This window comes from Acidobacteriota bacterium, from assembly GCA_016716435.1.
Classification (GTDB): domain Bacteria; phylum Acidobacteriota; class Blastocatellia; order Pyrinomonadales; family Pyrinomonadaceae; genus OLB17.
The window spans coordinates 344,817-800,826 of the sequence record JADJWI010000003.1; the positions used below are offsets into that span (position 1 = coordinate 344,817).

The following is a 456,010-nucleotide window of genomic DNA, read 5'->3' on the forward strand; positions in this document are numbered from 1 at the left end:
GCAGCCTCCGCGGGCTGCTTTTTTTGCAGAAGCCTGCACGTAAGTAAGGGCGTTTCATCCAATGCGGAATCTGGAATCTGGAATCTGGAATTCCAAGTTTCCCTTGACACCCCTGTTACAATCGACCCAATAAGCCAACCACCTCCGGGCGCGGAGCATCTTTGATGGTTAGAATCATGCAATTGCGAACGCCCGACAAAACGAAACGCATCACGAATTTCCCAGAGAATTGCAGAATCTCAGGCCTTACCCTTTTATTATGGTAAAAGCGAAATTATCTTTGCTGGTTGTTTTCATTATCGTGGCGGTTGGGTGTACACCACCGCAGTCAGTGGATAATGGTCTCGATAAACGCGAGATTAGCAACACGTTTTCTGCGAAGGAGCAGCAAATACTCCCCAAGGAAATGGTGATTTTTATTGGACGGGGCGGTTGCTGTTATGGGCATTTTATTTCGATTGATAAGGCCGGAGATCTGCAATATTCCGTTGCAGCATACACTTTGACAACATTCGATGAAACTCACTCGGAGAACCATCAACCTAAGACTTTCGACCCAGCACTTATTAGCGTAGACAAAAAATATGCGCCCCAAAGTCGTAAAATTCCGGCCGATAAGGTTGAACGACTCGCACGGCTAATTCAAGACGAAAAGACAATTTATTTAAATGATACATCTGTCTCGGACGACGATTTTATTTATTACATCTACCTCGATAAAAGCAGAATAGCTTTGGGCTATGAATCACACTTGAAGAGCTTTCCTGAGAACCTGCAGGAATTGATCAGCCTGATCATTGGCGAAGTTGAGCTTCACGAATTGCCCGGGATGGCCTAACTGTATGGACACGTTCTTTCCTGATGATAAGACGTTCCAGTTATTCGCATAATCGCAGGCCAGCCGCTTTTGTCTTTTAGTTTATGGAGATCAATAAAGAGGAAAGTGGGACCTTATTTCGAGAGTTACAGACCTGCGTCATAAGGGTGAATTAGTAGCGAGGGCCGAACGGCTTGGAAGAATACTAACGCTGAAGCCACTTTAATAGGGTAATGCAAAAACCGACGAAAATTTACTTCGTTTGTATCTGTTTCGTAGGCCTAACCGTGTGGGGCTGTGCGTCACAAGGGACGTCGAACGTGTCAGATCTGGAACCACAAACGTCGAAAAATCTGCCTGAGACCACGACAAAGCAGAATAACGAACAGAGTTTGTGTCAAAGAGAAGGTCTAGGGTCGTTGGATATCCTCGGGCTTCCAGTTGTTAATTCCCCAGAGCAACAATTTGATCAATTCATCAGAATTGCCGAGTCGGAATTGGCCATTGATCCAAATTTGAAGACCTTACAAAGGAATCCCTCAAGTTATTCTCTCCAGATTCGCGAAACGGAGCATTTTGTTTTTGCTCTTTTGAGTCCTATTGATCGCGGACACTATCCTCAGGATGGAAGCGGTGAAAGTGAGATCGCCAGGGACGTACTTTATACGATATGCAAGGCGGATAGAAAGATAGTAGGAAGGTCGATCTTCAAATAGGAAGTCTGAATTCCCGAATTGAGGTGTTCTTGGGAAGATAACTCAATGATTCTTCCAGCGTGTTTTTGTTGTCAGCGCTTCAAACATTTCCAAACTCACAGCGTTTTGATCGGTCGCGTTCAGGTTCTGTCGCGCGTTTGGTATGCTTTCGGCATCAAACGTTTTTGATGGAGCTTCTCGGCCGCCTTAGCCACAAGTTCGTCCTTTTGCACGTCTCGGGCATTCCGGTGCGTGCGGATGTCCGCTGGCTAGCGGTGCTTTTGGTCATTTCGGGCGTTATCGCCGGCGGCATTCAGCCGATAACGGGCAGCCTTGGCTTAAGCTTTGTGCTTGGGCTTTCGGCGACGCTCGTTTTTTTTGTCTCGATCTTTCTTCATGAATTTTCACACGCGGCGGTCGCCCGGATGGAAGGGCTTCGCGTGGTCGAGATCGTCTTGCATCCCTTCGGCGGGCTGACGCGGTTTGCGAGCGAGCCCGATTCACCGCGGGCGGAGTTTCGGGTGGCGATCGCCGGGCCGGCGGCGAGCTTTGTGCTGGCGGTCGTTTTTGGTGCGGCGGCGGCCGCGGCGGATGCGGCGGAGCTCAATGTGCTCTCGCGGCTGATGCTGACGCTTGCGATCGGCAATCTTCTGGTCGCGGCTTTCAATATGTTTCCCGGTTATCCGCTTGATGGCGGCCGCGTTTTGCGGGCATATCTCTGGCGGACGGGGCGAAACCTTACCGAAGCGACCATCCTAACCGGCCGGAGCGGCCAATGGATCGCGGCGGCGCTTATCGCTTTCGGCATTCTGATCGTCATTGCCCGGCAAGATCTTTTCACCGGGCTCTGGGCCGTTATCGTCGGCATTTTTCTTTTTGACGCGGCAGGCTCGATCATCCGCGAGATGAACTCGGCCTCGCAGGTGCGGGTGCAGGATGTGATGAAGCTCGCCGTTGCCATCGAACCCGAGCGGACGATACACGAGGTCGTGGAAAATATTCTGCCGATGAACCGCCAACCGGTATTCCCGGTCGCCCGCGAGAAGAAGTTATTTGGAATGCTCCTGCTTGCCGAGATACGCGAGCTCGACCCGAAGGCCTGGCACGCGACCAAGGTCAGCGACGTTATGCGGCCAATCGCGGCCGAGCACTTCGTCGATCTTGATACAACATTGATCGAAGCCCGCGAGGCCGTAAGGAGAAACGGCATCGGCGCCGTCTGTGTCGTCAACGCCGAGGGAAAACTGGTCGGCGTTTTTCGCGGCTAGAAGTTAGCCGACACACCGGGCGAAAAGCTGTGATATTCTAAGTGTTTAACAACCTTCGAAGCCAAGCTTCGAACCGCCGAAAATGGAAATGACGGACTACATGCCTTCGCTGATCACGCTGCGTAATCTGCTAGATATTACGCTCGTTTTCATCATTGTGTATGTCGTGCTCAAGCTGCTCCGCGGCACTCGGGCCGTCCCGACGATGGTCGGCATCGTGCTCATCGCGTTGCTTTATTGGCTCTCTGTCGCGCAGGACCTCGCAACACTCGAGTTCGTGCTCCGCTGGGCGGTCGTGCTGCTGCCGTTTGCGATCATCGTCCTGTTTCAGAGCGAGATCAGGCAGGCGCTTATCTACTTTGCCAATCGGCTGCGGTTCCCGATCGTTAATCGGCAGCGGGGCCAATTTGGCGGCAGTGTTTTTGACGAGATAGTGCTTGCCGTAACGACGCTTTCATCTGAAAAAACGGGTGCTCTGATCGTCATCGAGCGCAACGTCGGCCTCAGAAACTTTATCGATTCCGGCGTCCAGCTTGATGCCGTCATCAGCTACGACCTGATGGTCACCATCTTTGACCCGGCGACGCCGCTCCACGATGGCGCGGTTGTAATTAAGGACGAGCGGATCGCCGCGGCCTCGGTCTTTTTGCCGCTGACGAAAAACCCCGAGATCTCTCGCGAGCTCGGCACGCGCCACCGCGCCGCCATCGGCATCACCGAAGGCACAGACGCCATTTCGATCGTCGTCTCAGAGGAAACGGGGCTTGTCACCTGGGTCGAGGGCGGCCGGGTTCGCCGAAATCTTGATACAGCACAGCTCCGCAAACTGCTCTTTACGGCGATGGGCGTTCCGACCTCCAGTGCACAGAAAAAGGCCCTTAAGAACATCAAGGAGGCGAAAAGCGAAGCCGCGACCTAGATGGACCTGATCAAGGAAAAAATTGCCGAGGCAGGTTCCGTCGGGCTCTTCATCAAACACATTCTGCGGAAGGTGTTTCTTGAGGACTGGCTCATTAAGCTGGTCGCGCTTGGCGTGACGCTCGCGCTTTGGGTCGGCGTAACGGGCCTTAGCACACCGACCCGCGAACAGATCCCGGCCGTTCCGATAACGCTCCGCACCGCCGAAGATTTTGTCGTCAGCAATACTCCGCTTGAAACGGCGAGCATCGTCGTCAGCGGCGATAAGCGCCGGCTCGGGCAGATCGACCGCTCGGCACTCCGCTTTTATCTTGACCTTACGGGGCTCGGGCCGGGCGAGCACGTCGTTGACCTTCTGCCGCAGGCCGATGCACTCGACCTGCCGAGCGGCGTAAAGGTCGAGGAGATAAGCCCGGCATATGTTCCCGTCCGGCTTGAGGCCGTGCAGGAGCGGGCCGTCAGCGTTGCGATCGAAACACGCGGCGAGCTTGCCCAAGGGTTTGAGGAATATTCGCGAGCGGTGGTGCCGGCATCGGTAAGAGTACGCGGGCCGGAGAGCGCGGTGCGGAGCCTTGAAAGCGTTTCGACCGAGCGGATCGACATCGGCGGAAGCCAAACGGATGTCGTCGTCCGCCAGGTCCGGCTTAATGTGGCGAGTGCCAAAATAAACCTGCTCGACCCCTACGTAGACGTCACCATCCGCATCGGCGAAAAGCGGATGGAACGCATCTTCCTCGTGCCGATCGCAGATGAAAGCGGCCGGCGAGCAACGGTCGTCCTCTTTGGCCCAAGGTCGCCGCTGCTCCAGGTCGAGCCCAGCGACCTAAACGTAACGCTTGAAACCAGCGAAAACGGCGAAACATCGCTCAAACTCACCTTACCGCGCAACCTCGAAGGCAAGGTCGAGATCAGAAAACTGGCGCTTTAGATAGGTGATATGAATGCCTGTGTGGACCTGGTGTTTACTGCTTCTTTAACGCAGAGAACGCAGAGTTCGCGGAGAGGTATCGAGCTTGAATCCGCAATCGGTTTGCGATCGATTCCTTTAGAGAACTCTGTGTCCTGTCTCTGTGTTCTCTGTGATCTCTGTGTTTCAAATCCCCCTTAACACCCGTTCCGCACAGTTTTATCAAGAACAAGATCGCCGTTCGAGGGCTAAGGTTTCGCGGCAAGGAATTCTCTTAGATCGGCGCGCATCTCTTCGGATATTTCGTGGCCGGCGTCGTATTGGCGGGTGGTTGTGTTGGGTAGGCGTTTCGTGAGCCGCTCGGCGAAGTCGGCGAATTGCTCGTTGGTGTACCATTCGTCATCGTCGCCGTAGAGGTAAAGCACGCGACCGTTGAACTCCTTGTAAAGCGGGCTCGTCTCAAGGTCGCCCGGAATGCCGCCGCAAACGCCGATAACGGCATGTACCGCCTCGGGATAGGTCAACGCAAAGCGAAAGTTGAGAGCGCACGCCTGCGAAAATCCGTAAAGATATACGCGGGAAGGATCTATGGCACCTTCCTCGCTCAGGCGGTCGATGAGGTCGAGCAAAAAGCGATGATGGAGCGCGACCGATTCCTCCGGCCGGTGGTCCGTAAGCCAGCCGAAGCCGACACGGTAGCCGTCATCAGTTTTGCGAAAGTGCTGGTGTGGAGCCTCGACCGAGGCGATGACAAAGCCCTCGGGGGCGATCTGCCGAGCCTCGCGCATCATATACCGCTTGTGCGCTCCGTAGCCGTGGACTGCGATCAGGAGCGGCGCCGGCTCGGCGAGGTCCTGCGGCAAGAGGAGGTCGTAATAAAGCTTGATCTCAGCCGTTATGTATTGGTCGCGTTGTATTTCCGCTTCGCTCATAAGAAAACTCAATTCAACCAAATCGCCCGCCGATAGACAAGGCATAGCCGCGGGCCTTATTCTTGCGGTTTAGCGTCTCCGCGATGAAAGCTGCCATCAGCAAACTAGACCAGCTCGCCGGCATCGGGCCGGAAGGCACGCTCGCTGCGTGGCTTGAGCGCGGTGCGTTCGCCTGCCTTCTGCTGATGGCGGCGGCGGTTCCGCACTCGATCGCCGCGACACAGATCGCCTGGCTGCTCGGGATGGCGCTCTCGGCCGCGAGGCTTTTCATCACGCCGCGGCCGCGGTTTCGCTTTTTTGCTTTTGATGCATTCCTGCTCGCCTTTATCGGTTGGAGCGTCCTAAGTGCCGCCCTTTCTTACGAACCGGCGATCTCGATCGATAAGCTCCGCGGCGTCGGGCTTTTTCTCATTTTCTTTTTTGCGCGGCTCAATTTGCGAACGCGATCCGCGATCGCCGCCATCGCTTTTCTGATGATCGGCTCGGCGATGGTCAACGTCGTCTGGCAGCCGTCCGAGCGGATCATCGGCCGCGGCGTTGAGGTCCATGGGGTCCGGCCCGACGGAGCTTTGGCAAAGGCCGGGCTCGCCGATGGCGACGCAATTCTTCGCATCAACGGCAAGCGAATCTCTTCGCCGGATGAGATCATCACCGCCCTGGAGGCAAATGAAACGGTCGGGGCGATGTTCAACCGGCCGGACATTTATCGCACCCTAACGCTCCGCCGCTCGGACCTCGTCGCGGGCAAATCGCCCGAGGAGCGGCTTGGCTTCGCGTCGTGGAAAAAGAGCCACCGCTGGCGGGCACAAGGCTTTTTTGGCCATTTTACGACCTATGGCGAGGTGCTGCAGATCATCGCGTCGCTCGCTCTCGGCCTTGTGCTCGGGCTCGCCTTCGGCCGCGGTGCTTCGCTTGGCGAGTTCTTCAGGTCGCAGCGGCTTCGGCTGGCTTTGATCGCAGGCATTTGCCTCGCGCTGATCTGCGTCGCTCTGCTGCTCTCGGGAACGCGGGCATCGCAGCTTGGTCTGCTTGTTTCGGGCATTGTGATGGTCTTTGCCATTGGGAATCGACGGCTGATCGCCTTGATGCTGGTGCTTCTGATCCCGGCGGCGGCCGGCGGTTATTACGTCATGCAAAAAACGCGACAGCAGGACGAGACGAACGAATATCGAAAGACGATGTGGCGCGACGGCGTCCGGCTCGCGACCGGGAGCCCGCGGCATCTGATCGTCGGCGTCGGGATGGATTCGCTCAAAGAACGCTGGCAGGAATGGGGCCTTTTTGACCGCGGCTGGCTGCCGATGGGGCATTTCCACTCAACGCCGATCCAGATCGCCGCCGAACGCGGGCTCCCGGCACTTCTGTTCTGGCTGCTCTTTCTTGGAGCTTTTGCCCGCAGCCTCTGGCGATATCTTCGGGCGAGCGGCGACTTGCCCGATGTTCCCTATGCGATAGTTCTCGGCGTTCTCGGCGGGGTCGCCGGCTTTTTCACGGCGGGCATCGTCCACAATAATCTTGGCGATGGCGAGGTCGCGATGGCCTTTTACCTCGCGGCGGCTCTCGGTGCGGCCGAGCTTGTTAACAAAAATGTATGCACCGAATAGGGCAGGCCGCGTTGCAAAAGCGTGAACCAAATTGCGGTTTTTGCCGTATTCTCATCTAGAAACAAGAGGAAATCTATGAAGCTAAATACCCGCACTCGTTCTATCTACGCCTTCGTTCTCGCATTTGTGATGGTCGTTACGGCCATGCCCGGTGCGGTATTTGCGAACGGCCCCGCACCGGCAGCCGACTACACAGCTGCACTCGCCACGATCGAGGAGAAGCTCGAGGCTCGTCGCAAGGAGCTTGGCATTCCGGGAATGTCGCTCGCCATCGTCAAAGACGACAAGGTCATTTATTCAAAGGGCCTGGGCTACAAGGACTTCGAGAAAAAGGTCCCAGTGACGCCAAATACGCAGTTCGCGATCGGCTCGGCGACCAAGGCTTTTACCGCACTTTCCGTGCTGATGACGGCCGATGAGGGCAAGCTCTCGCTCGATGCCTCGCCGCGAACGGTCCTGCCCTATTTCAAAATGGCCGACCCCGAAACCGACAAGAACATCACCATCCGCGATCTGCTGACGCACTCCTCGGGGCTCAACCGTACGGATCTCGCGATGATCACCGGACGGTTGACGCGGCAGGAGTTGATCAAGGTCGCCGGCGAAGCAAAACCGATCGGAAAGCTCCGCGAGCGCTTCGGCTATCAGAACCTGATGTACACGGCGGCCGGCGAGGTCGTCGCCGTTGCCCAAGGGCAGGAGTGGGAAAAGTTCATCCCCGAACGTATTTTGCAGCCGCTCGGGATGAAGACGAGCACTATGACCATCGAACAGATGGAGAAGGTCGCCGACCGCTCGTTCGGGTATAACTACAACTTCGACACAAAAGAAACCATCCGCCTTCCCTATCGCGAGATCAAGCAGGTGGCACCGGCGGGTTCGATCAATTCCTCGGCAAACGAGATGGCCGAGTGGCTCCGGTTCATCCTCGCCGGCGGCGTGCACAATGGCAAACGGCTTGTCTCGGAAGCGAGCTTTGCCGAGTGGATGAAGCCGCAGATGAACGTTACGCCGAACGGTTCGGTCAAGTACGCACTCGGCTGGTTCGTCCGCGACTGGAACGGGATGACCGTTGTAGAGCACGGCGGAAACATCGATGGGTTTAACGCACTCGTGGCGATGATCCCGGAGAAGAAGCTCGGTTTTGTGATGCTGACGAACGTCTCGGGCTCCTCGCTCGGCAGCGAACTTATGCCGATCGTTTGGGAAAACATTCTCGGCAAGCCCGAGGGTGGCAAAGACGTTGCGAAACCGGATCAGCCCGCCGCGGGCGGTGCCGTTCCTGCGGACCTTGTCGGCAAGTATCTGACGCCAAATGGCGAAGGCACCATCGAGATAAAAGAGGTCGAGGGCAAGATCTCGCTCGTCGTTCCCGGCCAGCAGCCCTATGCACTTGCACCGAAAACCGACGGCAAGTTTGCGATGACGCCGCTGCCTGATTCATTCTCAATGTCCGTTAAACGCGACGCCGCGAAACAGGTCGAAGCGATCGTACTGGACCAGCCGCAGGGCAGCTTTACCTTTACGCGCGTCAAGGGCGATGCCGCTCCGGCAGACCTGCCTTCGATAGATGAGTTGATGGCAAAGGTCATCGAAGCTTACGGCGGCGAGACGAACCTCCGCAAGTTCAAAACGCGGGTCACGACCTCGACCGTGAACTTTGAGAACCAGGGCGTGACCGCAGCCGGAACGTCATGGGCAAAAGCCCCTGGAATGTCCGCTTCGGAGTTTACGATGACGGCCGCCGGAAAGGTCATTGCAAAGGGCTACGACTTTTTTGACGGCAAGGGAGGCGAGGAAGCCTACACCTTCGCTCCGGTCTCGAAGTTTACTGGTAAGACGCTTGAGAACCGGCGGATCGATTCGGACTTTTACGCGCCGCTTAATAGGAAGACGAACTACGACAAGGCCACGGTGCTTCGCAAGACCAAGTGCGGCGAAGAGGAGTGTTACGTAGTTGAATTCGATTCGGAAAAGGGAACGAAGACGACCGACACCTATTCGACGAAAACGAACCTGCTTGTAAGGCGTGATTCGGTCATCCCTTCAAGCACGAGCAGCCAGCAGATAGCGATCACGACGACCTTTGAGGATTACAGGAACGTTGACGGCCTGATGATGCCGTTCCGCACTGTGCAGAACAGCCCGAGCAACGGCCGCGTTGTATCGCAGATACGGGAGGTTAAGCACGACGTCAAGGTCAGCGACAAGGTCTTCAAGCCGCGGAAGCTGAAGTTCTAAAGGTTTCGCTATTGGATCCCGGCCGCTTCCATCAGGTTCGGGGTAAACATGGGCTCGCTGTGGTCAAAGACCGCATCGAGCTCTTTTTCTACCGAACCGTGGCCGGCCGGTATTTGCTTGACCAGAGGCTCGAAGTTGCGGAAGTCGTAAAGCTCGGGGTCGAGCAGGTGCGAGGCGGTCACGTTCGTAAGGGCCGTCAGCATCGAGCTGCGAAGGTACGGGACTTCCTTTGCAAGTTCGCTGACGATCTGCTTGACGCGGGCCCGCTTCAGGTTCGGCTGCGAACCGCAGAGATTGCACGGGATGATCGGAAACTGCTTTTCCTCGGCATAGGCGGCAACGTCCGATTCCTGACAATAAGCAAGCGGCCGGATGATCGTGTTTCGCCCGTCGTCGCTGCGAAGGATCGGCGGCATCGCCTTGAGCTGGCCGACGAAGAAAAGATTGAGTAAAAATGTGTTTATGATGTCGTCGGCGTGGTGGCCGAGCGCGATCTTTGTGCAGCCCTCTTCGACCGCGACCGTGTAAAGTATTCCGCGGCGAAGCCGGGAGCAAAGCGAGCAAAAGGTCTTGCCCTCGGGCACGTGTTTCATTACGACCGAGTAAGTGTCTTCCTCGATAACGCGATATGGAACGCCGACCTCTTCTAGATAATTCGGCAGCACCTCGGCCGGAAAGCCGGGCTGTTTTTGGTCGAGATTAACGGCGAGAATCTCAAAGTTGACCGGTGCCCGCCGGCGAACGTCGAGCAAAAGGTCGAGCATCGTGTAGCTGTCCTTTCCGCCCGAAAGGCAGACCATCACCTTGTCGCCCTCGGCGATCATTCCAAAATCGCCTATGGCTTGGCCCATCTTCTTTAACAACTTCGATTTTAATTTACTCTCTGCAAACAAATTGGTCCGCGACCTCCGAAACCTTTAATACTTACATAGATGCTGCCCGATGAGCAATAGTCGCCCGTTTACTAGACACCGCGGCAAAGCTGAACTATCATTCCCTTCAGGCATACGAGGCGACGAAAAGCACCCCAGCGAAGCGCACTTCGCAAACCGCAGTTTCTCTCGGTTTACTTTGCCTAGCGTTCCAAAATACTTAAATTAAGGAGTTTTTCTATGATCAGAATGGGACGTTCCAGAACGGAACCTCAGGAACCGGCAAACAGCTACAGCCAGCCAACGCAAACGGCGCCGTACGCAGCCGAACCGGCCGCATCGCCATCGTCATCGCGTGCCGTTACGGACAGCGAGGCGATGGCCCGCGACATCAAGGAAGGCCGCCTTAGCGGCTTCGTCGGCCACGGGACGGTGCTCTCCGGCGAGACGAATTTTCAGGCAATGCTTCGCGTTGACGGCCAGCTCGTCGGGAACGTTAGCTCAGAAACCGGGACGCTCATCGTCGGCTCGAACGGGCAGGTCGATGCCAATGTCTCGGTCGCGGCAGCCGTCGTCAATGGCGTCGTTAACGGCGACATCATTGCTTCCGAACGCGTTCAGCTCGGCCGGACGGCCCGCGTCGTCGGGAACATCCAGACGCCGCGGATGATCATCGAAGACGGAGCCATCTTTGAAGGAATGTGCTCGATGATGGGTGCCCGCAAGGCCATCGAACAGCAAGCGATAGAATCTGCCCGGGAGATCGAAGCCGAAGCAAGCATGTACAACGAGCCGGACTCGATCGAGATCGGATCTGAAGAAACGGAAGACGACGACGAACTTGTAGAGGCCGCAAAAGGTTAACGCCGTCCGAATTGCGTGGCGGATAAAGATCAAGGGCGGGCATCGATTTGTCCGCCTTTTTTTCAATAAAGGAGATTAACAATGCTTCGCGATTTCAAAAAATTTATCGCTCGCGGAAATGTGCTCGACCTCGCGATCGCCGTTATTATCGGAGCGGCTTTCGGTGCCGTTGTAAAAAGCTTTACGGACGGCATCATTATGCCGGTCGTCGGTGTGCTGACGGGCGGCATTGATTTTTCAAGCAAGGTCATCAACCTCGGCGATATGCCGGTCTCAACCGCCGAACAAATAGCCGCCGCACAAGCAGCCAAACAGCCGCTGATACTTTACGGCCAATTCATCAACGAGATCATCACGTTTCTGATCGTCGCATTCGTGATGTTCCTCCTCGCGCGATACGCGATCGGCCTTTTCAAGGGCCTCGAAGCCGAAGCCGCACCATCAGCAGAGGAAACGCTGCTGACGGAGATACGGGATATTCTTAAGGCAAAGTGAGTTTCATCAATTGATGAGCCCATCGGGCTCGCTAAAGCGATAGGTTCGGTCGGGTGTGATGCAAAGGTCGAGCGGGACGTCTAAGTCGTGGATGTCATCTATCGCCGCGACGGGCGGGAAAAGGCTGACGCCAAGCTTTAGACAATCCGGCCGGCAGCGGGCGAGAAAGCGGTCGTAGTATCCTTTGCCGTAGCCAACGCGGTGTCCACTTTCATCAAAACAAAGCAGCGGCACGATAACGAGGTCGATCTCTTCGGGGTCGGCCTTTTCCGTTCCCGCGGGCTCGCGGATGCCCCAATCGTTTTCGGCAAGCACGGCCGCATCGTCAAAATAGCGGGCCTCAAGCTCGCCGGTCTCGCGGTCCGTAACCGGGGCACAGGTGGCGATGCCCCGCCGCTCGTGCCAGATGCGATAGTAGATCATCGAAGTGTCAAACTCGTTGAACTTGGCGATGCGGATAAAGGTGTGGAGCGTTTTAACAGCCGCGAGATCGACCTCATTGAAGAACCGCTCAGCGATCTGCGTACTAAAGCGGGCGACCTCGCCCGCCGCGAGGCCGCGCCGCTTATCAAGATAAAGCCTGCGAAGCTCGGCCTTCTTCATCGGTTCGCTACCCGCGCTTCTTGTCCGGCCGCGGCTTCATTGCAGATTTGTTGGTGCGCGGCGTAACGACCGACTCCTTGAACTCCGAACCGCTCTGCTGATCGCGCTCGGATTTCTCATTCAAAAGCTTTGAGCCCTCAACGATCTTCCTTGCGGTCTTCGCCGCCTTGCTGGGTCGTTTTTTTGTATTTGCCATAAATTGGTATTTTGGATTGCTTTAAGTTTTGATTATCCAGCCGCCGCCGACGACCTCTTCGCCGGTGGCGGTGTCGTAAAAGATGGTCGCCTGGCCGGGGGTTATGGCCCGCTGCGGCTCGTCGAAGACGATGCGTGCGTGGGCATCCGGAAGTGCGTGAATGGTCGCGATCGCCGGGTCGTGGCGGTATCGCACTTTCACAAGCGCTCGTACCGGTTCGGTGGGTTCGTCAAACGCGACCCAATTTACGCCCTTTGCAGTGAACTCCATCGTGTCCAAATCTTCCGCCTCGCCGACGATTATCTGGTTGCGGGCGCGTTCGATCTGGACGACATAGAGCGGTTTCTCGTGAGCAATTCCGAGCCCCCGCCGCTGGCCGACAGTGTAGCGGTGGATGCCTGAGTGCTCGCCGAGCTTTTCACCGGCTGCGTTTACGATCTCGCCGCCCTCGGGGATCTCGGTCTCGCGGCCTTCGTGTTCAAGAAAACGGTCGATGAACTCCGAATACTTGCCGTCCGGCACAAAGCAGATCTCCTGCGATTCCTGCTTCTCGGCGGTGTTGAGTTTCGCGTCACGGGCGATGTCGCGGACCTCGCTTTTGAGCATTTCGCCGAGCGGAAAGTATGCCCGCGAGAGCTGGTCCTGCGTCAGCTCCCAGAGAAAATATGTCTGGTCTTTCCAGTGGTTCCGCCCGCGGAAAAGCCGATAGCGGTCCGCGGCCTCGTCACATTCGACGCGGGCATAATGCCCGGTCGCGACCTTGTCGCAGCCAAGCGAGACGGCCATGCGGTCAAGCGAGGCGAACTTGAGCCGCGAGTTGCAGGCAACGCAGGGTATCGGCGTCTCGCCCGAAAGATAGCTTTGGATAAAGGGCTCGACCACATCGCGGTCAAAGTCCTTCTCAAGGTTGAGCACATAGAAAGGAAAGCCGAGCTTGTCAGCCACCCGCCGTGCGTCGTAAACATCGTCGAGCGAGCAGCATCGTGAGGGCAACGGGTCGCCGTTCTCATCAACATTCACATGCCGCCGCTGGTTCCACAGCTGCATCGTAAAGCCAACGAGGTCGTGCCCCTGCTCCTTTAATAACGCAGCCGCCGCCGAACTATCGACACCGCCGCTCATTGCCACCGCTATCTTCATCTCTATCTAGGATACAGTTCGATCTCCACAATTCAAACGATTTCACCACGCGCTCGTGGCCCTGCGGCAGCCTAACCCGACTTAACATAATCGTAAGGTTGATAGAGTACAATCACACTACCTGTAAATTTCATCCGTCAACATTCGAGGAGCAATCGATAGTGAGTGAAGATATTGGTGTAAATCCGTCTGCAAATGAGTCTTTTGAAGATATCGCGGCGGAGTTTTTTTCCCGGCGAAAGTTTGTCGGCCTTGCGCTCGCGACCGGTGCTGCCGCGCTTGTTCCGGGTGCCGGCTCGCTTGTAAATACGATCCCGGCATCGGCCCAGACGGCTGAGCGCTATGGCTCGCTTCTCGGGTTCAAGGCGATCCCGACTTCGGAGCTTGATCGGGTTGTGGTGCCGGAAGGCTATACGTCAAAGGTCTTGATCTCATGGGGCGATCCCGTGTCGAACGGCCCGGCTTTCAAGCCCGATGCGAGCAATTCGGCCGCCGATCAATCGCTTCAATGGGGAATGCACAACGATGGCCTCGTCTATTTCCCGATCGATGGCTCGCGGCACGGACTGATAGTCCAGAACAACGAATACACCGACGACGTCCTTCTCTTTCCGGACGGAATGGCGAACTGGACCGCAGAGAAGACCGCCAAATCGCAGAACGCACATGGCGTTTCGATAATAGAAATTAAGCAGAATGCGAATGGCAAAGATTGGAGCGTCGTCCGCCCGTCGCGTTTCGCCCGCCGCATAACGGGGCAAACGCCGATGAAGATCTCCGGCCCCGCAGCCGGACATGCGTCGCTTAAGACCTCCGCCGACCCGTCGGGAACAAAGGTGCTCGGCACGATCAATAACTGTGCGATGGGCGTGACGCCCTGGGGAAGCTACCTCGCCTGCGAAGAGAATTTCGACGACTATTTCCGCAAGGCCGGCGAACGGACCGAATCCGAAACGCGATATGGGATCACATCTGTTCCCGGCTATCTCTGGCATACGACCGACAAGCGGTTTGACGCCGATGTCGAACCCAACGAAGCGAACCGCTTCGGCTGGGTGGTTGAGATCGACCCCTTCGCACCGAAAGCGATCCCGGTCAAGCACACCTCGCTCGGTCGATTCAAACACGAAGGAGCAAAGGTCCAGGAGGCTCGCGACGGCCGCGTCGTCGTTTATTCCGGCGATGACGAACAATTCGAGTATATATACCGATACGTTTCGCGGTTGCCGTGGCGGCAGTCTCGGCAACGCGGAATTGACCCGCTTGAGGATGGAACGCTTCACGTCGCCAAGTTTACTGCCGACGGAAAAGGCCAGTGGCTTGATCTTTCGCCCGCGAACCCGGCATTGAAAGATTGGACGCTCGCCGAGATCCTTGTTAATACCCGTAAGGCAGCCGACCTCGCCGGTGCGACCAAGATGGACCGCCCCGAGTGGATCGACACATTCTCAGATTCACTGACCGGCATTGTGACGCTGACGAACAATTCGCGTCGGGGCGTCGACTCAAATCCGGCAACAGACGCTGCCAACCCAAGGGCCACGAACACATACGGCCACATCGTTCGCTGGTTCCATCGCAAGGACTGGACCGAAGATACTTTCGAATGGGATTTCTTTGCACTTTGCGGCGACCCGGAAAACCCTGCCCATGGCTCGACGATAAGAGGTGATAAATACGGCTCGCCCGACGGCATTTACGTCGCGCCGAGCAGCCGCCTTTGGATCCAGACGGACGTTTCCGGAGGCAGCATCAACCCCGAAAAGCGTGCCGACTCATATAAAGGATTTGGTAATAACCAGATGCTTTGTGCTGATCCGGTAACGCGCGAAACGCGAAGATTCCTCACAGGGCCGAATGTTTGCGAGGTCACCGGTGTTTTCGTTACGCCTGATGAACGGACGATGTTTGTCGGCATCCAGCATCCGGGCGAGGCGCCGTCGGGCCGCAACGATCCAGCCAACCCGAAGCGATATAGCTCATGGCCGGATGGGCCTTCGGGTGGACGTCCGCGGTCGTCTCTGGTGGTTATCACAAAGGATGATGGCGGTGTGATCGGAAGCTAGGTCAGCCCACTGGACCTTAGGGTCATTTGATGGACGCCGGCGCGGAAACGTGCGGCGTCCTTTTCTCATTTTGAAGCGGGCTCTACGCGGCCGTTAAAGCGACGGGCAAGTAGCGGATCGAGCCTGTTTTGGATCGCAGCAGCTATGGCAGCGGAGCCTTCCGGCGTCGGGTGGCCGACGCTCGCGAGCTCGCAAAAGCGGGTGCTGTATTTTAGACGCGTTTCTCGGCGAAGCTGTTCAAGTGCAGGCGGGCACTCTCGGAGCCGGGTCTCGCCGATCGCATCGGCCGGGCTGCCCTTGCGGCCGACGGTAAAAAGCAGCGAATTCTTTGCGCCAAAGGCTTGTCGTTCATCGATCGGCGAGGGCACGAATACGGCACGCTCACGGCCGGCGGAGGCGTTAAGCCCCTCAACGACCGAGGCAAACGCTGCATTCGAGCCCTCGTGCCAGATACGCGAACGCTTGATCATCTTCCCTCGCCAGAGCCGCCAGATGGCCCTTGTCGCCGGATTATTGATCGGCGGCTTTGCCCAGCCCGGAACGCTGTAAAGCTCCATTATGTCGTTAACGATGCGTTTCATCGGGCTGTGGCGGGTGATTATCGGATAATACCCGACGAGGATGATCAGCGAATTTGGGAACTTCTCCGCCGCCTCGATGACCAGCTCGCCCATGTGCCGGCGGCAGTAGAGGTCGATACGCTCGCGGAGCTTCTTGTTGCTTTCGAGCGGGTTGATTATTTTCGCGACCCCGACATCCGGAATGCCGCCGCTGAGCATTATCAGGTCAACCGCTGCCGGGTCGCGATGTTCGGAATGTGCCGTCCGCAGCTGCTTTTCGATGGTCGGGAAAGAGACGTTGACTTCGGGATGAAGCTCTTCAAACGCCGAGCGATTTCCGCGTTCGAGTGCCTCGCTCTCATCGGGGTCGAGCTTAATGGTCGAGCCGGAGTGAGCCTTAACGGTCAGCCTTACCCGCCCGTTGCCCTTGAAAACATCGTCCTCGAGCCAGCGCTTGGTCAGATAGTAAAACTTCTCCTCCTCGCGAAGGCCCTGTCCCCAAATCAGCGAATCGCCAAGCACGAGCATCTCGATCTCATCCCGCCGGGTGAATGCACGCCCGCGGCCCGAAAGCGCCGCCGCCAGCCCAAGCGAGGCCAGGCCCCGAAGCATCTCTCGTCGCGTGATCTGTCGGAAATCGCTCATCGAATATCGCTCTTGCAGTGCGGCGTTTGAAAGCGGCCGGCGATGAAATCTCTAACGCGGTTGATATTTTTTCCGCGGTTTTCCCGCGATAATGAACAGAAGACGTTCTTTTCGAATTTTATCTCACATTAGCGGATGGCAAAAATCGCATTTGCGTTGCTGTGTCCGCAAGCGGAGAGAGTTTGCGTCTTCGCTAACAGGAGCGAACTATGCTGAAATTTTTCTGAACTTTTGCGAGTTCACCTGCGTAGAACTTCATTCGCTCGATCGATTGTGGTAGGTTCATAAGACCATGCTGAAGCCGCTTGTCTAAAACTCACGTCACCTTCGGGTCACCGGCACCGCAACCCGCGGCCGCCCGCTGACCGCTCCGGGCACGCTCCGTGCCGAAAGTATTGCTTTATTTTTTTAGGTAGGTTTGTATGTCTTTCAATGCTGAAAGCGCGTCTTTGGCGGCTGAAAAAAACACTTTCTTTTCCGTTTTGCGTGAGGCCTTTGTCGGCACCGAGCGCGACTTCACCCGCGGGTCGATCCCGGTCGCGCTTATCATTTTGGCGATCCCGATGATCCTTGAGATGTCGATGGAGGCGCTCTTCGCCATCGTCGATACCTTCTTTGTGGCAAAGCTCGGAGCTGCTTCGGTCGCGGTCGTCGGGCTAACGGAATCGGTACTTGCGCTCATCTATGCGGTCGCCGTCGGACTCAGCATCGGCGCGACGGCAACGGTCGCCCGCCGCGTCGGTGAAAAGGACATGGACGGTGCGGCACGGGCCGCGACGCACGTCATCTATCTCGGCTTGCTTGTCTCGGCCGCGATGGGCATCGCCGGCGTCATCTTTGCCCGGCAGATCTACGGCCTGCTCGGTGCGGAGCCGGACGTCATCGAGCTCGGGCTGCCGTTCATGCGGATCATGTTCGGGACGAACGCCGTCATCCTGTTCCTATTTTTGCTTAACGGCATCTTTCGCGGAGCGGGCGACGCGGCGATAGCGCTTCGCGTGCTGATCATCGCCAACGGGCTCAACATCGTACTCGATCCGCTCTTCATCTTCGGCGTCTGGATCTTTCCGGAATGGGGTGTAACGGGTGCCGCGGTCGCGACCGTCATCGGCCGCTCCGCCGGTGTCGCTTTTGCGGCCTGGACGCTGCTCCGGCCCGGAAACGGAAGGCTCGAGATCCGTGCCGAACACTGGCGCTTTGATCCGAAGCTGCTCGTCGCATTGGTCCGGCTCTCGGGCACGGCGGTGCTGCAGTTCCTGATCGCGACTCTAAGCTGGAGCGGGCTCGTCCGCGTCGTCGCAGGCTTTGGAACGGTCGCCATTGCGGGTTACCAGATCGGTCTGCGAGTGATCATTTTCGTTATCCTGCCGGCGGTCGGCCTTGCGAATGCGGCCGCTACGCTCGTCGGGCAAAACCTCGGAGCGGGCCAGCCGGAACGGGCCGAGCGCTCCGTCTGGACGGCTGCGATTCTTAACGCCGTCTTGCTTGGGCTCGCCGGGATATTTTTCATCGTCTTTCCCGAGTTGGTCGTTTCGATCTTTACGACCGACCCCGAGGTCTCGCGGTACGCTACCGATTGCCTCCGCATCGTCGGTTACGGCTATGCCTTTTATGGGCTCGGAATGGTGATGGAAAGCTCGTTCAATGGCGCGGGCGACACGCTCACGCCGACGTATCTCAACTTCGTCATCTTTTGGCTTTTTGAGATACCGCTGGCTTACGTGCTTGCCTATAGCTTTGATATGGGCCCGCAGGGCGTCTTCTGGGCGATCACGATCGCATTCTCGGCACTTGCAGTTGCTTCGGCCCTCGTCTTCCGCCGGGGCAAGTGGAAACAGCAGGTGGTTTGATCGAACAATGGGACCGATGGGACATATCGGACAGATATGTCCCGTCGCTCTACTTCTCCGTGTCTCCGCGTCTCCCCATCTCCGCGTCACACACCCTTTGCGGTAGAATCTAACCGTGATCTTCCCCGACCCCGGCGAGCATGATTTCCCTGATTGGGTGCCGTTTGGCGACTATCTTTACTATGGCCCGGATGTGGTCGCGCTCGGCGTTGAGCTTTCGGTGCGGAGCCTCCGCGAGGCTTATGGGAAAGGCATATTTCCGTGGCATATGGACGGCGTGCCGCTGCCCTGGTGTTGTCCGTCACGGCGTGCCATTCTCGACTTTGCCGATCTTCACATTCCGGCGAGCCTCGCCCGTGCCCGCCGCCGTTCTAGGTTGCGGTTCACCATCGACGAGGACTTTCGCCACGTAATGGAAGAGTGCGCTCTCGCCCGCCGGCCGGGGCAGAAGGGCACATGGATAACGCCCGCCTTCATCGAACGCTACACAGAACTCCACGAGGCCGGCGGCGCACATAGCGTCGAAGCGTGGGACGAGGCCGGCAACCTCGTCGGCGGCGTTTACGGCGTGGATGCCGGCGGAGTCTTCTGCGGCGAATCGATGTTCTTCAACCGCCCAAATGCCTCAAAACTCTCGCTGCTCTTTCTCATCGAGCACCTCCGCTCTCGCGGCTCAACGTGGCTCGATATACAGGTAATGACCCCGCATATGAAAGCACTCGGCGCCAAAGAGATTGACCGCCGCGAGTTTTTGACTAAACTCAAAGCTACTCAGGCACTCGGCCACAAGCTTTTTTAGATATGCCGCATCGCGAACGAAAGAACATACGCCCCGGCCTAAAGGTCGCCATCGTCCTAAAACAAGATCAGCGCACCGGCAAGCTGACCGAAGGCACAGTCGCGGATATTCTGACCAACTCCCAAAGCCACCCGCACGGCATCAAAGTGAGACTAACTGACGGCCAGGTCGGCCGCGTCCGCAAATTGTTGGGTGAAGGACAATGTTAGGAGGAATTTGGCCTAGAAGGAGATTATGGAAAGAGCTGTCGATTTAATCCTTGCGGTGTTGCTTACGCTAGTCCTGCTGGTAGTTCCGCCTGCAGCCCTGTCTCAGCAGGTAGCTGATTATAAGTACGCGCCGCCGGCAAAACTGAATGACGGTATTAAGACAGGCACGCTACGCTCGGCGAAGATAGATGAGGCGAAGATCGTCGCGGGGACGAACGAGATCCTGAAAGGCAAGTTTCCGAACATGCACAGCCTTTTGATCTTCCGTCACGGCAAGCTCGTTTATGAAAACTATTTTACGGGTGAGGACGTTGAACGCGGAGTCGGCCCATTGGGCGTGGTGAATCATACGCGCGACACGCTTCACGACTTGCGAAGCGTTACAAAGAGCATTGTTGCTGCGGCCGTTCTTATTGCCCACTCACAGGGCAAGATCAAGAGTCTTGACGACCCGATATTTAGTTATTTTCCGGAGTACTCCAAGTATGCAGAGGGCGATAAGAAGAACATCACTATCGAGCACGTTCTTTCAATGACCTCCGGACTGGAATGGGACGAAAAGATCTCCTATGCCGACCCGAAAAACAGCGAGATCCAGATGAACAACGCCTCCGATTCGATCGACTTTGTTCTCAAGCAGAAACTCGCGGATAAGCCCGGAACTGTTTTCAACTATAGCGGCGGGAGTACGCAGCTGCTCGTGGGATTGATCAAGAAGGCGACCGGAGTGGAGGCCGACATATTTACCGAAAAGCACCTGTTTGCCCCGCTTGGCATCACACAATACAAATGGGTGAAGACGAAGAGCGGCGATCCCTCCGGAGCCTCGGGACTGCGTCTTCGGTCCCGTGATATGGCAAAAATTGGACTGATGATGATGCAGCGGGGTAAATGGAACGGCAAACGGATCATTCCTGAAAGTTTAATTGACGCGGCATTCTCCGAACAGATAAGCGTTGCCAAAGAGGGCGATTTCGAATTGGGTTATGGATTTCAGATCTGGCTGCCGTCAGTTGACATCGGAGGCACGCGCGTCAATTTGAAAGAATTCAACGGTAACGGCGGACAATTCGTCATGAGCGATCAAGATAACGGCCTGATGGTCGCCGCAACAGCGGGCAACTATAACAATCGCGGCCCGCTGAAGACCGGCCAAGACTTCGTTGAAGCGTTCGTTTACCCTGCCCTTTTGGACAGGAGAGCCGTAAGGCAGAACCAGAAAAGACCGTAGTTGCGAGCCATTAGTGCTCTATCTCCAATGAAAAACAATTTTTTAATTTATGGTGCAAATGGTTACACCGGCGAGTTGATCACGCGGATGGCGGTCGAGCGCGGGATGCGGCCGATCGTGGCCGGGCGGAATGAGGCGGCGATCAAGGCTCTCGCGGAAGCGCATGGGCTTGAGCACCGCGTCTTTTCGCTTGATGATACGGCGAAGCTCGACACAGCGTTGAACGAAGTCGCGCTGGTTCTCCATTGTGCCGGGCCGTTCTCGCTGACCTCGCGGCAGATGGGCGAGGCGTGCCTCCGGACCGGGACGCATTACACGGACATCACCGGCGAGATCGCCGTCTTTGAGGCGTGCGCCGCCGGCGACCAAAAAGCAAAAGATGCGGGGATAATGGTGATGCCCGGCGTCGGGTTTGACGTCGTCCCGAGCGATTGCCTCGCCCGCCGGCTCAAGGATCGGCTCCCTTCGGCGACCAACCTGATGCTCGCATTTTACGGCAAGAGCCGCATCTCGCACGGCACGCAGGCGACGATGACGATGAACATCGACAAGGGCGGCGCCGTTCGCCGCGATGGCAAGATCAAGCCGGTCCCGGCCGCCTGGCGGACCCGCGAGATCGACTTTGGCGAGGGCGTCGTAAAGCTCGGCGTGACGATCCCCTGGGGCGATGTCTCGACCGCATTTTATTCTACCGGCATCCCGAACATCGAGGTCTATACCGTCGCGCCGCCGAGCGCCCTAAGGCTTATGAAGCTCAGCCGCTTTATTGGCCCACTGCTCGCGTCCGGCCCGGTCCAGCGTTATCTTCAAGGCAAGATCCCGCCCGGCGGCCCGAACGACGCCGAACGCGCCCGCGGCAAGACCCTGCTCTGGGGCGAGGCCAGCGACGACGCCGGCAACCGCATCGAAGAGCGGCTCACCGTCCCCGAGGGCTACACAACCACCGCACTCGCCGCACTTGAAATAACCCGCCGCATCCTCGCCGGCGACCTAAAACCAGGCTTCCAAACCCCCTCAATGGCCTACGGCCCCGACCTCATCGACGCCGCCATCAGTCACGCAGAGCCTTGAGCCGTGGATTATCATTGAAGCACGAGGAATTTGGATATGAGCAATAGGGAAACGCATACGACACCCATACACCCGGGACTTGTTTTACAGGACGAACTTGATGAGATCGGCCTCAGCCAGTCGGCTCTGGCGGCGCACATCGGGGTATTGCCAAAAACGGTGAACGAGATCTGCCGAGGAAAGCGCGGGATCAGCGTCGAGATGGCCTGGAAGCTCTCGCGTGCCCTCGGCGCCAGCCCGCATTTTTGGCTGAATCTACAGAACAACTGGGAGCTCAGCCAGATCGACCCAACACAGATCGGCCGGATCGCACGCGTTCCCGAGACCCTCGCAACTGCCTGAAAGGAACAGAAGTTTTTACGTCTGGCGCCAGGGATGCGAGAGTGAACGGAATGGGCGCCGAGTTTAATTTTCTACTTAACGCACTAGGAAATTTAGGCACGCCATAAAGAATGGATGAGTTATTAGTGAAGTTTATAAAAACCGCAGAATTGGAAGGTCTGAAATTAGGTCTCTCTACCAGCGCGGTCGTGGAACTCTTGAATGTATCGTTTTCTGATATTTTCCCTATTACCAGGCGAAGAAAAGGTTTTGAAAAAGGTGATCTCCAGTTGAGCTTTTTCAACGAGTCTCTGGACATCATTGCCATCGAAATACGAAACGACACCGTAGAGCTTCCTGCGCAGATATCAAATGAGGTATGTAAGGTCGGAGATAGGGAAATTAATGAAATTAAGAACCTCCTTGATAATGAACACATCGTTTTTGGAATTTATGGACCCGAAACTCGTCAGAATGTGATTTGTTTGAAAGTGGCGTCAGGAGTCTTATTATATTTCGACGATATGATTTTATCTAAGATGGTAGTGATGTAATGACCTCCCCCGAAAAATGATAGCGAACTAAAACAAAAGAAACGGGGTCAGGCCTGCGTTATTGCGGTTCTTGTTTTGTTGTAGATCTGGAATTTCAAACCACAAGCAGAATCCCGAACTCCGCAGCTCCGCACCCTCTGAAACTCCGAAACCGGCAACTTCGCCTTTACAGATTCGAGAATCGAGAATTCGTTCGTGATCCCCACGCGAATGAAATCTATCCTTCCGGTCGTTGCCTCGAACGATCAAATGATAAAGCCCACCCTCGACCAAATTCTTCTTGCCATCTCACACCCCCAAGGCCTAAAATTGCACAGCCAAGCGGAAAGAATTGGATGATCGCACGCCCGACCCCGTTTCCTCTGCTACGGTGGAACCAGCTCAAAAAGGAGTGTGATAAATCATGAAGGATCTACTTTTGCTGTTTATGATTTGTGCCGTTGGGGCACTGAACATCACATGCCAGAGACCGCCGATGAATAATGAAAGCGATACTGCGAGACAGATAGACGACAAAATGGCTGTACATTGCAGCGGAACAGAGCAAATGAGATTCGACATGGAAGATCATGCCGTGTGTGAGAAGAAACAGTTGCCCCCGATCATTTGGCAGCAGATCGTGGAGTCGGATGCATCTAGAGTGCTGAAAAGTCAATTGACAAAGAGTAAAGACCCAAGTGAATGGGTTGAGGCCGGGCAGATAGATATTAACCTTGACGGTAATTTGGATTATGTTGTCGTCGCCGTTGCCCCGCCGCTAGCGGGGCCAAGCGTGACGCCATTCTGGGTCTTTCTGTACGGTCCATCGGGGTACGAATGTGTTTTGAGCACGACAGCTTCATCCCTTGAATTCTCGTCCCGGCCGACGAACGGCTTTCGCGATATCAAAGCATCATGGGTTTCCGGGGACGAGTACACAAACTCCACTTTTCACTTTGAAAAAGGAAAGTACCGATTGAAGAAATCTGAAACAAGAAAGATCGAATAACACAAGAAGGAAGGCAACGGGATCAGGTCTGCAATATTGCGATTCACAAATTAACTTCGGATTCGAATTTAGACGAACCGCCTTTTTTTACCGCCCTTACTAACGTGCAGGCTTGTGCATCGGAACGGGCGGGCAGGGATGCCCGCGTTCCCGGAGCCAGCTAAAGCTGGAACTCCAAACTGCAACCCTGCAACTGCGACCTAAACATCGAGGTTCTTCACATCGAGCGCGTTGTCTTCGATGAACTTGCGGCGGGGTTCGACCTGGTCGCCCATCAGGACGGTAAAGAGCATGTCGGTCTCAACGCCGTCCTCGATCGTTACCTGCAGCAGCGTCCGCTTTTCGGGGTCCATCGTAGTCTCCCAGAGTTGTTCGGGGTTCATTTCGCCGAGTCCCTTGTAACGCTGGATGGAAAGGTCTTTTTTGGCAAGTGCGGTGACCTTTTCAAGCAAAAGCTGGCGGGACGGCACCTCTTCGGTCTTGCCGTTTTCACCGAGCATGAACGGGCCGGGATAGTCGGTATCAAGCTCGCGTTTGAGCTCGACCGCCTTTTGAAACTCGACGTAGCTCGCCATGTTCCAGTCAAAGATGGTCTTTGAGCCATTCGGGTAGCTGATCTCAATCTCCCAGAGCCCGTGTTCGAGGTCCGGGATCAGCTCGGTCTCAAAACCGGCCGCGGCGACGGTCGCCTGGACCTCGGCCATCAGCGATTCTTCTGAAAAGACCTTCTTGAGCCTTACTTTATGGCGGTTGAGCACGCCATCGCGGCCGGCGAAAGCCTCAAGGATCGCTCCGAGCAAAACCTCATCATGCCCAAGCCGGCGGGAGAAACGCTGTGCATATCGCTGATGCTCGATGGTATTTTCGAGCATCTTGGTAAGCTGCCGTCCCTCAAGCGAGCCGCCATTGGCGCTGACGACGAGGTCGGTCGTGCCCTGCCGCATAAGGTAGCGGAACATCGACTTTTCGTCCTTGAGGTATTCTTCCTTGCGGCCCCGCTTCACCTTATAGAGCGGCGGTTGGGCAATGTAAACATAACCGCCCTCGACCAGCTCCGGCATCTGCCGGTAAAAGAATGTGAGCAGCAGCGTGCGGATGTGGCTGCCGTCAACGTCGGCGTCCGTCATCAGGCAGATCTTGTGATAGCGGAGCTTTGTGACGTCAAAATCTTCCTTGCCGATGCCCGTGCCGAGCGCCGTGATCAGCGCCTTGATCTCGCCATGGCCGAGCATCTTATCGAACCGCGCCTTTTCGACGTTCAAGATCTTACCCTTGAGCGGCAGCACGGCCTGGTTCTTGCGGTCGCGGCCCTGCTTTGCCGACCCGCCGGCGGAATCGCCCTCAACTATGTAGATCTCAGATAGCGCCGGGTCTTTCTCCTGGCAATCGGCCAGCTTTCCGGGCAGGCCGGAACCCGCCATCGCGCTCTTGCGGACGATCTCGCGGGCCTTGCGGGCCGCCTCGCGGGCACGTGCGGCATCGACCGCCTTGCCGACGATCTTTTTCGCGACCGTTGGATTCTGCTCGAAAAACTCACCGAGCTTCTCGTTAAGAAACGATTCGACCGGCCCTTTCACCGGCGAATTGAGCTTGCCCTTGGTCTGCCCCTCAAACTGCGGCTGCGGTATCTTGACGCTGATAACAGCGACCAGCCCTTCGCGGACGTCATCGCCGGAAAGCGTAACTTTCGCGTTTTTGGTCAGGCCGCTGGTCTCGGCGTAGTTGTTGATGGTGCGGGTGATCGCTCCGCGAAATCCCGAAAGGTGCGTGCCGCCATCGACCGTGTTGATGTTGTTCGCAAAGGTAAAGATCTTCTCGTCGTAGCTGTCGTTGTACTGCATCGACACCTCAATCGAGAGCTCATCCGAAACCATCTCGAAATAAAGCGGTTCGCTGTGGAGCGGGCTTTTGTTGCGATTAAGGTGCTTTACAAATTCGGCAATCCCGCCTTTGTAATAAAACTCGTGCGACTTTTCCTCTTCCTCGCGTTCGTCTTTGATGAAGATCCGAATGCCTTTGTTAAGAAAGGCCTTCTCGCGAAGCCGCTCCGAAAGCTTCTCAAAGCTGTAAACGGTCGCTTCGAAGATATCTGGGTCGGGCTTGAAGGTGATCTTCGTTCCGCGTTTCTGGGTCGTGCCTGTTTCTTTAAGCGGAGCGACCGGGATGCCGACCTGAAACTCCATCTCGTGCGTCTTGCCGTCGCGCCAGATCTCAAGCTTGAGCCATTCGGAAAGAAAGTTTACGCAACTGACGCCGACGCCGTGCAGGCCGCCCGATACTTTATATGAATTGGTATCAAACTTTCCGCCGGCGTGGAGCACGGTCATTACGACCTCCGCCGCCGAACGGCCTTCTTGTTTATGGATATCGGTCGGAATGCCGCGGCCGTTATCAATGACCGTGATCGAGTTGTCCATATGAATGGTCACATCGATCGTGTCGCAATAGCCGGCCAGTGCCTCGTCAACTGAGTTATCGACCACCTCGTAAACAAGATGGTGAAGACCGATCTCGCCCGTCGAGCCGATATACATCGCCGGACGCTTTCTTACCGCGTCCCGGCCTTCCAAAACTGTGATGGAATCTGCACCGTATTCTGTTTTTGGTTTCGCCAAAGTATTAACAACCTCGAATTAGAGATAAGTGTTTTTTGTTCTTTTTCGATCTAAAAATTTCGTGTGAGACACTACGTTCAAGATGCGGTAAATAAGCGAGGTTTTAGGCCTCTAAAACAATACTTAATTGTAACATTTTGCGTGGGGTTAGGGTAGCGGGCAGGTGCCCTTAAACTGCGGCGTTGGCGGCACTTTCCGCGGTGCCGTCCGCGGCCCTGAAAACAGCCGCCGAAGCCCCAAATTCACTGACAAATGCGGTTTTTGAGGTGGTTACAAAGGTCTGCGTTCGGCCCGCGAGAAACTCGAGCAGGCTGCCGATGCGTTTGAAGTCGAGTTCGGCATCGATATCGTCTATCAAAAAGAGCGGATATTCGCCCCGAGTGGCGTTGTAAACCTCGAGATTTGCCAGCAAAAGCACTAGCATCGCACTTCGCTGCTGGCCCGAGGAGCCAAATTTGCGGATGTCGTGCCCGTCAAATGTGATCTCAAGCTCGTCGCGATGCGGGCCGATCAGCGAACGCCCCGCGGCGACCTCCGCCTGCACGCGGAGCCGCAACCGCTCAGTAAGCAGGGCTTCGTAGTCCGAGAGATCGCCTTTACCTTCAAGCGACGACGCATATCGGAGCTGCACCTCCTCATTGCCGAAAAGCCGCTTCTCAAGCGCTTCGTTCAGCCTTTCGACGATCCGCACCCGCCCGCGGTGGACCCGCGCCGCAAGCGAAATAAGCTGCTCGTTCCAGGGTTCGAGCAATTCTGCTGCTTTTTCGAGCGGGTCGCCGCGTTCGGCAATTGATTGAAGCAACGCGTTCTTCTGTTTCAGCGTCCTAGCGAGGTCGCGAAACGTCTGCACAAAAGGCGGATGAACGGCGATGATGCTCTCATCAAGAAACCGCCGCCTCGCTTCGGGTTGGCCGCGAACAACGTCGAGCGCTTCGGCATTAAAGACAAAAGCATGCATTTCCTCGGAATACCGAGAGTGAGTTTCGCGCTTGCCGTTTATCGAGAAACTTTTTATAGTCTTCTCTATAGTGACCTGGAGGTCACGTGCAATACCCTCGGACTGGCGCACTCGCCCTCGAACTATCGCCAGTTCTTCCCCAAAACGAATTGTTTCCTGAAGTTTAGCGGTCCGGAATGATCGGGTCGTTGAAAGCAGGTAGATCGCCTCAAGCCAGTTCGTTTTACCTTGGCCATTGTCGCCAATTAGGACATTTAGTCCATTCCCCCAATCGATCTTTCCGGCTAGGTTGCGAAAGGCCCGGGCCTCGAGATTCTCGAGCAGCATTGGCTAAATTTTAGCACGCCAGCCGAAATTCGGGGTTCCAAGCCCACTATCGGAAAAATAATCACTAGTTTCTGGAAGCTGAAGCCATTCTGTTTGTATTTAAAGTAGGGGCGTTAAATGTTCTTTAACGACATTTAAACATCTGGGTCTCCCAAACAATGCGTCTAGCCACTATAATATTTACATTGCTCCTGATCGCCGGCGGTGCCGCCGGGCAGCAGCAGCTGCGTATTGGGAATCCGGCGCCTGAGTTTACGGCTCAGTCGCTGGAAGGCGGCGTTTTTGATTCGAAACAGCTTCAAGGCAAGGTTATCGTAATGACCTTTTGGTCAACCCGCTGTGCCGTTTGCCACGGCGAGATCCCGAAGCTGAACCAGCTCGTCGAACGTTACCGCGGGAAAGATGTTGTCTTTCTTGCAATGACGATGGAGAATGACGCCCGAATCCAGCCCTATCTCAAGAAGAACCCGTTCACGTTCAGCATCATCCCGAACAGCTTCGGCGTTCTGCTGAAATTCGCCGATATGGACGCCGGGGGACGGGTGAACATGGGATATCCGGCGCACTTCCTGATCAGCCGATCGGGTAAGATCGGCCACCGGACCGATGGTTTCGACAAGGCTTCTAACATCGACGCACAGATACAAAAATTACTTGTTTCCGACTAGAGAGCTTAGATCAGTCTCTTTACTCCTTAAAAGTCCGGCTGTTGGGGAACAGCCGGACATTTTTTTCTTTGCCCGGCGGGCGTTCCGTTCAGCGGATCAGCCACAATGGGGGTTGTCCCGGTGCCGGATTTACGCTATATTCTCATTTCGCCCCGCAACAGCCGGAGGGGTAGCCTAATTGGTAAGGCAGTAGTCTTGAAAACTACCGCGAGTGATCGCTTGCAGGTTCGAGTCCTGTCCCCTCCGCCATCTCATATCCACGACCCTTTCGACCGAAATTTGTTGACCCAGCGAGAGAATTAGGGTACTTTTGCAAATGAATGATGGTTCATTCATTTGCCCGCTCCGGCTTGGGATACGGCTTTCTTTCGTCTAATGTCTCGCATTCAGAAAAACGCCGCGGCGACCCGTTCGGTCGTCACAGATAAGCGCAACGCGATCCACCGTGCGGCGGTCGAGGTCTTTGCGGCAAAGGGCTATTTCAGTTCAAAAGTCGCAGATATCGCCTCGGCGGCCGGGGTTGCGGACGGCACCGTTTATCTCTATTTCAAAAGCAAGGAAGAGATTCTCCACTACATCTTTGACCGGGCGATGGAGGAATTCATCGGAGACGGCCTCCGCGAACTTGCCGCGATCAAGAGCCCGGCGGAAAAGCTTCGCCGGGTCGCGGAACTGCACCTTGAGCGGCTCGGGGCTGATCGTGATCTTGCCGTTGTTTTTCAGGTAGAGCTTCGCGGTTCTACGAAGTTTATGAGCGAATTCTCGCGTGCCGGATTTGCAGAATATCTGGACATAATCAAAAAGACCATCGACGAGGGCCAAAAGGCCGGTGACTTTAGAAAGGACATCAAGCCGGTCGTCGCCGCAAAGATCTTTTACGGGGCTCTCGATGAAATGGTCACAAACTGGATACTTTCAAAACGCTCGTACCCGCTCGGGCCTATGGCGGCGGAGGTAACAAAGATATTTCTCGGAGGTGTAGCAGTTAAGTGACGATCTCGCTCGAAACCGGCATCCATTCGCCCCGCCGAAACTCCGGCCGAGGCCTGCCGCTCTTTCCCGATGAGCCGCGAACACTGAGCGGGCTTTTTGAATACGCCGCCGCGAAGAAAACGCGTCCTGATGCTCTCCGCTATCGCACTGCCGAAGGCTGGGTCGCGATCTCCTCTGAGCAGGTGCTTGAACGGGCCGGGAACATCGCTCTCGGGCTTTATTCGCTTGGCCTGCGGAAAGGCGAACGTGCGGCCATTCTCGCGGCCAACTCGCCCGCTTGGACGCTTTCCGATGCCGGTTGCCAGTTCGCAGGCGTCATCGACGTTCCGATCTACACGACGCTTTCGCCGGCCTCGGTCGAGTACATTTTGATTGATTCCGGGGCGAAGGCGCTCTTCATCGATTCCGCTGAGGCGTTTGAGCGGATCGCTGAAGTTCTTTCGAATTGCCTCGAGCTTGAGCACATTATCTTCTTCGACCCGGCCGCTGCCGAGAAACATTCAGCCCTCGATCTTCAAAGGCTCGAGAAAAGCGGCGGCGAACTTCGCGCCGACGAGCCGGAGCTGCTGTCCAAGATTGGAGCCGAGGCCGACCCCGAGGACGTAGCAACGCTTATCTACACAAGCGGGACGACCGGCGAGCCGAAGGGCGTGATGCTTACGCATTCGTGCATCGTCTCGAATGTCATCGATGCCGGTGAAAAGTATTCGTTCTCGCCAACGGACGCCTGCCTCTCGGTCCTGCCGCTCTCGCATATCTTTGAACGCTCGGCGATGTATCTCTACATCTTTAACGGAATGTGCGTTAACTATGCCGAATCGATCGAAAAGGTGCCCGAAAACCTAGCCGAGGTACGGCCGAACATACTCGTCGGCGTGCCGCGCATCTTTGAGAAGGTCTATGCCAAGGCGAAGCTCAAAGCGGCCGAAAGCGGCGGGCTGAAAGAGAAGATCTTTGATTGGGCGATCGCCGTTGGGAAGGAATACGCGCTCCTTAGCGAAGGCGACGCAAACGTCCCGTTCTCGCTAAAGCTCAAACATTCGCTTGCCGATCGTTTGGTCTTTTCAAAACTGCGTGACTTCTTCGGCGGGCGGTTGCGGTTCTGCATCACGGGCGGTGCCGCACTTTCGGACGACATTTACCTGATCTTCAACGGCGCCGGCATCTCCATTATGCAAGGCTATGGCCTTACCGAGACCTCGCCCGTTATCACGTCGAGCAATCCTTTCGACGTCCGGCTTGGCAAGGTCGGTAAACCGATCCGCAACTTTCAGGTGCGCATCGCCGAGGATGGCGAGATCGAAGCTACCGGCCCGGGCGTCATGCTCGGCTATTACAAAAAAGAACAGGCGACCCGCGAGGCTTTTACAGACGATGGCTGGTTCCGGACAGGCGACATTGGCGAGATAGATGAGGATGGCTTTTTGCGGATAACCGACCGCAAGAAGGAGCTCTTTAAGACCTCGGGCGGGAAATACATAGCACCTTCACCGATCGAACAGATGCTGAAAACGTCGAAGTTCGTAAGCCAGGCCGTGCTCATCGGCAGCGAGCGGAAATTTGCCGCGGCTCTGATCGTTCCGAACTTTGACATGCTTGTTTCTTACGCTAAGCACAAAGGGCTTGAGATCTCGGGTCCGGAAGAGTTCGTTAAGCATCCGAAGATTCTTGACCTTTTTGAACGGCAGATCGCGGCGACGACCAAGGACCTCGCTCGCTTTGAGACCGTTAAGAAGTTTACGCTTTTGACCGAAGAGTTTACGGTCGAGGGCGGAGAAATGACCCCGACGCTTAAGGTAAAGCGCCGGGTCATCGATGAGAAATACGCTGAGGTGATCGAAAAGCTGTACGAGGAAGATTAGCCTTCGCTAGAATGGGCGGATCGGAATGCGATTCGGCACGCCCGTTGCGAATTCCAACAGATAATCCGTAAATTTCTTTCCTGCTTTGTCGACCTCGACGATGTCGAATGGCTGCAGCATAACATCTTTCTGCTCGCCTTTCTTGATCGAATCGTAATTGGCGACGATCACCTCGGGCTCGGCGCTTCCTTGCTGCCGGCGATAGATCTTAATGTTCTTAGTCTTTGCCTCGCGGGTGATGCCGCTGGCCATCGCGACCGCCTGCGTTAGCGGCAGCCCGCCTTCCGGAATGCTTAACTCGCCCGGTTTGATCACTTCACCGGTAACGTAAACCGGTGATGCCTTTTGGACGATGATGACATCGCCGGGAAGTATTTCGGGGTTCGATTCTTCGCGGCCCTGCCTTAGGCTTGCAAGGCTGTACATCCGCGAGGGCACATCGGTACCGGACGCTTTCCAGTCGCCTTCGGTTTCAGAGCACATCGGCGGCCGCGTCCGGAAAACCTGGATCATCCCGCCGCTCTTTTCCGTTTCACCGCCGGCAAATGATATCAGCTCGAGCAGATATGCACGGCGGGTAAGGTTTACCTGCTGCTGCTGCCGCACCTCGCCATAGATGCTGACCGGCGGGCGGCTGTTTCGCTGCGTTACGCGGAGGCTGAGTTGCGGTGCCCGAAGGTACTTCGTCAAAAGCTTCGCAACATCGCCCCGGAGGTCGCGTTCCGTCTTGCAGCCGGCAACGATGGGCTCCTCAAAGAACGGAACTTCGAATTTGCCGTCCTCATCAACTGTGGCCACGAAATCGAACTGCGGTTCACCGAGCACCTTGCCGGTTATCTCGTCTCCGGGGCCGATTAGGTAACCCTGTGGGCCTTCAGCGGGCTCCGGCGCCTGTGCCGAAACGGCGAACACAAGCGATAGGATCGGCAATAGCGATAGGGCAAATTTCTTAAACATCATACTTCTTCGGGCTTTCTAACAGTCCTCAGACTATCTTATAAGCCGATACGATTCAATTTTCCGCACTTGCCGTTGCCCGGAGATACGTTTGCACCGATGTAACAAACCACGCCCCCGCGCTTGCGCCAAAGGGCTGAGCGCTTCAAAGTATTAGTATTCCCACCGTTTTATCGGGTTTTTAACGTGAAGGAGAACTATCGCGAACGATTATGGTATCTCCGGCGGCCGACGCAGGTGGCCGCCGATCTCGTCGTTATGACGATCGCGTTCTTCCTTGCTTATCTTCCCGCGATCAATATTCAGCTTGGTGAGTTTTATTTCAACACGGCCCTCAGCCAGCTTCCACTTGTAATCCTCGTCCAGTTCTCATCGCTTTTTCTGACCGGAGCCTATTCGATCCTTTGGCGTTATGTCAGCATCGAGGACCTAAAGGTCTTTATGTGGGCTGCGGCCATTTCGGGGGCGGTCCTAATAGTATTTCGATTTTCACTGAGCTTTGCCGAGTTTTCGCTTTGGCAGGTGCCGATTTCGGTGATACTGATCGACACGGTGCTCGCCTTTGGCGGCTTGCTGGCGTTGCGGATCAGCCGCCGTTTCGTTTATGAGCTTGGCGAGAAGCGAACGCTGCTCGTACCGCACCGGCGGATGAAACGAAAGCCGGCGCTCGTGGTCGGTGCCGGGCGAACCGGTGCCGCACTCGCAAAAGAGGTCGTTGGCCGCTCGGATTCGCGGCTTCTGCTTCGCGGTTTTGTTGACGACGACCGCCGCAAGCAAGGCGGCAGCGTAAGCGGAATCAAGATACTTGGAACGACCCACGACCTGCCGAAGCTCGTCGAAGAGCTTGATGTTCAAGAGGTCGTCATCGCCATCGACAAGGGAAACGGCAAAGACCTCCGCCGAATACTCGAGATCTGCCGTTCGATCCCGGTCAAGGCGCAGATGATCCCGAATCTCAATGAGATAGCCCAGGGCAAGATCTCGATAAACCGCATACGCGATGTTGAGATCGAGGACCTTCTCGGCCGCGACCCCGTGAAGCTGGACGAAAGCAACCTGCACGAATTTCTTTCCGGCAAGGTCATTATGGTGACCGGTGCAGGCGGCTCGATCGGCTCGGAGCTTGTCCGCCAGATCGCCCGGTTCAAGCCGCGTGAGATTTTGCTGGTCGAGCGGGCCGAGTTCAATCTTTTCACCATCGAGCGCGAGGCCCGGATCGACCTCCCCGAGCTTCGGACGCGGCCGCTGATTGCCGATGCCGGCGACGAGGCTCGGATGCGCGAGCTCTTTGACCGCCATCGCCCGGACGTCGTTTTTCATGCCGCTGCACATAAGCACGTGCCGATGATGGAAGCGAACCCGATCGAGGCGGTGACGAATAACATCTTCGCCACGCTCAATGTTGCTTCGCTCGCCGGTGAATTTGGAGCGAGCCATTTCGTGCTTATTTCGACCGACAAGGCCGTAAACCCGACCTCGGTCATGGGTGCTTCAAAGCGAGTTGCCGAGATCGTCGTTCAGGACCTAAGCCGCCGATTCAAGACCCGCTACACCTCGGTCCGCTTCGGCAATGTGCTCGGTTCGGCGGGCTCGGTCGTGCCCATCTTTCGCGAGCAGATCCGCCGCGGCGAGCCGATCACGGTAACGCATCCGGACATGACGCGTTACTTTATGACCATCCCTGAGGCCTCGCAGCTCGTGCTTCAGGCCGGGGCACTCGGCGAGGGCGGCGAGATATTTATCCTCGACATGGGCCAGCCGGTCCGCATAGTTGACCTGGCGGAGGAAATGATCCGGCTCTCGGGGCTCATTCCTTATGAGGAGATCGACATCGAATTTACCGGAACGCGGAAGGGCGAAAAGCTCTTTGAGGAACTCGAGATAACCGGCGAGAATCTGCTCAAAACGCGCCACCCGAAGATCTTCATCGGCAAGATCGCGGCCTATACTGAAGAGCAGGTCGCCGAGATCGTCGAACGCTTTCGGCATTCCGTCGAGCTTAGGAACGAGGCCGAGATCCGCAACGTTTTCGGAGCGGTTTTGCCGGAGGCTTCGCTGAGCGGAATTGATGTTGCCGAGCCCGCGCCGAAAGAAGACTCCGAACCCGGTAAGACCTTTGCGCAGCCCGGGAGCCTTGGCCTCGCCGGCAAGTGAAGTAGAAATCATGTCGATCCTCGTCACCGGTGGTGCCGGATATATCGGAAGCGTAACGGTCGAGGCCCTGCGGACACGAGGGCTTGAGGTCGTCGTTATCGACAATCTCGTTTACGGCCATCGCGAGGCGGTCGATGGATCAGTACCGTTTTATCAGGGCGAGATCGGCGATAAGGAACTTGTCGCTCGCATCATCTCGGAGCACGGCGTGACCGCCTGCATGCATTTTTCGGCATATGCCTACGTTGGCGAATCGGTCCAGCAGCCGCAGAAATATTTTCAAAACAACGTCCGCCAAACGCTCGACCTGCTCGACGCTCTGCTCGAACATGATGTGAAGCAGTTCGTTTTCTCCTCGACGTGCGCGACCTACGGCGAGCCGCAGTATACGCCCATCGACGAACTACACCCGCAGCAGCCGACCAACCCTTACGGCCGGACGAAGCTGATGGTCGAGCAGGTGCTTGAGACATATTCGGCGGCCTACGATTTTCGCTACGTCGCCCTGCGTTACTTCAACGCCTCAGGCGCGACCGAGACGCGCGGCGAAGATCACTTTCCTGAGACGCATCTGATCCCGCTTGTGCTTTTTGCTGCACAGGGAAAACTCTCACACGTCTCGGTCTTCGGCACTGATTACCCAACGCCCGACGGCACCGCGATCCGCGATTACATCCACGTCAGCGACCTCGCAGAGGCGCACCTGCTGGCGCTTGATCATCTCGGAAACGGCGGCAACTCAGACGCATTTAACCTTGGCAACGGCAGCGGCTTTTCGGTCAAAGAGGTGATCGTGGCCGCTCGGCGCGTGACCGAAAGCGAGATCAACGTGGCCAATGCACCGCGGCGGCCCGGCGACCCTTCAAAGCTGATCGCTAATGCCGAAAAGGCGACAAGCGTGCTCGGTTGGCAGCCGAAGATTTCCGGCATCGAAGAGATCATCGCATCGGCTTGGAAATGGCACACCACGCACCCTGAGGGTTACGAGTAGATCGCATATTGGTTACGTTGGCGAAAGAGTCAGTTCATAACTAGGCCTACCTTTGTTAACTTTTTGCGAAAGCTTTGTGACCTTTGTGGTTAAAGGGCACTTAAACACAAAGGCCGCAAAGGAATCGCACGAAGAGCACGAAGGGGCGGCGGTTAGGGCACTCGACCATCAAGCGCCCAAAACGTAATCTCGATTTCCATAAATTTTATGAGCACAGAACCACGCATCGTCAAGCCGCGCATTTCCGCAAAGGCTGCGAGCTTTACCGAATCGGTTATCCGCGAGATGAGCCGCGAGGCTGCCAAGTATGATGCCGTCAATCTTGGGCAGGGCTTTCCCGATTGGGCCGCTCCCGATGACATCAAGCAGAAGGCGATGGAGGCGATAGCCGCCGATCATAACCAGTATGCGATCACTTGGGGCGTAAAGCCCTTTCGCGATGCCATTGCGGCAAAGACCAAGTGGTTTCTCGGGCTTGATATCGACCCAGAGGAAGAGATCACCGTAACCTGCGGCTCGACCGAGGGAATGATCGCGGCGATGCTCGCAACCGTAAGCCCCGGCGACGAGGTGATACTTTTCGAGCCTTTCTACGAGAACTATGCGCCGGACGCCATTCTCTCCGACGCTGTGCCGGTCCACGTCCCGCTTTACCGCCGCGATGGCACCTTTACCTTTGACCGCGACGAACTCCGTGCGGCTTTCAGCGAGCGGACGAAGGCGATCATTATCTGCAACCCGAACAATCCGTCCGGCAAGGTCTTCACTCGCGAAGAGATGGGGTACATCGCCGGGCTCTGCCGCGAGTTTGACGCTCTCTGCTTTACGGACGAGATCTACGAGCACATTACCTTTGACGATCCCGCGACCGGCCGGCCCCGAGAGCACGTTTCGATGGCAACGCTGCCCGGCATGCGCGATCGGACCGTTGTTGTGAATTCGCTCTCGAAGACCTATTCGGTCACGGGCTGGCGCGTCGGTTACTGCATCGCCCCGCCGGATATATCCTCCGCCATCCGCAAGGTCCACGACTTTCTAACGGTTGGCGCTGCCAATCCGCTCCAACACGCCGGTGCATATGCGATGTCGCTGCCGCCGGAATACTACGAAGAGGTGCGGACCGAGTATCAACGCAAACGCGACTTCATTGTGCCGGTGCTCCGCGAGGCGGGCTTCGACTGCGACCCGCCCGAGGGCGCCTATTATGTAATGGCGGATATCGCGGGCTTTGGCTTTGCGAACGACGTGGAGTTTACGATGCACATGATCCGTAACGTCGGCGTCGCGGTCGTGCCGATGTCTTCGTTCTTTCGCGAATCGAGCGGCGGTAGCCAGATGGTCAGGTTCTGCTTCTGCAAACGCGACGAAACGCTCGAAGCCGCCGCCGAAAGGCTTATGACGCTTAAGAAGGGCTAGCCCGAGGCAACCTTTTTTTCGCGTTTCTGCAACAAAATTACTTTATGCGGTGTTTTCACATAGCAGTAGATTATTTGTGGAGGTTCTAGTTATGCAGAGATCTTTCGTTTTGCTCGTAGTTTTGGCTTTTGGCTCGGTTGCCCTTTCGGCGCAGACCCCGCCGCCGCGTCCACCTGAACCGCCGGCACCGCGTGTAATGACAATTTCGATGCCGTTTTCGGGCAGTTTTCTGGGCGTTGAGACGGCAGATGTCAGCAGCGAGAACTACGCGTCCCATGGGCTCAGTTCGGTCCGCGGCGTGGCGGTAAAGAAGGTGGTCGAGGGATCGCCCGCCGAATCGGCCGGCCTGCGTGCCGGAGATGTTATCGTACGTTTCAATGGCGACGAGGTAACAAGTGCTCGCAAGCTTACTCGCCTGATCGGCGAGGTCGCGCCCGACCACTCCGTTCGCCTGACCGTTGTCCGTGGAGGTTCGGAAACCGAGGTCACAGCAACCATCGGCAAGCGCCCGATGCCGCAGTTTGAGAATGGCCGCTTCCGCATTGCCATTCCGGACGGCGACGATTTCGAATTCCAGATGCCTGAACTGCCGGAGATCCCTAGGGTCGAGAACTTCCCAATGCCTCGCGGCGGCGATGGTGATGTGTTCGTCTTTCGCACGGGCGGCTCGCGGCAGATCGGAGTCGGCGTAACGCCGCTGACCAAGCAGCTTGCCGCACACTTTGGCGTTGAGAAGGGTGTGATGATCAACAACGTCCGCGAGGGCTCGCCGGCCGAAAAAGCCGGGCTTCGTGCCGGCGACATCATCGTCGCGATTGACGGCAAAGAGATCTCGAACGAGATGGAGGTCGTCCGCGGCATTTCGGCCAAGAAGGAAGGCGATGTCGAGCTCAGCATTGTCCGCGACCGCAGCCGGCAGACCATTCGCGTCGCGCCCGAGGCCGCAAAGGGCTATCCGGAGAACTTCTTCAGCGTTCCCGCTCCGCCGCGGGCTCCGCGAACTCCGGCAGCACCGGCAGCACCACGTCCGATGGGCGAGTTTTTCTTTCCCGGGCGGGTCGTCTAAAGGGTCCTGCATAAAACTTCGGCCTCTGCGTTCAGACATTGCGAACGCAGAGGCCGTTTAATTTTCATCGCCGACTACTGCCTTTCTTTTCTGACCGTGTCTTTGTAAAGATCGTTCGCCTCGCTGCTCCGGGCACGGGCGTCTTCCATTGTCTTTCGGTACTTTTCGGTCAGCTCGTCAAACTCTGCCTTCACCTTGTCGCGGGCGGCGCCGTCTTGGGGGTTGTAGTTGTCGCGAAGGGTTCGGGCGGCCTTGTGAAAGTTCTGAAATGCCTCGAGCTGCGATCTGAGTGCATCGATCTTTAGCTCAAGATAGCGTTCGTAGTCGGGGTTTATCTTCATCGCCCGGGCAGATTCGAGCTTGTCGATCGCATCTGCGGCCGTGTTCGTCCCCTCGTTAATTATCGTTACGATCTCGCCCGCAAGCCGCCGAACGTCCTCGGTATTGTTGGTCTCAAGTGCCTGCCTTATCTCAAGCCGCTTGCCTTCATTATCGCGGTAAAGGATCTTGATCTTGTTGAGGTCTTTGTTCGCTTCCTCTACTATTTTTCCCGCCTCGCCCGTTTCATCAAACGCAACTATGTCACCGAGCCCGCCCGAGCTTTTACATGCTCCGACCGAAACAACGGCAACGGCCATCCCAAGCAGAAGGAGTTTTTTTGTAAGCCAGGCACTGCTCATCAGCTTAAATTTAACACAAACGCCCGACTATCCACCCGTAACGGCCACGCCTGCATTTCCGCGCCGCCGCCAGATGAAGCCATCGAGTATGTAATGCGTCAATTGCGGCACCGCGAGCAGCGGGACGATCCACATCTTCCACTCGGCTACGTCCCAGTTCGCACCAAAAAGCCATGTCCGCTCGTGCCAGACGCCGCGGCTCCAGAAAAGCTCTTCAATATATGCGAGTGCCCAAAGCGTCGCGAGAAAAGCGAACCAGTTACTCGAAAGCCCGCGATAGACCGGCCCGGCAGTTTCCCGCCGCATCCGGGCGTACATATAGATCAGGGCGAAATAAGGCACGCCATGGATGATGACGTTGGTCACCGTAAAGGCGTAATCGGAATTGAAAAATACGATGCCGGCATACCAACAGATGGCGGTCGTCGCGACGACGATGTCTTTGCCGATATTAAGGAACCCCGCGGTCGCGTAAAGATAGATCGACTTGGCGAAATACGCCGCGAGGGCAAGTACGTATATAGGAAAGAGAACGTCCTCGACCACAGCGGGCAAGGCGAAGAAATCATTCTCGAGAAACCAATTGAAGTTTCGCGGGAGGCTCGTCATCCAAAAGGCGAGCGGGTAAAGCGTAGCAAGATAAACGGCCGTCGCATCGATAGCCCAGGTCCAACGCTCGCTCTCGCCGGCCTTTCGCCGATAGAGCGCGACCCACCCGTATTGCTGCCTGACAAAATGAAAGACCGCGATGATCGCAAGCGCCTTCCAGAAGATACGCTCGCCCTCAGAATAGAGCGCGACGCCGACCGCATAACCGAAGACCGGGACGAGCGTGTAGAGCCAGAAGCGGCGTTTGTATTCTTCGATGTCAAAATAAACCCGGAAGCTCGTCGACCAAACGTGGGCAACATCGATCAGCAGGATCGCCGTTATCCACGTCCACTCCGGCGAGGCCTCGTCGAGTATCCCAAGCTGCCAACCAACCGCAAGCAGCAAAAGCGACACGACCGCACTGCCAAGAAAGACCGTGAGGTCAATGCCGCGTGAGAAAAGCCAAGGCGTGCCGGTTGGCCTTGTCAGCCCTTCATTGCTTGCTGAAAGACTCGCTTGCTCCATTCATTGATGCTCTGTCCGCTCGCCGCGGCCGCATTCGCGATCTCGGCATGAAGCTCGGGCGTAAGCCTGAGGAGCAGCTTGCCGGAAAATTTCTTACGCGGCTCGTGGCCAGTTTTAGCGCAGACTTCGACGTAGTGCTCGACCGCGTCCTTCATCGCCCGTTTGAGCTCGCGGACCGACTTTCCCTCGAAGGTGACGATGTCATCAACCCCGAACAGCCTGCCCCAAAAGACCTCGTCATCAGCCGAATATTCTACCTTTGCCTTAAAGCCTTTATATTCCATCGGTCATTTCTCCGCGAGCCCGGCTCGCCGAAGCGCCTCGCTAAGCGAAGCAAGTTGATATCCCCGCACGGACTCTTGCGAGTTCAGCCAAGACAACACCAAAATCACTCCGCCCGGCAGTGCGAATGCCGTCTGCCCGCTTTCACCGCGGATACTCTTTGCACCTAGTGCTGTGAGCAACCGTTGCAGCTCGCCGAACTTGGCATCGGCCATCGCGGGCTCTGCTACGATCGTCCTCAGGAGTCTTTTTTGTTTCTCGGTCAGCGACATACGATAGCAGAAAATGATATCACACTCATTGGGCCTCGGCCGCTGCCCGTAGGCCATGAAAGAACGCTTCTTCGAACAATGCGATCCCGCTCAGGTCCGTGTGGGCAAAGTGTATATTGCGGTAGGGCCGCATCGCTTTCTGCCGCTCGCCGCCCCAGATGAAGCCCGTCCGCGGGCTGATCATCGCGTGGCCCCATCGCATTATATCGAGCCTTTCGGTCAGTTCCCAGATCTCCGGGTGCGCCCGCCCGATGTCGGTGAGCGCAACCTCGGCAAGCTCGCGCCACTCGTAATTGAAGAGCTTCGTCCGCCCATTCTCTTCGTGGCACATCGGGTAGTAATAGGTCCAAACGGTCGGGCCGTAGTCGATGCCCTTTTGGTGCGTCGCATTTACATAGCCGAGCGACGGACTTTCGTAAAGCACGTTGTCCCAGGCGAGCGGAAAATCGCGGGCAAACCGCGACCGCGGCCGATCCTTCATATGCAAATTGGCAACGAACCATGAGTTACTGTGAAACGCCGAAGCATCAAAAGGCCGGTCTTCGCTGAAGCCGCGAATGACGAAAGGTGCCGTAAAGACCGGCGAGGCAAAGATCACCTTTTCGCAGCGAAAGCCGCGGAGTTCGCCATCCGCCAAGCATATGACATCAGCACCGCCATCGCCGGGAACGATCGAAACGACCGCGTGCGAGGGCCGCAAATTCCCGCGCACTCGTTCGGCCATGTGCAGGACAAATCGCCCATTCCCCTCAGGAAACGTGATGAAGGGCTGCGATTCCTCGCCGCTCTTCCGCACTCGCGAACAGAAGTAAAATAGCCCGGCCCACGCCGACGTCTCCTCGAGCTTCAGCCCGTAGTCGTCGCGGCAGGCGTAGTCGCAATACCAAAAAAGTCTCTCGGAGGTAAAGCCCTCACGCCGAAGCCAGTCCCCGAACGAGATGCGGTCAAGCGCAGCAACCTCGGCGTCATCCGACCCAAGTGCCGCCGGCACGACAAACGCCCGTCGGCCGCGTGCATCGCGCCAATTGACCCAGGCGTTCATCTTTTCTTCGAACGCTGCAAGCTCCCGCTTGTCCGCCTCGCTTTCGCCGACGTGGAGATAGAGCCCCGGATACCATCGCCCCTTGTAAAACACTCGCTCCTCGGGCTCGCGGCAGAGGTATTGCTCTTTGACGATCAAGTCGCCCACATCGCTCCGGCTCTCGATGAGCGACATCTCATCAAGCAGCTCGATCAGCTCCGCATTCTCACGAAACGGCACCGGAAGATAATGCGCGCCCCATGGATATCCGACCGGCGAGCCCTCGCCTGAACGCGACGTCCCGCCCGCTTCCTTTTCAAGTTCGAGCACGACGAAGTCATTCCCGCCCTTTCGCTTCATCTGCCAAGCCGCCGCAAGCCCCGCCACTCCGGCGCCGACTATCGCGACCCGCACTTGCTGCCATTTATCCGCCGCAACCTCAAACACCCTTCCCTCGCGAAGCACATGCCCGAGCTGCCAATTCGCACCGACGATCTCGCCCTCCGGAAAAGCCCGCGGCGCGCTTCGCTCACACGCCGCCAAAGCGATCGGCGCTCCGAGGAAGGTCTTCAGCAATTCACGGCGGGTCAAGGTCACAACGGAATATTCAAACAGGATCTACAGGATGGTCAGGATCTTTTCGTTTATGCAATCTATAGTACTCGACGCGCGGGTTGCCAAAGTTAAGGAGCAATCCCGTTTCGATCCCGGTGGCATTCAGATAATTGATGACCTGAGCCTTATGTTCCGGAAGTAAACGCGAAACCGCTTTTAGCTCTATAAGCACTTTATCCTCGACAATAAGGTCGGCAAAGAAATCTCCGACTATGACGTTCCTAAACCTCACCTTCAAAGGAACTTGAGCATTTATGTTCAGACCTCTTTGTGCAAGCGCCACGATAAGAGCTTTTTCGTACACCGATTCCAGAAACCCCGCTCCGAGTTCATTGCTGACCTCGAAGCTCGCGTATATTATCGCACCCGTCAGTTCGTCGTCCACCATCCTGCTTATCCTGTCTATCCTGTTTGATATTGAATTTACTCAAACCTGCGCCATTCAACTTCGTAGTACCGGACGAGTGCCTGGTTATCGAGCCGATTGATCTCGATCTCTTCCGAGGGCATCGCCATATCGGCTGGAAAATCAAAGAGCGAAGCGAATGACGTTTCAGTCAGGAATTGGAACTCGACTCCCGTGCGTGGAACAGTTGGTCTTTCAAATGGCTGCATCTTGGCGAGTGCATAGCCCCAAACACCAAAACTCGGAACTGTTGTCTGAAACGGCTTGACCGTGAAACCGGAGGCCTCAAGCGTCTTGATGATCGACCAAAAGGACTTGCGGGCGTAAAGCGGCGAGGTGCATTGGATCACGACGGCCGCTTCGGGTTGAAGCCGTTCGCGGAGCAGTTTATAGAAGCGGGTCGAGTAAAGCTTGCCGAGGGCAAAGTTGTTCGGGTCGGGAAAATCGACTATTGCGATGTCAAAGGGCGGCGACTTTGCGTCATCAAGCCAAACGAACGCGTCGGCGTTGATAACGGAGACCCGCGGGTCTTCCATTGCATTGCGGTTAAGCTCTGCAAGCGCCGGAAGCTCTTTCGAGAGGCCCGTCATCAGCGGATCGAGATCGACCAGCGTAATGCTCTCGACCGACGGATATTTCAAGATCTCACGGACGGCCAGGCCATCGCCGCCGCCGAGCACAAGCACACGCCGCGGCTCGCCTTCGAACGCCGCAAAAGCAGGATGGACGAGGGCTTCGTGGTAGCGGTATTCGTCAAAGGAATTGAACTGCAGATTACCGTTCAGGAAGAGCGAATGCCCGAGCTTCCCGCGGGTGACGACTATCCGCTGATACGGCGAGCTTTTGGCGTAAACGATTTGGTCCGGAAAGAGCGCGTCCTCGGCCATGGTCGTCAGCGAGTCGGCCTTTATGAACCCGATCCCGAGCAAAACCAGAACGACGAAACCCTTAACGCGGAGCACGGTCAAGCGGCGACGGATCAGCGGCTCAAGCAGCCACGTGCCCCAGAGCCCAACCACCGCGTTGAGCATACCGAAGAGCAGCGACGTACGATTGAGCCCGAGCTTCGGAACGAGAAAGATCGGGAAAAGGAGGGCCGCGACGAGAGCACCGACGTAATCTAATGCCAGTACTCGCGAGACAAGGTCCTTGAAGTCGAGCTCATCTTTCAGGATCCGCATCAATAACGGTATCTCAAGCCCGACGAGAGCTCCGATGATGAAGACCATCGAATAGAGAATGACGGCGAAATAGGAAACGTTCGCGAAGGTGAGAAATAGCAGCGGTGCCGAAAACCCGCCGATCAACGCAACGGCAAGCTCGATGTCAACGAACTTTGTCGCAAGATCCTTCTCCAAAAAACCGGAAAGCCATGAGCCGACGCCCATGGCAAACAGGTAGATGCCAATGATGAGGGAAAACTGTGTGACCGAATCGCCGAGGACGTAGCTTGAGACCGTCGCGGCAAGAAGTTCGTAGATCAGCCCGCACGTGGCGATGATGACTACGTTAAGGAAAAGAAGCGGAATGCGTTTCATAAAAACGGAAAATGGATAAAGCCGAATGGAAGATGCGATTCGCCGCCGATGCTATCCATTTTCCATTCCCCGCTTTTCGCCTGCTTGGCTAACCGCTGATCGCTGCCGAAACGATGAGGGCGATGCCGAGTATCAGGGAGCCGATAACGATCGCCAATGCGGTGTTGTGGTCCTCCTCGATCTCTTTTCTGATCGAGAAGGGCGTAAGTTTATCCAGTGCAAAGAACGCGATAGCAAAAACGACAAGCCCGATGACGACAAAGATGATGGTCGTAACCAGGACCTCCACCAGTTGATCGAACTTGACCACAAGGGCCAACGGCATACTCAGGTCAAAAAGTGACATCTATTTTCCTCCACGAAATCCAGAATAAAAGAACGGCACGCCGAGCCGCGATTTGCTGCCCGAATTGGCAAGCTCCCAGCCGAACCAGGCGGCCGACGTGTAGAGTACAAGCACGAACATCCCGAATATTAAATAAAGTATTCTCGCCATATCAACCTATTCATCGTCGCTGCCGCTTGAGCCAAACATGCTCTCGCTCCAGCGTCGCGATTCAAAAGAAAGCTTTCTGACGATCCCGATCACCGGAACGATCAGAAGCACCAGCAACGCACAAAAGAAATTGACGCCGCGATTAACGCCCTGGGCAACGCTGACCGATATCGGCATTGACTGCTGCCAGTTCTGCCAGGTACCTTCGACCCGGAGAGTGTATCTACCGGCCGGCAATGATGAAACGGTCGCGTCTTGGAACTGATTGCCCTCAGTCCAGGCTCCGTCGCTGTCCGTGCCGCTGTAGTACTCGATCGGGATATTGACCGATTCGACCTCCAAGCTTTGGTCGTTGATCAGGTCAACGTCAAGATCAGCCCAGGAATTGCTGACCGGTGCGAACGCCCGGATGCGTACATTGCGGTTCGCCTTCAGCTCGAACTGCTGGCTGAAGATCGCCTGGGGCTGAGTTGCATTGGCCAGCGGCGGGATCTCCATCTTTTGGTTCAGAACGGTCGTCCCGGTGCCGGCGATCGGCAACATAAAGATGCCGACGATGATCAGCAAAAGCAGCGGCACTGCTCCCCATGTGTAATACCACGAACCGGTAAAAGGCTGGTTAGGTGCAACGCCCCAGGGCCGCGGCAGGTCTGAGATGCCAAAGATCTTCTCGATCTCCTCGTTGGTCATGTAAACGCCGGCCGACCAATTCATCTCGCCCGTCGTCATTTCCTGAGAAAGCATCAATGGGGCAGAAACATAATCGACCGCCCGGACGCGCTCGCCCTGTTCCACTCGCCAATAGAACTCGCCGTCAACGTAACGAACGAATGCCTGCGCATCCTGAAAGATCTTGAAAGTCTGCCCGTTGTAGCGTGAGGTCACTCCCTTGCCGATGTTGGCCGGCATCTCGACCTCGGCCGGGTTGACCGGCTCAACGAAATTCCAATGGTTATCCGAGTGGACAAGCCAGCGGAAGCCGACCATCGGGTTATAGAGCAGATACTCGTGCCAATAATAGGTCGTGCCGTCAATGGTGACGCTGCGGACCATGCGGCCGATGATGCGAAACTTGACGTCGCCAGGAAAATTTCCTTCCTGTCCGACCTTGAGCAGAAACTGATCGGAAGTCGGGCAGGGTTCGAGGGCCTTGAAATATTTGAGGTTTCCTTGGTTTACATCCAGCAGCGAAGAGCAGTTTGGGCAGGAAACACGCTCGGCCTTGTCCGGAGCCGTAAGCGAAAGCGGGCCTCCGCAGTTCGGGCAGCCCATCGCTCCCGCGGTCGTCCGCCGTGCCTCTCGCTGAGCGGGCCGTGCGTCGCCGAGCCCGATCTCTTCGAGCGTCACCTGATGCCCAAGAAAGACCCAGGGCGGCGACATACTGTAGTCGATGGTCGCAAACTGGCTGTTCTGTCCGCTCAGGTCGGCATACCGCGACTGCTCATTCGGGACGAGCTGATAGGGGATCTCGCCGTCTGCCGCGACGGCCGTTGCGACGCCTTTCTCGAGCACCATCAGCGGCCCGTCCGAGGGAATCTGCGGTACGTATTTTCCAACCTCGATCTCGTCGTACCCGGGTATCGCCTTGCCTTCCGGAATCGGCTGAAAAAAGGTCATGTAGAAGCGCCCTTGCGCTTCCGCAAGCCAACCGACCCAGCCATTTGAGAATGTCGCGTACCACTCATCCCAGAAACCGCCAAGCTCGTGCTTGAGTTGGGCTCGTCCTGTCAGCTCAAATCTGTTTCCTTTGAACTCGCCCTTGAGTCCGAGCTTGAGCGGTGACTGCGAATCGGCGATCTCCGCGACCTTGCCAAGATCCTCGAGCTTGCGGTCTGTCCGTGCTATCGCCGAGCGGCAATACGGACAAACGAGCACGATCGTCGAGCCCTTTTTGAACTCGATCGGCGCGGCACACGAAGGGCAATTTGCGGCAAGCACGCTCATTCTCCACCTCCGGCTGATCGTGTCATTGGGTCAGCATCGTCTGTCATAGCGGTACCGCGTTCGATCTTCGTTATCGTCACATTCACAGCCGCGATCGAAGCCTTAAGCTCCGCCTCCCAGTTCCACTCTGGCCGCGTTCTGCAGCAATATAGATTGAACGTCGCGGTTCCGTATTCGGGATAGGTGTGGCAGGCGAGGTGCGATTCCGTCAGGGCGATCAGGCCTGTAACTCCGCCCTCGCCGGGAAACTTGTGCCAGACGGTTCCGATCGACTTCAGCTCAAGGCCGGCGATAACGCGCCCGAGTACATGGCGAAGCAAAGCTTCGTCCCGCAAGCGTTCGGGATCGCATCCCTCAGCTTCAATAAGCCATTCCGTTCCGACGATCATCAGGGTTTTGACAAGGTGGTGCGGCTTCCTTCCGGTCGGTGGCCGCGGCAAACTTTATCGAACTCGGGCGGTGTGAGTCGCCGCCGTTCCCAATTCGTGAAAAAAATATAACGCATTCTGCCCGCAATGTCACCAACACCCGGCATCGCCAGCGGAGAAAAAAAACGGCCCCGGAGTTTTGCCGGAGCCGTTTTCGTTATCGTTCGAGGCGGCATTCGCTAATCAATGATGCGAAACTTGCCTTTGTTCTCCACGACCTGCTGGCTGACCTTGTCCGTGGTCAAGACCTTGATCTCGTAATCGCCGGTCTCAAGGCCGATGGTCGGCAGCAGCCTGGCGAGCGTCAAACGCTGGCCTGAATCGGAAAGCCCTTCCCAATTCTCCGGTTGGCGAAATACCTCTTTGCCGCCTTTGGTCAAGATGTACTCAACCGAAACCGCTGGTCGGAGCGTCGTCTGGTCGATGCCGGCATTATATACCTGCATATAAACACCGACGTCCTGGCCCTTCTTGTAAACGCCTTCGAGATTCGGGATCACCTTCGCATTGCCGATAACGAACATCGCGCCGATGTCGCGTTCCTCGGTCGGGCGAAGGGTCGAGGCAAGCACGAGCGTCGAGGTCGAAAGCGCCTTGTCGTCGTAACGCGGAACCGTGAAGCCCTGATTGATGATGCCGCGGTTGCCGGTGGCAACATCGCGGACGACCACATCGACCTTGTAGGTTCCCGGCGTCAGCGTGTATGCCTTTTGGTAGATCGACTTGCGCTCCCGCATCGTCGCAAGCTCTTCTCGCGTCGCATAGGTCGTCACAGCATCTTCAAAGATGCCAGATCGTTTTCCCGAAACGGCGATGATGCGCCCAAGGATATTTAGCCGGGCGGTTTCAACCCCGCCTTGATTCTCAAACTGCAGTTCACTGTTCGGGGTCTGAACTGTAAACGTAACGATCACACGGTCGGCGGATTGCCGAAAGAAGTCCACACGAAGATCGAAATTGAGAGGGTTGTTGTCGAGGACGACATCGCCGCCCGTAATTCCGTCAAGCATATCGCTAAACTTAACTGAAGGCGGACGTTGCAGGGCTGTAAGGACTTCAAGCCTCCGGAATGGCATATCCTGCTCACGTGTGTAAGTGTTGTTCGCATTGATCCCGGAGATTCGATCGGCCTTGCTCGAAAGGCCAAGCGATTCAGAAAGCGTTAACCCAGCACCTGGAACAAACAAAAGGGCGTCCTTTTCGTTGGCGTTGCGAGCAAGGCGATATTCTCCCGTTCCCGTTGGATCGACAAACTCTATCTCGACACCGTCACCAACACCGTCAAGGTAACGGTAAAACCAGATCTCAAAAGGATAGGTAGTCGTTGTTCCGCCGCCTTCGTAAGCCGGTCGGTCGTAGGCGCCGCCCGCGGGTCGCGATTCGATGGAATCCGGCTTGCCCCATGCGATGTATATACGGCCGCGGTCGGTACGCCAACCCGGTATGCCCGACGTGAAGCGTTCGTTAGCGTACGCGATCCGCTCGTAATACTCCTCGCGAAACTCATTCTCTTCGGTGTCCGGGTTCGGGTCACGCCGACGCCAGAAATTCTCGATAAAATTCTCGCGTTCTTCGTCGGTCTGAAGCGCTTGAAACGCTCGCCTTTCTTCCTTCGTAATGATGTACGGAACGTCCTGGTCGAGCCAACGCTTGTAAGCCTCTTTCAACTCAGGCTTGACATTGCGCGAACGCTCCGTCGGATCCTGATTTGGCCGATTCTTATCGTTCTTATCACGCTGGGCCGAGACCGGAACGCTCGCCGCCAGCATCAACGCGGCGGCCAGAAATACAAAACGAACAAAATAGTTCTTCGTCATAAAAACTGCTCCTAAACTTCAGACGGTAGACACAAAGGTAACCCGAAGAAATGGGTAAATTTCCCTATTCTAGATTTTAGACAGTTATCCCCGCTTGTTCAAGATGCTCAAAGCCCTATTTTGGGTTGCTTTCGGTAGTGTCAGTTCAAGCGGCAGGGCGCTCGTGCTGCCGCTCTTTGCCGAATGCCCACGCGATAAAGATGGAAAAGACGTAAAGAGCGATCATCGGCGAGGCGAAAAGTGCGAGATTTACGGCGTCGCCGGTCGGCGAGATGACGGCGGCAACTATCAGGATCACGACCAAGGCGATCTTCCAACTTTTCAGCATCAACCGCGGAGTGATAAGCCCGATGCGGGCAAGGACGTAGGCAATGGCCGGCATCTGAAAGATAACGCCCATCGCGAGCATTATCAGCGTGATCAGATCGAAATAGTCAGTTGCTCTTAGCAACAGCCTGAAATCCGACCCGAGCCCGAGCAGATACCTCGCCGCCGGCGGAAATAGAATGTAGTACGCAAAAGCCGCTCCCGCAACAAAGGCAACGGACGAGAGTAAAATGAACGGCGTTACATAGGACTTTTCGTGCTGATAGAGCGCCGGCGAGATAAAACCCCAGATCTGCAAAAGCAAGAACGGCACCGAAAGGGCGATCGCCGCATAGAGCGAAACCGTTACATAAAGCGTAAAGGGCTCCTGCGCGGTCGTGACGATCATCCGCTCATCGGCCGCCATCTCGGGCACCGCATCGGGCGCCAGATCGACCGGTAAAAGCACGCCGGCCGGAATAACGGCGTTTATGGTATAGATCGGCTCGTCGGTAAAAAGCCCGATCTTGCCTTCGGCATTTTGTCCGACCACGGCCCGCACCGAAGTTCCGGGTTGAACCACGCTGACCCCAAGAGTTGTTGCACGGTCAAAAACGTAGCGGCCGCTGTCACCGGGCTTCAGCGATGAAAGCGGAAGTATTCGCTCCTCGCCCGTCCGCCCCTCGACCGGTAGCTCACGCCGCTCGGCCTCGGAGAGCGCCTTGCGGATCGGCACACTCAGAAAATCATAGATATTGTCGGCAAAGACGAAGCAGAAGATGAATGCGAAGATGATAAAAACGACCGAACGGACGATGCGCTTCCGGAGCTCATCGAGATGGTCCAGAAACGACATCTCGTGCGCCGGCCCATTCATTCTGTTCTCGATCTGCTTCATCTAATGGGTAAGCCCTTGGCGTCGTTCCGGTTCAGAGCCAGTTTCGTTTGTCGAGTTCGTTCGCGTCGTCAACGTCCACGGCATCAGGGGCAGGCTCGGCCGCAGCTTCTTCGGGCTGAGTCTCCCGCTGAAAAGAACTCGCGTCAACCTCTCTTATCGCCGGGGCCTCGATGGCATTTGCCTCGCGTGGCGGAGCGATCCGCGGCTCGCTCTTTTTCTCTTTTGCCTCGGCCTCGATCGCATCAAGGTCAAACGCCTTCACCTCGCTCTCAAGGTCAACCTCGCGTTCCCAGGTCGATCGGAATTCGCCCGCCGTATTGCGAAGGTCGGCCATCATCTTGCCGATCTTGCGGGCATACTCCGGCAACTTCCGCGGACCGAGAAAAATGAGCGCAACGAGCCCGATGAGGATCAGTTCCTGTGTTCCGATAGACTGGAAAATGAACAACAGCACAAGAAAAACTCCGGCTAAACGACCTCGATCAGCTTGCCGCCGAGCGGCCCGACCCTTCCAATAATATGCGAGCCGGCAACGGTGGCTACATATTCCTCCGCCCGCTCTACGGGCAGGCTTATTAGCAAACCGCCCGCGGTTTGCGGGTCAAAAAGTGCGCTTTGCATAAGGCCCGAAACCGACGTATCAAACTTGATTGTATCACCTACATAAACGCGATTGTTGCGGTCGCCGCGGGTCAGCATTCCTTGCTCGATCAACTCGAGCGTTGCGGGCAGCAGCGGCACGGCCAACGACTCGATTGTAAATGTAACACCGCTCGCCTTTGCCATCTCGTAAGCATGGCCGAGAAGTCCGAAACCGGTAACATCCGTACAGCCATTTGCGCCGATCTCCATCATTGCTTTAGACGCAGCGGCGGCCGATGTGGTCATCGCCGAAATGCATGCGTCCATCGATTCCTGGCTCGCCACGCCGCGTTTCACAGCCGTATTGATCGCACCGGTCCCGATCGGTTTGGTCAGGATGAGAGCATCGCCCGGCATCGCTCCCGCATTAGTTACCACCTTGTCCGGATGCACAAAGCCCGTTACGGCATAGCCGAACTTCATTTCCTGGTCGTCGACCGAGTGGCCGCCGATCACGACGACGCCGGCCTCGTTCATCGCGAGCTGCCCGCCGAGCAATATCTCCCCAAGTACGTCCCAATCGCCCTTCTGCGGGTAACACACCACCGAAAGTGCCGTCACTGGACGCCCGCCCATCGCGTAAACGTCGTTCAGGGAGTTGATCGCCGCAACGCGGCCGTAGATCACCGGATCATCGGCAACGGGCGTGAAAAAATCGACCGTTTGGACAAGCGCAAGGTCGTCCGAAACGCGAAAAACTCCCGCGTCGTCGGAATTCTCGAAACCGACGATCACATTTTCGCTTGGTTGTAACGGAAGTTTGCTCAAAACTTGAGCAAGGTCGCCAGGGGCGAGTTTGGCCACTCAACCCGCACAGGAAACCATTTCCGTCAAACGCTTGGTCATCGGTTCGTCATTCCTCCTTTCGAAATTTATAAGCCCAGTGCCTGCCACACTTACACCGATCCGGCCGTCTTATCCTTTTCACCCGTCAGTATCGAATAGAGCCGGTTAAGGTCGTCCGAATTGTAGTATTCGATCTCTATCTTGCCCGCATTTCCTTTGCCGCTCGGGCGGATCTTTACGTTCGTCGCCAATGCCCGCATGAGCTTTGTTTCTGCGTGCCGGACGTTCGGGTCGCCCGTTTGGGTAACCTGTGTCTTTGCAGCAGTTACGCTGCTTGTATCGGCTGCCGCTCGCTTGATGGTCCGCTCCGCCTCGCGAACGGACATTTGCTTCTCGATTATTGCACGTGCGGTTCGCACTTGAATCGCTTTGTCATCTGTGAGAAGGAGCGCTCGGCCGTGGCCGGCGGTTAACTTGCCTTCTTCGATCAGCTTTTGGATCTCGTCCGGCAGCTTCAAAAGCCGCATTGAGGTGGCGATCAGCGAACGCTCTTTGCCAACCCGCCCGGACAGTTCCTCTTGCGTAAGTCCAATCGTATCAATGAGTTTGCGGAACGCGTTTGCCTCTTCGATGGGGTTCAGTTCTTCCCGCTGGATGTTTTCGATAAGTGCGATCTCAAGGATCTTGTCATCTGAGACCTCCTTGATCACGACCGGGACTTTGTGCAAACCGGCACGCTGAGCAGCCCGCCAACGCCGCTCGCCGGCAACGATCTGATATCGATTACCGACACGCCGGACGACGATCGGCTGTACGATCCCGTTTGCCGCGATCGAGCTCGCGAGCTCATCGAGCGCCTTGCCGTCAAAGCGGGTCCGCGGTTGCTGAGGATTGCCCGAGATACGCGAAACATCGATCTCCTTGACGGTGCCCGACGCTTCAGCCGCCTCGGCAATCGCCGCAGGGCTCTCGGCTGGCTCGCCGAGCAGAGCGCTGAGTCCTCGGCCTAGAGGTTTTCTAGCCATGTTCGATTATCTCCTTCGTCAGTTGAAAATAGCTCTCGGCGCCTCGCGACTTCGAGTCGTAAAGCAGGATCGGCTTTCCAAAGCTCGGAGCCTCAGCAAGCCGGACATTTCGCGGGATCACCGTCCGAAGCACCTGCGGTCCGTAAAAATCTCTCAGATCCTTCGCCACCGCAGCGGAAAGATTCGTCCGCTCGTCAAACATCGTCAGGAGCAGACCTTCGATCTTGAGGCCGGGGTTCAACTCCCGTTTGAGCCGTGAAAGCGTCTCAAAAAGCTCAGTAACCCCCTCAAGCGCGAAATATTCGGTCTGTATCGGTACGAGCAGCGAATCCGCGGCCGTGAGCCCGTTTACGGTCAGAATGCCGAGCGACGGCGGGCAATCGATGATTATGTAATGAAAATACTCGCGGATCGATTCAAGCAGGCCTTTGAGAATCTTTGCCCGATTCTTATCATCTGCGAATTCTATCTCAATGCCGGCCAGGTTCTTGTGCGAGGGCAAAACCCAGAGCGTGTCGATCTCTGTCGGGACGACCAGGTCGCGGACGGAATCGCCGGATATCATCGCATCGTAGAGCGAACGGCGGCTCGGGAGTTTCTCGATGCCGGCGCCTGAGGTCGCATTTCCCTGGGGGTCGGCGTCAACGAGCAGCACCTTTTTGCCCTCGAGCGCCAACCCCGCCGCGAGGTTTATCGCGGTCGTGGTCTTACCGACACCGCCTTTTTGATTGGCGATCGCAATGATCTTTCCCATTTTTAGCGAATATTGAGCACTTTTAGGGAATTTTTGCCCGAAAAAGCTCGTGTAGACTGATTCTAGGCTATGCGCGGGTCAAAGCAAACCACGGATGTGGTACGTTCCACAAATATTAGCCATTTGGAGTGGAACGTACCACATTCTCAGTTTCGATCAGTGCCTTTAGGTTGAGCGGCCGTTAGGTGGACTAGGACAGTAGAAAGCGCCGCCGGCGTTAGCCCGGCGATCGAGCGAACCTGGGCAAAGTTGCGCGGTTGTGCACGCTCGAGCCGCTCAACCATTTCATTCGAAAGCCCGCTGATCTCTCCAAAACTGAAGGCTTCAGGCACTTTCAGCGCGTCGTGGTGATTCACCCGTTCGGTTGCGGCCTTCTGCTTCTCGATGTAGCCCGAGTAAAGCGAATCTGCTAGAGCGGTGTCGAGGTCGCGTTCCCCGACCTCGGACCTAAGTCCGTTGGGGAGAAGACGATGGATGAGTTCGGGCGTAACACCCTGCCGCATCGCAAGCTGCGAGATCGTGAATGAATCGCCAAGGTCTGTGCCGAGCAACTGGGCGACCGAGGCATATTCAACCGACGACCGCTTGAACCGAGTGCCGTCCAATGCATTCCGCAGCCGTGCCAACCGGTCGCGTTTCGCGTTGAACCGCTCCCAATCCGTATCGCCAAGCAGGCCCGCTTCACGCCCAAGCGGCGAAAGCCGCGCGTCGGCATTGTCATGGCGAAGCGTCAGCCTCGCCTCGGCCCGCGACGTGAAAAGGCGATAGGGCTCGTCCACTCCGTGGCGAATCAGGTCATCGACCAAAACACCGATGTAGGCCGTATCTCGTTGCAGAATAAAGGGTTTACGGCTCTCGGCAGCAAATGCCGCGTTGATCCCGGCCATCAGGCCCTGGCAAGCGGCCTCTTCATAGCCGGTCGTCCCGTTTATCTGCCCGGCGAGGAAAAGCCCTTCCATTCGGGTCGATTCCATCGTCGGCTTCATCTCCCGTGGGTCGATGAAGTCGTACTCGATGGCGTAGCCGGGCCGGATCATCTGAACCTCTTCAAAGCCGGGGATCATCCTCAGCAATTCAAGCTGAAGCGTCGAGGGAAGCGAGGTCGAAAAGCCGTTGAGGTAAACCTCGTTCGTGTCGTGGCCTTCGGGTTCGAGAAAAAGCTGATGCCGGTCCTTATCGGCAAACTTGACAACCTTGTCTTCGATCGACGGGCAGTAACGCGGCCCGATGCCGGTTATCTTGCCCGAGTAGAGCGGCGATTGATGGAGATTATCGCGGATCGCCTGGTGCACCTCGCCGCTCGTATAGCCGATGTAGCATTTGATCTGCGGCTGCTCGATCCGTTCGGTCGCGAATGAGAAAGGCACCGGCTTTTCATCCGGCGGCTGTGGTTCGAATGCGTCCCAGTCAATGGTCCGCCCGTCGAGCCGCGGCGGCGTTCCGGTCTTAAGCCTGCCGACCGGGAAGCCAAGGCGGCGGAGCGACTCGGCAAGCTCTATCGAAGCCGGCTCGCCCGCACGACCTGCCGAAAAGGTCTGCCGGCCCGTATGGATCGTTCCGTTGAGGAAAGTACCGGTCGCGACCACGACGGACCTCGCCGCAAAACGCCGCGTGTCCTGCATCTCAACACCGATAACCCTATTATTCTCAACAATTAGATCAACCACCACACCCTGCCGCAAGTGCAGGTTCGGCGTCGCCTCAAGCACCCGCCGCATCTCGGTCCGGTAAAGGCTGCGGTCGGCCTGGGCCCTTGGCGATTGGACCGCCGGCCCGCGTGAGCGGTTCAAAAGACGAAATTGTATCCCGGTGCGGTCGATCACGCGGCCCATTATGCCGCCGAGGGCATCTATCTCGCGGACAACGTGGCCCTTCGCGATCCCGCCGACAGCCGGATTGCACGACATTTGCCCGATCAGGTCGAGATTGATCGTTACGAGCGCAGTATTTGCCCCGAGGCGCGCCGCGGCCGAGGCTGCCTCGCATCCGGCGTGCCCCGCACCTATCACAATTACATCAAACCGCTCGTCAAACATGGTTCCACGTAGCAATGGCCGCGAACCCTAAATTCTAGTCCAGCAGAACACGTTTGCCAACAATAATTTTCGGTATTTGCGGGCGCCTAGCCCGTAAGTGATCTGACAGATAAGACCGGCTGCTGTTAAATCTCACTGGCACACGAGGTAATTCACCCGAAAAAATTAAGTTGTTCCATTCATCAAAGGGTGCTATAAATCGCAATAGCAGCAATAAAAAGACGGTTTAGTGTTTTTCGGGTCGTCTCCTTTCAGCGATCCATACGTGCAAGTGGAGGTTACGGGCATCATGTTGACCACAATGCGGCTTTTCTTGTTTCTTCTCGCCGCTTCGCCGGCTGCACTTGCTCAGTTACCGACGCCGACCCCAACCCCGCCGGGCTCTGGCAATCGTCCGATATCGCCGGTCCTCGAAGACAACACCCGTTTTGACAGGCTCCGGTCGATCGACCTTATCAATGAGCGTCAGCGCTCAGGGCCAAGTCACCCGCTGCTCGACTCGAAACGCGGCATCTACCGCACGCCGGACGAGAAAGAGACCAAACTCCTCGCGGTCGATGCCTCGTTACTGACCGAACACGAACCTTTCCTGAAGCAGCGGAACACAGGAATAGTTAAGCTGAATGCCGATTCGGAGTGTGTTTCAAGCGTCGAGGTGCTTAACGCAACTGAGAAATGCCTCGACGTCAATTTTCCCGGGGCCGGAATTGCCTTCTCGTTCCGAACGGAGAGTTACCGCCTGCCGCGACTTGCTGACCTTATTTTTCTTGAAGGGTTTTTCCGGGCCGACGCCGTGCTTCAGCAAGTAGTAATGGTCGAACTCGGCGATGTGCCTCTCGGTGACGTTACGCTGCAGACCTCGGGGATGAGGTACCTTGCGGAGCTCAAACCGCCGCCCGATGGCGAGCAATTTATGGCCTTTGACCGCCAGCTAGCGGCCGGTATTAACGATGGTGGTTTCAGCTATCGAAAGGGATTCCGTAGCCGTGCGGACATCACTTACGCGCTCAGGTCCATCGCTTACAAAGGCACCTATATGCGGTCGATCGACGGCGTCACCTACGACGAGCTTGACTACGACAAACGGCGTGACGTGATCGTTGCCTTTCGCGTGGTCGATACAGATAAAGACGGAAATGTAACGCTGCTTTGGAAACGCCTGCGGGAGACCAACGCTCCGACGCTAAAGATCAAGAAATAAAGCCTTCTTCGGCACCCGCGGACGTTAACTCCACATTCCTTTGAGCGCCGTATCGGCGATCGAGTGGAACCGGGCGAGCTTAACGCGGTCGGAATTTTTGTACGTCACGAGCGGCATAAAGCCGAGGTCCATCAGTTTCTGCATCGCGTTATCATTGAGCAGCACCTCGCCGCAGGGTTTATAGACGGTCTCCGTTCCAACCTTGTAAACATGCACCGGCAGGCCCTCGATGTCCTGTTTCATCGCACGGCCCATGTCCCAGCGATATGCGGCGAAGCTCTCTGCAAGAAGCTGGCCCGCAGCAAAACAGCCGTTTGCCCAAACGTAATTGTCATGCTCGGGCGTTGCGTCAAATTCCTCAAAGTTGAAAGTATCGAGCGGCTCGGTCTCGCGGCCGTAGGGCAGGCGAACCAAGAACCGTGGCATTACCATCCCAAGATAAACGGCCTCGGACTGATCGCGGAGTGCGAGCCAGAGCTTTGCCGCTGTCGAATCGTCAGCAAGTTTCCAGGCTGAGGCATCCGGCTGCTCGGCAAGCGAATGCACGCCAAAGACATCGGGCCGCATATGCGAAATGAAAGGCGCGTTCGCCGCCGAGGCGATCTTTCCGAGCCGGATGAGCGTCGCGGTGTCATCGACTCCGCTTTCGAACGCATAATTGCCTAGCGACAGCGCAAACGGCTCGCCGCCCGGCACTTCAACAGCATCTTGGACAAAGTGCTTATATAGGGTCGTGCCCGAAAGAGCCTCTGCGGACTTCAGGTCTTCAGTCAGTTCACCCTTCGTTGCGTCCAGTAAAAAGATCTTCAGGTCGGTCGAGGTCTCGGTTCGCCTGACCAAAAAGAAAAGCCCTCGCCAAGCGGCCTCGAGTTCCTGGAAACGCCGGTCGTGGAGAATGCAGCGCATCAATCCGCTCGTCGCGGCATCGACCGCAGACGTCATTTGAGCCTGCTCGCCTTCGTCAACCGAAACCAGATGCGGACGGACAAGGTCGCTGACAAGCCTTGCAAGGTCGGACGACGGTTTCGGTTTCGGAACGGCCGCACCGCCCGAAGGCTTGGCCAGGATAGCGCCCAACAGATCTTCCGCAGGAACCTCCGCGGGTGCACTTGGCGCAACTGGAGGCTCTGAGCTCTCAGGACTCCCGAACATCGAGCGAACCTCACGAGCAGCCGAGTTGAAAGTACTCTCCTGCTTTAATCGCCGACGCAGGTCGCGTAGCTCCTCGAAGAGAGGCACTTTCTGGAAGATACGGTCCGGATGAAAATCATCGAGCTCCTTAAACTCAAGCCGGAGCGGTTCGCCGTTGTAGTCAAGCTCAAGCGCTACGCCGAGCCTCGCCATTACGTCGTCAAAATCGTCGCGGTCTATCTCGACCAGTCGCCTTTCACCGAGCGGTTTCCGCTCGCCGTCGCCGGACCAATCGCCAAGCACCAGCATCCGAAAGGGCGGCTCTTCCACAACGCCGCTCTTATCGGACTCCATAGAGAACATCGCCTCCAGCATATCGTCGCTGCCAACCATAGAAACCTCGATTTGGATATTTTCAGAAGGATGTACCTATCGGCAATGAGATCGACGGGAATTTGAACTTAAGCCTCAGTGTGAAAGTCAGTCGAGTCCTACCACGGCTTTGAGAAACTGCAAATGTTCCTCACCGAGATCGGTAAACTTGAGCCCAAAACCAAAACCCTCAAGTACGTATGCAACTTCGCCCGTAAAACGAAGCTCGGTTTCACCAGACCTTAATTCGAATGCGACCTCTTCGCCTTCCCGATAGCTTGCGATCGACTCGACATAGCAACCCCCAAGGCTCAGATCGCTTATTCGAGAAGAGCGTCGCCCAACGGAAGAATCAAGAATTATCTCAACCACGTACGAGACGCGGTTTTGCTGCCTTTCCGGACGCGGAGGATCACCAATAGACATTAATCTTTCCTTGAGAAAGGATGTTACCACAGCTTGCATCAGAATTGGGACTCCGGTTGTCGCCGAAGGAAAGACTCAATAACGCCGAGGCTCCAGAAATCTTCTTTTATCCGATGCCCACCAGTCGCAGCACCGCCGGGCCCGTAAGGCTAACGAGCACGCAGCCGACGATCATGATCACGATCCCGGGCCAGAAAAGGTCGCCGGAACTCAGCCCGCCCTCGCCATACGCCATCGCGTTTGGCGGTGTGCTGATGACGAACGGAATACCGAACGAGGCCGAGATAGCGACGAGGATCGCGGTCGATGGTTCGGGGATAAGTGCGGTCGCGATCGGGATAAGCATTATCACCGATGCCGTGTTGCTCATTATCGAGGCAAAGAATGCCGCCGAAATGCAAACGATGAAGAGTGCCAGCGTGGGCGAATAGCTTCCAAAAGGGATCACTTCGGTTCCGGCCGCGATGATCCCTGTTGCTTCAAAGAGTTTGCCGAGCGTGATTCCGCCGGCGATCAGCAAAAGTGTGGACCAATCGATCCGGCGGAGCGATTCTCGATCAAGCAAGCCGGTGAAAAAGAGCGCCGCACTCGCCGCGACCGCGATCACAGCCGAGGCGATGCCATGTAGAGGTTCGGCAAGCCAGAGGACGACAGTCGCCGCCATGATGATCAGAAAGATCCGGCGGCCCGATCGAAGGTCGCCGCCCGCCATCGCCACGGGCTCGAGCGAACAATGATCGAATCCGGCGGTGGCCCCTACGGCAACCCGCCCACGTGTTCTCAGCCAAAGGAGCCCGAAGCTGAGCAGGAGCATCCCGATCGTCAGCGGAAATGCAAAGGCCATCCAACCGAGGAATGAGACGTTTACGCTGCCCGCCAACGAGGCTATCGCCACTGCGTTTGGCCCGGTCCCTATCGGCGTCGCCATACCGCCGAGGTCGGCGCCGAGCGCCACACCGATCAGGAGCGTCCGCCTCAGGACGTCGCCATCGGCGAAGCTCTTAAATGCCGGCCGGAGACAGGCGATCATCAACGCGGCCGCCGCGATGTTCGAAAGCCACATCGAAAGAAATGCGGTGATCAGAATTACGAGCAGCAGCAGGCGGTAGAACGAAGTGCAGGAAACTCGAAACGCGTAGCGGATCATCTCCCGGTCGATGCCGAACTTCTCCGCGGCAACCCCGAGCGCGAAGCCGCCGAAGAAGAGCGCAAGAACAGGGTCCGCCGCCCAGGTCATAACGCGTGCGAAATTCAATTTCGCATCAAGCGGCCCAAGAACGAGCGGGATCAATGCCCACAAAAGAAGCGAGGGCACGAATGGCGGCGTAGTCTCGCTCAGCCAAAGAATGAGACATACCGCCGCGACCGAGAGCACCCTTGCGAAGAGCGCACTCTCGACCGCGAACTGCGGCAAAACGGCCGCGATCAGAATTCCTATAGCGACAAAAGCCCATCGCTGCTTTTTTGTCTCTGTATCTTTCACAGAAATTTCCACGGCGATGGTAACCGCTTGCCGCTTTCCGAACAAGGCTCGGCCCGATTGCGAACTAGGCTGTCTTTACGGCAACCTTGGTCGCCTCTTTCTCGGCCCGCTTGATCATCGCGAGGGTCAATATTCCGTCCTTGAGCTCGGCCTTGACGTTTTCTTCATCCACAAGTGAAGGCAGCGTGAGTTCACGGTGGAACCGGTCGCTCTTCCACTCTGAATAGAATGTCTTCTCGTCCTCGCTCTTCAGTTCCGTTCCGGACCTTCCGCTGATGAATGCCTTGTCACCTTTGACGCTGACCTCGATCTCATCCGGACGGAAGCCCGGAACAGCTGCTTTAAGCGTGATGGTCGTTTCGTTCTCCGTTATCTCGACCGGCGTCGGCCGCAGGATCTCGGATTCAGCCCTGAACCAATCATCGAGCTGCGTTCCGATCATGTGGCCACGATCTTGGAAAAACTCGAATGCCCTTGAACCGATATCGCGGAAAAGCTCCGTTGACCGCTCGAACATCTTTTCAACGTCAACAAAAAGCGGCGAAGCTTCCGGTGCCTTTTCGATCTTCTCTAATGCTTTTACTTCTTTTTCCATATTTCACTCTCCAAAAACGAAAGTTCCGAATATCAGACTGGTATTCACCTCTCGAGACCGCAAATAATGTGCCCTTCGCTTTCCGGCACAAAAACATATAGCGGGCGGGCGCAAGCGCGAAATAACCGCTCCTAACGCGTGAAATTCAGCGCGGCTCGCTCGAGATCTCCTCACCTTGCTGTGCAACAGCTTAGGGCGACCGCACAATTAGGTTATATTTCGATTTAGAACTCAGGCGGAACGGGAATTGAATAAATTCTTTGGTGATTCATTTGTTAGCGGAAAAGTATGATCCCAACCGAGAGCAAGAAACTGAACAGAAGGCCTTTCGGGCAGCAGCCTACGCTTCTTCGCTCGGCGGATGCCTCGCTTGTCCGCGTTTGGTCGATCACCGCTCTCGCTGTTCGCAATCTCTTCGTTAACAAGCTCCGAACGTTTCTCACATTGCTCGGCATAATCGTCGGCGTGGCGTCGATGATCGCGGTCGTAACTATCATTCAGGGTTTGAACGAGACGGTCGCCAACACCTTTTCCGCAAATGGCTCGACCGTATTCTCTATCTCAAAGGGCCCGAGCGTTATCACCAGCCGCGAGCAGATGCTAAAGGTCGGCAAACGGCGTGACGTTACCGAGGAAGATGCCGAGGCGGTCGCACGCGGCTGCCAGCTCTGCTGGCGTATCGGCTACTCCGCCCGTGGGTCGGAGATCGTAAAGTACGCGGACAAGACCGAAGAGAACGTTACGATCCGCGGGATCACGCTATCACAATTTGATATCGAAGACCTTACCGCCGAGACCGGCCGGGTTTGGACCGGGAACGAAGCTGACGCCGGCCACTATGTCGCCGTGATCGGTGCCGATATCGTGAAGAACGTTTTTGGCGATGCTCCGCCGGAGACAGTTATCGGCCGGCAGTTGCGCATCCGCGGAGCAACCGTCCGCGTTATCGGCATCGTTGCACCGCTTGGTTCTATCCTCGGTGTCTCACGCGACAACTTCATTCTTGTGCCGTATAACACTTCGCTCAAGATCTTGCCCGGCCGAGGCTCGCTGGTCATCAATGTCCAGGTCCAAGATCCGTCGCAGCTCGAGAACGCCAAGGATCAGGCAACGGCAGTGATGCGTGCCCGACGCGGCATGATCGCGATCCGTACGGGCGACGTTGAGGAATTTGACGAAGGCTTTACGGTCGAGTCGGCCGATGTTTTCGTCGGGCTTTACAGCGATGCGACAAGCAACATCTATCTGGTCACGATCGGTGTTTCGGCCATATCGCTCTTGGTCGGCGGAATAGTCGTGATGAACATAATGCTCGTTTCGGTGGCTGAGCGAACAAAGGAGATCGGCCTTCGGATGGCGGTCGGCGCACGACGCTCGGACATAATGCGGCAGTTCATGACCGAGGCTGTGGTCATCGCGGCCGCGGGTGGTGTGATCGGGTTGGCGCTCGGCTTTGCGCTAGCAAACCTTATTTCGCTGTTGATCGGCTTTCCAACGCTCATCAACTTGATGTCGGTCGTTCTCGGTATCGGGGTATCATCCGTGGTCGGAGTGATCAGCGGGCTCTATCCGGCATGGCGGGCCGCCCAACTTAATCCGGTGGAGGCAATGCGGCGGGAATGAGGCTTGATCATTTCAGAGAGTCGGCGATCATGGCATTCGATACCGTCCGAACGAACAAGCTCCGCTCGGGCTTGACGATCCTCGGCGTTTCGGTCGGCGTTGTGACCGTGATGCTGATGGTCTCGATCATTCAGGGCCTGAACCGTTCGTTCGCCCAACAGCTCGAGGCGATCGGTTCCAACATTGTCTTCATCACCAAGTTCGATTCGTCCTTTGGCCGCCAGCCGAATCAGGAAGAGCGAATGCGCGAAGATCTTTCGCTCGCCGAGGCCGAAGCCCTCGGGGCCGAACTCCGCAACATCGTCGGCGTCTCGCCTCTTCAGCGTACGATCTCCGAAACGGTTCGGTACCGCGAGAGGCAGAGTGACACTCCGATATTGATCGGTGCCACCCGCCATTACGAGGAAGTGCATTCGCAGTTTGTCGAACGCGGCAGATTTATCACCGAGGCAGACCTTCGCACGCGGGCGAACATCGTCGTCCTTGGCAAGGACGTCGTAAAGGCCCTGTTCCCCAACGAGGAACCGCTCGGGAAGGAAGTAAAGATCGGCGGGCGGCCGTTCCAGGTGGTCGGAGTTATGGGCGATCTCGGCTCGATCTTTGGCCAATCGCGCGACAATTCGGTCTTTATTCCGCTGACGACATTTCAGAAATTCTGGCGTGACATCCCCTACCCGCAGATGGTCTTCATCATCGTTGTCCGTCCGGTGGATCGCTCCTATGTCACATCCGTTGCCGACGAGACCAGAGACGTTCTCCGGCGTGTCCGGGGTGTCGGCTATGGCCAGCCTGATAATTTCTACATTTCATCGCAAGACGCGCTGCTGGATATATACAATCAGCTGACCGGCGCGACCTATCTTGTGCTGACGGCGATCTCCGCGGTCGCATTGATGATCGGCGGTATCGGCGTGATGAACATCATGCTCGTCTCCGTTACCGAGCGGACGAAAGAGATCGGCATACGAAAGGCGGTTGGAGCAACGCAGAATGTCATACTTTCGCAGTTTCTCATCGAGGCGGTCGTGCTGACGGGCATCGGCGGGCTTATCGGGCTCGTCGTCGGGCAGGTTGCGAGCTGGCTGATAAACGCGTATTCACCGCTGCCGGCCTATGTTCCGCTCTGGACCGTTTTTGTCGGGATCGGCGTTTCGGCGTTGGTCGGAATCGTGTTCGGCATTTTTCCCGCCTGGAAGGCAGCAAAGCTCGACCCGATCGAGGCACTCAGTTTTGAGTAAAAGATCGTAACGCAAAAACGGGACTCGCCCCGACCCTGCATATCGGAGCGAATCCCTTGCTTCGCGTTGGGACCGAAGCCCCTTCGCAAAACCCTGTCTACAACGGATCAATGGCCTAGTGCCTGACCAGCGAATCGTGAACCGCGGTCGGCAACACGGACATCATGCCCATAAAGACCATCCCGAAGCAGACAAAGCCAAATGCTACAGCCGCCATAAGCGTCATGTTGCCGGTAACGACAAACCCGAGGGCGGCGAAAGCAATCACCAACCAGAGTGCAATGTATATCTTTGTCAGCATGATATCTCTCCTCAAGAAGCCTCCTACTGCCTTGATGGCAGAAAATCCGGTCTTCTTGCCCTCAGTAAAGTGCAACGCGTGTGCCAATGCGATTAGCCCGTAAAATCAGCATCTGCACGGGTTGCGGCCGCGAAATCCTCCGCACATCGCCCGGGCCCCGCGCGTGTTTGTTCGCAATAGAAAAGGCCCGGCGGGTGCCGAGCCTTTCTTCCAATGCGATCTTTTGACCTTCTATTGCAAGATCTTGCTCTCGGGCGTCCCGGCCGGTACCATCGGAGCTTCATCGCCCTGTCTGTCCACTGAGAATCGGCCGGTCATCACTGACGGCGTCAGCTTCAATATGACCTCAACGTTTTCCCGCACCCAACTATCCATCCAGCGAATACTGATCGCCGGCGTCAGCGTTGGGTTTATCTCGGCGACGAGTTGAAGCGCCTTTTCCCGCTCTTCCTTATCCGTCACCTGAGCCGCCTCGCCCTGTACGATCACACTTTTCCAATCGCGCTTGCTTGTCACCTTCTCGAGCTGAAGACAGACCTTCGGGTTCCCGCGGATTATCTCGGCCTTTTTGCCGTCGGTCGTGTAGATGTATATATCCGGCTTTGCCCAGGCAAAATGGACAGGCACTACGTACGGCATCCCATTCTGTGAACAGCCGAGGTGACCGTAGTTAACCTCATCGAGCAACTGCTCGATCTCGCTCATCTTCATTTCTACTACTTCGATCATAACTTTAAGCCCTATGATAGCATTGCGGTCGCTCCGCGACTGCATTTTCTGATACTGATCAGATGCAACGTCCGTTCCCCGCCGTGACGTAGACGGATGGAACGGGGTTTGCGGTTCATACTTGATGAGAACCACCTTTGGAGAAGAATATGAAAGTCATAATTGCTACAGATGGATCAAGTTTCAGCCTTGCCGCTGCTCGCGAGGCCTGTGGGCTTTTCGGCCACATGGGGGACGCTGAGTTTTCGGTCGTGTGCGTCTATGAGGATATACCGATCGCGGCGACCGAACCCTTTGCACTGCCGCCCGAGTACTACGAAGAAATGATCGATGCCGCTCGTAACCAAGCTCAGCACTTTGCCGAGCAGACCGCCGATGAGCTCCGCTCGGGTTGTCCCGAAGCGAAAATTAGCATTGAGGTCATGAGCGGAAAGCCCGCCGCGGCGGTCGTCGAGTTTGCCGAGCGGATCGGTGCCGATAACATCGTCGTCGGTTCACATGGCCGTGGTTTTTGGGGACGCCTTCTCGGTTCGGTCTCGAACTCGGTCGTTAATCACGCACCTTGTTCGGTTTTGGTTGTTCGCAGTGAGCCGGTGGGTGATCAATGATCTGGTTTCGAGCAATTGCGGTTTGGTTGCTGATGATGGCGGTCGAGACCGTTCACGGCATTCTGCGGGTGGTTCTGCTTGCTCCGCAAATCGGCGATCTTCGAGCCCGGCAGATCGCCATCTTTACAGGCTCAGCGATCATTCTCGGTATTGCGTATCTTTTTATTGGGTGGGTCGGGGCACAGTCGAAACTAAAGCTGCTCGCCATCGGCTTCGTCTGGATGCTTTTGACCCTCGGGTTTGAAGCCGTGATCGGCATCTACGCATTCGGATTCGGCTGGGAGCGGATCCTTGCGGAGTACGATCCTCGCACCGGATCGCTTATGCTCTTCGGCCTTTTCGTTCTGCTCTTCGCACCCTTGGTCGCTTTCGGACTTCGCCGAGGTCAATGATCGTCGTCGTCCTTGACCCGCTTGGCGTCAACTTCGGTTGCGGTGGTACCTCCGGCCCTTATCTCGGTGTGGCGTATCTGGCCGCCGAGGTTCGCCGTCCAGCCCATTAGGCCCAGCGTCACTACTGCAAACAATAAAGCCGGCATTGCACTAGCGCGCTGCACGCTCGGTTTCATAAGCCCGATGACAAGTCCTGCGGCAGCGGCGATGCCGGTCACGATGGCAAATCCTAACGCGAACTTTGCCGCGTCCTCATGACTTTCGATAAATACTTCCGATACCCCCGGAAGTTTTTCTACGATCTCCTCGGCCGGTTCACCCGTTAGGTATGTCGGCACCGCAACGGCAGCCGCTGCTAGAATGATGATCAAGCCTGTGTTCAACATCACCCGTGAGTTTCGCAACAAACCGTAGAGCGCGACCGGTAGCCCGATCACTAAAGCGAAAAGCGGGAAGTGGTTGAGTATTAAATGCAAATGAGCGCTGTCCATTTCGATTCTCCCTAAGATAATTTCTGTAATGCAGGCCCGGGATCTTTGACGATCTCAGTGCCGGATATCAATGAACAGTGCAATCGCAATACCAAAAAGGCAGACGTCGACGCATGCGTCCATCATATCACATCGAACTTTCGCTCAGCATCAGGTTCCAAGCACCGACTTCAGTTCCTCGAGTAGGTGCTCGGCCGTAAAGGGTTTTGCAAGCACCGAGGTGATCCCGAGAGATTCGATCTCCTTCCGCTGATTCTCATTCATCAGCCCGCTCATCATTATCATTTTGAGGTCGGGGTCCATTTTCCGCATTGCCCGTACCATCGAAGGGCCATCCATATAGGGCATCGCGACGTCTGCGAGAACCACGGCCGTCTCGGCACTGTTCTGGGCAAAGAGGGAAAGCCCTTCGGTTCCATCCGCCGCCGTCAGAACCCGGTAGCCAAACCTCTCAAGTGTGGCGGCTGTGACATCGCGGATATATTCTTCGTCATCGACGACGAGCACCAATTCGCCATCGCCTGAGAGTTCGTTGGTCGTCGTTTCGGCGACCTGGGCGATTTCCGCCGAATCTGCGACCGGGAAGTATATTGAGAACCGCGAGCCTTTGCCCGGTTCGCTGTAAACGTTTACGAACCCGCCGTGGCTTTTTACGATGGTCAGCACGGTTGAAAGGCCGAGGCCTGTTCCGCGGCCGATGTCCTTGGTCGTGAAAAAGGGATCGAATATCTGTTCTTTCACATCCGGCGGCATACCTATGCCCGAGTCGATGACGGTGATGACGATGTGTTCGCCTGGGGTCGCCTCCGGGCTCATCCGCGCGTAGTGGTCGTCGATATTGATACGGCTCGCTTCTATTGCGAGCGTACCGCCCTCCGGCATCGCGTCGCGAGCGTTGATCGAAAGATTCATCAGCACCTGATGAATCTGTGTCGGGTCGGCGGAGATCACCGGAAGATCGGCGGGGACGTTAAACTTGACCTCGATGTTCTTTGGAAGCGTTTCCGAGAGCACCTTTACGAGGTCCTTCACCATGTGCCGCAGTTGCACGGCGATCCGCTCGCCCTTGAGCCCGCGGGCAAAGGTAAGGACTTGCTGAACAAGCGAACTTCCCCGCTGCGTGTTCTTTTCGATCATGTCCAGCCATTTTGCTGTCTCGGCGTCCGGCTCGCGAAGCTTTAGCATCCCGACCGACATTAGGATCGGCGAGAGGATGTTATTCAGGTCGTGGGCAATGCCGCCGGCGAGCGTGCCGATAGATTCAAGCCGCTGAGCACGGAATAGCTGTTCCTCAGTGCGGCGCTTTTCCGAGACATCCGTGTTGATGACCAGAATGTAATCCGGCTGTTCGTGGTCGTCGCGGACAAGTGTCCAACGGCTCTCGACCACCAGAGATTTTCCATCTTTGGTAAATTGCCGCTCCTCAAAACGATGCTCATCGTGGCGTTCGAATTCGCGTCGTATCTCAAGTATCCGTTCCGGCCCGCTGCCGAGCACAACGTCATTAAAGGGCCGGCCAAGAGCCTCATCGATCGGGCGTCCGTAGATGCGTTCGGCTCCTCTGTTCCAGAAGATCACCTGGTAGTTCAGGTCGCAGACGATGATCGCGTCCTGCGCCTTTTCCAGGAGCGAGGCCTGTTGGCGGATACGTTCCTCCGCCTGCTTTCGCTCGGTTATCTCATAGCGGATGGCGATGTACTGAAATGGCTTTCCGTTCGCGTCGAGCATCGGCACAATGGTCGTATCGACCCAGTAGATGCTGCCTTCCTTCGCCCGGTTTTTGATCTCACCGCGCCAAACCTGGCCGCGGGCGATGGTCGTCCAAAGGTCACGAATGAACTCTTTAGGGTGATGCGCTGAGTTGATTATTCGGTGGTCCTGACCGATGAGCTCTTCACGCGAGAACTTTGAGATCTCGCAGAACTTGTCGTTTACGTAGGTTATTCGCCCGCGCTGATCTGTGATCGCGACGATCGCGGATTGATCGATGGCGAATTTGAGGTCCGAGAGTTCTTTCAGGACATCGTCATTCGGCCTTTCGCTGTTTGCAGGTTCAGTCATTAGCTCTTGGCGACGACGGTTTCCTTGTCGCTGACCGCGTCGTAGAGTCCCGCTTTTCTTAATTTGTATCGAAGCTGGTCGCGTGAAATGCCGAGCAGCTTTGCGGCCTGTGTCAGGTTGCCCGATGTGCGTTCAACTGCCTGACGGGCAAGCTCGGCCTCAACTTCGTCGAGCGTAACACCTGCCGCAGGAAGCATTACGCCGCTGCGAGCAGTTTCCGCCGCTGCGAACTCGCCAAGCATATCGTGCGGAAGGTGTGTGGTCGTAACGTATTCGCCGTCCTCAAGTATCGATGCCCGCTCAATAACGTTCCTCAGTTCGCGGACGTTACCCTTCCAGTCGTATGTTCTAAAGATCTGCTCGACCGCCGGCGTTAGCCCCTTAAGCGGCTTTTGCTTCCGCTTTATGTTGACGCGGTCAATGTAGAAATTCGTGAGGAGCATCACGTCGTCGCCGCGTTCGCGGAGCGGCGGAATATCAACCTGAATCACCGAAAGCCTAAAGTAAAGATCCGAGCGGAAGCGCCCATCCTCGCCGGCCCGCTTGAGGTCCTGGTTTGAGGCAGCTATGATCCGGGCATCGAGCTTGATGTCCTTGAGCCCGCCGACGCGGCGGAAGAGCCCATTCTCAAGCACGCGCAAGAGCTTTGCCTGCAGCGGAAGCTCCATCTCGCCGATCTCGTCAAGAAAGATGGTCCCGCCGTGTGCTTGTTCAAAGAGCCCTTCCTTCCGTTGTTTGGCATCAGTAAAAGCTCCTTTTTCGTAACCAAAAAGCTCTGATTCGATAAGGGTCGCCGGAAGCGCGGCGCAGTTGATCGCGAGGTACGGTGCCTTTGCCCGGTCAGAAGCGAAATGGATCGCTCGAGCGAAGAGATCTTTTCCGGTTCCGGTCTCGCCCTGAAGCAGGATCGAGTTTACGTCCGAATCGGCGACCCGGCGGGCGAGTTCCTTTGCCTTTACCATTGCCGAAGATTCGCCGATTATCTCGTCAAAGCTGAGTGAGGCCGAGCGTTCCCGCCTTGCCGCCTTTATCTCGCGGCGGAGCGTTCGCGTTTCGACCGCGTTGCGAAGCGTGACCTCAAGCTCTTCGAGCCTGACCGGCTTTCCGATAAAGTCGTGTGCTCCGGCTCGGAGTGCGGCGACCGTATGCTCTACATCAACATTGCCGGTAACTATGATCGCGACGAGATCCGGGTTGATCTCCTTTAGCTTCTTCAGCAGGTCGATGCCTGAGCCATCGGGGAGTTCAACGTCGATAAGCGCGATCGAGGGTTCAAATTCCTCAAAGGCTTTCATCGCGGAACTGACGTTCTCGGCCGCTTTGGTTTCATAGCCCCAACTGCCGACGGCCTCCGAAAGAGCCATCCGGATGAAACCGTCATCGTCGATTATCAGAATTCGTTCGTTCTTTTCAGGCATCTGGAAAAATCCGAAACCATAGTCGTGCAGGGCGGGTTCTGCTAATTGTATATCGCGAATGAATTCGGGCATCAAGCCCAAATTCGCGAATTTTTTCGCGCGAGTCACAGGCGTTGGATGCGAAAGGGCCGAAAGTCCCTGTTGCGGAGCAAATTCCATTATGGTGGCACATCCATTGCACTTTCCGTCCGTACCTGCGGTAGAATCTTGGTTCTAGCGACGAGTGGGTTATGAAATTACTGATCGCATATGATGGTTCCCGATGTGCTGAGGCCGCACTCGATGATCTAAAACGGGCTGGGCTTCCAGTCGGGGGCGAGGCTTTCATCCTTTCGGTCGCGGAAGTTTGGCTTCCACCGGCCGAAAGCGTGAACGGCAGCCTGACGGATGATCCCTATATTCGCAGCATGGTCGAACGCCGGCAGGAGAAGGGCGAACGGGCCCTTGCCGAATATGAGGCCTATGCCCGCCACGCGGAATCGCGTATGCGAATGCTATTTCCTGATTGGAAGGTCACCGCTCGGGCAACCTATGGCTCACCGGCCTGGGAGCTCCTGGCAATGGCCGATGAACTCAAGCCTGACCTCATCGTTACCGGTTCGCAGGGGCAATCGGCGCTGAGCCGCTTTCTGCTCGGTAGCGTTTCGCAAAAGGTGTTGAACGAGGCACGGTGCTCGGTTCGCGTGGCTCGCGGCAAGAATGAGGTTGACCCGGCTCCGATCCGCCTAACCATCGGCTTTGATGGCAGCCGGGGCGCCCGTGCGGCGGTAGATTCCGTTGTCGCCCGGACTTGGCCCGAAGGCACTGAGGCTCAGTTGATCTCGGTCACCGACCCCGTCTCACCGACCACCATCGGCCGCTTCGTCCCGCCTGTCAATGCGGCGATCGAAGAGGTCAACGCGGCTGAAACAGATTGGTTGACAGCACAGGCCGCGGAAGCGATCAAGGACCTCGCGGGATCGGGCGTCGCCGCCAGCCATCTGATCATTGCCGGAGCGCCGAAGCGGGTCATCGTCGAAGAAGCTGAAAAATGGGGAGCGGATTCGATCGTCGTCGGAGCCAATGCTTTTGGCAGCAAGCTTGAACGCTTCCTTCTCGGCAGCGTCTCATCTGCGGTCGCGGCCCGTGCTCACTGCACGGTCGAGGTCGTACGGTAGCCTTTCCGATCTAAAGCCAAATGAAAAGCCGGGTCCAAGCCCGGCCTTTTTTTGCCTTGGTAAACCGATCAATTCTGCCCGATCTTTTCGATGTCTGTCTGGAGCCGTGCGATCGCCGAGTTGGTCGAATCGGCCATCTTAAGTCGTGCAAGCGTGGCGTTTGCATTAGCCGCATCGCCCTTCTTTGTGTAGGCGACAGTCAGGTTCTGAAGTGCCTGAATGTGATTCGGGTTCTTCTCAAGCGCACCGTTAAATTCCTTGATCGCCTTGTCATAGTCCGGGTTCGGACGAAAGACGTACGTCAGGCCGAGGTCCGTGCGGACGTTAATGTCCTCCGGCTTTTTCTCGATCGCAAGCTGATAGGTCTTCTCGGCATCGTCATACTTGTTCGAGTCGAAATACGCGTTGGCGAGATTGACGATCGTATCGTAGTCGTCCGGCTTGATCTTCCGAGCCTGCAAGAGAAACTCGACCGCACCGTCAAACCGCTGTATCTGGTAATACATTTCAGCGGCCTTTATCTGCGCCTCAAAGTTATCCGGTTCGGCCCGTGCCTTGTCTATAGCGGCCTGGACCTCCGGTATCGAGCCGCCGGTCTGAGGGTCGCCAACGTTTGGATGTCCCGAGGGAAGCCCCGGCATTTGCTGTGTCGCCTGTGTGGCCTGGCCGGCCTGAAGTATCGCCTTTTGGTTCATTGAGTTGGCGAACATAAAGCCGACGATTAGGCCTCCGAGAAGGCCGACGATGCAGAATAGAATGTTTTCTTTGTTGATCATGGTGTTATGCGTACGAGTGCAGCCCGGGCAGCAAATAGCTTACACCGAGATACGTAAAAATGATGAATAGAAATGCAACGATCGCAAAATATGCCGACCTCCGGCCCTGCCATCCATAGGCGATCCGCGAATGTAGAAACCCGGCATAGGTAATCCATGCGACCAGTGCACCTGTCTCCTTAGCGTCCCAACCCCAGTATCTCCCCCAGGATTCGTTTGCCCAAACGGCACCCGTAATGAGCAGCAATGCTAACCCTGCAAATGTTGTGCCGCCAAGCTTGTACATCAGTCCGTCTAGAGTTGCTGCTGACGGCAGCGATTCGCGGATCCGCTCCGGCCGCACCGCCATTAGCACGATAAAGAAGGTACCGGCAAATGCGGTGATAAGCGCAGCAAGCTCGACCGGGTTTGCATTCAGGCTAAGCCGAAGTGTATCGCCATTCTGCCTTATCCATGTATCGGCCATGCCGGCAAGCTGCATCGCCGGAACGGTCGCGATCTGCTGCTGCGTCGCTCCCTGCTGCTGCAGCATCCAAATGCCGAAGCGTTCGTATTGCTCGGGTGCGATATGCGATACGACGTGGGGCAGCGTGCTCACCTGATAGACGAGCATTCCGATCGCGGCGGCTTGAACCGCGAGCGAAGCCGTCATCAGTCCAAGGCCAAAGCGATGGGCCTGCCGTCCACCGCGCGATAGATAAGATGCCCAAGCACCCAGAGCGGCAAGCAGTAGCACAGCCGCCAAAACGATGAACCACCCGACATAGGGCAAGTCCGCGCGGAGCGGCACGGAGACTCGAGAGGTACCGACAAAGACCGAAGCCGCATAGGTACCGAACGAATCGAAAGCCAAAACGCCGAATCGTGAGATCGTCGCAAATACCGCAAGTACGAAGAGGCCGTTCCAAAATGCCATCTTCTCGGGCTGCAGCCCATCTTTTAGGAGATAAAGCACAGCGACGGCAAAGCACACAAGCCCAACGCCATAACTGATGGACGCAACGCCGACGTGTATAGGCCGCCAATAGGAATCAAGCACCGGCGGCAGATCGACGAACTCGCCGCCGATGAACCGGGCAAGGACCAAAATGATCGCCGCCATCGGAAGGGCGACCGCTGCTATCCCGCGGAGCTCCCGCCGCCGCATAACGATCAGCGTGGTGACACCTGCGCCAAAGGCGAACGCCAGGCTGAGGTCGTAAAGATTCGCAAAGGGGATGTAGCGAAAAAGCCAAGGCATCTCCGCCGCGGATCGTCCCTGCTCGTGAAAAATAGCAAGCTCGCGGTCAAAGGCCGCCGCCCAGCGGACGAGCCAGCTCGCAAGGTTCAGAGCAACGCCAATAGCTGCGGCCAAGAGCCCAAGCCGGTCGGCAAAGCGGAACGGAGCATAAAAATTCGTCAGGAAAAAGATCGCTCCAACGAGATAGGCGGCTAGGGCAAGCATCATCAACGCCTCATCGCCGATAAACCGCTCGCCGCCAACCGCGAGACGAAGAGCTAGTATCCCAACCGCGGCAGCCATTGCCAGCACGAACGGCATGTAGGTTCCCTGGCCCGTCCTTTCAGGGGTCGCGCCGCTCATTCACTATCCTCCCGCATGTGGCGCTCGATCATCACTCTCAGCCTTTCAAATTGTTCGTCAAATCCGTTCGGATTGCGGTTTGTGTTTCCCCCGAGCGTTACGTCGGAAGTTCCGTCGTCCCTTTGCTCGATTGCCGCCCAGACCCTGCGGTGCGAGAAACCGAAGACGCCTGCAAGCGTCAGCGAAAGCAGTGCAAATCCGATATAGACAACCGTCGAACCCGGATCGCGTTGGACGGCGAGAACGTGCTGATGCGAGACGCGTTCAAACTCAAGCATCCGAAATGTAAATCCCGCGTAGGGTTTATTTGCCGCAGGTATGTCGGCCATTTCCGGCCCGAAGACGGTCGCCGTTTCAAGCCCGCCACCGGGCGGTTTAATGTGGATGATCGCCGCAGGGTTAGTGTAGCTCGTCGTGTCCTCGTTCGGATCCTCCGGCCCGAGAGAAAAATCGCCTCGGAATTCGCTGAAGATCAATCGCGTTCCATCGGCAAGATCGGCTGTACCGGAGCGCTTTATGGTCACTTCCTCAGTCGCTCCGGTCGCGGCCGTCGTTGCTGAAAGCCGGATCGATCGGGCTCGGCCAATTGGGACAAAGCTCCCTTGAAAGAACCGATAGCCGCGGTGATCGTACGGCCGGTTCATTCCAACCTCGGCAGTGTGAACCCCCGTCTCGTCGCGGATAGTGAACCGCGTTATCCAGTCGATGGTGTTATTGGCCGTCAGCGGCCCGTCGTGTCTGATCAGCCTCTGCTCAATGTCCGTGCAAGTAATATCAAACGGAAGTTGCTTCGTTATCTGCCTTGTCCGGTCCAAATCAAATGCAGTGTCAAAGATCAGGTTCGTCGTTTGGCCAGGATAGAGCGGCAGACTTCCATTACTCCCGAGTTGCGCGGTCAGAAATCCACCGAGAAAGATCGTTAGCAACGCGATGTGAACTGCGCAGAACGCGAGCCGGTTCCAGCGGCCTTTTTCGGCGAAGAAGAATAGCGTGCCATTCCGATAGCTCCGGAGGGGCTTTCCCCAACCCGCTGTCGCGAAATCGGCTTCGATCTTTTCGGCGGTCGCGTCACTGCTTTGCTCGATATCGAGAACCTCGTTGTTCCTTTGCTCACGGAGCCAGCGAAGCGGCACATTCACAGATGGCCGCGAAAAATAGGGAAGAATTTTTGGCAATCGGTCGAGTGTTGCGATTATGATGTTCAACGAGACCGCGGCAAGCAGGGCATTGAAATACCACGAGTAATAGATGTTGAAGAAGCCGAGCGAACCGAAGATCATCTTTTTTACCGGCGTCAACTCAGCGTAGTAGTCGGCAAAGCCGGCGACGTTCTGCTGCATCACGAGCATCCCGATCGTGCATGCAAGGCCGAGGAAAACCAACAGGGTGATCCCAACGCGAACTGAGCCCGAGAGCTTGAGAATCCGCTCAAGTGCTCCGCCGCCGCGGCGCGGACGTGCTCCTGCGACCGCGGCGATCGGCTCGACATTTTCGATTGCAGGCACACTCATTTAGTAACCGGATCTGCGGGCAAGACTCTACAGACTTGATCCATCATAGGGCAAGCCGAGTGCCGCAGGGATAATTTGCGGAGTTCCGGGCCGGAACCGCAGAAAAATACATGAGGCCCGTGGCGATGCTGCTGAGGTTGCTCACTGCCAAGTTTAATGGCGAGCGTTTCAGTTCGATGTGATACTCATCACATTGCCCCGAGTGTTTACCGAATAGAATAGCGTGTTCTGCGCTTTTGGTTTACTTGAAAAGCTCGAGACAATCGATGCATCGGACCGGACTTCAATTTAGATTAAAGTTCCTCGCTGCGCTGCTGTGTGCGGCGGTGGGTGTTGCCTTGTTCGCTTTGCTCGGGCCGGCGAGGGTGATAAAAGGTTCTTCGCTCGAAGACGAATCCGCATCCGGGCAGGCCAAGTATTCAAAGTTTTCTCACGATGTCGCCGCTCATAAAGTTGACTGTTCCAAGTGCCATACCTTCCCATCAAAGAACTGGAAAGCGGTCAGGCCGGCGGACAGCGCATTCGAGGACATTACTGAATACCCGAGCCACGCCTCTTGCATAAACTGCCATCGGCAACAGTTCTTCCGCGGAGCAAAACCGCAGATCTGCACCATCTGCCATACGAACCCGGGCCCGCGAAACAGCACCCGTCATCCTTTCCCGAATCCGCGTGAGAAATTTGACGAGTCGCCGAAAGGCAAGGACGCCGAGTCGGAGTTCGACATCAACTTTCCGCACGAGACGCACATAGAAATCGTCTCTCAGCTTCGCCCGCGGGAGGTCGAATTTGTTCGGGCGGGCTGGACGACGATCCGCCGGAGCGAGGAGAGCTGCAAGGTCTGCCATCAAACACATATGCCGCAGGGCGACTCGGACGAGGAATACGCCGCGGCACCGCCGAAGGACCTCGGCGACAATTTCTGGCTCAAGAAGGGTACTTTCAAAACATCACCGATCGGCCATACGACGTGCTTCACATGCCACTCGGCCGATACGGGCATCGAACCGGCACCCTCGAATTGCGCCGCCTGCCATGCGATCAAACAAAAGACACCGGCGGCTGATTTTGACAAAGAACTATGGGCACGTGTCGGACTCCGCGACCGGATCATCCGTGATGCCTGGTCGACCCGATTCTCCTCGGGAACTTTCCGCCATGAATTCGCAAGCCACGCCGAGCTTGACTGCGCAACGTGCCATGATGTTTCTTCCCTCAAGACGCTCGATCCGCGTTCGATGAAGGTCCCGATCACATCGTGCAACAACTGCCACATCACGGCGACCTCCGATGACGGCGGGATACTGAACTTTGAGATCGATTCGCGAAAGGCCGATGCCTCGTTCCGCTGCGTTAAGTGCCACTTGTCATTCGGTTCGCAGCCGATACCGGAATCGCACATCAAGGCCGTAGCGGCAATGGCAGGAAACTGAGACCAATAAATGAAAGGGCAAAGAACAAGTCGTCCAGCAAATAGCGACACCACGATCCGGGCGTTAAAGCTCACTGCGGTCGCCGGCGCTGTTCTTACTGCTTCGCTCTACTTTGCCGCTTGTGGTTCGTCGCCTGAGCCAACAGGTGCCGATATCAATACAGCTCCGACGCCGGTAGCGGAATCAACACAAGTGAAGTTCGATTTCCCCGAGGGCGATTATTCGAAATTCAGCCACGAAAATGAGCAACACGCCCGGCTCCCGTGCCTGGTTTGCCATACCCGCCAGGATAACGAAGCCCAGATGAAATTCTCCGGCCACATTCCCTGTTCGAGCTGCCACGTTGAGCACTTCAAGGAACCGCAGGGACAGATCTGCACCATCTGCCATATTGACTCGGCGACCGGTGCGATGAAAGAATTTCCGACGCTAAGGTCCTTTAACGCAAAGTTCGATCATGCGAAGCACACGCCGCATACCAACTGCGCCGATTGCCACAAACCGGCAAGGGCGGGATCTACCTTCTCGGTGCCGACGCGGGCGAACTCGCATACGACCTGTTTTCAATGCCATAGCCCGAACGCCGAGTTCGATGGTAAGGACATAGCCTCTTGCTCAACCTGCCACGAGGCTGGCTCGCCCGGCCCGCGGCTCGGTGGCATACGCGCCCTTGCGGCAAATTTCAGCCATTCGGCCCATGGCCCGAAGCAACGGCTTAGCTGCAATAGTTGCCATAACGTAAGGCCGGGTGCTTCGCGCGGAAGACAGATGACCGCCCCGGCCGCGGTGATGCACCTTGCTACGGCACGAGGGCAGAACTGTGCTACCTGCCACAACGGCAAACGGGCGTTCGGCGGTGAGGATTTCACCTCGTGCAGCCGCTGCCATAAAGGCGAGAACTTCAAATTCACGGCAGAGTTTCGGAGCGCGGAGAATTTCGCAAGGTTTTGAGAGTTCAGCGGTCGAATTCGCACTGGTAAACCCCAGTTACGCCGGAAAGGGCAGGTTTTCATTGGTTTTTTGAACGGAACGCCGATTGCACTTAGGACTGATGTGCACCGGAAATTATCCGGTCTGCTCTCCCGAGCACGATAAGTTGGGAGCCTGTATTATGAAGAACATCACCGTAAAATTTGTCGCTATCGCAGCCATTCTGTTACCTGTTTTCTTGATCTTAGCCGCACGGCCGGATATCTCTAACGCGGCTCCGCTCGCTGATGACGATACTGCCGCCGTTTATAAGGCAAAATGTGCGATGTGCCACTCGCCAAAAGCCGAAAAATCCTTCGATCCGGAAATGACGGACGAGGAAATGGTAAAGGCGATCCTGGACGGAAAGAAAGCCGCCAAACCGCCTCATATGCCCGCTTATCGCGACAAAGGCATTGACGAAGCAAAGGCAGCTGCATTAGTGAAATTTATGCGCGAACTCCGGACGCCGCCGAGCGAATGACCGGAAACCGTGCCAAAGGTTGACAGCAAGCAACTGTAAGCGAAAATCTGTGGACGCATCCAGCGTTCCCTCCACGAGCAAGCCGGCGATGACCCGAAAAAGGTCGCGCCGCTTGCTTGCGCATTGGAGGGCGCGGAAATAGTTGGCAAATGAAAGACCGGAGAACCTAAACGATGAACGAAGAACAAGAGAAGCAAGCCGAAACGCCGCAGGCCGGGGAAACAAAGCCAAAGGTTCCAAGCCTTTTCCGTAACTTCATCAGTTTTGTGGGCTTCGCTATCGTCATCGCCGCACTTACCAGTATTGCTCTGCTTGTGATGGTCGAGTTTTCCGGGGGCTCGGACAATCCTTACACCGTCCTTGTCACCTATATCATGCTCCCTTCGGTGATGGGCTTTGGCTTTTTTGTAGCGATCATCGGTGCCCTGCTCGAGCGGCGACGGCGGCTTAAGCAGCCAGATTCCCCGATAGCGCCATATCCGGTACTCGACCTGAACGACCCCTCGCGAAGACGCAAACTCGTTGCGCTAATTGCCGGCGGCTTTGTTTTTCTCTTCCTGAGCGCCTTCGGAAGCTACCGAGCGTTTGAGTACACCGAGTCCGTCTCTTTCTGCGGCGAGCAGTGCCATACGGTGATGAAGCCGGAGTTCATCTCACACCAGGTCGCACCACACGCGAGCATAAAATGCGTAGATTGCCACGTTGGCGGTGGGCCGGAGTGGTACGTCCGCTCAAAGTTCAATGGCATGCGCCAGCTTTACGCTGTCGCGTTCAATACATATGACAGGCCGATCAAAACGCCGATCCACAACATGCGCAACGCCAATGAGACCTGCGCAAAGTGTCATTGGCCGGAAAAGTATTACGGCGATAAGCTCAAGGTCTTCAACCACTACGGCTATGACGAGAACAACTCGCTTCGCCAGATCCGAATGATGATCAAGGTCGGCGGCGGAAGCCCCGATCGCGGCGAGGTCGGCGGAATCCATTGGCATATGAATCTTGATAACGAGATCACCTATATCGCCACCGATGAACGCCGTCAGAACATTCCGTGGGTACGGATGAGAACGAAGGACGGGCAGGTCATCGAATATACCTCGCAGAACGCGAGCCTGACGGCACAGGCGATCGAACAAGCTGAAAAGAAAAAGATGGACTGTATTGATTGCCACAATCGACCGGCGCACATTTACCTCTCGCCGAACCAGGCCGTCGACCAGGCCTTCGCGGCCGCACGCCTTGACGTATCGCTTCCATTTTTGAAGATGAAGGCGGTCGAAGTCCTTGCTCGCAAGTACAACACCGAGGATGAGGCGGTCGCCGCAATCCTCGCCGACGTCCCTAAGTATTACCGGGAAACATATCCTGACGTTTACTCCGCAAAGCGGCCTTCGGTCGATGCCGCCGCCTCGGAGGTCGCGACCATTTACCGCACTTACTTTTTCCCGGAGATGAAGACCGATTGGTCAAGCCACATCAACAACATCGGCCACTTCAATGCTGAAGGTTGCTTCCGCTGCCATGACGGCCAGCATAAAAGCCCCGAGGGCCGCCTGATCCGTAACGACTGTGCCGTTTGCCACACAACGCTCGACCAGACCTTTGCTGGACAGCGGATAGTTCCGGCCGATGGCATGTTCCAGCATCCGGTGGGCCTTGGCGACCGTAATACCTGGCAATGCGCCGCCTGCCACACCGGCGACCGTGCGTTCCAGCATCCGCTCAACCTCGGCGATATTTCAAGGTTCCAATGTGCCGATTGCCATACCGGGCAGAATTACAAAGCGGTCAAATAAAAGCTATGGCAAAATGAAAACTGCGGCCGCGATCGGTTAACATCGCTGCCGCAGTTTTTGCGTCTTCGGAGGAGGGGGCCGAAATCTATCTGTCGCCTGCCCGGCCAAGATATATCCTCAAAGAGGTGTAAGGCAAGTGGGCGTTGTAGTTTTGCGGAGCGATGCCGTACTGCACTTGCTGAGGCGTCAACTCGCTATAATCAAAGTACTGATAACCAACACTCCAATCTACGTACCGACTTAGCCGGAAAGTTCCGCGTACCTCGGGCATCTTGAAATCGATGGGATAGGAACTCAGGATCAACGACGAGTTGAGCGGCGGGATCACCATATCGTTCGTTCCGTTATCTTTATTCCAGCGGAAACTACCGAAGAGGCTCACCCGTTTGTGCGGGCGGAACCGGCCATCAATAAAGAAATAGTTGTCGCGAACGAAGTATTGGCTGAGGCCAACAGTTGCCGGCCCGCCGAGCGGTATCAGGACCGAGACCTCGCTGGTCAGCCAGTGGTAGTCGTAGCCGCCGCTGATGCTTACCTCGCTGATCGGATCCCAATCGATCGAGCTTGAGAAGATGCGGCTTCGCACTTGTGTAACGAAAGATGCGGTCGGTGTTGTGACAGACTGCCCGGGATTATCGTTATCTTTCGTAATGAAGGAGAGATTTACAGCAAACTTGTTAAAATTCGTCCGGCTCCGCACGCGGAAATTTGCGAACTCGTAGTTAGCAAGTCGAGTAAAGACATTATCAGCCTTGCCTGCTTCGACATCGGCAAAAACCGTCCAATTGCTCGTTGGCTTGAACTTAGTTCCTGCAATAAATGTGTTTGTAGTATTCTCTGCCTCCTCCGGCACAAGCGGCGGGATCGGCGAGCCGAAATTTACCGTCGAGATGCCGAGTGCTACCTCGCGGTGCGTGTAACGCCAGCCGATGTTGAAACCAAATCGATTGTTGACCTGGTAATCTCCTTCGAGCGTGTTCGTGTAACGCCGGTACCGGGTCGAGGTATAGTTAAGCTGCCGCGAGGTCGTTCCAGGAACACCGACAAATTGATAGACATTGCCGCCGTTAATGTTGAACCCGTCATAGTTGAACGTGTTCGAAATGCGGAACTTGTCTGCTATCCGCCATGTAAAGCCGAGGTCAGCACGCGTCTGAAGCCGTTTGGCATCGCCGATCGAGCTGTATGTGTCCGTTACCTGGACATTGGTAGCGTTTCGATAGACCAAAGATTCATTGAAATTAAAGTCATTCGAAACCGAGGTATGGACGACCTTCGCCGCCACGTCGAAGACCTTCGCGAAAGTACGCTGGAGGCTGAAGACGCCGAAGTGAGTATCGCCGACGATCGGGTTTGAGCGGTTCATCGTCTCGATTCTAATGTTATTTGTTGTTACATCACCGGGGTCGTTGGTTACGGAATAAAGTGTACGGTCATTGAACGACCGGTAACCGTAGGTTCCCGAAAGATTAAATCCGAGAAGCTTCCCGTCCGCCCCAACTCGAAAGTCGCCGGCCTTGTAGTTAAGGTCCTGCACCGCCGGGAACACATCGCCTCGTGAGATACGCGTTGACGTCGTGCCCGTGCCGTCGGCAACGTTGAACGAATAGCCGATACGGAACCTGATGTTTGGGTTCTGCGGCAGAAGCGTCAGGTCAAGATCGCCAAAATTCCTCCGGCGGTCTGCATTGTGAAGGTTGCGGAGGTCGTTGCCAACCGCGTGGTTATTCAGGTTGTTGAAATAGGCAACACGCCTTACGCTTGCGTCAAAACGATAGTAGCCCAAGCGTTCCATTCCGGCACGAAAATAACCGCTCGGATCCGCGCCCCAGCCTGAGCCGAGAAACGTCAATGTATCGAACGGCTTCCCTTCGTTCGTGCTCGTATCCTCAATTGTGAAGCCGGAATCAAAGACGCGAAACCCGCGTTTGTAGTTCAGGTCGCTCCGGTACTTGTTCTCATTGCCCTCAACCTCAACCCACCGTGCGCCGATCTCAGCACTTCCTTTGATCGTGAATCGGTCTTCCGGTGTCGGGGTCGGCGATTGGGCCGTCGCGGAAAATGCGAACGCGATAAGCGCCGCAAAAACGGAAAGGCTCATCGCCGGGCGGCAACAGAGTTCTTTAAGCGGAACGTATTTTCTTTCTATGGAGATCATTGTTCTGTGCCCCCTTATCTAAAGAAGTCCTTATTGCTGTTCGAGCCGTGGATCTGCGAATGGCAGACCGTACAGTTCTGTGTACGAATGCTCGTTTGCGTGTGCGGCCCGGTTGGAATATTCGGGTCGAGTTCGACGTTCACGATATTCGTGTGGCATTCGAGGCAGAGTTGCCTGACCGAGCTACGCTTAAGCATCTTCGGGTTGTTCGAACCATGCGGCGTGTGGCAAGCAGCACAGCCTTCGGTCGTAAGCGGGGCGTGTTCGAACGCGAACGGGCCCCGCATCTGCGTATGGCAACCGACGCACGACTGGTCAGAGCCAAGTGCAAGTCGTGCCTGCTTGGTCTCAAATCCACCGTGCGGGTTGTGGCAGTCGCTGCAGCTCATCGTCCCTTCGAGCACCTTATGGCGGAAGGGTTTCGAGAATTGCGCCTTCGTTTCCGTGTGGCAGCTCATACAGAGCTGCGGTTCGGCAGCGATCAGCATTGCACGGCTTGCCAGAGTCGGTCGGTCGCTCGAGGCCGGATTGGTCAGCGTGATCGAACCCGCTTTTTCCGGCCCGTATGTCGAACCGTGTGCCGAGTGGCAATCCGTACATCCGACGTTGTTGCGGAAGTGGTCGCCCCTGCGGAAATTGTTGTGGTTCTCTCGGCCTGCATGGCAGGTAAGGCAGCTTTCGGAAACGGCCTTTGTGTCCATTTCTTTGAAGATCTTGATCTTCGTTCGGTCTCCGCCGCCCTCAACGTGTTCGCGGCCCGGGCCGTGGCACGCCTCGCATCCGACGACTTTGCCTTTCCATCCTGTAAGTTCGCCGAGTTTGCCGTGTACAGTTTTTGCTACCTGGTCGAATTGCTGTTCGTGACATGCTTTGCATGTTTCCGAACCGACGTAATCGTCCTGGCCAACCTGATAGACGGCCTCGTTCTCATAAAGGGCGACTTCGGAAGTACTGATGGCCTGTGAGACCGTTCCGAAAGCACCCCAGATCACAATGACCGAAAAGGTCACGATAACCAGGATAAGTTTGATAAATGTTGTTGAAGCCATGGTCGCCTCCCCTATCAATCGGGAAAAAATTGTAAAACTTTAGCTGATTTGCCGACTAACTCTACATCGATATTGGTGGCTGCTATGTGACAAGTGTCACAAAAAAGCAAAAAGTCTATATATTTCTTGCATTTCCGCGCTTAGGCTGAGGATCAGGCCGTGTCTTAAATGCTCGTCTTTCTCTATTGCAAGAAGAAGCTTCGTTCGGTCAATAAGTTCTATCCTGCACTCGCTTTCGGCAACTACGGAATAGTATGTTGGCCGACGTGAGATCGTCTCGGTAAGCCCGATGAGTTCGCTTCGGCCGAAGAGATCTGAAAAAGATGTATCAAGAGCGTGTAGCGACGCCCGGCCCTTAAGAATAAAGATCGCCTTTCGCGGCACTTCCTCGGCGGCCAGGATGCGTTCACCGGCGACCGCGATGATCTGCTTTCCATAGGCCAGGAGCCGCAGACCGGCGTCTTCATCAACGTGGAAGATAAATGGGCGAATTGGTACCCTTCGGTCGGCGACCTTATTTCGTGGGTTGAAGCTGCATTTCGGCAGTTCGATCAAGCGGCCTCCCTGCGGGAGAATTCATCCGCTAGTCTTTTTGCATTCTACTAAGGAGAATAGGACAGCCGTCACACGTTCGTGTGATTACCATCACATCGGGCTTTTAGCTTCGCGACCGCGAACCGCGGGGTCTTGAAACAACCGAACGGAGCCGTTCCGGGTCGTGTATCAAAAGGTCCGAACCTTTCAGCGAGATAAGCTCGTTTTGCCTGAAGTCTTTTAGCAGCCGCGTTACCGTCTCACGCGAGGTGCCGATCATCTCGGCGATTTCCTCGTGGGTGAACGGCAGCTTAAGCCTAACCGCTCCGTGGCCATTGCCGTTCTCGCGGCACCAGGAAAGCATTAAGCCGGCAAGCTTTCCTGCAACCGAATTCGTAAGGCCAAATGAGCGGATCTGATCATAAGCATCGTGATACTGCTGGCTCAGGTGCTCGACCGCTCGCATAGCGATATCCGATCGCTTTTCCATCAGGTCGAGAAATTCTTTTCGACGAACGTAATTTATTTGACAGGGTTCGATCACCTCGGCCGAGACCTCGTATTCGCCGCCGGCTACAACGGCACTCAGGCCAAGGATCTCGCCCGGCTTGGCGATGTGGAGAATAACGACCTTTCCATCCTGCGAACAGGTGTAGAGCTTTACGCTGCCCTGGCAGAGAATGTAAACGCCGTTAGCCGGTTGGCCTTCGATGAAAAGCATGCTCCCGGATGGATAAGTGTTCGTGATCTTTGTTACTTGAAAGAGATCGAGACTGTGATCAGAGATACTGCAAAAAAAACCGTCCTTCTGCAGCCCGCATTCGGGACATTTGTGTTCAACATTTAAGATCGGCAGGGTCATTAAGGGACTACCTCCCCATGATCAGTGGTTGCGTTTCCGCGAACCACGAGCACGTTGCATGGAGCGTGGTGCGTTACTGCATTCGAAACCGAACCCAGATACGCCCGCTCCCAAAATCCGCGGCCGTGTGATCCGACCGCGATCAGATCCGCAGGCCATTTTGTGGCCGCTTCAACAATTTCCTGCCCGGCTTTCCCGACGAGTAGCTTTGATGAGACCTTGGCTCGCTCACCGGCACCATCGCGGAAACGCTTCTCAGCCTTTTCCAGTACCTTTGCCGCCCTTTCGCGAGCGTCCTTGAGATACGAAGCGTAGTAAGTGTCCAAAACACCAAACGGAGCACCGACAGTGTTGACCAATGGCTCAACCACGGCGACGATCATCACTTCGGTCTCAGCCCGTGTATGATAGCGCAAAACCTCATCAATGGCCGCATTGCTAAATTCGGAACCGTCCGTCGCGATCAAGATCTTCATTTTCGATCGTCCTCCCTTCAAATGCCGGGCCACAATCAGCCAACGGCAACGGGTTCAATCAATTACCGCAATATGTGACGGCAATCACCGTGCCTTTTAGTGAACTCAAACAGCGCCCGTGATTTACTTAGGATTCGGAGATATCTGTGAGGAACGAGAGGATAAAGGCGCGTAAAAGCACGCGCGTGGGGTGAAAATTATTTTCCGATGCAGAAGGTAGAAAAGATACGCGTCAGCATATCTTCGGTCGTTGTTTCGCCGGTTATTTCGCCGAGGTAGCGAAGCGCACTGTGGAGCCCGACGAGTGTTATTTCCTCGCTCGTACGTTCCTCGATCAGGCCGATCGAACCGAGCACTTCATCGCGAGCACGGAGCAGGAGGTCGTGGTGCCGAGCATCCGTGATCAGAAAACCCGAGGCATCGACATCGCCCGGGGCAAACGGTCCGATGATCGCCGCCTTCAACTCCTCAAGCCCCTCGCCCGTTTTCGCTGACATGGGAATTATCCTATCCCTCAGGTAGGCAAGCGAAGAATTCTCGGCGGCGACCATTCGGTCGATGTCGGATGAAGGCACTTTATCGATCTTGTTCAGAGCGACAATGTAGTTCAGCCCCTTTACGCTTTCGAGCAACTGCCGATCTTCGTCGGAGGTCTCGACCGAGGCGTCGAGCATCAGTACGACCAAATCGGCATCCGCCATTGTTGCCTTCGAGCGTTCAACGCCAATGCTTTCCACCAGGTCGGTCGTTTCCCGAAGGCCGGCTGTATCGATAAGCGAAACGGGAATGTCGTTGATCGTGAACCGCTCGTGAAGTTGATCGCGGGTCGTCCCGGCGATGTCGGTGACGATCGCCCGCTCGCTGCCCAAAAGTGCATTGAAAAGGCTAGATTTGCCGACGTTAGGATGGCCGATGATCGCCACCCGCAGCCCCTCGCGGATCAGATGCCCGGCCTTGAAGGTCGCGGCAAACCGTTCGAGCTCCGAGGCGACCCCGACGAGCTTTTCCCGTATCGACGCCGTCTGCATTGCGGGCAGGTCGTCCTCAACGAACTCGAGTGCCGATTCAAGCACGACGATCACATCGAGCAAATCGTCCTTCACCGGTGCGAGCGTCTGCGAGATCTCGCCCCGAATTTGCCTTACGGCCTGCCGGGCGGCGGTCGCTGTTTGTGAATCGATCAGGTCGCGGATCGCTTCCGCTTCGGCCAGGTCCATCTTGCCGTTCGCCAGAGCTCGGAGCGAAAACTCGCCCGCGTCGGCCATTCGCGCACCCAACCGTAGCGAGGCATCGATAACCTGCCGCAGGACGACCGGCGAACCATGGCAGCTTACCTCAACCACGTCCTCGCCTGTAAAGGAATTGGGGCCGCGGTAAAAGGTGACGACCGCTTCATCTATCGCTTCGCCGGTTTCCGTATCAGCGAGCTTGCAAAGCGTCGCCAGCCGCGGCTCAAAACTCTCCGTGCCCGCAAAACGCCCCGTGATGCGCACCGCGTCAGGGCCGCTCAAGCGAACCGTCCCGATGCCGCTCCGCCCAAGCGGCGTCGCAAGTGCCACGATCGTATCTGTCATCTCTCGTTCGAAACAAAAAGAGTGAAAAGACCCTCGGCCCTTTCACTCTTTCAAATATCGCGATCTTTCAAGCCGTTTACTTAGGGCTGATCTGCAGCCGTCGGTCGCGTCCGGCACCGACCGATTCTGTCAACAGGTCTTCGGCCTCGCGGAGCGACATATGGATGATGCGGCGTTCGGTCGAGGTCAGCACACCAAAGGTGAACGGTCGGCCGGTCTTGCGGACCTGGTCGGCGGCAAAACGCGCCATCGCGTGGAGCTCGGCCTTGCGGGTTTTTCGAAATCCGTCCGCGTCGCAAACAAAGCGATGTTCGCGTTCAAGCTCGCGGCCGTACATCTGGAAAAGCAGCGTTTCGAGAGCGTCAAGCAATTCGGCATTTTCAGCCACGGCAAGCTCGACATCCTTCCCCGTAAGGTTGATATAGCAGCCTTCGTCTGTCCATTCCGCATCGGGTTCAAGGTCGATCCCCATGTCGTCGAACAGGTCTTCGAGTAATTCTTCTGATCTTTCGCAAACGTCGCTCATTTGTCCTTACTTTTCCTTCTTACCGCCCTTTACCTTTTTTATATTCTTCGGCAGCGGATCATTGACCACGGTCGTCGTTTCAGGCTCCGTTGGCTTGTTCATATAATTGATCACCATCTGCTGGCCGAAGCTAACGATATTACCAAAGAACCAGTAAAGCAAAAGCCCCGATGGTGCCGTCCACATAACCCAGAGCATCATCACCGGCATCAGATACATCATCATCTTCTGCTGCATCTGCTGCTCGGGCGTTACGGCCGCACCGGTCGGTGTAAACTTCATTGCCAGCACCATCGAGATGGCAAAGCCGAACTCGAGAATGTGCCACGGGTCCGCGCCGGAGAGGTCCGGGAGCCAGGCAAAGCTCGCCAGGCGGGCGTCCAGCGCGATAGTTATAGCCGTATAAAAAGCGATCAGTAGCGGAAACTGCAATAGCATCGGGAGGCAGCCGCCGATCGGAACGGCGCCCTTCATCATCTTTAGCTGCTCCATCTGGAGCTCGCGCATCCGCGGGTCGTCCATCGGCACGCCCTTTTTCTGCAGGTCCTTGATCTTGTCCTGGACCTCCTTCATCTTCGGTGCGTTGCCGGCCGCCTTCTTAAAGCTCTTTGATTGCGACCAACGAAGCGGGAATAGCAGCGAATAAAAAAGGAACGTGAAGACGATGATCGCCACGCCGTAGTTGCCGGTCAGGCGATTGAAGAAATCTAGTGCGTAGAGGATCGGAACCGAAAGCGGCTTTACGAAGAAGCGAACGATGCTGTAGGTCGCAAAGTTGATGACATTAACGAACTCAAGTTCGCGGCCCGCAGAGGCATCTAGGTCATCAGAGATCGACGAGAGATGAAAGTAATCCTTCGTTCCGGTGTAGATCTTCGTCACCGAGCCATCGGCAGCCACAGGCACATAGGCCGTTACAAGGTGACGCTTTTCTTTTGTCTCAGGGCTGCGGAGCACCCACTTGAATATGCTCGGAAAGAATGGCTCGGTCTCGACCTCGTACCGCGACGCCCGCACCTCAAGCCCCTCGGCCGGAGTCGCCGGAATCGCCGCCATCGCGAAATACGCGTCGCCAACGCCTGCCCAATTTACCGCTCCGGGAATACTTAATGAAGCCTGAGTTTCCTTTTCAAAGTCGAAGTGATAGTAGCCTTGTTTGCGGACAATATCGTCGCCGACGTAGGCCATCGCCTCGGATTCGATACGATAGAAAGTGTGGTTATTGATGGCGTGGTCGCCGATGCTCGGGCCGATCAGGAGCTTTGTGTTCGGCACCGTCTGGCCGTTTCGCTTGACCTCAAGCCCGAGGTCCGCGATGTAGCCATCCGCTCGGAAAAGAAAACGCTTGCGTGCCTCGAGCCCCGCCCCGTCCGTCAAGGTGAATTCGATGGTTTTTTCTTCGCCGGCGTTGAGCGTTACGGTGTCGCCCTCGGCGTTGACCTGATAATTGCGTTCATTAAGCAGCGTGTCGAGAGCGGCGTCGCCGGTCGAAAGCTGAAAGGGAAGTTCACGCGGGGTGCGGCTTCGGGCCTCGTTCGAGATAAGCTCGAGCGGTTTCGGGTTTTCCGGAGTGCTTCCGACCGCATTGAGCGGAGTCTCGCGCCCATTGACCTTGTTCTTTAAGAGTATCCAACTCGAAGCGACGGCTCCGCGGCTATCGAGCGTTACCTCGTAGAGCGGCGATTTGATAACGATCTGCCGGTTCGGGGCGTCCTCGACGACCGGAGCAGGGGTCGCGGCCGGTGCGGCAGGCGACTCGGTCGGCTGAGGCGTGGCCTGCTGGTTGGCGGCGGTTTCGGTTTGAGCTTGTTCGGGCGGAGGTGCCGGCGGGTTGAAATAGGACCAGAGCCCGAGGATCAACATCGAGAGAATGACGGCGGCAAAAAGCCGGAATTGACCCTGATTATCCGAATTATCCATCTTACAAACCTTCGAACGCTTTACTGCACCGGGTCGTGCCCGCCTTTGCAAAGGGGCTGGCACCTAAGAATACGCTTCAGGCCCATCCAGGTTCCCTTCAGCGCTCCGTATTTTTCAACCGCCTCCCGAGCATACTCAGAACATGTCGGCTCAAATCTGCACGCCGGCGGAAGGAACGGCGAGACCGCGGCCTTATAAACACTTAGGATGTCGAGCACCAAAAACTTCATCCAAGGATGCCCTCAATTGTTAATTGCCAATTGATCAATTGTAAATTGGGATCACCGGATATATCGAAACCAATTCACAATTCAACAATTTACAATTTCGCTCCGGCCCTTCTCAGTATTTCGCGAAATTCAGCTAGCGGCCTTTCGAGCTTTTCCTTCAACAGAATCCTTCGAGCATTGATCACCCAGTCGCATTTCTGCTCGATCGCATCAAACTCCGGGCGGCTTAGGCGGAAACATTCGCGAAGCAACCTCTTCGCACGGTTGCGGTCATGCGCCTTGCCGATCGCCTTCTTCGTCGCCGTAATGCCGACGCGGTGCAGATCGCGGCCTGAAGGCAAAAAGAAAACCGTCATAAAACGGCCTTCTATACACACACCTTGCTGGTAAACCTTAAGGAAATCGGCGCGTTTAGCTATCCGCGCCGCCTTCGGCAAACCTAAGCTTAATAATGATGCGGAGTCAGCCGCTTGCGGCCTTTCGCCCGGCGCCGGTTGATCACGGCCCGACCGTTCTTGGTCGCCATTCGTGCCCTGAACCCGTGCTTCTTTGCGCGTCTTCGGTTGTTTGGTTGAAACGTTCTCTTCGGCATAATTGCTCTCCATCGAATTCACCCGAAAGTGAAAACCCTGATTTTACGGAATAACGGAGCCCAATGTCAACGTAGGGCGACTCAATTAACACGCGACATCTGCCACGGAGTTCATAGAGGTCGCGGAGCGGTATATTCGGCGATATTGGGCAGTTAACTCCGTCGCGAACGCGATGCAGCGAAATTTTGATCAATTTCTCTCTGTTTGCTCAGTGCTCTCTGTGGCTAAGATCTTCTTGACCGCTTCGACGTAGGTGCCGTGTTCTTGTTCAAGGATGCGGGCGGAGAGGGTTTCGGGGGTGTCGCCATTGAGGACCGGGACTTCGCGTTGGAGGATGATCGGGCCGGCGTCGAGGTCCTCATTGACGTAATGGACGGTGCAGCCGGACCTTTTTTCGCCTGCGGCGAGGACGCGTTCGTGGACGTTGAGGCCAGGATATGCGGGCAGCAGACTCGGGTGGATGTTGAGAATACGATCTGGAAATGCCTGAACAAAAAGCGGCGAAAGAAGCCGCATATACCCCGCCAGGCAGACGAGCTCAACTCCGCGTTCCCGAAGTGCGGCGACGATCTCGGCGTCGTGTTCTTCACGCTTCCGGCCGTTTCTTTCAATGACCAAAGTGTCGACGCCGCGCGTCCGAGCTTTAGCCAAACCCGCCGCATCCGCCTTGTCGCTAATAACAACCGCGACCTCCGACCCCGGTATCTCGCCGCTCCCCACGGCCTCAACCAAAGCCACCATATTCGTCCCGCGGCCCGAGATAAGAATTCCTATTTTCATTAACTTTGATCTTGTGATTCTTCGCGCAGCTTTAGTAGGCGTTGCCTACCTCGTTTCATTAGATCTCGATCGAAATACTCGTCGGTAGCTTCAACCAAATCGAGGTATCCTAGAATCGAATTAAATTGTTCATCCGAGAAAAAGCTTAACTTGAGTACCCACCAATTGCGGTGTCCCTCATCCTCATCCACCACCTTATCAGGCAAAAAAGCATAGGCAGTGAATTCGCTGACGCAATCATCCCCGTCAAGATTCTCGATCGAGTGGACCAAGTAGGCCGGGATAAAAGCGTGAAATGCTTCTGGTGAAAATAGCGGAAGATTGGCAAAGTGCGCTCTCAGCAACTCAGTAGAGATTTCTTTCCATGACTTACAGGAGAACGCATTTTGCAATTCGAGGCAGTCTTCGCACTTATGATTGATCAGCGGAACGCGGGGAACTATTTCTGGAAAAATATCCCCGATCTCTTCGACTAGTTTTCGCGAGAGATTTTGATCAATCAACAATTCCATAATGCTGAGCGACGACAAATTAGTATTCGAACGGAAGTTCTGGACTAATAAAATGGTCATTTCTTCTGTCATTAACCAGAACCGTCATTGCCAATGTTGCTAGAATCGCGGATTACGGCATTCCACCTCTTTTTGGAAAATCGGTAGCGATATCCTGTTAGGTCGTTGTTGAAGTTTACCACCAAATCAGAGCGTACTGGGAACGTTCGTCGAAAGGAAGTTGCCCACCGGGGACCCAGAAAAAGTAATTGACAGAAATCCCCCACTTGTACAATTATCTTGTACATGTCGATAGAAATCACCTATAGCGAAGCAAGGAACAATTTAGCATCGATCCTCGACCAGGTCACCAATGATTCGGAGGTCGTCGTGATTAAGCGTCGCGGGCGTTCGTCCGTGGCGATGATCGACGCCGACGAACTTTCGAGCCTCATGGAAACGGAGTATCTCTTCCGCTCGCCAAAGAACGCCGAAAGGTTAATAAGAGCAATACAACAAACCGAGGCAGGTGGTGGAGAAGTAACCACTATCGAAGAGTTGCGAAAGGAATTCGATGCCGAAAAGCCCGTCCGAAAAACGCGCGGTCGTTCTAAGTGACGCCTTCCGCGACGACCTTCGCTATTGGGCCGAGAACGACCGGAAATTGCTCCTAAAGGTGCTCGACCTGATGGAGGCGATCGTTCGCGACCCCTTCTCCGGAATCGGCAAACCAGAGCCGCTAAAACACGAAGCCTCCGGCACTTGGTCCCGCAGAATAACAAAAGAGCACCGAGTGGTTTATCGGTTTCGGGATGACCGGATCGAGTTTCTGCAGGCCCGGTATCATTACTAACCTCCCGCGGGCGACCGTTGTCATTTCGGCAGAGCGGCGATTCGGGTCAAGAGATCTGCGGCAAATTTGTTCTTTGGGTCGAGCCGAAGCACCTGTTCTGCGTCTGCTTTTGAGAGGTCGAACTTCTTGATATCAAAATAGACAGCGGACCGGAAAATGTATGCATTAACGTACTTCGGGTCGAGTTTGATGGCTGCGTTGAGGCTCTCGATGGCGTCGGTGTTTCTCCCGAGTTTGTTGTATGCAATTGACTTATCGAGGTGCGGCTTCTTGAGCGTCGGGTCGAGCTTGATGGCTTGATCAAGGTCCGGGAGTGCAAGCTGAGAGCGGTTGGTTGTGTTGTACAGCACGCCGCGGTTGTTCCAAGCCTCGGCGTAGCCGGGGTCAAGTTCGATGGCGCGGTTAAGGTCGGCAAGAGCGGCATCGTATCGCTTGGCGCGGAAGTGAACGGCACCGCGGTTAACGAATGCCTTGGTGTAATTGGTGTTGATCTGCAGTGCACGGTTGTAGTCGGCAAGGGCGAGGTCGTCGCGGCCGCTATCCGCATAGGCGATGCCGCGGTTGTAGTAAAGCTGCGAGTCGCCCGAGGCAATGCTGAGCCCGCGTGTGTATGCCGCGATCGCACCGGCTTGGTCGCCGGTCTTGTTTCGGGCAAGCCCGAGTTGAAACCAGGCATCAACGTAGTTGGGGTTGAGCGTCGTGGCCTGTTGAAAGTCGCCGATCGAAGTGCGGACATCGCCGGAATAATACCGAGCCTGCCCTCGGTTGAACCACGGCTCCGGCGACCGCGGTGAAAGCCTTATCGCCTCGGAAAAACTCGCTATCGCTTGGGCGTAGTTCCTGTTCTTGTAGTGCTCGTTCCCGCGCTTCAAATGCTCCGACGCCGTCGTCTGCCCCAATGCGAAGGCGGACAAAGAACCAAGCAGAACAACCGCTAGAAAACCCTTCCTAAAGCCGATCCTGGTTCTCATACTTCTAAATGATCTTAACCTCGCCCTTACCCGAAACCACCTTTCCGATGACAAAAACCCCGCCAAGTCTGTCCGCTATCTCAGGCGTATCGCTTTCCGAACAAACCACGACCATCCCGATGCCCATGTTGAAGGTGCGGAACATTTCGTGGTCGGCGACGTTGCCGAGGCGTTGCATTAGGCCAAATATGGGAAGCTCGGGCCAGGTGCCGCGGCCGATCTCCACGCCGACGCCTTCGGGCAGGATGCGGGGAATGTTTTCAAGAAAACCTCCGCCGGTAATGTGGGCAAGGCCTTTTATCCGGCCGCCATCGAGCAGCGGGCCGATTTGCGGCAGAAAGCTCTGGTGGGTCGCCAGCAGTGCCTCGCCCGCGGTCGTGCCGAGTTCCTCGATGAACGTATCGGCCTTGTAGCCGCCGACCTCGAAAAAGAGTTTGCGGGCGAGCGAGTAGCCGTTCGTTTGCAGGCCGTTCGAGGGAATGCCGAGCACGACATCGCCGGGCAAGATCGACTTGCCGTCGATCACTTTTGCCTTATCGACCACGCCGACGATAAAACCCGCGAGGTCGTATTCGCCGGGCGGATAGAAGTCCGGCATCTCCGCCGTCTCGCCGCCAAGCAGAACGCAGCCGTTCTCGCGGCATGCCCGAGCCATGCCCTCGACGACCGAGGCGGTTACGTCGGGCTCGAGCTTTCCGGTCGCGAAGTAATCAAGAAAGAAAAGCGGCCGAGCTCCCTGGACCAAAATATCGTTGACGCAGTGGTTGACCAGATCAGCTCCGACCGTGTTGTGAATGCCGGTCTCAAAAGCGAGCTTGAGCTTCGTCCCGACGCCATCGGCCGAAGCGACCAATATCGGATCGGCCATGTTCGGAAACGCTCCCGAAAACATCCCGCCAAAGCTGCCGATCTCGGTCAGCGTCCGTTCATTGAAAGTGCTCCGGGCATATTCGCGGATCTTCGCCACGGCCCGGTTCGCGTTATCTATAGAAACGCCGGCATCGGCGTATGAGATCGACGAGATCATAATCTATAACTCTTTGCTTTGCGGGATTCGAGTTCGTTCGACCGAATCATTTGGTAGATCGAATTCCAATAGAATCCTTCGGTTTCGGATAGACTGGTACACTTTCTGACCAGGCTTGATCCCAAGGCGTTTCCGAATGGCTGCCGGAATCGTTATTTGGCCACTTTTTGTGATAACGGCATCGAAACGCATTCTAAAACCTTGTTGCCCTTTTTTATTTATCCTATCTGCAACCGGCATATCCCAAATTCTCGCATCAAACTTTTTTCGAAATCCTCATTTGAGGATACGGTGGTTTCGGTACAATTGCCACATGTGGTTACGAAATAGGCTCTGTCAGTAAGTGTTTTTCTCCCGGTTTCGGTCATGATCGAACAGAGTTTGCCTTTGGTGAAATGCGACTCGGGTGAATACTGCTGGAAATCGCACATCGCGGAAAATTCGTAGAGATCTCGTGGCGTTTTGGAAAACAAATAATTCCCTTGCCAACTTTCGTCGTCGCGTTTTGCAACCTCAAGATATTCATCATCAAACCGCCGGATCGTGAAAACTCCGTTTGCGTCCTGCTGTTCGGCATCGACATCAAAACGCAGCGGTTCGGCTGTGAAATCGCCAAAGCCTACATCAGCTAAAAATTCATCCTCGCCTATCGTGACGATGATCGCGGCGTGGTCAAATTCGGGTCCGATCGTTCCGTCCGTGTGAAAAACGCTAGCGGAAACGAGTTTAGTAATAAACCCTAGCGATAACAAAAGTTGATTGAACAAACCATTAAGTTCGTAACAAAAGCCACCTCGCTTTTCGACAACGATCTTGTCAAAGAACCGATCAATATCCAGAACGATCGGCCGTTTCCAATGTATGTCCAGATTTTCGAACGGTATGGTCAACAGATGAGAACGCTGCAACAGCCTTAGCGATCCCTGGTCGGCCACTAATTCGGCATCGCCAAGACCGATACGTTCAAGATATTTTTGGGTGTTCATTTCGAAACGCTCCAGGTAAGTCCTTTCACACTGGCACAGACCGGCCCGCCATCGCGCCCGACGCCGTCAATTATGGTCTCAATTCGGGTCGAAGCATTCGAAACAACGTCTTCGATCTGCTCTTTTGTGATGCTCATCAGCGAAAGCTTTGCTCGCCGGTCCCACATTGTGTGTCCCTGGCCTGCTTGCCTTCCTGAGTTTACATAGACAAAACGGGCGGATTTTGGTCCTTGGGAAAACTTACCCAGAAAGTTTGGAGCATCTGCGGAGAGATCGATAGTCATATAGAATTCAAAGACGATCTCTGCTTTTGATTCTGCAACTGGCGACAAGAGGTCGCCCTTTCCCGATTGGACCCGCATCAAAACCCCTTCGAGCGGTTTCGTAACGCGAACACGGAATGGGATATCATATTTCATCAGCGATACCCGATTATAGTCTCTGCGGGTGTACGTTGACCATTTGGCGGTCAAGGCTTTAGCCTTTTCGTAACCGAATTGTAAATATGAGTTTCACATTGATCGACATGGGATCGGAGAACTACGAGTTCACCGCAAACGTATGGAATTGGAAAGCGGCTCTTGAGGTCATCAAGAGCCTGGACGTGCTGAGCGAGGCCATGGTCCGCCAGATGGGTTACAACGCCCTCGGTGTCAAGGTCGATAAAGAGGAGGCACACATTCTCGGCGAGCGAATTCGGGACCGGATATTGCCGCAGCTTGCCCCGAACAAGCGGATGTTTGCCGATCTCTCTGTAACGGACGAACCCGACGACGGCACCATCTATCGCGACGAGGATGAACAGTGGCGAAACTACAGTGTCGGGCACGAGTGGATGAAGGAGTTCTCGGATTTTTGCCTTCGCTCAAAGGGCTTTCAGATCTTTTAGTTCGCCGATCGAGTAATGGAGTTTTTCAACGAGATCGTAAATGCTGTCCGCCCGATGTTCTCAAGCATCTGGGTGCAGATGTCGTTACTCGTCCTGATCGCCACGCTCCATGGCTACGGGGCCGCTTGGCTCGCGGTAAGGATGCTCTTTCGCCCGCGAAAGCCCTTTAAGTTGCTCGGCATTACGCTCTTTCCCCAAGGAATGATCCCGCGTCATCGCGAACGGCTTGCCAATGCGATCGGCAAGGCGGTCGGCGAAGAACTAGTATCTCAGGAAACTATCCTTGAAGAGCTTCTCGGTAAAGACTTCCTGCGAAAAAAGATCCGCGATGTTGTTGATTCCTATAGCCAGGAACTCCTCAAGGCAAATTATCCTTCGCTGATAGAATCGCTCCCCTCGAGCCTCCGCGAGCCCGTGCTTGATTCGATAACGGCACTTCAATTCAAGGTCGCTGAACACATCGAAGAAGTTCTCCGGAGCGAAGAAACTCAGCAGACCATCGCCGGCTTTATCGAGCGGCGCGTCGATGAGGTGCTCTCAAAACGCGTCTCCGAGGTTATCGATGAAAAAGCGTTCGACGATATATCCAAGTTTCTCGTTGAGCGGATCCGCTCGGCGATCTCATCTGAGAGTCTTACGGAAAAAGTCGCCGAGTTCATCGATAACAGCGTCGATAACTTGATCCAGGCCGCGAGCCCGCTCGGCGATATGTTTACCGAGGAAGCCGTCGGGCTTTTGAAAGAGAAGGCAGGCGAACAGGTATCGCCTATCGCACATCACCTATCTGAGATCGCCGCGGCCGAGCGTACCCGCAACCAGATCGCTGCACTTGTCAAAAAAGAGGTCCACAACTACTACGAAAATCTGCCTTTCTTCAAAAAGATCTTCGTTTCGCGAGAGAATCTGCTCAAAGAGGTCGATGACCTGATAAATGAAAGCCTGCCGAAGCGGATCGAAGAGACTCTGAAAGGCGATGTCTTTGCCGGAGAGGCGAAGTCCTTTATTGATACAAGCATCGACGGGGCACTCTCAAAACCGCTCAACGAACTCATCGGGACCATTCAGCCCGCGCAGCTCGAAAGTGTGAAGAGACAGATCGCATCTTCCGTGCTCGGCCTGCTTCGCAGCGAGACGCTCAATGCACAGATCGAGCGGTACGTCCGCGAAACACTTGAACGCTTTCGTCCGCACAGCCTTGATTCGATCATGAGGACGCTCAACCCTGAATCCGAAACAAAGCTCAAGCGGATGCTGACCAATGGAATGATGAGTGTCATCTCGCGTCCGGATACTTCGCGGATCATCAATGAAATGCTCTCAAGCAAGATCGAAGGCCTGCTCTCGGCTCCGATCGGAAAGCTCTCGGACCATATCTCGGAAGAAAAACTCCTCGCCGCCGGCAATACCCTCACCGAAACCATTATCAACGCGATTCGCGAGAAACTCCCCGAGGCTGTGCGCGAATTTGATGTAGGCAACGTCGTCCGCGAAAAGATATTGCACTACCCTGCTGAAAAGCTCGAGGAACTCGTGCTATCTGTTGCAAAAGAACACCTTAGGACCATCGAGCTGTTCGGTGCCCTGTTCGGACTCCTGATCGGCATCGGCCAGGCTGTTCAGTTCTATTTCTACTCGAAATAACTGCAAACTTTTTCTTGCAAGAAACTTTCGGCCGCCCGTTCTATCGGACGCGGCTTGAAATTCATTATCTCTCCGGGGCTTCGGGTGCAAATGTCTTGCACCTGAGCAAGCCCGTGAAAGACGGAAAGATATTGAAACGAAAAATCGCGAAGGCGAACTGATTTCGCCGGGCCGGCCGGAGGTTTTTCCGGTAACAGACAAGCCGCGAAGAAGCGGCTATCAGACAGGAGATCTAAAGTAATGAGAAGACCAATGTTTCTGGCAACTTTTGTTGCTGCAATGAGTTTTGTGATCGGAGCCTGCGGAGGCAGCACGACAACCACCACCACGCCGAACTCGGCAACGCCAACACCGACCGCAGCTCCGACCGCGAGCCCGGCCGTTTCGCCGACGGCCTCTCCGGCTTCGGATAACACCAACAAAGACGACGATAAGACCAAGGCTGATTCCGACGACAAGAAGGATGCCAACAAGGCAAATGTCAATTCGAAGGAAACCAAGCCGGCCGCATCGCCGGCGAGCAAGTAAACTTGCCTCCAAAGCAATAGAAAAAGCGGGCCCTAAAAAGCCCGCTCTTTTCAATTGAACTGCTCATCTGCTCATATCCGCAGCGGCATTACGATGTACTTGTAGTTGTATGCCGAGTCTCCGGCGATCCGCATTTGGGTGGCGGCGTTCGAGTCTTTGAATTCGAACGATATCCTGGTCGGCGACTTGGCCTCGCGTGCCGGAGCTGCCGCAGAGCCTTCGCCATTGCCTGTCGCGGAATCGGACGCTTCCTCTGCGGCCGCATCGCCCGAGCCGACGAGTGCACCTACCGTGTTGAGGTATTCCTGCAGATAAACGTGATTAAAGCCGATCGTGCATTCCTCGCCGGCGTAGTCGGCCGGGACGACCTCGTGGCCTTCGCCTTCTTCGCTTGATTGGGCAACGATCTCTATCTCGCCATCGCGGACGATGAGCCGCACTGAGCGGTTCCTTTCGTCGGCCATCAAGGCAATGCGGCGGACCGCCGAACGCATTTCGCTGAGTTCAAAGGTGGCCGTTTTATCGTTATCCTTCGGCATCACCATCTCGTAATTCGGGAAGTTGCCCGAAAGCTTTCGGGTGATCAGGAGCCTTCCGCCGGTCTCAAAATAGATGTGATTTTGATCCTCGCCAAATTGAACATCGCCGCCCGCATCGCGTGATATCTTGATCAGCTCGAGCAAGGCCTTTTTCGGGATGAGGACATCCATCTTTGCGTCCTCGCCGGTTTCCATCGCCCGTTCGATATAGGCCAGCCGATGGCCATCGGTCGTCACCATTTTGACGATGCCGTCGCCATAGATGAATTTTGCTCCTGAAAGCGTAAAGCGGCTCTGCTCGCTGGTGATCGCAAACGCGGTGCTTTGAACAAAATATTGAAACACATCGGCCGGGAGCGAAAGCGGCGCCGATTTGAAGATCGGTATCTCGGGATACTGTTCGCGGTTAACGCCCGCCAGGCGGAAGTTCGCTCGGCCGGCCTTCATCTGCACCCATTCGTTCTCTTCTTTTTTGAAGTGAACTTCGCCTTCCGACATCGTACGGACAAGGTCGAAAAGCTTGCGGGCCTGGACGCAGATCGCTCCGGGAGTTTTGATGTTCGCCTCGGCGTCGCAGCGGATGGTGACGTCAAGGTCGGTCCCGACTATCCGGATCGACCCTTCGCCGAGCGATTCGATCAAAATGTTTGATAGAACGGGAATGGTGTTCTTCCGCTCCACAACACCCTGGATATATCCGAGTTCTTCCTTGAGAACGCTTTGCTTGATTGAAAATTCCATAACTCGACCCTCGACCTTTTTTGTATTTCCGTGATTATAAACTACCCGCCACTATACTGCCCATTGTCCCTGCTGCGTTTAACTTCTGCTTTACTAAAATACTTAATTTATATTTTTAGATAGTAGTAGTATTGCCTGTGCAAATGTTGATAAAGAGCTAAAGTTCCTATGTTTACTGAGGTTCTTTGACCGTTGTAAAATGTGGAAAACTTGTGGAAAATTCCTTGATCGTGTTAAAAACCCGTTCGCGGCCGCCAATTTCCACCGCGTCCACAACCTGCTCCGGAGGGTCGCTGTGCAAAAGTGGAAAATCTTTTTCAAGTGCTGCAAATAAAAGGTTTACCGAGACAACGTCGCGAAACTTCATGTGGATATCTTCCGTCTTCTTCACCGCCTTGTCCTCCGCTAATTAGTTGCAAAGATTATCGATAAAGCCGCTGACCGTCTTGTGGAAATCACGATTCTCTTTTGCCATCGTGTCGATCTTGTCTACCGAGTGCATAACGGTCGTATGGTGCTTGCCGCCAAACTCGCGGCCGATCTCCGGATAGCTGTGTTTCGTCAGCCGCTTACAGAGATACATCGCCACCTGCCGCGGAAACGAGATCGCTCGGCTGTTGTTCTTTGACTTCATCTCATCGACCGAAAGCTTGTAGTGCGAGGCAACCATCCTTGCTATCCGGTCCATCGTTAGCCCCTCGGGCCGCTCGCTATCGATTATGTTTTTGAGCGCGTCCTGCGCGAGCATCTTCGTTATCGGAACGCCGCGGAGCGACGAGATGGCCACCAGCCGCACAAGCGAGCCCTCAAGCTCGCGGACGTTGCTGCGGATCTTGCTCGCAATGAAGATCGCTATCTCGTCATCCAGGTCAATGCCATCCATATCGGCCTTCCGCTTGAGAATGGCTACCTTTGTCTCGAGGTCCGGTGGCTCGATATCAGCGATCAAACCCCATTCAAAACGCGAATGCAGCCTTTCCTCGAGCGTCGGGATGTCCCGCGGCGGGCAATCGCTTGAGATGACGATCTGCTTTTGGTCGTTATGAAGCGTATTGAAAGTGTGAAAAAACTCTTCCTGTGTCCGCTCTTTACCGGCAAAGAACTGGACGTCGTCCATCAAGAGCACGTCGATCGAGCGATACTTCTCACGAAACGAGTGCGTCTTGTCATACCGGATCGCGTTGATCAGCTCATTCATGAACTTTTCACTTGTGATGTACGCAACGCGAGTATGGCGGTTGCTTTGCTTTATCGAATGGCCGATGGCGTGCATCAGGTGCGTTTTGCCGAGACCTGTGCCGCCATAGATGAACAGCGGGTTGTAAGCCTTTCCCGGAGTTTCGGCGACCGAAAGCGAGGCGGCATGGGCAAACTGGTTGCTCGAGCCGACGACGAACTTGTCGAATGTATATTTTGGATTGAGTGAATTTTCGACCGGTTCGATATCGACGAAATTGGTCGTCGTGCGAGCCGTGGTCGAGCGGGGCGAGCGTTCGAGCTCAAGGATAGCACCGGCGATCTGCTCTTCGGTCGCCGTTTCCGGCTCCGCATCGTCATCGGCGGCTTCCGATTCGCTAGGCTTGGTCGACCATTTGATCGAATACCCGTCTCGGCCGAGCGAGTTAAGGCAATGCTTGATCAGCTCCGTGTAATAGCGGTTGACCCAATCGGCCGTAACGTCGGAGGCTTCAAGTTCGACAAGCTTTGCTTCATCATCGAAGTCGAGAAATTGTATTGAACGAAACCAGGAATCGAAGATGTGGCGGTTGAGCCGAGCCTCGACCATCGCCAGAGCTTCGTTCCAAATTTCGGTTTTTGCCAAAAGATCAGACACTAAATGTGACTCCAAAAATTCGTCAATATTCCTTGCGGTATCGGCAGTACGCCGAAGGTTAAAGCATTGGGAGAAATAAGCCGCGAAAACTCTTTCGATAAAAGGCTTTTACCGTGCGTGCCGGAGCTTCGCATTCACCGTTTCTACAGTTTTTCCACAAAGTTTTCCACAGGACTGTGGAAATGAAACATAAACTTAAAGTGACACTTTAAGTTATTTGTTTTCAACTATTTACAAGGGTGAACTCGTTCGAAACGGGTGCCAGATTAACATAGGGAAACACCCATTGCAAACGAAAATCCACAGAAAATCGGAGTGGCCGATTTTTGCTTCTAAGCCCTTTTTTCTACAATGATTTGGAGCCAAATTGGGGCACATGCAAGGCCGAAAACGGACCCGAAAATGACCAAAAAAACGAAAAAAAATCTTCGTTCGGCAATAAAAAAGAAAGTATTCTCGATCGAAGAACTGACCGAGTTGACCCAGGGCGTGATCTACATCAGCGAAACCGACGCCGAGCTTGAACCGTTCCAGACGGAGGACAGCGAGCCGGAAATTCGGCCGCTCTCAAAAGCCACTTCGAAAGACATTGAAGAAATCTCGTTCGATAATTTTTTCAATCGCCTGTCCGCCAAAAAAGAATGGCACACGGCCGCTGACCGGAAGCGGACTGCGGCGTATTCGAAGATCAGAGAATACCTTGAGGATCACCTGACCGATCTGCACGTTGTGCGGACCGGACGGGTCCAGATAGAAATTCTTGTATTCGGTAAAGCGGAAGATGGCACAGTTGCGGGGTTCCGGACGCGGGCGGTTGAGACCTAATCGACCGAGTAATTGACCGTGGCCATGACATCTTCCTTACCGCTGCGGTTGTCTAGGATAAGAATATAATCACCGGGCCCGAGGGTCAGGTTCGTTTCCGCAGTCGAGAGATTGCGGATCGCTAATTCGGCCTTGAACTCTGCCCGTGCTTCCCACTTCGGCCTGTCCTCCGCTTTTATGACGAAAAGATCGACCTTGAGCTTTTCGTTCGGAGTCTCAAATGAACCGCGGAGCCGGGTTCGCCGATTCAATTCAAAAGGGAATTCCTGTGCAGTGCCTGGAGCGATCTGGACCTCACCGCCGGCGAAGTTTCCACTGGTAAAGGTCTTTTGCACAACAACGGGTTTCGGCGGTTCTTCGCGGTTAACGCGTACGATCTGCACGACCGCCAGAAATAGGATCGCGAGCACGGCGGTCGTCGCGAGAAGGTGGGTCCGCTCTTTGAGCAATATCGCCATGGCAGAATTTTAAGGCCAATTGTAGGAAATGAAAAAGCCCGAAATGCGGCTTTGCCTCCGCAGATCGGGCCCCTGTTTAGGTGAAGGGAGGAACGGTCTTCACCCTACATTTGCTTCACCTTGGAAGCACCGGTAGCGTTCTTGATCAGACTCGCCGGCTCGCCGGTGTAATAGATCTTGCTTGCTCCGCTGGCGGTGGCTTTCAGCTCGCCGGTTACCGAGACATTGACCTTGCAGGCACCGCTTGCCCGGACCTCAGCATTTGCGGCCTCAAGCTCGGTCGCTTCGATCTTTGCGGCACCGCTGACCCTGACCTTCAGCTCGCTGACATTGCCCCTCAGCTCGGCCTTGGAGGCTCCGCTCATATCGAGCTCGAACGGGCCTGAGAGTTCCGAAGCCGTGACCTTTGCCACGCCCGAACTTTGGATCTTTGCGATCGTCGGGTTCGATACTCGAACGACGAGCGTGCTCCTCGGCCGAATGCTTTCCTTGGTAGAGATGACAAGCATACCGTCGCGGACCTCGGTCGTGATCAGCGGAAGAAGGTTGTCATCCGCTTCGATCTCGACGCTCTGTTCGCGGCCGGCGACCGCCTCAACGCGGAAAATCCCGCTGACCTTGATGCCCTCAAAAGCCGCAACCGAACGCTGTTCAGAAACGACGTTGCCCCGAGCCGCGGACCCCATTACCAAAAGAAAAATTGACCAGTTTACCCGCCGAGACCTTGCCGAACGAGAACAGGCTGCCGATCACGACCCCGACCACCAGAGTTAAAATAAATATAAGAATTCCGATCTTTTTCACTGTAAAAATACCTCCAACCGCCTTGTGACAATTGAGTCTAACGACCCGGCCAGCGGAAAAGTTCCGCTCCCGGCAAAAAAATCGGTCGAGGGCCAGTTCACCTTCAGCACAGCGCAATGGTTAAATATCAGTGTGAGCGAAACAGGAGAGAACCTTTCGGCCACAGGCGGCCCGATCGCGGCGGCCTATGCGGCATGGGCGATTGCGCTTGCCGGCCTGGTCGGGAGCCTTATTCTCAGCGAGGTGCTTGAATTTCCGCCGTGCGAGCTTTGCTGGTATCAGCGGATCGCGCTTTACCCGCTGGTGGTGATAATCGGCATCGGCATTGCGTATCGTGATGCGGGCTGGCGGCGATATGCGATGGTACTAACAGTTATCGGCCTTGCCATCGCGGTTTACCACAATTTGCTCTACTACGGCTTCATTCCGGAAGAAATAACGCCGTGTACCGAGGGTGTTCCCTGCAATGCGCGTCAGCTTGAGCTTTTCGGTTTTATCACCATCCCGCTGATGTCGCTTGGCTCGTTTGCCATGATACTTTTGTGTTTGATCGTTTACCGTCCCGTTGCAGAAGTTAAAGAATAGTAATGACAAAAGAAGTTCGAAACCTTTTATTTGTTGGCGGCGTGATAGTCGCCGCCTCCGTTATTGGCATATTTCTTTACCAGAAATCGAGCGTACCGGCCGTCCAGACGATAGACAAGGCCGAGGTTGTGCAGACCCTGATCCGACCGGATAGCCCAACGCTCGGGCCGGAGAATGCAAAGGTCACGGTCGTCGAATTTCTCGACCCCGAGTGCGAATCCTGCGCCGCGTTTGGGCCGACGGTCAAGAAGGTGATGAGTGAGTTTCAGGGCAATGTCCGGCTCGTCATTCGCTATATGCCCTTCCACAAAAATTCCCGGCTTGCCGCAGCATATCTTGAGGCCGCCGGCGAGCAGGGCAAGTATTGGGAAATGATGGATAAGATGTTCGTCAATCAATCGATGTGGGGCGAGATCCACGGCGGCGGACCGCAGCCCGCACGGCCCGAACCGAGCACGCTTTTTGATAAATGGGCGGGCGAGCTTGGGCTTAATATGGAGCAACTCAAAGCTTCGGTCGGCGACCCGAAGCACAACCAAAAGGTCGAGCGCGACTTTGCCGACGGCCGTGCGGCCGGTGTTCGCGGAACGCCGACGTTTTTCGTCAATGGCCGCCGGATGCTTCGCCTGAGCGAGCCCGAGCTGCGGTCGATGATCCAACAGGAAATGAACCGCTAGACCGCTGCAATTTTATGTACAAGGGGTTTTCAGAGCCGCGGCGAGTGGTGATAACGGGCATGGGCTGCGCGACGCCGCTCGGCATCGGCCGCGACGCATTTTGGGAATCGCTTCGCGAGGGCAGGAGCGGCACGCGGACGATCAGCGGCTTTGATGCCTCTGGCTTCAAGGTCCGCGTTGCTGGCGAGGTCGAGGGGCTTGATATCGATTCGCTCCTCTCGCCGCAGGATCGCAAACACGTTCCCCGAACAGTTCCGCTTGCGCTTATATCTGCGACCGAGGCATTGGCCGATTCCGGCATTGATCCTGCGCAACTCACGGAAGGAGAGCAGCGAGCTTTTGGCGTCGTTATCGGTACCGGCGGCGGCGGGCTCGCATTTACTGAGCGGCAGTTCGGCCACTGGTTTTCCGGAAACGAAAAGAAGGGCAGTATCTACACCATTCCCTCGTCAACGCACGGCGGGCTTTCATCCGAGCTTTCGATGCGTTTCTCGCTCCATGGGCTTTCCCATGTCATTTCGACCGGCTGCACGTCCTCGACCGATGCCATCTTTTACGCCGCCGAACACATCGCACTCGGCCGCGTCGACCGGATGCTTGCCGGCGGTGTCGATTCGCCGATCGCTCCCGGCATCTTGCGCGGATTTGAGGTGATGACGGTCGTCACCGATAAATGGAACGACGAGCCGGAGCGGGCCTCGCGGCCATTTTCGCTTGATCGCTCGGGCATCGTCATCTCAGAAGGTTCGTGGATCTTTGTCCTTGAGGACTACGAATCGGCCCGCCGCCGCGGTGCTGAGATCTATGCCGAGGTCGCGGGCTACGGAGCGACGTGCGATGCCTATCATCGCGTCCGGCTTGAGGAGAATGGCGTCGAGCCCGCACGCGCAATGTCCCTTGCGATGGCCGATGCCGGCGTCAGACGCGAGGAGATAGGTTACGTAAATCTCCACGGCACGAGCACGCAACTCAACGACCGCATCGAAACGCGGGCGGTCAAGATCGCGCTCGGCGATCACGCTTACGGCGTGCCGATGTCCGCGACCAAATCTCAGGTCGGCCATCCGCAGGGAGCCGCCGGAGCCGCCGGCATCGCCTCTACGCTGATGACGCTCAAGACGGGCGTCGTCGCCCCGACCATCAACCTCGACGAACCCGACCCGGCCTGCGACCTCAACTACACCCCAAACACAGCCCGCGAGTATGATGTAAATATTGCACTCTGCAACTGCATCGGCTTCGGGTCAAAGAACTCCGCTCTGGTTTTACGAAAAATTTAGCCACAGAGAGCACAGAGGACATGGAGTTTTTATGGATCGATGTTCGTGATCGATTTTCCTAAGAATGATAAACAGCGACAAAGATTTCTCCGTTCTCTCTGTGCCCTCTGTGGCAAAATAAAATATCGAGCTCTAAAATTAAAGAGTGCGGCCTTATTGGTCGGCCGCACTCGGTAGGTATTTATGGTAGGTGATAAAGACAGGTATAAGGTGTTGCTCAGAAATTCTCCGGCCGCACCGTGGAAGGGTAATAGAAGGGACCCGAGGTCCTAAAACTCTCGGTGTCAAACTTTCTCCGCGCGCCGCACTCAAGGCAGGACCGATAGGAGACGTTCCTTTCGGAAAAGGGCCGGCTCAAACGTTTGTGCCAGCATCCGAAGAGTTTTCCTATGATGCCGATCCGCTTTACCCGGGTTGCACCGTCGGCAGAGGCCGCGGGGCTGTAGTTAACCGAGTTTTCGATAACGTTTTGCATGTATCCCTTTCCTTGCTTCCCACACCCGTTTATTAACGCGTGATTTCCGCTGTAAGTAGAACGCTCAACGGGGAAAGTTTTTGCATTATTTAAGATGTTTCGTACCCCGCTTTGGTTTTCCCTATTTCAATAGACGCAAAAGAGCGACGAATCTTTCTCTTCGATCGTATATTCGGTAAACTCGTGTTAAACGATTCAGGAGAAGCCGATGACCTCACTTTGTATCAAGACAGTCCTAGTAGCGCTGATTTCCATTTTTTTCGCCTCTCCGGCATTTGCTTGGGACGACGTCGGCCACAAGATAACCGGCTATATAGCCTGGCAGCGGATGTCGCCGAAGGCCCGCGAGAACGTTATCAAGATACTCCGTTCGGCACCGGAAGACTCGCACCTTTCGGTTTACTATCAGTCCTACGGAGTTCGCTCCGAGGCGGACAAGCAGCTTGAATATTTCATGCTCGTGCCGACCTGGGCAGACATCGTCCGCGACCGAGCATTCCCGGTCCGCTATGAGAAATATCACAAGGGCGATTGGCACTATACGTCGGTCTTTTGGCGAGAGGTCGGCGGCCGGGCCGAGTTGATCGCGGACAAAAGGCCGGACGGCCAGGCGATAGAAAAGCTCGCCGAATTTGAAAAGGCGCTTCGCGACCCGGCTGTGAGCGACAAGGACAAAGCGATCGCCCTTGCTTGGTTTCTCCATATCGGCGGAGACATCCACCAACCGCTTCATACCTCAAGCCGCGTGACGGACCGCGAGCCGAACGGCGACCTCGGCGGCAACACCGTTCAGATCACACCCGAAGGCACGCCGCGAGCCGATCAGCAAAATCTGCATTGGTTCTGGGATTCGATCGTCCCGCGGAACATTCCTTTTGATTTCGGCTTCTGTGAGGGTTGCTACGTAAAGCACATCGCCGAGGCATTCACATCACGTTACAGCATAGAGGCAGAGAAGGGCGGGCTTGCTCTTTCAAATTACACATTGTGGAAAGACGAAAGCCTCAAGCTCGCTCAGACGGAGGTCTTCCGCTCAGACCTCAAACGCTTTGAGACCCCAAGCGACGCTTACCGCCGCAACGCTCTCAGCGTTTCCGAACGCCGCCTGACCCTGGCCGGCTACCGAATGGGCGAAACGCTGAACGATATTTTCGGGAGATAAATGACGCCCAGAGAAACGCTTGAATATTTTGAAGGCCGCCGCGATGCGATCATCGAGCAGATCCGCGAGATCGTCGAGATCGAGTCGCCTTCGCATGACGCCGAGCGGAGCCGCGAGGTGGTCGATTGGGTCGAGAATGCGGCGAGGGCGACGGGACTTGATCTCGCCATTGAGCGTTACCCGACCGAGAATGACGGCGATCATCTGATTATCCGCGCGTTCCCGGGCGAAGCGAAGCCGGTGCTACTGCTTGGGCATACGGACACGGTCCATCCGGTCGGAACTAAAGCGAAGAACCCGACGCGGATCGAGGGCGACCGCTTTTACGGCTGCGGCATTTTTGATATGAAGGCGAACATCGTCTTGATGCTCGAGGCGTTTCGCTATTTCAAGACGAGCGGGACGCGGCCCTCGCGGCCGATCAATATTTTGCTTTCCTGTGATGAAGAGGTCGGCAGCTACACGGGCCGCGAATACGTTGAACGCGAGGCTAAGCTTGCCGAACACTGCCTTGTCTTTGAGCCCTCGGCTGCGGGCCGCGTAAAGACCGGCCGCAAGGGCACGGGCATGTATGTCGTCAGGGCCCACGGCGTTCCGGCCCACGCGGGGCTCGACCCCGAAAAGGGCGCAAGTGCGATACTTGAGCTCTCGCGGCAGATCGAGCGGCTCCACGCGATGAACTCGCCCGAGGCCGGCACGACAGTCAACGTTTGCACTGCAAGCGGCGGGACGACGACGAACGTCATTCCCGAACACGCCGAGTGCACCGTCGATGTCCGGTTTACGTCGATGGCCGAGGCCGAGCGGATCGACGCGGCGATAAAGGCACTCACGCCGGTCGATGAACGCGTCTCGCTTGAGGTCACAGGCGGCATCAACCGCCCGCCGATGGAACGGACCGATGCGGTAGTCGCTCTTTTTGAGAAAGCCCGCGAGACCGCCGCCTCGTTCGATTACGAGCTAGGCGAAACCCAGGTCGGCGGCGCCTCCGACGGAAACTTCGTCGGCGCCCTCGGCATCCCCGTCCTCGACGGCCTAGGCATAGCCGGCAACGGAGCCCACACGCTGAACGAACATATTTTGGTGAGCGATATTGCGAAGCGGGCAACTCTAGTAACTTTGCTTTAGGCGACCAAGGTCAATCGGACGCATAGTAGGAATTTGATTCGGAGGCATCCTGTCCGGTGAGGCCGAAGTCTTCAAACCGCAGGGCGCGAGAGTGATCCTGGGTGGGTCTTAATCTCGTGGCAACTACCCACTAGTATCAACGCCGTGAGAAGGGACGAAAGAACGTCAGGGACGCGTTGAATTGTTGGCAATAAGGGTTAAGAAAGGGCCTGTCGAAAGCGTCGAGCTACGTCCAAGTCCTATGACCGGTACCTTCAGACGGCTCTTTGTGGCGGGAGTTTCTTGATTTTAACCTTTATCCTCCTCCCCCCCCTTTATCCTTGCTTTTATGATTCTTTGGATCGCTCTTAATATGACGCCGGGGGTTGGGCCGCGGGCGGCGACGAAGCTGCTTGAGCGGTTCGGTTCGCCGGAGGGTGTTTTTGCGGCCCGGCGGCGCGAGCTTGAGGAGCTTCGGCTTCGCCCCGAGACCATTGAGAGCATAATGAAGCGCGAGTTTGAGCCGAAGGCCGGCGAAGAGCTTGACCGCGTAAAATCGCTCGGCGGCGACATCCTCGTGCTTGATGACGGCAGCTATCCGGCCTTGCTCCGTGAGATCGCCGATCCGCCAATGACGCTCTACGTCCGCGGCGACTGGCAGGCCTGTTTTGATCAGCCGTGCGTCGCGGTCGTCGGTTCGCGAAATTGCTCGACCTATGGCCGCAATGCCTCCGAGATGCTTTCGCGCGACCTCGCGGGCCAAGGCTTCACGGTCGTCTCCGGTTTTGCCCGCGGGATCGATACCTCGGCCCATCGCGGGGCGATCTCTGCCGGCGGGCGGACCATCGCTGTAATAGGCACGGGCCTTGACGATCCTTATCCAAAAGAAAATCAAAAGCTCGCCGATGAGATCATCGCCGAGGGCGGCGCCATCGTCTCTCAGTTTCCGCTCGGCACGCCGCCGCTAAAGGAAAATTTCCCTTACCGCAATCGGATCATCAGCGGCCTGAGCCTCGCTGTTGTTCTGGTCGAGGCCTCGGAGCGGAGCGGTTCGCTGATCACTGCCCGGTTGGCGACCGAGCAGGGCCGTGAAGTGATGGCCGTTCCGGGCAACATAACTTCGCGCACATCGATCGGCACAAACTACCTGATCAAAGCCGGCGCAAAGCTCGTCCAGCAGTGGCAGGACGTCGTCGCCGAACTGCCGAACGAGATAACGGCGACCATACTCCCGCCAAAGATGGTAAAGGACGAAAACGGCACCGCCGCCTCGCAGCCCGAGCTCGAACCTTCTGGACTTTCTTCGGCCGAGAAAAAGGTCTGGCAAAATTTGCAGCCCGATGAGCCCATGCACATCGACGTCCTGCTCGAAGCGACCGGGCTATCGTTCGGCGACCTCAATAGCGCACTTGTCGGGCTCGATATCCGCGACCTCATCCGCGTCCTGCCGGGCAAGCATTACGCGAGGAGGATCTAGCCAAGCACAATGGAAAAAGCCGAGCTCGTGCAGATAACCCGCAAGCGGTCGATCCCTGAAGATGAGTTTTATCCGGCGATCAACCGGATGTATGAGCTGGTCTGGGAGCAACTTCTTCCTCCGCAAATAGAGACCGACCTGCTAAGCTCGCGTGTTGCAAAGTCGATCGTTACTCCGCCCGATGCAGAAATACCGGATTGCGTAGAATGCGGCGTCTGCTGCGCATCGCTGCTCTGTGTCGGGGTTCGGCCCGGCGAGGAACCGGATCGCGCGCTCACGTGGAGCGTTAGAAAAAGCGACGACGATGGCGAATGGGAGGTCGATCTCTACGTTCGCCGCGATGAAGAAACACTCGCCTGCGCCCAACTTGAGGGAACGCTCGGCGAGCACGCCACGTGCCGAATTTATGAGACCCGCCCAAAGATGTGCCGCGAGTTTGAGGCCGGGAGCGATCGTTGCCACGCTCTTCGTAGAGCTTATGGCATTGAACCTTTCTTGAGCCTTGATGAAATGATGTCAGCGAGGATGAAACTGGACGAACGCGACCGAACCCCGACTTCCCCCGAGATCATCACCCGTGTCGCGATCGAACGCTCGGAGCATGAACGCGAACTTTGCATCCGCGTCTCGCTTGCCGGCGGCGAGGAGCGGACCATTCATTCCTTCGATCCGGCCGCCGAAACTTGGCGGCAATTCGAGTTTGAAGGAATAAAATTAGCGACCGCCGAGGCATTGATCGCCGAGCGGAGCGCACTTTACGGGCAGTCCGATCGCCCTCCGGCGCATCCGAAAACTTAAGATTTGCCGAAACAGTTCGTATGGCGTATCGTCAAAGGGCAGATTGACAGAGTTCGCCGTGAGGTGTTAGAAGTCAGAATGTCAGAGCGTCTTTTGGATAGAGACGCATCTGACTATTTTTTTCCGATGTCAAAAAATCTTGTAATAGTAGAATCGCCGGCGAAGGCCAAAACGATAAATAAATACCTCGGGCAGGACTATACCGTTCTCGCCTCGATCGGGCACATCAAAGATCTGCCGGCCAAGGAACTTGGGGTTGATATCGAGAACAATTTTGAGCCGACCTACGAAGTAATTCCTGACACCAAAAAACGCAATAATAAGAAGATAGTCGCGGAGCTCAAGAAAGCGGCAAAGGCCAGCGAGTCGATCTTTCTCGCTGCCGACCCCGACCGCGAAGGCGAGGCCATCTGCCAGCATCTTGCCGAAGAGATTGTCCCGAAAAAAGGCGGCCAGGCCGTTTTCCGCGTGATGTTCAATGAGATTACGCGGAACGCCATCAAGGAAGCCTTCGTCGAGCCAAAACAGATCGACCGCAACCTGGTCAATGCCCAGCAAACACGCCGCGTGCTCGACCGCCTGGTCGGTTACAAGGTCTCGCCGATCCTATGGAAGTCGATCGGCGGAAAGCTCTCAGCCGGCCGCGTGCAGACGGTTGCCGTCCGTCTTGTAGTTGAACGCGAACGCGAGATCGAGGCTTTCGTCAAGACAGAATATTGGTCGATCGTCGCGAACCTCGCCGCCGCTCTTCCTCCGAACTTTGAAGCAAGGCTTTCGCGCATCGAAGACAAATCGGTCAAGACCGGAAAGTTTGATGAGGACGTCAAGCCCGGCGAAACGCACGTCAAAACGACAGATGAAGCGTCGGCGATAGTCGCAGAGGCCGAAAAGGAAGCGTTCGTCGTCGAGACCGTCACCCGCAAGGAACGCAAGCGAAACGCAACGCCGCCTTTCATTACCTCAAAGCTCCAGCAGGAAGCGGCCCGCAAGCTCGGCTTCTCCGTCAAGCGGACAATGATGACGGCGCAGAAGCTCTATGAAGGTATCGACCTCGCAACCGAAGGCCGGGTCGGCTTGATCACCTATATGCGTACGGACTCGGTCCGGGTCTCTGAGGCCGCCATCGAGAATGCCCGCGGCTATATCGGCAAGCAATACGGCGAGAGCTACCTGCCCGGCAAAGCAAACCTATATAAAGGCAAAAAGGACGCGCAGGATGCTCACGAAGCCATCCGCCCGACGGACGTGAATCGGACGCCCGATGACATGAGCTCGCTGCTCGGCCCGGATGAGCTGAAACTTTATCGGCTGATCTGGCAGCGGTTCGTTGCGTCGCAGATGACGCCGGCTGTCTTTGATCAAACGACCATCGACATCAAGGCCGGAAGGTTCACGTTTCGTGCGACGGGCTCGGTCCAGAAGTTTGACGGCTTCCTAAAGGTCTATCAGGAAGGCCGCGACGATAAGCCGCAAGACGGCGAGGACGACGACGCCGAACTCAAACTCCCGGCAGTAGAGGAAGGCGAAACGCTCAAGCTCAACGGCATTACGCCCAACCAGCATTTCACCGAACCGCCGCCGCGATTTTCTGAGGCCACGCTCGTCAAAGCACTAGAAGAAAAAGGCATCGGCCGCCCATCGACGTACGCGGCGATCATGACCACCATTCAGGATCGCGAGTACGTTGAAAAGGTCGAGGGCCGCTTTCACCCGACGCCGCTCGGGATGACGGTCAATGACCTTTTACTTGAGAGTTTCGACGATATTTTCAACGCAGAATACACGGCCCGGATGGAGCTTGCCCTCGACGACATCGAGGAAGGCAAACTCGACTGGCGAACTGCGCTCCGCGGCTTTTACGATAAATTTGCCAAAGACCTCGAGCACGCGATCGAGAACATCAAGAACAAAAAGCAGACCTCGATTCCGACCGACGAGATCTGTGAAAAATGCGGCGCCGGAATGGTGATCAAGTTCGGCCGGTTCGGGCAGTTCCTGGCGTGCTCCAATTATCCGGAGTGCAAGAACACCCGCGAGGTCGCGAGCAAGCGTTCGAGCGAATCAGCCGATGGCGAATCGGGCGAGGCCGAGGCCGTTCCGGTCTGTGAACTCTGCGGCCGCGAGATGGCGCTCAAGAAAGGCCGGTTCGGCCCGTTCTATGGCTGCACCGGTTATCCGGAATGCAAGAACATCCGCAAGATCGCAAAGGGCGACCAAAAGCCCGCTCCGCCGCCCGAGCCGATAGATGAGATATGCCCGAAGGATGGCGGCCAGCTTGTCCGCCGCCAGGGCCGCTTCGGCGAGTTCATTTCGTGTTCAAATTATCCGAAATGCGATTACATCAAACGCGAGACCATCGGCGTCGCCTGCCCGAAGTGCAGCGGCGACATCGCGGTCAAGAAATCGAAGCGCGGAAAGACGTTCTACGGCTGCGCAAATTACCCGAAATGCGACGAAGTATTTTGGGATAAACCTATCCCCGAGCCCTGTCCTGAATGCTCGGCACCGATCACGCTCCAGAAGACCACCAAAAAAGATGGCACCGTCCGCTATTGCAAAAATGAGGCGTGTGATTATAAGATTTCCATCGTCGATACATCCGAAGCGGCAGACCCCGCGGGCGACACCGCCGCACCCGCCGCTTGAGCGCTATGAACGAGAGCATTCAGTTCTTTCAGGCTTTTCTAAAAAACCCGACATCGGTCGGCTCCATCGCCCCGAGCTCGCCGGAGCTCGCCCGGGCGATGGTCAAGGGCATTGAGCCCGGGCCAGACAACATAGTTCTCGAGCTCGGAGTCGGCACCGGTGCCATCACGAAACAGCTTCGCAGTGCCGGAGCGAACTCAGAAAATTACCTTGGCATTGAGATCGACCCATCGCTTGTGCGTTCGCTTCGTGGAAGTTTCCATGACCTGAATATCGTCGCCGGCGATGCATCCGACATCGCCGAGATCCACCGCCGCTCGGGGCTCGGCCGTGTCGGCTATATCGTTTGCTGTCTGCCGTTCGTCTCGCTCCCAAATGACGTCGGCGGAAAGATCCTGGCTGAGGTTGAAAAGCTGATGACCGAGGGCTGCATGTTCCGAATGTATCAGTACGCCCACGGCTACTATTCGCCTTCGGCGATCAAGCTGAGAGATTTTATGCGTAAGCGTTACGGCCGGTCGCGGCGGAGCCCGCTGATCGTGAAAAACATCCCGCCGGCCTATACGCTGACATGGCTCGGGCGCTGAAAGGGCGTCCGCTTTCTTCCCGCTTATGTCCAATCTTCAATATTATCCCGGTGCGATCGACCCCTCAGGGTGCATCAGCAATGGCTGGAATCTGATCAAGCCCAACTACTGGATGTACTTCGGCATTGCGTTGCTGACGTGGGTCATCATCTCCTGCATTCCGTGCATCAATTACATAATGATGGGCCCGGTGCTCGTGGGTGTTTACTACACCCTGCTTCGCGATATGCGTGGCGAGCCGGTCGATTTCGGGATGATGTTCAAGGGGTTCGAGAAATTCGTCCCGGCGATGGTCGTCGGCCTTATCCAGTCGATCCCCGGCATCATCTGGCAGATTATCGATACAACGATGAACATCTCGACGATCTTTCTTGAGCAAGGAAGGGGAACATTCGGTGGCGGCACTTTCTTTCAGGAATCTTCAGCACCGGGTTTGGCCGAAGGAATCTCGGTTGTATACCTTGGACTAGGCTTGGTCTTTTTGGTCGTCTCGATCGTCTGGGCGATCTCATTCAGCTTCGCCCTTCCGCTCATCGCAGAGCACGACATCGGCCCGGTCGATGCACTTACGCTGAGCGCAAAGGCTGCTTGGAGCAACGTCGGCGGCATCGTCGTGCTCGCGATCCTGAGCTTCTTTATCGCGATCGCCGGTGTGCTTGCACTCTGCATCGGCATTTTCTTTGTACTTCCGCTTTTTTGGGCCGCGTGGGCATTTGCTTACAGGCAGGTCTTTCCGGCGATCGAGAGCAACCTCCGGATGGAGCCACCCTCGCCGCATGAGTACGGCACTTCGTTTGGCCAGGGAATGGAGTAGCTTTTGCGTCCGAGCACTAGATAAAAGCCGTTCGCCTTACTAAGGCTTACGGCTTCAATCATTTGCAGCCGAAAGCAAAACGACATCGCGTAAATCCCATCCGCGAATGAATTTGGTTTATTTGCAATCCCGTTGACCGGCAACTTGGAGGACTGTGCCGCAACTCTAGGTCCGCAGGTCGGCGTATGCCGAATGCAAAAACCCAATGTTGGACATCAGTCGAAAACGATGATTATCCCTTAACACGCGCGTGACTAGCAGCGATTAGCAAAATTAAGGAAAAATTAGCAGGAAAATTAAGGACATTCACAAGCCTCTGAGTCAGACTGTGTGGTCAGGAGCGAGGAGTCTGATAACTTACGCAGAAACCAATGTTGGTAAGTTCGGAGCTTAAGGGCTAAACATCCCGCAACTTCGGAAGACCTAGTTCAATGGTGAGACACCTTAGATATGCGACTACAAACTAAGAATCAAGTAACTCTATTTATCGCTTTAGCGATGTTGGTCATCGTTTCGTCCGGATGCATGTCGTTCAGCACCACTGTTCGCGGGCGTGTGATGAATGGCAGTACACCGGTCGAGGGGGCGACCGTTGAGTTCGGCCCGACCTTAGCGGTACAGACGGCCACCACCGGTGCCGATGGAAGATTTGAGTTAACGGCACGGCATGGGCCGATACAAATGCTACGGCTGAACGCGAAAAAGCAGAACATGGTTCAGCGGGAAAAGATCGAGTTTCCGGGCTTTGCCGCTCCGGATTCGGATATCGAAATAGAGATGATCGGAGTTATCGGGCGCTACGAGGAGTGACAATGAATCGGTTGATCAAAAGTGGCTTTCTTTTTTTACTCGGGTTCGTTATGCTCGCGTGGTTTGTCTATTCCGTCAGCCAACCGGCGGTGCCAAGCGAGACATACGCAATGGATCGCGTGATGGACGTTGTGAAACTCATCGGAGCCGTCGCGGGCTTCATCGGCGGAATTTTGGAACTCATAAGGCGATAGGCTGAGGTGCTAGGGCAGTCGGCAAAACATTATGTACACGGACTACAATCGGTTTTCGGTTAACGCATTTACTGCCGTAAGCGATGCTTGGGGCCTGCTCAGCAGCAACTACTGGCCATTTTTTGGCGTGACCTCCATTCTGCTGGTTGCCGTTTGCTGTATTCCGGCGGGCGGCCTTCTGGCTCCTTTCCTTACGGCGGGTATCTACGCCATGGTCTTTCGCGCGCTCCGCGGCGAACAATACGACCTTTCAACGGCTTTTGGCGAGGGTTTCAAAGGCAAAAGCTGGCGCGTTTTTTTCGCTGCCGTTGTCGCCGGGCTTCCCTGGGCCCCGATCACGATCATGTCGCAAATGATCGACAGCATCGAGAATGCCCCGCAGGAAACCATCAACATGTTCCTGATCGCCGCTCTCGTGTTCTTTGCCATAGCAATGGTCTGGAGCTTGACCTGCGTTTTTTGGATTCCCCTGATTATCGACAAAAACCTATCGTTCGGAGAAGCGTTCGGCCTAAGCGCCAGGTCGGCATGGATGAATCTGCCGGGCCTTGTTTTGCTTTACATCATTAGCGGCATTATTTTGACTATCGGGATGATGGCCGTGTGCCTCGGAATGCTGTTCGTTTATCCGCTCGTGATGGTCGCTTTTGCGTTCGCTTACCGGCAGGTTTTTCCTGACACTGCCCCGCCTGCATTCGGCCAGGCACCGCCGCCGCCGAATGCTTATCCGGGCAGCTTCGGGCAAGGGATCTAAGCAGGGATTTATTTCAGAACAGGTCGAGTTCCATGTAGAGCGTATCCGGGTGCGGGTTGTCGTAATAGGCATTGATCTGGCGAAAGCCGTGGGACTCATACAGGCTTACGGCTTTTCCCATTTTCGGCGGATAAGTATCGAGCCGCATCTTGCGATAGCCAAGCTCGCGGGCATCGGCGATCACCTGCTCGATCAACCGCCGCCCGAGCCCGAGGCCGCGGGCACTATCGCGAAGGTAGAGCCGCTTCATCTCGCAGACACCTTTGCCGAGGCTTCGAAGTGCAATACAGCCAGCCGGTTGCTCGCCGACGCTTGCCAGATAAAGCCTGCCTTCGGGTGGTGCATATTTGCCCGGCAGCGTGGCAAGTTCTTCCTCAAAACCCTGAAAACAAAGGCTCAGCCCGAGCCATACCTCATACTCGCGAAAAAGCTCACGCAGTACTTCGATGTCCTCTGCCGTCGCGGCTTGCCTTATCGTCATCACAGCTAATAATTCATATCAAATTCATACCTGAGTGCAAATATTGAAATACGGGCCAGGGAAGAGTTATTCTGAAAGCTACCTGCCGAAAATCCGAGGAGCACATATGAACAGGCGATCATTTCTCGCGAACCTAACTGTATTCACAGGCGGAGTTGCCCTTGCCGGGACTTCGCTCGGGCGGCGTGCCGAGGCGTTTCTGCAGACGGGCGATCTTTCAGGCTTTCGGGCGGCAGGCTTTGGCGAGCTTTTCCCAACCGCTGCAAAAAACACCGGCGAGACGTTCCTTGCGTTGCCGAAGGGCTTTGAATACAACGTCTTTGGCAAACGCGGCACGAAGATGACAGACGGCCGGACGACGCCGCCGGCACACGACGGGCAGTGGACGTTCAAGGTCGGCAACGAGCTTCGCATCGTCCGCAACCATGAGGTGACCAATGGCCGCGTTCCCCGCGAAGGCTCGGCGATCGGCTCGAAGAACCACTACGACCCGATGGCCGGCGGCGGCACGACCACGCTGGTCATCGACCGAAAGACAAACACGCTCATCCGCGACTTCGTCAGCCTTTCAGGCACGCTTGTAAATTGTGCCGGCGGCCCGACGCCCTGGGGAAGCTGGATCACCTGCGAAGAAACGACCATCGGCCGCACTGAGATCACAAATTCCCGCGGCGTAAAGACCGGCGGCTATCCTGTGCCGCATGGGTATTGCTTTGAGGTGCCGGCCTCGGCCAATTCGGAGGTCAATCCCGTGCCGCTCAAGGCGATGGGAAGGTTCGTCCACGAAGCGGTCGCGGTTGACCCAAAGACCGGCATAGTTTACCTGACCGAGGATTACAATCCTTCGGGTTTCTATCGGTTCATCCCAAAGCGGAACAAGCGGCTTGCCGAGGGCGGAACGCTTCAGGTGCTCGCCGTTAAGGACAGGCCGAAGTTCGATACCCGAACGGGCCAGAAGCCGGGAACGGTCCTCGAGACCGTTTGGGTCACGATCGACGACCCCGACCCGGAAGCCGCCGATACCGAGCCGAACGCCGTCTTTCAGGAAGGCTTTGGCAAAGGGGCCGCGTCATTTGCCCGGCTCGAGGGCTGCGCGATCGATCCCGCACGCCGCGTTCACTTTACCGCAACCAGCGGCGGCGACAAGAAGGGCGGCCAGGTCTGGATGTTCGAGCCCGTCGGGCTCGACGGCGGAAGGCTCAAGCTGCTTTTCGAGTCGCCCGACCCGAAAGTTCTGCACATGCCGGACAACATCTGCATGATGCCGAAAAGCGAGCTCACCTTCATCTGCGAAGACAGCGACTACGCCGGCCAGCAGTCGATAAACCACCTCCGCATACTCACCGCCGAGGGCAAGATAGCCGACTTTGCCCGCAATGCTTCGGCCGAATTTCCGCGGAGCGAATTTGCCGGTTCGGTCTTTTCGCCGGATGGCTCAACGCTTTTCGTCAATCTTCAGCTTGCGGGCGTAACGCTCGCGATCCGCGGCGACTGGTCAAAGTTCAAAAGCTGAAATTGACGAGCCGGATCGCGATCAAGGGCCCGGGCATTTAAAACGCCCGGGTTCTTTCGTGTGCATCTCGGGCGATTTCTTCTTATAATTTTTCTAATGGAACTTGCGGTCGAAAAATACCGGGTCGCGGATGAGCCCTACTACCTGCCGATCGGCAAAGAGGTCGAACTTTTTGAGGCGGCTTACGCGGCCAAGCTTCCGGCTCTTTTGAAGGGCCCGACGGGCTGCGGCAAGACGCGCTTCGTTGAATACATGGCGCATCGGCTTGGCCGGCCGCTGATCACGGTTGCATGTCACGAGGACCTTTCCTCGACCGATCTGGTCGGCCGCTTTCTGCTTGAGGGCGATGAGACCGTTTGGCACGACGGGCCGCTAACGGCCGCGGTTCGTGCCGGGGCGATCTGCTATCTCGATGAGGTCGTCGAGGCACGCAAGGACACGGTGGTTATCATCCATCCGCTGACCGACGACCGCCGCCGGCTCCCGATGGAGAAACGCGGCACCATCATCGAAGCGCCGCCCGAGTTCATGCTCGTCGTCTCGTACAACCCCGGTTACCAATCGATCCTCAAGGACCTCAAGCAATCTACCCGGCAGCGGTTCGTCTCGCTTGAGTTCGATTATCCGGACGCCGAGGCCGAAGCGGCGATCGTCGCAAAAGAAGGCGGCATCGACGAAGCAATGGCCGCCGACCTCGTAAAGATCGGGCAAAAAGTGAGGAACCTACGCGGCCACGGCCTCGAAGAAGGCGTCTCCACCCGCCTGCTCATCTACGCCGCCCAGATGATCGCCAAAGGCATCTCACCCATCGACGCCGCCGAGGTCGCCATCGTCTCACCCATCACCGACGACCGCGAACTGCAACGCTCGATTCGCGAGATCGTAACCACAATCATCTGACCGGAAGTTTTTTGTATTTGCGGTTACAACGATAGTATTCTGTTTCTGCAATGACGAACGAAGAACTATTAAAAGAGCTGGAAACCCTGCAGCCAAGAGAGCGGGGAATGATCGAGAAGTTGATCATGCTATTCAAAGGGAAGCGAGATGGGGGTGTGACCGCGGCACCGAAAAAGTCTTTTCGCGATGAGAAGTCATTTGGAATGTGGAAAGATCGGGACGATATGAAAGACAGTGTGGAATGGGTTCGCAATATCCGCAGAACACATTGGGGGCCAAAGTCGTCTTAGATGCTCATAGATTCGGATATTCTGATCGACTTTACGCACGGAAATTCGGATGCCGTGGACTGGCTCGACCGACACGATGTCCGCAAGTCGCTGAAGCTTAGCATTGTCACCGAAATGGAGTTGTTGGTTGGTAGCCAAAATAAGGCTCACATGCGCGAGTTGATTGAATTATTCAGCCGATTTGAGACTCTGCAGATCGATGAACAGGTCTCAGCAAAAGCAAGACAGCTAGTTGAGGATTTTTATTTGAGTCACGGACTCTTGATTGCCGACTCATTAATAGCCGCGACAGCTATCGTTTTCGGCGAGACACTCGCGACCAAGAACATGCGTGATTTTCGATTTATTCCTGAATTAACTCTCGCCCAATATCCATAGTTCAAGGTCGGTACCCGTGCGAAGAGGCGTTGATGTACATTACGGAACACTAACGCGAGATATCTTCTTTTTAGCGTCGCGAACGCCAACGCTCGATTCGCGAGATCGTAACGACGATCATCTGATTCATGGAACCTGAACAGCAGACAACAAACAATGGCTAAATTAGTTCTATGGGACGTTCCGTTTGCACGTGCATTTTATCCAAGCGTTGTTGCACGTTTTCAGACCGGAGGAGAGACGTCGCCGGGAATAATAGAGATCACGGTAAGTCCTAGTGACGGAACGCAATTCCGCGTCGAATGTAAGTCTGTTCTCGCCTTTACCTGTTTTGATGAAGGCTGCGCTCCTCAGCGCTGGTTCAGTACTGCGGAAACTGAACAGGGAGAGATTAGCGTATCATTGCCTTGATTCTCCCTGGATTAAGTCATACGAAGGTTGCCAATTTGACGCAGAGGGGAACATCATCCCGTTAAACCATTACTTGATCTACGGCGGTGATTATATTGTCGAGTTCGTCTGCCAATACGAACCCGTAGTAACGCAACTTCCAAATTGGAATTGACCGGTCTGGCGGAAAGGAATTGAAAGCCCACTGAACCTGGTTTCGTTGTGCGGACATTCTCTAAATACGTAGTACAGCATCTTGTAAATTTAAATATGACCATGATTCGAGTCGTAGCACATTTGATATCAAAGATTGATAGCATTGATGAAACGCGGGAGGTCTCGCTTGGGTTGATCGGGCCGACTTGTGCTGAGGCGGGCTGCGTTACTTATGAGCTTCATCAGAATACGGCCGATCCAACGGATTTTACATTCATCGAGGAATGGACTGATGACGCGTCGCTCGACGCTCATCTTGAGTCTGCCCACCTGGCGGCCGCTCGCGAAAAGCTAGGCGAGTTGCTCGCCGAGCCCGCTGACATTCGTCGTTATAGATTGATCCGCTAATTGCCGCATCCGATGCCCGACCTGGAAGAGAACGAACTCGACGTGGTCGTCATCGGCGGCGGGCAGGCCGGGTTGGCGGTTGGGTATTATCTTCGTCGCTCGGGCCTTCGCTACGTAATTCTAGACGCACAAAACGAACCCGGCGGAGCGTGGCTGCATGGCTGGCGTTCGCTGCGGCTGTTTTCGCCGGCACAGTGGAGCTCGCTTCCAGGCTGGCTAATGCCTGGCGGCGGGCTCGACAAATATCCGACCCGCGACGAGGTGCTCAGCTACCTTCGCCAGTACGAAGAGCGTTACGAACTACCGATTCGCAGGCCGGTCACTGTTACTTCCGTAAGGCGGGAAGGCGAGCGTTTCGCTGTAGCTACCAACGGCGACGAGATCAGCGCTAAAGCCATCGTCAGCGCGACCGGAACGTGGCAAAAGCCGTTCATCCCGGACTGTCCAGGCCGCACGCTTTTTTCCGGCGTCGAGATCCACTCCGCAAACTACGAATCACCCGATGCATTTGCCGGAAAGCGCGTTTTGATTGTAGGCGGCGGAAATTCAGGTGCACAGATCTTGGCCGAAGTCTCGCTCGTGGCTGATGCGACGTGGGTCACGCTTGATGAGCCAAACTACTTGCCGGACGATGTCGACGGCCGCGTTCTCTTTGATGCCGCGAGCGAAAAATATAAGGCACTAACGACAGGCGAGGCAGGGACGAAAAAGTCATACGATTTGCTCGGCAGCATCGTCATGGTCGAGCCCGTTCGCGAAGCGCGGGATGCGGGAAGGCTGACTTCCCGCCGTCCGTTTGTTCGCTTTACTGAGGCCGGTGTGATCTGGCAAGAGGGCGACGAACCCGAAATGATGGACGCCGTCATTTGGTGCACCGGGTTCAAATCGGCTCTCGACCATCTCGCACCGCTCGGTGTCGTCGAAGACAACGGCCGTGTTAAAGTATCCGGAACGCGTTCGGAAAAAGAGCCAAACCTATGGCTCGTCGGCTACGGCAACTGGACCGGCTTCACCTCGGCAACCCTCATCGGCGTCGGCCGCACCGCCCGAACAACAGCGAAAGAGATCGAAGAAACCCTAAAGAAGACTGCGTAGACTATGAAACAAGATACGAACCGCCGTGATTTTTTGAAGATCTTGGGTGCGACGACCGCGGGACTTGCGGTCGGTTCGCAGGGTGTTTTCGGACAGGCTCGCCGAGAAAGACGCCTATTTCAAATTTCAGGTCGAATATATCTTTAGTCGAAAACACGGCAGTCCGTCAGGACTCGAAAATCTCGCTTGGGCCTGTATTTTCTGTAACCTCAATAATACGGGAAACGATATTGCAGCCATTCTGGGAACGTCCGCAACCGTTTCAGCCAGTAGAAGATACTATTTCCGATCCGTTAAGTTCCTAAAAATCGCTATCGGAATAATGACATGAGTGAAAAAAACGACCGCCAAGTTTCCTAATGGAATCCACCCAAACCACATAAAACCGAGAGGCGTGATTGTAAGCAATGCGATAAACATATAAACAATCACAATTGCAGCCGCGTTTGGTGAACTCGAGTACCAAGGTGCCTTTCTTGGTCGTTCATATGCCGGCAGAATTGCTCCACATCGCAAACAGTTGTCTGGAAGGTGTGACAGATCAATCAAATCGCCACAAGCAACACATTTTAAATCCTGATCTCGAGGCATATCGCACCTATTCAATTTAATAAGCGAGCAAACCGCCGCTCTTTGAATGTGATTACTCGGAATTCGAGGTGGGAAAATCAACTAATTTCCGATAATCTGTACCACAAAGAACTTGGGACGCAAAACGACCTGAGGCATCAATTTAATCGCTAACGAATCGGCACCGCTTCGATGCTGTTTTCCGACCAAGCCTCGAAGCGCCGCCGCAGAAAGCAGTCTAGATTCGGTCTGCCGGCTAGAAATCCGTGTGGAGGAAATCAGGTAGATGGTGATCGAACATCAGACATATCGCTTTTCCGACACTTGGAAGTTGAATCCGAAATACCACAAGTAGAACGCCAATGCTAAATAGACGATCATTTCTCATAGGGATCGGTGCCGCTACGACTGTTGCTGCTGTTGCGCCGAGCGTAATCACACAGCGGCGAGCAAAGACCTGCGTCATTGTTGGCTCCGGGCTTGCCGGGCTTTCGGCGGCATTCAAACTGAAGAACGCGGGCTGGGATGTGACCGTTCTAGAAGCCCGCAACCGTGTCGGGGGCCGGGTCTTCTCGCACACGATGCCGGACAGCGGCGGCCTGATCTGCGAACTTGGCGCCGAGTGGGTTGGTGAGAGTCATGAACGTTTGAAGGCGCTCTGCAGCGACTTCAAAATCCCGCTGCAGAAGCATCAGTTTGAGGATTATCTGATGCAGAATGGCCGCGTCTCCCGGCCCGGCGGGTGGAATTTCTCGGCACAGGCGAACTCCGCCTTCGACAAGTTGCTCGAAGGATTCGAGAAGCTCACACCGGCCCAGCAGCGGATGCTCGACCGGAAAGATTGGTGGACGCATCTCTCGGACGCCGGCTTCACTCAGCCGGATCTGATACTTCGCGAGCTGGCGGACAGCACGGATTTTGGCGAATCGATCCGCCACGTATCGGCCTTCGGGGCACTTGCCGAATATGCAGCCAACGAAGAGCCGGAGGTCAAAGGCAAAACGCAGAACCAGATGGACTACAAGCTGACGGGTGGCAACTCGCGGCTTGTCAATGAACTCGCCCGCCGCATTGGCGATGCGAATATACGGACGGGGATGAAGGTCTCTGAGATCAACCAGCGGCGCGGCATTGTGACCGTAAAGGCCGGCGATGAAACCTTTACCGCCGATGCCTGCATCTGCACCACACCGGTCGCATCGCTCCGAAAGATCAAGTTCAACCCGCCGCTCCCCGCGGACCAACGCAACGCTGCGGAAAGGCTGATCTACGCCCGGATCATCAAGAATTCTGTCCATTACGAGAACCGCTTTTGGAAGGACGAAAACTTTTCGATGGTCACGGACATGACCTCGCATTACTATTTCCACTCAACGCAAAACCAACCGGGCCGCGAGGGAATCCTGACCGCATACGCCATCGGCGAAAAAGCCGACGTCCTCGCCTCGCAGGACGATACCCGCCGGATGAACATCATCACCCGCGACCTTCACGACTTTAACGACGACGCCCCGCGCCTCGCCAAGGGCATTGCTTCCTATGCCTGGCAGCGGGATGAATATACGGAAGGCGCATACGCGCTCTACCGGCCCGGCCAGTGGTTCGGCGTCCGCCCGGTCCTCGCCCGCCCGCACCTGAAGGTGCTTTTCGCCGGCGAACACATCGCCGACTGGCAGGGCTTCATGGAAGGCGCCATCGAAACCGGCGAGGCCGCCGCGGAAAGCTTGTTGAAATAAGGCTTTACAGTTGGGGTTGGGTTTCAGTCTCAGCGTACTCTGCGAAAAACACGGCGGCCTCTGCGTTTAGTTAAATCCAACGCAGAGGCCGCTGAGGTTTCGCAGAGTGCTCAGAGTTGTCGGATGGCCGCCATCGAAATCTGATCAAACTAAATCAATTTACATCTCCGGCACGCGGGTCATAAGGGGTTGCTTTGAAACGGGCGATTGCATCGGGTGCGTTGTCGTATTCTATGCCGGTCTTTTCGGCTCGGTCGTAAGCGGCGATGGCTCGCGTCCGGTCGCCCTGGGCGTCGTAGGCATTGCCAAGCTTTATCTCTGCCCAAACCGCAAGCCACGGCGGATTGATGTTGCCAAGAAGAGCGGCCCGGAAGTTTTCCTTAGCAAGCTCATAATTTCGCTGTTCGAGGAAAAGTAGCCCGAGGTGGTAGTAGATCCAAGAGTTTGAGCGGTCAAGCTTCAGGGCATTCTCAAGCTGCGTCTGCGCTTCGCTGTAATTGCCTTCCTTGAAGAGCTCGATGCCCCGCCTTGCGATCGAGGTCACGCGAAGCTCCGGCGAGACCCAAAGCAGCTTAAAGCCGGGGTCAACGATGACCTCCAGCGGCTTGCCGTCAACCTCAATATTAAAGTCCGCACTCGCGTCATCTATCTGAAGCTGCTCGGTCTTGAAACCGTTCTCACCTTCAAACTTGAGCTGTATCTCGACCGGGAGCCGAAGGTTGTCGTAGTTCTGCTTTACCGTCCCGCGGGCGATGAACTTGCCGGCACGGTTGCGGAGTATCACATAGTCGGCCGTGAATTCCGGCACGCCGGTGCTCTCCACCCAGCGGGCAAAAAAGTAACGCATGTTTTGCCCGGCGACCCGCGAAGTCAGCCGCTCAAACTCGTCGATCGAAGAGCTCTTGCCGCGAAATTCTTCAAGATAGGTCTTGAGAAGCTGATCGAACTTCTGCTTCCCGAGCGTTTCCCGCAAAAGCTTAAAAACCATTGCACCCTTGCCGTACATCATGTATCGGTAAGCGGTGGACTGATCGTCGAGATTTGCCGGTGCGCGGAGCAGCGATGCCGTTTGTTCGAACGTCAATGACTTTTCAACCAGCTCGCGGCGAAGCGCATCAAGCTGGGCGCCAGTCGCATTCGATTCGCGAAAAGCAAAGGCGCTGTATTCGGCAAGTCCCTGCGAGACCCATGCATCGTCAAACGATTTGAGCCCGACCGTATGTCCCCACCACTGATATGCGGCCTCGCGTTGAAGCCGCTCTTCGGTCACGTTTCTCGGTTCGGTGAACTGCCGGTCCGAGACGAACGTGATTCCGGCACCCGAGTAGAAGTCGAGGCTTTCATCGTCGATCTGAACGATCGCGAGGTCGCGGCCCATCTCCGGCTCGCCAAATTGCTTTGTGTAGTATTCGAGCGCCTTTCCGATGGTTTCGGCATATGCCTCGACGTTCTCGGTGCTGCCCGGCCGCGTGTAGAACTTCAATTCGTAACCGCCGATCTGCAGGTCGCGGTTCGTGTATCGGCCGTATGCAATGTTACCGACGAGACCCGGCCGCGACTGAATGAAACGATATTTTCCAGCCGAAACCGCGGGCACATCGGTATCGCTGTGGCCGACGACCTGAAACGCTCCGGGAAGCGTTACGGTGATGTCCGCCGTTGCCCGGTCGGCCGCGTAATCGTGAAAGGGGAACCAGCGTGCCGCGTAAAAAAGATATCCATTGACCTCGCCGATATATGCCAGTCGTTTGTTTAGCAGCGGCCCGCCCGAAGGCGTATTCAAAACTCCGTTGTACTTGAAGCGAAGCGTTACGGGCGTGTCCTTCGTAACCTGCTCCCCGAGGTCGATGCGAACGCTCGGGCCCAGATCGGAGACGCCGACCTGGTCTTGCACAAAGGTGACCTCCGGCCCACGGGGCGTCGGGGTCGGACGCGGCTGCCGTCCGCGGGTTGGCGTAGGTGCCGGCGTCGGTTGAGCAGCGGAGTTCACGCGGACGATCGAATCGATCTTGAGCGAGCCGTTCAACTCGAATGCGACCGAGCGAAGGTCCTCGAGCGGCACGAATGTAACATCGACCGTGGCGTCGAGCTTGTTCTCGTCGGTCAGGAGCTTGGCATCGATAACGTATCCGTTGACGTCGAACGTTGCCGCACGCCGCGTTTGCTGAGCCGAAGTGATAAGAGCCCCGGCGCCGATCGTGAGCGTCGCGATAAGGGCAAAAAGAGGCCGCGTCTTGATTAACTTTTGCAAAAACATCGGTTTAATTTACTGGGTCTTAAGATGTACGGCCGGCGGGAATCGTTTGCCCCCGCAACCCTTCGCGCCCGAAAATACTTTATTCGACAAAATCGACTGAAACGACGCGCTCGGCTATCTCTTTGCCCATCGCGGCGACCTCGCGGTGCTGCGGGTGATCGGTATATGCGTCCAGGCCCTCGCGGTCTGCAAACGTCGCCACAAGCCCTGTGTCAAACGAGCGTTCAAGCCCGAGAATGTCCTTGCCGACCGAGATATCGATTATTTCGGGGATGACATTTTTAAGGGCCCGCAACCTTGCAATATGCTCTTCGCGGGCTGCCGCATCGATCTCAGGCTTGTACTTCCAACAAACGATATGTGTAAGCATTAAAAGATGATATCGCAACCACCGCACCGCAGGAAACGAACAAAACAAAGCGTTTAACAGCCGACCGTTCCTGCCTCGACCTGCCACTATCTACTGTCGATAATATTTACTGTTGACAACATCAAGTGTTTGCAGTAATATCGTCGCATGGTCAAGTTACTTGAAACTCTAAAACACATCGAATACCACGGCGTTCGCGAGCTTGCCCGGGCCGCGGAGCACTTCTTGAGGTCCACCGGAACCATTCAGGAGAAGGGAACGGTCGCCGATTACCCGAATGAGCGCACCATTCGCTATTACATCACCGAAGGGCTGCTCGACCAGGCGATCGAGAAACGCGGGGTTACGTCGATCTTCGGCTACGAACATCTTCTAACGCTGCTGGTGATCAAAAAGCTGCAGGCTCTCGGGCTTCCGATCAGCGTCATCAAGGACCTAATGCTCGGTAAATCGGAAGAAGAGCTCGAAAAACTATTCGGCGAGGAGATACACGTCTTTACAGACGAAGAAGAGCTGGACCTATTCCGGGCATCGATCGGGCATACGGATGACAGCGAAGTTGTGGTCATGGCGGGCACCACGGCCCAGCCCGCCTCGCCGCCCGCGGCTGACAACGAAGCGAAGGAGTATCTTCAATCGCTTCTAATGGGGCGAAGCGACAAGCCGGAGCGTCCACCTGCCCGCAGTCGGCCGGCCGCGGAACCGAAACTCTCCCGTGGTACATCCGATTGGCGACGTTACGAGATAATTCCCGGCGTCGAACTCCACGTTGCACGAAGCTTCCGGGCCCCGAGAGAGCCCAACTGGCGCCAGCGGCTGCTCGTGCTGATCGATGGAATTCTCGATTCGAGAGAGCGGAGATAAACGCGCGAGCTAATTCAATACTGAATCAATGGTGAATTGATTAGACAAGACCGATCGAAAGATGCGGCGATAACAAAAAAAAGGAGCAACGAAAAAGACAATGGAAAGTAAAAAGACCCACTTGCAGATCCTTACGGAAAAGGAAATGGTCGCCGCGGACACTGATCAGACGATCGATGTTCTCCTTAGGGTGCTTCCGCCCTCGGTAGAAGCTGGCGGACTCAAACGCCCGAAGTTGAACTTCGGCATCGCGCTTGACCGCTCCGGTTCGATGGGCGGCCACAAGATGGCGCAGGCTCGCGAGGCTGCGAAATACTGCGTTGATGAGCTGCTGCCGACGGACACCTTTTCTGCGGTGATATTCGATGGGAACGTGGATGTTCTCTTCACTAATCAGCCCGTTGCGAATAAAGAAATGCTCAAACGCGGCATTGACCGCATTGAGGCCCGCGGCTCGACCGCACTTCACGAGGGTTGGGTTCAGGCCGGCATACAGGTCAGCGAGCGGCTTTCCGGCGGCGGCATCAACCGTGTTCTCCTGATCACGGACGGCCAGGCGAACGTCGGCGAGGCGCGGCCCGACCGCATTGTTGAGCAGGCAAAGGCTCTCGCCGAACGCGGGATCAGCACCTCGACCATCGGCATCGGGCAGGGCTTTAACGAGGATCTCCTCGTACCTATGGCCGAAGCCGGCCAAGGGAACGCATGGTACGTCGAAGAACCACAGGATATGGTCCGAATTTTCGAAACAGAGTTGAAGGGCTTGGTGGCACAGGTTGGGCACACGGTTACGCTTGGCATTACGCCTTCGCCGGGAGTTAAGGTCGAAGACCTGCTGAACGACTTCGAAACCGATGCATCTGGCCGGTACATACTTCCCAATATTCGGGCCGGTTCCCCGCTAGATGTTTTAGTCAGGCTGAAGATACCCGCCGGCAAGGTCGGCGAGACGTTTTCGGCGGCTATATTCGAGCTTCGCTACACCGAGCAAGCGACTCAAAAGCCGATGGCCGTAACTGCGGAGGCCGAAGTCGTTTATGACACTGCGGCCGCTGTGGCTGAACTCCGCAGGAACGACCAGGTGCTCGAAGCCGTCACGCTTCTGACAAACGCCCGAGCGAGGAAAGAAGCGATGGAGTACATGGACCGCGGACGTTTTGAGGATGCACAGCAGGTGCTCTTTGACAGGGAACTTCAGACGGATGCCCTATTCTCGCTTGCCCCTTCGCTGGAGCTCGAACAGGAGATCGAGGCGGTCAGGGATCTCAACCGGTTGATCGCCGACCGCAGCAACGATCTGCTCACCCGCAAACGAATGAGCTACGAACGCGATCTCCGGCGAAAGAGCCGATAGCTACCCACACTCGCAACTCCCCGCGAGAAAATAAGGCGGATCGGGAAACCGGTTCGCCTTAAGCTTTTTGTTTATCTCGGCGTTCGGAAGACCGAGTCTTTGGCCCAACCGCCCAAATTGCCCGAAAGCCTGCTATTTGCTATTCTTTTTAGTTACCCAACTATCAGAAAATCTTATTGAAAGGACTTATTTATTGATGTCAATCTCTGCAAAAAAGACCGATTCGAAGGCAGATAAGAAAGAAGCGAACGGCGGCGGCGGCACGGCGGCAGCGGCCGAGAAGTATCACGGCCTTTCGCCGGAGACGCTCGTTGCGATGTACCGGACGATGTATATGTCCCGGCGGGTCGATGACAAAGAGATCCAGCTTAAGGGCCAGAACAAGATCTTCTTCCAGATCTCGGGAGCCGGCCACGAGGCTCTTCTTGTCGGAGCGGCTCAGGCAATGAAGCCGGCTTATGATTGGTTCTTTCCGTATTATCGCGACCGGGCGTTGATGCTCGGTTTGGGAATGACGGCGCTTGAGATGCTTTACTCCGCCGTCGGTGCTGAGCTCGACCCTAATTCGCACGGCCGGCAAATGCCTTCGCACTGGGGCCACAAGGACCTGAATGTTCCCTCGCAATCTTCCTGCACCGGAACTCAGGCGCTCCATTCGGTCGGTGCGGCCGAGGTTTCACACCGAGCCTCGCTCCTGCCGGAACTTCAGGACAAGGTCAAAGGATTCAAGGGCGACGAGGTCGTCTATATGTCTGTCGGCGACGGCACGACCAGCGAAGGCGAATGGTGGGAAGCTCTCAATACAGCCTGTAACCTCAAGCTGCCGGTGATCTTCGTGGTTGAGGACAACGGCTACGCGATCTCCGTTCCGGTTGAGGTAAACACGGCCGGCGGCGATATCTCGGCCCTTGTCTCAGGCTTCCCGAACCTCTTCATGCAAAAGTGCGATGGCACCGACCCGCTCGAAAGCTATGCCACCTTCAAGCGCGCTGTCGAGTACTGCCGCGAGCGAAAAGGGCCCGCGTTTGTCCACGGCAAGGTCATTCGCCCGTATTCGCACTCGCTTTCGGACGACGAAAAGCTCTATCGCCCGGATGAAGAACGCCAGGCCGATGCCGAGATCGACCCGATCACGACCTTTGCCGAGTTTTTGATGACCGAAGGCGTCATCACCTCCGAAAAGCTTGAGGCCCTTCGCAAAGAGGTCGATGAAGAGGTCAACAAGGCCGCCGATATTGCGATCGAAACGCCGCAACCGGCGCCTGAATCGGCGCTTCGCAACGTCTTTTCGCCGGATGTCGATCCGACAGATCGCTCGCTTTTCGATACCGAAGAAGGTGCTGAGCTCTCCGGCAATCCGGGCACGATGGTCGACCTGATCAACCGCTGCATGCACGAAGAGATGGAACGCGACCCGCGGATCGTCGTCTTTGGCGAGGACGTGGCCGATGTTTCACGCGAGGAATATCTCGAGCGGGTCAAAGGTAAGGGCGGCGTCTTCAAGGTGACGGCGAACCTGCAGCGGAAGTTCGGCTCGGCACGCGTTTTCAATTCGCCGTTGGCCGAAGCGAACATCGTCGGCCGTGCGGTCGGGATGGCGATCCGCGGCCTGAAACCGGTCGTTGAGATCCAGTTCTTTGACTACATTTTCCCGGCGATGATGCAGATTCGCAACGAGGTCGCGCTGACCCGCTGGCGTTCGGACGGCGATACGACCTGCCCGATGGTGATGCGCGTTCCGGTCGGCGGATACCTGAAAGGAGGCGCCGTTTACCACTCGCAATCGGGCACGACACTTTTTGCACACACGCCCGGTTTGATAATCGTTTATCCCTCGACCGCGCTTGATGCGAACGGGCTACTGCGTACGGCGATCCGCTGCGACGACCCCGTTCTTTTCCTCGAACACAAGCACCTCTATCGCCAGATCTATAACAAGTCGGAATATCCGAGCAAGGATTTCCTGATCCCCTTCGGCAAGGCCAAGAAGGTCCGCGAGGGTAAGGACGTTACGATCGTCACCTTCGGCGCGCTCGTCGAGCGGTCAAATCAGGCGGCGAAACGGCTTGAACAGCAGGGCATCACGGTCGACCTCATCGACCTCCGCACGCTAGTTCCCTACGACTGGGAAGCCATCGCGGAATCGGTCAAGAAGACCTCGCGTGTACTCGTTGCCCATGAAGACCCGATCTCATACGGCTACGGAGCCGAGATCGCCGCCCGCATTTCGAACGAGCTCTTTGAATACCTAGACGCACCGGTCGCCCGTGTCGGCGCCACCGACACCTTCGTCGCCTACGCCCCGCAGGTCGAAGACTTCATCCTTCCCCAAAGCGAGGACGTGGAGAAAGCAGTTCAGGAATTGATGAAGTACTGAAAAAGAAATCAACCGCAGATAAACGCGGATAGACGCAGATTGGATAAGGTATATGATGCAAGTTCATTTGAGAAATTAGTTATCCGCAGAAATTTGCGTTCATCTGCGTTGATCTGCGGTTAGTGTTCGCGATCATCTATGACGGAAGCTGAGCTTAACTCCCTTTCGGAAAAAGTCATTGGCTGTTCTTATACGATCAGCAATGCTCTCGGCAGTGGCTTTCTTGAAAAGGTCTACATGAATGCTCTTGCCCACGAGCTCCGTAAACTTGGATTAAAGGTCGAGCTTCAAAAGCCGCTGCATGTCATTTACGATGGGGTCGTTGTCGGAGAATACTTCGCTGACATGTTGATCGAGGGTGTCCTGATCATCGAGCTAAAGGCCTGCAATGCCCTCAACGAAATCCATAAAGCACAGTGCATCAACTACCTGAATTCAACCCAATTGCCGTTGTGCCTGCTGATCAACTTCGGCCGGCCGCGGGTCGAGGTGAAAAGGATCTTTCAATCTCAGTATCTTAAGAACATTTGAAAATGATCTCACCACAGATAGACGCAGATAAACACACGTTTGTTGTCTAAGCAGAACGTTACAGTTCTTCACGTTGAGAAAAAGTATCAGCGTTCATTTGCGTACATCTGCGGTGAGGTGTTTCCGTAGTTCGGAAGAGTAGTGGAAGTTGGGTAAGTATTGATTTTTTTAATCGATTTGGTGTAGAGTGTTGGAACTTATTTTGCGGGCGGTCTGCCTGCTCCACCTTTTGTTTAGCAAGGAGGAATCTGAGGAATCTAATGAAAAAAATTGCACGGATAATGGCCCTTGTGATGTTCGTTTCGGTCAGCGTTGCTGGTGTGGCTCACGCCAGCATCTATGACGAGAAGCGCCACCTCTCGTGTTACACCGCGGATGGAAAGTTTGAGCCACTGCGGAAGGATTGCGACATCAATTCGTGCGGATGTTTTTTCCACCAGATCGAAGAACTCTTCAAAAGCATCTTTAAGTAAGTTTTCTCCGAAGAGCTTTGAAATGCCCGTGGGCGATCATGCGTCCACAGGGCATTTTCTGTGTTGACGAGTCAAAAGGAGAGGCGGAAGGCCCATTTCCCGGATGTGCCTTCCGCCTTTTGACGTAGCTATAAGGTAGAGCTCGATTTTCATCGAACTCCTCCAATCTAACCTACTCAAGCATTACTGCTTTTAAAATTCAACGAACGGCGTTTCTTTGGCCTGATCCGGTCGTTTTTTGACACCGAACGGATCGTTCAGACCTCCGCAAGCCGGTAAACTCCCCGTTCGACGCGTTCAGCAAAGCCTTCGTCGACCAATTAAAGACCTCGCGCGTACTCGTTGCTCACGAGGACCCGATCTCATACGGTTACGGGGCCGAGATCGCCGCACGCATCTCGAACGAGCTTATCGAATATCTCGACGCTCCAGTCCGCCGAGTCGGCGCCACCGACACGTTCATCGCCTAGGCCACGCAGCTCAATTTGAGTTGCGGGGCTGTTTTCATTAACATTTGTGAACAAAATCTATATGAAAAGTCTCTTGATCTGCGTTGTATTATTACTCGTCACGTCGGTTTGCGTATTTGGCCAGACCTCCGTTACGACGGCGGTTCGCGACTATCGCACTACAGATGAGCACCGACTTCTACGCGATTTCGTTGGCATGCTTTCGATCCCCAACGTAGCATCCGATACGCCCAATATCCGTCGGAATGCAGACTATCTCATCGCCCAGATGCAGAAGCGAGGTTTGAAGCCGCGCTTACTTGAGGCGGACGACGCCAGGGTCCCGCCAGTTGTTTTTGGTGAGTACATCACGCCAGGTGCGGCCAAGACGATCATTTTCTATGCTCACTATGACGGGCAGCCGACAGATGCCGCTGACTGGGCAGGAAGCAAGCCGTGGGAGCCGGTGCTGAGAACGGCATCGCTTGATAAGGGTGGAAAGATCATTCCGTTTCCACGAGATGGCGAGAAGATCGATCCCGAATGGCGTCTCTATGCCCGCTCCGCATCGGACGACAAGGCCGGGGTCTTTGCGATCCTGACCGCTTTTGACGCTCTAATTGCCAAGGGCATCAAGCCAACGGTCAATATAAAGTTCTTTTTCGAGGGCGAAGAAGAAGCAGGTTCGCCGAACCTGAAGGAGATCCTCGAGAAGCACAAGGAAATTTTGAAAGCCGATGCTTTTATCGTCTGCGACGGACCAATTCACCAATCGGGGCGCAAGCAGGTAGTGTTTGGAGTTCGCGGCGACGTTAATGTTGAGCTGACAGTATATGGGGCGAAACGCCCATTGCACAGCGGCCACTATGGTAACTGGTCTCCAAATCCGGCGTTACTTCTTGCCAAGCTTCTTGGCTCAATGAAGGATGATCTTGGCAACATTACTATCAAGGGGTGGAATGACGATGTCGAGCCGTTGGGACCTGCCGAACTGAAGAATATTGGTGACGCTCCGCAATACGATGAGCAGCTGAAACGTGAACTCGGTATCGCCTACACCGAGGGCGGCGGCAAAAGCCTTCTCGAACGTATCAACCAGCCTTCGCTAAACATAAACGGCATCAAAAGTGGTGATGTCGGCGAAAAAGCTCGAAACGTCATTCCCACGACCGCCACGACAGTGCTCGACCTTCGTCTCGTCAAGGGGAACGACCACATTCGCCAGGTCGCTAAACTTCGCCGGCACATTGAATCGCAAGGTTATTACGTCATTGACCATGATCCGACCGACGAAGAGCGCCAAAAGTACCAACGTATTGCAAAATTCAACCACGTCCCCGGGAGCTACAATGCACAGCGAACGCGAATGGACTTGCCCGTCTCCATTTCTGTCATCAATGCGGTCCAGGGAACCACGCTCCAACCGGTTGTACAAATGCCATCCTTAGGCGGCAGCCTGCCGCTTTCGATAATCAGCGAAACCCTTCAGGTGCCGACGATAACGGTCCCGATCGCAAATCACGATAACAACCAGCACGCCGAGAACGAAAATATCCGAATTCAGAATTTGTGGGATGGAATCGAAACATTTGCAGCGATGATGACGATGAAGAATTAGCGAACTCTGCGGCTAAAATTCCTTGAGTTTATAGACACCGGTCGCGAGTCTTTCAGCAAAGCCTTCATCCACCAGCTCGTGATTCGCCTTTCCGGCTTCCCTGCGGTTAAGACCGAATTTGCCCGCAAGTTCGCCAAGCAGTGTCATCCCGCACATCTGCAAGTAGGTTCGGGCTAGTTCGCGTACGGCATCTTCGCGCTTCATCTTGATCTTCATTTCCGCAAGAAATCGAGCCTCGGCCAGGGTCCAGATGTATGTGAACTTCGGCACGTAAAGCGCTTCCTGCGGTACGACCTTCATTCGAAGCTGCAGTTCATCGAGCGCTTTGGTGAGGTCCTTTTTGTCCTTAAATCCACACGCTTCGCGAAGGTCGCTCGTCGCCATTTCCCATTCCTTCCGGAGCACTTTCAGAACGGCCTGTGCATCTTTTGACAGCACTCCGCTTTCGCCCGCCCTCGAACAACCCCAGATCGCATTGAAAACCGGGATCATCCGGCGGGCCAGAAACCACGATTTGCCCTTGATGAGTTTCCCGTAATAGAGGTTTCCGCGGGCCATTAGCTCGTCCTTCAGAACCCATGCCCTGCTCGCTTCGGCGTCTTTCTGCACATTCCGCGGCATGTGGGCATCCCGCCGGCCGCAGACGGCGATATAAATGGAGGGCATTGCCTTCCGCACGTCGGTCAGTCCAAGGCAAAACCCGAGATCCTCGATCATCGATTCGGCTTCTTCCGCCGTATCGATCTTCAAACCATCCTCACGCCGCCACTTGCGGTCGCGGTACTCTTCGATCGCCTCGGGAAGATGCTTCACACGCCGATTAAAGCATAACTTTGGGCGCAAAAAAACGGGCGGCAACGCATGTCACCGCCCGCTTATCGATTCAGCCGTTGCCTAGTTGCTCTGCGGATCACTATTGCCGCGGACCGGTGACGAGGAAACGACCGTAATGGTCGAGCCCGGCATCAGCCTTACGTCGTCGCGGCCGGTTGCGATAACGGAGCCTGCGCCTGCACCGCCGCCAATGATCGCCCCGAGAACAGCACCTTTGCCGCCGCCTGCGATCGCACCGATCACCGCGCCGATACCGGCACCGATGCCCCCGCGTTTGGCTGTCTCCCTGGTCTGGCTGTCGCCCTGGGCCGTGCCTTCGGTATCAACCTTTACTTCCTTTCCGCGTTCATCGCGGATGCCTGTCAGCGACCCGGCAAAGTCATAGGCACGCCCGTCGCGGAGCGTTATCCGCTCGAAATTAAAGGTCACGTTCGACCGGCCCGAGACCTGTCCTGAGCGTCCAACGCCCGTAATATAACCCTCGACCACAGCACCGCGAAATTCCATCGGCCCTTGAACAGTCATCTTGAACCGGTCGTTGTTTTGTGAGGCCTTTGTGTCGATCTCGGTATCGAGAACGCCCGTGACGACCGTTCCATTCGGGACGATGAATTGACCGATCCGCGGCTTGCTGAGCGTCGGGTTCGGGCTGTTCGCACCGACCCGGTCGTCGCGGTCATTGGTCGAGTAGCCGGTATCGTTATCGCTATATCCACTGTCGTCCGGATCAACGGCGACGACACCCGTTTGCGAGGAACTATCGATCCCAAGCCCAGCCGTTTGTTCGGTCTTCTGGTAATAGCTGTCGGCAAAAACGGTCTCGGCAAGGTATGCGGTGGTTATCCGACGCGTGACCTTGAGGCCGCGGCCGTTCTCGACCGAGGTGAAGATGATGGTGTAATCCGTCTCGCCGCCAAGGCTTGAGATGGTCATCTCATCGCCGCGAAGCGTGGCACGCAGCCGAACCGTTCGGCCGCCGGAATTTTCTGACCGCTCGCGGCCATCGGCGACGAAAGTCACCGGGTCTGCATTCGTCGTGGCAAGAGTCACTTCGCTGCCGCGGACGAGCAACGCGATCGATTGCGGTGCGTCGAGCTTTGATTCAAGATCGGCCCGGTCGTTTGCATTAACGTTAACATCAGCAACGATCTCCGCCGCCTTTTCGCTGCGTCCGGCGTCAAGCCTGTAAGTTCCGGTGAGCCCGGGCGAGATGGCTCCGCCAGTTGGCTGGTACCCGTAATCGTCCGCGTCCGAGCTCTGGTTAGAAACATTGGAGGTGCGTCCATTCCAATCCGGTCGAACGCCATAATAAGCCGCAAGCCGCTCGATCAACGTCCGGGCGTCCGTCCATGTAGATACGATCCTGCGGTTCTGCGGATTTGCCTCGAGAAATGCGGCGATGTCCGCCCCGGCCGCGACGATCTGCTCAATATCGCTACGGTTCTCGCGGCGAAGTCCGAGATTATCGCTAAAGGAATTGACGGAAACCTTCAGTGCGTCTATGCCCGACCTTGCCTCGTCACGAACCGCCCGCGAGGCGGAGTTGCTTCTTAGCTGAAAGTTGAGCGTCATGTCCAGATCGTCGATCTTGGACAAAAGGCTCCTGACCGTATCGCGAACCTCGCGTTCATTCGGCTGCTGGGCCGAGGCACTCGAAGCAAAGCTAAAAACAATTGCCGCAAATAGCATCGCGGCGACCGAGCTGTTGAAAAACCGTTTCATAATCTCACCGTCTTCGTGCGTCCTCGGAAAAGACACACGCATCCCTCATCGCGTTTGAAGCATTTTTTATACCGCAAGTTGTTCAAATTCTCTTGCGAAGCACCTCAACGCTCTGCTGTGCTAAGATTTTCTTACAAATTCGGGAAAAAGGGGAGTGAAGAAACTATGTCATCAACGCCGATAAAGGCGGTCATCCGTTACGCAGGCGACGAGATGCTGATCGGAACAAGCCCGAGCGGGCACTCGTTTGCTATTGATACTAAAGGAGATAGGAAATCGGCCCCGACGCCGATGGAGCTTTTGCTTGTTTCGGTCGCTGCGTGTACTGCCGCCGACGTCATATCGATATTATTAAAGAAGCGGCAGGACGTAACCGATTACCGCGTTGAGGTAAGCGGCGAGCGGGCAGAGGAGCACCCGCGAAAATATGAGACGTTTCACGTCCACCATATCGTGCAAGGCCGCGGCGTTTCGGAAGCGGCGGTCGCCCGGGCGATCGAGCTTTCGGACGGCAAGTATTGCTCCGTCGCCGCCACCGTCCGCCCGACGGCCATGATCACAACCACCTTCTCGATAATCGAGGCCGGTGCAGGCCAGTAAATTTCAAATGTTCAAAAACCTTGTTTCAATATTTCTTGCGGTCGTCCTGCTGTCGGCCGTCGCGATCGCCGAGATTCCGATCACCATCGAGGTTCAGATCCTGCGTGCCGAGGACGAACTCCGCTACGACACGGATATCGGTGACCTGCTCAAGCACAAAGACGCAGAAGTTCGTCGCCGTGCCGCGCTTGCGGCCGGGCGGATCGGCGATGCGGCGGCGGTAAAGGCGCTCGCAGAACTTCTCGCAAATGACACTGAGATCGCGGTCCGCGAGATGGCGGCGTTTGCCCTCGGCGAGATCGAATCGATCGAGGCGGCGGATGTCATTCAGCGGGCGATCGGCGAGACTGGCAGGGCAAAGCTGCACAACGTCGTCGAGGCCGACATCCGCGGCCGGCTTGCCGAGGCTGCGGGAAAAATTGCCGCGGCGAATTCGAAAGATCCGAAGGCGAAAGACCTTGGGCAGGCGATACTCTTCGTTCTTGAGGCCGAGAAAATGCAAGACAGGACCGAACAACGAAACGAGTCTTCCGTCGGCTGATCCGCCGCATTGCGGCCTTCGCGCCCGAAAAACGGACGTCACGGTCGCGAAGTTCCTCACGAATTCCGATGCCCGCATCCGGATCGATGCCGCCAACACCCTTTCCCGCGTACGGGCAAAAAACGCCAACGAACAGCTCCGTAAAATGCTGGCGTCTGACATAGATGCGGTTGCCCGGGCAAATGCCGCACGCCTGCTCGGAGCGGCCGAGGACAAGACGGCAATCGACCTGCTGATCAAAGCGGCCACTTCGGATGCCGACAGCCGCGTCCGTGTTTCGGCGATCCGTTCGCTGGGTGCGTTGAAAGACCCGAAAGCCGTTGACCCGATGATCGCACACGGCACAAAGCTGCTTGCCGACTATAAGCGCTCGCTCCGCGACGGCCTCGTCCCGGCGGAGCACGGCGAGTTCGTTGAGGTCGCCGTCGCGCTCGGGCAGATGATTCCGGGGAGCTTCAATGAGGCGGCACTAAAGCTCTTCAAGGAGTTTGCAACGCTCGATAAAGGTGCAACCTCAGAGGTCTATGTTGCCCGCGTCCGGATCGCCCCGGCGAAAGGTGATGGGAATGCTCCGGAACTTACAAGCTGGAAGCAATATCGGACGCTCGCGTTGATCGTTGGTGAGTTTGCCGGCATCGAACCTCCAAATGAGGATAGTAAGAAGCTGAAGGCGGAAGCTCCGGGCGTGCTTGAGCCGCTGGCGAGGGCGATGGCCGAGGCCGACGCGAAAGAAGAGCCCCAGGCGATACTTGCGGCACCGGATACGCTTCGGGCGTTTGCTCGTTTTGGTACGGAAAGCCTTGATGAGATATTGCGGATCGCGCTTCGCAATCCGGATGTTCAAATCCGAGCGGCGGCGGCATCGCTGCTCGGCGACCGGTCGGTTTCTGAGGCAAATCTCGCTTCGCTAAAGACCGCGGCCGAATATGCGCTCGTGAAAGACCTTAACGAGAACGACGCGGCACTCGCTGCGATCAACGCTATCTTTAAGCTCAATAAGGTCGGGACGCTTTCGGTGCTCGACCTCGCGGCCGGCTCGCCCGATAACCTAATTCGCCGGCGTGTTCATGAGATCTTGAACGACGAGGCGATCAAGGGCCGCGAGCTTTCGCCGATATTGAAGAACATTGACCGAAAGGACCTGGTCCGCGTTCGCCGGTATGCGGGCAAGGGCACAAGGCTCGGCCAGGTGCTCAACACCGAGAGCGATTATCGACGAGCGGCCGCCAGAAAAAATGGCGCGGTGCGGGCGGAGCTTGCGACCCTCAAAGGCACTTTCACCATCGAGCTCTTGCCGGATGATGCTCCGCTGACGGTTGATAACTTCATCCGGCTCGCCAATTCAAAATATTTCGACGGGCTCGAGGTTCATCGCGTGGTTCCGAATTTCGTGATGCAGGATGGCGACCCAAGGGGCGACGGCACCGGCGGCCCGGGCTGGACCATCCGCTGCGAGGTGAATATGGTGCCCTACGGCCGCGGAACGGTCGGAATGGCTCTTGCCGGAAAGGACACGGGTGGTTCTCAGTGGTTCGTTACTCATGCGCCGCAGCCGCACCTCGACGGCGGCTATACGGTCTTCGGCCGCGTTAACGAACGCGACATGGCGGTAGTGGACCGGATCGTGCAGGGCGATAAGATCCTGACCGTCCGAATAGTCGAACGGTGAGCCAGAAACACGACGATCAAGGTGCGTATTCTTTCTCAAGCACCAAACGTGAAGCGTATGCGAAATGGGTCAGATAGTTCGGAGGTTCTGAGTGAGACTGATCGTATGGCCATCAACGGTCACCGCGGCCTCGCGGACGTGCTCGCTTGGGCGGCATCTAAGCCAAAGAGCGAAGTGCATCCGCAGACCGTTGCCGAAGTTATTACCCAAGATGAGTACACCCACGACATCATCGTTCCATATCGCGACGTGTTTCTGGTTTACGACACTACCTGACTCGGTGCCGTGACGGCGGTCGCCGTCTGGAACAAGCATCCAACCGCAGATGAGCTGCTCGAACGACGAATTGCGAATGGTTGGAGGCCCACTGCATCAAGGTTAAAGGACGGCGACGCCATAGAAGGTCACGCGGCGTGTTTGGTCAAAAACGAAAGGCAAAGGTACGACCTTTAGGGTCTATCGTCGACGATGAAACTACCGCATCTCGACGGCGGCTACACGGTCTTCGGCCACGTCAGTGAACGCGACATGGCGGTCGTAAATAAGATCGCCCGCGGCGACAAGATACAAACCGTCCGCATTATCGAACGGTAGTTCCGGAACGTACGAGAAAAGGGAAGCCCGACATCGCTCGGGCTTCCCTTTCTATTTACGATTCACGATTTACTATTTACTAGCGGCTATTTCACCCAATCGGCGATGAAGACGTTCGTGTCGCCCTCCTTGGCCGCGTTGCGGTTCGAGGCAAAGACGAGCTTTTTGCCGTCCGGCGAGAACATCGGGAAGCCGTCGAATGTTTCGTTGAAGGTCACCTGCTCGAGTCCCGTGCTGTCCACATTGATCATAGCAAGCTCAAAGTTTCGCTTCCGCGGGTCCTTGGCAAAATAGTTCGTCGAGAAGATGATCGACTTTCCGTCCGGCGTAAAGAACGGAGCAAATGACGCCGCACCAAGCTTCGTTATCTGCCGCTTGTTGCTGCCATCGGCATTCATCACCCAGATCTCAAAGTTGTTTGGCTCGATCAGGTCGTTCTTGAGCCTGTCCTTATACCGGGCAATCTCGGCCTCGGTCTTCGGGTGATATGCACGGTAAACGATCTGCTTGCCGTCCGGCGAGAAGAAAGGGCCGCCGTCGTAGCCGAGCTCGGTCGTCAGCCGCTTAACGTTCTTGCCGTTGATGTCCATCGTGTAGATATCAAGGTCGCCGTCGCGGGTCGAGGTGAAGACGATCTTCTTGCCGTTTGGCGAGATGGTCGCTTCCGCATCATAGCCGGCCTCTTTCGTCAACTGTTTTGGCCGCGAGCCGTCCGCATTGGCGACAAAGATGTCGTAGCTCGGATATATCGCCCAAACATATCCTTGGGAGAAATCCGGGGCCGTTGGGCAGGCATCGCCGGCCAGATGGGTCGAACCGTAAACGATCTTCTTGCCGTTCTTCTGAAAATACGAGCACGTTGTCCGGCCCTTGCCGGTCGAGACCATCCGCACGTCCGAGCCGTCGATGTTCATCGTATAGATCTGATCACACTGGCGGCCGTCGCGTTTTGACTGAAAGATCAGTTTCTTTCCGTCAAATGAAAAATAAGCCTCGGCGTTCTCACCGCCGTTGGTCAGTTGTTTGATATTAGCCAACCGTTTCTCGCCGGGCATCGCGAGCCCGTTCGTCTGGCCCGCTGCCGACAATGAAAATGAAAGAAGGACAACTGCGACAAATAGTTTTGAGATCATCATTATTGTTACAAATCTAGAAAATATTCCGATGTTAAAAGTATAACGAATCTGCGAAGAGTGGTCGAAATCATGAAGTACGGTAATTTAAACGGGAAAGCAGCGAGACGCCAAAGACCCATGTCGGAGCCCGTGCTTCAGGCGCTATTTTCGCTCAATGATCAAAGCCCTCCGCTTTTCGGTCAGCGAATGCGGTAATGCTCGATGCCGTCTTTGAGCTCGAGCGCGAGCTTGCCTTCGGCGTGGGCCATGTCGAGATGGGCGACGGATTCTGAAATGGCGAGAAAACGGTGGACGTCGTGGCCGATGGAGTTTGGGAAAAGCTTCTGGGCGACCTCAAAGGCATTCGCGCCGCCGCGTCCGGCGAGCGAGATGGTCCGCGCCTGCCGTTCATTTATCGCACGCAGATAGCGGTTAAAGATCTCCTCATAATCGGTAACGGGCTCGCCGTGGCCGCCGTAGGTGAGCGTCGGTTTTAGCTCACGCAGGCGTGCGAGGCTGACGAGATATTCCTGCAGCGAGCGGAAGCGGCGGTCGGGCTCAAGCGGGTCGGGCGAGAGCACGGGATTGGGCGTTATGCGTTTCAGCACGCAATCGCCGCAGACGAGCGTCCGGTCCGCCTCGCGGAAAAAGGAGCACGAGCCCGGTGTGTGGCCCGGCGTATGGAGCACGCGGAGCGAGCCGGATTCGAACTCAAGCTCCATCTCGTCCTCAAGCGGGCGAAAGCCGCCGTCCTCAATCGAATCGGTCAGCAGGCTTATCTCTTCATACATCGTCTGCATCTCGTCAAAGACGCTCTCCGGCACGCCCGAACGCATCAGCAGCCGGCGATGCTCCTCGCGGGCAAGCCGGCCGAAAAGATGGCCGGTCTCCCAGTCGTGGACGAGTATCTCGGCATCCTTCGCTTCATCGCGGATCGAACGGGCAAGCCCGCAATGGTCTTCATGAGCGTGGGTCAGCACGATGCGGCGGACATCAGAGAAAAGCATGCCCTCGGCGGCGAGTTTGCGGCGGAGAACCTCGGCCGCCTCGCGGGTCTTTGGGCCGACGTCGATGAGCGTGACCGGGTCTTCGCGGATGAGATAGACATTGACGTCGCCGACGTAAAATGGTGTTGGGACGGAAAGCGACGTGATCTTCATAAGGCGGTGCCGTGCCGAAGAGTTATAATAAACGGGCAGCGGCAATATGAACAAACGGGAAGGCAAAGTGCTGATCGCGGGCGGCGGCCCGGCGGGTGCGAGCCTGGCCATTCGGCTGGCATCGGCCGGACGCGAGGTTGTGCTAATTGAGCGCGACCGCTTTCCGCGGCACAAGCTTTGCGGCGAATTTATCTCGCCGGAGTGCTTCGGGCATTTTGCCGAGCTCGGCGTGCTCGAGCCGATGCTCTCGGCCGGCGGCGAGCGGATAACGGAGACGCTCTTTTTTCCTCTCAGCGGGCGGACGGTGCGGATCCCGGGCCGTGCTTTCGGCGAGCCGGCACTCGGGCTGAGCCGCTCGGCGATGGACGCGATCCTCTTAGATAGAGCCAGAGCCGTCGGCGTCGAGGTCATCGAAGGAGCGGCGATCGCTTCGGCTCCGGCCGAGCTAGGCGAGCTGCGGGCGATCGATGTCCGGACCGCCGATGGGACCCGCGAGATCGCGGCCGACATCTTCATTGACGCGACCGGCCGCGGCAAGGCGCTAGTCAAGGCTTTTCAACGCACGAAGGGCAATGCCAGCGAACGGCCGGCGAGGCGCTCGAACGGTTTCGTCGCCTTTAAGGCGCATCTCCGCGGCGCCGAGCTTGCCGCGGGCCGCTGCGAGATACATTTCTTCCCCGGCGGCTATGGCGGTATCAATCGCGTCGAGGGCGGCGCCGTCAATCATTGCTTTCTCGTCCGGAGCGAGGCGGTAAAAAGCGTCGTCGGCCGCGTCGAGGACGTGCTCGAAAAGCTCGTTTACAAAAATGCCAGTGCGCGAAACGCGCTCATCGATTCAACGGCCGAGATGGACTGGATGGCAGTTTCGTTCGAGGGGTTTGGGCGTTCGGAACTGAGCTACGGCGAGCGGCTCTTTACCGTCGGCGACGCAGCTTCGTTCATTGATCCATTTACCGGCAGCGGGATGCTGATGGCCATCGAAAGCTCAGCAGTACTTGCTGAAAGCCTCGCGGCCGCGGCCGACGCGCAGCGGGTTTATGCTGAGCTTTACGCAAAGCGGTTTCGCCGCAGGCTCTTCGTTTGCTCGCTCCTCAGGAACGCCGCGTTCCGAACTCGAGCTGCCACTTTTGTCTCCGCAGCACTCGGCGGGCTACCATTTGCGGCCGAAGCCCTCGCCAGGCTGACCCGCCCACAAACCTCCGCCGCCCGTTAAACCCGCGAAAAAAGACTATTTTGCTTGCCTTAATCCCCAATTTGCGGTAAAAACTACAAAGCAATTCTTAACTTTTCTGCAACGTGTTGCTTTACGCGCGAAAGTAAAAAGAACTTAGCAAGCTTTGGGCAGCCTATTCCCGCTGATCATTTAGTCCCAAAACCCAAAGCCCGACTCACACGTAGAAAGGTTCGCAGACATAATTTCGGAAGTTCAGAACAAGGAGAAGATCTCGATGAAAGCAGCTTTTTCAAGGTGTCCGGGGTTATTTACCAAAGCCCTGTTGACCGCAATAGTTGCGCTATTCAGCGTAGGCCTAGCGATGGGCCAGGCGCAGGCAAACGCCGCCGACCTCGCAGGTGTCGTCGTTGACCCGAACGGCGCGGTAATTCCGGGTGCGACCGTAACGGCCCGCAACCAGAGCACCGGCATTACGCGTTCGACCACGTCCGGAGACGACGGTTCGTATCGCTTCATTGCCCTGCCGCCGGGAGATTATGAGATCTCGTCCGAGGCCTCGACCTTTAAACGCGTTACCATCTCGCCCGTGAAGTTGACGGTCGGACAAAGCGCAACGTTGAGAATAAGCATGGAGATCGGCGCCGAGGACATAACGGTCACCGTTACGGGCGAATCGGTCGAGCTGATCGAAACTTCGCGGACGACCGTTTCGACCACGATCGACCAGACACGCATCCAGAATCTTCCGATCAATGAACGAAGCGCGACCGGTTTTGCTCTGACCATTTCGACGGTCGGACGCGACAACGGCCGCCCGGTCGGACCGGCCCCGACATCGGGACTCAACATCGGCGGCCAGCGCGGACGCTCGACGCTGGTGCAGGTCGATGGAGCCGACTTTACGGATAACTCGATCAACGCCGCCCGCACGACCGTTTCGCAGGAGGCGGTGCAGGAATATCAGGTGACGACGAACTCCTACATGCCGGAGTTTGGCCGTGCGACTGGCGGTATCGTCAACGTCGTGACCAAGAGCGGAACGAATGACTTTCGCGGAAACGTATTCGGCTATTTGCGACACAAGTCCATACAATCGCGTAATGCGTTCGCTCCGGTCATCGACGGCGACCCGACCAAAAAGCCGCCTTACACACGGGCACAGTACGGCTTTACCTTCGGCGGACCGTTGCTAAAGGAAAGGACCTTCTTCTTTGCTTCATTTGAACAGCGCCGAAGACAGGAGTCGGGCTTCTTCACCGGCGATATCGTCGGCGGAGCTACCTCGAGTGTGACGATCGGTGCTCCGTTCCTGCCGGTCTCGCAGACCTTTACCAACCTGACACCGGCACAGGTCTCATATATTCAAACGACGCTCGGGACAAGTCCCTCGACCGCGATCGCTTATGCACACTTTGCCTCGATCGGCGGTCAAACGGCGCTGAACGGCGCAAGTACGCTTATCAACTTTCTGCCCGGCATCGGCGTTCCGCAGGGACAGCCGGTCGGGCAGCGATTCCTACTGTCCGGAGCGCCGGTACCGCTTACACGCAACGCCGATGGCGAGTTTGTCGCCTTCCGTCCGCTTAATCAACTCCGGCGCATCTTCCCTATCTCTGAGGCGTCGACCTTTTCCTCGGTCCGGCTTGACCACCTGATCCAAACCGGCCATCAGCTTTCGCTCCGGCTTGGCTACAACCCCGGAACGATCAACGGCATTCAGGACGAATCGCAGAACCAGACGCTCGGTCAGAACGACTATTCGCGAACCGGTATCCAGGAGATAAAGGACACGTCCTTCTCGGCCTCGCTTGCGAGCGTGCTTCCGAACAATCTGGTTAACGAGGCATACTTCAGCTTTGGCCGCCGCAAGGCAAATTTTGATTCGCAGGTTCCGAGCGTTGCCCACCAGATCGCCGGAACGGGCTTCATCGGCTCGAATCCATTCTCGCCGGTGTCGAGAGTTGAGACGCGTTTCCAGATCCGCGACAATCTGACCTGGGCGACCGGAAGCCACATCTTTAAGTTTGGCGGCGACGTAAACTGGATCGGCGGAGAAGCCAGGTTCGACCTTAACTTCCCGGGCCTTTACAACTTTAGCCAGCAGGCTTGCGGCGGCCTGATCCCCGGCTGTGCGGGACCGGCATTTACTCCGATCCAGACCTATGGACTCGGCTTCCCGAGCGTCTTTATCCAGGGCTTCGGCGATCCGAACAGTACGCTCAAGAACAGGCCGATCGCCTTCTTTGCCCAAGACACCTGGAAGCTCTTCCGCAATTTCACACTCAACTACGGCATCCGCTACGACGTTGAACTAACCGATGAGTATGATCCGGTACCCTTCACGGATCCGCTTACGGGGATCACGCTCACGGCCGCTGATGTTCAGACGGCGCAGGATGCTCTCAACGTAACGCAGGGCTTCCCGCGTGATACGAACAACTGGGCGCCTCGTGTCGGCTTTGCCTGGGACGTTTTCAACAACGGCCGAACCGTTATCCGCGGTGCGGGCGGAATGTTCTATGACCACCCGCTGCTGGCGGTTGCCTTTAACTCGGACATCGCCGACGGCTCGCAGCAGCAGCAGGCGACGCTTCTTCCGATCGGCGGCCCTTCGCCGACGGGGCTCTTTAACGCCTGGCAAGTATTCCACGGAACGGTCTGCGGCGTTCAGGGTTCGGTTCCGGCGATCTGCGGTGCGGCCGTCACACCGGGCGTGGCCTCTTCGGCTCGCTACCAGTTTGGCTACCAGCGGTTCGATTCGAGCACCTTTACAGGTTTTGGGCCGGTGCTTCCCTTTACGCTTCACGTAGGCAAAGACTTCGAATATCCGTATGCCTTCCAGGGCAATCTCGGCATTGAGCAGGTCATCGGCAAGGACATGGTCCTTTCGGCGAGCTACATCACTGTCAACGCCCGGCACCTTGCTCACCCGCAGGATGTGAACAACGTTGACACCAACGCGATGCGCGAGAACTTCCGCCGATTTGCCATCAACAACCCGGCATTCCCGACCTGTACTACGGCAACGCCGAACGCACCAGGGTGCTTCCCGCCGAACCTTTCGACGGCGGCGTTCTTCCCGATGCCGACCTCGAACAACGCACTCTTTACGGTCCTTTTGCCGGGCCTCGTTGCCGTCAACAACACGACCGGCCAGCGGTTCGTCAGCCCCGTAGCGGCAAACTACTTCCGCCGCCTCGGCCCGAACTACTTCTTCGTCTCGTCGGTCACGGGCGGTGCGATCAACAAGGCGACATTCGACGGTCTGCTTGCCGGAACGGTCCGCACGCCGGGCCCGATCAATGCCTATGCGGACGTCAACGCTCAGCTATCGGATGCGAATTCGTTCTACAACGCTCTGAACGTAGAGCTGAAGAAGCGTTTTTCGAGCAACGTCCAGTTCTATGCGACCTATACCTGGTCGCATGCGATCGACTTCTCATCCGACCTGCAAACGCTCCTGAAGCCGCAGGATAACCTTGATTTCCGTGCTGAGAAATCGGATTCGCTCTTTGACCAGCGTCACCGGTTCGTCTTCAGCGGTGTCTTTGGTGCACCGGATAGCTGGCGGAGCGGAAACGGCTTCTTGCGTTTCCTTCACGGCTTCCAGTTTGCTCCGATCGTCGAGTATGGTTCGGGCCGTCCGTTCAACATCCTCGCCGTCGGCGATGCGAACGGCGACTTCCAGAGCACCAACGAACGGCCGACGGTCCGTCCGGACGGTTCTCTTTGCCAGACGGGCCTCGACCCCAATTGCCAGACCGGCATTTTCCCGGCAAACGGAAATCTCGGCCGCAACATGGGCCTGACCGATAATTATTTCTCGGTCGATGCCCGCCTTTCGCGTCGGATAAACTTTGGCGAACGTTTCAGCCTTGATGTCATCGGTGAAGTATTCAATATGTTCAACCGATTCAATGAGGCGGCAGCCAATCCGTTCTATCAGGTGGTAAATGCGACCGGCATTCGCCGCGGCAGCAAGTACGGAAGTGAATCGACCTCGGCTTACGACCCGCGGCAGTTCCAGATCGGACTGCGGCTCAACTTCTAAACTCGAAAGGTGTAGAAGACAAAGAGAGGCTGTCGCTTGCGGCGGCCTCTTTTTCATTTCGACTATTCGTTCCCGAAGGCGGCGGTCTATAATCCTTGCGTGCAGGCAGGGCGTAAAGAGCTAAAGCGTTTGGCGATCGAGGCGGGTTTTGACCTCGCGGGCGTTGCACGTGCCGGAGCGCTTAGCGAGGCACACGATCGGCTTCTCGAATGGCTTGGCCGCGGCAATCACGCCGAAATGGCGTGGATGGCGCGCGAGCCCGAAAAGCGAAGCGACCCGCGGCTGCTTTTTCCCGGAGCAAAAACGGTGCTTTCCGTTGCGCTCAACTACTACACACCTCACACGCACTCCGCGGCACCCGATGCCGGCAAGATCTCACGCTATGCCTGGGGCGATGATTACCACGAAGTTTTGAAGGACAAGCTCATCACCCTGCTCGACCGGATCAAGGCCGAGTTTCCGGGAGCAGACGGCAAGGCGTGCGTCGATACGGCACCGGTACTCGAGAAGGCCTGGGCCGCGGCCGCGGGGCTCGGCTGGATCGGCAAGCACACTAACCTCATCACGCGAGAGCTGGGCTCATGGGTCTTTCTCGGCGAACTGATACTCGACATCGAAGCAGACAGCTACGACGAGCGGGCCGAGGACCATTGCGGCACATGCACCGCGTGCATCGATGCCTGCCCGACGGGTGCGATCACCGAGCCTTACGTCGTCGATTCGAACCTCTGCATCTCGTATGCAACCATCGAGCACCGCGGCGATGAATTTCCCGAATCGGTCGCCGACCGGCTCGATGACTGGCTTTACGGCTGCGATATTTGCCAGGAAGTTTGCCCCTGGAACCGCTTTGAGCAGCCGACCGCAGAAAAACGCTTCGAGCCCCGCAAAAATGAGACCGCTTTACCGTTCAATGAAATATTGGCGATGACGCCCGAGAGCTATGCCGAGCGCTTTCGCGGAAGCGCGATAAAGCGTGCAAAGCTCCCGGGCCTTAAGCGCAATGCAATGCAGCTTAATAAGGACAAAGAGAAAGATGAACTCGAAAAGTGACCTTATCCCAAATCTCCACCGCAGTTTTATTGTGGCTGCAATTCTCGTCTCGGCGTTTGCGGCCGGCACTTACGCCCAAACGCCCGCAAAGTCCGACGAGGCGAAAGCGAAAGCCGAGCTTCAGGAACTGCTCGACCTTCAGGCAAAGCTTCTGCGGATCGCTCGCGAGGACTACGAGAAAGAACCCCACAAGAGCTTCTTCAAGGCCAATGAGGCGAAGATCACCTACAGCGAACCCGCGGCCGAGTACTATGTCCGCTCCGAGCTCTTTTGGAAGCTTGAAGAGAAATACAAAGGTTCAAGAATCGGCGATGACATTGCCTGGGAAGCGGCTAAGAATCCGCTGCCCGGCGAATGCGAGGGGTATCTTAACTGTAATTTTTACGTTACGCGGATAACGCTCGGCGAGTATCTTTCGCGGTATCCTTCGGGCCTGCAAAAAGACGTCGTCATGCTCGAACTAAAGCAATATTTCGCAAGCATTGCCGATGAAGCAAAGAGCCCGGCAAGCTACACACCGCCGGAAGACGCCAGCGAAAAGGCCGAGGTCGCAAAGCTGCTTGGCGAGTTTGACGCGATCCTGAAAAAGGTCGAGCACCCGGATAAAGCGGCGGTCCTGGCGGACATCAAGCGGATCGCGGACGCCTTTAAGTAGGGCAGCCGGCCAAGGCATCATCTTGATTGTTGTATCATTAAGGTGATGCTGAGAGATGCCCACAACCGGACGATACGCGATCTTCGGATCTCGCTTACCGATCGGTGCAACTTTCGGTGTTTTTACTGCCTGCCGCACGGCGAACCGGCCTGGGCAAAGCGCGAAACGCTGCTCACCTTTGAAGAGATCACGCGGCTTTCTGCGATCTTTGTTTCGCTCGGTATCGAGAAAATAAGGCTAACCGGGGGCGAACCGCTCATCCGCCGCGACGTCCCGGTGCTCGTCAAGATGCTTTCGGGCTTGAAGCCGCAGCTCCGCGACCTTGCGCTCACAACCAACGGCTACGACTTCGAGCGCTACGCCGCCGACCTGAAAACTGCCGGCCTCGACCGCGTCACATTCAGCCTCGACAGCGTCCGCCCCGAACGCTTTCACGAGATAACCGGCTCGGATTCACTCGGCCGCGTTCTTTCATCTATCGAGACGGCCAAGAGGCTCGGCTTTCATCCAGTAAAGGTCAACGCCGTCATCGTCCGCGGGCGTAATGATGACGAGGTCGCCGAACTCGCAGGCTTCGCTCGCGAGAACGATGTATCGATGCGTTTCATCGAGTATATGCCGCTTGATTCGGGCCGGGAATGGGACCGCTCGCTGGTAGTTTCGGGGCGTGAGATACGCGAGAGGATCGAAAGCGAATTTCCGCTTGAGCTGAAAGAGCCCTCGCGGGGAAGCGAGACGGCGTGGAAGTTCCGCTTTGCCGATGGCTCGCCCGGCGAGGTCGGCATCATCGCTCCGGTAACGGAGATGTTCTGCGGCCAATGTTCCCGCATCCGCCTAACCGCCGATGGGCAGCTCCGCACCTGCCTTTTCTCAACTAAGGAACACGACCTGCTCGGGCCGCTCCGCTCCGGCATTAGTGACGATGAGATCGCCGACGTGATCAAGGCCGCCGCTCTGAAAAAAGAACCCCGCCATTACATCAACGACCCCGGCTTCATCCAACCCGACCGGACAATGAGTTTTATTGGGGGATAGCTCAGGGATTTAAAGCGAGTTCCAACAAACGCCTCCCGTGCACTATCGCGGCGATATTGATCTCATCATCAGTTACCTCGTAGATTATTCGATAGCTATATGCGAATAACTCACGGATCGAGTCATTGTCGAATTCGGGGACGACACGGCCAAGATGGGGATGATCGGATAAGATGTGAACCTTCTCTAGGATCGTTCGGACAACAGATCTCGCGTAACGTTCGGAATCATGTGCAATGTACGCTGCGATATCTTCAAGATCCTCCGTAGCACGCTCAGACCAGATGATCAATCGAGCCATTTGGAGAGCCTCTCTTCAACCTGCTCCTGTGTCAGCCCGCCGTCTCGCTTGATCGACTCGAGACCATTGCGAACTTTCTCCATCACATAGAGATGGTATTGGATGTCCTCAATGGTCGTATCGTCCGGCAAACGTTCCAACAATGAGCTAACTTCTTCCTTGATCGCAGACATGATCCCAATTATACAACAAATCTAGCCCTGCTTCCTGCCCATCATATCCAGCCCAACGGCAGCCACGAGGATCGAGCCTTTGATGATGTCCTGCATAAAGTCGCGGACGTTGAGGAGCGACATTCCGTTATCGAGGCTGGCCATCAACAGCGCGCCCAAGCAGGCGCCAAAGACGGTGCCACGGCCGCCCATCAGCGAGGCTCCGCCGATGACGCAGGCGGCGATGGCGTCGAGCTCCTTGAGCGTTCCCGCACTGGGTGCCGCGCTCCCGACGCGGGCGGTGTAGATCAATGCCGCGATGCCGGTCAGCGCGCCCAAGATGCCGTAAACCGCGATCACGTTTCGTGAGTTATTGATGCCCGAGAGCCTTGCCGCGTCGGCATTACCGCCGATGGCGTACAGGTAGCGGCCGAAGGTGGTCGAGCTCATCAAAAACGAGCCGGCAAGCGCGACAGTGACGAAGATCAGGACCGGGATCGGCACACCCTGATACGAATTCATCACCCAGATAAAAATGAGTATCGCGCCGATCGGAACCAGCGACTTAAGAAGCGCGGCCGCGAGGCTGCCCTCACCAAGGCCATATTCTTTGATCGCCCGCTGCGAGCGGATCGCCATCGCGATCACGAACGCGACCGCAATGCCCGCCAGCACCCAGCCGACCCACGCCGGAATGTTGCCCTGGCCGATCATCTTGAAGGTGTCGTCAGCTATCGGGACAGTGTTTCCGCCAAGTTGCCACTTCACCGCACCCCGCCAGGCGAGAAGGCCGCCGAGCGTTACGATGAATGCCGGAATGCCCGCCTTTGCCACCAGCACACCCTGAAATACACCGATGGCAATTCCGGCCAAAAGTGCAAGGCCGATGGCCACCGGGATCGGATACCCGAGGTTGGTCAGCGTAAAGGCCGCGATGCCGCCCGCAAGCCCGAGCACCGAGCCGACCGAGAGGTCGATGTTCGCCGAAACGATCAGCATCAGCATCCCGACGGCGATGATCCCGGTGACCGACATCTGCGTCATCAGGTTCGAGAGGTTCTGCGGCTTCAGGAAGGTTTGACCCGTCGCCCAGTGGAAATAACCCCAAATGACCGCCAGCACCGCGATCATCGCAAACGCCCTCAGCGACGACCCATCAACCAAGCCTGAAAGTTTGTTCTTCATTATGTGATCTTCGGTTCTTCGATTTCAGCGACGAATTGAGCAAACAGATCTCTGCGTCTTTGCGGCCTCCGCGATGAAAATGAGCTCGATCTTCGCCCGCGCTGAACCATCGAAAGACTCTGTCTCGCTACACACCCGTTGCCGCGGCCATTACCTTTTCCGGTGTTGCCTCTTCCCGCGTGAATTCGCCGCGGACGGTGCCTTCGTGGAGGACGATCACGCGGTCCGCGAGCCCGAGCACCTCCGGTAGTTCCGATGAAACGAGCACGATCGCGAGGCCCTCTTTCGCGAGTGCGTTTATCTCGGCGTATATCTCCTGCTTTGCCCCGACGTCGATGCCGCGGGTCGGTTCGTCGAGGAACAGCACCTTTGGCTCGGTCAGCAGCCATTTGCCGAGCACGACCTTCTGCTGATTGCCGCCCGAGAGCGTTCCGGCCACGGTCATCGGCGAGTTCGCCTTTATCCGGAGCTTCGCCATCGGCGAGGCCGCGGCCGCCGTTTCGCGTGCCCGGTGCGTAATGAAGCGGCCCGAGATGCGTTGAAGAGCCGCTAACGTCATGTTGTCGAGGATAGTTTGCTCGAGCAGAAGGCCGTACCGCTTTCGGTCCTCTGTAACGAACCCGATTCCGCGGCTGATCGCGTCCATCGGTTCGCTGATCTTCGCTTCGCTGCCCTCGATGAAAATGCTGCCCGAACTTTTTCCCGGATAAGACCCGAAGATCGACATCAGCAGTTCCGAACGGCCCGAGCCCATCAGGCCCGCGATCCCGAGCACTTCGCCTCGCCGCACCTTGAACGAGACGCTATCGACCAGTTTCTTGTCCGGCCGGTCGGTCGAATAGGCTGTGATGCCGCGGACCTCAAGCGCCGTCTCGCCGAGTTCATGCTTTGAGACCGGAAAAATATCGCCGACCTCGCGGCCGACCATCTCGGAAATTATCGTGTTCTTCGTCAGCCCGGCGGCGGCGTGCGTCGCGACCGTCCGGCCATCGCGGAGCACGGTCACGCGGTCGCTTAGCCGCAGAACCTCGTCGAGCTTATGCGAGATATAGATCATCCCGACGCCTCGTTTCTTGAGTCCGTCGAGAATGCCGAAAAGCGTCTCAACCTCAGATTCCGTCAGCGCCGCCGTCGGTTCATCGAGCACGACGATGCGGGCGTTCTGTGAAAGTGCCTTTGCTATCTCGACGAGCTGCTGCTGCCCGATGCCGAGATTGCCGGCCGCCACCCGCGGGTCGATGTCGAGCCCGAGATCGGTGAGCAACTTCGTCGCTTTGTGGTAAAGCTCTGACCAATTGATGATGCCGAGCGAGGCGGGCTCGCGGCCGAGGAAGATGTTCTCGCCGACCGAAAGTTCCTTAACGAGTGAAAGCTCCTGAAAGATGATCGCGATGCCCGCGGCTTCCGAATCGCGAATGCCGCGAAAGCTCGCCGGCCGGCCCTCGATCAATATCTCGCCCTCATAGCTCCCAGCCGGATAAACGCCCGAGAGCACCTTCATCAGCGTCGATTTCCCGGCGCCATTCTCGCCGACAAGTGCGTGAAACTCGCCCGCATCTAGCGTCAGGCTGACGCCGTCAAGTGCCCGGACGCCCGGAAACTCCTTGACGATCTCTCTCATTTCGAGAAGCGGCATAATGAACGAATCGATCTATGTAAAAGCTCTGGAAAATGCGGACGGGAACGATGAGATTTTACACGCCCGCCGCTATGTTTCCAAAGCCTGAACTCACCCCGCGGCCGCCGGGTTTTACCGCTGTTCGGGCAATACCTTATACTTGGTTGCTATGTCCGAACCAGTTGCCATTGAATCGATCCTGAGCGAGTCTCGCGTTTTTCCGCCGCCGGCCGATTTCGCCGCCGCGGCCCATATAAAAAGCTTTGCGGAATACGAACGGCTTTATGCCGAGGCGGAGGCTGACCCGCCGGCTTTTTGGGAAAAGCAGGCCGAGGAGCTTCATTGGTTTCGCCGTTGGGATAAGGTGCTTGAGTGGGAAGAGCCTTTTGCCAAATGGTTCGTCGGCGGGCGGCTGAATATCTCTTACAACTGCCTCGACCGCCACCTCACGACCTGGCGAAAGAACAAGGCCGCCATCATCTGGGAAGGCGAGCCCGGCGAGCAGCGGACGCTGACCTATCTGCAGCTTCACTCCGAGGTCTGCCGGTTCGCGAACGTCCTAAAAAAGCTCGGTGTCAAAACCGGCGACCGAGTCGCGCTTTACATGCCGCTTGTGCCGGAGCTCGCCATCGCGATGCTCGCCTGTGCCCGCATCGGCGCGACGCATACGGTCATCTTCGGCGGCTTCTCGGCAGATGCGATCGCGGACCGCGTCAACGACGGCCAGTGCAAACTCATCGTTACTGCCGACGGCGGTTACCGCCGCGGTGCGGAGATCACGCTTAAGAAGACGGTCGATGAGGCCGTCGCACAAACGCCTTCGGTCGAGAATGTCGTCGTCTCTCGCCGGACGGGCTCCAAGATCGAGATGCGGCCCGGCCGCGACCACTGGTGGCACGAGCTGATGCAAACGGTCAACTCCGATTGCCCGGCCGAGGAACTCGACTCTGAGCACCCGCTCTACATCCTTTATACCTCGGGCACGACCGGCAAGCCGAAGGGCATTCTGCACACGACCGGCGGCTACCTGACGCAGGCGGCCTACACGGCGAAAATGGTCTTTGACCTCAAGGACGAGGACGTTTATTGGTGCACCGCGGACATCGGTTGGGTAACCGGACATAGCTACGTCGTTTACGGCCCGATGGCGAACGGCGCGACGATCTTGATGTATGAAGGAGCGCCAAACCATCCGGGCTTTGACCGCTTTTGGGACATCATCGAGCGGCACAAGGTGACCATTCTCTACACCGCTCCGACCGCGATCCGAGCCTTCATCAAATGGGGCGAACAGTATCCGCTCAAGCACGACCTCTCGTCGCTGCGCTTGCTCGGCACCGTCGGCGAACCGATAAACCCAGAGGCGTGGATGTGGTATCACCAGGTGATCGGCAAGGGCCGCTGCCCAATCGTCGATACATGGTGGCAGACCGAGACGGGTGCGATCATGATCAGCCCGCTGCCCGGGGCAACGCCGACCGTGCCCGGAACGGCGACGCGGCCTCTGCCGGGAATTTTGGTCGATATCGTAACGAAAGCGGGCGTCCCGGTCGGCCCGGGCGAGGGCGGCTATCTGGTGATCAAGCACCCGTGGCCCTCGATGCTCCGGACCATCTGGGGCGACGACGAACGCTACAAAAAGACGTATTGGTCGGAGATCCCGAACCGCTACTTTGCCGGCGACGGCGCCCGCCGCGATGAGCACGGCTACTACTGGATAATGGGCCGCGTTGACGACGTGATAAACGTCAGCGGACATCGGCTCGGGACCGCCGAGATCGAATCGGCACTCGTCTCGCACGAAACGGTCGCCGAAGCGGCGGTCGTCGGCAGGCCGGATGAACTGAAAGGCCAGGCGATCTCGGCATTCGTTACGCTCGAGGGCGGACGGACCGGCGGCGAGGAACTGAAAGAAGCGCTCCGCGCCCACGTCGCAAAAGAGATCGGCGCACTCGCAAAGCCCGACGACATCCGGTTCACCGATTCGCTGCCGAAGACTCGCTCGGGCAAAATAATGCGCCGCCTGCTCCGCGAGATCGCCTCCGGCGCAACCATCGCCGGCGACGTAACAACGCTTGAAGATTTTTCAGTGCTAGAGAAACTAAGGGAAGACGAAGAATGAAAAACTCCGGAGGCTCGATAGCTTTGTGAACTCTGTGTCCTGTCTCTGTGTGCTCTGTGTTTAGAGATCCGGCGGCGCTCGATCAATGCTTTTTCGCCGAAGCGATCGCTGCTTGTATATCAAGCATGTTCAATGATGGGTAATCTGATAGGATCTCGTCGGTTGTGACGCCGGCGGCAAGGTTGTCCAAAATGTCCGAGACCATTATCCTTGTGTCTTTAATGCAGGCCTTGCCGTGGCAGATATTCGGGTCAATTGATATTCCATCGCGCCAGTTCATTTAACGAGAAGTTTACTAGAGCGGACTCTGATTTGCGATAATATTCTTCGAGGCGAAGCCGCAGGACGACCAATGGCCGATAACGCGAAAGACAAATTAGCAGGCGAACTTGCCGAGGCGGGCCGCGAGTTTTACCGCCGCGGCTGGGTTCTTGGAACGAGCGGCAATTTCAGCATGCTGCTCGCTCGCCGGCCGCTCCGCATTTCGGTTACGGCCAGCGGCATCGAAAAGGGCAACCTCGACGAGACGAACTTCCTCGAGCTTGATGACGATGCCGAAATCCTACAGGGCTTCGGAAAGCCCTCGGCCGAGACGCTGCTTCACCTTTGCATTTACAGGCATGTGCCGCGGGCCCGCTCTATCCTGCACACGCATTCGGTCTGGGGCACTATACTCTCGGATCATTTTTACGAATCGGGTTTTATCGAGATAGAAGGCTACGAGATGCTCAAGGGCCTCTCGGGCGTTGCGACCCATGAACACCGTGAACGCGTGCCGATAGTCGATAACTCGCAGGATTACGTCGCGCTCTCGCACGTCATCGAGAATGTGCTCCGCGAGAATCCGGAATGCCACGGCATCTACCTCCGCCGCCATGGCCTCTACACCTGGGGCGAAACGGTCGCCGACGCAAAACGGCACGTGGAGATATTTGAGTTTTTGTTCGAGGTGCTGGGGAGGAGCTTAAGATAACGGACTATGTACTCTGGGGATGAAACGGCAGAACAGATGCGAGAGCGGCGAGCAGCCGTTAAGAAACAGTACGGCCGGTTTTTCGAGCAGGTTTCCGAGATTCTATTTCGTAACGATCCGATCGGCATTAATTTTGAGGACAACACAGACGAATATGAGCCCGAGGTAGAGACGATTCTGCCGCGTCTTAGAGAATGTAATTCACCTGAAGACGTTCTGTTAGTTGTTCATGAGGAATTCCGTAAATGGTTCAACGGCGACGCAGGCCCCAGAACAAAATACACCCAGATTTCGCAAGAGATTTGGGACGCATGGCAAAGAAGCGAATTGAAAAGTAAAACATGGCAATAGTGGATGTTCCAAAAAGAGCGTTGCGGCTCACCGAGGTGGGCGAGATTACGGAGTATCTCGGGGCGATCGGCATTGACTATGAACGATGGGACAACATCGCCGAGCTCGGGCCGGACGCGAGCGATGAGGAGATCCTTGTGTTCTATTCCGATGAGATCGAAGAGCTGAAAGCAAAGGGCGGCTATGTCACGGCAGATGTAATCAACGTAACGCCCGAAACGCCCGGCCTCGAAGCCATGCTCGCGAAGTTCGATAAAGAGCATTGGCACGATGAAGACGAAGTGCGGTTCATCGTCCGCGGCCACGGCCTTTTCCACATCGCACCCGAGGGCGGCGATGTCGTTTCGATAGAGATGGAGGCCGGCGACCTGATCCGCGTTCCGCGAGGCACACGGCATTGGTTCAATCTCTGCGGCGACCGGACCGTACGCGCGATCCGCCTCTTTCAGGACATGTCCGGCTGGACGCCGCACTACACAAGTTCCGGCGTCGATTCGGGCTTTGAACCGATGTGCTTCGGCGGCAATTACATTCCATTGGGCGTAAAGTAACTTCACCACGGAGGCACGGAGGCACGGAGAGCACAGAGTATTTTCTCGCCACGGTCTCAGTGTGTTCTGTGGCAATAAATGACCAAAGCAATACTCCTCGACATCGAAGGCACGACGACCCCGATCGACTTTGTCCATCGGACGCTTTTCCCTTACGCCCGTGCCCGCGTCGCGGGTTATGTGTCGGAGAATTTCGCGTCGCTCCGAAGCGAGATCGCCGAGCTTGCCGCCGAGGCCGAGGCGGACGAGAGCTACACGAAAGCGTTCGACAAAACGTCGACGAACGCGGTGACAGAATACCTCCAGCATCTCATTGATGCCGACCGCAAATCGACGCCGCTCAAGTTCATCCAAGGCCTCATCTGGGAACGCGGATACGCCGCAGGCGAACTCGTCGGGGAGGTCTTCCCGGATGTGCCGCCCGCCCTTGAACGCTGGAAGGCGGCGGGCAAGCTCATCGCCATCTATTCCTCCGGCAGCGTCTTGGCGCAAAAGCTGATCTTCAGCCACACAGCCGAGGGCGATCTTTCCCGCCACATCGACCGCTATTTTGACACCAATATCGGCCACAAGCGTGAGGCGGAAAGCTATCGCCGCATCGCAGAGGAGCTTGAGATCGAGCCCGCCGAGGTCCTCTTCATTTCCGACATCGCCGAGGAGATCGCCGCCGCCGCGGAGTCAGGAATGCAGGTTCTGCTTTCCGTCCGTCCCGGTAATTCTCCCGTCGCGGAAAGCAATTTCGAGAGGATCGATTCATTCGACCAAGTCGCCGCTTAACTCATTCGAAATATAGGTGGTAGTGCTTTGCACAGCCGGGGTTAAACTCGCGTTCGCAGGCCGGGCAAAGATTTTCGCAGGCAAGATAATCCTCGATCGAAAGTTCCGCACCGCAACCGCCGCAGAGTATCGCTTTTTCTGCACGTTCCGCCAGCGGCCAAACGGCCGGCTCGTGGCCCGCGACCTCCGCATGGCAGTCAAAGCAGGGATACCAGCGGCCGCAGCACTTGAACTTGATCGCGATTATGTCCAGCGGGCTGTGCCAATGCCCGCACCGCGTTTCGCCGTCGACCTCAACGCCGTAAACCTCTTTCCCATGTACCAGCCGCACGCCTTTCATCTCCTCTCTTGATTACGATAGTATGAAATAAAGTACGAACCGAAAGGGATATTTCATTTATGGCAGAAAACGGGCTTGAAACGGCAACTCTCGCGGCGGGATGTTTTTGGTGTGTTGAGGCGGTCTTTGACGACCTCAAGGGCGTTCACGACGTCGTCTCCGGTTACTCGGGCGGGCACAAAGAAAACCCGACCTATCAGGAGGTCTGCTCCGAAACCACCGGCCACGCCGAGGTCGTCCAGATCACGTTCGACCCCGCTGAACTCTCATATGCGGACCTGCTTCGCGTCTTCTTTTCCGTCCACGATCCGACACAGCTTAACCGCCAGGGCAACGACATCGGCACCTCGTATCGCTCGGCGATCTTTTATCATTCAGAAGAGCAGAAACAGACCGCCCACGAGATCATCGACGAGGTCACGCAAGAGGGCATTTACGACGGCAAGATCGTCACCGAGGTGACCGCCTTCGATAAATTCTGGCCGGCTGAGGATTACCACCAAGAATACTTTGCCAATAACCCCAATCAGCCCTATTGCGCCGCTGTCGTCGCGCCAAAGGTCGTGAAGTTTCGCCAAAAATTCGCCGCCCGCCTCAAAAAATGAGCTGTGAAAATTATTGATTTACGATGAAAAATACCGTTTGACAATGTTGATCGGTCGCTGATATCCTTTCCCTATCCTCCCAATTCATCCAACCTTGCTCGATTTGCTCCGCAACGAGCTAGTCATCTCCAAGCTCAACCCAACTTCTTTCTCCGCCATTTACTCCGATGCCGCAAAGCAAAAACCTAACCTCGCAATTCAGTGTCTTCTTTCTCGCAGCCGGTCTTCTGCTAACGATTAGCCTGCTCTACATCGCCAATGATTCACAGGCGCAAGAGGTCCGTTTCGAAAAGGAGACCGCCGAGTTTTCTCTTTCTGCCGATGACTTAGCCGGAGCCATTTCGGGCCGTGTCTTTCAGGATTTCAACGGCAACGGGCTATTCGAAAGCTCCGGTGGCACCGCGGCTGTGCCTACCGCAATAGACGTCGGCGTCGCAGGCGTAACAGTTTCTGCCTATGACTCGGCCGGGGTTCTACGCGGGACGGCAGTAACAGCGGCCAATGGCACCTATACGCTAAACGCGACCGGCACCGGACCGTACCGGATCGAGTTCACGGGCCTGCCGGCCGGTTTTCGACCCTCGGCCAGAAGCGCGGCTTCGGTCAATGGGAATACGGCAACGACGGCCGGTTCTACAGTGCACTTTGTTCAGGATGGCAATACGTCGAACGTCAACCTAGCACTTAATCGTCCCGGCGACTTTTGTGCGAATAATCCGGAGATCTGCTCGCAGCTTTATGGCTTCGGCGGTGCCACGCAGCCCGAAGCCCTATTTACGATTCCCTACACCGGCGGCAGCACACGAACCACCGGCGGCAACCCGGTCACCGACTTTACTTCGCCTGGCAATACCTCACTTGCGACCACCGATGACGTCGGCACGACCTTTGGGCTTGCTTATCATCGGGCGACGCGGCGTATCTTTGCGGCTTCCTACATGAAAAAGCACGCGAAGTTCGGCCCCGGCGGCCCTGGTGCGATCTATCAGTATGACCGAAACACGAATGCCGTCAACGAATTCGTAAACCTGAATACGGTCTTTGGCCCGGGAACGGCAGGCACAGACCCGCACAATCCGCTCGATTACAACACCGATAACGGCCAGACCACTTGGAACGCTGTTGGAAAGATCTCGTTCGGCGGCATCGCTCTGAATGCGGATGAAACATTTCTCTACGCGATGAACCTGAACGACCGGCGTCTCTATCGCATTCCTACGTCCGGCCCGCTCAATTCGACCACCATCACGAGCTATCCGTTCCCAACCACGATGCCGAGCTGCACGGTTGCATCCGAGGTGAGGCCCTTCGCGGTGACCTGGTACGAAGGCACGGTTTACGTTGGCGCGGTCTGTTCGCGTGAAACAGCAGGAGGGGCGATCTCAACCAATCTCCGTGCGTACGTTTACGCCTTCGATCCGGTGACGAATACCTTTGCCGCGACGCCAAGCATCAACATTCAGCTCAATTACCCGCGGGCCGAGACCGACCCCGGTTACGGTGCCGCATGGCGGAACTGGCGTGCGACCTACACGACCATCAGCACTTCGCACTTCATCTATCCTCAGCCGATGGTGACAGATATCGACTTTGACCGCGGCAATATGGTGCTTTCGCTTCGCGACCGCAACGGCGACCAATCGGGCTACAACAGCGCAAGCAACCCGAACAATCCGTCGCAGCTCTTCAAGGGCATCACCGCGGGAGATATGCTGCGGCTCTGCGGCAACCCGACCTCGGGTTGGACGCTTGAAGCCAACGGCCGCTGCGGCGGCATCGGGAACGCGCCGCAGAACACGGACGAAGGCCCTGGAAACGGCGAATATTACTACCAAGACAACTATCACCCGAACGGCAATCCGCACGACGAGGTCGCACTCGGCGGGGCATCGCAGATACCGGGCCATTCCGTACTCGTTGCGACCATCTTCGACCCGGTCTATATCCCGAACGACAATATCTATGATGCCGGTGGTTTTCGGTGGTTTGTGAACAACACCGGAGCTCAGAATCGCGGCTATCTCGCTTACTCGTTCAGCGATTTCGGCAAGGCGAACGGCATCGGCAACGTTGTTCCTCTGTGCGAGGCGGCCCCGATCGAGGTCGGAAACCGAATCTGGTTCGATGCCAACTCTAACGGCGTGCAGGACCCCGGCGAGGGCCCGATCGCCGGGGTGACCGTCAATCTTTATCAAGGCTCAACCCTTGTCGGGACAGCAGTGACCGACGCGAACGGCGAGTACTATTTCGTCCCGGGAACCACGGTTGACCCAAACCCGACCGACCACATCGGCATCGTGAACGGCGGCCTCGCTTTCGGGACATCCTATCAGATCAGGCTAGACAATTTGTCCAATTTTCTCATCGGCGGGCCGCTCTTTGGCCGCTGGATCACGACCGCGGATCAAACGTCGCAGGCCGGCGACGACGAAGCCACCGATTCGGACGCAACGGCAGCGACGAATATGCCCGGTTCGCCGCTTGGTACGTTTCCGGTCGTCAGCTTTACCACCGGCGGGCCTGGCGAGAACGACCATCGCTTCGACATCGGCTTCGCTACGCTGGCCCCATCGTCGTCAAACGTATCGGTGGAGGGCCGTGTGATGACGGCAAATGGTTTGGGAATTCCGAATGCTTCGGTCGTGATCTTCGATGCCGAGGGAAACACCTGGAGTGTGCTTACGGGCAGCTTCGGCTACTTCAATTTCGAGGGGATACCCGCCGGCCAGACCGTATTTGTTTCCGTGCGTGCCCGCGGCCATGTTTTCAAGCAGCCGATCCAAACGATCACAACGAACGACGAGCTGAACGTCGTCGAATTCATCGCATCCGAATAGCCGCCGGGTCGTCGCTTTAGATCTTACCGAAGAGCATCAGGATGCCGATGATTATGAACGCGACGGCGACTATCCGCTGAAGCCATTCAGTAGGTACATATTGGCTAAGCACGCCGCCGAACAAGACCGCAAGTAGCGATACAAGAACGAGAGCGAGGCTCGCCCCGAGGAAAACGGCGAGCTTCGACTCCGTTTTTGCCGTTAGGACGATGATCGCGAGCTGCGTCTTATCGCCAAGCTCGGCCAGGAAAAGCGTCAGAAAAGCGGTGCCGAAAATCTTCAGGTCCATGCAATCAGTCTAGCCGAGCCGTGCGGCACGTCAAGCCGAACAAATCTTTACACTCGCCGCCGACTTTTTGCCGAGCATTCGCATCAAAATGTTTTCCGCAAAAGGAGAACATTTACCATGAAAAAATCAGTATTTATCTTCGCGGCCATCGCACTCGCCTCGGCCGCCGCATTTGCACAGAAAGCACCGAACTTTGCGGGCACCTGGACGCTCGATAAGGAGCGATCGGAGCTTAACGAACGCACGCGGATCGAGACGATGAAGATGACCGTTGCGCAGACCGCAGATTCGCTTGAGGTGGCGACCGAGACCAAGCGCTCGGCACCCGAAGGCGGCGGTCGCGGCGGGATGGGTGGAGGCCGATTTGGCGGCGGCGACGGCAAGTTTACCTACAGCCTGACCGAACGCGAGACCACCACCGAACAAGCTACGCCCCGCGGCCCCGTGCCCGTAACGCTCAGCGCAAAGCTCGAAGGAGCGACGCTCAAGCTCACCCAGAAACGCACCTTCTCCGGCCAGATGGGCGAGATCACCGCCACATCAAGCGAAGAATGGTCGCTCTCCGCCGACGGCAAAACGCTGACCGTAAAACGCTCGCTCGCCGGCCCGATGGGCACCAACACCTCGACCCTAGTCTTCACAAAACAATGATCGCAATCCACAAGCCCGCCGCGTTAGCAAGGCCCGCTTTGCAGAAGCCCGCACGTAAGTAAGGGCGGTTCATCGGAGCTAATCTTCACCCGTCCCGTGATCGCACAGGCGGAAACCCGACCGGTAGGGAGGGGGTCTCTTGGAATGATGAATAATGAACGATGAATGTAGAGTCCCTGTTCTGAGTTCCCTCTATTGCCCGGATTCCGCATTCATCATTCCGAATTCCGCATTCGGGTCTGTCCCGGCTTTAGCCGGCTTGCGGTGCGGGCGGGTTCCGCCGTCGCCGAAGGTGACGAAGATAATAGCCCGGGGTGAAACCCCGGGTTTGGGTGGCCACCAACCCGCTCCCTGTAAGGGAGCAAGATCTTCCACCCGCCCGTCTGTGTCGGAGGCCCGACGTCAGAAAGGGCTCAAAACCCAAGTCGGATCCTTGAACGCGGTGCCAGTACTTGCCGATGCTCTGTTCGAGCGCGTTCTCGACCTCGACCTGCTTGTTCTCCGCGTCGTAGATGAACGAGCGGCCCTGCGGGTCGGCGATGACATTTCCGGCAGCGTCGTAAGCCCAGCCCTGGCCCGCGGCCATTCGGTTGTCCGAGGCGTTTAGATCCGGATTGAGCATCTTCTTGTCCGCCTCGCAAACGACCATCGTGCTGCCGTCCACACAACCCTTCGGCAAAGTCGTGGTCAGGCTCTCGTTAAAGTTCCGGTTGCCGTAACGGTCGAAAGTATAGGTCTGGTTCCAGTTCACCGTCGCTCCGGTTTTCTCCTCCGCCGAAGTGATCCGGTTCAGCATGTCATAGCCGTACTTCTGATCAAAGACCAGTTCGCCCTCAACGGCTAGCCGCCGATACGACTCGGTTGTGAAGCGAACAAAGGCCGATAAAGAAACGCAAGGTCTGACCACTCAAGTTCTTGAGCCCCACATCAAGGCACGAATTGCAATATCGCAGGCCTGACCCCGTTGTTTCCCGACTTAGTGATCGTAAACGTACCGCCGGATTGATCCGACACGTTGACGCCCAAAACGGCCAACGCCATACATGTGACTATCAAACTGAGTTACTTCATAACGATCACTTCTATTTATTAAGCCGGCAAACCTCCGCCGAAGGGTTTTGTGAACATACGAGAACCTTAAATGCCTCAAGCTGCGTCTCAAGCGACTTGATCTTTACGTCCTGAGCCTCGATCTGTGCCTGCTGGTCCTTGACCGCGTTTACCAAGACGACACCGATGCGATCGTACTTGACGCCCTCGACCTCGCCTTTGTCGTTGTAGGTGACGAATCGCGGATCGATCTTTGCGATGTCTTCTGCACCGAATCCGACATCCTTCATTCCGCCGTCTTTCCAGTCGAAGGAGATCGGGCGAAGTTGATTGACAAACGATATGCCGGGTGAAAATCGACCGATGTTTGTTTTGTAACGCAAGCTAGAAGAGCAGGTTGATATCTGATTCAATGCGTTTCGGCAAAGCGCGGTCGCTCCGGCGGCGCCAAGCGTCGGTATCGCAACCGCATTGCTGTTGGTGTCAACGCTGAATGCGACTGTGGCATTAATCTCATTGAACAGAATAAAATTTCCGTTTGGAGCGGTGGTCGCCAACGACCACCGGTCAGTGTTTCCAAGACCCAGAATGAACCCTGAATTAATGTCCGATCTAACGGCCGCCCGCTGAATCCCGGTGCCCGCCACGTGAAGTTTCCACACTGGCGCGGTTGTGCCGATGCCAACATTAGTATTCGCCGCTGCCCCGTTTACGCCGCTGATGCTACCCAACACAAGCGAATTGCTTGCGCCAACCAAAGCAAATGAACCAATGGCCGTGGCGTTTGTGAGATTGCCTATACTGACATTCGCTGCGTTACCGACAATAGTATTGTTGGCGCCCGTCGTGTTCGCGTAACCAGCCGTATTTCCAAAGAACGAGTTGTTGGTGCCCGTCGTGTTCGCGTCACCAGCCTGATTGCCAAAGAACGAGTTGCTGTTGCCCACGGTGTTCGAGGCACCGGCAACCCTGCCAAAGAACGAGTTGTTGGCGCCCGTCGTGTTCGACAAACCAGCCTGATTGCCAAAGAACGAGTTGCTGGCGCCCCCCGTGTTCGAGCCACCGGCATTCCTGCCGAAGAAGGAGTTGCTGTTGCCCGTCGTGTTCAAGTCTCCGGCAAAAAAGCCAAAGAACGAGTTGCCGTTGCCTGCCGTGTTCGATTGACCGGCATTTTCGCCGGCAAAAAGGTTTTCCAAGCCCGCATTGCTCAAGATGCGACTGCCGCCAATGTTGTATTGCGTCGTTGCGTTGACGATGTTCCCGGAAAGCGTCCCGCCGGCAATGCCGTTACCGCTGATGCTGAAGTTTGAGGTCGCCTGCGATCCGGCGGTCTGATTTTGGATGTAGTTTGTCGAGCCTGCCGTCGGTGGCCGCGCGTCGGTCATTCGCGGGTCGGTCGTGACAACATACTGATTTGCCGCCACGCCGCCAAGTTGTGTGGCGTTTGTGGCGTTTGTCGCGGTTGCTGCATTCGTTGCGTTGACCGCATTTGTAGCGTTCGCGGCAGTTACAGCATTGGTGGCAGTATCTGAATTAATACTCTTTACCGCATATGGGGAGCTGTCCACCTGCTGTCTCGGTGCCAAAGTCGTAATGCCCGGTTGTCCGGCTAACCGGACCCTGATCTCAAGAAACCGCTTCGCTCCTGGAAACTGGCTGCCGAAATCCAGCTTGACGGTGAAAACACCATTAGCGACGGCCACTGAGTTGAGCGAGAGCGTCGACCCCAATTGAGCCCCACCCGAAACCGCATCAAACAAAGCGAACTCAAAATCATAGTTGCCGTTCGCCGCCGACGCCCCGTCCTTGAGACTGCCTTGATAGTTAAATTCGGTTGTCTGGGCAAAGATCGTCTCAACAAACAGGGCTGCCATCACCGCCATAGTGATCAAAAGCATTGCATTTCGCATTTTTAGGCCCTCCGTACAAATTGTCGTAAATCTTTTTCAATCGTACTCCTATTTCAAAAAAAATAACAAGCTGTAATCGGCGTCAGACTTGCGATATTGCAATTTTCGTCAGCACCTGCGGACTTCAGACGGTTCGGTTTTCAAAGCGCTTGCAGGCGGCTGAATGTTTATTTGCGTCGTGTGAACCGCCGCAAGTTGCCCGAGGGCATTATAGACCGCCCGGCCGGGAAATGCGTCACCAAATTGGTGTAGGTCGGAAGATACGGTGGCGGAACTAAAACCGGGCCGGTCTTTCTGTGCGGCTTCGGTCTGTGCATTCTGTGGTCATGCGTCTGTTATTCCGGAGACCACAGAAGACACAGACGAGATCCACAGAATTCACAGACAAGAACCACAGACAAGCTCCCGGTTTTCTTCTTTTCTTGTTTCGTGGTTCGAGATCTCCAGTGCAAATGCCACCGTCTTCGACGGTTCGGGCTTTGATCTGGCCGTGTCCCACATCTCACGATGTGGGCTTCATCAATTCCGTCGTCTTCGACGCCTCACGCGGGCCGGCTAAAGCCGGGCCCAGATGAATGCGGAATTCGGAATGATGAATGCGGAATCTGGACCGCCACCCTCCGAAACTCTGCAACTCTGCAACTCTGCAACTCTCGCAACTATCGAGACCTTCCATATCATCCATTTCATATTTTTCATCCATATCGTTCAGAATACCGTTGGCGGCAATCGGGTGATGTGCGAATATCGTCGCGTGACGAGAGTGACCAGACATTGCGACGCGGCTCTTACCTTTGAAGGCGGAGCCGTGCGTGGCACCGAAACGTTTCACGCGTTTCCGGCGTTCGCGATGTTCGCGACGTTCCAAGCGTTCCAGGTGTTCCAGGCGTTTTCGCGAACGCGCGATGCCTTAAAGAAACAGAACAAGCGGGTTAGAGTAAAGATATGAAGAAAAGAGATCTTGCATTGGCGGTCGGCGGCGGGCTTGCCGCGGCGGTGGCGGTAAAGATGTTGACGCGTGAGCGAAGCGCGAGTTGGGAGCGTGCCCGCGAGGTGCTGCCCCACAGCGACCGCTCGCGCTTTATCACGGTCGATGGCATTCGCATTCACATACAGGAATTTGGCGAGGCGGGTGACCCGCCGGTCGTTCTGATCCACGGCTACACGGCCTCGGCCTATGTTTGGAAGTCGGCGGCGCCGCTTATCGCCGCCGAGGGGTTCCACGTAATTGCTCTCGACCTCGTCGGTTTTGGCTATTCGGAAAAGCCACGCTGGTTCGATTACACGATCCCCTCGCAGGCCCGCATCGTCTCGCGGCTGATGGACCGGCTCGGCATCGGGAGTGCGACTGTCGTCGGGAGCTCCTATGGCGGAGCGGTCGCGGCAACTCTCGCGCTCGATTATCCCGGCCGCGTCGAAAAGCTCGTGATGGTTGATGCCGTTATCAATGACGACGCAAAGCGGCACCCCGTCCTCCGGCTTGCCTCGGTGCCCGGAGTCGGCGAGGTGATAACGCCGTTCCTCGTCGATTCAAAGGCGTTCCTCAGGCTGCGGATGCACAATACGCTCGCCCCGGCGAACCACCACATGATCACCGATGAGCGGGTAAGCAGCGTCCGGCGACCGCTCAAGGCCGCCGATGCGCACCACTCGGTGCTCGCGACCTCGCGCAATTGGCACGCCAAGCGGATCGAGAACGACGCCCACCTCATCGCCCAACCCACGCTGCTCATCTGGGGCGAGGAGGACCGCGTCATCCCGCTCGCAAACGGCATCAAGCTCTATGATTCGATCGTCCGCTCGCGGCTCGTCGTGCTAAAAAATTGCGGCCACGTCCCGCAGGAGGAAAAGACCGACGCCTTCGTCCGCCTCGTCGCCGACTTCTGCCACGACCGAAAAGGCCGAGTCGATCTCAAAGGGAGCGAGGATGCTTTCGAGAGGTTCGGGAGTTGACCAATGCGACGTTTTCTTTGGGGGGCCGCAGGATTCGCTTGGGGGGTCGGACATGGATTCCTTACTCTGCTCGTGACGGGCGGCGGGCACGGTAATTTTCTCTGGGTCTCTGTATTCTTGATGGGCTATATGTTCGGGTTGCTAGTTCCTGCCGCGGCCTTTGTTGTTGCAGACACGGGGCCGTTCTGGGCAAAGGTATCAGGCTGGTGCTCAGTGGCCCTGATCTTCGCACTGACTCTGTTGTCTTTGTTTATCTTGAGTCCTGGAGCAATCGAGGACGCCTATTTATCGTGGAGTCGGTCGCCTAGCCTATTCGTGTTTATGTCTGCTTTGCATTTTGTTCCGGTTACATTCTTTGCTATTCGCCTGGCGACTTTTGATTCAAATGGTGACACGGGACATGAGCTTACTCAGCTGGAAAATATCTGAAATGCCCCGTTATCGTCCACTCAAAAAGTCGGTCTTCGAGCCGGGCACCGCCGCCGATGTTGTGGATGATCAGGTATCGTTTGCCGGTAGGGTCGCGGCGGTTGGAGACAAGCCCGATATGGGTCGTGCCGCGTTCGTCGAGGTCCCACGAGACAACATCGCCGGGCTTAAAAGCGGCAGGCGATGTCGTTATCGGCAGCGACTTTCCCTTTCGGCGAAAATAGGCCTGCAGGTTTGGGACGCGTCGGTGGTCGATATTGGTGTCGGGCCCCGTGAGTCCCCACTTCTGCGGATACTCGCGAAAGTTTGCCCGCATGTCTTCGTGCACCTCTTTTTGCAGGTCGACGCCCGCCCGCCGAAAAGCGCGTATCACAACATCGGTACAAGCTCCGGTCTCGGCCGGCACGTCGCCATTCGGGTAGGCGATGCTGAAGTAGTCCTGCGTATATCCGGTCGTGACCTCGAGCTGCTCCTCGGCACTCGCAAGCAGCTTGCGGATCTTTGGGTTTGCGATCTCCGTGATCTCCGGCTCAGATCGTTCGCCCGTGGAAATACTCGGCACCCGCGCGTCGCCGACCTCGGCGCAGGCCGTAAACACGCACGCAGATGCGAGGAACAAGCTGAGAAAGGACACCTTCATGATTCGAATGGCCATCGCGGGTATTTTAACCTCCCGGTCAAGTTTCCGATGAGTTTTTAAGTGAGAACGATGCACAGCAAAGTTTACGCAAATGGCAAGATCGTGGAGCGGGGCGATGCTCCGCTCGCGAGCAGTGCGGGCTTGCTCTACGGCAAGGGCGTTTTTACGACCGTTCGCATCGAGGGCGGGCGGGCGTTTCTCTTTGAAAAACATCTTCGCCGTTTGCAGGCGAATGCACGTGCGATCGGGCTTGCGCCGGTCGATGACGCGGCGATCGAGTCGGCGCTTCAAGAGTTGGTTGCGGCAAATGCGGTCGCGAGCGGCCGGGCCCGTATTACGCTGCTCGATGCGAGCGGGAGCAGCATCTGGGGCGGGAGCGGCAGGGCCGCAACCGAGCTGCACATCATCACCGGCGATTTTCGGCCCGTGTCCGGCGAGATAAGGCTGGGCGTCTCGCCGTTCGCGGTCAACTCCGCATCGCCGCTTGCCGGCATTAAGTCCTGCAATTATCTCGAAAATCTTATCGCCGCCGAGGAAGCCCGCGGCCGCGGTCTCTCAGAGGCCGTCCGCCTCAACGAACGCGGCGAGGTGGTCTCGGGAGCGATGTCGAACATCTTCTGGCTCCGCGAGGGCGAGCTTTTTACGCCGTTGCTTCAGACGGGCTGCCTTCCCGGGACGGTCCGCGAATTGATCATTGAAAACTTGGAGTGCCGAGAGGTTGTGGCCGGGATCGGCGAGCTCGAATCGGCCGAGGCGATATTTCTCACATCCTCGGGCATCGGCATTCGCCCGGTCGCGGAGTTTGCCGGACGCCGTCTCGCCGCGGCAAACCACCCGGTGCTCGAGCTATGGCCCTTTTAAGCGCAAAAACACGAACACCGTCCGGCGGCGTTCGTGCGAGTGAGAACCGGAGTGGGCGGCAATTCGAATTTCGGCCTAGGCCGCTGTTTCGAAAAGTGCGAGGATCTGCTTGCCTTCGGTCGATTGCGGGTGGATCGTGCGGATGTGCTTTTCACCCTGCATTTCCCAAATGGCCGTTACCTCGCCGTCTTTCTCGACCGCCTGGTAATGCACATCTTCGGGGCTGGGCGTTTCTTCCGCGGCCTCGGCTGCCTGTACTGCTTCTTCTGACATCAATTGGAAATTGGTCTCCTGATCTTTGTTTTCTTGATCGACTTGTTTCTTTCGGGCAAACAAGAATCTTCGCACAACTTCGCGAACTATGTCGAGTCATAAACTTACGGTTTACGCTTTGGCGTAAGTTCATAGAACCAAAAGTCGTTGTTCGGCTGGTCTATCTTCAACTCGTCCGGCTTGCCGTTGCGGTCGATCGCAAAGGTTACAAAGCCACGCGGAAAGTTGTATGCGACCGAGGAACGCCAGCGGATCACGAACGTATCGTAGTGCCAGTGCTCGAGGTCAGCAACGAACCGCGGCGAAGGCAGAAACCGCATTACGAGCCTGCCGTTCTCTTCGCTGACGGTGATGTCGCCATAGAGTTTATCGCCATATGTGCCGGCGTAGTCGGCCAGCTTGAGCGTCGGCTTTGTGCCGGCGACGCGGGCCGCATCAACCCGCTTGGTCTCTTCTGCGGCGGCAGCCTTGGCTCTCTGAATGCCGGCAAGTGCTTCGGCGTTATAGTCGCGTTCGGGAGCGTCCGTAAAGATATCGATCATCTTGCTCCGCATTACACGAAAGGCCGGCGACTCGCTGTTCGTCAGGATAACGAATCCCGTGTTGAGTTCGGGTATCAGCACCGTGTAGGAGAGCATTCCGTCAAGCCCGCCGCTGTGCTCGACGATCTTGCGGCCGCGATAGTCGCTAACGAACCAGCCCATTGCGACGCCGCGAAACTGCGTCGGCGGGGTCGAGCGGTCGCGCGGTTCGGCGACCTGCTGAGCCATATAGGGCTGCCACATCTCCCAGCTTCGCTCGCGGCTGAAGATCTGCTTGCCCTCGAAGGTACCGCGGCCGAGCTGCGTTCTGATCCACTTGGAAAGATCGTTGACCGACGAATTGAACGCAGCCGCCGAGCTCGACCCATCCACGTTACCGCGGTGGAGCACACGCATCGAGCCGCCGGATTCGTTGTGCGGCCAAGCGGCGTTATCGGGCAGGTTGTTGACGCTGCAGGTCGTTCGGCTCATCCCGAGCGGGTCGAGGATGCGTTCCTTGACGAACGTACACCAGGGTTTGCCGGTGACTTTTTTGACCACCTCACCGGCCGCGATGAACATCAGGTTCTGATAGCCGTATCGCGTGCGGAAGCTCGAAACGGGCTTCAGGTGCCGGACGCGATCAAGGATCTCCTCTGGCTTATAGGTCGCCTCGTACCAGAGCAGGTCGCCACTAAATGTATCCAGCCCGACGCGATGCGTAACAAGATCGCGGATCGTCAGTTCGCACGTCACCCACGGGTCGTACATCTTGAACTCGGGCAGATATTTCGAGACCTTGTCGTCCCACTTTATCTTGCCTTCATCAACAAGTATCGCGAGCGTTGCCGTGGTAAAGGCCTTCGAGTTCGAAGCGATGGCGAATACCGTGTCGGCATCGACCGGCGAGTTCTTGCCAAGCTCGCGTTTGCCGTAGCCCTTTGCGAATACGACCTTATCGTCGCGGACAACGGCTATCGCCATTCCCGGCTGCTTTTGATCGGCCAGCACTTTCTGAGCATAGGCGTCGATCGCCGCAAGTTTCTGCTCGGTCGTTTGAGCGTAAGCAAACGAACAAAAACCGACGGCGATCACGAGAAACGAAACCAAGTGTTTTGCACGCATATGAGGCATTTTCTTCTCCACAAGTTGATGACCTCGCAATCGTATGCCTACTTCAAGCAATTTTCAAATCTCGTGAAGGTTCGCCGGGCGAAGAATAAGCTTCCAAAAATCCTCTGATTTCTGTATCCTTTGCCAACTATGTCGCCGATAGATATCACTCTCCTCCTGCTCGTGGTCGCGATAATTCTCTTCGCGACCGAGAAGCTGCCTGTCGATGTTGTCGGGCTTTTGCTGGTGATGGCGCTTGTGTTCACGGGTGTGCTGAGCGTCGGAGAGGCGGTCGCCGGATTCGGTAACGATATCATCATCACCATCGCCGGGCTTTTCATTCTTGTCGGCGGCCTGATCAAAACCGGGCTAGTAGATCTGATCGGTCGACGGCTTCACAAACTGGCCGGCGACAGCGAATTCGTCCTTACGGCACTGATAATGGCCACCGCAGCTCTTTCGGCCTCCGTTCTCAAGAACACGACAACGACCGCGATGTTTCTTCCTGTCGTCATTGGGCTCGCAGCAAAAGCAAAATTGCCGCCTTCAAAGCTGCTGATGCCGCTTGCCTTCGGCGCTATTCTCGGCGGAAGTTGCACACTCATCGGAACATCTACAAATCTCGCCGTCAGCGGAGCGATCCAGCGTTACGGCCTCGCGCCGCTTTCGATGTTCGAGCTGACGCCGGTTGGCATCGTAATGGTCCTGGTCGGTATCTTTTACATGCTTGTACTCGGCCGCCGAATGCTTCCCTCGGCCGGCGGCGGCGAATCGCTGACAGACCAATACAGCATTCGCGACTATATCTCGGAGTTAATGGTGCTGCCCGGCTCTCGGCTGATAGGCAAAACGCTTGGTGAAGCGAGTCTGGCATCCGAGCTCGACCTTGCCATCATCAACATCATCCGCGACGACGAAAAGCGCATTGCGCCCGGAGCAAATGAGCGGATCCGGATGGGCGACATCCTCATCGTCGAAGGCAAGATCAGCGAATTGCTCCGCGTAAAGGAAGAGGTCGGGCTCGAACTCCGCCCCGATTTCAAACTCAACGACCACGTGCTGGAGTATCAGAGCGTCGAGCTGTTCGAGGTGCTGATAATGCGTGACTCGGCCTTCGTTGGGCAAACGATGAAAACGCTGCGCTTCCGGCAGACGTACGACCTTACAGTGCTCGCCATCAACCGCCACGGCGAAACGGTGATCGACAAAATGAGCGATACGATGCTCAAGTTTGGCGATGTGCTCCTCGTTCAGGGCTCGCGGGACAGGATAGAGCCGCTCGTCGCCGATGGCGAGATACTTCTGCTCGAAGACCTCTCAGCAAAGAGCATGCGGCTTGAAAAACGCAAGTGGGCAATTGCCGCCTTTGCGTTGTTCCTCGCTCTCTCCGTTTCAGGAATCTTTTCGGGGATCACGATCCCACTCGCGATGGCGGTACTTGCCGGGGTTTTTCTTCTGCTTGCGACCAAAACGGTCCGCTACGCGGAGATGTATCAGCTCATCGATTTTCGACTTCTGGTGCTTATCGCCTGCATGATGAGCTTTGGCGTAGCGATGGAAAAGACCGGTGCTGATCAATACCTTGCCGGCCTGATCGAAGTTTATTTCGGATCGTTCGGGCCGGCCGCCGTGCTTGCCGGATTTTTCGTCCTGACCGTAGCATTGACCCAGCCGATGTCAAATCAGGCAGCAGCTCTAGTCGTTCTGCCGGTGGCGGTCAAAACGGCGGTCGCTCTCGGGTATAACCCGCGGACGTTCGTCATTGCCGTTACCCTCGCCGCATCCTTCTCATTCATCACACCACTTGAGCCGGCGTGTGTATTGGTCTATGGCCCGGGCCGCTATCGATTTATGGATTTCGTAAAGGTCGGGACGATCCTGACGATACTCGTGTTCGCTGTCTCGATGCTGCTCGTGCCCGTCTTCTGGCCATTTTAGTTCTGCATGGCCCCGAATATTTTTCGCAGTGAAAGTCCTCTGCTGATCAATATCGCAAGCCCGGTCATTGCCCAAAAGAGTATTCGGCCTTTCCGGATCAACGCAAGCGTTACGCCGATGCCGACGCCGATGCCTACCGTTTCCGCAACGAACTGTGCCCCGGCCTCATCGACCCCGATCAGGAAAGGAATCAGCTTAAAAACGATCGAGATCAACCGGCTGACGGATTCGAGCAGAAAAGCATTCAAGGCGGTCGCGCCTGTGTCCGTGATGCGGCTAAGGATGAATACGACCTCTAAAACGCCAAGGGCATGAAACGCGGCGTTGAGCAAACAGATGGGGATGACCCGGCTCGGGTGTCGCCGGTAATAGCCGAAGATCAGATTTTCGAAGAGGCGAACCTGAAGCCGCCCGGCCTCGAGCAATCGTGTCAAAATACCGCGCCGATAGAGCCACTCGCACGCCTCGCTCGCAATGTGCCACTGCCGCAGCACCAGCAACACGATAAGCGCTATCGCGGCGAGCAGTCCGACGATGAGAAGGTCGATGGTCAGTATCCAACCATCGTCGAGGTCAAAGGTGCGTAGAAACGTGAATGCCCCGAGCATCAGGAAGACGCTCGTCGTTACGCTGTAGAAAAGATTCTCGGTCGCGACCGATGAAAGCCCGACGACCAGCGGCACTTTCCGCCGGACCGCGACGGCCTTGGCCGTTCCACTGATGACGATGCCGAGCGGGATCATGCTGCTCAGAGCTTCGCCGATCAGCACCGCCGGCACCGTGTCCCGCATCTCAAGCCGGTAAGGCTCGTAAACCGAAAGCTTCCACGAAAGCGACCGGATGAGAACCCGGACGAAATAGATCGCAAGAATGACGGCAAAACCGAAAAACCCAAAGCGGCGAACATTTTCGGCTATCTCGGCGAGCCCAACCGAGTAGATAAAATACGTGAACAAGAAGATTCCCGCGACGGTAAGCACTCCCGCCGCGATCATCAAAGATCTGCTTCTTTTCCGCGACTCTCTCTTAGGTTCGCTAATTTCGGTTTGTTCAGGATCCACCAGTTAGCTTAAGCGTGCTCGGAGCAAACTACAATGCTAACTTCCAGCCCTGGTTTCAGCAAACAAAATTTAAGTTCATGTTTGGCTTCCGTCTCATTCCAATTCACAAACAGGAAGCGAATCAGATGATGTGTAAAGGTCATAGCCGAACAATGTTGCCGGGTCGAGTCGGTTCTTGAGCCCGCGTCCGGGCGAGGCCGAATCGCGGATCTCGAAATGTAAGTGCTCGTCCTCGATCGACGTAAAGCCGGAGGCATTGCCCGTCTTGCCCGTTAATCCGAGCACCTGCCCGCCGTCGACGACCATGCCCTTGGTCACATAGGTTTGCGATAGATGCGCATAGAACGCATAAAGCAGAGTTCCGGGGGCGAGCGGGCTCTCAAAACTCATGCACACCTGCATACCATAATCGCCTGTATCGGGCTTCACAAATTCGACCACGCCGTACTCGACCGCCTTGATCGGCGTGCCGACCGGTGCCCAAAGGTCCCATCCCTGATGCGGCCGCGTACCATTATTCCTTACCATGCCGAAGCCATTGTTCGGTAAGCCCCGCCTGATCTCCATGTTGTCTAAAGGGTCAAACATATTTGCTCCTTGATAGTTATCGGCCTTCGATCTTGATGCCAAGCGAGAACGCTCCCTCGGCCAGCTTATTGGCTCCGGCTACGCCGATCAGAATGCTATACGGCGAACCGACGGATATGAACTCGATCTTGCGTGTGCCATCGTCCTTGTTCGTAACCCTTCGTCCGCTGGCAAGGTTCGCGTAGATCGGATATTTGGCCTCGCACGAGATCGCGGACGTGATCGAGGGCGGTGCGGCGGTCTCGGCAGCTCCCTGGCGAAGCGCGTATAGGTTTATTGCCGCTCCATCTTTCGGCACCAATGTAAGCGTGATCCGCGAAGCGGCAGGCATTGCGATCCGGTAGAAAACATGATTACCGTTGAACATCTCGAACCGCGTGCCGGGAAAGCATGCGACCGAACTACGCTCTGCCCACGTGAGCGGTATTACCTTGCCCGTTTTCAGATTCCCGTCGATCTGTCCGGCGTTTGAATTGGCCGGCATTGTGACTGTGGTAACTGCAGTGCGCGAATCGGGCGTCTGTGCGGGTACTGTAATGGCTGCACCAAAGATAATGGCAGTTATGAGCGTAATTGTGGTCGTTGTAAATCTTTTCATCTGTGAGGTTTCTCCTTTGTAATTCTCTTGCGTGTTGATCTATACGTCGCGGCGACATCGGCCTACCAAAACGGATTCCAGTCCCATCCGCCGCCTTTCTGTAATTCGCCTTCCGGGTTGTAGATCTCTTTCAGGCTTTTCCAAAGCTGTCCTTCCGTGACGCCTTGAGCATGCCGCAGCGAGTGTATCTGGGCTAGCTGATGCATTCGCCCCAGTGCGATAGCGTTCACCGCACGGATCGAATCTGCAAAATCCGGCAACTTGGCCGAACTAGTGACGTTTCCGAGGACCTTTTCGCCGGCCATGACCGCTAGCTTTTCGGCCAATGTCTCGGCCGCTTCGCGAGCCGAACCCGGCGGCAAAAGGTCAGGCAAGATTAGAATAAATGGGCTGGCCGCCAGAAACATCTGAAGCGCGACGCCCAGTTCACCGACGGCCTGCATATCGGTTATTGTTTTCCTACAGCATGAGGGTAATGGTTTTGTTGACATAGCTGTGCTCCTACCGTTTGGCCTTGGTCGACGGCACGTGAAAAGGCTCTCCCTTTGTCGGCACTTTCCCTGCGGACGCTTTGCCTTCGGTTGAGGTCCACGGGACGCCGTAGAACAGCCCGTCATTCGGCAACGGCAGAAGCCTGTGGTCGAGTGAACTGCCGCCCGCCGGGATCTCGGTGTCGATGAGATAGCCGTTGAAGTTAAGGTTCACATTGCCGTTTGCTTGTTCGGGGTGCGGGACGGGCATTCCGTCGCTTCCGACGGTCCATCGAAAGGTCCGAATGGTTTCACCGTTTATACGGATCGAGCATTCCCAATTGCCGCGTCGGTCCGACATTCCGATACGGTTATTTGACGAATCGCTGCGACGCAGCATCGGCAGCCTTACTTGATAAAGGCTAAACGAGACTTCGTCCATATATTCACTTGCCCCTTTATACTCCGGAGCCAGACGATCAGTGTAGATGCCGGTCTCAACTCGCATCAAGCGAAGCCGAGAGCCATCTGCATTCTCGCCCGAACCAGGAAAGTTGACCGGGGTTCCGTTTACCGAACATCGTGTAACGGCCTGCTGAAGACGCTCGACCTGTTTCTTTGTCGAGATGTTGAAATAGATGTCGACCTCGCTATTGAAATAGCTATCGCCGCTTATGCGGTAATACGTCGGCGAAAGCTTCGATCCGACGATCGGCCTTATGAAGAGGATCGCTGCGGGCATTTCGGCGTGTCTTTGGATGTAATAGTGCGGAACGTCAGTCACCGGGGCCGTCGCGAGGCCACGAACACGCGTCGCTTCGCGAACGTCGATCTTGAACGTGCGGAGTAGCTTCTCCTCGTCGGTGCTTCCATTAAAGAAATAGACTTTCACGTCGAGCTTGCCGGTTTCCTTGATGACCTTCGTCTTATCTGCACAGCCATATTGATCTGTCATCACGTAGTCATCGCCTGGGTTGCGCTGGTCGCGCGGAGCCTGATCCTCGGCTTTTCTATAGACCGTGCCCTCGCACCTGATCTTCGTCAGATCCTTTCCGGCTTTGCTGACAACAACATTGAAACCACTCCGGTTCGGAACGGTTCCGAACATTCGCAGATGTGAAGTGAGGTGCCAGCCAATACCGACCTGTCGTCGTGCCGCTGCGCTATGCTCCTGCAGCGGTTCGGCATCAAAGAAAGTAAAGCCATCGTCGATAACCAATTGCCGATTCGCGTTTGAGCCGGACTGACTCTCGGTAGCTTTACCGACATCTTCTTTCTTAGGAACTCCGACCTTTGGCAAACGCAGCCTTATCTGGCTTACCAGCGGTGTGGGCAGCAATGTGAGGATGATGAAGAATGTGAGTGTTGCAATTTTCATTTTGTTTATTACTTAACGTTTGCTATCTGCGGGCCTATTTGCCGCAGCTTGTTTTTAGGGTGTGTTTTCCTTTATTCGCTTCAGCCCTGCAGCGAGCTGCGCAATTCCTTGTCACGTATTCGAGAATCCCTTTATCCTCAATGACGGCATCTTCTCTTGTAGGTTTTCGTTTCATCTTCCGCTCAAACTCGGCGGCAGCATCTGAGGCCAGCCAGTCACGTACCATCCCCTTGGCCTTTTCGTCTTCGTCGAGGCAATACCTATTGCATGCATTCAGCCCTGCCTGTTCTTCATTCTTGGCTTTCCCGACATAGGTCTTTCCACCCGACACGACCGTGCCTTCACATGCCGAATCGGCCGCACTCGGTCCGAGACAGCCAAGTGAAACGGTCAGCAAAAGTGCAAGGGCCAAAGGTAAATTGTTGATCCTTTTCCAGCTTTTCATCTTGTTCCCTCCTGATATCTGGTCTACTTCGGAATACTCGGATACGCGATCCCTTTCTTCGGAACTTTCGCGGCCGCGGCCTTGCCTTCAGTTGTTGAAAGCGGGATGCCATAAAAAATACCCGCGGTCGGCATCGGCAGCAGCCGTTCGTCGATCGAGCTCCCGCCTGCCGGTATCTCTAATTCCACGAGGTAAGTCTTGTTGTAGAGATTGATGTTTCCGCTTCGCTGCTCAGGGTGTTGAGCTATGTTTCCATCAGAACCTACCTCAAATCGAAAGTTGCGATACGCCTCGCCGTTCTCGACCAGGCTGCACTCCCATTTTCCGGGCGTGCCGGAGACGTTGAATTTTCCGGAAGCGTTCCCTACCGAAAGCGGCAGGATCGCGTTCAAGTACGTGAACGTTATCCGTTCGCTGAATCGCGGGTCGTTCCTCTGTGCGAGTGCCGATTCAAAAAAGTATGCCGCCGATGACGGTCGGCGCAGGTCAACGCTATCGACCTGCAGATTCACCTTTTGCCCGTTGGCACTGCATCGGAGAAATGTCTTGTAATAGGTCCGCTTGTCGGGTGTGATCGGGAAGTGTATCGAGATCGTCCCGCGACTTGCATCATCGGCATATTTGAACGGTTTTTGCGCCAGTGCACCCCCGTAGTGGTAATTTCCTCCGGCGTGCATTATCCCGAATGGAGCCTCGGCATGTCGCTGAATTAGATACTCCGCAACGCCGGGATATTCGCTCCCTTTCGGGCCTTTTATGTTCGGCAATTTGTGGACATCGATCTTGTGTTGGCGTACAAGCTTTTCGGCATCGGTCGCTCCGTCAACAAACAGAACATCGACATCCATCTGCCCGATCTCCTTAATTGGAGACGATTCGTTCGAGCACGGCTTGGTCTGCATAAAGTCTTCAATTTCATCAGCACCCCGACGAGCTCTCAATTGAATATCGTCTGCTTTTTTGTAGACCCATCCGCCGCAAAAGAACTTGCCGAGTTCCTTTCCGCCTTTCTTTATCACCAAGCGAAAACCGCTATTTTCCGGGAAGGTCCCGATCAGTCGAAGAGATGGCTTCAAGAACCAGCCGACATCGATATCACCTGTGTTTTTCGGATTCCGCCCCTTTGCAGGTTCGGCGTCAAAAAATGTAAAGCCATCGTCCATGACCATCTGCCTGTTTGTAGTGGTCTGTCTTGCTGCAGATGAGGTTGGCGTCGCTGTGGATTCCGCGTTCCGTTCGCTCGACATCTGCGGCGTCGTCGGTCTTGCCGGTTGTGACTTTGCCCGATCGATCGACGGCACGCGGACCGGGAACTGAGCCGAGGCGAAGGCAGCCAAGGCAAATGACAAAATGAGTAGAATGGTGAAGTTTCTTTTCATGTTTATTTCCCTAATGTTCGTAGTTCTTTACTTCCGCGGCACCGGATAAGGGTCTCCCTTCTTAGGAACCCTGGCGGCCATTGCTTTTCCTTCCGCCGTCGCCCACGGGATCCCGTAGAAAAGGCCCCCATTCGGCATCGGAAGCAGACGCTTGTCCAGCGTGCTGCCGCCGGGCGGTATCTCTATGTCGATCAGGAAACTTTCAGTGGCGAGATTGACGTTGCCGCTTCGCTGCTCGGGATGTGGAACAATGGTTCCGTCGCTGGTCACATCGAATCTAATGGTTCTAAAGACCGTGCGGTCTTTGTCGCCAATGATCCTGCACTCCCATTTTCCCGGAGCTTTTGTTACCTCAAAGGCTTTGCCGAAATTGCCGTTAAGTGTGAGCGGCAGTTGGGCATTCGTTCTGTCAAACCTAATGTAGTCGCGGTAAACAGCACGGTTCGCCGTCCGCCCGGAAAGAAATGCGTTAAAGATCGGACCATGGTTGAAATTGACAATGGCCTCGCCGAGATCGACCGGCGAGCCGTTCACAGAACACCGCAAGAACGGCGAATAGCCGAAGACATCATCGGCATCTTCCATCGGCGAAAAGAACGTGTGAAGAAACAAGACGCCATTAGCTTGCCGCGTAAGATATGCGACCGCAGCATCGGCGTGACGATGAATGTAAAAATCGGCGGCTGCATCGTCGGCTTTCGCAGCTCGGCGGACGTCGATCTTGTATTTTCTAGCCAGTGTCTCCGCACCTGAGTCGCCGTCGATGAAATAGACCTCAACATCCATTGGGCCCGTCTCAGCGATCGACTTAGTGCGGTCATAACAGGCCTGGGTCTTCTTCCCTGTACCGCCGGCAAGCTCGCAACGGTGCGAGTATAGTTCCTTAGCGCCCTTCTTTACCGAAAGGCGAAGTGCGCTCCGCCGCGGCACATTTCCCAACATTTCGATATTCGGGATCAGGTACCAGCCGATGTCCTTATGGTTCTGGGTAACTGTCGCCGCGGTGAAGTCTGTCGCGGCGTCATTCACAACTAGTTTCTGATCAACTGTTTCAGCCGCAGGCCGCGTCGGTGCCGTTCCATCCGTGGTTGCTGTCGAACTCGCCTGTGTTACCGGTTGCGTTTTGGGCGACACGATCGGCCGGTTAACTCGCGGGACGCGGACCGGGAACTGTGCCTCGACAAAAACCAAAGGCACTGAAATGAAAAAGAGCAACAAAAATACCGTGGATCTCATTAGGTTGGATTCTCCCCCTGTACTGTCTGTTAACTGCTAAATGTCCTTTATCGGCTTTGCTACGGCTATCTTCCGCTTGCCAGCCCTTCGCGAAACTCAATTAGTGCCTTTTCATCATCGGAACCAACCACATGGCACAAAACCGGCGCTTTGTCCGGCCAATTGCAGAACGCAACACTCTTGGTGTTTCCGTTCTCAAAAGCGGCGTTGATGGTGCCGTCTTTGACGCGGATCTGCTCCGTGACCTTGGCGCCGCGTGCCCGTTCGCGGCCGATCATCCTTCCGAATTCGACCGTTGCCCGGGCCCGATGCTCCATCTCGGCGACTACGAATAAAACCGTCTTGCCATTGGCCGTATAAACCCCTTTGACCTCGCCCAGCGAATTATTGAATGCACGATTCGATTGCTGCGGTATAACGTTCTGCAATGCGAAACCGCCGATGGTCGGTTTTTGCTTGATCGCTTCGATCAGAGCTTCGGTCTTGTTTCCTGAAGTGGTCGTCCGGCTGGCCGTAGCTGGGGGTTCCGGTGACTGTGTGGCCGTCGGCCTGGTCAGATCCGATTCTCGTACCGACGACTCGGAAACTGTTGCACGACTCGTGTAGAGAAAGATGCCGACTGCCCCGGCTATTATCAATGCCGCGAACACGAGAATCACAACACCGACAATGGCGAGAATGATGAACGTGGCATTCGAGGACTTGCCGGTTTGAGGATCAGAATTCATATTAGGACCAAAGTTTTTTGAGGCTAACGAGGCCGCAATGTTTTTCTTTACTAAACAATGGCCGAGCGGTTATCATCTAGACACTACGAGATCGTCACCTGTTTGAAGGTAAACTTAACCAAGACCTGCAAACTAAGTCTTTAGGACAGCGTCAATTTTTTCTCAAGAAGAAATTGAGAATCTAGATGTCTAACGTTTCCAACAACTTATACGAATTCGGGGATTTTACTCTGAATGAGCGCGAACGAAATCTTTGGCGCGGTGATGCCGTCGTTCAGCTGCCGCCCAAGGTATTCGACACGCTGCTTTTGCTGGTCAAGAATGCGGGTTCGACCGTAAGTAAGGAAGAGATGCTCGACCAGGTTTGGGCTGGTTCTTTTATAGAGGAGAGCAATCTTTCGCAAAACGTCTATACGCTCCGGCAGGTGCTCGGCCGAAACGAAAAATTCATAGAGACGGTTCCGCGGCGTGGATACAAGTTCGTCAAGAAGGTCATTGTTCGCGAACTGCCGGATGGATCCGTGACCGACCGGCCCGAGGCTCAATTGCATGCCCCGCCTACACCTGCGGTTGCTCCGCGTGAGAAAAGTGAGGTTTCGCACTTGCGGCGGTTTCTCGCAGTCGCGGGCATAGTATCGGTGTGGTGTATTGCCGCAGCCTTCGCCTTTTACCGGTCCGATCTGGCGAAAAGCATGCCCACCGAAACGACCGTCAGCTTGAGAAGCTTGACGGATACTGGTGAAGCATCTTCGCCGACCATCTCACCGGACGGCAAATTGGTCGCCTTTCTTGACCGAAGCGGAGGCCGCCCGTCTGCAAAACTGATGGATGTCGCGTCCGGCGGCATTGTCGAGATCAAGATCGACGGCAACGTAGTGCCATCACAACTGGAATTCTCGGCTGATGGAAGCGAACTTTTCTTCCGCGCCCGCGGACTCTGGCGCTCCGGACGGATCGTTTATCGTGTTCCGGTCTTCGGTGGTGTGCCGACCGAGGTCGTCTCCGATGTTTGGGGAGCGTTCGGCCTCTCGCCCGACGGGCAGTTCCTGGCCTTTTTTCGGGAAGACACTAAGGCAAATATTGATCGGTTGATCATCAAAAACCTAAAGACCGGGGACGAACGCGTCATCGCGGAACTTCGATCGCCGGAGATGTTCTTCATTCTTGTCCCTCCGGCGTGGTCGCCGGACAGCAAATTACTCTCGGTGATCAAACGACCGAGATCCGGTGAGCGGTCGGAAATTACCACGATCGACGCAACGACCGGTGAGTCCAGAGCGATCCGCACGGAGCTTCAAAAGCTATTCCACATGGCATGGACCCCGGACGGAACGTCGATCCTGGCGCTTTCGAAGGAGCCCGAAAAAGGCCGCCAGCTTTTTCGGGTTGCGTATCCGTCCGGAACCGTAACGCGCGTCACCAACGACCTTAATCTTTATGAAGGCGTTTCACTTTCCCGCGATGGCCGCAAGGTCGTCACCGAGGTAAGGAATTTGACCTCAAACCTCTGGCTGATGACTGCGAACGGACGCGAAGACGAAAGGCCATTGACGACAGGAAAATATGGACACTACGGGCTCGGTGACCTGAAATTTGCTACCGAGAACAGGATCATATTTGACGGCCGTGCAACCGTTGACCGCGACCTATGGTCGGTCGCGATCTCCGACGGCAGTCAGGTCAGGCTTACTGAGAACAACGGGTCGAGAAACTCTCAGGTCACGGCGACCGTAAATGGCGAACACTTATACGTTTCTTCTAACCGAACCGGGTCGGAAAGCATCTGGCGAATCGGCCAGGACGGCAAAAAGCAGACTCAGATCACCAATGCCGAGGGTGGCGAATCACATTGGTATCCGGCGCTCTCGCATGACGAAAAGCATCTTTACTTCCTCGCCCGTTTAAGCAAAGGCAGCGAGATACGGAGAATATCGTTGACCGATATGTCAGTAGAAACGATTCGCGAGATCAGGGACTTTTCTCCGCAGCACTTCTTTCAAACTTCGCTCGACGGCAAATGGCTCGCCTTCGCCTACAAGACCAACGAGGAAGAGACACCGGATACAGATGATTTTTCGAACGTGCCAATCAGGATCGGGCTCATCGACCTTGCCAACCCCGAACGAATGGAGACTTTCCGAATTCGCTCCCCGCGTGCCCTCATCCGATTTTCCGCCACCGGCGAAAGCTTTGATTACATCCGTGATTCGTCGATCGTCCGGCAGAGCATAAAGCAGCCGGACCAGGAACCTGAGGTCATAATAACCGTAAGTGGCGAGCGGATCTATAATTTTGATTGGTCGATGGCCGGAACGCATGCCGTGGTCGCCCGCGGAGGATATTCCTCCGACCTTATACTTATCGACCTGCCGTAGGATCTAGCCGTCGGATCATAAGAATGCGATTTGCCGGCATTTACTGTAAAATCGTCTCTATAAAACTTAATTCGAAAGAGGTTATTTAATATGAATTCTACTGCCGCCGCACAAATGGCCACGAGCAATGGTTTGACGACACTTTCAGAAGAAGAAGAACTTTTCCGTGCTTCCGTTCGTGAATTTGCCGAGGGCGAGATCCGCCCGAAGGTCGAAGAAATGGAGCACAACAGCAAGCTCGACGCGGGCATTATCAAGCAATGCTTTGAGCTCGGGCTTATGGCCATCGAATCGCCGGAGGAATACGGCGGTGCCGGCTCGACCATCTTTAACGCGATCGTCGCGATCGAAGAACTTGCTCGCGTCGATGCCAGCGTTTCGGTGTTCGTTGACGTTCATAACACACTCGTCACCAACGCCTTCATGCGTTGGGCGAGCGACGATCAGAAGAAAAAGTACCTGCCGCAGCTTGCAGAAGGGCGCGTGGGCGCCTATGCATTGAGCGAAGCTGCGTCGGGTTCTGATGCTTTCGCGCTGACGACCCGTGCCGTCGATAAGGGCGGCCACTACGAGCTCACCGGCCAGAAGCTTTGGATCACCAACGGCAACGAAGCCGAGATCTTCATCCTCTTCGCCACCGTCGACCCGGCCGCGGGCTACAAGGGCATTACGGCGTTCATCGTTGAGAAGGGCTTTGAAGGTTTTTCGGTCGGAAAGAAGGAAGACAAGCTCGGCATTCGGGCTTCCTCGACCACGGAACTGATCCTCGATGGCTGCAAGGTGCCGAAAGAGAATGTGCTCGGCGAGGTCGGCAAGGGCTATAAGGTCTCGATCGAAACGCTCAACGAAGGCCGCATCGGCATCGGCGCCCAGATGCTCGGCATCGCCCAAGGGGCATACGAAGCTGCGCTGAAATATACCACCGAACGCGAGCAGTTTGGCCAATCGATCAACAACTTCCAGGCCGTGCAGTTCCAGCTTGCCGAGATGGCCGTCGAGATCGAGGCCACCCGCCTGCTTGTCTATAACGCCGCCCGTCTCAAGGACGCCGGCAAGCCCTTCATCAAAGAAGCCGCCATCGCGAAGCTTTATTCCTCGCGTTGCGCCGAAGCCGTCGCCTCAAAGGCCATCGAACTCTTCGGCGGCTACGGCTACGTAAAGGATTACCCGGTAGAAAAATACTGGCGCGACTCAAAGATCGGCTCCATCTACGAGGGCACCTCGAACATGCAGCTCCAAACGATCGCGAAGCTGATCATGAGCGGGAAGTAGGCAAATATGGGTGGCCGAATTGACCGGGGTTCTTGAACCTATGCGAACCATACTTCACCTTCTAATTTTTCTGACTGCGGTTTCAGCCGCCTTCGGCCAATCGCATTCCAAACATCGTTCGCCCGAGCGAACTGAGAAGGTAAATGGATGGGAGGTCCCCGTTGTCGACTCCTTGGAAGTGCTGCGATCTTCAGTCATCAAGGTCCGCGAATACGACATCGATGAAACACAGTTCGAATTGAGGGAATTAAAGCCGACTATTCCGATCGAGATCGGAAACGGTTTGCATTGTGAATTTATCACTCTCTTCTCCTATACCCTTAACGACAGAAGATTCGCGGTCGGCGGCGAATGCGTGATCCTGTCATTTCGTGGCCAGTTCCGCGATTATTCGGCAGCAGTGACGGAGTATCTATTTCTGGACGAGGACACTGACGGTGTTTATGAAGCTCGTTATAATCTCTCGCCTGCTCATAAGAATCGCCTGTCGTTGATTGAAGATTCAGTCTCAAGATGGGAATTGAAATAGTTCGAGAATTCATTGACGCTAAAAGTGTACATAGCCAAATTAGAACGCCAAACTTTGTTGCTTTGATATCGATTCGCCAAGCCACCTTAGACGACACCGAGTCCCTGACCGAGCTTGCTCGCGTCACTTTTTGGGATGCGTTTCATGAGCATCCGAAGAATGCGCCGGAGGATATGGCGGCGTATATGGCTGAGGCTTTCAGCCGCGAGACGGCCGCGGCGGAGCTTGCCGACCCGAAGAATATCTTTCTGCTCGCGGAGATCGGCGGCGAGCTTGCAGGGTATGCAAAGATGACCGTTGGTGCGATCGAAGATGGGATCACCGCCGAACGGCCGATCGAGCTCAACCGGCTTTATTCACACCAGCAGTTTCTTGGAAAGGGCGTCGGGCAGGCGCTGATGGACGAGTGCTTCACCACCGCACGCGAACTCGGTTGCGATGTGATGTGGCTCGGCGTTTGGGAATACAACCCGCGGGCTCAGCGGTTCTACGAAAAGAACGGCTTCCGCTTCGTCGGGTCGCACGTCTTCTTACTAGGCTCCGACCCGCAAACCGATCTCCTAATGCAGAAAGAAATTCACCACAGAGACGCAGAGGGCACAGAGTAAGATTTTTTTTCGATCAGTGTCACTTCGCACAAAACTCTTTGTTCGAAACGGGTTCGAACGCCTCACCCGATCCTTATTTCCTCTGTGTTCTCTGTGACTCCGTGGTGAATATTGCCTTTTCTTTACAGGTGCGATAATGTTGCATCTGTGCGACAGGTCACGAACCCACCTAATCCCTATGACCGCTATTCGGCGGAGTATGTCGGCGAGCCGCCGCCGACAAAGCTTGAGGTCTTTGAAGAGACCTCGACCAAGAAGATCATCACAAAGGCCTTTGCCTCGGATTGGGAAGGCGGTTTTCGCTACACGGTAAACTGCTACCGCGGCTGCGTCCATGGCTGCACATATTGCTTTGCCCGGCAGTATCACGAATATCTCGGCTATGGTGCCGGCACGGATTTTGAGACAAAGATCGTCGTCAAGCCCAACGCCCCGCAGCTTCTTCGCGAGGAGCTGAAAAGATCCCGCGACAAGATGCCGCATCTTGATTTCTCATTCGCGACCGACCCGTATCTGCCGCTTGAGGCTGAATATAAGCTGACCCGCCAGTGTCTTGAGGTCTGTGCCGAGTTTCGCGTGCCGGTCGCGATCGTCACAAAATCGCCGCTCGTCACCCGCGACCTCGACGTCCTCAAACGCCTCTCAAAGGTCTCGGTCTTTTTCTCGCTGCCGTTTCTTACGAAAGAGCGGTCGAACCCCTTTGAGCCCTATACGCCCGTCCCCGAGGCACGCTTCCGTGCGATGAAAACGCTTTCGGACGAGGGCATCACGACCGGCATCGGCATCGCACCCGTGATCCCCGGTTACAACGAATCTGACATTCCCGGCCTGCTTGAGCGTGCCAAGGAGTGCGGTGCCCGCCGGGCTTTTATGTCGATGCTGCACATTGATACCGATTCGATCGAGCAATACTTTGTCCAGAAAATGAACGAACGCTTGCCCGGAAACCCGCGTCCGCAAGATCATCAACACAATGCACCGCGAACGCGGCGGGAGCCTCCGCCATCGCAGCTACAAAGAGCGGATGACCGGCCGCACCGAGCAATGGGATGTCACCGTAAAACTCTTTGAGTTTCACGCCAAACGCCTAGGCCTCAAACAGCACGAAGCTCCGCAGAAACAGGAGCCCGAGGCGGCACCGGCACAGCAGTCGCTCTTTTGAGATCGGAGCTAAAGGGGAAAGACACCATGCGGAATGCGATAAAACATCCTGATAATCCTGTGCATCCTGTTAGAATTGAAGAATGCAGAACCGTATCGAAGTCTTTGAACAGATGCTTGCGGCCGACCCGGAAAACACGATGGTGATGTTCGGGCTTGCGAAGGAATATGAGAAGGCGGGCGAGCACCCGAAAGTGATCGCCATGCTCGAAAGTTATCTTGCCAAGGCCGACGACGAGGGCAACGCCTATGGCACACTCGCCCAGGCATATCTCGCCACCGGCCAACGCGAAAAAGCGATCGAGGCCTACACCAAAGGCATCGAGGTCGCAATGGCCCACGGCCACCCATCGATGGCAAACGAATATAGAATGACACTCGACATCGATCTCGCCGATTAAACCGGCTAACTTCCTGACGAACAAGGCGAGACGGTCGCGGTCTTTATCCTTACAGGCTTTTCGGGCTTCTCGCCTTCGAGCTTCGCGCCGTTTATCGCGTCGACGACATCCATACCCTTGGTGACCTTTCCGAAGGCAGCGAAGGAGCCATCGAGGTGCGGGGCGTCCCCGACGAGGATGAAGAAGTTCGTCGTGGCGGTGTTCGCCTCTTCGCCGCGGGCCATTGAGAGAATTCCGCGGGTGTGGAGCACCTTGTTCGGTTCGTCCGGCAGCGTTCGCCGGCCCCGCGAGCCGATCTCAAATGTCACTCCGCCCTCGCGGGTCCAAAAGTTGCCGCCCTGGATGACAAAACCCGGCACGACGCGGTCGAAGGTCGTTGTGTTCAGGTAGCCGAGTTCGGCTATGTTCAGGAAGCTGCGGACGCTCTCCGGGGCGTGTTCCGGATACATCTCTGCGATGATGACGCCGGCCTCCGTGTCGAGCGTAACGCATTTCTTCGCCATCGTCGCTACGTCCGCCCCGTCAAAGGGCTCTGCCCTCTTTTGCTGCTCCGCGGGCCGCGAATTGGCCTTTGCCGGTTCTTTCTCCGGCGGCGTCTGCGAGCTTGCGGCAAGAGAAAGTGCAGCGGTCAGCATCAAAAGTTGGATCATCCTCATGGATAACGATTTTCCGCCAAAACCGAATCGGGTGTAAAGTGTATCGAACGCCATATTTGCCGTCGTAGGAGTTAACAATGATAAATCGCCGCCTGACCTTCTCGGTCTTTCTTCTTTTAGTTGCGTTTTCGCTTTCGGGTTTTGCCCAGCGTGATCTTGGCGCTCGGCCGACAGAGACGGGCGGGCCGCTGCTCGCCGAGCAGGCCGTCTTTGACGTCCTGACCTACGATGTCTCATTGCGGATCGACCCCAAGAACAAGTGGATCACCGGCACATCGGTTATGACCGCAAAGATGGTCAAGCCTGCGACCGAGATCATTCTGCATCTTGACGACGCGATGAAGATCGACCGTATCTTTGGCGAGTCCAGTGAGCGCGACCGCCAGGGCGGGCTGCGTTATGAGCACAAGGACGGCAAGATACGCATCACTTTTCCGGCGGCAAAGCGTGCCGGCGAGGCATTTGAGACCATCATCACCTATTCCGGCCGCCCGAGGGTCGCTCCAAATCCGCCATGGGTCGGCGGCTTTATGTGGGAGAAAACGCCGAGCGGTGCCGACTGGGTCTCGGTCGCATTGCAGAACGACGGAGCCGATCTCTATTTTCCGATAAAAGATCATCCATCTGACAAGGCCGACCAGGTCGCGATGCGGATCACCGTTCCCGACCCGCTCGTCGTCGCCGGCCCCGGAAAGCTGAAGGAAACGGTGAAGAACGACGATGGCACCACGACCTACTACTGGCTAATGACGAACCCGATCCCGAACTACTCGATCGTCTTCAACGCCGCTCCGTATCGCGTTATCAAAGACTCGATGCCAAGCGTTGCCGGCGGCACCATCCCGATCGAGTTTTACATTTTGCCCGAGAGCTACGACAAGGGTGCAAAGCTCATCGCGGAGACGAAAAAGTACGTCGAGTTTTACGAGAAGTATCTCGGGCCGTATCCTTTCCGCTCGCAGAAGCTTGGCACGGCCGAAACGCCGCACCTCGGCATGGAGCATTCGACGATGCTCGCCTACGGCAACAAGTTTCAAACCAACGAGCACGGTTTCGATTGGCTTCAGCTCCACGAGCTCGGCCACGAATGGTGGGCAAATCTCGTCACAGCCCGCGACTGGAAAGACTTTTGGATACACGAAGGGTTTCAGTCCTTTATGGACTCGCTCTACCTCGAGCACATCGGCAAAAAGGACGCCTATTTTGCATCGATGAAAGGCCGGGCACGACGGACGCGGAATATTCAGCCGGTCGCACCCCGCGAAGCGAAGTTTGCCTATGAGGTTTATCTCGCCGGACCGGATTATATTCAGAGCGACGGCGACATTTATGGTAAGGGAGCCGTCGTCCTCCACACGCTTCGTTACCTGATCGGCGACGACGCCTTCTTCCGCTCGCTTCGCAAGATGGCATACCCGACGCCCGCGATGGAGCGGATGACCGATGGCCGGCAAACTCGGCTTGTCGATACTGACGATTTTCTGAAGATCGCGGAAAAGGAATCCGGGATGAAGCTCGACTGGTTCTTTGAGGTCTATCTCCGCCAGCCGAAACTGCCGAGACTGGTTGGCGATATCTCCGGCGGCCCGCTACGAGAAACACTTTCGCTCAGCTGGGAAACCCCTAATAACCTGCCGTTTTCAATGCCTGTTGAGGTCGAGATCAACGGCAAGATCCAGCGTGTCGAGATGAAGAATGGCCGTGGTTCTGTTCGGGTTGGCGGTGCAAAATACAACCTGGATCCGAAAGGCTGGATCTTAAAAGCCGAATGACGAAACGGCCGGTCAGGGTATTTCCTGGCCGGTCTCGCTCTCGCACCATTCTTTCGTGACGCGGTGGCGATAGTCGAACATCTTCTTGATCCGCGGCAGGATGAAAAGCGGGGCCGCGAGATCGCCGATTATGCTCATCGGCGGCTCAAACTCTATCTCGTCGCGAAGCACGGCACCGTCCTCGTGCGGCTCGATGATGTGCCGATGCCGCCATTTGGCGAATGGCCCCGAGATCTGCACGTCCTCGAACATTCTCGGCGGGTCGTAAGCCGTATGCTCGGCCACCCAACGCGACGGGATGAGCCCAAAGATCTTTTGCTCAAGTATCGCCCGCGAACCGATCTCTGAGATATCCGCCTTCTGAACGATCTTCGCGTCTTCCCACGGCGGCACCAGCCGCTCAAAGGCATCGGGCAGTTCATGAAACGAAAAGACCCGCTCCGGCATCGCTTTTATAACGGTCTCTTTTTCAAATCGCATTACTCAATTTAACCTATGGTTTTGCAGTTTCGGTAAGCCGGAGCTTTATCGGCTCAAAACGCGACCATTCGCCTTGGCCGGTGCACATGCTGTAGATCCTGTCCGCCGGTACCGCGATCTTTTGCTCGGCGCCTTCGCGGCTAAATCTGATCTCGAATTTTCGTGTTACCCAGCGGTGCTCGAAATCAGGCTCGTTTTTCAAACTACATGACCGCTCACTTTGGCCGAGGACGACTGCATAGAACCCAAAGGTGTTAAATGCACAGTTCTCGCAGTAGCGGCTGAAGGAATCAAATCCCTGTCGCGAGTACCGTTGCTGAAAGGCGTCCGACGGAGCGAGAAATGAACGCGAGAGCAGGCCTTTTGTGTACTGGCAAGAATCGGCCTCGGGGTTGTCGATCTCCTGCAGCGTCAGTTCGGCCGCAGAGCCGAACATTGGCCTACCGTCAGCATCGGTGAGCTCTACTACGACCATATTGCCGCCGTCGAACGGGCAGTGCTGGGCAACGGCTTCATCAGCAAAAAGCAGCATCCCAGCGGTGATGCTTAAGAATAGAGCGACCCTAGATATTCGTTTCATAATGTTCAATCGTTGTCCTCGGCCAGTTTTCCGGATCCTATACCTTTATTAAGCAAACGCCAGACCTTTTCGATGTGCCGTTCTTCGACGCGAATGCTGCCGATCGAGACGCGAAGTGCGATCTTTCCATCGAGCTTTGTGTGCGAGATATAAGCTTCGCCCGATGCGTTGATGTCGTTCATCAGCCGTTCGTTGAAGGCGTCGAGGTCCTCAACGCCCGGCGGGCAAGCCCTGAAACACACAAGTGCAAAAGTGACCGGTGCGAGAAGCTCGAAGTCGCCGCTTTCCTCTATCCACGAAGCAAAAAGCTCGGCAAGCCGGCAGTGCTCGCGAATGCGGGCCTCGATGCCCCGGTGGCCGAAGTACCGCAGCACGAACCAGAGTTTCAGCGAGCGGAACCGGCGGCCAAGCTGGATGCCGTAGTCCATCCCGTTCTTCACCGTCGTCTGCTCGCTGGTCCGGAGATATTCGGGCACGAGCGAAAACGCGGCCTTGAGCGATGCCATATCGCGGCAATAGAACGCCGAGAGGTCAAAGGGCGTAAAGAGCCATTTGTGCGGGTTCAGCACGATCGAATCGGCACGCTCCCAGCCCGCAAAGAAATGCCGCTTCTCTTCGAGCACCGCCGCCGGCCCGGCATAGGCCGCATCTACGTGCATCCAAAGCCCAAACTCCTCTGCGATGTCGGCGATCTCACCGACCGGATCGACGCTCGTGGATGAAGTCGTCCCGATCGTCGGTATCACGCAGATCGGCCGATGGCCCGCGGCGATGTCTTCCTCGATCGCTCGCCGAAGTTCATCTGCCCGCATCTCGAACCGCTCATTGCACCCGATCCGTCTCAGGCTTCGCGTCCCGAGCCCGAGTGCGATGCATGCCTTATCTATTGAGGAATGGACATGCTCGCTCGCGTAAACGCACAGTAGCGGCAGGTCCGGCCGGCCGCTCATCCCGAGCTCGCGGATGTTGAGCCCGGCCCGCTCGCGTGCGGCGGCGATCGCGTGCATTGTTGAGACCGAAGCCGTGTCGTAAATGATGCCCTCAAATTCCGCGGGCAGCCCGAGCATTTGCCGAAGCCAGCCAAGCGTTACGTCCTCAAGTTCCGTCGAGGCCGGAGCCGTCCGCCAGAGCATCGACTTCATATCAAACGCTGCCGAAAGCGCTTCGCCGAGAATGCCCGGGCCCGAGGACGATGTTGAAAAAAGGCCGTGGAAGTTCGGGTGGTTCCAATTCGTGACCGCCGGAAGTATCAGCTTCTCGACATCTGCGATGATCGCCTCAAAGCTCTCGCCCGCCTCGGGTGCTTCTGTAGGAAGCTCGTCTGCCAAGCGGCCGGGCTCGGTACGGGCAAGCACCGGGAGCTGTTCGAGCTGGTCGAAATAGTCGTTGATAAAGTCAATGACGCGTCCGCCCGCCGCAAGAAATTCATCCGCCGGCATATCGCCGAGTAAGTTGTGCTTGCTCTCGCTCATGATAAGTCGCTCGATCGGTCTGGAAACTTCGATGTTAAATCTTCGCTTGTAAATCAGAAAAGCCGATTATACAATGCAACGAACAAAACCTGACCCCAAATGGCGGCGTATCAAACCGCAGCGACATAAATCGAAAATCTAATTCTGTTGATCCTTGAGGTGAAAATGGTTCACAAAGTCTCGAAACTTGCACTCTACCTTTTTGCAGTTGTTGTTTTTCCTATCATTGGCTTTGCCCAAGAGGCAGAACCCAGGCGTTGCTGGGATGTTCCACCGCCCGCAAACCAACAAGCCCTGGGCATTGATGAACGGATCGATCAGGCGTTTCGTCCCGTAGCCAATTGTTGGGAAGCAACCGTTTTTTACGAGGCTCCGTTACCTACTCCCTTTAATCTTCCGATCGTTCTATACCTCTTGATCGGCGGCGCTTTGTTTTTCACCTTAACGTTCGGCTTTGTGAACATTCGCAGATTCCCGCTGGCTCTCAATGTCGTCCGCGGTAAATACGACGACATCGAGATGGCCGGCGATGCTGAACACAAGGAACCGCACATCGAGAAATCAGAGATCCTAACCGTCGATGGCGACATTCCGGAGACCATCAAGGACGAAGGCCACCACGGCGAGGTAAATCACTTCCAGGCCCTTGCCACGGCCGTCTCGGGTACCGTTGGCCTCGGCAACATCGCCGGAGTCGCGATCGCCGTCGGCATCGGCGGCCCGGGAGCAACCTTCTGGATGATCATCGCCGGTCTTTTGGGAATGTCCTCGAAATTCGTCGAGTGTACGCTCGGCGTAAAATATCGCGACATCGACAAGGACGGCACCGTCCACGGCGGCCCGATGTATTACCTCTCTCGCGGGCTTTCGGAGAAGGGCCTTGGCGGGCTCGGCAAGGTGCTTGCCATTATCTTTGCGATCTTCTGCGTCGGTGGATCGTTCGGCGGCGGAAACGCATTCCAGGCAAATCAAGCGACAACCCAGCTGACAACTATTCTCGGCCTTGAGGGCGGTGCGACCCGGACCGTGATCGGCATTATCATGGCCATTCTTGTCGCGGTCGTCATCATCGGCGGCATCAAACGCATCGCCAAGGTGACCGACAAGCTTGTCCCGCTGATGGCGATAATCTATATCCTCGCCTCGCTGGTCATTATACTCGCCCATTTCTCTGAGATACCGGCAGCGATCGGCGTGATCATCTCGGGCGCGTTCACGCCCGAAGCAGGCGTCGGAGGTATTGCAGGCGTTATCATTCAGGGCTTCCGGCGTGCAGCGTTCTCGAACGAGGCAGGAGCCGGCTCGGCCGCTATCGCTCACTCGGCCGTTCGGACAAAATACCCGGCCAGCGAAGGCCTCGTCGCACTTCTCGAGCCCTTCATCGACACGGTCGTTATCTGTACAATGACCGCGATCGTCATCGTTCTCTTTAATATGGACGGCTATTTCCAGTACGGCGGAACCAGCGTAATGATCGGCGGACAGGCCGTTGACGGCGTTGACCTTACAGCCCGGGCCTACAATGACGTACTGCCCGGCTTTAACGCCGTGCTGACGGTAGCGATCGTCCTCTTCGCGTTCTCGACGATGATCTCCTGGTCGTACTATGGCCTTCAATCGTGGAAATACCTGTTCGGGCGTTCGGCCGCTGCCGACCTTTCGTTCAAGGTGCTCTTCTGCATCTTTGTGGTCATCGGTGCGGCAGCCTCGCTTGGCTCGGTCCTCGCGTTCTCCGACGCGATGATCCTGGCGATGGTCTTCCCGAACATGATCGGGCTTCTGCTCCTCTTCCCGCGTGTGCGTGAAGAACTGAACCGATACCTGAAGGCGATCGGAAAGTCGTCGTAGTAAGTTCGTTAAGTCAGAACAAGAGGCCATCTCATTTCGTGTGAGGTGGCCTCTTTCGCAAAAGGAATGTCGGACGAACCCACAGCAAATACTCGAAGGACACTTTGGCGGTGGTTGGTAACTATCGCTTCCGGCCTCGTGGTCTATGCCTTTCCGCCGCCGGAGGGAATTGCGCCCGAGGCCTGGACGCTTTTCGCCGTCTTTATCGCGACCATCGTCGGCTCGATAGTTCAGCCGCTGACAGGAAGCGCAATGGTCCTGCTCGGCGTGATCGCGACCGTTCTATTTGGTGCCCTGAAGCCCACCGATGCGTTAAAGGGTTATGCCGAGCCGGTCGTCTGGCTTGTGCTTTCGGCCTTTTTTCTCTCGGTCGGGATGATAAAAACCGGGCTCGGCCGCCGCATCGCACTTCTTTTCATCAGGCTCATGGGCCGCCGCACCGTCGGACTCAGCTACGCACTGATCGGCACCGACTTCGTCCTCGCCTCGATGATCCCTTCAAACGCCGCCCGCAATGGCGGTGTGATCTTGCCGATCGCCCGAAGCATTTGCGAGACGTACGATTCAAGGCCCGAGGATGGCACTGCCGGCCGGCTCGGCACATACCTGATGTCGCTGCTCTATCAGGCGGACGTCATCATCTGCGCGACCTTCATCACCGGCCAGGCCTCGAACATCATCATCGCCGACCTGGTCCAGAAGAATGCCGGTATTCAGATCGGCTATCTCGGATGGTTCGCCGCCGCGATCGTGCCGGCCATTCTCTCGCTCATTGCGGTGCCTTATCTGGTCTCTCGGATGTCGCCGCCGGAGATCAAGGAAACCCCTGAGGCGGAGCGTTTCGCCCGAGAAGAGCTGGACAAGCTCGGCAAGGTCAAACGCGGCGAATGGCTGATGCTTGCCGTCCTCGTCGGCGTGGTCGTGATGTGGACGACAAAGGACCATCTTCACAGCATTGACACCGCTATTGTGGCGATGGCCGGCATCTGCGGCCTGCTTATCGCGAAGGTCATCGATTGGAAGGACCTAATGGGCGAGCACAACGCCTGGTCCGTCTTTATCTGGTACGGCGGGTTGGTTAACATGGCCGCACAACTCAGCAACACCGGCCTGACGAAGGTCTTTGCCGAGTCAATGGGCGGCTACACTTCCGGAATGACCTGGGTCGCGGCCCTTGCATTGCTCGCCCTTGTTTATTTCTATACGCACTATCTTTTTGCTTCGATAACGGCCCACGTCCTCGCGATGTTCGTCCCGTTCGTCGCGGTTACGCTCACCGTTGGTGCCCCTGCCGGGCTTGCCGTGTTGCTGCTCGCCTATTTCTCGAACCTCAACGCCGGTCTAACGCATTACGGAACGACACCCGCACCGATCTACTTCGGCACCGGGTATGTCTCGCTGCAAACCTGGTGGAAGATCGGCTTCGTCGCTTCGGTGGTCAACATCATTATCTGGGGAACGGTCGGAGTCGCCTGGTGGAAGCTTCTCGGCTGGTGGTAGAAAAAAGAGGCCGGGAAGATATCCCGGCCCCGCGTCATTGAGCTAAGCTCCCAACTAGTTAGTCGGGATGTTGAGCGGCATCTGCGGCATGCCCGTTGGAGGGGCTGTCGCCGCATCGGCGGCATCGATCTTGGAGATGGCATCTTCGTAAATTACGATGCGGCCCGCTTCGTCCATCTTCCGCCGAGTCGCGGCAAGATATTCCGAGAACAATTCGCCACGCTTGCGTGTAAGCATCTGCTCGGTCAGCGTATCCCGCTGCTTCGCAAATTCTTCCATATTCGCCTCTTCCCGGCTCTTTACACCGACGATGTAATAATTCTCACCGATCTTTATCGGCTCTTTCGTCACCTCGCCCGCCCGCAGGCCGTAGATGGCGTCCTCAAGCTGTTCGCTGGTCGAAGCCGCGGGACCATCGCCAAGCGGCGAACCGAGGATGAAGCTCTTGCTTTCTTGAGCTGTCAGGTTCTGGCCCGAGGCCGCGGCCGCAAGGCCATCGGCAGAGTTTGCTCCGCCGGCGATCTGCTTTGCGATGTTCTCGATCTGCTCGCGGGCCTTTTCAAGCTTTACCACATCGACGAGCTTGCTGCGGACCTCTTCGAACTCTGCATCCCGCGGCTCTTTCTTTTCGACCAGAAGCGGGATGGCAAAGCCCTCCGGGACAGGTATTGCGTCACCGACGTCGTTCGCGTTCTGCAGCCCGGCAATGCCTTCCTCAAACTGCGGCGAAACGCCGACCGTGTCCACGTTGTCGCCCGGAACTATGAACGGTGTTTCGCGGACCATATCAGCCGCGTTCATGTTGGCTTGGCCGGCGAACGCCTGTGCCGTTTTCTGAACGTCCTTGCTCTGTTTAAGCGAATCGGACACCGTCTTCGAGAGCTCAGCCGCCGCGGCATAAGCACGTCGGTTGCGGAGGCTCACCTCAAGCTCGCGACGAGCATCTTCAAAGCTCTTCGGCACCGCCTCGCCACGCCAGAGAATAAAATAGCGTCCCTGATAGCTGATCGGTTCGCTGACCTGGCCCGGCTGCATTTTCAAAAGCTGCTGGTAAGGATCAGTCGGGTTGTTAAGGTTTTCACGGACCGGGCCCGGAAGTTCGCCGCCCTTGACCGAGCTCACCGGGTTCTCTGACTGCCCCCGTGCCAGATCGGCAAACGCCTGCTCAGAAACGGCCGCACCGCCCTGCCGGAGTTGCTGAACAAGTCCGGTCGCTTTTTCATAGACCTGACCGTCAAATTCGGGCTTGGCAACGCGAAGCACGATCTCGCGTCCCCTTACGCCTGCGATACGCTTGTCTTCCGGCAGTTTGTCGTATTCGGCCCGAAGGTCCGCGTCAGAGATCGGAAGCTTTTCGCCGATCTTTGCCGTATTAAGAAATACGTACCTTATCTTCTTCTGCGGCTGGCTTATGTAATAGCTCTGCTTGTTCTTTTCAAAGTATTGGCGAAGGTCGTCGTCCGATGGAGTGATGCTTTTCGCAAGGTCCGCCGGGCTGACCACAAGATACGAAACATCAAACTCTGTGTTCCGCCGCTGATAATCCTTGAGCACTTCCTCTTCAGAAACCGTCACGCCGGAGGTAACGAACGCCCGAAGTTTTTCGGCGCTCAGGTCATCGCGGATGCTCTCCTCAAGCGCCCGGACGCTACCGAACTGAAGCACGGCGTTCTGCTCGTACCGATCCTGGTCGAAGGGCGTGCCGTCCGCCGGCTTAAAGGCCTTTCGAATCTCAGTAGCGACCTCGGCGTCCGACGCTGTCAGCCCAAGCCGGGCTGCCTCAACCCGGGTGACTCGGCTGCTGATCAGGCTTTCAAGAAGCGTCTTCGCCGGGAACGGCCGGCCCTGGCTGAACCGTGCGTAGTTTTCCTTCTGGCGGGCAAGCTCGCCTATCGTAATGGTCTCGCCGCTGACGGTCGCCGCAGTTTCAGTGCTGGCCGTCAGATTTGCGGCCAGGTCGGTGCGGGTCGGCGCATAAAAGAGCACAAGGCTCAGCACCATAACGACCGCAAAGGTCAGGAGGACGATATTGCGCGTCTTCTCAAGCTTGGAAATGAACTTCAACATCTGTGATTACCTTAATGGAACGCTCCACGCGTGAAATAGGGACAAACTCAAATCGTATCAGAATTACAGGCCCGATTCCAATAAAAGGCCCGCATTTCAACCGTAGGCTGCCACCCGCCGAAATGGGCCTATTGCTTTTTTGATGCGGTTTCATAAATACTCTAGCAGTTAGCTGCGCGAGCCTATGAACCCTCCAACTGCCATTCGAACCGTCGGCATCGTCGTCAAGCCCAATCATGACGAGGCTTGGCAGACTGCCTGCGAGCTCGCCGAATGGCTCGCGGCTAGGGACATCGCCATTGCGGGCGAGCCCTTCTGCCCTGCCGAAGCTCTCGGCGCTTCCTCGCCCGAACCGCCCGCGTCGCTGGAAACAGCCGACCTGATGGTCGTGCTCGGCGGTGATGGAACGATGATCTCGACCGCGCGTTTGGTCGGCGATGCGGAGCCGCTGGTGCTCGGCATCAATTACGGAAGCCTTGGTTATTTGACGGATTTTCGCATCGAAGAGATGCACATCGCGCTCGAGGCGATCTTTGAGGGCAATTATGAGATCGACCGCCGCGTCATGCTCCGGGCTGAGCACTGCCGCGGCGATGAGAAGCTTGCCGAAGGCCGCGTGCTCAATGATGTTGTTATCAACAAGGCTGCTCTCGCTCGAATTATCGAGATCGAGGTCCGGCTCAATGGGCTTTACGTCAACTCTTTCCGCGCTGACGGCCTGATCGTCTCGACCCCGACCGGCTCGACCGCCTATAACCTTTCCGCCGGCGGGCCGATCGTTTTCCCCTCAATGAATGCCGTCGTCCTGACGCCGATCTGCCCGTTCACGCTCACCAACCGGCCGATCGTTATGCCGGACGACGCCGAGATCGAACTCATCCTCCAGAATGAAAACGAAGGCGTTGTGCTGACCCTCGACGGCCAGATCGGCTACGCGATGCACTCGCACGACCGTGTGATGATCCGCAAAAGCCGAACGACCTTCAACCTCGTCCAGCCGCCGAACCGTAACTATTTCGATGTTCTCCGAAACAAACTGAAATGGGGCCGATGATCACATGATCTGGTCCACTCTCAAACGCCTATAGATCAATGTCGGTTTCGGATCAAAAGCCGGGAACGCGACATCCATGAACCAATCTGCAAAATCGCGGCAGTTCGGCAAATACTCCGGCAATGCATCAACAAGCGGCTTCCAACCGTCCATCTCTTCATTTATCTCAACCTCAAGGTCACCGTCGATCTTGATGATGGTCGCAATTCGGTCCACGATCTCGAGGTCCTGTTTGTAAACATAGACCGACTCGATACTTTCCCACAGTATCTCCGCAAGGCGTCCATCCGCCGTTAGTAAAAGGTGCGAATCGTTGAAATCGATGGTCATTTGGCCTTTTTGCTCAACAAGGTGGTCTTCTCTTTCCGGGCGTTGATTTCGTGTAGGTACAATTTAAGGTCGCACCGGCCTTTGGCGTTAAACTCTACGCCTTCTTGCTCCAGCATCTGTTGTTGCAAGTTCAAAGGGATCGTCAGCCTTCCGGTCGAGCACTTTCCCTGCGAATTTATCACCCTCTGCCAAGGAACATTTTCCGCATCCGCCGAGTGCATCGCATAACCGACCGTCCGCGGTGTATAACCCTCGCCAAGCACCGACGCGATCTGCCCATACGTCATCACCCGCCCCCGCGGTATCCGCCGGACAATTTCGTAAACCCGCTCGCGATATTTTTTGTCGTTTCCGCTACCCACAGTTCAGGAAAGCAAAGAAAGCGTTAGCTCCGCATCAAAACTGTTCTCGCTGGGGCTCCATCGCCGGTTCCGCCGATGTATTTTAGCGGCAGGCAGGCGATGTCGTAATCGCCCGGTTCAATGCCGCGAAGGTCGAGCCCCTCGAGGATCACTATTTCTTTCTCGAGTAGCGTGATGTGCACCGGATGCCCATCTGTGCCGAATGCCTCGATCGAAAGGTAATCGATGCCGACCAACTTCACGCCCGCATCAGCAAGTTTGCGCGCGGTCGCGGCTGAGATCGCGGTGAAGTCCGTCCGAAACCCTGCCTCCGGGTTATTCCAGAAAGCCGAGTTTCGAGTCCGAAACACGACCCGCTCAACGCCGTCAAGAGGCCCGAGATGCTCAGGCTCTATTAGCATTACGTCATCCGGCACCCCGACCACACGGCACGGACCGATCATCTTCTCAAGTTCGAGATCATCAACCCTTCGTGTGCCTTCGATAAAGTGGTTCGGCGCGTCAACGTGCGTCGCCGTATGGGCGCCGAAGCAAAGATGCGAGACATTCGCCGCACCGCCATCGGCGAGCTTGAGCACCGCCTCGATCTGCACTCGCGGGTCGCCCTCGTAGATCGGGACATCCTCGCTGATCGGGACCGTTACGTCGAAGATCTTCATTCGTTCATTTTAACCCAAGTTCCGCCGCGGCACGCTTTGCGCAAATACGAGTTTGCGGGAAACTATCGTTATGGATATCAAGCGGATCGAAAAGGGCGGTCGCGGCGCATTTATCATTAAGGGCGAAGACGGCAAGCGGGTCGCCGAAATGACATACGTTACCGCCGGCGAAACGGGCTTCATCATCGACCACACCGAGGTCGATGAAAGCCTTCGCGGCCAAAAGGTCGGCGACAAGCTGCTGGCCGAAGCCGTGAATTATGCTCGCGAAAAAGGGCTCAAGATCTACGCCACCTGCCCGTTCGCTCTGCGTAAGCTTAACGGCAACGCCGAATATGCGGACGTTTTCGGCGGATAGGGCACTTCGCTCCGCGTTTGCCATGAACACGCCTCGCATCTCAGCCTCAAGCTATTCGAACACCGCACCGCTCGTGTGGTCGTTTCTCTATGGCCGCGGCCGCGGCAGTGTCGAGCTGATACTTGATAATGCGCCGGCACGTTCCGCCGAGCTGCTCTCGCAGGGACGGGTTCATGCGGCGCTCGTTCCGGTCATCGCATCGCAGTTCATCGAGGGCGTTCGTCTTGTTCCGGGCGTTTGTGTCGGGGCAAAAGAGAGCGTCCGGAGCGTTTGCATTGTGACCCGCGGCGGCGAACTCGAGGACGTCCGTAGCATCTCGCTCGATGTCTCATCGCGAACGAGCGTCGCCCTGACCAAGATCATCTTCCGTGAATTCCTTGGCCGCGAACCCGAATGGCGCGACGCGCCGCCCGATATCGACGCAATGCTCTCTGTTTCAGACGCAGCCCTGCTCATCGGCGATCCTGCATTGGCAATTTCGTCCGGCGTTGAAGGCAGTGGGCAGAGCTTTCGCGTCTTCGACCTCGTCGAGCTGTGGAGAAAGTACACCGGACTCGGTTTTGTTTTTGCAATGTGGATGACACGGCACGAAGAGCTTTCTGTTGACCTCGCCGCCGCCCGCGACGAGGGACTTGAGCATCTCGACGAGATCGCCGCAAACTACGCGGGCGAGATCGGGCTCACGGCTGAAGCGATGAAAGCCTATTTAAGCAAAAATATTTCTTATTCGGTTAGCGAGGAGATGGAGGAAGGCCTGACGCTTTATCTGGACCTGGCAAAAAAACACGGCCTGACGACGGATCGCAGGCCGCTCAAGTTTACTTGAAACCGCTTAAAAAATGCCCGAGTAAAATATCAAAACCCACGCCGAGACCGCCACAAAGACCAAAAGGCCAAGGTCTGTCGTCCCGATCTGTTGTTCCCGATTTTCCATTGCTTTGTTGCGTCCTTTATAAAAACTCTATCCAATATCTATCGCGTATTATTCCGGAAATTCGTATCACCGCTTTTTCTATTGCAGATTTCGTTTTCGCCGCCTCTCTAGATTTAAAGACGCAAAATAGACGAAAAATTGCAGAAACGAGTCTAAACGATCGGGCGTTTGAGGTCCTTGGAGAGTTCAAGCCGGTTGAGCTTTCCTTCGTTCTTCTTGAGGTGCTCCATAAATATGAGAGCGGTGTGGATTCGGCGGTCGACGTCCTTTATCTTGCCGATGAAATAGAGCATCGAGCGTTTGCCGCCGGCGGTCAGTGCGTCAAACATGCGTCGGCCTTCGGGGTCCTGGTTCATCACTTCTTCAAGCTCTTCCGGCATCGGCGCGCCAAATTCGCTCGTGTCCTGCCGGAGCTCGACCGCTATCGTATCGCCGGCCGCGATGTCGAAGCGGGCACGCTTTTCCTTGCTGACCATTATGTAGAACGCTCCACCCGAGGGCATAAGCGCGCATTGAAAGCCCTCGTGGCCGTTGATCGAGCAAATTACCCGCCGCGAGCCGCCATCCTTCGGGAACCGCTCGCCCATTTTGCTCTCGACCACTATGAAATGCCAGCCGGAACCCGGCGGATCGGACGTCAGCTCTGCTTTGAATTTCGCTTTTGCGGGGGCTTTCGGCATCGGAGTTGAAGTTCGCAGTTTGCTACAATATGGTTTCGGGTCTGGCTTTGCTTTCCGCGATTGCGACATTCTCGCCGAAACCGGCGGCAACTGCAAAGCGAATTCGAAATTGGGAACTGAAATGAGCATCCAGCCAATTCTTGACAAGGCACTTGCGGGCGAGCGGCTTACGGCCGATGACTGCACCGCACTTCTTGAGTCGTACGACATTGCCCGCATCGGTGCAGCCGCGGACGAGATCCGCACGCGGAAGAACCCGGACGATGTGGTCACCTACATCATCGACCGCAACATCAATTACACAAACGTCTGCAACGTCGTCTGCACCTTTTGCGCGTTCTATCGGCGGCCCGGAAAGCCGGAGACTTATGTTCATTCGATCGAGGAGATCTGCAGCCGGATCGACGAGACCATCGCGCTCGGCGGAACCGGCGTGCTCATGCAGGGCGGGCTGCACCCGGACTTTAACATCGAGTGGTACGAGGACCTGCTCTCGACGCTGCACGCGAAATACCCGAACTTTCAGCTCCACTGCTTCTCACCGCCGGAGATTCATAACATCTCGCTCATTTCAAAGCTCGATTACGAAACTATACTTCGGCGGATGAAGTCAGCGGGCCTGAATTCAATGCCCGGTGGCGGCGGCGAGATACTCGACGACGAGGTCCGCAAACGCGTCTCGACCAAGTGCACGACCCAGGAATGGCTAGACGTCATGCGTGCCGTCCACAAGGTCGGAATGATCTCGACCGCAACGATGATGTTCGGCATCGGCGACCGCGTCGAACACCGCGTCCGCCACCTCGAACGCATTCGCCAGGTTCAGGACGAGGCACTTGCGAATAAAGCGATCGACCCGAACTACGGCGAATTTACGGCCTTTATCCCGTGGACATTCCAACGCGAAAACACCGCTCTTGGCCGCAAGATCACCGAGGAACCGACCGGCATCGATTACCTGAAAATGCTATCGGTCTCTCGGCTTTTCCTCGATAACGTTCAGCACATCCAGTCCTCGTGGCTAACGCAGGGAATACGCCTCGGCCAGGTCGCACTCCGCTTTGGTGCCGACGATATGGGCTCGATCATGATCGAAGAAAACGTCGTCTCCGCCGCCGGTGCCCATAACGAAGCCAACGAACGCGACCTCCGCTACCAGATACGCGAAGCCGGCTTCATTCCGCAGCAACGCGACATTCTCTACAACTACATCAACCGCCCGGACGTCGACAGCCTCGACCAAAGCGACTCACTAAAACTCAAACAACTAACCGTCGCATTCGCCGATTAAACTTAACTAGTTAGAGCAAGTGGCAAATGAACTGCAAATCATCCGTCACGTTTTTGTGTTAACGTAACGGCTACCTAAGTAGCAACGTTACCAACGTCAATTGGTAAATTATCGGAGGATACTCGTATGCTATGTCGTCTCTTGTTGATGTCGGTCCTGTTGTTCTTTGTTTCGACATCCTTCGCCCTCGGTGCTGATCGCGTGTCGGGTACTCTCACAATAAAGGGCAGAGCAATACCTGTAAGACACGTGTATGCATTGTTGCATGACAATGCTGAGGGCCTCCTTCACTATCCGACCGAACTCCGAATTCTGATAACCGACCGTAAGGTTCCGCTTGATTCGCTATATGGCATTAATTTCCTTCCTGTTGGCGATCTTGCAAAGTGGGGCGAAGTGGAAGGAATTTTGCTTCGATTCGACCCCAAAAATCTCAGCGAGGTGGACCTGACTGTGCTGATGCCCAGTTCGTTGCAGAAAGTTACGGACCGGGTAACGATCAAAAACTTTGAGTTCGCTGCGGATAGGGTAAAGGGTTCCTTCGAATTCAACGATGATTCTTTTCAGAATTTCCCGGAATATCCGAATGCGAATTTCATATTTGAAATAGATGCATTCGTTAATCCTATCCCCGCTGTCACAGCAGACATGAAAGGGAACGACGTCCTTAATAGTCCGCAGATCAAAGCGTTGAGCACGATAGCAGGCGCACTGGTTAAGGCGGATATTGCGGAGTTCGAAAAACATAGTTCTGAAAGAGCAATTCGAAACCTCAGGAAGCATGTCGCGGCATTGGGGGCAAACGCGTCGAAGTCTATAAAGAGTACCGGCACCGAGTTGAAGAAAGTGATCCCGGGCGTCAAACGCGTGGTAGTTCGCGGAAACCTAGCCGTTGTCATTCTTCCTGAGAACAGTCATTTCGAATTGATCTTCGTGGATGGCAGTTGGAAAACCCTTTTTTAGCAGACATCGCGAACCGTCATAACTCCGACCGCCTCCGCTAGGCGAAACCGCAGCGGCCCGAACGATGGAGCGATGCGATTGCTGATTGACTCGCCCAATTATGTGGTTATTTACTAAATACGGATTTTTCAGCGTCGTTTGTGCCCGGCAGGGCGATGGCTCGCATCGGATGCCGGTTGACCCGGACCGGATGATGGTGCGAGCCCGCCTCGCCGAGCACCTCGAAGCACTGAAATCCCGTTTTCCCGATGAACTTGGCGACGCCGAGATCATAGTAACGAAAGATACCGATTACGCCTGCCGATTGTTTGTCGATAAACCAAAATGGGTCCGTGTTGCCGCCGCCCTTGCTGGAGAAACCGACTACGATAATTTCAAAGGCTCTGTCGGTTCATCGCTCGGAACCGCAGGAAACGATTACCTTCATTCGCTCCATGGGGTTTGGGAAGTTATGTACCGCTTCCAGAAACACTCGACCGATCGATGAATCCACTATCCCTCACCTTCCGAAAACTCTCTTGAAACTTATTTTTATTCGATCAAGGTAGGATCATAATGAAAAATATTCTTGGGACTCTTGTCCTTACTCTTTTTGTAGCTCTTAGTGTTTCCGCTCAGAAGTCCGAGAAGGGCTTTGCTCCGCCGCCGGACCTCGGCAATCTCGTAGAGGTTGCGATCGCCGTTAATACAGAAGGCCCATTTGCCGGTCAGTTCGATACGCTGATCGCGGCGGTGCTCGCGGCCGACCCGCAGATCGTTGAGGCCCTGACAAAGAACGGCAAGCGTACCGTTTTCGCCCCGACCGACGATGCGTTTTTCGCTCTAGGCCTCACGCCGGAGAACATCGGTTCGATCGATCAAGGCTTCTTGACGCAGGTTCTTGCCTACCACGTTGTTCCAGGCAACCGGCTTGCCGCTGATGTCCTTGTGACGCCGCGCTTCCGCAGTCTTCAGGGCAATTTCTTTTTCCAAAGCAATGGCGTTTTGACCGATGCGGTCGGCCGCACGTCGAACATCATCGTCACCGATGTGCTCGCGGACAACGGCGTTATCCACGCGATCGATGCAGTTATCCTGCCGTTCGCTCCGGCGGCGATCAGGTAGAACATCGCTCTTTAATAACCGGTTAATAGCCGGTTGAGATGCCTTCAAGGTCTCAGCCGGCCTTTTCCATTCTCGGGCGGTGATTTCCGGCTTCGGTTTGGATTAAGATTTCCGAATGCCCGAGCTTCGACTTGAGCTTCTGATCCACGCGAAGCCTGAAACGTGCTTTGCACTGCTCCGCGACCCGCGTTTGCACACGGAAACGAAAGCGTTCGTGGAGGGCGAACTTGGACTCGGCCAGCGTGTGCGGTTTGAGAGTGAAATGCTTGGTATCAAGCAGGTGCTTTTGGTTGAGGTGACGGAGTTTGAGCCGGGCCGGCTTGTTACTGACACGATGGTCACTGGCACATTTCGCGAGTTTCGCCATGTTCATGAATTCATCCCGCGTCGCGGCGGTACGCTCTTGCGCGACATCGTCATCTGGCGTTCGCCGCTCGGCCCGCTCGGTGCGGCGGCGGACGCTCTTTTTATCAAAGCAAGGTTAACAAAGCTTGTTAGTGGCCGAAATGACCGATTGAAAGAGCTTGCCGAAGCTGCCGCTTGAGCATGAGTCTAGCCCAACTCTTACCCAACTATTACAATTCGTGGTCGTATAACCTGTTAGTCTAAAGTTGAGCTCCTCGAACAAGGGAATTTAATGCAAGATAAACTCACTTTTCGCTACATCATCCAAAACCTCAACTGGCGAAACGTTTTGATGGTCACATTCTTCCATCTGGCGGCGATCCCAATAATTTACACATTCTCGTGGCAAAATCTTGCGGCGTTGCTCATCGGCAATTGGGTCGTAGGCAGTCTCGGCGTCGGGCTCGGCTGGCATCGGTTACTGACCCACCGCGGTTTTGAGGCGCCGAAGTGGCTCGAATACACGCTCTCGATCTTCGCCACGATGTCGATGCAGGATTCGCCAAACAAGTGGATCGCGACCCACCGGATGCATCACAAATACGTCGATACCGATCTTGATCCGCACTCGGCCCGTTCCGGTTTTTGGTGGCCGCAGCTCGGCTGGGTAGTTTGGGGCAAGGCTCAGGATCACGATCAGGCTACGCTGCAAAAGTACATTCCCGATCTTTTGAAAGATCCGATCCACCGGATGATCTCGCGATACTATCTCGTGCCGATCGCCGTCTCGGCAGTTATCCTTTTTGCCATTGGCGGATGGTCGATGGTCGTCTGGGGCGTCGCGGCCCGCGTCGTTCTCGGCTGGCACACGACCTGGTTCGTCAATTCGCTTTCGCACATCTATGGCAAACGCCCGCACGAGACCGGCGACCTTTCGACCAACAATTGGTTCGTTGCTATACTCACCTTCGGCGAGGGCTGGCACAACAATCACCACGCGTTCCCGACCTCGGCCCGCCACGGGTTAGAATGGTATCAGTTCGATATGAACTGGATCGCGATCCGCATTTTCGAAAAGCTCGGCTGGGCCAAGAAGATAAAATTGCCTGAGATAAGGACCGTTTCGGATGAGCTAAAGCAGGCAGCCTAAAGTCTACCGCCCTCGAGCCGTAGCCGACCACTGATAATGGCCGTCAACGTAATTTCCTTTATAATTACACTTCTGGCAGAGGCGATCTTTGCCTTTGCTGCCGTCTTCTTCATGATCATCGCGCTGAACGGATACAGCGAATCCGATGCGGCTTACGGCATCGTAGCTTTCGTCGCTCTCGCACTTGCGATCATTCTTATCACCTCCGCACTCGCGTCCTTCTCTACCGGCGGCCTCATCCGCCGCGGCTACAAAGCCTGGCTCGCCGTTCCGATCGCGGTCGTAGGGTTTTCATTTCTCGGCTTCATATTCATCGGCATCGCCGGCGTCCTCGGAGCCGCCGTCGCTGAAATAGTCCGCATCAACTTCTAAGAAAAAAGGCCTGGCCTTCGGGGGAGATCCCCGCGGCCAAGCCAGATCGGCTTTCGCCCAAGTTCTCTATGGTATCCAAGCTGTCGGCACCGGTTTGTCCCCGGCCTGACCGAAGGTTACGAAATCGAGAGTGCCGCCCGAACGATTCAAGTACCAAACGTTGTTTCCCGGACGCCAAACCGCAAGGTCGTGCTTCCCATCGCCATCGTAATCGCCGGGAACCGGTATGTCACCGTTCTGTCCCCACGGTGCACCGTAGAACGAAAGATCCTCGCTCCGCAGCACATACCAGGTCGAATTAGAAGGCCGGAAATACGCGATGTCCGCCTTTCCGTCGCCGGTGTAGTTGCCAACCACGGGCTTATCGGTCGATTCGCCAAAGACAGTAGCGAACACCGACGAGTTTGATGACCTTATCATCCACCAAGTCCCGTTCGAGGGCCGCCAAACTGCGATGTCGTCCTTACCGTCGCCGTCGTAATCGGCGATCGCAGGCACATCGCCGGCAACCCCAAACGGCACAGTTGCGACATCGTTGTCCGAGCTTCGAAGGATATACCAAACGCCATTCGATGGCCTGAAAACGGCCGTATCGGCCTTTCCGTCGCCGTCGAAATCACCCGGTGCGGGAACATCTCCTGGCAAACCGAACTGGTAGCCGTAGAACGTATTGTCCTCGGACCGCAGGATGAACCAGTTGCTCGTCGAGGGCACGTAATATGCGATGTCGGTCTTGCCGTCGCCCGTGTAGTCTGCGGGAACGATGCGGTCCGTTGAGCTGCCAAACTGGAATGCCCTGCTTGTTCCATCCGAACTTCGCAGGTACCACCATTGACCAACGCTCGGCCGATAGATCGACGCATCCGTCCGGCCATCACCATCAAAGTCGAACTGTGGCTTAGTTGCTGCGGCTTGATTGACTTTGAACGTTGCAGACATGACGGTTATTGTTCCGGTGCGAGGATTCCCCGCTGTGTTTGCAGAAACCGTGTAACTTATGACTCCGCTTCCGGATCCGCTACTGCCTCCCGTTATTACGATCCAGGGAACGTTGCTTGCTGCAGACCGAGTGCATCCACTATTCGAAGATGTCACATTAAACGTTCCTGTGCCTCCCGCGCTCGATAAGCTCCGATTCAGGGGATTTATGAAGAACAGACAGCCCGATGCCTGATTGATCGTGAACGTCTGTCCGCCTGCAGTTATGGTCGCACTTCTCGCAGGCCCGGAATTCGCCTGGACCGAATAGCTTATGGTCCCGCTTCCGGAACCGCTGGAGCCGCCGGTGATGGTCAACCACGGAGCACTGCTTACGGCCGTCCAGTTACAGCCGGCGGTCGTCGTCAAACTGATCGAGCCGTTTCCTCCCGATGAGCCCGCATTTGCACTCGTCGGACTAAGGCTATAAGAACAGCCGGGTGCTAGTTGTGTTATGTTGAAATTAACGAACGTAAAGAATTGACCGTTGCTAAAGTTTACCGAGATGGCTCCGGCTCGCTGTGCACCGGAATTCGACGCAACGGAGAAATTGACCGTTCCGGCGGAGGAACCCGTAACACTGATCCACGCCTGATTCGCCACGGGCGTGAAACCTCCGCATCCAACGGACTGAATGACGGTAAAACTGCTTGTGCCGCCGCTTGCCGAAGCCAATAGGCCGACCGGACTAAGGCGAATAAGCGAGCAGATGCCTCGGCCTTGTGAGAACTCGGAAGTATTGTTGTTCGAATCGGTAGCCGTAGCCGTGACCCATGTCCCGGTGTCGGCGATCGGGGCCGCAAATTCGACGCTGAAGTTCGCGTTTCCGCTGCCGTCGGTAACGACCACGGTTTGTCCAAGAAAGTTTCTGCCCTCGCCAAAGCCCGAAGCGTCGAGTGCCGTATTCCCAAAGAATTCGAGTGTATAGCTTTGATTTGGCGCGCTGTTGTAGGTTCCTTCAAAGTAAACAACGCTGTTCTGTGCATTGACGAATGTGATGACCGGATAGTTAAGCAACCCATTCGGCCCCGAATCGCCATCGCCGGTGTCATTCGGGGTCACGCCGACCGGAGCGAGGTCGATCCCGAGTTCGTCGTTTGAAAATATACGATTGCGCCGGAAAGAGTTTCTGATGCCGCCGTCGGCAAAGATGCCGCGTCGGTTAAATGCGATCAGATTGCCTTCGTTCGCTCCGGTGCCGCCGATGCGGTTGTCGGAGGTTCCGCCACCGACCAACACACCGTCCAGCGAGTTGCCGAGATCGGCATTTCCGCCATTGTTCGTTCCGATCCTGTTGCTTTGGATCCAATTTTTTGAGGTATTGTTATCGGCAATGAAAACGCCGAAATTGTTCGCGCTGATCACATTTCCGAAACCCGGTTTGCCTATCAAGTTCGGGGTTTTGGAGACAAGGTCAACAGCAGACCCCGCAGCCGAAAGCAATGCGACCCCGCTCGCCGAGTTTCCCAGGGCCGCTCCGCCTGAAGCGTCCGTTCCGATAAAGTTGCCGAAAACCTCGTTCGCGAACGACTGGGAACCAACGATCTTGACCCCATCGCCATTGTTACCGCTGATCACGTTTCGGGTCGCGCCCGTGGCGTCGCCGATGATCACGCCGAAGGTGTGCTCTAGGTAAATGCCATTGCCGTTATTGCCGTTTTCGGTGGTTCCGTTGCTCGTGCCGATGTAGTTATTGAGAATCTCGATGTTCTGAAGCCCGGATCGGTCGTTGACCGGATCCCCAATTATCGAGATGCCATCGAGATTGTTTGAATAGATAAAGTTCCGCTGGGCGATCAGAGTCCCGCCGATACGGACGGTTCGAGCATTTCCCTCTGCCGAGCCGAGCAGTGCGATCCCGTGCCGTCCATTGCCATAGATCTCTAATCCTTCAAAAACCGATCCTCGAACATATCCTGCCGAGATCCCGCTTCTCTGAAAATTTCTGATCACAAGATTGCTGACCTGTGAGTTTGTGGTGCTCCTGAGTCCATCATCGAATGAAAAGAATGTGATGCCGTCGTTTCCATTCCCGGTACCGTCAAGGATCACCTTTGAGCCATTCGGTTTAAGGCCATAGATCCGATCATCGCGTCCGAGGAATACATGGTCGTTTATCTGAGTTACGGCATTAGAGAAGAAGATAGAGTCGGTCACGAACTTGCCTACTCCGCCGTTCACCGCGGCCCGCCAGATGGCACCGGCGCAGTTCGGCTCAGGCGGAAATGCAAGCCATATAACGCCGGAGATTTGCGCCTTTTCCCCGTCGGTCAGGTTCCGCAATGACGTTCCGTCTCGCGCAAACTCGGCCGCCTCAGCGAGGCTCAATGTCTGATTGCAGGTAACGCCAGCCGAATTCTCGTTGACCGTCAGCGTCGCTGCCGAGGCAGTCCCGACCTGCAGAACCGCGAAAGTAAATAGCGCAGATACGATTGCCAGTACACCCTTTGTCATTTGATCTCTCCTGTCTTTCATCTGAAGCGGCCGAACCTAAGTTATTAGCTGCATCACCACGGCCGCTTTTGATAGAACGTGACAAATGCATCGCCATCGACCATCAGCATCGGGTCGCCGGTTCGCGGGTGGTTTCGACGTTCGAGTGTGTAGGTTTTGGTCTCTCCGCTGTTGGAACGAGCTGTGAGGGTCGTCGCGGTCGCGCTCCAGCGGCCGGCATCGCGGCTTTGCGAGTTGGACCCGCCGTAGATATTTGAGTTGCTGGTTTCGCCGGAGTATTCATAGGTTCCGTCCGGATGGAGCGTGAAGCAAATATCGGATTGGCGGCCGCCGCCTTGTGCCTGAACATTCGCCGAATAGCACCATTTCCCGACAAGGTCCTGCGGATTTCCGCCGCCACCACCGCTATTGCCGCCACCGCCATCGCCGCGATTCCCGCCGCCGCCGCGTCGTGCCAGAAGTGTCAACGCCTCTTCCGCTCCTTCTTTATCCGTCCGCGAGTATATGACCTTTCTGCCTTCGACCCAGACGGTCAGCGTGTCGCCCTTGAGCTCAAACGGAAAATCGGCGGCTTCCTCGCCTTGCGAGATGATCAGCACTTTGCCAAGCAAAGCCCATTCGTAACTGTCTCCATTGAGGATCAGCACGCCCTTTGGCCTAAATTCCACGACCGCCTCGCTACTGACCCAATAGCCAAGTAGTTGCGAACGTGTGTCGGTCTTAGTTTGTGCACTGCCGGCTGCGGCCATTGCCATCAACATAAGAATGGCGAATAGAGATTTTCTGGTTAGCATCTGTTTCATTTTTTCCTTTAAGTTATTTGAGATCGGACGGCTCGGGCTCCTAGAAGCATCATTTGATCTCGGTACGCTGAAGGACGGCATTGGGCACGTGTTCACTTCCGCCCGAAATATCCGTCATGTCTATTGAGTTGCAAGCGGTGTCATTCTCTCCGGAGCGTGTCTGCGGCGTGAACTCCCGCTCGTGAGGCTCTCCCGGACGCACCTCGCTGATAATGGTCTCGCGGCGATGTTCGATCTTTATGGTTGTTCGTATGATCCTCATGTTCTTTGCCGAGCGAAAACTGTTGAAACTGATATCGTTTGTATCGTATGCTCTTGCTGGAATACCTTTAACCCGTCTAAATTTCGGCTAAAATTTCAGTGAATGCAGAGTCAGAGCCCGGTAAGCTACAAATTCGGCGACTATTCTCTTAGGACGGAGGATGGAAGTTTGTGGTGTGGGCATGAGCGAATCGCCGTTACCCAAAAGGCGGTTGAAATGCTTACCTTGCTTTTGGAACATCGCGGCCGCGTGGTCACGAGGGAAAAGATCATCGAAGCGCTCTGGCCGGATACGTTCGTTGACGAAAACAACCTTTCAGTCACTGTCTCGATGCTCCGAAAGGCTTTTGGCGAGAGCGCGAGCTCGCCAAAGTTTATTGAGACGATCCCGCGCAAGGGCTACAGATTCAATGCCGATGTAACTGAATCAGCAACCTCGCTTGTGATTACCGAAAGCGAGACTATGAGCACCGTGATCGAGCATACAGAGATCGATGACGGGAACACGGTGGCGCTCGCTGAGCTCAGGAGCGGATTGCGGCGTCAGCAGTATATTCTTGTTCCTGTCGCCGCTGCTCTGATCGCGCTCTTCGCTTTCGTCGGCTGGACATATTTTCGCGGCGGGAATGAGAACTCCGGATCCGGTGCAGGAACCTCGCGTCCGATCGCCGTCTTGCCGTTTCGGGACCTTTCAGGCGACGAACGAAGCAAGCAGATCTCGATCGGGTTGGCCGATTCGCTGGTCACGAAACTGGCAAGCATCCCCGAACTTACCGTTCGTCCGACGAGTTCGGTCATCGCACTTGCCGACGGGCCATACGACGTAAAGGCTGCAGTTGAGCGGCTTAAGGTTGAAAACTACCTTGAAGGGACGATCCAGAATAATGCCGGTCAAATGAAAGTCTCCGTTCAGCTTGTCAGGGCTGCCGATGGTTTTGTTATTTGGGCCGAGAGTTTCGAGGACTCGGCGGCGAACATCCTAAAGCTGCAAGACGCCATTGCGATGAGGGTCTTTTCAGCAATGCGAATCAAGGTATCGCCCGGCAAGCGGGAGACTATGGCTCGAAAAGAGTCATCGAACGCGGAGGCGAATTCGCTTTATCTGCGTGCCCGCTACTTCTGGAACAAACGTGGAACGGACAATATAAAGAGGTCGATCGAGCTTTTTGAGGAAGCGGTCGAGAAAGACCCGGCGTTCGCCCTCGGTTTCGTGGGAATTTCAGATGCGTATCAGATGCTCAGCGAATATGGCGGCATCGAGCGTAAGCTGGCAATGGATCGGGCTCGGGCCGCGGTAACGCGGGCGATAGAGCTAGATGACCAGATGGGCGAGGCCTACTGTTCGCTCGGATATCTACAGGCATTTTACGACTGGGATTTTGAGGCGGCGGAGGTCAGTTTCAAGAGGGCGATCGAACTCTCGCCAAACCATGCCACCGCCCACCAGTGGTTCGGCGAATTGCGGGCGGCCCAGGGGCGTTGGGAAGAAGGTATCGTTCAGATGCGGCGAGCTGCTGAGATCGACCCCGTTTCACCGATCATTCTTACGGACGTCGCCTCGCTCTATTATATCGGCCGGCGTTACAACGATGCGATCGAGACAGCACTTAAGGTCGAAGAATTGGTTCCAAACTTTGCGATGGCTCATTACTTTCTTGCCTTTAGCTACGCGCAGAAAGGAATGGAGGAGGAAACCAAGAAGTATTATCACTCCGCCGATGCGACTTGGATACCGGGATTGAAGAATTCGGGCGATGACTCCTATTCAACTCTTTCGTTAAAGGAGCTTTATAAACGGCGGTATCGTAATGCAACGAACCCGCCGCTCAGCGATTATCTTAACGGTTATCAGAAGGCAATGGCTGCTGTTCTGGCCGGCGACCATGATGGCACATTCATGTGGCTTGAGGTGGCATTGGCCGGCCGTGACCGGTGGTTCGTGAACCTGCCGATGGATCCGATCTGGGATCCGATCCGTTCGGACCCGCGATATGCAGAATTACTTCGTCGAGGTGGACTCCGAGGTTGAAATGCCAGAAAGGATAAGGACCTACAGAGACTTCTGGGACTTTTACGTCAGCGAGCATTCAAAGCCGATGACCCGCAACCTGCATTTCGTCGGGACAACGCTCGGGCTGCTGCTTCTTGCGTGGTTCATTTGGCGCGGTACGTGGTACTACTTTCCGCTCTCGCTGGTCGTAGGCTACGCCTTCGCCTGGTTCGCTCATTTTGTCGTCGAAAAGAACCGGCCCGCCACGTTCAAGTACCCGCTCTGGTCTTTCATCTCTGATTACAAGATGATCTGGTATATGCTTACCGGCCGGATGGGCCGAGAGGTCGAGCGCGTGCAGAACGGCCGTTAGTTCAACTTCCTGTAAATAAATCCCTCGGCAATCTATCTTTAATCTCGTCGGTTAGGCTAGAATCTCGAATTATGTTTGCTGCCGGTGAAATCGTCGATGTTGACCCAAAGGCGCTGAGCTCGACCATCGAGTTCCTGACGGCGATGATCACGCCCGCGCTTCTTATCTCCGCAACCGGTTCGCTCGTGCTTTCGACCTCGACCCGGCTCGGACGCGTTGTTGACCGCGTCCGCGATCTCGAAAAGCGGCTGAGCGAGCTGATACTCGTCGAAGATAAGACGTCCGTTCCGCTTTATGAAAAGCGCGTTGATACGGTCGTTAGCCTGCTCGATAAAGTAACGAGCCGTGCCCGCATACTCCAAAAGGCAATGGGCACGTTTTACTACGGGCTTGGCTTTTTTGTCCTGACGAGTGTGACCATCGCTTTCGTCGGCGTCTTTCCGGCAGTGGCCGTTTACCGGTGGCTGCCGATCCCGATCGGAATAGTCGGTATAATGTATCTGGCCATTGGGAGCGTTCTCATGATCCGCGAAACATGGATGGCAACGGCGACCGTAAATGCCGAAATGGATTTTACATGGGCACTCGCGCAGGAAGTGGCGCCGAAAGAGATCATCGAGAAATATACATACAATGTTCATGGACGCAGAAGATTTCGTTCCAAAGCATCAGGTGCTCCTGCGGGAGAAGACGCTCCGCCCGAGAGTTGAAGCTTTAGAAGAACTTCTACGCTCGTGCACCGTCTGCCCAAAGGATTGCGGCAACGACCGCCTCAATGATGAGATCGCGGCCTGCTATTCCGGGCGGCTGCCGATCGTCTCAAGCTACACCGCTCACTTCGGCGAAGAGCCGTGCCTCTCCGGCTCCCGCGGTGCGGGGAATATCTTTTTCGGCAACTGCAATCTCCGCTGCGTTTACTGCCAAAACTATCAGATCTCGCAAACCTGGAAGGAACAGAAAAAGAACGAGGTTACTCACGAACGGCTCGCCGAAATGATGCTTGAGCTCGAGGCCCGCGGCTGCCACAACATCGGCTTCGTTTCGCCAACACACTTCGCGCCGCAGATGGCCCGGGCGATCCTCATCGCCGCCGAGCGCGGGTTCAGCCTGCCGATCGTTTACAACACCAACGCCTATGACTCGGTCGAGGTGCTTCGCCTGCTCGATGGCATCGTCGACGTCTATCTGCCGGACCTGAAATACGCCGATGCCGACGCCGGCTTTCAATATTCCAAGGTACGCGATTACCCCAAATACGCCCGTGCCGCCATCAAGGAAATGCACCGGCAAATGGGCAGCGAACTGGTGTTCGATAGTAATGGCCTGCTAAAACGCGGCCTGCTGATTCGCTTGCTCGTGTTGCCCAACGACATCGCGGGTCTTGAAGAAAATCTCCGCTGGATCCGCGACGAACTCGGCCCCCAAACCGCCATCTCGCTAATGGCCCAATACTACGCCACCAACAAGGCCGCGACCGACCCTCGCTACATCCTGCTCTCTCGCCGCATCTCCGAAGGCGAGTGGTTCGAGGCCCTCTCGCTCCTCGAAACCCTCGGCATCGAAGAAGGCTTTATGCAAGAATACGAAGCCGCGTCGTTTTACTACCGCCCGAATTTTGAAGATAAAGACGAACCGTTTAAGGATATAAGAGATTTTCAGTAAGCTGGACCGCAGGTTAACTGGCACGTATTAAAGCACGGCCAAGGCCGAGGGAAATGAAACCGTTGCAAATTGTAACGCTTTGAAAAAGCTCTATCCTGATGGTAACTTTTCGATCGGAAGCTATATTGTTTTTTTCAGAGCTTGGGCCGGAATGATCGCGATCACTCGCGTTCTCAACGCCGCCCGAGACATTGATGAGATCTTCAGCTGATCCCGGGGATTGAAAAAATGAAAATTGGCGAAGCAGCACCGGATTTTACCGATGCGAAGAAGCCTTATAAGGATATTAGGGATTTTCAGAACTGATTGGAGAGGCACGAATGAGAAAATACTATTTTTCGATTGTAAGTATCTTGATATTGCTTCTTTCGCTCCTAGCTTTTTCAGACAATTTGATCACCGACATAGGCCAGGAAAGCAATCGTGACCCTAAGTTTGTCATCCACGGGATTTTCATGTTTTTGTGGTTTTCCATATTTGCCATTCAGGCAAATTTGATCAAGAAAGATAACCTTGAGACTCATAAAAAGCTGGGTATCGCAGGAATGATCGTCGCGATCGGCGTGGTTTTGAGTACCTTTTATCTTTTCTATGCCACGTATAACGGTTGGAACAATCTCGTATTCTACGCCAAACCGAACCGCTTTTTCGTGCCGACCTTTGCTATCTTGATATTCCTGGCTTTTAGATATCGAAGACTTCCTGAGACACATAAGAGACTGATCCTCGTCGCCAACTTGCTTGTATTGGAGCCGATATTGAGCCGATCGATGAGCTTTACAAACGTAAGCCCATTTATCATTATCCCTTTGGTATGGAATGCATTTTTTATCTCTCTTTTTATCTATGATTGGACGACTAACAGAAAGATACATTTCATATCGTATATGGGTTTTATCTGGTTGTATGCTGTTTGGGCGATCTGTTTCTTTCTGTAGATTCTTGCGATTAGGTTGACTTAAGCAAATGAGGATAGGAAAAATTGCACATGATTTCACGCTGGCGGACGATGACGGAAACGACTGGACGCTCTGCGATCATCGCGGGCGGGTTGTTGTGCTGATATTTTATCCGGCGGATAATTCGCCGGTCTGCACGGCGCAGCTTTGCTCGGTACGCGATCATTGGTCGGAGTATCAGGCGACGGGTGCTGAGGTTGTCGGCATCTCGACCGATTCGGTCGCCTCGCACAAGGGCTTTGCTGAAAAGAACGAGCTGCCGCTCCGGCTGCTCTCCGACACTGACCGGAAGGTCTCGGCGCTTTACGGGATGAAAAGTTGGCTGCCCGGCCGCTCCGCCCGCGGCGTCGTCGTCATCGACCGCGAAGGCCGCATCGCCCACCACAAGGTCGAGACCCTCAGCCTCTTCCGCCCCGCCGACGAAGACGTCCTCACCGCCATCCGCAACGCCTAGTGCCAGCGCTAGGTGAGGTTTCCGCGGCTCTGCCGCCCGATGAGCGGAAAGGCTCTGCCTTTCCGTTGATTGCACCTCCATGATCGCGGCTACGCCGCCGTTGTCCGTCGGCGCTGACCAACTCGACTCATTAAAGGGTCGATCATTCCAATTTGGAAACTGGCGATTTCGAACGATCTCGATAAATGAGGAATGAAAGAGCTACGAGCGTTTGTATCAAGAGAAATATCACAAGCAGTGTCAGCCTCGTCGCATCGTTAGCAGAAGTCTGCGGAAGGATCTCTGTGCAGTATGCCTTGCTTACAAAATTGGACATATCGAAGTTTGCTGACCGAACAAAAAGGTCCAATAACCAGACGATAATTCCAACTGACAAGAATTCGATCCATTTGGAACGCGAAATGATCCGAACTGACAAAAGGATGAGAATCACCCATATCTGAAGTAGATACTCGTCAGGTATAGAGAAGCACTCGTAGTCACCGGCTGCATTACCCGACTTAAGACCAAGGCTGAACCGATCGGATAGGGTCCCTACTCCGTATGTGTAGCCGATGAAGACCCCTTGGTAATAGGCTCTGTCGAGAAGAAGGTAACCAAGCCCAAGAGTTACAAGATAATTGGCTAATGTTCGCAGCTTTGTAATTTGCTTCATTTGGATTCACCAAGCCTCTTCCACCCCCGCCGATGCCGACATCCTCACCGCCATCCGCAACGCATCATTGCTGTCGACAGTTTCGAACTGTTAGCCGCCTTTACACGACTGATTCTCTGTCACCATTGGCTTAGATCGATATTGGATAACGTTCACAAACGCATCATCTGAAGTAGGTATGACTATCCCCAAATCCGGATAAATGTAGTAGATGCTACTGTACCTATCGTCGCTTTCGACAAGCACCTCAGAATTAGGGTCTTCGGGATCACAGAAAATCGTAGAGTATGTCTTTCTTTGATAGCTTGAACCAAGCTTCTTGAGCACCGTCTCTATCGGAATTCTCGCGAGCGAGCCTTCGATAAAAATAACGAGACCGTCTCGTCGATTCGAAATAACCGCGATTCTCGAATGAAAACCATCTTTGATGTCAAAGACATCGCGAACGAGTTCCTCAACATTAGCATTGCCCGATTCATCAAACGGTGTTCCTGTCCAAATCGGTTCACCCAGCACGGTCAACGCCTTTGCCCTCGAATCCGAACCTACCTTAATGGTCTTAAAGATTGCCGCTCGCCACTCAACTTGATCTGACAAAATTCGAGACGGTTCGAACTGGTGATTAATATTCCCAATTAGTTGTGCTTGAGACTCGACAGGTGCCGAGTTCACCGAGCAAAACATCGCCGGGAATGACAACAATGCGACTAAGCCGATGAATGAAATCTTGAACACCCTTCTACTCCCTTTATCGATCGCAGCGTCTAATCGGAACCAAGCCCCAAATCTGCAGTTCGGAGGTGCGTGCTGTTAACAACCAAAGATGCTCCGGGCCCGGCGGCGGTTGTTTTGCCTGGAGCAATTTTAGCAGGAGTGTCAAGAGGGAGGGGAAATGGATAGCGGACAGTGTCCGTCGAGTGCCACACTATCGACCTTCCAGAACTATCAGCCCAGCTCGATCAAAAATCAGGAGGTGGAAGAGTTTTCAGAACGGGTTGAAGTACAAACTTGGTTTCAGCTCTTTTTCCGGCATTAACAATAACGATCCGCTCTTTGTCTATCTTTAGCCGGCCACAGACGATGTGATCTTTTGCCTGAATTACATGTTGCTTTATCTCAGATTCGGAGTCGCTTTCGCCGACATAGAATGCCATATAACCGATCATGTCTGGGTTTCGCTTCAAGAACATTGCGAAACCGTCTAAACGAAGCCTCTCTTCTTCCCAAGGAATCTTACCGTAATAGTCAAACCACTGATCTGCGCGGGTGAATGCCGACGGCCAAAGGAGAGATCCGCACAAACCGATCATTACGAAAGATAATCGAAGATGTCTCATAGCTATCTCGCTCCACAAAATTTCCTGAGAGTGTCCCCAAACGTACCCGAATTTCTAAAGATCTCGGTCTTATTATTAGAACCCGGGTTCGTTACTGCGGTCTTAATCAATCCACGAAGGAAGACCGCACGGGCCAAACGGCCATCGGAGAAAGGCCCACGGCCGGGCCGCAAAGTCGCCCCAGATAAACGCAGCATTCGCCTCCTCGGGTCCGAACTGGGTCAGGCGTGCGATATCGAAATTCGCCAGTTTTGTGGCAAGGCGTGGGTTTCTGCGTGGGCGTCGGGCTTGCATTTCCATTTTCAACAAAGATGCCGCGGTCTCGGCGGCGGTTGGCTTGTTGGGAAGATTATATCAGCGGCGTCAATAGCTGATTGTGAATGGTGAATTCGAGATTCGCTTATCGTCACTCGTCACTTTTCACTCGCCACTTAGACAAGCCCTTGCTAACGCGCGGACCTCCGACACCCTGCCGGCTAAAGCCGGAACTCAAAACTCTGCAACTCCGCAACTCTGCAACTCACAACTATCCAGATCATCCATATCTTCCATATCTCACGGATCGCCGTTCCATTCAGAGCGACGACCAAAGAAAATGGTTAGCAGCTATGGCGGGCTTTCATCAACGCAGAGATCGCAGAGACCGCAGAGGCGGGTGAGCAGTGAGCAGCGAGCAGTAACCAGCAATTAGTCAACCGTCAGATCGGCCAGAAAGAATCCAATGCTCCTTACTAACTAATTTACGATGATGCAATTAACAATTGACAATGCGGATAATTGCCAAAGATCGGGGAGCAAATTCCGAGCGGTCAATACCCAAAGACCAAAGGCCCAAGACCAAAATCCGGAGCCCGGCCGGCGTGTTCCACGCGTTCCAGATGTCCCATTTGTCCCACGCGTTCCAGATGTTCGAGATGTTTTCGCGAACGCGCGATGCTCGAAAAAAAACAGAACGCGCCCAATTGCAGAAGCCCGCGCGTCACCAAGGGCGTATCATCAAATGCGATATTTGGAATTTGGAATCTGGAATTTGGAATTTGGAATTTTCAAATGCCGGACAAGGCCGCCACTCAAAACCCCGAGGCGTTTCAAGTGTTTCAGCTGTCTTGTCCTGAAATAGGTTTACAGGTAAAAGGGAACAGATGAAACAAGAAGGAGAGATGATAAGAGAGGCAGTTGAGAGGTACGGGAGAGGGGGTGTGTCGATGCGGGAACTGGCGAGGATATACCGGGTTTCGGTGTCGACTGTACATAGGTGGATAAGGGGTCGTGAGGCCGGGAGCGGGCCGATTCGGGGCCGGGGTCGTCTGCCGGGTCGTCTGGGTCGGCTGAGGTGAGGCGGTTGCGGAAGGAGCTGGAGGAGGCCCGGCTCTACAACGAGTTGTTGAATGCGATGATCGACATCGCGGAAGATCCATTTGAGGTACCGATCAGAAAACAACCCGGGGCCAAGCGGTGAGGAAAGTGGTAGAGAGCGGCAGGGGGAGAAGCCTGGACGAGGCCTGCCGGCTGCTTGGCTATACGAGACAGGCATATTACAAGGGGAAACGGCGAGTGGAGAAGAGGGCGTTCGAAGCCGAGATCGTGCTGCAGGAGGTAGGAAGGCTGAGAAAGGAGCAAAAGCGGATCGGGGTAAGAAAGCTGCATCACATGATGAGCGGGTTTGCCCGCGAGCACTCGGTAGAGATCGGCCGCGACGCTTTGTACGATCTCTTGCGGGAGCATTCGATGCTGGTCCGCAAGAGACGGAGGCGAAGTCCGAGAACAACGTTTTCGGGCCTCTGGATGAAGAGCTTCCCGAATCTTGCAAAGGGCTTCGAGCCGACCCGCTGCAATCAATTGTGGGTCAGCGATATCACTTATATCAGGGTCCGGGAAGGGTTTGCTTATCTGAGCCTGATCACGGACGCGTATTCGCGAAAGATAGTCGGCTACTGCCTCAGCGAGGACCTGACGGCCAGAGGGCCGGCGGCGGCACTGCGGATGGCACTCAGGGACAACCCGGAACGCGAAGGCTTGATACACCACTCGGACCGTGGGCTGCAATACTACAGCTCGCGGGACATGAAGCTGATCGGGAAACAAGATCCGGGTCTCGATGAGCGAAAAGAGCGACCCGCTGGAGAACGCCATTGCCGAACGCGTCAACGGCATTCTCAAACAGGAACTGCTCCGGACAAGCTTCAAGAGCTTCTCCGAGGCGGCCCGGCAGGTCGGCCAGGCGGTCAATACCTACAACCACCTGAGGCCGCATCTGTCGATCGATATGCTCACCCCGGCCGAGGCCCATGCCAGGACCGGCGAGCTCAGGAAACGCTGGAAGAAATACTATCCGGCCAAAACTTTTCACTCTCAGGCCGCGGCCTGAGAGTGAAACTCAAAACCAATATAAGGAGATGACCGTAAACCTTCTTCAGGACCAACACAAAACAGGAAACCTATACCAGGTTTACCACCAAAATGTGTCAACTTTTTTCAGGACGACACAAGCCGTTTCAGGCGATTCATCTGTTTCATCCGTTTCAAGCGTTTCAGAAACATATGGCCTCTGCAAAAAATGAAACACCGACGGGAGTTAGCCATCACGTGTTTGTGCTAAGATTTTTTTATGGCTTTATTTGGTGACAAGTTCAAATGTGCCCGCTGCGGGCAGAAGGGCGAACCGCTCGGCTATGCGCCGATCCCGACCGAACTCGGGCAAAAGATCGGTGCCGAAACCTGCGGCGATTGTTGGAAAGAGTGGCTGCAAAAGCAGAACCAGCTTATCAACCACTTCGGCATCGACGTCTCAAACCCGGACTCGCACGAGTTTCTCTTCGACCAGATGAAGATCTTTTTCTTCAACGAGGGCGTCGAGCTGGCACAGATCGATACCTCGAAAGAGGGTAGCGTCAACTGGTAGCCCGGCGGCTCTCGCGGCGGCAGCGTTCGGAGCAATATTTGACCGCGTCCCAGTTGCGCCGCCAGCGGGCCCGCCAGGCCATCGGCCGGCCGCACTGAAGGCACGGCTTCTCGGGCAGGTTCGATTTGTTGTAACGCGCTTGTATTCCCATGGTGCTTGATGAGACCGGCCTGATCAATGAACGCTTCAATTGCGAATTCGCCCCGGCGGAGGCAATGGATGCCCTCTGGGCCGCCGGCTGGCGGCACTTCGGGCAACACTTCTTTCGGTACAACTACGGTATCCACGCCGGCCGCATCATGCGTGTGCTTCCGCTCCGCATCGACCTCAAACGCTTCTCTTTTTCAAAGAGCCAGCGTCGCAACCTTCGACGGAATTCCGGGCTCGAAGTCACGATCGGCCCGCTCGATGTGACGGCGGCGTCACGGAACCTGTTCGAACGCCACCGGCTTCGATTCACAGAAGGCAGGCCGGACAGGCTCGATGATTTCGTTCCGAACTCACTCGGAGATTCTCCTTGCATAGCTTTTCAGCTCAGCGTTCATGAGGGCGGCCGGCTCGTCGCCGAAAGCTACTTCGACCTTGGCGAGCGTGCCGCCTCAAGCGTATTCGCGATGTTCGATCCTGAGCTCACCGGTCCGGGCCTCGGCATCTTCACGCTTCTAAAAGAGATCGAACATTCGCTAGACCTCGGCCTCGAACATTTTTATCTCGGCTATGCCTACGACAAAGAGTCTTTCTACGACTACAAAAAGCGCTTTCGGGCGACCGAGTACTTTGACTGGAAAGGTGATTGGCGGGAGTTTCAAAATGAATGAACCGGAAGAGATCGACAAGTTGACCCGGGCGACCGGACGATCAGAACACGTGACAACTCGTCGACCTCGATCTGGTTCAAGCCGCTCAGCCGATGAGGCTCAGGTTGTTCGGCAACACGCGCTCGGTTGCCGGATGGTGCTGCTGAAGCGTATCAGCAAAGGCCGCGTCCATGAACCGCGGGTCGGTGATCTCGACGTATCGCTTGGTCTGCTCGGGCGTCATCACCTCAAGCATCAAGGTGTTCTCGACCCAAACCTCAACGAGCTGAAAAAGCCCGCCACCCCGATTGCAGACAAGCACACGCCAACCCTCGCGCTTGGTCATTTCGCGGATCTCATCGATGCTCTTCCGGGTATTGATATTGATATGCGTAGCGACATATCTCGGCACAAACTCGCTGCGAACGAACTGGGCTTCGTGCTCTTCGGTCACGGCGTCGAGATCGTTCTCATCCGGCAAGCCTTCGCCGGGAACAAGTACGGTTCCGGCCGGCGTGATCTCAAGGGCAGTGCCTCTGCCGTCATCGGCAAGCACGAAAAACGAATTCGGGGCCGGCGGGAATGGGTAAACGTAGCCGTCCCACAGCTCGGCGATGAAATTAGCGACCCGCTCGGGTTCATTAACTGCGATAGAAATATGATTGATCATTGCGATAAACCTCCTGCATTAAGAAATGGAGCACTTTCCTTGCTCCACATTTCAAACGCGGAGGCGGACCGCAATCTGTATCACGCTAACCGAGCATCTTCGTCCACTGAATGTATTTTTTCGAATCGAATTTTTTCCCGGTGCTTCCGCTCGTCATGTAACGGATCTGGCCGAAGACGGACCGCTCCATCCACGGCCGGTCGTGCTTGCCAAAGCACCAGAGGATACCCGCGTAGGAGTTCGGGTTGCGGCCGTCAAGGCAGTATTTGTTGTTCAGGTGAACGAGCGTTTCGAAAGCTTCTTCGTAGGTCCGCGACCACGCTATCACATTCTTCCCCCAGAGCATCCGGACATAGTTATGCATCCCGCCCGTTGCGACCATTTCACGCTGGCATGCGTTCCAGAGTTCATCGTGCGTTTGGCCCGCCTCAAGCTCATCGAGCGTGTAGGTCACTTCGCGATGGTCATCGACGTGCGCACGCATTGTTTTGTGTACCCATTCAGGCAGGGCCGCCAGAGACTCATAGTTCGGATTGTGCCGCGTCATGTTGTAAGAAAGCTCACGGCGGACGATCAACTCTTCAATGTATGCATCTTTCGATTCCTGCGGAGCGTCTGCCTCTTGCACAGCTAATGCCACCTCGAGCGGTGAAAGAAAGCCGAAATGGAGATAAGCCGAAAGCCGCGAGGAGCCGTCGCGGTCGGGATTATTCCGGGCGTTATCGTAATCCGGAAGGATCCCCTCCACAAATTTCTTCAACCGTTTCCGACCATTCGCGGTTCCACCGTGATACAACTGAGACGGCTTGACCGAATGATCGATGTCGCACGCAGCGACAAGCTCGGGAATGTTCGCGGAAGTTACGATAGTTTCGAAGCCGGCATTGATTTCAATGCTCGTGCCATCTATTTCAACGGTTTCCTCTGCGATCGGTTTCAAGTAGTTCGGCAAAAGTTTGTTTATCTTTGGCCTGATGGTGTAGGCCGCGTATTCTTCTTTCTCGAACTTAGACATCGGAATGATGCCGTTCGAATCGACCGCGTGGACGGCGATCTCGGCACGCTCCGCAATGCGGCGATTGTGGCCGGGAATGATGAAGCACGGAAAGTCGTCGGTCACGATCAGGGCCGCGTCCCTAGCCAGTTTTGCAACCGTATTCTTTGGCGAGCTTTCATCCTTCTGCAGATAAAAGATGTATTTGATACCAAGCTGTTCAAACTTTCGCCGCTTTTCCTCGACGCCTTCGAGGATAAAGGTATGTATGCGGTCGCTCGCCCATGGGTAGTAATATTTCAGCGCCTCGTAAACGACGAGCGGCATCTTCAACTCATTCGCCCTGCGGATCGCCCAAGTGAGCGCATGGTTATGCGACGTCCGCTTGAACATCTGCATCCAACAAAGGACATATCGGCCATTCGTGTTTACTGGTTTGTCGTTAAGCTGAACGACTCTTTCATTGATCCGCATCTAGACTTAATATATAGCCCCAGAGGTCACAGAGATAATGAGAACTCGCATGGATCTTTCCCGAAACATTGGTTTCGTCGTTCCTTGTCTTTTGGTTTTCGCTCTCTTTGTCGTCGACGGAAAGTCTCTCGCCCAAGAGTTCAGGACCGTCCACGATGGGGTTGAGTATGCACAGGTCGAGCTGAGACTCGGCGAAGATCCGGTGAAGATAAACCTCCTCCGTCTCGATCTGAAAAGGGTTCGGCTCGACGTACACCACGCCCTGGACAAAGCCATTGGCCTCGAAACGACATCATCGATCGCCAAACGCAAAGGCGCCGTCGCCGCGATCAATGCGGGGTTCTTTCGTTTGGATAAGAGTGAGTTTGCCGGTGACGCGGCGAGCGTCTTGATGATCGACGGAAGACTATTGAGCGAAAGTTCCAACGGGCGAATTGCAATCGGCATTATTAACGGAAAAAAGACGGACGTTTTCTTTGGGAACGATGTTCTGAAACCGAAGGTCACTGGCTCGAAATACTCTGTTATCGGTGTCGACGGCGTAAACCGCCAACTCAAAGGCGATGAGAAGATTGTGTATACCCCGGAATTCGGTCCAAGTACGCTGTCTGCCCAAAATACTTCGGAGCTAATAGTCCGACAAGGCCGTATTGTTGAGATCTCGCAAAAAGGAAATAGCTCTATTCCGAAGGATGGATTCGTAATATCGACGAACAAAGAATTTGGTGATGCATGGAAAGTTCGTTCAAAGGTTCGGCTTTCAATGGTAACTACGATTCCAATGTATGACCTTGCGGCCGACATCGAAGATGAAAGGAACCGAAAGGAAAAATTTCTGACATTTGGCCCTGAAGTCGCCTTCAAGCTGGAAGACGTTACGAACGGCGTTCCCCAACTCATTAAGAATCGAAAGATCGATATCACTTGGGAGCAGGAAAAAGCGTCGCGGGCGTTTGTTTTCAATCGGCATCCGCGGACGGCGGTGGCGAAGATGAATGACGGTAAGTTTTTGATGGTTACTGTCGATGGGCGGCAGCCGGGCGTGAGCGTTGGGATGACGCTACAGGAGTTGGCCGAGTATCTCCTGAACCTCGGTGCAACCGACGCGATGAACCTCGACGGCGGCGGTTCGACAACGATGGTGCTCGACGGAAAGGTCGTGAACAAACCGTCCGACCCGACGGGCGAACGAAAGATCGGCGATGCCATCGTTGTTACACTACGAAAACCCGCCCGGCCGGCAAGTCGCAAAAACTAACCGGCCAGGCAATTTAGATCTTTGAAGATCAGCTTTTCTTGGAATAGTTGCGATAGATCGTCTCGATCCACGCATTAGTATTGATAAAGCCCGAACCTGCTTCCTTATACTTTTCCGGGAAACCCGCGGCCTTCAGTTCGTCCAGAGTCTTGCCCGCTGCCATCCCTTGCCGAATGATCAGAGATGTTTCGATGATCATCTGGTGATAATCGCGGAGATCATTCAAGGTTGCCAGGGGCCCGTGTCCCGGAATTATCTTTGCATCGGCCGGTATCATCTGGATCATATCGCCGATGTTGCGGATTAACCCATCAACCGTTCCGCCGCTTTCAAGATCTACGAAAGGAAACCGTCCGACAAAGAAATCGTCGCCAAGGTGGACGACATTCGACGTTCCGAAGAACAGCACGGTGTCGCCATCCGTATGCCCTTTGGGGAAGTGGATAGCCTTGATCTTCTCCCCGTTGAAGTGAACGTTCATCCCCGCGCCGTAGGTGAAGATCGGAAGAGCGATCTTAGGCGACGGCGTTCTTGGCTGCCCGCGAAACATTGTCGTTTCTTCCATTCGCTTTCGAACGTTCTCATGGGCGATGATCATCGAATCGGCACCAAAGATCTCGTTCCCGCCGGTGTGGTCGCCATGCCAGTGTGTGTTGAAAATAAATCGCGGCTTGTCCGAGCCGAGTTTGGTGAGCTCCGCCTTGATGCGATCTGCCACGTTTGCAAACTGCGTGTCGATCATCAAGACGCCGTCCGGCCCGACCGAAAGGCCAATGTTGCCGCCCTGGCCGAAAAGGACATAAACATTGCCGGCGACCTTTTCGGTTCTGAAATTCGCCTGCTCGACGATCTCGGCATGGCCAGCTAAAAGACTCGCGTGGCCGAATGCCGGACTGGCACAAAGGACTACCACAATAGCAAAAGTGAAAAGCTGTCTCATAAATTCTCCTGTTAAAAATGGAATACGGTCTGTCATTCGTCGTTCGAAACAATATAGATTTTGATCATGGGGTCGATCAAACGTATCGCCCACGGCTGGTCATGTAACTCCTATTGAGAAACGGATTCGATCGCCGCTCATCGCCGACAGTGGTCTCCGGCCCGTGGCCCGAGTAAACAACGAAGTCGTCGCCGAGCCCAAGGATATTGGTGTTTATCGAGTCGATGAGCTGTTCGTGGTCGCCGCCGGGCAGGTCCGATCGGCCGACGGAGCCCGCAAACAGGCAGTCGCCGACGAATACCGTTTTCTTGTTTTTCTCGGCAAGCACTACGTGACCGCGGGTGTGCCCGGGGCAGTGGTAGACATCGAAAACAAGCTTGCCGACCTCATACTGTTCGCCATGTCCCCAGTTGCGTGTAAGCCTCGGCGGCTCGGCATATTCGAGCCCGAGAGCAGCAAGCTGCACTTGCGGCAGACCCATCATACTCGGCTGAAGCGGAAGCCCATAGTAAAGATCCTCATCGTCCTTGTGAAGGATCACCTCGGCATCGGGAAAGGCGTCCTTCAGGAACTTCGTCCCGCCGACGTGGTCCAGATGGCCGTGGGTGAGTGCAACGGCCTGCAGTTGCCAGCCTTTATCTCGTATCATGTCAACCATTTCCGCTGAATCTGCACCAGGGTCAATGGCGATCGCACGACCCGTACTCTCGCAGGCAACCACCCTCGAATTTTGTTGAAAAATTGAAAGAACAAACTTGGTAATGATCATTTACTTTAAAAGCGAGTCGATAAGCTCGGCCGGATCAACCTCTCCCTCATACCGTCCGCGGAGTAAGAAAAGCGCCGCCTCACGGTAAGCATTCGCATCCGGACGGCCTGGAAAGCACGGAGTTTCGCTTTCCGCAACGCTCAAATACGACACTAGGCAGCCGAGGAGCATCCATAGTAACGTTTCGTCCTCCGACCCGATGGGGTTATGCTTGATGATCGACTCTCGATCCTCGCGGATCCCGTCGATCAGTCGTCTAAACTCGACCTCGCTGATCTTTGACATTTTCTCAATTACAGCACAGCGTAACGAACCGTTACAAACGAATCAAAACAGGACGCTTTTTTCGGCAGGTTTTCATTATATGTACGGTAAAGATACATCCGCTGACCGCAGCCTCTGTAGGCGGCTTCCGAAAACCCCGCCAATTTGGAATTTTGCTGTTGCCGATGTTTTGGCACAGCCGTTGCTTTATGAGAAAGTGCATCGGAAGGAAAACATATTTTTCGGAAGGACAACTGAAGGCCGGGAGGCGACAGAAAGTTAAGTTTGGGGAGTGCCAAATTGCTTGGGGGAAATCTTCGAGTGTGGGCACGAAGACTAGCAGGCACTCCCCATTTTTCTTATCGGCATTTGGCATCCATTGTTCAGAGACCTCCTTCTCTGTTCGTAAAGGGTGAACGTTACTTGAATTCTCAATTCATATCCAACCATCGGGTTTCCGAGTGGTGGATGCCAAATTAGGGCCGGCGGCGTTTTAGGACGCTTCCGGCCTTTTCAGTTCTTCTTCATACATTTGGTAATGCGACTCCACCATCCCGAGCTTTTGGTAAACCCGGCGGGCATGCTCGTTTTCTCTTTCGACGTATAATCGAAAGCCGCAAACGTTGCCGGCCTCGGCGGCTTTTTCTTTCACAAATGCGTATAGGTCTGAATAGAGCCTTTGGCCGCGATATTCCGGCCGTATGTACACGCTCTGTATCCACCAAAACCAGCCGTTGCGCCAGTCGCTCCATTCGTAGGTGACCATTAGTCCGCCGGCGACCTCGCTGCCTTCTTCGGCGACGACGTAGAAGCCCTTTGCCGGATCGCCGAAAACCGCCTCGACGCCTGCTGAGATTACCTCCGGCTCGAGCCTTTTGCCCTCGGTCTCCATGGCCATCAGTTGATTAAATTCGGTCATCGCCGCTGCATCCGCGGCCTCTGCTAGCCTTATCTTCATATCTCCCGCCTTGACGAAGCGACCCTCGCCCTCTAACCTGAAATGTTTTGCCCTGCGCTCGGCGCACTCTCTATGAAGCTTCGGATAATTTACCACGGAAACTGCTTTGACGGCGTTTCGTCTGCCGCCATATTTACCAAGTTCTATCGCTCGGTCGTCTCGCCGGATGCCGAGATCGGCTACACGCACGCGATGCACCGGGCGAACAACGCCTTTGACCGCGAGCAACTCGACGGCGATGAGAATGCCATTCTCGACTTCAAATATTGCCCTGATGAAAGGCTCACCTGGTGGTTTGACCATCACCAATCGGCGTTTCTTTCCGAGTCGGACGAGGCTCATTTCCGTGCCGATACATCGGGTAAAAAGTTTCTCGATACTACCTGCGCCTCGAACGCCAAGTTCCTTGCACGCGTTGCAAAGGATAAATTCGGCTTTGAGGACCCGTTTCTCGCAGAGCTTATCGAATGGGCGCATACGATCGATGGAGCGTTTTACGAATCGCCGGCCCAATGCGTTGAGCTTCGTTCCTCGGCCCTCAAGCTGATGCAGCTCATCGAGGGCGAGAAGGATCCGGCATTCGTTGAGAAGATCATCACCGGGCTGACCGAGTTCACGCTCGATGAGATGATCGAGCGGCCTGAGATAAAGGAGCGGCTCGACCCGATCCTTGAGGAACACTGGCGGACGGTCGAGGCGATCCGCGAACGTGCCGTTTACGACCGCGGCGTCGTCAGCTTTGACCTCATCGGCACCGGCATCGAGGGTTATAACAAATTCATCCCGTACTACTTTTTCCCCGAAACGACCTACAACATCTCGGTCTCCGAAAGCTCTTTCCGGACGAAGATCTCCATCGGCTCGAACCCCTGGGCACCGCGGCCGCGGGTCCACAACATTGCCGAGATCTGCGAACGCTACGGCGGCGGCGGCCACGCCGTGGTCGGCGCCATTTCGCTCCCGCCCGGCGAGGCCGAACTCGCCCGCCGATACATGGTCGAGATCATCGATGAACTCCGCTTTGCTGATTGAGCCCTCGGGCATCGGTGTTTCATTTTGCACACGGGCCATATGTTGCTGAAACGGTTGAAACGCATGAAAGAAATGAAATGCCTGAAACACTTGAAACACTTGAAACTTTGTGTGTCGTCCTGAAAAAAGTTGACACATTTTGGTGGTAAACCTGGTATAGGTTTCCTGTTTTGTGTTGGTCCTGAAGAAGGTTTACGGGTATCTCCTTATATTGGTTTTGAGTTTCACTCTCAGGCCGAGGCCTGAGAGTGAAAAGTTTTGGCCGGATAGTATTTCTTCCAGCGCTTCTTGAGCTCGCCGGTCCTGGCGTGGGCCTCGGCCGGGGTGAGCATATCGATCGACAGATGCGGCCTCAGGTGGTTGTAGGTATTGACCGCCTGATCGATCTGCCGGGCCGCCTCGGAGAAGCTTTTGAAGCTTGTCCGGAGCAGTTCCTGTTTGAGAATGCCGTTGACGCGTTCGGCGATGGCGTTCTCCAGCGGGTCGCTCTTTTCGCTCATCGAGATACGGATCCGTTTCCCGATCAGCTTCATGTACCGCGAGCTGTAGTATTGCAGCCCACGGTCCGAGTGGTGTATCAAGCCTTCGCGTTCCGGATTGTCCCTGAGGGCCATCCGCAGTGCCGCCGCCGGCCCTCTGGCTGTCAGGTCCTCGCTGAGGCAGTAGCCGACTATCTTTCGCGAGTAGGCGTCCGTGATCAGGCTCAGATAAGCAAACCCTTCCCGGACCCTGATATAAGTGATATCGCTGACCCACAATTGATTGCAGCGGGTCGGCTCGAAGCCCTTCGCAAGATTCGGGAAGCTCTTCATCCAGAGGCCCGAAAACGTTGTCCTCGGACTTCGCCTCCTTCTCTTTCGGACCAGCATCGAATGCTCCCGCAAGAGGTCGTACAAAGCGTCGCGGCCGATCTCTACCGAGTGCTCGCGGGCAAACCCGCTCATCATGTGATGCAGCTTTCTTACACCGATCCGCTTTTGCTCCTTTCTCAGCCTTCCTACCTCCTGCAGCACGATCTCGGCTTCGAACGCCCTCTTCTCCACTCGCCGTTTCCCCTTGTAATATGCCTGTCTCGTATAGCCAAGCAGCCGGCAGGCCTCTCCCAGGCTTCTTCCCCTGCCGCTCTCTACCACTTTCCTCACCGCTTGGCCCCAGGTTTTTTTCTGATCGGTACCTCAAATCGATCTTCCGCGATGTCGATCATCGCATTCAGCAACTCGTTGTAGAGCCGGGCCTCCTCAAGCTCCTTCCGCAGCCGCCTCACCTCCGCCGACCCCGACCCATGCCCAGACCCGGCAGACGACCCCGTCGCCGAACCGCCCCGGCCTCACGACCCCTTATCCATCTATGTACAGTCGACACCGAAACCCGGTATATCCGCGCCAGTTCCCGCATCGACACACCGCCTCTCCCGTACCTCTCAACTGCCTCTCTCCTCATCTCTTCGTCTTGTTTCATCTGTTCCCTTTTACCTGTAAACCTATTTCAGGACAAGACACTTGGAACGAATGGGACATCTGGAACACGCGGGTTGGTCTTGGGCCTTTGGTCTTCGGTCTTTGAACATTGGCCGATCGGAATGTCGTTTTGGATCTTTGGCGTTCTTTCGCATTGTCAATTGTTAATTGGACCATCGTGAATTGGTTGAACAAGGACCTTGGTTTCGCGTCTTGGATCTTTGTTTTTTGCATTTTCACACTCGATCTTGGCATTCCGTTTAATTACAAATTAGTAATTTCTAATTATTAATTAGTAAGAATGAGGGACCTTGGTCTGCTTTCCCACAGCTCACCGCCCACTTTCTCCCGCTGTCCATTTTCCTAGGCCTCTCGGGCAATGTGAACGGCGATCCGTGAGATATGGATGAAATGAAAGTTCTGGAAGGTTGCGGAGTTTCGAAGTTGCGAAGTTCGGGGTCTCGGCTTCAGCCGCTTTGGGAACGCGGGCATCCTGCCCGCCGCAAGTAGGAACCACGAAATAAGAAAAGAAGAAAACCGGAAGCTTGTCTGTGGATTCTGTGGTGTTGGAGAAAACCATTTCCACAGAAAGCACAGACCGAAGCCGCACAGAAAACACAGACGGAATCCGCAATACAAGGGCCTGGTTTGGCGAAAGGCCGCGGAATCGCCCGGGCTACACCGTTTGGGTGACGCATTTCGCGGCCGGGCGGTCTATAATGCCCCCGGGCAACTTGCGGCGAAGTACTCGACTCAAATGAACATTCAGCCTGCATCAAGCTCTTTGACAACCTGACCGTCCCAAGCAGCCCGCGGGTTCTGACGAATAAGCAGGGTGAGGTCGTTTCGCGGCGGGACTTTATGCCGTTTGGCGAGGAGATCGCGACGATGGCGGAAACGCAATGGAACGAAGGATGATCCTTTCCCTGCAAGAAAGAATACATACGAAGTAAATCCAAAGACCAATACAATCAGAATTACCGAGGTCCCCATCAACGGGGACAAAAATGAGGATGATCTTCTGGAGAATAAGCGATGAACCGACACATATTCAAAGTTAATCTAGGCCTTGTCATAGCGTTCTTTTTTATCATTGTTCTAGTCGAATCAGGGAATGGTTAGCGTACAGAACCTGAGGCCACACAACCGAGAACGTGGCAAATTTCAAACGAAAATGCATTTCTTGTCCTATCGCAGGCGTCAGAGCATTTCAGCGTACCATTGGGCATGGAGATCATTGAATCGGAAACGAATAGTGCTGGTAGGAAGACAGTTACCGTTTCTGCGTCGAAGATGGAGGACGTTGTGAATGCGTTCGTATCTCTTAGACCCGAGTATCGTTGGTATTACAATGGCGGCTCGATAACGTTGGTTCCCACGATACTAGAATCTGAATCACTTTTAGACATCATTCTGGAGAGCGTGGACGCTCGAGAGGCAACGCCGCAGGAGTTCGTGAACCTTATACTGTCTAGCGAAGTAGTCCAAAAAGAGTTGTCGATAAGAAAATTGGCTGTAAGCGAAGAACGGTCGGTTCGGGGGAACAATGTCGTCCTAAAGAGCAAGCGAATCTTTGTCAGCCAAAAAGGAAAATCGATAAGAGAAATTCTCAACAGTCTTCTTGCTGATGGGAAGATTTCTTACTGGGCTTTTTATCGAGGAGAATCGTCAAACACAATTGTTCTGAATATTTGGTAGCTGTGCGTTTGGGGACGACGTTTAAGGTAAGTTCGTGTCTTGGGCATCGTCGAATCACGTCTTTTGACATCGTAGGTCGTGTGACGGGGCATAAGCAGACGACGGATGGGGGTCTGTAAATATGAGACATCGCAGGTACAAGTTAGCATTAACGACAGTTGTGATTTCCTTCCTAGTATGTTCGTGTTCGTCACAAACGAAAGATGGCATCTTTTTGATACCGCAGGGGTTCAAAGGAGGTGTTGTAATTTTGTTTGATCAGCCTAACGGAATTGAGCGGAATGTTGAGGCTGGGCGATTTGTATACCCGATCCCGAGCAACGGTGTTTTGTTAGTAAAGGGACCGCCCGAAACTGGGCTCGTGAGAAAGGAGTATTACTATGTTTCCACCGAAGGCGAACGAAGGCGAATTGAACAGCTTCGAGTGACTGGTGACAATTCGCCAGACGGATTGCCGCAGAATCGCTTCGGAGACATTTCTGAAGACGACTTTGAGAACAAAGTCTTTGTGATGAACACCGGTGGATTTGGGAGTTTCAATACTTCAACGAAAACCGTCCAGTACACAAGCTTTGTAGTAAGTACACCGAGGGAAAATAGCTCGTTTTATAGCCAACTCCAAGACCGGCTTTTCGAAATTCAGAAGGAATTCGAACGTGGCCAATAGGAACGAGATTGGAACCTCGACGAATGTCTTGATCGATTTGAGGGTCATAAGCAGACGACAGATCGGGTCGGGTATGAGACCTCGTGTACCTATAACCACTCGAGGGCGATGGTGGAGCAGCGGTACCCGAGCGGGCGGGTGGTGAAGAACGTGCTCGACACGAGCGGCGATCTCTCGATGGTGCAGAGTGCCCGGTGCATGAACGCCGCGGCGGGCACCGCTCAGGCCGGCCGGCTGAAGCCGGGACTCAAAACGGGGATTCCGCATTCCGAGATCCGCTTTCGAGTTGCGCCCTCCCTTACGGTCGGGCTACTGACACGGTGGGCTCCTGAAACGGGCGGGTGGAAGATCTTGCTCCCTTTCAGGGAGCGGGTTGGTGGCCACCCAAACCCGGGGTTTCACCCCGGGCTATAATCTTCGTAACCTTCGGCGACAGCGGAACCCGGCCGCAGCGAAAGCCGGCTAAAGCCGGGACTCAGAACGGGGATTCCGCATTCCGATTAGACGGGAACAAGGATTGCGAGTAAGGAGTCAGTACTAATCATGACAAAATGCTTGGCTTACTATTTAATTCTAGGACTTCTATCTACTGGCTGTGTGTCGGAGAAAACAAGAAACCTTGGAGATCATCAGACCAAAAGAACTATTTCTTTAGATGAAAAGAAACTAGCAGATGAGACAAAGCTATCAAAGGAAATATTTATCTTGATTGGTCGAGGTGGATGTTGTACGGGACACATGATTTCGATTAACAAAAATGGTGAAGTCAAATATTTTGTCGGCACCTATTCAATTCCTAATGACAAGTGGGAGATGCCTGAGATATATGATTCTCAAAAAGTAACACTTATCTCGACTTACAAACCGAAGGACTTAGAGCTCTCACAAGAAAAGATCAAGAGACTAGAGGAATTGATTAGTATTGAGGAAAATCTTCATTTCAAAGAAGATATTTTAGTTTCAGATGATTATTTATACAGCCTTTACTTAGAAAATAAAGAAACCGCTTCGGGTTATCAATCAAGAAAGGACAAATTTCCCAGGAATCTCAAAGCACTAATAGATTTGATCCAGGAAGAAGTTGAATTATATGAGCTTCCCGGCATGGCCTAGTTAACAGAAATTGGGTGATCTCCCCTGTATTCGTCCGTCAGGCTTCGTATCTATAAACATTACGCTCCTAACGGAGCTTGTTCACTCAGAATCTTAATTTCCGGCTAGGACCAGGGTTGGTTGGATGGTGTTTTCGGTGGGGTTGAAGGTGCCGATGGCTAGGAGTTCGCCGGTTTCGCTGAGCATTTTTACGCGTTGGCCTTCGGAGAAGCTTTCGTCTGAGATGCGGGTTGCGAGGCCGTTTAGTGTTTGGGCGAGGCGGTCTTCGCGGACGGTGAATTCGGGCATATTGCCAAGCGCTTCGGTCATCGGCAGAAGGAACCGCGAGGGGTCGTCTGCCCTGACGAGGTCGTCGAGCGTGACGGCCGTCTCTATTCTAAACTTGCCCGCGGCGGTTCGCCGGAGATCGCCAAGATGGGCGCCGGTGCCGAGTTCGCGGCCGATGTCTTCGGCGAGCGAGCGGATATATGTGCCGGCCGAGCAGCGGACCTGAAAGCGGAGATGGAATGTTCCCTCTTCGGGCTCGGCAGGCATTCGGTCCTGCGAGAGGTCGAGTTTGTAGATGGTCACATCGGCGGGTTCGCGCTCTACCTCTTTGCCCTCGCGGGCGAGTTCGTAGAGCTTTCGGCCGCCGATCTTTTTTGCCGAATACATCGGCGGCACCTGCTTTATCTCGCCCATGAATTTACCGATGGCCTCGATCAGCGCGTCGGGCGTTACGGCGACGTCGGCCCGAGCCTCGGCCTCGCGCCGCTCGCCGGTGCGGTCGCCGGTCTCGGTCTCGTAGCCAAAGCTGACGAGCGCGTCATACTCCTTTTCGTCCTTATCAAGAAACTGCGCGAGCCGCGTCGCCCGCCCGACGAGCATAACAAGCACGCCGGTCGCGAAGGGGTCGAGCGTGCCGGTGTGGCCGATCTTTCGCGTCTTGAGTATCCGCCGGAGCCGGGCAACGACGTCGTGTGAGGTCATGCCCTCGGGTTTATCTATAACAAGTATGCCGTCCATTTCCATCATTCTAACCGAAAAGCGGCTCGGCAGCCGCAAGAGGTAATACGCATCGCGGCTCAGCTTTTTGCCGAGCGGGGTGTAAAATTCGAGCCTGTGCGACGAAGGCCGACCGAGATAAAGGAAGAGGACCGCGTTATTCGCGACGCGGCGCGCTCGCGCGAGCGGACGATGAACCGCGCGGTCAGGCTGCTCGCCGCCAAGCCGCGGTCGGTCAAGGAGCTTCGCACGCGGCTGCTCGAAAAGGTGTGGACGAATGAGGAGATCGTCGATGCCGTCATCGCCAAGCTTACGGAATACGAATACCTTGACGACGAGCGGTTCGCCCACGATACTGCGGCCGCGAAGCTCCGGCAAAAGCCACAGGGCCGCCGACGGCTTGAGCAGGCGATGTCGCGGAAACAGCTTGACCGCGAGACGCTCACGGCCGCAATCGATGCCGCTTTTGAGAAGCACCCTGAAAGCGAGCTGATCGACCTTGCGATCGCAAAGCGGCTGCGGATAAAGGGCCGGCCCGAGTCCCGCGAGGAGCTTAAGAAATTTTACGACCACCTGATGCGGCAGGGCTTTGGCTACGGGCTGATCCGCGAAAAGCTCCGCGATCTGCCCGCCGCGGACGAGGCCGAAGACTCAGCCGAATAAGCCGGAAAGTTCAGTTTGCCTCATCCACAAAATAAGCCCGCCCGGAAATTTTTCTGAATCCGTTACCGCCCCGAAACCGAAAACCTCACCAGAAGGAAATTATCCTTTCGATAAAATTTCGAAAAAATTCAACGATCAAGGGAGAAGTTATGAAAAAAATTCTTTTTGCAGTATTCGCATTCGTTATGGCGATCGGTGTCGCCAATGTTTCGGCCCAGATGAAGAACGACAAGGACATCGTCGATACGGCGATGGCGACCGATTCGCTTTCGACTCTGGTTACGGCAGTAAAGGCAGCCGAATTGGTTGACACGCTCAAGAGCGCAGGCCCGTTCACGGTGTTTGCTCCGACAAATGATGCTTTCGGCAAAGTGCCGGCGGCAACCCTTTCGGCTCTTCTAAAGCCGGAGAATAAGCAGATGCTTACGGGTGTGCTCACCTATCACGTCGTTGCCGGAAAGCTCGACTCGAAGGCAGTCGCCAAGGCGATCAAAGACGGCAAGGGCAAGGCAGTTCTGACGACCGTTCAGGGCGGCAAGCTGACCGCAATGCTTGATGGCAAGAACGTTGTCCTTATGGATGAGAACGGCAACAAGTCGACCGTAGTTATGGTTGACGTCAAGACCTCGAACGGTATCGTTCACGTCATCGACACCGTCGTGCTTCCGAAGATGTAATCTCGCTTGGCCGCCTGCTCTCGTACACAAATAAGGCGAGAGCAGCGGCCGCAAGCAGAATTTTCCCTTTCGGCCCTCACCGCCGATAAGTCGGGGGAAAATGTTCACAGGGGAGGACAGAACTTTCTCCAAGTAGGAATACTCCTTTTAAGCCGGGTGCCGCGTGGTGCCCGGCATTTTTGTTTTTGGCCGCCGGGCTTGTGCTAGAATCTTCTCTTTATGACAGGCAGCGAGATCAGGCAGAAATTCCTCGATTATTTTGAACGGAACGGGCATAAGGTGGTGCACTCTTCGCCGCTTTTGCCGGCGAACGACCCGACGCTTCTTTTCACCAACGCCGGGATGAACCAGTTCAAGGACGTCTTTCTCGGCAATGAGAAGCGGGACTACAAACGCGCGGTGACGACGCAGAAGTGCATCCGTGCGGGCGGCAAGCACAACGACCTGGACGAGGTCGGGAAGACGGCACGGCACCATACGTTCTTCGAGATGCTCGGGAATTTTTCGTTTGGCGACTATTTCAAAGAAGACGCGATCAAATACGCTTGGGAGTTTCTGGTCGATGAGCTCGGGCTCGATACCGAGCGGCTTTGGTTCTCGGTCTTCGAAGGCGACGACGAGGTCGGGCCGGACGACGAGGCTCGGGCACTTTGGGAAAAGGTTGGCGCGCGGCCCGAGCGGATCCTTGGTTTCGGACGAAAAGATAATTTCTGGCAGATGGGCGACACCGGCCCCTGCGGCCCTTGCTCGGAGATCCACTATTACATGGGCGATGCACCGGGCGACCCGGAAAAGAACGCGGCCATCTGGGTCAACGGTGAGGGCGACACGACGATGGAGATCTGGAACCTCGTCTTTATGCAATATAACCGGACGCAGGAACCGGACGGCACTTTCAAGCTGACGCCGCTGCCGGCTCCCTCGGTAGATACCGGCATGGGACTCGAGCGTATTACCGCGGTAATGCAGAACGTGAAGACGAACTACGACACGGACCTGATCAGGCCGATCGTGGAATTTGCGGCGAATTTGAAGGCTTAGGCATAATGTCGACCAAGGTCTTATTGATCGAAAACCAACCGCTCACACGTCTCGGCGTGCGGGCGGTTTTTGCTGATGCGGCGGAAATTGAACTCATCGGCGAGGCGGACAATGCGGCGGATGGCTTCCGGATGTTCAGCGAACTGCGGCCGGATGTGACGATCCTCGGGCTGCGGCTGCCGGATTCGTGCGCGATAGATGACCTCGACAATTACTTCATCGAAAACGCGAAGGCGAAGGTGATCGTGCTGGCCGAGCACGCCGGCGATGCCGAGATAAGCCGTGCGCTAAAGAAAGGCGCCGTGGGGTATATCTGCAAAGATGTGACGCCCATGGAGCTGACCGATGCGGTCCGTGCGGTCGCGGCGGCGCGGAAATATATTCCCGACGACATCGCACGCATTTTGAGCGAGAACCTCGGCCAGGAAGAGCTGACCCGAAGCGAGGCAAATGTGCTGCGGATGATCGTCGGCGGGATGTCGAACAAAGAGATCGCCTTTGCGCTCGACGTAAGCGAGAACACCATCAAGTCGCACATCCAGAACATCTTCGGCAAGCTCGGCGTCTCAGACCGGACGTCGGCCGCGACGACGGCGATAAAGCGCGGCATGGTACGCGTTGACCTCTAGTCAGAACCGCCTGTGTAAGCGGGCGGCCAGTTCCATAAATTATGAACGAGATAAGAAACGCATTGACGGAATACGCCGAAAGCTTCACCTCCGGCGAGAGCGATGTGCTGCGGGAGCTTCGCGAGCACTGCTACGCCCATTACAAAGATTCCTCGATGCTCTCGGGGTTTTATCAGGGCCGGCTGCTTTCGATGATCTCGCACATGATCCGGCCGAAGGCGGTGCTTGAGATCGGGACGTATCTCGGCTATTCGACCATCTGCCTCGCCGAGGGCCTGGCCGAGGGCGGAAAGGTCATCTCGCTCGATATCAACGAAGAAACGAACGCCGTCGCCCAAAGCTATATCGACCGCACCGCATACCGCGACCGCATTCAGCTCCGGCTCGGGGAAGCGGTTTACATTATGCCGCACATGATTGGCCCCTTCGATCTGGTCTTTATCGACGCCGATAAGCCGAACTACTCAAACTACTACAATCTCGTTTTCGACAAGCTCCGCCCCGGCGGCTTCATCATCGCCGATAACGTCCTCTGGAGCGGCCGCGTGCTCGAAGAAGAAAAAGACGAAGACACCCAAGCCCTCCATGAGTATAACCAAATGGTCCTAGCCGACGACCGCGTCGAGAATATCCTCCTGCCGGTAAGAGACGGCCTGATGGTCGCGAGGAAGAAGGGCGACTATGCGTAAGTCTCAAACAGCCGCCGATCTGGTGATCGTAGCGTTCTATCTGGGAATCGTCGCGCTTCTCTTCTTCGTCGATTCAGCATTCGGCCTTAGCTTATTTGCCATTCCGTGGAGCATTCCCTTGATGATGCTTAGCGGTCTGATCCTGCATATGACAATTAACGGTGACAAGATCATCATGATCGGATGTGTAGTTGGCGCCGTATTGAACTCCATACTTTTTCTGTTCTTGAGAAATCGATCATAATTGCGTCCTCGCGGTCGTTGATGCGTAGGGCTCATGGTTCGCAAAATAATAATTTGGCAATGGGTGTATCCCATATGATACACTTTAGCCGTGATCGAGATTCGCCAAACCGAGCACTACGCCAAATGGTTCAAAGCTCTTAAGGATCACAAGGCACGTGCGCGGATAGACATCCGTATTCGACGTCTTTCGCTTGGCAATCCGGGCGACGTGAAACCCGTGGGCGAGGGTGTCTCGGAAATGAGAATCGATTACGGGCCGGGCTATCGAGTTTATTTTTTGACGAAAGGGGGCGAACTGATTCTGCTTTTGATAGGTGGCGATAAATCCACACAAGAAAAGGACATAGCAAAGGCGAAACAGATCGCCAAAGATGTCGATTAGGAGATGGGTATGGGAAAGATCAAGACAACTCCATGGGATCCGGCGGAGCATTTGAATTCGGAGGAGGAAATGGCCGCCTATCTTGAGGCCGCGCTTGAAGAAGGCGAGCCTTCGCTCGTAGCCGCGGCACTTGGCGACATTGCGCGAGCCCGCGGCATGACCCAACTTGCGCGAGATACCGGACTTGGTCGCGAGAGTCTCTATAAAGCTCTGTCGCCAAATGGAAATCCTGAGTTTTCAACTATTATGAAAGTGGTTCAGGCTTTGGGGCTAAAACTGCATGCTTCTCCCGTGAAGTAGTCGGGACAAATTCGCCGATGCACCACTCGTCCATTAAGCAACATTTACGACCCTACAGTATTTATGGGCGGCGTAAGACCGCGTTTCGAATATTCTGCTGCCGGTGAGGGACGGGTTGATGGTTATATCTAAGAATGAATGAGATTGTTCAAAACTCGCTCACGTCCAGTAAATTCTGGTACGTGGAATTGATACTCCTGCTACTTTACGGGGCCGGCGTAGGATACGAATGCCAACGAACGGCCGACAGCGGGCAGGGGCCTGTTGAAAATCTCTTTGTTATTACTGCAGTCGGTTTCTTATCATTTTTGGTAGGCGCCGTGGTTGCGTTCACATGGCGCAAATGTAAACCCGGCCATCTTTACTGGGTCTCGGCCCCAATTTCTGGGGCATTCCTATTTTCACTTTTATTCGGAGTTGTCTGGTTTGTTTATAATTCGGTCGGTTACGGTGGGACCGTTAATAAAATTCTCGCAGAGAATGCCGGCTTCTTTATTTTTCGAGTTGTTTTTCTAACGATATTGTTTTCATTTCCTGTTCTCCTGGTTCTTGCTCTTCCTCGTGTTGCTTATATCTTCAATCCTCGCAAGATCCTAACCTGAGCGAACAAATCCTCACCCAAAAGTATTAGATCGTTCCTACCGCAATTGATGGTTACATTCCGCGCCTGTACCGATAAACTTCTTGTAATGGCTTTGCGAATTTGCGGGGAATAGTTCTTCTGCCGCAAAGACGCAGAGTCGCAAAGGGAGACAAGGAGAATTGTAAAATGTCGGCACAATCGAAGACATCGAAACAGGTCAAAAGAGTAGAGAGGATCGTTCCGCCGCCGCCTAAGCATTGGGTCGGCGATGGATTTAATGTGCACGGGTTTTTCCCGCACGGGCCGCTGACGGGCGAGCGGATGAGCCCTTTCTTTTTGCTGGACTATGGCGCTCTGACGGAGTTTCCGCCGCGAGAAGAGCCGTTCGGCGTCGGGCCGCATCCGCATCGCGGGTTCGAGACGGTGACGATCGCCTACAAAGGCAAGGTCGAGCATCACGACAGTTGGGGCGGCGGCGGCGTCATCGGTGAAGGCGATGTGCAATGGATGACCGCCGGCAGCGGGCTGCTTCACAAGGAGTTTCACGAGCAGGAACTGAACCGGCAGGGCGGGCCTTTTCAGATGGTCCAGCTTTGGGTCAACCTGCCCGCGAAGGACAAGATGACCGAGCCGAAATACCAGGCGATCACGAATGCCGAAATGGGCCGCGTGAAACTGCCGCTCGGCGGCGAGGTGGAGATCATCGCCGGTGATTTCGGCGGTGTGAAAGGGCCGGCGACGACGTTCACGCCCGTTCATCTTTACAACCTGAAAATGAAACAGGGCGAGACGGTGGAGCTGTCTTATCCCGAAGGCTATACGACGGCATTGCTTGCTATCGAGGGCTCGGCACTGCTGAACGGTGAAGAGAAATTGCCGCTTAACAACCTTGCACTCTTCGAACGGGACGGCGAAACGCTGCGGGTGGCGGCGCTTGAAGACGGCATCTTTCTGCTGATGAGCGGCGAACCGCTGAACGAACCGATCGCGCAATACGGCCCGTTCCTTATGAATACAAATGCCGAGATCGCCCAGGCGATCGACGATTACCAGCAGGGCAAATTCGGCTATCTTAGATAGTAAAGAACAGGGAGGGAATAATGATAAAGATCAGACGCTCAGACGAACGCGGGCATGCTAACCATGGTTGGTTGGACACGTATCACAGCTTTTCGTTTGCGGATTATTACGACCCGCGGTTCATGGGTTTTCGTGCCCTGCGGGTGATCAATGAGGATCGGATCGAACCGGGACAGGGCTTTCCGACGCATGGGCACCGCGATATGGAGATCGTTACTTATGTGATCGAGGGCGAGCTTTCGCATCGCGATTCGATGGGCAACGGCGAGACGATACGCCCGCACGAGGTCCAGCGGATGACTGCCGGCACCGGCGTGCTCCACAGCGAATACAGCTCGCCGACCGACAGGACGCATATGCTGCAAATATGGCTGCTGCCGGAAAAGCAGAACCTGCAGCCCTCATATGAGCAGACATATTTTGCTCCCGAGGAAAAGCAGGGCAAGCTGCGGCTCGTTGCCTCACGCGGCGGCGATGACGGCTCGGTCCATATCAACCAGGACGTCCGGCTTTATGCCTCGCTCCTCTCAGCGGGCGACGAGGTGAAGCACGAACTTGCCGAGGGCCGCTACGCCTGGGTGCAGCTAATCTCCGGCGAGCTTGCGGTCAACGGCGAGGTCCTAAAGCCCGGCGACGGCGCGGCGATTAGCGAGGAAAAGTCGCTCGCGCTAAAGGCCAACGCCGACGGGACGGAGTTCCTGCTGTTCGACCTGAACTAACCGAATTGCCATAGGAGAAGATTTCCGCCGATCTTGGCTTCTCCTATGGCATAATCATTTTGATGGACAAGTATCTGGAAAGAATAACGATCGACCCTGAGAAATGCGGAGGCCGTCCGTGTATCAGAGGAATGCGTATTCGCGTCATCGATATTCTTGATCTTTTCGCGGCGGGTCTTAGCGCTGAAGAGATCTTAGCGGAGATGCCTGATCTTGAGAGTGAGGACCTCGTCGCGGCACTCAATTACGCCGCACGCAAACTTGACCACCCGATGATTCCGCTCGCGGCGTGATGATCTGGATCGACGCTCAAATATCGCCTTCGATAGCGGGCTGGATAAGCGCAACGCTTGGATGTCAAGCGGTAGCCTTGCGTGATATCGGCCTTCGCGACGCGGCTGACCTTGAGATCTTCAGGTCAGCAAGGGAGGCGGACGCGATCGTCATTACTAAGGATAGGGACTTCGTGGATCTGCTTGATCGGTACGGACCGCCGCCAAGAGTACTTTGGCTCACTTGTGGAAACACATCAAACGAAAGACTTAGAGAAATATTCTCCGAACATCTGGTGACGGCCCTGCGAATTTTGGAATCGGAACACTTGGTCGAATTGGGGTAATCGACCTCTGCTATACTCCGTCCGGAGAAAGAGTGATGAAGATCGTTGCTGCGATATTGACCGCTGTCGTTGCCCTTGAGCACATTGGGATACTCGTGCTTGAGATGTTCTTTTGGGACCATCCGGTCGGGCGGCAGGTGTTTGGGATGACGCCGGAGGTTTCGGCCGCTTCGGCCACGCTCGCGGCAAATCAGGGGCTTTATAATGGCTTTCTCGCGGCGGGTTTGATCTGGGGGCTTGTCAGCGGCCGGCGTGAGCTTAAGCTTTTCTTCCTCGGGTGCGTTGTCGTTGCCGGGGTTTTCGGAGCGGCGACGGCAAAGGGCTCGATACTTTATACTCAGGCGTTGCCGGCCGCGGTTGCGCTAGGTGCCGTGCTTCTCGCCGATCGAAAAAGCTAGCTCTTGCGTTTGGTAACTCGCGGCGGAATCACGAAAACGTATCGCTGTTCGGAAAGCGGGATGAGGTGCTCGGTGTGCCGCGTCCCGATCTTCTTTAGAGCTTCGCCAACCGCCGGCCCGCTGAAAAGCACAAGCTCGCGGCCCGCGGCCCATTTGAGCAGCTTCGCGAGCTTGCGAGAAAGCTTATCGAGCGCGCGGGTCGTGATGACGTTCGCCTCACCTAGCTCGGCCTCTTCAAACTGCCGATTTACGATCGCGACCCGGTTCCCAAGCCCGAGCCTTTCCACTGCTTCTTCCAGGTACTTGCACTTCTTTTCTTTCGATTCGATCAGCGTTGCCCGCAGCCCTTCGCGGACGAGCAGGCACGGCAGCGAGGGCAAGCCCGCGCCGGTGCCGATATCGGCAATGTGCGCCTCGGCGGGCAGAAACGTGAGCAGGTAAAGGCTTTCGAGAATGTGGCGAATGGCGAACTCCTCCGCGTCGCAGGGCGCGACCAGGTGGAGCATCTCGTTGTGCTCGGCGATGATGGCGGCGAGGCCCTCAAGCCTCGCGATCTGCTCATCGGTCAGCCCAAGCCCAAAGGCGGCCTCGTTTGCCCGTATGTGCTCTTTTAGTCCGGCTGTGATCACGCAAAAGACCCCGAAAAAAGGCAAAAGCCCCGCCTTCGCGGCCGGGCCTTTTGAAAGTTTGGTGCGGACGAGAAGAATCGAACTTCCACTGCCGTAAGGCAACAGGCTTCTGAGACCTGCGCGTCTACCAGTTCCGCCACGTCCGCACGAGCGAACTCAGAGAATACTAATTCGCCGAGGGAAATTCAAGACATCGGCCCGAAAGGTGGTGTATATTTAGGCGATGCGAAAGTTCTTATCGGCCGAATGGCGCGACCTGATAATGGCGAACTACGAGGTTCCGCCCGAGTTGCTTGCGTCGCGTGTTCCCGCGGGGACGGAGCTTGACCTTCATGAAGGCCGCTGCTTTGTCAGCCTGGTCGGGTTCATGTTCCTCGATACGCGGGTTATGGAATTCCTTGTCCCGTTCCATGTAAATTTTGAAGAGGTGAACCTTCGGTTCTACGTCGTCCGCGAGACGGAGGGCGAGATCCGCCGCGGGGTGGTTTTTGTAAAAGAGATCGTGCCGCGGGCGGCTATAGCGATGATCGCCCGGAGGCTCTACGGCGAGCTCTACGAACGCTGGCGGATGTCGCACTTCCGCGATGCGCTCCATGTTCGTTACTCATGGGAAAAGGGCGAATGCCGCAACACGATAAGCGTCGAGAGCGGGGCAAACCTCGGCGTGCCAGGCGAGGGCTCGCACGAGGAGTTCATAATCGAACATTACTGGGGCTATACAAAACGCCGCGGCGGCCGGACGGACGAATACAAGGTGGAGCACCCGAAATGGGAGCTATTTGCCGCCGAAAGGCCGCACATCGACGTCGATTTCGGCTGCACCTACGGGCCGGAATTTGCGTTTCTCGGCGAAGAAAAGCCGTATTCGGTCGTCCTCGCCAAGGGGTCGGAAATCGCAGTTTACAAGGGCAAGTCTTTGAACTAATAACTTCAAACTGAAAACTGAAAACTGAAACAGATATTTGTAACAGTTATCAGTTTGAAGTTTTGAGGTAACAGTTTTTGTATGACACTTATCGGCATTGTGGCCATTGCGGAGAATTTTGCGATCGGGAAGGGCGGGAAGCTGCCGTGGCATTATCCGGCGGACCTGAGGTTTTTTAAAGAGACGACGACGGGCAATGCGGTGGTGATGGGGCGGACAACGTGGGCCTCGATCGGGCGGCCGCTGCCGAACCGGCTCAATATCGTGCTCAGCCGCAGCGGCAGCATCGAGCCGCAGCCGGGCGTAATTCTGCTCCGGAGCAAAGAGGAAGTGCTATCGCTCGCCGGTTATCTTAAGTGCGATGTGTTCATCATCGGCGGTGCGAAGACCTACGAGAACTTCGCCGATGTTATAGATAAATGGATCGTCACGGAGATCCCGGAAACGGTCGAGGATGCGGATGTTTTTATGCAGCGGGATTTTTTGCGGGGATTTACTTCCAGCGAAACGGTCGAGCTTGGCGAGGCCCTCCGGGCGAGCAGCTACGTTCGCGATTGACAAAGGTTGTATCATTTTCGGGTAAGGTTTTGGAGGTATCCGGATATGAGACGCGATGCGATATTGGCGAGGCTCGAGTCGGTCTGGCCGTGGCTTCTTCCGTTTCTGGCTGCGGTGATCGTCTATTCGCTTGTCAGCATGGTGACCGGAGGAATCTTCATTTTGTTTAAGATCGGCATTGCGATCGGCGTTTTTGTACTTCTTAGGCGAATGTTGCGTGGAGGTTAATGACTATGATGGGAGGCAGAAGCTGGGACGAGTGGATCGAGGAATATGCCGAAGGGCATCAGCACCCGGTAAATCGGCTGACGCACAGTTTTGGCATACCGATGATCGCCATTTCGATCCTGATGGTGCCGGTATGTTTCCTTGTTGCCGGGCTTTGGAAATTCGCACTCGGGCTTTTCATCCTCGGCTGGGTGCTTCAGTTCGTCGGGCACTATTTTGAAGGCAAGCCGCCGGAGTTTTTCAAAGACTGGCGTTTTCTCTTCGTAGGGCTGCGGTGGTGGTTCAAGAAGGTCGTCGGAATTAAGGGCTAAGTGCTAAGTTTTAGGTGATAGGTTTTGGTGCTGTCGGCTTGGGGGCCGGCAGCTATTTTTTTGATGGCGAAGGAACTCATTTTAGGTTTGGACGTCGGCTCGTCGAGCGTTCGCGGAGCGCTTTTTGATGGCGGCGGGCGGATGCTGAAGCGGACGTTCGTCAAAGAGGAGCGGCGGCTTGCGGCGACCCGCGATGGCGGTGCGGAGATAGATGCGGCGAGGGCATTGCGGCAGGTTGTCGGCGTCATCGATGCCGTGCTTGAGCGTGCGCCCGCAGGTGAGGTAACGCACGTCGCGGCGTGCACATTTTGGCATAGCCTTTTGGGCATTGACGCGAAAGGCAAGCCGACGACGCCGGTGTTCGGCTGGGCAGATAACCGCAGCCGCGGGCATGTCGCCAAGCTCCGGCGGCAGCTTGACGAGTCGGCCGTGCATCAGCGAACAGGAGCACATTTTCACTCGAGCTTTTGGCCGGCGAAGCTGCTGTGGCTCAGGGCCGAACACAAAGACATCTGGCGGCGGACGGCCCGCTGGTGCTCGCTCGGCGATCACCTGCAAATGCATTTTACGGGCGAGGCGGCGAGCGACGTCTCGATGGCCTCGGGCACGGGAATATTCGACCTGCGGCAGGGCATCTGGGATGCGGAGCTTGCGGGTTTTCTTAAGCTCAAGCCGGCGATGTTGCCGCCATTCGCTGCGGGCGGGATGGCATTTCCGCTTCTGCCAAAGTGGCGAAAGCGTTGGCCGCGACTTGCCGAGGCGAGATGGCTTCCGGCGGTCGCCGATGGTGTGGCGAACAGTGTCGGTTCGGGATGTATCGACGAGGCGCGAGCGGCACTGATGCTCGGGACAAGCGGTGCGGTCAGGGTCGTTTTGGACAAACCGCCGGAAAAGATACCCGACGGGCTTTGGTGCTATCGCGTTTACGCTCGGCGTTTTATCCTCGGCGGGGCGATCTCAGACGGCGGCGGGCTTTATGACCGGCTGATGCAGATCCTGCGGGTCGATATGTCCGACGCGGCGATCGGTAAAGAAATGGCGAAACGTGGTGCGGACTCGCATGGCCTGACATTTATGCCGTTCCTCGCCGGCGAACGAAGCACGGGCTACGATGAATTTCGCACGGGCGAGATCCGCGGGTTAACAATGGCGACGGACGCCATCGACATCCTGCAGGCGGCGATGGAATCGGTCGTATACCGGCTGGCCGAGATCTTCGGCCGCCTCGAGAGCGTTTGCCCGGTCCGCGAGGTCATCGCTTCAGGCGGAGCGATAACGGCCTCACCGGTATGGCCGCAGATGATCGCCGACGTCCTCGGCCGCGATATCGAGGTAAATTCCGAGCCCGAAGCCTCATTGCGCGGAGCGGTTTTGCTTGCACTGGAGAAGACTGGCAAAATAGAGCTTACCGACGGGCTTTCAGCAATTAAAACTAGAACAATTTCGTCTCATCCGACGTGCCACGCCGTTTACCAAAAAGCGCGGAAGCGTCACCGGAGCGTTTACGGATCGATCGAGAAAACCGACAAATGACAACCGCGACCAAACCGACCAAGAAAACCGACATCGACACACTTTGCATCAACACCATCCGCACGCTTTCGCTGGATGCGATACAGAAGGCGAACTCGGGGCATCCGGGGTTGCCGCTCGGGATGGCACCGGCGGCGTATGTGCTCTGGACCAAGTTTCTGCGGCACAACCCGAAGAACCCGAAATGGTTTGGCCGCGACCGCTTTCTGCTCTCGGCGGGGCATGGGTCGATGCTGATCTATTCGCTGCTGCACCTGACCGGCTACGACCTCGGGCTCGACGAGATAAAGAATTTTCGCCAGCTCCATTCGCGGACGCCCGGCCATCCGGAGAACATTTTGACGCCCGGAGTCGAGATAACGACCGGCCCGCTCGGCCAGGGCTTTGCCAATGGCGTCGGGATGGCGATGGCCGCGGCGCATCTTGCCGCCCGGTTCAACAAGCCCGGCCACCGGATAGTTGATGGCTTCATTTACGGCATTGTTTCGGACGGCGACCTGATGGAAGGCGTGAGTTACGAGGCGGCGTCGATGGCCGGGCATTTGCAGCTCGGCAGCCTGATCTATCTTTACGATGATAACCGGATAACGATCGACGGCTCGACCGATTTGGCTTTCTCAGAAGATGTGACGAAGCGGTTCGAGAGCTGCGGCTGGGCGGTTTCGACAGTCGAAGACGGCAACGACATCAAAGCGATCGAGGCGGCGATAAAGGCGGCGCAAAAGATAAAGGACCGGCCGAAGCTGATCCGCGTAAAGACAATTATCGGTTTCGGGATGCCGAAGCAGGGCACCTCAAAGGCACACTCAGACGCACCCGGCACCGACGCCGTAAAGGAGACGAAGCGGAACCTCGGCTGGCCGGAGAACAAGACCTTTTTTATCCCAAAGGAAGCCTTGTCGCATTTCCACTCGGCGGTGAAGGCGGGTGCAAAGCTCGAAAAGGAATGGGAAGCGGGCATCAAGAAATACGCAAAGGCATTTCCGGAACTCGGGAAGCAGCTAGCGACCATTCGCAAGGGCAATCTGCCCGAGGGTTGGGAAGTGGCCTTGCCGAAATTTGACGGCACCGAGGCCAAGGCGACGCGGGCTTATAGCGGCGAGGTGATCAACGCGATCGCCGGGACGATTCCGGCGATGATCGGCGGCTCGGCTGATCTTTCGCCATCGAACAATACGGTCATCAAAGATTCGAAAGATTTTCAGGCCGGAAGCTACCAGAACCGCAACATCCATTACGGCGTCCGCGAGCACGCGATGGGCTCGGCGATGAACGGCATGGCGCTCTTCGGGAGCGTGATACCGTTTGGCGGAACGTTTCAGACGTTTTCGGACTACATGCGGCCGGCGATCCGCCTGGCGGCACTCTCGCACCTTCAGGTGATTTACGTTTTTACGCACGACTCGATCGGGCTCGGCGAGGACGGTCCGACGCACCAATCGGTCGAGCATCTGGCGGCACTGCGGGCGATACCGAATCTTGTTTTGATCCGTCCCTGCGACGCACACGAAACTCGCGAGGCCTGGCGTGCGGCTCTGAAACGCGAGAATGGCCCGACGGCATTTGCCTTCTCACGGCAGAAGGTTGCACTCATCGACCGCAAGAAATTTGCCAAGGCCGACGGCTTGCACAAGGGCGGTTACGTCCTTGCCGAGGCCGCCGACAAGGCCGGCAAAAGAGCCGAGCCGAAGCTGATCCTGATCGCGACCGGTTCCGAGGTCGGGCTCGCGATGGAAGCACGCGAAAAACTCAATGCCGCCGGAACGCCGACGCGGGTCGTCTCAATGCCCTGCTGGGAATTTTTCGACGAGCAATCGGCGAAATATAAAGAGACCGTTTTGCCGGCAAAGGTAAAGGCACGGCTCGCGATCGAGGCCGGAGTTTCGATGGGCTGGGCAAAGTACGTCGGCGACGCCGGCGACACGCTCTGCGTGGACAAATTCGGCACCTCAGCCCCGGCCGAGGACGTCTTCCGCGACTACGGCTTCACGGTCGAGAACGTGGTAAAGATGGCGAAGAAGCTCGTTTAGACCTTTCTGTGTTCAGCAACGGCATCGCTGCCTCGAATGCTTCCTGCGTCGGTTCAGCGGTCATAGATCTCGCTTCGTTTGCCGATTTGGACGACGGTGACAATGAGTCGGTCGTCCTCGATCGTGTAGAGGATGCGGTAGTTGCCCTGCCGGACGCGGTAGCGTTCCTGGCCTGAGAGCTTTTCGCTGCCGGGGCCGCGTGGATCGGCGGCGAGAGCGTCGATCCGCTTGAGGATGCGTTTGACGTCCGCCTTCGGTATCGGCCGCAGGTCCTTGAAGACCGACCGCTTGAATTCGATCCTATATTTTGCCATCGGCCTTTAGCTTCGCGAGCATCGCTTCATACGAGATAACAGGTTCCTTCGCCCGGGCGTCAAAAGCAGCCAGGTCTTCCTGATCCTCGCGAAGGCTTTCCCTGAGAGCATCGTTCACGATGTCCGATATCGAGCGGCTGGTCGAGGCCGATTTGAGCTTGACCGCACGATGGATCGCCGGGTCAAGATAGATGGTCGATCGCTTTGTTTCCGTTGACATGTGAACATTATAACGGTGTGACGCTAAAACGTCCAGATGTTTTCGCGGGTTTACGCCGCCTTTCGCGCACTTACTATTCATGGCTTTAACCGGCCTGATATGCTATAAAAATGCGAAAATGGCTTACTCGCAGCGGGCAAATTGGCCCTTGCCTCGGCGTTCATCAATCCTTACATCAGATCAAGCATGAGACTCCGATTCACAATAACCCTCACATTCGTTCTGCTTTTGTTTCCGATGCTGGCTTTCTCGCAGACTGCTGAGCAGCTTGCGCGGGCGAAGGTGCTTTTTGATCAGGGGTTGGCGAACTACGAGCGAAGGCAATACGACGCGGCGATCGCGAATTACACGGAATATCTGAAGATCCGGCCGAATGAACCGACAGCGTGGTTCAACCGGGGTTTGGCTCACTACTATAAGACGCTGGCAAGCCCAAATGAAGCGGGCTACCGGCAAGCGGCGGCAGATGTTTCGCAGGCGATCAAGCTGGACAGCAAGCACGCTGTTTATTGGCACACGCGCGGCGGCATTTATTCGCATTTGATGGCGGTCGATTTTGCGCCTTCGCGTGATAGAGCGATCGCTGATTTCACACAGGCCATCCGGCTCGACCCGAAATATGCACCGGCTTTCCGCGAACGCGGCGTGGTTTACGAACGGGTAAACCGCAACCGCGAGGCTCTTGCCGACCTGAACACGGCGATCCGGCTCGATCCGACGAACGCCGTCGCCCATTACACCCGGGCAAAGGTCTTTGGGGCCCAAAAGAACTACGCCGCGGCCCGTCGCGATGCCGAGACGGCGATCCGGCTGGATCGGAACTACTCGGTCGCGAGGATCTACCTCGATTACATAAACAGCGAGGAGCGGAAGGCGAGTTCCGTCGCTCAAAAGCCGCAACCGACGCGGCCCGCTCCCGCTCGCCCGCGGCCGACCCCGGCGGCGATGCGTCCGCCGACTACCGCGGCAAAGCTGCCTGCGGAGGTGACGAGTGCAGCCGAGGCATTTCAGCTTGCGAGTGCCGCCGAAGCGGCTCGCAACCACCGACAGACGGTCGCCCATGCGAGCCGAGCTCTGGAGCTGTTGCCGATGGCCGGCCCAACGCAACCGCGGGATGACCTGATGCTCAGTGTTTTTATGGGTGCGCTCGAGATGAGGGCTCGGGCATACTCGGCTCTCGCCGACAACGCGAGATCAGATGCCGATTACGAGCGGGCGGCCAAGGCGACGATGGACGCAACCGTCCGCTACATGAATGCCGCCACAGCCGCGCTCGACCGCGACACGGGTTCTTCCGGAGCCGGCCTGATAAAGTCGTCGGTCGAATCCGGCAAGGCCGTCATCTATTGCACTTCGGGACTCGAGACGGCGAAGGAATGGGTCGATACGGTTGACCGGACGCGGCCGAACGTTCGGATCGACGCTTTCAAGGCAGTATTGACCATGGCGGGCGTCCGCGAGATCTGTGTGCAGGCTCACATAATGTATGCCGGCGACCAGGCTGGGCAGGCGATCTTGCAGATCGGTAACAAGGCGAAATACTATTCGGACGCTCTCGAAACACTCCGGAAAGCCATCGCGATGATGCCGAACTATGCCGCCATCTACAAGGAAAGAGCAAAGATCCATCGCCGTTTTGGGCGTGCGGACCTTGCCGTCGCAGATGAACAAAAGGTCCGCGAACTCGAGGCGGCTAAGAACCGTCCGAACTAACCGCAAGCAACTCGAGCGTTTTCTCATCCGGCGCGCCGTCGAAAAAAGCATCAAGGACCTGTTCGAAGACCGAGCCCGGCTCGGCGATCTGGGCAAAAAGCGTCATCGAGGAGCGGAGCTTCAATGTGTCGGTGCGGCCGAAGATCTCCTCTGCCGTTTTTTCGCGGTGTGCGAGGCAGGCCGCGGAGATCTCGCGAAGCCGCGGGCCGAGCACCCAGTGGGTAAGGTATTCGCGGGCTTCGTCAAGCGAGCCGATCGCGTACTTCCGAGCCATATCAGACTCCCCAAGTCCGGCGATCTGCGGAAAGATGTACCACATCCAATGAGTTATTTTTCGTCCGTTCTTTACCTCACCAAGCGCCCTTTCGTAGCTGCCGTGTTGGGCCTCGACAAAGCGTTGAAGGTTGAAGGGGTCATCGTCTTCCATATCATTTACTGCCGCACGCTTTCTCTTTCCAGCTTTCGATCTTTAGGTTCGAGTATTGGTCCATCGAGATCACGGCCTGAACATTTGCCGTTTTCCCGTTCGTCCTGGTGGCCATACAGAGCCTGAAAATTCGTTCACCGAGCTTCGGTTCGCGGTCCTCGGCCTTGAGGATGCGGTCGAGTGCGATCTGCTTACTTGTTTCGCTGCTCCGCTCTTTTACGGCGAAATCGGCTGCAAAACGTGCACCAACGTCATCAGTGCTGATCGCCTTAAAGCCGTCACTGCCGGCGCTTGCACGACAGGTCGAATTCCTCCAAACCAATAAAGTGAGGTTCGAGTACTGATCCATCGAAACGGTCGCCTGAACCTTCGATGGCTTGCCATTTGTTTTGACGGCGAGACAAAGGCGGAAGTCCCGTGCGCCAAGCATCGGTTCACGGTCCTCGGCGGCGAGGATCTGCTCGAGAGCGATATCCTGCTTTCTTTTTTTCCGCTCGTTCCTTCACGGCGAAGTCGGCGGCAAGGCGAACTCCGGCGTTCGAAATGTCCGTAGGCTTGAAATTGTCTGCCTGAGCGATGGCCGCTCCCGCGAAGGCAAGAACGATCGCAACCGCCCCGATCGCTCCGTGAAGGTGTTTGTTCATATTCACTATATTGCTCCTCAAGGCGATGACTGCTGCATTATTTCCCGGTCGTAAGAGAACCGATCCTGCGAAACCGTTGTCCACAATATCCCGCAAACCCGCAAATTCAAAAGAGCTCCCGAAGCGATCGCCGCAGGCCGGAGATCAGGTCCGAGCCCGGTTTGCCTGCAACGTCGGTGTTCAGCACAAAGAGAGTCGCGGTTTTCGACGCGGGGTCGAATTCTATATAGCTGATAAAGCCGTTCTGGTCGCCGCCGTGGCCGATCAGCTTTCGGCCATTTCTCTGGTCGATGAAAAAGATGAGGCCGATGTCGGTGGTGAAGCCGGGGTTGCCGTTAGCGTCGGTTTCAGCTTTCAATGCGGGCTGCCACATCTCCTCGAGTGATGAGCGCTTGAGGATGGTGTCGTAAGGCGTGCTGCCGCTGACTGACTGGCCGCCCGCTGCTCCCGTCACCCCTCCTTGGGCAGGAGGGGAGCCAAGCAAGAAATTCAAGTATTTGGCCATGTCGGCGACCGGGGCGTTGAGCCCGCTGTTCGAGACGGTGATGCCGGTGTCGGCGTCGAAGCGGCCTTCGGTCCGCTTGCCCTCGCGGATGAAATAGCTGTGCGAGCGGTGCGGCAGGAGGTGCGGCGGCGTTGTGTCGAAATAGCTGCTGTGCATCCCGAGCGGCCGGAGGATGTTCTTGTCGATATAGGCTTCGTAGGGCTCGCCCGAGACCTCCTCGATGATGCGGCCGAGATAGATGATGCCGGGATTCGAGTAGCTGAATTTCGTGCCGGGTTTGAAGAGCACCTCGGTGAACGGAAACATCGCAACGAGCTGCGACCACTCGGTCGGTTCGAACGGCTCCCAGGGTTTGTTATTTCGCCAGGGCCATGTGCCGCCGCGGAAGCCGCCCGAATGCGTCAGAAGATGGCGGATGCTTATCTCGTCCATCGAGCCGAAGGGGTTGTGTATCTTGCGAAGCTCGGGCAGGTATTTCGTTACGGGGTCATCGAGCTTGAGCAGGCCGCGGTCGCGGAGCTGCATTATCGCAATGCCGGTGAAGGGCTTTGTGTTCGAGGCCCAGTGGTAGATGGTCGCGGCATTTGCGGGCTGCTTCTTTTCAATATTCGCGAGGCCGTACTGCTCCTCGGCGATGACTTTGCCCTCGCGGATCACAACAAGGCTGCCGCCCGCGACGCCCGCCTTTTCGAGCTCGCTGCGAAAGCCCTGCCGAAGGGCGTCTGTCTTATCCGTTTGTGCGTGTCCGAGCGTCATTGTTAGCAAGATAAAAATTGCGAGCGTTAAAGATCTCATGAGTGTCTTGTGTCTGCCTACTTATGCTTGATGTCCACGACGAAGCGGGCCGGTTTCTCGAGCTCGAGCACACGATAGCCGTTTGGCGAGCCGACACCGGCGACCCACTCGACCTGGCCTTCGAAGTCGCAGGTGGACTTCAGCTCTAGCAGATTCGGCAGCTTTGGCACGAGCTCGCGAGAGCCGAGCGTCGGTTTGCCTTCATCGGTGTGTGCACGTGCCGGTTCAAAGCGAACCTGCAGCCAGCCGTCGCCCGCGAGCGGGACGACATCTCCCGCACCGCACGAGCGAACGGGCTTATCGATATATTCGAGGTGGTAGCCGGGGATCTCGTCGCCGGCAAATTCGAAGACGATCCGGTCAAAGCCCTCGTGGCGGCCGGTGCGGATCGCCTTGAGCACGGCAGCGTCTTTGATTGCCTTCCTTTTATCGATAATGCCTGTGGTGCCCTCAAAGTCGTCCTTTCCCGCCGGTACTTCGTCCTTTGGCGTCGGGCTTTGCTCAGCGACGGTACCGGCCTCTTCGGTGCGGCCGGAGGTGGCGGTCGCCGGTGCGGGTTGATCATTTGCGGCCGGCCGGCTCGGAGGCGAAGAGCATGCAGCAGCGATCAAGATCAGCGGAATCAGAAATCTCATGCCGAGGATTTTATCCGATATCGTTTGCGAATAGTGAATGGTGAATAGTGAATAGTGGAAAGTGGAAAGCGGACCGTGTGGAATGTAACCAAGCGAACGATCTGAACTTAGCGGCTTTGCTTCTTTGCGACTTTGCGTTGAAAAAACGTCTTTCCTTCGAAGAACTTAAAAGGGCTCAGATTCACGCACGGGTTTGGGCTGTTATACAATTGAGGGGAATGAGTACGTACGAGAATCTTTCTGAAACGCAGAAGTTTGCCTGCCGGGTGATCGCAGACCATGCCCGCTCGACGGCGTTTTCCATCGCAGACGGCATCTTGCCCGGAAACGAGGGCCGCAACTACGTCCTTCGCAAGATAATGCGGCGGGCGATCTACCATGGCCGCGAGCACCTCGGCTATACCGACCCGTTTTTCTACAAGGTCTGCGACTTCGTCGTTGATGAAATGCAGGCCGCGTTTCCGGAACTCGGCGTCCAGCGGGATTTATCGGCAAGATGGTCCGGCTTGAGGAAGAGCGGTTTGGCAACACGATGACCGTGGGCTTGGGCAGGCTCGGCGATCTTGCGATAACGCCCGAAACCGAGCCGAACGATGCATTGTTCTTAGGCATTGCAAAGCTCTATGACACCTACGGCACGCCGCGTGACCTGATCCGCGTTTTCCTTGAAGAGAAGGGACTCGTGCTTGAAGAGGACGAGTATAACGAGCGGTTCGACGCCGCTTTGCAGGAGCTGCAGAAGCAGACCGGCATTGGGCAGACGCAGCGGAAGAGCGAGATCTCGCCGATCTATGCCGAGTTGCTTGAGGCTGTCGGTGCCGCGAATTTTCGGGGCTATGATACGACGCGATGGGACGAATCCGAGGTCATCGGGATCGTCGTCGGTGATAAGCGCGTCGATCAAATGACCGAGGGCGAGGAAGGGCTGGTCGTTCTTCGTGACACACCTTTCTATGCCGAATCGGGCGGGCAGGTCGGCGATACGGGCGTGCTTTCTAACGCTGAAACGCGCCTCAAGGTGATGGACACGTTTTCGCCGCTCGCGGGGCTGATACTTCACAAATCAAAGGTCGAGAGCGGGACGCTGAAGGTCGGCGAAATCGTTGCGACCTCGGTAGATGAGTTTCGGCGCGATGCGACGCGGCGGAATCACACGGCGACGCATCTGCTCCACGCGGCGCTGAAAGAGGTGCTCGGCACTCATGTGAAGCAGGCCGGGTCGGTCGTTGCGCCAAATTATCTGCGGTTCGATTTTACGCACTATCAGCCGATGACCGCGGCGGAGGTCCGCGAGGTCGAGGACCTTGTCAATCGATACGTTCTTCAGAATGAGCCCGTCACGACGAACATGATGTCGCTTGAGGACGCGATGCGTTCCGGTGCGGTGGCGATGTTTGGCGAGAAATACGGCTCGGAGGTCCGCGTCTTGCGCGTCGGCGACGGCAAGTTCTCGATGGAGCTTTGCGGCGGTACGCACGTCCGGGCGACCGGCGATATCGGCAGCTTTAAGATCACGTCCGATGAGGCGATAGCCTCGGGCGTCCGCCGCATCCGGGCGATAACGGGCTTTGATGCCTTTGAGCGTTTCCGCGAGGACGAGGTGCTGATCGACCGTTCGCTCGAGGCGCTCAAGACGCAGCGGGACAACCTGCCGTCGGCGATCGAGCGGCTGCAGGAAGAGGTCAAACGGACGCGGAAGGAGATCGAGGAACTGAAGCTTAAGATCGCGACCGGAGCCGCGGGCAATGGATCGGCCGGCGGCGCTGAGGCTCGGGAGATCGGCGGCGTAAAGGTACTCGCAAAGATCGTTGACGGGCTTGATGCCAACGGCCAGCGGCAGCTTTCGGATACGCTTCTCGCGAGGCTGAAGTCCGGCGTCGTTGTGCTCGGCCGCAAGGATGAGGGCAAGGCGAGCATTATCGTCCGCGTCTCCGCCGACCTTACTGATAAGGTCAAGGCCGGGAACATCGTCAAGGAGATCGTGCCGCTGCTCGGCGGCCGCGGCGGCGGGCGTCCCGACATGGCCGAAGGCGGCGGGCCTGATGCCGACAAACTCAGCGAAGCGATCGATGCCGCTTACGCATCGATAGAGAAGATGGCATCGTAACCCTTTTTATTGCAACGTTTTTGGGCCCGGCGGCGTCGTAGTATCAATAACAGATACAGACGAGGCCATATGATAGTCCAAAGAATCGCAACATTTTTGCTTGCGGCATTCTTGATCGGGATGCCGTTTTTTATTTCTGTCCAGCCGGCCAATGCCGAAGCCGGCAACGCTCCGAGAGCGGATGACAGGATCGAACAATTCATCGGCACCTACCGCCGAGAATTCATCGGTTCGAGCGGGCGCGTCGTCGAGCTTCTCGACCTTAAGCCCGACCTAACCGCATTGATGACCGGCGACTACGAGAATCGCGGAAATGTGGTTCGCACCGGACACTGGACGTACGCAAGAAGCCGTGTGATCGTCACATTTGCGCCGATCGATATCGGCGGGACACCGATCGTTCTTGAGTTTTCGCGGACGGGCGGCTGGTGGTTCCGTTCGGGCGACGATCTAAAGCTCCGCGAGGCAACACCTTCGGGCTTTGCTGAGGAAGGCGCGGTCTATGAACGAATTAACAATGGTTAAATTTTCAGTCCGGGGCAACTTTTTGGCGCTTTCGAACGTTTAAAGGTTGTAGCGAGGTTCTTTGATCGCCGCGCCTCACCGCTAGCTGTCATAAATGCGTGAAGCGCGGTGTTTTTGTCTCTAGGGAGAATTGTCGGAGCGTGAACGATGTATGCGGGAACACAGATCGGGCGTTATGAGATCCGTTCCAAGATCGGCGAGGGCGGAATGGGCGAGGTTTATTCGGCGCTCGACCACGAGCTTGACCGTAACGTGGCGATAAAGCTCCTGCCCTTCGAATTCACGGTTGACGAAGACCGCCGCAACCGCTTTCGCCAGGAAGCCCGGGTCGTCTCCGCCCTCAATCATCCGAACATAATCACCATCTTTGAGATCGGCGAGGACGAGCACGGTAGCTATCTGGCGACGGAACTCGTCGAGGGCAAAACGCTTCGTGAAGTTCTCAAGACCGAATCGCTGACGCTCGTGCGAATGCTCAAGATCATCGAGCAAACGGCCAATGCGCTGGTTGCTGCCCATCAGGCGCACATCATCCACCGCGACATCAAGCCGGAGAACATAATGGTCCGGCAGGATTCGATCGTAAAGGTGCTCGACTTCGGCCTGGCGAAATCAAAATACGCTCTCGGCGAGGGCGCCGACGCGAACAAGACGCTTCCGGGAACGGTGATGGGAAGTGCCCGTTATATGTCGCCGGAGCAGGCCCGCGGCCACGAGGTCGATGAGCGGACGGACATCTGGAGCCTCGGCGTCGTGCTTTACGAGATGCTGATCGGAAAGGCACCGTTCGATGGCGAAACGACGGCCGATACGATCGCGGCGGTGGTTTACAAGGAGCCCGTGCCGCTCGTGGACCACCTGCCGAACATACCGCCGGAACTGACCCGGATCGTCCGCAAAGCTCTGCAGAAAGACCGCGAGGAACGCTACCAGAGCGTTAAGGACTTTGCGCTCGACGTCCGCGAGCTGCTCCACGAGCTTGAGCACACGAACAGCGGCCGGCGGAGCGGGCACACGACATCTTCGCCCGATTTTAATGAGAACCCGACGATGCTCCACCGGACGGTGAGCGGCAATCACCCGACCGGGAACGCGACCGTATTAACAAGCGTGCCCTCGCATGGCGGCGGTCCGCAGCGTAGCTTTTCGCTCAAGCGGACGGCCGGCGTCGCGGCGGCACTTTCGCTGCTTGCGCTCATTGCGGCCGGGTTCTATTCATATCTCGGCAACGAAGAGCGACAGGCGGAAACGGCGTTCATCAAGCCGCAGATCTCGCGGATCAACACGGACGGCCGCGTCGCGCTTCCGGCCATTTCGCCCGACGGAAAATATATTGCATACGTAAGCGGCGAGATCGGTAACCGCAGCCTGGTCGTAAGGCAGGTCGCGACCGACAGCACGATAACGCTCGTCCCGGCGACGAACTTGGTTGTGAAGTCGATCTCGTTCTCGCCAAGCGGTGACCATGTTTACTTTACGCAGACGAGCAGCGATTTCAGTATCAGCACGCTTTACCAGGTGCCGACGCTCGGCGGTACGCCAAAGCGGCTGGTCGAGGACGTTGACAGCCCGGTCGCATTCACACCGGACGGCAAGCGGTTCGCTTTCATCCGGCATATACCGAAAACGAATGCGGACACGATCTATTTGGTCGATACCGAAACGCTTGAGCTAGAGGAATTTCTCTCGACGCCGGCGACCGAATACAACATGTTCGTTTTCCGGTTGGCCTTTTCGCCGGACGGCAAAAAGCTTTTGGCGGGCGGCGGCATCCGGCAGAGCGGATTCCTGATGAAAACGGACGTGGTCGAGATCGACGTCGCGACCAAGAAGCTTCGGCCGCTAAACAGGCGTGAGTTTCAGATGGTGACGAACTTCGGCTGGCTGGAAGATGGCTCCGGCTACGTTTTCACCGCACGGCCGACGCAGAACGATAATGTTCAGATCTGGCTCGCCTCGTATCCCGAAGGCGAACTGCACCAGGTGACGAACGACCTGAACGACTATGCCGACCTCGGCATCTCGGGCGACGGCCGGACGATGGTGACCATCAAGGGCGACGCGACGGGTTCGCTCTGGAGAATTCCTGCAGCCGGTAATGCGCCGGCTCAGATCACCTCCGATGGACGCGCCGTTGAGGGCAAGGCCGGCGTGCTCGCGACCCGCGACGGCAAGATAATTTACACCCGCAACGAGGGCAAAACGGCCCAGCTCTGGCAAGCGGATGCCGACGGAAAGAACGCGGCCGTGCTTTTTGCAGATACCGGCTTCGCGGTCGATCCTGCACTTTCGCCGGACGGCAAGACACTGGTCTTCAATTTGCAGAAAGACCGCCGTTCGCGCATCTGGCGGATCAATGCCGATGGCTCGGGCCCGGCGCAGTTGACGGCGGATGAAGCGAACACGCTCGACCTGATGCCGCAGATAACTGCCGACGGGCGAAGCGTCATTTTTCAACGGCAGGCCGAGGGCGAGGAGCGGTTCAAGCTGATGCGGGTGCCGATCGAGGGCGGGCCGGCAGAGATTTTCTACGAGCACGAATCGCGGGGCGTTTTTCACCCGCGGATGTCGCCGGACGGCAAGCGGATGGCGTTCGTCACTTACGACCTTGCGAACTTTGAAAAGCGGCTGCACATTGCTGCGATCGAGGACGGAAAGGTGAAGGCGATCGAGCGCGACATCGAATACAACCTGATCAACAATTACGTTTGGTCGCCGGACGGTAAGGAACTAACGGTGCTGACCAACCGCGGCGGGGCGATGAACCTTTGGCGGCAGCCGATCGATGGCTCGCCGGCGACGCCGATCACGGATTTCAGCTCCGGGCTGATCTTCAATTTCAGTTGGTCGGCGGACGGCCGCGAGCTGCTCGTCGCACGCGGGAGCATTAATAACGACCTGATCCTCATCAAAGACGGCCTGCGGGAAGCCGCCGATGTTTCGCTCCGCCGGGCCGGCCCACGCGAACGGTCTTAGCTCGCAATTTGGGCGACGTTTGTGAGAAGCCGCTCGACCTCTTCCTCGGTCGTATAAAGGCTGATGCCGGCACGGACCAATCCCTGTTGGCTTATGCCGTAACGCTCGACGACCGTCGATGCGTAGAAATCTCCATGCGAAATGTAAATGCCCGAGTCGATCAGACGTCGGCTGACCTCGCTTGAGGGCCGGTCGCCGACGGTGAATGAGACGAGCGACGTCCGCTCAGCCTCGGGGCCGGGGCCGTAAACCCGAACGCCGGGAATGGCCGAGAGCCCGTGCCAGAGCCACTTGGTAAGTGCGTCATCTTTGTCGTGCATCTTATGGAAAGCATCGGCAAGGCGTTCCCGCCGCGTCGTCCCCTGGCCGAGCGAGGCAATAAAATCGACTGCCGCTCCGGCTCCGACGATCGACTCGTGGCTCTGCGTTCCGGTCTCGGCACGGTCGGGTGCGTTGTTTGGCGAAGGGGCGAGCTTCGGGAAATCGGCCTTCTCAAGAAGCGCACGCCGGCCGAAAAGAATACCGATGTGCGGGCCGTAAAATTTATAGGCCGAGCAGGCGAGGAAGTCGCAGCCGATGGCCGTGACGTCGATCAGTTTATGCGGGGCGAAGTGAACGGCATCGACGAAGCTGAGGGCTCCGGCTTCGCGAGCCATCCGGCAGACGGCAGCAACGTCTGTAATGGTTCCAATGGCGTTCGAGGCGGCGCCGATGGCGACGAGCCGCGTGCGTTCATTTAGCAACGCGGGAAGCTCATCGAGGAGCAGCGTCCCGCTCTCAATATCCATCGGCAAAGTGCGGACGATCATTCCGCGCTCCTTCTCAAGCGATCGCCAGGTATCGACATTGGCGTGGTGATCGAGTTCGGTAACGACCAGCTCGTCGCCCGCCTGCCAGCCGCGGCCGAGAGCACGGGCGAGGTGAAACGTTAGGGTCGTCATATTTTGGCCAAAGACGACCTCATCCGGTGACGAATTGAAGAAGTCGGCAAACGCCGCACGCGAATTGGCGATCAACGCATCGGTCTCGTCGCTGGTCGGGAAGCCCCAATGTGTGTTGGCATTATGGTTGTAAAGGTAATCGTTCATCGCCTCGACTACCGGCCGCGGGATCTGCGTCCCGCCGGGCCCGTCGTAATAGGCGACGGCGTGGCCGTTGTGTGTGCGGGCGAGTGCGGGAAAGTGCTCGCGGATCCCGGAAAGAGAGAACGTCGTTTCGGCGGCTGTGGTGTTCATTGTTTTGATCGGTTCGGGTGCAGGTTCTCGATGGAAACACTTTAACCGAAGGCCCGCTTTGCACCAACCGCCTATGCGAAAGAGGCTTACATTTCGGGCGGCGATTGGGATATGCTAAGCGGATATGGCAAAGGCTGAGGCAGAGGAAGCTGCGGCAAATGAGATCATCTCGAGCGATCCGGCAACGGGCCGCGAGGTCGGGCGGGTTCGCGTAACGACGCCGGATGAAGTGCGCGAGGCGGTCGAGCGTTCGCGGCAGGTTTTCCACATGTGGAAAACGACGAGCTTTGCCGAGCGGCGGCGGCTGGTGATGCGGGCCCGCGAGGTGATCCTCGATGAAATGGAAGCGATCGCCGAGCTGATCTCGGCCGAATCGGGCAAGCCGAAGGGCGAGGCCATTGCGCTTGAGATCGCACCGGTGCTCGACCTGATGCAGTGGATCGCACGGAGCGCGGAAAAGATGCTTCGGCCGCGGCGGATCGGCATCGGGCTTTTCGGTTTGCTCGGGCGGTCGTCGAAGGTGGTCTATCACCCGCTCGGCGTTGTCGCGATCATTCCGGCGTGGAACTATCCGTTCTCGATCCCGCTCGGCGAGGCGGTTATGTCGCTGATGGCTGGGAACACGGTCGTGATAAAGCCCTCGGAGCTGACGCCGCTGACCGGCGTAAAGATCGGTGAGATATTTGAGCGTGCCGGCTTCCCGAAAGATGCTGTTCAGATCGTAAGTGGTGCGGGCGAAACGGGTGCCGCACTTGTCGAAGCCGCCCCGGACAAGATCGCCTTTACGGGCTCGGTCGCGACCGGACGAAAGATCGCCGAGGCTGCGGCACGGAACCTGACTTCGGTCGTGCTCGAACTCGGCGGAAAGGACCCGATGATCGTTCTCGCCGATGCCGACCTTGAGGCGGCAGCCAATGCCGCCGTCTGGGGAGCCTTCTGCAACGCCGGGCAAAATTGCGCATCGGTCGAGCGGCTTTACGTTCACGAATTGATCGCCGAGGAGTTTACCCGCCGGATCATCGAGAAAACTAAGAAGCTTAAGGTCGGGCCCGGCAGCGACCCCGATGTCTCGGTCGGGCCGATGTCGTCCGAGCGGCAGATCCGGATAGTCGAGCGCCACGTTGATGACTTTCGCGAAGCGGGAGCGGAGATACTCACGGGCGGGGAAAGGAGAGCGGACACTCTTGTCCGCATGAGCGTCGCTTCGACGCGAACAAGCGCTAATTGCGAAGAAGCCTCTGTGGGCACGGATGATCTCGCCGGAGGAACCGGCGATGCGGACAGGAGTGTCCGCGCTCCGCTCATCTTTGAGCCGACGGTGATCACCGGTGCGACGAACGACATGCGGCCGATGCGGGAGGAGACCTTTGGGCCAACGCTGCCGATCTGCACTTTTGCGACCGAGGAAGAAGCTATCGCCCTTGCCAACGATACGGAGTTTGGCCTGACGGCGAGCGTCTGGACACGCGACATCGCCCGCGGCCGCCGCATCGCCGAACGCATTGAAGCAGGCACCGTCTGCATCAACGAACACCTCTACACCCACGGCATCGGGCAAACGCCTTGGGGCGGGTTCAAAAACTCCGGCCGCGGCCGCACGCACGGCCTCGAAGGCCTGCTCGAACTCGTTCAGCCGCAGCACATCCACACCAACCGCATCACGCTCCTGCCCGACGCCTGGTGGATGCCGTACTCGCCGACGGCACTTGAGACCTTCCGCGGCTTCGCAACCAAATTTGCCACGGGCTCCGTGCTCAAGACCGCAACGCTTTTACCGCAGCTCTGGAAACGCATCAAGGAACTGAGAAGAAAATGACCGAGAGAATGCCGGCAATATTTTTCGGCCACGGAAATCCGATGAATGCCCTTGCGGAGAACGAGTACACGCGGGCGTGGCGGAGCATCGGCGAAGCGATGCTGCGGCCAAAGGCGGTGCTTTGCATTTCGGCCCATTGGTACGTGCCGATGGTTGCGGTTACCGCGATGGAGCGGCCGCGGACGATACATGATTTCGGCGGGTTTCCGCGGGAGCTTTTTGAGGTCGAATATCCGGCACCGGGCTCGCCGGAGCTTGCTGAAAGAGTGCGGGAACTGATAGGCGGCGACGTTGCCGCTGACACCGGAACCTGGGGGCTTGACAACGGCACATGGTCGGTTTTCTGCCACGTTTTTCCCGAGGCGGACGTGCCGATCGTGCAACTCGCGATCAACCGGGCCGAGCCGCCGGAGTTTCACTACGAGCTCGGCCGCCGGCTCTCGCCGCTAAGGGACGAAGGCATTCTGATCGCGGCGAGCGGTAACATTATCCATAATCTTCACGCCTACGCCTGGGGGCGGCAAGATGTCGAGCCGTTCGATTGGGCCGTGCGGTTCGAGCAACAGGCCCGGAGCCTGATCGAACGCGCGGAGCACGGGCCGCTCGTCGATTATCAAAAGCTCGGTGAAGATGCCCTGCTTTCCGCTCCGACGCAAGACCATTATCTGCCGCTGCTCTACGTGCTCGGCGCCGCCCGCGAGGACGACGCCGTTTCATTCCCCGTCGCGGGATTCGACGGCGGTTCCATTTCGATGTTGGCAGTTCAGTTCGGGCTCGGCGAACGGTTGGGCGGATAGTTTTTTAACTATCTGAATGCGGGGCGACGGGCACCGAACCAAGAGCCAATTAAGGCGGAGATTGGGATCGCGATCGCCGAGACAAGCCAGCCGGTTCCCACACCGGAGGAGATTCGTTCCATACCGAGTCCCGATACAAAATAAAGCGACATGGCAGTTGCCGGCAGGCTCAGGATCAGTGCGGCAACAAGAAAATTGACCGGAAAACGGCGAACCAATAGGAAAGCACCAACGCCGAATACGAGCACGTCGGTGATGTTGAAAAGAGGAAAAAAGGAATAGACCAACTTCACAGCACCAAGCAACAAACCGGCACCGGAAAAAACGAGCGAGCTTTGTAATGCAGAAGCCATCCGGATAACTCTGCACCCTATCACAACTTGCCCATCTGGCCAAGAAAAATCTGACGGCGAAAGATGACTGCGGAAGGAGCATTCCCTCCGCAGTCTTTCTTTGTGAATTGATCTAGGTCACTTCGCAACCGCCACGCGGAGGTACGTTGCCGGGATGACCGTCTTGCCGGTGCCGTTGCCGCGGTTCTCTTTTTCGAATAGTTCTGTGAGTTCGGCGGCGAGTTGTTCTTCCTTGCCGTTTGTGGCGGCGGCGTCAAAGGCGTTCATCGTCGGGCCGTAGTAGCGGCGGAAAGTATCGACGAAACCGGCGGGCGTGCCGTCAAAACGAAATGTAAATGTGTCGCGTGCAAACGAGATGTTTTCTGCGGCGGCACCGGCGGCCGTGAAGCGTTCAATGACGTGTTCCTCAACGCCCCACGTCATCGGCGAGACGAAACCCTCGGGCGGCGGCGGCGAATAGGCCGACGAGATACGTAGTATCTGTGCGACCAGCGTCGGGTCGTTGGGGATCCAGTTGCCCATAAAGACGCGGCCGCCGGGCCGTGCGGCTCGGTACATCTCTTTCGCAACGTCGCCGGGCCGCGGTGCGAACATCGCCCCGAAGACGCTCATAACGAGGTCAAAGCTGCCGTCGGCGACCTCGCCGAGCGTGGATACATCGCCTTCCTGAAAGCGGACGTTTGCGAGGCCCGCTTCCTCGGCTCGCCGATTGCCGGCGGCGACCAGATTGCTCGCGATATCGACGCCGAGGACGTCGGCACCGCGTTTGGCGGCGGGTATTGCGGTCGTCCCATCGCCGCAGCCGAGGTCAAGGACCTTTGTTCCGCTGCCGATGCCGAGGCTTTCGACCACGGCCTCGCCGCTCTCGCGCATGCTTGTGGCGATGCGTGTGAAATCACCCTTTTCCCAAAGTGCTTTGTTTGCGTTCATTTCAATTCTCCATTAACCCGGGCTTAAATTTTGTGGGGCCATGTTCCCGATGATACAAAAGACGCTTTTCGCCGGCGGAAGCGGACATGCAGCGGGCGTAGTATAATGAACTTTTCGAAAAAAGGGAGATAAACTATGGAAACAATAAAGATACTTGGGATCGCCGGAAGCATCAGAAAGGCCTCGCTCAACCGTGCGGCGCTTCGTGCAGCGGCGGAGTTCCTGCCTGAGGGTGCGGAGCTGACTACGTTTGAGATAGACGAAATACCGCCCTTTAACCAGGATAGCGAGGCGAACCCACCGGTGGTGGTTGCGGACCTCAAGTCGGCTATCCGCGATGCGGACGCGATACTTTTCGTCTCGCCGGAGTATAACTATTCGATTCCCGGTGTGCTCAAGAATGCCATCGACTGGGCGTCGCGGCCCTATGGCGACAGTGCCTGGGATGGCAAGCCGGCGGCGATCATGGGCGTTTCGGGCGGTGCGCTCGGCACGGCGAGAATGCAGTATGACCTCCGCAAGGTGATGGTATTTCTGAATATGTATCCGCTCAACCGGCCGGAAGTGATGATCGGCAACAGCGGCGAGCGGTTTGACGACGAGGGCAATCTGACCGATGATTCAACGCGGAAGATAATGGCGAAGCAGCTTGCGGCACTCGTCGAGTGGACACGAAAGCTGAAGAAATAGATGGGAAGAAGATCGGCGATAGTTAAAGAGATCACGGAGCGGCTCTCGATGCCGCGGGTGCAGATCTCGATAATTCTTGCTCTAACGGCTGGCTCCGCCTTTATGGTTTCGGCCGTTTTATTGCGGCTTGATGTGACCGAGATGGCTCTCCGCTATCCGCTCGCCGTTATCGCCGGATACATCACTTTTCTCATTCTGCTCCGCATCTGGATCTGGCTTAATACTGAAGAGCCGCTCGGCGACCCGGACTTTGACGGCGGCGGCGACCTGACGCTCGCGGTGATGGACGGGCTCGACGATATCCGTATCGGCGGGTCTGCGGGCAGGACATTTGGTGGCGGCGGTGATTTTGCCGGTGCCGGTGCGGGCGGCGATTGGGGCGATGCGAAGTCCGTTCCTATGCCGGTCGGGTTTTCATCGGGCGGAAGCTCGTCCTCGCTTTCCACTGGTTCAAGCTCGGGAAGCGGGCTCGGGAGCTTTGACTTTGACCTCGACGATGGCCTTGCCCTTCTGTTGGTCGCGGCCATTCTGATCATCGCTTTTTCGGCGATCATCTACGTTGTTTGGATCGCCCCGATCCTTTTTGCCGAGCTGCTCATAGATGCGGCCGTCGTCGGCTCGCTCTACAAACCCGTCAAGAACATCGAGCGTACCCACTGGCTGCTGACGGCGCTAAAAAAGACCGGAATCCCGGCCCTTGTCGTCCTCATACTTTTTGCCGTCGCCGGCTTTATAATGCAGGCCGCTGTACCGGAAGCCGTAACCATCGGGGAATTTTTCCGGGCGGTGGTTGGATAAGGCAATTATGAGAGTTCGCCGGCGGGTGCGGGTTCGGTGGTTGGTTCGGCGATTTCGCGGCGGTATGTTTTGATCCAGAGGATGTGGATGGTGACGCCGAGGGCGATGGCGACGAGCAGAAGGCTGACCCAGAGTTTTGCGGAAATGATCCAGATGCTGAATCCCATCGAGGCCCACAATAAGGATAACGTGCTCACCTTTTGCCGGACAGACATTCCGCCGCCCGATCTGTAATTGCGAATGTATCCGCCAAGCCAGCGATTATTCAGCAGCCAAGAATGGAAACGTTCGGAGCTGCGGGAATAGCAGTAAGCCGCCATTAGCAGGAAAACGGTCGTCGGCATCAGCGGCAAAAAGATGCCCAGCACCCCAAGGGCGACGAAGAGGGTGCCCGCAAAGATCAGTATTGCCTTTCTGATATCCATCGCTGCTTTCGGAGATTATACCAATTTTAAACGCGAAAAATTAAATCGATATATGCCACAAGACGCAATGACACCGAACTTTTTGCCTCTGAGCCCGGTCGAACTCGGTTCGGCGGAACAGGCGAGCCGGGCCTCGGGTTTTCTTGATCTAATGAACCGGCGGCGGACGGTGCGGGAATTTTCGCCGCGGGATGTGCCGATCGAGCTTATTGAAAAGGCGGTCGCGACGGCCGGAACGGCGCCTTCGGGGGCGAATATGCAGCCGTGGCGGTTTGTCGTTGTCCGCGATGCGGAAGTGAAAAGGAAGATACGCGAAGCGGCCGAGAAAGAAGAGCACGAAAGCTATAACAGCCGGATGAGCGAGAAATGGCTGCGACGGCTTGCCCCGTTGGGCACGGACGAGAACAAGCCTTTTCTGGAGATCGCACCGTACCTGATCATCGTCTTTCGCATCACGTCCATCGAAGAAAATGGCGAGACGGAGCCGACGTATTACTCGCAGGAATCGGTTGGGATTGCGGTCGGGCTGCTGCTCGCCGCTCTGCACAACATGGGCCTCGCAACGCTGACCCACACACCAAGCCCGATGAAATTTTTGCAAGAGATACTCGGCCGCCCGCGCAACGAAGTGCCCTTCGTCCTCATCCCGGTCGGTTATCCGGCCGAGGATGCCCGCGTTCCCGACATCAAGCGAAAACCGCTTGAGGAGATAATGATCATCGTATAGCTGGCACTGGCCCTTAAGCAGACATCAACCGTGCGAACTCTCCGCGGATCGGCGATATCTCGCCGCCATCGTAGAATCGCAGCAGAGCATCAGGCGATACTCCGGCCCGGTAACTCACGAGCAGTTCGTCCGGGTCATATTCGACGCCGACCGGATTGACCTCGAAGCCCGTTTTCATGAAAGCACTTGCCTCCTCACCCGAACTCAAAAGATCGACCTGAAACTCCATCTGATTCCCGTCGGGGTCGGCGTAATACATAGACACGGTAATGCCGTGGTGAATGCACCAGTAGGGCGAGATGCCTCTCGCCTTCAGCAAAGCATAATTCTCCAACAGGTCGCCAATGCCCTCGAGCGTATAGCCGACATGGTCAACGCCAATCGCATCGCTCTTTTCGATCGCTCCGCCGTCCGGCTGCAAAACGTTCATATCGGCGAACGCAAAACGATGATGCTCGTCGTCGTAGGTCATGAACGCAAGTGCCGGGTTCTTAAACTGAATGCGAGCATCGAAAACGGTCGAGTACCATTCCAGCATTTCTTGAAAACGCCGAGTGCGGTAAACGATGTGAGCGAATCTCGTAGGGCGTGCGATTTTCATATTTTCCTCCATTTGGTGTGCACGAGTTCGGGCTGATCTGACCTATTTGGAGATACGGTTGAGCGTACGCCCGGCGACCTGAACGCCAGAAACGTTGCCGTTCACAGGGTTGAGATTGAATGTCACGATAGAGATTCCGCGCCACCGTTGCTCCCACTTCACGTTGAATGCATCGACCTGTCGATGTTCGAGTTCTCCGACGGGCTTACCGTTTATCATCAGACGAAGTTTTTCGTTTGAAAACCTGACCTCGATCTCGCCTATAAAGTCGTCGCGGTAACGCCCCGCATATGCGGACAGAGGCCGGCTCGGCTTCGTATCTTTCAGGTTCGCGGCGAGCTGTGCGCTTGATTGCTTTTCAGCATTCGCTTCGAGCTCGTCGTACATCTTTTTGAATTCCACGCTCCAATCGCGGCCCTTCGGATCGTCGAAACCGAAGACGTCAAACACCTTGTAAACGAGTGCATGCCTGAGCTGGGTCTGATCGATATTGCCAAAGACGTAAACGCCGACCTTTTTGTCCCTAAGCAAACCAACTATCGCGGTCCTGCCCGCAAGGCTACCCGTGTGGATATCAGCCTTCAGCCCGCGGTAATCGTGCTGAAACCACCCCAGACCGTATGTCGCCCAGTTTGGTTTCAGAATGCTATACGTCGGATACGCGGCAGGCGTCGTCATAACTTGCGGGCGAAAGATCTCGTTCAATATTGTTTGGCTAACGAACGGCTTGCCGTCCACCCTGTGGTTATTCAACAAGAAGTTCATCCAGATCGCCATATCGTCGGAGGTTGACCAAACCGAGCCCGCCGGGCCGATCTCATCGGCATACATTTCGGGAATGACCTCGACCTTGCCGTCGATCCTGTAATGAGCCGACGAACGGTTTGCGTAGCTTAGTCCGCCGCGGATCGTCGCAAATGTGTTCTTCATTCCAAGCGGCGCGAATACTCGTTCCATCATGAACCGCTCCCACGTCATTCCCGAGACCTTTTCGATGATCTTGCCCGCGACCAAATACATTACGTTCTGGTACACAAACCCGCCGCGAAATGGATATACCGGCGAAACGTGCTGCATTCGTCTGAGAATTTCATCGCTTGAATAATCAAAGGCCCACGCCCACAAAATGTCGGTGTTCGGCATACCGGCGTTGTGTGTGAACAGGTCGCGCACCTTTAGCTGGCTCGTGATATAGGGGTCGTTGACCCTGAATCCAGGAAGGTGGTCGATGACGTTGTCGTCCCATTTGAGCTTGCCTTCGTCAACAAGCAATCCCATCGCGACGGCGGTCATCGCCTTGGTCGTTGACATCGCGCCAAAGAGCGTTCGGTTGTCAACGGCCTCGGGCTTACCGATATCGCGAACGCCATAACCCTTTGAGAGCAGGACTTTGCCATCCTGAACGACAGCGACCGAAATGCCTGGAATGTCCCACGTTTTCTGTGCTGCTCCAATGTATCGGTCAAGCTCGTCAACTCGAGGTTGGGCAGTCTGCGCATTCGCAGTAAAAGCGAACGCGACTGTCATTGTCATCAGCAAAAGGAATGTAAGTTGTTTCGTCATATCGTCGTTCTCCGGCCTACGCTATTTAAACCGTCATCGTAAATCCTCCGTCCGGTGTAAGAGTAGTGCCAGTTATGTAGCTTGCTTCGTCGGAACAAAGGAACAAGATCGCGGACGCGATCTCTTCCGGCTTGCCGACGCGTCGGACGTGGACCTGCGGCACCATGGCATTATCGAAAGGCTCGTCGCCGATGATGCCGCGGATCCGTTGGTGCATCGGCGTATCAACAAACCCCGGGCAGACGATGTTTACTCTGATTCCGTGCGGTGCGAGCTCGGCGGACGCGCTTGTCGTCAAGCCGACCTGTCCGTGCTTCGAAGCGACATATGCGGCTCCTGACCCGAAACCGAGAAAAGAGTTCACCGAGCCTACATTGACTATCGCTCCGCCGTGCCCGCCATCGAGCATCGCTCGTGCCTCGTATCGCAGACATAGATAGTTACCTTTCAGGTTGATGTCGAGGACCTTGTCCCAGTCATCTTCCTCGAGATCGACAATGTTCGCGATCCTGCCTTCGATGCCGGCATTATTCACCGCGTAATCGAGCCGTCCAAACGTCGCGATAGCGTGAGCCACCATCTTCTCGACGTCCTGAGCATTGGACACATCGGTCTTGATAGCAGTCGCTTTCCCGCCAGCGGCCTCGATCTCAGCCACCAGCGTGTCGAGCTCCTCTTGCCGTCTGGCCGCAAGCACTACGCTCGCCCCCTTGGCGGCAAACGCCGTGGCCGTCGCCCTCCCGATCCCGCTGCTCGCTCCAGTTATCAGTGCAACTTTATCTTTCATAATTAGCTTCCTTTCGTTTGCTCATTGATCACCTTATCGCGATAGGGTTGATCCACGCCTGCACGCTGCCGGTTATCCGCGTCGGGCCTAGGGTGAAGAACGACTCCCAGGCTTTGTCTCGTGCCATCTCGTCAAGTTTGAGGTTTTCGAGAATGTAGATCCCATTTTCGGCGAGAAGTATCTGATGAACCTCATAGAGTCCCGCATCCTTTTCAAATGGGATCACCTCGAAATTTGCTGTGTCAGCACCGACCGCGGCAACGCCCAGCGAGGCGAGATAGCGGGCTCCTTCACGGCCGAGGCCGGGATTAGCCGCGATGAATCGCTTGTCGTCCTTGCCCAAAAGGCTCATCCATCCTGTATAAAGTAGTACGATGTCGCCTTTTTCGATCGCTCTGAGGCCCTGCCGTTTCATTGCACCTTCGATCTCGGCCCGGTTAAAAGCGACGCCTTCCTTCACAATATCGGTTCCGAGATAGCCTGCCATGTCGAGCAAAACGGCTCGCGTAGCAATAGCCGGAACATTTTCGATCCCGAGTTTTGTAAGGCCGTCTACTCGAGAAAAGTCGTTTGCCTTGTTGCAGTTAAAATAAAGCCCGTCAATTCCTGCGTGACCCAGACCGTCGATTTGCGAACCGACGCCGATCCATCCCGTTATAAGGTCATCGTTAAAAGTCGTCTTCGTCGGCCCCCACGATGCACCGCCGGCCTGGTCCGGTTGTAACACTGTGAGCGAAAACGTGCGATGGCCATATGCCGCCGTGTTCTTATTGGTCTCAATACCGAGCCGATAGGCCTTTCCCGTCGTCACCAGTTTCGACGCGGCAAGCGTCTTCGCAGGGGTGACGTGGTTGATGTTCCCGATCTGATCGTTCGGGCCAAAATTTGACGCCGTTGGACACGGCTTTTCTTGAGCGAGCATTAGGCCCGCAAACATGGCAATGCCTACGATCGCCATCAGACCGTGATTCGATCGTCTTTTCATATTGTCTCCAGTTCTCAGACCTCGGGGTGCAAGTAGAACACCTTGCTGATGATCTTCCACTCGCCGTCGGTTTTGAGCAGCGTGAACATATCTGTGAACCGGTGGCCGGTCCAGTTGTCGAGTTCGAGGCGGACGGTGGCGATGGTGCCTTCGATATCGATGTTGGCGATGTTCGACTTCAATTCGGCTGCGGGGCCATTGCCGTCGATCCAATCGAAAAGGCCCTGGATCGGCCCGGCGATCAGATCTTCGCCAAGATAACCGTGGATGGTCGCGGTCGGGTGAAAGGCGGGCTGCATATCCGAGCTTTTGCCCGAAATGCCGCCACTAATGTAGGTGTCGATCACTTTAGCGATCGCTTCGCGTTCGCCAGACTGTGCTGATGCTGTTGTCATAATTTGCCTCCTGGGGAAAGACTGCTTTTACCCTATCCCATTTCCGGCTTAGCTGAAAGCGCCATAGCCATGGCGACCGATCGCGGCCGTCGCAAGATGCTATTCGTACCTGAGAGCGTCGATCGGGTGCAGATTTGCGGCCTTCCATGCGGGCCAGAGCCCGAAGCCGACTCCCATCGCCACCGAAACGCCAAAGCCGACGATCGGAGCCCAAAGCGGAACGTAAGTCGGCAGGAAAGTCTGGATTATAAGAGACAGTCCGATCCCGATCGCGATCCCGAGAATGCCGCCGAGGCCGGTCAGGGTCGCGGCCTCGATCAGAAACTGCGTGATGATGTCGATCTTTCTGGCGCCGATCGCCTTACGGATCCCGATCTCTTTGGTCCTTTCCGTAACGCTTACCAGCATGATGTTCATCACACCGATACCGCCGATCAAAAGGCCGACGCTTGAGATCGCCACCATCAAAAGAAAAACGCCGCCGGTGATCGCGCCGAATTGCTCGATTATCTGTTCCGAGGTCTGAACGCCGAAGTTGTCCGGTTTGCCTTGTTCAACGCCGCGGCGTTTCCGCAGAATTGTTCTCACTTCTTCGAGGGCCTCTTTCATACGGCCCGGCTTGGCGGTCGTCATTATGAAGCAGTCCTCATTGGCCGGGTAAAGCTGCTTGATGGTCTTGAACGGAAGATAAACGGCCTTGTTCTCGTTGTTCGGGTCCTCGGCTCCGACCAGAAAGATCTCACGTTCCTTCAAAACCCCGATGATGCGGTACTTTGTCCCTTCGATCTGGATGTCGTTCCCAAGGGCAACGCTCGTCGGGAAAAGGACATTGGCAACATCGTAGCCGATAACGGCGACCCGCTGGCGGCTGGCCTCTTCGTCGGGTGAAAAATAACGCCCTTCGGCGATCTCGGTCACACCCATCTTGAAATAGTCGGACGTCGTACCCTGAACCGTCGCGTTGGTCATCTCGATCTCTTTATTGCGGACATTGACCCGCTGGGTGAACGGGCCGCTCGTGAAATCGACCGGCGACATGAACGGGGCCGAAAGCTCGCACGACTCACACTCGGCACGGATAGCAATGGCATCTTCCTCAACGAGTGGCTTTCGGGTTCGTTCCTCGACCGAGGGTGTGAAGTTGAAACCGGGGTCGAACTTGAAGGCGTAGATCGAATTCGTCCCAAAGCTCTCGATCTCCTTTGAGACGCGGGAGTCTATCCCCGAAACGAATGCCGCGATGACGATGACGGTCGTCGTGCCGACCACAACGCCGAGAATGGTCAGAAACGACCGGAGCTTGTTCTGCCGGAGCGTATCGAACGCCATCAGGAGATTCTCTTTGAATTCCGCTCGTATCATTCGGGATCTACTCGCTCCGGAGTGCCTCTATCGGGTCGAGCCCGGCTGCCGTCCACGCCGGATAAACACCCGATGCGAGCCCAACCCCGCTTGAGACCAAGAATGCGGCGATGACCCAGCCAATCGGCAATGCCGTCGGTATCGGCGTAAGCGTCGCGACCAACTGCGACAAAAGAAATGCGATCGTGATGCCGATCGCTCCGCCCATCAGCGACAGCGTGACCGACTCCGCCAGGAACTGCTTCAGAATATCGCGGCGGCGGGCGCCGGTGCTCATTCGGATGCCGATCTCTTTGGTTCGCTCCGTTACGCTGACCAGCATGATGTTCATGATAACGATACCGCCGACGACCAGTGAGATCGATGTAACACCGATGGCCGCGACCTGAATGGTTCCGAAGATCTGATCACGAAGTTTGTTGATAGCTCCCGGAGTTACGATGCCGAAATTGTCCGCTTCGGAGGGACCGAGCTTGCGTCTCGTTCGCATCAGGGTCCGCACCTCGTCTGCCGCCTCAACGTATGCTTCCGGTGTTGTCGAACTGATGCTGATCGAGATGTTGCGGCGAAGCCCATTGATCGAAAGGAACGTCCTCAACGGGATCGCGACGTACATGTCGCGCGTTTGCCCGAAGGCGGTTCCGAGTTCTTTTCCGACTCCGATCACCTGAAACGTCCGGCCATCGACCTTTATTGTCTTGCCTATCGGTGAATCGTTTGGAAAGAGCTTTGCGGCCGCCTCGGAACCGAGAAACGCGACGTATCGCCGAGCTTCTTCATCCGAGGCCGAGAAGTAGCGGCCGTCAGCGGTTTCGATGTTCTCTATCTCGGCCAGATTCGGCGTATTTGCCTTGAGCTGTATCTTCTGGAGCGTCTCGTTGCCGAATTTGACGTCAGCGACCGATGCCGCCTTGCCCGCTGCGTCGCGGATAGTACGGCTTCCGGCAGCGAGTTCCTGCAGGGCCTCAAGATCATCAATATTAACGTCCTTGTTGCGGCGGCGTGCGGCATTGAGTGCTTCAACACTCGCGAAATCTTCGATCGAGTACTTTTGTACGGAGAATGCATTCGTGCCGATGTTCGCGATCTTATCATCAACATAGGCGTTGAAACCCTCGATGATCGAAACGACAACGATCACGGTCGCAACGCCGAAGATCACGCCGAGAAGTGTTAAGAATGAGCGGAGCTTGTTCCCGAGAATGGAACCGAATGCGATCCTTAATGCTTCGAACAACGACATAGGTTCCAGAGCGCCGCCGACTTCGCGGCTAAGATTTCATTACGAACGCAAGACCGTGGCGGTTTCAAGTGTCGCGAAGCGGCCGCGAGGTGACAACTACTGCATCGCCGGTGCGTACTTTCCCGGGCTCGACGACCTTTGCATTGATGCCTCGTAGGCTATGGCGGCGGCCGAAATCGGAATTGGCGAACTTCATCGCGTCGAGCCCGAAGCGTTCAACGAACTTCTTGCAGCCGGTGTGCGGAATGGCGGTCACTTCGATCACGGCGTCGCCAACTTTGATTCTGGTTCCGGGCGGGAGATTTTCGCCGCTCATGTCGAGATCAACAAAGAGCTGGTCACCGGCAAGCGGCATGCGCTCGCGGCTGCCCGCAATAAGCTCCGCAAAACGGCAGTTCATCAAATTAAGTTGCATCTCGGGATGTCCGAGCCCACTGTCCGTCCGTGAACTTCCGCGGGTCAGCCAGTTGTCGCCAACGAGGCCCACCTCGAGATCGAGTTCGCCTTCCTGAATGACCTCGCGGGCGTCGGTCGCCGGCCGACGGACGATCATCTCAAGTCGGCCTTCATCCTTCGGAGCGGCGAGTACATGATCGATCCTCGCTTCGATCTCGGCGGTGGTGAGCGTAATGATCTGATCGTTCTCGAAGGGTCTCATTTTGTTTCCAAGGTCAATCGCTCTGCGATCCGTTCAACAGACGGAACTCCGCCCGGGTAGAGCCGTCAGGAAGGAGCGGGGAATGGCGGCGTAGGCACCGGCTGGCCGAAAACATCGGAGCCGTTCACGAGTATTGTCGGCGTCGGATAGCCGACCCGGGGATCGTCGGATGCAAGCTCACTCTGATGGACGATCTCAAGTTTCGGCGGAGAGCCCATCGAGGCAAGGGCCTGCTCTAGAGCTTCGAGCATCTTGGGCGTGTTCCGGCAGCCATCGCGTGTCAGAAATTCGAGTTTTGCCATTTTTACCTCGCGACCATTGTCCGCCACGCTCTCGCCGGTTGGGCCCCATCGCATACAGCCGCCCAGTAGTATGCACAAGAATAGTATCGCTGAGAATCTGCCTGCACCCATATCGAGATTCTCAATCTTTCAGACGCTAATCACAACCGACCCCGGACACCGTTCCGACCAAAGGGAAAAGAAAAACGCGGAAGGCAAATTGCCTCCCGCGTTCTTTTGTGGACCTCTAGTGCTGCCTTAGGGCTCGATCTTGTAATCCGGCCAGCAGGCGGTCGGGTTTAGGTAGAGCTCGAGCATTTCCATTGCAAGAGCATTCGCCCGTGTGTTCGAGGCAACCGGCTGGTTCGGGTCGAGGATCTTAGAGACATGGTCGCGAATGCCTTCGAGGTGGATACGGGTCGTGCGGTCGGTGGTGTTTGCAAGTGCCCGTACGGCCATAGCGCTGATCTCGCGAAGCTCGGCACGATAGAACGCACGCTCATCGCCGCTCGACATAAACATCGCGGCAAAGCCGGGCGGGAGGTTCGCCGGAACCGTCACGGTGCCGTTGATCTTGTTATTTGCGATATCAAGATAAGAACGGTGCAGGTTGCGGCGATAGGCATCGACCACGACGTTCTGTCCGTTGAGTTCGGAGAAGACGCCGTTGCGGACATCCGCCAGGAACTCGGCCGGCTGATACGCGGCCGCACCGTCAAGCGCCTGCTGCTCGATGAGCCGTGCGAACCGTGAGCTTGAGAGCAGATTGTTGAGCACGCTGTTCTGTGCATTGCGGACGCGGTTGAGAGCTCCGAGCGGCTCGATGCGGCGGAGGATCTCCTTATCGAGTGCCCAGGTCGGCGTTTTGAAGGCATTCTCGTTGAGGAACGCGACTGCCTGTTTCTGCCGCATGTTAGGGATCAACTCGAAACGGACGCCGTTCTGCCCGATGTGCCGCTGCTGCGAGTTATAGCCACCGACGATCGCGGCAACGTGGTTGAGCTCAAGCGTCCATTGTCCGAGCATACGGCCGTAGAGCTCGGAAAGGTCGTTGTAGGGCTCGCCTTTTTGAGTTGTCGAGGCCGGGACTATGTAGCCGGCGACCCGCTTTAGATTGCGAATGCCAAGTTCGGTCGAGTAGATCGCATCGGCATCACCGACCGCTTCGGTCAGTTCGCCGGGGTCGCTTCCGGCCGAACCTGCTGTCGAGAAGCGGTACCACGGCGTTGCGTCCTGTTGACGTGCCCATTCGTCGAGCGTCGCTTTTTCGGCGTCGGAGTTCGTCGCTGTCGGGATCGGCTTATAGCCCCACATCGTAGCCCAAACGTCATAGGGGCCAATGCCCGGGACGAGGTCGGCGGGGTCGATCTTGTCTTCCGGCTGGGCGACATAGTTGAACCGCGAATAGTCCATCAGGGTCGAAACGTGGCCGTACTGCTTGACCCAGTTTCGGTCGCGGACCTTTTCGGCCGGGTACATCGAGCTCGCCTTCATATTGTGCTGGAAGCCGAGCGTATGGCCGACCTCGTGGGCAACGACATACTCGACAAGCGTTCCCATCAGGTCATCCGGCATCGGCAGCCGCTGTGCACGCGGGTCGTTCGGGCTCGCCTGAAGGAAGTACCACGAACGCTGGAGGTTCATGATGTTGTGATACATCTGGATGTCCGACTCGAGAATTTCGCCGGTCCGCGGGTCGTTGATGTGCGGGCCGGAGGCGTTCTCGATGGTCGAGGGCAGCCAGCGGATGACGCTGTAGCGAGCGTCCTCGGGGCTGAAGGTCGGATCCTCCGCGGCGGTCGGGGCCATCTTGGCGATGATCGCGTTCTTGAACCCGGCGGCCTCGAAGGCTTTCTGCCATTTCTCGACACCGCGTTTGGTGAACGGGATGAGCCATTTCGGCGTTGCCGAGTCGATGTAGTAAACGATCGGCTTTACCGGTTCGGAGATGGCTGCGTTCGGGTCCTTTTTCTCAAGCCGCCAGCGGGTGATGAACCGCCGCTGGGTCGCCTTGTGTTCGGGGCGGCCGTAGTCGATGTTGGAGACCGAGAAATAGCCGACACGTTCGTCAAAGAGCCGCGGCTGCATCGGGTTTTCCGGAAGCTTGACCATGCTGTGGTTGAGCACAACGGTCGCCGAGCCCGGACGCATTCCCTGATTGAAAGGACTGCCGCCGCCACCGCCCGGCGCGCCGGCCGGCGTGGGATTGCGGACGTAAGTGTGCGTCGCAACAGCCTCGATGTTCGTCGGATACGTTGCAATGCGTTCGATGTAAGAACGCGAGGCATCAAGCGTATTTGCTTGCAGACGCTGGCGTGCCGAAAGCTCCGTCAGGTCGGTCGTGAAGAGCCGCGTTACGTCAATAACGGCGGCTTCATTCGGGCCCCAGGCCGCGACCGGGAATGCCATTAGGATAACGTCCTCATTTGCTGCGGCCACGGCCTGTGCGATCGGCTGATTGCGGTCGGCGACGATGTCGTAGCTGATGCTGCGAAGATTGATCTTGTTATCAACCCGCTCCCAGCGGACGACGCGGCGGCCGAGTGCCTGGCCGCCATAGCCGACGCCGAGGGTCGTGCGGGCGATCTGCGTCACCCACAAAAACTCTTTGTTGATCTCGGCGGCCGGGATCTCGTAAAAGAATTTGTCCTTTATCTTATGAACCTTGAAGACGCCGTCTTTCGACACCGCATCTTTGGTAATTACCTGATCATAGGGTTTCGGGTCCTGGTCAGCTCCCGGACGCGCTCCGGGCATTCCGGGACGCTGCGGGCCGGCGGGCGTTTCGGCCGGTGTCGGCGGCGGGTCTTGGGCAAATACGCCAATGCTGCCCGAGAACGCAATGATCCCGATAAGCAGAAAAGCGAGTGTGGTCCTTCTCATTTAGTGATGCTCCTTAACTAGTTTTGCATGGGTGAAGCTGCATACCGCCCGGCTTTCTTAAGGCAATTTGCCGCGGAAAGCTGCTGCCACTCCGGCCTTTGCGGGTAAAAGCGAGGTATAGCACTCGCGAGGGTATGTTCGCAACAGTGAACGTGTAATTACGAGCAGGAGCGGGGCTTGGTTTCAGCAGCAGCCGGAAATAAGTTGACTTTGCCGGGCAGGCGGGACTAAGATAGCGACAATTCTTACGCAAAGCTCAGGCGAAGCACCGCCCCGCAATCTTTTTCATATATTCAGAAAGGGAAGGAGGAGCCTGAGAAATGAAGAAAAACCTGGTACTTTCCGTGATCTCGATCACGCTATGCCTGCTTTTGGGCGTTGCGGTCTATCGGACGGTGGAGTTCGTCAGCTCGCTGATACTCGATAATCTCACAAATTGCGAAAACAGCGGCCGAACGAACTGCCGCGAAGAGGCCCAAGAGCATCCGTTTTACAACGAAAGACGGTAACGTTGATTCCACACGCGATCGCCTGAGGACGCATCTGCGTATTTGAACTGTGAATTCTGCGGTAGTGCGCGGCGATCTTGCAGGAAGTGCCACAAAAGAAACAAACCCGCGGAATTGAGAAGATCAGCCGATCTTCCGGCTGACCCTTCCTTAATCCTTAAACCTTAAATTCGGCCTCAACGGATCATGCCATCAATGTGAAAGCTGGATCGTGATCGCCGGGACCGCATTGCCGACCTTTCGTTCAAACTTTGAAAGACAAAGTACAAGCTCTCGCAAAACACCCCAATTTGCCATGTCGGCCTCTTTCAATGCCGGGCCGATCTTTTTCATAAATTCGTGGCCCGGGTTATCGCCGGGATCGAATTTGTATTCGCCGTTGCCGCCGGTATCGGGCCAGAGAATGTGCGACTCCCGGGCAGAGACGAAGATCCACCCCTCGCGGGCCTTTGGCTTCATCGCCAAAAACGAAACGGCGTTGTTCAGAAGATGCAGAAACTGCATCGTCGCCATTGCGTTCATCGCATCAATGATCCCCACTGAGGGCTGCGCGATGTCGATTCCGGTCGCTATCGCACCCATTTTGGTCGGCTCCATGGCCTGTAGTTTGCCGAGTACCTCGACGACCTTGAAATCGCTGTCGTCAAGGCAATCGTCCCTGGTGTAATGAAAGTTATTTGTGCCTGCCGCAAAGATACTGAATCCCATAGCTATCCTCCGTAGAATTTGGTCAAGAATGAGACGAGTATCCCGTCAAGTTTTGCCGAACTGCGATCGCTCAGATCGTGAATTCAGCGATGACCGGTGCGTGGTCGCTTGGGCGTTCGAGCTCTCGGGTCGAGCGGTCAATTATGCAATCGGTACACTTCTCGGCCAAGGCCGGCGAGGTCCAGATGTAGTCGATGCGCAGGCCGCGGTTCCGCTGCCACGCCCCTTCGCGATAATTCCACCATGAGAACTCCTGTGCATCGCCATTGATCTTTCGAAAAGCGTCGACAAAACCCCATTGCTTTACGTGGTACATCGCGGCCCGTTCGGGCTTTGAGAAATGGAGCTTTCCTTCCCATTGCTGGATGGTCCAGACGTCGAGGTCCTCCATCGCGACGTTGAAATCGCCGCAGAGAAGTACGTCGCTCTCCGCCGAACAGGTGTCGTCAAAGAACTGGCGAAGCCGCTGAAGCCAATCGAGCTTGAAGGTGAACTTGTCGGTCCAGAGCTCGGTTCCGTTCGGGATATAAGTGTTGACGATGCGGACGCCATTGACAGTCCCGGCGATCAGGCGCTTTGGCGATTCGTCGTCGTCATCGGGAAAGCCCTTGACCACGTCCGAGATCTCGTGTTTCGAGAGGATCGCGACGCCGTTGTAAGACTTCTGGCCAAAGAACTCGGCCTTGTATCCCGCCTCGGTGATCGCGGCAAACGGGAAATTTTCGTCAACGCACTTCGTCTCCTGCAGGCAAACAACGTCCGGCCCCGCACGCTCCAGCCAATCACGCAGATGCTCCATTCGCGCGTTTATCGAATTAACGTTCCAGGTCGCGATCTTCATTTCATTACTTTTACCACAAAGAACACAAAGAACACAGAGATCGGCCTTATCGCGTCTTATCGCGAGTTGCGTTCCCAGAAGATGCCGTCGGCGAGGCCCTGGATGGCCTTGTCGGTTTCGGCGAGTTCGAGGCGTTTGGCGGCGAGGAGGCAATACTCTTCGTCGGATTCGATGGCCGTGAAATGCCGGCCCAGCTTTCGGGCGACGACCGCCGTCGTGCCGCTCCCGGCAAATGGATCGAGGACGCTATCGCCTTCATTGGTCGAGGCAAGGATGATCTTGGCAAGGAGTTTTTCGGGTTTCTGCGTCGGGTGATCGGTGTTCTCGGGCATCGACCAGAATGGCACGGTGATGTCGGTCCAGATGTTTGAGGGGTGCGTATCGCGAAAGTTCCCGTCGGCGGTTTCTGTCCAATCTTTTGGCTTGCCTTCTTCGCGATACGGAGCGAGCACGCGGCGACGCTGCTTGACCGCGTCGAGGTTAAATGTGTATTTGTCCGAGCCGGTAAAGAACCAGATATCCTCGGCGGCGTTTTTCCAGTTTGCCTTCGCTCCGCGGCCTTTTTCGCGTTCCCAGGTGATGCGGTTGCGGAGCTTGAAATATCGAGAGCCGGCCCGCTGGATCGCCGCCGAGCTCCGCCAATCGCCGCAGATATAGATGCTTGCTGTCGGAGCAAGGAGCGGTGCCGCGAGCTTCAGCCACGAGTCGAGCCACGCCTCATAAAGCTCATCATCCGTCCGGCGAAACTGCGAGCCGCCAAAGGTTTTCGAGAGGTTATAAGGCGGATCGGCAAATAGGAGATGGATCGAGCCGGCCGCGATCCGCGGCAATTCGGCGAACGCGTCGCCGCAGATGATTCGCGAGCCATCTGCATCAACCGAACCTATCGCCCGGCTAAGGCGTTCGCGTTCCTCGGGCATCACCTCAAGCGTTCGGTTGCGAGGTGCCCGCTGTTTCTGAAGATCGAGTCCTTTCGTCACCAGACAAGTTTAACCCTAATTCGTCTTTCTTATGATCGAGATCGATCCGTCGCGCTCGAGGTATGCGGCCTTGATCTCGTCGATATCTTCGACGTTTCCATTTTCGCGGCACGCCGGCCTTAGTTCCGCGAGGGTCACCTTACTTTTCTCGAGCGCTTCTTCGATCGCTTTACCGTCTTCGACCAGCTTCCGACTATCTTGTTCGACCGCGTCCTCAAAGCCGCCCGAAAAATACGAGACCGATGCGAAAGCCCAGTGAACACTCAGAAGAACGCCTATTACGATCAGCATGTTCAAAATGCTGATCGAGCCTGTGATCGCTCGGGCCATCACCGAACCGACCACAAAACCCAATATAATGTCGATCGCCGAGAAGTCGCCCATGAACCGTCGCTTTGCCAGGCGGACAAGAATATAGGCGATGATATAAACGACGACGGTTCGAACAGCGATCTGCCACGGCGAAAGATTTGCATATTCCTGCTCGACGCCGACCAGCCAGAGAAACCCGTCAATGATCGAATTCTCCATAATCTAAATATTACATAATGTCGGAAGAATGGGTGTCGCCCACGGAACGCTTGACCCTTAAAATAGCGCGTGATAGTCTTTCTTGTTTTGAGACACAAGCGATAAACAGCTCTTTTATTTAGCAGTACTTTTTAATATTTAATATGTTTTTGCTGGCCTTTGCCCAATCGATCCAGCTTTTTCCGGACGGCACTCTATTCATCCACATCGCGCTCATACTCGTGATGATATGGGCGCTCAACCGCACGTTTTTCAAGCCGATCAATCAGGTGATCGCCAAGCGCATGCGCCAGAAGGCCGGCCGCGGCGGCGAGGCCGATGACATCCTGCGCGACGTTGAGGAAAAGAACAAGCAATACGACAAGAAGCTGCTCGCGGCACGCACGAAGAGCTACGAGATGATCGAGCAGGAACGCGAAGCGGCCGTTGCGGCGCGCCAAGCGGCGATCGACAGTGCGAGGGCCGAGGCGTCGGCTTATCTCAACAAGGAGCATGCCGACCTCGATAAAGAGCGGTCCGAGGCAAAGGTAACGGTTGCCCTTGATGCTCACAAGATGGCGGAACAAATAACCGCGACGATCCTGAAGGGATAGTATGTTTTCCTTTTTACTCACAGGTTTATTGCTTTTCGCGGGCGGCGGCGGCACGGGTGCCTCGCCCGAGTGGTGGGATAAGTACATCAATTTCCCGGGCTTTGAGATCTGGCGTTTTGTAAACTTGGCGATCTTCGTCGGCGTTCTGACTTACCTGCTCAAGAAGCCGCTTTCTGAGGCCTTTAAGGCACGCCGCGAGGTTATCCGGGCCGAGCTGATCAAAGCCGAAGAGGCAAAGAAGGCCGCACTCGCAAAGCTGACCGAGGTCGAGACGAAGCTTGCCGGTGCGGATGCCGAGATCGACCAGATCAATCGCGAAGCGACGCGTGACGTCGAGGCCGAAAAGACAAGGCTGATGGCCCAGGCCGAGGCCGAAGCCAAGAAGCTTAAGCAGCAGGCCGAGAACGAATCTGTGCGTGTGCATCAGGTGGCCCAGCTCGAGCTTCGCCGCTTTGCCGCCGAGGAAAGCCTCCGCGTCGCCGAAGAGAAACTTCGCGAGCGTGTTACGCCCGAGACCGACAACCGGCTCGTCAAGGAAGGAATTGCCGCGATCGGAGGGTTGAACTGAAATGAGTAGTGTTGAAACAGTTGCACGCCGCTACGCGACAGCCCTTGCCGATGTGGTCGAAAAGACCGGCGAGGCCGATTCGATCCGCGCGGAATTGAGGACCTGGGAGGCGATGATCGCCTCAAATGCCGACCTCAGCAATGCCTTTGGCAATCCGTCGATCGCACACCTGAAAAAGGAAGCCGTGCTCGAAAAGCTGATCGCACGGGCAAAGCCTTCGCGGACGACCTCGAATTTTCTCCGCGTTCTATTGCGGAACGGCAGGATCAATGAACTTGCTCAGGTCGGCACGAAGTTCGATTCGGTCATCGAGGAACGCCGCGGGATCGTGCATGGGACGGTTACCTCGGCCCACGACCTCTCAGCGGCCGAAAATGCCGAGCTTAAGGCGGCTCTCGAAAAGGTAACGGGCAAGACCGTTAATCTTACATACAGCAATGATAAGGACCTGATCGGCGGCGTCGTTGCCCGGATCGGCTCCACGGTTTATGACAGCTCGGTTAAGACCCAGCTTGCGACTTTAAGAGAAAGACTTTTAGAAAGGTAGGCATTCTCCGGCGTTCGAGGCTTCTTGGCCCGGCGGGCGGAAATAAATAACTTATATGGAAGCGATAAAAGCTAACGAGATCAGTGAGATCATCCGTGCCCAGATCGAAGATTTCGATGCAAGCATGAAGGTTGACGAGGTCGGGTCGGTCATCAAGGTCGGCGACGGCATTGCCGAGATCTACGGCCTTGAAAAGGTAATGGCCGGCGAACTTCTTGAGTTTGACCATGGCGTCCGCGGCCTTGCACTCAACCTCGAGGAAGACAAGGTCGGCTGCGTGCTCTTCGGCGATTTCCAGAAGATCAAAGAAGGCGACGAAGCCAAGCGCACCAAGCGCATCATGAGCGTGCCGGTCGGCGATGCAATGGTCGGCCGCGTGGTCGATGCACTCGGCAACGCCATTGACGGTAAGGGAGAGATACTGACCGACCAGTTTTACCCGGTCGAAAGTATCGCTCCCGGCATCATCGACCGCCAGCCGGTTAAAGAGCCGCTCCAAACTGGCCTCAAGGCCATCGATGCGATGGTCCCGATCGGCCGCGGACAGCGTGAGCTGATCATCGGCGACCGCCAGACGGGCAAGACCGCCGTTGCGATCGACACCATCATCAACCAAAAGGGCAAGGACGTCATCTGTATCTACGTCGCAATCGGCCAGAAGGCCTCGACCGTTGCGCAGGTCCGCCAGAAGCTCGAAGAATACGGTGCGATGGACTACACGATCATCGTCAACGCCTCGGCTTCGGATCCGGCAGCTATGCAGTTCCTCGCTCCTTATTCGGGATGCGCGATGGGCGAATACTTCCGCGACAATGGCCGCCATGCTCTGACGATCTACGACGATCTTTCGAAGCAGGCTGCCGCATATCGCGAGATCTCGCTTCTGCTCCGGCGTCCTCCGGGCCGAGAAGCATACCCCGGCGACGTTTTCTATCTACACTCACGCCTGCTCGAGCGTGCTGCAAAGATGTCGGACAAACGCGGCGGCGGTTCGCTGACAAGCTTGCCGATCATCGAAACACAGGCCGGCGATATCTCGGCATATATTCCGACCAACGTCATCTCGATCACGGACGGGCAGATCTTCCTTGAGTCCGACCTCTTCAACTCGGGCGTCCGGCCGGCGATCAACGTCGGTAACTCGGTTTCCCGCGTTGGCGGTTCGGCACAGATCAAGGCGATGAAGTCGGTTGCCGGTACGCTCCGCATCGACCTCGCCCAGTACCGCGAGCTTGCGGCCTTTGCCCAGTTCGGATCGGACCTCGATAAATCGACGCAGTCGCAGCTCGAACGCGGCAAGCGGCTGACCGAGATCCTAAAGCAGGGCCAGTATCAGCCGATGGAGGTCGAGGACCAGGTGATCATCATCTGGACCGTTACCAACGGCTTTGCCGACGACGTTGCGGTCGAAGACCTGAAGGAATTTGAATCCCAGCTTCATTCCTATATGAAGAACACGCAGCCGGGTGTGATGAACGGCCTGCGGGAAAAGAAGGCCCTTGACGACGCTCTGAAGGCCGAGCTTAAGGAAGCGATCGAAGACTTCAAGGCGACCCGCTGGGGCAAGGAAGAAGCCGGAGCGGCAGCAGCATAGCAATTAGAAATTCCAAATTCCAAATTCCAGATTCGGGGTACTTTAGGGTCTGAATCTGGAATCTGGAATCCGGAATCTGGAATCTAAAGAAATGGCAAGTCTTTTGGACATGCGCCGGCGAATTAAGTCGGTCAAAAACACGCAGCAGATCACCAAGGCGATGAAGATGGTGGCGGCGGCAAAGCTTAAGCGGGCACAGGACCGCGTTATTGCCTCACGCCCGTTTGCCAAGAAGATGTCTGAGGTGCTCGGCAGCCTGAGTGCGCGAGTTTCGGATGATTTTTCGCATCCGCTCTTGGAAGAGCGTGGTGACATGAATTATCTCCTCGTGCTCGTTACGGCAGACAAGGGCCTCGCCGGTGCCTTCAACGCAAACGTCATCAAGGCCGCCCAGGCATTCATCGCCGATAACCCCGGAAAGAATATCCGGATGATGCCGGTCGGCCGCAAGGGCCGCGACTTTTTCAAGCGACGCGAGATGGACCTCACCTCGGAGTACGTCGGCATCACAGGCGCGGGAACGGTGCGATACACCGACGCCGCCGAGATCGGCCAGGATGTGATCAAGACCTTTACCGAGGACGAGACGATCGACAAGGTCTTTCTTATCTTTACCGAGTTCAAGACCGTACTTTCGCAAAAGCCGATCGTCGAGCAGCTTTTGCCGATCCCGAAGATCGCTTCCGAAGGCGCGAGCGAAGAAGCGGGCGAGGCCGAATATATCTATGAGCAGCCGCCGGCCGAGATCTTCGGCAAGCTGCTGCCCAAGCAGGTCGAGACACAGATCTACCGCTCAATGCTCGAATCCGTCGCCTCGGAACAGGGCTCGCGGATGACGGCAATGGATTCGGCCTCAAAGAACGCCGGCGAACTCATCGACTCGCTAACGCTCAATATGAACCGCATCCGCCAGGCGGCGATCACCAAGGAGATCATCGAGGTCGTCTCCGGCGCCGCGGCTCTCTAACGCACCTTGCATTTTCATCAGAAAAGCTGTCTTTCGGGGCAGCTTTTCTTTTTCTCTTCTGAATGGCCTTAGCCCGGGTTGCCACCTGACGCGCAAACGAGAGGCTATTGAAATCAGGGTCGTTTTCGCATATGCTAGGCGTGCTTTTCGCATTCTCGTTACTCAAAAGACAAGAAAACGGAGGACCATATGTTTCTAGGAATCGGCGCTTTGTTGATGTTGATCTGCATAATTTGGTTCGTAGTACTCAGTGTTCAAACCGGTGCAAGCACGGGTGAAAAGGTGATCTGGGCGGTCGTTAACCTGCTCTTTCAACCCTTGGCGGGAATCATTTTCTTTTTCGTCAAGAAGCAAGGGCTTGTTCCGATGATCCTCGGCATCATCGGCGTGGTCTTTTACGGCTATGGCTTTACGACCTCGATGGGCGAGATCATGAGCACGATGCCATAGGATGAGCTTTTCGGATAAGTTGTCTTACAGGTGGCGCGAGCGGTTTTTCCGCTACGCGCCGCTTTTTGTTTGGCTTGGGGTGATCGCCTGGCTTTCGTCGGATTCGGGGGCGATGAGCGAGACCTCGCGGTTCGTCCGCCCGATCTTGCGGTTTCTTTTCTCCGAGGCGAGCGAGGAGACAATCCTGACGCTCCACGGGCTGGTTCGCAAATCGGCCCATGTTTTTGTTTATTCGATCCTCGCCTTTCTCGCTGCCCGGGCGCTTTTGGGGACTTCGCTGGCAGCCATCCGGCGACGCTGGGCCGCGGCGGCCATCGGACTGGTCTTCCTTATCGCCTCGCTCGATGAACTGAACCAAAGCTACTCCGGCGGCACACGCACCGGCTCAATATGGGACGTCGCCCTCGACACCGTAAGCGGAGCCGCCGCCATCGGCATCATCTATCTCCTCCTAAACCGCCCGTTCATAAAAAAACTTATCGGCAGCGGCTGATCGGGCGAAACTATCTACCGGCGACAGGCGGCCATTCATTGGCGGTGAGCGCCGAATTACTTCCAATTGATCGAACTTTGTGGCATAGTCTGACGTTAGAAATATCATAAGGAGACGTCTGAATGAGCATAGTTGATAAGGTAAAGGAAGCCGCGATGAATCAGTTCATCGAGGTCATCGAATGGCTTGATGAATCAAGGGATACGCTGCTCTACCGATTTCCGGTTTATCAGCAGGAGATCAAGAACGGAGCCCAGCTTATCGTCCGCGAATCGCAAGCGGCCGTTTTTGTTTTCGAAGGCCAGGTGGCGGACGTCTTCACACCCGGCCGATACACGGTAGAAGGCGGCAATACGCCGATCCTTTCGAAGCTCGGCGCTTGGAAATATGGCTTCAATTCGCCGATCAAGGCCGAGGTATATTTTGTCAACACGAAGCAGTTCACGGATATGAAATGGGGCACCTCGAACCCGATAATGCTCCGCGACTCTGACTTCGGCATTGTCCGGCTACGTGCGTTTGGCGCTTACAGCCTGCGGGTTGCGGATCCGGCCGGCTTTATTCGCGAGATCGCCGGAACGAACGGCCATTTCCAGACCGAGGACATCGACGGGCAGCTAAAGCGGGCGATCGTTTCGGAGTTTTCAGACGCCATCGGCGAGATGAAGATTCCGGCGCTCGACCTTGCGGCGCAGTATAAAGAGATCGGCGAGGCCATCCGGGCGAAGATCAACGAAGATTTCAATTCTTGGGGGCTTGAGGTCACCAAGTTTTACGTCGAGAACATCTCGCTTCCGCCCGAGGTCGAAGCGGCGATGGACAAGCGTGCCTCGATGGGTGCACTTGGCAACGTTCAGACCTACGCTCAATTTCAGGCGGCGGACGCAATGCGCGATGCGGCCCAGAATGAAGGCGGCGGTGCGGGACTCGGTGCCGGACTCGGCGCCGGATTTGCCGTCGGCGGCCATATGGCAAACGCGTTCACTGCAAATCAACCCGGCGGTCCGGGCGGCGGCGGAACTTCGGCGGCCGGAGTTGCCTGCCCGAGCTGCGGAAAGCAGAACGCGGCGGGTGCCAAGTTTTGTGCCGATTGCGGCGGCAAGATGGAGGTAGCTCAGGTGCCCTGCGTCAAGTGCGGTGCTAATCTCCGTGAGGGTGCGAAGTTCTGTTCGGAGTGCGGCTCCTCGCAAGAGAAAGCGAAGTGCACCGGCTGCCAGGCCGAGCTCGCTGCGGGTGCTAAGTTCTGCCCCGAGTGCGGCACCAAAACACCAGAGGCCGCATAGGCCTTAGTTTAGTAGACTCTTTCGTCCTCCGCGTTTTGCCCCAAAACTAAACGCGGAGGACGCTTAGTTTTTCCCCGAGATTGCGCAAAGATATAGATGTTTTCAGGAGCGATAAAATGCCAATAAGCCCAGAACTGCTAGAGATTCTCCGCTGCCCAAAGTGCAAGGCGGAGGTGAAGATCAACCAAGAGGAAACCAAGATCACCTGCCAGAATCCGGAGTGCCGGCTGGTCTATCCGGTGCGGGATGAGATACCGGTGATGCTGGTTGACGAGGCAACAGTTGGGGAATGAAAAATGATAATTGATAGATGATATTTGCTTTGGCGTTCTCATTTATCACTTACCGAATGAGCATTGACTGGCAGAAAGTAGATCGCGTTCTCGTCATCCGGCTTCGCTCGATCGGCGATACGGTGCTCGCAACGCCCTCGCTTGATGCGCTCCGCCGTCACTTGCCCAAGGCGCAGATCGACATTCTTCTCGAAGATTGGGTCGCGCCGCTGCTCGAGGGTTTTGACGCTATCGATAACGTCATCGCCGTCGGCCGCACGGGTCTTGAGCGGATGCGGACCGCCCGTCGGCTTCGAAGAACGAGATACGACGTCGTCTTCAATCTCCACGGTGGAACAACCTCGACCTTTTTCACTCGGGCGACCGGTGCCCGGAACCGCATCGGCTACGCGAACTATCAATACGCAAAGTTTTACACCGAACTGCTAACTTCCTCGGCGGACTTTTGGCAACGAACGCCAACACATTCCGCCGAGCAGCAGCTCGCATTGCTCGGTTTTGCCGGCATCCCGGTCTCGGACAGGCCGCCGAGCCGCTTGCCGATAGCCGCCGCAGCTGTTGAATCGATCGAGCAACGTCTTGCGAATTCGGCACTCCGAATTCCGCGTTCCGAATTTGTTCTTCTCCATCCCTCGACTGCTTTCTTCACAAAGCAATGGCCGACGGAAAACTTCGCCCGACTGGCAGAGCATCTTGCTGAAAAGGGAATCGCGGCGGTCGCGGTGACCTCGAAGAATGAATCGGACGTGCTCAGAGATCTGATCGACGCCGCTGCAGTTCCGATCACCGGGTTTGACGACCTAAGTCTGCCGGAGATCTCGGCACTCGCCTCGCGGGCGAAGCTCTTCGTCGGAAACGACAGCGGCATCGCCCACATCGCGGCGGCGGTCGGAACGCCGACGGCCGTCATATTTGGCTCTTCCAACCGCGACCACTGGCGCCCCTGGGGCCCGACACCGAACGAGCTCGTCTTTGAGGAATTTGCTTGCCAACCTTGTCCCGGCTACCGCTGCGAGGCCTTCGGCGAACCGCGATGCATACTCTCGATCCCGCCTGAGCGTGTGATCGCGGCCTGTGAGCGTTTGCTTGGCGAATGAGTTAAAATCTCCTCCATTGAGCAATATTTCAGAAGATATACACGGCACCATCAACCCGAACGATGTGAGCCACCTGCAGGAGCCGGTCCGCCGTTACGCACTGACGGATTTTCCGCGGCTGGATGAATCGATCACTGTTGAAGGAGCGCTACGGCTGATCAGGCTCGAGGGGCTTGGCGAGCGGATCATCTATTTTTACGTGGTCGATGCCGATAACCATCTCCGCGGCATTCTCTCTACACGTGTGTTGCTCACCTCGATGCCATCGGTCCGGCTCGGCGATATTATGAGCACGGACATCGTTTCCGTGCCGGCCGCGGCCACGGTGCTTGAGGCGTGCGAGATGTTTTTGGAGTACAAGTTTTTGGCGTTTCCGGTGGTTGACGAAGATGGGCGGATGCTCGGCGTCGTTGATGCCGGGCTTTTTACAAAGGAAACGCTCAGTATCGCCGAGAGGCACCACGTTGATGACGTGTTTCAGATGATCGGCTTCGGCATTCAGCAGATCAAGGGAAAGTCGGCCTTTGGGATCTTTCGATTCCGCTTCCCGTGGCTGCTCGCGACGATGGCGAGCGGGACGCTCTGCGCGTTGCTGACCGGGTTTTACGAGGCGACGCTCGCTGAGGCGATCGTGCTCGCATTTTTCATCACTCTTGTGCTTGCACTTGGTGAGAGCGTGAGCATTCAATCGATGACGGTGGCATTGCAGAATTTGCACTTCGGGACACCGGACCTAAAGGGATATTTCCGCTGGCTGCGGCGTGAGAGCTCGGCGACGCTCCTGCTCGGGCTTGCCTGCGGAACGGCGGTCGGCTCGATCGCATGGGCCTGGCGGGGCGAACCGCTGGCGGCGCTCGTAATTGGCCTTAGCGTGCTCATCTCGGTCTTCGCCGCCGGCATCATCGGCATGAGCATCCCGACGCTGCTCCACGCCATTCATGAAGATTCAAAGATCGCCGCTGGCCCAATAACGCTCGCAACTACCGATGTGCTCACTCTGGTCTTCTATTTCAACATAGCGACGTTGATCTTATGACACACACCAATCACCGCTAATTCCTTGACACTAACATCTTGCGCAAATAGACTATGAGTTTCGACTCTTGTAGCCGAAGTGTGCCTTTATGTTCGAGTCGCTGTCCGACAAACTCAAGAAAACGCTGCGCGATCTTCGCGGGCTCGGTAAACTTACGCCCGAGCACGTGGACGCGGCCCTTCGCGAGATACGGATGGCCCTGCTCGAGGCCGATGTAAACTACAAGGTTGCTAAGGATTTTGTCGAATCTGTTAGGGCCAAAGCCGAGGGGCAAGAGGTCTGGCAGGGGCTCAACCCGCACGAGCAGGTCGTCAAGATAGTTTACGACGAACTGGTCGGCTTGATGGGCGGAACCTCGTCGCGGCTCGTTTTTACCAAGCAGATCCCGAATGTCGTTATGATCGTCGGGCTGCAGGGCTCGGGTAAGACGACCTCGACCGGCAAGATCTCAAAGTGGCTCGCGGCCAATCAGGAGCGGAAGCCGCTTCTCGTTTCGGTGGACGTTTATCGCCCGGCCGCCCGCGAGCAACTCCGCGTTGTCGGCGGTGCCGTCGGCGTTCCGGTTTACGAGAACAAAGAGACGTCAGACCCGATGACGCTCGTCCGCGGAGCGATGAAGCACGCGCAGGACGTTGGGTTTGACACGCTGATGATCGATACGGCCGGCCGTCTGCACATCGATGATGAGCTGATGTCCGAGCTTGAGCAGATCAAGGCCGAGACCAAGCCGATCGAGGTGCTCTTCGTCGCGGATGCGATGACCGGCCAGGACGCCGTAAATTCGGCGCAGACCTTTCACGAGCGGGTCGGCATTACGGGCGTCGTCCTCACCAAAATGGATGGCGATGCCCGCGGCGGTGCGGCACTTTCGATCCGCCAGGTCATTGGCCAGCCGGTAAAATTTGTTGGTGTCGGCGAAAAATACGACGCCATCGAGCCCTTCTATCCCGACCGCATCGCACAGCGGATTCTCGGGATGGGTGACGTCCTGACTCTCATCGAAGAGGTCCAGGGCAAGATAGACGAAGACGAAGCTCAGGCCCAGCTCCTGAAGATGTCGCGGAACCAGTTTACGCTGGAGGACTTCCGCTCGCAGCTCAGGCAATTCAAGCAGCTCGGCTCGATGTCAAAGCTGATGAAGATGCTCCCGGAGCAGATGACCGGCGGGCTTTCGCTTTCAGAAGAGCAATCGGCCGAGGTCGATCAGCAAATGCGGCGGACCGAGGCGATCATCGATTCGATGACAAAGGCCGAACGCAACGACCATCGCATCATCGACGCCAGCCGAAAAACGCGCATCGCGGGCGGCTCAGGCTCATCGATCGCCGAGGTCAATCAATTGCTCCGGCAGTATGATCAGATGCGGAAGATGATGGCCCAGATGAATAAGGGCGGACTCTTTGGCGGGTTAGGAAAGAAGATGCTCGGCGGGCTTTCGGGGGGCTTGGGCGGAATGCTCGGCTCGGGCGGCATGGGCGGACTTGGCGGTTTGGGCGGAATGCTCGGCTCCGGAATGGATGACGACGGGCCGGAAACGCCGGCACGTTCGGTAAAGAAGAAGAAGAGACATAAGAAGAGGAAGTAGTTCAGTGACGAGTGACAAGTGGCGAGTGTCGAGAATCAGAAGGTAAATTGGGCCACTTTTCTACATAGGATGAATTAGAAAGAAGTCAGGAAAAAGGAAGATATGTTAGCAATTAGTTTGATGAGAATGGGCGCGAAGGGCAAGCCGTTTTATCGCGTTGTGGTCAAGGAAAAGCGTTCAAAGCGGGACGGTGCATACATCGAAAACCTCGGCACCTATAACCCGATGTTGAACCCGGCCGTGGTCAGCCTCAAGCACGACCGCATCCAGTATTGGATCGGAGTCGGAGCACAGCCGACCGAAACGGTCGCGAGCCTGATCAAGCACAACCCCGCGGAAACAGTCGAGACAGTCTAGGAAGTCTTGGAAGTCATGGGAGTGTGATGAAAGAAGCTGTTGAAAAGATCGTGAAAGCATTGGTCGGCAACGCCGATGCGGTCGAGGTCGAAGAGACCCCGGGCAAGACCGTACGGCTCGCAGTGCGGGTCGCGCCTGATGATTATGGGCGCGTGATCGGCCGCGAAGGCCGCACGATCAAGGCCATCCGCAGCCTGCTTTTCATCGCCGGCCAGAAGCACGGCAAGCGCTATCAGCTTGACCTGCTCGAAGATTGAGGCTGAGGGGACAGATCAGATGAGCGATCTGGTCACGATAGCAAAGGTCGCCCGGCCGCATGGCATCCGCGGCGAAGTGACGGCCGACATCCTGACGGATTTCCCCGAGCGGTTCGCGGAGCTTGAAAGCGTTATCGCAAAGCTCGCAGATGCGAGCCGAGCGGAGCTAAAGATCGAGAAGTTCCGTTTTCACCAGCACCGGGTGATGCTGAAATTTGCGGGCATCGATACGGTCGAGGACGCCGAGCAGCTTCGCAACGCTGAGATCTGCATTGATGAGGCAGATGCGGTCGAGCTTGAGCCGGACGAATACTTTGACTGGGAACTCGAGGGCTGCCGCGGTTCGACGCTCGCGGGTCTGGAGCTCGGCACGGTTGCGGAGGTGATGCGGACGGGCGGGACAGAGATCTTGGTCATCCGCGGCGGCGAGAAAGAGTTTCTCGTGCCATTCGCCGAGGCGATCTGCGTTGAGGTCGATATTGAGAATAAGAGGATCGTCGTTGATCCGCCGGAAGGCTTATTGGAGTTTTAGGTGAAGATTGATGTTCTTACAATTTTCCCTGAGTTTTTCGGACAGGTCTTTGATTTTGGAATAATTCGCCGGGCAAAGCTCGCAGGGATCGTTGAGATAAACGTCCACGATATTCGCGAATTTGCGGCCGATAAGCACCGGATGACCGACGACAGGCCCTTTGGCGGCGGAGACGGGATGGTGATGAAGCCGGAGCCGATCTTCTTGGCCATTGAACATTTGGTCGGAACTTCGGATCGGCACGATTATCCTGCAGCAACACGCGTCGTGATGCTCTCCCCGCAAGGGCGGCCTTTGAAGCAGGCGGTGGTGAATGAATTCGCTGATGAGGCCGAGCACATCGTGATGATCTGCGGCCGGTACGAAGGGGTCGATGAACGAGTGAACGAGACTCTCGTGACCGACGAGATATCGATCGGCGATTATGTGCTCTCGGGCGGTGAACCGGCGGCCATTGTGCTGACCGATGCGATCGTCAGGCTGCTTCCTGAAGCACTTGGAAGCGAGACCTCGGCAGAGAACGATTCGTTCTCAAACGGGCTGCTTGATTGCCCGCACTACACGCGGCCGGCGGAGTTTAGGGGAATGAAGGTCCCGGAAGTTTTATTAAGCGGCGACCACGCCGAGATAGAAAAATGGCGTCGCGAAATGGCGATGCAAAAGACGAAGAAAGTTCGTCCCGATCTTTTAGAAGGAGAAAATGGTTAACGTCAGTCGTTAGTTGGAGAGTTAGTGAGTTGCAGAGTTACAGAGGATTGATCCGTAACTCCGAAACTCAATAACTCTGAAACTCAACAACTACTACTGACCTCTTGCCGAAACGATATGAACAGACTAGACGCTATAGAACAAACGCAGCTCCGGGACAACATCCCGGCCTTTCAGTCCGGCGACACCGTAAAGGTGCACGTCCGCATCAAGGAAGGCAACAAAGAGCGTATCCAGATCTTTGAGGGCGTTGTAATTGCCCGCAAGCACGGCGGTGCCCGCGAGACCGTTACGGTCCGTAAGGTCAGCTTCGGCGTCGGGGTCGAGCGTATCTTCCCGCTCCACGCGACGGTCGTCGATCACATCGACGTCGTCCGCCGCGGCCGCGTCCGTCGGGCAAAACTCTACTATCTGCGTGAACTCCGCGGCAAGGCCGCCCGTATCAAAGAAAAGGATACGCGGAACAAAGCCAAGGCCGCTAAGTAGTCAGCGTCCGTATAAGCCTATTTAACCAATAGGGCGTCGCGAGTTTGCACCAGCAAGCTCGTGCCGCCCTTTTATAGCGCGTCAAGAACTCCAAGGTCACATGTTCCGCAAGGTCGCGTTTCAAACCGCGACTGCCTATAATGCACGTGTGGATGGATTCAAGCTTCAGGCCGAGCGGTTCGAGTGGCAGATCGGTTTTGATTTTGAGGACCTGGCTCGCGAGGAGGGCTATCGGATGATCGCCGGGGTTGACGAAGTCGGCCGCGGATGTCTCGCCGGTCCGGTCGTTGCGGCGGCGTGCATTCTTGACCTTGCGAAGCCGGTTCCCGCCGGGCTTAACGATTCAAAAAAACTGACCAAGAAGCGCCGCGAGGCGATCGCTGCGGAGCTTCGCGAGAGTGCCGTCGCCTTTGCCATCGGAGCGGTCGAGGCAGACGAGATCGACCGGATCAACATACTCGAGGCGACCAAAAAGGCGATGACGCTGGCGGTCGAGGCACTCGAGCCGGCCGCCGACTATCTGTTAATAGATGCCTTGCAGCTTCGCACCGTCCGCCTTCCGCAGAAGGCGCTGATCAAGGGCGACTCCGTCTCCTATTCGATCGCGGCGGCGTCCGTAATCGCAAAGACCTACCGCGACAATTTGATGAAAGAGCTTGACCTCGAATTCCCGCAATACGGCTTCGGTGGCCATAAGGGCTACGGCGCCGCCTCGCATTTTGCCGCAATTCGCGAGCACGGCCCGTGTCCTTACCACCGACTGTCATTCAAAGGTGTGGCCTAAAAAGTCGAAACTTTCAAATGACCGAAGTCGTATTCTGGTCAGTTCCGAGAGAACTGGAGGAATATTTATGAGGTCATTATTTTCTAAGTTATTGATAGTTGCCGGGCTCGTCTCGGCATTTGCAGCAATGGCGGTCGGGCAGGCGGAGTCAGCCGCAGTCCGCAGGGCTAAGGAGATCGCAGGCATTTTAAGTTCGGGCGACCGGGCCGCGGTCCGCCGCTACGTTCAGGAAAACTTTGCCGAAGCGATGCTAAAGCGGCCGATGGAACAGCATCTCGGCTTTTTCTCACGGGTACATGACCAAACCCGCGGGCTGAAGCTGATCAAGGTCCAGGATGAAAAGCCGGCGGAGGCGACGTACATCGTTCAGTCCGAACTGACGGGGCTCTACGAGGCTCTGTGGGTCTCGGTCGAAGAGAATGCCCCGCATAAGGTGACCGGCATTGGGCTTCGGCCTCCATCGGGTGCCCCGGCCATTAAGGCTCCGGCGAATGAGGCCGAGCTCGCGTCGCGGCTTGACGCTGCAGTAAAGAAGCTCGCCGCGGCGGATGCGTTCTCCGGAACGGTGCTGATCGCAAAGAACGGCGAGGCCGTGTATAAGGCCGCTTTCGGTGAGGCGAACAAGGACTTTTCGGTGCCGAACCGGATCGACACCAAGTTCAATCTGGGCTCGATGAACAAGATGTTCACGGGCGTCGCAATCGCACAGCTCGTCGAGAAAGGGAAACTGAGCTACGACGACCCGCTTTCAAAATTCATTCCCGATTTCCCGAACGCGGAGGCGGCGAAGAAGATCACCATCAAGCATCTTTTGACACATACCTCGGGCCTCGGCGGATACTTTTCGCCGCGGTTTTGGGACAAGTCGCGGGCAAATCTGCGTACGGTCGATGACATGATGGCCCTTGCCCGCGAGGACGAAAAGGACGTAAGTTTTGAGCCCGGCAGCCGCTGGCAGTACAGCAACACCGGAATGCTTGTGCTCGGAAAGGTGATCGAAGTTGCGAGCGGACAAAGCTATTTCGACTATGTTCGCGAGAACATTTACAAACCGGCGGGAATGATGAACTCAGATACGTACGAGCTCGACCGCATCAACAAGAACCTCGCCATCGGCTACCAGAAGCAGTTCACCGATGAAGGCGTTACGTGGAGCAACAATATCTTTTCACACGTAATGCGCGGCGGGCCGCAGGGCGGCGGCTACTCGACCGTTGAGGATCTGCTCCGGTTCGATAAGGCTCTGAGAAGCGGGAAGCTGGTTTCGGCGGAGACGTTTCGGCTTTTGACCACTCCGAAGCCTGAGGTCAACTCGCCGCGTTACGGGTACGGATTCTTTGCCGTCGTGGACGGCGGCCCGACCGGACACAGCGGCGGCTTTGAAGGGATCAGTTCCGACCTGCGGATGCACCTTGCGAGCGGTTGGACGGTGATCGTGATGTCGAATTACGGCGGAAGTTCGGGGCCGGTCTGGCGGCTTGCCGAGGACCTGATCGTGGCGATGGAAAAGGTGAAATGAAACGGCGGGCGGATCCGATCCCTTTCGCCCCTTTTTGAATAGATCACGCTTCGAACGGGATCTCGGCGTCGCGGAGGACGTTCATCTCGTTGGCCTTGACGCGCTCGAGGAGTTCTTGGTCTTCGAACATCTTGACGAGGCCTTTGACGGTCGCGTACCGCGGTTCATCGGCGACCGTTACGGGCAGGTTGATATAGGAGCGGAGATACTGGTCGAGCCCATCGAGCAGCGAGCCGCCGCCGGTCATGATCACGCCGCGGTCGTAGATGTCTGCCGCGACCTCGGGCCGGAGCTCGGTAAGCGTGTCTTTGATGAGTTGTGCGATGCGACGGACGACGCCTTCGACCACCGGGTAAAGCTCGCCGATCGTCACCTCAACGGCCGCCGGGCTTCCGGTCTGCACATCACGGCCGCGAACGTCAATGGTCTTGGAGATGTCTTCGGGAAGAAACGTCGTAACGAACGAGGTCTTGAGCATCTCGGTCGTTTCGTCGCCGACCTGTATGCCGCGGTGGCGGCGAAGGTGCGTGGCGATGGCTTCATTTATCTCAAAGCTGCCGTGGCGTTCGCTGGTCGAGGTGACGACCGAGCCTTTTGCGACGATCGCGATATTGGTCGAGCCGGCCCCGTAGTCGATGATCGCCGAGGCACGTTTATCGCTCGGCAGAACGCCAACGCCAAATGCCGCTGCAAGGCCCTCTTCCATCATAAAGACCTTGCCGATGCCCGCCTCGCCGGCGGCATTAAGAAGCGCCCGCTGTTCGACGTGGGTAACGTCGGAGACCATGCTCATTACCGCCTGAATGGCAAGATTTGAGCCGCCCGATTTTCCCTTTCGGACAAAATGGGCGAGCATTTTTTTGGTGCGTTCAAAGTCCGCGACAACGCCGCCGATGAGCGGAGCCCGGACCACAATATCGCGACCTTCGCGGCCGGACATATCTGCGGCCTCCTGGCCAAAGGCGACGATCTCTTCGGTCAACTCGTTTATCGCAACAAGCGACGGCTCATCGAGCACGACACCGCGATCCTTGACGGCGATGATCGTGCTTGCCGTTCCGAGGTCGATAGCCATCGAATCGGTCACGAGCTTTTTGAGTGACGAGATCTTGAGCATACTTGCGGCGTTTGAAAGATTATACGGGTAATATGGCCGGGACGTAAAGAGAAATCTTGCGGCCCGCTACGCCCAGCGGACCTCGAGCACCTTTACGGGCTCGACGCGGTTTTTGACGGTAAGCGGGTCCAAAACGTTTACCGGAATTCTTCCGCCGCTCGCTTCATGGGACGCTTCGGTCATAATTATCTGACCGCCTTTGGCGATGTCCTGGAGCCGGGCGGCGAGGTTTACGGTATCGCCGATCGCCGTGTATTCCGATCTTTTTTCCGAGCCGATATAGCCGACCGTCGCGACGCCGGTGTGGAGGCCGATGCCTACCGAGATCTCGCTGAGTCCCTCATGGCGGAGCTCGTCGTTAAGCGTGCGGATGCGTTTTTGCATCTTGACCGCCGCTTTTACTGCATTGAGAGCGTCTTCTTCGGAAACATTCGGAGCACCAAAAAGGGCCATCAGGCCATCGCCGATGTATTTATCGAGCGTTCCGCCGTGCTCGAAGATGATCTCGGTCATCGCCGAGAAATAGCTGTTCAGCAACGAGACGATCTTCTCCGGATTTTCTTTCTCAGAGATGGCCGTAAAGCCGCGGATATCGGCAAAGAGCACGGTGATCTGCTGGTTAACGCCGCCCAGGCGAAAAGACGACGGATTATCAAGAAGCTGCTTAACGACGTACTCCGGCATGAAGCGGCTGTAGTTTGCCCGGGCGACCTCTTCGCGGGCAAGCCGGTTGTGTGCCTTTACGGTCTCAACCGTGAGGGCGGCCTGCGCGGCGACGGCTCCGATCATCTCGAGGTGATCTTTGGTAAAGGCGGCAAAGGGATCGAGCCGGTCGGCGTAGATCACGCCGTGGACGTTGTTTTCCGTTATCAGCGGAGCGCAGATGGTCGAACGGACGCCCTGCGAGACGATGGACTCCGCCCCGGAAAATTGCTCATCGGCACGGGCGTCCTGCGAGAGAAGAGCAACGCGGTCGTTCATCACTTTTTGCGTGATGGTCCGGCTGATGGTCATATTCTCGGTCAGCTTCGCGATCTTTTCGTCGCGGGTTTGAACGGCGACGGGGTTGAGGCTGAAATCGAGAATGCGGCCATCGAGCGTTTCATCGGCAAGGAGGGCAACGACGCGGTCGGCCGGCGTTCCGCGAAAGATCAGATCGGTCGCCTTTTCGAAAACGTCTGAGAGGTCAAAAACGCTGCCGAGCGTCTTGCTCATCTCATAAAGAAGCTCCAGCATCTTGGCCTTGCGGCGAAGGTCCTTTATCTCATCAGGCGTCGCCACGGCACTTTCCATTGAGAGGTGCGATTGTCGGCCGATGATCTCCTTTGCCGAGATGAGAAGCTGTGTCTGCCCGAGCGGTTCATCGCCGAACGCCACGCCGCCGGGCACATCTGCGACCGTCGGGGCGTTTTGAACAGCACTTAGGTTGACGCTTCGGTTGACCTGGACCGAACCGGCGGACATCGGGGGACGTTGTATCGATACTTCGGCGGCCGTGTCGTCAAAGACGAGCCGCGATTCGCCGATCATTACCGAATCGCCAGGCTCGAGTATCTTCTCAAGCATCGGCGAGCCATTGACGAAAACGTGATTGACACTACGCGTCAATTGGCCATTATCGATGTAACCATCAACCAGCTTGAAGCGGTCGCCCTCGCCCACGATCTGGGCGTGTTTGCGAGAAACGCGGCGGTCATTAAGCACAATGTCGTTGTCCTTTGACCTGCCGATGGTAGCAACGGCGCCGGACACGAGGGGAAACTCGCGAATGTCGCCGGTAGGTTCTGTTATCTTTAAGTATGCAGCCACGTCTGTTGTAATTGTAAAGATTAACCGGCAAATGTTAAATGCGGGCGGGCCGCGATGTTGCCAACCCCCGAAAATCGATGCAGGAAACCATCTATTTTGACAACAACGCGACGACGCAGCCCTTTCCCGAGGTCGCAGAGGCGATGCTTCCCTTTATCGGCGGAAACTACGGCAATCCGTCGTCCTCGCACCACATTGGCCGGGCGGTTCGCGAGGCGATCGGCGATGCCCGCGAAGGCGTTGCGGAGCTGATCGGAGCCGCCTCGGGCGATGAGATCTTTTTCACGTCGGGCGGAACGGAAAGCGACAACTGGGCGATCCTCGGAGCACTGATGACGATGCCTGAGCGGAGGCATATCGTCACGACGGCGGTCGAGCACGAAGCCGTTAGAAAGCTCTGCGACCGGCTTGAAATTGACGGGTACGAAGTGACGCGGGTCGTGGTGGACGGTGACGGACGGCTTGATATCGAAGAGCTGAAGCGAAGCTTGCGGCCGGATACGGCGGTCGTTTCGGTGATGTCGGCAAACAACGAGACGGGCGTCATTTTTCCGATCGCGGAGATCGCGGCTGCCGTTCGCGAGCGTTCGGACGCGCTGATACATTCGGATGGCGTCAACGCCGCGGGGAAGATCGCGATCGATATCAAGGAAACAGCGGTCGATCTGTTATCGCTCTCAGCCCATAAATTTCACGGGCCGAAGGGCGTTGGTGCGCTTTATGTTCGCAGCCGCATCGAGCTTCCGGGCATCGCCATCGGCGGCGGACAGGAACGCGGCCGGCGTGCGGGAACGGAAGCCGTGCATCAGATCGTCGGGATGGGAACGGCGGCACGGCTCGCGGCTAATCTCGCCCCGATGCAAAAGGTCGCCGAACTTCGCGACCGGCTTGAAGGCGAATTGCTCGGGCGCGTCGCGAGCGCTTTTCGCAACGGTGCGGCGGGCGAAAGGCTTCCGAACACCGCCAACATTTCGTTTGCCGAAACGAATGGCGAAGCGATCCTCGCCTTGCTCGATGAAGCGGGTATCTGCGTTTCGACCGGTTCGGCCTGCAACGTGGAAACGCGGGAAGCCTCCGCAGTGCTCAAGGCGATGGATATCCCTTACTCGCGGGCGATGGGCTCGATTCGCTTTTCGCTTGGCAGATTCAATACGGAGGATGAAGTGGAAAAGGTGATCGCCGCGACCATCGACGCGGTCGAACGGCTGAGAAAGCTCGCCGATGTGGCCGCTTAGACTGCTTTTTCGATGCCGTAGCGCGTGAGTTTTAGATAGAGCCCGCGACGGGTCAGGCCAAGCTCATTTGCGACCCGCGAGATGTTCCAATTGTGGCGTGAAAGCGCGGCCTTTATCATCTGCATTTCAAGCTCGCCGACAGCTTCCTCAAGCGTTGTGCCGGTCGAGAGATTGGCGAACGGCATTATCGGGCTCGAAAATGACGTGATCGGCTTTGAGTCGTTTGCCGATTCTCCAAAGGTCGTTATCGGCTTTGCCGAACGCCGCAACTCGGGCGAGAGGTGTTCGGGCGTTATCACGTCGCCATCCTCGGCACGGGCCACGACCCGCTGGATCTCATTGCAAAGTTGGCGGACGTTTCCCTCCCAATTGCAGACCATTAGCAGGTCAACGGTCTGCGGCGTGAAGGTGACATCGCGTTTGTGGAATTTCTCAGAGTAGTGGTTGACGTAGTAGTTGATGATCGGCGGTATCTCCGAGCGGCGCTCGCGGAGCGGCGGCACCCGCAGCCGGATGACGTTTAGCCGATAGAAAAGATCTTCACGGAAGCTGCCCTCGGCGACCTTTTCCTCAAGCGGCATATTGGTCGCCGCGATGACGCGGACATCGACCTTGATCGGCTTTTTCTCGCCGATCGGCTGCACCTCGCCTTCTTGCAAAAATCGCAGCAGCTTTGGCTGAACGTCTATTGGCAGGTCGCCGACCTCATCAAGAAAAAGCGTTCCGCCATCGGCCGAGCGGATCATGCCGGGCGAATCTGTGACCGCACCGGTAAACGCCCCGCGTTTATAACCGAAGAGATGCCCTTCGGCGAGCTCTTTCGGGACGGCCGTGCAATTGAACGGGATAAAGACCTTGTCCTTGCGGCTTGAAAGCGAATGGATCGCCCGCGAAACGAGCTCCTTACCTGTGCCCGATTCGCCGGTGACGAGGACCGTAACATCTGACGAGCGGATCTTGTAGATCTCCTCAACAAGAGTCGTCATCGCCGGCGAGGAATGGATAAAGCCGGGCATGACGCTGGTCGAGGCGTGCGAGCCCGTTTCCTGCTCGGCCGGCCGCGAACGCTCGCGGGAACGAAGGTCAATTACGTCAAGCCCGAGCTCGACGACCTTGATCAGCGGCTGGAGCGGGCTACCGTCAGAGAGCTTTGCCGATGACGTTGGACTGATCAGCACCGCGGCGGCCGGAGCTCCGGCAGGCTTTAGGTCAAGAACGGCGAAGTTCTTCGAACGCTCGAAGGCCTTTGCTTTGCCCTCGACCTCGGCCTTTGCGTATTGTGAGACGAGTTCGGCGCTGTCCGAGGGCGCGATGCCGTGCGTGATGAATGGCCGAAGCTGCTTCTTCTCATTCATCTCGGCGATGATGATCTTTTTGGCCGTCGTCTCCTGCTGCATTACGGCCATCAGCTCGCGGAAGAGCAGCTCACGCGAGGCGGTTGCCTCGGCAAGCCGGACCATCAGAAGCTGCGAAACGACCGAATTCGATCGCGCCGGTTCGCTGCGGGCGGGCAAGGCTTTCCTCGCCGCCGCGATCGATTCGGCATGCTTCAAGCGTTCGTCAATGCCGAGCTTTTTGAATATATCCTTCGCCGCCTCAAGGTGACGCATCGCCTGCTCGCTGCGGTCTTTCGGTAGATGCTCGGCAAGCAGAAGATGGGCATCGCCGATGTGGTAAATATCTTCAGCGGTCTCAAAGATCGTGAGCGACCGGTTGAAATGATGAACGGCCATTTCAGGGTCGCCGGCTTTTGCCGATTCGAGCCCGCGGATCCGCTGCACATTCCCGAAGACGAAAAAGTCCGACTCCGGATCGCTTGCCTCGACCATCGCGATGGCATTCTCAAATTCGGCCGTTCGATCAAGCCGGAGCAGTGCCTCGGCGAGCACGAGGCCGGCCATCTTTGCGTAGTGCTTGTCGCCGATGCGGCCGCTAAGCTCGATGGTCTCGCGGGCGGTCGCGGCAGCTTTTTCATATTCACCCTCGGCAAGCAGGCAACGCGAAAGATTGCGGAGAGCTTGTGCCTCATACCATTCGCGCTTGTGTTCGCGGGCGGCAGCGACGGCCTGGGTCAGTAGGCTTCGTGCCTCATTCAGGTCGCCGCGGAGGATCTTCATCTCGCCGAGGCTGTCGAGAATGCCGGCGATGTGGGCATGGTTCGATTCGATCGCAAGATCAAGCGCTCGCTTTATCCGCTCTTCGGCACGATGCCATTCGCCGACGTGCATCAGGTGAATGCCGAGATTGTTGTAGGCGATAACGGAGTTAAGAACATGCTCGGTCTGGTCAAAAAAGGTGATCGATTTCTCAAGGCACTCGATTCCATCCTGCGGCCGGCGAAGGAACCAATACGCGCCCGACATATCGGTATAAAGCTTGCCGAGCATGAACGGGGCCGAGCGGTCGCCGATGATCTTAATGCCGAGATCGAAATACTGAAGCGCCTCTTCGCTGTTACCTTCCTGATGGTAGCTGATCGCTATCTCGCGATAGGCCTCGGCCAGCCCGAGCCAATCGCCCACCGCACGGAGCGGCTCAAGGGCGGCGTTTGCGTGGTCGCGGCAGATGCTCGATTCATTTAGCTTGCGGTAAACGCGGGCGAGCCCGATGTGGATCTGCCCATTAAGCTGCGGAAGCTCGGCGGACGTTGCCGTTTCTAGCGTTTCCTTGAGGAGCGTAACCGCCTTCGGGTGGTCGCCGAGGTTGTTGTAGGCGATGGCGAGCTGCGTCATCACCCGGATGCGGATCTCCTGGCTCAGGCGGTCGAGGTTTTCGCGGTCCTCATAAGGGCGGATCGCCTCGAGCGATTCCTTATAGCGACCAACGGTCTCGAGCGTAAAGGAGTGGAGCCGTTTCAGGCTCGCGAGGTCGTCGTCCGTGTGGCCAAAGGCGGCGATCGCGTCAACGACGATGCGCTCGGCCTCGCTCGAAAGCCCTTCGCGGAGCTTTTGCCCGATCGAGGAGAAGAGCGCATCGAGAGCCTCGCGCGTGGGCACGTCTCGGCGGTCTTTCGCGATGCCCGGAGCCGCGGCTCGCGGACCGCGTTTGATGAGCGGAGTGCGTTTCATTTGATTGGCGGTTTCGGTTCCGGGCAAGGCCGGAATGAGGCCGCTTTTTCAGCGGGCCGATCGCCCTAAAATGCAAAAATTGAATACTAAGTAAACAGCGCATTCGAAAGTTAGCAGAAATTAGCCGCGGTGTCTATAATTATTTTTCCGCTTTCAATGCAAGGCGGCGGCAAAATGGCAGAATTTCCGGAACATGACGGCGATGTGCTGACCGAGCGGCGTTCGAAGCTCGAGAAGCCTAAGCTCTTTAAGGTCATCCTTCACAACGATGATTTTACGACGATGGAGTTCGTCGTTTTTGTGCTTGAGCACGTTTTTAAGAAAACGCGGCCCGAGGCACTGGAGATAATGCTCAGCGTCCATTACAACGGTATCGGCGTCGCTGGCGTCTTCCCCTACGAGGTCGCCTACATGAAGCAGCAAAAGGCGATGAACCTCGCCAAATCCCGCGAATACCCGCTGCTCGTAACCATCGAAGAAGAATAAGAATTGAAAATGAATTCCTGATGTGAGAGTATCGGTGTGGCAACTTGCCACACCGGGTTGACACATATGGCTTTGACAACAGCAAAGAAGAATACGCGCGAGAGCCGGCTTAATGTTCGGTTGGCGTCCGACCTCAAGGCTCGAATAAGACGGGCCGCGAATGTTCTGGGTCAAGACCTTACAGAGTTCGCTGTTTCGACACTAGATGAGCGTGCGAAAGAGGTGCTGGAGGCTCATGAATCCATGATCCTTTCGGAAAACGAGCGTCGCGCCTTTCTGGACATTTTGGCTGGCGACCCTCCTGCCCCAACGAAAAAGGCACTTGAAGCTGCAAAGAAGTATAAAAGTGGAGAGAGGAAAGGCGTTGTCTATGAATTTGCGGATTGAACCGTTAACGCGAATTCACAATCGTAAAGCGTTCAGCTGTTCGGATGAGACGGTCGATCAGTTCCTTCGGCAAAAAGCCTTGCAGGATCAGGAACTTGATCTCAGTCGAACTATGGTTCTCACTAATACCGCACACGATCCTACGGGGATAATTGGCTATCACACACTCGCGATAACTCAGATTCCGCAGGAACAGATCCCGAACGACAGGCCAAAGATCAAACGAGGCATCCCTGTCATACTGCTTGGTCAACTCGGAATTGATTCGGAATATCAGGGAATGGGTTACGGCGAACGCATGTTGACCGATGCTCAATCGCGTGTGTGCGACATTGCCGCCAAGGTGGGTGTTCGTGCGATGATATTGGACGCGAGAACGGAGCGACTGGCGTCGTGGTATGAGAGCCACGGATTTATGAGGCTCGCGGGGTCAATGAGAATGGTGAAACGCATTGAGACGATTCGGCAGGAATATTTTTAGGAGATTGAAGACGAGAAGACCTCGAAAACCTGCTGTTTCCTTCCTAGAAATTCACGCGATTTGTATGCTAATCTAAGCGTTGTTATGCGGAGGCCATCGCCCATTATATGCACGAGATTAGGGACTTAAGTTCAACCCGGAGTTGAGCGGTGGCGAAATTTTGCCTTGATAGGGTCCCAAGCTAACTTAACGGCTTGGGGCTTTTTGATTTTTTACAATGACCGAAAGCTTAGAACTAAAGAAAACAGTAAATCTGCCGAAGACGAATTTTGGGCAGAAGGCGAATCTTGGGCAGAGCGAACCCGCCCGGCTCAAGAAGTGGAAAGAGGCCGGGCTTTACGAACGCATCGCCGAGACGCGACGCGGCCGGGAGAAGTTCATTCTCCACGACGGCCCGCCCTATGCGAACGCTGATATCCACATCGGCACGGCGCTCAACAAGATACTCAAGGACTTCGTCGTCAAGAGCCGTTCGATGATGGGCTTTGATGCGCCGTATGTTCCGGGCTACGACTGCCACGGGCTGCCGATCGAAACGCACGTAGAGCGAAAGCTCGCCGAAAAGGGTAAGAACAAGGCCGACATTCCCGTTTCGACCTTTCGGCGTATCTGCCGCGAGCACGCCTCGACGGCGATGAACAACCAGACCCGCGACTTTCAGCGGCTAGGGATCCTCGGCGAATGGGAGAACCCATATCTGACGATGTCCGCCGAGTATGAATCGGCGACCGCACGGCTTTTCGGGCGGTTTCTCGAACGCGGTTATGTTTATAAGGGCCTGCGGCCCGTATATTGGTGCATTCACGACCAGACGGCGCTTGCCGAGGCCGAGGTCGAATACAAAGAGCACACGTCGCCTTCGGTCTATGTGAAGTTTTCGCTTAGGTCCGATCCGGCCTCGATCGATCCCGCCCTTGCGGGGAAGAAGGTGTTCTTCGTCATCTGGACGACCACGCCCTGGACGCTGCCGGCAAATCTCGGTATCGCGGTCCATCCTGAATTTGATTACTCCGCGGTCGAGGTCGGTGACGAGGTCTATATCGTCGCTTCAGAGCTGAAGGGTTCGCTGGCGGAGACGTGCAGCTTTACGAACTCGGCGGAACTCGCCCGCTTTAAGGGCTCAAAGCTCGACCGGCTTGAGGCAAAACATGCATGGCTCAACCGCACCTCGCTGGTAATGAACGGCGAGCACGTAACGCTCGGCGAGGCCGATGCCGAGACTGAGCTGGACGTCCGATTTGAAATCAAGGGTTCGGCCAAATCCGGCACCGGACTCGTGCACACGGCACCGGGCCACGGAGCGGACGACTTTCACATCGGCAAGGCATATGGGCTTGAGATCTACAATCCGGTGGATGCGGCCGGGCGGTTTATCGCCGAGGTCGAGCACTTCGGCGGGATGAAGATCTTTGACGCGAACCCGAAGATCGTCGAGTTTCTAGATGAAAGCGGAATGCTCCTCCATTCGGAGAAGTATCAGCACCGCTATCCTCACTGCTGGCGATGCAAGAATCCGGTCATCTTTCGGGCGACTCCGCAATGGTTCATCTCGATGGACGAGGTCGCCGCTCCTATCCAGGAAGGGAGCTCGGGCACGAAGCCTCTGAGACAGCAGGCACTTGCCGAGATCGAGAAAGTGAAATGGCATCCAGCGTGGGGCGAAGGCCGGATGGCGAATATGTTCAAGGGCCGGCCTGATTGGTGCGTCTCGCGGCAGCGTTCGTGGGGCGTTCCGATCCCCGTTTTTTACTGCAGCGGCTGCGAAGAAACGGTCGCCGACCCGAGTGTCGTTGATCACGTCGCGGACATCTTTGCCAAGGAAACCGCCGACGCCTGGTACGCACGGACGGAGAGCGAACTCCTGCCCGAGGGCTTTGCTTGCACGAAATGCGGCGGCACAGAGTTCCGCAAAGAGACTGACATTCTCGACGTCTGGTTCGACTCGGGCTCGTCGTGCGTCGCAGTGCTTGAGACTCGCGGCGAGACGCTCCGCTTTCCGGCGGATGTTTATCTCGAGGGTGGCGATCAATACCGCGGCTGGTTCAATTCGTCGATGAGCTGCGGCATCGCGGCACACGGCACGGCGCCGTATCGGCAGGTGATAACCCACGGCTGGGTCGTCGATGGTGAGGGCAAAAAGCAATCGAAATCGGTCGGCAACGTGACGGCTCCGCAGGAGATAATTGATAAGTCGGGGGCGGAGATCTTGCGGCTTTGGGCTGCTGCGGTTGACTACACCGAGGACGTCCGATGCTCGGACGAGATCCTCTCGCGGGTCGTCGATGCCTATCGCAAGATGCGGAACACGCTCCGCTACGCGCTCGGTAATCTTGATGGCTTTGACCCGGCGGCGGATTCGGTCGCGGAATCGGAGATGCTAGCGATCGACCAATGGGCACTTGCAAGCCTTGAGGTAGTTTCGGCAAAGGTGCAGAAGGGGTTTGAGGACTACGACTTTCAGGCGGCCTACGGAGCGCTTTACAATTTCTGCACCGTCACGCTCTCGGCCCGTTACTTTGACATCATCAAGGACCGGCTTTACATCTTCGCCCCGCGTTCGATAGAACGACGCTCGGCACAGACGGCGCTTTATCGCATCGCCGATTCGCTCTGCCGGCTGATGGCGCCGCTGCTCGCATTTACAAGCGACGAGGCATGGGAAAACTTGCCGGGGACTCGCGAGGCTTCAGTACATATGGCCGAATTCCCGGTCGCAACGCGTCTTGACGAAGCGGCGGAAGCGGAATTGCTCTCGCAGTGGGAACGCATCTTCGCCATCCGCGACGAGGTTTTGAGATCGCTCGAAACGGCGAGGGGCGAAAAGGTGATCGGTTCATCGCTCGAGGCAAAGGTCATCCTGACGACCGATAAGCCGACGACGATGTTTTTGATGGAGCATTTCACCGAGCTTCGGTATATATTTATCGTTTCACAGGTCGAGGTGCACGAGGGCGAGCCGTTTGCCGTCAAGATCGAAAAAGCACACGGCGAGAAATGCGAGCGATGCTGGAACTATTCATCCCGCGTCGGTGAATTTGAAAGCTATCCGACCGTCTGCGAGCGGTGCATTGAAGCTCTTCGCGAGATTGAAAAGGCAGCGGCCGCTTAGAGGAAGATCAATATGAAAAGATTCGTAGCAACATTTTCCGTGCTGATGCTGCTTGCGGTTGCGGCCGCGGCGCAGAGCGTCCGGACGCCCGAACGCGGTTCTGCTGAACGCAAGGCGATACTCGATGCCATTCGCGTCCCGGTCGAGCGCGATATGAAGCAGAAGATCGTTTTCGTGACCGACGAATTTCGCGTGTATCAGAACTGGGCATTTGTCAGCGGCACTCTGCAGACGCCCGATGGCGGGCAGCCGGACCTGAGAGGAACGGCTTGGGCCGAGGAAGCCGATTTCTTTGAAAATAACTTTTTTGCGCTCGTGCGAAAGACGGGCACGCGCTGGCGGGTGACGACCAACGCCATCGGCTGCACCGACGTTTGCTATGCCGACTGGTGGCGGCGATACCGGGCACCAAAGGCCGTGTTTCCATACACGGAATGAACGAAAATGAAACCGCGAGTGCGGCCGGCTCGTAGTTCTGAACGTCCACTAATCTAAAAACTGTAAGGAGTTCAGCAATGAAACACGCTATTTCGGCCACATTTTTCGTTCTCGCAATTTTCGCTACGGCCGCGGCCGCTCAATCGGATGAAAAAGATGCGGTGCGCGTCCCGCTGATGAACTACATCAAAGGACACGAGACCGGCCAGGGCGAGTACTTCCGCAAGGCATTCCATACGGAAGGAAGCATGGTCTGGATGCGCGACGGCAAGTTCACGTCACGCACATTTGCAGAATATATTGCCGGAGCATCGGGCAAGCCGGCAGCTGATGAAAAGGACAGGCGTCGGAGCATCGAAGGAATTGAGATAGCCGGGACGGCGGCGACGGCAAAGATTATACTCGACTACCCGAACGTCAGGTTCGTCGATTTTATGTCGCTGCTCAAGATCGATGGCGAATGGAAGATCGTTAGCAAGGTCTTTTACGCCGAGCCGAAGAACACAAAGTGAACAAAACAGACTTTTTGTGGAAACTCGCTTACCTCGTCATAACCGGCGGGGTTTTTCTGGTCGATCAAACCACGAAGGCCTGGGCGGTCAGCCGTCTTCGGTTTGGGGACGACATCTCGGTCATTCCGGGGTTTCTCAATTTCGCCTATGCCCAGAACACGGGTGTGGCGTTTTCGATGTTTGACGATTACGGCGATCCCGGACGTTGGGGGCTCTCGGCCGTAGCGATCGTTGCCGGCGTTCTGGTGCTCTTTTACTTTTGGCGAACGCCGCGTTCGGATGACCGCGTCCTCGGCGCGCTTGCTCTTCTACTTGCCGGGATAATCGGCAACGTTACCGACCGTGTGCGGCTCGGGTTCGTTGTCGATTTCATCGATGTACAATTCGGCTCATGGCACTACCCGACCTTCAACGTCGCCGACATGGCGATCGTCATCGGCGCCGGATTGTTGATCCTAGATATGGTTTGGTCGAAGAAGGAGAAGGCTGAGCCGCCGACGGAGAACGCGACAGCAAAATGAAGATCGAACTCAGGCCGATAAATGAGGAGAATTTCAGGCCGGTCATCGGGCTTGATGTCGGGCCGGGCCAGAATACGTTTGTTGCGACAAACGTCTTCTCGATCGCCGAGTCAAAGGTCTCGCCGTACCTCGAACCCCGGGCGATTTATGCAGACGACGGGCTTGTGGGTTTTACGCTCTACGGCCGCGACCCCGAGACCGGCAAATACTGGATCGTACGGCTGATGGTCGACGCCGCCCATCAGGGCAAAGGCTACGGCCGAGCCGCGGTGCTCGCGCTTATCGAAGAGCTTCGGGCAATGCCGGAATGCAGTGAGATTTTTTTGAGCCTTGTTCTTGATAACGCGGCCGCCGAAGGCCTTTACCAAAGCATCGGCTTCGCACGCACCGGCGAGATCGAGCATGGTGAGATCGTTATGAGATATGTGCTTTGAGAAGCGAGAAGCGAGAATCAAGAAGCAAGAAGCAAGAAGCAAGAAGCAAGAAGCAAGAAGCAAGAAGCAAGAAGCAAGAAGCAAGAAGCAAGAAGCAAGAAGCAAGAAGCTTGAGGTCTAAGAACTAGAATCGTTTTATGCGTTCACGGAGTTTTGAAGACGTCGAAATCTGGAAAAAGTCGCACGCTTTCGTTTTGGAGGTCTATCGACAGACCGAAAGTTTTCCCAAGCACGAGATATATGGATTGACATCGCAGTCAAGAAGAGCGGCGGTATCAATACCCGCAAATTTTGCTGAGGGCTTCGGTAAGGCGACAAAGCCGGATAAGCTGCGCTTTTACAGTATGTCTCAAGGTTCGTTGGAAGAATGCCGATACTATCTTATTCTTGCAAACGATCTCGGTTACTGTGACACTTTTGTTTTGAGAACATTGATCGACGAAATTGGGAGAATGCTTGGAAGCTATATGCGAGCGATCAAAGCCGATATCTAAGAATTGTGTTGTCCGATGCTTCTGGCTACTTGCTTCTAGCTACCGGCTTCAAACTCCACATGTATCCTGAGCTTTTCAGAATCGGCGATTTTCCGGTAACCAGCTACGGCATTTGGCTGGCGGCGGGTATGTTGATCGCGCTCTTTGCGGCTTCGCGGCTGGCGGCCCGCGATGGATTGCCGCGCGAACGCATATACGATCTCGGCCTCTGGACGCTGGTCGGCGGATTGCTTGGTTCTAAGATCTTGCTCTTTTTTGTCGAGGACAACGTACAGCTTTTCACGCTCGATTTCTTGCGTTCCGGCGGAGTTTATTATGGCGGGTTGATCGGCGGATTTTTGACGGTTGTATTCCTCATTCGCTTTTACAAGCTGCCGTTCTGGAAGGTCGCGGATGCTCTTGCGGCGGGACTCGCTCTCGGCCAGGCGTTCGGCCGGCAGGGCTGCTTTGCCGCCGGTTGCTGCTGGGGCAAGCCGACGACGAATTGGTGGGGCGTGCATTTTAGCGACAAGGGCCACGAATACACCGGCGTCCCGATCGCCGACAACGTCCACCTGCATCCGACGCAGCTCATTGAGAGCTTTACAATGCTGGCAGTCTTCGGCTTTCTCGTTTGGCTGCACCGCAACAAGAAATTTGACGGCCAGGTGCTCATCGCCTACGGCATCATTTATTCGATCTTCCGTTTCCTTATCGAATTCATCCGCGACGACCCGCGAGGCGAACTCTTTGGCCTGACGGCGATGACCGGCCTTTCAACCTCGCAGATCGTCAGCCTCGTCGTCGCCGCGGCGTCGATCGCATTCTTCGCCGTCCGCTACCGGCAGCGTCCGGAAACGGATCTGTAGCCGTACCAATTTCCAATGACACAATTTACAATTCCCAATTCCGGGCGCCGCATTGTCAATTGTTTAGAAACAAGAACTCCCCGATGACCCAAACTGAGATAGAAAATAAGGAGGACAATTCCCTCGTGTTCTCGCCGGGTGCGGACGCCGCCGGCGTTCGGCTCGATGCGTATCTTGCGGCGCGGATCGAGGGCTGGTCGCGTGCGCGGCTACAGCGGTTGATCACGGACGGCGATGTGCTGGTCAATGGGAAAGCGGTGAAGCCATCGTATAAGTTACACGAGGGCGAAGAGATAGATGTCGATCTGGTCGAAGCACCGGCGGCCGTTTTTGAGCCCGAGGACATCCCGCTCGATATCGTTTTTGAGGACGAGTATCTGGCCGTCATCAACAAGCCCGCCGGGATGGTCGTCCACCCCGGAGCCGGCAATGCGACCGGAACGCTTGCAAATGCGATCGCCTGGCACCTCAATTTGCAGAGGCCCGCGCGTGAGCAAGGGCGTATCGAGCTACTCGGCAGTGACGCCCTTAATGACGTGCGGGCCTCGGCAACGAATGACAGGGTCGGCATCGTTCACAGGCTCGATAAAGACACTTCCGGCCTGATCGTCGTCGCCAAAGAGGAAGAGACGCATGAGGCTCTTTCCAACCAATTCCGTGACCGCCTCGTCGCCAAGCAATACGTCACGCTCGTCCACGGCAGCCCGCGTGAGAATATGGGCACGATCGACCGCCCGATGGCCCGCGACCGATGGCACCGCACGAAAATGACCGTCGCCGCCAATGGCCGCAACGCCCTGACGATGTGGAAAGTGCGGCAGCGGTTCGAGAAATTCACGCTGCTTGAGGTCGAGATCAAGACCGGCCGCACGCACCAGATCCGCGTTCATCTCGCCTCGATCAATCACCCGGTCGTCGGCGACCCCACCTACAACGAGGGCCGCGACAACACCGTCAACGACGTCGATATCAAGAACGCCATCCGCACCCCCGGCCGCTTTTTTCTTCACGCCGAACGCCTCTTATTCACCCACCCCAAGACCGGCGAGCCGATGTCATTTCATTGCGAGATCCCGCAGGAATTGGCAGAATTGCTAGAATCGCTTTGACGGGGCATTGTCACGACCGGACCGCAGGCGTCTGCGCCTGCCAGCGTCAAAAGGACGCTACCGCCCGTCAGCGTTGAGGGAACTAGGCCGTTATCACGGCCTTTGCACGCGGGGACGCGTGCGGTCCAGTCGTTGAGGTGATTTGATTTTATGTACGACCCACGCGTTTGGCACAGCCGAGGCTACATTCCGCACATTGACCCCGGCGCATGCACACAGTTCATCACCTTCCGGCTTGCGGGTTCGATGCCGCAGGCGGTTTTAGCCCGCTGGCGGGAAGAACTCAAAAGAGGCGAGGTGACCGACGCCGGTTTTCGCAAGCGGATCGAGATCTATCTTGACCAGAACTACGGCGAGCGGTGGCTCGCGGATACGCGGATCGCGGGCCTTGTGCAAGATACGCTCCTAAACCTTGATGGAAAGCGCTACCGGCTGATCGCCTGGGTCATAATGCCGAATCATGTCCACATCTTGATCGAAACGCTAGAAGGGAATTCGCTCTCGGATATAATGCAATCGATAAAGTCATATACGGCACATGAAGCGAACAAACTGCTCGGACGCAAAGGCAGCTTTTGGTTCAAGGAATACTTTGACCGCTACATCCGCGACGGGCGCCACTTTCAAGCGACCGTGCGTTATATTGAAGAAAATCCGGTCAAGGCTCGATTGTGCCAAAGGCCCGAAGACTGGAAATTCAGCAGTGCCTATTTTCGTAAGAGTAGTTTTTGACCAGATAGTGCTGGGCTGTTGCTTTGAGTAGATCAGTGTTGTGATTGGAACAATGTCACGACTGGACCGCAGGCGTCTGCGCCTGCCAGCGTCAAAAGGACGCTACCGCCCGTCAGCGTTGAGGGAACTAGGCCGTTATCACGGCCTTTGCACGCGGGGACGCGTGCGGTCCAGTCAGTGAGGTGATTAATAAATTATGAAACGCTTCTTTGTTGCTGTTGGTTTTCTGGTGTTATGTGTGCCGTTTGCTATGGCTCAGTCGGATGAGGTCAGTATCATTCCTCGTCCTGCCGATTATGAGCAGAAAGATGGAACTTTCGTGTTGAGTCGTCAGACTAAGATCGTTATTACGCGGCCGAGGTTTGAGCAGAACGCCAAGGTACTTCGTGATGAGATTTTTCGTCGTTACGGATTCAAACTTAGGATAACAACTAAACGGCAGAAACGGGACTTTATTCTATTCGATCTTGTCGGGCAGGGTTACGCAGCACTCAGAGAAAAAGGCGAATACCATTTGGACATCGAACCCAAAGCAATAAAAGTGCTTGGGGGGCCTGAAGGCCAGTTTTATGGAATGCAGACACTGCTCCAACTTATATCTCCCGAAGCGGATAACAGCGCAAAAATTCAGGCAGCATTAATATACGACGCGCCCCGCTTCCGCTACCGCGGGATGCATCTTGATGTTGCGCGGCATTTTCAGCCGGTGGAGTTTGTTAAAAAGTTCATCGACCAGATGGCGCAGTATAAGTTCAATTATTTTCACTGGCATTTGACGGAGGATCAGGGTTGGCGGATCGAGATCAAGAAATATCCGCGGCTGACCGAGGTTGGCTCGCGGCGGCCGGAGACGATGGTCGACCGCAACTTCTCGCCCTACATCGGCGACGGCAAACCGCACGGCGGCTTTTACACGCAGGAGCAGATCAGGGAGGTGGTCGCCTACGCCAAGGAGCGGCACATCACCGTCATCCCGGAGATCGAACTCCCCGGCCATGCCTCGGCGGCGCTGGCGGCGTATCCGCAGTTTGGCTGCAAGACCGATTACGAATACAAGGTGCAGACGACCTGGGGCATTTTTAAGGAGGTCTTTTGCCCGACCGAAGAGACGTTCAAGTTTCTCGAGGACGTGCTCGACGAGACCATCGCCCTGTTCCCCGATTCGCCCTACATCCACATCGGCGGCGACGAAGTGCTGAAGGATCATTGGAAGGAGTCGGCGTTCGTTCAGGAGCTCAAGAAACGCGAAAACCTGAAAGACGAAAACGAGGTGCAGAGCTATTTCATCCGCCGCATCGAACGTCACCTAAGCAAACGCGGCAAGAAGATGATCGGCTGGGACGAGATACTCGAAGGCGGCCTGGCACCGAACGCGACCGTGATGAGCTGGCGCGGAATGCGCGGCGGCATCGAGGCGGCGAAGTCGAAACACGATGTGATAATGACGCCGACCGATTTCGTTTATTTCGATTACGGCCAGGGCGACCCCGCATACGAACCGCTCAACATCGGCAGCTACGTTCCGCTTTCAAAGGTTTACAGCTTCGAACCGGTGCCGCCTGAACTCACCTCGGAAGAGGCAAAATACGTAATCGGCGGACAGGCGAACATCTGGACCGAGTATATGAAAACGGAGTCGCACGTCGAATACATGGCGTTCCCGCGAATGCTCGCGTTGAGCGAGGTGCTTTGGTCAAAAAAAGAGGACCGCGACTTCGCCGATTTTCAGCGTCGGCTAAATGCGATCTTGCCGCGGCTTGATAAACAAGGCGTGAATTACCGCATCCCGGAACCCGGCGGCTTGCGGAATGTCGTTACGGAAAGCGAGCGTGTTTCGATCGAGCTACAGCCCGCGGCCGGAACTCGAGTGCATTACACCACGGACGGCACGACGCCCGACGAACGCTCGGCGGTTTATTCGCGGCCGATCGAGGTCCGGCTCGGCGAGGGCGAGGTGAAAACGCTGAGGACCATCGTCGTCAACGCCGCCGGCCGCAAGAGTGTCGTCTATGCCGCGACCATCGTCCGCGGGAAGATGCGCGAGCCAGATGTGACCACGGCGGCAAAGCCGGGACTGAACTACAGCCTGCTGGTGCCGAATGAAAACCCTGAGTTCAAGAGCTTCTCTCAAAGCGGCGAGACGCGTTCGACCGCACTAAACCAGTTCGCTCAGAGTGCAGACCTCAAGAAGCCCTTCACTCTGACCTATGAGGGCTATTTCCGCGTGCCTGAGGACGGCGTTTATGAGTTTCAGGTCGATTCCACATGGGACGCGACCGTTGTGCTCGGCGATGGCAAGATCATCGACGATGCCGGAACACGCGACCGCAAGATCCGCTCGGCGATCGTTCCGCTCAAGGCCGGGCTGCATAAGATGTCGATACGCTACAACCACCGCGGCGGCGATTCGTCGTTCCGCTTCCGCTGGGGCATAAAAGGCCGCGGCCTGACACAAGCCTGGGGCGGGGAGTTCGTGCATTAGGAAAGAAGCCAGAAGTCAGAAGTCAGAAGCCAGAATCAGGAGTAGTTTAATGAGAAAATGCAGATGCTCGGAGAGCGCAAGGTTTTTGGACTTGAAACGAACTGGCCGCCTGCTTACGCTGGCGGTTCTGACACTGCTCGCCGCTCACGGCTTACTGCTCACGGCCACGGCCCAAACGCGCGACTACACCCGCTGGGTCAATCCGTTTATCGGCACCGGCGGCCACGGGCATACTTTTCCCGGGGCGACGATGCCCTTCGGCATGGTCCAGCTCTCGCCCGACACGCGCATCGACAACTGGGATGGCTCATCGGGCTACCACTACTCCGACGACATCATCTACGGCTTCTCACACACGCACCTGAGCGGAACGGGCATTCCTGATGGAGCTGATATCTTGTTCATGCCGACGGTCGGTGAACCTCAGTTCTTTGCGAAGGAAGGCGATAAATCGGTCAATGGCTACGCATCGAAATTCTCACATGGGAATGAAAAGGCGGAGCCGGGATACTACTCAGTTAAGTTGGATGACGATGGTATTCTCGCGGAGTTGACGGCTACGAAGCGGGTTGGATTTCATAGATATACGTTCACGGAATCCAGTGGGTCGGGAAATCTGATTCTCGATCTGAAATGGCGCGATAAGGTGCTTGGTTCGGAATTGCGAATTGTCGGCAGAAATCGCTTAGAGGGATTTCGCCGATCAGAATCCTGGGCAAAAAATCAAACCACTTATTTTGTTGCGGAGTTCGCGGATCCCTTAGTTACGGCTCATATCCAAGATGCGGACGGACCTATCAAAGATTGGAAGTATGGTGGAGAGTTCCATTCTTCAGTCGGAAAGGATGTCAAAGCGGCCTTTTCGTTCCGCGAGGACAAGAAGCAGATTCTCATCAAGGTCGCGATCTCCTACGTCTCGATCGAAGGTGCGCGGAAGAATCTCGAAGCCGAGCTGCCGCATTGGGATTTTGATAAGGTGCGGGCGGATGCAAAGGCGGCGTGGAACAAGGAACTGTCGAAGATAGAGGTCTCGGGCGGGACGGACGAGCAGACGACGAATTTCTACACCGCTCTCTATCACACAATGATCCACCCGAACGTCTTCAATGACGTTGACGGCCGGTACAAGGGCCACGACGGGAAGGTGCATCAGCTACGGAGCGCGGACACTCCTGTCCGCATGAGCGTCGCCTCGACGCGAACAAGTGTGAATGATTCGAAGTCGTCGACGGGCAGCAGATCTCTCGCCGGAGGAACCGGCGATGCGGACAAGAGTGTCCGCGCTCCGTCTGATCACTACACGGTCTTCTCACTTTGGGATACGTTTCGGGCGACGCATCCGCTTTATACGATCATTGACGAGCGGCGGACGGTCGATTACATCAATTCGTTCATCCGCATTTATGAACAAGGCGGGCGGCTGCCGGTTTGGGAGCTTTGGGGCGAAGAGACGGATACGATGATCGGCTACCACTCGGTCTCGGTCATCGCCGACGCGATGGCAAAGGGCATTAAGGGCTTCGATTACGAAAAAGCGTACGAAGCCGCCAAGCACTCCGCCAACCTGGACCACCACGGCCTCGCCGCCTACAAACGCCGCGGCTACATCTCCGCCGAGGATGATAACGAATCGGTCTCAAAGACTCTGGAGTACGCCTATAACGATTGGTGCATTCTTCAGATGCAACATGCACTCAATGCTCAAGGCAAGTTTACTGATATTCCGCGGCAGTTTACCGATCCGCAGTTTTTTCGACGAGCCCGCTACTTCGAGAACTTATTCGATCGCGAGACCGGCTTCATGCGCCCGAAACGCAACGGCGGATTTATCGAGCCGTTTGCGCCGAACGAGGTTACGTTTCACTTTACCGAGGGCAATTCGTGGCAGTACTCGTTCTTCGTGCCACACGACGTTCCGCGGCTTATGGAACTAATGGGCGGCCGCGAAAAGTTTGCGGCCAAGCTCGATGAGCTTTTCACCACCGACCAAAAACTAGCCGGCCGCTTCCAGCCGGACATCACCGGCCTGATCGGGCAGTACGCCCACGGCAACGAACCGTCGCATCACATTCCGTACCTTTACAACTACGCCGGCCAGCCGTGGAAGACGCAGGCCTACGTCCGCCGAATAATGGACGAGTTTTACAAGAATGCGCCCGATGGCCTGATCGGCAATGAGGACGCAGGCCAGATGTCGGCGTGGTACATTCTCTCAGCTGCGGGATTCTACCCCGTCGCTCCGGGGGCCCCGCACTACGACATCGGCTCGCCGCTATTTCCGCAGATGAAGTTCAACCTCGAAAACGGAAAGACCTTCACGATAACTGCGAAGAACAGTTCACCGGCGAACGTTTATGTGCAGGCCGTCACGCTAAATGGCAAGCCTCTTCGGCAGGCGTTTCTGGCACACTCGGACCTACTTGCGGGCGGCACGTTGGAATTCGAAATGGGCCCGAAACCAAAAACCGGACTCTTTCCCCAATCGCTGCAGCATCGTTCCCCTGAGATCGTAGCCGTACCGAACATTACCGCTGACCGCGTCTTTCGCGATCAAACGACCGTCACGATGAGCACTATCACCGCCGGAGCGAAGATCTACTACACTCTCGACGGCACCGAGCCTTCGGCTCGATCGACGCTGTACACCTCCCCGTTTACGCTGAGCGAAACTTCGACCATCAGGGCGATAGCGATCAGTAATCGAGTTCAAAGCTTTCCGGTCGAGGCCTCGGTTCTAAAACGCACGAATGATTGGACGGTCACGCTCGCTTCGCCTTTCAGCACGCAGTACACGGGCGGCGGTGATGATGCGATGGTCGATGGGCTTCGCGGGACGCGCAACTTTGCGAGCGGCGAGTGGCAGGGTTATCAGGGCAAGGTGCTTGAGGCCGTTATCGACCTTAAGGAGCAGCGGCGGGTCATGGAGGTCGGCGGCTCTTTCCTGCAGACAACGCGGTCGTGGATCTGGATGCCCTCGCGGATCGAGTTTGAAGCGTCGGGCGACGGTGTGAACTTTACAAACTTGGCAGAGATCAAGACCGACGTCCCGCTGACCGATGAATTGCCGCAGGTCAAGGAGTTTTTGAACAAGCTCGCGGCCCCGGTCACTACCCGCTACATCCGCGTTCGTGCGCTCAATATCGGCCCCATCCCCGCCTGGCACCCCGGAGCCGGCGGCGACCCATGGATATTTGTTGATGAAGTGTTAATCAGATGATGCGCAAGCCCGCACGTAAGTAAGGGCGGTTTCTCAAACTGAACATTATGCTCGACGACTACGGTTTCGAACTCTACGAGGATAATGAGTTCCCTATTGCATACTTGATCACGTTTCGCACATTCGGAACCTGGCTTCACGGTGATGAACGAGGTTCGATCCGAAGGAACCGAAAATCTGATCGAGGCTCGAAGCATATCGACATTAATATTCCGCTTAAAGAGAAAATGGAGGCCGGAATGCTCTCGCACCCTGTTTTACTAGATCCGCTGCAGCGAAAGGTCGTTGACAGTGCGATTCGCGAGGTATGCGAGGTGCGAAAGCACCTGTTGCATGCCGTGAACGTAAGGTCAAACCATGCTCATTCTGTGATCAGTGCTCAGTCCAGTCCGGAGCGATTGGCCGATTCACTGAAGGCGTATTCGACCCGTCGGTTGAAAGAAAACGGGTTGATAGCTCCCGACGGGCGAGTATGGTCACGAGGGCGTAGCCGAAGATATCTGTGGAAGCCTCAACATGTGGAGGCTGCGGTCGAGTATGTTCTTTACGGCCAAGGGGATGTTCAATTTGAATTGGACGATCGCGATAGCATTGGATGAACCGCCCTTACTTACGTGCGGGCTTGCGCATGCATTGGCCGAAAAGAAGTTGACCAAATCACGCTGCCGAGCGTCTAACCTCAGGACGATATTTGTTGTTCGCGGAGTTTTTATGGACAGGCGGTATTTTCTTAAGACAAGCGGGATCGGACTGGCGAGCTTTGGCCTGATGGCGACGGCCCCGGACTTTTTGCATCAGTTTGCAGCGGCACAGGCGACGGGAAGCGGCGGGAAGCAGAAGGTGCTGGTCACCATTTTTCAGCGAGGAGCGGTCGATGGCTTAAGCATGATCGTACCGCACGGCGAGGGCGAGTATTACAACCTCCGCCGCGGGACCGCGATCGCACGGCCGAGGCAAACGGACGGTGCGCTCGACCTTGACGGGTTTTTTGGGCTTCATCCGGCGATGGCATCGCTCCAGCCTTTTTGGAGCGCAAAGCAGCTTGCCGTTATCAATTCATGCGGCTCGCCGGACAACACGCGTTCACACTTCGACGCTCAGGACTACATGGAATCGGGCACGCCGGGTGTTAAATCGACCCGCGACGGCTGGCTCAACCGAACGCTACAGGCGACCGCCGGCAAGGACGATTCGCCCTTCCGTGCCGTTGCGATTACGCAGCAGCTTCCGCGTTCGCTCTATGGCCGCTCGCCGTCGATCGCGATGACGAGCCTCGCGGATTTCTCGATCAAGGCGGGGCTTTACACGGCGGATCTTAAGGGCGGCTTTGAGGGCGTTTATCAGCAGAATGTGAAAGACACGCTCGGCGAAACGGGCAAAGAGACTTTCGAGGCGGTTAACTTTCTAAAGACCGCGAACCCGTCGAAATTTCAGCCCGAGAATGGAGCTCAATATCCGAACAGCCAGCTCGGGCGTTCGCTGCAGCAGATCGCCCAGCTCATCAAGGCCGGCGTCGGGCTCGAGGTTGCATTTGCGGAATCGGGCGGCTGGGACACGCACGTGCGGCAGGGCGGTGCCCGCGGGCAGCTCGCGAATTTGCTAAGGGACTTTGCGAATTCGATCGCGGCATTTGCCACCGATCTTGGCAAGCAAATGGACGACGTCGTCGTTCTGACGATGTCCGAGTTCGGCCGGACGGCTCGTGAGAACGGATCGCTCGGCACCGATCACGGCCACGGAAATGCGATGCTCGTGCTCGGCAATTCGGTGAAAGGCGGGAAGGTTTTTGGCGAGTGGAAGGGCCTCAAACCCGACCAGCTAAACGAGGGCCGCGACCTGGCGATCACGACCGATTTCCGAACGGTCTTCACAGAGGTCGCTACGAGGCATCTTGGAAGCAAGCGTCCGGATACCCTATTTCCGAAGTTTGATGCGAATGCGGCCGGGCCATTGGGTTTCCTGAGCTAACGCCGCGGGCATCGGCCTGATGATCGGACCAAGTGTTATGGAGCAGCCACGCCGTTAAAAGCGTGGCTGTTTTTCAATTTATACTTCGTCGACCGAACCGCCTATTCGCTTTGATGGTCCGCCGGCCCGGACCCGCCGCGCTGTTGGATAACGTGCGTCAACTCATGGGAAAGTAGGTTCCTTCCGGCGTCGGTATGCGGCTGATATTCACCGGGAGCGAAGAAAATGTCAGTGCCGTGGGTAAAGGACTTTGCCCCTAAGTGCGTCGGGGCGTGACTTTCGTGGACCCGCACCTGAGAAAGGTCAGAGCCAAAAGACGCCTCGAATTCGTGCTTCAACGGGGCGGGAAGCGGTGCTCCGTCGGTCTTTCCGACCTTCGATGCAGATGGTGCTAAGTGCTGTTTTCCTTGATCTTCCATTTAATCGGTCTCCATTGTTTTTGTTCGAGTGAGCTCTTTACTACCATAGGATGCGTACGAAGCACAAATTCTCGGACAAATAGGATGCCAGATCTTGATCGCCGATCGAAAGAACTTGAACGGATCGACACCGGCGACTACACCGCGGCCGAGTACGACCGATTTCTCAGGGAGATAGCGTTTATCAACCGCTTTCTCGGTGACCGGCGGGCGCTCAGGCGGTCGCTTTTTGCCGAGGTCGAGAGGCGAGGGCTCGCGGAGCTCAGCCTGCTAGATGTCGGCTGCGGCTCGGGTGAATTGCTTCGATACGCGGCGGAGTTCGCGAGAGCGAAGGGCATTAACGCTAGGCTTGCGGGGCTCGATCTTAACCCGATCTCGGCGAGAATTTCGGCCAAGAGCACACTCGACTTTCCGGAGATCGCGGTTACGCAAGGCGATGCTTTTCAATTGCCCTTTGCCGATGGTGAATTTGATTACGCCATCTCCTCGCTCTTTTTTCACCACCTCACCGATGAACAGATCCCGCAGGCTCTGGGCGAGATGCGGCGGGTCGCTCGACGAGGGGTTTTCGTGATCGATCTTCATCGCCACCCGGTCGCGTATCGGCTCTATCGGCTCTACTGCAAGGCCTTCAGGATCTCGCGGCTTGTTACGGAGGACGGTTCGCTTTCGGTTTTGCGAGGATTTCGGCCGGAGGAATTGGCCGGGCTTGCCGCGATGGGCAGCGTCAAGCGAAGCTTTCCGTTTCGGCTTGTGCTTGAGTGCGGCGAGCAAACCTAGCCTTCGAGCATTCCGAGCCGGGCGAGGTGAGCGAGACTTTCATCCAGCCATTCCGGCAGCGTCGCGAGCAGTTCCTTTTTGCCTTCGATCTCGTGCGATGAGCGGATGAACTTCCCGAGCTCATCGAGCACGGCCGAGCGCTTCCGCGAGCCATCAAGCAATTCGAGCAGGCGGCGGGAGACCGGATCAGCGATCTCCATATCGACGCCGAAACCGGAGATGACGTTGCGGGCCGAGCCCATCTGCCATCGGGCAAGCCGGCTGAGCCTCGGTCTTTCTGAGAGTTCGGTAGATGCAGAGGGCTGAAATGTGTGCAGCTCAACGAGGTCGGTCGCCGTCGCGATCTGAAAAAGCATATCGCGAAAGGCCTCGGCCTGCTTAGCTGCCTCATCGTCGCTGATTCCGCTGACACGTTTGCGCGCTGCGGCTGCAAGCTCGCTAAAAGCGACAGCCCGCGGCCAGAGCGAGCCGAGATGAGCGAGGCCGAACTTGGCAAGCGGCATGTCGATCTCAATACTCTGCCCGCTGTTTCCGGCAAATCTCACGCGGCCATTGCCGGCAAGATCCGGCGATTTACCTGCCGGGCGAAGCGACGAACTAACAAGAAGCCGATCGAGCATATCGGGCGTCAGATCACGGTTTACCTCCGCTTCGGCATGGACTACCAGACTTCGGCGAAAGGCACGCCCGCGAAAGATGTCGAGATATTGCTCTCGTTCGATAACGTCGTCGATCTCGGTGATAAAGTCGCGGGCCGCGGGCGTAAGGTCGGCGGTGCCCATCGCGTGGAGCTCGGCCTCGGCGAGAAATTGAAGCCCATGTGCGGAAAGCATTCCGGCAAATTCGTGGAAGTAAAAGGGCGTGTTCTGCTCGGCTAGGTCGTCGTGAAATATATCGCCGGGCTCACGTGTATCGTGGCGGCGTAGTTCTTGGACGAAAATCTGGCCGTAAGTGCCGCGGTTCGAGCTTTGCTCGGCGGCAAACTTGAGGAAGCCGAGAGCACGCTCGACCTTTTCGGCAGGCTCCGCGACGCCGCGGCTTGCGAACCGCATCGCCTGCTGCGTGATCTGCCGCTCGTGGGCGCCGGGAAATGTGCTGTAGCTGATGTAGCCGACGCCGTTCGGGTTCAGCAGTTGGCTAAAAAGCCCAAGCACGCGGTTTCGGACCTCGCCCGGAACCCAGGACAAAAGGCCGTGGGCGACCACGTAATCAAAGCGGCCAAGGTCCTCGGCCGTCATATCCATGATATCCGCCTGGCGAAACTCGACATTACGGAGATCGAGTTCGTCGGCGGCTGCCTGCGCATCATCGATGTGCACCTTTGCGAGGTCGATGCCGGTGAATCTGGCCTGCGGCATCAGGTAGGCCTGCGCGATCAAGTTGCTCCCATTGCCGCAGCCGAGTTCGAGAACCGTGCTCGCCTCCGGGGCCGCGGGCTCCATCCCAAAAAGCACGGCCTGCGTCGCCAGCCTGCCGGGAAAGGTCTGGACAAAGAACTTGCTCGGATAGGGCAGCCGGTCGTATGAGAATTCGTCGTTCACGATCGGTAAACAATAACACAGCGAGGCTTATTTCGGCCGGAGCATCCGGCCCATTAGTTCATGGATTAGGTTGATGGCCTTGAGCGGGCGAACCATTACTTTGAATTCGGTGATGCGGCCTTCGGCGTTCCACTTGATCATATCGACACCATTCACCGTGATGCCATCGATCTCGGTCTCAAACTCAAGCACCGCATCGCTCTCGCCCACGACCTCACGCACGTACCGAAAACTTTCATTGCCGAAAACATGCATCGCCGCGGTGAGGTACATTGCCGTTATCGGCTTCCCGACCTGCGGCGTGTGCACCACCGGCGAGTAGAAAACAACGTCCTCTGCGAGCAACTCATCAAGCAACCCCACATCTCGCGTGCTGACGATTTTGTGCCATTCCTCAACTGCCTTTTTTCCCATACGCTCCCCCAAACTAATAAGGGACTTCGTCCAGCACTCCTAGAATCTCTACTTCGCTATCCCGCTCAAATATCGCCTGCAGATCGTTCACCAATGTATCCGCTAACGAACACGTGTCTATAAATCGTAGCTTTGACCAACTCCACTGTCTATCTTTCTTGAATCCGTCCGTACAGAGGTATTCCATCGGGTCGCTCGTCTCCGGAACTGCATGGATCAAGACACCTGATCGCATCGAATCTAGGTTTAGCTCGACCCACCAACCCCAATCTTCCGCGCAGACAAAAGGAACTTTGTATCCTCGCTCCGCAAGTTCGCGTTGCAAATACTCGGCAAGGGCCTTTCCGTACATCCCTTCGTTTATGATCTCGTCTTCTTCACCGGGAAGTATCGCGAACTTTTTTGATCTAACATGAACAAATTTCCCCATTCCTTATCTCCAAGCAAAGTTCTCGTGACCCGCGCTGAGCTAAGCATGCTAAACATTTCAGATCAGCAAGTCCGGATCTTTAAGCGTTTTGCGAAAAATGCGCCGTTTCGGCTCTCGATCTCGAATGACCTTCAATATCCGTTTCGGTTCGATCCGTCTTGGAACGATGATCTCAAAATCCTCCCAATTGTACTCGAACCCTTCCGGACTTGGTTCGAGTATCGCACCCGAAAAAAAGTCTCCAAACTTCTCGTAAAGTTCTTCGATCGTCCGTATCGAGGTATCTTCGTAACTTGAACGATTGAGGAACCAATACCCGGCAATCAACGGAAAATCGTCTTCTTGTAGCCGGAAGACGAAGCCGTTGTAGTTGCCTAGATTCCGGTCCCAGGTCTTGAGATTTCGACGCCAGTTCCCGGATAAGGTCGCGTTACGGGAAAATGGGTAAACATAAACACCTTTCGAACTCTTCTGTTCGCCATGCCTGCGTCTAAACGACGGACGAATCCCGTTCGCCAGAATTGGCGTCGTCGTATTTTGCTTGGCCCAATGAATCGCTAACATCCTGCTAAGTCTACTCCATATTCCTCAGCCGCAGACGCAACGCCTGGAGTTTGATGAATCCTTCGGCGTCGTGTTGGTCGTAGGCTCCGGCGTCGTCTTCGAAGGTGACTACGCGTTCGCGGTAGAGCGAGTTTGGCGAGCGGCGGCCGGTGACGATGGTGTTGCCTTTGTAGAGCTTTAGGCGGACGTCGCCGGTGACGGTCTCTTGAGTTTGGTCGATCATCGAGCGGAGTATCTCGAACTCCGGGGCGAACCAGAAGCCGTAGTAGACAGACTCGGAAAATTTTGTCCCGAGGCTGTCGCGGAGACGCATCACCTCGCGGTCCATCGTTATTGATTCGAGCGCCCGGTGGGCTGCCATCAAGATGGTCACGCCCGGAGTTTCATAAACACCCCGCGATTTCATTCCAACAAAACGGTTCTCGACCAGATCGACGCGGCCAATGCCGTGCTCGCCGCCGAGGTGATTGAGCTTTGTAAGCAGATCCACCGCTCCGTATTTTTCGCCGTCTATCGCCACCGGCTCGCCTTTTTCAAACGTAAGCGTAATCTCTTGCGGTTTGTCGGCGGCGTTTTCGGGCGACTTGGTCAATAGAAAAATGTCCTCCGGCGGAGCGGCCCATGGGTCTTCGAGTATTCCGCCCTCGTAGCTGATGTGCATCAGATTTCGGTCCATCGAATAGGGCTTCTCGGCCGAGGCTGTTACGGGAATTCCGTGCTTTTCGCAATAGGCCATAAGGTCCGCACGGCCCTTGAAGTCCCAATGCCGCCAGGGGGCTATGACCTTGATATCGGGCTGAAGCGCGTAATAAGTCAGCTCAAACCGCACCTGATCATTGCCCTTGCCGGTCGCGCCGTGGGCGACGGCGTCGGCTCCTTCCTTTTGGGCGATCTCGATCTGCCGCTTGGCGATAACGGGCCGGGCGAGCGACGTCCCAAGCAGGTAAACGCCCTCATAAAGTGCGTTTGCCTTGACCGCCGTCCAGACGAAATCCTTGACGAATTCCTCGCGAAGATCCTCGACGTAAAGCTTCGACGCACCGGTCGCGATGGCTTTTTCCTCGAGGCCATCAAGCTCCTCGCCCTGCCCAACATCGGCGCAATAGCAGATGACCTCGCAGCCGTAGGTTTCCTTTATCCAAAGCAGCATCGCCGAGGTATCAAGCCCGCCCGAATAGGCAAGCACAACTTTATTGATTTTCTCTCTCATTACTTTTGGTTCGGGTAAAGCTCTAAGCTATTAGCTCTTAGCCGTAAGCTCGTTTCCGCAAAACACGATCAACGCACTACAATCATTTTTACACACACGGAAATATGAGCAAATCTGAAAATCTCTGGGGCGGGCGGTTTACTGAAAAGCCGCACGAGGTCTTTACCGAGTTCAACGATTCGTTTCGGTTCGACCGTCGGCTTTTTGCGGCTGATGTACGCGGGAGCATTGCACATACTCTCGGACTTGAGCGTGCGGGGGTGATCTCGCGGGAAGATGCAGATGCGATCGTCGGCGGATTGACGCAGCTAGCGACCGATGCCACGCTCCACGCGGATTATTTTGAGCGCTCGGGCGCTGAAGATGTTCACTCTTTCATCGAGGCAAAGCTCGTCGAAGCGATTGGCGATACAGGCCGCAAGCTCCACACCGGCCGCAGCCGCAACGACCAGGTCGCGACCGCTTTTCGGCTTTGGCTTCGCGAGGAGGCGGATGAGATCGACGTGCTTGCCCGCGACCTGCAGGCGGCATTGGTTGATATTGCCGAAGGGTTTCATGAGGCCGTGATCCCGGGCTATACGCATCTGCAGCGGGCACAGCCCGTGCTTTTTGCCCATTGGTGCCTGGCCTATTTCGAGATGCTTCGCCGCGACCGCGAACGGCTGGCCGATGTGCGGACGAGAATAAATGTTCTGTCGCTGGGCTCGGCTGCACTTGCTGGCAGTTCATTCCCGATCGACCGCGAGGCAATTGCCGCCGAACTCGGATTTGATTCCGTTTCGGCAAACAGCCTTGACGCAGTCTCCGACCGCGATTTTGCAATCGAGTTCGTTGGCGCCGCCGCACTCCTGATGGCGCATCTCTCGCGGCTCGCCGAGGACATGATCATTTACTGCACGAGCGAGTTCGGCTTCCTGCGGCTCGGTGACAACGTCTCATCGGGCTCGAGCCTGATGCCGCAGAAGAAAAACCCGGACGCGCTTGAGCTTATCCGCGGAAAGGCAGCGCGCGTTTTCGGCCACCATGCCGCATTGCTCTCGCTGATAAAGGGGCTGCCGCTTGCCTATAACAAGGACATGCAGGAGGACAAGGAGGCGGTCTTTGATACGGTCGATACGGTCAAGATGACTCTCCGCGTCGCGGCGATCGTCGTTGAAAACACCGTCGTTGATGAAGAACGCGGCCGTGACGCTGCAACCTCCGGATATCTGAATGCAACCGAGCTTGCCGATCATCTGGTAAAAGCCGGGATGCCCTTTCGGACTGCTCATGAGGCGGTCGGCCGGCTCGTTTTACTTGGGCTGAAAGAGAAGCGCGAATTGAATGAGCTTCGCCTGGATGAAATGCGTTCGGTCGTGCCGCAGCTTGATGAAAGCGTTTTTGAAAAGCTGACGCTTGAGAGCACGCTCGCGAGCAAGTCCGCTGCGGGCGGCACGTCGCCGACTCGGGTCGCCGAGGCATTGGCAGCGGCGAGGGAATATTTGAATGGATAAGGCCGAACTGATAAAACGCACTGCTGAGAATGAGCTGATGCAGTTTCTCGGCGTCAAGATCGTCTCGGCGGAGCCCGACCGGGTCGTCATGACGATGGAGGTCACGCCGCGGGTGCATCAATACGTCGGGATAATGAACGGCGGGGTCTCTCTTTACCTCGCGGAAACGGCTGCATCGATCGGCGTTGTCGGAAACGCGGACCTGACGAAAGTTACGCCCGTTGGCATTGAGATAAACGGCAACCATCTCCGAGCCGTAAGCAAGGGCGAGTTGACCATCGAGGCAAAGCCTATATTTCCGGGGCGGACGATGAGCATCTGGCAGATCGACATCACCAACGAAAAAGGCAAGCACATTTTCACCGGCCGCTGCTCGGTTTTGCTGCAGAAGCGTCCGGCATTTCCCGAATAGCCGAAATGGACCGATTCCCGAGAGAGTTCGTGACCGAATGGCGAAAGCTCGAGCTGCCCTTCAAGGGCGATCGGGCTGTCGTTGCCGTTTCGGGCGGGGCGGATTCGGTCTCGCTCCTGCTTGTGCTCAGCGAGCTCGCGCGGCGGCGGAAGATCACCAACGAGCTAATCGTTGCTCACTTTGACCATGGCCTCCGCGGTGAAGAGAGCCTCGCGGATGCAGAGTTCGTCCGCGAACTTGCCGGTTCGTTAGGATACGAATTTGAGCTCGGCCGCGGGCGGATCGCGAAGAAAGGGAATCTCGAACAGAATGCCCGGCTTGCCCGCTACACATTTCTTGCGAAAACAGCTGAACGGCACAAGGCCTTTGCCGTTCTGACTGCGCACACGCTTAATGACCAAGCCGAGACTTTCTTGTTGAACCTCATCCGCGGAAGCGGGCCCGAGGGCCTGGCGGCGATGCGGCCGATTCGCCCGCTCGAGGGCACCGAGGCGAGGCTTATCCGGCCGATGCTCCACTGGGCGAAACGCGAAGAAACGGAGGAGTTTTGCCTCGCACGCGGAGTTAATTTCAGGACCGATACGATGAACCGCGACCCGCGCTTTACGCGAGTTCGGATCAGGACCGAACTGCTGCCGCTTTTGAAGACCTTTAACCCGAAGATCGTCGAACAACTCGCCCGGACGGCGGGGCTAATGCCGACCCCAGAAAGCGAATCCGCAAACGCCGCGGCGGGCGAAAACGTTGTTTTGGAGCTCAAGCTCGCATTGCTTCGCAAAATGGACAAACCCGGATTGCGGAACACGCTCCGGCAATGGATAAAGGCAAACCGCGGAAGCTTGAGAGGAATAACGCATCGGCATGTCGAGGGCGTTGAGCGGCTTGTTAGAAGTGAAAAAAGCGGAAAAACTGCGGAGCTTCCTACGGGAACGGTTGTCCGCAAGGGCTCCGGCAAGCTCTTCTATGAGCCGAAATAGGTTGAAAAAAGGGCAGTGCGCGCCTACAATCATAGGTTGGCTTGTGATGTTGGCCTGTCGCTTCGATGACAACGGGGCGACAGGCTGTTACATCTAAGCCATATTAAAGATGATCCGGGCTTTTTGGGCAGGATCAGGAGGCTGTAAATTGAATTCAAAGGCAAGACAAGTTTTTCTGTGGTTGATGATCATTTCCAGTGCTTTGCTGTTTGTTTGGTACCTTCAGGGCCAACAAACAAAGCCGGCACAGGAACTCTCTTTTGATGCTGCCCTGACGCAGATCAGGAACAAGGACATCAAAGAGGTGACGATGAAGTCCGATACGCTTGAGCTCGTCAATATGGCGGACGAAAAGCTGAGCGCAAAGCTCGATGCGAGCGATGCGACCCGCGACCAGATCTACGCGGCGGTCGCCGGTACGGATACGAAGGTCAACCTCGAGCAATCCTCGAGCGGCATCGGCTGGCTGCTTTTGATCAATCTGCTTCCGTTCCTTCTTCTCGTCGGTTTTCTCGCATTTACCCTGCGGCAAATGCAGGCGGGCGGTAACAAGGCCCTGAGCTTTGGTAAGTCAAAGGCAAAGCTACTCAACAATCAACAGAAGCGTGTTACGTTTAAGGACGTCGCCGGTGTTGAAGAGGCGAAGGAAGAGCTCCAGGAGATCATCGAATTTCTAAAGGACCCGCAAAAGTTTCAGAAGCTCGGCGGCAAGATCCCGAAGGGCGTCCTGATGGTCGGCCCTCCCGGAACCGGTAAGACTTTGCTCGCTAAGGCGATCGCCGGCGAGGCCAATGTTCCTTTCTTTTCGATCTCGGGTTCCGATTTCGTCGAAATGTTTGTCGGCGTTGGAGCAAGCCGCGTTCGCGACCTCTTTGAACAGGGTAAGAAGAATGCACCGTGCATCATCTTCATTGATGAGATCGACGCTGTTGGACGTCATCGCGGAGCAGGCCTCGGCGGCGGCCACGATGAACGCGAACAGACGCTCAATCAGCTTCTGGTCGAAATGGATGGCTTTGAATCGAACGATGGTGTCATTCTCGTTGCCTCGACCAACCGGCCTGATGTGCTCGACCCGGCCCTCTTAAGGCCCGGCCGTTTTGACCGCCGCGTTGTTGTTGGCCGGCCGGACGTTCGCGGCCGCGAGGGCATTCTCAAGGTACACACGCGGAAGATACCGCTCGATGAAGGCGTGGACATCAATGTTATCGCCCGCGGAACGCCCGGATTTACCGGTGCCGACCTTGCCAATATCGTAAACGAAGCGGCGCTCAATGCCGCCCGGTTCAACAAGAAGGTCGTCGGGATGAGCGACTTCGAGATCGCCAAGGACAAGGTGATCATGGGTGCCGAACGCAAGAGTATGGTGCTCTCGGATGCCGAGAAGCGGCTGACGGCTTTTCATGAAGCCGGGCATACGCTCGTCGGCCTCAAGGTGCCTTCGGCCGATCCGGTCCATAAGGTAACGATCATTCCGCGCGGAATGGCCCTTGGTGTGACCCAACAGCTTCCGGAAGCTGACCGCCACAGCTATACCCGCGAATACATGATGAGCCAGATCGCGATCCTGATGGGCGGACGGCTTGCCGAAGAGATCTACTTCGGAGCGGACCAAGTAACAACGGGGGCCTCTAACGATATCGAGCGGGCGACCGAGCTTGCCCGGGCAATGGTTTGCGAATATGGAATGTCCGATCTTGGGCCGCTGACCTTCGGTAAGAAGGAAGAGCAGATCTTCCTCGGCCGCGAGATCAACCAGCACCGCGATTACTCTGAGGACACGGCGATCAAGATCGACCAAGAGGTCAAGAAGCTTGTCACTCAGCAGTACGATTATGCTCGCACGATAATTGTCGATAACGCCGACGCGATGGTGCGGCTCTCCGAGGCATTGCTTGAACTCGAAACGCTCGACAGCGTACAGATAAGACGCGTCGTTGCAGGGCTTCCGCTCGAAGGCACAGAACCGGCACCGTCAACCAATGACGACAACGGTTCGCCTGAGGTCGAGGAAAAGGCCGAGCGATTCAAAAAGCCGATCCTGCCGCCGATAACGCCGGCAACGGCATGAGACGTGAAAAAGTGAAAAAGTAGAAAAAGGGGGAAAGTGATAGTGCTTTTCCCCTTTTTCGTGTCTTTTTGCTAGTCCAATCGAAATGCACTGGAAAATCGCACGCAGAACGCTCTCGCTTGAGCGGCCGTTGGTGATGGCGATACTGAATGTGACGCCGGATAGCTTTTCCGACGGCGGCCGATTCGCTTTGCTCGATGACGCGCTTCGGCGGGTTGAAGAGATAGTTGCGGAAGGTGCTGACATCATCGACATCGGCGGCGAATCGACGCGGCCGGGCAGCCAAAGGGTCTCAGCGGAAGACGAATGCGAGCGTGTAATTCCGGTGATCGCGGCGATCGCAAAGCGCTTTGACGTACCGGTCTCGATCGATACTAGCAAGGCCCAGGTCGCACGGGCTGCGACAGAAGCGGGTGCAGAGATCATCAATGACATCGCCGGGTTGCGATGGGATGCCGAGATCGCTGCCGTCGCAGCGGCGAGCGGAGCGGGCCTTGTGCTGATGCACTCTCGCGGCGAGTTTGAGACGATGCACAGCGAGCCGCCGGTTGCGGACGTTATCGAAGAGGTCGCTGCAGGCTTGCGCCGTTCGATAGCTGCGGCAAATGAACGCGGTGTCATGAACGAACAGATCGTGCTCGATATCGGCATCGGCTTTGGCAAGACTCCGCGGCAGAACTTAGAATTGCTCGCCAAACTTGATAAACTGTCGTCCTCGCTTCCGGGTTTTCCGCTGCTTGTCGGCGCTTCGCGAAAGTCTTTCATCGCAAAGACGCTCGGCGATATGCCGCCCGAAGCGCGGCTTCCGGCAAGCCTTGCCGCCGCTGCGGTCGCGGTGATGAACGGTGCTCAGATCATTAGGGCACATGACGTCCGCGAAACCGTTCAAGCGGTCCGGCTCGCGGCAGCAATATTGGAGCAACGATGAAGTTTTTACGCCTCGCAGCAATTGTCTCGCTCGCCTTCACGGCCGCAGGTTTCACCGATTGCTATAAGCCGGTGACGAACTCCGGATTGCCAAACCACATAAAGACGGTGGCAGTTCCGGCATTTCAGGCCGAGGCGAAGGGGCTACGCTATCGGGTCGAATCGAGGTTTACTGAGGCCGTCAGCCGCGAGATAATCCGCCGCGGCAATGGGCTAAAGGTGCAGGGCACGCTGCAGGGGGCTGATGCCGTTATCGAAGGCACGATCCGCGATTTCACGTTCACCGGCGTTCTTCTCGACCGCGCGGGCCGTGCCCGAGTTTATGAGGTGACGATCGTTTCGGCGGTCACCATTCGCGACCTGAAGGAAGAGAAGATCATCTACGACAACCAGAACTTCGTGTTTCGTGATTCTTTTGAGTTTTCGGAAGACCCGCGGTCGTTTTTCAACGAAGAAGACCCGGCGGTTGAACGCATCGCCCGAGCCTTTGCCGAGTCGGCCGTTTCGGCTTTCGTCAACGGCATCGGAGTTCGCGAAGAGAAGAAGTAGCCGACAAATCAGATGCCAGAGCTCTCAAAGGAACAACTTCGCAACCACATCAAGACCGGCAGCTTCGCTCCGGTCTATTTGCTTTTCGGCAATGAGGCATATCTCCGCGATATTGCCGCGAAGACGATCGCCGACCGGGCATTTGGCGAGGGCGAGCTTCGCGAATTCAATGACGACCGCTTCAGCCTCACTGACCCTGACGACATCGTTCGGGCTCTCGCCGCTGCCGAGCAACTTCCGATGATGGCGGCCCGGCGCGTGATACGCGTTTCGGACGTGCGGGTTGCGGCGACGGGTAACCGCGACACGCTGAAAGAAGACGCTCTTCCTCGGCTCGAGAAATACCTTGCAGATCCGTCCCCGAGCACGCTTCTGATCCTGATCGCCGATGAGCTTAACGGCAACCGCAAAGCGACGAAGCTGCTCAAGCAGTATGCTGCGACGATCGAGTTTGCTCAGCTTGCCGGCCGCGAGCTTGAGGAATGGGTCCGGCGACAGTTTCGCGAGCTCGGTGCCGAAGCGGACGACGCTGCCATTCGGTTCCTGATCGCGACTGCGGGTTCGGAACTACGGCGGCTTTCCAACGAGGTGAAGAAGCTCGCGGCGTCCGCTATGCCCGAGGGCCGCGTAACGGTCGATATGATCGAGGCGGTCGTGCCGCATTCGCGGGAACTTTCGAACTTCGACCTGACCGATAACCTGATCGCCGGCCGCAAAGACAAGGCGATCAAGATCCTCAGAAAACTCCTCGACGATGAAGCCGAACCGCTTATGCTGCTCGGGCTGATCGCCTCGCGTTACCGAAGTTTGCTTGTTGCAAAAGAACTGATGGACCGCGGCGTTGACCGCGGCACTGTCGCAAGGCGGGCGAAGATCTTCGGACCCGCCGCGGATGAGGTTTTTGCTGCCGCTCGGCGGACCGACCGTGCCCGGCTCGCCACCTCCATAAACAAAATGGCCGCCGCGGACCTTGCCATTAAGACGTCGGTCGGCGGCGGTGGAAAGGCCGGCTCACAAATGCAGATCGAAATGCTGGTCTGCGAGCTTGCCGAATTGTAATACTAAAAAAGGGTTGTAGGGGCAGCATTTCGGCTGACCTTGGGGAACGTCACCTGGGAAAGGAGGACGGACCGGGACAAGCCCTGCCCCTACAAACTTGTGCGGGCCGCTGGGAGGCTGGCGGCCACAGAATTGTTAGATCGGCTGATTGCCGAGAGCTTCGCTGAAGTAGTGATAGAGGTCGTTGTAGTCGACCAACGCCCGATTGAGGATAAGCGGCAATTGCTTGATGTCGCGCGTGTTTATGATGAGATTCAAGTTGCGCAGGAAGGCTTCGTGGGCGTTCATTGTCGTGCCGGCGTCCTCGAGCGAGATGAGGTACAGCTTGCGGCGTTCGGACGAGTACATAGCGTTTGCCTTTTGCTGAATGATCGCGGCACCACCAAGCTCAGCGGCAAAATCCGGCGAGAAAATCATCACACCCGTCTTACCCTCGCGAAGCCTTTCATTGGCTTGGGCCGGCGTCTCGGCGATATAGACCTTATAACCCGCTCCGGTCAGGACGGAAGCCACTTCATCACGCTTTTCACCGAGGCAGAGAAGGACGCGTCGGGCCTTTTTGCCGACCTCGTCGTCCTTATCGAGCGCCGTGCCGCCGTGCTTAAGTGCCGAAAGCAGCGACCGCAGGGCCTGATTTATTTCCTGCTCGGATTCTTTTTCCTCAAACTCGGCAGGGCTATTGGCGGCGGGCGGAGCAGGCTTGCTCGCCTCAAGTTGGCTTGCCGCCGAAGCGGCTGCAGCCGAGTCCTTATTCGCCCGGAGCATATTCGAGCACCGCGGGCAGCGAACGGTGAAGATCGTAGTCGGGATCTTCGTTTCGTCCACCTGAAGTGAAACTGAGCAATTGTCGCAGCGGATGATCATAACTTTAGTGAGTGAAGCAAAGTGCTTTCATGTCGGCTATCGGGCGGCTTATTCGAGCATATCGAGGACCGAGGCGGCTGGGGGAGCTGCCGTCGGCGGCGGAGCGATCGGGTCAACTGCCGGCATCTTGGCACTCGTCGAGCCGTTGAGACCGCCGTTGTTGCTTGATTGCGAGAGGTAGTCCTCGGTCGAGGAAAGCCCCTTGAGCTGGAGAAGTAGATTGTTTTGGTTGGTGGCATATGAGATGCCGTCCTCGAGCGTGATGATCTTGTCCTCGATCATCTTGCGAATGACCGAATCGAAGTCCTGCATTCCGTCTATTTCGCCATCGCGGATGGCATCGAGAAGTGTTTTGCCTTCGCTCTCACCTTTCTCAATATACTCACGCGTTCGCGGGTTTGATCTCATCACCTCGACCGCGGCGATTCGGCCCTTGCCGTCGGCTCGCGGGATCAACCGCTGTGAAACAATGTAGCGGAAGGTCTGTGCCAGGCGTGTGCGGATGACGCGCTCTTCGTTCTTCGGATAAAGGCCGATGATGCGATCGATGGTCTTCGAGGCATCGATGGTGTGCAGGGTCGAGAGCACAAGGTGGCCCGTTTCTGCTGCTTCAAGGGCGATCTCGGTCGTTTCAAGGTCGCGCATCTCGCCGACGAGGATGACCTTTGGGGCCTGTCGGAGTGCGGCACGAAGTGCAGAGGCAAAATCCTTCGTGTCGTGGCCGACCTCGCGTTGGTTGATGGTCGATTTCTTGTGGTTGTGAAGGAACTCGATCGGGTCTTCGATCGTGACGATGTGATAGCTCTTCGTCTCGTTTATCTGGTCGATGATTGCGGCGAGGGTCGAGCTCTTTCCCGAACCGGTCGGGCCGGTCAGGAGGACAACGCCATTGCGAAGTTCGCAGATCTCCGAAAGCTGCGGCGGCAGATTGAGCTGCTCAAAGCTCGGGATGTCGTGCGGGATGACACGCATCACGATCGAATACGAGTTCCGCTGTTGGAAAATGTTGACGCGAAAACGGCACTTGCCGGGCAGGGCGTAGCTCAGGTCAGCCGTTCGAAATCGGGCAAGATTAGCGGCCGCTTCCGGGTTGTCGCGAAGAAGGGCAAGAGCGATCTGCTCGGTCTGAAAGGCGGAGAGCCGTCCGAGGCCCATCGGCGTAGCGGAATAAAGCGTGCCGTTTATCTCGATCTGCGGCTTTTGTCCGCATGAGAAATTAAGGTCGCTTACATTCTCGGAAACGAGCAGCATCTGCTCGATAATGGGTGCTATATCCAGCAAACTCATTTGAAGGGGTTACTCCTGAAGAGATCCGGGAAGAAAAGGGGGATAAGCCGGGAAGATCGTGCGGGTCAATATCGGGACCGCGAAACGCCATAAACATTATTACCCGATTACGGGCCACGGTGCAAGCATTATTTAATGATGTTGTACATTATTTTACATACAACGTTCCCGAAACATCGATAGCAGCGGTTAGCGATGAGAAATTTCGGACGATATTTTCCCCAACGGCGACCGCAGAACTGATAACGGCGGCCGAATCGGCTCCCGCACGGATGACGTCCGCGATATTGCTCACATTTATGCCGCCGATAGCGACGAGCGGGATGTTTGGCAGGGCTTTTCTGATCTCCGTGAGTTGAGCGAGACCGACGACAGGTTCGGTGTCGGTTTTCGTAGCCGTCGGGAAGATCGGGCCAAAAGCGATGTAATCGATGGGTTCCTCGGCAGCGGCAATAGCCTCAGCCAGGCTGTGGGTCGAAAAACCGATAATGGCATCATCGCCGAGCAGACGTCGGGCAGCGGCGGGCGGAAGATCTGTCTGGCCGAGATGGACGCCGTCCGCTCCGGTCATTAGGGCGATATCGACTCGATCGTTTATCAGAAGCGTGATACCGACCTCGCGAGCGGCGGCAACGGCCTCGCACGCTTCTAAGTAGAACTCGCGGGCAGCAAGCGATTTCTCGCGGAGCTGGATGAGTGTTGCCCCTGCATCGGCCAATCGCCGCACCTGTTCGGCATGGGAAAGGCCGGAAAGCTCCCGGTCTGTGACGGGATAAATACGCGGCAATTTGAGGCTTCGATTCATCGGAGTTCAGACCAGCGATTTGGTCATCAGGTAGCCGTCCTCGCCGTTATTGTAATACTTTTTAAGTAACTGGACGCTAGCGTAGCCGCGGCGTTTGTAGAATTCGTGGGCGACGAGATTGCTGACGCGGACCTCAAGTACAACGGTCGAAATGCCCTTTGCCTGAAGTGCCGCTTCCAAATGGGCAAGGAGGCGAGAGGCGAGGTCGCGGCGGCGATGCTCCGGGGCGACGCCGATGGTGGTTATGTGTGCCGCACCGTCGGGGTTCATCATCGCAAAGATAAAACCCGTCATCTCTCCCGCAGGTGTTACGGCTCGATAGCTGAGCGTTTCGGGATTCTCGAGTAGGTAAGTGAATGTATGGCGGCTGTAATTTTCGCCGCGGGCAAAGCACCGGAGATTGAGCTTTGCGACCTCGCGAAGCTGCTCGGTGGTCAGCGGCTTTATCTCGTAAGTCGTCAGCGGCGCAGGCAAAACCACTGCCCGCCGCGGTGCGGACGGGATGAAAAGGTCACGAATAGATTGAAGAACCGCCATACCCGAAAACACTAGATGATCAGCATACAATCGCCGTAACTATAGAATCGATAGCCCGCCGAAACCGCATGCCGATAAGCCTCCATTATAAGTTCGTGCCCGCCGAATGCGGAAACGAGCACGAGGAGCGAACTCTTCGGTAAATGGAAATTCGTCAAAAGTCCGTCAATGGCTTTAAATTCGTGGCCGGGAAGTATCGTCAGCCGGGCCTCGCCGCTCTCGGGGCGAAACTCGCCAAACTCGGCAATCATATTCTCAAGCGTGCGGGTCGTGGTCGTCCCGACGGCGATGATCCGCCGGCCTTCGCTTTTAGCGGCGGCGAGCATTTGGGCCGCTTTCTCACCTACCTCATAATGTTCCGGCAAGACAGCATGGTCCGAAAGGTCCTCGCTTCGGACGGGCTCGAACGTACCGTAGCCAACGTGGAGCGTGACCTCACAGGTGAGGACGCCTGCGGCCCGAAGCCGATCGAGCACTTCGTCAGTGAAATGAAGCCCGGCGGTCGGTGCGGCGATCGCACCACGCTTCTCGGCATAGACAGTCTGGTACCGCTCTCGGTCTTCATCGGGCGAGGCAAGGCCACGTTTGATGTAGGGCGGGAGCGGAGTCCGCCCGACGCGGTCAAAATGTTCAAATAGATCGCCTTCGCCGATGAAACGGACCGTCACAATTCCGCCCTCGCCGCGAGCGACAAACTCGGCCGAGAGCCGCTCATCAAAAATGATCCGCCTGCCCGGTTTGAGCCGCCGTGCAGGCCGGGCAAGCGCCCGCCACTCTCCATTATCAAGGCTGCTTTCGAGCAATAACTCGACCGCCGCACCGCTTTCGGTTCTGCCTATCAGCCGAGCCGGGAAGACACGGGTGTTGTTTACGACCAGCAGATCGCCGGGCCGCAAGAACTCCGGCAACCTTTCAAACATGGCGTCATCATAAGATACGGCAGAACGGTGAACGAGCATCATCCGCGATGCCGAACGCACCACTGCCGGCCGCTCTGCGATCTGTTGATCGGGCAATAGGAAGTCGTAGTCCGAGAGATTCTTCATCGAAAAATCAATTGTATTGAAATTCGTTATGAAATATAATCTGAGGCGCAGTAACTACTAATCTCACCCGCCGGACGTATTGGCAAAAGGGTGTTTGAGCCGTGGGCGAAAGCCCGGACTTCGACCTCGCTAGCTGTAGATGGATCCGGATAGCGGAACGAACTTAGGGGGAACCTATGATGAAACGAAACTTGGTATCAATTTTTATGATCGGCTTGGTCGCCGTTCTCTTTACGGTCTTTTCGGCCGCCGATGCGAATGCCCAGGGACGGTATGTCGGGCAGTATTCAAAGGCAAGGGTCAATCAGATCATTCGTTCAATGGAAGATGCGGCAGACGAATTTCGCCGTGATTTCCGCAACGCGCTGGACCGTAGCAACCTTAACAACACGCAGAAGCGAACCTATCGACGACAGGTCGATAACTTTGAAAATGCGACGGACCGCCTGCGAAGCGACTTCGACAGGAACAACGATTGGTGGCAGAGCCGAAATCAGGTACAGAGAATGATTTCCGATGCTCAACCGCTGAACAATACGATGCGGGTCATTGCATTCCGCCGCAACATTGAGCGGCAGTGGAATCGGCTTCGTAACGAGGTCAACACCGTGGCCGATACCTACGACCTGCCCGGCATCGCCGGCGGCGGTTGGACCGGTGGCGGCGGCTGGGGCGGCGGTGGCGGCGGTGGCTGGGGCAGCGGCCAGACCGTTACTCCGCCGAACTGGGCACAAGGCACCTTCTACGGATCGGCTCCGACCGGAGAACAGATAACGCTTACGATCAACCCGAACGGCAGCGTTTCGGCGAACATCGGCGGTGGAATGTCCTATGGACGCTATACCAGCGGCAATTATCTGAACATCAATGGTGCGGTCGCACGCGTTACCCGCCAGGGCAACGGAATCCTGACCCAGCGAAACGACACGGGCGAGCGCATCGCATACACCCGTACGGGCGGCGGCGGTTGGGGCGGCGGCAACCAGGCGACTCCGCCTTCATGGGCACGCGGCACCTTCTACGGAACCGGCCCGGGCGGTGAGCGGATAACGCTTTCTATCCAAAACAACGGCTCGATCACGGCCAACATCGGTGGCGGTATCTCGTACGGTTACTGGATGAACGGCAATATGATCAATATCGATGGTGCTGTTGCTTCAGTAGCGAGGCTCCGCAACGGCGGCATCAGCACCCGCCGCAACGACACAGGCGAGGTCATCAACTATCGCCGATAACGGATAGTTGAAAGCAAATAAAAAGAGCGGCGTCCGGTTCGGGCGTCGCTCTTTTTTTGATTCTGGTGCCGGAGGTCGGACTCGAACCGACATGGGATTGCTCCCGCCAGATTTTGAGTCTGGTGCGTATACCAATTTCGCCACTCCGGCAGTGGAAACCTTAAATATACGTGCCGCCCTCGATGGGGTCAAGCAATGCGGGCGGCTTACTTTGCAGCACCGGGAATGAGCTTTCGGCGGGCCTCGACAACAAGCCCGGAACGTTTCGATGTGATGCTTACGGTCCGCGTCCCGGTGCGTTCGGCAAAGGGAACTCGCGGTGTGTAGGTGAGCAAATAGCTTGAACCGATGGTCTGGCCGATGAGCCGGGCCTTTTCGACCATCTCATCGAGCGTATCGGGAATAATGATCGTTCCATTGGTATCTTCGGCAAGCGTTAGCAGGTCGTCCTCGGCAGTCTCGAGCTCTTTCTTCCGTTCGCGCATCAGGCGTAGATGCTTGCGGTCAACGATGATGGTCGGGCCGATCTTCGGAGCCTGTGCAACATCGCGGGCACCGGGCGGAAGCTGGGCCGCGATCTCGTCGGGCAGAGCCTTTGGCGGCGGCGAGTTAGAAATGCCGCTCGCTCGCGGTGCGATATCCATCGTCTCCATACGCGTATAGCTGATAATGTGGACGCTGATGTCTGTGCCGAGGAGTTTCCGCATCGTTTCTCGGATCTTGTCGCTGCGGGCAAAGCTATCGGTGCCGTCGGTTATCAGCACGAGGTGCCGATTTTCGATGCCTTCCTGCATCATGAATTCGCGGGCAAGGTCGAGCGCCTTGGTAAAGGACGAACGTCGGCCGAACTTGGCGCGATTTACAGCGACAAGGCTCTCTCCTTTAATGTCCGTCCATTCCGAGACGATCTCCGCCTTATCGGCGTATTGCATTACGGCAACCTGATCCTCGGGCCGGAGCGAGGCGATAACGGCCGCGGCAGTCTTGCGGGTCTGGTCGAGCGTTTTTACCGCCCGCAGTTCACCGCCGGTGTCTAAAACTATAAGCACATAGGCCGGAAGCCGGCGGACGCTCGTCGCCTGATGCAGTAGGTCGTTTTCAAGTATGACAAGATCTTCGGCCTTCACGTCCGGGACAAAGCGGCCGCCCTCATCGCGGGCGAGAAAGCTGACCTTCACCTCTTCGGTAACGATCCGCACCGGCTCTTCTTCAGGCGTGGGCGTCGGCTTCACGCGGCCACTCTGCGCAAAGCCAGCGGCGTTGAGAAACAAAATTACCGCCACGAACGCTATCGACCTGAAGAAACCGTTGACCATAGTGGATGAGATGCCGGGACAAGGCTAAACTTTGCACCTCGGGTTCAGAGCCGCGGATTACGCTTTACGAACTCGATGAGTCGCCCAACATACTCGGCAAAGCCCGGGCAACGTACGCCATGGGGAGCGAGAAGCTCCTCGGCCGCCGCCGTGTCGTACTCCTGCGTAACGAAAAAATAGGGCACGCCCGCATGCGGCAGGCCGGTCAAGGCAGGTGTCGTAGGCAGGTATAAGCTCCATTCGCTCAGTGATTTAGGCGGTGTCCAAATGGACGCCTTTCCGGTCAGCGAACGGGCGATCGCATCAAAGAGCCCGGCGGTCGTCAGCGGACGCGGGTCGGCAAGAGCAACCGTGCGCCCAACTGCAGCCTCGTCATAACAAAGAGCTGCGATGCTCTCAACTACGAAATCGACCGGGACCAGATTGAGCGTGACCTCATTATTCCCGACGTTGATCAGCCGCAGCAGCGACGGCGCCCGAAGCACATACTTGATCAGGTAATAGATCCCGTCGTATTTCACGGTCTCGCCGGTTTCCGAATCGCCGACGACGACCGATGGCCGAAAGACCGTCACCGGTAGGTCAGCTTTCAGCCGCTCGACCTCCATCTCGGCGAGGTACTTCGTCTCTTCGTAAGAATTGCGGAAACCGGCGTCGTGCTCAAGCTCGGCCTCGAGGATCCTGCCTTCGCGTTTGCCAGAAACGTAGCAGGTCGAGACGTAGTTGTAACGCCGCAGGTTCGCCAAGCTACGGCAGAGCTCATTGACATTCCGCGTGCCCTCGACGTTTACCGCAAACGCCGGTTCGCGTTCGACCGCAAGATCGTAGATCGCGGCAAGGTGGTGAACATCTGTCGTCTCGCGGCGGACGACGGCGAGGTCGTCGGTCGACATACCGAGGCCGGGCTTGGTTATGTCGCCTTCGATCAATGCGAAATTCTCGGGCGGGACGGCCATATCGGCGGCGATCCGCTCAGCAAGGCGAGCGGCCGTCTCGACAAAATGTGGCTCAACTAACAGAAAAAACTGGACATCAGGCCGTGCAAGAGCCGCGACCAAGCGGCCTGCGATGAAGCCGGGAAAGCCGGTAATAAAAATTGTCCGCGAAAAAGCCATCGATCTCGGTTCGGAAAGTTTTCCACATGTGGAAAACGTATGGTAAATTTGCCTTATAGCCGATGAACACACCGGAACCAGCAAATAACGGCCACGCGTCGGAGTCAGAACTCTTCTCGCCCGTTTGGTCGGTCATCTCGTTTGACCGCATCGAGGGCTCGGGCCTTACCTACGCCGCGGCGGCTGAACTGCTCGAGCGCCTTGACCGGGAAGGCGTCGCGGGCCTATGTGTCGTCACCGACGATGTCGGAAGCCGGCTCGCCGCAACTTCAAAAGCTTAGTATAACCTTACCGATGGTCTTGTTCGATTCGACCCGCTCGTGCGCCTCGCGAACCGCCTCCGCAGGGAAGACCGCATCGATGATCGGCATGAACTCGCGGACAAGCCCCGGAACCACGTCGCGGGCAAACGCGGCAACGGCCTCGCCTTTATCCTCAGTGCTTCGTGAGCGGAGGACCGTGCCCTTGATCGTCAGTCGCTTTGCAAGAGCGATGCCCATATCAAACTCGGCACGTCGGCCGGCGGTCAGCCCGACAAGCATCATCCGCCCTTTGACCGCAAGGCTCTTAAGATTTTCGGGAAAGTAAGCACCGCCGACAAGGTCGAGCACGACATCGACTCCGCGGCCGCCGGTCATTTCCATTACACGTTCGGCAAAAAAGGGCCCGGAATCGGTGACAATTGCCTGGTCGAAAACTGCCGCGAGCTCATCAAGCTTTTCGGCTGTTCGTGAAGTCGCAATGACGGCTACCCCTCGGCTCTTCGCCATCTGGCAAGCGGCGATGCCGACGCCCGATGCCGCCGCGTGGATCAGAACACTTTCGCCCTCACGAAGTCCGGCTTGCGAGATGAGTGCGTCATGTGCCGTGACATAAGCCTCGGGAACTGCGGCCGCCACTTCCGTCGAAATGCCCTCTGGCACCTCAGCGGCAAGACGCTCATCGACGACGACGAACTCCGCCTGTGCCTCGCCCGATGTGATGCCGAAAACAGGGTCGCCAACATTGAAACGCGAGACGCCCTCTCCGATCTCCACGACCTCACCGCAAAACTCAAGCCCCGGCCGATGCGGGTCGTAACCCTCGGGGCCGGGATAAAGCCCTCGTCGCTGAAGAATGTCAGCGCGATTAACTCCGGCATGCGAGACGCGAACCTTGATCGTCCCGGGCCGAACGTCGGGCTCGGGCACCTCGCGGATCTCCAGAAACTCCGGCCCGCCAAATTCGCTGATGTAAACCGCCCGCATTTTTACTTCCTAAGCATCGTTACGACATCGTTATCCTTGAGCGCATTGCCGGTCGCCCGCTGAAGATCGGCGAGAGCCTTGTTCAGCTCGGTCTGGGCGCGTAGCTCGGCGCTTCGGGCGTTCGTCAATGCTGTTTGGCGTTCGAGCACATTGTAAATGTCCGATTGGCCGGCATCGAGCTTTCGCTGTTCCGATTCATATTGCCGAACGGAATTTTCGCGTGAGATGGCGGCCGAGCGAAGCCGTGCCTCGGCGGTTCGGACCGCCTGCAACGCATTTCGAACCTCGACCTGAATGAGTTGCTCGACCTGCTCACGCTGTGCCGAGATCCGTTCGCCTTCGACCAACGAGCGGCCATATTGTGCACGCGCGGTCCGGTCACCGAAGAGAGGCAGGTTGATCGTTACGCCGACGCGATAGGTCGGGTAGCGATTGGTGAAGATGTCTGAATACGCCGAGCCCGAGCTGCCGAGCGAGCCGAGCAGCGACTCGAGCTGTGCACGCTGCTGCGCTTGGCGGGCGAGACAGGCATCATAGCCGGGGTCGTTCGGGTCGCAAGGAACATCGAACGGGCTGCTGAAATTCGGGTTTTGAGTTCCGCCGATGCCGCTCGATGTATAACCGGCAACGAGGTCGATCTGGGGCCGGCTCTGGTCGCGATAGTAGCGCCGGTCGATCTCGTTGATCGCCTTTTGGACGTTATTGAGCTCTAGTTCGGGCCGGTTCTCCATCGCAGCTGTTATCGCGTCGTTGAGCGTGGTTCCGGGGACGCGAAGTTCGACCGAGTCCGTCGGGACTATTGCCTCGTTCCAGACGGCGTTGTAGCGATTCGGCGAGATCAGATTCTTGAGCCCATTCTCGGCCTGCGTAACTATATTGAGAGCATCGTAAACGGCCTGTTCAAAGTTTGCGACCTGCGTTTCGGCCGCGACGATGTCGATCGGCGCAAGCTGGCCTTCCTCGACCAGGCGGCGATTGTGCTCAAGCTGGTCCTTCGCATCGCGAACGGCATCACGTTGGACCTGCAGGTTCCTGAGCGCAAAGGTCAGATCCCAATAAGCACGCTGGACGTTCGTAATTATCTCGATCGACCGCTGCCGAAACTGGGCATCGCTGAGAGAGAGGTTCCGCTTTGCGATCTCGATCGTCCGCCGCGGCTGGTCCATTGCCCTCCCGCGGAGCAGCGGCTGCGTAAGCGTAATGCCAAAGTTCGCATTGGCTTGGGGGCTCAAGATCGAGATCGGGTTGTTGGTCGTCACACGCTGGTTATTGAACGTCGCGGCAAAGATCGTCCCGTAGTTTGGCAGCGGAATGCGGACGTCGGCATTCCCAACCAATGCACCCTGCGTTGTCTCGCGGTTGTTGCTAAAAATGCTGACGTTTGGCGTTGTCGCCCGCTCGTAAAATGTCTGCGCAATAAAACGCGGTTCGTAAAAACCGCGGGCCGCCTTGAGGTCAAACTCGGCGATCTGCACATTCTTTCGCGTGACCTCAATGTCACGGTTGTTCTCAAGCGCAAGTGCTATCGCCTCGCGGACCGACATCGGCCGCTGCGAGGTCATCTCGACACCGACACGCCCGAGGTCGGGGAGGTCGCGGCTATCGGATTCAAAACCCGGAGCGATCGGCGGAACAGTATTGATCTTATCCGGAGCAACGCCTTGCTTGTCGGTGGCAAAAGGCGTCGGCGAAGGCGTAGGGTCCTGACCATACGCCGAGCCGAAGGCCGCCGCAAAAGTAAATATGATCGCAGGTATAAAGCGAGATCTCATATCGAATCTCCACGGCAATCGCCGCAAATATAAAAACAGAGCATCATTACTTGCCCATTATTGAACTCGTCGCTCCGGCAATGCGACGACGAAAACCGCCGAAGAGCCACTCGGAGAAACGGCCGACCCGTTGGAATATATGTAGCTCGGCAAGGTCGTCAAATATCGAATAAAAGACCGGCACCGCAAGAAGCGTAAGCAACAAACACAGCGTCTGGCCGCCGACAACGAGCACGCCGATCGAGCGGTTCGTGCCTGAACCTGCACCGGTCGAAAACACGAGCGGGATCATGCCCGCGACGAGCGCGAGCGTCGTCATCAGGATCGGCCGTAGCCGGTCGCGGTTCGCCTGAATGATCGCGTCATAGCGGCTCATTCCCGCGGCCCGCAAATTGTTCGTGTGGTCGATCTGGAGGATCGCATTTTTCTTGACGATACCGAACAGCAACAGAAGGCCGAGGCCGGAGAAAATGTTCACCGTTTGGCCGGCTATCAGAAGGCTCAGAATACCGAACGGCACCGCCAGCGGTAGCGTCAGCAGGATCGTCACCGGATGGATGAACGATTCGAACTGAGCTGCCAGCACGATGTACATAAAAACGAACGAAAGAACGAACGCGAGCAGGAAGTAGAAACCGGCCTTACCCATTTCCTTTGATTGGCCGACGTAGCCGGTCGTGTAGGCAGCGGGGAGATTGAGCTCGCGGACGTACTGGTCAATGGCCGAGGTGATGCTCGTCGCCGAGCCGCCCGGCCGCGTATTGGCAAGCATTGTGACCTGTCGTTGGCGGTTCGTGCGTTCGATCGAGCTCGGGCCGGTACCTTCTCTTGGAGTTACTAAGCGGTCGAGCGTTACCCATCCGACCTTGGACGAGGGCACGATCATTCGCGAGAGCCCTTCGATATCGGTCCGGTATTTCTGGACCGAGCGGACAACTACGTCGTACTGGTCCGTCCCGATGTTAAAGGTCGTCGCGTCTTGCCCGGCGACGAGCGTGTTAAGCGCCTGCGAGATATCGCCGATGCGGACGCCGAGGTCGGCCGCCAATTGGCGGTTGATCTCAAGCTGCACCTCGGGTTTGCCGGAGATCAGCGTCGAATCAACATCAACCGCATCGGGAACGCTCCGCATCCGCTCAAGGATCAGTGCCGAGTATTCCTCTAGCTTCTTCAGATCTGGCCCGGCGATCAGGAACTGGACGTTCGCGTTGCGGAACCCGCCGCCCGAGAACGCCTGCACCTGCTGTACTCCGGTGCGGAGATCGGGATACTTCCCGAGCAGGTCGCGCGTCGCGCTCATCAGGTCTTCCTGCGATCTCTCCCGGTCACCGATGTCGCTCAACTTAACGTAGATCGAGCCGCTGTTTACGACCTGATCCTGTCCGCCGCCGGCAGTTGAAAGCGTATCGGTAACGCCCGGCATTTGCCGTATTTCCGAAGCGATCCGCTCCATTGCCAGCGAAGTCGCACCGAGGCTGTAGCCTTCCGGGGCACGGAACGAGATCTCAAACTGCGATTGGTCATCGACGGGGAGAAAGTTTTTCCCGACGAAGTAAAAGAGTGGGAAGATCGAGACAAAGACCAGCACGCACAGCGTTACGATAAGCCAGCGATGGCCCATCGCAAATCGCAGCAAGCCCGTATAACGATCGAGGATCCATGAAAACCAGCGTGATTCCTTTGAGCTGTGCTCTTCCTTAGGTTCGGTATTTTTGCCTAGTGAGCCTTCGACCTTAACATCTGCAAGAAACGCCTCGTCACGCTTTTTCTTGACGTGCTTACGCTTGATCAGCCGTGCGGCAAGCATCGGCGTCAGCGAGAATGAAACGATCAGCGAGACGCCCACTGCGAAGGACGACGTCAGGCCAAAGCTCGACATAAAACGGCCGACGATGCCCTGCATAAAGCCGATCGGAACAAAGACCGCCATTAGCGAGAGTGTGGTCGCAAGCACGGCGAGCCCGATATCTCGGGTGCCCTCGATCGCCGCCTCAAAGGGGTCCATTCCTTTTCTTCGACAAAGCGATAGATGTTCTCAAGCACGATGATCGCGTCGTCAACGACGATGCCGACCATCAGCGTGAGCGCAAGCATCGTGATCGAATTGAGCGTATAGCCCATCGCGAGCATCAGGCCGAACGTCGCAATGATCGAGGTCGGAATGGCGAGCGACGCGATAAAGGTCGAGCGGAAACTCCAGAGGAAAAAGAAAATGACGATACAGGCGAAGACCGAGCCGAGGATGAGGTGTTCGGTGAGAGCTGAGACGGCGTTCTCGATAAAGATCGAGTTGTCGCCGATGATCCGCATCTCGTAACCCTGCGGAAGGCCTTGTTCTATCTCCGCAAGCCGCTCCTTTATCTCGCGGGCAACGGCGACGGTGTTTTGGCCGGACTGCTTTGCGACGATGAGGGTTACGGCAGGCCGCCCGTTAAGCCGCGATTCGGAGCGAAGTTCCTCGGCTCCGTCCTCGACATAGCCAATATCTTTGACCTTGACCGAATACTCGCCACGGGCCGCGACAACGACCTCGTTAAAGTCCTCGGCCCGCTGTACCTTCCCGAGCGTTCGGATGCTTGTTTCGGTCTGTCCTTCGTCAAGCCGGCCGCTCGGAAACTCAATGTTCTGGATGCGAAGGGCATTCGTCACCTCGGCCGGCGTGATGTTGTAGGACCGCATCTTGTCCGGATCGATCCAAACATTGATCTGGCGTTCCTGCCCGCCAACGAGCGTTACCTGGCCGACGCCGCTGATCGATTCGATGCGTTCCTTGATGCTCTTTTTCGCAACCTCGGTAACGTCGCGAACCGAGTCGTTGCCGCTCAGCGTGACTCGGAGGATCGGGGCGGCGTCGGTATCGAGCTTGAGTACGGTCGGTTGCTCGGCCGTGGTCGGAAGTCGCGGAATGACGTTCTGGACCTTCTGCTGTACCTCGTTAAAGGCGACCTCAACGTCCTTTTCAAGTACAAATTGAACGAAGACGCGCGAGATGCCTTCGATCGACGACGAACGAAGTTCATCGATGCCGCTGATGGTGTTTACGGATTCCTCAACGAGTTCCGTGATCTCGGTCTCGATCTCCTCGGGCGAGGCACCGGGGTTTACGACGGTGATCGTAAGGGTCGGGAAGTCGATCTTCGGAAAAAGGTCAACCCCAAGGCTGAAGAACGAAAACATTCCGACCACCACGAGCGAAAGAATAAGCATCGTGGCAAAAACCGGCCGCTTAACACAAACTTCTGCTAACCACTGCATATGAACGCTACTCGTCTGCCCGGCTGAACACGACCGGGCCGTCAGTCCAAGGCTATTGCCTTACAAAAATTCCGTCGGTCAAGAGATTCAGATTGCTGGTCGCAACCGTCTCGCCTTCGACAACTCCGCTCTTGATCTGGATCATGTTGCCCTCGAGCAGTCCAAGCTGGACCATCTGTTCGCGGGCGGCACCGTCGCGGATAACGTAAACGCGGTTGATGTCGCCGTCGGCACGCACTGCCGCAGCGGGAATCATCACCGCAGGTTCGGGAGTCGCTTGAGTGATGCGGACCGTCGCGAACTGGCCGGGCTTCAAGAGCCCGTCAACATTTTGCACTTCGGCCTCGACCGTCAGCGTTCTCGCCTGTTGGTTAAGCCCCGGCGAGATGCGGACGATGCGTCCGGCAAAGCTTCGGTCCGGATAGGCCGAGGTCTGAAGCGAGACGCCCTGCCCGCTCGAGACGCGGCCGACGTTCTGTTCGGGGATGTCGATGCGAAGCCGGAGCGTCGAGGTCCGCATTATCGTGGCGATCTTTGAATTGGGCACATTCGGCGAGATGTATTCGCCGACCTCGATGGATCGTTCGGCGACGAAGCCGCTGATCGGTGCACGAACGGTATTGTCGGCGACGGCCTTTTCCGCCTGCCGCACCTGAGCCTCGACCGCGCCGACTCCGGCCCGGGCACTATTGGCAGCCGCCCGGGCACTTTCAACCGCGGATTGAGCAGTGTTGATCGCACGGATCGCGACAGCGGCGTTCGAGCGGGCCTCGTCGAGTTGGCCGAGCAATGCATCACGTTGAGCCTTTCGCTGGTCGTAGATCGCACGCGAAATATCGCCGGTCTCAAGCAAACGCTCGGCCCTGCGGAGTTCCGTCTCGGCGAGTTGTAGATTGGCGGTAACGGATTTTACCTGTGAGAAGTCCTTGATCTGAAAGGTCTCGCCGTCCGAGACGCCGAGCCGTGCCTGAGTCTGGCGAAGACTGGCGATCGCTTGCTCGACGTTCGCATCGGCCTGCTGAACGGCACGACGCTGCTGTTCTAGTTGTGCTCGTGCTTGGTCAAGCCTGATTTGCGCGTCGCGGGCGTCGAGACGAATGAGCACATCGCCTTGGTTTACGTAGCTCCCGATGTCGAAATTGACCTCGACAACCTTACCAGGAATGGCCGCAGCGACGTCCGAGTTCGCGTCGCTGGTCAGGTTACCGGTCGCCTCGATATAAGAGGGAATCGCCTGGATCACGGCTTTGGCCGTCGTTACCTCGACCGATTCCGCCTGCGCGTTCGCGTTCGCGTTCGACGCGGAAGCCGCGTCTGAACCGGAACCGCATCCGGTTGCTGTCAGCCCGATCGCGGCAGCAAGAATTGCCGGAATGATAGAACCATTTCTTTGCATATAGCCTCTTGCAGGATCAGCTATTGCTCCTGCCTCAAAAAATCTAGTTTCTGATACCGTCTATCAAAATATTTGCGAACTCGCGGGCCACTTCCTCATTATCGGCGTCCAAAAGCGCCCGCTTTCGATCCCACAAAATGTCGTTTAATGAATGATGGATCAGCATTCCCATGAATGCCCTAACAACGATCCGCGGATTAACCTCGCGAAATGCTCCTTCTTTCTGCCGACGTTCGATGTAGCCGCCGATAAAGTCGTAGCCTGAGGACACGAACTCGCTGAAAAATCGGTCAGCGAGTTCGTGCTCTTCGAGTGCCGAGTACATCAGCAGTCGCATGAATGCAACGTCTTCCCGGTGCTTTGTCATCGCCATCCGGGCCATGTTGTAAAAGAACGCGAAGTCATCGCCGTTCTTCCATGCTTCCATCAATTCCGGGCACTGCTCCCAAGGGAAGCCCTCGCCCTCACCTGCGCCGCATGCCTGATGAAAAATGATCGCTCCGTAAAGCTCATCCTTGGTAGCAAAGTGGCGAAAGACCATCGCTTCTGAAACGCCCGAAGCCTCGGCGATCATTTTCGTCGTCGTACCGCTGAAGCCTCGCCGCGAGAAAAGTTCCATCGCGGTGTGCAGGATCTGGTCCCGCCGCTCGTCGCCGCTCATGCGGCTTTTGTGGTCGCAATTTTCCAGGATCTTTTGCAAAATCTCTCCGTTAACAAAAACTTAAGTAAGTCCTTACTTACTTGCGAAAAGCTAGAATCGCAATTCCGGAATATTTCTGTCAAGCCTGTTGAACGAAATTTTCAATGTTCGGTTCCGGCTTTTGGCCGGATCGCTTTCCAAATAACGCGTTGCTGGGCAGCGAAACGTATCACGTTCGGAACAAATTCCGTCAAAAAATCGTAACAACCTTAAAGACAAACGGTTCATCACACTCGGCGTTCGGTGAAAATGGGTTTCGTGCGTATTTTGCTGCGAGATTCAAACATCATCAAGGAGGAAGACGAAAAATGACGGAATTTGAGGCCGAAACAAAGAAAGCGGAAAAGGAACTCGAGCAGGGGCTCGTTCACATAGGCACGGACGGCACGGCCGCGGCCGGAGACGATGAGTATTTGGGAGAATTGAAGATGCAGGCACAGGAATACGGACAGAAGTTTCAGGACGCAGCTTCGCGAGCGAAGGATTATGCGACCGAAAGCTTTCAGTACGCAGGCGATAAGTTCAAGGAATTGCAGAACAAGGATCCGAAGGAGATCTTGGAAGATGCGAAGGACTTTGCACGCCAGAAGCCTGGACAGGCTCTTCTTATCGCGGGTGCGGTCGGATTGGTCGTCGGCTGGCTGCTAAAGCGAAAGTAGCCGAGAGTTTTGAGGGTTCGAAAAAAGAAAAAGGCCGCCTGGTTAAAAATCCGGGCGGCCTTTTTTTCTTATTGTTGGCTATGGATCAGCTTTCTGGTCGTATCGCCGAAAAGCACGTCGATCTTCTGACTTTCGTGCACGGCGGTGACCTCGCCGCGGCCGAATGTATCGTGGATCATAGCCTGACCCTTGCGGTACTTTCGATTGCGGTCATACGGAGCAGCGGATGTTTTGCGTCCGCCCGAAACGGCGGTCTTCACCCCGCGAACGAAGGTGCTCTCTGTGCCGCAGCCGGTGCAAGATGCTTTGGTTATTTTGCCAAGCTTTGTAACACTGACCACTTCATGCATCGTATCGTTGTCGCAATCCGAGCAGAGCATTTCCGTTTCCTGTCCGACTTCGTATTTTACTGCTTTTATCATAACTTTTTCCGACCTTCTATTTTACCTTCTTCGACGTCCTCGCCCAAAGGTTCGGTAGCTCTTTGCGGGTGCCGCGGCCCTGACCGCCTCACCGCCGAAGTTTGGCAGGTGAACGCGTTCGACCGCTTGGCCCGTAAGCCTTTCGATGGCACGCATCGACATCTCATCCGCAGCGGTCACAAGCGTGATCGCACGGCCAAGGTTGCCAGCACGGCCGGTTCGGCCGATACGGTGGACGTAATCCTCCGGAACCTCGGGAATGTCGTAATTGATGACATGCGAGACCGAGTCGATATCGATGCCGCGTGCGGCAACGTCGGTCGCGACGAGGATGTTCGTCCGCCCGGACTTGAACGACTTGAGTGCCGCTTCACGCTGCGACTGCGAACGGTCGCCGTGGATGCGGTTCGAGCGGTGGTCCCATCTCTCAAGCACGGTCGCGAGCCTGTCGGCTCCACGCTTTGTGCGGGTAAAGACAAGCACGCGTTCAAACGATTCCTTTGAAAGAAGCTCGAGAAGAAGCGGCATTTTATGCTGCTGTGCGACCGGATATGCAAACTGCTCAATGGTGTGAGCGGCCTTTCCGCGGGAACCAACCGAGATGAACTCGGGGTCGCGGACGATCTGCATCGCAATTGCTTCCATCTCAGGCGACATAGTTGCCGAGAAGAAAAGCGTTTGCCGATCCTTCGGCACGGCTTTTACGATCCGCTTGATGGCCGGGAGGAAGCCCATATCGAGCATCCGGTCGGCTTCGTCAAGCACGAGCGTTGTCAGCCCGCTGAAGTTGACCATGCCCTGCTCCATAAAATCGAGCAGGCGGCCTGGCGTGGCGATAAGAATATTGACGCCGCGTTCAAGCGACTGGATCTGTCTACCGTAACCGGCACCGCCGATAATGGCGGCACAGGTGATGCCCTTCGGGGCAAACTTACGGCATTCGACCTCGATCTGGTTGGCAAGCTCACGGGTCGGAGCAAGGACAAGGACGCGGAGTCCGCGGCTGGCCTTTTTATCGAACCGTTGAAGGATCGGGAGAAGAAACGCGGCGGTTTTGCCGGTTCCGGTCTGTGCTGTTCCGATGACGTCGCCGCCCCGAAGTATTATCGGGATGGCCTGTTTCTGAATGGGTGTAGGCTCAGTATAGCCAATTTGCTCGCACTTCGCCGCAATATCGGCGCGCAAGCCTAGTTCTACAAAACTCATTTAATTTTATTTCTCTCTATCGAAAACCAGGATCCGAGCGTGCGGAACTACAATGTCCGCCGGAGCGCATAAACGCGACCCCTTCGGCCCCGGATGCGAATATTTCCATTCGATCCTCAGGGCAACAGATCCAAGTTTGGTAAAGAAGCTTTCTTACGGTGGGTTGAAACTTTCGGTGTAACGGTTGCAGCGAATGACCAACGCGAGAGCGTACGGACGCACCGCACAACTTCTGACTCTATCTAACGAACCAACTCCCGCAATATCCTTTCCAGCCTTCACAACGAAGGACGGATTACCGTCGACAAAAGAGAGAAGGAATTATCAAACTATGAAATTACATTAATTAATGGGAAAAAGCAAGCTAATTAACACGCAGCCATTCGGCGGCCACTTCCCGCGGTTGCCGCTTATTGCCATCGACCTCAAGATTCAACATCCGCATCTCCTCGGTCGAGATGGCATTCCGGAGCCTTTCGAAGGCTGGACGAAGCACCTCGGCTTTGTCTTTTCGTGCAATAAAAACCGCTTCATACGGTGGAAAGAACCGCCGGTCGTCCACAAGTTGAAAGAGGTCCAAAGCCGATATCAGCCCATCGGTCGAGTTGCCGGCAATGATATCGAGCTCGCCAGCCGCAAGCGCACGATAGGTCAGCGAAAGGTCCATTTCACGCGGCTGCCGGGCAAAAGCAAAACCGTATGCCCGGGCAAAACCACTGTAACCATCGGCACGCGACATAAAGTCCTGGCCAAAGCCGGCCTGCCAATCGCGGGAAACGGGAACGGCGTCAGAGATCGTAACGAGACCTTTCTCGCGAGCGACGTCGCCGCGGATCAGGATCGCAAAGTCATTGGCAAAGCCGAGCGGCGGGCTCAGCATAAGTCCGAGGTCCCTTTCGTATGCCCCGGCCGTTTGTCGGTAAACCTCTTGCGGGTCGGTGATCGGCTCGCGTTTCAAAATGGCGGTAAAGGCGGTGCCGGTATATTCGGGATAAACGTCGATCGCATTGGCGAGCAGTGAATCGTGCGGGAGGTTTCCGCCGAGCTCGAACTGCCGCTCGACCGAAAAGCCTTCAGCCTCGAGCATTTGAGCAAGTATCTCGGCGAGGATGATCGATTCGGTGAAGTCCTTTGATCCGACGACGATCAGTTCACCGTTCGCGGGCAGTTCGCCCGATCGGATTGCCGCGGACTGAAAGCCCCCGAAACCGCCGATGATAGCGACAACTGCCAACGCTCCAACAATTCCCAGGCCAACGATCCGGCGGCGGGTCCGCTGTGTCCTCTCACCGATTGCGAAGGACCGCTCTATCTGACCGAGTGCGAGGTCGAAGAGCAACGCGAGCAGTGCCGAGGCGACAGCACCGGCGATCAGGAGATTGTTATCATTTTGCCGAAGCCCGCGGAAGATATAAGTGCCCAAACCGCCCGCACCAACCGCGGCGGCGACCGTTGCGACACCGACCGATATGACGACAGCGACGCGTATGCCGGTCAGGATCACCGGAGCCGCAAGCGGAAGCTCAACGAGCCGAAGACGCGCTGAGTCGGTCATTCCCATCGCGACGGCGGCCTCGCGGATCTTGGAGTCGATGCCGAGAATGCCCGTCACCGTATTGCGAATCACCGGCAATAGAGCGTAAAGAGCAAGCGCGATAACGGCCGTCCGCGCACCGATGCCGCCGATGAATGGCAGCGGTATCAAAAGGCCAAAAAGAGCAAGGCTTGGCACCGTCTGCATCACATTGGCAAACCCAAGCACCGGCACCTGCAGCGAGCGGACACGCATCAGCAAAACGCCGAGCGGCAATCCGAGCGCGACGGCGAACGCGGTCGAGAGCATCACAATAACGATGTGCTCGCGGGTCAGCATTATCAGCTCCCGCCAATTTGCCGTGATGAAATCGGTAAAGCTCATAGTGCAACGGTGTCAAGATATGCCCTCGCAAGCGGCAGCGGGGATGCGGAAAACTCATTCGGCGTCCCGAGAAAAACGACACAGCCCTTGTCCATCAAAGCGATCCGAGAACCGAGAAGCATCGCTTCGTGAAGGTCGTGTGTAACGAAAACGGCGGTCTTGCCAAGTTCACGGACAATGCGCGCAAATTCCTGCTGAAGTGCGGCTCGGGTCAGGGCGTCGAGAGCTCCGAAAGGCTCATCAAGCAACAGAATTTCAGGATCGGAGGCAAGGGCCCGGGCAACGCCGAGACGCTGCCGCTGGCCGCCGGAAAGTTCGTGCGGGAAGCGGCCGGCAAAACGCCCGGGCTCGAGCCCGACGAGAGTGAGCATTTCATCAACCCGGGCTCCGATCGAGACCGCGTCGCGGCCTGCAAGCCGCAAGGGAAGCCCGACATTCTCTGCGGCGGTCATATGCGGAAACAAACCGCCTTCTTGCAGCACGTAGCCTATGCCGCGGCGAAGCTCGACCGCATCGACCGCGAGAGTTGAGCGGCCATTTACCAAAACCTCGCCCTCGGTCGGCTCGATCAGGCGGTTGATCAGCTTCAGCGTGGTTGTTTTTCCGCAACCCGATTCGCCCAGCAGGACAAGTGTCTCGCCGCGGGCGACCGCGAGATCGATCTCGGCGAGTATCCGCACGCCCGCGATCTCGTAACTGACGGCGTTAAAAATGACGATGGAACTGCTTTCATTCACATTATTGGATCCCTTGACCGCGTCGCGGACCTACTCCCACTCGATCGTGCTTGGCGGTTTTGATGAGATGTCATAGACGACGCGGTTTATGCCGCGGACCTCGCTGGTTATTCGCGATGAGACGGCGGCGAGAAAGTCGTGCGGGAGCCGTGCCCAATCGGCGGTCATCCCGTCGGTCGAGGTAACGGCGCGGAGCGCGACAGTCTTCTCGTAGGTGCGGAAGTCGCCCATCACGCCGACCGACTGGATCGGCAGCAGCACCGCGAATGCCTGCCAGACCTCGCGATAGAGCCCGAAGTTGTGCAGCTCCTCGATAAAGATCTTGTCCGCCTTTTGCAGTAGCTCGACATTCTCGGGCGTGATATCGCCGAGGATGCGGACGCCGAGGCCCGGGCCGGGAAACGGATGGCGTTCTAGGATCATCTCCGGAATGCCGAGGTCGCGGCCGATGTTTCGGACCTCATCCTTAAAAAGCTCCCGAAGCGGCTCGATCAGCTTGAGGTTCATCTTCTCGGGCAGGCCGCCGACGTTGTGGTGCGTCTTGATCGTAACCGAAGCCCCGCGAAGGCTGACGGATTCGATCACGTCCGGGTAGAGCGTTCCCTGGACGAGCCACTTCACATCGCCGATCTTGTTCGCCTCGGCGTCGAAAATGTCGATGAACTTGCCGCCGATCGCCTTGCGTTTCTGCTCGGGGTCGCTGATGCCCGCGAGCACCGAGTAGAAATCCGCCGAGGCATCAACGCCGATCACATTGAGCTGCAGATTTTCCTCATAGGCCTTTAGCGTGTCCTCAAATTCGCGATAGCGGAGCAGGCCGTTGTTGACGAAAATGCATGTCTGCCGGTCGCCGATCGCCTCATGAACGAGGGCCGCCGCAACGGTCGAATCGACTCCACCCGAGAGCCCGCAGACGACGCGGTCGTCCGGGCCGACAGTCTCACGGATCCGCTCGATCTCTACTTTGGTAAAGCTCGCCGGGGTCCAATCGCCGGTGCAGCCGCAGATGTTGAAGAGGAAATTGCGAAGCACTTCCTTGCCGAGCGGCGTGTGCGAGACCTCCGGGTGAAACTGCACGCAGTAGATGCCGCGTTCGTCGGATTCCATCGCCGTGATGACGTCGCCGGTCGTCGCTGTCTTGTGAAAGCCGGGCGGGATCTCGGTAACGTGGTCACCGTGGCTCATCCAAACGTCGAGCTCGAACGGCAGCTCGTTAAAGAGCCGCGTTGAACCGCTCAGCACCTTGAGCTTTGCGTGGCCATATTCGCGGCGAGCGGCCGGTTCGCTTCGCCCGCCGAGGTCGATGGCGGCGAGCTGCATTCCGTAGCAGATGCCGAGGATCGGAGCCGCGATCCGGTCAAAAAAGCCGTCTTCGACCCGCGGCGCGTCCTCGTCCGTCACGCTCGAAGGCCCGCCCGAAAGGATGACGCCCTTCGGCCGCTTCGCGGCGATCGCCTCGGCAGCCAGATGAAAGGGATGTATCTCGCAATAAACGCCCTGCTCGCGGACGCGGCGCGCGATAAGCTGCGTATACTGCGAGCCAAAATCGAGGATAACAATAAGTTCGTGCTGCAAGCGGTAAGCTCCTTTTGGGTAAATGCCGATTATACGCGGAAACTCGCGATTGTCAGAAAAGGTGCCCTCGGCCATTCCAAAACTCATATCTCGCCCTCCGGTCGCGTTTCATTTTTTGCAGAGGCCATATGTTTCTGAAACGGTTGAAACGGTTGAAACGGATGAAACGGATGAAACGGATGAAACAGATGAATCGCCTGAAACGCGTGAAACGCCTGGAACGCGCGGGCCGGTCTTGGGGCTTTGGGCTTTGGTTTTGGGTCTTGGGCATTTGCATCTTCGCATTCTGAATTCTGAATTCTGACTTCTGACTTCTGGCTTCTTGCTCTTGACCATCGGTCATTGTTCCTCTATTCCGGCTTATGGCTAACAGCTAATCGCTTAAAACACCCGATCACTGCCGAAAAGCCATTGCGGTCCCTGCGATCTCTGCGTTGATAAATTCCATTCGCGCGGAGACGGCGAGGAATCCCCTCCTTTGCTGTTAACCATTTTCTTAGGTCGTGAAACCACAACGAATGAGGGTCCGTGAGATATGGAAGATATGGATGAAATGAAAGTTCTGGAGAGTTGCGAAGTTGCAGAGTTTCGAAGTTTTGAGTCCCGGCTTCAGCCGGCCGTTCGGAGTTCCAGCTTTAGTTGGCCCGAGTCGGAGGCCCGGCCGTGAGGGAGAGCACGAATGAAGAAGCCTGCGCGTAAGCGAAGGCATTGCTCTCGTTCCCGTTCACCGCATCCGAACCGAAGTCAGCCGATCGATATTGTCGTAGCAAACACCTTCGTCCCTTTCTGTAAACGTACTATAAAATCCAAGGAATCGTGCAAAGAAACGGATCACTGTATTTCAAAGCAAGTACAAATTAGGCGATACCGCTCGCCGACTTTCATGAAAAGGCATTAGAACGTCGATTTATAACTTGTGCAGCGACTTCGTCGATCTCAATTTTCGTAGAGTCTTGCAGGAACAAGTTAGAGAACTTCCCATTGCTGAGAGCTTCAGCGGCACGCTGGCTAATGAAAATCCCAAAGTGCCCCTGTGGCAAGAAAAAGTCAGAACCGTCCCATTGATCGGGTCGAACATTCAATCCGAGGTAGTAGTTGCTAATCGGGCCATCATTTACAACACGCTTTTTCACGCGGATGCTATTCGAAAGATCGATCGGCCCGCTTCTTCCAGTTACGTAGAGGCCGTGATAGCCGCTGACGTGTTCACCATTCTTCTTCGTTATTTCTACATTGAACCGCCCCCAACCTGAAAGCCCCTCGCTTTCTAACGCATTAACAAAACGATCTGAGATCAGAAAAAGTATCGCCGAGCTTGTATCAAGTACATCTCCGAAAACGTTCCCAGATCGTTGTACAAATTCAACCGGCATCGGTATCGAGTCAAATTCCCCTCGCAAGAGTTTACGTGGATCCGGAATCTCAAGACCGCACTCCTCGCGGGTACCTGAGCGCTTCAATTCAACCCGAGCAGCTTTTGGCGAAAGCCTCGTATGAAAAACCCAAAAAGGCGGTGTGCCCTTTGAGAGGCTAGAAGTCGACTGAGATACCATATCTTGTCATTATCGCTCTTCCGAAGTTAATAATATCGTCCCGACTTGGGTCCGTTGCGAGAAAGTTCCGCCATTCCCGGTTATACTGAGCAGCATAACGAAGGTGGCTGCCGCTTTGCCACCAAGCGCCGAACGAAGGATCATTGTGATTCAGTCCAGCTCTTGCGAAATCGTCGGCGAATTCATCTGGGAATACATGGTGCGCGTGCGAGTTTGGTGGGAGTTGGCCGGTTTGCTGGCTCAGATTATGTCGAAAATTTCTATAAGTGAAAGGTCGAAATTCAGGTACGAGATCGGTAGCTGTTTGAACTGGGACCGTAACGTTAGTTGGTTTACCGATCTGGCAGAATCTTGATAAGATCGCTCCACCCGCCACACGTAGACCAAGGCCGAGCGTGGAGCCCATTACTCCATTAGCCACCAGATCATTCCGCGAATCGAAAACCGGATCGTTTGGGCCAGGCGCGTTCACATAGCTTGGTGATGCTAGGATCAAAATACCTCCGCCAATAATTACCGGCGCTAACAAAGGGATTTGCCCAGTCGGGTCTCGGAGAGCGAGCGGCCGGTTGCCGACGTAACCGTAAAGATTTACGTCGCCGCCGCGAAAGCCGATCGGGTCTTCGGAGATGAAGCGGCCGAGGCGGGGGTCGTAGAAGCGGGCACGGGAGAATTGGAGTCCGGTGAACGAGTCGAATTCTCTGCCGGTGAATTGGTGCCGAGTTGGGAAGGAAGGATTCGTCGCATTGCCAAAGGAATCGTATCCCGTCTGTGCTGTCAAAGAACCCGATCAAATACCTGATTCCGACACTCGAAAAATTTCTTCGATCACTTCTTCACTTTCGCAATTTTGCCTCAATCGGTCCCAAGCTATCGCAGTCCGCTCTTTAGATCCCAGCCCTCGAGCAATCACATTCGCATCCTGCAATAGTAAATCGATCAAGTGCCAGTCGCTTGACGCCATGAATTTCCGCTCGTACTCTTTCCCGGTCCTCGACCACATATCTAAGTCTCCGCGGTAATAAACGAATAGCTTTAGTTTTTCCAGCGTAATCATTTTTGAAGCTCAAGGAACAGTGTGTAGTGTTATTTGGACGCCGTTACGCAAAAGTATTGGCATTTCAGTTCGTAACCAGATGCTTGTCGGCCGAACGCCGCCTGAATAAAGAAACGCGTCTGCCGAGCCACGCGTTCCACGCGCAAAACTTGCGGACAGGTCTCGCCAAAGAGGGTTTGATGCCCACCTTGGTAACCCCGCATTAGCAGCAGTCATTCCCCGTCCACCGAGGGTCATTTCGAGTGTGCTCCCTCCATTCGCTCGCGCAAAATCGGCTGCTGCTTTCATCGCACTTGGATCTCCGGACCAAAAAACCCGCGAACCAGAAGCCCGGGTCGCAAGCGATAGTCCACCGCGATATAGGCCAAGTCCCCCCGTCGCTGTCGTTGTTGCTACAGCCGCCCAGCCGCCAGCTTGGTAGGTAACAGAGCAGTTCCAATTGACATTTTCGATACCTTGCCACCTACGAAAGTAAGTCGTGAGTCCTAGGCTTGCGGAGTCGCCAAAGCCAACAGCAAAGTATATCGGTCCTTCGAGTGACTCTAGCATTGCTTGTTCGGCCCGCCAATTTCTCTCATTGGCCCACGCAACCCAGTTTCGCCATCCGTTTCGGCCTAGGGGATCAACAAACTGCAACGGATTGTTCCAAACGTATCCGTAAAGGTTAATGTCGCCGCCGGCGAAGCCGATGGGGTCTTCGGAGATGAAGCGGCCGAGCCTGGGGTCGTAGAAGCGGGCACGGGAGAACTGCAGGCCGGTGAACGAATCGAATTCTCTGCCGGTGAATTGGTACCGCGTCGGGAAAGCGGGGTTCGTTGCGTTCCCAAATGCATCGTAGCCCGTCTGTGCTGTCAAAGAACCCGTCGCGTCCGCCAGCCCGTTCGTCGAGCCGAGATGATCTGCCAGAAAATAGTTTACCGCAGTTCCGGCCTTGCTTTGCAGTTTATTGTCGATCCCCGGGCCGTTCTGGTATACGGTGATGCCCGAGACGGATGAATCGTCCCGAACGACATCAAGCCCGTCGTAGGTGAACTTGACCGAACCCGCCGGTCCGCCGTAGGTCTGCACCCGCCGGCCGAGAGCGTCATTAAACATACACAAACTCTGCGGGTTCCCTAGGTTGCGGATTCTCCGGAATCGGTGAACTTTGTTAAACGCCAACGGTAAGTTACCGTCGCAAACGCAATGGCAAGAAGTGAATAAATTGCCGAAAGTACCATTCCTTTAACACTTATCTCCAGAACGAAAAAGAGAACCGGGAAAATTCCCACCAGAGTTGGCAGCCATACTCGTTCCCGGGCCAACAATCCAATGAAGCCGCCAGTGATTATAGCTACTAACGGTAATGCCAGAATCTCAGTGACGAGACTCTTGCGAACGGCTCCATCGAAAAAAGCTTCCGCAAATTCTTCTTTTGAGATGGTGCCGGCGTGGAGAGCCTGCAATAGCTCACGCTCGCCAGAGAAGTTAAAAAACAACCATCCTGCGAAGCCCAAAAGCATACCGCTTAAAATGAAGCCCAAGACACCGATAAGAACGCTTCTAAACATACAGCTCCCACAATTGACGAAGAAGAGGATCAGAACTAGGCAGGCCATCCCCAAGAGCCTTCACCCCTCCCCATGCGCCCCGACCAAGTGGCCATGGCGAAACTCCACACCTTCCACCGTAGTAGATCATCATTTGGCAGCCTGAATTCGTTTCCAAATCCCGCCCGGTTCCGTATCTTTGAGATCTTCAGCCGCGACATCCCTTTGCGTGGCGGGAACAAACTGTATCGAAAGTAGGGTGGATCGGTCCTTCGCCGGTCATTACTCGATGATAGAAGGAGGAGGTTGTTGGGGGCAAGAAAAATCGGTCGGGTTTTGCGGGTGGGCTTGGTTGGGTGAATGTTCGGTTCGAGTTCTGTTTGATCAGTGTGACACCCTCCCTACGGGTCGGGTTTCCGCCTTTGCGGTTAAGGGACGGGTGAAAATTAAGTCGGATGAACCGCCCTTACTGAGGTGCGGGCTTACGCATTGCAGGTTATGGATTCCAAATTCCAGATTCCAGATTCTCCTCTCATCACTCGCCACTCTTCGCTAAGGAAAGCCCTTGCTTACGCGCGGGCCTCTGATGCGGGCGGTGGGGTTCGGAAGCTTTTTTCGGGGAGCGGGATGCGGCCGGATTCGTTGGGGATCTCGGGGAATTCTTGGCGGTGCCAGCGGAGCTTTGCATCCTCGATGGCTTCGCGGCTTGAGGAGACGAAGTTCCACCAGATGTGGCGCTTGCCGTCGAGCCTGGCGCCGCCGATTATCATGAACCGCGAATGTTCGGCGGCGCGCACCTCGGCCTCGACGCCCTCGCGGAAGACGGCCATCGTGCCCGGTTCTATCTCGCGGCCGTCCGCGGTGAGCCGCCCTTTTAGAAGATATACCGACCGTTCTTCGATCTCGCGTGGGATGGCGAGCGTCCGCCCCGCCGCGAGCTCCGCCTCGGCGTAGAAGGGCTCGCCGTGGGTTTCGACCGGCGACCGCAGGCCAAAGCCGCTCCCGAGAATCACGCGGAGCCTAGTCCCCTCGCCCTCGGTTTCCGGAAGCTCTTCGCGGCCGGTGTGGCGAAAGTCGGGCTCGCAATCCTCAAGCCGCTGCGGCAATGCGACCCACGTTTGCAGGCCGAAGAGCCCGCTGCCCGTTTCGTTTCCGGCGTCGGAAACGCGCTCGGAGTGGACGATGCCGCGGCCTGCCGTCATCCAATTGACCGCACCGGGTTCGATCACCTGCACCGAGCCGAGGCTGTCGCGGTGCTTCATCCGGCCGCTGAAAAGATAGGTCACCGTCGCAAGCCCGATGTGCGGATGCGGGAGCACGTCCATCGCCGTGCCGCTGACCACCTCGACCGGGCCGAAGTCATCGACAAAGATGAACGGGCCGACGGTTCGCCGCTCGCGGAAGGGCAGAACGCGACGGACGTCCATCGAGCCGATGCTCGCCTCGCGGGCCGGGATGATGTTCTCGATCATTTTAAGAATTTTGCACAACTCGCCGCCGAGCATCAAATGCAATTGTCTAAGCCGACCTAAGCGCTTATTATAGACGGACGTTCCGGCCCGTCTGATACTTATGTTCGAAATCCTCATCGTTCTTGCCGTGCTCGTTCTGGCGGTCTTGCTTTTCGTAACGGAGAAGCTCCGCGTCGATGTGGTCGCGCTTGTGGTGATGGGTATTTTGCTGCTGAGCGGGATCATCTCGCCCGAGCAGGGCCTTGCAGGTTTTAGTAACGCGGCAACGCTGACGGTCGGGGCGATGTTCGTCTTGAGTGCGGGGCTTTTTAAGTCCGGCGCGGTCAGCTTTCTCGCCGACATCACGACGCGTGTTTTCAAGAGCGGCTTTTGGGTCGGGATCATCACCGTGATGCTGATCGTCGGCGTGCTTTCGGCATTTATCAACAACACGCCAGTCGTCGCCATTTTCTTGCCGATACTGCTGGCCGTCGCCCGCGAGAACGACATCTCGGCCTCAAAGATACTGATCCCCGTCTCGTTCGCCTCGATGTTCGGCGGCGTCTGCACGCTGATCGGCACCTCGACCAATATCCTCGTAAGCTCGATCGCCGAGGCAAACGGCCTACGGCCTTTTTCGATGTTTGAGTTTACGCCGCTCGGCATCATCTTTTTCGTGCTCGGTACGCTTTATCTGCTGATCTTTGGCATCCGGATGATCCCGGAGCGGCGCGGCAGCGGCGACCTGATGGACGAATTCTCGATGAGCGACTACTTGACCGAGATAGTCCTTATGGAAGGCTCGATCTCGGCCGGGAAAAAGATCCGCGACGCTCCGCTCGTCAAGGACATGGAGCTGACGATCCTCAAGATCGAGCGCGAAGGCTCGTTCTTTCAGATACCCGGGCCGGACACGATCTTGAAGCAGGGCGACGTTCTGCTTGTTCGCTGCGATATCGACCAGATACGTACGCTCCAGGAACACGAGGGCGTGCAATTTAAGGCACAAACGAAGTGGGGCGACGATAGCCTATCAAACGACGATTACCGCCTGATCGAGGCAGTTTTGCTTCCGACCTCGGACCTGATCGGGAGCACGCTGCAGCTCTCAGGCTTTCGGAGCAGGTTCAGCGCGACCGTGCTCGCCATCCGAAGTAAGGGCCGCGTGCTCCGCGAAAAGCTTTCCGATACGGAACTGAGTGCGGGCGACGTTCTGCTGATCGAGATAGAAAAGACGCGGATCGCGAATTTTCGCCGGAGCGGTGAGTTCATCATCACCTCCGAGATGGAGACGACCGAATTCCGGCGAGATAAAGCGCTCTTTGCGGTGGCGATAGTTGCAGCCGTGGTTCTTTCGGCGACCTTCGAACTGGCGCCGATCGTCGTTTCGGCGATCCTCGGGGCGGTCGGGCTTGTGCTCGTCCGCTGTATCTCGATCGAGGAGGCTTATGAGGCGATCGACTGGAAGATCATCTTTCTGCTCGCGGGTGTGCTTTCGCTTGGCGTCGCGCTTGAGCAATCCGGTGCGGCGGCGCTGATCTCTGCGAATATGCTGAAATACGTCGGCGGTTGGGGGCCGATCGCACTCGTCTCGGCATTTTACCTGCTGACCTCGAGCCTGACCGAGACGATGTCAAACAACGCGACCGCCGCCCTGCTTGCCCCGATCGCGATCGTTACAGCGAAATCGCTCGGTGGCGACCCGACGCCTTTTCTGATGGCGATAACCTTCGCCGCCTCGGCCAGCTTTATGACACCGGTCGGCTACCAGACCAACACGATGATCTACGGCCCCGGCCAATACAAATTCATCGACTTCATCAAGGTCGGAACTCCGCTCAACGTAATGTTCTGGATCGTCGCGACCATCTTCATCCCCATCATCTGGCCATTTAACTAGTGGCCTCAAGACTCCGCCTGTCTGTTTCAGGTAACTTAGCTTCACCGTCGCTATTGCGACCTTCGCATCGCGAGATCCGCCCTGCAAGCGAGCTGCGGCCTCTGCGGTGGGTATGATCCGCCGCAGAGGCCACAGAGTTTTCAGGAAGATCGCTGAGAGCGTCCTCGGCTATCTCACGAACGCATTCGGCACGGGCCGGTCGCCGGTTGTACCAAAGGGGGCGATAAGCGTCCCTTGTGTGGACCGGTTTATGAACCATGTCGAGCTCGAGGGGCGAAAGACGGCCGCATCTAACTTGCCATCACCATCGTAGTCGCCCGGTGCCGGAAGATCTCCGCTCGCTCCCCAGGGAAATGCATAGAAGCTCGAGTCCTCGGACCGCAGCACATACCACTCACCGGTCGATGGCCTGAAATAAGCGATGTCCGCCTTGCCGTCGCCGGTGTAGTCGCCCGGTACGGCCAAGTCAGTCGAAGTGCCGAAGGCAAAGGCCCGATTCGCTCCGTCCGAGCTTCGCAAATACCACCACTGCCCTGAGCCCGGACGAAAGACGGCGATGTCCGTCTTACCGTCGCCGTCATAATCGGCCGGAACAGGCTTGTCGCCCGCGACCCCGAACGGCGTGATCGTCACCTGGCCATCTGATGACCTTCTCACGAACCACGTCGATGTCGACGGCCTGAACACAGCCGCATCCGCCCGGCCATCACCGTCAAAATCCGCTGGCGAAGGGATATCTCCGGTCGCCCCGAACGGAAACCCGAAGAACGTCGAATCCTCGCTTCTCAGAACAAACCACTCGCCGGTCGAGGGCCGCCAAAAGGCTGGGTCCGCTTTCCCGTCGCCCGTAAAATCGGCAGGCACGACCGTGTCTGTACTAGAACCAAAGGCAAACGCCCGGTTCCCGCCATCCGAAGAGCGGAGATACCACCACTGGCCCGGCCCCGGCCTGAACACAGAAATGTCCGTTTTTCCGTCGCCGTCGAGGTCAAAAGGAGCACGGCTGCCAACCGGCTTCACACCGTACCGCACGACCTCATACATCGAGCGATGGAATGAGAAGTCTCCATTTATCCCACGTGCCCTGATGTATCCGGTACGGTTTGCATCGGGAACTGAAATGGCCCAATCACTATAAAGCTGCCTAACGCCTTCCCCGAGATAGGTGTAATTCACACCATCGGTCGAATGCTCGAAAACAACCCGGTTCACTTCGATCTCAGATGAGCCGCGATTCCAGATGATCGAGTCCGGATTCACGGTCAAGAAGCTTCGAACTCCAGTTCCATGCCCCGTTCGGACAGCGGCAAACTGAGCGCGGGAGGCTCCGCTTACTGAAGTAAAGTAGCCGCTGAAGAGCATCTTGCCGTCACTGCGGAGCGTCGTTGCGAGGACATCGTTCGCACCGGAACTGGCAAACTGGTTAGCGAACGCCCCGTTGTCGCCAAGTTCGATTACGCCCGTCCTAGGTATTGAATTCACGGTCGACCATCGACCGGCGACGAACACCCGTCGATTCAGATCGACGTATATTGAAAACACAATGCTGTCCAGCGTTGGAGGAACAAAGCCCGAATCGAGCGAGCCATCGCCGTTCAGGCGGGCGATATACGTCCTTGTTACTGAATTTACGGTACCAAAGGCGCCACCAATAAGTATCTTGCCAAAACGGTCGAAAATGATCCTATGTGCGTAGGGCTCAATATTTCCGCCGAGTGATGTGGTAAACGACGTGTCGAGCGTTCCATTGGCATTTAGCCGGGCAATGCCCGTGCGGGCCGTCCCGTTAACGGTGGTGAAGTACCCGCCGATCACGATCTTCCCGTCTGCGGCGACCGCGGCGGCAAGGACCGGGGAATTGGCCGATGGCGCAAATGCTGTATCGAGCGTGCCATTCGCGTTGAGCCGGGCAATATTCGGGCGTGCCGTGCCGTTGACCGAAGTGAACGAGCCGACGATAAGGATCTTTCCGTCATCCTGAACAACAACCTCACTGACCCAGGCATTCGCACTGAATGTCGGTGTGAATGAAGTATCGAGGGTGCCATTCGGATTGATTCGGGCCAACCTCTCTCGCGAAGTGCCGCCGACGGTCGAGAAATCGCCGCCCGCAATATATTTCCCGTCCTTTTGGACCGCCAGAGAATAGGTCCAACCGTTCATGTTCGGATCCGCAAATGTCGGATCAACTGTTCCGTTCCAATTGAGCCTCGCCATTCCTCTCCGGGTTACTCCCCCGATGGTTGTGAACGACCCGCCTGCAAGTGTTTTTCCGTTCGGAAGGGAAACTAGAGCGACTGCGGGTGTGCTCGCAAATCCAACGTTTGTATCCACATCTACAGTGCCGTCGGGATAGAGCCTGGCAAGGTTCGTGTAGCCGGTCGTTCCGTTTATTTGGGTGAAGCTGCCTGCGGCGAACATCGCCCCACTATCCAAAAGCGCGATCTGTGAGATCCCAAAAGTGCCTCCCGTTCCGGCGACGGTAGTGTTCCCGGCGAAGGAGGTGTCAAGTGAGCCATCCATATTAAGCCTCACCAGGCCGCCCCGCTGAACTCCGTTGGCGTTGTTGAAATATCCGGCAACGATCAGCTTTCCGTCAGGCTGGATCTTCACATCGGTGGCGTATTCGTCTAGATTCGCATTGAACGAAGCATCCCCGTCACCATTTGGGAGCAACCGGGCGACTCGGTTACGGACAACATTCGGATCGCCGATTCGCGTAAAGCGCCCGACAACCACGATCTTTCCGTCCGTTTGTTCTGCGGCGGCAAAGGTGTGCCAGTTCGCGCCCTTCAGTTGCTGGTTTGCCATAAAGCCGGTATCGAGCGATCCATCGGCATTCAAGCGGGCAAAGTTCGGACGCGGTTGTCCATCAACTTCGGTGAACTGTCCTTTGATAAGTATCTTTCCGGTGGACAATACCGTGATGCCAAAAACAGCTTGATTCAGATTCGGATTGAAAGAGGTATCGACCGTGCCATTCGGATTGAGCCGGACGAGATATGAACGCGAGGTCCCGCCTACGGTTGTGAAATGGCCGCCAACTAGTATCTTTCCATCGGGCTGGCGGGCAAGCGAGCCTGCGCCGCCACCGATCGTCGTGGTGATCGAGCCGTCATTCACTCCATTTATATTCAGCCTTGCCAGGCCGGAACTTGCCGCGCCGCCGATCGTAGTGAATGATCCGACCACGATCATATTGTCGCCATCAACGATCATGTCCTGGATAAATCCATTCGCTGCGGGGTTGTAACCCATATCCAGGGCACCGCTGTTCTGAAATCGGGCCAAGTAGTTTCGCGGAGTACCATTGACGGTCCCGAAAGTTCCGTACGCATAGGTCCATCGCCCCTGGGCATGCAGTACGCCGAATGTAGTGCCATTTAGCGTAGGCATGAAACCATCCGACGCCGTTTGCCCTTTGGTAGTGATACTGCCCACTGCCGCGAGGGCGAGTGCAACAAAAATGACTGCAAAACCATTGACCAATAATTTTCTCATTGCTTTATTCCTTTTTTCTTCTTTTGGACGGGTCGCTTTCTCTTACCTCGTACTCAGAAAGATCAATAACAAACCTCAGGTTCGACGATTGTCCATGAGTCTCCCGATTCATTACGCGTCAGAGTTTTGAAAAACGGAGCATCGGCCCCGAAATTTCCCAAATGGCGACGGAAAAATGGCGCACGTGCGGCCGGGACGCTAAACGCGCCTTAACAGGCCGCAAGAAACACTTCAATGCGCAATTTAAGATCTGGAATCTGGAATTTGGAATTTGAAATTTGGAATTCCGGTTCGTTGTTTTCAGGTGGCCATAATGATATTTTATTGGATTGCGGTAATTTAAAAACGATATCGGGTATAGCCCATAAAAACCGGAGAATTTTAGATGAAGATCGGACTGCCAAAAGAGATAAAGGACAATGAATATCGGGTCGGGTTGACGCCGGCGGGCGTGCATGCGCTCGCGGGTGCCGGACACACGGTCTATGTGGAAAAGAGTGCGGGCGAGGGCTCGGGCTTTACGGATGAACAGTATGAAAGTGCGGGAGCGACGATGCTCGAGACCGCCGACGAGATCTGGGCTGAGGGCGACATGATCGTCAAGGTCAAGGAGCCGATCGCACCCGAATATCCGCGGATGCGGGAGAACCAACTGCTCTTCACCTATCTGCATCTGGCTCCGGAATTTGAGCTGACCAAGCAGATGATGGAGCGAAACGTGACGGGCGTCGCCTATGAGACCATCACGGACAAGCAGGGCCGTTTGCCGCTGCTGACGCCGATGTCAGAGGTTGCGGGCCGTATGTCGGTCCAGGTCGGTGCGACCTATCTTGAGAAAATGAACGGCGGCAAGGGCATTTTGCTCGGCGGCGTTCCGGGAGTTCCGGCAGCAAATGTGGTCATCATCGGCGGCGGCATCGTCGGTACGGAAGCCGCGAAAATGGCCGTCGGCCTCGGTGCAAAGGTCACCATCATCGACCGCAATCTCGACCGCCTGCGGCAGCTTGACGACATATTTCTCTCAAAGGTGCAGACGCTTGCCTCCTCGCGTTACCAGATAGAAGAGGCCATCTCGCATGCCGATCTCGTCATCGGCGCGGTGCTCGTTGTCGGTGCGGCGGCGCCGAAGCTCGTTACCCGCGATATGCTTCACCTTATCCCGCAGGGTGCGGTGCTTGTTGACGTTGCCGTTGACCAGGGCGGATGTTTTGAAACGACGCGGGCGACCACGCACTCGAACCCGACCTATTACGAGGAAGGCGTTCTTCACTATTGCGTGGCCAATATGCCGGGTGCGGTGCCGCGGACCTCGACCTTTGCTCTGACCAACGCGACGCTGCCCTATGCTCTCTCGCTCGCAAACAAGGGCTTTGAGCGGGCGATCGCCGACGACGCCGGGCTCTGGGAAGGCGTTAACACCTACGCCGGCAAGTGCACCTACGAGGCCGTAGCAACCTCGCAGAACATCGAATACACGCCGCTCTCAAGCCTCATCGATGGCGGCAAGACGGCCGCGGCTTAGAAAGAAGTTATCAGTGGCCGGTGGTCAGTGGTCAGTTAAGTTCGCTCTGGCCGGCGGCCGCGAACAACTGGCCACTCTTTATTTATGTACGAGTTTGCGGTAACACCGGCGGTGACGCAGCTTCGCAGGCAGGGTGTGATCATTACTGAGATCACGGCCGGCAGTCTTGGCGAGGAGTTGGAACTGCGTCCGGGCGACCGCATCGTCAAGGTCAATGGGCGGACGGTTCGCGACTATCTTGATTTTCGCTTCCAAACGGCGGGCGAGACCGAGCTTTCGCTGCGTGTAAAAAAAGCGAATGGCGAAACGCTTGAGATAGAATTTGACCGCGAAGAGGGCGAGGACTTCGGGCTCGGGTTTGAGCAGATCGTTCCGCGGCAGTGTGCGAACGAGTGCCTGTTTTGCTTTTGCAAGGGCAATCCCGAGGACGCACGGCCCTCGCTTTTTGTCCGCGATGAGGACATCCGGCTCTCATTTCTCTACGGCAACTACACGACGCTATCCTCGATAACCGAGGACGAGATGAACCGCGTTATCGAGCAGCGGCTCTCGCCGCAATACGTCTCGGTCCACGCGACCGACCTCAAGACGCGAGCGTATCTGCTCGGCGTTGACGAAAAGCGGGCGGATATCTCCGGCAAGATCGAGCGGCTGCTCGCGGCCGACATCGAGATCCACGCCCAGGTCGTGCTTTGCCCGGAGATAAACGACGGGCCGGTGCTCGAAAAGACGCTCCGCGACCTTGCCGCCAGTTACCCGAAGGTGGTGAGCACGGCGATCGTCCCGGTTGCCCTGACGCGTTATAACACCGATGAGCGGCTGACCCGCGTAACGCCCGAATTTTGCCGGCGGACGATCCGCGAGGTCGAGCGGCTGCAGAAAGAATTTCGGCGAACGCTTGGCGCGACCTTCGCATTCCTCGGCGACGAGATCTACATAAGGGCCGGTGCCGAGATCCCATCGCGGCGGCACTACGGAAATTACCCGCAGATCGAAGACGGCGTCGGGATGATCCGTTCGTTCGTAAATTCGTTTGAGAAACTGCTAAAGAAGACTCCCGAGGGCGAGCGAGCGGAAGCGGTCGGCATTGCCCGGAAGTTTTTCGTCGATGCCCGGACGCATCCGGCGGCGAGAGTGCCGGCCGAGCCAGCCGTGCGGCGTAATCCCGCACGCGGCGGCTTGCGGGCATCGGAGCTTAATGGCACGATCCTGACCGGCGAGATGTTTGCCCCGACGCTCGGCGAGCAGATCGCCCGCTTCAATGAGGTCCACGGCTCGCGGTTGCGGGTGATGGCGGTAAAGAATGAATATTTCGGCGGCGACGTCTCGGTTGCGGGGCTTCTTTCGGGCAGCGACCTGATGCGCGTTCGCGACGAGGTGGAAGGCGACTTTGTGATGATACCGCCCTCGGTAATCAAATCTGACGAGCCGGTGCTGATCGATGGGATGCAGTTTGCCGAGCTTGAGCACGCCTATCCGGTCCCGATCATCGCCGAGGACCTGTTTGAATTTCTCTCAAGAACGATCTAGGCGACAACGCAAAAAAAAAGAGCCCGGCGATCAGCGAAGATCGCCGGGCTTTTGTCTGAACAAGTTCCTATCGCGTGAATTTATAGACGATCACGCCGGTCACTTTCACCGGCTGGTTTGAAAGCAGCGTTGGCCGGAACTTCGCTTCGTGCCGCACCGATGGCGGCCGCACGAAGAAGCGGATGCCCACTGACCGATTTTGCCGAAACGACCCTTCCGTCTTCGTCTATCAGCACCTGGACGCTTACGTTGCCCTGAGCGTTGACGGCCATCGCGGTTGCGGGATATTGCGGCTTCGGCAGGTAGATCGCCTCGCCAGTTATAACGCCTTTTGAGATCGGTGCTGTCGGCTTCTTTATCGCGGGCGGCGGCGGTATGCTCTCGACACGTTCGGGAACGGGCCTGCTGATCTCGCCCGAGCTTGAACTCGAAACGCTACTACCCGAATTGCGCGAGGTTCCATCGGGACGGCCGCCGGTAAAGAACGGGCCAGAGTTGCGGTCATTGATCACGTAGGGGCCTAGCGGCCGCGGCGGTATTGTGTTTACCACCGTCGAGACGGAGTCCGGGGCTTTTTGCATCTCATCAATGCGGGCAATGCTCTCTGTCCGGGAGGGAAGCCGATCGGTGCTCGATGTGTTTGCGGCGGCGGGCTGCTTCGGCTGCGGTTCCTCGATGACACGCTGGGCCGGCTCGACCTGAGCGACGAGCATCCTCGCCATTTCGATATCACCGCCAATGTCGAAGTCGGCCGCATAGATGCTGACGATCACGGCAGAGAGAAAAAGGGCACCAACAAGAAGTGCGGAGACGGCAAAATATTTTCGGCGGCCGCGGGCATCGGCCCGGGAGCCATTCGTTTCAACAAGTACGTCAAACATAGTTCGGTTCCTCCAATTTGATCTGCCGGTGCCAACGGACGTCCCGGATGTTTCCGGTAACTTGCTTAGACACCGTTTCGCCGAATTTGTTCCCGTCTTAGGCGGTGCGGGCTGTTCTGCTAGAATCGACCTACGGATGTTCACCAGACTTGTCGGCAACATAAACGCGAAGAAGCGGCTCGAGCGGATGTTCGAGGTCGGCCGATTGCCCAACGCGTTGCTCTTCACCGGGCCGGAGGGCGTCGGCAAGCGCGAGTTCGCACTTGAGGTGGCCCGCAAGTTGATCTGCACGGCGGGCGGCTGCGGCAAGTGTCCGGTGTGTAAACGAGCGGGCCGGTTTGTGATACCGGTCGCAACTTACGAAAACCGTGACGACTTTGAGCGCGTTATCTTTAGCGAGCATCTGGACGTTGGGACCGTGGTGCCTTACAAGCGCAATATCCTCGTCGATGCCATCCGCGACCTTGAACGCGAGGCGAACTTCCGGCCCTATGAAGCGGAATCGCGGATCTTCATTATCGACAACGCTGAGAAGATGAATGACCCAGCGGCGAATGCTCTGCTAAAGACGCTGGAAGAGCCGCCGGCTACGTCGCATATCATTCTTGTTACCGCACAGCCGGATCGCTTGCGTCCGACCATTCTCTCGCGGACGCAAGCTGTTCGGTTTGGGCCGGTGGCGACGGCGGAGGTCGAGGAATATCTGGTACGCGAACGGGGATTCTCTACTGAAGATGCGCGGCTTTCCGCGATCGCAGCAAAGGGCAGTCTTGGCACGGCGGCCGTTATGGATACGGCGGCATTTCGGGAGCAGCGTTCGGCGATGCTCGGCGTTCTGCATGATGCGGCGATCGCCAGCGACCTCGCGGCCTTGCTCGCGGCCGGCGAACAAATGAACGACGCGAAGAACAAGGAGAACTTCGAGGCCTCGCTCGATATTCTCGAAACGCTGGCCCGTGATGTGATGGTGCTCGCCGCGGGCGACGGCGAACTCGTAACGAACCGCGACCTCGGAGCCGAGCTCGGCGAGCTTGCCGCAACGGCCGGTGCTTTGCGGGCCGGGAGCTGGATCGTGGCGATCGAAGAAACACGGGCGGCGCTAAATGTGAATCTCAATAAAAAGATCGCGGCCGATGCTCTCTTTGTGAAGTTTGCGGGAGTTTAGCGGGTTCGGATAAACTTCAGGTAACGAATGGAAGCTGCAGATAACATGGCCAATACCGGACTCGCGACGACCAATGAGCGCCTGCTCGCAGGAGGGGGCTTTGGGGCGATGACGCTTGGGGCGGGGCTTATTTGGTACTTTGACCCGACCAGGTCTTCGAGCTTTTTGCCGGCTTGCCCGCTCTATAAAACGACCGGATTTGCCTGCCCGGGCTGCGGGCTGACGCGCGGGTTTCACCGGCTCTTTCACGGAGACGTGATCGGGGCGCTCGACTTCAACGCGATGATCCCGGTTTTTGTCGCGATCTTCGGCTTCTTTTATCTTTCGCTCTTCTTGGTGATGGTCCGCGGGCGTGCCTTCCCGACGTGGTCGCTTTCACTCCCGGCGATCTGGGGTTTGCTTGTGCTCCTGCTGGTGTTCGGTTTCGTCAGGAACCTGCCGTACTATCCGTTCAACATCTTGTTTCCCTAGGCTCTTTTTCTAGGTGATCTGGACCAGCGGTTTGTTTTCTAGCAGAGACTTTGCGGCTGAGCCTTCTTTCCGGAGTATCTCTACCTCTTTTACGAATTCCTCGACGATATCTTCGCCGGCGACGCGCCGCATCGGGACGCCGTCTTTGAAGATCATTCCGACGTTGCGGCCGAAGGTGATGCCGAGCTGCGAGTCGTGGGCCTCGCCGGGGCCATTCACGGCGCAGCCCATGATCGAAAGGTGGAGCGGTTCCTCGACGTGGGCAAGGCGGCGTTCGACCTCGGTGACGATCTCGACAAAGTTGTCGATGTCGAGCCGTCCGCAGGTCGGGCAGGCGACGACCGTGACCCCGCGTTTGCGAAGCTCGAGCGATTTCAGAATTTCCCAACCGACGCGCACTTCCTCGTGCGGCTCGGCCGCGAGCGAGACGCGGATGGTATCGCCGATGCCGTCGTGGAGCAGAAGCCCGAGCCCGATGGCGGATTTGATCGTGCCGCCAAATGGCGTTCCGGCCTCGGTCACGCCGAGGTGAAGCGGGTAATCGACCTTCGCGGCCATCAGCCGATAGGCCTCGACCATGCGGTTAACGTCTGACGCCTTGAGCGAAATGATGATGTTGCCGAAGCCGAGGTCTTCGAGAATGCGAACGTGCCGCATGCCGCTTTCGACCATTGCTTCGGGCGTTGCGGTGCCATATTTTTTGAGCAGGTCTTTCTCGAGTGAGCCGCCATTTACGCCGATGCGGATCGGGACGTTCTGCGCCTCGGCGGCGCGGACGACCTCGCGGACGCGGTCGATATTGCCGATGTTGCCGGGATTGATGCGGAGTTTATCGACGCCGGCCTCGAGCGCCTTGAGGGCGAGTTTGTAGTGGAAATGGATGTCGGCAACGAGCGGGATATCCGTTCGCTTGCGGATCTCTTTGAGCGCGGCTGCCGCGTCGTCATCCGGCACGGCGATGCGGACGATCTCGCATCCGGCCTCGACCATTTGCTCGATCTGCCTTACGGTTCCGTCAACGTCGGTCGTGTCGGTCTTGGTCATTGACTGGACCGTTACCGGAGCACCGCCGCCGATCTGTATATCGCGGATCTTTACCGCTCTAGAGACTCTACTCATATAAGCCGGAACTTCAGCGCTAGAACAATTTTGAAATGTCCATATAGGTCACGAAGACCATCAGGAACAAGATGAACGCGAGCCCCGCAAGCTGGATCTTCTCCTTGATCGCGAGCGAGAGCGTCGCACCAAACCACGACATCACCTTCTCAATGCCGAGGACCATTATCTGGCCGCCATCGAGCAGCGGTATCGGCAGCAGGTTAAAGATACCGAGGCTGAGGCTGATCGCAGCTAAAAGCGAGAAAAGTTTGGCGAGCGTGTCGCCGCCCTCGGTCGCGCTTGCGATGGTGCGGACAATGCCGACCGGGCCGGCGATTCCGGCGTCCTGTACGGATCGCTGGCCCGAGAAAAGCTGGCCAAAGACCTTGCCGGTCATGACGAGCACACGCATGTTCGCCTGATAGGCAAAGGTCGCCGCACCAATAATGCCGGTCGGGACGCGGGTCGTGATCGCCGCGGCTCCAAAGCCGACGCCGATGCGGAAAATGCCGTCGCTATCTTGGCGGGCAGCGATGTCGATCTCTTTCCGTTCGCCGTTTCGCTCGATGGTCAGCTTTGCCGGGGCGTCCTTGTTCTCGCGGATCTGGAGTGTAAGCTCCTGCGAGTTTCGGACCGCTTTGCCGTTAAAGGCCATGACCTTGTCGCCCGGTTCGAGCCCTGCCTGTTGTGCGGGACTGCCCTCGACGATAGACGTTGCCTGTACGGGTTCGACGCCCGCATCCGGGACCATGCCGATATCGCCGATGCGGTTGCCGCCGATGCTTTCAGCCGTCGGTTTGACCGTCAGAGCGAGTTGCTCGCCGCCGCGGTCAACCTTGAGCGGAAGTTCGCGGTCCGGCGAGATGGCGATATTGTCGCGGACCTGTTCCCAGGTCGGGTTCTTGACTGTGTCCACCTCGACGATGCGGTCGCCAGGCTTAATTCCTGCCTGGTCAGCCGCTCCACCAGGAGCGACCATTCCGACGATCGGAGCGGGCATCGACGGGATACCGTAGATCATTGCAGCTCCGAAGGGGATCGAAAGTGCGAGCAGAATATTCATGAACGGGCCGCCGAGCATGACGAGAAATTTCTGCCAGCGGGGACGAAGCTCATAAAGCTCTTCATCCGGGACCTTTTCGCCCTCGGATTCGCCGCCCTCAAGCGAGGCCGTTGCCTCATCGCCGTAAAGCTTAACGTAGGCACCGAGCGGGATCGCTGAAATGCGGTAGTCCGTATGGCCGCGTTTGAAGCCCCAGATCCGCGGGCCCAAGCCGAAGAACGAGTAAGCCTCGACACGCATGCCGAACATCTTCGCCACGATAAAATGGCCGAATTCGTGAATATTAATTGCGACGCCGAGAACGAAAACGACGGCTAGAACTGGTAATAAATACTCCCACATATAAATACGGTGCGCTTCCGGGAACGCATTTCAATTAGAGCTTATCAAACACGGACACGTTGCAGATATTCGGTACATCACGGCAATAGGTCCGCGACCTCTATCTAAGCTAAACCGCCGAGGCGGAATGCTGAAGTTTCATTATAGCGCGCGAGCGGGCCCATGCATCGGCCGAAAGCACCGCTTCGAGGCTGTCAGCCGGGACCGGTTCGTGATCGCCCATTACCGCTTCATTCAACGTCGCAATTTCGGCGAGCCCGATGCGGCCATCGAGGAATGCCCGGACGGCGACCTCATTTGCCGCATTGAGCACGGCCGGCATCGTCCCGCCCGTCCGCAATGCCCGATACGCGAGCCCGAGACACGGGAAGCGTTCGGTGTCGGGCTCCTCAAAGGTCAGCCCGCTGACCGCGGCGAGGTCGAGCGGTTCGAGGCAATTCTCAGTCCGGTCCGGATAGGTCAGCGCATACTGGATCGGGTGTTTCATATCGGTCACGCCGAGTTGGGCGATGACTGAGCCATCGACCATCTCAACCATCGAATGAACGACCGATTGCGGATGGACGATGACCGATATCTGGTCGGCATCGAATCCAAAAAGCCATCTTGCCTCGATGACCTCGAGGCCCTTATTCATCAGCGTCGCCGAATCGATGGTGATCTTTTCGCCCATCGACCAGTTCGGGTGGTTGAGTGCTTCTTCGCGGGTCGCCGAGGCGATCTCTTCTTTGGTCTTCGTCCGAAAAGGCCCGCCCGATGCGGTCAAAATTAGCCGCCGCACCTCTGAGTTTTTCTCGCCGCGGAGGCATTGGTGTATCGCGTTGTGTTCGCTATCGACCGGCAATATCTCTGCCCCGCTAGCTGCGGCCGCGGCAGTCATCAGTTCGCCGGCCATCACGAGTGTTTCTTTATTGGCGAGAGCGATCCGCTTTCCGGCCTCGATGGCGCGAAGCGTCGGCACAAAGCCGACCGCACCGACCGTTGCGGAAACGACCGTCTCTGCATCGGGGTGTGTCGCGACCGCTATCAGGCCATTTTCATTGAGCTCGATCTGCGGAATTGATGCACCGCGTTTGGCAAGCTCGCGCTCAAGAGCTTCGGCGCAAGCTTCATCTTCGCAAGACACCAAATCGGGTTTAAACTTTGCGATCTGGTCTGCGAAGACGGTCATATTGCGTCCCGCCGCCATTGCGACAACACGAAGATCGCCAAGATGCTCAACGACGCGAAGCGTATTTTGGCCAATAGAACCGGTGGAACCGAGAATTGAGATGCCTTTCATCATCGACGGGAAAGCTAAAGATTAACACACGGCCGCCCGATTCGGCACGGTTTTTGCGGTTTTCATAGTGCCAACTGCATGCCCGTGTACAGTATTCGTACACTTCCTTTCGTTCGTTTCACTTCACCGAAGCGCGACGAGGCTCGCCCCGATCGGGCACGGCAGATCTTACTTAAAAAAGGAGAAATGCTATGAAAAAGACAATAATCTTTACACTGATGTTTGGAATGGCTATGGTCGTTCTTCCGCCGATAAACGTAAGCGCGGCCGGTTCAACTTCGGTAGCCGCAGAGCAACTTTGGGAGGGCCAGCAGCGCCGCGGGCGGTATGACCGGCGCAACGACCGCCGTTATGATCGCAGGTACGACCGAAGGGACCGTCGGAACGGGCGGTACGACAGGCGGAGTGACCGGCGTTACGATCGACGCTACGACCGCAGGTACGACCGTCGCGGTAATCGCGGCCGGGTCTATTCGTACACGACGACCCGCTACGTCCGCCGCTGGTTCAGGACATATCGAGAGACGATCCGCGTTACACATTTGCCGAACGGACGAACCAAGACGCAGGTCATTCGCCGCGTTCGGGTTCGCTAAAGGTGGCGGCTCTCCCCGCCTTTATTTTGAATATTCCCTCTTCGCGAATTCATTCGTCGCTTCAAGCCTGTCGGTTTGCTCATCTCCGGCGGCCTGTCGTTCGGAAAGAAACCGATTGAACTCGGCCGAGCGGTTCCGTGGGACGCTTAGCGTTTTCCACTCGCTCGCCCGCAGGTGCTTTGCCAAAAAGACGATCTGGCCGATGTGATATGGGTAATGCGTGAGTTGGCGGTTTATCGCTTCAACTACAGTGTGCGGTTCGCCGCGGATGGTGATGGTCTTTTCGAAGTCGTCGGCCGTAAGCGACTCAAGCGTTTCGAAAAGCGTTTGCCAGCCCGATTCCCAATAAGCCATCAGCGATTCGCGCGTATCCTCGATCAACTCGAACTCCGTGTCGCGATGGCGGTCGGGCTTTTCGCCATCGGAGGTGAGAAAGTCACGCCAGCGGGAACGCTGATTGCCGGCGATATGCTTGACGATTAGAGCAAGCGAATTTGACTCTTCATCGATCTGGAGAAAGAACTCGTCGTCGCTCACCTGCTCCAGCGCCCGCTCGGCCAGCCGCTTGTAGCTGCGAAAGGAGCGTATCGCGTCGTCCTTGTAATTGCTCAAAATGTTCATTGCGTCCTATCGATCTCACCGGAATCAAGATGCCGTTTTGCTATCTCAAGTGCACCGAATATGTCCGGAGCAAAATTCTTTTTATCAACCATTTCGACAAAGCCGCTCTTGCGCATTACTCGATAAACCCCACGCGACACCGCCGAAAATACAATGACACATCCGCTCCCGTGCGCTTCCTTTACCAGTTCTTCAAGAATGTGGATCCCGCTCGCGTCGATAGATGGAACTTCCCGCAATCGGAGGATTATCACCTTCGGCTTGGTCGTGACAATGCGTATCGATTCCTTGAATTGACTTACGGCTCCGAAAAACAACGAACCGTAAACCTCAAAGACCTCGACGCCTTTCGGGATGTCGATCTTCGACATGTCCCGGGACTTGAACTCCTCGTCCTCTTCCAGGGTATCCGTGATGACATCAACGTGGGCCTCTTTTGACATTTTCTGGAGGAAGAGAAACGCCGCAAGCAAAATGCCGACCTGAATTGCCACGGTAAGTTCGATAAAAACCGTCAGGAAAAATGTTGCCAATAGAACCGCAATGTCGCCACGCGGGCTCTTAAGCAGGTGCTTGAACTCGCGCCACTCGCTCATGTTGTAGGCAACGACGATCAGAACCGCGGCAAGAGTCGCCATTGGTATCATCGCTGCCCATTTACCGATGAACAGGAGGACGAGCAGTAGGAAAACAGCATGAATTATAGCCGCGAACGGGGTCTTGCCGCCGCTTTTGATATTGGTGGCCGTGCGAGCTATCGCACCGGTCGCCGGAATTCCGCCGAAGATCGCCGAGGCGATGTTGCCGGCCCCCTGGCCGACGAGTTCCATATTTGAGCGGTGCCGTGTTCCGGTCATGCCGTCTGCGACAACCGACGATAACAGCGACTCGAGCGCCGCAAGTATTGCAATGGTGAGGGCCGGCGTGAACAGTTCCTGGAATACCGCCCAGGTCACGGTCGGCAGTTGCGGTGAGGGAAGCCCGGTCGGCATGCCGCCAAACCGCGATTCGATGGTCGCAACCGGTATCTGAAAATATTGAACCGCGAAAGTCACGGCAAGGATAGCGATCAGTTGTCCGGGGACGCGGTGCGTTACTTTTGGCCAGATGATGATGATAAAGAGAGAAGCGGCACCGACGGCGAGGGTGTAGGGATCGACATTGCCGATATGGCGGAAGTATTCGATCCACTTTTCGATGAAGTCCGCGGGAACTCTTTCGATGTTCAGTCCAAGCAGGTCATTGATCTGTGATGAGGAGATTATTACCGCGATCCCGGATGTAAAACCGACAATTACCGGATACGGTACGAACTTGAGCAACGCTCCCATGCGAGCAAGACCCATTATTATGAGCATTACGCCTGCGATCAGCGTTGCGACCACCAGGCCGTCGTAGCCGTATTTCTGGACGATGCCGTAAACAATGACGACGAACGCACCGGTGGGGCCGCTTATCTGTGTACGCGAGCCGCCGAGTATGGCGATGACGAACCCGGCAACGATCGCAGTGTAAAGCCCTTGCTCCGGCTTTACACCCGAAGCGATGGCAAGAGCAATGGCCAGTGGAAGTGCGACTACACCGACCGTCAAACCGCCCATCAGATCGCCCTGAAACTGCTTGAACGTATATCCTTCTTTCAGGACCGACAGCAGTTTTGGTTCGAATTGCTGAGACATCTGCTTACCTATTGTCGAGTGAATTCGGCAATGGACTTTCGGCGGACACGAGAATCATGCACACAATTTATACGAGATCTTCATTGCAGCCTGCGTTTGAAACCGGCAAGCATCTTCTGAACCTCCATCACCTCAGAGCTTATGGACTGGTAACTCGCCGGCTCAATAAGTTCTAAGTCGTGGGCCATAAGAGCGTAATACTCCAAACGCTTTGCCAGCGATAAGGCAAAATTTACCGACGCTGCGAACTCGGCGTCGTTAGCCTTGGCGGCACCCTCGGCAATGTAGGCAGGAATATCGACCGCCGTCTTTCGCAGCGAATGACGCAATCCAAAAGTCTCTTCCCGCGGAAAATCGGCCGTCAACTTGTAGGTGAGAAGCGCCAGGTCATGTGCCCGCTGCCATACCTTTAAGTTTCTGAAATCCTGCATAAGTTTTCGTCAAGCTATTAGCTTTTAGCCGTAAGCCGTTAGCCTCTTAAAATTTCTTGCTAAAAGCTTACAGCTTATGGCTAACAGCTTGAACTGACCTCCCCCCTATTCTTGTTACCGATCTAAACTAGAGGATTTCGGGTTTCCTGGTAGTTTTGAACTGCCTCGTTCGGGGTCAGGCCGCACAGTGCGGAGTGCGGCCTGAATCCGTTGTAATCATCCTTGAATGCCCGGATCTTCTCGACCGCATCTTCGATCGACAGGAACCAGTTGACGTTCAGGCATTCGTCGCGAAAGCTGCCGTTGAAGGACTCGATGAAGGCGTTATCCGTGGGCTTTCCCGGCCGTGAGAAGTCCAGCGTGACATCGTTCTCGTATGCCCAGTGGTCAAGCACCTTCGAGATGAACTCGCTGCCGTTATCGACCTGTATTCGCTTTGGCACAAGCCCTCTCGTCTGTTTGATGCGCTCCATCACATTGACAACATCGGGGCCTTTCAAGGACTGGCCGACCTCGATCTCCAGACATTCGCGACTATAATTATCGACTAAAGTTAAGACCCGAAAACGGCTCCCGTCGAACAGCTGGTCGGCGACGAAGTCCATGCTCCAGCACTCATGCGGACCGGTAAGAACTGGCCGCTCCATTCTATGGGCCGCCGCCTTTCGCCTTCTCGGCCTCTTCCGTCTCAGGTTCAAGCCCTCTTCCTTGTATATGCGGTACGTACGCTTGTGGTTGTCCCGCCAGCCTTCACGTCTGAGAACCGTGTGGATCCGCCAGAAACCGTATCTTACCCGCGTTTCCGCGATCTCCCTGATCCGCCGCCTCACTGCCCGGTCATCTCTCGGCCGCTCGATATACCGGAACACCTTCCGCGAGATCGCCACCACCGAACACGCCCGGCGTTCCGAGACCCGGTAAGAATCCAGCAACCACCTTACTAACTGCTTTTTCTGCTTTGCACTCAGACACTTTTTTTTAACACGTCCTGCAGCATCTGCTTGTCCAAGCTCAGATCCGCCACCACCCGCTTCAACTGCAGATTCTCTTCCTCGAGCTGCCTCAACCGCCTCAACTCCGCCGTTCCAAGTCCATCGTACTTCTTCTTCCAGTTGTAGAAAGTCGCCTCGCTCACACCCATCTTCCGGCACACCTCCGCGACTGGAACTCCGGTCTCCGCCTGCTTCAACGCAAACACGATCTGCTGCTCCGTAAACTTCGATCTCTTCATGGTAATTATGTCTCCTCATATTGTCATAATTACCCGGCTTCCTCTATTTTAGTTTGGTATCTTTTTTCGGGGGGAGGTCAGAACTAACTGATCCCGATCGACAGGCTCCTGTTCGCCGGTTTTCATATTCTTGAGCGTGACCTTGCCTTCGGCGATCTCGCTTTCGCCGAGGACGGCGACGTAGGGAACCTTGATCTGGTCGGCGTATTTCATTTGCTTGCCAAATTTATCGGGCTCGGGATAGACGGTAGCGCGAAGGCCGGCGGAACGGAGTTCGGCGGCGAGCTTTAGCGATTCGGCGACCGTCTCTTCGCTCCAGATGGTGACCATTACGTCGGCGGGGGTCGAATCGGCGATCTCCGGCGGAAACATTCCGCGCTCTTCCATTACGACAAGAATGCGTTCAAGCCCGAGCGAAAATCCGCACGCCGGTATCTGCTCTTTGCCAAACATCCCGATCAGCCCGTCATATCGCCCACCGCCGCCGAGCGAACCGGCGAGGTCGGGAACATTAATTTCGAAGATCGCTCCGGTGTAATAAGAAAGCCCGCGGGCGAGCGATGGATCGAGTTGGACCGGGCAATCGCCCGCAAACGTTAGAACGTGGCCGATATCGGTCAGCACCTCGTTGCTTACGATGTTCACCAAATTGCTGACGATCGTTCGGTTGATCTCCTTTCCGTCGTCAACTATCTTCTGCGTCTGTTCAAAAATGTCGAGCAGCATTGTAGCTGCCGCGTCGCTAATGCCGCGGTCGGCCAGCTCTTTTGCGACGCCTTCGGCGCCGATCTTGTCGATCTTGTCGATCGCAACGAGCGCATCGCTATGCTTTTCGGTAGGAACGCCCGCGGTATCGAGTATGTCCGCCAGCACCTCGCGGTGGTTCAAACGTATGGTAAAATCCGCAAACCCAAGCCGGCGAAGTATCTCAGTAACCGCCATTATCAACTCCGCCTCGACCGTCATCGACGACGAGCCGATGGCGTCAACGTCGCATTGATAAAATTCGCGAAAGCGGCCGCGGGCGGGGCGGTCGGCACGCCAAACGGGCTGTATCTGGTAACGCTTGAAGAACTTCGGCAGGTCGTTCCGGTGATGCGCGACAACGCGGGCGAGCGGGACGGTCAGGTCGTAACGCAAGGCCAAATCAGAGAGTTGCGAAGTTTCGAGGTTGCGATGTTGCGAAAGTTCGTCAGCTTCGGAACTTCGCAACTTCGCAACCTCGGCCAACTTTTCCCCGCGTTTCAGGATCTTGAAGATAAGCTGATTGCCTTCCTCGCCATATTTGCCCATCAGGGTCTCGAGGTTCTCGACCGCGGGTGTTTCGAGCGGCTCGAAGCCGTAGCTCTCGTAAACCTCTTTGATGATGCCGATAACGTATTCACGCTTGCGGACATCGGCGGGGAGAAAATCGCGCATGCCGCGCGCCGGGTTGGTTTTGGACATAAACGATAGTTTACCGCAGAGACGCACGGTAAGGATAACAACGGATATACGCAGATTTCCGCGGATTCCAGAAAATATTCTGGCAATCCGTGTTGATTCGCGTTAATCCGTTGTTCGCTAATAGTGCTTCTTGAGTTCGACGTAGTTTTGCCAGAAGCGGGGGAGGTCGGCGAGCTCGGCCTTGGTCAGCGGGCGTTTTACTCTTGCGGGCGAGCCCATGACGAGCGAGCCGGGCGGTATCTCGGTTCCGGGCGTCAGCAGCGAGCCGGCGGCGACCAGCGAATTTGCCCCGACGCGGACGCCATCGAGCAAGATCGCCCCGATGCCGATCAGGCAGCCCGTTTCGACATAGCAGCCGTGAAGCGTTACGCGATGGCCGACCGTAACCTCGTGTTCGAGAATGGTCGAGTGCGTCTTTGAGCTGACGTGGATAACGGTCGCGTCCTGGATGTTCGTCCGGGCGCCGATGCGGATAAAATTCACATCGCCGCGGACGATGGACCCGAACCAAATGCTAGCATCCTCGCCGACCTCAACATCGCCGATAACGATGGCATCATCGGCAATGAACGCAGTTTCGTGGATTCTTGGCTCGACGCCGTTAAACGTTTTGATCGACATGACGAACCTAGCTTAGTCGAGATTGCGCCCGATCACCATTGACGCATTGATTTCCACGATCTCGAACGTTAAGAAGAGCTTTTCAACAATGTCGATGTTCGATTCGAACATATGCATGAGCGAGTCGTTGTTCAAATTGCCTGCCGAAACAAAAAGCAGCTTGCGGGGTGAATGCGTCAGTAACTTGAGGCTTAGGAAATCTGAGTCCTTTGTGACAACAATTCGACCGTCGGAATCAGCAATTCTCGCGACCGAGTCGTCCGCTGTCCGGTTTCGCTCAGGCAGATCAAGCGTATGGATCGAATCATGTCCGATAGAGCAAAACCAGTTGCTTAAACGACGCGGCAATTGAGCGTCAACGATCAGTTTCATCACGCCGCAATAGCTTCAGTTATGCTCCCTAATTTCGAAAGCCTTGTCGCGAAATACAAAGCGGCATATATGTCCTCTTTCTCGAGATCCTCATAGTCCGCCAAGATCTCTTCAGTGGTCATACCTGACGCCAATAGTTCCAAGATCAACTCGACCGGATAACGCATATTTCGGATGGTTGGCTTGCCGAAACAAATATCCGGATTCATCGTTATTCGCTTTAGTAGGTCCTCGGATTCCATAGCAATAACTTACCACAAATGCGCGCGTGCGGTTTCACTATTTTCCCAGCTTTCGCCGCAGCATTGAAACCACCTGCTCGACCTCGCCGATCCGGAGAAGCTTGGCCGCGACGAGGAAGGTAACGCCGCCGAGGCCGATCGGGACAAAGGCTTCGAGGAGCCGCGAGATGAAGGTCTCCGCTGCGAAAAGACCGGAGATGTATTGATAGCTCAAGTAGCAGACGACGGACATTGCCGCTGATGCGATTGCGATCTTGACGAGTGCGGCAATGATGTCGCGGCCGTTGAGGCGGCCGATCTTGCGGCGCATTAGCATCGTAAGCGCTATGAAATTTACGAGCGCCACGGTCGAGGTGGCAAGGGCGACGCCGACGTGGCCAAAGCCGTTCGGCCGCTCGGGCGAGACGCCGACGGTCGAGAGCAACTGCATCAGGCCGAAGCTCGACGGCACATGGACAATGATCGACGCGAGCGAGATGTACATTGGCGTCTTTGCGTCGTCGAGAGCGTAAAACGCGGGCGAGAGAACCTTGATCGCTGCGTAGCCCGCGAGCCCGATCGAATATGCTGCCAACGCCCATCCGGTCATGTTCGTGTCGAAAGCATCGAACTCGCCTCGTTGGTATATCAGGCTGATGATCGGGTCGGCGAGTACCACGAGCCCGCATGCCGATGGAATGGCGAGCAGAAATACCAGCTTGATCGCGTCGGAAAGCGTTGAGCGAAACTTCGTGAAGTTCTCTTCCGACGCTAGCCGCGACAACGTCGGGATAGCTGCTGTTCCGATCGCGACGCCGAAAACGCCGATCGGGAACTGCATCAGCCGAAACGCGTATGAGAGCCAGGAGGCTCCGCCGTCGATGCCCGATGCGACTACCGTATCGACCAACACCTTTACCTGTATCGCACCGGTACCGATGATGGCCGGGCCCATCAGACGCATCACGCGGCGGACGCCTTCGTCGCGGAAGTTTAGGTTCAGCGAGAATCGGAATCCGACCTTCCAGAGCGATGGCAGCTGTATCAGGAACTGGGCCGCGCCGCCGACGATGGTACCGATCGCCATGCCGATGATCGCCCATTGAGCCGCATCGGCGGGAATCGTAAGCTTGTCGGTCGAGCGATCCCACGAACCGCCGCTGAGCCAGAATGCAAACGCGAGTCCGAAGATGATCGACGCGATGTTGAACGCGGTCGACGCCGATGCGGGTATCCCGAATTTTCCCTTCGTGTTCAGTACGCCCATCGCCAATGCCGCCAACGCGACGAGCAGGATGAACGGGAACATTATCTGCATCAGCGTGGTGGCGAGTGCAGCTTTCTCGGCGGGGTAATAGTGATTCGGGTCGCCGAGGTAGTTGTAGGTGATCAGCTTGACGAATAGCGGCGAGAGAAGGATGCCGATGATCGTGATGACACCGAGCACGACGGCGAGGCAGTTGAAGACGAGGCTCGCGAGCCGCCATGCTTCCTTCTCGCTGTTCTTCAACTGATAGTCGGTGAAGACCTTAACGAAAGCTGCCGAGAGGGCTCCTTCGGCGAAGAGGTCGCGGAGAAGGTTCGGGATCCGAAAGCCAACGATGAAGGTGTCGTAGAGAAATCCGGCGCCGAAATATTTGGCAAAGACCGTCTCGCGGACAAGCCCGAGGACGCGGGAGAACATCACCGCGATCGAAACAATTCCGGCCGAGCGGGCAACGCTTCGCTGCTTCTCGGGCGGGACGTCGGCGGCCTCTTCGGCGGTCGAGGGATCGGCCAGTTGCTCCGGTGATTCGCTTTCGACTGGTTCTTGATCGGTCTGGGCCATGGGTCGGCTGCTTCCAAAGCAAGAAGTTTGCATCAACGGCGGCCGTCATTCAACCGCAAAACTAAAAAGAGGAAGCCGGCGTGGCTTCCTCTCGAGTTAATAGCTGATGTGTTGGCCCTTAGTTGCCAGCGACGCGAGGCCGCGAATCCGGGTAAGCGAAAGCGGTCTTCGTCAAAAGCGAATCGACTGCCTTGCCTGTGTAACCGATCGGAGCTGCTCCGCCGAACTGGCCCTGGATCAGCGAAACGTAATAATTCTGGAACGAGCGAAATCGCGGAACGCTGCCGCGTTGATTGAAGATAACAAAGAGCAGGCGGCCATTTCGCGTATTAATCTCGCCGGCAAGTGCACTGACTCCGCCATCGGTCCGGCCAAGTGTGCCTGTTTTGCCGACCACGCTGCCGCGTGAAAAATCGGTCGCAAATCTGCCTGCGAGCGTGCCGTTGTCCATTCCGGCGACCGGCATCACATCGTCAAGCGACATATCCCATTCGCCAAGCTTTGCTCGAAGCGTACGGAGAAGCCGCATCATCGCCGTTGCGGTAACGCGGTTAATGCCGAGCCCGCTTGCCGTCTGGATGTAAAATTCCTGTGGGGCTGAACCCGTATCTTCCTGAACCACGCGTGCAATGCCGAAAGGCCCACCGACCATATCGCCGAGCTTTTCGGACAGAAAATTGTTCGAGTAGCTCATCATCACTTTGACGATGTCCTTGAGCGGAGCCGATTGGTGCGAGAAAAGAAGATTGGCGTCAGCCGGCCGTGTCTGAATTTGAACCGAGCCTGTGAATGAGATGCTCGGAATTTCGTTGAGTTGCTGATACTTGCCCGAATTTATGCGGAAGCTGCCCCATGCCCGGGATGCCGCCGCCGGACGCTTTGTAGCATCCAATGTGTTAAGGACCGTTTGGCCCGAACGTGCTGTGAGGTTGCCGTAATTGAAGACCATCGTATCGGCAAGGATCAGGTCGCCCTCGACGCTTCGAATGCCAATGCGGTTGAGCTCGTTTGCGAGATTGATCGCGTCCTCGTAAGAAAAGACGGGGTCGCTGCCCGTGATGTAAAGATTTCCGCGGATGGTTGCGGTCGATTGGTCGTAACTGCCGTCGGTCCAAACGTTGGTTGAAAAGCGGTAATTGGGCCCGAACCTTTTCAGGACGGCGTAGGTCGTTGCGATCTTGACGTTCGAGGCTGGATTGAGCGGGGTCTCGGTGCCGGAGGCAATAACAACATCACCGCGAAGATTCTGGACCAAAACACCCGAGAGGCCCGGAATTTCCGTTTCTGCAAGAACCGGGATCGAAGTTTTTACGCCCGCGATCGGCGAGTTGACGCCGACAACAACATCGTCGGCACGCGAAGAACTGACTGTCCTCCTGATCAGTGGAGTAGGAGTCGGGGCAGGCTCACGCTGCACCTCGATGTCCTGCAAGAGCGGCCGGGCGACCGTTTGTGCGGCAATACCTTCGCCGAGGGCGAAAAATGCTACTGCGAGCAGGATGCTCTTGAAAAATCTGTTGGTCATTAAGTCTTAACTAAAGGGTGTTTATGAGGACGGCCCGAAATCCGTATCTCGCGGGCATTTCCCAGTATAACAATCGAACCTCGCAGATTCAACCCCATTTTTCCTCACTCCCAACGGCACCCGCCGTCCGATCATTTAGATACCTTCCGTGCCGTATTCGATGTATTAAATCACAAACACCCGTAATGGCAACCATCGCAGAAACTAATAACGCCTGATCACTTGGTTTTGTTCCACGATCCCGATGTTAAATCTACCGGCTCTTGGCGGGCAGAAAGGAAAAATCGTTGACACGGATGTAACACAGGCATAGAATTTTGTTTTGCCAACATTGTGAAAAAACAGGCCGGCCCCGTCACGCATGATCTGATAAAGAGGACGCACCGCGAACGGAATGCCGCGATCCGAGAGCGTCTTCGCGAATTTGAAGAGATATTTGAACAAGGAACCGACGAGCGGGTATGGGAGGAGATGGTCTTTTGCTTCTTTACCGGCGGCTGCTCGGCAAAGATGGGGCTCCGCTCGGTCGAGGCTGTTAGGCACCTGCTGATGCACGGAAGCCAACCCGAACTTGCTGCGGCGCTGGTCGGGAGCCATCGCTACCCGAACGCGAGGTCGAAATATATAACCTTTACCCGCGGCAACCTTTTCGGGAATGGACGCATCTCGCTGAAAAGCAGGCTCGTTTCATTCACCGACCCTTTAGAAAGACGCGATTGGCTCGTCAAGGATCCGGGTATTAAGGGCCTCGGCTATAAGGAAGCCAGCCATTTTCTTCGCAATATTGGCTTTAAGGGCTACGCGATCCTTGATAAGCACGTTTTGAACTGCCTTGCCGAACTTGGCGTAATTGGCGACCCAAGGCCGCCCTCGACAAGGGCCCGATATCTGGAGGCAGAGTCGCGGCTAAAAGCATTTTCCTTTGAGCTAGGGATCGACGCGGACGAGATGGACCTCGTGCTTTGGTCCATTAAAACCGGAGAGATCCTAAAGTAACAATATGTAAGCAAACCGAACACGATCGGAAATGAGGTATAGCAATATGTCACTGAGCGTCTTTTCTTACTCGCCGACCCACCCGGCCCGATCACGATACAGGTTTGTTCTCCTTGCTGCAGTAGCGTTCACGCTCTTCTCTTCGGTCCCGGCCTATAGCTCCGCAGACCAGAAAGACCCGAAAAAGATGGTCCGCGAGGCCGATAAGCTGTTGCGGCGCGGAAAGGCGGTCGAGGCCGAGGATCTCTACAGGCAGGCACTCACCATCGCCCCTGATTACACAGACGCGAAGCTAAAAATCGCTCATTTGATGATCAAGCAGCGAAGGCTGGCCGAGGCTTATGAACTGAGCGTCGGTGTTGCCCAGGCCGATCGCAAAAATGCGCGGGCCTTCGCATTGGTCGGGACGACCCTTCTATCGCTCGGTCAGTTTGTTGAGGCAAAGGCGGTTCTTATTGAGGCGCTCATGTTGGACAAGGGCGAGGCTCTTGTCTGGTATTCGCTCGGACTTCTTGAATACTACGAAAACCGGGTCGAGGAAAGCCTCGCGAATTTGCGCGAATCGGTTTTCCACGATCCGCGGAATACGGATGCTATCTTTTCGCTCGCCCAGGTTGCGGCCCGTTCGGAGAAATACAAAGAGGCTGCGGATGCTTATCGACGGTTCCTCGAGATCTCTCAAGACCAAAACGACGAACGCCGCGACCGCATCCGAGGACTTATAAATTTTCTTACATTTTTAGGCTCGAGGACCGCAATTTACACGACCTCCGGGCCCGATACTTCGACCATCAACTTAACGCTGATCGGAAACCGGCCCGTGCTTGAGGTTCATGTAAACGATGGCAAAGAGCCGCTTCAGTTCGTGCTTGATACCGGCTCTGGAATAACCGTTATTTCAGACGAAACGGCCGAACGTCTCAACATAAAGCCCGTCGCTCGCGGCGGAGAAGCAAAGGGCCTCGGCGGCGACGGCAAGTTCGAGATAGTTTACGGTTTTCTCAGGAGCGTAGAGATCGGCGAGATGCGGATCCGCAATGTGCCCGTCTATATCCGCAAGTTTCACAACCCCTCGCTTCGCTTCGACGGCTACATCGGGCTCTCGGTCATTTCAAAATTTCTCACCACGGTAGATTACGGCGACGAAAAGTTCACGCTTACGCGGAAAGACTCAGAACTTGCAAAGGCCATTTCGCTTGATAATGCGGTGCCGCTGCGGCTTACCTCGAGCGGGTTCCTGAGCGGCGAGGTGCAGCTCGAAGGCGTTGAATCTCCGCTTAACTTCATCGTTGATACAGGGGCCGAGCGTTTCAGTGATCTCAGATGAGATCGCTTTAGTTTCGACGGTAAGCCCGGGCCTGCGCGAGCAGCGAATGCGAGTCATCGGTTCGGCCGGGATCACCGAAGATGTGCCGTCATACGATCTGCCTCGGCTAAGCTTCGCCGACCACACGCGGTCGGACGTTATGGCGATCGCTCTCGACCTTGGTATCATCAATGAAGCGTCGGGATTTACACAATCGGGCATTCTCGGTGGTAACTTTCTCAGGAATTTCCGCATGACCTTTGATTTTAAGAACTCAAGGGTCGCCTTTGCCCCGGTCAAGGAGCCGCAATAGTCCCGCTCGCCCTTATTAATGAAGTTGGGCATTTATCTTGAAACCTCCGTTATCGGGGCATACCTCGATAACGAGGATGTTTTGCGGCGCGACCTTACCATCCGCTGGATGGAGCACGAGCTGCTCGAATACGAGGCCTTTACCTCGATCCTTGTTCAGCGCGAGCTTGAACGGCTCGATGAGCCGCACCGCTCTAGCTATCTAAACCTGATAAAGTTCATGCCGAGGCTTGAGCTGACCGATGAGGCGGCGATACTTGCCGATGGCTATGTCTCACGCGGGATCTTTCACCGCCGATTTATGGCGGACGCTCTGCACGTTGCGCTTGCTTCGTTTCACAAAGTGGATTATCTGGTGACGTGGAACTTCGGGCATATCGCCAACGTCAGGAAGCAGGCGAGGATCAAGATGTTCAACGCGGCGGCCGGGTTCTTTTCTCCGACGATCGTCACGCCGGAATTTCTTGTTCACGGCTGACCCGCGGCGGCCTCATCAGCAAACCAAAGAAGCTCCCCGGCCGGCGAGATCAGCGACGCCGGCAACCGTTCGTCACCTTCCCGAACTCTCCGAAGCACATTTCGTTTATCTTCTCCTGTTACAAGAAAAGCAACCGCTACCGCGGCATTGAGCACGGGCACGGTTAGCGTCAGTCGAAAGGCATCAAGCTGCGGGACGAAAACTGCCGAGACAAGCTCATAAGTTTCAAAAAGGACATCCGTTCCGGGAAAGAGCGAAGCCGTATGGCCATCTGTCCCGAGGCCGAGAAAGACGAGGTCAAAGACGGGGATGCCGTTTGCTGTGCTGAAATGCTCTCGGATCGCAGCAGCATAGCCGGAAGCTGCTACGTGCGGTTCAAGCTCAGTCCGGTAGCGGAAAATATTTGCTTCGGGTACGCTTGCCGGCTGGAGAAGCAGATCGTTCGCCATTCGGAAATTGCTTTCGTCCGAGTTTGGCGGAACCATTCGCTCGTCGCCTAAGAAGAAGTAAATGTTCTCGAGCTCGATCGGGCTCTTCGCTTGAGTGAGTTTAACGGCGAGCTTTTTGAACATAAGCTTTGGCGTCGAGCCGCCGGAGAGGACGACATTGAAGCGGCCGCGTTCGGCGATCGCCTTTCGGCCACAGTCAATAAAAAACTCGGCCGCCTTTTCGGCTACCGAGTCCGGGTCTTTGCAGATAACAAGTTCACCGCGGGCCATTGTTTACTCCGCACCGCTCACGATATTGCCGATGCGTGAAAGTGCCTCGCCGATCTCGCCCGATATGTGGAGGCGGATCGCCCTCCGGCCTCGCTCGGAAAGCACTTCGAGGTCGCCGCGTGACTGCGCCGCTTTGACCACGCCGAAAGAATATTTCTGCCCGGGAACCGGAACGTCTTCAGCATCGTCGCAGGTCAACTGGAGAAACACGCCGTTGTTCGCTCCGCCCTTGTAGGCTTGCCCGGTCGAGTGGAGAAAGCGCGGCCCGAAGCCTATGCACGTTGCATTGCCGTTACGCCTCAAAACGGCTTCTCGGATCTGCTGAAGCGCCGCTTCGTTCGCCGCGTTCATATTTATATACGCGAGCATCGCGAAATAATCGCCGGCTGAAATGCGGCCGAGGTGCCTCCGGAGAGCCTGGCTCAAGGTCTGGCCGTCATCAATGCCGAGGGTCGCGGCGTTCGCGTCGTCGCAGAAAAGCGAGATGTTTCCATCAATGAAGCGAGGTGTTTCCGCGGGCAAAGACCCGGTCTCTTCAAACTCATCGGTCAGCTTTCGGGTTTCGATCTTGCTCGCCTCAACGTCCGGTTGGTCGAAGGGGTTGATCCCGAGTATCGCCCCAGCGGCGGCGGTCGCGATCTCCCAGCGGAAAAATTCTTGCCCGAGGTCCATCCGTTCGCGAAGCGTAATTCGGATGACCGGGTGGCCGGCAGATTCGATGGCGGCGACCGCATCGGCAAACGCGCTTTCGCCATCGGTCGCTATGTGGACGAAGATCCGATCGGTGCCGTAATTTTCCGGGGCGATCAGAGGCTCGCGGTCGACCGGGATGATCGCCTTACCATGCTTGCCGGTGCTTTCGGCGACGAGCTGTTCCATCCACGCCCCGAGGTCGAAGATGCTTTTCTCGGTAATTATGGTCAGCTTGTCGTGGCCCATCTTCCACGCGGTCCCGAGAGCGACGCCAAGCCGAACGCCCGGATTCTGCGTTGCGGGCAGGCGGCACCCCTTTGCCATCGCACGCGACCGTAAAAGGAAGTCCGTGACGTCAACGCCCATCGCGGCGAGCGGCAGCATTCCAAAATCAGAAAGCGCCGAAAAGCGGCCGCCGATGTTGGGCTCGCCGAAGAACGTCTTCCAAAAGCCATGTTCTTTGGCAACGCTTTCCATCTTCGAGCCCGGATCGGTGATGGCGATAAAATGCGAGCCGGCAGCGTCGCCGAGTTCCTGTCGGGCACGGTCGAAGAAATAGGCGAAGAAGACGTTAGGCTCGAGCGTTGAACCGGATTTGCTCGAAACAAAGAAAAGTGTTTTTGAGATGTCGAGCCGCCGGTCGAGGGCAAGGACCTGCTCTGGATCGGTCGAGTCGAGAATAGAAAGACGTGGGAAACCCGCACGCCGGCCGAATGTGAAACTGAGCACCTCAGGACAAAGCGACGAACCTCCCATTCCGAGAAGGACAATGTCGTCGAATTCTCGGGCCTTTACTTCGGCGGCAAATCGCGGAAAGCGGGCGGGGTCAGAAAGCTGGCGGTCCATTACGTCGAGCCAGCCGAGCCATTTGGCTTCGTCGGCTCCGGTCCAGAGGCTCGCGTCCCGGTTCCATAGCAGTTCGGTATTGCCGACCCCGTCCCAGGCGGCGAGCTCAGCGTCGATCGCCTGCGAGAGTTCCGGCGGGAACGTCAGGCGCATTGGCCCAACGCTCATTGGTTCACCTCGTTCATCGCTTCGCCGACGGCGGTGATCATTTTGTCGAAAGGCTCGACAAAAAGTCTGACCGCTTCGGCAAGGAGCTGGTCGGTCGCGGCATCGAGCGAGATGCCGGCGGCAGCGAGATCGGCGAGTGTTTCGCGGGCTTCATCTACGCCTTCGGTGAGCGTCTGTTTGACGGTGCCGTGGTCGCGGAAGGCGTCCCAGGTCGCCGGCGGGATCGTGTTAACGGTGTCCGGGCCGATGAGTTCATCGATGTAAAGCACATCGCTGTATTCCTTGTTCTTGGTACCGGTCGAGGCCCAGAGAACTTGCTGCGGCATCGCTCCTTTTGCGGCGAGAGCTTCCCATTCTTCGCCTGAGAAGATCTCAAGATAAGCCTGATAGGCGAGCTTGGCGTTGGCCACCGCGACCTTGCCGCGAAGGCTTTCGAGCCTTGCCTTATCGTCACCTTCGGCTGTGGCGAGCCGCTCTTCGATCTGCTTATCGACGAGCGAATCGATCCGCGAAACGAAGAAGCTTGCGACCGAAGCGACGCGGCCGATGTCTTCGCCGGCATCGCTCCTGCGTTTCAAACCGGCGACGTACGCATTGGCAACATCGCGATAGGCGGCCTGCGCGAAGAGAAGCGTGACGTTGATGTTGATGCCGTCGGCGATCAGTTGATCGATGGCGGGAATGCCCTCGGGCGTTGCCGGAACTTTCACCATCAGGTTCGGCCGATCGACCATTTGCCAGAGCCTGCGGGCCTCGGCGATCGTCTTTTCTGTATCAAACGCAAGATGCGGCGAAACCTCAAGCGAGACGAACCCGTCGCCGCCATCGGTTGCATCATAAACTCCGCGGAGAATGTCGGCCGCATCCTGAACGTCGCGGACGGCGAGCTTTTCGTAAAGATCGACGGCATCCCTTGAACCAGGGGTATTCTCGCGGATGAAGTCGTCGTATGCGGTTCCCGAGGAAACAGCCTTTTCGAATATCGCGGGGTTTGAGGTGACGCCTTTCAGCCCGTCTGCCTCGACGAGGCGGGCAAGTTCGCCGCTTTCGATGATGTCGCGGCTGATGAAATCGAACCACGGCGATTGGCCAAACTCGGCAAGCCGAACGAGCGGATTAGAGTTCATTTGCGTTTGAGGGTTCATAGTCGATGATCGCTCCGAATAAAGAAAATTATCGCATGCCGGGCGATGAACGCCCTCGGGCCGGCCCGGCTCTTTTTGATATGAGATAAGGATACAATAAAAAAGGCGAGCGGTTTAGGCCGCTCGCAAAAGGAGGTGCTATGAACGCACTTTCTACCGGAGTATTCGATCAAACAGGACTGCGGTTCCGAAATGCATCGGAAAGGACCCGGGCGGTGTCGAGATTTTCGGCCTCAGACAGGTCCGAGACAACAAACACGGCACCGACCGGAGCAATGAAGCTCGCGACCTGCATTCCTTTTTCTCGCTCGGAAACGATGTGGCCACCCGCACTGCCGAGCCCGCTGACCTTGCCTTCGCGGTCGAAAAAGACCGAAAGGACGTGGCCGCTCCGGCGAACGATGACGTGCGAGAACCGCTTACCCTCGAACAAACAATCGTGCGAATGAAGTATTTCGACGTCGCTGGCAAAGTTTGCTCGGATCGGTTCGGCGACTGCCTTGGCGGTCTGCCCGGCCGTTTCCTCTATTGGTAACTCCTTCGAATCCCAAAGTGCCATCTTCTTAAGTGCACAATGATCGTGACTTCCAACGGCCTTTGCCGATGTCTCAGCGAGGAATGTCGTCAGCGAAGGATCGGCGGCGAGCGGACTCGATTCGAGCAGCCGCAGGCCGACAATTCCCCCAAACACTGTCACCAATACTAAAGCGAATGCAGGGACAAGCATCTTCGCCGAGGTGAATACGGACGTCCAGCCGCGGCCCTTGAACGCCTCCTCGCGGAGCTGGGCATTCATTCGCGTTTCAAAGGCCGGTTGGATCGCGAACTCCGGCGAAGCGGCGACGGCATCGCGCATTCGCGAGCGAAGAACTCGGCGGGCGGCGAAGTCCTCGCGGCACTTCGGGCACGATTCCATATGGCGATAGACCTGGAGGTTCGTTTCGACGAGCAGTTCGTCGCTGAGATAAGCCTCCGAAAGTTCTCTGAATTCACTGCACTGCATAACTTTCACAATGATCGCTTCTGATCAACCCTCGGCCGCCTGAAGCCCGCCCACAAAGCCATATTCGCGAGCTTGGCCCGCAAGGGATTGCCGCAGGATACGGCGTCCGCGGTAGAGCCGCGACATCACCGTTCCCATCGGGATTTCCAAAATAGAAGCGATCTCCTTATAAGAAAATTCTTCGACGTCCGAGAGCACGACAACACTTCTGAAACTGTCCGGCACCGCTTTCAATGCTGAGATGATCGTCTCATCGGTCAGGCTTTCGGGAACCGAAGGCTCGAACGGGACGGTCTCGGCGAGCCTTTCTTCAGGATCATCGACAAGCTTCATCTTGGTCAGCTTGGCGATCCTCTTGTAATTGAGGTTGTACATTATCGTCACCAGCCAAGCCCGGCAATTTGTCCCCATCTCATAGCGATGGAAGGACTTAAGTGCCTGAAACATCGTTTCCTGAACAAGGTCTTCGGCCTCGACGCGGTTCTTGGTCAGCCAGACCGCAACCCGGTAAAGATCAGGCATGTGGGGCATCGCCTCTTCGGCAAATGCCTCCCACTTTTCCTCGTTGTTTTCACGAAACCAACCCATAAAGCCGAAATCCGATCGCGCATGGCCATTGGAACTTCCGGCCCGCACAATTCAAGAATACTCCCGCAAGGCGAAAATATTCCTTCGGCGCCGGAAATTTATTGAAGCACGGGGCCGTTTATATTATGTTTATGTTACATTGCCGATGCCGCCCGGACGGCCTTGGGCCCATTACCCGCACCGCAGCGGAGAGACCTCATTTACAGGCAGGAAAAAACTCACGTGAAGCCAACAGACATTGCCGACCCCGAATACTTCCACAAGGTTGTAGATTGCCAGCACGCTTGCCCGGCCCATACGCCGGTGCCGGAATACATTCGCCTGATCGCCGAGGGCCGATACACCGAGGCCTATATGATCAACTGGGATTCGAACGTCTTCCCCGGCGTGCTTGGCCGCACCTGCGACCGGCCGTGCGAACCGGCCTGCCGCCGCGGGCGTGTGGAGGAAGAACCGGTGGCGATCTGCCGGCTCAAGCGGGTTGCGGCCGACAACCGCGACGACGTTATCCCATATATGCCACAAGGCCCGTTTCCGGCGAATGGCAAAAAGATCGCATTGATCGGTGCCGGCCCGGCGAGCCTGACGGTCGCCCGCGACCTTGCCCCGCTCGGCTATGAGCTACATCTTTACGACGAGCAGATAAAGGCCGGCGGCTTTATGCGGTCGCAGATACCTGCTTTTCGGCTGCCGGAATCGGTGCTTGATGAAGAGGTGGATTACATTCTCCGGCTCGGCATTCACACGCACTTCAAACACTACGTTTCCTCGATGAAGGAAATGCTTGAGAAGGACTACGACGCGATCTTCGTCGGGACGGGAGCACCGCGCGGCCGCGAGCTGAACATTCCCGGCCGTCAGGAAGGTGCGGCGAACATCCATATCGGCATTAACTGGCTCTCGAGCGTCGCATTTGAACATACGGAAAAGATCGGCAAGACCGTGATCGTGCTCGGCGGCGGAAACACCGCGATGGACTGCTGCAGGACGGCACGTCGATTGGGCGGCGAGGATGTGAAGGTCATCGTCCGCTCGCCCTTTGAGACGATGAAGGCCAGCCCCTGGGAAAAAGAGGACGCGATGCACGAGGACATCCCGATCATCGACAACCACGTGCCGAAGAGCTTCGTCGTTGCGACCGACGAAGAGTGGTCAGGGGTCGGTGGTCAGTGGTCAGCCGGGAATCCAGCTCCGGAGGGCTACGGAACTGGCGCCGCGAAACAAGGCTCCCCTCCTTACGAAGGAGGGGTGGACGCCGCTTCGGCGGACGGGGTGGTTCTCTCGGCAAACACCACGCTGCATAAGAGACTCCGCGGGATTCTCTTTGAAAAAGTCGAGGCGGTTTACGACGAGAGCGGGAAGCGGAGCCTTGTGCCGACCGGCGAGCCCGAGGTCTTCTATCCGGCGGACGACGTGCTGGTCGCGATCGGGCAGGAGAACGCGTTCCCGTGGATCGAGCGAGACCTAGGGATCGAGTTCGACAAATGGGACGTTCCGGTGCTTGATAAAGTGACGTTCCGCTCGACCAACCCGAAGGTCTTCTTCGGCGGCGATGCGGCCTTTGGCCCGGAGAATGTGATAACCGCGGTCGCCCACGGGCACCAGGCCGCGGTCTCGATCGACCTTTTCTGCCGCGGCGAGGACCTGATGAAGAGGCTGCCGCCGACGGTCAACCTCCAGAGCCAGAAGATGGGTATTCACGAATGGGCTTACGACAGCGCCATCGACCACGACAGGCGCTACGCCGTGCCGCAGGCGGAAAAGGCCATCACGCTCCGCAACCGGCGGCAGGAGGTCGAGCTCGGCTTTGACCGGTTGACCGGTTACAAAGAGGCCGAGCGGTGCCTTAACTGCGATGTGCAGACGGTGTTTTTCGCGCCGAAGTGCATCGAGTGCGACGCCTGCGTCGATATCTGCCCGACGAGCTGCATTACGTTTACGACCGATGGCGAGGAAGACGAACTGCGTCCGCGGCTAAAGGTTCCTGCGCTGAATCTTACTCAAGACATCTACGTCGCCGATGGCCTCAAGACCGGCCGCATCATGGCCAAGGACGAAGACGTCTGTCTCCACTGCGGACTCTGCGCCGAACGCTGCCCGACCGCCGCCTGGGACATGCAAAAATTCTGGTACAACGTAACCAAAGCCGGCGAGGTAAAATACGGCCCAAAAGGAGCAGGCTCTTTCGTCCAGATAACACGGAACGGGAACGGCAGCTCACAACCGCATACGTGAAATCTCTTCTCGTTCGTTGCGGTATAGTTAGCGAGGCAAAAGGGTATGACCACTGAAACTCAAGACATAATAGAGAGAGCGGAGATGCTGCCGATCGACATGAAACTCGAATTGGTAGATAGGCTCTTGGAGAGCATCTCTCCCTCACAAAAGGAGATCGACGAGCTTTGGAAGATCGAGATCGAGCGTCGCGTCGAAGAAGTACGCTCCGGCAGGGTAAAAACAATTCCGGGCGAACAGGTGTTCGCAGAAATTGAAGAACGATTCGGCAAATGAACTTCGAATTTCATCCCGAAGCTCGCCTGGAATTCATCGACGCCGTAGCGTTCTATGAGAAATCCAGCGAGGGCCTTGGGCTTCGCTTTTCAAGAGAGGTGTTTGCGACGATCAACCGGGTGACAGCCAGCCCAAATTCCTGGCCTTGCATTACGGATAACACGAGGCGTTGTCTGACGCACAGGTTTCCCTACAGTGTTGTGTATGAGATTCGTGAACAGGACGTGTTAGTTGTAGCGGTCGCACATTTCAGCCGCAAACCATTCTACTGGAGCGATAGAACCCAGTGACGGGTTCCGAACTCTGGCCGACCGCCGCCTGGGACATGCAAAAATTCTGGTACAACGTAACCAAAGCCGGCGAGGTCAAGTACGGTAACTTCGTGCAGATAGAAAGGACTGGATAGGGCGCGAAAGCGTGCGTTATAGATGCCATAGAAGGAGTAAGCGTGGACGCAGCAGGATAGTGAAAGATCGATGAACTAAAGGAGTTGAATACTATGTTGACATCTCCGAAGCAGTCCAGATGGACACTCTCGGGCATTCTTCTGGCTCTGGGATTGATTTCTAGTGCCTGGGCATGGTGGGTGATCGCGCCTGATGTGGCGATGTTCACGAGTACGGGCACTGAAAAGCACACGGGCCATTTTGGTTTGGTGTATTTCCATGTGGGGGGCGGAACGGTGATGTTGTTCCTCGGCCTGGCCAACCTGTACATCGGAACTTCAGGCAAACTCTTTCGATTTCACAAACTCGTTGGCCGAACGTATCTCATTGGCGGAGGCCTAGGCGCAATTTCCGCAATAGTCATTACCAGCAGCACCGCGCACAAGGACGTCGGCGGAAGCGTCTTTACTAATACAACCATCTCGCTGCTGACTCTTGCTATCGCTTGGCTGCTGGCCGCGGGAATGGCTTTCCGAGCGGTGAGAAACGGACGTTACGACTCGCACCGTGATTGGATGATCCGCAGCTATGTGCTGGTCTGGTCCTTTGTCTTCTGTCGACTCGTGACAAGAGTTCCCGGCGTTGAGGAAATAGGCGGTGGCAATGCGTCCATCTGGCTCTCGTGGGTCGCCCCTCTCATTATCTGTGAAATTGCTTTGCAGTGGAGCGCAGGGTCTAGCAATGAGCTCAAGCCAGAGACGCTCCAACGCCCGACTTGATTTAGGCAATTGATCCGTTTAACAAGAGACAGATGATACGCAGGATGGCGGCAACAGCGTATCCGAAATGACGAATCTTAGGAAATACAGATTTGAGTACGCTCTCGTGATCGGTGCGATGGTTGCCAGCGCCGGCGGCTTTTGGAATATCTTTTTCGGTCCCGAGGCAAAACCTAGTGCATACCACTACTTCCACGTCATCACGGTCTTTGTCTGGCTAATTTTACTGCTCCTTCAACTCAACCTCATCGGAAAAAAAGGCTTCCTGAGTCATAAGAGGATCGGGCTCTTGATCCTTTTCTTTGGGCCTTTGTTCGTCGCGACTACGGCGGTAATGACAATTCATTCCGCGAATAAGGGCGTGATCTCCGGTAAAGGCGACCCTTTGTTTGTGCAAAACGTGATGGGCACGTTTGAAGTGGCGATCCTGATCCTGCTTGCGTTTGTTTTTAGGAAAAGAAGGGCATTGCACGGAGCGTTTCTCTTGAGTACGGTGCTGGCATTCGTGGGGGTCGCTCTGTTTTTCACGCTTCTCGCCTTTGTACCGCAGTTCAAGATCGAGGGCCCGGAAACTTTTTACCGATTCGCTTATGCCGCGATAACCGGTCTCGTTATTCGTCTTATTATCGGGATACTCTTTTTCATTAAAGATCGAAGAAACAATTGGCCGTTGCTGGTGACCGGTATAATGCCGGCATCTAGTATCCTGGTCGGTGCAATTCTTGAGACATATAAGCTTATGAATCCATCAACCGCCTTCGTGGGCTCATTTAATGAACCTATCACCTTCGGCGCAAGCTTTGTGATCATGCTCGTTTTATTGCTATCGACCGGGCTTCTGAATAAGAAAGAAGTGGTTATTCCGGGTCAACGGTAAGGAAGAAGTCATTGACTTTAATGGGTGGCTGACGTAATTTACACGGCATACTTAGCAGACAGGGATGAGAAATCGAATCAAGCCGGTACATCGGATTGAGGAATTCGCCATGAAAGAATTGAATCTTAAGAATATCACGATGATGGCGCTGGTCGCGGGTCTGTTTGTCCAGGTTGGCGCCCAACTGTTTGCACTGTCGGTGGTTGCCAGTACAGTCTCGGCAGCCCCGCCGCGTTCGTTCGCAATTCTGCAGGGAGAGTACCGATACGACAGCAGCTCCTTTTGGAGCACCCTACCGATGATCACTTTCGCTCTGTTCATAACAGCCCTTGTTGCAAATTGGAAGACGCCGCGACGAATGCTTATTCTCGCAGCCTTGGCCTTATTCGTGGTGGGCGGCCTCGTGGCTGGTTTTTATCTGGAGCCGCTTTTCGAGGAGATTAAAGCGGTCGGCTTTCGAGACGAAGTCGACCCTGCGCTGCAATCCCGCGCCGCGACATGGTATGCGCTCGACTGGGCCGTTTGGTCGACCGGGGCTCTTGGCGGTGTGCCTCTACTTTTCGCGCTTATGCGCCCTGCTTCAAACAACAAATCGGACCTATAGCTGGGGATGAAATAGCGGATCGATTAAAGGAACGGCACGACCGAGACGGCGGCGAAGACCGGCAACCGTTCAAATAGTATTGCAGTGTGATGCCAAACGAGAGAATATTCGCGATGAGTTTTGCGGGGGTTTATCCGCATTATGTTGCGAAGGCGGAGAAGAAGGGGCGGACGCGGGACGAGGTGGATGAGTGTATTCGCTGGCTGACGGGGTACACGCAGAAGGGCCTTGAAAAGGTGATCGAAAAGAAGATCAGCTTTCGCGAGTTCTTTGAAAAGGCGCCGAAGCTCAATGCCAACGCCCCGCTGATCAAAGGTGTCGTCTGCGGCATCCGCGTCGAAGACATCGAAGACCCGCTGATGCAAAAGATCCGCTGGCTCGACAAACTCATCGACGAGCTCGCCAAGGGCAAGAAGATGGAGAAAATATTGCGGAAGGAGACGCCGATGCCATAATGGACGTAAACTTCAATGCAAACGTTTGTGATCTCGAGACTGAAGCTATTGCCGGGCTCTTGAGTGAGGTGTTTGCACTGATCGAGAAGGATGTCAGCAAGGAATACGGAGGTATGATGCAGCACCTCTGGATAGACTTTGAACTAAGCCAATTCGGAATAGATCGTCGTCCGCCGTTTCCTTTTCGATTTCAGAGAAAGGTCGGAGGCGGCGTCTCAAAACTTACCGGTTTGCGAACTCCGCTTTTCGAGAACGTCGGGCACTATAGCGTCAGACCAGATTTCGATCTGCTTTTGAACCTCCCACTACCTTCGGTAGCGGCATATGCCCTGAATCTCATTTATGCATCGACCTCGATTCTTATCGAGAAGAAAAAGCGGCTTGGCGGATTCAAAGCGGAATGCTTCCGTGCAAATTTGGCGGACTCGTGTGCGAGACACGGTTATGAAATCTTGAGGTGACCATAAAACCAGGCACAAAACGCATCATCCTTCGCATCGTACCCGTTATCTCTCGTATCAACGACGTCGCCAATGGTAAGAAGATGGAGCAGATACTGAGAAAGGCGGAGTAAGAAGCGTCAGAACCGGGAGTTGTAGCGACTGGGTTTTTCCAGGGCCGCAAGTGATATAATTCACTCGAGGTCAAAAATATGTCAACGATCGCAGATGTAGAAGAACTTGCACTTGGGTTGCCCGTATCAGAACGCGGAAAGCTCGCAAATAAACTGATAGCATCGTTGCCATCGCCGCTTGTTGATGACGACGAAAACTGGGTCGAGCAAGCGCTGCGCCGCGACCGCGAAATGGATGAAAACCCTGAAACGGTTATGACCGAGGAGCAATTCTTCACGTCGCTTAGAGAATACGTTCGCAAATGAGAGTTGTCCTTAGCTCTGCCGCTGAGCGGGACGTGAAGCGAGCACTCGACTTTTATCTGAACGAGGCAGGAGCCGAAGTTGCTGACGATCTTATCGACCAGATTCAGGCAAAGATCGAGCGCATGAAGTCGAATCCCGAGTCCTATCGCATTATCGCAAAAGGGCTTCGATGTGTAGATCTAGACCGATTTCCGTATCAGATCGTCTACAGGATCGTCAGCAAGACCCTCATCCGTGTGACCACGGTTCGGCATCACAAACAGCACCCCGACTTCGGTCTTCGGCGCTAAGTTTCTATGAAAATAAATGATTTCGTAGTGAGGTTTGCTAACGTTAACGGCACCGGGTCGGCGTCGGCTAATGCCTTGTTTACGAAGGCGGTGTTTCGGATGGGCGTGCCGGTTACGCCGAAGAACATTTTCCCTTCGAACATTCAGGGCCTGCCGACGTGGTATGAGGTGCGCGTTTCGGAAAAGGGCTATCTCGGCCGGCGTGAGGGCGTTGACCTGATGGTGGCGGTCAATCCGCAGTCGATGAAGAAGGACTACGCGGACGTTCTGCCCGGCGGTTATTTTGTTTACGACAACACGAAGCCGCTTTCGCCCGAATATGCCCGCGAGGACATAACGCATCTCGGCATACCGATGACGGCGCTCTGCAATGCCGAATATACCGATGCCCGCCAGCGGCAGCTATTCAAAAACATCGTATATGTCGGTGCTCTCGCAACGCTTTTTGATATCGATTTTTCCATGCTTGAGGGATTGATCGGCGAACAATTCAAGGGCAAGGAAAAGCTGATCGAGCCAAACATTCGGGCACTGAATCTCGGAGTGAATTACGTCAAGGAGAACTTCGAGTATCCCTTCTCGCTCCGCGTCGAAGGCCGCGATCTGCTCGGCGACAAGATCCTTTATAGCGGCAATTCGGCTTGTGCCATGGGCGCAGTCTATGCCGGGGCGACGATCGCCGCTTGGTACCCGATAACGCCTTCGACCTCGGTCGTCGATGCCTTTGCGAGTTATGCGGCGAAGTACCGCGTCGATGCCGAAACGGGCCGCAACAACTATGCGATCGTCCAGGCCGAGGATGAACTCGCCGCGATCGGCATGGTGATGGGCGCGATGTGGAACGGCGCCCGAGCCTTTACGGCTACAAGCGGCCCGGGCGTCTCGCTGATGAACGAATTCCTCGGGCTCGGCTATTTTGCCGAGGTGCCGACCGTGTTGATCGATGTGCAGCGAACCGGGCCTTCGACCGGAATGCCGACGCGGACGCAGCAGTCTGACATTCTGCTCGCCGCCTATGCCTCGCACGGCGATACAAAGCACCCGCTGCTCTTCCCGGCATCGCCAAAGGAATGCTTTGAAATGACCGCAGATGCCTTTGACCTGACCGAGCGGCTGCAAACGCCGGTGATCGTAATGACCGACCTCGACCTCGGGATGAACGACCACATCACCGAGCCGCTCGTCTGGGACGATTCGCGAGCATACGACCGGGGCAAGACCCTGACCGGCGAACAGCTTGATCAGATCGCTGCGGCATCGGCCTTGGGTTCGCGAGCTTCCAGCCTTGACGCCGCCTCGACCAACGGCGACGCGGGCGGCCACCACGCCGACCTGCCCGGCCACGACGGCAGCAACGAAACGGCCGGACAGCCGCTCGAACAGTTCAAAGGCAAATTCGGCCGCTATCTTGATATCGACGACGATGGCATTCCGTATCGGACGATCGCCGGCACCAATGCAACCCGCGGTGCGTTCGTCACCCGCGGCTCGTCCCGCGACGAATACGGCGTTTACACCGAGGACGGCGAAGCCTACAAACGCAACGTCGACCGGCTTGCCCGCAAGTGGGATACGGCGAAAGAACTCGTGCCGCAGCCGGTATTCTTCAGCCCGGGAATGAGACACGAATCGGAACCCGGAGCGGTCGTTACCGGACACCCCAATGGCGTCATTTTCTTCGGAACTTCGATCTACGCCGCCGAAGAGGCGATCGAAATGCTTGCCGCTGACGGAATTGCGCTTGATGCAATGCGTCCGCGTGCATTCCCGTTCGGCAGAGCGTTTCAAGGAATTCGTCGATGCTCACGAACGCATCTTCGTCATCGAACAAAACCGCGACGCTCAATTCCGCAGCCTGATGATGATCGAACTCGGCATCGATGCGTCGAAGCTCATCTCCGTCCTAAACTACGACGGCATGCCGATCACCGCGGATAATATCTACCGGCAGATAAAGGGGTCTAACTAAATGCTATCGATTCAGAAATCAGCTTTGTTGTTCAGTTTCCTTCTCTGGGTTTCGTTAGTCGGGTATGCCCAGCAGCCGAAACCAAGCCCGTCGCCTGATTCGGTGGGCTCGCAGCCAGCGATCAAATCCTTCCAAGTCAACAGCGATTTGATGGGGCGGCCGATCCCGTATAACGTTATTTTCCCGGCGAACTACGAGATCGACAAAGAAGCCCGCTTTCCAGTCATTTACATGATGCACGGACTCGGTGGTAGCCATAAGATAACTAAATTGACCTCTGCAAAGTACACTGACAAGCAGCGGGTAATAATGGTGTTTCTCGAGGGAGGAACCGGCTTTTACACGGATAGCGCGACCAAGCCCGCTGATAAGTGGGAATCGTACATCATTAAAGAGCTGATACCGGAAGTGGACAAGAATTTTCGAACTGTCGCCGAAAGACGCGGGCGGGCTGTCGCCGGATCATCGATGGGTGGATACGGAGCGTTGAAGTTTGGGATAAAATATCCTCAACTATTTTCTCTAGCGGTCTCATGGAGCGGTGCTGTTAATGTTACTGCGTTTCACGATACCACCGATCTGCCGTCAATTCCGTTCCTTAAACAAACGCTGACAACTGTATTTGGTGATGGTGAAGACCGGTCTACCGTTGACGCCAACGACCTCTTCAAGCTATTTTCCCAATACCCGACCGAAAAAATAAAGGATCTGCCATTCTTCTATCTTGATTGCGGCACCGAGGACGAGCTTGGATTGTTCAAGCCAAATCGGGATCTCGCCGGGTTGATGTTTGATCGGAAGATACCTCATGAATATCGCCAGTTTCCTGGTGGCCACGACGTTTTTCCGGCAAACACCTTTCCGGATCTTTATGACTTAAGTACGCGAATCTTCGCCAAACAAATGGCTGCTCAGGGCTCTAAATGACATATGACCTACGTAAGATCCACATTCCGACATCCGGCGTTGCCGAAGAACGACCTTGGGTACACGGTCGATTATTATGAGGGCTCGCTCTCGACGCTTTGTGCCGGCTGCGGGCATGATTCGATCAACGCGGCGATCGTCGAAGCGTGCTGGCAGATGAATATCGAGCCGCACAAGGTGGCGAAGCTTTCGGGCATCGGTTGTTCGTCGAAGTCGCCGGCGTATTTTTTGTCGAACTCGCACGGCTTCAACTCCGTCCATGGCCGGATGCCTTCGGTCGCGACCGGTGCCAATCTCGCCAACCGCGACCTGTTCTATTTCGGTGTTTCGGGCGATGGCGATACGGCCTCGATCGGGATGGGCCAGTTCGTCCACGTCGTCCGCCGCAACCTCAAGATGGTCTATCTTGTGATGAACAACGGCTGCTACGGCCTGACCAAGGGGCAGGACTCGGCGACCGCGGACGCCGGCTCGAAGAACAAGACGGGCCACGAGAACCTCTTTGCCGCCATCGACCTCGCGAGCCTGGCGATCGAGCTCGGGGCGACCTTCGTCGGGCAGAGCTTCTCCGGCGATAAGGAACAGCTCGTGCCGCTACTCAAGGCGGCGATGCGGCACAACGGCTTTGCGTTTCTTAACGTGATCAGCCCGTGCGTCACCTTTAACAACAACTCGGGCTCGACCAAGTCATACGACTACGTCCGCGAGCATATGGCCGCGACGGCGACTATGGACTTCATCCCGATGATGCATGAGATAAAGACCAGCTACGAATCGGGTTCGGTCAAGGACCTGACGATGCACGATGGCTCGGTCATTCACCTCAATAAACTCGCCAAGGATTGGGACCCGACCGACCGGCTCTCGGCGACGAACGCCGTCCGCGAGGCAAAGCGGCGGGACGAGATCCTGACCGGTTTGCTCTATATCAACGAGAATTCGACCGAGCTCCACGAACTGCTCGAGACCACCGAACAGCCGCTTAATTCGCTCGCGGAAGCGGACCTTTGCCCCGGCTCGGCCGCCCTCGAAAAACTCAACGCCGGCCTCCGATAGCCGCGGCCAAAATGCAGACCGATCGTACCGCCCTTCGTTAACGCGAAGGGCATTTTCAATTTTTGGCGAGTGGTTCGGGACTTATCACTACTTAAGCTCTAACTGGGTGTCGATGATTCGATCGAGCGGAGGTCATCGGCGGCTCCGTTTCGATCGTAACGACGATCAGGTCCGGGCGTGTGCTCGGCCGGGATTGGTCGCCCGCGAGGTTGATGGTGCGGTGCCGATGCCGTAGGCGACGGCCGTTGCGGCGAGGGCTTGGCGAAGGCGGGTGCGGGCCCGCGAGAGGCGGGACATAACGGTGCCGATCGGGATCTGAAGGATCTCGGCTACTTCTTTGTAGTCGAATTCGTGAACATCGGCGAGCAGGACGACCGAACGGTAATGTTCGGGAAGGGCGTTGAGAGCCTCGATAACCTCGCGGTCGGTCAACGTTTCCGGGACCGGCTCCGTTCCCGGCGAGAGCTCGAAAACCAGGTCGTCTGCCTCGGTGACGTATTTCGCCCGCGTTATCATTTTCCGGCGGTGATGATCGTACTTATTGAAGAGTATTTTGTAGAGCCAGGCACGGCAGTTCGTCCCGGGCTCGTACTGATCGAACGATTTCCACGCCTGCATGTAGGTCTCCTGCACGAGGTCGTCGGCATCGATCCGGTTGCGGGTCAGCCGCAGAGCGGTCCGGTAAAGGTCATTGATGTGCTGCATCGCTTCGGCTTCGAAGATCTCTGGTGTGTTCTCGCTCATTTTTTTCTCCGGGACGGCCTTGAAATCGGCGTCTTTAACCGTTAGTCGGAGAGCCGAGCGATTCCTTACAGATTTTTTTCGTGAGGGTTTGTCGTTCCGCTTTTATGCAGCCGGCTCGCTTAGGCGGCTGCTTTTAGGATCCGTTCCTCCTTGGCGTCTGAAGGCGACGAAACGGTCGGGGCCCGGAGCGTGAGGAACTGGACGGGATCCTTCTTGAAGACGAGGTCGAGCGTCCAATCCATTGCGACGCGAAGCTTTTTCTCGAAACGCGGAAGCTTCATCAGATAGATCGTCCGCCAGAGCCACCATGCAAAGAAGCCGGAGAAATTGAAGCCCATTATCTGGGCGACGCCGGTGCGGCGGCCGAGAGCGGCGAGCTGGCCGAGGGTTTCGAACCTGAACTGCTTTGGGGTGCCGCCGTTGATCGCGGCAATTATGTTGCGGGCGACGGCCTTACCCTGGCGCATCGCGTGCTGTGCGGTCGGCGGGTGAAACTTGCCATCTGCCTTGGGGATCGCGGCACAATCGCCTACGGCCCAGAGGCCTTCAAAGCCGGGGACGCCGAGGAATTCGTTGGTGCAGAGCCTGCCGCGGTCCTTCTCGCAGGGAAGGGGGCCGAGCATCGGGTTCGGCGCCGTTCCGGCCGTCCAAATAACCGAGTTGGAAATAATGGTTTCGCCGGTGCTCAGCGTCACCTCGTTGCCATCGACACCGGAAACGAGCGTGCCGAGCTTGATCTCGACTCCGCGGGCCATCAGCTTTTCCGCGGCGTATTCGCCGAGCTTCTGACTGAGTTCGGGGAGAATCACGTCGCCGCCATGGACGAGTACGACGCGGAGCATATCCTCGCGCAGGTTCGGGTAGAAACGGATGGCGGCCCGGAGGAAATCATTGATCCCTGCGATGGTCTCGACTCCTGCAAATCCGCCGCCCGCGACGACAAAATTGAGCAGGGGCTCGCGGACGTTCGGGCAGCACTCGAAATCTGCTTCCTCGAGATTCGAGATCAGATGATTGCGAAGGTAGATCGCGTCGCCGAGCGATTTCATCGTCAGTGCGTTCTCCTCAAGACCCTTGTTGCCGAAGAAGTTCGTGATCGAACCGAGCGAGAGGACGAGGTGATCGTATTTCAGGTCGTGAAAGTGCGGGTCCTTGCCATGCGAAACGGAAACCACTTTGTTCACGACATCGATCGACTCAACATCGCCGTTGAAGATGTTCACATGTTTCAGCAGCTTGCGGACCGGGCTGACGATATGCGTGATGTCGAGGTCGCTGGCTGCCACCTCATGGAGCATCGGCGTAAAGAGAAAGAAGTTTTCGCGGTTAACGAGCGTTACTTCTATATCTGCACTGCGTGCGATCGTCCGGTCAAATTCGAGTGCGGCGTACATCCCGCCGAAGCCGCTTCCAAGGATCACGATTCTTTTCTTGTTTGACATTCTAAAGCTCTCACGGCAGACCTCTGCCGGAACTATCACATCGCGTGCGGCAGCACCTTTATTCCATCAGCCGAGGCAAAAGAATTTGGAATATTTCGGCGGGCCCGCATGATTAAGTTCGGGTGAGGACGCGAGTCGAAACCATAAACACGGGGAAACAATGAGCAATAACAGCGAAATAGGCGGCAACGGAATAGACGGGGCGGGCTCTTACTTACGGGAGCGGGCGGCGATCTATCGGCTAGAGCCCGGCCACAGTTCGCGGCAGGTGTCGTTCGCCGAGTTCATGGAATACGACCGCGTTCGGTCCGCACTGAAGCGTGCAGTCGAAAGCAATGTTGCTCCCGAGTATTTGAAGGAAGAGATCCGGAGGAGTATAAAGAGGTAGAAAATGGTTCGGCAAGCCGCGATATTTGACGAGAGTGCGGGACCATCGGCAATGGAAGACAGGGCCGAAACAAGTACTGTCGCGTGGAATATCGATCCCGGAAAATGGGTCGATGACCACGGCGACTACCTTTTCCGTTACGCGTTCGTGCGGCTCCACGACGAATGCCGTGCCGAGGACGCGGTGCAGGAAACGCTGCTCGCCGCATTGAAAAATCTGAACACCTTTGGCGGTCGGGCATCTGAAAGGACGTGGCTGACGGGCATCTTGCGGAACAAGATCGTCGATATAATAAGGAAAAGCTGCCGGGAGGTAATGCTTGACCCGGCCGAGACGGACCTTTCGGACTTTGACCCGCTTTTCGAGCGGGATGACGAGTTCAAGGACCACTGGAGCGACACGCTAAGCCCGCGTATATGGAAGCGTTCGCCGGAGGATGCTGTGACCGAAAGCGAGTTTTTCGGCGTGCTTAACGACTGCGTGGCCAAGCTGCCGCAGAGGACAGCCGCTGCGTTCAGCCTTCGTGAAATGGACGAACTTGAGACCGGCGAGGTCTGCGATGTGCTCGGCATCTCGGAAAGCAACTTTTGGGTGATAATGCATCGTGCGAGAATGTCTTTGCGGCGATGCATCGAGCTTAACTGGTTCATGAGGCCGCAATAATGGAAATGACGACGAGACAAAAATTGCGGCGTGAATTTAACCGCTTTCTGCTTCGGCGGCTTCCGCCCTGCAAGGTGATCGCGATGCTGATCTCGCAGTCGCTCGACCGGCGGCTCGGGCTTCGCGAACGCATCATCCTAAGGCTTCATCTGGTCGCTTGCCGCCCGTGTGAACGCTACCTTGAGCAATCCGAGTTTCTTAGTTCGGCGATCGACCTAATGAACAGCGACGAAAAGGAAGCTTTGTTTGAGGGGACACTAAGTGAGCCGGCCCGCGAACGCATCAAGGCCGCACTACGCTCGGCCGCCCCGCTTGCCGCATTTACCTTCCTCTTCTTCGGCTGAGACCGCTCGCCCGGACAGCCGTCACTTGCCCGGTTCAATACTCCCGCGTCCCTTTGGAATTAAATCAGGCCATCACGTGATAATCCGTTGGAGGAGAAACGTGATGCGAGACGCAGCAGTAATTCACGGCCATAGGCACACAACGAACAGAGTTTCGACCATTCCGATACACGAAAAGCTGGGAGCGGACAAGGGCCTTACGGGCCGCGGTGTAAGGATCGCTTTTCTCGACTCGGGTTTCTATCCGCATCCGGACATCGCGGGCCGCATCGTTGAGTTTTTCGACGTAACCGGCGAGGAGCCGGAGCTTCGGCCGGAAAGGTCTGAGGGATATCAGTGGCACGGCACGCAAACGGCGGTCGTTTGTGCGGGAGACGGCAAGCTTTCGGAAGGTACCTACAGAGGCCTTGCTTTGGAGAGCGAACTGGTCCTGGTCAAGGTCTCACGAGCGGGAAGCATCAGCGATGCAGAGATCGAACGCGGGCTGGAGTGGATACTCGAGAATCACACGCGGCTCGGGATCAGAGTGCTGAACATATCGCTTGGCGGGGACTGCGACCTTGTCCTCAAGGAGAGCCGGGTGAACCAACTGGCCGAGCAGCTTGTACGGGCCGGAGTGGCCGTCGTGGTTGCGGCCGGAAATTCGAGCGAGCGGCGGTCGATCCCGCCGGCAAGTGCGCCTTCGGTCATAACTGTCGGCGGATATTCGGACGAGAATCAAAAAGATCGCGATCAATTCGGGTTATACCATTCGAGCTTCGGATCAACGGCGGATGGCCACATCAAGCCCGAGGTGATCGCACCGGCGATGTTCGTCGCCGCACCGATCCTGCCGCATACGGAGGAATATCGGGTGGCAGAGCGGCTAACTGAAATGCTGCCTCAGCCCGACTACGCTTTTCGCGAGAGCTTCATAAAGCATTGGGACGCGGCGGGGCTGCCCGAGTATCTGCTCTCGACCGATGTTGCGACCGCCCGGATCGCCGTTGAACGCGAGATGGAGAAGCGCAAGATCGTTTCGACGCATTACCAGCACGTTGACGGAACTTCATTCGCGGCACCGATAACAGCCTCGTTGATCGCGCAGATGCTTGAGGCAAACCCGAAGCTCGGGCCGGCCGTGATCAAAGACATTCTGGTTTCGACAGCAACGCGGCTCGGCGGACAGCCGGCGATAAGGCAGGGCTTTGGCATCATCAACGCAGCGGCGGCGGTGAGGCGGGCCCGCCGGGAGCAGCACGCCTTGCCGCACGGGACGCTCTGCCCGCCGCGGATCGCGGGCTCGCGGGTCGTTTTTGGTTTCCACGACGACCTTGCCCGCGAGGTCTCGCTCGCCGGCGATATGAACGGCTGGGACCGCGAGGCAACACGCTTTGACCGCACGAACAACGGGCTCTGGCAAGCCTCGATCCCGGTGCCGACCGCGGGGCGATACCGTTACAAGTTCCTTGTGGACGGTGTCCGCTGGGTAGAGGATTCGACGCACGGCCGAAAGGAAGACGATGGATTTGGCGGCTTTAACTCGATCCTCGAGATCGCCTGATCGCCGCACGAGATCAACAAAGCGAAACTGCAAGATCGCTCAAATAGGACGCCGGTTGTTTCAGCCTCAGCCGGCGTTCTTCATTTAAACGCAACTATGGAATAAAGCTGACGGCGCGGGTGATTTCGAGGTCGTGAGCAGAACGCTTTCCATCGCAAGGGAACATGTTCCGGAATACTTTATCGAGGCATGGTGCCTCGGGACATTTATGTTCTTGGCATGCACGTTTGGTGTGCTGCTCTTTCATCCGGCGTCGCCAGCGGCCGGGGTTTCAGGCACAGCACGCGGGGTTTTGATGGGCATTGCGATGGGGCTGACGGCGATCTTGATCATCACCTCACCTTGGGGAAAGCGTTCCGGGGCTCACTTCAATCCGGCGGTGACACTCGCGTTCTATCGGCTCGGCAAAATCAGCGGAACCGACGCCGCTTTTTACGTCGCGGCACATTTTGCCGGAGGCGTGATCGGCGTTTTTGCTGCTTGGTTGACCTTCGGGGATCTTCTTTCTGCATCAACGGTGAATTTTGTTGTGACGGTGCCGGGGATCTACGGCGGTTGGGCCGCGGCGGCGGGTGAGTTCCTGATCGCATTTACTCAAATGACGGTCATCCTTGTTATCTCAAATTCGATGAGATGGTCACGGCTGACGCCGTTCATCGCCGGGAACGCTGGTCGCTCTTTATATCGCGATCGAAGCACCGGTCTCGGGGATGAGTATGAATCCGGCACGGACGTTCGCATCGGCGGCTGTTGCGGGAAGCTGGGAAGGATGGTGGATCTATTTCACGGCACCGCCGGCAGCGATGCTTGCCGCGGCCGAGGTGTATGCGCGGAGTCGCGGGCTTCATAGGGTGCTCTGCGCAAAGCTCGACCACACGGGCCGTTCACTCTGCATTTTCAACTGCGGCTACCACGAGGCGGGGCCCGAAGCGATCGAAATTACGAAGGACAGGCGGTTTGCAAAGGCTGCGGCAGGGCTTTTCTGAGCCTTAAGAGAATTGTTATGACGAACGGACATTACGACTTGATCATCATCGGAACCGGAGCGGGCGGCGGGACGCTCGCGCGCAAGCTTGCGCCTTCCGGCAAGAAGATACTCATCCTCGAACGCGGCGATTACGTAAAGCGGGAGCCGGACAACTGGAACTCGCGGGCGGTCAACGTAGAGGGCAAGTACAACACAAAAGAGGTTTGGTACGACCGTAACGGCAAGGCGCTCCATCCGCACACCAACTACAACGTCGGCGGGAACACGAAGTTTTACGGAGCCGCTCTTTTCCGGATGCGCGAACGCGACTTCGGCGAGCTCAAACACTACGACGGCATCTCGCCGGCATGGCCGATCGCCTACGACGAACTCGAGCCATTTTATACCCAGGCCGAGCAGATGTACGACGTGCACGGAAACCGCGGCGAGGACCCGACCGAGCCATGGGCATCAGCCCCATACGCGGCACCGGCGGTTAGCCATGAGCCGCGGATCGCGGAGCTTGCGGAAGACTTTGCGGCCGCGGGCGTTCGGCCCTTTCACGTGCCGCTTGGTATCCGCATAAAAGAGAATGACCGGAAGAGTACCTGCGTCCGGTGCGCGACCTGCGACGGTTTTCCTTGTCTTTTGAATGCGAAATCCGATTCGCAGGTTTGCGGTGTTGACCATGCGACCGAGCGGCCGAACGTGACGCTGCTCACGAACGCCAAAGTGACTCGGCTCGAGACGGACGCGGCCGGAAGAAGCGTTACCGCGGTCGTGGTCGAACGCGAAGGCCAGATCGAGTCGTATTCAGCGAACATCGTCGTGCTTTCTGCCGGTGCGATAAATTCGGCTGCGTTGCTGCTTCGCTCGGCGAACGACAGGCACCCGAACGGGCTGGCGAACAGCTCCGACCAGGTCGGGCGAAACTATATGGGACACGTTAATTCGGTCCTGCTCGCAGTCTCAAAATGCCCGAACCCGACGGTCTTTCAAAAGACACTCGGCGTCAATGATTTCTATTTCGGTACGCCGGAGTTTCCCTATCCGATGGGCCATATCTCGTTCGTCGGCAAGCTCGATGGCGTTACGCTTTCGGCCGGTGCGCCGAAGATCACGCCCGGCTTCACACTCGATATGATGGCCCGCCATTCGCTCGACTTTTGGCTGACGACCGAGGACCTGCCGCGGCCGGAGAATCGCGTAACGCTGAACCGGCAGGGCGACATCGTTCTCGCCTACACACCAAACAATGTAGAGCCGCACAAACGGCTGCAGGCAAAGCTGAAGGAACTTATGAAAAGCCAGCGGGCCTGCAAGATGCACGGCCACGAGTGCCATCAGGGGCTTTTTTCGCGAAATCTTTACCTTGGGCAGCAGATACCGCTCGAAGGTGTTGCCCACCAGAACGGTACGGTGAGGTTTGGCGATGACCCGGCGACATCCGTGCTCGACCGCAACTGCAAGGCACATGATCTGGATAATCTCTACGTTGTCGACGGCGGATTCTTTCCATCGAGCTCGGCCGTTAACCCGGCTCTTACGATAATGGCGAATGCCCTTCGTGTGGGCCGCCATATTCTTGAAAGGATCGGGTAATGCAACACAGGATCCACAACGATATGAAGCGAATTCGATGGTCCTTCGGCGCTTTGACCGTGCTGATCGCCCTAATCGCTTCGGCCGAGGCGATGCCGGTCAGAAAGATCGAGTCGGTCGGCTTTACGGTCTCAGATATGGACAAAGCAATAGATTTCTATCGCGGTGTCCTGACGTTCGAAGTAGAAAGCGATACGGAGATCCATGGACGCGAGTACGAACTGCTGACGGGTGTTTTTGGGGCGAGGTCACGCATCGTCCGGCTCAGGCTCGGCGACGAGGTAATAGAACTGACCGAGTTCCTGACGCCCCGCGGAAGGCCGATCCCGCAGGGCTCGCGAAGCAACGACCTTTGGTTCCAGCATGTCGCGATCATCGTTTCCGACATGGACAAAGCGTATTCACTTCTGCGTGCGAAAAAGGTGGAGCATGCCTCGACCGGGCCGCAGACACTGCCCGTTTACATCAAGCCGGCGGCCGGAATTCGGGCTTTCTATTTCAAGGACCCGGACGGCCACGTCCTTGAGGTGCTCGGGTTTCCGCCGGACAAGGGAAAAGAGAAATGGCACCGGCTGGCAAAAAGCGGCCGGCTTTTCCTCGGCATAGACCACACGGCGATCGCAGTGAGCGATACGGACCGGAGCCTTGGCTTTTACGGCGATAAGCTCGGGCTCCGCGTTGCGGGCGAGAGTATGAATTATGGCCCGGAGCAGGAACGGCTCAATAACGTCTTCGGGGCAAGGCTTCGGATCACGGGACTAGCAACGCCTGAGGAAGGGATCGCGGTCGAATTTCTCGAGTACCTTGCACCGCGAACGGGCAGACCGTATCCGCAAGGCCTCCGCTGCGAATGACCTCTGGCACTGGCAGACGAGCTTCGCTGCGGACAGTACTTCCTTCGTCGAGATGCTGAAAGCGGAATATGTTTCGAGTGGAACGGTATCTATACCAAACGGTCCGCTGGGCTTTAGCCGTGCGGCGACGGTGCGTGACCCGGATGGGCACGCCGTCAGAATCATTGAAGTTGGAGAAAAGATAAAATAATGATCGTTACGGGAAAGAGAATATTGATCCTTACGGCGGCGATCGCGGCTGCAGCAATTATCGGAGCATGCTCCAAGCAAAACACGCAACTCGGATTCAATGCATCCGCGGACGGCCTGGCGCTTGAAGGCTACGACGCGGTCGCTTACTTTGTGGTTGGTTCGGCCGCCAAGGGTGATCCGAGGTTCAAGCACGTTTGGAATGGAGTTACCTGGTATTTTTCATCCGAAGAAAATATGAAAACCTTTCAGGCCGAACCTGAACGCTATGCCCCGCAATATGGCGGCTATTGTTCGTATGCGGTATCGGAAGGTTACACCGCCGATGGCGACCCGGAAGCATGGAAGATCGTAGATGGTAAGCTGTATCTGAACTACAACATGGACGTAAAGGCGACCTGGGAAAAGAAGCAGAGCGAACGCATCGAGAACGCGAACAAGAACTGGGAGGCCTTTAAAACAAAGCCGCCGGTGAAAAAGGGCTGATCCGCAAGAAACAGTGGAGCAAATTGGGGGCGGCTATGTCGCTCCCTTTTTATTTTCGGTCTCAGCCTGCCGAAAGGAATAAAGCGGTAATGAGCAGGAATTGGTGACGTGATGAAAGCAGAAGCGAAACGCCTTAAGGAGGCCGACGAAAGAAAGAAGGACTGGCGTGGTTGGGGGCCATATCTGAGCGAGCGGTCGTGGGGAACGGTTCGCGAGGACTACAGCGCCGACGGCTCCGCCTGGGACTATTTTCCGCACGATCATTCGCGTTCGCGAGCCTACCGTTGGAACGAGGACGGCATCGCCGGTATCTCAGACCGCAATCAGGAGCTTTGTTTCTCGCTGGCGGTGTGGAACGGCCGCGACCCGATCCTCAAGGAGCGGTTCTTTGGCCTGACGGGAAGCGAGGGCAACCACGGCGAGGACGTAAAGGAACTCTACTATTACCTCGATTCGACCCCGACGCACTCCTATATGAAGATGCTCTATAAGTATCCGCAGGGAGAATTTCCCTACGAGCAGCTTCTGGCAGAGAACAAGAAACGCGGCCGCGGCGAGATGGAATTCGAGCTGTTGGACACGGGTATCTTCGACGAAGACCGATACTTCGACATCTTCGTCGAATACGCAAAGGCAGGCGTTGACGACATCCTGATCCGAATAGCTGCCGCGAACCGCGGCCCTGAGGATGCGAAGCTGACGCTGCTCCCGACGCTTTGGCTTCGCAATACGTGGTCGTGGAACGGTATCGATGAAGGAAAGAGCTTGGAGCTTACAGCGCCCGGGAAGATGCTGTCGCGGTCGCCTTTGCTCGGCGATTGGGAACTACATTTCGAGGCGGACGACGCCGAGCCGATCTTTACCGAAAACGAAACGAACACCGAAAGGCTCTACGGCTCGCCCAACCGCACGCCCTATGTGAAGGATGCTTTTCACCGATATGTTGTCAACGGCGAAGCCGATGCGGTAAACCCGCAGCAGCGCGGGACGAAAGCGGCGGTCAGCTTCCGACAGACCGTTCCTGCCGGCGGCGAGGTCTCGATCCGGCTTCGGCTGTCGAAACAGCGACGCGGCGCTACAGATCCGTTCAAGGATTTCGAAAGCGTATTCGATAAGCGAGAGGCCGAGGCCAATGAGTTTTATCACGGGTTAAGTCCGGCAGGACTTTCCGCCGATGCTGCGAATGTTCAGCGGCAGGCATTTGCCGGGATGCTCTGGTCGAAGCAGTTCTATCATTACGTGGTTCGCGAATGGCTCGCGGGCGACCCGGCGATGCCCGCTCCGCCGGAGTCGCGAAAGAGCGGCCGCAATAGCGACTGGGGACATCTCTTTAACGCGGACGTCATCTCGATGCCGGATAAATGGGAGTATCCGTGGTATGCGGACTGGGACCTGGCATTTCACTGCATTCCGCTGGCGTTGGTCGATGCCGGCTTTGCAAAACGGCAGCTCATCCTGATGCTCCGTGAATGGTATATGCACCCGAATGGGCAGATACCGGCCTACGAGTGGGCGTTCGGTGATGTGAATCCTCCGGTGCATGCCTGGGCCGCGATGCGCGTTTACCAGATCGACAAGAAACGCACCGGCAAAGGCGACCGCAAGTTTCTCGCTCGTGTGTTTCAGAAACTCCTGCTCAACTTCACGTGGTGGGTCAACCGGAAGGACGCCGAGGGCAATAACGTCTTCGAAGGCGGATTTCTGGGCCTCGACAATATCGGTGTTTTCGACCGCTCAAGGCCGCTGCCGACCGGTGGCAAGCTTGCCCAATCGGACGGCACAAGCTGGATGGCGATGTACTGCCTGAATATGCTCGCGATCGCTCTGGAGCTTGCGGCCGAGGATGACACCTATGAAGACCTGGCCAGCAAGTTCTGGGAGCATTTCCTTTTCATTGCGAACGCGATGAACCGGCTTGGCGACGAAGGCATATCGCTTTGGGACGAGGAGGACGGTTTTTATTACGACGTTCTGCATTTTCACGGCGACGGCAATACGCCGCTCAAAGTAAGGTCGATGGTCGGGCTGATACCGCTCTTCGCGGTCGGTACGATCGAGCCGGAAGTGCTCGATCGGCTCCCCGATTTCAAACGGCGGCTCTATTGGTTCATCGAGAACCGGCCCGACCTGATCGGCAACGTCTCATGTATGAAGACGCCGGGCGAGGGCGAGCGTCGCCTGCTGGCGGTCGCATACCGCGAACGGCTCGAACGTGTGCTCAAGGTCCTGCTCGATGAGAATGAGTTCCTCTCACCGCACGGCGTTAGGGCGCTCTCGCGTTTCCACCTCGACCGGCCGTTTGAGATGCGGGTCAAAGGCGAAGTGCATCGGGTGGATTACGAACCGGGCGAATCGACCAGCGGGCTCTTTGGCGGCAACTCGAATTGGCGAGGGCCGATCTGGTTTCCGGTGAACTACCTGTTGATCGAATCTCTTCAACGATTTCACCACTACTACGGCGACGGCCTGCGGGTTGAGTGCCCGACGGGCTCGGGGCGGATGATGAACCTCTGGGAAGTCTCGCAGGAACTCTCGCGGCGGCTTTCACATATCTTCTTGAAGGATGCCACGGGCAAGCGGCCGGTTTTCGGCAACGACCGGAAGATGCAGGAGGACCCGAACTTCCGCGACCACGTGCTGTTCTATGAGTACTTTCACGGCGACAATGGCCGCGGCGTTGGGGCAAGCCACCAGACGGGGTGGACGGGACTGGTAGCAAAGCTCTTACAGCAAAGCGGCGAATGAGCGATAGACCGAAATCGAAATAAGGACAAAACGAACATGAAAGCAATAGCAGTTAAACCGGGCGTTCCGGATTCAGTTCATTTGGTAGAAATGCCAAAGCCATCGGTCGAAGACGTGCCGAATGGGCGAGGAGTTTTGGTGAAGGTGCTCCGCGTTGGGGTTGACGGTACGGACAAAGAGATCAACAACGCCGAGTATGGTGCGGCACCCGAAGGCGAAGACTTTCTCGTCATCGGACATGAAGGCTTTGGTGTGGTCGAGGCGGTCGGGCCGGCGGTCAGCGAACTCAAGCCCGGCGACTATGTCGTCGCGACGGTAAGACGGCCGGGCGGCAGCATCTATGACCTGATCGGCACGAACGACATGACGACCGACGATCAGTACTTTGAACGCGGCATCAATCTGCGGCACGGGTTTCTTTCGGAATACTACGTAGAAGATGCCGAGTTTGTGGTGAAGATCCCGCGGGGTTTGAAGAACGTCGGCGTTCTGCTCGAACCGATGACCGTAGTGCAGAAGGGCATCACACAGGCCTATGAGATACAGCGGCGGCTTCGCGTTTGGCGGCCGCGGCGTGCAGCCGTGCTCGGAGCGGGGACCATCGGGCTGCTGGCAACGCTCGTGCTCCGGCTGAAAGGGATCGAAGTGGTCACGTTCGGACACTCGCCCCGGCCGTATCTGAACTCGGACCTCATCGAGGAACTTGGAGCTCGGTACGTTTCGACCGAGGACATCGCTGTTCAGGACTTCGCGGCTAAAAACGGTGCGTTTGACATCATCTTTGAAGCGACAGGGTTTTCGCCGATCGTCTTTGACGCGATGCAGGCGCTCGAAAAGAACGGCGTCCTGGTCCTTTCGAGTGTGACCGGCGGCGACCGAAAGGTTGAGGTGCCGGCGGACAAGATCAATCTCGACTTCGTTCTCGGCAACCGGGTGATGGTCGGGACGGTCAATGCGAACCGGGAATATTTTGAGAGCGGCGCGAAAAACATGGCCGCCGCCGTGCTCGAATACGGCGACTGGCTCGAACGCCTGCTAACACATCCGGTCGATGGACTAGAAAATTACAATCAGCTTTTCGACGCGCTCACCAACGGCAAGGGCGTAATAAAAGCCTACTGTGAGGTAGCAGCAGGATGATCGCGGGCATGCACGCGAAATAATGGAGCCACCCATCGGACTTGAACCGATGACCTTTCGATTACGAATCGAATGCTCTACCAACTGAGCTAGGGTGGCTTGATTGGGCGAGCGGGCTCGGGGTTGCCGTGGAGGCGAAGCGAGGCCGCTCGGGCGACATAAAAAGAGCAGATCGGGTGGTTAGCGCCGAACTTCCAAATATACTTTCGGCGGCGGCGGAGTGTCAAGGGTGAGTGGTGAGTGGTGAGTGGCGAGAGATGAAGACAACGTTCGGAAGTTGAGAAATCGGGGCAGGGAGACACGGGTACCCGGAGATCGACTTTTTAGAATTAGAAAAGGAGGTGAGGAGAGAAGGGAGGGAGAAAGGAAGAGAGGAGGAGAGGAGGAGAAGGTAAGAATTGCAAGTGAGAATTGGAAGTGGGGAGGGTGTGGGGACGCGGGGGAGGGAGAGAAGGGGAGACGAGTTGGCGGGGTGGTTGATTTGAGGGGCGGGTGGGTTTAATATTTGGAGCAAAGGGGTAAACGTACGTTTCACAAAAGATGAATACGGAATTTGTAGAGCGGCTTCGCAAGCTTTTTGGGCATGCATCGATGGCGGAAATCGCGAGAAGAATTGACGTTCCGCACGCAACCATCCGCAATTATTTTCAGGGCCGGCTGCCGGCTCCGGAGGTGCTGATCAAGCTTGCTCGTGAAACGGGCGTTTCGCTTAATTGGCTGCTGACGGGTGAGGGCAAGATGTTTGCCGAGGGCGAGCGGCCGCTTGAGCTCGGGGCGTTGATGGAGGAACGCATCACGCAGATCGTCGATGAGCGGCTTTCGCAGCGAATGGCTCCGGAGGTTCAGCAGCTCGGCGAGATCGACCTAAAGCCCGATTTTGATGTGATCGCCGCCGTCCGCCAGACGGGCGAGCCGCAGGCTGTGATGCGTGCCTGGTATGAGCACGAGGGCCGCGAGTATCCGGAGGATTTCGGCGTCGTCTTTTTCCAGGGTTGGGAAAGTTTTACGCCCGAGGAAAGGGTCGATGCGGTTCGCGATGCCAAAAAGGTGCTTGACCGAGCGCTCCGCGCACAAGGCGACAAGAGCGATTAACTCTTGACCTGGTTTGCGAGGATGAGATATAGTTGCATCTGCAAAACACGGACCCGAACTCTCACACCTCATGCGCTTCTTCCGCGAAAAGATCGAATCTCTAGTCAGAGGCTGGAACCGGCGGCCGCTGACCGAGGCCGATTTTCATCGGCTCTGCCGCCGCCATCGGATCACGGTCGATGAGATGCCGCTTCGCGTCAGCGGCTTCTATTATTGTGTGATGGGCCGACATTTTATCGCGATCGACAGCAAACTCCCGCCGTCGCGAAAGCTTTTCGTGATGTTCCACGAATTTGCCCACTACCTGATGCACGCGCCAAACACCAACGAGACGGCCAGCTATCACGGAGTCGGCAAACCCACCCGCAAGGAAGAAGAGGCGGACCTCTTTGCGCTCGTAGCCATTTTGCCGCTTGCCGTGCTGCGGCGGAGTTCGGCGGCGAGCCTGGTAGAGGACGGCTTTGAACGCGATATGGTCGAAAAGCGTTTCGCGATATTTGAGAAGCACGGGATCTAGGTATATAGTCTCGACCAACGAACTCACGGGCAGGAATCCATCTCGAATATATATAAGGAGATAATGTCAGATGGCGATCAATGAAGCCGTTGGACTCCCGTTCTCTGCCGCACAGAAGAAACGCAATTTCGAAAGAAAGGCCGTCCTGCTTGTGCTCGGGCTTTTGGTGCTGGCTACGCTTGCGGGTTTCGGCCCGACCTACTACTTCAAATTGCAGACTGCCCTCTCCGAATATCGCTTGATCACAAGCATTCACGCCGCTCTGATGGTCGCGTGGATCGCCGTCTTTGCACTGCAGATCTATCTTGTTCGCCGCAAATTGGTCGCTGTTCACATGAAGCTCGGGATGGCCGCGATCGCTCTCGCGGTGTTGCTTGTCGTTGTCGGGTATCTTACGGCGGTCTCGGCGGCGAAGTTTGGTACGGCTGCGGCTCCGGCAGAGATATCGCCGCTCTCTTTTTTGATCGTTCCGTTTGGCGATATCGTTTTGTTTGCGATCTTCTTCGCGGCAGCGGTCTATTACCGGAAGCAGCCAACAATCCACAAGCGGATGATGCTGCTTACGGCGTTTAACTTTATGCCGGCAGCCGTTGCCCGCGTGCCGATCGCATCACTTCAATCTCTTGGGCCGGTTTGGTTTTTCGGCTTCCCGGACCTGATGCTCATCATCCTTCTTGTCTTTGACACATGGCGAAACCGCAGGCTCGAACCGGCTTTTGCACTCGGGGCTTTGCTGCTAATAGCGTCGCATCCGATCCGATTGGCGATGATGGAAAGCGAGACGTGGCTGGCCGCCGCTCGCTGGATGACCGGCGGATAGCTTGGTCAGGCCTTTGGGTGCGAGCGGTCGTAAACCTCGATCATTTTTTCCATCGAGACCTGTGTGTAGATCTGCGTCGAGAGAGCCGCGAGTGGCCGAGGAGTTCCTGAATGTCGCGAAGATCGGCGCCGGAATCGAGAAGGTGCGTGGCAAATGAATGGCGGAGGCTGTGCGGCGAAATATTGTGAATATTCGCACATTGCTTGATGTATTTATCGAGCATGCGGCCGACCGAACGGGTCGTTATCCGCCCGCCGCGGCGATGGAGAAAAACGGCCTCGAGGTCGCGTTCGGGCTCGGGACATTCAAGCAGAAAAACGGGCCGTGTCTTTTCGAGATAGTGCAGCAGTGCCTGAAGAGCGTGTTCGTGAAACGGCACGATGCGTTCCTTCCGCCGCTTTCCTAAAACGCGGACAAGCCGTTCGCGGAAATCGATATCAGACAAATTTATGCCGACGAGTTCGCTGACGCGGATGCCGGTCGCGTAGAGAAACTCGAGTATTGCACGGTCGCGGCGGCCGAGGTCGGTGCCGGTATCGGGCGTTTCGATGAGGCGGACAGCGTCTTCGATGGAAAGGTGCGACGGCAGCTTGCGCTCGACCCGCGGCGTTGCGACGAGCTTTGCCGGGTTTGCCTCGAGCTTGCCCTCGCGGATCAGGAATTGGAAAAACGTGCGGAGGCTGGCGAGCTTGCGCGCCCGCGTTGTCTTTTTCGCACCGGCCGCATCGAGCCTTGCCATCCATTCGCGGATGGTCAGGCGGTCGATCTGCTCGATCGGGAGATCTTCGCGCCCTTCGATCGCGACGAGGTGGTCGCGAAATTGCTCAAGGTCCGAGGCGTAGTTCCGCAGCGTGTGCGGGCTCATGCCTCGTTCGTATTTGAGGTGCTGGAGAAATTGTTCGTAGGCGACGTTGAGCACAAAAAAGCTTACCTTTGCTTGGGGACATAATACCCCTTCCGGGCGCGGACGGTCACATCGGGGCGGGCCTTTACGGTGACCTCGATCGACCGATATTCGCCGGGCGTGGCACGAAGCTCTTCGGGGTAATAGCTGAGCACGTATTGCTCGGCAAGTTCGATCGAGATGCGGCGGAAAGCGTCGTCGAGCTCGCGTTCGTCGATCGGCGTATAAACGGCCCCGCCCGTTTGTGCGGCAAAGGATTGCATACGGCGTTCGGCGGCAAGGGCACGGACGTTGGCATTGCCGCGACGCGAACCGGTGCGAATGTAGTTCTCAAATTCGGTGGTGTGGACGACGAATATCTGGCAATCGAGCGATTGGGCAAGCCTTAAGGCCTGTTCAAATGTGGTGTCGGTTTTCGTATCGTCGCCATCGGAGACGAGGACGATAACGCGGCGGCCGCTTATATCGCCGAGATAGCGGGCGGCCATCTCGATAGTATCGAGAAGCGCGGTCGCACCCTCGGGCGGCGGCAGGCGGCGAATGGCGTCGATCAGAACTCGCGGGTCCGCAGTAAAGGGCTGCTCGAGCCGGCCGATGGTCGAGATGGAAAAGAGTGCGGCAAGGTCGCGGTCGGGGCGGATGACGCGTTCGAAAAAGCGGACCGAAGCCTGGACCTCGAATTCGCGGGCCTTCAGCACGCTGCCCGAATTATCAAAAAGCAATGCGACGCGCACTGGCGTTTCGGCCCGGGTCAGCTCGGCAAGCTCGACGCGTTCGCCGTTGATCTTTACCTCAAAGTCGCTGAGCTGGAGGTTGCGTATCGCACGGCCTTCGCTATCGACGACCGAGACCGGGATCGGGATCAGCGTTGAATCGACGCGGATCACCTCTTCGTTATCGGAAGGTGTCGGTGTCGGGGTCGGCGTTGCGGTGACGATGCGGTCGCGGGGCGGCGTGCTTGCCGGGGTGATTCGCGGCGTAGAGCGAGGCGTCGGGGTCGGCTCGGGTTTATTGCGCCCGGATTGCGCCGCGGCGAGGCCGCGAGGACTATTAAGAAAATGACCGTAAGCGCAACACGAGCATGGGCCAATATGGTTTGATTGCCGAAAGCCGGAAATCTTTGCCTAGACGAAAATAAGTTTACCGCCCGCAAAGACAAGCACCAACGCGAGCAAGCGGCGAAGCACGATCGAATCGAACCGGCGGGCACCGAGTGTCGAACCGATGATGCCGCCGCCGACGGCCGCCGCGATCCAAAAATAGACCTCCGCGGGAAGCTGCGGCATCTTGGGCCAGGCACCGGCGAGTCCGGCGGCCGAATTAACAAAGATGAAGAGTGCGGAGACTCCGGCGGCCTTTTTCGCACCCGCCCAATGGAGAAGGAGAAGCAGCGGCGTCAGGAAAATGCCGCCGCCGACGCCTACCAAGCCCGAAAGAAGCCCGAGCACGGCGCCGATGATAAGGGCAAGCCAAACGGGCGGTTCTTTCGTTTCCTCGTCTCCGTCAAAGCCAGGCGAGGCGGATGGCCGCGAGGACGAGCACGACGCCGAGGACGATCTTATAGATATTGGTCGGTAGCTGGATCGTGCCGCCGAGATAGGCCATCAGGATCGAGGCAATTGCGAACGGAATGAACAGCCGCCACGAAAATGCCCAGCCCGATAATATTGAACCGTCGCGATCGAGGCGACGAAAAGGTTGAGCGTCAAGGCCGTCGGCCGCGTCACCTCCGGCGCAACCGCAAGCAACGCCATCACCGCCAAATACCCCGAAACCTGGCCCGCCATGCCCGACCGAGGAATAGAGCATCGCGACAAGGAAAACGGCGAGGATAATCAAGAAAGAGAATTCCATTTCAGTCGGGAACGCGAGCCTGCGAAAACTACCACGCCATAAACGGCGTGGCTATGCGAAAACCGCTGGCGTAACTAGGACTGGTGCTTCGCACTCAGGCGGGCAGAGATGCCCGCGTTCCCGTTCGGGCGGAGCCGGGTGGTCAGCCATTCATCCCAATCCTTAGGGCCCGTTCGACCTGGATCATGTGGCGTTCGCGTTTCTTCCGGTATTTTTTTCGCAGCTCGGGCGGGAGCGGTTCGAGCAGGCCGAAGGTGATATTGACGGGCTGGAAATTTTTGGTTTCGACGTTCGACACGTAACGGCAGAGTGCGCCGATGGCGGAGGTTTGCGGAGCCGTGATCATTTCCTCGCCGTTCAAAACGCGGACGGCATTTATGCCCGCGAGCCAGCCGGTCGCGACCGATTCGACATATCCCTCGACCCCGTGATCTGCCCGGCGAAAAAGAGTCGCGGGTCGGCTTTAGTCGCCAGCGTTTCGTTGAGGATCTTGGGGCTGTTGATGAATGTGTTGCGGTGGATCTGGCCATACTGCAAGAACTCCGCGTTCTCCAAACCCGGTATGAGGCGAAGCACGCGGGCCTGTTCGCCATAGCGAAGATGGTTCTGAAATCCGACCATTCCGAAAGCATCGGCCATCAGATTTTCTTGCCGAAGCTGGACGCAGGCGTAGGGCTCCTCGCCGGTCTTCGGGTGCCGCAAACCCTTCGGCTTCATCGGGCCGAAACGAAGCGTTTCGGGGCCGCGGCGGGCTATCTCCTCGATCGGCAGGCAGCTTTCGAACCAATGCGTCTCTTCAAATCGCTTGAGCGGCACCGAGTTTGCGGCGAGCAACTCTGAGATGAAAGCTCGTAACGCTCCCGGTCCATCGGGCAATTGATGTAATCAGCCGCCTTTGTCGTACCGAGCCGCCTTCCACGCGATGGACATATCGATCGAATCCGCCGCGATGATCGGGGCGATCGCGTCGTAAAAATAGAGCTGGTCATCGCCGGTGAATTTCATGATCTCGGCGGTCAGCGCGTCTGATGTCAGCGGGCCGGTCGCGATGATCGTGGGAGCTCGATTTGGAGCGCGGACACTCTTGTCCGCATCGCCGGTTCCTCCGGCGAGATCGCCCTCATCTATTGACGATTCGTCGCTTTCAGCACTCGTTCGCGTCGAAGCGACGCTCATGCGGACAGGAGTGTCGCGCTCCCCGAGATCGACTTCACCTCTTTGCGGATGACTTCGATGTTTGGATGGGCCTCGATGCGTTCGGTGATGTACTCGGCAAACTTGATGCGATCGACCGACAGGGCCGCACCGGCCGGGACGCGGGTCACCGCCGCCGCTTCCATAACAAGCGAACCGCCGCGGCGAAGCTCTTCTTTCAAAAGGTAAGGCGCCGAGCCCGGCTCGTCCGTCTTCAGCGAATTTGAGCAGACGATCTCCGCCAGCTTGTCCGTCCTGTGCGCCGGTGTTTGCTGAACCGGCCGCATCTCATAAAGCCGCACCTTCGCCCCACGCTCCGCCGCCTGCCAAGCCGCCTCAACGCCCGCAAGCCCACCGCCGATCACATTTTATTACTTTTTCACTCGTACAATTATAGAACGAAAGGTCCAAATAGCTTTGGGCATATGCCCCTCGTCCTTTTCAATCTCGCGCAATTGAGATTATGCTAAAATTCGTCCGTAAGGCCATATGCATAAAAGCGAGATAGCCGCTATCAAAGATCAAGTCAGGTCGCTTCCGGCAGAAGCAGCGGGTGGAATTGATCAAGTACCTGGCGGACTCATTAACCGCAGAGGGACAGGAATCGGTTCCGCTCAAGTTTGGCAAATATTCTGATACAGGCCTAAGAATGGCGACCGAAAGCGACTTCCGCATTGCCGAATGGCACCCAAACGATCGTGAGCTAAATGGCAATTAGGTAAATCCTTGACACTCATGCTCTGATCTGGCACCTGGAAGGCAACGGACTGCTCGGGGCTGAAGCCAAACGGATAATCGGCGAACCGAGTAGCGACCTGGTGTTACCGGTGATTGCTTTCGCAGAGGCGATGTTCATCGTCGAAAAGGGCCGATCTGCGATCCCGAGTGTGCAGGATCTGCTGGCTGATGTTACCAGTGACAAGCGAATCGATATTTATCCACTCACGGCGGGGATCTTGGAAGAAAGCTCGTCCCTTACGGTGATTCCGGAGATCCACGACCGCCTCATTGTAGCCACGGGTGTCTATCTTCAAAACCTCGGTGAGGTCGTTGAGGTCATCACTAAAGATAACGAGATCACCGCATCATCAATCCTTCCGGTCTGTTGGTCTTGAACAACCTAGGCAATTCGCCTCAACCCCACCGCCGATCACGTTAATCATTTGTTCTCTTTCGAACCCGTAAGGCCACGGTCACTGCCTGAAAGATCACTAACGCGATCCATGACCCGAGGCTAATATACATCCATGGCAAGAACCTAGTGTCGATACTTGCCAAAGCATCTTCCGTACTGAATGAAAAGGTCATTTGAGCAAAAAGTTTCCAGACGCTAAAGCTCGTAAACGCGATCACGAAGGACGATAGTATCTGCGATAGCCAAAACAATCGACTTTCGGATAACGTTATTATCGCCCAGATCCGGACCAAAAACACACCAAAGTAAATTGTTGTGCGATGTAATCGAATCGGCTATGGAATACCCGAAACGAACTGCCCTCAACCCACCCAAGTTCATAACCAAAGTAGGCCCCTGCAAGTGCCGCCGAAGACACCATCAGCACGACCAATAACGCAAGGCGAAATTTTCTCAAACGCTCCATTGTTTCAGCTCGTCATTCAGCAGTTCGAGCGGCAGGCATTAGTTAGGATCGCCCAACACTGCCGCAATACTGGTCGAACTCCAAAGACTCTCGAAATGAGAGATCCATCCTAAAACCGTTCAATCACGTTCGACTCATCAGCGAGTAACATCATCAGCCTCGGGTTAATGAAGAGTTTTTCCTTTAGTTTATTATTCTCGACAAGCACGCCGATCTCAGTTAGCTGCTTCAAGTAAACTGACGCGGTTTGTCGTTTAGCGATGCCTTTATCTACAACATTTCCGATGCGACAGTAAGGCAGTTCGAAGATCAGGCTTACCAATTCGTAACTATATACTCTGGGCAATTTTTCTTTTTGCGTATTCGGCAGTCACCTCGGCAAGCGAGCGGATCGCCCGCGATCTTGTTGTCGTCCACCGCGATGTATCTTCGACCGCATCGAGCATAAATTCGACCCATGCTTCCCACGCCTCGTCGCGGGTCACGGACAATAGGAGCCGATTATAATCTGCCCTTCGTTCCAGAATGTATCGGCTCAGGTAGAGCACCGGAATGCTCAGCAACTGTTGCTCGATCAGAAAAAGGCTGTTGATGATCCGGCCTGTCCGTCCGTTTCCGTCTGTAAATGGGTGAATCGCTTCGAACTGATAATGGGCGACCGCGAGCCGAATCAGTGGGTCGATCTCAGTTTCATTGTGGAGAAACCGCTCCCAGTTTGAGAGCAGTTCACGCAGTACATCCTCACCCACCGGCGGTGTGTAAATGATTTCGCCGGTTGTCTGGTTTGCCAAGGCAGTTCCGGGTACGCGGCGAACCCGCATTTCCCACCTTTGATCTTTGAACATATTTCCTCAGCCGTTCGTGTGCTAAGCGGATATTTGGCGAGTGCCTGAGATCCCTGAAACAGTGCGGTGCTGTATCGCAGGGCTTCTTTGGTCGCGGGGTCGGCGTTCGATTCGCTATTCAAGTGCTCAAAAAGCTTATCGGTCGTGGTGACGATGTTCTCTATCTCCGAACTGGCCTTTGCTTCAAGTAGCGGCAGCGTATTGATCAGTATCGAGGGATTGGGGATCAATTCGGCCGCTTGTTTGAGTTCGGCAAGTGCGGCACGGGCCTCAATGCACTTCCGGAGGATATTCTTTGACTCGATATCTGCTTCCGGCGGCAGTCTAGGCAGGTCCTGGTACGGTGTTTTTGGATCCCAGTTCGGCATATGTTTACGTTTCGCGTTTTTATCGACACATCATCGCGATATGTTTACGGAATCAACATATCTCAATTATATGTCGACGTTTTGCGTTTTTATCGACACATCGAGAGGATATGTCGATGACATCGACATGTCAAGAAAATATGTCGATGTTTTGCGATTTTATCGACACATCGCGGTAGGAAGTGCGGTTTTTGGGGGATTTTGGCGGGGCGTTCGGCGGGAATCGGCTGAAACTATCTTATTATTTCTGCGTAATGCAATTCAGCTTTATCTGACCAAAATCACAATACGTTCAGTTTGTAGGAGAACACGATGCACGTTTCCGAGCCCCTTCGACGCATTTTTGCCATATTTATCATAGCGCTGATGGCGATGCCGTTGCCGGCATTTGCCCAGGACGAAAAGAAAGAAGAGCCCAAGACCGAAGAGAAAAAAGACGAAAAGAAAAGGAAGACCCGCTACCTTTGAAGCCCGCCCGGACGGTCAAGTTTACGACCAACGAAGGCACGTGGATGTCGCTCGACGTCTCGCCCGATGGCCGGACGATCGTCTTCGATATGCTCGGCGATATTTACACAATGCCGATCGAGGGCGGAACTGCGACCAAAGATCCACGGGGCGATGTCGTTCGAAAGCCAGCCGAAGTTTTCGCCTGATGGCAAGATGATCGCGTTCCTCACCGACCGTAGCGGCTCGGAAAACCTTTGGGTGATGAAAGCCGATGGCAGCGACCCGAAAGAGGTGACGAAAGGCCCGCGGGCGATGTACGTTTCGCCCTCGTGGAGCGAAGATGGAAATTACATCGTCGTTTCGCGTTCGGATCAGGCGATCGGCGCGTTTCATCCATTTATGTATCACAAGGATGGCGGCTCGGGCGTAAGCGTCGGCCCGCCTCCGCCGCCGCTGCCGGCCCCGGGACAGCAAGGCCCGCCGCCGCAGCCGCCGCAGAACCGGATGGGCGCCGTTTTCTCGCCCGACGGGAAATTCATTTACTACGCACAGCGGACCGGCCCGTTCAATTACAACGCGAGCTTCCCGATCTGGCAGATCTTCCGCTTTGACCGCGATACCGGTGAGGTTGCGCGGATGACCAACGCCCAGGGCTCGGCGATGCGGCCGGTGCTCTCGCCCGACGGCCGTTACCTTGTTTACGCAACTCGGTTCGAAACACGTACCGCGCTTCGCGTCCGCGATCTTGAGACCGGCCAGGAACGCTGGCTGATCGATAACGTCACCCGCGACGATCAGGAATCGCGTGCGACGCGCGACACCTATCCGGGCTATGACTTCATGCCCGATGGCCGCTCGCTGATCGTTCCGGTCAACGGCAAGGTCGCCCGAGTTGATTTCGCTACCGGAAAAGCGACCGATGTCCCTTTCACCGTTAATGTAGATATCGAGATCGGCCCGCGTGTGCATTTTCAGTACAAGGTCGATGAAAGCCCGACCGTCGAGGCTCGACTGATCCGCTATCCGGCTCTCTCGCCGGACGGAAAGCGGGTCGCCTTTACGGCATTCAGCAAGCTTTACGTGATGGACCTGCCTTCGGGCACGCCTCGCCGGGTTACGACCGCGACGGACGGCGAATTTATGCCCGCTTGGTCTCCGGACGGCCGTTCATTGGCTTACGTTACGTGGTCGCGGCAGGGCGGGCAGATAATGTCCGTCTCGCCCGATGGCGGCACACCGCGGCAATTGACCAACAAGGCCGCGTTCTATTCCTACCCGGCATATTCGCCCGATGGCAGCAAGATCGTCTTCATCACCGGAGCGGTCGACGACCACCTCTTTGCCGACATCCGCGAGGGCCACGAATTTATGTCGCCGGAAGAAGCGGCCCTTCACGGCCACCACGGCGAACGCGAGGTGACGGGCGTCAGCGGCTCGACCGGGACAGACCTGAAATATATCCCGGCCGCGGGCGGTGCGGCGGTCCATATCGCACCGACTCAGGGCGGGCGATTCCCGCATTTTTCTGATGACCCCGAGCGTGTCTACGTGACAACCGGAATGGGCCTCGCCTCGATCCGGCTCGATGGGCAGGATCGCCAGGTGCATATGCGGATCACCGGTAAGGGAACTCCGCCGCAGCAGCCCTCGGCAAGCGCGATGCGCATCTCGCCGAACCGCAGCCAAGTTTTTGTCGAGTTGCAGGGCCGCCATTATATCGTCACAATTCCGCGTCGCGGGCGCGACACGATCACGGTAAACCTCGGCGGGCCGGTGGCAAGTGTGCCTTTCAAAAAGATGTCCACGCTCGGCGGCGACTACATCGACTGGGCACGGGATGGAAAGACGGTGACGTGGTCGTGGGGAACAAACTTCTATCGCCAGGGCATCGATGCGGAAAAACCCGAAACTACCGCCCTAAAGATCACCGCCGCTCGGCCGAAGGCTTCTGGAACGGTAGTGCTCTCCGGTGCCCGCATCATAACGATGAAGGGCAATGAGGTGATCGAGCGCGGCGACATCGTCGTCACGAACAACCGCATCGCCGCCGTCGGGCCGAAAGGCCGTGTGCAGATACCCGCCGGTGCTCGGACGATAGACGTAACGGGCAAGACCATTATCCCGGGCTTCGTCGATGTCCACGCCCATATGTGGCCGCCGCGTGACCTCCATCAGGATCAGGTCTGGCAATATCTCGCCAACCTCGCCTATGGCGTTACGACGACCCGCGACCCGCAAAGCTCAACGACGGACGTTTATGCCTACGCGGACCTCGTCGAAAGCGGCGAGATACTCGGGCCGCGTGTTTATACGACCGGGCCGGGTGTTTTCTCAAGCGTCGGGATAGACAGCAAAGAGGCCGCCGATCTTTACATCAAGCGGTACCGCGATGCCTATCAGACCGATACGCTGAAGCAATATGTGGTCGGCGACCGGAACGTCCGGCAGTGGGTTGCGATGGCCTGCTACGACAACAAGATCTCGCCGACCACCGAGGGTGCGCTCGACATGAAGCTCAACCTCTCGCAAATGATAGACGGCTATTCGGGCCACGAGCATTCGCTCCCGCTGCAGCCGGTGTATAAGGATGTGATCGAGTTCGTGGCGCAGACGCAGACGTTCTACACGCCGACGATCCTCGTCGCTTACGGCGGCCCCTGGGCGGAGAATTATTTCTTCCAGAACACGGAAGTGCTCGGCAATAAGCGGCTGGCGCGCTACATCCCGCGGGAGCTTTTGAACGGAATGCTCCGCCGCCGCGGGCAGTGGTTCCGGCCGGAGGAGTACAGCTTCAAGCAGATCGCGGCTGATGCGAATTCGGTCGTGAAGGCCGGCGGGCGTGCCGGCATCGGCGGCCACGGCCAGCTTCAGGGGCTCGGCGTCCATTGGGAGATCTGGGCGATGCAGTCGGGCGGAATGTCCACGATGGACACGCTCCGCGTGGCGACGATCTTTGGCGCGGAGGCCATCGGGCTCGAGCGCGACCTCGGTTCGCTTGAATCGGGCAAGATCGCCGACCTGATCGTGATGGACAAGAACCCGCTGGCCGATATCCGCAACACCGATTCGATCAGCCACGTAATGAAGGGCGGCGAGCTTTACGAGGCCGAAACGCTCAACCAGATCTGGCCGGCACAGAAGCCGCTTCCGCCGCAGTACTGGTGGAACACCGAGCCGAAGGAATAGGCCACCAGCGAATCCGTCGAGAGACTGTCTGAAGCTCTTCCTTCTGTGTCTTTCGTCTGTGTGTTCTGTGGTCTCGCCGATAATGAACAGGGCGGAACCACAGAATGCACAGATAAGAATCCGAAACACACAGATAAGATCGCGAGTTTCACGCAGCCTCACGTCGTTAAACTCGCGATCCTCTTGTGAAACAAAAACATTGACACCGGAGAGGCCGATGTTACATCATTGAGTTTGGCGGAATGTTCACGCCAACCGTTATTCCCGCACTAAGGCCCTGTTTTCAAGCATTTTGCAGTTGGCCGTCTCCCTGTTCCACCTATCTCTAAGCAAAGGAATAGTCCCTTAACAAATGGAGCTTCAGAATAACGGCACTGGTTCTGTGTCCGAAAACGTCATCGCGGCCGAGCCAGCGGTCATCGCGGCAGCCTCACCTTCAATGCTGAACGTCAGCGTTACGCAATCCGAAACGCTTGGCGACAGCATCTTCAATTCCATCCGCGACGCGATACTCGTCCTCAACCGCGACGGCACAATCGAGCGCGTCAATCCGGCGACGCTTTCGCAGACCGGATACGCCGAACACGAACTCGTCGGAAGCCCGGTCAGCATTCTCTCCGGCGGGCGGAAGTACTTTGCAAAGATCTTTGACCGGGCGCTCGCCCGCGACATTTTGGCCGAGCGGATAGAGACGCACTGCGTCCGCAAGGACGGCACCCGCTTTGCGGTTTCGCTTTCGGCGGCACGCGTATTCGACCCGCAGACAGGAAGCGACCGCATCGTCTGCGTAGCACGCGACATCGCCAAGCGAAAGCGGCTCGAGGCCGAGTCGCGCGCCATCTCGCGCATCATACACGGAGTTACGACCACCGCAAACCTCGAGGAATTTCTTAAGCTCGTACACTCCTCGATCAAGCGGATCGTTTACGCGGAGAACTTCTTTGTCGCTCTCATCGACCCCGAGACTGACATGCTAACGATGCAGTTCTGGGTCGATAAATACGACCCGATGCCTGCACCGCTCAAGATCGGCCGGAGCCTTTCGGCATACGTTTTCCGCCGCGGCGAATCGATGCTGCTCACGTCCGATGACGTCAAGCAACTGATCGAGGCCGGCGAGGTCGAATCGGTCGGGACGGATTCGCCGATCTGGCTCGGTGTTCCGCTGATCACACTTTCGGGGCCGATCGGTGTGCTTGTTGTTCAGGACTACGAAAACTCCGACACTTATTCCGAACGCGACATGGAACTGCTGACCTCGGTCGCCGATCAGATCGCGATCGCCATCGAGCGCAAGCGGAATGAAGAGGCCCTCAGGCAAAGCAACGAGCGGTTTCAGCTCGTAACGCGGGCGACGAGCGACGCCGTTTGGGACTGGAACCTCGAGACCGACGCCATCTGGTGGAATGAGGGCTTTGGCAAGCTTTTCGGCTACCCTCCCGAGGAGGTTGGCGCGACTGTCGATGCCTGGCAGGAGCGGCTTCACCCCGACGACGGAGAGCGGGTGACCGAAGACATCCACCGCCACATCGAAGACGGCAAAACGAACTGGGCGAGCGAGTACCGCTTCCGCCGCCGCGACGGAAGCTATGCTAACGTCATCGACCGCGGCTACGTTGTCTATAACGAAGGGCGGCCCGTCCGGATGCTCGGCTCGATGATGGACGTAACCGACCGCAAGCTGCTCGAAGATCAGCTGACGCATCAGGCGCTCCACGATCCGCTGACCAAGATCGCGAACCGCGCGCTCTTTCGCGACCGCGTTGACCACGCGCTCAAGCGGCTCTCGCGCAATTCGATCTCGCTGGCGGTGCTCTTTCTTGACCTCGACAATTTCAAGTCGATCAACGACACAATGGGCCATGCGGCGGGCGACCGATTGCTGGTAGCCGTCGCCGAGCGCCTGCAGGATTGCCTTCGCTCGACCGATACGGCCGCCCGGCTCGGCGGCGACGAATTTGCCATCCTGATCGAATCTGTTCACCGAACGGATGAGGCAGTAATGATCGCCGAGCGCATCCTTGAGGTCTTCAAGCAGCCCTTTGACATCGGCGGAAAGGAGATCTACGTCGGCACGAGCATCGGCATCGCGACGGCCTCGGACGAGGAAACGAACGCGGAAGCGATGCTCCGCAACGCCGACCTCGCGATGTACCTCGCCAAGAGCGACGGCAAAGGCCGCTATGTGATATTTGAGCCGAAGATGCACGAGGCCCTGGTCGAGCGGGTCGAGCTCGAAGCCGATCTTCGCCGCGGCATTGAGGAAAACGAATTCATCATCCACTATCAGCCGATCTTCGATCTCGGCTCCTCGCGGGTAACCGGCATGGAAGCTCTCGTCCGCTGGCAACATCCGCGGCTTGGGCTTGTGCCGCCGATGAAGTTCATCCCGCTTGCCGAGGAGACCGGGCTGATCGTCCCGCTCGGCGAATGGGTGATCGTCGAAGCGTGCAAACAGATACAGAAATGGCGAATGGAATTTCCGGCTATGGAAGATCTTTCCGTTACGGTAAATATCTCGATCCGCCAGTTCCATCAGCGCGACCTTGTCCACACGGTTCGCCGAGCTCTCGGCGAGAGCGGCTTGAGGCCCGCATCGCTGATACTCGAAATAACCGAAAGCTTTATGATGGAAGACGCCGAAACGACCATCGAAAAGCTCCAGCAGCTCAAGGAACTCGGCGTTCGCCTGGCGATCGACGACTTCGGCACCGGCTATTCCTCGCTCAGCTATCTGCAGCGTTTCCCGGTCGATATCCTGAAGATAGACAAGTCGTTCATCGATAAGCTCGGCGTAGGCTCCGAGGGCAATGCGGTCGCGAGGGCGATAATCATGATGGGCGATTCGCTCAACCTACGCACCATCGCCGAAGGCATCGAACATGGTCACCAGATCACGGAGCTAAAAGGACTCGGCTGCGAATCCGGCCAAGGCTTCCACTTCGCCCGCCCATTGCCGAGCGACGCCGTCAAAAAATTCCTCGAAGCCGAATCGGAATTCTACAATTGACCGAGCGACAGGCCGGTCCTCAACGAGACCGCGGACCGGGCCTGGAAAACCCGAGCCATCCTAACGCAATTCTCGAAAATCTTCGAAGTGACGATGCCGCTCTCGGGCGGGTCTATCTCGGTCAGCGCCGAGGCACGGCCGGCTTTGATAAGCCACGCAGAAGCGGCGGCCTTGTTGATGTTGTAGGTCGGTGTCCACTCTTCGTCCTCGGGAGCAAGCCCGTCGCTGTCGGCAATGGCGGCCTCGGCCAGCAGGTCGTCGATCTCGGTTTCTGTCAAAGCGGGCTCGGTGTCCCAGGCGGCGAGCAGTTTTAGTTTCTCAGTCGGTGTCATAGTTTTTCTCCGTTCGAAAAAGGCGGGAAGCGCGCTTGTCGCACTTCCCGCCATAGTTCTTACTCCTTGTTCGCGATCAGCATTGCGAGGGCCGTTGGCCTTACGGTCTTTGCACCGTAAACATGGAGGCCCTTGACCGCATCACCGAACCGCGACTCCGGCTTGTAAGCCTGAAGGTCGAGGATCTGCTCAACGTAGCTCGTCGCGACCGAATGGCCGGCGATGATCTTGTACTGAGCACCGGCCGTGTTCGGGACGTTGTTTGACTTTAGAATGGTGAAGCCCGCCGCCTCGCCGACCTGCCCGTTTCCGAGGCTGCGGTCCGAGCGGAGCGTGCCGGCCGCGACGAAGCGGTCGTCCTTGAGCAGCATTCCGTGAAACCATGCCGGGACGATGACGAAACGGCTCTCGATCGGGGCGTTTGCCTCATCGAGGAGAACGCCGAGATCAACGAGGTATTCATACGCCGTCTCGGGCGTCGGAACCTCGGGCGTAACGAGGGTGCCGAGCGTGTTGCCGACCGGTACGGCTGCCTCCATCACACCCGCCAGGAACGAGTCGGCCGCATCGCGGAGCGACCAAGCCGAACGCCGCATCGCCTCCTCGAGCACGTTGGCATTCTGCTGTGCCCGGTCGATCGAATCGACGTAAAAGTTGAAATACTTCGCCTGATCGATCGAGAGCGTCTGCTCGGAATCGGTCAGCGTTTCGGGCGGATCGATGTCCGTGTTCTTTTCGTAATCGCCGATCGAGACATTGCCGATCGATGCGATCTTTACCGCCGAGCCCGCCTCGCGGATCTCGCCTTCATAGTCGCGATTTGCGACATTCGCCTGTCCGTAAACAAGCGTCTTTTCCAGTGCCGTGAGCAGCCGCGCCGCCCATACCGTTGGGATAAAATTCAAAGCCATTTTCTTTTCTCTTTTTGTCTAAGTTCATCTGGTGAGAGCCGAGCGGACCTCGGCCCAGTCGAGCCGGTTGATCTCGGCCGGCGACATCCGGGCGAGAGCCTCGGCGGTGAGTGGTTGAGCGGCCGGAGCCGAGGTTCCGCGGCCGGCGTCTATCGGCCCCGCGGGCGGAGCCTGTTCGAATTGCTCAGGAAAGTCGCGCCGGAGCCGGGCGATAAGATCGCCGAGATTCACCGGACGTCCCTCGTCGTCAAACTCGATCTCCGCCCGCACCGCGCCAAAGAGAAGCTCGGGCGAGCGTGCCCCGGCCTCTGAAAGCTCGGCGGCCATCGACTCGCGAGCCTCGCGGAGCCGTGCCGCCGTCCTCAATTCCTCATTCTCCTGCCGGAGCCTTTCGAGCTCGGCAGCCGATTCGTCTGTGTTGTGTGGTTCGTCGTTCATACAGCCCGGAGCTTAGCGAAAGCCGGGGCCGGCGGGAACGGGAATCCGCGAGCGGCGAAAGATATGGATGATCTGGATGAAATGGATGGTATGAATGGCCGCTAAAGGTCCGCGGCCCACCTCCAGAAGCTGTCCTCGTAAACGAGCCAGCCGATGCGGGTCGGGGAGTTGCCGGCAGTCTCAAAGGTTCCGTCCTCGCACATCTCTATAAGCGTCGTACGTGAGGGCGGCGGGATGACGATCCGGTGCTTGCGGATCAGCCGTTCGACCTCGCCGAGCCGCAGTTTTGGCCTGACGGTCGTATTTCGCAAATCGTGCGACTGTTTCATCGCGTTTTGTGCTTTACCTTCCATATCTTTCATATCATCCAGATCATCCATTTCGTTTTTCTTGTCCATTTCTTTCGTCCCTTACGCCTTACTATTCGCTTTATGGGCGTTCTGCCGTAGTCTGCATGTGGCCGGGCGATATGTAAGCGGCGATCAGAAATAACAAAAAGTACATCGTCCAATATCGTCCGTCCGTTCATACTATCAAACGAATGATTCATATGCAAGAGAAAATTTCACAGATGCAACACGTCGGTTTCAGCTCGGGTGATATCGCAACGGCCGCGGCGATCGTCCGCGTGTTTGAGACGGGTACGCCGCTTGGGAACTACAGCGAGGTTGCCGTGCTCAATGACGGAGCTGGAATTTCATACGGCATTTCGCAGTTCACGCACCGCTCGGGCTCGCTTGCCGAGGTCGTCTCTCGATACCTCGCGAGCGGTGCCGCGGCCGGGCGAGATGTTTTGGTCTCGCGGCTGCCTATGCTACGGGATCGCGCGGCAGCGGCGGTCGCCTCGCTCGCGGCGGACCGCGATCTTCGGCGGGCACTCGCCGCCGCGGGGCACACCCGCGAGATGCGCGAGGTGCAAGAGGCGGTCGCATTTGAGCGATATATGCTTCCGGCGGTTCGGGCCTGCGAGGGCTCGGGCTTTCGGCTGCCGCTCTCGCTGGCGGTCGTTTACGACTCGATGACGCACGGCTCATATAACAAGATCCGCGACCGCGTGCGGGTCTCGCCTGCAGGCACGGGCGACTTTGAAAAACGCTGGATCACGGCCTACGTCCGCGAACGCGATGCCTGGCTCGGGTCGATCCCGCGGCTGCGTTCGACGCGATACCGGACGCGCTTTTTCCGGAACCAGATCGCGACCGGGCGTTGGGGCCTCGAGCTTCCGATCAATGTCCACGGAGCGCTCATCACAAACGAAATTCTTGGCATCTCGCCGGAGCGATCCGGCAAGAACCGGGCGGCGGCCGGGCCGAAACAACCGCCTCAAACAAAACAAAACGAAGCACCCCAAACACCCACCACACAACCCGCCGAAACTCCTCAGGCCCGGCCGCCTGTTTCGGCAAATGAAGTGCTCGGCCGTGTCGAGCGGGGCTTTGACAGAGCGGCGGAAAACTATGACCGCGTTGAGCGGATCGGGCTCGGAACGGCGAACCGCACCGACCGGGCGAAGTCGCTCTGGGCAACGGTTGCCGGAACGATCTGGCAGACGGCGTGGGCGGCGGTCGGAGCCGTTGCCGGCGTGCCGCGTGAGGTCTGGTTTGTGGTCGCGGTGATCGCCGCGGTCTTAACGCTTGCTTATCTTTACCGCCAGATCGCGCTCGGGCGGTTGCGGGAACAAAAGGAGACGATATGAACGACCTAAAGAACATTTTGCTTGCATATTTTGCCGCGGCGACGTCGGTCTTTGCCGCCATCGAGACGCGGACGCTTGTCACCATCATCTCGGCGATCGTCCTGCCGATACTTTTCTTCGCCATCGGAAAGGCGATCGACGTCGGGCTGCAGATATATCTGCATGGGAGGAAGTCAGAAGCGAGAAATCAGAAGTCAGTAGGGGAAAGAGTGGCGAGTGAAGAGTGACGAGTAAAGAGTGAAGGATGACGAGAATGCAGGGTAAACGGCGATCAGTGACGCAATGAGAATGGCATGGATCGATCGCCCATTGACCCTGACGGCTCGTAACTTGTCACTTGTCACCCGTCACTTGACCCTTGTTCTTCATCGCCGACTGCTTAGGGCTTACAGCTAATCGCTATTAGCTCATTAACAAAAACACCAATGACAAAAACACACATCTACATCACGGCCGGGATTCTTGCTACGGCGCTTCTGGCGGCGGCGGTTTCTTCGGCGATCGGGAGCCGCCGGATATTGCGGCTTGAGCGGGCGGCGGACGCGGCAATTCAGAAAGCAAATGAACAGGCCCGGCGAGCCGCCGAACTTGAAAAGGAGACCTATGTTTACAAAGAAAAGATCACGCACCTTGAGGCTCGCCTTGGCGAGCTCGACCGCGTTGCGGAGCGGCAGACGGCCGAGCTTGAGAAGCTTTCTGCTGATACCGATTCTGCTCGCGGGGCTCTTCGCCGGCACCGCAGCGGGACAGGCCAACGCTGACGCGCTCCGCGAGGAGATTCGCCTTGCCGATCGGCTGATCGCGGCGCTTGAGAGCGAGAATGCCTCACTTCGCCTTCGGCTTGAAACCGAAAAGGCAGCGAACGAAACGCTCCGCGAGCTGAACGAAACGCGCCGTGCTGAAACGGCCGCTCTCCGCGAGGCACTCGCCGCAAAGAACGACGCACTCGTAGCAAGAGACGCCGCACTTGCCGCACAGGAAAAGCTGATCGGCGAACTCAAAAAACGCCGCGGGTCGCTCTGGAAGCGGCTTGGCGATATCGCCATCGGCGCTGCGCTCGGGGCCATTTTCAAATGAGAACTTCCACGTGGAGAAACCAGAAGACGAAAACTTCAGGCCCGAAAAGCGCCCGTTCGATGTGTGGCTGCGCGAGGCCGAGGGCCACTGGACCTGGGACTGGCCGCACCAGCTCCGCATCTACGAAAAGCTCCAAATGATGACCGAAGGAACAGCAAAACGCCTGATGATCTTTATGCCGCCGCGGCACTCGAAGTCTGAGACCGTGACGGTCCGCTATGCGGCCTGGCGGATGCTTCGCGAGCCCGGGATGCGGGTCATTCTCGGCTGCTATAACCAGCGGCTGGCGAATCGCTTTTCGCGAAAGATCCGGCGGCTGGTCGATACGCGAGTTGGGCTTTCGCCGGCTCGTAAGGCGGTAGATGAATGGGAAACAAAGGCCGGCGGCGGGCTTTGCGCGGTCGGCGTTGGGGCGGGAGTTACGGGCTACGGCGCGGAGCTGATCGTCATCGACGACCCCGTAAAGAATCGTGCCGAGGCCGAGAGCATCGCCTACCGCGAGCGGACGTGGGATTGGTTCAATGACGACATCTACACGCGGCTCGAGCCCGGTGCTTCGATCGTGCTGATCCAGACCCTCTGGCATGAGGACGACCTCGCGGGCCGGTTACTCGCCGAAGCGGCCGATGGCGGCGAAGAGTGGGAAGTGCTTTCGCTGCCCGCAATTGCCGAGGAAGACACGGCCGACTGGCGCGATGCGGGCGAGGCCCTTTGCCCCGAGCGCTACGACCGCGATGCCTTTGACCGCATCAAGAAAAAGATCGGGAGCTACGCCTTCGCATCGCTCTATCAGCAGCGGCCGGTGCCGCGGGACGGCGGGCTTTTCAAACGCGGCTGGTTCACCCAGGTCGTCGAGAAAGCTCCGGAAGGGCTTCGCTGGTGCCGGGCATATGACCTGGCGATCTCAACGAAGACCTCGGCCGACTACACGGCTTCGTTCCGATGTGCGGTCGATGGGGACGACAACGTTTACATCGCCGACGGCTTTCGCGGCCGCATCGATTATCCCGAGCAGCAGCGGTACGTCCTCGAGCGATTCAAGGAAGAGCCGCGGACGATCCACGTTTTTGAAGAGGCACTGCACGGGCGGGCGTTTGTCCAATCGCTCCGCCGCGAGGCGCTCCGCAAGGGCATCGCGCTCCGCTGCGAGCGCGTTGACCGCGACAAGTTCACGCGGGCGCTCGTTTGGGCGGCGCTTGCCGAGGCGGGCAAAGTCTTTCTCGTCCGTGGTGCCTGGATGGATGAATTCATTGAGGAGGCCGTCGCCTTTCCGGGCGGGAAGCACGACGACCAGATCGACGCCGTCTCGCTGGCGGTGCAGACGCTGACCTTTGCCAAGCGAGGCAAGTCACACGGATTTTGAGTTAAAGGCCGCGAAAGGCGGCCGGGAGAAAAGAATATGAATGAACACATTGAAGAAGCGATAAATGAATTTCGGCGGCGCGGCGGGCGATATGCCCGCACCGAGCGCTACTACCGCGGCGACCACGACCTCGCATTTGCGACCGAGAAGTTTGCCAATACCTTCGGCTCGCTCTTTCGCGAATTTGCGATGAACCTTTGCCCAGCGGTTACGGATGCCGTCCGCGATCGGCTCCGCGTTGCGGGCTTTGCGGGCGAAGCGGGAGAGCTTGCGGAGAGCATCTGGCGGCGGACGCGGATGCCGATCCGCTCGGGCGAAGTGCACCGCGAAGCGCTCGTCAATGGCGATGCCTATGTCATCGTTTGGCCGGACGAAGCCGGCCGGGCGGCTATCTATCCGCAGCGGGCGGCGAACTGCGCCGTGATCTATGACGAAGAGCATCCGGGCCGCGTGCTCAGGGCGGCAAAGCACTGGCGGACGGCCGATGGGCGAACGCGGCTTAACCTTTTTTACCCCGACCGCATCGAGCGATATATCACAGCGAAAGCCGGCGAGGCCGCTCTTCCGGAGGCCCGCGAGTTCGTGCCTTTTATGGAAGCGGGCGGGCGGATGGCGAACCCATTCGGGGCAGTGCCGGTCTTTCACTTTGCCAATAATGCGGACATCGGTGCACGCGGCCGCTCGGAGCTAGAGGCGGCGATACCGGTGCAGGACGGGCTCAATAAGGCAGTGCTCGATATGCTGGTCGCGATGGAATTTTCGGCCTATCGGCAGCGGTGGGCGGCGGGGATCGAGATCGAATACGACAACGAGGGGAACGCGGTCGCGCCGTTCAAGGCGGGCATCGATCACCTTTGGGTGACGGAGAACCCGAACGCTCGGTTCGGCGATTTTGAGACGGCGGGGCTTGATCAGTTCATCAAGGTAAAGGACAGCTTTCGCATCGATGTTGCGTCCGTCACGGGCACGCCGATGTATTACCTGATGCCGCACACCCGGGGCTTCCCGAGCGGCGATGCGCTCCGGCGGGCGGAGTCGCGGCTTGCGGCAAAGGTCCGCGACCGGCAAGCCGCATTCGGCCACACCTGGGCCGAAGCAATGGCCTTCGCCCTCCGCATCGAAGGCCGCGGGGCGGAGGTTGAAACGCGGTGGGAGCCGGTTGATGATCGGTGAATGGCTTTTAGGCGGCGGTGAGGAATTGGTAATCGGCGTCGGTGATGCCGGCGATGGCCTTGTTGATCTGTTCCCAGGTAAGCCACATCTCGGTGCCGCGGTGCATCGGCTCGGGGTCATTGATCAGGACACCGGTATCGGCGACGCCGAAGATGACGACGACGTGGCCGTGGCTATTGCCGCCCCAGTTTTTGCGGAGCCCGGTCCAGAGCGGGCCATGGGTTGGCAAGAACGAATTGAGTCCGGCGAGCGACATATCGACGCTCGAATGGGTCTTCATATTGAAGGCAGTAGCGAGGATGCCGTTTTGCCCGCCCCACCAGTCGCGGTTGCGCTCATACCGCTCTTTGTAGTCGGCGACGGACATCGGATCCTTCATAGAACCTTTTCCGGCCGCCTTTGACCAGGCATAGACCATCTGCGCCGACTTGAACCAGCAAACTCCCGTGGACGGCTGCGAAAGCAGCGGCACGTTCTGCAAACGAGTAATAGACATTGTTATCTGTTCCTAATTTAATGTGATCAAACTACTGCAAAACCTCGACGATTCTCTACGAGAAATTTGCAGAATTGTTCGCGGGCATGTTGAACCCGGGCGGAGGGTAGCAGGGTTGGAAGTACCTGATCGAACGAACCGCTTTGTCAGTCAGGCTCTGCCTGTCTATTTGCGGTGAAGCTCGGCTTCACCGTCCTGTCCGCAATCATTCGCGGCTTCGCCGCCGGCATAGCCGCATCCTTCGGGGTCGGCTTTCGGAAAAGTGGAACTTTTCCGCAAATAGAGCGGCGGAGCCGTCTGAATAGCTTCGCCTGCATGTTTTGGCGAACGATTTCTGGTCATTCAAATTCCGGCGGCGGTGGCGGAAGTTGGTTCATTCCGTTTTCGCTCTCAACTTCTGAAGAGAAAAACCGCTTTACCTTCGGGCTGAATATTAAAAGAATGCTGGCGAGAAGGGGAGCAACCAACAGCAAAAGAAAGGAGGTCGCGTCCTCAAGTAACAGCAACGGGTCGTCGAGAACAAAATAGAAGGGGCTTTCGTCTTCGCCTGCCGTCAACGTGAAGTAAGATACAAGAGCAAAAAAGCCTCCCAGTAAGAGGATGCTCAGCCATCTGGCTATTCGCACTCTAAAACACAATCCGAGAAACGTAATGAATGGCGAAAAGATTATGAGGAACCCAATCGCGTTCCCAAAGGCATACGACGGATTCTCAATATAGTCAGAAATAGCGAAGGGTTCATTTTCAGGTTCCATCCACACGATGGCCGCCGTGTACACGAACATACCGAAAAGCCCGAGCAGAAGGAACTGCGAAAGCCAGACGGCAAAAGGGCGTTTGGTTTTATTCGCTGCTGTCATTGTCATTCAAAAATATCCCTGATCATTTCGATCAGTCAAAATTTGACACCATCTTTTACAAAAAAAACTCTAGCAGTGTGTCAGAAAACTATGGTATCTTTTCTGACAGGTCTAATCGCAATAAATTTCGCCAAGTATCCGAAATACAAGGCTTTATTGAATTAGACGTAAAGATGTCGGTTCGACATTTTTCCAGTAGGCACTTTCATATATTGACGATATTCCCCCAGGGGGAGAACGGACGCCCTTTGGTTAGCTTCACAACTAATCCTCATGGGAGATGGGCCTCAAAACTCATCTAACCAAATGGTAACTTACTTTTACGCGGTTGCGTCCGTGGATGGGCCCGCCTAACAGCGGGCTCAACTGTTGAGCGAATGAACCTAGAAGCGATCATCGAAAGAGCTTTGTTGACCGAGTGTGACAAATTGATAGGCAAATTCCATGCTTACCATAACACACGACACTTAGAGCATATTCGAAACGAGAAACGACTCGCCAATCCCCCACCCAAGAAAATATATCAACCGAGTCACTGGGCTATCGACCCAAAGTTCAATCCGTTCTATGTAAAGAGTCGTCGGAGGCGGATCGCTCGTTCGATTGCGAAGAAAATTGAGTCGGGTCAATATACGCCGAATTCGGCCCATGTAAAAAAGGTCCCCAAAGCAAGCGGTGGATTTCGCGATGTTGCGGTGTATCAAATTCCGGACGCTGCAGTCTCAACAGTTTTTTACAGACATCTATTGGCGAAAAACAGACACAGGTTCAGCTCGTTTTCATACGCTTATCGAGCAGATCGAAATGTTCATTTTGCGATCCAAGATATCTGGCTGGACATTTCCGCAGAAGCCCGCCTGTTTGTAGCAGAATTCGATTTTTCGGATTTCTTCGGTTCCATCTCGCACGAGTATCTTGAAAAACAGTTCGATGAAAATGGCTTTTCTATAAGCGACATGGAGCGCAAAGTCATTCGGTCTTTTTTGTGCGAACGGGATCAAGGTATCCCGCAAGGCACTTCGATATCACTTTTCTTGGCAAATCTAGTCTGTTGGCGCCTCGACCAAGCTTTCGAGAAACACGGGGTCAAGTTTGCGAGGTACGCAGACGACACCGTAGTGTGGAGTTCAAACTACACTAAGATTTGTGATGCGTTCAACATACTCAATAGGTTTTCGCAAGACGCTGGAATTCCCATGAACCTTGGTGATGGCAAAACACAAGGAATCAGTCTGTTGTCCCGGGACGGTTTACCCGTCGAGATGAAAAGTGCAAAAACCGAAGTCGAGTTTCTCGGATATTCAATCTCGGTAGATCACGTCGCTATTAAGAAAAGTTCTGTCAAGCGAATCAAAAAGCAAATATCTTACTTGCTTTACCGCAACCTTATTCAACCATTGAAAGGTCCGAGACTTTTGGGTCTCGAAATACCGAATAATGACCGTGACGTTGCGCTGTTGACAGCGATGATGCAAGTCCGCCGCTATCTCTTTGGTGGACTTACAAACCAACAGCTCCTTAATTACGTCAGTGGTAGAACAAAGCGAATTTACTTCAAAGGCGTCATGAGTTTTTACCCGCTAATAACCGACGAGTCTCAACTTAAAACACTCGATGGCTGGCTTGTTTCTGTTATTCACCGGACCGTTAAGCTTCGTTCAAGACTTTTGGCCAACTGGGGCTACGATTGCTCCCATATTTTTCCTTTCAACGTTGGCCGTGAAGACATTCTTGAAAGTTATAGAAAGGTTAATATTAACGGTCACAGCTTACTAGAAGTACCCAGTTTTCTATTGATTCACCGTGCCCTGAGAGTGGGTCTTAAACAAGAAGGCATCGAGCGAGTAATGAATCCGGATCCAAAGAATTATCTTTATGGCTCGTGAGGGATTGCGTGAAAAAGGTCTATCGAGATCGCAGGAGAGAGACTGGGGCGGGTTGTACGCTGAAAGTACTTTGACCGTCGCGGGTGATTGAAGTTTCGATAGTAACCGGTCGGCGTTGATTGTATTTGTATACGGTATCGCAGGCCAAAAGTACGTTGCCCACAGATTGACGTTCCGCCTGCCGGAAGCTCACTGTCCGAATCGTTTTCCGTAATCTTCTCGTCAATTGGATCGGTCTGAACTAACGGCTGCTGCGAGGCGCCGGTACTAGAAGCCATGCAGTTTGTTTTGTGATGACTTGGATTTTTAATATGATTCAAGCTAACCCGCGGAGACTTTGATCCATCTAAATAAAAATATGAGACGACCCTTTTTGCTTGCGGCAGTTTTGTTTGTTTTGGTTGGGGCGGCGGCGGCGCAGGATAAGCTGCTTACGCTTGACGCGATCTTTGGCCCGGACCCTGCGGTGCAGGTCCAGTTCAGCGGAACGCCGAGTTTCCTGCAGTGGTCGCCGGACGGGCGTTCGTTCAAGCGAGTTGAGGGCGGGCGGCTGGTCCGCGTGGACGCGCTGACGGGCGAGTCGCGGCCTTACCTTGATACGCAGCGGTTCGTTTCGGCGCTCGCGACCGTTGCCGGCATCGGCGCCCGCGACGCCGACCGGATAGCCAATTCGCCGGGCCTGCTCTTCAATAAGGGCGAGACGGCGATCCTGCTCAACCACAACAACGACCTCTGGCACTACGACATCGCCGCCGGAATGCTCAAGCGGTTGACCAGCAATGCCGATGAGGAACTGGAAGCGGACTTTAGCCCCGATGGGCGGATGGTCAGCTTTGTTCGCAAGAACGATCTTTACGTCGTCGATATCGCCAAGGGCGGCGAAAAGCGGCTGACCCGCGATGGCTCCGAGCGGGTGCACAATGGCTATCTCGTTTGGGTCTATGAAGAGGAGCTTTACGGACGCGGCCAGAACCGCGGCTATTGGTGGTCGCCGGATTCGAAGATGATCGCCTTTCTCCGGCTTGATGATTCGCCGCTGCCGGAGTTCGTGCTTTCAAACGAGCTGACGAACGACCCGGTTCTCGAGAAGACACGCTACCCGAAGCCTGGCGACCCGAACCCGCTCGTCCGGCTCGGCATTGCCGATGTGACGAAGTCAACCATCGTCCCGCCGGTCGGCCGCGTTCCCGGTGTCGGGCGGCGTTTGCCCGCCGGGGTTCAGCGGCTCGGCGATGCGGTAAAGTTTGCCGACCTCGGCCGCTACAAGCCCGAAGATGTGCTTATCGGTCGCGTCGGTTGGACGCCGGACTCGACGCAGGTGCTCTTTCAGGCGCTGAACCGCGAGCAGACCTTCCTGGATGTGAACGCCGCGACGCCCGACGGCAAGACGAAGAAGCTCTTTACCGAGACGACCGCCGCCTGGGTCGAGGTTTACGACAATCCGGAGTTTCTGCCCGATGGCTCGTCCGTTTACCAATCTGCACGCAACGGCTGGCGGCATCTTTATCACTACGACGCCAACGGTTCGCTTATCCGCCAGTTGACCGACGGCCGCTGGGAGATCCGCAATTTCTACGGCGTTGACCCCGAAGGCCGCTATGCGTATTTCTCCGCAACGCGCGACAGCCACATCGCCGTCAACGTCTATCGCGTGCCGATAGCGGGCGGCGACATCGAACGCCTGACCGAAGGCGAGGGATCGCACGCTGCCTCGTTCAACCGGACGTTCACGCACTTTGTACATACCTGGAGCGACGTAAACACACCTTCGCAGCAGCGGCTTTTCCGCTCGGATGGCCGGCTCGAACGCGTGCTCAATGAGAACCGCGTCCCGGCCCTCGCCGAATACAAGCTCGGCACGCCGGAGTTCATGAAGGTCAAAACCCGCGACGGCTTTGAGATGGAAGCGATGATGATCCGCCCGCCGGATTTTGACCCGAACAAAAAGTATCCCGTTTTGCAATATACCTACGCCGGGCCGCACGCTCCGCAGGTGCGAAACGGCTGGGGCGGCAGTCGCTATATGTGGCACCAGATGCTTGCCCAAAAGGGCTACATCATCTGGGTCTGCGATAACCGCACGGCAAGCGGCAAGGGCGAGGAATCGACCTGGCCGGTCTATAAACAGATGGGCACGCTCGAGCTTCGCGACATCGAAGACGGCGTCAACTATTTGAAGTCGCTGCCCTATGTTGACGGCGACCGGATCGGAATCTGGGGCTGGAGCTACGGCGGCTTTATGACGAGCTATGCGATGACGAACAGCAAGCTCTTTCGGGCGGGCATCGCGGGCGGCTCGGTAACGGACTGGCGGCTTTACGATTCGATCTACACCGAGCGGTACATGCTAACGCCGCAGAACAACCGCGAAGGCTACGACAAGACGTCGGTCATCCGCTCGGCAAAGGACCTCCATGGCCGAATACTGCTGATCCACGGCATTATGGACAACAACGTCCATATGCAGAACACCATCCAGCTCGTCAACGAGCTGCAGAAACACAACAAGCAGTTCGATCTGATGCTCTACCCCGGCCAACGCCACGGCATCGCCAACCGAGCCCAGGTCCGCCACTGGTACGAGATGATGACGAACTTTATAGTGAAGAATCTCTAAGCCTCGACGGCATCTTGAAATGGCCTGAGGATTCTCGGCAAGTATTCGCGGATCCTCTGTAAAAAATCAACGGCCTCTGCGTTAGGAAAAACCTAACGCGGAGGCCGCAATGCTTTCAAGAGCCAGAAAAAGCGAGCCTATCTGCCTGCGGTCAGCGGCAGGCGGAAGCCCCGAGCCGGGACATCTTGGCCATTGATCTTTCGGTTCCGCACGTCGAGTTTGAAGGTTGAATGTGTTCGTCCGTCAAGCGAAAGCTCGAGCGTGTAAGTGCTGTTGGTGTCGAGAATGTCACCCAGCTTGAACATGACCGATTTGCCATCTGTCATCGAGGTCGGTTTCGAGAGCGTCAGCCGCGCGTTGTACCACTGATGGTCGAGTGCGAGCGAGCCCTCGTTTGACTCAGCGATCGTCGCACGGTCTCGGTCGCGGATCAATTTCAAGCTGTAGGGAATCTGGCGACGGCGGGCATCGGCCTTGTCATCTGAATCGCGGAGCCAGAAGAAGAATATCGGGTTCGATTCAGGAGTCGTGGCGGTCAATAGTCCTTTTCCGCGCCACGGGCCATCAAGAAGATAGAGCGTTCGGGGATTGAACTTATCGGCGCTTTGCTTCGTTTTCACGGAGAACGGAAACTTGTAGATCGACCGGCCCTCGTCAATGAAATCGATCGTGTACGAACCGGGCCCGATCTGCTTTATTGCCTCGCGGCCGCCTTCGACCTCGTAGCGGTCAAGCTCGATCCTCCAACTGGCCAGTCGGCCGTACCAGACGAATTTGTTGATGGTCGCACCGCTTGCGTTCTTTAGATGCGTTTCAAATTTCTTGCCGTTATACGGGTGATAGATCGAAGGGCCGGAAACGCCCGGGGCCGTGCCCGGGCGGCAATCGAGCGAAAACGTGCCCATGCTAAATCCACCATCAACCCTAACGGAGGTCAGCACAGAATCGGTGTTCATCACCGGATCACATGTCGGTCTTTGGGAATATGCCTGGGATGAGAAAAGCAGTACGGAAACCAGAAGAAAAAACAACGCCCGAGAGATCTGTCTCATTGTTCATAAGCTCCTTTTCAAAATTTTCCCCTTAATCCTTGCGTTGACGAGAAAACCGCGCGCAATTTGCCGCGACCAGAATTCCACTCGCGACGAGTGCGGCCCTACTCAGCCGTCCGGCCCGGCGATAGCACGACCTCAGGGAACTCGCGGGCGAGTTCGGCGGCGGGTTTGGTGTCGATGGCGGCGCGGACGGGGCGGGTGCCGACGTTCGATTTGAAATTGCCGTTCTCGTCGTAGAGCCGGCGGTATTGGGCGGTGTTGCGGATGATGCCCTGGACGTAGCCGCGCGTTTCGCGGAAGGGGATCGCCTCGACAAATTCGTCCATCTCCATCGGCAAAGTGCGGCGCCAGGTGACGACGCGGCCGGGCCCGGCGTTGTAGGCGACGGCCATGTATTCAACGCGGCCGTATTTGTCGAGCTGTTCGCGCATATAGGCGGTGCCGAGTTCGATGTTCAATGCGGGGTTGAAGAGGTCCGCGGCCGACCTGACTGGCGAAGCCGAGCCAAACTTGCGGGCGGTCTGCTGTGCCGTCGGAAGCAAGAGCTGCATCAGTCCATAGGCGTTTGCCGAAGAGCGAGCGGACGGATTGAAGACCGATTCCTGCCGGATGAGCCCCGCTACCTTATATATGTCGAGGTTCCTCGCCCGCGACCATTTCGCGATCTGGTCCCATGCCATGTGCGGGTAAAATATCTCCCACTCCTCGCGGCCCATTTCCTCGGGGAACATCTGGGCGTAATCGGGATAGCTCTTCGCGAGGGCGAGCAAGGCCGAGACGTTATCAAACTTCATCTGGTGATGCTTGGCGAGCGAGAGGTTGATCTTCGGCGAATTCTGCGCTGTCTTTTGGGCTTCTTTCAGCTCCTCGATCGCCCAATCGAAAAGCCCGACCGAGCTTAGCTCTTCGCTCTTTGCGGCTCGTTCAAGCTCGGCGGCACCGGCCGTTTCGGGGGCAACGGTGATGCTCTTTAGATTTGCTGCCGCCTGCGGGACGAGCGAATCTGCCGGGAAGTTAGCGGGCGATTGGCACTGTCCGCGGCCGCGGAGTGCGGTCAGGCGTTCGAAGCCGATGTGGCCGTACCAATTTGCGTTGTAGCGGTAAACGAGGGCGTCGTAAAGCGTGCATGCCTCGGCGATGCGGCCAGCGCGTTCGGCATTTCGTGCGGACCAATACCCGGCACGGCCGCGGTTAGCGGAATCGCGGTCGGCATAGCGGGCGAGATGCTCGGTGAGCATATCGGCGGCCCGTGCGCTATTGCCGGCCTCGTGCTCGAGCCATGCAAGCTCAAACTGCGCACCCGCAACTTCGACCGCCTGCGGATAGGCCGTCAAAGCCGTTCGCAGAAAGAAATTCTCCTCGCCTTTGTTCTTTGCATCGCGAGCGGCATAGCCGGCCTCGACCCATGCCTTGACCGTCAGCGGGCTTTGCGGATAGGCTCGCCGCATCTCGTCGGCGGCGGTGCGAGCCCGCGGCCAGAGCTTCGATTTGGCATAAGCATTGATCAGATCGCGATATGCCTGGTCGCGGCCCGGCATCGTGGCGGGTATCGCGTCAAATGCGGCTTGTGCATTGACAGCGTTGCCCATTCGGGCGGCGGCCGAGATGCGATTGAGATGGATCTCAGGCGTCACCTCATCGGGAAATTGCTCGATAAATCTGGTGTAAGAATCATAGGCCATCGACGAAGCGCCCATCGCGAACAAACGGTTCGAGCGGACCTTCAGCGTTTCAGCGGTCGGATTGGCCAGGGGGTCAATGTTCAGCGTCTTGAGCTTGGCTTCGGCCTCTTTGCCTGCGTCCGAAGTGCCGCCGTAAAGAAATGCCTTGGTGAAACATTCGTTAGCGTCCGCCTGCTTGCCCGAGGCTTCAAACGCCTTTGCGGTCGCGAGCAAAGCGGCCGATCGGTTCTCGCGGTTCATCGGTTCAAGAAAGGCCGGAACGTCGGCCGCACGCCCCGCGGCCATTGCCGATTCGGCCCAGAGCAGGCGTGCATCGGCGACGCGAAGCGAGGTCGGAAACGAGGTAACGAGCCGTTCGAGTTCGGCCATAGCCGCAGCATGGTCCCCGAGACCCTGATGCGAGCGGGCACGAAGCCAATGCACGTAATCGCCGAGCTTTGTCAGACGCCCGAATTCATCAGAATTGAGCACGATGCTCGCCCCGCGAAAGTCCTTATTCTCAAACCGCACTCGTGCACGGAGCAGCCGGGCAAGCGCTCCCGTTTGCGTCCCGCTAAAACGGCGCTCGATATCCTCGACCGCCTGTTCGGTCGGCATCCGGCCGCCCTTTGTCAGCTCGCGGAGCTGGCGAAGAGCGTCCGCCTCCGCGGCGGGCTGCGCCGAGCACGAGACCGTAAACACCGCAAAAAGCGAAAACAGGAAAACGGCGGCCGAAAGGTTGAGGCTTACTTTACTTATGCGTTTCATCATGAACACTTCCGAAGTATCTGATGCCGGCGGGGCGAAATATTTTGCCCGATACGTGTTATCTGTGAACTGACCCGAACCCTCAAACCATCAGTATAGCAAACCGGTACAGGCACTATCCTCGTTCGATATGGCATCGCGAAAAAGGGCCGAGTATTGCATTTTCAGCGGTTAGTTACTAGATTGTTAATTTTGCCGCCATTATGCTTATTAAGTCGATAGAACTGATAGAGATAAACCTTCCGCTTGTACATTTTTTTGAGACCAGTTTTGGCCGGACGTATGAGCGCCGGATCATTTTGGTTCGAGTCCAAGATGCGGACGGGGCCGAGGGCTGGGGCGAGATAACCTGCGGCGAATCGCCGGGTTATTCTGACGAATGGACCGATTCGGCGTGGGTGACTGCGGAGAAGATACTTGCGCCGATGGTGGTCGGGCAGGAGGTCGCGTCGGCCGCGGACGTTTGGAATCTCATGAAATGGGCACGCGGGCACCGGATGGCGAAGTCGGGCATCGAAACGGCGTGTTGGGACCTTGAGGCAAAGAAGCTCGGCGTCCCGCTCTGGCGGCATTTGGGCGGTGTCAATCAGGTGATCGAATGCGGCGTTTCGATCGGAATTCAGGACTCGATCGCCCAGCTTCTAGAGAAGATCCGTGTCGAGGTCGAGGCGGGTTATAAACGCATCAAGATCAAGATCTCGCCTTCGTGGGACTACGACGTGATCAAGGCCGTGCGGGCGGAGTTTGGCGATATTTTGCTGATGGGCGATGCGAATTCGGCTTATACGCTTGCCGACATCGATAAGCTGAAATCGCTTGACGAATTTGACCTGATGATGCTCGAACAGCCGCTGCCGCACGACGACATCATCGACCACGCAAAGCTGCAGCGAGAGATCAAAACGCCGATCTGCCTCGACGAGCCGATAAAATCGCCCGAGGACGCCCGCAAGGCGATCGAACTCGGCTCCGGCAAGATCATCAACCTAAAAAACGGACGCGTCGGCGGACACACGCAAACAAAGATGATCGAGCAGATCTGCCGCGAAGCCAAGATGCCCGTCTGGTGCGGCGGCATGCTCGAGAGCGGCATCGGCCGGGCCCACAACATCGCCATCTCAACCCTCGCCGGCTACACCATGCCCGGCGACGTCTCCGCCTCAAAACGCTACTGGCACGAAGACATAATCGAACCCGCCGTCGAGGTCAGCTCAGACGGAACCATCACCGCCCCCGAGGGCCCGGGAATCGGGTTTGAGGTGAAGCGAGATCGAATACATCGTGTCGCGGTTCGAAATGTTTTGGTAAACTAGAGGTTCATGACTCGTCGTCCCGCCATCGTTATTCTTTGCTTTGTGTTAGTAGCCGTGTGCACTCCTATGATAAGTGCGCAGGGTTACGTGGAAATATTGCCCGACGAGATCAAGGCGCCGTTTCGCGAGCGATACACCGGGATTACCTCTGAAATACAACGCACCACATCGGACGAGTGGGCTGGTGCTTACACGCGATACGTTGGCGAGACCTGGACCGACGTCCTCGTCTGGACGCCGGAGCTCGGGTTTGCCGCTTACCGTGACACTTGTAGCAACGGTCCTCGTGCCTGGGTGAATTTCGGGTCCGCCAGGTTTGAGAATGGGCTGCTTTTTCTAACCTCGGAACAGACATTTGCCGGCGAGCATGTGCTTGCCATAAAACGGGAATATACGCCGGTAAAATGGGGCCACCAGCGGTGGTTGATACCGACAGATGAGCTTGAGCTTTTTGCTTACGCGGT

At 56.4% G+C, this 456,010-nt stretch carries 456 protein-coding genes, 4 tRNA genes and 9 pseudogenes (1 of these 469 running past the window's edge); 254 read left to right on the forward strand and 215 right to left on the reverse strand.

Features of this window, described 5'->3' with window-relative positions:
* The first annotated feature begins 259 nt into the window (after positions 1–259).
* From IPM21_04775 to IPM21_04795, 5 genes are all read left to right on the forward strand, one after another.
* Positions 260–838: a hypothetical protein gene (locus IPM21_04775; protein ID MBK9163215.1), complete on the forward strand. Its 579-nt coding sequence runs from the start codon at positions 260–262 to the stop codon at positions 836–838.
* A gap of 299 nt (positions 839–1,137) precedes the next feature.
* Positions 1,138–1,533 (forward strand): hypothetical protein, encoded by a 396-nt coding sequence (locus IPM21_04780; GenBank protein ID MBK9163216.1) that lies wholly within the window; start codon positions 1,138–1,140, stop codon positions 1,531–1,533.
* Between the two features lie 167 nt (positions 1,534–1,700).
* Entirely contained in the window at positions 1,701–2,780 is a 1,080-nt protein-coding gene (locus tag IPM21_04785) for a site-2 protease family protein (protein ID MBK9163217.1), read from the forward strand.
* 88 nt (positions 2,781–2,868) lie between these two features.
* A complete protein-coding gene (locus IPM21_04790) occupies positions 2,869–3,699 on the forward strand; it encodes a TIGR00159 family protein (GenBank protein MBK9163218.1) in 831 nt (276 codons plus the stop codon).
* A complete protein-coding gene (locus IPM21_04795; GenBank protein ID MBK9163219.1) occupies positions 3,700–4,626 on the forward strand; it encodes a hypothetical protein in 927 nt (308 codons plus the stop codon). It abuts the gene before it with no gap.
* 227 nt (positions 4,627–4,853) lie between these two features.
* On the opposite strand, the gene IPM21_04800 is transcribed toward IPM21_04795, so the two are convergent.
* Entirely contained in the window at positions 4,854–5,537 is a 684-nt protein-coding gene (locus IPM21_04800; protein ID MBK9163220.1) for a dienelactone hydrolase family protein, read from the reverse strand.
* 83 nt (positions 5,538–5,620) lie between these two features.
* On the opposite strand from IPM21_04800, the gene IPM21_04805 reads away from it, so the two are divergent.
* Complete coding sequence (locus IPM21_04805) at positions 5,621–7,141, forward strand: O-antigen ligase family protein (protein MBK9163221.1); 1,521 nt, start codon at positions 5,621–5,623, stop codon at positions 7,139–7,141.
* Positions 7,142–7,216: 75 nt separating this feature from the next.
* Positions 7,217–9,382, forward strand: coding sequence for a serine hydrolase (locus tag IPM21_04810; GenBank protein ID MBK9163222.1), 2,166 nt, complete (start codon positions 7,217–7,219; stop codon positions 9,380–9,382).
* Between the two features lie 8 nt (positions 9,383–9,390).
* Here the strand turns inward: IPM21_04810 and ttcA are convergent, their stop codons facing one another.
* Complete coding sequence (gene ttcA / locus IPM21_04815) at positions 9,391–10,233, reverse strand: tRNA 2-thiocytidine(32) synthetase TtcA (protein MBK9163223.1); 843 nt, start codon at positions 10,231–10,233, stop codon at positions 9,391–9,393.
* A gap of 261 nt (positions 10,234–10,494) precedes the next feature.
* Here ttcA and IPM21_04820 point away from each other — a divergent pair, with 261 nt between their 5' ends.
* Together IPM21_04820 and mscL are read left to right on the forward strand one after the other, a co-directional pair.
* On the forward strand, positions 10,495–11,118 hold the full coding sequence (locus IPM21_04820) for a polymer-forming cytoskeletal protein (GenBank protein ID MBK9163224.1): 624 nt from the start codon (positions 10,495–10,497) through the stop codon (positions 11,116–11,118).
* A gap of 81 nt (positions 11,119–11,199) precedes the next feature.
* Positions 11,200–11,613 (forward strand): large conductance mechanosensitive channel protein MscL, encoded by a 414-nt coding sequence (gene mscL, locus IPM21_04825; GenBank protein ID MBK9163225.1) that lies wholly within the window; start codon positions 11,200–11,202, stop codon positions 11,611–11,613.
* A gap of 6 nt (positions 11,614–11,619) precedes the next feature.
* Here mscL and IPM21_04830 read toward each other — a convergent pair whose 3' ends face one another.
* The 3 genes from IPM21_04830 to mnmA are packed head-to-tail and all read right to left on the reverse strand — an operon-like array spanning position 11,620 to position 13,552.
* Entirely contained in the window at positions 11,620–12,216 is a 597-nt protein-coding gene (locus tag IPM21_04830; protein MBK9163226.1) for a 5-formyltetrahydrofolate cyclo-ligase, read from the reverse strand.
* A gap of 7 nt (positions 12,217–12,223) precedes the next feature.
* Positions 12,224–12,412: a hypothetical protein gene (locus IPM21_04835; GenBank protein ID MBK9163227.1), complete on the reverse strand. Its 189-nt coding sequence runs from the start codon at positions 12,410–12,412 to the stop codon at positions 12,224–12,226.
* 21 nt (positions 12,413–12,433) lie between these two features.
* Entirely contained in the window at positions 12,434–13,552 is a 1,119-nt protein-coding gene (gene mnmA, locus IPM21_04840) for a tRNA 2-thiouridine(34) synthase MnmA (GenBank protein ID MBK9163228.1), read from the reverse strand.
* Between the two features lie 101 nt (positions 13,553–13,653).
* Between mnmA and IPM21_04845 the strand changes: the two genes are divergently transcribed.
* Positions 13,654–15,618 carry a PhoX family phosphatase gene (locus IPM21_04845; GenBank protein MBK9163229.1) on the forward strand — a complete coding sequence of 655 codons (1,965 nt, stop codon included), beginning with the start codon at positions 13,654–13,656 and terminating at the stop codon, positions 15,616–15,618.
* 65 nt (positions 15,619–15,683) lie between these two features.
* Here IPM21_04845 and IPM21_04850 read toward each other — a convergent pair whose 3' ends face one another.
* Entirely contained in the window at positions 15,684–16,823 is a 1,140-nt protein-coding gene (locus IPM21_04850) for a hypothetical protein (protein ID MBK9163230.1), read from the reverse strand.
* 422 nt (positions 16,824–17,245) lie between these two features.
* On the opposite strand from IPM21_04850, the gene IPM21_04855 reads away from it, so the two are divergent.
* The 8 genes from IPM21_04855 to IPM21_04890 all read left to right on the forward strand — a co-directional run bounded on the left by IPM21_04855 (position 17,246) and on the right by IPM21_04890 (position 23,846).
* The gene (locus tag IPM21_04855) at positions 17,246–18,673 is read left to right on the forward strand and encodes an MATE family efflux transporter (GenBank protein MBK9163231.1); all 1,428 of its coding nucleotides are present in this window, start codon (positions 17,246–17,248) and stop codon (positions 18,671–18,673) included.
* A gap of 115 nt (positions 18,674–18,788) precedes the next feature.
* A complete protein-coding gene (locus IPM21_04860) occupies positions 18,789–19,472 on the forward strand; it encodes a leucyl/phenylalanyl-tRNA--protein transferase (GenBank protein MBK9163232.1) in 684 nt (227 codons plus the stop codon).
* Between the two features lie 2 nt (positions 19,473–19,474).
* Positions 19,475–19,681: a YwbE family protein gene (locus tag IPM21_04865; protein ID MBK9163233.1), complete on the forward strand. Its 207-nt coding sequence runs from the start codon at positions 19,475–19,477 to the stop codon at positions 19,679–19,681.
* Positions 19,682–19,706: 25 nt separating this feature from the next.
* Positions 19,707–20,912 carry a serine hydrolase gene (locus IPM21_04870; GenBank protein ID MBK9163234.1) on the forward strand — a complete coding sequence of 402 codons (1,206 nt, stop codon included), beginning with the start codon at positions 19,707–19,709 and terminating at the stop codon, positions 20,910–20,912.
* Positions 20,913–20,939: 27 nt separating this feature from the next.
* The gene (locus IPM21_04875; protein ID MBK9163235.1) at positions 20,940–21,983 is read left to right on the forward strand and encodes a saccharopine dehydrogenase NADP-binding domain-containing protein; all 1,044 of its coding nucleotides are present in this window, start codon (positions 20,940–20,942) and stop codon (positions 21,981–21,983) included.
* Positions 21,984–22,019: 36 nt separating this feature from the next.
* Positions 22,020–22,325, forward strand: coding sequence for a HigA family addiction module antidote protein (locus IPM21_04880; GenBank protein MBK9163236.1), 306 nt, complete (start codon positions 22,020–22,022; stop codon positions 22,323–22,325).
* Positions 22,326–22,435: 110 nt separating this feature from the next.
* Positions 22,436–22,858 (forward strand): hypothetical protein, encoded by a 423-nt coding sequence (locus IPM21_04885; protein MBK9163237.1) that lies wholly within the window; start codon positions 22,436–22,438, stop codon positions 22,856–22,858.
* A gap of 403 nt (positions 22,859–23,261) precedes the next feature.
* Positions 23,262–23,846, forward strand: coding sequence for a hypothetical protein (locus tag IPM21_04890; GenBank protein ID MBK9163238.1), 585 nt, complete (start codon positions 23,262–23,264; stop codon positions 23,844–23,846).
* A gap of 200 nt (positions 23,847–24,046) precedes the next feature.
* Here IPM21_04890 and gyrB read toward each other — a convergent pair whose 3' ends face one another.
* Together gyrB and recF are read right to left on the reverse strand one after the other, a co-directional pair.
* Positions 24,047–26,461, reverse strand: a complete 2,415-nt coding sequence (gyrB, locus tag IPM21_04895) for a DNA topoisomerase (ATP-hydrolyzing) subunit B (GenBank protein MBK9163239.1) — start codon at positions 26,459–26,461, stop codon at positions 24,047–24,049.
* A 169-nt stretch (positions 26,462–26,630) separates the two neighbouring features.
* Complete coding sequence (gene recF / locus IPM21_04900) at positions 26,631–27,746, reverse strand: DNA replication and repair protein RecF (protein ID MBK9163240.1); 1,116 nt, start codon at positions 27,744–27,746, stop codon at positions 26,631–26,633.
* 158 nt (positions 27,747–27,904) lie between these two features.
* Here recF and IPM21_04905 point away from each other — a divergent pair, with 158 nt between their 5' ends.
* The 4 genes from IPM21_04905 (at position 27,905) to IPM21_04920 (ending at position 31,269) form a co-directional block, all read left to right on the forward strand.
* Complete coding sequence (locus tag IPM21_04905) at positions 27,905–28,414, forward strand: TlpA family protein disulfide reductase (GenBank protein ID MBK9163241.1); 510 nt, start codon at positions 27,905–27,907, stop codon at positions 28,412–28,414.
* Positions 28,415–28,577: 163 nt separating this feature from the next.
* Positions 28,578–28,663, forward strand: a tRNA-Ser gene (locus IPM21_04910).
* A 126-nt stretch (positions 28,664–28,789) separates the two neighbouring features.
* Positions 28,790–29,407, forward strand: coding sequence for a TetR/AcrR family transcriptional regulator (locus IPM21_04915; protein MBK9163242.1), 618 nt, complete (start codon positions 28,790–28,792; stop codon positions 29,405–29,407).
* Positions 29,404–31,269, forward strand: a complete 1,866-nt coding sequence (locus IPM21_04920; protein ID MBK9163243.1) for a long-chain fatty acid--CoA ligase — start codon at positions 29,404–29,406, stop codon at positions 31,267–31,269. Before IPM21_04915 ends, IPM21_04920 begins: the two co-directional genes overlap by 4 nt.
* Positions 31,270–31,275: 6 nt before the next feature.
* Here IPM21_04920 and IPM21_04925 read toward each other — a convergent pair whose 3' ends face one another.
* Positions 31,276–32,229, reverse strand: a complete 954-nt coding sequence (locus IPM21_04925; protein ID MBK9163244.1) for an SLBB domain-containing protein — start codon at positions 32,227–32,229, stop codon at positions 31,276–31,278.
* Positions 32,230–32,412: 183 nt separating this feature from the next.
* Here IPM21_04925 and IPM21_04930 point away from each other — a divergent pair, with 183 nt between their 5' ends.
* From IPM21_04930 to IPM21_04945, 4 genes are all read left to right on the forward strand, one after another.
* On the forward strand, positions 32,413–34,380 hold the full coding sequence (locus IPM21_04930) for a polysaccharide biosynthesis protein (protein ID MBK9163245.1): 1,968 nt from the start codon (positions 32,413–32,415) through the stop codon (positions 34,378–34,380).
* Positions 34,381–34,390: 10 nt separating this feature from the next.
* Positions 34,391–35,371 (forward strand): UDP-glucose 4-epimerase GalE, encoded by a 981-nt coding sequence (gene galE, locus IPM21_04935; GenBank protein ID MBK9163246.1) that lies wholly within the window; start codon positions 34,391–34,393, stop codon positions 35,369–35,371.
* 207 nt (positions 35,372–35,578) lie between these two features.
* Positions 35,579–36,787 carry an aminotransferase class I/II-fold pyridoxal phosphate-dependent enzyme gene (locus IPM21_04940; protein MBK9163247.1) on the forward strand — a complete coding sequence of 403 codons (1,209 nt, stop codon included), beginning with the start codon at positions 35,579–35,581 and terminating at the stop codon, positions 36,785–36,787.
* A 91-nt stretch (positions 36,788–36,878) separates the two neighbouring features.
* Positions 36,879–37,853 (forward strand): PDZ domain-containing protein, encoded by a 975-nt coding sequence (locus IPM21_04945; GenBank protein MBK9163248.1) that lies wholly within the window; start codon positions 36,879–36,881, stop codon positions 37,851–37,853.
* Between the two features lie 74 nt (positions 37,854–37,927).
* Here the strand turns inward: IPM21_04945 and IPM21_04950 are convergent, their stop codons facing one another.
* The 18 genes from IPM21_04950 to mnmG form a co-directional block, all read right to left on the reverse strand.
* Positions 37,928–38,533: a hypothetical protein gene (locus IPM21_04950; protein MBK9163249.1), complete on the reverse strand. Its 606-nt coding sequence runs from the start codon at positions 38,531–38,533 to the stop codon at positions 37,928–37,930.
* 27 nt (positions 38,534–38,560) lie between these two features.
* Positions 38,561–39,649 (reverse strand): hypothetical protein, encoded by a 1,089-nt coding sequence (locus tag IPM21_04955; protein MBK9163250.1) that lies wholly within the window; start codon positions 39,647–39,649, stop codon positions 38,561–38,563.
* Positions 39,610–39,933, reverse strand: coding sequence for a type II toxin-antitoxin system HicB family antitoxin (locus IPM21_04960; protein ID MBK9163251.1), 324 nt, complete (start codon positions 39,931–39,933; stop codon positions 39,610–39,612). Before IPM21_04960 ends, IPM21_04955 begins: the two co-directional genes overlap by 40 nt.
* Before the next feature lie 3 nt (positions 39,934–39,936).
* The gene (locus IPM21_04965) at positions 39,937–40,203 is read right to left on the reverse strand and encodes a hypothetical protein (protein MBK9163252.1); all 267 of its coding nucleotides are present in this window, start codon (positions 40,201–40,203) and stop codon (positions 39,937–39,939) included.
* Positions 40,204–40,228: 25 nt separating this feature from the next.
* A complete protein-coding gene (locus tag IPM21_04970; protein ID MBK9163253.1) occupies positions 40,229–41,821 on the reverse strand; it encodes an FAD-dependent oxidoreductase in 1,593 nt (530 codons plus the stop codon).
* A 10-nt stretch (positions 41,822–41,831) separates the two neighbouring features.
* Positions 41,832–42,227, reverse strand: coding sequence for a GxxExxY protein (locus tag IPM21_04975; GenBank protein ID MBK9163254.1), 396 nt, complete (start codon positions 42,225–42,227; stop codon positions 41,832–41,834).
* A gap of 35 nt (positions 42,228–42,262) precedes the next feature.
* Positions 42,263–43,783, reverse strand: coding sequence for a polyamine aminopropyltransferase (locus IPM21_04980; GenBank protein ID MBK9163255.1), 1,521 nt, complete (start codon positions 43,781–43,783; stop codon positions 42,263–42,265).
* An 88-nt stretch (positions 43,784–43,871) separates the two neighbouring features.
* Positions 43,872–44,108 (reverse strand): DUF350 domain-containing protein, encoded by a 237-nt coding sequence (locus IPM21_04985; GenBank protein ID MBK9163256.1) that lies wholly within the window; start codon positions 44,106–44,108, stop codon positions 43,872–43,874.
* Positions 44,109–44,129: 21 nt separating this feature from the next.
* Positions 44,130–44,279 carry a hypothetical protein gene (locus tag IPM21_04990; protein ID MBK9163257.1) on the reverse strand — a complete coding sequence of 50 codons (150 nt, stop codon included), beginning with the start codon at positions 44,277–44,279 and terminating at the stop codon, positions 44,130–44,132.
* 6 nt (positions 44,280–44,285) lie between these two features.
* Positions 44,286–46,223, reverse strand: coding sequence for a DUF4178 domain-containing protein (locus IPM21_04995; protein ID MBK9163258.1), 1,938 nt, complete (start codon positions 46,221–46,223; stop codon positions 44,286–44,288).
* A complete protein-coding gene (locus IPM21_05000) occupies positions 46,220–46,612 on the reverse strand; it encodes an S-adenosylmethionine decarboxylase (GenBank protein MBK9163259.1) in 393 nt (130 codons plus the stop codon). Before IPM21_05000 ends, IPM21_04995 begins: the two co-directional genes overlap by 4 nt.
* Before the next feature lie 218 nt (positions 46,613–46,830).
* Positions 46,831–48,468 (reverse strand): GWxTD domain-containing protein, encoded by a 1,638-nt coding sequence (locus IPM21_05005; GenBank protein ID MBK9163260.1) that lies wholly within the window; start codon positions 48,466–48,468, stop codon positions 46,831–46,833.
* Positions 48,469–48,613: 145 nt separating this feature from the next.
* Positions 48,614–49,672 (reverse strand): twin-arginine translocase subunit TatC, encoded by a 1,059-nt coding sequence (gene tatC, locus IPM21_05010; GenBank protein MBK9163261.1) that lies wholly within the window; start codon positions 49,670–49,672, stop codon positions 48,614–48,616.
* Positions 49,673–49,703: 31 nt separating this feature from the next.
* On the reverse strand, positions 49,704–50,126 hold the full coding sequence (locus IPM21_05015) for a twin-arginine translocase TatA/TatE family subunit (GenBank protein ID MBK9163262.1): 423 nt from the start codon (positions 50,124–50,126) through the stop codon (positions 49,704–49,706).
* Positions 50,127–50,140: 14 nt separating this feature from the next.
* Positions 50,141–51,160, reverse strand: coding sequence for a selenide, water dikinase SelD (gene selD / locus IPM21_05020; GenBank protein ID MBK9163263.1), 1,020 nt, complete (start codon positions 51,158–51,160; stop codon positions 50,141–50,143).
* A gap of 50 nt (positions 51,161–51,210) precedes the next feature.
* On the reverse strand, positions 51,211–52,125 hold the full coding sequence (locus tag IPM21_05025; GenBank protein MBK9163264.1) for a ParB/RepB/Spo0J family partition protein: 915 nt from the start codon (positions 52,123–52,125) through the stop codon (positions 51,211–51,213).
* Positions 52,118–52,879 carry a ParA family protein gene (locus IPM21_05030; protein ID MBK9163265.1) on the reverse strand — a complete coding sequence of 254 codons (762 nt, stop codon included), beginning with the start codon at positions 52,877–52,879 and terminating at the stop codon, positions 52,118–52,120. Before IPM21_05030 ends, IPM21_05025 begins: the two co-directional genes overlap by 8 nt.
* Positions 52,880–53,025: 146 nt before the next feature.
* Entirely contained in the window at positions 53,026–54,915 is a 1,890-nt protein-coding gene (mnmG, locus tag IPM21_05035) for a tRNA uridine-5-carboxymethylaminomethyl(34) synthesis enzyme MnmG (protein ID MBK9163266.1), read from the reverse strand.
* Between the two features lie 289 nt (positions 54,916–55,204).
* On the opposite strand from mnmG, the gene IPM21_05040 reads away from it, so the two are divergent.
* Positions 55,205–56,116, forward strand: a complete 912-nt coding sequence (locus tag IPM21_05040; protein MBK9163267.1) for a hypothetical protein — start codon at positions 55,205–55,207, stop codon at positions 56,114–56,116.
* 24 nt (positions 56,117–56,140) lie between these two features.
* Here the strand turns inward: IPM21_05040 and IPM21_05045 are convergent, their stop codons facing one another.
* From IPM21_05045 to IPM21_05060, 4 genes are all read right to left on the reverse strand, one after another.
* On the reverse strand, positions 56,141–57,640 hold the full coding sequence (locus tag IPM21_05045; GenBank protein ID MBK9163268.1) for a type VI secretion system contractile sheath large subunit: 1,500 nt from the start codon (positions 57,638–57,640) through the stop codon (positions 56,141–56,143).
* A gap of 87 nt (positions 57,641–57,727) precedes the next feature.
* Positions 57,728–58,045 (reverse strand): PilZ domain-containing protein, encoded by a 318-nt coding sequence (locus IPM21_05050; GenBank protein ID MBK9163269.1) that lies wholly within the window; start codon positions 58,043–58,045, stop codon positions 57,728–57,730.
* Between the two features lie 106 nt (positions 58,046–58,151).
* Positions 58,152–59,528, reverse strand: a complete 1,377-nt coding sequence (locus IPM21_05055; GenBank protein MBK9163270.1) for an anion permease — start codon at positions 59,526–59,528, stop codon at positions 58,152–58,154.
* A 64-nt stretch (positions 59,529–59,592) separates the two neighbouring features.
* Positions 59,593–60,123, reverse strand: a complete 531-nt coding sequence (locus tag IPM21_05060; GenBank protein MBK9163271.1) for an Hsp20/alpha crystallin family protein — start codon at positions 60,121–60,123, stop codon at positions 59,593–59,595.
* A 288-nt stretch (positions 60,124–60,411) separates the two neighbouring features.
* Here IPM21_05060 and IPM21_05065 point away from each other — a divergent pair, with 288 nt between their 5' ends.
* Both IPM21_05065 and IPM21_05070 read left to right on the forward strand, forming a co-directional pair.
* Positions 60,412–61,746, forward strand: a complete 1,335-nt coding sequence (locus tag IPM21_05065) for an ABC transporter permease (protein MBK9163272.1) — start codon at positions 60,412–60,414, stop codon at positions 61,744–61,746.
* Positions 61,743–62,984, forward strand: coding sequence for an ABC transporter permease (locus tag IPM21_05070; protein ID MBK9163273.1), 1,242 nt, complete (start codon positions 61,743–61,745; stop codon positions 62,982–62,984). The genes IPM21_05065 and IPM21_05070 overlap by 4 nt, the downstream gene beginning before the upstream one ends.
* Before the next feature lie 115 nt (positions 62,985–63,099).
* On the opposite strand, the gene IPM21_05075 is transcribed toward IPM21_05070, so the two are convergent.
* Both IPM21_05075 and IPM21_05080 read right to left on the reverse strand, forming a co-directional pair.
* Complete coding sequence (locus tag IPM21_05075) at positions 63,100–63,285, reverse strand: hypothetical protein (protein MBK9163274.1); 186 nt, start codon at positions 63,283–63,285, stop codon at positions 63,100–63,102.
* Positions 63,286–63,516: 231 nt separating this feature from the next.
* Positions 63,517–64,014, reverse strand: coding sequence for a pyridoxamine 5'-phosphate oxidase family protein (locus tag IPM21_05080; GenBank protein MBK9163275.1), 498 nt, complete (start codon positions 64,012–64,014; stop codon positions 63,517–63,519).
* Between the two features lie 149 nt (positions 64,015–64,163).
* Here IPM21_05080 and IPM21_05085 point away from each other — a divergent pair, with 149 nt between their 5' ends.
* A complete protein-coding gene (locus tag IPM21_05085) occupies positions 64,164–64,622 on the forward strand; it encodes a universal stress protein (protein ID MBK9163276.1) in 459 nt (152 codons plus the stop codon).
* Positions 64,619–65,014: a hypothetical protein gene (locus IPM21_05090; GenBank protein MBK9163277.1), complete on the forward strand. Its 396-nt coding sequence runs from the start codon at positions 64,619–64,621 to the stop codon at positions 65,012–65,014. The genes IPM21_05085 and IPM21_05090 overlap by 4 nt, the downstream gene beginning before the upstream one ends.
* Here IPM21_05090 and IPM21_05095 read toward each other — a convergent pair.
* From IPM21_05095 to IPM21_05105, 3 genes are all read right to left on the reverse strand, one after another.
* Entirely contained in the window at positions 65,008–65,505 is a 498-nt protein-coding gene (locus tag IPM21_05095) for a hypothetical protein (GenBank protein ID MBK9163278.1), read from the reverse strand. The genes IPM21_05090 and IPM21_05095 overlap by 7 nt on opposite strands.
* A 150-nt stretch (positions 65,506–65,655) precedes the next feature.
* Positions 65,656–67,566: a PAS domain S-box protein gene (locus IPM21_05100; protein ID MBK9163279.1), complete on the reverse strand. Its 1,911-nt coding sequence runs from the start codon at positions 67,564–67,566 to the stop codon at positions 65,656–65,658.
* The gene (locus IPM21_05105) at positions 67,566–69,056 is read right to left on the reverse strand and encodes a sigma-54-dependent Fis family transcriptional regulator (protein MBK9163280.1); all 1,491 of its coding nucleotides are present in this window, start codon (positions 69,054–69,056) and stop codon (positions 67,566–67,568) included. Before IPM21_05105 ends, IPM21_05100 begins: the two co-directional genes overlap by 1 nt.
* Positions 69,057–69,214: 158 nt before the next feature.
* On the opposite strand from IPM21_05105, the gene IPM21_05110 reads away from it, so the two are divergent.
* On the forward strand, positions 69,215–70,141 hold the full coding sequence (locus tag IPM21_05110; GenBank protein ID MBK9163281.1) for a universal stress protein: 927 nt from the start codon (positions 69,215–69,217) through the stop codon (positions 70,139–70,141).
* Positions 70,142–70,209: 68 nt separating this feature from the next.
* On the opposite strand, the gene IPM21_05115 is transcribed toward IPM21_05110, so the two are convergent.
* From IPM21_05115 to IPM21_05125, 3 genes are read right to left on the reverse strand one after another with little or no spacing between them, the layout of a single operon-like run.
* Positions 70,210–70,917 (reverse strand): tetratricopeptide repeat protein, encoded by a 708-nt coding sequence (locus IPM21_05115; protein ID MBK9163282.1) that lies wholly within the window; start codon positions 70,915–70,917, stop codon positions 70,210–70,212.
* Between the two features lie 4 nt (positions 70,918–70,921).
* Positions 70,922–72,499, reverse strand: coding sequence for a cytochrome c biogenesis protein CcsA (gene ccsA / locus IPM21_05120; protein ID MBK9163283.1), 1,578 nt, complete (start codon positions 72,497–72,499; stop codon positions 70,922–70,924).
* Entirely contained in the window at positions 72,496–74,010 is a 1,515-nt protein-coding gene (locus IPM21_05125; GenBank protein ID MBK9163284.1) for a cytochrome c biogenesis protein ResB, read from the reverse strand. Before IPM21_05125 ends, ccsA begins: the two co-directional genes overlap by 4 nt.
* A 266-nt stretch (positions 74,011–74,276) precedes the next feature.
* On the opposite strand from IPM21_05125, the gene IPM21_05130 reads away from it, so the two are divergent.
* From IPM21_05130 to IPM21_05145, 4 genes are all read left to right on the forward strand, one after another.
* Positions 74,277–75,443: a hypothetical protein gene (locus IPM21_05130; GenBank protein MBK9163285.1), complete on the forward strand. Its 1,167-nt coding sequence runs from the start codon at positions 74,277–74,279 to the stop codon at positions 75,441–75,443.
* Positions 75,444–75,452: 9 nt separating this feature from the next.
* Positions 75,453–76,394 (forward strand): hypothetical protein, encoded by a 942-nt coding sequence (locus tag IPM21_05135; protein ID MBK9163286.1) that lies wholly within the window; start codon positions 75,453–75,455, stop codon positions 76,392–76,394.
* 160 nt (positions 76,395–76,554) lie between these two features.
* The gene (locus IPM21_05140) at positions 76,555–76,896 is read left to right on the forward strand and encodes a cytochrome c (GenBank protein ID MBK9163287.1); all 342 of its coding nucleotides are present in this window, start codon (positions 76,555–76,557) and stop codon (positions 76,894–76,896) included.
* Between the two features lie 173 nt (positions 76,897–77,069).
* Positions 77,070–78,695 (forward strand): NapC/NirT family cytochrome c, encoded by a 1,626-nt coding sequence (locus tag IPM21_05145; protein ID MBK9163288.1) that lies wholly within the window; start codon positions 77,070–77,072, stop codon positions 78,693–78,695.
* An 85-nt stretch (positions 78,696–78,780) separates the two neighbouring features.
* Here the strand turns inward: IPM21_05145 and IPM21_05150 are convergent, their stop codons facing one another.
* The 13 genes from IPM21_05150 to IPM21_05210 form a co-directional block, all read right to left on the reverse strand.
* Positions 78,781–80,853 carry a hypothetical protein gene (locus tag IPM21_05150; GenBank protein MBK9163289.1) on the reverse strand — a complete coding sequence of 691 codons (2,073 nt, stop codon included), beginning with the start codon at positions 80,851–80,853 and terminating at the stop codon, positions 78,781–78,783.
* A 14-nt stretch (positions 80,854–80,867) separates the two neighbouring features.
* On the reverse strand, positions 80,868–81,902 hold the full coding sequence (locus IPM21_05155; GenBank protein MBK9163290.1) for a cytochrome C: 1,035 nt from the start codon (positions 81,900–81,902) through the stop codon (positions 80,868–80,870).
* A 96-nt stretch (positions 81,903–81,998) separates the two neighbouring features.
* A complete protein-coding gene (locus IPM21_05160; protein ID MBK9163291.1) occupies positions 81,999–82,457 on the reverse strand; it encodes a cyclic nucleotide-binding domain-containing protein in 459 nt (152 codons plus the stop codon).
* Between the two features lie 103 nt (positions 82,458–82,560).
* Positions 82,561–83,298 (reverse strand): Crp/Fnr family transcriptional regulator, encoded by a 738-nt coding sequence (locus tag IPM21_05165; protein MBK9163292.1) that lies wholly within the window; start codon positions 83,296–83,298, stop codon positions 82,561–82,563.
* On the reverse strand, positions 83,298–83,774 hold the full coding sequence (locus tag IPM21_05170; protein MBK9163293.1) for a universal stress protein: 477 nt from the start codon (positions 83,772–83,774) through the stop codon (positions 83,298–83,300). The genes IPM21_05165 and IPM21_05170 overlap by 1 nt, the downstream gene beginning before the upstream one ends.
* Before the next feature lie 197 nt (positions 83,775–83,971).
* Positions 83,972–85,348, reverse strand: coding sequence for a tRNA uridine-5-carboxymethylaminomethyl(34) synthesis GTPase MnmE (gene mnmE, locus IPM21_05175; GenBank protein ID MBK9163294.1), 1,377 nt, complete (start codon positions 85,346–85,348; stop codon positions 83,972–83,974).
* Positions 85,349–85,424: 76 nt separating this feature from the next.
* Positions 85,425–85,874 (reverse strand): hypothetical protein, encoded by a 450-nt coding sequence (locus tag IPM21_05180; protein MBK9163295.1) that lies wholly within the window; start codon positions 85,872–85,874, stop codon positions 85,425–85,427.
* A gap of 6 nt (positions 85,875–85,880) precedes the next feature.
* Positions 85,881–87,794, reverse strand: coding sequence for a membrane protein insertase YidC (gene yidC / locus IPM21_05185; protein MBK9163296.1), 1,914 nt, complete (start codon positions 87,792–87,794; stop codon positions 85,881–85,883).
* A 20-nt stretch (positions 87,795–87,814) separates the two neighbouring features.
* The gene (yidD, locus tag IPM21_05190) at positions 87,815–88,024 is read right to left on the reverse strand and encodes a membrane protein insertion efficiency factor YidD (protein ID MBK9163297.1); all 210 of its coding nucleotides are present in this window, start codon (positions 88,022–88,024) and stop codon (positions 87,815–87,817) included.
* 89 nt (positions 88,025–88,113) lie between these two features.
* On the reverse strand, positions 88,114–88,461 hold the full coding sequence (rnpA, locus tag IPM21_05195) for a ribonuclease P protein component (GenBank protein MBK9163298.1): 348 nt from the start codon (positions 88,459–88,461) through the stop codon (positions 88,114–88,116).
* Between the two features lie 8 nt (positions 88,462–88,469).
* Positions 88,470–88,616, reverse strand: coding sequence for a 50S ribosomal protein L34 (gene rpmH, locus IPM21_05200; protein MBK9163299.1), 147 nt, complete (start codon positions 88,614–88,616; stop codon positions 88,470–88,472).
* Positions 88,617–88,806: 190 nt separating this feature from the next.
* Positions 88,807–89,397: a phosphoribosylglycinamide formyltransferase gene (locus tag IPM21_05205; protein ID MBK9163300.1), complete on the reverse strand. Its 591-nt coding sequence runs from the start codon at positions 89,395–89,397 to the stop codon at positions 88,807–88,809.
* Positions 89,397–89,981: a hypothetical protein gene (locus tag IPM21_05210; GenBank protein MBK9163301.1), complete on the reverse strand. Its 585-nt coding sequence runs from the start codon at positions 89,979–89,981 to the stop codon at positions 89,397–89,399. Before IPM21_05210 ends, IPM21_05205 begins: the two co-directional genes overlap by 1 nt.
* Before the next feature lie 213 nt (positions 89,982–90,194).
* On the opposite strand from IPM21_05210, the gene IPM21_05215 reads away from it, so the two are divergent.
* A complete protein-coding gene (locus tag IPM21_05215; GenBank protein ID MBK9163302.1) occupies positions 90,195–90,506 on the forward strand; it encodes a type II toxin-antitoxin system Phd/YefM family antitoxin in 312 nt (103 codons plus the stop codon).
* Complete coding sequence (locus tag IPM21_05220) at positions 90,463–90,741, forward strand: Txe/YoeB family addiction module toxin (GenBank protein MBK9163303.1); 279 nt, start codon at positions 90,463–90,465, stop codon at positions 90,739–90,741. Before IPM21_05215 ends, IPM21_05220 begins: the two co-directional genes overlap by 44 nt.
* Before the next feature lie 20 nt (positions 90,742–90,761).
* Here IPM21_05220 and IPM21_05225 read toward each other — a convergent pair whose 3' ends face one another.
* Genes IPM21_05225 through IPM21_05245 form a run of 5 tightly spaced genes read right to left on the reverse strand, consistent with a single transcriptional unit; the run spans position 90,762 to position 94,144 of the window.
* Entirely contained in the window at positions 90,762–91,712 is a 951-nt protein-coding gene (locus IPM21_05225) for a tetratricopeptide repeat protein (protein ID MBK9163304.1), read from the reverse strand.
* 4 nt (positions 91,713–91,716) lie between these two features.
* The gene (locus tag IPM21_05230; protein ID MBK9163305.1) at positions 91,717–92,739 is read right to left on the reverse strand and encodes a phosphoribosylformylglycinamidine cyclo-ligase; all 1,023 of its coding nucleotides are present in this window, start codon (positions 92,737–92,739) and stop codon (positions 91,717–91,719) included.
* 3 nt (positions 92,740–92,742) lie between these two features.
* Complete coding sequence (locus tag IPM21_05235) at positions 92,743–92,979, reverse strand: AbrB/MazE/SpoVT family DNA-binding domain-containing protein (GenBank protein MBK9163306.1); 237 nt, start codon at positions 92,977–92,979, stop codon at positions 92,743–92,745.
* A complete protein-coding gene (locus IPM21_05240; GenBank protein MBK9163307.1) occupies positions 92,958–93,725 on the reverse strand; it encodes an arylamine N-acetyltransferase in 768 nt (255 codons plus the stop codon). The genes IPM21_05235 and IPM21_05240 overlap by 22 nt, the downstream gene beginning before the upstream one ends.
* On the reverse strand, positions 93,722–94,144 hold the full coding sequence (locus tag IPM21_05245; GenBank protein ID MBK9163308.1) for a hypothetical protein: 423 nt from the start codon (positions 94,142–94,144) through the stop codon (positions 93,722–93,724). The genes IPM21_05240 and IPM21_05245 overlap by 4 nt, the downstream gene beginning before the upstream one ends.
* A gap of 86 nt (positions 94,145–94,230) precedes the next feature.
* Here IPM21_05245 and IPM21_05250 point away from each other — a divergent pair, with 86 nt between their 5' ends.
* Both IPM21_05250 and IPM21_05255 read left to right on the forward strand, forming a co-directional pair.
* Positions 94,231–94,614 carry a hypothetical protein gene (locus tag IPM21_05250; protein ID MBK9163309.1) on the forward strand — a complete coding sequence of 128 codons (384 nt, stop codon included), beginning with the start codon at positions 94,231–94,233 and terminating at the stop codon, positions 94,612–94,614.
* Positions 94,615–94,629: 15 nt separating this feature from the next.
* The gene (locus tag IPM21_05255; protein MBK9163310.1) at positions 94,630–96,255 is read left to right on the forward strand and encodes a DUF445 family protein; all 1,626 of its coding nucleotides are present in this window, start codon (positions 94,630–94,632) and stop codon (positions 96,253–96,255) included.
* Here IPM21_05255 and IPM21_05260 read toward each other — a convergent pair.
* The 4 genes from IPM21_05260 to dnaA form a co-directional block, all read right to left on the reverse strand.
* Positions 96,243–96,779 (reverse strand): hypothetical protein, encoded by a 537-nt coding sequence (locus tag IPM21_05260; GenBank protein MBK9163311.1) that lies wholly within the window; start codon positions 96,777–96,779, stop codon positions 96,243–96,245. The genes IPM21_05255 and IPM21_05260 overlap by 13 nt on opposite strands.
* Before the next feature lie 75 nt (positions 96,780–96,854).
* Complete coding sequence (dnaN, locus tag IPM21_05265; protein ID MBK9163312.1) at positions 96,855–98,063, reverse strand: DNA polymerase III subunit beta; 1,209 nt, start codon at positions 98,061–98,063, stop codon at positions 96,855–96,857.
* Between the two features lie 172 nt (positions 98,064–98,235).
* On the reverse strand, positions 98,236–98,454 hold the full coding sequence (locus IPM21_05270) for a hypothetical protein (GenBank protein MBK9163313.1): 219 nt from the start codon (positions 98,452–98,454) through the stop codon (positions 98,236–98,238).
* Positions 98,455–98,472: 18 nt separating this feature from the next.
* Entirely contained in the window at positions 98,473–99,849 is a 1,377-nt protein-coding gene (gene dnaA / locus IPM21_05275; GenBank protein ID MBK9163314.1) for a chromosomal replication initiator protein DnaA, read from the reverse strand.
* Between the two features lie 450 nt (positions 99,850–100,299).
* Between dnaA and IPM21_05280 the strand changes: the two genes are divergently transcribed.
* Positions 100,300–100,722 carry a nuclease A inhibitor family protein gene (locus tag IPM21_05280; protein MBK9163315.1) on the forward strand — a complete coding sequence of 141 codons (423 nt, stop codon included), beginning with the start codon at positions 100,300–100,302 and terminating at the stop codon, positions 100,720–100,722.
* Here the strand turns inward: IPM21_05280 and IPM21_05285 are convergent.
* From IPM21_05285 to IPM21_05295, 3 genes are all read right to left on the reverse strand, one after another.
* Positions 100,719–101,180, reverse strand: coding sequence for a hypothetical protein (locus tag IPM21_05285; GenBank protein MBK9163316.1), 462 nt, complete (start codon positions 101,178–101,180; stop codon positions 100,719–100,721). The genes IPM21_05280 and IPM21_05285 overlap by 4 nt on opposite strands.
* Positions 101,181–101,284: 104 nt before the next feature.
* Positions 101,285–101,866 (reverse strand): DUF2807 domain-containing protein, encoded by a 582-nt coding sequence (locus IPM21_05290; GenBank protein ID MBK9163317.1) that lies wholly within the window; start codon positions 101,864–101,866, stop codon positions 101,285–101,287.
* Entirely contained in the window at positions 101,832–101,984 is a 153-nt protein-coding gene (locus tag IPM21_05295; GenBank protein MBK9163318.1) for a hypothetical protein, read from the reverse strand. Before IPM21_05295 ends, IPM21_05290 begins: the two co-directional genes overlap by 35 nt.
* Before the next feature lie 174 nt (positions 101,985–102,158).
* Here IPM21_05295 and IPM21_05300 point away from each other — a divergent pair, with 174 nt between their 5' ends.
* From IPM21_05300 to IPM21_05360, 13 genes are all read left to right on the forward strand, one after another.
* Positions 102,159–102,569: a disulfide bond formation protein B gene (locus IPM21_05300; GenBank protein ID MBK9163319.1), complete on the forward strand. Its 411-nt coding sequence runs from the start codon at positions 102,159–102,161 to the stop codon at positions 102,567–102,569.
* Positions 102,570–102,571: 2 nt separating this feature from the next.
* Positions 102,572–103,246: a thioredoxin domain-containing protein gene (locus IPM21_05305; GenBank protein MBK9163320.1), complete on the forward strand. Its 675-nt coding sequence runs from the start codon at positions 102,572–102,574 to the stop codon at positions 103,244–103,246.
* 14 nt (positions 103,247–103,260) lie between these two features.
* Entirely contained in the window at positions 103,261–104,526 is a 1,266-nt protein-coding gene (locus IPM21_05310) for a beta-ketoacyl-[acyl-carrier-protein] synthase family protein (GenBank protein ID MBK9163321.1), read from the forward strand.
* A gap of 683 nt (positions 104,527–105,209) precedes the next feature.
* On the forward strand, positions 105,210–106,163 hold the full coding sequence (locus IPM21_05315; GenBank protein ID MBK9163322.1) for a S1/P1 nuclease: 954 nt from the start codon (positions 105,210–105,212) through the stop codon (positions 106,161–106,163).
* Positions 106,164–107,291, forward strand: a complete 1,128-nt coding sequence (locus IPM21_05320) for a M20 family metallopeptidase (GenBank protein ID MBK9163323.1) — start codon at positions 106,164–106,166, stop codon at positions 107,289–107,291.
* Between the two features lie 328 nt (positions 107,292–107,619).
* Positions 107,620–108,747, forward strand: a complete 1,128-nt coding sequence (dprA, locus tag IPM21_05325; GenBank protein MBK9163324.1) for a DNA-protecting protein DprA — start codon at positions 107,620–107,622, stop codon at positions 108,745–108,747.
* 9 nt (positions 108,748–108,756) lie between these two features.
* A complete protein-coding gene (locus IPM21_05330) occupies positions 108,757–109,545 on the forward strand; it encodes a YkgJ family cysteine cluster protein (protein MBK9163325.1) in 789 nt (262 codons plus the stop codon).
* A 126-nt stretch (positions 109,546–109,671) separates the two neighbouring features.
* Complete coding sequence (gene topA, locus IPM21_05335) at positions 109,672–112,191, forward strand: type I DNA topoisomerase (GenBank protein ID MBK9163326.1); 2,520 nt, start codon at positions 109,672–109,674, stop codon at positions 112,189–112,191.
* A 5-nt stretch (positions 112,192–112,196) separates the two neighbouring features.
* Positions 112,197–112,778: a methyltransferase domain-containing protein gene (locus IPM21_05340; GenBank protein MBK9163327.1), complete on the forward strand. Its 582-nt coding sequence runs from the start codon at positions 112,197–112,199 to the stop codon at positions 112,776–112,778.
* Between the two features lie 25 nt (positions 112,779–112,803).
* Positions 112,804–113,592 carry a hypothetical protein gene (locus IPM21_05345; GenBank protein MBK9163328.1) on the forward strand — a complete coding sequence of 263 codons (789 nt, stop codon included), beginning with the start codon at positions 112,804–112,806 and terminating at the stop codon, positions 113,590–113,592.
* Positions 113,593–114,042: 450 nt separating this feature from the next.
* A complete protein-coding gene (locus IPM21_05350) occupies positions 114,043–114,402 on the forward strand; it encodes a carboxypeptidase regulatory-like domain-containing protein (GenBank protein MBK9163329.1) in 360 nt (119 codons plus the stop codon).
* 2 nt (positions 114,403–114,404) lie between these two features.
* Complete coding sequence (locus IPM21_05355) at positions 114,405–114,596, forward strand: hypothetical protein (protein MBK9163330.1); 192 nt, start codon at positions 114,405–114,407, stop codon at positions 114,594–114,596.
* Between the two features lie 31 nt (positions 114,597–114,627).
* The gene (locus IPM21_05360; protein ID MBK9163331.1) at positions 114,628–115,350 is read left to right on the forward strand and encodes a hypothetical protein; all 723 of its coding nucleotides are present in this window, start codon (positions 114,628–114,630) and stop codon (positions 115,348–115,350) included.
* Positions 115,351–115,363: 13 nt separating this feature from the next.
* On the opposite strand, the gene IPM21_05365 is transcribed toward IPM21_05360, so the two are convergent.
* Positions 115,364–115,831 (reverse strand): GNAT family N-acetyltransferase, encoded by a 468-nt coding sequence (locus tag IPM21_05365; GenBank protein MBK9163332.1) that lies wholly within the window; start codon positions 115,829–115,831, stop codon positions 115,364–115,366.
* 106 nt (positions 115,832–115,937) lie between these two features.
* On the opposite strand from IPM21_05365, the gene IPM21_05370 reads away from it, so the two are divergent.
* The 8 genes from IPM21_05370 to IPM21_05405 all read left to right on the forward strand — a co-directional run bounded on the left by IPM21_05370 (position 115,938) and on the right by IPM21_05405 (position 123,267).
* Positions 115,938–117,344 carry a DUF839 domain-containing protein gene (locus tag IPM21_05370; GenBank protein MBK9163333.1) on the forward strand — a complete coding sequence of 469 codons (1,407 nt, stop codon included), beginning with the start codon at positions 115,938–115,940 and terminating at the stop codon, positions 117,342–117,344.
* Positions 117,345–117,440: 96 nt separating this feature from the next.
* Positions 117,441–118,244, forward strand: a complete 804-nt coding sequence (locus IPM21_05375) for a CbbQ/NirQ/NorQ/GpvN family protein (protein ID MBK9163334.1) — start codon at positions 117,441–117,443, stop codon at positions 118,242–118,244.
* A 50-nt stretch (positions 118,245–118,294) separates the two neighbouring features.
* Positions 118,295–118,534, forward strand: a complete 240-nt coding sequence (locus IPM21_05380) for a hypothetical protein (protein MBK9163335.1) — start codon at positions 118,295–118,297, stop codon at positions 118,532–118,534.
* Complete coding sequence (locus IPM21_05385; protein MBK9163336.1) at positions 118,535–118,912, forward strand: type II toxin-antitoxin system VapC family toxin; 378 nt, start codon at positions 118,535–118,537, stop codon at positions 118,910–118,912.
* A 660-nt stretch (positions 118,913–119,572) separates the two neighbouring features.
* A complete protein-coding gene (locus tag IPM21_05390; GenBank protein MBK9163337.1) occupies positions 119,573–119,866 on the forward strand; it encodes an antibiotic biosynthesis monooxygenase in 294 nt (97 codons plus the stop codon).
* Between the two features lie 12 nt (positions 119,867–119,878).
* The gene (locus tag IPM21_05395; GenBank protein MBK9163338.1) at positions 119,879–120,961 is read left to right on the forward strand and encodes an NAD(P)/FAD-dependent oxidoreductase; all 1,083 of its coding nucleotides are present in this window, start codon (positions 119,879–119,881) and stop codon (positions 120,959–120,961) included.
* Positions 120,962–120,964: 3 nt separating this feature from the next.
* Positions 120,965–121,108, forward strand: coding sequence for a twin-arginine translocation signal domain-containing protein (locus IPM21_05400; protein MBK9163339.1), 144 nt, complete (start codon positions 120,965–120,967; stop codon positions 121,106–121,108).
* Between the two features lie 785 nt (positions 121,109–121,893).
* A complete protein-coding gene (locus IPM21_05405) occupies positions 121,894–123,267 on the forward strand; it encodes an FAD-dependent oxidoreductase (protein MBK9163340.1) in 1,374 nt (457 codons plus the stop codon).
* A 154-nt stretch (positions 123,268–123,421) separates the two neighbouring features.
* On the opposite strand, the gene IPM21_05410 is transcribed toward IPM21_05405, so the two are convergent.
* Positions 123,422–125,524: a tetratricopeptide repeat protein gene (locus IPM21_05410; GenBank protein ID MBK9163341.1), complete on the reverse strand. Its 2,103-nt coding sequence runs from the start codon at positions 125,522–125,524 to the stop codon at positions 123,422–123,424.
* A gap of 79 nt (positions 125,525–125,603) precedes the next feature.
* On the reverse strand, positions 125,604–125,894 hold the full coding sequence (locus tag IPM21_05415; GenBank protein MBK9163342.1) for a Dabb family protein: 291 nt from the start codon (positions 125,892–125,894) through the stop codon (positions 125,604–125,606).
* A 147-nt stretch (positions 125,895–126,041) separates the two neighbouring features.
* On the opposite strand from IPM21_05415, the gene IPM21_05420 reads away from it, so the two are divergent.
* The 7 genes from IPM21_05420 (at position 126,042) to IPM21_05450 (ending at position 133,560) form a co-directional block, all read left to right on the forward strand.
* Positions 126,042–126,758 (forward strand): MerR family transcriptional regulator, encoded by a 717-nt coding sequence (locus tag IPM21_05420; GenBank protein ID MBK9163343.1) that lies wholly within the window; start codon positions 126,042–126,044, stop codon positions 126,756–126,758.
* A 100-nt stretch (positions 126,759–126,858) separates the two neighbouring features.
* Positions 126,859–128,112 carry a VWA domain-containing protein gene (locus IPM21_05425; protein MBK9163344.1) on the forward strand — a complete coding sequence of 418 codons (1,254 nt, stop codon included), beginning with the start codon at positions 126,859–126,861 and terminating at the stop codon, positions 128,110–128,112.
* A gap of 196 nt (positions 128,113–128,308) precedes the next feature.
* Positions 128,309–130,489 (forward strand): dehydrogenase, encoded by a 2,181-nt coding sequence (locus IPM21_05430; GenBank protein MBK9163345.1) that lies wholly within the window; start codon positions 128,309–128,311, stop codon positions 130,487–130,489.
* Between the two features lie 138 nt (positions 130,490–130,627).
* On the forward strand, positions 130,628–131,020 hold the full coding sequence (locus IPM21_05435) for a GxxExxY protein (GenBank protein MBK9163346.1): 393 nt from the start codon (positions 130,628–130,630) through the stop codon (positions 131,018–131,020).
* Positions 131,021–131,280: 260 nt separating this feature from the next.
* On the forward strand, positions 131,281–131,493 hold the full coding sequence (locus tag IPM21_05440) for a hypothetical protein (GenBank protein ID MBK9163347.1): 213 nt from the start codon (positions 131,281–131,283) through the stop codon (positions 131,491–131,493).
* Positions 131,494–131,852: 359 nt separating this feature from the next.
* Positions 131,853–131,963 carry a hypothetical protein gene (locus IPM21_05445; protein MBK9163348.1) on the forward strand — a complete coding sequence of 37 codons (111 nt, stop codon included), beginning with the start codon at positions 131,853–131,855 and terminating at the stop codon, positions 131,961–131,963.
* A 61-nt stretch (positions 131,964–132,024) separates the two neighbouring features.
* Complete coding sequence (locus tag IPM21_05450) at positions 132,025–133,560, forward strand: M20/M25/M40 family metallo-hydrolase (protein ID MBK9163349.1); 1,536 nt, start codon at positions 132,025–132,027, stop codon at positions 133,558–133,560.
* Between the two features lie 12 nt (positions 133,561–133,572).
* Here IPM21_05450 and IPM21_05455 read toward each other — a convergent pair whose 3' ends face one another.
* Complete coding sequence (locus tag IPM21_05455; protein ID MBK9163350.1) at positions 133,573–134,373, reverse strand: winged helix DNA-binding domain-containing protein; 801 nt, start codon at positions 134,371–134,373, stop codon at positions 133,573–133,575.
* A gap of 81 nt (positions 134,374–134,454) precedes the next feature.
* On the reverse strand, positions 134,455–136,116 hold the full coding sequence (locus tag IPM21_05460; protein MBK9163351.1) for a hypothetical protein: 1,662 nt from the start codon (positions 136,114–136,116) through the stop codon (positions 134,455–134,457).
* 165 nt (positions 136,117–136,281) lie between these two features.
* Between IPM21_05460 and IPM21_05465 the strand changes: the two genes are divergently transcribed.
* The 5 genes from IPM21_05465 to IPM21_05485 all read left to right on the forward strand — a co-directional run bounded on the left by IPM21_05465 (position 136,282) and on the right by IPM21_05485 (position 139,520).
* Entirely contained in the window at positions 136,282–136,716 is a 435-nt protein-coding gene (locus IPM21_05465; GenBank protein ID MBK9163352.1) for an OsmC family protein, read from the forward strand.
* Between the two features lie 7 nt (positions 136,717–136,723).
* Complete coding sequence (locus IPM21_05470; protein ID MBK9163353.1) at positions 136,724–137,257, forward strand: HEAT repeat domain-containing protein; 534 nt, start codon at positions 136,724–136,726, stop codon at positions 137,255–137,257.
* 145 nt (positions 137,258–137,402) lie between these two features.
* Positions 137,403–138,926 carry a peptidylprolyl isomerase gene (locus tag IPM21_05475; protein MBK9163354.1) on the forward strand — a complete coding sequence of 508 codons (1,524 nt, stop codon included), beginning with the start codon at positions 137,403–137,405 and terminating at the stop codon, positions 138,924–138,926.
* A gap of 105 nt (positions 138,927–139,031) precedes the next feature.
* Complete coding sequence (locus IPM21_05480; GenBank protein ID MBK9163355.1) at positions 139,032–139,202, forward strand: hypothetical protein; 171 nt, start codon at positions 139,032–139,034, stop codon at positions 139,200–139,202.
* A gap of 192 nt (positions 139,203–139,394) precedes the next feature.
* Entirely contained in the window at positions 139,395–139,520 is a 126-nt protein-coding gene (locus IPM21_05485; GenBank protein ID MBK9163356.1) for a peptidylprolyl isomerase, read from the forward strand.
* An 86-nt stretch (positions 139,521–139,606) separates the two neighbouring features.
* On the opposite strand, the gene IPM21_05490 is transcribed toward IPM21_05485, so the two are convergent.
* A complete protein-coding gene (locus IPM21_05490) occupies positions 139,607–140,653 on the reverse strand; it encodes a PD40 domain-containing protein (protein MBK9163357.1) in 1,047 nt (348 codons plus the stop codon).
* Between the two features lie 182 nt (positions 140,654–140,835).
* Positions 140,836–141,795: an MBL fold metallo-hydrolase gene (locus IPM21_05495; protein ID MBK9163358.1), complete on the reverse strand. Its 960-nt coding sequence runs from the start codon at positions 141,793–141,795 to the stop codon at positions 140,836–140,838.
* 46 nt (positions 141,796–141,841) lie between these two features.
* On the opposite strand from IPM21_05495, the gene IPM21_05500 reads away from it, so the two are divergent.
* The 5 genes from IPM21_05500 to moaA all read left to right on the forward strand — a co-directional run bounded on the left by IPM21_05500 (position 141,842) and on the right by moaA (position 149,763).
* Positions 141,842–143,008 carry an FAD-dependent monooxygenase gene (locus tag IPM21_05500; protein MBK9163359.1) on the forward strand — a complete coding sequence of 389 codons (1,167 nt, stop codon included), beginning with the start codon at positions 141,842–141,844 and terminating at the stop codon, positions 143,006–143,008.
* A 235-nt stretch (positions 143,009–143,243) separates the two neighbouring features.
* Positions 143,244–147,020 (forward strand): carboxypeptidase regulatory-like domain-containing protein, encoded by a 3,777-nt coding sequence (locus IPM21_05505; protein MBK9163360.1) that lies wholly within the window; start codon positions 143,244–143,246, stop codon positions 147,018–147,020.
* A 99-nt stretch (positions 147,021–147,119) separates the two neighbouring features.
* Positions 147,120–148,073 carry a tRNA epoxyqueuosine(34) reductase QueG gene (gene queG, locus IPM21_05510; GenBank protein ID MBK9163361.1) on the forward strand — a complete coding sequence of 318 codons (954 nt, stop codon included), beginning with the start codon at positions 147,120–147,122 and terminating at the stop codon, positions 148,071–148,073.
* Positions 148,057–148,728, forward strand: a complete 672-nt coding sequence (locus tag IPM21_05515; GenBank protein MBK9163362.1) for a hypothetical protein — start codon at positions 148,057–148,059, stop codon at positions 148,726–148,728. The genes queG and IPM21_05515 overlap by 17 nt, the downstream gene beginning before the upstream one ends.
* Positions 148,729–148,773: 45 nt before the next feature.
* Positions 148,774–149,763, forward strand: coding sequence for a GTP 3',8-cyclase MoaA (moaA, locus tag IPM21_05520; protein ID MBK9163363.1), 990 nt, complete (start codon positions 148,774–148,776; stop codon positions 149,761–149,763).
* Position 149,764: 1 nt separating this feature from the next.
* On the opposite strand, the gene IPM21_05525 is transcribed toward moaA, so the two are convergent.
* The 4 genes from IPM21_05525 to IPM21_05540 form a co-directional block, all read right to left on the reverse strand.
* The gene (locus IPM21_05525) at positions 149,765–150,064 is read right to left on the reverse strand and encodes a type II toxin-antitoxin system RelE/ParE family toxin (protein ID MBK9163364.1); all 300 of its coding nucleotides are present in this window, start codon (positions 150,062–150,064) and stop codon (positions 149,765–149,767) included.
* Positions 150,052–150,237, reverse strand: a complete 186-nt coding sequence (locus tag IPM21_05530) for a hypothetical protein (protein MBK9163365.1) — start codon at positions 150,235–150,237, stop codon at positions 150,052–150,054. The genes IPM21_05525 and IPM21_05530 overlap by 13 nt, the downstream gene beginning before the upstream one ends.
* A gap of 21 nt (positions 150,238–150,258) precedes the next feature.
* The gene (locus IPM21_05535) at positions 150,259–151,401 is read right to left on the reverse strand and encodes a sugar ABC transporter permease (protein ID MBK9163366.1); all 1,143 of its coding nucleotides are present in this window, start codon (positions 151,399–151,401) and stop codon (positions 150,259–150,261) included.
* 127 nt (positions 151,402–151,528) lie between these two features.
* A complete protein-coding gene (locus IPM21_05540) occupies positions 151,529–153,037 on the reverse strand; it encodes a xylose ABC transporter ATP-binding protein (protein ID MBK9163367.1) in 1,509 nt (502 codons plus the stop codon).
* A gap of 151 nt (positions 153,038–153,188) precedes the next feature.
* On the opposite strand from IPM21_05540, the gene acs reads away from it, so the two are divergent.
* Positions 153,189–155,141 carry an acetate--CoA ligase gene (acs, locus tag IPM21_05545; protein ID MBK9163368.1) on the forward strand — a complete coding sequence of 651 codons (1,953 nt, stop codon included), beginning with the start codon at positions 153,189–153,191 and terminating at the stop codon, positions 155,139–155,141.
* Positions 155,142–155,223: 82 nt separating this feature from the next.
* Here the strand turns inward: acs and IPM21_05550 are convergent, their stop codons facing one another.
* Positions 155,224–155,421, reverse strand: a complete 198-nt coding sequence (locus IPM21_05550; GenBank protein ID MBK9163369.1) for a DUF433 domain-containing protein — start codon at positions 155,419–155,421, stop codon at positions 155,224–155,226.
* A gap of 72 nt (positions 155,422–155,493) precedes the next feature.
* On the opposite strand from IPM21_05550, the gene mtnB reads away from it, so the two are divergent.
* The 4 genes from mtnB (at position 155,494) to mtnC (ending at position 157,793) form a co-directional block, all read left to right on the forward strand.
* Positions 155,494–156,114, forward strand: a complete 621-nt coding sequence (gene mtnB / locus IPM21_05555; protein ID MBK9163370.1) for a methylthioribulose 1-phosphate dehydratase — start codon at positions 155,494–155,496, stop codon at positions 156,112–156,114.
* Between the two features lie 36 nt (positions 156,115–156,150).
* The gene (locus IPM21_05560) at positions 156,151–156,465 is read left to right on the forward strand and encodes a hypothetical protein (GenBank protein ID MBK9163371.1); all 315 of its coding nucleotides are present in this window, start codon (positions 156,151–156,153) and stop codon (positions 156,463–156,465) included.
* Positions 156,456–157,016, forward strand: coding sequence for a cupin domain-containing protein (locus IPM21_05565; GenBank protein ID MBK9163372.1), 561 nt, complete (start codon positions 156,456–156,458; stop codon positions 157,014–157,016). The genes IPM21_05560 and IPM21_05565 overlap by 10 nt, the downstream gene beginning before the upstream one ends.
* 78 nt (positions 157,017–157,094) lie before the next feature.
* Positions 157,095–157,793, forward strand: coding sequence for an acireductone synthase (gene mtnC, locus IPM21_05570; protein ID MBK9163373.1), 699 nt, complete (start codon positions 157,095–157,097; stop codon positions 157,791–157,793).
* Between the two features lies 1 nt (position 157,794).
* On the opposite strand, the gene IPM21_05575 is transcribed toward mtnC, so the two are convergent.
* Entirely contained in the window at positions 157,795–158,133 is a 339-nt protein-coding gene (locus tag IPM21_05575; GenBank protein MBK9163374.1) for a hypothetical protein, read from the reverse strand.
* A 59-nt stretch (positions 158,134–158,192) separates the two neighbouring features.
* Here IPM21_05575 and msrA point away from each other — a divergent pair, with 59 nt between their 5' ends.
* Both msrA and IPM21_05585 read left to right on the forward strand, forming a co-directional pair.
* Positions 158,193–158,738 (forward strand): peptide-methionine (S)-S-oxide reductase MsrA, encoded by a 546-nt coding sequence (msrA, locus tag IPM21_05580; protein ID MBK9163375.1) that lies wholly within the window; start codon positions 158,193–158,195, stop codon positions 158,736–158,738.
* A gap of 167 nt (positions 158,739–158,905) precedes the next feature.
* Complete coding sequence (locus IPM21_05585) at positions 158,906–161,575, forward strand: carboxypeptidase regulatory-like domain-containing protein (protein ID MBK9163376.1); 2,670 nt, start codon at positions 158,906–158,908, stop codon at positions 161,573–161,575.
* A gap of 16 nt (positions 161,576–161,591) precedes the next feature.
* Here IPM21_05585 and IPM21_05590 read toward each other — a convergent pair whose 3' ends face one another.
* Positions 161,592–161,864, reverse strand: coding sequence for a TMEM165/GDT1 family protein (locus IPM21_05590; protein ID MBK9163377.1), 273 nt, complete (start codon positions 161,862–161,864; stop codon positions 161,592–161,594).
* A gap of 117 nt (positions 161,865–161,981) precedes the next feature.
* On the opposite strand from IPM21_05590, the gene IPM21_05595 reads away from it, so the two are divergent.
* Positions 161,982–162,515: a hypothetical protein gene (locus IPM21_05595; GenBank protein ID MBK9163378.1), complete on the forward strand. Its 534-nt coding sequence runs from the start codon at positions 161,982–161,984 to the stop codon at positions 162,513–162,515.
* A gap of 250 nt (positions 162,516–162,765) precedes the next feature.
* On the opposite strand, the gene IPM21_05600 is transcribed toward IPM21_05595, so the two are convergent.
* Both IPM21_05600 and IPM21_05605 read right to left on the reverse strand, forming a co-directional pair.
* Entirely contained in the window at positions 162,766–163,422 is a 657-nt protein-coding gene (locus IPM21_05600; GenBank protein MBK9163379.1) for a hypothetical protein, read from the reverse strand.
* A gap of 175 nt (positions 163,423–163,597) precedes the next feature.
* Entirely contained in the window at positions 163,598–165,463 is a 1,866-nt protein-coding gene (locus tag IPM21_05605; protein MBK9163380.1) for a tail fiber domain-containing protein, read from the reverse strand.
* Positions 165,464–166,046: 583 nt separating this feature from the next.
* On the opposite strand from IPM21_05605, the gene IPM21_05610 reads away from it, so the two are divergent.
* From IPM21_05610 to IPM21_05620, 3 genes are read left to right on the forward strand one after another with little or no spacing between them, the layout of a single operon-like run.
* Positions 166,047–166,424, forward strand: coding sequence for a hypothetical protein (locus IPM21_05610; protein MBK9163381.1), 378 nt, complete (start codon positions 166,047–166,049; stop codon positions 166,422–166,424).
* Entirely contained in the window at positions 166,421–167,428 is a 1,008-nt protein-coding gene (locus IPM21_05615) for an alpha/beta hydrolase (protein MBK9163382.1), read from the forward strand. The genes IPM21_05610 and IPM21_05615 overlap by 4 nt, the downstream gene beginning before the upstream one ends.
* Before the next feature lie 3 nt (positions 167,429–167,431).
* Positions 167,432–167,857 (forward strand): hypothetical protein, encoded by a 426-nt coding sequence (locus IPM21_05620; protein MBK9163383.1) that lies wholly within the window; start codon positions 167,432–167,434, stop codon positions 167,855–167,857.
* Here IPM21_05620 and IPM21_05625 read toward each other — a convergent pair.
* On the reverse strand, positions 167,835–168,497 hold the full coding sequence (locus IPM21_05625; GenBank protein MBK9163384.1) for a DUF1287 domain-containing protein: 663 nt from the start codon (positions 168,495–168,497) through the stop codon (positions 167,835–167,837). The two genes, IPM21_05620 and IPM21_05625, sit on opposite strands and share 23 nt — an antisense overlap.
* A gap of 69 nt (positions 168,498–168,566) precedes the next feature.
* On the opposite strand from IPM21_05625, the gene IPM21_05630 reads away from it, so the two are divergent.
* A complete protein-coding gene (locus IPM21_05630) occupies positions 168,567–169,358 on the forward strand; it encodes an aminotransferase class IV (protein MBK9163385.1) in 792 nt (263 codons plus the stop codon).
* Between the two features lie 75 nt (positions 169,359–169,433).
* Here IPM21_05630 and IPM21_05635 read toward each other — a convergent pair whose 3' ends face one another.
* Together IPM21_05635 and IPM21_05640 are read right to left on the reverse strand one after the other, a co-directional pair.
* A complete protein-coding gene (locus IPM21_05635; GenBank protein MBK9163386.1) occupies positions 169,434–169,631 on the reverse strand; it encodes a hypothetical protein in 198 nt (65 codons plus the stop codon).
* A gap of 104 nt (positions 169,632–169,735) precedes the next feature.
* Positions 169,736–171,277: a serine hydrolase gene (locus IPM21_05640; protein MBK9163387.1), complete on the reverse strand. Its 1,542-nt coding sequence runs from the start codon at positions 171,275–171,277 to the stop codon at positions 169,736–169,738.
* Between the two features lie 138 nt (positions 171,278–171,415).
* Between IPM21_05640 and IPM21_05645 the strand changes: the two genes are divergently transcribed.
* A complete protein-coding gene (locus IPM21_05645; GenBank protein MBK9163388.1) occupies positions 171,416–173,203 on the forward strand; it encodes an SLC13 family permease in 1,788 nt (595 codons plus the stop codon).
* Here IPM21_05645 and IPM21_05650 read toward each other — a convergent pair.
* The 9 genes from IPM21_05650 to IPM21_05690 all read right to left on the reverse strand — a co-directional run bounded on the left by IPM21_05650 (position 173,200) and on the right by IPM21_05690 (position 181,086).
* Positions 173,200–174,198 (reverse strand): flippase-like domain-containing protein, encoded by a 999-nt coding sequence (locus tag IPM21_05650; protein ID MBK9163389.1) that lies wholly within the window; start codon positions 174,196–174,198, stop codon positions 173,200–173,202. The genes IPM21_05645 and IPM21_05650 overlap by 4 nt on opposite strands.
* Positions 174,199–174,357: 159 nt before the next feature.
* Entirely contained in the window at positions 174,358–174,852 is a 495-nt protein-coding gene (locus IPM21_05655; protein ID MBK9163390.1) for a M23 family metallopeptidase, read from the reverse strand.
* 16 nt (positions 174,853–174,868) lie between these two features.
* Complete coding sequence (locus tag IPM21_05660) at positions 174,869–175,450, reverse strand: hypothetical protein (protein ID MBK9163391.1); 582 nt, start codon at positions 175,448–175,450, stop codon at positions 174,869–174,871.
* Positions 175,451–175,512: 62 nt separating this feature from the next.
* Positions 175,513–175,941 carry a hypothetical protein gene (locus tag IPM21_05665; protein MBK9163392.1) on the reverse strand — a complete coding sequence of 143 codons (429 nt, stop codon included), beginning with the start codon at positions 175,939–175,941 and terminating at the stop codon, positions 175,513–175,515.
* 10 nt (positions 175,942–175,951) lie between these two features.
* Positions 175,952–177,298 carry a hypothetical protein gene (locus tag IPM21_05670; GenBank protein MBK9163393.1) on the reverse strand — a complete coding sequence of 449 codons (1,347 nt, stop codon included), beginning with the start codon at positions 177,296–177,298 and terminating at the stop codon, positions 175,952–175,954.
* A 34-nt stretch (positions 177,299–177,332) separates the two neighbouring features.
* Complete coding sequence (locus tag IPM21_05675; protein ID MBK9163394.1) at positions 177,333–177,743, reverse strand: hypothetical protein; 411 nt, start codon at positions 177,741–177,743, stop codon at positions 177,333–177,335.
* A 23-nt stretch (positions 177,744–177,766) separates the two neighbouring features.
* On the reverse strand, positions 177,767–179,122 hold the full coding sequence (locus IPM21_05680; GenBank protein ID MBK9163395.1) for a hypothetical protein: 1,356 nt from the start codon (positions 179,120–179,122) through the stop codon (positions 177,767–177,769).
* A 27-nt stretch (positions 179,123–179,149) separates the two neighbouring features.
* The gene (locus tag IPM21_05685) at positions 179,150–180,358 is read right to left on the reverse strand and encodes a hypothetical protein (protein ID MBK9163396.1); all 1,209 of its coding nucleotides are present in this window, start codon (positions 180,356–180,358) and stop codon (positions 179,150–179,152) included.
* A gap of 65 nt (positions 180,359–180,423) precedes the next feature.
* Positions 180,424–181,086, reverse strand: coding sequence for a hypothetical protein (locus IPM21_05690; protein MBK9163397.1), 663 nt, complete (start codon positions 181,084–181,086; stop codon positions 180,424–180,426).
* A gap of 185 nt (positions 181,087–181,271) precedes the next feature.
* On the opposite strand from IPM21_05690, the gene IPM21_05695 reads away from it, so the two are divergent.
* The 6 genes from IPM21_05695 (at position 181,272) to IPM21_05720 (ending at position 187,432) form a co-directional block, all read left to right on the forward strand.
* Positions 181,272–183,461: a winged helix-turn-helix domain-containing protein gene (locus IPM21_05695; protein ID MBK9163398.1), complete on the forward strand. Its 2,190-nt coding sequence runs from the start codon at positions 181,272–181,274 to the stop codon at positions 183,459–183,461.
* A 114-nt stretch (positions 183,462–183,575) separates the two neighbouring features.
* Positions 183,576–184,733, forward strand: a complete 1,158-nt coding sequence (locus IPM21_05700; protein MBK9163399.1) for an acyl-CoA dehydrogenase — start codon at positions 183,576–183,578, stop codon at positions 184,731–184,733.
* Between the two features lie 40 nt (positions 184,734–184,773).
* Positions 184,774–185,262 (forward strand): hypothetical protein, encoded by a 489-nt coding sequence (locus tag IPM21_05705; GenBank protein ID MBK9163400.1) that lies wholly within the window; start codon positions 184,774–184,776, stop codon positions 185,260–185,262.
* A 62-nt stretch (positions 185,263–185,324) separates the two neighbouring features.
* The gene (locus IPM21_05710; GenBank protein MBK9163401.1) at positions 185,325–185,870 is read left to right on the forward strand and encodes a GNAT family N-acetyltransferase; all 546 of its coding nucleotides are present in this window, start codon (positions 185,325–185,327) and stop codon (positions 185,868–185,870) included.
* Between the two features lie 147 nt (positions 185,871–186,017).
* The gene (locus IPM21_05715) at positions 186,018–186,941 is read left to right on the forward strand and encodes a radical SAM protein (GenBank protein ID MBK9163402.1); all 924 of its coding nucleotides are present in this window, start codon (positions 186,018–186,020) and stop codon (positions 186,939–186,941) included.
* 173 nt (positions 186,942–187,114) lie between these two features.
* Positions 187,115–187,432, forward strand: coding sequence for a tetratricopeptide repeat protein (locus IPM21_05720; protein ID MBK9163403.1), 318 nt, complete (start codon positions 187,115–187,117; stop codon positions 187,430–187,432).
* Between the two features lie 5 nt (positions 187,433–187,437).
* Here IPM21_05720 and IPM21_05725 read toward each other — a convergent pair whose 3' ends face one another.
* Complete coding sequence (locus IPM21_05725) at positions 187,438–188,088, reverse strand: peptidylprolyl isomerase (GenBank protein MBK9163404.1); 651 nt, start codon at positions 188,086–188,088, stop codon at positions 187,438–187,440.
* A gap of 77 nt (positions 188,089–188,165) precedes the next feature.
* On the opposite strand from IPM21_05725, the gene IPM21_05730 reads away from it, so the two are divergent.
* Positions 188,166–189,860, forward strand: a complete 1,695-nt coding sequence (locus IPM21_05730; protein ID MBK9163405.1) for a M1 family metallopeptidase — start codon at positions 188,166–188,168, stop codon at positions 189,858–189,860.
* Positions 189,861–189,872: 12 nt separating this feature from the next.
* On the opposite strand, the gene IPM21_05735 is transcribed toward IPM21_05730, so the two are convergent.
* The 3 genes from IPM21_05735 to IPM21_05745 are packed head-to-tail and all read right to left on the reverse strand — an operon-like array spanning position 189,873 to position 192,392.
* Entirely contained in the window at positions 189,873–190,340 is a 468-nt protein-coding gene (locus tag IPM21_05735) for an SRPBCC family protein (protein ID MBK9163406.1), read from the reverse strand.
* Between the two features lie 13 nt (positions 190,341–190,353).
* A complete protein-coding gene (locus IPM21_05740; protein ID MBK9163407.1) occupies positions 190,354–190,920 on the reverse strand; it encodes a hypothetical protein in 567 nt (188 codons plus the stop codon).
* Between the two features lie 5 nt (positions 190,921–190,925).
* The gene (locus IPM21_05745) at positions 190,926–192,392 is read right to left on the reverse strand and encodes an amino acid decarboxylase (GenBank protein ID MBK9163408.1); all 1,467 of its coding nucleotides are present in this window, start codon (positions 192,390–192,392) and stop codon (positions 190,926–190,928) included.
* A gap of 165 nt (positions 192,393–192,557) precedes the next feature.
* Between IPM21_05745 and IPM21_05750 the strand changes: the two genes are divergently transcribed.
* Together IPM21_05750 and IPM21_05755 are read left to right on the forward strand one after the other, a co-directional pair.
* Positions 192,558–194,240, forward strand: coding sequence for an alanine:cation symporter family protein (locus IPM21_05750; GenBank protein MBK9163409.1), 1,683 nt, complete (start codon positions 192,558–192,560; stop codon positions 194,238–194,240).
* A 66-nt stretch (positions 194,241–194,306) separates the two neighbouring features.
* The gene (locus tag IPM21_05755; protein MBK9163410.1) at positions 194,307–195,740 is read left to right on the forward strand and encodes a DASS family sodium-coupled anion symporter; all 1,434 of its coding nucleotides are present in this window, start codon (positions 194,307–194,309) and stop codon (positions 195,738–195,740) included.
* A 54-nt stretch (positions 195,741–195,794) separates the two neighbouring features.
* Here IPM21_05755 and IPM21_05760 read toward each other — a convergent pair whose 3' ends face one another.
* Positions 195,795–197,807 (reverse strand): peptidyl-prolyl cis-trans isomerase, encoded by a 2,013-nt coding sequence (locus tag IPM21_05760; GenBank protein ID MBK9163411.1) that lies wholly within the window; start codon positions 197,805–197,807, stop codon positions 195,795–195,797.
* Positions 197,808–197,991: 184 nt separating this feature from the next.
* On the opposite strand from IPM21_05760, the gene IPM21_05765 reads away from it, so the two are divergent.
* Positions 197,992–198,861, forward strand: coding sequence for an NAD(+)/NADH kinase (locus tag IPM21_05765; protein MBK9163412.1), 870 nt, complete (start codon positions 197,992–197,994; stop codon positions 198,859–198,861).
* Here IPM21_05765 and IPM21_05770 read toward each other — a convergent pair whose 3' ends face one another.
* Genes IPM21_05770 through IPM21_05780 form a run of 3 tightly spaced genes read right to left on the reverse strand, consistent with a single transcriptional unit; the run spans position 198,862 to position 200,212 of the window.
* Positions 198,862–199,191, reverse strand: a complete 330-nt coding sequence (locus IPM21_05770; protein MBK9163413.1) for a hypothetical protein — start codon at positions 199,189–199,191, stop codon at positions 198,862–198,864.
* Positions 199,188–199,553, reverse strand: coding sequence for an MGMT family protein (locus IPM21_05775; GenBank protein ID MBK9163414.1), 366 nt, complete (start codon positions 199,551–199,553; stop codon positions 199,188–199,190). Before IPM21_05775 ends, IPM21_05770 begins: the two co-directional genes overlap by 4 nt.
* 23 nt (positions 199,554–199,576) lie before the next feature.
* Positions 199,577–200,212: a cyclase family protein gene (locus IPM21_05780; GenBank protein ID MBK9163415.1), complete on the reverse strand. Its 636-nt coding sequence runs from the start codon at positions 200,210–200,212 to the stop codon at positions 199,577–199,579.
* Between the two features lie 70 nt (positions 200,213–200,282).
* Between IPM21_05780 and IPM21_05785 the strand changes: the two genes are divergently transcribed.
* Positions 200,283–200,570: an N-acetyltransferase gene (locus IPM21_05785; protein ID MBK9163416.1), complete on the forward strand. Its 288-nt coding sequence runs from the start codon at positions 200,283–200,285 to the stop codon at positions 200,568–200,570.
* Positions 200,548–201,396, forward strand: coding sequence for a menaquinone biosynthesis protein (locus IPM21_05790; GenBank protein ID MBK9163417.1), 849 nt, complete (start codon positions 200,548–200,550; stop codon positions 201,394–201,396). The genes IPM21_05785 and IPM21_05790 overlap by 23 nt, the downstream gene beginning before the upstream one ends.
* A 260-nt stretch (positions 201,397–201,656) precedes the next feature.
* On the opposite strand, the gene IPM21_05795 is transcribed toward IPM21_05790, so the two are convergent.
* A complete protein-coding gene (locus IPM21_05795; protein MBK9163418.1) occupies positions 201,657–202,184 on the reverse strand; it encodes a DUF1905 domain-containing protein in 528 nt (175 codons plus the stop codon).
* A 121-nt stretch (positions 202,185–202,305) separates the two neighbouring features.
* Between IPM21_05795 and mqnC the strand changes: the two genes are divergently transcribed.
* The 7 genes from mqnC (at position 202,306) to IPM21_05830 (ending at position 207,409) form a co-directional block, all read left to right on the forward strand.
* On the forward strand, positions 202,306–203,475 hold the full coding sequence (gene mqnC / locus IPM21_05800; protein MBK9163419.1) for a dehypoxanthine futalosine cyclase: 1,170 nt from the start codon (positions 202,306–202,308) through the stop codon (positions 203,473–203,475).
* 159 nt (positions 203,476–203,634) lie between these two features.
* The gene (locus tag IPM21_05805; GenBank protein MBK9163420.1) at positions 203,635–204,438 is read left to right on the forward strand and encodes a hypothetical protein; all 804 of its coding nucleotides are present in this window, start codon (positions 203,635–203,637) and stop codon (positions 204,436–204,438) included.
* A 100-nt stretch (positions 204,439–204,538) separates the two neighbouring features.
* Positions 204,539–204,925 (forward strand): hypothetical protein, encoded by a 387-nt coding sequence (locus IPM21_05810; GenBank protein MBK9163421.1) that lies wholly within the window; start codon positions 204,539–204,541, stop codon positions 204,923–204,925.
* 68 nt (positions 204,926–204,993) lie between these two features.
* Positions 204,994–205,542 (forward strand): fasciclin domain-containing protein, encoded by a 549-nt coding sequence (locus IPM21_05815; GenBank protein MBK9163422.1) that lies wholly within the window; start codon positions 204,994–204,996, stop codon positions 205,540–205,542.
* A 115-nt stretch (positions 205,543–205,657) separates the two neighbouring features.
* The gene (locus tag IPM21_05820) at positions 205,658–206,086 is read left to right on the forward strand and encodes an SRPBCC family protein (protein MBK9163423.1); all 429 of its coding nucleotides are present in this window, start codon (positions 205,658–205,660) and stop codon (positions 206,084–206,086) included.
* Between the two features lie 93 nt (positions 206,087–206,179).
* Positions 206,180–207,037, forward strand: coding sequence for a fatty acid desaturase (locus tag IPM21_05825; GenBank protein ID MBK9163424.1), 858 nt, complete (start codon positions 206,180–206,182; stop codon positions 207,035–207,037).
* Between the two features lie 36 nt (positions 207,038–207,073).
* Positions 207,074–207,409 carry a hypothetical protein gene (locus IPM21_05830; protein MBK9163425.1) on the forward strand — a complete coding sequence of 112 codons (336 nt, stop codon included), beginning with the start codon at positions 207,074–207,076 and terminating at the stop codon, positions 207,407–207,409.
* A gap of 66 nt (positions 207,410–207,475) precedes the next feature.
* Here IPM21_05830 and IPM21_05835 read toward each other — a convergent pair whose 3' ends face one another.
* Genes IPM21_05835 through IPM21_05845 form a run of 3 tightly spaced genes read right to left on the reverse strand, consistent with a single transcriptional unit; the run spans position 207,476 to position 211,906 of the window.
* Entirely contained in the window at positions 207,476–210,841 is a 3,366-nt protein-coding gene (locus IPM21_05835; GenBank protein MBK9163426.1) for a hypothetical protein, read from the reverse strand.
* A gap of 53 nt (positions 210,842–210,894) precedes the next feature.
* Positions 210,895–211,644 carry a hypothetical protein gene (locus IPM21_05840; protein ID MBK9163427.1) on the reverse strand — a complete coding sequence of 250 codons (750 nt, stop codon included), beginning with the start codon at positions 211,642–211,644 and terminating at the stop codon, positions 210,895–210,897.
* A 49-nt stretch (positions 211,645–211,693) separates the two neighbouring features.
* Positions 211,694–211,906 carry a hypothetical protein gene (locus tag IPM21_05845; GenBank protein MBK9163428.1) on the reverse strand — a complete coding sequence of 71 codons (213 nt, stop codon included), beginning with the start codon at positions 211,904–211,906 and terminating at the stop codon, positions 211,694–211,696.
* A 216-nt stretch (positions 211,907–212,122) separates the two neighbouring features.
* Here IPM21_05845 and IPM21_05850 point away from each other — a divergent pair, with 216 nt between their 5' ends.
* The 4 genes from IPM21_05850 to IPM21_05865 all read left to right on the forward strand — a co-directional run bounded on the left by IPM21_05850 (position 212,123) and on the right by IPM21_05865 (position 215,930).
* Complete coding sequence (locus tag IPM21_05850) at positions 212,123–213,934, forward strand: winged helix-turn-helix domain-containing protein (protein MBK9163429.1); 1,812 nt, start codon at positions 212,123–212,125, stop codon at positions 213,932–213,934.
* A 1-nt stretch (position 213,935) separates the two neighbouring features.
* Complete coding sequence (locus IPM21_05855) at positions 213,936–214,268, forward strand: DUF962 domain-containing protein (protein ID MBK9163430.1); 333 nt, start codon at positions 213,936–213,938, stop codon at positions 214,266–214,268.
* Positions 214,269–214,339: 71 nt separating this feature from the next.
* Positions 214,340–214,978 carry a DUF2721 domain-containing protein gene (locus IPM21_05860; protein MBK9163431.1) on the forward strand — a complete coding sequence of 213 codons (639 nt, stop codon included), beginning with the start codon at positions 214,340–214,342 and terminating at the stop codon, positions 214,976–214,978.
* Positions 214,908–215,930 carry a radical SAM protein gene (locus tag IPM21_05865; protein MBK9163432.1) on the forward strand — a complete coding sequence of 341 codons (1,023 nt, stop codon included), beginning with the start codon at positions 214,908–214,910 and terminating at the stop codon, positions 215,928–215,930. The genes IPM21_05860 and IPM21_05865 overlap by 71 nt, the downstream gene beginning before the upstream one ends.
* A 383-nt stretch (positions 215,931–216,313) precedes the next feature.
* Here the strand turns inward: IPM21_05865 and IPM21_05870 are convergent, their stop codons facing one another.
* Positions 216,314–216,805 carry a hypothetical protein gene (locus IPM21_05870; protein MBK9163433.1) on the reverse strand — a complete coding sequence of 164 codons (492 nt, stop codon included), beginning with the start codon at positions 216,803–216,805 and terminating at the stop codon, positions 216,314–216,316.
* 91 nt (positions 216,806–216,896) lie between these two features.
* Between IPM21_05870 and IPM21_05875 the strand changes: the two genes are divergently transcribed.
* Positions 216,897–217,343 (forward strand): peroxiredoxin, encoded by a 447-nt coding sequence (locus tag IPM21_05875; protein ID MBK9163434.1) that lies wholly within the window; start codon positions 216,897–216,899, stop codon positions 217,341–217,343.
* Between the two features lie 142 nt (positions 217,344–217,485).
* On the opposite strand, the gene IPM21_05880 is transcribed toward IPM21_05875, so the two are convergent.
* The 3 genes from IPM21_05880 to IPM21_05890 all read right to left on the reverse strand — a co-directional run bounded on the left by IPM21_05880 (position 217,486) and on the right by IPM21_05890 (position 219,335).
* Positions 217,486–217,998: a hypothetical protein gene (locus tag IPM21_05880; protein MBK9163435.1), complete on the reverse strand. Its 513-nt coding sequence runs from the start codon at positions 217,996–217,998 to the stop codon at positions 217,486–217,488.
* A gap of 90 nt (positions 217,999–218,088) precedes the next feature.
* Entirely contained in the window at positions 218,089–218,733 is a 645-nt protein-coding gene (locus IPM21_05885; GenBank protein MBK9163436.1) for a hypothetical protein, read from the reverse strand.
* A gap of 224 nt (positions 218,734–218,957) precedes the next feature.
* Entirely contained in the window at positions 218,958–219,335 is a 378-nt protein-coding gene (locus tag IPM21_05890) for a hypothetical protein (protein ID MBK9163437.1), read from the reverse strand.
* Between the two features lie 1,142 nt (positions 219,336–220,477).
* Between IPM21_05890 and IPM21_05895 the strand changes: the two genes are divergently transcribed.
* The 3 genes from IPM21_05895 to IPM21_05905 all read left to right on the forward strand — a co-directional run bounded on the left by IPM21_05895 (position 220,478) and on the right by IPM21_05905 (position 222,237).
* The gene (locus IPM21_05895; GenBank protein MBK9163438.1) at positions 220,478–220,672 is read left to right on the forward strand and encodes a helix-turn-helix domain-containing protein; all 195 of its coding nucleotides are present in this window, start codon (positions 220,478–220,480) and stop codon (positions 220,670–220,672) included.
* Positions 220,673–220,790: 118 nt separating this feature from the next.
* A complete protein-coding gene (locus IPM21_05900; GenBank protein ID MBK9163439.1) occupies positions 220,791–221,735 on the forward strand; it encodes an IS3 family transposase in 945 nt (314 codons plus the stop codon).
* Positions 221,736–221,943: 208 nt separating this feature from the next.
* Complete coding sequence (locus tag IPM21_05905) at positions 221,944–222,237, forward strand: Fe(2+)-trafficking protein (GenBank protein ID MBK9163440.1); 294 nt, start codon at positions 221,944–221,946, stop codon at positions 222,235–222,237.
* Here IPM21_05905 and IPM21_05910 read toward each other — a convergent pair.
* The gene (locus tag IPM21_05910) at positions 222,227–222,388 is read right to left on the reverse strand and encodes a DUF2256 domain-containing protein (protein ID MBK9163441.1); all 162 of its coding nucleotides are present in this window, start codon (positions 222,386–222,388) and stop codon (positions 222,227–222,229) included. The two genes, IPM21_05905 and IPM21_05910, sit on opposite strands and share 11 nt — an antisense overlap.
* 1 nt (position 222,389) lies before the next feature.
* Here IPM21_05910 and IPM21_05915 point away from each other — a divergent pair, with 1 nt between their 5' ends.
* The gene (locus tag IPM21_05915) at positions 222,390–223,055 is read left to right on the forward strand and encodes a GNAT family N-acetyltransferase (GenBank protein ID MBK9163442.1); all 666 of its coding nucleotides are present in this window, start codon (positions 222,390–222,392) and stop codon (positions 223,053–223,055) included.
* Positions 223,056–223,140: 85 nt separating this feature from the next.
* Here the strand turns inward: IPM21_05915 and IPM21_05920 are convergent, their stop codons facing one another.
* Together IPM21_05920 and IPM21_05925 are read right to left on the reverse strand one after the other, a co-directional pair.
* On the reverse strand, positions 223,141–223,704 hold the full coding sequence (locus IPM21_05920; GenBank protein MBK9163443.1) for a hypothetical protein: 564 nt from the start codon (positions 223,702–223,704) through the stop codon (positions 223,141–223,143).
* An 85-nt stretch (positions 223,705–223,789) separates the two neighbouring features.
* Entirely contained in the window at positions 223,790–225,172 is a 1,383-nt protein-coding gene (locus tag IPM21_05925; GenBank protein MBK9163444.1) for a deoxyribodipyrimidine photo-lyase, read from the reverse strand.
* A 49-nt stretch (positions 225,173–225,221) separates the two neighbouring features.
* On the opposite strand from IPM21_05925, the gene IPM21_05930 reads away from it, so the two are divergent.
* A complete protein-coding gene (locus IPM21_05930) occupies positions 225,222–226,430 on the forward strand; it encodes a phosphodiester glycosidase family protein (protein MBK9163445.1) in 1,209 nt (402 codons plus the stop codon).
* A gap of 28 nt (positions 226,431–226,458) precedes the next feature.
* Here IPM21_05930 and IPM21_05935 read toward each other — a convergent pair whose 3' ends face one another.
* From IPM21_05935 to IPM21_05950, 4 genes are all read right to left on the reverse strand, one after another.
* A complete protein-coding gene (locus IPM21_05935; protein MBK9163446.1) occupies positions 226,459–227,370 on the reverse strand; it encodes an MBL fold metallo-hydrolase in 912 nt (303 codons plus the stop codon).
* Positions 227,371–227,446: 76 nt separating this feature from the next.
* Positions 227,447–228,139, reverse strand: coding sequence for an MBL fold metallo-hydrolase (locus IPM21_05940; GenBank protein MBK9163447.1), 693 nt, complete (start codon positions 228,137–228,139; stop codon positions 227,447–227,449).
* Complete coding sequence (locus IPM21_05945) at positions 228,140–228,424, reverse strand: hypothetical protein (GenBank protein ID MBK9163448.1); 285 nt, start codon at positions 228,422–228,424, stop codon at positions 228,140–228,142.
* A 472-nt stretch (positions 228,425–228,896) separates the two neighbouring features.
* Complete coding sequence (locus IPM21_05950; protein ID MBK9163449.1) at positions 228,897–229,361, reverse strand: GNAT family N-acetyltransferase; 465 nt, start codon at positions 229,359–229,361, stop codon at positions 228,897–228,899.
* 72 nt (positions 229,362–229,433) lie between these two features.
* Here IPM21_05950 and IPM21_05955 point away from each other — a divergent pair, with 72 nt between their 5' ends.
* Positions 229,434–230,393, forward strand: coding sequence for a phosphoesterase (locus IPM21_05955; protein ID MBK9163450.1), 960 nt, complete (start codon positions 229,434–229,436; stop codon positions 230,391–230,393).
* A gap of 230 nt (positions 230,394–230,623) precedes the next feature.
* Here IPM21_05955 and IPM21_05960 read toward each other — a convergent pair whose 3' ends face one another.
* A complete protein-coding gene (locus IPM21_05960; protein MBK9163451.1) occupies positions 230,624–231,535 on the reverse strand; it encodes an IS3 family transposase in 912 nt (303 codons plus the stop codon).
* Positions 231,536–231,653: 118 nt separating this feature from the next.
* Entirely contained in the window at positions 231,654–231,851 is a 198-nt protein-coding gene (locus tag IPM21_05965; GenBank protein ID MBK9163452.1) for a helix-turn-helix domain-containing protein, read from the reverse strand.
* Between the two features lie 2,475 nt (positions 231,852–234,326).
* Here IPM21_05965 and IPM21_05970 point away from each other — a divergent pair.
* Both IPM21_05970 and IPM21_05975 read left to right on the forward strand, forming a co-directional pair.
* Entirely contained in the window at positions 234,327–234,629 is a 303-nt protein-coding gene (locus tag IPM21_05970; protein ID MBK9163453.1) for a hypothetical protein, read from the forward strand.
* A 129-nt stretch (positions 234,630–234,758) separates the two neighbouring features.
* Entirely contained in the window at positions 234,759–235,328 is a 570-nt protein-coding gene (locus IPM21_05975) for a hypothetical protein (GenBank protein MBK9163454.1), read from the forward strand.
* Positions 235,329–235,421: 93 nt separating this feature from the next.
* Here IPM21_05975 and truB read toward each other — a convergent pair whose 3' ends face one another.
* Complete coding sequence (truB, locus tag IPM21_05980) at positions 235,422–236,333, reverse strand: tRNA pseudouridine(55) synthase TruB (GenBank protein MBK9163455.1); 912 nt, start codon at positions 236,331–236,333, stop codon at positions 235,422–235,424.
* 96 nt (positions 236,334–236,429) lie between these two features.
* Here truB and IPM21_05985 point away from each other — a divergent pair, with 96 nt between their 5' ends.
* The 14 genes from IPM21_05985 (at position 236,430) to IPM21_06050 (ending at position 244,338) form a co-directional block, all read left to right on the forward strand.
* Entirely contained in the window at positions 236,430–236,975 is a 546-nt protein-coding gene (locus IPM21_05985) for a RecX family transcriptional regulator (GenBank protein ID MBK9163456.1), read from the forward strand.
* A gap of 149 nt (positions 236,976–237,124) precedes the next feature.
* Positions 237,125–237,652 carry a fasciclin domain-containing protein gene (locus tag IPM21_05990; GenBank protein MBK9163457.1) on the forward strand — a complete coding sequence of 176 codons (528 nt, stop codon included), beginning with the start codon at positions 237,125–237,127 and terminating at the stop codon, positions 237,650–237,652.
* A gap of 219 nt (positions 237,653–237,871) precedes the next feature.
* On the forward strand, positions 237,872–238,693 hold the full coding sequence (locus IPM21_05995; GenBank protein MBK9163458.1) for a hypothetical protein: 822 nt from the start codon (positions 237,872–237,874) through the stop codon (positions 238,691–238,693).
* A 5-nt stretch (positions 238,694–238,698) separates the two neighbouring features.
* Entirely contained in the window at positions 238,699–239,322 is a 624-nt protein-coding gene (locus IPM21_06000) for a response regulator transcription factor (protein MBK9163459.1), read from the forward strand.
* Between the two features lie 41 nt (positions 239,323–239,363).
* Positions 239,364–240,011, forward strand: a complete 648-nt coding sequence (locus IPM21_06005; protein ID MBK9163460.1) for a class I SAM-dependent methyltransferase — start codon at positions 239,364–239,366, stop codon at positions 240,009–240,011.
* The gene (locus IPM21_06010) at positions 240,004–240,255 is read left to right on the forward strand and encodes a hypothetical protein (protein ID MBK9163461.1); all 252 of its coding nucleotides are present in this window, start codon (positions 240,004–240,006) and stop codon (positions 240,253–240,255) included. Before IPM21_06005 ends, IPM21_06010 begins: the two co-directional genes overlap by 8 nt.
* A 90-nt stretch (positions 240,256–240,345) precedes the next feature.
* On the forward strand, positions 240,346–240,639 hold the full coding sequence (locus tag IPM21_06015; protein ID MBK9163462.1) for a type II toxin-antitoxin system RelE/ParE family toxin: 294 nt from the start codon (positions 240,346–240,348) through the stop codon (positions 240,637–240,639).
* A 9-nt stretch (positions 240,640–240,648) separates the two neighbouring features.
* A complete protein-coding gene (locus tag IPM21_06020) occupies positions 240,649–240,939 on the forward strand; it encodes a putative addiction module antidote protein (GenBank protein MBK9163463.1) in 291 nt (96 codons plus the stop codon).
* A gap of 134 nt (positions 240,940–241,073) precedes the next feature.
* Positions 241,074–241,541 carry a hypothetical protein gene (locus tag IPM21_06025; GenBank protein MBK9163464.1) on the forward strand — a complete coding sequence of 156 codons (468 nt, stop codon included), beginning with the start codon at positions 241,074–241,076 and terminating at the stop codon, positions 241,539–241,541.
* A gap of 167 nt (positions 241,542–241,708) precedes the next feature.
* Complete coding sequence (locus tag IPM21_06030; protein MBK9163465.1) at positions 241,709–242,602, forward strand: pirin family protein; 894 nt, start codon at positions 241,709–241,711, stop codon at positions 242,600–242,602.
* A 20-nt stretch (positions 242,603–242,622) separates the two neighbouring features.
* Positions 242,623–243,321: a pirin family protein gene (locus tag IPM21_06035; GenBank protein ID MBK9163466.1), complete on the forward strand. Its 699-nt coding sequence runs from the start codon at positions 242,623–242,625 to the stop codon at positions 243,319–243,321.
* A 62-nt stretch (positions 243,322–243,383) separates the two neighbouring features.
* Positions 243,384–243,614: a DUF433 domain-containing protein gene (locus IPM21_06040; GenBank protein ID MBK9163467.1), complete on the forward strand. Its 231-nt coding sequence runs from the start codon at positions 243,384–243,386 to the stop codon at positions 243,612–243,614.
* The gene (locus IPM21_06045) at positions 243,611–243,940 is read left to right on the forward strand and encodes a DUF5615 family PIN-like protein (protein MBK9163468.1); all 330 of its coding nucleotides are present in this window, start codon (positions 243,611–243,613) and stop codon (positions 243,938–243,940) included. The genes IPM21_06040 and IPM21_06045 overlap by 4 nt, the downstream gene beginning before the upstream one ends.
* Before the next feature lie 35 nt (positions 243,941–243,975).
* Entirely contained in the window at positions 243,976–244,338 is a 363-nt protein-coding gene (locus tag IPM21_06050; protein MBK9163469.1) for a DUF1304 domain-containing protein, read from the forward strand.
* Here the strand turns inward: IPM21_06050 and IPM21_06055 are convergent.
* The gene (locus IPM21_06055; GenBank protein ID MBK9163470.1) at positions 244,335–244,967 is read right to left on the reverse strand and encodes a class I SAM-dependent methyltransferase; all 633 of its coding nucleotides are present in this window, start codon (positions 244,965–244,967) and stop codon (positions 244,335–244,337) included. The two genes, IPM21_06050 and IPM21_06055, sit on opposite strands and share 4 nt — an antisense overlap.
* Positions 244,968–245,026: 59 nt before the next feature.
* Positions 245,027–245,113, reverse strand: a tRNA-Leu gene (locus IPM21_06060).
* Positions 245,114–245,190: 77 nt separating this feature from the next.
* Here IPM21_06060 and IPM21_06065 point away from each other — a divergent pair.
* From IPM21_06065 to tkt, 6 genes are all read left to right on the forward strand, one after another.
* Positions 245,191–245,892 carry a DUF2071 domain-containing protein gene (locus tag IPM21_06065; protein ID MBK9163471.1) on the forward strand — a complete coding sequence of 234 codons (702 nt, stop codon included), beginning with the start codon at positions 245,191–245,193 and terminating at the stop codon, positions 245,890–245,892.
* A gap of 81 nt (positions 245,893–245,973) precedes the next feature.
* Entirely contained in the window at positions 245,974–246,450 is a 477-nt protein-coding gene (locus IPM21_06070; protein ID MBK9163472.1) for a dihydrofolate reductase, read from the forward strand.
* A 45-nt stretch (positions 246,451–246,495) separates the two neighbouring features.
* Positions 246,496–246,678, forward strand: a complete 183-nt coding sequence (locus IPM21_06075; GenBank protein ID MBK9163473.1) for a hypothetical protein — start codon at positions 246,496–246,498, stop codon at positions 246,676–246,678.
* 5 nt (positions 246,679–246,683) lie between these two features.
* Complete coding sequence (locus tag IPM21_06080; GenBank protein ID MBK9163474.1) at positions 246,684–246,989, forward strand: DUF962 domain-containing protein; 306 nt, start codon at positions 246,684–246,686, stop codon at positions 246,987–246,989.
* 63 nt (positions 246,990–247,052) lie between these two features.
* Positions 247,053–248,522 carry a gluconokinase gene (locus tag IPM21_06085; GenBank protein MBK9163475.1) on the forward strand — a complete coding sequence of 490 codons (1,470 nt, stop codon included), beginning with the start codon at positions 247,053–247,055 and terminating at the stop codon, positions 248,520–248,522.
* Positions 248,519–250,552 (forward strand): transketolase, encoded by a 2,034-nt coding sequence (gene tkt, locus IPM21_06090; GenBank protein ID MBK9163476.1) that lies wholly within the window; start codon positions 248,519–248,521, stop codon positions 250,550–250,552. The genes IPM21_06085 and tkt overlap by 4 nt, the downstream gene beginning before the upstream one ends.
* 53 nt (positions 250,553–250,605) lie before the next feature.
* Here tkt and IPM21_06095 read toward each other — a convergent pair whose 3' ends face one another.
* Both IPM21_06095 and IPM21_06100 read right to left on the reverse strand, forming a co-directional pair.
* Positions 250,606–250,866: a type II toxin-antitoxin system RelE/ParE family toxin gene (locus tag IPM21_06095; protein MBK9163477.1), complete on the reverse strand. Its 261-nt coding sequence runs from the start codon at positions 250,864–250,866 to the stop codon at positions 250,606–250,608.
* Entirely contained in the window at positions 250,853–251,086 is a 234-nt protein-coding gene (locus IPM21_06100; GenBank protein MBK9163478.1) for a CopG family transcriptional regulator, read from the reverse strand. The genes IPM21_06095 and IPM21_06100 overlap by 14 nt, the downstream gene beginning before the upstream one ends.
* Before the next feature lie 186 nt (positions 251,087–251,272).
* Between IPM21_06100 and IPM21_06105 the strand changes: the two genes are divergently transcribed.
* Positions 251,273–252,799 (forward strand): tetratricopeptide repeat protein, encoded by a 1,527-nt coding sequence (locus IPM21_06105; protein MBK9163479.1) that lies wholly within the window; start codon positions 251,273–251,275, stop codon positions 252,797–252,799.
* On the opposite strand, the gene IPM21_06110 is transcribed toward IPM21_06105, so the two are convergent.
* From IPM21_06110 to IPM21_06130, 5 genes are all read right to left on the reverse strand, one after another.
* Positions 252,780–253,226, reverse strand: a complete 447-nt coding sequence (locus tag IPM21_06110) for a DUF1810 domain-containing protein (protein MBK9163480.1) — start codon at positions 253,224–253,226, stop codon at positions 252,780–252,782. The two genes, IPM21_06105 and IPM21_06110, sit on opposite strands and share 20 nt — an antisense overlap.
* A 1-nt stretch (position 253,227) precedes the next feature.
* On the reverse strand, positions 253,228–253,656 hold the full coding sequence (locus tag IPM21_06115) for a hypothetical protein (GenBank protein ID MBK9163481.1): 429 nt from the start codon (positions 253,654–253,656) through the stop codon (positions 253,228–253,230).
* Positions 253,657–253,660: 4 nt separating this feature from the next.
* Positions 253,661–253,870, reverse strand: coding sequence for a hypothetical protein (locus tag IPM21_06120; protein MBK9163482.1), 210 nt, complete (start codon positions 253,868–253,870; stop codon positions 253,661–253,663).
* 106 nt (positions 253,871–253,976) lie between these two features.
* Positions 253,977–255,170 carry a beta-lactamase family protein gene (locus IPM21_06125; protein MBK9163483.1) on the reverse strand — a complete coding sequence of 398 codons (1,194 nt, stop codon included), beginning with the start codon at positions 255,168–255,170 and terminating at the stop codon, positions 253,977–253,979.
* A 17-nt stretch (positions 255,171–255,187) separates the two neighbouring features.
* Positions 255,188–255,805 carry a hypothetical protein gene (locus tag IPM21_06130; GenBank protein MBK9163484.1) on the reverse strand — a complete coding sequence of 206 codons (618 nt, stop codon included), beginning with the start codon at positions 255,803–255,805 and terminating at the stop codon, positions 255,188–255,190.
* Positions 255,806–256,023: 218 nt separating this feature from the next.
* Between IPM21_06130 and IPM21_06135 the strand changes: the two genes are divergently transcribed.
* From IPM21_06135 to IPM21_06150, 4 genes are all read left to right on the forward strand, one after another.
* On the forward strand, positions 256,024–256,341 hold the full coding sequence (locus tag IPM21_06135; protein MBK9163485.1) for a hypothetical protein: 318 nt from the start codon (positions 256,024–256,026) through the stop codon (positions 256,339–256,341).
* Positions 256,302–257,912, forward strand: coding sequence for a hypothetical protein (locus IPM21_06140; protein MBK9163486.1), 1,611 nt, complete (start codon positions 256,302–256,304; stop codon positions 257,910–257,912). Before IPM21_06135 ends, IPM21_06140 begins: the two co-directional genes overlap by 40 nt.
* Positions 257,913–257,981: 69 nt before the next feature.
* Complete coding sequence (locus IPM21_06145) at positions 257,982–258,437, forward strand: hypothetical protein (protein ID MBK9163487.1); 456 nt, start codon at positions 257,982–257,984, stop codon at positions 258,435–258,437.
* 147 nt (positions 258,438–258,584) lie between these two features.
* A complete protein-coding gene (locus tag IPM21_06150; protein ID MBK9163488.1) occupies positions 258,585–261,413 on the forward strand; it encodes a serine/threonine-protein kinase in 2,829 nt (942 codons plus the stop codon).
* Here IPM21_06150 and IPM21_06155 read toward each other — a convergent pair.
* Entirely contained in the window at positions 261,410–262,648 is a 1,239-nt protein-coding gene (locus IPM21_06155) for a cysteine desulfurase-like protein (GenBank protein MBK9163489.1), read from the reverse strand. The two genes, IPM21_06150 and IPM21_06155, sit on opposite strands and share 4 nt — an antisense overlap.
* A gap of 124 nt (positions 262,649–262,772) precedes the next feature.
* Between IPM21_06155 and IPM21_06160 the strand changes: the two genes are divergently transcribed.
* Positions 262,773–264,464: an aldehyde dehydrogenase family protein gene (locus tag IPM21_06160; GenBank protein ID MBK9163490.1), complete on the forward strand. Its 1,692-nt coding sequence runs from the start codon at positions 262,773–262,775 to the stop codon at positions 264,462–264,464.
* Complete coding sequence (gene ygiD / locus IPM21_06165; GenBank protein MBK9163491.1) at positions 264,461–265,261, forward strand: 4,5-DOPA dioxygenase extradiol; 801 nt, start codon at positions 264,461–264,463, stop codon at positions 265,259–265,261. The genes IPM21_06160 and ygiD overlap by 4 nt, the downstream gene beginning before the upstream one ends.
* Positions 265,262–265,269: 8 nt before the next feature.
* Here the strand turns inward: ygiD and IPM21_06170 are convergent, their stop codons facing one another.
* Together IPM21_06170 and IPM21_06175 are read right to left on the reverse strand one after the other, a co-directional pair.
* Positions 265,270–265,614 (reverse strand): hypothetical protein, encoded by a 345-nt coding sequence (locus IPM21_06170; protein ID MBK9163492.1) that lies wholly within the window; start codon positions 265,612–265,614, stop codon positions 265,270–265,272.
* Between the two features lie 117 nt (positions 265,615–265,731).
* The gene (locus IPM21_06175; protein MBK9163493.1) at positions 265,732–266,544 is read right to left on the reverse strand and encodes a class I SAM-dependent methyltransferase; all 813 of its coding nucleotides are present in this window, start codon (positions 266,542–266,544) and stop codon (positions 265,732–265,734) included.
* Between the two features lie 135 nt (positions 266,545–266,679).
* Here IPM21_06175 and IPM21_06180 point away from each other — a divergent pair, with 135 nt between their 5' ends.
* Positions 266,680–267,234, forward strand: a complete 555-nt coding sequence (locus tag IPM21_06180) for an NAD(P)H-dependent oxidoreductase (protein MBK9163494.1) — start codon at positions 266,680–266,682, stop codon at positions 267,232–267,234.
* On the forward strand, positions 267,235–268,032 hold the full coding sequence (locus tag IPM21_06185) for a hypothetical protein (protein MBK9163495.1): 798 nt from the start codon (positions 267,235–267,237) through the stop codon (positions 268,030–268,032).
* A gap of 5 nt (positions 268,033–268,037) precedes the next feature.
* Here the strand turns inward: IPM21_06185 and IPM21_06190 are convergent, their stop codons facing one another.
* The gene (locus IPM21_06190; protein ID MBK9163496.1) at positions 268,038–268,457 is read right to left on the reverse strand and encodes a YbaN family protein; all 420 of its coding nucleotides are present in this window, start codon (positions 268,455–268,457) and stop codon (positions 268,038–268,040) included.
* Positions 268,458–268,524: 67 nt separating this feature from the next.
* Here IPM21_06190 and IPM21_06195 point away from each other — a divergent pair, with 67 nt between their 5' ends.
* On the forward strand, positions 268,525–269,184 hold the full coding sequence (locus tag IPM21_06195; GenBank protein MBK9163497.1) for a nitroreductase family protein: 660 nt from the start codon (positions 268,525–268,527) through the stop codon (positions 269,182–269,184).
* A 13-nt stretch (positions 269,185–269,197) separates the two neighbouring features.
* Here IPM21_06195 and IPM21_06200 read toward each other — a convergent pair whose 3' ends face one another.
* The 10 genes from IPM21_06200 to IPM21_06245 form a co-directional block, all read right to left on the reverse strand.
* Positions 269,198–269,785 (reverse strand): VOC family protein, encoded by a 588-nt coding sequence (locus IPM21_06200; GenBank protein MBK9163498.1) that lies wholly within the window; start codon positions 269,783–269,785, stop codon positions 269,198–269,200.
* Between the two features lie 42 nt (positions 269,786–269,827).
* Complete coding sequence (locus IPM21_06205; GenBank protein ID MBK9163499.1) at positions 269,828–271,348, reverse strand: serine hydrolase; 1,521 nt, start codon at positions 271,346–271,348, stop codon at positions 269,828–269,830.
* A gap of 25 nt (positions 271,349–271,373) precedes the next feature.
* Positions 271,374–272,135, reverse strand: coding sequence for a glucose 1-dehydrogenase (locus IPM21_06210; protein MBK9163500.1), 762 nt, complete (start codon positions 272,133–272,135; stop codon positions 271,374–271,376).
* 28 nt (positions 272,136–272,163) lie between these two features.
* Positions 272,164–273,093, reverse strand: coding sequence for a cyclase family protein (locus IPM21_06215; protein MBK9163501.1), 930 nt, complete (start codon positions 273,091–273,093; stop codon positions 272,164–272,166).
* A 41-nt stretch (positions 273,094–273,134) separates the two neighbouring features.
* Positions 273,135–273,515, reverse strand: coding sequence for a nuclear transport factor 2 family protein (locus IPM21_06220; GenBank protein ID MBK9163502.1), 381 nt, complete (start codon positions 273,513–273,515; stop codon positions 273,135–273,137).
* Between the two features lie 99 nt (positions 273,516–273,614).
* Positions 273,615–274,877: an ABC transporter permease gene (locus tag IPM21_06225; GenBank protein ID MBK9163503.1), complete on the reverse strand. Its 1,263-nt coding sequence runs from the start codon at positions 274,875–274,877 to the stop codon at positions 273,615–273,617.
* Between the two features lie 7 nt (positions 274,878–274,884).
* Positions 274,885–276,120: an ABC transporter permease gene (locus IPM21_06230; protein MBK9163504.1), complete on the reverse strand. Its 1,236-nt coding sequence runs from the start codon at positions 276,118–276,120 to the stop codon at positions 274,885–274,887.
* 64 nt (positions 276,121–276,184) lie between these two features.
* Positions 276,185–276,778: an MOSC domain-containing protein gene (locus IPM21_06235; GenBank protein ID MBK9163505.1), complete on the reverse strand. Its 594-nt coding sequence runs from the start codon at positions 276,776–276,778 to the stop codon at positions 276,185–276,187.
* Positions 276,779–276,843: 65 nt separating this feature from the next.
* A complete protein-coding gene (locus IPM21_06240; protein MBK9163506.1) occupies positions 276,844–277,080 on the reverse strand; it encodes a hypothetical protein in 237 nt (78 codons plus the stop codon).
* 237 nt (positions 277,081–277,317) lie between these two features.
* Positions 277,318–279,942: a zinc-dependent metalloprotease gene (locus IPM21_06245; protein MBK9163507.1), complete on the reverse strand. Its 2,625-nt coding sequence runs from the start codon at positions 279,940–279,942 to the stop codon at positions 277,318–277,320.
* 320 nt (positions 279,943–280,262) lie between these two features.
* Between IPM21_06245 and IPM21_06250 the strand changes: the two genes are divergently transcribed.
* Positions 280,263–280,451 carry a hypothetical protein gene (locus tag IPM21_06250; protein MBK9163508.1) on the forward strand — a complete coding sequence of 63 codons (189 nt, stop codon included), beginning with the start codon at positions 280,263–280,265 and terminating at the stop codon, positions 280,449–280,451.
* Positions 280,452–280,643: 192 nt separating this feature from the next.
* Here IPM21_06250 and IPM21_06255 read toward each other — a convergent pair whose 3' ends face one another.
* The 4 genes from IPM21_06255 to IPM21_06270 all read right to left on the reverse strand — a co-directional run bounded on the left by IPM21_06255 (position 280,644) and on the right by IPM21_06270 (position 283,511).
* The gene (locus IPM21_06255) at positions 280,644–281,159 is read right to left on the reverse strand and encodes a hypothetical protein (GenBank protein MBK9163509.1); all 516 of its coding nucleotides are present in this window, start codon (positions 281,157–281,159) and stop codon (positions 280,644–280,646) included.
* Positions 281,160–281,229: 70 nt separating this feature from the next.
* On the reverse strand, positions 281,230–282,000 hold the full coding sequence (gene xth / locus IPM21_06260; GenBank protein MBK9163510.1) for an exodeoxyribonuclease III: 771 nt from the start codon (positions 281,998–282,000) through the stop codon (positions 281,230–281,232).
* Between the two features lie 56 nt (positions 282,001–282,056).
* A complete protein-coding gene (locus IPM21_06265; protein MBK9163511.1) occupies positions 282,057–282,920 on the reverse strand; it encodes a site-specific DNA-methyltransferase in 864 nt (287 codons plus the stop codon).
* Between the two features lie 75 nt (positions 282,921–282,995).
* The gene (locus IPM21_06270) at positions 282,996–283,511 is read right to left on the reverse strand and encodes a DUF421 domain-containing protein (protein ID MBK9163512.1); all 516 of its coding nucleotides are present in this window, start codon (positions 283,509–283,511) and stop codon (positions 282,996–282,998) included.
* Positions 283,512–283,654: 143 nt separating this feature from the next.
* On the opposite strand from IPM21_06270, the gene IPM21_06275 reads away from it, so the two are divergent.
* The 19 genes from IPM21_06275 (at position 283,655) to IPM21_06365 (ending at position 298,660) form a co-directional block, all read left to right on the forward strand.
* The gene (locus IPM21_06275; protein MBK9163513.1) at positions 283,655–284,104 is read left to right on the forward strand and encodes an ATP synthase F0 subunit B; all 450 of its coding nucleotides are present in this window, start codon (positions 283,655–283,657) and stop codon (positions 284,102–284,104) included.
* A 1-nt stretch (position 284,105) separates the two neighbouring features.
* Complete coding sequence (locus IPM21_06280; protein MBK9163514.1) at positions 284,106–284,672, forward strand: ATP synthase F0 subunit B; 567 nt, start codon at positions 284,106–284,108, stop codon at positions 284,670–284,672.
* A gap of 1 nt (position 284,673) precedes the next feature.
* Positions 284,674–285,219: an ATP synthase F1 subunit delta gene (gene atpH, locus IPM21_06285; protein MBK9163515.1), complete on the forward strand. Its 546-nt coding sequence runs from the start codon at positions 284,674–284,676 to the stop codon at positions 285,217–285,219.
* A 55-nt stretch (positions 285,220–285,274) separates the two neighbouring features.
* The gene (locus IPM21_06290; GenBank protein ID MBK9163516.1) at positions 285,275–286,813 is read left to right on the forward strand and encodes a F0F1 ATP synthase subunit alpha; all 1,539 of its coding nucleotides are present in this window, start codon (positions 285,275–285,277) and stop codon (positions 286,811–286,813) included.
* A gap of 91 nt (positions 286,814–286,904) precedes the next feature.
* On the forward strand, positions 286,905–287,780 hold the full coding sequence (atpG, locus tag IPM21_06295; GenBank protein MBK9163517.1) for an ATP synthase F1 subunit gamma: 876 nt from the start codon (positions 286,905–286,907) through the stop codon (positions 287,778–287,780).
* A 189-nt stretch (positions 287,781–287,969) separates the two neighbouring features.
* Complete coding sequence (locus IPM21_06300) at positions 287,970–288,230, forward strand: hypothetical protein (GenBank protein MBK9163518.1); 261 nt, start codon at positions 287,970–287,972, stop codon at positions 288,228–288,230.
* Position 288,231: 1 nt separating this feature from the next.
* A complete protein-coding gene (locus IPM21_06305) occupies positions 288,232–288,723 on the forward strand; it encodes a VanZ family protein (GenBank protein ID MBK9163519.1) in 492 nt (163 codons plus the stop codon).
* 155 nt (positions 288,724–288,878) lie between these two features.
* Positions 288,879–290,006 carry an SPFH domain-containing protein gene (locus IPM21_06310; GenBank protein MBK9163520.1) on the forward strand — a complete coding sequence of 376 codons (1,128 nt, stop codon included), beginning with the start codon at positions 288,879–288,881 and terminating at the stop codon, positions 290,004–290,006.
* A gap of 116 nt (positions 290,007–290,122) precedes the next feature.
* Positions 290,123–290,299: a Trm112 family protein gene (locus tag IPM21_06315; GenBank protein ID MBK9163521.1), complete on the forward strand. Its 177-nt coding sequence runs from the start codon at positions 290,123–290,125 to the stop codon at positions 290,297–290,299.
* Between the two features lie 17 nt (positions 290,300–290,316).
* Positions 290,317–291,396 carry a glycosyltransferase family 9 protein gene (locus tag IPM21_06320; GenBank protein ID MBK9163522.1) on the forward strand — a complete coding sequence of 360 codons (1,080 nt, stop codon included), beginning with the start codon at positions 290,317–290,319 and terminating at the stop codon, positions 291,394–291,396.
* 64 nt (positions 291,397–291,460) lie between these two features.
* Complete coding sequence (locus tag IPM21_06325) at positions 291,461–292,432, forward strand: magnesium transporter (protein ID MBK9163523.1); 972 nt, start codon at positions 291,461–291,463, stop codon at positions 292,430–292,432.
* An 88-nt stretch (positions 292,433–292,520) separates the two neighbouring features.
* On the forward strand, positions 292,521–294,017 hold the full coding sequence (gene ffh, locus IPM21_06330; GenBank protein ID MBK9163524.1) for a signal recognition particle protein: 1,497 nt from the start codon (positions 292,521–292,523) through the stop codon (positions 294,015–294,017).
* A gap of 102 nt (positions 294,018–294,119) precedes the next feature.
* Complete coding sequence (rpsP, locus tag IPM21_06335; protein ID MBK9163525.1) at positions 294,120–294,374, forward strand: 30S ribosomal protein S16; 255 nt, start codon at positions 294,120–294,122, stop codon at positions 294,372–294,374.
* A 26-nt stretch (positions 294,375–294,400) separates the two neighbouring features.
* Positions 294,401–294,631, forward strand: a complete 231-nt coding sequence (locus IPM21_06340) for a KH domain-containing protein (GenBank protein MBK9163526.1) — start codon at positions 294,401–294,403, stop codon at positions 294,629–294,631.
* Between the two features lie 19 nt (positions 294,632–294,650).
* Complete coding sequence (rimM, locus tag IPM21_06345) at positions 294,651–295,163, forward strand: ribosome maturation factor RimM (protein MBK9163527.1); 513 nt, start codon at positions 294,651–294,653, stop codon at positions 295,161–295,163.
* Entirely contained in the window at positions 295,164–295,871 is a 708-nt protein-coding gene (gene trmD / locus IPM21_06350; GenBank protein MBK9163528.1) for a tRNA (guanosine(37)-N1)-methyltransferase TrmD, read from the forward strand.
* A gap of 117 nt (positions 295,872–295,988) precedes the next feature.
* Positions 295,989–296,357 carry a 50S ribosomal protein L19 gene (gene rplS / locus IPM21_06355; protein ID MBK9163529.1) on the forward strand — a complete coding sequence of 123 codons (369 nt, stop codon included), beginning with the start codon at positions 295,989–295,991 and terminating at the stop codon, positions 296,355–296,357.
* A gap of 100 nt (positions 296,358–296,457) precedes the next feature.
* Positions 296,458–297,141, forward strand: coding sequence for a ribonuclease HII (locus IPM21_06360; GenBank protein MBK9163530.1), 684 nt, complete (start codon positions 296,458–296,460; stop codon positions 297,139–297,141).
* Between the two features lie 67 nt (positions 297,142–297,208).
* Complete coding sequence (locus IPM21_06365; GenBank protein ID MBK9163531.1) at positions 297,209–298,660, forward strand: beta-lactamase family protein; 1,452 nt, start codon at positions 297,209–297,211, stop codon at positions 298,658–298,660.
* Positions 298,661–298,703: 43 nt separating this feature from the next.
* Here the strand turns inward: IPM21_06365 and IPM21_06370 are convergent, their stop codons facing one another.
* On the reverse strand, positions 298,704–299,777 hold the full coding sequence (locus tag IPM21_06370) for a rod shape-determining protein (protein MBK9163532.1): 1,074 nt from the start codon (positions 299,775–299,777) through the stop codon (positions 298,704–298,706).
* Between the two features lie 66 nt (positions 299,778–299,843).
* Positions 299,844–301,586 carry an FHA domain-containing protein gene (locus tag IPM21_06375; protein ID MBK9163533.1) on the reverse strand — a complete coding sequence of 581 codons (1,743 nt, stop codon included), beginning with the start codon at positions 301,584–301,586 and terminating at the stop codon, positions 299,844–299,846.
* A 77-nt stretch (positions 301,587–301,663) separates the two neighbouring features.
* Here IPM21_06375 and IPM21_06380 point away from each other — a divergent pair, with 77 nt between their 5' ends.
* Positions 301,664–302,821, forward strand: coding sequence for an aminotransferase class V-fold PLP-dependent enzyme (locus IPM21_06380; GenBank protein ID MBK9163534.1), 1,158 nt, complete (start codon positions 301,664–301,666; stop codon positions 302,819–302,821).
* Here IPM21_06380 and IPM21_06385 read toward each other — a convergent pair.
* Complete coding sequence (locus IPM21_06385; GenBank protein ID MBK9163535.1) at positions 302,818–305,889, reverse strand: sigma 54-interacting transcriptional regulator; 3,072 nt, start codon at positions 305,887–305,889, stop codon at positions 302,818–302,820. The two genes, IPM21_06380 and IPM21_06385, sit on opposite strands and share 4 nt — an antisense overlap.
* 174 nt (positions 305,890–306,063) lie before the next feature.
* Between IPM21_06385 and IPM21_06390 the strand changes: the two genes are divergently transcribed.
* From IPM21_06390 to IPM21_06465, 16 genes are all read left to right on the forward strand, one after another.
* Complete coding sequence (locus IPM21_06390) at positions 306,064–306,375, forward strand: ATP-dependent Clp protease adaptor ClpS (protein ID MBK9163536.1); 312 nt, start codon at positions 306,064–306,066, stop codon at positions 306,373–306,375.
* Positions 306,376–306,441: 66 nt separating this feature from the next.
* Positions 306,442–306,762, forward strand: a complete 321-nt coding sequence (locus tag IPM21_06395) for a DUF1778 domain-containing protein (protein MBK9163537.1) — start codon at positions 306,442–306,444, stop codon at positions 306,760–306,762.
* Positions 306,763–306,874: 112 nt separating this feature from the next.
* Positions 306,875–307,243 (forward strand): GNAT family N-acetyltransferase, encoded by a 369-nt coding sequence (locus IPM21_06400; protein ID MBK9163538.1) that lies wholly within the window; start codon positions 306,875–306,877, stop codon positions 307,241–307,243.
* A 217-nt stretch (positions 307,244–307,460) separates the two neighbouring features.
* Positions 307,461–310,352 (forward strand): isoleucine--tRNA ligase, encoded by a 2,892-nt coding sequence (gene ileS, locus IPM21_06405; protein MBK9163539.1) that lies wholly within the window; start codon positions 307,461–307,463, stop codon positions 310,350–310,352.
* A 12-nt stretch (positions 310,353–310,364) separates the two neighbouring features.
* Positions 310,365–310,790, forward strand: coding sequence for a hypothetical protein (locus IPM21_06410; protein MBK9163540.1), 426 nt, complete (start codon positions 310,365–310,367; stop codon positions 310,788–310,790).
* 77 nt (positions 310,791–310,867) lie between these two features.
* Complete coding sequence (locus IPM21_06415; protein ID MBK9163541.1) at positions 310,868–311,302, forward strand: nuclear transport factor 2 family protein; 435 nt, start codon at positions 310,868–310,870, stop codon at positions 311,300–311,302.
* Positions 311,299–311,823, forward strand: coding sequence for a signal peptidase II (gene lspA, locus IPM21_06420; GenBank protein ID MBK9163542.1), 525 nt, complete (start codon positions 311,299–311,301; stop codon positions 311,821–311,823). The genes IPM21_06415 and lspA overlap by 4 nt, the downstream gene beginning before the upstream one ends.
* The gene (locus IPM21_06425) at positions 311,820–312,257 is read left to right on the forward strand and encodes a GNAT family N-acetyltransferase (protein ID MBK9163543.1); all 438 of its coding nucleotides are present in this window, start codon (positions 311,820–311,822) and stop codon (positions 312,255–312,257) included. The genes lspA and IPM21_06425 overlap by 4 nt, the downstream gene beginning before the upstream one ends.
* Before the next feature lie 137 nt (positions 312,258–312,394).
* On the forward strand, positions 312,395–312,751 hold the full coding sequence (locus IPM21_06430) for a four helix bundle protein (protein ID MBK9163544.1): 357 nt from the start codon (positions 312,395–312,397) through the stop codon (positions 312,749–312,751).
* 5 nt (positions 312,752–312,756) lie between these two features.
* Complete coding sequence (gene lgt / locus IPM21_06435) at positions 312,757–313,599, forward strand: prolipoprotein diacylglyceryl transferase (protein ID MBK9163545.1); 843 nt, start codon at positions 312,757–312,759, stop codon at positions 313,597–313,599.
* Positions 313,600–313,682: 83 nt separating this feature from the next.
* Positions 313,683–314,708, forward strand: coding sequence for an RluA family pseudouridine synthase (locus IPM21_06440; protein MBK9163546.1), 1,026 nt, complete (start codon positions 313,683–313,685; stop codon positions 314,706–314,708).
* A 150-nt stretch (positions 314,709–314,858) separates the two neighbouring features.
* The gene (locus IPM21_06445; GenBank protein ID MBK9163547.1) at positions 314,859–315,440 is read left to right on the forward strand and encodes a transposase; all 582 of its coding nucleotides are present in this window, start codon (positions 314,859–314,861) and stop codon (positions 315,438–315,440) included.
* 196 nt (positions 315,441–315,636) lie between these two features.
* Entirely contained in the window at positions 315,637–317,922 is a 2,286-nt protein-coding gene (locus IPM21_06450; protein ID MBK9163548.1) for a family 20 glycosylhydrolase, read from the forward strand.
* 85 nt (positions 317,923–318,007) lie between these two features.
* Positions 318,008–321,139: a GH92 family glycosyl hydrolase gene (locus tag IPM21_06455; GenBank protein ID MBK9163549.1), complete on the forward strand. Its 3,132-nt coding sequence runs from the start codon at positions 318,008–318,010 to the stop codon at positions 321,137–321,139.
* 47 nt (positions 321,140–321,186) lie between these two features.
* The gene (locus IPM21_06460; protein MBK9163550.1) at positions 321,187–321,738 is read left to right on the forward strand and encodes a transposase; all 552 of its coding nucleotides are present in this window, start codon (positions 321,187–321,189) and stop codon (positions 321,736–321,738) included.
* 112 nt (positions 321,739–321,850) lie between these two features.
* Entirely contained in the window at positions 321,851–323,107 is a 1,257-nt protein-coding gene (locus IPM21_06465) for a DUF1501 domain-containing protein (protein ID MBK9163551.1), read from the forward strand.
* Positions 323,108–323,208: 101 nt separating this feature from the next.
* Here IPM21_06465 and IPM21_06470 read toward each other — a convergent pair whose 3' ends face one another.
* Positions 323,209–323,526 carry a DUF4157 domain-containing protein gene (locus tag IPM21_06470; GenBank protein MBK9163552.1) on the reverse strand — a complete coding sequence of 106 codons (318 nt, stop codon included), beginning with the start codon at positions 323,524–323,526 and terminating at the stop codon, positions 323,209–323,211.
* A gap of 84 nt (positions 323,527–323,610) precedes the next feature.
* Here IPM21_06470 and IPM21_06475 point away from each other — a divergent pair, with 84 nt between their 5' ends.
* Positions 323,611–324,306: a methyltransferase domain-containing protein gene (locus IPM21_06475; GenBank protein ID MBK9163553.1), complete on the forward strand. Its 696-nt coding sequence runs from the start codon at positions 323,611–323,613 to the stop codon at positions 324,304–324,306.
* On the opposite strand, the gene IPM21_06480 is transcribed toward IPM21_06475, so the two are convergent.
* Genes IPM21_06480 through IPM21_06500 form a run of 5 tightly spaced genes read right to left on the reverse strand, consistent with a single transcriptional unit; the run spans position 324,303 to position 328,465 of the window.
* Positions 324,303–325,847 carry a class I SAM-dependent methyltransferase gene (locus tag IPM21_06480; GenBank protein MBK9163554.1) on the reverse strand — a complete coding sequence of 515 codons (1,545 nt, stop codon included), beginning with the start codon at positions 325,845–325,847 and terminating at the stop codon, positions 324,303–324,305. The two genes, IPM21_06475 and IPM21_06480, sit on opposite strands and share 4 nt — an antisense overlap.
* Before the next feature lie 27 nt (positions 325,848–325,874).
* Positions 325,875–326,261: a nuclear transport factor 2 family protein gene (locus tag IPM21_06485; protein MBK9163555.1), complete on the reverse strand. Its 387-nt coding sequence runs from the start codon at positions 326,259–326,261 to the stop codon at positions 325,875–325,877.
* A gap of 13 nt (positions 326,262–326,274) precedes the next feature.
* Positions 326,275–326,691 carry a hypothetical protein gene (locus IPM21_06490; GenBank protein MBK9163556.1) on the reverse strand — a complete coding sequence of 139 codons (417 nt, stop codon included), beginning with the start codon at positions 326,689–326,691 and terminating at the stop codon, positions 326,275–326,277.
* Between the two features lie 57 nt (positions 326,692–326,748).
* Positions 326,749–327,255, reverse strand: a complete 507-nt coding sequence (locus IPM21_06495) for a hypothetical protein (GenBank protein MBK9163557.1) — start codon at positions 327,253–327,255, stop codon at positions 326,749–326,751.
* Between the two features lie 10 nt (positions 327,256–327,265).
* Positions 327,266–328,465 carry an argininosuccinate synthase gene (locus tag IPM21_06500; protein ID MBK9163558.1) on the reverse strand — a complete coding sequence of 400 codons (1,200 nt, stop codon included), beginning with the start codon at positions 328,463–328,465 and terminating at the stop codon, positions 327,266–327,268.
* A gap of 104 nt (positions 328,466–328,569) precedes the next feature.
* Here IPM21_06500 and argH point away from each other — a divergent pair, with 104 nt between their 5' ends.
* The 7 genes from argH (at position 328,570) to holA (ending at position 335,953) form a co-directional block, all read left to right on the forward strand.
* Positions 328,570–329,958 carry an argininosuccinate lyase gene (gene argH, locus IPM21_06505; GenBank protein ID MBK9163559.1) on the forward strand — a complete coding sequence of 463 codons (1,389 nt, stop codon included), beginning with the start codon at positions 328,570–328,572 and terminating at the stop codon, positions 329,956–329,958.
* Positions 329,951–330,370, forward strand: coding sequence for a PaaI family thioesterase (locus tag IPM21_06510; protein ID MBK9163560.1), 420 nt, complete (start codon positions 329,951–329,953; stop codon positions 330,368–330,370). The genes argH and IPM21_06510 overlap by 8 nt, the downstream gene beginning before the upstream one ends.
* Before the next feature lie 5 nt (positions 330,371–330,375).
* The gene (gene tilS, locus IPM21_06515; GenBank protein MBK9163561.1) at positions 330,376–331,347 is read left to right on the forward strand and encodes a tRNA lysidine(34) synthetase TilS; all 972 of its coding nucleotides are present in this window, start codon (positions 330,376–330,378) and stop codon (positions 331,345–331,347) included.
* Positions 331,348–331,531: 184 nt separating this feature from the next.
* Positions 331,532–333,418, forward strand: coding sequence for an ATP-dependent zinc metalloprotease FtsH (ftsH, locus tag IPM21_06520; protein MBK9163562.1), 1,887 nt, complete (start codon positions 331,532–331,534; stop codon positions 333,416–333,418).
* 85 nt (positions 333,419–333,503) lie between these two features.
* Positions 333,504–334,346: a dihydropteroate synthase gene (folP, locus tag IPM21_06525; GenBank protein MBK9163563.1), complete on the forward strand. Its 843-nt coding sequence runs from the start codon at positions 333,504–333,506 to the stop codon at positions 334,344–334,346.
* Complete coding sequence (locus IPM21_06530) at positions 334,343–334,894, forward strand: LptE family protein (GenBank protein MBK9163564.1); 552 nt, start codon at positions 334,343–334,345, stop codon at positions 334,892–334,894. The genes folP and IPM21_06530 overlap by 4 nt, the downstream gene beginning before the upstream one ends.
* A 12-nt stretch (positions 334,895–334,906) precedes the next feature.
* A complete protein-coding gene (gene holA, locus IPM21_06535; GenBank protein MBK9163565.1) occupies positions 334,907–335,953 on the forward strand; it encodes a DNA polymerase III subunit delta in 1,047 nt (348 codons plus the stop codon).
* A gap of 135 nt (positions 335,954–336,088) precedes the next feature.
* Here the strand turns inward: holA and IPM21_06540 are convergent, their stop codons facing one another.
* The 5 genes from IPM21_06540 to queA all read right to left on the reverse strand — a co-directional run bounded on the left by IPM21_06540 (position 336,089) and on the right by queA (position 340,492).
* On the reverse strand, positions 336,089–336,817 hold the full coding sequence (locus tag IPM21_06540) for a zinc-ribbon domain-containing protein (GenBank protein MBK9163566.1): 729 nt from the start codon (positions 336,815–336,817) through the stop codon (positions 336,089–336,091).
* 48 nt (positions 336,818–336,865) lie between these two features.
* Positions 336,866–338,104 carry a PilT/PilU family type 4a pilus ATPase gene (locus IPM21_06545; protein ID MBK9163567.1) on the reverse strand — a complete coding sequence of 413 codons (1,239 nt, stop codon included), beginning with the start codon at positions 338,102–338,104 and terminating at the stop codon, positions 336,866–336,868.
* Between the two features lie 148 nt (positions 338,105–338,252).
* The gene (gene thiE / locus IPM21_06550) at positions 338,253–338,909 is read right to left on the reverse strand and encodes a thiamine phosphate synthase (protein ID MBK9163568.1); all 657 of its coding nucleotides are present in this window, start codon (positions 338,907–338,909) and stop codon (positions 338,253–338,255) included.
* Between the two features lie 6 nt (positions 338,910–338,915).
* Positions 338,916–339,446 carry a ribosomal protein S18-alanine N-acetyltransferase gene (rimI, locus tag IPM21_06555; GenBank protein MBK9163569.1) on the reverse strand — a complete coding sequence of 177 codons (531 nt, stop codon included), beginning with the start codon at positions 339,444–339,446 and terminating at the stop codon, positions 338,916–338,918.
* 11 nt (positions 339,447–339,457) lie between these two features.
* A complete protein-coding gene (gene queA / locus IPM21_06560; protein ID MBK9163570.1) occupies positions 339,458–340,492 on the reverse strand; it encodes a tRNA preQ1(34) S-adenosylmethionine ribosyltransferase-isomerase QueA in 1,035 nt (344 codons plus the stop codon).
* Between the two features lie 206 nt (positions 340,493–340,698).
* On the opposite strand from queA, the gene IPM21_06565 reads away from it, so the two are divergent.
* On the forward strand, positions 340,699–341,727 hold the full coding sequence (locus IPM21_06565) for a hypothetical protein (GenBank protein MBK9163571.1): 1,029 nt from the start codon (positions 340,699–340,701) through the stop codon (positions 341,725–341,727).
* A gap of 63 nt (positions 341,728–341,790) precedes the next feature.
* On the opposite strand, the gene IPM21_06570 is transcribed toward IPM21_06565, so the two are convergent.
* From IPM21_06570 to IPM21_06580, 3 genes are all read right to left on the reverse strand, one after another.
* Positions 341,791–341,877 (reverse strand) — tRNA-Leu (locus IPM21_06570).
* 56 nt (positions 341,878–341,933) lie between these two features.
* Positions 341,934–343,043 (reverse strand): VWA domain-containing protein, encoded by a 1,110-nt coding sequence (locus IPM21_06575; GenBank protein ID MBK9163572.1) that lies wholly within the window; start codon positions 343,041–343,043, stop codon positions 341,934–341,936.
* A 44-nt stretch (positions 343,044–343,087) separates the two neighbouring features.
* Complete coding sequence (locus tag IPM21_06580) at positions 343,088–344,158, reverse strand: SDR family oxidoreductase (protein ID MBK9163573.1); 1,071 nt, start codon at positions 344,156–344,158, stop codon at positions 343,088–343,090.
* Between the two features lie 62 nt (positions 344,159–344,220).
* On the opposite strand from IPM21_06580, the gene IPM21_06585 reads away from it, so the two are divergent.
* Positions 344,221–344,439, forward strand: a complete 219-nt coding sequence (locus IPM21_06585; protein MBK9163574.1) for a hypothetical protein — start codon at positions 344,221–344,223, stop codon at positions 344,437–344,439.
* On the opposite strand, the gene IPM21_06590 is transcribed toward IPM21_06585, so the two are convergent.
* From IPM21_06590 to IPM21_06615, 6 genes are read right to left on the reverse strand one after another with little or no spacing between them, the layout of a single operon-like run.
* Positions 344,428–345,405 carry an NAD(P)H-quinone oxidoreductase gene (locus IPM21_06590; protein ID MBK9163575.1) on the reverse strand — a complete coding sequence of 326 codons (978 nt, stop codon included), beginning with the start codon at positions 345,403–345,405 and terminating at the stop codon, positions 344,428–344,430. The two genes, IPM21_06585 and IPM21_06590, sit on opposite strands and share 12 nt — an antisense overlap.
* A gap of 2 nt (positions 345,406–345,407) precedes the next feature.
* On the reverse strand, positions 345,408–347,177 hold the full coding sequence (locus tag IPM21_06595; protein ID MBK9163576.1) for a TolC family protein: 1,770 nt from the start codon (positions 347,175–347,177) through the stop codon (positions 345,408–345,410).
* A gap of 46 nt (positions 347,178–347,223) precedes the next feature.
* A complete protein-coding gene (locus IPM21_06600; protein MBK9163577.1) occupies positions 347,224–349,182 on the reverse strand; it encodes an efflux RND transporter permease subunit in 1,959 nt (652 codons plus the stop codon).
* Positions 349,107–350,432: an efflux RND transporter permease subunit gene (locus tag IPM21_06605; GenBank protein MBK9163578.1), complete on the reverse strand. Its 1,326-nt coding sequence runs from the start codon at positions 350,430–350,432 to the stop codon at positions 349,107–349,109. Before IPM21_06605 ends, IPM21_06600 begins: the two co-directional genes overlap by 76 nt.
* 52 nt (positions 350,433–350,484) lie before the next feature.
* Complete coding sequence (locus tag IPM21_06610; protein ID MBK9163579.1) at positions 350,485–351,828, reverse strand: efflux RND transporter periplasmic adaptor subunit; 1,344 nt, start codon at positions 351,826–351,828, stop codon at positions 350,485–350,487.
* 43 nt (positions 351,829–351,871) lie between these two features.
* Positions 351,872–352,528 carry a TetR/AcrR family transcriptional regulator gene (locus tag IPM21_06615; protein MBK9163580.1) on the reverse strand — a complete coding sequence of 219 codons (657 nt, stop codon included), beginning with the start codon at positions 352,526–352,528 and terminating at the stop codon, positions 351,872–351,874.
* A gap of 308 nt (positions 352,529–352,836) precedes the next feature.
* Between IPM21_06615 and IPM21_06620 the strand changes: the two genes are divergently transcribed.
* Positions 352,837–353,187 (forward strand): hypothetical protein, encoded by a 351-nt coding sequence (locus tag IPM21_06620; GenBank protein ID MBK9163581.1) that lies wholly within the window; start codon positions 352,837–352,839, stop codon positions 353,185–353,187.
* Positions 353,188–353,255: 68 nt separating this feature from the next.
* On the opposite strand, the gene IPM21_06625 is transcribed toward IPM21_06620, so the two are convergent.
* The 10 genes from IPM21_06625 to IPM21_06670 form a co-directional block, all read right to left on the reverse strand.
* A complete protein-coding gene (locus tag IPM21_06625; protein ID MBK9163582.1) occupies positions 353,256–353,609 on the reverse strand; it encodes a hypothetical protein in 354 nt (117 codons plus the stop codon).
* 21 nt (positions 353,610–353,630) lie between these two features.
* Positions 353,631–354,815, reverse strand: coding sequence for a DEAD/DEAH box helicase (locus tag IPM21_06630; GenBank protein MBK9163583.1), 1,185 nt, complete (start codon positions 354,813–354,815; stop codon positions 353,631–353,633).
* A 364-nt stretch (positions 354,816–355,179) separates the two neighbouring features.
* On the reverse strand, positions 355,180–356,733 hold the full coding sequence (locus tag IPM21_06635; GenBank protein ID MBK9163584.1) for an ABC transporter permease/substrate-binding protein: 1,554 nt from the start codon (positions 356,731–356,733) through the stop codon (positions 355,180–355,182).
* Positions 356,730–357,470 carry an ATP-binding cassette domain-containing protein gene (locus IPM21_06640; GenBank protein ID MBK9163585.1) on the reverse strand — a complete coding sequence of 247 codons (741 nt, stop codon included), beginning with the start codon at positions 357,468–357,470 and terminating at the stop codon, positions 356,730–356,732. Before IPM21_06640 ends, IPM21_06635 begins: the two co-directional genes overlap by 4 nt.
* Positions 357,471–357,500: 30 nt before the next feature.
* Positions 357,501–359,120 (reverse strand): glutamine-hydrolyzing GMP synthase, encoded by a 1,620-nt coding sequence (guaA, locus tag IPM21_06645; protein MBK9163586.1) that lies wholly within the window; start codon positions 359,118–359,120, stop codon positions 357,501–357,503.
* Between the two features lie 806 nt (positions 359,121–359,926).
* On the reverse strand, positions 359,927–360,598 hold the full coding sequence (locus IPM21_06650; protein MBK9163587.1) for a hypothetical protein: 672 nt from the start codon (positions 360,596–360,598) through the stop codon (positions 359,927–359,929).
* Positions 360,576–361,379: an RHS repeat-associated core domain-containing protein gene (locus IPM21_06655; GenBank protein MBK9163588.1), complete on the reverse strand. Its 804-nt coding sequence runs from the start codon at positions 361,377–361,379 to the stop codon at positions 360,576–360,578. The genes IPM21_06650 and IPM21_06655 overlap by 23 nt, the downstream gene beginning before the upstream one ends.
* A 285-nt stretch (positions 361,380–361,664) precedes the next feature.
* Positions 361,665–362,750: an RHS repeat-associated core domain-containing protein gene (locus IPM21_06660; GenBank protein MBK9163589.1), complete on the reverse strand. Its 1,086-nt coding sequence runs from the start codon at positions 362,748–362,750 to the stop codon at positions 361,665–361,667.
* A 20-nt stretch (positions 362,751–362,770) separates the two neighbouring features.
* Positions 362,771–363,205: a hypothetical protein gene (locus IPM21_06665; protein ID MBK9163590.1), complete on the reverse strand. Its 435-nt coding sequence runs from the start codon at positions 363,203–363,205 to the stop codon at positions 362,771–362,773.
* A 548-nt stretch (positions 363,206–363,753) separates the two neighbouring features.
* Positions 363,754–364,656, reverse strand: coding sequence for a pirin family protein (locus tag IPM21_06670; protein ID MBK9163591.1), 903 nt, complete (start codon positions 364,654–364,656; stop codon positions 363,754–363,756).
* Positions 364,657–364,756: 100 nt separating this feature from the next.
* Between IPM21_06670 and IPM21_06675 the strand changes: the two genes are divergently transcribed.
* Positions 364,757–366,535 carry an SLC13 family permease gene (locus IPM21_06675; GenBank protein ID MBK9163592.1) on the forward strand — a complete coding sequence of 593 codons (1,779 nt, stop codon included), beginning with the start codon at positions 364,757–364,759 and terminating at the stop codon, positions 366,533–366,535.
* 168 nt (positions 366,536–366,703) lie between these two features.
* On the opposite strand, the gene IPM21_06680 is transcribed toward IPM21_06675, so the two are convergent.
* Entirely contained in the window at positions 366,704–370,036 is a 3,333-nt protein-coding gene (locus IPM21_06680) for a VCBS repeat-containing protein (GenBank protein MBK9163593.1), read from the reverse strand.
* Positions 370,037–370,421: 385 nt separating this feature from the next.
* Here IPM21_06680 and ald point away from each other — a divergent pair, with 385 nt between their 5' ends.
* Together ald and IPM21_06690 are read left to right on the forward strand one after the other, a co-directional pair.
* Complete coding sequence (gene ald, locus IPM21_06685; protein ID MBK9163594.1) at positions 370,422–371,558, forward strand: alanine dehydrogenase; 1,137 nt, start codon at positions 370,422–370,424, stop codon at positions 371,556–371,558.
* 84 nt (positions 371,559–371,642) lie between these two features.
* A complete protein-coding gene (locus tag IPM21_06690; protein ID MBK9163595.1) occupies positions 371,643–373,088 on the forward strand; it encodes a DUF512 domain-containing protein in 1,446 nt (481 codons plus the stop codon).
* 80 nt (positions 373,089–373,168) lie between these two features.
* On the opposite strand, the gene IPM21_06695 is transcribed toward IPM21_06690, so the two are convergent.
* Positions 373,169–373,969: an energy transducer TonB gene (locus IPM21_06695; protein MBK9163596.1), complete on the reverse strand. Its 801-nt coding sequence runs from the start codon at positions 373,967–373,969 to the stop codon at positions 373,169–373,171.
* A gap of 136 nt (positions 373,970–374,105) precedes the next feature.
* On the opposite strand from IPM21_06695, the gene IPM21_06700 reads away from it, so the two are divergent.
* Complete coding sequence (locus IPM21_06700; protein ID MBK9163597.1) at positions 374,106–375,134, forward strand: DNA polymerase III subunit delta'; 1,029 nt, start codon at positions 374,106–374,108, stop codon at positions 375,132–375,134.
* A 27-nt stretch (positions 375,135–375,161) separates the two neighbouring features.
* Positions 375,162–375,605: a DUF2752 domain-containing protein gene (locus IPM21_06705; protein MBK9163598.1), complete on the forward strand. Its 444-nt coding sequence runs from the start codon at positions 375,162–375,164 to the stop codon at positions 375,603–375,605.
* Between the two features lie 9 nt (positions 375,606–375,614).
* Here IPM21_06705 and ispG read toward each other — a convergent pair whose 3' ends face one another.
* From ispG to IPM21_06720, 3 genes are all read right to left on the reverse strand, one after another.
* On the reverse strand, positions 375,615–376,724 hold the full coding sequence (ispG, locus tag IPM21_06710) for a flavodoxin-dependent (E)-4-hydroxy-3-methylbut-2-enyl-diphosphate synthase (protein MBK9163599.1): 1,110 nt from the start codon (positions 376,722–376,724) through the stop codon (positions 375,615–375,617).
* Positions 376,725–376,743: 19 nt separating this feature from the next.
* Positions 376,744–378,111: an RIP metalloprotease RseP gene (gene rseP / locus IPM21_06715; GenBank protein MBK9163600.1), complete on the reverse strand. Its 1,368-nt coding sequence runs from the start codon at positions 378,109–378,111 to the stop codon at positions 376,744–376,746.
* Positions 378,112–378,220: 109 nt separating this feature from the next.
* The gene (locus tag IPM21_06720; GenBank protein MBK9163601.1) at positions 378,221–379,396 is read right to left on the reverse strand and encodes a 1-deoxy-D-xylulose-5-phosphate reductoisomerase; all 1,176 of its coding nucleotides are present in this window, start codon (positions 379,394–379,396) and stop codon (positions 378,221–378,223) included.
* Between the two features lie 188 nt (positions 379,397–379,584).
* Between IPM21_06720 and IPM21_06725 the strand changes: the two genes are divergently transcribed.
* Positions 379,585–379,989, forward strand: coding sequence for a hypothetical protein (locus IPM21_06725; protein ID MBK9163602.1), 405 nt, complete (start codon positions 379,585–379,587; stop codon positions 379,987–379,989).
* A 21-nt stretch (positions 379,990–380,010) separates the two neighbouring features.
* Here the strand turns inward: IPM21_06725 and IPM21_06730 are convergent, their stop codons facing one another.
* The 10 genes from IPM21_06730 to IPM21_06775 form a co-directional block, all read right to left on the reverse strand.
* Positions 380,011–380,610 (reverse strand): DUF1572 family protein, encoded by a 600-nt coding sequence (locus tag IPM21_06730; GenBank protein MBK9163603.1) that lies wholly within the window; start codon positions 380,608–380,610, stop codon positions 380,011–380,013.
* Positions 380,607–382,289: a sulfate permease gene (sulP, locus tag IPM21_06735; GenBank protein MBK9163604.1), complete on the reverse strand. Its 1,683-nt coding sequence runs from the start codon at positions 382,287–382,289 to the stop codon at positions 380,607–380,609. The genes IPM21_06730 and sulP overlap by 4 nt, the downstream gene beginning before the upstream one ends.
* Positions 382,290–382,369: 80 nt before the next feature.
* The gene (locus tag IPM21_06740; protein MBK9163605.1) at positions 382,370–382,720 is read right to left on the reverse strand and encodes a four helix bundle protein; all 351 of its coding nucleotides are present in this window, start codon (positions 382,718–382,720) and stop codon (positions 382,370–382,372) included.
* A 122-nt stretch (positions 382,721–382,842) separates the two neighbouring features.
* Positions 382,843–383,951 (reverse strand): IS3 family transposase gene (locus tag IPM21_06745; protein MBK9163606.1). Its coding sequence is split into 2 segments (ribosomal slippage): positions 382,843–383,702 and positions 383,702–383,951, totalling 1,110 coding nucleotides; the frame shifts between segments, so codons are not numbered across the junction.
* A gap of 48 nt (positions 383,952–383,999) precedes the next feature.
* A complete protein-coding gene (gene hisS, locus IPM21_06750; GenBank protein ID MBK9163607.1) occupies positions 384,000–385,397 on the reverse strand; it encodes a histidine--tRNA ligase in 1,398 nt (465 codons plus the stop codon).
* Between the two features lie 117 nt (positions 385,398–385,514).
* Positions 385,515–386,018 carry a gamma carbonic anhydrase family protein gene (locus tag IPM21_06755; GenBank protein MBK9163608.1) on the reverse strand — a complete coding sequence of 168 codons (504 nt, stop codon included), beginning with the start codon at positions 386,016–386,018 and terminating at the stop codon, positions 385,515–385,517.
* Positions 386,019–386,030: 12 nt separating this feature from the next.
* Positions 386,031–386,390, reverse strand: a complete 360-nt coding sequence (locus IPM21_06760; GenBank protein MBK9163609.1) for a DUF5615 family PIN-like protein — start codon at positions 386,388–386,390, stop codon at positions 386,031–386,033.
* Positions 386,390–386,632, reverse strand: a complete 243-nt coding sequence (locus tag IPM21_06765) for a DUF433 domain-containing protein (GenBank protein ID MBK9163610.1) — start codon at positions 386,630–386,632, stop codon at positions 386,390–386,392. Before IPM21_06765 ends, IPM21_06760 begins: the two co-directional genes overlap by 1 nt.
* Positions 386,633–386,669: 37 nt before the next feature.
* The gene (gene murJ, locus IPM21_06770; GenBank protein ID MBK9163611.1) at positions 386,670–388,439 is read right to left on the reverse strand and encodes a murein biosynthesis integral membrane protein MurJ; all 1,770 of its coding nucleotides are present in this window, start codon (positions 388,437–388,439) and stop codon (positions 386,670–386,672) included.
* Between the two features lie 118 nt (positions 388,440–388,557).
* On the reverse strand, positions 388,558–389,964 hold the full coding sequence (locus IPM21_06775) for a D-alanyl-D-alanine carboxypeptidase (GenBank protein ID MBK9163612.1): 1,407 nt from the start codon (positions 389,962–389,964) through the stop codon (positions 388,558–388,560).
* Positions 389,965–390,297: 333 nt separating this feature from the next.
* On the opposite strand from IPM21_06775, the gene IPM21_06780 reads away from it, so the two are divergent.
* The 4 genes from IPM21_06780 to IPM21_06795 are packed head-to-tail and all read left to right on the forward strand — an operon-like array spanning position 390,298 to position 393,056.
* Positions 390,298–390,960, forward strand: a complete 663-nt coding sequence (locus IPM21_06780; protein MBK9163613.1) for an N-glycosylase — start codon at positions 390,298–390,300, stop codon at positions 390,958–390,960.
* 46 nt (positions 390,961–391,006) lie between these two features.
* Positions 391,007–392,287, forward strand: a complete 1,281-nt coding sequence (locus tag IPM21_06785; GenBank protein MBK9163614.1) for an aspartyl protease family protein — start codon at positions 391,007–391,009, stop codon at positions 392,285–392,287.
* Positions 392,274–392,579 (forward strand): hypothetical protein, encoded by a 306-nt coding sequence (locus IPM21_06790; protein MBK9163615.1) that lies wholly within the window; start codon positions 392,274–392,276, stop codon positions 392,577–392,579. Before IPM21_06785 ends, IPM21_06790 begins: the two co-directional genes overlap by 14 nt.
* Before the next feature lie 18 nt (positions 392,580–392,597).
* Positions 392,598–393,056, forward strand: coding sequence for a hypothetical protein (locus tag IPM21_06795; GenBank protein MBK9163616.1), 459 nt, complete (start codon positions 392,598–392,600; stop codon positions 393,054–393,056).
* Here IPM21_06795 and pgl read toward each other — a convergent pair.
* The 4 genes and pseudogenes from pgl to IPM21_06815 form a co-directional block, all read right to left on the reverse strand.
* Entirely contained in the window at positions 393,047–393,775 is a 729-nt protein-coding gene (pgl, locus tag IPM21_06800; GenBank protein ID MBK9163617.1) for a 6-phosphogluconolactonase, read from the reverse strand. The genes IPM21_06795 and pgl overlap by 10 nt on opposite strands.
* 3 nt (positions 393,776–393,778) lie before the next feature.
* Positions 393,779–396,609, reverse strand: a pseudogene (locus IPM21_06805) (bifunctional transaldolase/phosoglucose isomerase).
* Positions 396,610–396,796: 187 nt separating this feature from the next.
* Positions 396,797–397,630 (reverse strand): zf-HC2 domain-containing protein, encoded by an 834-nt coding sequence (locus tag IPM21_06810; protein MBK9163618.1) that lies wholly within the window; start codon positions 397,628–397,630, stop codon positions 396,797–396,799.
* 24 nt (positions 397,631–397,654) lie between these two features.
* The gene (locus IPM21_06815; protein ID MBK9163619.1) at positions 397,655–398,218 is read right to left on the reverse strand and encodes a sigma-70 family RNA polymerase sigma factor; all 564 of its coding nucleotides are present in this window, start codon (positions 398,216–398,218) and stop codon (positions 397,655–397,657) included.
* Between the two features lie 1,047 nt (positions 398,219–399,265).
* Here IPM21_06815 and IPM21_06820 point away from each other — a divergent pair.
* The 13 genes from IPM21_06820 (at position 399,266) to IPM21_06880 (ending at position 408,952) form a co-directional block, all read left to right on the forward strand.
* Entirely contained in the window at positions 399,266–400,453 is a 1,188-nt protein-coding gene (locus IPM21_06820) for a 4Fe-4S dicluster domain-containing protein (GenBank protein ID MBK9163620.1), read from the forward strand.
* 45 nt (positions 400,454–400,498) lie between these two features.
* Positions 400,499–400,729 (forward strand): addiction module protein, encoded by a 231-nt coding sequence (locus tag IPM21_06825; GenBank protein MBK9163621.1) that lies wholly within the window; start codon positions 400,499–400,501, stop codon positions 400,727–400,729.
* Entirely contained in the window at positions 400,726–401,019 is a 294-nt protein-coding gene (locus IPM21_06830; protein ID MBK9163622.1) for a type II toxin-antitoxin system RelE/ParE family toxin, read from the forward strand. Before IPM21_06825 ends, IPM21_06830 begins: the two co-directional genes overlap by 4 nt.
* Before the next feature lie 209 nt (positions 401,020–401,228).
* Positions 401,229–401,894: a DUF2306 domain-containing protein gene (locus IPM21_06835; protein MBK9163623.1), complete on the forward strand. Its 666-nt coding sequence runs from the start codon at positions 401,229–401,231 to the stop codon at positions 401,892–401,894.
* 106 nt (positions 401,895–402,000) lie between these two features.
* On the forward strand, positions 402,001–402,771 hold the full coding sequence (locus tag IPM21_06840) for a hypothetical protein (protein MBK9163624.1): 771 nt from the start codon (positions 402,001–402,003) through the stop codon (positions 402,769–402,771).
* 64 nt (positions 402,772–402,835) lie between these two features.
* The gene (locus IPM21_06845) at positions 402,836–403,375 is read left to right on the forward strand and encodes a hypothetical protein (GenBank protein ID MBK9163625.1); all 540 of its coding nucleotides are present in this window, start codon (positions 402,836–402,838) and stop codon (positions 403,373–403,375) included.
* 89 nt (positions 403,376–403,464) lie between these two features.
* A complete protein-coding gene (locus tag IPM21_06850) occupies positions 403,465–403,830 on the forward strand; it encodes a DUF2200 domain-containing protein (GenBank protein ID MBK9163626.1) in 366 nt (121 codons plus the stop codon).
* Complete coding sequence (locus tag IPM21_06855; GenBank protein MBK9163627.1) at positions 403,830–404,291, forward strand: hypothetical protein; 462 nt, start codon at positions 403,830–403,832, stop codon at positions 404,289–404,291. The genes IPM21_06850 and IPM21_06855 overlap by 1 nt, the downstream gene beginning before the upstream one ends.
* A gap of 191 nt (positions 404,292–404,482) precedes the next feature.
* Positions 404,483–404,710: an addiction module protein gene (locus IPM21_06860; protein ID MBK9163628.1), complete on the forward strand. Its 228-nt coding sequence runs from the start codon at positions 404,483–404,485 to the stop codon at positions 404,708–404,710.
* Entirely contained in the window at positions 404,707–405,000 is a 294-nt protein-coding gene (locus IPM21_06865) for a type II toxin-antitoxin system RelE/ParE family toxin (protein MBK9163629.1), read from the forward strand. Before IPM21_06860 ends, IPM21_06865 begins: the two co-directional genes overlap by 4 nt.
* Before the next feature lie 6 nt (positions 405,001–405,006).
* Positions 405,007–406,938 carry a 2-oxoacid:acceptor oxidoreductase subunit alpha gene (locus IPM21_06870; GenBank protein ID MBK9163630.1) on the forward strand — a complete coding sequence of 644 codons (1,932 nt, stop codon included), beginning with the start codon at positions 405,007–405,009 and terminating at the stop codon, positions 406,936–406,938.
* Between the two features lie 181 nt (positions 406,939–407,119).
* Positions 407,120–407,896, forward strand: coding sequence for a hypothetical protein (locus IPM21_06875; GenBank protein ID MBK9163631.1), 777 nt, complete (start codon positions 407,120–407,122; stop codon positions 407,894–407,896).
* A gap of 3 nt (positions 407,897–407,899) precedes the next feature.
* A complete protein-coding gene (locus IPM21_06880; GenBank protein MBK9163632.1) occupies positions 407,900–408,952 on the forward strand; it encodes a 2-oxoacid:ferredoxin oxidoreductase subunit beta in 1,053 nt (350 codons plus the stop codon).
* A gap of 165 nt (positions 408,953–409,117) precedes the next feature.
* Here the strand turns inward: IPM21_06880 and IPM21_06885 are convergent, their stop codons facing one another.
* Together IPM21_06885 and IPM21_06890 are read right to left on the reverse strand one after the other, a co-directional pair.
* The gene (locus IPM21_06885; GenBank protein ID MBK9163633.1) at positions 409,118–409,696 is read right to left on the reverse strand and encodes a sigma-70 family RNA polymerase sigma factor; all 579 of its coding nucleotides are present in this window, start codon (positions 409,694–409,696) and stop codon (positions 409,118–409,120) included.
* A gap of 119 nt (positions 409,697–409,815) precedes the next feature.
* Positions 409,816–411,138: an NAD(P)/FAD-dependent oxidoreductase gene (locus tag IPM21_06890; protein MBK9163634.1), complete on the reverse strand. Its 1,323-nt coding sequence runs from the start codon at positions 411,136–411,138 to the stop codon at positions 409,816–409,818.
* Between the two features lie 160 nt (positions 411,139–411,298).
* Between IPM21_06890 and IPM21_06895 the strand changes: the two genes are divergently transcribed.
* The 10 genes and pseudogenes from IPM21_06895 (at position 411,299) to IPM21_06940 (ending at position 422,059) form a co-directional block, all read left to right on the forward strand.
* Entirely contained in the window at positions 411,299–411,526 is a 228-nt protein-coding gene (locus tag IPM21_06895) for a hypothetical protein (protein ID MBK9163635.1), read from the forward strand.
* Between the two features lie 51 nt (positions 411,527–411,577).
* A complete protein-coding gene (locus IPM21_06900) occupies positions 411,578–412,189 on the forward strand; it encodes a sigma-70 family RNA polymerase sigma factor (GenBank protein ID MBK9163636.1) in 612 nt (203 codons plus the stop codon).
* An 83-nt stretch (positions 412,190–412,272) separates the two neighbouring features.
* Positions 412,273–412,392: pseudogene (locus IPM21_06905) on the forward strand (zf-HC2 domain-containing protein).
* A 244-nt stretch (positions 412,393–412,636) separates the two neighbouring features.
* Positions 412,637–414,076, forward strand: coding sequence for a S8 family serine peptidase (locus IPM21_06910; GenBank protein ID MBK9163637.1), 1,440 nt, complete (start codon positions 412,637–412,639; stop codon positions 414,074–414,076).
* A 208-nt stretch (positions 414,077–414,284) separates the two neighbouring features.
* Positions 414,285–415,062 (forward strand): annotated as a pseudogene (locus tag IPM21_06915) (aquaporin).
* A 17-nt stretch (positions 415,063–415,079) separates the two neighbouring features.
* Complete coding sequence (locus IPM21_06920) at positions 415,080–416,645, forward strand: GMC family oxidoreductase (GenBank protein MBK9163638.1); 1,566 nt, start codon at positions 415,080–415,082, stop codon at positions 416,643–416,645.
* A 23-nt stretch (positions 416,646–416,668) separates the two neighbouring features.
* Positions 416,669–417,689: pseudogene (locus IPM21_06925) on the forward strand (VOC family protein).
* The gene (locus IPM21_06930) at positions 417,689–418,174 is read left to right on the forward strand and encodes a YHS domain-containing protein (GenBank protein ID MBK9163639.1); all 486 of its coding nucleotides are present in this window, start codon (positions 417,689–417,691) and stop codon (positions 418,172–418,174) included. Before IPM21_06925 ends, IPM21_06930 begins: the two are co-directional and overlap by 1 nt.
* Positions 418,175–418,285: 111 nt before the next feature.
* Entirely contained in the window at positions 418,286–420,919 is a 2,634-nt protein-coding gene (locus IPM21_06935; GenBank protein MBK9163640.1) for a glucosidase, read from the forward strand.
* 36 nt (positions 420,920–420,955) lie between these two features.
* Positions 420,956–422,059, forward strand: coding sequence for a glucose 1-dehydrogenase (locus IPM21_06940; protein MBK9163641.1), 1,104 nt, complete (start codon positions 420,956–420,958; stop codon positions 422,057–422,059).
* A gap of 23 nt (positions 422,060–422,082) precedes the next feature.
* Here IPM21_06940 and IPM21_06945 read toward each other — a convergent pair.
* Positions 422,083–422,158, reverse strand: a tRNA-Thr gene (locus tag IPM21_06945).
* Between the two features lie 441 nt (positions 422,159–422,599).
* Here IPM21_06945 and IPM21_06950 point away from each other — a divergent pair.
* From IPM21_06950 to IPM21_06960, 3 genes are all read left to right on the forward strand, one after another.
* Positions 422,600–423,151, forward strand: a complete 552-nt coding sequence (locus IPM21_06950; GenBank protein MBK9163642.1) for a helix-turn-helix domain-containing protein — start codon at positions 422,600–422,602, stop codon at positions 423,149–423,151.
* A gap of 70 nt (positions 423,152–423,221) precedes the next feature.
* Positions 423,222–423,668, forward strand: coding sequence for an ImmA/IrrE family metallo-endopeptidase (locus IPM21_06955; protein MBK9163643.1), 447 nt, complete (start codon positions 423,222–423,224; stop codon positions 423,666–423,668).
* A gap of 70 nt (positions 423,669–423,738) precedes the next feature.
* Complete coding sequence (locus IPM21_06960; GenBank protein MBK9163644.1) at positions 423,739–424,488, forward strand: hypothetical protein; 750 nt, start codon at positions 423,739–423,741, stop codon at positions 424,486–424,488.
* Between the two features lie 5 nt (positions 424,489–424,493).
* Here IPM21_06960 and IPM21_06965 read toward each other — a convergent pair.
* From IPM21_06965 to IPM21_06985, 5 genes and pseudogenes are all read right to left on the reverse strand, one after another.
* Positions 424,494–425,353: pseudogene (locus IPM21_06965) on the reverse strand (tyrosine recombinase XerC).
* A gap of 62 nt (positions 425,354–425,415) precedes the next feature.
* Entirely contained in the window at positions 425,416–426,279 is an 864-nt protein-coding gene (locus tag IPM21_06970; GenBank protein ID MBK9163645.1) for a VWA domain-containing protein, read from the reverse strand.
* A 237-nt stretch (positions 426,280–426,516) separates the two neighbouring features.
* Positions 426,517–427,246, reverse strand: a pseudogene (locus IPM21_06975) (sulfite exporter TauE/SafE family protein).
* Between the two features lie 74 nt (positions 427,247–427,320).
* A pseudogene (gene trmFO, locus IPM21_06980) lies at positions 427,321–428,422 on the reverse strand (methylenetetrahydrofolate--tRNA-(uracil(54)-C(5))-methyltransferase (FADH(2)-oxidizing) TrmFO).
* Positions 428,419–428,805, reverse strand: a complete 387-nt coding sequence (locus tag IPM21_06985; GenBank protein MBK9163646.1) for an FAD-dependent oxidoreductase — start codon at positions 428,803–428,805, stop codon at positions 428,419–428,421. Before IPM21_06985 ends, trmFO begins: the two are co-directional and overlap by 4 nt.
* A gap of 188 nt (positions 428,806–428,993) precedes the next feature.
* Here IPM21_06985 and IPM21_06990 point away from each other — a divergent pair, with 188 nt between their 5' ends.
* Together IPM21_06990 and IPM21_06995 are read left to right on the forward strand one after the other, a co-directional pair.
* Entirely contained in the window at positions 428,994–429,158 is a 165-nt protein-coding gene (locus IPM21_06990; protein MBK9163647.1) for a hypothetical protein, read from the forward strand.
* Positions 429,154–429,555: pseudogene (locus IPM21_06995) on the forward strand (PIN domain-containing protein). The gene IPM21_06990 and the pseudogene IPM21_06995 overlap by 5 nt, the downstream one beginning before the upstream one ends.
* A gap of 595 nt (positions 429,556–430,150) precedes the next feature.
* Here IPM21_06995 and IPM21_07000 read toward each other — a convergent pair.
* Positions 430,151–431,254 (reverse strand): annotated as a pseudogene (locus IPM21_07000) (Fic family protein).
* 312 nt (positions 431,255–431,566) lie between these two features.
* Between IPM21_07000 and IPM21_07005 the strand changes: the two are divergent.
* The 4 genes from IPM21_07005 to IPM21_07020 all read left to right on the forward strand — a co-directional run bounded on the left by IPM21_07005 (position 431,567) and on the right by IPM21_07020 (position 437,900).
* The gene (locus tag IPM21_07005) at positions 431,567–431,722 is read left to right on the forward strand and encodes a hypothetical protein (GenBank protein MBK9163648.1); all 156 of its coding nucleotides are present in this window, start codon (positions 431,567–431,569) and stop codon (positions 431,720–431,722) included.
* Positions 431,719–431,910, forward strand: a complete 192-nt coding sequence (locus tag IPM21_07010; GenBank protein ID MBK9163649.1) for a hypothetical protein — start codon at positions 431,719–431,721, stop codon at positions 431,908–431,910. The genes IPM21_07005 and IPM21_07010 overlap by 4 nt, the downstream gene beginning before the upstream one ends.
* Positions 431,876–434,890 carry a PD40 domain-containing protein gene (locus IPM21_07015; GenBank protein MBK9163650.1) on the forward strand — a complete coding sequence of 1,005 codons (3,015 nt, stop codon included), beginning with the start codon at positions 431,876–431,878 and terminating at the stop codon, positions 434,888–434,890. Before IPM21_07010 ends, IPM21_07015 begins: the two co-directional genes overlap by 35 nt.
* 352 nt (positions 434,891–435,242) lie before the next feature.
* A complete protein-coding gene (locus tag IPM21_07020; protein ID MBK9163651.1) occupies positions 435,243–437,900 on the forward strand; it encodes an EAL domain-containing protein in 2,658 nt (885 codons plus the stop codon).
* Here IPM21_07020 and IPM21_07025 read toward each other — a convergent pair.
* The 4 genes from IPM21_07025 to IPM21_07040 all read right to left on the reverse strand — a co-directional run bounded on the left by IPM21_07025 (position 437,891) and on the right by IPM21_07040 (position 439,979).
* Entirely contained in the window at positions 437,891–438,232 is a 342-nt protein-coding gene (locus IPM21_07025) for a hypothetical protein (protein MBK9163652.1), read from the reverse strand. The genes IPM21_07020 and IPM21_07025 overlap by 10 nt on opposite strands.
* Positions 438,233–438,291: 59 nt before the next feature.
* On the reverse strand, positions 438,292–439,143 hold the full coding sequence (locus IPM21_07030; GenBank protein ID MBK9163653.1) for a P22 coat protein - protein 5 domain protein: 852 nt from the start codon (positions 439,141–439,143) through the stop codon (positions 438,292–438,294).
* 24 nt (positions 439,144–439,167) lie between these two features.
* Complete coding sequence (locus IPM21_07035) at positions 439,168–439,581, reverse strand: hypothetical protein (GenBank protein MBK9163654.1); 414 nt, start codon at positions 439,579–439,581, stop codon at positions 439,168–439,170.
* Between the two features lie 101 nt (positions 439,582–439,682).
* Positions 439,683–439,979: a hypothetical protein gene (locus IPM21_07040; protein ID MBK9163655.1), complete on the reverse strand. Its 297-nt coding sequence runs from the start codon at positions 439,977–439,979 to the stop codon at positions 439,683–439,685.
* Between the two features lie 173 nt (positions 439,980–440,152).
* Between IPM21_07040 and IPM21_07045 the strand changes: the two genes are divergently transcribed.
* The 6 genes from IPM21_07045 (at position 440,153) to IPM21_07070 (ending at position 444,890) form a co-directional block, all read left to right on the forward strand.
* A complete protein-coding gene (locus IPM21_07045) occupies positions 440,153–441,277 on the forward strand; it encodes a chitosanase (GenBank protein ID MBK9163656.1) in 1,125 nt (374 codons plus the stop codon).
* Positions 441,274–441,504 carry a hypothetical protein gene (locus IPM21_07050; protein MBK9163657.1) on the forward strand — a complete coding sequence of 77 codons (231 nt, stop codon included), beginning with the start codon at positions 441,274–441,276 and terminating at the stop codon, positions 441,502–441,504. The genes IPM21_07045 and IPM21_07050 overlap by 4 nt, the downstream gene beginning before the upstream one ends.
* Before the next feature lie 198 nt (positions 441,505–441,702).
* Positions 441,703–442,038 (forward strand): hypothetical protein, encoded by a 336-nt coding sequence (locus IPM21_07055; protein ID MBK9163658.1) that lies wholly within the window; start codon positions 441,703–441,705, stop codon positions 442,036–442,038.
* A complete protein-coding gene (locus tag IPM21_07060) occupies positions 441,962–442,354 on the forward strand; it encodes a hypothetical protein (protein ID MBK9163659.1) in 393 nt (130 codons plus the stop codon). Before IPM21_07055 ends, IPM21_07060 begins: the two co-directional genes overlap by 77 nt.
* Positions 442,355–442,364: 10 nt before the next feature.
* Complete coding sequence (gene terL / locus IPM21_07065; protein MBK9163660.1) at positions 442,365–443,717, forward strand: phage terminase large subunit; 1,353 nt, start codon at positions 442,365–442,367, stop codon at positions 443,715–443,717.
* A 36-nt stretch (positions 443,718–443,753) separates the two neighbouring features.
* Complete coding sequence (locus tag IPM21_07070) at positions 443,754–444,890, forward strand: phage portal protein (GenBank protein MBK9163661.1); 1,137 nt, start codon at positions 443,754–443,756, stop codon at positions 444,888–444,890.
* A gap of 7 nt (positions 444,891–444,897) precedes the next feature.
* Here the strand turns inward: IPM21_07070 and IPM21_07075 are convergent, their stop codons facing one another.
* The 3 genes from IPM21_07075 to IPM21_07085 all read right to left on the reverse strand — a co-directional run bounded on the left by IPM21_07075 (position 444,898) and on the right by IPM21_07085 (position 446,246).
* Positions 444,898–445,386 (reverse strand): hypothetical protein, encoded by a 489-nt coding sequence (locus IPM21_07075; protein ID MBK9163662.1) that lies wholly within the window; start codon positions 445,384–445,386, stop codon positions 444,898–444,900.
* Between the two features lie 165 nt (positions 445,387–445,551).
* Positions 445,552–445,728, reverse strand: coding sequence for a hypothetical protein (locus tag IPM21_07080; protein ID MBK9163663.1), 177 nt, complete (start codon positions 445,726–445,728; stop codon positions 445,552–445,554).
* Positions 445,725–446,246 carry a hypothetical protein gene (locus IPM21_07085; protein MBK9163664.1) on the reverse strand — a complete coding sequence of 174 codons (522 nt, stop codon included), beginning with the start codon at positions 446,244–446,246 and terminating at the stop codon, positions 445,725–445,727. The genes IPM21_07080 and IPM21_07085 overlap by 4 nt, the downstream gene beginning before the upstream one ends.
* 377 nt (positions 446,247–446,623) lie before the next feature.
* On the opposite strand from IPM21_07085, the gene IPM21_07090 reads away from it, so the two are divergent.
* On the forward strand, positions 446,624–448,132 hold the full coding sequence (locus IPM21_07090) for an RNA-dependent DNA polymerase (protein ID MBK9163665.1): 1,509 nt from the start codon (positions 446,624–446,626) through the stop codon (positions 448,130–448,132).
* Positions 448,133–448,490: 358 nt separating this feature from the next.
* Positions 448,491–450,749, forward strand: a complete 2,259-nt coding sequence (locus IPM21_07095) for a DPP IV N-terminal domain-containing protein (protein ID MBK9163666.1) — start codon at positions 448,491–448,493, stop codon at positions 450,747–450,749.
* A 137-nt stretch (positions 450,750–450,886) separates the two neighbouring features.
* On the opposite strand, the gene IPM21_07100 is transcribed toward IPM21_07095, so the two are convergent.
* Both IPM21_07100 and IPM21_07105 read right to left on the reverse strand, forming a co-directional pair.
* Positions 450,887–451,801 carry a hypothetical protein gene (locus tag IPM21_07100; GenBank protein ID MBK9163667.1) on the reverse strand — a complete coding sequence of 305 codons (915 nt, stop codon included), beginning with the start codon at positions 451,799–451,801 and terminating at the stop codon, positions 450,887–450,889.
* A gap of 104 nt (positions 451,802–451,905) precedes the next feature.
* Complete coding sequence (locus tag IPM21_07105) at positions 451,906–454,233, reverse strand: transglycosylase SLT domain-containing protein (GenBank protein ID MBK9163668.1); 2,328 nt, start codon at positions 454,231–454,233, stop codon at positions 451,906–451,908.
* Between the two features lie 203 nt (positions 454,234–454,436).
* On the opposite strand from IPM21_07105, the gene menC reads away from it, so the two are divergent.
* Both menC and IPM21_07115 read left to right on the forward strand, forming a co-directional pair.
* Positions 454,437–455,546 (forward strand): o-succinylbenzoate synthase, encoded by a 1,110-nt coding sequence (gene menC, locus IPM21_07110; protein MBK9163669.1) that lies wholly within the window; start codon positions 454,437–454,439, stop codon positions 455,544–455,546.
* A 66-nt stretch (positions 455,547–455,612) separates the two neighbouring features.
* Positions 455,613–456,010: the beginning of a hypothetical protein gene (locus IPM21_07115; GenBank protein ID MBK9163670.1), read on the forward strand. 421 nt of this gene lie beyond the right edge of the window; 398 of the gene's 819 nt are visible here — the first part of the coding sequence; the start codon lies at positions 455,613–455,615; the stop codon falls past the right edge of the window.

Excerpts from the sequence above, each read along its gene's own strand:
- IPM21_04775 (MBK9163215.1), top strand. The coding sequence starts at position 260 with ATGGTAAAAGCGAAATTATCTTTGCTGGTTGTTTTCATTATCGTGGCG.
- IPM21_04785 (MBK9163217.1), top strand. The coding sequence starts at position 1,701 with ATGGAGCTTCTCGGCCGCCTTAGCCACAAGTTCGTCCTTTTGCACGTC.
- IPM21_04790 (MBK9163218.1), top strand. The coding sequence starts at position 2,869 with ATGACGGACTACATGCCTTCGCTGATCACGCTGCGTAATCTGCTAGAT.
- IPM21_04795 (MBK9163219.1), top strand. The coding sequence starts at position 3,700 with ATGGACCTGATCAAGGAAAAAATTGCCGAGGCAGGTTCCGTCGGGCTC.
- IPM21_04800 (MBK9163220.1), bottom strand. The coding sequence starts at position 5,537 with ATGAGCGAAGCGGAAATACAACGCGACCAATACATAACGGCTGAGATC.
- IPM21_04805 (MBK9163221.1), top strand. The coding sequence starts at position 5,621 with ATGAAAGCTGCCATCAGCAAACTAGACCAGCTCGCCGGCATCGGGCCG.
- IPM21_04810 (MBK9163222.1), top strand. The coding sequence starts at position 7,217 with ATGAAGCTAAATACCCGCACTCGTTCTATCTACGCCTTCGTTCTCGCA.
- ttcA (MBK9163223.1), bottom strand. The coding sequence starts at position 10,233 with ATGGGCCAAGCCATAGGCGATTTTGGAATGATCGCCGAGGGCGACAAG.
- IPM21_04820 (MBK9163224.1), top strand. The coding sequence starts at position 10,495 with ATGATCAGAATGGGACGTTCCAGAACGGAACCTCAGGAACCGGCAAAC.
- mscL (MBK9163225.1), top strand. The coding sequence starts at position 11,200 with ATGCTTCGCGATTTCAAAAAATTTATCGCTCGCGGAAATGTGCTCGAC.
- IPM21_04830 (MBK9163226.1), bottom strand. The coding sequence starts at position 12,216 with ATGAAGAAGGCCGAGCTTCGCAGGCTTTATCTTGATAAGCGGCGCGGC.
- IPM21_04835 (MBK9163227.1), bottom strand. The coding sequence starts at position 12,412 with ATGGCAAATACAAAAAAACGACCCAGCAAGGCGGCGAAGACCGCAAGG.
- mnmA (MBK9163228.1), bottom strand. The coding sequence starts at position 13,552 with ATGAAGATAGCGGTGGCAATGAGCGGCGGTGTCGATAGTTCGGCGGCG.
- IPM21_04850 (MBK9163230.1), bottom strand. The coding sequence starts at position 16,823 with ATGAGCGATTTCCGACAGATCACGCGACGAGAGATGCTTCGGGGCCTG.
- IPM21_04855 (MBK9163231.1), top strand. The coding sequence starts at position 17,246 with ATGTCTTTCAATGCTGAAAGCGCGTCTTTGGCGGCTGAAAAAAACACT.
- IPM21_04865 (MBK9163233.1), top strand. The coding sequence starts at position 19,475 with ATGCCGCATCGCGAACGAAAGAACATACGCCCCGGCCTAAAGGTCGCC.
- IPM21_04870 (MBK9163234.1), top strand. The coding sequence starts at position 19,707 with ATGGAAAGAGCTGTCGATTTAATCCTTGCGGTGTTGCTTACGCTAGTC.
- IPM21_04875 (MBK9163235.1), top strand. The coding sequence starts at position 20,940 with ATGAAAAACAATTTTTTAATTTATGGTGCAAATGGTTACACCGGCGAG.
- IPM21_04880 (MBK9163236.1), top strand. The coding sequence starts at position 22,020 with ATGAGCAATAGGGAAACGCATACGACACCCATACACCCGGGACTTGTT.
- IPM21_04885 (MBK9163237.1), top strand. The coding sequence starts at position 22,436 with ATGGATGAGTTATTAGTGAAGTTTATAAAAACCGCAGAATTGGAAGGT.
- IPM21_04890 (MBK9163238.1), top strand. The coding sequence starts at position 23,262 with ATGAAGGATCTACTTTTGCTGTTTATGATTTGTGCCGTTGGGGCACTG.
- recF (MBK9163240.1), bottom strand. The coding sequence starts at position 27,746 with ATGCTGCTCGAGAATCTCGAGGCCCGGGCCTTTCGCAACCTAGCCGGA.
- IPM21_04905 (MBK9163241.1), top strand. The coding sequence starts at position 27,905 with ATGCGTCTAGCCACTATAATATTTACATTGCTCCTGATCGCCGGCGGT.
- IPM21_04915 (MBK9163242.1), top strand. The coding sequence starts at position 28,790 with ATGTCTCGCATTCAGAAAAACGCCGCGGCGACCCGTTCGGTCGTCACA.
- IPM21_04925 (MBK9163244.1), bottom strand. The coding sequence starts at position 32,229 with ATGATGTTTAAGAAATTTGCCCTATCGCTATTGCCGATCCTATCGCTT.
- galE (MBK9163246.1), top strand. The coding sequence starts at position 34,391 with ATGTCGATCCTCGTCACCGGTGGTGCCGGATATATCGGAAGCGTAACG.
- IPM21_04940 (MBK9163247.1), top strand. The coding sequence starts at position 35,579 with ATGAGCACAGAACCACGCATCGTCAAGCCGCGCATTTCCGCAAAGGCT.
- IPM21_04945 (MBK9163248.1), top strand. The coding sequence starts at position 36,879 with ATGCAGAGATCTTTCGTTTTGCTCGTAGTTTTGGCTTTTGGCTCGGTT.
- IPM21_04950 (MBK9163249.1), bottom strand. The coding sequence starts at position 38,533 with ATGAGCAGTGCCTGGCTTACAAAAAAACTCCTTCTGCTTGGGATGGCC.
- IPM21_04955 (MBK9163250.1), bottom strand. The coding sequence starts at position 39,649 with ATGGAGCAAGCGAGTCTTTCAGCAAGCAATGAAGGGCTGACAAGGCCA.
- IPM21_04960 (MBK9163251.1), bottom strand. The coding sequence starts at position 39,933 with ATGGAATATAAAGGCTTTAAGGCAAAGGTAGAATATTCGGCTGATGAC.
- IPM21_04965 (MBK9163252.1), bottom strand. The coding sequence starts at position 40,203 with ATGTCGCTGACCGAGAAACAAAAAAGACTCCTGAGGACGATCGTAGCA.
- IPM21_04975 (MBK9163254.1), bottom strand. The coding sequence starts at position 42,227 with ATGGTGGACGACGAACTGACGGGTGCGATAATATACGCGAGCTTCGAG.
- IPM21_04980 (MBK9163255.1), bottom strand. The coding sequence starts at position 43,783 with ATGAAACGCATTCCGCTTCTTTTCCTTAACGTAGTCATCATCGCCACG.
- IPM21_04985 (MBK9163256.1), bottom strand. The coding sequence starts at position 44,108 with ATGCCGTTGGCCCTTGTGGTCAAGTTCGATCAACTGGTGGAGGTCCTG.
- IPM21_04990 (MBK9163257.1), bottom strand. The coding sequence starts at position 44,279 with ATGGCGAGAATACTTTATTTAATATTCGGGATGTTCGTGCTTGTACTC.
- IPM21_04995 (MBK9163258.1), bottom strand. The coding sequence starts at position 46,223 with ATGAGCGTGCTTGCCGCAAATTGCCCTTCGTGTGCCGCGCCGATCGAG.
- IPM21_05000 (MBK9163259.1), bottom strand. The coding sequence starts at position 46,612 with ATGATCGTCGGAACGGAATGGCTTATTGAAGCTGAGGGATGCGATCCC.
- IPM21_05005 (MBK9163260.1), bottom strand. The coding sequence starts at position 48,468 with ATGACGAAGAACTATTTTGTTCGTTTTGTATTTCTGGCCGCCGCGTTG.
- tatC (MBK9163261.1), bottom strand. The coding sequence starts at position 49,672 with ATGAAGCAGATCGAGAACAGAATGAATGGGCCGGCGCACGAGATGTCG.
- IPM21_05025 (MBK9163264.1), bottom strand. The coding sequence starts at position 52,125 with ATGGCTAGAAAACCTCTAGGCCGAGGACTCAGCGCTCTGCTCGGCGAG.
- IPM21_05030 (MBK9163265.1), bottom strand. The coding sequence starts at position 52,879 with ATGGGAAAGATCATTGCGATCGCCAATCAAAAAGGCGGTGTCGGTAAG.
- mnmG (MBK9163266.1), bottom strand. The coding sequence starts at position 54,915 with ATGTTTGACGAGCGGTTTGATGTAATTGTGATAGGTGCGGGGCACGCC.
- IPM21_05040 (MBK9163267.1), top strand. The coding sequence starts at position 55,205 with ATGTTGACCACAATGCGGCTTTTCTTGTTTCTTCTCGCCGCTTCGCCG.
- IPM21_05045 (MBK9163268.1), bottom strand. The coding sequence starts at position 57,640 with ATGGTTGGCAGCGACGATATGCTGGAGGCGATGTTCTCTATGGAGTCC.
- IPM21_05050 (MBK9163269.1), bottom strand. The coding sequence starts at position 58,045 with ATGTCTATTGGTGATCCTCCGCGTCCGGAAAGGCAGCAAAACCGCGTC.
- IPM21_05060 (MBK9163271.1), bottom strand. The coding sequence starts at position 60,123 with ATGGAAAAAGAAGTAAAAGCATTAGAGAAGATCGAAAAGGCACCGGAA.
- IPM21_05065 (MBK9163272.1), top strand. The coding sequence starts at position 60,412 with ATGATCCCAACCGAGAGCAAGAAACTGAACAGAAGGCCTTTCGGGCAG.
- IPM21_05070 (MBK9163273.1), top strand. The coding sequence starts at position 61,743 with ATGAGGCTTGATCATTTCAGAGAGTCGGCGATCATGGCATTCGATACC.
- IPM21_05075 (MBK9163274.1), bottom strand. The coding sequence starts at position 63,285 with ATGCTGACAAAGATATACATTGCACTCTGGTTGGTGATTGCTTTCGCC.
- IPM21_05080 (MBK9163275.1), bottom strand. The coding sequence starts at position 64,014 with ATGATCGAAGTAGTAGAAATGAAGATGAGCGAGATCGAGCAGTTGCTC.
- IPM21_05085 (MBK9163276.1), top strand. The coding sequence starts at position 64,164 with ATGAAAGTCATAATTGCTACAGATGGATCAAGTTTCAGCCTTGCCGCT.
- IPM21_05090 (MBK9163277.1), top strand. The coding sequence starts at position 64,619 with ATGATCTGGTTTCGAGCAATTGCGGTTTGGTTGCTGATGATGGCGGTC.
- IPM21_05095 (MBK9163278.1), bottom strand. The coding sequence starts at position 65,505 with ATGGACAGCGCTCATTTGCATTTAATACTCAACCACTTCCCGCTTTTC.
- IPM21_05100 (MBK9163279.1), bottom strand. The coding sequence starts at position 67,566 with ATGACTGAACCTGCAAACAGCGAAAGGCCGAATGACGATGTCCTGAAA.
- IPM21_05105 (MBK9163280.1), bottom strand. The coding sequence starts at position 69,056 with ATGCCCGAATTCATTCGCGATATACAATTAGCAGAACCCGCCCTGCAC.
- IPM21_05110 (MBK9163281.1), top strand. The coding sequence starts at position 69,215 with ATGAAATTACTGATCGCATATGATGGTTCCCGATGTGCTGAGGCCGCA.
- IPM21_05115 (MBK9163282.1), bottom strand. The coding sequence starts at position 70,917 with ATGATCAACAAAGAAAACATTCTATTCTGCATCGTCGGCCTTCTCGGA.
- ccsA (MBK9163283.1), bottom strand. The coding sequence starts at position 72,499 with ATGAGCGGCGCGACCCCTGAAAGGACGGGCCAGGGAACCTACATGCCG.
- IPM21_05125 (MBK9163284.1), bottom strand. The coding sequence starts at position 74,010 with ATGAGTGTGCCTGCAATCGAAAATGTCGAGCCGATCGCCGCGGTCGCA.
- IPM21_05130 (MBK9163285.1), top strand. The coding sequence starts at position 74,277 with ATGCATCGGACCGGACTTCAATTTAGATTAAAGTTCCTCGCTGCGCTG.
- IPM21_05135 (MBK9163286.1), top strand. The coding sequence starts at position 75,453 with ATGAAAGGGCAAAGAACAAGTCGTCCAGCAAATAGCGACACCACGATC.
- IPM21_05140 (MBK9163287.1), top strand. The coding sequence starts at position 76,555 with ATGAAGAACATCACCGTAAAATTTGTCGCTATCGCAGCCATTCTGTTA.
- IPM21_05145 (MBK9163288.1), top strand. The coding sequence starts at position 77,070 with ATGAACGAAGAACAAGAGAAGCAAGCCGAAACGCCGCAGGCCGGGGAA.
- IPM21_05150 (MBK9163289.1), bottom strand. The coding sequence starts at position 80,853 with ATGATCTCCATAGAAAGAAAATACGTTCCGCTTAAAGAACTCTGTTGC.
- IPM21_05155 (MBK9163290.1), bottom strand. The coding sequence starts at position 81,902 with ATGGCTTCAACAACATTTATCAAACTTATCCTGGTTATCGTGACCTTT.
- IPM21_05165 (MBK9163292.1), bottom strand. The coding sequence starts at position 83,298 with ATGACCCTGCCGATCTTAAATGTTGAACACAAATGTCCCGAATGCGGG.
- IPM21_05170 (MBK9163293.1), bottom strand. The coding sequence starts at position 83,774 with ATGAAGATCTTGATCGCGACGGACGGTTCCGAATTTAGCAATGCGGCC.
- mnmE (MBK9163294.1), bottom strand. The coding sequence starts at position 85,348 with ATGACAGATACGATCGTGGCACTTGCGACGCCGCTTGGGCGGAGCGGC.
- IPM21_05180 (MBK9163295.1), bottom strand. The coding sequence starts at position 85,874 with ATGAGCGACGTTTGCGAAAGATCAGAAGAATTACTCGAAGACCTGTTC.
- yidC (MBK9163296.1), bottom strand. The coding sequence starts at position 87,794 with ATGGATAATTCGGATAATCAGGGTCAATTCCGGCTTTTTGCCGCCGTC.
- yidD (MBK9163297.1), bottom strand. The coding sequence starts at position 88,024 with ATGAAGTTTTTGGTGCTCGACATCCTAAGTGTTTATAAGGCCGCGGTC.
- rpmH (MBK9163299.1), bottom strand. The coding sequence starts at position 88,616 with ATGCCGAAGAGAACGTTTCAACCAAACAACCGAAGACGCGCAAAGAAG.
- IPM21_05205 (MBK9163300.1), bottom strand. The coding sequence starts at position 89,397 with ATGAAAATAGGAATTCTTATCTCGGGCCGCGGGACGAATATGGTGGCT.
- IPM21_05210 (MBK9163301.1), bottom strand. The coding sequence starts at position 89,981 with ATGACAGAAGAAATGACCATTTTATTAGTCCAGAACTTCCGTTCGAAT.
- IPM21_05215 (MBK9163302.1), top strand. The coding sequence starts at position 90,195 with ATGTCGATAGAAATCACCTATAGCGAAGCAAGGAACAATTTAGCATCG.
- IPM21_05220 (MBK9163303.1), top strand. The coding sequence starts at position 90,463 with ATGCCGAAAAGCCCGTCCGAAAAACGCGCGGTCGTTCTAAGTGACGCC.
- IPM21_05225 (MBK9163304.1), bottom strand. The coding sequence starts at position 91,712 with ATGAGAACCAGGATCGGCTTTAGGAAGGGTTTTCTAGCGGTTGTTCTG.
- IPM21_05230 (MBK9163305.1), bottom strand. The coding sequence starts at position 92,739 with ATGATCTCGTCGATCTCATACGCCGATGCCGGCGTTTCTATAGATAAC.
- IPM21_05235 (MBK9163306.1), bottom strand. The coding sequence starts at position 92,979 with ATGCCGGTTGCAGATAGGATAAATAAAAAAGGGCAACAAGGTTTTAGA.
- IPM21_05240 (MBK9163307.1), bottom strand. The coding sequence starts at position 93,725 with ATGAACACCCAAAAATATCTTGAACGTATCGGTCTTGGCGATGCCGAA.
- IPM21_05245 (MBK9163308.1), bottom strand. The coding sequence starts at position 94,144 with ATGAAATATGATATCCCATTCCGTGTTCGCGTTACGAAACCGCTCGAA.
- IPM21_05250 (MBK9163309.1), top strand. The coding sequence starts at position 94,231 with ATGAGTTTCACATTGATCGACATGGGATCGGAGAACTACGAGTTCACC.
- IPM21_05255 (MBK9163310.1), top strand. The coding sequence starts at position 94,630 with ATGGAGTTTTTCAACGAGATCGTAAATGCTGTCCGCCCGATGTTCTCA.
- dnaN (MBK9163312.1), bottom strand. The coding sequence starts at position 98,063 with ATGGAATTTTCAATCAAGCAAAGCGTTCTCAAGGAAGAACTCGGATAT.
- dnaA (MBK9163314.1), bottom strand. The coding sequence starts at position 99,849 with ATGGTCGAGGCTCGGCTCAACCGCCACATCTTCGATTCCTGGTTTCGT.
- IPM21_05280 (MBK9163315.1), top strand. The coding sequence starts at position 100,300 with ATGACCAAAAAAACGAAAAAAAATCTTCGTTCGGCAATAAAAAAGAAA.
- IPM21_05285 (MBK9163316.1), bottom strand. The coding sequence starts at position 101,180 with ATGGCGATATTGCTCAAAGAGCGGACCCACCTTCTCGCGACGACCGCC.
- IPM21_05290 (MBK9163317.1), bottom strand. The coding sequence starts at position 101,866 with ATGGGGTCCGCGGCTCGGGGCAACGTCGTTTCTGAACAGCGTTCGGTT.
- IPM21_05305 (MBK9163320.1), top strand. The coding sequence starts at position 102,572 with ATGACAAAAGAAGTTCGAAACCTTTTATTTGTTGGCGGCGTGATAGTC.
- IPM21_05310 (MBK9163321.1), top strand. The coding sequence starts at position 103,261 with ATGTACAAGGGGTTTTCAGAGCCGCGGCGAGTGGTGATAACGGGCATG.
- IPM21_05315 (MBK9163322.1), top strand. The coding sequence starts at position 105,210 with ATGACCTCACTTTGTATCAAGACAGTCCTAGTAGCGCTGATTTCCATT.
- IPM21_05320 (MBK9163323.1), top strand. The coding sequence starts at position 106,164 with ATGACGCCCAGAGAAACGCTTGAATATTTTGAAGGCCGCCGCGATGCG.
- dprA (MBK9163324.1), top strand. The coding sequence starts at position 107,620 with ATGATTCTTTGGATCGCTCTTAATATGACGCCGGGGGTTGGGCCGCGG.
- IPM21_05330 (MBK9163325.1), top strand. The coding sequence starts at position 108,757 with ATGGAAAAAGCCGAGCTCGTGCAGATAACCCGCAAGCGGTCGATCCCT.
- topA (MBK9163326.1), top strand. The coding sequence starts at position 109,672 with ATGTCAAAAAATCTTGTAATAGTAGAATCGCCGGCGAAGGCCAAAACG.
- IPM21_05340 (MBK9163327.1), top strand. The coding sequence starts at position 112,197 with ATGAACGAGAGCATTCAGTTCTTTCAGGCTTTTCTAAAAAACCCGACA.
- IPM21_05345 (MBK9163328.1), top strand. The coding sequence starts at position 112,804 with ATGTCCAATCTTCAATATTATCCCGGTGCGATCGACCCCTCAGGGTGC.
- IPM21_05350 (MBK9163329.1), top strand. The coding sequence starts at position 114,043 with ATGCGACTACAAACTAAGAATCAAGTAACTCTATTTATCGCTTTAGCG.
- IPM21_05355 (MBK9163330.1), top strand. The coding sequence starts at position 114,405 with ATGAATCGGTTGATCAAAAGTGGCTTTCTTTTTTTACTCGGGTTCGTT.
- IPM21_05360 (MBK9163331.1), top strand. The coding sequence starts at position 114,628 with ATGTACACGGACTACAATCGGTTTTCGGTTAACGCATTTACTGCCGTA.
- IPM21_05365 (MBK9163332.1), bottom strand. The coding sequence starts at position 115,831 with ATGACGATAAGGCAAGCCGCGACGGCAGAGGACATCGAAGTACTGCGT.
- IPM21_05370 (MBK9163333.1), top strand. The coding sequence starts at position 115,938 with ATGAACAGGCGATCATTTCTCGCGAACCTAACTGTATTCACAGGCGGA.
- IPM21_05375 (MBK9163334.1), top strand. The coding sequence starts at position 117,441 with ATGGAACTTGCGGTCGAAAAATACCGGGTCGCGGATGAGCCCTACTAC.
- IPM21_05380 (MBK9163335.1), top strand. The coding sequence starts at position 118,295 with ATGACGAACGAAGAACTATTAAAAGAGCTGGAAACCCTGCAGCCAAGA.
- IPM21_05385 (MBK9163336.1), top strand. The coding sequence starts at position 118,535 with ATGCTCATAGATTCGGATATTCTGATCGACTTTACGCACGGAAATTCG.
- IPM21_05390 (MBK9163337.1), top strand. The coding sequence starts at position 119,573 with ATGACCATGATTCGAGTCGTAGCACATTTGATATCAAAGATTGATAGC.
- IPM21_05395 (MBK9163338.1), top strand. The coding sequence starts at position 119,879 with ATGCCCGACCTGGAAGAGAACGAACTCGACGTGGTCGTCATCGGCGGC.
- IPM21_05400 (MBK9163339.1), top strand. The coding sequence starts at position 120,965 with ATGAAACAAGATACGAACCGCCGTGATTTTTTGAAGATCTTGGGTGCG.
- IPM21_05405 (MBK9163340.1), top strand. The coding sequence starts at position 121,894 with ATGCTAAATAGACGATCATTTCTCATAGGGATCGGTGCCGCTACGACT.
- IPM21_05410 (MBK9163341.1), bottom strand. The coding sequence starts at position 125,524 with ATGTTTTTGCAAAAGTTAATCAAGACGCGGCCTCTTTTTGCCCTTATC.
- IPM21_05415 (MBK9163342.1), bottom strand. The coding sequence starts at position 125,894 with ATGCTTACACATATCGTTTGTTGGAAGTACAAGCCTGAGATCGATGCG.
- IPM21_05420 (MBK9163343.1), top strand. The coding sequence starts at position 126,042 with ATGGTCAAGTTACTTGAAACTCTAAAACACATCGAATACCACGGCGTT.
- IPM21_05425 (MBK9163344.1), top strand. The coding sequence starts at position 126,859 with ATGGAAAGTAAAAAGACCCACTTGCAGATCCTTACGGAAAAGGAAATG.
- IPM21_05430 (MBK9163345.1), top strand. The coding sequence starts at position 128,309 with ATGTCAATCTCTGCAAAAAAGACCGATTCGAAGGCAGATAAGAAAGAA.
- IPM21_05435 (MBK9163346.1), top strand. The coding sequence starts at position 130,628 with ATGACGGAAGCTGAGCTTAACTCCCTTTCGGAAAAAGTCATTGGCTGT.
- IPM21_05440 (MBK9163347.1), top strand. The coding sequence starts at position 131,281 with ATGAAAAAAATTGCACGGATAATGGCCCTTGTGATGTTCGTTTCGGTC.
- IPM21_05450 (MBK9163349.1), top strand. The coding sequence starts at position 132,025 with ATGAAAAGTCTCTTGATCTGCGTTGTATTATTACTCGTCACGTCGGTT.
- IPM21_05460 (MBK9163351.1), bottom strand. The coding sequence starts at position 136,116 with ATGAAACGGTTTTTCAACAGCTCGGTCGCCGCGATGCTATTTGCGGCA.
- IPM21_05465 (MBK9163352.1), top strand. The coding sequence starts at position 136,282 with ATGTCATCAACGCCGATAAAGGCGGTCATCCGTTACGCAGGCGACGAG.
- IPM21_05470 (MBK9163353.1), top strand. The coding sequence starts at position 136,724 with ATGTTCAAAAACCTTGTTTCAATATTTCTTGCGGTCGTCCTGCTGTCG.
- IPM21_05475 (MBK9163354.1), top strand. The coding sequence starts at position 137,403 with ATGCTGGCGTCTGACATAGATGCGGTTGCCCGGGCAAATGCCGCACGC.
- IPM21_05480 (MBK9163355.1), top strand. The coding sequence starts at position 139,032 with ATGGCCATCAACGGTCACCGCGGCCTCGCGGACGTGCTCGCTTGGGCG.
- IPM21_05485 (MBK9163356.1), top strand. The coding sequence starts at position 139,395 with ATGAAACTACCGCATCTCGACGGCGGCTACACGGTCTTCGGCCACGTC.
- IPM21_05490 (MBK9163357.1), bottom strand. The coding sequence starts at position 140,653 with ATGATCTCAAAACTATTTGTCGCAGTTGTCCTTCTTTCATTTTCATTG.
- IPM21_05495 (MBK9163358.1), bottom strand. The coding sequence starts at position 141,795 with ATGAAGATCACGTCGCTTTCCGTCCCAACACCATTTTACGTCGGCGAC.
- IPM21_05500 (MBK9163359.1), top strand. The coding sequence starts at position 141,842 with ATGAACAAACGGGAAGGCAAAGTGCTGATCGCGGGCGGCGGCCCGGCG.
- IPM21_05505 (MBK9163360.1), top strand. The coding sequence starts at position 143,244 with ATGAAAGCAGCTTTTTCAAGGTGTCCGGGGTTATTTACCAAAGCCCTG.
- IPM21_05515 (MBK9163362.1), top strand. The coding sequence starts at position 148,057 with ATGAACTCGAAAAGTGACCTTATCCCAAATCTCCACCGCAGTTTTATT.
- moaA (MBK9163363.1), top strand. The coding sequence starts at position 148,774 with ATGCTGAGAGATGCCCACAACCGGACGATACGCGATCTTCGGATCTCG.
- IPM21_05525 (MBK9163364.1), bottom strand. The coding sequence starts at position 150,064 with ATGGCTCGATTGATCATCTGGTCTGAGCGTGCTACGGAGGATCTTGAA.
- IPM21_05530 (MBK9163365.1), bottom strand. The coding sequence starts at position 150,237 with ATGTCTGCGATCAAGGAAGAAGTTAGCTCATTGTTGGAACGTTTGCCG.
- IPM21_05535 (MBK9163366.1), bottom strand. The coding sequence starts at position 151,401 with ATGAAGAACAAACTTTCAGGCTTGGTTGATGGGTCGTCGCTGAGGGCG.
- IPM21_05540 (MBK9163367.1), bottom strand. The coding sequence starts at position 153,037 with ATGCCGCTTCTCGAAATGAGAGAGATCGTCAAGGAGTTTCCGGGCGTC.
- acs (MBK9163368.1), top strand. The coding sequence starts at position 153,189 with ATGTCCGAACCAGTTGCCATTGAATCGATCCTGAGCGAGTCTCGCGTT.
- IPM21_05550 (MBK9163369.1), bottom strand. The coding sequence starts at position 155,421 with ATGAACTGGCGCGATGGAATATCAATTGACCCGAATATCTGCCACGGC.
- mtnB (MBK9163370.1), top strand. The coding sequence starts at position 155,494 with ATGGCCGATAACGCGAAAGACAAATTAGCAGGCGAACTTGCCGAGGCG.
- IPM21_05560 (MBK9163371.1), top strand. The coding sequence starts at position 156,151 with ATGCGAGAGCGGCGAGCAGCCGTTAAGAAACAGTACGGCCGGTTTTTC.
- IPM21_05565 (MBK9163372.1), top strand. The coding sequence starts at position 156,456 with ATGGCAATAGTGGATGTTCCAAAAAGAGCGTTGCGGCTCACCGAGGTG.
- mtnC (MBK9163373.1), top strand. The coding sequence starts at position 157,095 with ATGACCAAAGCAATACTCCTCGACATCGAAGGCACGACGACCCCGATC.
- IPM21_05575 (MBK9163374.1), bottom strand. The coding sequence starts at position 158,133 with ATGAAAGGCGTGCGGCTGGTACATGGGAAAGAGGTTTACGGCGTTGAG.
- msrA (MBK9163375.1), top strand. The coding sequence starts at position 158,193 with ATGGCAGAAAACGGGCTTGAAACGGCAACTCTCGCGGCGGGATGTTTT.
- IPM21_05585 (MBK9163376.1), top strand. The coding sequence starts at position 158,906 with ATGCCGCAAAGCAAAAACCTAACCTCGCAATTCAGTGTCTTCTTTCTC.
- IPM21_05590 (MBK9163377.1), bottom strand. The coding sequence starts at position 161,864 with ATGGACCTGAAGATTTTCGGCACCGCTTTTCTGACGCTTTTCCTGGCC.
- IPM21_05595 (MBK9163378.1), top strand. The coding sequence starts at position 161,982 with ATGAAAAAATCAGTATTTATCTTCGCGGCCATCGCACTCGCCTCGGCC.
- IPM21_05605 (MBK9163380.1), bottom strand. The coding sequence starts at position 165,463 with ATGCTTTTGATCACTATGGCGGTGATGGCAGCCCTGTTTGTTGAGACG.
- IPM21_05610 (MBK9163381.1), top strand. The coding sequence starts at position 166,047 with ATGAATGCGGAATTCGGAATGATGAATGCGGAATCTGGACCGCCACCC.
- IPM21_05615 (MBK9163382.1), top strand. The coding sequence starts at position 166,421 with ATGAAGAAAAGAGATCTTGCATTGGCGGTCGGCGGCGGGCTTGCCGCG.
- IPM21_05620 (MBK9163383.1), top strand. The coding sequence starts at position 167,432 with ATGCGACGTTTTCTTTGGGGGGCCGCAGGATTCGCTTGGGGGGTCGGA.
- IPM21_05625 (MBK9163384.1), bottom strand. The coding sequence starts at position 168,497 with ATGAAGGTGTCCTTTCTCAGCTTGTTCCTCGCATCTGCGTGCGTGTTT.
- IPM21_05630 (MBK9163385.1), top strand. The coding sequence starts at position 168,567 with ATGCACAGCAAAGTTTACGCAAATGGCAAGATCGTGGAGCGGGGCGAT.
- IPM21_05635 (MBK9163386.1), bottom strand. The coding sequence starts at position 169,631 with ATGTCAGAAGAAGCAGTACAGGCAGCCGAGGCCGCGGAAGAAACGCCC.
- IPM21_05640 (MBK9163387.1), bottom strand. The coding sequence starts at position 171,277 with ATGCGTGCAAAACACTTGGTTTCGTTTCTCGTGATCGCCGTCGGTTTT.
- IPM21_05645 (MBK9163388.1), top strand. The coding sequence starts at position 171,416 with ATGTCGCCGATAGATATCACTCTCCTCCTGCTCGTGGTCGCGATAATT.
- IPM21_05650 (MBK9163389.1), bottom strand. The coding sequence starts at position 174,198 with ATGATCGCGGCGGGAGTGCTTACCGTCGCGGGAATCTTCTTGTTCACG.
- IPM21_05655 (MBK9163390.1), bottom strand. The coding sequence starts at position 174,852 with ATGTTTGACCCTTTAGACAACATGGAGATCAGGCGGGGCTTACCGAAC.
- IPM21_05660 (MBK9163391.1), bottom strand. The coding sequence starts at position 175,450 with ATGAAAAGATTTACAACGACCACAATTACGCTCATAACTGCCATTATC.
- IPM21_05665 (MBK9163392.1), bottom strand. The coding sequence starts at position 175,941 with ATGTCAACAAAACCATTACCCTCATGCTGTAGGAAAACAATAACCGAT.
- IPM21_05670 (MBK9163393.1), bottom strand. The coding sequence starts at position 177,298 with ATGAAAATTGCAACACTCACATTCTTCATCATCCTCACATTGCTGCCC.
- IPM21_05675 (MBK9163394.1), bottom strand. The coding sequence starts at position 177,743 with ATGAAAAGCTGGAAAAGGATCAACAATTTACCTTTGGCCCTTGCACTT.
- IPM21_05680 (MBK9163395.1), bottom strand. The coding sequence starts at position 179,122 with ATGAAAAGAAACTTCACCATTCTACTCATTTTGTCATTTGCCTTGGCT.
- IPM21_05685 (MBK9163396.1), bottom strand. The coding sequence starts at position 180,358 with ATGAGATCCACGGTATTTTTGTTGCTCTTTTTCATTTCAGTGCCTTTG.
- IPM21_05690 (MBK9163397.1), bottom strand. The coding sequence starts at position 181,086 with ATGAATTCTGATCCTCAAACCGGCAAGTCCTCGAATGCCACGTTCATC.
- IPM21_05695 (MBK9163398.1), top strand. The coding sequence starts at position 181,272 with ATGTCTAACGTTTCCAACAACTTATACGAATTCGGGGATTTTACTCTG.
- IPM21_05700 (MBK9163399.1), top strand. The coding sequence starts at position 183,576 with ATGGCCACGAGCAATGGTTTGACGACACTTTCAGAAGAAGAAGAACTT.
- IPM21_05705 (MBK9163400.1), top strand. The coding sequence starts at position 184,774 with ATGCGAACCATACTTCACCTTCTAATTTTTCTGACTGCGGTTTCAGCC.
- IPM21_05720 (MBK9163403.1), top strand. The coding sequence starts at position 187,115 with ATGCAGAACCGTATCGAAGTCTTTGAACAGATGCTTGCGGCCGACCCG.
- IPM21_05725 (MBK9163404.1), bottom strand. The coding sequence starts at position 188,088 with ATGAGGATGATCCAACTTTTGATGCTGACCGCTGCACTTTCTCTTGCC.
- IPM21_05730 (MBK9163405.1), top strand. The coding sequence starts at position 188,166 with ATGATAAATCGCCGCCTGACCTTCTCGGTCTTTCTTCTTTTAGTTGCG.
- IPM21_05735 (MBK9163406.1), bottom strand. The coding sequence starts at position 190,340 with ATGCGATTTGAAAAAGAGACCGTTATAAAAGCGATGCCGGAGCGGGTC.
- IPM21_05740 (MBK9163407.1), bottom strand. The coding sequence starts at position 190,920 with ATGAAACGAATATCTAGGGTCGCTCTATTCTTAAGCATCACCGCTGGG.
- IPM21_05745 (MBK9163408.1), bottom strand. The coding sequence starts at position 192,392 with ATGAGCGAGAGCAAGCACAACTTACTCGGCGATATGCCGGCGGATGAA.
- IPM21_05750 (MBK9163409.1), top strand. The coding sequence starts at position 192,558 with ATGGTTCACAAAGTCTCGAAACTTGCACTCTACCTTTTTGCAGTTGTT.
- IPM21_05755 (MBK9163410.1), top strand. The coding sequence starts at position 194,307 with ATGTCGGACGAACCCACAGCAAATACTCGAAGGACACTTTGGCGGTGG.
- IPM21_05760 (MBK9163411.1), bottom strand. The coding sequence starts at position 197,807 with ATGTTGAAGTTCATTTCCAAGCTTGAGAAGACGCGCAATATCGTCCTC.
- IPM21_05765 (MBK9163412.1), top strand. The coding sequence starts at position 197,992 with ATGAACCCTCCAACTGCCATTCGAACCGTCGGCATCGTCGTCAAGCCC.
- IPM21_05770 (MBK9163413.1), bottom strand. The coding sequence starts at position 199,191 with ATGACCATCGATTTCAACGATTCGCACCTTTTACTAACGGCGGATGGA.
- IPM21_05780 (MBK9163415.1), bottom strand. The coding sequence starts at position 200,212 with ATGAAGATCTTCGACGTAACGGTCCCGATCAGCGAGGATGTCCCGATC.
- IPM21_05785 (MBK9163416.1), top strand. The coding sequence starts at position 200,283 with ATGGATATCAAGCGGATCGAAAAGGGCGGTCGCGGCGCATTTATCATT.
- IPM21_05790 (MBK9163417.1), top strand. The coding sequence starts at position 200,548 with ATGCGGACGTTTTCGGCGGATAGGGCACTTCGCTCCGCGTTTGCCATG.
- IPM21_05795 (MBK9163418.1), bottom strand. The coding sequence starts at position 202,184 with ATGCCGAAAGCCCCCGCAAAAGCGAAATTCAAAGCAGAGCTGACGTCC.
- mqnC (MBK9163419.1), top strand. The coding sequence starts at position 202,306 with ATGAGCATCCAGCCAATTCTTGACAAGGCACTTGCGGGCGAGCGGCTT.
- IPM21_05810 (MBK9163421.1), top strand. The coding sequence starts at position 204,539 with ATGTGGTTATTTACTAAATACGGATTTTTCAGCGTCGTTTGTGCCCGG.
- IPM21_05815 (MBK9163422.1), top strand. The coding sequence starts at position 204,994 with ATGAAAAATATTCTTGGGACTCTTGTCCTTACTCTTTTTGTAGCTCTT.
- IPM21_05820 (MBK9163423.1), top strand. The coding sequence starts at position 205,658 with ATGCCCGAGCTTCGACTTGAGCTTCTGATCCACGCGAAGCCTGAAACG.
- IPM21_05825 (MBK9163424.1), top strand. The coding sequence starts at position 206,180 with ATGCAAGATAAACTCACTTTTCGCTACATCATCCAAAACCTCAACTGG.
- IPM21_05830 (MBK9163425.1), top strand. The coding sequence starts at position 207,074 with ATGGCCGTCAACGTAATTTCCTTTATAATTACACTTCTGGCAGAGGCG.
- IPM21_05835 (MBK9163426.1), bottom strand. The coding sequence starts at position 210,841 with ATGACAAAGGGTGTACTGGCAATCGTATCTGCGCTATTTACTTTCGCG.
- IPM21_05840 (MBK9163427.1), bottom strand. The coding sequence starts at position 211,644 with ATGAAACAGATGCTAACCAGAAAATCTCTATTCGCCATTCTTATGTTG.
- IPM21_05845 (MBK9163428.1), bottom strand. The coding sequence starts at position 211,906 with ATGAGGATCATACGAACAACCATAAAGATCGAACATCGCCGCGAGACC.
- IPM21_05850 (MBK9163429.1), top strand. The coding sequence starts at position 212,123 with ATGCTTACCTTGCTTTTGGAACATCGCGGCCGCGTGGTCACGAGGGAA.
- IPM21_05855 (MBK9163430.1), top strand. The coding sequence starts at position 213,936 with ATGCCAGAAAGGATAAGGACCTACAGAGACTTCTGGGACTTTTACGTC.
- IPM21_05860 (MBK9163431.1), top strand. The coding sequence starts at position 214,340 with ATGTTTGCTGCCGGTGAAATCGTCGATGTTGACCCAAAGGCGCTGAGC.
- IPM21_05865 (MBK9163432.1), top strand. The coding sequence starts at position 214,908 with ATGGACGCAGAAGATTTCGTTCCAAAGCATCAGGTGCTCCTGCGGGAG.
- IPM21_05870 (MBK9163433.1), bottom strand. The coding sequence starts at position 216,805 with ATGTATCTTTCTGTTAGTCGTCCAATCATAGATAAAAAGAGAGATAAA.
- IPM21_05875 (MBK9163434.1), top strand. The coding sequence starts at position 216,897 with ATGAGGATAGGAAAAATTGCACATGATTTCACGCTGGCGGACGATGAC.
- IPM21_05880 (MBK9163435.1), bottom strand. The coding sequence starts at position 217,998 with ATGAAGCAAATTACAAAGCTGCGAACATTAGCCAATTATCTTGTAACT.
- IPM21_05890 (MBK9163437.1), bottom strand. The coding sequence starts at position 219,335 with ATGAGACATCTTCGATTATCTTTCGTAATGATCGGTTTGTGCGGATCT.
- IPM21_05895 (MBK9163438.1), top strand. The coding sequence starts at position 220,478 with ATGAAACAAGAAGGAGAGATGATAAGAGAGGCAGTTGAGAGGTACGGG.
- IPM21_05905 (MBK9163440.1), top strand. The coding sequence starts at position 221,944 with ATGGCTTTATTTGGTGACAAGTTCAAATGTGCCCGCTGCGGGCAGAAG.
- IPM21_05910 (MBK9163441.1), bottom strand. The coding sequence starts at position 222,388 with ATGGGAATACAAGCGCGTTACAACAAATCGAACCTGCCCGAGAAGCCG.
- IPM21_05920 (MBK9163443.1), bottom strand. The coding sequence starts at position 223,704 with ATGATCAATCATATTTCTATCGCAGTTAATGAACCCGAGCGGGTCGCT.
- IPM21_05925 (MBK9163444.1), bottom strand. The coding sequence starts at position 225,172 with ATGCGGATCAATGAAAGAGTCGTTCAGCTTAACGACAAACCAGTAAAC.
- IPM21_05930 (MBK9163445.1), top strand. The coding sequence starts at position 225,222 with ATGGATCTTTCCCGAAACATTGGTTTCGTCGTTCCTTGTCTTTTGGTT.
- IPM21_05935 (MBK9163446.1), bottom strand. The coding sequence starts at position 227,370 with ATGAGACAGCTTTTCACTTTTGCTATTGTGGTAGTCCTTTGTGCCAGT.
- IPM21_05940 (MBK9163447.1), bottom strand. The coding sequence starts at position 228,139 with ATGATCATTACCAAGTTTGTTCTTTCAATTTTTCAACAAAATTCGAGG.
- IPM21_05945 (MBK9163448.1), bottom strand. The coding sequence starts at position 228,424 with ATGTCAAAGATCAGCGAGGTCGAGTTTAGACGACTGATCGACGGGATC.
- IPM21_05950 (MBK9163449.1), bottom strand. The coding sequence starts at position 229,361 with ATGAAGATAAGGCTAGCAGAGGCCGCGGATGCAGCGGCGATGACCGAA.
- IPM21_05955 (MBK9163450.1), top strand. The coding sequence starts at position 229,434 with ATGAAGCTTCGGATAATTTACCACGGAAACTGCTTTGACGGCGTTTCG.
- IPM21_05965 (MBK9163452.1), bottom strand. The coding sequence starts at position 231,851 with ATGAAACAAGACGAAGAGATGAGGAGAGAGGCAGTTGAGAGGTACGGG.
- IPM21_05975 (MBK9163454.1), top strand. The coding sequence starts at position 234,759 with ATGACAAAATGCTTGGCTTACTATTTAATTCTAGGACTTCTATCTACT.
- truB (MBK9163455.1), bottom strand. The coding sequence starts at position 236,333 with ATGGACGGCATACTTGTTATAGATAAACCCGAGGGCATGACCTCACAC.
- IPM21_05990 (MBK9163457.1), top strand. The coding sequence starts at position 237,125 with ATGAAAAAAATTCTTTTTGCAGTATTCGCATTCGTTATGGCGATCGGT.
- IPM21_05995 (MBK9163458.1), top strand. The coding sequence starts at position 237,872 with ATGACAGGCAGCGAGATCAGGCAGAAATTCCTCGATTATTTTGAACGG.
- IPM21_06000 (MBK9163459.1), top strand. The coding sequence starts at position 238,699 with ATGTCGACCAAGGTCTTATTGATCGAAAACCAACCGCTCACACGTCTC.
- IPM21_06005 (MBK9163460.1), top strand. The coding sequence starts at position 239,364 with ATGAACGAGATAAGAAACGCATTGACGGAATACGCCGAAAGCTTCACC.
- IPM21_06010 (MBK9163461.1), top strand. The coding sequence starts at position 240,004 with ATGCGTAAGTCTCAAACAGCCGCCGATCTGGTGATCGTAGCGTTCTAT.
- IPM21_06020 (MBK9163463.1), top strand. The coding sequence starts at position 240,649 with ATGGGAAAGATCAAGACAACTCCATGGGATCCGGCGGAGCATTTGAAT.
- IPM21_06025 (MBK9163464.1), top strand. The coding sequence starts at position 241,074 with ATGAATGAGATTGTTCAAAACTCGCTCACGTCCAGTAAATTCTGGTAC.
- IPM21_06030 (MBK9163465.1), top strand. The coding sequence starts at position 241,709 with ATGTCGGCACAATCGAAGACATCGAAACAGGTCAAAAGAGTAGAGAGG.
- IPM21_06035 (MBK9163466.1), top strand. The coding sequence starts at position 242,623 with ATGATAAAGATCAGACGCTCAGACGAACGCGGGCATGCTAACCATGGT.
- IPM21_06040 (MBK9163467.1), top strand. The coding sequence starts at position 243,384 with ATGGACAAGTATCTGGAAAGAATAACGATCGACCCTGAGAAATGCGGA.
- IPM21_06050 (MBK9163469.1), top strand. The coding sequence starts at position 243,976 with ATGAAGATCGTTGCTGCGATATTGACCGCTGTCGTTGCCCTTGAGCAC.
- IPM21_06065 (MBK9163471.1), top strand. The coding sequence starts at position 245,191 with ATGCGAAAGTTCTTATCGGCCGAATGGCGCGACCTGATAATGGCGAAC.
- IPM21_06070 (MBK9163472.1), top strand. The coding sequence starts at position 245,974 with ATGACACTTATCGGCATTGTGGCCATTGCGGAGAATTTTGCGATCGGG.
- IPM21_06075 (MBK9163473.1), top strand. The coding sequence starts at position 246,496 with ATGAGACGCGATGCGATATTGGCGAGGCTCGAGTCGGTCTGGCCGTGG.
- IPM21_06080 (MBK9163474.1), top strand. The coding sequence starts at position 246,684 with ATGATGGGAGGCAGAAGCTGGGACGAGTGGATCGAGGAATATGCCGAA.
- IPM21_06085 (MBK9163475.1), top strand. The coding sequence starts at position 247,053 with ATGGCGAAGGAACTCATTTTAGGTTTGGACGTCGGCTCGTCGAGCGTT.
- tkt (MBK9163476.1), top strand. The coding sequence starts at position 248,519 with ATGACAACCGCGACCAAACCGACCAAGAAAACCGACATCGACACACTT.
- IPM21_06095 (MBK9163477.1), bottom strand. The coding sequence starts at position 250,866 with ATGGCAAAATATAGGATCGAATTCAAGCGGTCGGTCTTCAAGGACCTG.
- IPM21_06100 (MBK9163478.1), bottom strand. The coding sequence starts at position 251,086 with ATGTCAACGGAAACAAAGCGATCGACCATCTATCTTGACCCGGCGATC.
- IPM21_06105 (MBK9163479.1), top strand. The coding sequence starts at position 251,273 with ATGAGACTCCGATTCACAATAACCCTCACATTCGTTCTGCTTTTGTTT.
- IPM21_06110 (MBK9163480.1), bottom strand. The coding sequence starts at position 253,226 with ATGGAAGACGATGACCCCTTCAACCTTCAACGCTTTGTCGAGGCCCAA.
- IPM21_06115 (MBK9163481.1), bottom strand. The coding sequence starts at position 253,656 with ATGCTTGGCGCACGGGACTTCCGCCTTTGTCTCGCCGTCAAAACAAAT.
- IPM21_06120 (MBK9163482.1), bottom strand. The coding sequence starts at position 253,870 with ATGAACAAACACCTTCACGGAGCGATCGGGGCGGTTGCGATCGTTCTT.
- IPM21_06125 (MBK9163483.1), bottom strand. The coding sequence starts at position 255,170 with ATGAGATCTTTAACGCTCGCAATTTTTATCTTGCTAACAATGACGCTC.
- IPM21_06130 (MBK9163484.1), bottom strand. The coding sequence starts at position 255,805 with ATGAGATTTCTGATTCCGCTGATCTTGATCGCTGCTGCATGCTCTTCG.
- IPM21_06135 (MBK9163485.1), top strand. The coding sequence starts at position 256,024 with ATGAGTACGTACGAGAATCTTTCTGAAACGCAGAAGTTTGCCTGCCGG.
- IPM21_06140 (MBK9163486.1), top strand. The coding sequence starts at position 256,302 with ATGGTCCGGCTTGAGGAAGAGCGGTTTGGCAACACGATGACCGTGGGC.
- IPM21_06145 (MBK9163487.1), top strand. The coding sequence starts at position 257,982 with ATGATAGTCCAAAGAATCGCAACATTTTTGCTTGCGGCATTCTTGATC.
- IPM21_06150 (MBK9163488.1), top strand. The coding sequence starts at position 258,585 with ATGTATGCGGGAACACAGATCGGGCGTTATGAGATCCGTTCCAAGATC.
- IPM21_06155 (MBK9163489.1), bottom strand. The coding sequence starts at position 262,648 with ATGAACACCACAGCCGCCGAAACGACGTTCTCTCTTTCCGGGATCCGC.
- IPM21_06160 (MBK9163490.1), top strand. The coding sequence starts at position 262,773 with ATGGCAAAGGCTGAGGCAGAGGAAGCTGCGGCAAATGAGATCATCTCG.
- ygiD (MBK9163491.1), top strand. The coding sequence starts at position 264,461 with ATGACCGAGAGAATGCCGGCAATATTTTTCGGCCACGGAAATCCGATG.
- IPM21_06170 (MBK9163492.1), bottom strand. The coding sequence starts at position 265,614 with ATGGCTTCTGCATTACAAAGCTCGCTCGTTTTTTCCGGTGCCGGTTTG.
- IPM21_06175 (MBK9163493.1), bottom strand. The coding sequence starts at position 266,544 with ATGAACGCAAACAAAGCACTTTGGGAAAAGGGTGATTTCACACGCATC.
- IPM21_06180 (MBK9163494.1), top strand. The coding sequence starts at position 266,680 with ATGGAAACAATAAAGATACTTGGGATCGCCGGAAGCATCAGAAAGGCC.
- IPM21_06185 (MBK9163495.1), top strand. The coding sequence starts at position 267,235 with ATGGGAAGAAGATCGGCGATAGTTAAAGAGATCACGGAGCGGCTCTCG.
- IPM21_06190 (MBK9163496.1), bottom strand. The coding sequence starts at position 268,457 with ATGGATATCAGAAAGGCAATACTGATCTTTGCGGGCACCCTCTTCGTC.
- IPM21_06195 (MBK9163497.1), top strand. The coding sequence starts at position 268,525 with ATGACACCGAACTTTTTGCCTCTGAGCCCGGTCGAACTCGGTTCGGCG.
- IPM21_06200 (MBK9163498.1), bottom strand. The coding sequence starts at position 269,785 with ATGAAAATCGCACGCCCTACGAGATTCGCTCACATCGTTTACCGCACT.
- IPM21_06205 (MBK9163499.1), bottom strand. The coding sequence starts at position 271,348 with ATGACGAAACAACTTACATTCCTTTTGCTGATGACAATGACAGTCGCG.
- IPM21_06210 (MBK9163500.1), bottom strand. The coding sequence starts at position 272,135 with ATGAAAGATAAAGTTGCACTGATAACTGGAGCGAGCAGCGGGATCGGG.
- IPM21_06215 (MBK9163501.1), bottom strand. The coding sequence starts at position 273,093 with ATGGCGATCGTAGGCATTGCCATGTTTGCGGGCCTAATGCTCGCTCAA.
- IPM21_06220 (MBK9163502.1), bottom strand. The coding sequence starts at position 273,515 with ATGACAACAGCATCAGCACAGTCTGGCGAACGCGAAGCGATCGCTAAA.
- IPM21_06225 (MBK9163503.1), bottom strand. The coding sequence starts at position 274,877 with ATGATACGAGCGGAATTCAAAGAGAATCTCCTGATGGCGTTCGATACG.
- IPM21_06230 (MBK9163504.1), bottom strand. The coding sequence starts at position 276,120 with ATGTCGTTGTTCGAAGCATTAAGGATCGCATTCGGTTCCATTCTCGGG.
- IPM21_06235 (MBK9163505.1), bottom strand. The coding sequence starts at position 276,778 with ATGAGACCCTTCGAGAACGATCAGATCATTACGCTCACCACCGCCGAG.
- IPM21_06240 (MBK9163506.1), bottom strand. The coding sequence starts at position 277,080 with ATGGCAAAACTCGAATTTCTGACACGCGATGGCTGCCGGAACACGCCC.
- IPM21_06245 (MBK9163507.1), bottom strand. The coding sequence starts at position 279,942 with ATGAGAAGGACCACACTCGCTTTTCTGCTTATCGGGATCATTGCGTTC.
- IPM21_06250 (MBK9163508.1), top strand. The coding sequence starts at position 280,263 with ATGAAGAAAAACCTGGTACTTTCCGTGATCTCGATCACGCTATGCCTG.
- IPM21_06255 (MBK9163509.1), bottom strand. The coding sequence starts at position 281,159 with ATGGGATTCAGTATCTTTGCGGCAGGCACAAATAACTTTCATTACACC.
- xth (MBK9163510.1), bottom strand. The coding sequence starts at position 282,000 with ATGAAGATCGCGACCTGGAACGTTAATTCGATAAACGCGCGAATGGAG.
- IPM21_06265 (MBK9163511.1), bottom strand. The coding sequence starts at position 282,920 with ATGCCCGAGGAACGCGAACGCCTTAGCCGGGCGATAGGTTCGGTTGAT.
- IPM21_06270 (MBK9163512.1), bottom strand. The coding sequence starts at position 283,511 with ATGGAGAATTCGATCATTGACGGGTTTCTCTGGCTGGTCGGCGTCGAG.
- IPM21_06275 (MBK9163513.1), top strand. The coding sequence starts at position 283,655 with ATGTTTTTGCTGGCCTTTGCCCAATCGATCCAGCTTTTTCCGGACGGC.
- IPM21_06280 (MBK9163514.1), top strand. The coding sequence starts at position 284,106 with ATGTTTTCCTTTTTACTCACAGGTTTATTGCTTTTCGCGGGCGGCGGC.
- atpH (MBK9163515.1), top strand. The coding sequence starts at position 284,674 with ATGAGTAGTGTTGAAACAGTTGCACGCCGCTACGCGACAGCCCTTGCC.
- IPM21_06290 (MBK9163516.1), top strand. The coding sequence starts at position 285,275 with ATGGAAGCGATAAAAGCTAACGAGATCAGTGAGATCATCCGTGCCCAG.
- atpG (MBK9163517.1), top strand. The coding sequence starts at position 286,905 with ATGGCAAGTCTTTTGGACATGCGCCGGCGAATTAAGTCGGTCAAAAAC.
- IPM21_06300 (MBK9163518.1), top strand. The coding sequence starts at position 287,970 with ATGTTTCTAGGAATCGGCGCTTTGTTGATGTTGATCTGCATAATTTGG.
- IPM21_06305 (MBK9163519.1), top strand. The coding sequence starts at position 288,232 with ATGAGCTTTTCGGATAAGTTGTCTTACAGGTGGCGCGAGCGGTTTTTC.
- IPM21_06310 (MBK9163520.1), top strand. The coding sequence starts at position 288,879 with ATGAATCAGTTCATCGAGGTCATCGAATGGCTTGATGAATCAAGGGAT.
- IPM21_06315 (MBK9163521.1), top strand. The coding sequence starts at position 290,123 with ATGCCAATAAGCCCAGAACTGCTAGAGATTCTCCGCTGCCCAAAGTGC.
- IPM21_06320 (MBK9163522.1), top strand. The coding sequence starts at position 290,317 with ATGATATTTGCTTTGGCGTTCTCATTTATCACTTACCGAATGAGCATT.
- ffh (MBK9163524.1), top strand. The coding sequence starts at position 292,521 with ATGTTCGAGTCGCTGTCCGACAAACTCAAGAAAACGCTGCGCGATCTT.
- rpsP (MBK9163525.1), top strand. The coding sequence starts at position 294,120 with ATGTTAGCAATTAGTTTGATGAGAATGGGCGCGAAGGGCAAGCCGTTT.
- IPM21_06340 (MBK9163526.1), top strand. The coding sequence starts at position 294,401 with ATGAAAGAAGCTGTTGAAAAGATCGTGAAAGCATTGGTCGGCAACGCC.
- rimM (MBK9163527.1), top strand. The coding sequence starts at position 294,651 with ATGAGCGATCTGGTCACGATAGCAAAGGTCGCCCGGCCGCATGGCATC.
- rplS (MBK9163529.1), top strand. The coding sequence starts at position 295,989 with ATGAACAGACTAGACGCTATAGAACAAACGCAGCTCCGGGACAACATC.
- IPM21_06360 (MBK9163530.1), top strand. The coding sequence starts at position 296,458 with ATGTTCCGCAAGGTCGCGTTTCAAACCGCGACTGCCTATAATGCACGT.
- IPM21_06365 (MBK9163531.1), top strand. The coding sequence starts at position 297,209 with ATGAGGTCATTATTTTCTAAGTTATTGATAGTTGCCGGGCTCGTCTCG.
- IPM21_06370 (MBK9163532.1), bottom strand. The coding sequence starts at position 299,777 with ATGCTCAAGATCTCGTCACTCAAAAAGCTCGTGACCGATTCGATGGCT.
- IPM21_06380 (MBK9163534.1), top strand. The coding sequence starts at position 301,664 with ATGCAGGAAACCATCTATTTTGACAACAACGCGACGACGCAGCCCTTT.
- IPM21_06385 (MBK9163535.1), bottom strand. The coding sequence starts at position 305,889 with ATGAAACGCACTCCGCTCATCAAACGCGGTCCGCGAGCCGCGGCTCCG.
- IPM21_06390 (MBK9163536.1), top strand. The coding sequence starts at position 306,064 with ATGGCAGAATTTCCGGAACATGACGGCGATGTGCTGACCGAGCGGCGT.
- IPM21_06395 (MBK9163537.1), top strand. The coding sequence starts at position 306,442 with ATGGCTTTGACAACAGCAAAGAAGAATACGCGCGAGAGCCGGCTTAAT.
- IPM21_06400 (MBK9163538.1), top strand. The coding sequence starts at position 306,875 with ATGGTTCTCACTAATACCGCACACGATCCTACGGGGATAATTGGCTAT.
- ileS (MBK9163539.1), top strand. The coding sequence starts at position 307,461 with ATGACCGAAAGCTTAGAACTAAAGAAAACAGTAAATCTGCCGAAGACG.
- IPM21_06410 (MBK9163540.1), top strand. The coding sequence starts at position 310,365 with ATGAAAAGATTCGTAGCAACATTTTCCGTGCTGATGCTGCTTGCGGTT.
- IPM21_06415 (MBK9163541.1), top strand. The coding sequence starts at position 310,868 with ATGAAACACGCTATTTCGGCCACATTTTTCGTTCTCGCAATTTTCGCT.
- IPM21_06425 (MBK9163543.1), top strand. The coding sequence starts at position 311,820 with ATGAAGATCGAACTCAGGCCGATAAATGAGGAGAATTTCAGGCCGGTC.
- IPM21_06430 (MBK9163544.1), top strand. The coding sequence starts at position 312,395 with ATGCGTTCACGGAGTTTTGAAGACGTCGAAATCTGGAAAAAGTCGCAC.
- IPM21_06440 (MBK9163546.1), top strand. The coding sequence starts at position 313,683 with ATGACCCAAACTGAGATAGAAAATAAGGAGGACAATTCCCTCGTGTTC.
- IPM21_06445 (MBK9163547.1), top strand. The coding sequence starts at position 314,859 with ATGTACGACCCACGCGTTTGGCACAGCCGAGGCTACATTCCGCACATT.
- IPM21_06450 (MBK9163548.1), top strand. The coding sequence starts at position 315,637 with ATGAAACGCTTCTTTGTTGCTGTTGGTTTTCTGGTGTTATGTGTGCCG.
- IPM21_06460 (MBK9163550.1), top strand. The coding sequence starts at position 321,187 with ATGCTCGACGACTACGGTTTCGAACTCTACGAGGATAATGAGTTCCCT.
- IPM21_06465 (MBK9163551.1), top strand. The coding sequence starts at position 321,851 with ATGGACAGGCGGTATTTTCTTAAGACAAGCGGGATCGGACTGGCGAGC.
- IPM21_06470 (MBK9163552.1), bottom strand. The coding sequence starts at position 323,526 with ATGGAAGATCAAGGAAAACAGCACTTAGCACCATCTGCATCGAAGGTC.
- IPM21_06475 (MBK9163553.1), top strand. The coding sequence starts at position 323,611 with ATGCCAGATCTTGATCGCCGATCGAAAGAACTTGAACGGATCGACACC.
- IPM21_06485 (MBK9163555.1), bottom strand. The coding sequence starts at position 326,261 with ATGGGAAAAAAGGCAGTTGAGGAATGGCACAAAATCGTCAGCACGCGA.
- IPM21_06490 (MBK9163556.1), bottom strand. The coding sequence starts at position 326,691 with ATGGGGAAATTTGTTCATGTTAGATCAAAAAAGTTCGCGATACTTCCC.
- IPM21_06495 (MBK9163557.1), bottom strand. The coding sequence starts at position 327,255 with ATGTTAGCGATTCATTGGGCCAAGCAAAATACGACGACGCCAATTCTG.
- IPM21_06500 (MBK9163558.1), bottom strand. The coding sequence starts at position 328,465 with ATGAGAGAGAAAATCAATAAAGTTGTGCTTGCCTATTCGGGCGGGCTT.
- argH (MBK9163559.1), top strand. The coding sequence starts at position 328,570 with ATGAGCAAATCTGAAAATCTCTGGGGCGGGCGGTTTACTGAAAAGCCG.
- IPM21_06510 (MBK9163560.1), top strand. The coding sequence starts at position 329,951 with ATGGATAAGGCCGAACTGATAAAACGCACTGCTGAGAATGAGCTGATG.
- tilS (MBK9163561.1), top strand. The coding sequence starts at position 330,376 with ATGGACCGATTCCCGAGAGAGTTCGTGACCGAATGGCGAAAGCTCGAG.
- ftsH (MBK9163562.1), top strand. The coding sequence starts at position 331,532 with ATGATCATTTCCAGTGCTTTGCTGTTTGTTTGGTACCTTCAGGGCCAA.
- folP (MBK9163563.1), top strand. The coding sequence starts at position 333,504 with ATGCACTGGAAAATCGCACGCAGAACGCTCTCGCTTGAGCGGCCGTTG.
- IPM21_06530 (MBK9163564.1), top strand. The coding sequence starts at position 334,343 with ATGAAGTTTTTACGCCTCGCAGCAATTGTCTCGCTCGCCTTCACGGCC.
- holA (MBK9163565.1), top strand. The coding sequence starts at position 334,907 with ATGCCAGAGCTCTCAAAGGAACAACTTCGCAACCACATCAAGACCGGC.
- IPM21_06540 (MBK9163566.1), bottom strand. The coding sequence starts at position 336,817 with ATGATCATCCGCTGCGACAATTGCTCAGTTTCACTTCAGGTGGACGAA.
- IPM21_06545 (MBK9163567.1), bottom strand. The coding sequence starts at position 338,104 with ATGAGTTTGCTGGATATAGCACCCATTATCGAGCAGATGCTGCTCGTT.
- thiE (MBK9163568.1), bottom strand. The coding sequence starts at position 338,909 with ATGAATCGAAGCCTCAAATTGCCGCGTATTTATCCCGTCACAGACCGG.
- rimI (MBK9163569.1), bottom strand. The coding sequence starts at position 339,446 with ATGGCGGTTCTTCAATCTATTCGTGACCTTTTCATCCCGTCCGCACCG.
- queA (MBK9163570.1), bottom strand. The coding sequence starts at position 340,492 with ATGAAGAATCTCTCGGACTACGACTTCCTATTGCCCGATCAACAGATC.
- IPM21_06565 (MBK9163571.1), top strand. The coding sequence starts at position 340,699 with ATGATCGGCTTGGTCGCCGTTCTCTTTACGGTCTTTTCGGCCGCCGAT.
- IPM21_06575 (MBK9163572.1), bottom strand. The coding sequence starts at position 343,043 with ATGGTCAACGGTTTCTTCAGGTCGATAGCGTTCGTGGCGGTAATTTTG.
- IPM21_06580 (MBK9163573.1), bottom strand. The coding sequence starts at position 344,158 with ATGGCTTTTTCGCGGACAATTTTTATTACCGGCTTTCCCGGCTTCATC.
- IPM21_06585 (MBK9163574.1), top strand. The coding sequence starts at position 344,221 with ATGAACACACCGGAACCAGCAAATAACGGCCACGCGTCGGAGTCAGAA.
- IPM21_06590 (MBK9163575.1), bottom strand. The coding sequence starts at position 345,405 with ATGCGGGCGGTTTACATCAGCGAATTTGGCGGGCCGGAGTTTCTGGAG.
- IPM21_06595 (MBK9163576.1), bottom strand. The coding sequence starts at position 347,177 with ATGAGATCTCGCTTTATACCTGCGATCATATTTACTTTTGCGGCGGCC.
- IPM21_06600 (MBK9163577.1), bottom strand. The coding sequence starts at position 349,182 with ATGGACCCCTTTGAGGCGGCGATCGAGGGCACCCGAGATATCGGGCTC.
- IPM21_06605 (MBK9163578.1), bottom strand. The coding sequence starts at position 350,432 with ATGCAGTGGTTAGCAGAAGTTTGTGTTAAGCGGCCGGTTTTTGCCACG.
- IPM21_06610 (MBK9163579.1), bottom strand. The coding sequence starts at position 351,828 with ATGCAAAGAAATGGTTCTATCATTCCGGCAATTCTTGCTGCCGCGATC.
- IPM21_06620 (MBK9163581.1), top strand. The coding sequence starts at position 352,837 with ATGACGGAATTTGAGGCCGAAACAAAGAAAGCGGAAAAGGAACTCGAG.
- IPM21_06625 (MBK9163582.1), bottom strand. The coding sequence starts at position 353,609 with ATGATAAAAGCAGTAAAATACGAAGTCGGACAGGAAACGGAAATGCTC.
- IPM21_06630 (MBK9163583.1), bottom strand. The coding sequence starts at position 354,815 with ATGAGTTTTGTAGAACTAGGCTTGCGCGCCGATATTGCGGCGAAGTGC.
- IPM21_06635 (MBK9163584.1), bottom strand. The coding sequence starts at position 356,733 with ATGAGCTTTACCGATTTCATCACGGCAAATTGGCGGGAGCTGATAATG.
- guaA (MBK9163586.1), bottom strand. The coding sequence starts at position 359,120 with ATGGCCGAGGGCACCTTTTCTGACAATCGCGAGTTTCCGCGTATAATC.
- IPM21_06650 (MBK9163587.1), bottom strand. The coding sequence starts at position 360,598 with ATGGTATCTCAGTCGACTTCTAGCCTCTCAAAGGGCACACCGCCTTTT.
- IPM21_06660 (MBK9163589.1), bottom strand. The coding sequence starts at position 362,750 with ATGTTTAATGACGCTCTCGGCCGGCGGGTGCAGACCTACGGCGGACCG.
- IPM21_06665 (MBK9163590.1), bottom strand. The coding sequence starts at position 363,205 with ATGTTTAGAAGCGTTCTTATCGGTGTCTTGGGCTTCATTTTAAGCGGT.
- IPM21_06670 (MBK9163591.1), bottom strand. The coding sequence starts at position 364,656 with ATGATCGAGAACATCATCCCGGCCCGCGAGGCGAGCATCGGCTCGATG.
- IPM21_06675 (MBK9163592.1), top strand. The coding sequence starts at position 364,757 with ATGTTCGAAATCCTCATCGTTCTTGCCGTGCTCGTTCTGGCGGTCTTG.
- IPM21_06680 (MBK9163593.1), bottom strand. The coding sequence starts at position 370,036 with ATGAGAAAATTATTGGTCAATGGTTTTGCAGTCATTTTTGTTGCACTC.
- ald (MBK9163594.1), top strand. The coding sequence starts at position 370,422 with ATGAAGATCGGACTGCCAAAAGAGATAAAGGACAATGAATATCGGGTC.
- IPM21_06690 (MBK9163595.1), top strand. The coding sequence starts at position 371,643 with ATGTACGAGTTTGCGGTAACACCGGCGGTGACGCAGCTTCGCAGGCAG.
- IPM21_06695 (MBK9163596.1), bottom strand. The coding sequence starts at position 373,969 with ATGTTTGACGTACTTGTTGAAACGAATGGCTCCCGGGCCGATGCCCGC.
- IPM21_06700 (MBK9163597.1), top strand. The coding sequence starts at position 374,106 with ATGTTCACCAGACTTGTCGGCAACATAAACGCGAAGAAGCGGCTCGAG.
- IPM21_06705 (MBK9163598.1), top strand. The coding sequence starts at position 375,162 with ATGGAAGCTGCAGATAACATGGCCAATACCGGACTCGCGACGACCAAT.
- ispG (MBK9163599.1), bottom strand. The coding sequence starts at position 376,724 with ATGAGTAGAGTCTCTAGAGCGGTAAAGATCCGCGATATACAGATCGGC.
- rseP (MBK9163600.1), bottom strand. The coding sequence starts at position 378,111 with ATGTGGGAGTATTTATTACCAGTTCTAGCCGTCGTTTTCGTTCTCGGC.
- IPM21_06720 (MBK9163601.1), bottom strand. The coding sequence starts at position 379,396 with ATGATGAAAGGCATCTCAATTCTCGGTTCCACCGGTTCTATTGGCCAA.
- IPM21_06725 (MBK9163602.1), top strand. The coding sequence starts at position 379,585 with ATGAAAAAGACAATAATCTTTACACTGATGTTTGGAATGGCTATGGTC.
- IPM21_06730 (MBK9163603.1), bottom strand. The coding sequence starts at position 380,610 with ATGAACATTTTGAGCAATTACAAGGACGACGCGATACGCTCCTTTCGC.
- sulP (MBK9163604.1), bottom strand. The coding sequence starts at position 382,289 with ATGTCTCAGCAATTCGAACCAAAACTGCTGTCGGTCCTGAAAGAAGGA.
- IPM21_06740 (MBK9163605.1), bottom strand. The coding sequence starts at position 382,720 with ATGCAGGATTTCAGAAACTTAAAGGTATGGCAGCGGGCACATGACCTG.
- hisS (MBK9163607.1), bottom strand. The coding sequence starts at position 385,397 with ATGTCCAAAACCAACCCGGCGCGCGGCATGCGCGATTTTCTCCCCGCC.
- IPM21_06755 (MBK9163608.1), bottom strand. The coding sequence starts at position 386,018 with ATGTCGATCAAAACGTTTAACGGCGTCGAGCCAAGAATCCACGAAACT.
- IPM21_06760 (MBK9163609.1), bottom strand. The coding sequence starts at position 386,390 with ATGAAACTGATCGTTGACGCTCAATTGCCGCGTCGTTTAAGCAACTGG.
- IPM21_06765 (MBK9163610.1), bottom strand. The coding sequence starts at position 386,632 with ATGGAATCCGAGGACCTACTAAAGCGAATAACGATGAATCCGGATATT.
- murJ (MBK9163611.1), bottom strand. The coding sequence starts at position 388,439 with ATGGCCCAGACCGATCAAGAACCAGTCGAAAGCGAATCACCGGAGCAA.
- IPM21_06775 (MBK9163612.1), bottom strand. The coding sequence starts at position 389,964 with ATGACCAACAGATTTTTCAAGAGCATCCTGCTCGCAGTAGCATTTTTC.
- IPM21_06785 (MBK9163614.1), top strand. The coding sequence starts at position 391,007 with ATGTCACTGAGCGTCTTTTCTTACTCGCCGACCCACCCGGCCCGATCA.
- IPM21_06795 (MBK9163616.1), top strand. The coding sequence starts at position 392,598 with ATGAAGTTGGGCATTTATCTTGAAACCTCCGTTATCGGGGCATACCTC.
- pgl (MBK9163617.1), bottom strand. The coding sequence starts at position 393,775 with ATGGCCCGCGGTGAACTTGTTATCTGCAAAGACCCGGACTCGGTAGCC.
- IPM21_06810 (MBK9163618.1), bottom strand. The coding sequence starts at position 397,630 with ATGCAGTGCAGTGAATTCAGAGAACTTTCGGAGGCTTATCTCAGCGAC.
- IPM21_06815 (MBK9163619.1), bottom strand. The coding sequence starts at position 398,218 with ATGGGTTGGTTTCGTGAAAACAACGAGGAAAAGTGGGAGGCATTTGCC.
- IPM21_06820 (MBK9163620.1), top strand. The coding sequence starts at position 399,266 with ATGAAGGCCAGCCCCTGGGAAAAAGAGGACGCGATGCACGAGGACATC.
- IPM21_06825 (MBK9163621.1), top strand. The coding sequence starts at position 400,499 with ATGACCACTGAAACTCAAGACATAATAGAGAGAGCGGAGATGCTGCCG.
- IPM21_06830 (MBK9163622.1), top strand. The coding sequence starts at position 400,726 with ATGAACTTCGAATTTCATCCCGAAGCTCGCCTGGAATTCATCGACGCC.
- IPM21_06835 (MBK9163623.1), top strand. The coding sequence starts at position 401,229 with ATGTTGACATCTCCGAAGCAGTCCAGATGGACACTCTCGGGCATTCTT.
- IPM21_06845 (MBK9163625.1), top strand. The coding sequence starts at position 402,836 with ATGAGAAATCGAATCAAGCCGGTACATCGGATTGAGGAATTCGCCATG.
- IPM21_06850 (MBK9163626.1), top strand. The coding sequence starts at position 403,465 with ATGCCAAACGAGAGAATATTCGCGATGAGTTTTGCGGGGGTTTATCCG.
- IPM21_06855 (MBK9163627.1), top strand. The coding sequence starts at position 403,830 with ATGGACGTAAACTTCAATGCAAACGTTTGTGATCTCGAGACTGAAGCT.
- IPM21_06860 (MBK9163628.1), top strand. The coding sequence starts at position 404,483 with ATGTCAACGATCGCAGATGTAGAAGAACTTGCACTTGGGTTGCCCGTA.
- IPM21_06865 (MBK9163629.1), top strand. The coding sequence starts at position 404,707 with ATGAGAGTTGTCCTTAGCTCTGCCGCTGAGCGGGACGTGAAGCGAGCA.
- IPM21_06870 (MBK9163630.1), top strand. The coding sequence starts at position 405,007 with ATGAAAATAAATGATTTCGTAGTGAGGTTTGCTAACGTTAACGGCACC.
- IPM21_06875 (MBK9163631.1), top strand. The coding sequence starts at position 407,120 with ATGGGGCGGCCGATCCCGTATAACGTTATTTTCCCGGCGAACTACGAG.
- IPM21_06880 (MBK9163632.1), top strand. The coding sequence starts at position 407,900 with ATGACCTACGTAAGATCCACATTCCGACATCCGGCGTTGCCGAAGAAC.
- IPM21_06885 (MBK9163633.1), bottom strand. The coding sequence starts at position 409,696 with ATGAGCGAGAACACACCAGAGATCTTCGAAGCCGAAGCGATGCAGCAC.
- IPM21_06890 (MBK9163634.1), bottom strand. The coding sequence starts at position 411,138 with ATGTCAAACAAGAAAAGAATCGTGATCCTTGGAAGCGGCTTCGGCGGG.
- IPM21_06895 (MBK9163635.1), top strand. The coding sequence starts at position 411,299 with ATGAGCAATAACAGCGAAATAGGCGGCAACGGAATAGACGGGGCGGGC.
- IPM21_06900 (MBK9163636.1), top strand. The coding sequence starts at position 411,578 with ATGGAAGACAGGGCCGAAACAAGTACTGTCGCGTGGAATATCGATCCC.
- IPM21_06910 (MBK9163637.1), top strand. The coding sequence starts at position 412,637 with ATGCGAGACGCAGCAGTAATTCACGGCCATAGGCACACAACGAACAGA.
- IPM21_06920 (MBK9163638.1), top strand. The coding sequence starts at position 415,080 with ATGACGAACGGACATTACGACTTGATCATCATCGGAACCGGAGCGGGC.
- IPM21_06930 (MBK9163639.1), top strand. The coding sequence starts at position 417,689 with ATGATCGTTACGGGAAAGAGAATATTGATCCTTACGGCGGCGATCGCG.
- IPM21_06935 (MBK9163640.1), top strand. The coding sequence starts at position 418,286 with ATGAAAGCAGAAGCGAAACGCCTTAAGGAGGCCGACGAAAGAAAGAAG.
- IPM21_06940 (MBK9163641.1), top strand. The coding sequence starts at position 420,956 with ATGAAAGCAATAGCAGTTAAACCGGGCGTTCCGGATTCAGTTCATTTG.
- IPM21_06950 (MBK9163642.1), top strand. The coding sequence starts at position 422,600 with ATGAATACGGAATTTGTAGAGCGGCTTCGCAAGCTTTTTGGGCATGCA.
- IPM21_06955 (MBK9163643.1), top strand. The coding sequence starts at position 423,222 with ATGCGCTTCTTCCGCGAAAAGATCGAATCTCTAGTCAGAGGCTGGAAC.
- IPM21_06960 (MBK9163644.1), top strand. The coding sequence starts at position 423,739 with ATGGCGATCAATGAAGCCGTTGGACTCCCGTTCTCTGCCGCACAGAAG.
- IPM21_07005 (MBK9163648.1), top strand. The coding sequence starts at position 431,567 with ATGCACGTTTCCGAGCCCCTTCGACGCATTTTTGCCATATTTATCATA.
- IPM21_07015 (MBK9163650.1), top strand. The coding sequence starts at position 431,876 with ATGTCGTTCGAAAGCCAGCCGAAGTTTTCGCCTGATGGCAAGATGATC.
- IPM21_07020 (MBK9163651.1), top strand. The coding sequence starts at position 435,243 with ATGGAGCTTCAGAATAACGGCACTGGTTCTGTGTCCGAAAACGTCATC.
- IPM21_07025 (MBK9163652.1), bottom strand. The coding sequence starts at position 438,232 with ATGACACCGACTGAGAAACTAAAACTGCTCGCCGCCTGGGACACCGAG.
- IPM21_07030 (MBK9163653.1), bottom strand. The coding sequence starts at position 439,143 with ATGGCTTTGAATTTTATCCCAACGGTATGGGCGGCGCGGCTGCTCACG.
- IPM21_07035 (MBK9163654.1), bottom strand. The coding sequence starts at position 439,581 with ATGAACGACGAACCACACAACACAGACGAATCGGCTGCCGAGCTCGAA.
- IPM21_07040 (MBK9163655.1), bottom strand. The coding sequence starts at position 439,979 with ATGGACAAGAAAAACGAAATGGATGATCTGGATGATATGAAAGATATG.
- IPM21_07045 (MBK9163656.1), top strand. The coding sequence starts at position 440,153 with ATGCAACACGTCGGTTTCAGCTCGGGTGATATCGCAACGGCCGCGGCG.
- IPM21_07050 (MBK9163657.1), top strand. The coding sequence starts at position 441,274 with ATGAACGACCTAAAGAACATTTTGCTTGCATATTTTGCCGCGGCGACG.
- IPM21_07055 (MBK9163658.1), top strand. The coding sequence starts at position 441,703 with ATGACAAAAACACACATCTACATCACGGCCGGGATTCTTGCTACGGCG.
- IPM21_07070 (MBK9163661.1), top strand. The coding sequence starts at position 443,754 with ATGAATGAACACATTGAAGAAGCGATAAATGAATTTCGGCGGCGCGGC.
- IPM21_07075 (MBK9163662.1), bottom strand. The coding sequence starts at position 445,386 with ATGTCTATTACTCGTTTGCAGAACGTGCCGCTGCTTTCGCAGCCGTCC.
- IPM21_07080 (MBK9163663.1), bottom strand. The coding sequence starts at position 445,728 with ATGACCAGAAATCGTTCGCCAAAACATGCAGGCGAAGCTATTCAGACG.
- IPM21_07085 (MBK9163664.1), bottom strand. The coding sequence starts at position 446,246 with ATGACAGCAGCGAATAAAACCAAACGCCCTTTTGCCGTCTGGCTTTCG.
- IPM21_07090 (MBK9163665.1), top strand. The coding sequence starts at position 446,624 with ATGAACCTAGAAGCGATCATCGAAAGAGCTTTGTTGACCGAGTGTGAC.
- IPM21_07095 (MBK9163666.1), top strand. The coding sequence starts at position 448,491 with ATGAGACGACCCTTTTTGCTTGCGGCAGTTTTGTTTGTTTTGGTTGGG.
- IPM21_07100 (MBK9163667.1), bottom strand. The coding sequence starts at position 451,801 with ATGAGACAGATCTCTCGGGCGTTGTTTTTTCTTCTGGTTTCCGTACTG.
- IPM21_07105 (MBK9163668.1), bottom strand. The coding sequence starts at position 454,233 with ATGAAACGCATAAGTAAAGTAAGCCTCAACCTTTCGGCCGCCGTTTTC.
- menC (MBK9163669.1), top strand. The coding sequence starts at position 454,437 with ATGCTTATTAAGTCGATAGAACTGATAGAGATAAACCTTCCGCTTGTA.